General features: G+C 62.9%; 419 protein-coding genes, 4 tRNA genes and 8 pseudogenes (1 of these 431 only partly in view). 203 read left to right on the top strand and 228 right to left on the bottom strand.

All coding sequences use genetic code 11. The annotated features are described in order from the left end of the window. Positions 1 to 109: 109 nt before the first annotated feature. The 7 genes from BLT86_RS12030 to BLT86_RS12000 all read right to left on the bottom strand — a co-directional run bounded on the left by BLT86_RS12030 (position 110) and on the right by BLT86_RS12000 (position 3,906). A complete protein-coding gene (locus BLT86_RS12030; RefSeq protein ID WP_017675027.1) occupies positions 110 to 451 on the bottom strand; it encodes a HopJ type III effector protein in 342 nt (113 codons plus the stop codon). Continuing rightward, entirely contained in the window at positions 448 to 741 is a 294-nt protein-coding gene (locus BLT86_RS12025) for a DUF1244 domain-containing protein (protein ID WP_017675026.1), read from the bottom strand. The genes BLT86_RS12030 and BLT86_RS12025 overlap by 4 nt, the downstream gene beginning before the upstream one ends. Before the next feature lie 65 nt (positions 742 to 806). Then, positions 807 to 1,178 (bottom strand): dihydroneopterin triphosphate 2'-epimerase, encoded by a 372-nt coding sequence (folX, locus tag BLT86_RS12020; protein WP_003462464.1) that lies wholly within the window; start codon positions 1,176 to 1,178, stop codon positions 807 to 809. Beyond that, the gene (folE, locus tag BLT86_RS12015) at positions 1,178 to 1,738 is read right to left on the bottom strand and encodes a GTP cyclohydrolase I FolE (protein ID WP_017675024.1); all 561 of its coding nucleotides are present in this window, start codon (positions 1,736 to 1,738) and stop codon (positions 1,178 to 1,180) included. The genes folX and folE overlap by 1 nt, the downstream gene beginning before the upstream one ends. Positions 1,739 to 1,760: 22 nt before the next feature. Beyond that, a complete protein-coding gene (gene folM, locus BLT86_RS12010; protein ID WP_021490257.1) occupies positions 1,761 to 2,471 on the bottom strand; it encodes a dihydromonapterin reductase in 711 nt (236 codons plus the stop codon). Between the two features lie 317 nt (positions 2,472 to 2,788). Further along, the gene (locus BLT86_RS12005; RefSeq protein ID WP_017675022.1) at positions 2,789 to 3,355 is read right to left on the bottom strand and encodes an antibiotic biosynthesis monooxygenase; all 567 of its coding nucleotides are present in this window, start codon (positions 3,353 to 3,355) and stop codon (positions 2,789 to 2,791) included. A 113-nt stretch (positions 3,356 to 3,468) separates the two neighbouring features. After that, complete coding sequence (locus tag BLT86_RS12000) at positions 3,469 to 3,906, bottom strand: thiol-disulfide oxidoreductase DCC family protein (protein ID WP_092376934.1); 438 nt, start codon at positions 3,904 to 3,906, stop codon at positions 3,469 to 3,471. 89 nt (positions 3,907 to 3,995) lie between these two features. On the opposite strand from BLT86_RS12000, the gene BLT86_RS11995 reads away from it, so the two are divergent. Further along, positions 3,996 to 4,949, top strand: a complete 954-nt coding sequence (locus BLT86_RS11995) for a MerR family transcriptional regulator (protein ID WP_197676101.1) — start codon at positions 3,996 to 3,998, stop codon at positions 4,947 to 4,949. A 21-nt stretch (positions 4,950 to 4,970) separates the two neighbouring features. Here BLT86_RS11995 and BLT86_RS11990 read toward each other — a convergent pair whose 3' ends face one another. Both BLT86_RS11990 and BLT86_RS11985 read right to left on the bottom strand, forming a co-directional pair. Next, positions 4,971 to 5,579, bottom strand: coding sequence for a hypothetical protein (locus tag BLT86_RS11990; protein WP_092376931.1), 609 nt, complete (start codon positions 5,577 to 5,579; stop codon positions 4,971 to 4,973). Between the two features lie 65 nt (positions 5,580 to 5,644). Beyond that, on the bottom strand, positions 5,645 to 6,091 hold the full coding sequence (locus BLT86_RS11985) for a PAS sensor domain-containing protein (protein WP_003462439.1): 447 nt from the start codon (positions 6,089 to 6,091) through the stop codon (positions 5,645 to 5,647). Between the two features lie 102 nt (positions 6,092 to 6,193). Between BLT86_RS11985 and BLT86_RS11980 the strand changes: the two genes are divergently transcribed. From BLT86_RS11980 to BLT86_RS11940, 9 genes are all read left to right on the top strand, one after another. After that, on the top strand, positions 6,194 to 6,643 hold the full coding sequence (locus tag BLT86_RS11980) for a flavodoxin (RefSeq protein ID WP_003462436.1): 450 nt from the start codon (positions 6,194 to 6,196) through the stop codon (positions 6,641 to 6,643). A gap of 1 nt (position 6,644) precedes the next feature. Then, positions 6,645 to 7,112, top strand: a complete 468-nt coding sequence (locus BLT86_RS11975) for a cupin domain-containing protein (RefSeq protein WP_092376929.1) — start codon at positions 6,645 to 6,647, stop codon at positions 7,110 to 7,112. Positions 7,113 to 7,271: 159 nt separating this feature from the next. Then, the gene (locus BLT86_RS11970) at positions 7,272 to 8,048 is read left to right on the top strand and encodes a class II aldolase/adducin family protein (protein ID WP_122983571.1); all 777 of its coding nucleotides are present in this window, start codon (positions 7,272 to 7,274) and stop codon (positions 8,046 to 8,048) included. Then, positions 8,045 to 8,938 carry an alpha/beta fold hydrolase gene (locus BLT86_RS11965; protein ID WP_092376926.1) on the top strand — a complete coding sequence of 298 codons (894 nt, stop codon included), beginning with the start codon at positions 8,045 to 8,047 and terminating at the stop codon, positions 8,936 to 8,938. The genes BLT86_RS11970 and BLT86_RS11965 overlap by 4 nt, the downstream gene beginning before the upstream one ends. Beyond that, a complete protein-coding gene (locus BLT86_RS11960) occupies positions 8,931 to 9,461 on the top strand; it encodes a DUF1569 domain-containing protein (protein WP_092376923.1) in 531 nt (176 codons plus the stop codon). The genes BLT86_RS11965 and BLT86_RS11960 overlap by 8 nt, the downstream gene beginning before the upstream one ends. 106 nt (positions 9,462 to 9,567) lie before the next feature. Then, positions 9,568 to 9,846 (top strand): hypothetical protein, encoded by a 279-nt coding sequence (locus BLT86_RS11955; protein WP_003462424.1) that lies wholly within the window; start codon positions 9,568 to 9,570, stop codon positions 9,844 to 9,846. Between the two features lie 111 nt (positions 9,847 to 9,957). After that, positions 9,958 to 10,869, top strand: coding sequence for an SDR family oxidoreductase (locus tag BLT86_RS11950; protein ID WP_092376920.1), 912 nt, complete (start codon positions 9,958 to 9,960; stop codon positions 10,867 to 10,869). Positions 10,870 to 11,111: 242 nt separating this feature from the next. Then, positions 11,112 to 11,696, top strand: a complete 585-nt coding sequence (locus BLT86_RS11945) for a DJ-1/PfpI family protein (protein WP_175354144.1) — start codon at positions 11,112 to 11,114, stop codon at positions 11,694 to 11,696. Between the two features lie 155 nt (positions 11,697 to 11,851). After that, positions 11,852 to 12,154 carry a ribbon-helix-helix domain-containing protein gene (locus BLT86_RS11940; RefSeq protein WP_017675012.1) on the top strand — a complete coding sequence of 101 codons (303 nt, stop codon included), beginning with the start codon at positions 11,852 to 11,854 and terminating at the stop codon, positions 12,152 to 12,154. A gap of 236 nt (positions 12,155 to 12,390) precedes the next feature. Here the strand turns inward: BLT86_RS11940 and BLT86_RS11935 are convergent, their stop codons facing one another. From BLT86_RS11935 to BLT86_RS11905, 7 genes are read right to left on the bottom strand one after another with little or no spacing between them, the layout of a single operon-like run. Next, positions 12,391 to 13,878 (bottom strand): ATP-binding protein, encoded by a 1,488-nt coding sequence (locus BLT86_RS11935; protein WP_092376916.1) that lies wholly within the window; start codon positions 13,876 to 13,878, stop codon positions 12,391 to 12,393. Next, complete coding sequence (locus BLT86_RS11930; protein WP_055986821.1) at positions 13,875 to 14,531, bottom strand: response regulator transcription factor; 657 nt, start codon at positions 14,529 to 14,531, stop codon at positions 13,875 to 13,877. The genes BLT86_RS11935 and BLT86_RS11930 overlap by 4 nt, the downstream gene beginning before the upstream one ends. Positions 14,532 to 14,549: 18 nt before the next feature. Beyond that, positions 14,550 to 15,200, bottom strand: a complete 651-nt coding sequence (locus BLT86_RS11925; RefSeq protein ID WP_055986818.1) for a tetratricopeptide repeat protein — start codon at positions 15,198 to 15,200, stop codon at positions 14,550 to 14,552. Between the two features lie 10 nt (positions 15,201 to 15,210). Next, positions 15,211 to 16,002 carry an SDR family oxidoreductase gene (locus BLT86_RS11920; protein WP_092376914.1) on the bottom strand — a complete coding sequence of 264 codons (792 nt, stop codon included), beginning with the start codon at positions 16,000 to 16,002 and terminating at the stop codon, positions 15,211 to 15,213. A 4-nt stretch (positions 16,003 to 16,006) separates the two neighbouring features. Then, on the bottom strand, positions 16,007 to 16,666 hold the full coding sequence (locus tag BLT86_RS11915; RefSeq protein WP_055986811.1) for a TenA family transcriptional regulator: 660 nt from the start codon (positions 16,664 to 16,666) through the stop codon (positions 16,007 to 16,009). Beyond that, positions 16,663 to 18,111 carry an AMP-binding protein gene (locus tag BLT86_RS11910; protein WP_092376911.1) on the bottom strand — a complete coding sequence of 483 codons (1,449 nt, stop codon included), beginning with the start codon at positions 18,109 to 18,111 and terminating at the stop codon, positions 16,663 to 16,665. Before BLT86_RS11910 ends, BLT86_RS11915 begins: the two co-directional genes overlap by 4 nt. After that, positions 18,095 to 18,784: a thermostable hemolysin gene (locus BLT86_RS11905; protein ID WP_055986805.1), complete on the bottom strand. Its 690-nt coding sequence runs from the start codon at positions 18,782 to 18,784 to the stop codon at positions 18,095 to 18,097. Before BLT86_RS11905 ends, BLT86_RS11910 begins: the two co-directional genes overlap by 17 nt. Before the next feature lie 227 nt (positions 18,785 to 19,011). Here BLT86_RS11905 and BLT86_RS11900 point away from each other — a divergent pair, with 227 nt between their 5' ends. Beyond that, complete coding sequence (locus BLT86_RS11900; RefSeq protein ID WP_055986802.1) at positions 19,012 to 20,058, top strand: PDDEXK nuclease domain-containing protein; 1,047 nt, start codon at positions 19,012 to 19,014, stop codon at positions 20,056 to 20,058. A 66-nt stretch (positions 20,059 to 20,124) separates the two neighbouring features. Here BLT86_RS11900 and BLT86_RS11895 read toward each other — a convergent pair whose 3' ends face one another. Continuing rightward, positions 20,125 to 20,523 carry a nuclear transport factor 2 family protein gene (locus BLT86_RS11895; RefSeq protein WP_055986800.1) on the bottom strand — a complete coding sequence of 133 codons (399 nt, stop codon included), beginning with the start codon at positions 20,521 to 20,523 and terminating at the stop codon, positions 20,125 to 20,127. A gap of 111 nt (positions 20,524 to 20,634) precedes the next feature. Here BLT86_RS11895 and BLT86_RS11890 point away from each other — a divergent pair, with 111 nt between their 5' ends. The 3 genes from BLT86_RS11890 to zapE are packed head-to-tail and all read left to right on the top strand — an operon-like array spanning position 20,635 to position 23,239. Beyond that, positions 20,635 to 21,225: a GNAT family N-acetyltransferase gene (locus tag BLT86_RS11890; protein ID WP_092376908.1), complete on the top strand. Its 591-nt coding sequence runs from the start codon at positions 20,635 to 20,637 to the stop codon at positions 21,223 to 21,225. Further along, on the top strand, positions 21,222 to 22,106 hold the full coding sequence (locus tag BLT86_RS11885; protein WP_092376904.1) for a carbon-nitrogen hydrolase family protein: 885 nt from the start codon (positions 21,222 to 21,224) through the stop codon (positions 22,104 to 22,106). Before BLT86_RS11890 ends, BLT86_RS11885 begins: the two co-directional genes overlap by 4 nt. Next, entirely contained in the window at positions 22,103 to 23,239 is a 1,137-nt protein-coding gene (zapE, locus tag BLT86_RS11880; protein ID WP_092376901.1) for a cell division protein ZapE, read from the top strand. The genes BLT86_RS11885 and zapE overlap by 4 nt, the downstream gene beginning before the upstream one ends. On the opposite strand, the gene BLT86_RS11875 is transcribed toward zapE, so the two are convergent. Then, positions 23,236 to 23,910, bottom strand: a complete 675-nt coding sequence (locus BLT86_RS11875) for a DUF1028 domain-containing protein (protein WP_055986791.1) — start codon at positions 23,908 to 23,910, stop codon at positions 23,236 to 23,238. The genes zapE and BLT86_RS11875 overlap by 4 nt on opposite strands. Positions 23,911 to 24,049: 139 nt before the next feature. Here BLT86_RS11875 and dsdA point away from each other — a divergent pair, with 139 nt between their 5' ends. Next, a complete protein-coding gene (gene dsdA / locus BLT86_RS11870; RefSeq protein WP_055986788.1) occupies positions 24,050 to 25,414 on the top strand; it encodes a D-serine ammonia-lyase in 1,365 nt (454 codons plus the stop codon). Positions 25,415 to 25,574: 160 nt separating this feature from the next. Here the strand turns inward: dsdA and BLT86_RS11865 are convergent, their stop codons facing one another. Further along, positions 25,575 to 27,098 carry a fumarate hydratase gene (locus BLT86_RS11865; protein ID WP_055986785.1) on the bottom strand — a complete coding sequence of 508 codons (1,524 nt, stop codon included), beginning with the start codon at positions 27,096 to 27,098 and terminating at the stop codon, positions 25,575 to 25,577. 474 nt (positions 27,099 to 27,572) lie between these two features. Here BLT86_RS11865 and BLT86_RS11860 point away from each other — a divergent pair, with 474 nt between their 5' ends. Genes BLT86_RS11860 through BLT86_RS11850 form a run of 3 tightly spaced genes read left to right on the top strand, consistent with a single transcriptional unit; the run spans position 27,573 to position 30,465 of the window. Further along, positions 27,573 to 28,700: a GGDEF domain-containing protein gene (locus tag BLT86_RS11860; RefSeq protein WP_021490231.1), complete on the top strand. Its 1,128-nt coding sequence runs from the start codon at positions 27,573 to 27,575 to the stop codon at positions 28,698 to 28,700. Beyond that, positions 28,693 to 29,631 (top strand): iron-sulfur-binding ferredoxin reductase, encoded by a 939-nt coding sequence (locus BLT86_RS11855; protein WP_021490230.1) that lies wholly within the window; start codon positions 28,693 to 28,695, stop codon positions 29,629 to 29,631. The genes BLT86_RS11860 and BLT86_RS11855 overlap by 8 nt, the downstream gene beginning before the upstream one ends. 60 nt (positions 29,632 to 29,691) lie before the next feature. After that, the gene (locus BLT86_RS11850; protein ID WP_090336204.1) at positions 29,692 to 30,465 is read left to right on the top strand and encodes an enoyl-CoA hydratase; all 774 of its coding nucleotides are present in this window, start codon (positions 29,692 to 29,694) and stop codon (positions 30,463 to 30,465) included. A 1-nt stretch (position 30,466) separates the two neighbouring features. On the opposite strand, the gene BLT86_RS11845 is transcribed toward BLT86_RS11850, so the two are convergent. After that, on the bottom strand, positions 30,467 to 31,375 hold the full coding sequence (locus BLT86_RS11845) for a LysR family transcriptional regulator (RefSeq protein ID WP_055986772.1): 909 nt from the start codon (positions 31,373 to 31,375) through the stop codon (positions 30,467 to 30,469). A gap of 191 nt (positions 31,376 to 31,566) precedes the next feature. Here BLT86_RS11845 and ycaC point away from each other — a divergent pair, with 191 nt between their 5' ends. Continuing rightward, positions 31,567 to 32,181, top strand: coding sequence for an isochorismate family cysteine hydrolase YcaC (ycaC, locus tag BLT86_RS11840; RefSeq protein WP_021490228.1), 615 nt, complete (start codon positions 31,567 to 31,569; stop codon positions 32,179 to 32,181). A gap of 61 nt (positions 32,182 to 32,242) precedes the next feature. Here the strand turns inward: ycaC and pyk are convergent, their stop codons facing one another. Together pyk and BLT86_RS11830 are read right to left on the bottom strand one after the other, a co-directional pair. Then, the gene (pyk, locus tag BLT86_RS11835) at positions 32,243 to 33,694 is read right to left on the bottom strand and encodes a pyruvate kinase (protein ID WP_021490227.1); all 1,452 of its coding nucleotides are present in this window, start codon (positions 33,692 to 33,694) and stop codon (positions 32,243 to 32,245) included. A gap of 71 nt (positions 33,695 to 33,765) precedes the next feature. After that, entirely contained in the window at positions 33,766 to 34,674 is a 909-nt protein-coding gene (locus BLT86_RS11830; RefSeq protein ID WP_092376898.1) for a universal stress protein, read from the bottom strand. Between the two features lie 245 nt (positions 34,675 to 34,919). Here BLT86_RS11830 and BLT86_RS11825 point away from each other — a divergent pair, with 245 nt between their 5' ends. From BLT86_RS11825 to BLT86_RS11815, 3 genes are all read left to right on the top strand, one after another. Next, the gene (locus BLT86_RS11825) at positions 34,920 to 35,294 is read left to right on the top strand and encodes a tetratricopeptide repeat protein (RefSeq protein ID WP_017674986.1); all 375 of its coding nucleotides are present in this window, start codon (positions 34,920 to 34,922) and stop codon (positions 35,292 to 35,294) included. Positions 35,295 to 35,368: 74 nt separating this feature from the next. Further along, complete coding sequence (locus BLT86_RS11820; RefSeq protein WP_055986768.1) at positions 35,369 to 35,791, top strand: DUF4124 domain-containing protein; 423 nt, start codon at positions 35,369 to 35,371, stop codon at positions 35,789 to 35,791. A 59-nt stretch (positions 35,792 to 35,850) separates the two neighbouring features. After that, positions 35,851 to 36,207: a PilZ domain-containing protein gene (locus tag BLT86_RS11815; RefSeq protein WP_092376895.1), complete on the top strand. Its 357-nt coding sequence runs from the start codon at positions 35,851 to 35,853 to the stop codon at positions 36,205 to 36,207. 34 nt (positions 36,208 to 36,241) lie between these two features. Here BLT86_RS11815 and BLT86_RS11810 read toward each other — a convergent pair whose 3' ends face one another. Then, complete coding sequence (locus BLT86_RS11810) at positions 36,242 to 37,045, bottom strand: SirB1 family protein (protein ID WP_021490224.1); 804 nt, start codon at positions 37,043 to 37,045, stop codon at positions 36,242 to 36,244. A 100-nt stretch (positions 37,046 to 37,145) separates the two neighbouring features. Here BLT86_RS11810 and BLT86_RS11805 point away from each other — a divergent pair, with 100 nt between their 5' ends. After that, positions 37,146 to 38,168 carry a Leu/Phe/Val dehydrogenase gene (locus BLT86_RS11805; protein WP_021490223.1) on the top strand — a complete coding sequence of 341 codons (1,023 nt, stop codon included), beginning with the start codon at positions 37,146 to 37,148 and terminating at the stop codon, positions 38,166 to 38,168. Between the two features lie 71 nt (positions 38,169 to 38,239). On the opposite strand, the gene BLT86_RS11800 is transcribed toward BLT86_RS11805, so the two are convergent. Continuing rightward, entirely contained in the window at positions 38,240 to 38,644 is a 405-nt protein-coding gene (locus BLT86_RS11800; protein ID WP_092376892.1) for a DUF488 domain-containing protein, read from the bottom strand. Between the two features lie 82 nt (positions 38,645 to 38,726). Between BLT86_RS11800 and BLT86_RS11795 the strand changes: the two genes are divergently transcribed. Then, positions 38,727 to 38,969 carry a hypothetical protein gene (locus tag BLT86_RS11795; protein ID WP_092376889.1) on the top strand — a complete coding sequence of 81 codons (243 nt, stop codon included), beginning with the start codon at positions 38,727 to 38,729 and terminating at the stop codon, positions 38,967 to 38,969. A 58-nt stretch (positions 38,970 to 39,027) separates the two neighbouring features. On the opposite strand, the gene BLT86_RS11790 is transcribed toward BLT86_RS11795, so the two are convergent. After that, positions 39,028 to 39,291 (bottom strand): YebG family protein, encoded by a 264-nt coding sequence (locus tag BLT86_RS11790; protein WP_017674979.1) that lies wholly within the window; start codon positions 39,289 to 39,291, stop codon positions 39,028 to 39,030. A gap of 305 nt (positions 39,292 to 39,596) precedes the next feature. On the opposite strand from BLT86_RS11790, the gene BLT86_RS11785 reads away from it, so the two are divergent. Together BLT86_RS11785 and BLT86_RS11780 are read left to right on the top strand one after the other, a co-directional pair. Continuing rightward, positions 39,597 to 40,814, top strand: a complete 1,218-nt coding sequence (locus BLT86_RS11785) for a diguanylate cyclase domain-containing protein (RefSeq protein WP_092376886.1) — start codon at positions 39,597 to 39,599, stop codon at positions 40,812 to 40,814. Positions 40,815 to 40,938: 124 nt separating this feature from the next. After that, the gene (locus BLT86_RS11780) at positions 40,939 to 41,433 is read left to right on the top strand and encodes a phosphate-starvation-inducible protein PsiE (protein ID WP_017674977.1); all 495 of its coding nucleotides are present in this window, start codon (positions 40,939 to 40,941) and stop codon (positions 41,431 to 41,433) included. Positions 41,434 to 41,508: 75 nt separating this feature from the next. On the opposite strand, the gene BLT86_RS11775 is transcribed toward BLT86_RS11780, so the two are convergent. Both BLT86_RS11775 and BLT86_RS11770 read right to left on the bottom strand, forming a co-directional pair. Continuing rightward, positions 41,509 to 44,139 carry a DEAD/DEAH box helicase gene (locus BLT86_RS11775; RefSeq protein WP_092376883.1) on the bottom strand — a complete coding sequence of 877 codons (2,631 nt, stop codon included), beginning with the start codon at positions 44,137 to 44,139 and terminating at the stop codon, positions 41,509 to 41,511. Between the two features lie 145 nt (positions 44,140 to 44,284). Next, the gene (locus BLT86_RS11770) at positions 44,285 to 45,157 is read right to left on the bottom strand and encodes a helix-turn-helix domain-containing protein (protein ID WP_055986750.1); all 873 of its coding nucleotides are present in this window, start codon (positions 45,155 to 45,157) and stop codon (positions 44,285 to 44,287) included. 217 nt (positions 45,158 to 45,374) lie between these two features. Between BLT86_RS11770 and bglX the strand changes: the two genes are divergently transcribed. From bglX to BLT86_RS11750, 4 genes are all read left to right on the top strand, one after another. Then, entirely contained in the window at positions 45,375 to 47,669 is a 2,295-nt protein-coding gene (bglX, locus tag BLT86_RS11765; RefSeq protein WP_197676100.1) for a beta-glucosidase BglX, read from the top strand. Between the two features lie 260 nt (positions 47,670 to 47,929). Next, the gene (locus BLT86_RS11760) at positions 47,930 to 49,465 is read left to right on the top strand and encodes a glucan biosynthesis protein G (RefSeq protein ID WP_092376877.1); all 1,536 of its coding nucleotides are present in this window, start codon (positions 47,930 to 47,932) and stop codon (positions 49,463 to 49,465) included. Beyond that, entirely contained in the window at positions 49,458 to 51,998 is a 2,541-nt protein-coding gene (gene mdoH / locus BLT86_RS11755; RefSeq protein ID WP_092376874.1) for a glucans biosynthesis glucosyltransferase MdoH, read from the top strand. Before BLT86_RS11760 ends, mdoH begins: the two co-directional genes overlap by 8 nt. 191 nt (positions 51,999 to 52,189) lie before the next feature. Then, entirely contained in the window at positions 52,190 to 52,723 is a 534-nt protein-coding gene (locus tag BLT86_RS11750; protein WP_021490214.1) for a cytochrome b, read from the top strand. A 226-nt stretch (positions 52,724 to 52,949) separates the two neighbouring features. Here the strand turns inward: BLT86_RS11750 and BLT86_RS11745 are convergent, their stop codons facing one another. The 3 genes from BLT86_RS11745 to BLT86_RS11735 all read right to left on the bottom strand — a co-directional run bounded on the left by BLT86_RS11745 (position 52,950) and on the right by BLT86_RS11735 (position 56,721). Beyond that, entirely contained in the window at positions 52,950 to 54,134 is a 1,185-nt protein-coding gene (locus BLT86_RS11745) for an MFS transporter (protein WP_092376871.1), read from the bottom strand. A gap of 107 nt (positions 54,135 to 54,241) precedes the next feature. After that, a complete protein-coding gene (locus tag BLT86_RS11740; protein ID WP_092380402.1) occupies positions 54,242 to 54,784 on the bottom strand; it encodes a LysR family transcriptional regulator in 543 nt (180 codons plus the stop codon). Positions 54,785 to 54,804: 20 nt separating this feature from the next. Next, complete coding sequence (locus BLT86_RS11735) at positions 54,805 to 56,721, bottom strand: DEAD/DEAH box helicase (RefSeq protein ID WP_092376869.1); 1,917 nt, start codon at positions 56,719 to 56,721, stop codon at positions 54,805 to 54,807. 149 nt (positions 56,722 to 56,870) lie between these two features. Here BLT86_RS11735 and BLT86_RS11730 point away from each other — a divergent pair, with 149 nt between their 5' ends. Next, entirely contained in the window at positions 56,871 to 57,764 is an 894-nt protein-coding gene (locus BLT86_RS11730; RefSeq protein WP_092376867.1) for a DMT family transporter, read from the top strand. A gap of 396 nt (positions 57,765 to 58,160) precedes the next feature. On the opposite strand, the gene mnmC is transcribed toward BLT86_RS11730, so the two are convergent. After that, entirely contained in the window at positions 58,161 to 60,122 is a 1,962-nt protein-coding gene (gene mnmC, locus BLT86_RS11725) for a bifunctional tRNA (5-methylaminomethyl-2-thiouridine)(34)-methyltransferase MnmD/FAD-dependent 5-carboxymethylaminomethyl-2-thiouridine(34) oxidoreductase MnmC (RefSeq protein WP_092376864.1), read from the bottom strand. A 134-nt stretch (positions 60,123 to 60,256) separates the two neighbouring features. Here mnmC and pap point away from each other — a divergent pair, with 134 nt between their 5' ends. The 7 genes from pap (at position 60,257) to BLT86_RS11690 (ending at position 68,629) form a co-directional block, all read left to right on the top strand. After that, positions 60,257 to 61,744: a polyphosphate:AMP phosphotransferase gene (pap, locus tag BLT86_RS11720; RefSeq protein WP_075748994.1), complete on the top strand. Its 1,488-nt coding sequence runs from the start codon at positions 60,257 to 60,259 to the stop codon at positions 61,742 to 61,744. A gap of 206 nt (positions 61,745 to 61,950) precedes the next feature. After that, a complete protein-coding gene (locus tag BLT86_RS11715; RefSeq protein WP_092376861.1) occupies positions 61,951 to 63,138 on the top strand; it encodes a thiolase family protein in 1,188 nt (395 codons plus the stop codon). A gap of 124 nt (positions 63,139 to 63,262) precedes the next feature. Next, positions 63,263 to 63,883, top strand: coding sequence for a LysE family translocator (locus BLT86_RS11710; protein WP_092376858.1), 621 nt, complete (start codon positions 63,263 to 63,265; stop codon positions 63,881 to 63,883). Between the two features lie 63 nt (positions 63,884 to 63,946). Beyond that, on the top strand, positions 63,947 to 64,870 hold the full coding sequence (locus BLT86_RS11705; protein WP_092376854.1) for a LysR family transcriptional regulator: 924 nt from the start codon (positions 63,947 to 63,949) through the stop codon (positions 64,868 to 64,870). Next, positions 64,867 to 65,757: a LysR family transcriptional regulator gene (locus BLT86_RS11700; protein WP_092376852.1), complete on the top strand. Its 891-nt coding sequence runs from the start codon at positions 64,867 to 64,869 to the stop codon at positions 65,755 to 65,757. Before BLT86_RS11705 ends, BLT86_RS11700 begins: the two co-directional genes overlap by 4 nt. Before the next feature lie 147 nt (positions 65,758 to 65,904). Next, positions 65,905 to 66,531, top strand: a complete 627-nt coding sequence (locus BLT86_RS11695; protein WP_092376849.1) for a glutathione S-transferase family protein — start codon at positions 65,905 to 65,907, stop codon at positions 66,529 to 66,531. A gap of 52 nt (positions 66,532 to 66,583) precedes the next feature. Further along, entirely contained in the window at positions 66,584 to 68,629 is a 2,046-nt protein-coding gene (locus tag BLT86_RS11690; protein ID WP_092376847.1) for a pyridoxamine 5'-phosphate oxidase family protein, read from the top strand. A gap of 349 nt (positions 68,630 to 68,978) precedes the next feature. On the opposite strand, the gene BLT86_RS25930 is transcribed toward BLT86_RS11690, so the two are convergent. The 3 genes from BLT86_RS25930 to BLT86_RS11680 form a co-directional block, all read right to left on the bottom strand. Then, positions 68,979 to 69,152 carry a hypothetical protein gene (locus tag BLT86_RS25930; RefSeq protein ID WP_167377322.1) on the bottom strand — a complete coding sequence of 58 codons (174 nt, stop codon included), beginning with the start codon at positions 69,150 to 69,152 and terminating at the stop codon, positions 68,979 to 68,981. A 328-nt stretch (positions 69,153 to 69,480) separates the two neighbouring features. Then, a complete protein-coding gene (locus BLT86_RS11685) occupies positions 69,481 to 70,716 on the bottom strand; it encodes an NADH:flavin oxidoreductase/NADH oxidase family protein (RefSeq protein ID WP_092376844.1) in 1,236 nt (411 codons plus the stop codon). Between the two features lie 192 nt (positions 70,717 to 70,908). After that, a complete protein-coding gene (locus tag BLT86_RS11680; protein ID WP_092376842.1) occupies positions 70,909 to 71,346 on the bottom strand; it encodes a MerR family transcriptional regulator in 438 nt (145 codons plus the stop codon). Between the two features lie 158 nt (positions 71,347 to 71,504). Here BLT86_RS11680 and BLT86_RS11675 point away from each other — a divergent pair. Both BLT86_RS11675 and BLT86_RS11670 read left to right on the top strand, forming a co-directional pair. Beyond that, a pseudogene (locus BLT86_RS11675) lies at positions 71,505 to 72,254 on the top strand (substrate-binding periplasmic protein). 30 nt (positions 72,255 to 72,284) lie between these two features. Further along, positions 72,285 to 72,846: pseudogene (locus tag BLT86_RS11670) on the top strand (substrate-binding domain-containing protein); the annotation flags it as partial. 48 nt (positions 72,847 to 72,894) lie between these two features. On the opposite strand, the gene BLT86_RS11665 reads toward BLT86_RS11670, so the two are convergent. Then, positions 72,895 to 73,650 (bottom strand): SDR family oxidoreductase, encoded by a 756-nt coding sequence (locus BLT86_RS11665; protein ID WP_092376839.1) that lies wholly within the window; start codon positions 73,648 to 73,650, stop codon positions 72,895 to 72,897. A gap of 139 nt (positions 73,651 to 73,789) precedes the next feature. Here BLT86_RS11665 and BLT86_RS11660 point away from each other — a divergent pair, with 139 nt between their 5' ends. Continuing rightward, positions 73,790 to 74,662, top strand: a complete 873-nt coding sequence (locus tag BLT86_RS11660; RefSeq protein WP_021490191.1) for an AraC family transcriptional regulator — start codon at positions 73,790 to 73,792, stop codon at positions 74,660 to 74,662. 18 nt (positions 74,663 to 74,680) lie between these two features. Here BLT86_RS11660 and BLT86_RS11655 read toward each other — a convergent pair whose 3' ends face one another. Beyond that, complete coding sequence (locus tag BLT86_RS11655) at positions 74,681 to 75,361, bottom strand: phytanoyl-CoA dioxygenase family protein (protein ID WP_178094251.1); 681 nt, start codon at positions 75,359 to 75,361, stop codon at positions 74,681 to 74,683. A gap of 182 nt (positions 75,362 to 75,543) precedes the next feature. Here BLT86_RS11655 and BLT86_RS11650 point away from each other — a divergent pair, with 182 nt between their 5' ends. Further along, entirely contained in the window at positions 75,544 to 76,029 is a 486-nt protein-coding gene (locus tag BLT86_RS11650) for a hypothetical protein (RefSeq protein ID WP_092376833.1), read from the top strand. A 13-nt stretch (positions 76,030 to 76,042) separates the two neighbouring features. Here BLT86_RS11650 and BLT86_RS11645 read toward each other — a convergent pair whose 3' ends face one another. Together BLT86_RS11645 and BLT86_RS11640 are read right to left on the bottom strand one after the other, a co-directional pair. Further along, positions 76,043 to 76,522 carry a VOC family protein gene (locus BLT86_RS11645; protein WP_092376830.1) on the bottom strand — a complete coding sequence of 160 codons (480 nt, stop codon included), beginning with the start codon at positions 76,520 to 76,522 and terminating at the stop codon, positions 76,043 to 76,045. 78 nt (positions 76,523 to 76,600) lie between these two features. Beyond that, a complete protein-coding gene (locus BLT86_RS11640; protein ID WP_092376826.1) occupies positions 76,601 to 77,401 on the bottom strand; it encodes a PA3715 family protein in 801 nt (266 codons plus the stop codon). Between the two features lie 197 nt (positions 77,402 to 77,598). Between BLT86_RS11640 and BLT86_RS11635 the strand changes: the two genes are divergently transcribed. Next, positions 77,599 to 79,032: an IS1182 family transposase gene (locus BLT86_RS11635; protein WP_092376823.1), complete on the top strand. Its 1,434-nt coding sequence runs from the start codon at positions 77,599 to 77,601 to the stop codon at positions 79,030 to 79,032. 307 nt (positions 79,033 to 79,339) lie between these two features. Here BLT86_RS11635 and BLT86_RS11630 read toward each other — a convergent pair whose 3' ends face one another. The 5 genes from BLT86_RS11630 to BLT86_RS11610 form a co-directional block, all read right to left on the bottom strand. Continuing rightward, positions 79,340 to 80,041: a hypothetical protein gene (locus BLT86_RS11630; RefSeq protein ID WP_092376820.1), complete on the bottom strand. Its 702-nt coding sequence runs from the start codon at positions 80,039 to 80,041 to the stop codon at positions 79,340 to 79,342. A gap of 194 nt (positions 80,042 to 80,235) precedes the next feature. Beyond that, positions 80,236 to 80,997 carry a phosphonate ABC transporter, permease protein PhnE gene (phnE, locus tag BLT86_RS11625; RefSeq protein ID WP_092376817.1) on the bottom strand — a complete coding sequence of 254 codons (762 nt, stop codon included), beginning with the start codon at positions 80,995 to 80,997 and terminating at the stop codon, positions 80,236 to 80,238. Further along, the gene (locus BLT86_RS11620; RefSeq protein ID WP_092376814.1) at positions 80,994 to 81,821 is read right to left on the bottom strand and encodes a PhnE/PtxC family ABC transporter permease; all 828 of its coding nucleotides are present in this window, start codon (positions 81,819 to 81,821) and stop codon (positions 80,994 to 80,996) included. Before BLT86_RS11620 ends, phnE begins: the two co-directional genes overlap by 4 nt. Beyond that, the gene (locus tag BLT86_RS11615; protein WP_092376811.1) at positions 81,815 to 82,615 is read right to left on the bottom strand and encodes a phosphonate ABC transporter ATP-binding protein; all 801 of its coding nucleotides are present in this window, start codon (positions 82,613 to 82,615) and stop codon (positions 81,815 to 81,817) included. The genes BLT86_RS11620 and BLT86_RS11615 overlap by 7 nt, the downstream gene beginning before the upstream one ends. Then, the gene (locus tag BLT86_RS11610) at positions 82,612 to 83,463 is read right to left on the bottom strand and encodes a putative selenate ABC transporter substrate-binding protein (protein WP_072426341.1); all 852 of its coding nucleotides are present in this window, start codon (positions 83,461 to 83,463) and stop codon (positions 82,612 to 82,614) included. The genes BLT86_RS11615 and BLT86_RS11610 overlap by 4 nt, the downstream gene beginning before the upstream one ends. 135 nt (positions 83,464 to 83,598) lie before the next feature. Here BLT86_RS11610 and BLT86_RS11605 point away from each other — a divergent pair, with 135 nt between their 5' ends. After that, on the top strand, positions 83,599 to 84,489 hold the full coding sequence (locus tag BLT86_RS11605; RefSeq protein WP_092376808.1) for an NAD(P)-dependent oxidoreductase: 891 nt from the start codon (positions 83,599 to 83,601) through the stop codon (positions 84,487 to 84,489). Continuing rightward, the gene (locus BLT86_RS11600; RefSeq protein ID WP_055986678.1) at positions 84,486 to 85,265 is read left to right on the top strand and encodes a hydroxypyruvate isomerase family protein; all 780 of its coding nucleotides are present in this window, start codon (positions 84,486 to 84,488) and stop codon (positions 85,263 to 85,265) included. Before BLT86_RS11605 ends, BLT86_RS11600 begins: the two co-directional genes overlap by 4 nt. Before the next feature lie 103 nt (positions 85,266 to 85,368). Here BLT86_RS11600 and BLT86_RS11595 read toward each other — a convergent pair whose 3' ends face one another. The 3 genes from BLT86_RS11595 to BLT86_RS11585 form a co-directional block, all read right to left on the bottom strand. Then, a complete protein-coding gene (locus BLT86_RS11595) occupies positions 85,369 to 87,549 on the bottom strand; it encodes a putative bifunctional diguanylate cyclase/phosphodiesterase (protein ID WP_092376805.1) in 2,181 nt (726 codons plus the stop codon). Between the two features lie 66 nt (positions 87,550 to 87,615). Further along, positions 87,616 to 89,787 (bottom strand): hypothetical protein, encoded by a 2,172-nt coding sequence (locus BLT86_RS11590; protein ID WP_021490164.1) that lies wholly within the window; start codon positions 89,785 to 89,787, stop codon positions 87,616 to 87,618. Between the two features lie 284 nt (positions 89,788 to 90,071). Beyond that, positions 90,072 to 91,049 (bottom strand): zinc-dependent alcohol dehydrogenase family protein, encoded by a 978-nt coding sequence (locus tag BLT86_RS11585; protein WP_017674933.1) that lies wholly within the window; start codon positions 91,047 to 91,049, stop codon positions 90,072 to 90,074. 171 nt (positions 91,050 to 91,220) lie between these two features. Between BLT86_RS11585 and BLT86_RS11580 the strand changes: the two genes are divergently transcribed. Next, complete coding sequence (locus BLT86_RS11580; RefSeq protein WP_055986674.1) at positions 91,221 to 91,922, top strand: substrate-binding periplasmic protein; 702 nt, start codon at positions 91,221 to 91,223, stop codon at positions 91,920 to 91,922. 83 nt (positions 91,923 to 92,005) lie between these two features. Further along, positions 92,006 to 93,151: a PQQ-dependent sugar dehydrogenase gene (locus tag BLT86_RS11575; RefSeq protein ID WP_055986666.1), complete on the top strand. Its 1,146-nt coding sequence runs from the start codon at positions 92,006 to 92,008 to the stop codon at positions 93,149 to 93,151. A gap of 41 nt (positions 93,152 to 93,192) precedes the next feature. On the opposite strand, the gene BLT86_RS11570 is transcribed toward BLT86_RS11575, so the two are convergent. Then, positions 93,193 to 93,384: a hypothetical protein gene (locus BLT86_RS11570; RefSeq protein ID WP_003462311.1), complete on the bottom strand. Its 192-nt coding sequence runs from the start codon at positions 93,382 to 93,384 to the stop codon at positions 93,193 to 93,195. Between the two features lie 240 nt (positions 93,385 to 93,624). Between BLT86_RS11570 and BLT86_RS11565 the strand changes: the two genes are divergently transcribed. The 3 genes from BLT86_RS11565 (at position 93,625) to BLT86_RS11555 (ending at position 95,066) form a co-directional block, all read left to right on the top strand. Beyond that, positions 93,625 to 94,467, top strand: coding sequence for a CvfB family protein (locus tag BLT86_RS11565; protein WP_003462310.1), 843 nt, complete (start codon positions 93,625 to 93,627; stop codon positions 94,465 to 94,467). Between the two features lie 55 nt (positions 94,468 to 94,522). Continuing rightward, positions 94,523 to 94,598, top strand: a tRNA-Thr gene (locus tag BLT86_RS11560). 141 nt (positions 94,599 to 94,739) lie between these two features. Then, positions 94,740 to 95,066, top strand: a complete 327-nt coding sequence (locus tag BLT86_RS11555) for a hypothetical protein (RefSeq protein WP_064495240.1) — start codon at positions 94,740 to 94,742, stop codon at positions 95,064 to 95,066. A 4-nt stretch (positions 95,067 to 95,070) separates the two neighbouring features. Here the strand turns inward: BLT86_RS11555 and BLT86_RS11550 are convergent, their stop codons facing one another. Both BLT86_RS11550 and BLT86_RS11545 read right to left on the bottom strand, forming a co-directional pair. Continuing rightward, positions 95,071 to 96,117 (bottom strand): GGDEF domain-containing protein, encoded by a 1,047-nt coding sequence (locus tag BLT86_RS11550; protein ID WP_092376800.1) that lies wholly within the window; start codon positions 96,115 to 96,117, stop codon positions 95,071 to 95,073. Positions 96,118 to 96,225: 108 nt separating this feature from the next. Then, on the bottom strand, positions 96,226 to 96,636 hold the full coding sequence (locus BLT86_RS11545; RefSeq protein WP_017674927.1) for a GNAT family N-acetyltransferase: 411 nt from the start codon (positions 96,634 to 96,636) through the stop codon (positions 96,226 to 96,228). A gap of 142 nt (positions 96,637 to 96,778) precedes the next feature. Here BLT86_RS11545 and BLT86_RS11540 point away from each other — a divergent pair, with 142 nt between their 5' ends. The 3 genes from BLT86_RS11540 to BLT86_RS11530 are packed head-to-tail and all read left to right on the top strand — an operon-like array spanning position 96,779 to position 99,986. Beyond that, entirely contained in the window at positions 96,779 to 97,567 is a 789-nt protein-coding gene (locus tag BLT86_RS11540; RefSeq protein ID WP_026088379.1) for a PP2C family protein-serine/threonine phosphatase, read from the top strand. A 16-nt stretch (positions 97,568 to 97,583) separates the two neighbouring features. Continuing rightward, positions 97,584 to 99,068, top strand: a complete 1,485-nt coding sequence (locus tag BLT86_RS11535) for a serine/threonine-protein kinase (RefSeq protein ID WP_026088378.1) — start codon at positions 97,584 to 97,586, stop codon at positions 99,066 to 99,068. A gap of 15 nt (positions 99,069 to 99,083) precedes the next feature. Further along, positions 99,084 to 99,986 carry an FHA domain-containing protein gene (locus BLT86_RS11530; protein WP_017674925.1) on the top strand — a complete coding sequence of 301 codons (903 nt, stop codon included), beginning with the start codon at positions 99,084 to 99,086 and terminating at the stop codon, positions 99,984 to 99,986. A 143-nt stretch (positions 99,987 to 100,129) separates the two neighbouring features. Here BLT86_RS11530 and BLT86_RS11525 read toward each other — a convergent pair whose 3' ends face one another. The 3 genes from BLT86_RS11525 to BLT86_RS11515 all read right to left on the bottom strand — a co-directional run bounded on the left by BLT86_RS11525 (position 100,130) and on the right by BLT86_RS11515 (position 101,847). Next, on the bottom strand, positions 100,130 to 100,459 hold the full coding sequence (locus BLT86_RS11525; RefSeq protein WP_017674924.1) for a DUF2025 family protein: 330 nt from the start codon (positions 100,457 to 100,459) through the stop codon (positions 100,130 to 100,132). Between the two features lie 142 nt (positions 100,460 to 100,601). Further along, positions 100,602 to 101,009: an NUDIX hydrolase gene (locus tag BLT86_RS11520; protein ID WP_017674923.1), complete on the bottom strand. Its 408-nt coding sequence runs from the start codon at positions 101,007 to 101,009 to the stop codon at positions 100,602 to 100,604. A gap of 136 nt (positions 101,010 to 101,145) precedes the next feature. Then, positions 101,146 to 101,847: a YebC/PmpR family DNA-binding transcriptional regulator gene (locus BLT86_RS11515; RefSeq protein ID WP_017674922.1), complete on the bottom strand. Its 702-nt coding sequence runs from the start codon at positions 101,845 to 101,847 to the stop codon at positions 101,146 to 101,148. A gap of 509 nt (positions 101,848 to 102,356) precedes the next feature. Here BLT86_RS11515 and BLT86_RS11510 point away from each other — a divergent pair. Next, positions 102,357 to 103,070, top strand: a complete 714-nt coding sequence (locus BLT86_RS11510; RefSeq protein WP_017674920.1) for an NADPH-dependent F420 reductase — start codon at positions 102,357 to 102,359, stop codon at positions 103,068 to 103,070. Positions 103,071 to 103,076: 6 nt separating this feature from the next. On the opposite strand, the gene BLT86_RS11505 is transcribed toward BLT86_RS11510, so the two are convergent. Continuing rightward, positions 103,077 to 103,811 carry a sulfite exporter TauE/SafE family protein gene (locus BLT86_RS11505; RefSeq protein ID WP_017674919.1) on the bottom strand — a complete coding sequence of 245 codons (735 nt, stop codon included), beginning with the start codon at positions 103,809 to 103,811 and terminating at the stop codon, positions 103,077 to 103,079. Positions 103,812 to 103,950: 139 nt separating this feature from the next. On the opposite strand from BLT86_RS11505, the gene BLT86_RS11500 reads away from it, so the two are divergent. After that, positions 103,951 to 104,844, top strand: coding sequence for an O-acetylserine/cysteine exporter (locus BLT86_RS11500; protein WP_017674918.1), 894 nt, complete (start codon positions 103,951 to 103,953; stop codon positions 104,842 to 104,844). A 184-nt stretch (positions 104,845 to 105,028) separates the two neighbouring features. Here the strand turns inward: BLT86_RS11500 and BLT86_RS11495 are convergent, their stop codons facing one another. The 3 genes from BLT86_RS11495 to BLT86_RS11485 form a co-directional block, all read right to left on the bottom strand. After that, entirely contained in the window at positions 105,029 to 105,568 is a 540-nt protein-coding gene (locus BLT86_RS11495; protein ID WP_017674917.1) for a DUF1003 domain-containing protein, read from the bottom strand. Between the two features lie 60 nt (positions 105,569 to 105,628). After that, positions 105,629 to 107,158: a sensor domain-containing diguanylate cyclase gene (locus tag BLT86_RS11490; protein WP_017674916.1), complete on the bottom strand. Its 1,530-nt coding sequence runs from the start codon at positions 107,156 to 107,158 to the stop codon at positions 105,629 to 105,631. Between the two features lie 86 nt (positions 107,159 to 107,244). Beyond that, a complete protein-coding gene (locus BLT86_RS11485) occupies positions 107,245 to 107,526 on the bottom strand; it encodes a peptidylprolyl isomerase (protein ID WP_003462270.1) in 282 nt (93 codons plus the stop codon). Positions 107,527 to 107,693: 167 nt separating this feature from the next. Here BLT86_RS11485 and BLT86_RS11480 point away from each other — a divergent pair, with 167 nt between their 5' ends. Next, positions 107,694 to 108,035, top strand: a complete 342-nt coding sequence (locus tag BLT86_RS11480; protein ID WP_017674915.1) for a hypothetical protein — start codon at positions 107,694 to 107,696, stop codon at positions 108,033 to 108,035. 135 nt (positions 108,036 to 108,170) lie between these two features. Continuing rightward, positions 108,171 to 108,620: a hypothetical protein gene (locus tag BLT86_RS11475; RefSeq protein WP_017674914.1), complete on the top strand. Its 450-nt coding sequence runs from the start codon at positions 108,171 to 108,173 to the stop codon at positions 108,618 to 108,620. 11 nt (positions 108,621 to 108,631) lie between these two features. On the opposite strand, the gene BLT86_RS11470 is transcribed toward BLT86_RS11475, so the two are convergent. Continuing rightward, positions 108,632 to 109,672, bottom strand: coding sequence for a GGDEF domain-containing protein (locus tag BLT86_RS11470; RefSeq protein ID WP_017674913.1), 1,041 nt, complete (start codon positions 109,670 to 109,672; stop codon positions 108,632 to 108,634). Positions 109,673 to 109,911: 239 nt separating this feature from the next. On the opposite strand from BLT86_RS11470, the gene BLT86_RS11465 reads away from it, so the two are divergent. Continuing rightward, entirely contained in the window at positions 109,912 to 110,715 is an 804-nt protein-coding gene (locus BLT86_RS11465; RefSeq protein ID WP_075751174.1) for a CAP domain-containing protein, read from the top strand. 13 nt (positions 110,716 to 110,728) lie between these two features. Here the strand turns inward: BLT86_RS11465 and BLT86_RS11460 are convergent, their stop codons facing one another. Continuing rightward, positions 110,729 to 111,316: an NAD(P)H-dependent oxidoreductase gene (locus BLT86_RS11460; protein WP_017674911.1), complete on the bottom strand. Its 588-nt coding sequence runs from the start codon at positions 111,314 to 111,316 to the stop codon at positions 110,729 to 110,731. 153 nt (positions 111,317 to 111,469) lie between these two features. Here BLT86_RS11460 and BLT86_RS11455 point away from each other — a divergent pair, with 153 nt between their 5' ends. Beyond that, positions 111,470 to 111,778, top strand: a complete 309-nt coding sequence (locus BLT86_RS11455; protein ID WP_017674910.1) for a putative quinol monooxygenase — start codon at positions 111,470 to 111,472, stop codon at positions 111,776 to 111,778. Positions 111,779 to 111,898: 120 nt separating this feature from the next. Here the strand turns inward: BLT86_RS11455 and BLT86_RS11450 are convergent, their stop codons facing one another. Then, positions 111,899 to 113,908, bottom strand: coding sequence for a peptidase U32 family protein (locus BLT86_RS11450; protein WP_017674909.1), 2,010 nt, complete (start codon positions 113,906 to 113,908; stop codon positions 111,899 to 111,901). 146 nt (positions 113,909 to 114,054) lie between these two features. Here BLT86_RS11450 and BLT86_RS11445 point away from each other — a divergent pair, with 146 nt between their 5' ends. Beyond that, the gene (locus BLT86_RS11445) at positions 114,055 to 114,699 is read left to right on the top strand and encodes a YecA/YgfB family protein (protein WP_092376797.1); all 645 of its coding nucleotides are present in this window, start codon (positions 114,055 to 114,057) and stop codon (positions 114,697 to 114,699) included. 45 nt (positions 114,700 to 114,744) lie between these two features. Here the strand turns inward: BLT86_RS11445 and BLT86_RS11440 are convergent, their stop codons facing one another. Beyond that, positions 114,745 to 115,203, bottom strand: coding sequence for a BRO family protein (locus BLT86_RS11440; protein WP_017674907.1), 459 nt, complete (start codon positions 115,201 to 115,203; stop codon positions 114,745 to 114,747). A gap of 118 nt (positions 115,204 to 115,321) precedes the next feature. Here BLT86_RS11440 and BLT86_RS11435 point away from each other — a divergent pair, with 118 nt between their 5' ends. Beyond that, positions 115,322 to 115,735 (top strand): transcriptional regulator, encoded by a 414-nt coding sequence (locus tag BLT86_RS11435; protein WP_017674906.1) that lies wholly within the window; start codon positions 115,322 to 115,324, stop codon positions 115,733 to 115,735. A gap of 156 nt (positions 115,736 to 115,891) precedes the next feature. Here BLT86_RS11435 and BLT86_RS11430 read toward each other — a convergent pair whose 3' ends face one another. The 4 genes from BLT86_RS11430 to BLT86_RS11415 all read right to left on the bottom strand — a co-directional run bounded on the left by BLT86_RS11430 (position 115,892) and on the right by BLT86_RS11415 (position 118,532). Beyond that, a complete protein-coding gene (locus tag BLT86_RS11430) occupies positions 115,892 to 116,713 on the bottom strand; it encodes an HDOD domain-containing protein (RefSeq protein ID WP_072426307.1) in 822 nt (273 codons plus the stop codon). Positions 116,714 to 116,882: 169 nt separating this feature from the next. Continuing rightward, complete coding sequence (gene eco / locus BLT86_RS11425) at positions 116,883 to 117,359, bottom strand: serine protease inhibitor ecotin (RefSeq protein ID WP_017674904.1); 477 nt, start codon at positions 117,357 to 117,359, stop codon at positions 116,883 to 116,885. A gap of 134 nt (positions 117,360 to 117,493) precedes the next feature. Continuing rightward, positions 117,494 to 117,841: a cupin domain-containing protein gene (locus BLT86_RS11420; RefSeq protein WP_021490144.1), complete on the bottom strand. Its 348-nt coding sequence runs from the start codon at positions 117,839 to 117,841 to the stop codon at positions 117,494 to 117,496. 211 nt (positions 117,842 to 118,052) lie between these two features. Beyond that, entirely contained in the window at positions 118,053 to 118,532 is a 480-nt protein-coding gene (locus tag BLT86_RS11415; RefSeq protein ID WP_059391265.1) for a hypothetical protein, read from the bottom strand. A gap of 284 nt (positions 118,533 to 118,816) precedes the next feature. On the opposite strand from BLT86_RS11415, the gene BLT86_RS11410 reads away from it, so the two are divergent. Next, a complete protein-coding gene (locus BLT86_RS11410) occupies positions 118,817 to 119,560 on the top strand; it encodes a class I SAM-dependent DNA methyltransferase (protein ID WP_092380400.1) in 744 nt (247 codons plus the stop codon). 35 nt (positions 119,561 to 119,595) lie between these two features. On the opposite strand, the gene BLT86_RS11405 is transcribed toward BLT86_RS11410, so the two are convergent. Continuing rightward, complete coding sequence (locus BLT86_RS11405) at positions 119,596 to 120,297, bottom strand: FMN-dependent NADH-azoreductase (RefSeq protein ID WP_092376793.1); 702 nt, start codon at positions 120,295 to 120,297, stop codon at positions 119,596 to 119,598. 119 nt (positions 120,298 to 120,416) lie between these two features. On the opposite strand from BLT86_RS11405, the gene BLT86_RS11400 reads away from it, so the two are divergent. Next, positions 120,417 to 121,316: a LysR substrate-binding domain-containing protein gene (locus tag BLT86_RS11400; protein WP_026088377.1), complete on the top strand. Its 900-nt coding sequence runs from the start codon at positions 120,417 to 120,419 to the stop codon at positions 121,314 to 121,316. A 152-nt stretch (positions 121,317 to 121,468) separates the two neighbouring features. Here the strand turns inward: BLT86_RS11400 and BLT86_RS11395 are convergent, their stop codons facing one another. Both BLT86_RS11395 and BLT86_RS11390 read right to left on the bottom strand, forming a co-directional pair. Further along, positions 121,469 to 122,164, bottom strand: coding sequence for a GNAT family N-acetyltransferase (locus BLT86_RS11395; RefSeq protein ID WP_092376790.1), 696 nt, complete (start codon positions 122,162 to 122,164; stop codon positions 121,469 to 121,471). 109 nt (positions 122,165 to 122,273) lie between these two features. Next, the gene (locus BLT86_RS11390) at positions 122,274 to 123,446 is read right to left on the bottom strand and encodes a GGDEF domain-containing protein (RefSeq protein ID WP_092376787.1); all 1,173 of its coding nucleotides are present in this window, start codon (positions 123,444 to 123,446) and stop codon (positions 122,274 to 122,276) included. A 227-nt stretch (positions 123,447 to 123,673) separates the two neighbouring features. Here BLT86_RS11390 and BLT86_RS11385 point away from each other — a divergent pair, with 227 nt between their 5' ends. Next, positions 123,674 to 124,009 carry a hypothetical protein gene (locus tag BLT86_RS11385; protein ID WP_017674896.1) on the top strand — a complete coding sequence of 112 codons (336 nt, stop codon included), beginning with the start codon at positions 123,674 to 123,676 and terminating at the stop codon, positions 124,007 to 124,009. Further along, positions 123,993 to 124,184 carry a DUF1289 domain-containing protein gene (locus tag BLT86_RS11380; RefSeq protein WP_026088376.1) on the top strand — a complete coding sequence of 64 codons (192 nt, stop codon included), beginning with the start codon at positions 123,993 to 123,995 and terminating at the stop codon, positions 124,182 to 124,184. Before BLT86_RS11385 ends, BLT86_RS11380 begins: the two co-directional genes overlap by 17 nt. Before the next feature lie 43 nt (positions 124,185 to 124,227). Here the strand turns inward: BLT86_RS11380 and BLT86_RS11375 are convergent, their stop codons facing one another. From BLT86_RS11375 to BLT86_RS11350, 6 genes are all read right to left on the bottom strand, one after another. After that, positions 124,228 to 124,794, bottom strand: coding sequence for an isochorismatase family protein (locus tag BLT86_RS11375; protein ID WP_017674894.1), 567 nt, complete (start codon positions 124,792 to 124,794; stop codon positions 124,228 to 124,230). Positions 124,795 to 125,771: 977 nt separating this feature from the next. Further along, positions 125,772 to 126,146, bottom strand: coding sequence for a hypothetical protein (locus BLT86_RS25780; RefSeq protein ID WP_157719677.1), 375 nt, complete (start codon positions 126,144 to 126,146; stop codon positions 125,772 to 125,774). 123 nt (positions 126,147 to 126,269) lie between these two features. After that, a protein-coding gene (locus BLT86_RS11365; RefSeq protein ID WP_086005911.1) for an IS3 family transposase occupies positions 126,270 to 127,432 on the bottom strand; the annotation gives its coding sequence in 2 pieces (ribosomal slippage) (positions 126,270 to 127,177 and positions 127,177 to 127,432; 1,164 coding nt in all). A gap of 48 nt (positions 127,433 to 127,480) precedes the next feature. Further along, positions 127,481 to 128,029, bottom strand: a complete 549-nt coding sequence (locus BLT86_RS11360; protein ID WP_092376784.1) for a DUF4062 domain-containing protein — start codon at positions 128,027 to 128,029, stop codon at positions 127,481 to 127,483. 107 nt (positions 128,030 to 128,136) lie between these two features. Further along, positions 128,137 to 129,387 (bottom strand): ribonucleotide-diphosphate reductase subunit beta, encoded by a 1,251-nt coding sequence (locus BLT86_RS11355; RefSeq protein ID WP_017674892.1) that lies wholly within the window; start codon positions 129,385 to 129,387, stop codon positions 128,137 to 128,139. Positions 129,388 to 129,896: 509 nt separating this feature from the next. Further along, complete coding sequence (locus BLT86_RS11350; protein ID WP_017674891.1) at positions 129,897 to 132,806, bottom strand: ribonucleoside-diphosphate reductase subunit alpha; 2,910 nt, start codon at positions 132,804 to 132,806, stop codon at positions 129,897 to 129,899. A gap of 762 nt (positions 132,807 to 133,568) precedes the next feature. Between BLT86_RS11350 and BLT86_RS11345 the strand changes: the two genes are divergently transcribed. After that, positions 133,569 to 134,324, top strand: a complete 756-nt coding sequence (locus BLT86_RS11345; RefSeq protein ID WP_017674890.1) for a winged helix-turn-helix domain-containing protein — start codon at positions 133,569 to 133,571, stop codon at positions 134,322 to 134,324. Positions 134,325 to 134,334: 10 nt separating this feature from the next. Further along, positions 134,335 to 135,942: an ATP-binding protein gene (locus tag BLT86_RS11340; protein WP_021490127.1), complete on the top strand. Its 1,608-nt coding sequence runs from the start codon at positions 134,335 to 134,337 to the stop codon at positions 135,940 to 135,942. A gap of 123 nt (positions 135,943 to 136,065) precedes the next feature. On the opposite strand, the gene BLT86_RS11335 is transcribed toward BLT86_RS11340, so the two are convergent. Continuing rightward, complete coding sequence (locus BLT86_RS11335; RefSeq protein WP_092376781.1) at positions 136,066 to 136,770, bottom strand: 4'-phosphopantetheinyl transferase family protein; 705 nt, start codon at positions 136,768 to 136,770, stop codon at positions 136,066 to 136,068. A 611-nt stretch (positions 136,771 to 137,381) separates the two neighbouring features. On the opposite strand from BLT86_RS11335, the gene BLT86_RS11330 reads away from it, so the two are divergent. Continuing rightward, complete coding sequence (locus tag BLT86_RS11330) at positions 137,382 to 139,256, top strand: MFS transporter (RefSeq protein WP_092376778.1); 1,875 nt, start codon at positions 137,382 to 137,384, stop codon at positions 139,254 to 139,256. 127 nt (positions 139,257 to 139,383) lie between these two features. On the opposite strand, the gene sugE is transcribed toward BLT86_RS11330, so the two are convergent. Together sugE and BLT86_RS11320 are read right to left on the bottom strand one after the other, a co-directional pair. Then, entirely contained in the window at positions 139,384 to 139,698 is a 315-nt protein-coding gene (gene sugE / locus BLT86_RS11325) for a quaternary ammonium compound efflux SMR transporter SugE (RefSeq protein ID WP_092376775.1), read from the bottom strand. Positions 139,699 to 139,924: 226 nt separating this feature from the next. Next, positions 139,925 to 140,785 carry a MurR/RpiR family transcriptional regulator gene (locus BLT86_RS11320; RefSeq protein ID WP_178094195.1) on the bottom strand — a complete coding sequence of 287 codons (861 nt, stop codon included), beginning with the start codon at positions 140,783 to 140,785 and terminating at the stop codon, positions 139,925 to 139,927. A gap of 210 nt (positions 140,786 to 140,995) precedes the next feature. Between BLT86_RS11320 and zwf the strand changes: the two genes are divergently transcribed. The 9 genes and pseudogenes from zwf (at position 140,996) to BLT86_RS11280 (ending at position 148,603) form a co-directional block, all read left to right on the top strand. Further along, entirely contained in the window at positions 140,996 to 142,462 is a 1,467-nt protein-coding gene (zwf, locus tag BLT86_RS11315; protein ID WP_075748874.1) for a glucose-6-phosphate dehydrogenase, read from the top strand. After that, positions 142,449 to 143,162: a 6-phosphogluconolactonase gene (pgl, locus tag BLT86_RS11310; protein ID WP_092376769.1), complete on the top strand. Its 714-nt coding sequence runs from the start codon at positions 142,449 to 142,451 to the stop codon at positions 143,160 to 143,162. The genes zwf and pgl overlap by 14 nt, the downstream gene beginning before the upstream one ends. A 1-nt stretch (position 143,163) precedes the next feature. Further along, positions 143,164 to 143,835 carry a bifunctional 4-hydroxy-2-oxoglutarate aldolase/2-dehydro-3-deoxy-phosphogluconate aldolase gene (locus tag BLT86_RS11305; RefSeq protein WP_092376766.1) on the top strand — a complete coding sequence of 224 codons (672 nt, stop codon included), beginning with the start codon at positions 143,164 to 143,166 and terminating at the stop codon, positions 143,833 to 143,835. Between the two features lie 98 nt (positions 143,836 to 143,933). After that, entirely contained in the window at positions 143,934 to 144,797 is an 864-nt protein-coding gene (locus tag BLT86_RS11300) for an aldo/keto reductase (protein WP_092376763.1), read from the top strand. Positions 144,798 to 144,862: 65 nt separating this feature from the next. Continuing rightward, positions 144,863 to 145,993 (top strand): annotated as a pseudogene (locus BLT86_RS26565) (methyl-accepting chemotaxis protein); the annotation flags it as partial. A gap of 9 nt (positions 145,994 to 146,002) precedes the next feature. Beyond that, complete coding sequence (locus BLT86_RS26560; RefSeq protein ID WP_456239053.1) at positions 146,003 to 146,896, top strand: methyl-accepting chemotaxis protein; 894 nt, start codon at positions 146,003 to 146,005, stop codon at positions 146,894 to 146,896. A 121-nt stretch (positions 146,897 to 147,017) separates the two neighbouring features. Then, positions 147,018 to 147,551: an REP-associated tyrosine transposase gene (locus BLT86_RS11290; RefSeq protein ID WP_017674879.1), complete on the top strand. Its 534-nt coding sequence runs from the start codon at positions 147,018 to 147,020 to the stop codon at positions 147,549 to 147,551. Between the two features lie 195 nt (positions 147,552 to 147,746). Next, a complete protein-coding gene (locus BLT86_RS11285) occupies positions 147,747 to 148,181 on the top strand; it encodes a YciI family protein (protein ID WP_017674878.1) in 435 nt (144 codons plus the stop codon). Between the two features lie 2 nt (positions 148,182 to 148,183). After that, positions 148,184 to 148,603 (top strand): VOC family protein, encoded by a 420-nt coding sequence (locus BLT86_RS11280; RefSeq protein WP_017674877.1) that lies wholly within the window; start codon positions 148,184 to 148,186, stop codon positions 148,601 to 148,603. Between the two features lie 139 nt (positions 148,604 to 148,742). Here BLT86_RS11280 and ggpS read toward each other — a convergent pair whose 3' ends face one another. From ggpS to phhA, 6 genes are all read right to left on the bottom strand, one after another. Further along, positions 148,743 to 151,001: a glucosylglycerol-phosphate synthase gene (gene ggpS / locus BLT86_RS11275; RefSeq protein ID WP_075748840.1), complete on the bottom strand. Its 2,259-nt coding sequence runs from the start codon at positions 150,999 to 151,001 to the stop codon at positions 148,743 to 148,745. 258 nt (positions 151,002 to 151,259) lie between these two features. Beyond that, on the bottom strand, positions 151,260 to 152,510 hold the full coding sequence (locus BLT86_RS11270; protein WP_092376757.1) for an MFS transporter: 1,251 nt from the start codon (positions 152,508 to 152,510) through the stop codon (positions 151,260 to 151,262). Between the two features lie 145 nt (positions 152,511 to 152,655). Next, entirely contained in the window at positions 152,656 to 153,999 is a 1,344-nt protein-coding gene (locus BLT86_RS11265; protein ID WP_092376753.1) for a DUF2254 domain-containing protein, read from the bottom strand. Positions 154,000 to 154,084: 85 nt separating this feature from the next. Continuing rightward, a complete protein-coding gene (locus tag BLT86_RS11260) occupies positions 154,085 to 155,284 on the bottom strand; it encodes an amino acid aminotransferase (protein WP_092376748.1) in 1,200 nt (399 codons plus the stop codon). Beyond that, positions 155,281 to 155,634, bottom strand: a complete 354-nt coding sequence (locus BLT86_RS11255) for a 4a-hydroxytetrahydrobiopterin dehydratase (RefSeq protein WP_017674872.1) — start codon at positions 155,632 to 155,634, stop codon at positions 155,281 to 155,283. The genes BLT86_RS11260 and BLT86_RS11255 overlap by 4 nt, the downstream gene beginning before the upstream one ends. Before the next feature lie 343 nt (positions 155,635 to 155,977). After that, positions 155,978 to 156,763, bottom strand: a complete 786-nt coding sequence (gene phhA, locus BLT86_RS11250) for a phenylalanine 4-monooxygenase (protein WP_092376745.1) — start codon at positions 156,761 to 156,763, stop codon at positions 155,978 to 155,980. 253 nt (positions 156,764 to 157,016) lie between these two features. On the opposite strand from phhA, the gene BLT86_RS11245 reads away from it, so the two are divergent. Then, positions 157,017 to 158,570 (top strand): sigma-54-dependent phenylalanine hydroxylase transcriptional regulator PhhR, encoded by a 1,554-nt coding sequence (locus tag BLT86_RS11245; RefSeq protein ID WP_017674870.1) that lies wholly within the window; start codon positions 157,017 to 157,019, stop codon positions 158,568 to 158,570. A gap of 86 nt (positions 158,571 to 158,656) precedes the next feature. Here BLT86_RS11245 and BLT86_RS11240 read toward each other — a convergent pair whose 3' ends face one another. Both BLT86_RS11240 and BLT86_RS11235 read right to left on the bottom strand, forming a co-directional pair. After that, a complete protein-coding gene (locus tag BLT86_RS11240) occupies positions 158,657 to 159,211 on the bottom strand; it encodes a nucleoside deaminase (protein ID WP_092376742.1) in 555 nt (184 codons plus the stop codon). A 372-nt stretch (positions 159,212 to 159,583) separates the two neighbouring features. Next, complete coding sequence (locus tag BLT86_RS11235; RefSeq protein ID WP_045735477.1) at positions 159,584 to 160,471, bottom strand: LysR family transcriptional regulator; 888 nt, start codon at positions 160,469 to 160,471, stop codon at positions 159,584 to 159,586. A 200-nt stretch (positions 160,472 to 160,671) separates the two neighbouring features. Between BLT86_RS11235 and BLT86_RS11230 the strand changes: the two genes are divergently transcribed. From BLT86_RS11230 to BLT86_RS11205, 6 genes are all read left to right on the top strand, one after another. Then, positions 160,672 to 161,499 carry an FAS1-like dehydratase domain-containing protein gene (locus tag BLT86_RS11230; protein WP_092376739.1) on the top strand — a complete coding sequence of 276 codons (828 nt, stop codon included), beginning with the start codon at positions 160,672 to 160,674 and terminating at the stop codon, positions 161,497 to 161,499. A 129-nt stretch (positions 161,500 to 161,628) separates the two neighbouring features. Further along, positions 161,629 to 162,792, top strand: coding sequence for an acyl-CoA dehydrogenase family protein (locus BLT86_RS11225; RefSeq protein ID WP_092376736.1), 1,164 nt, complete (start codon positions 161,629 to 161,631; stop codon positions 162,790 to 162,792). A gap of 10 nt (positions 162,793 to 162,802) precedes the next feature. Then, complete coding sequence (locus tag BLT86_RS11220; protein ID WP_092376733.1) at positions 162,803 to 164,155, top strand: MmgE/PrpD family protein; 1,353 nt, start codon at positions 162,803 to 162,805, stop codon at positions 164,153 to 164,155. Positions 164,156 to 164,169: 14 nt separating this feature from the next. Further along, positions 164,170 to 165,372, top strand: a complete 1,203-nt coding sequence (locus BLT86_RS11215; protein WP_092376730.1) for a CaiB/BaiF CoA transferase family protein — start codon at positions 164,170 to 164,172, stop codon at positions 165,370 to 165,372. After that, the gene (locus BLT86_RS11210; protein WP_045735036.1) at positions 165,369 to 166,190 is read left to right on the top strand and encodes an HpcH/HpaI aldolase/citrate lyase family protein; all 822 of its coding nucleotides are present in this window, start codon (positions 165,369 to 165,371) and stop codon (positions 166,188 to 166,190) included. Before BLT86_RS11215 ends, BLT86_RS11210 begins: the two co-directional genes overlap by 4 nt. A gap of 130 nt (positions 166,191 to 166,320) precedes the next feature. Beyond that, complete coding sequence (locus BLT86_RS11205) at positions 166,321 to 167,316, top strand: TRAP transporter substrate-binding protein (protein ID WP_003241928.1); 996 nt, start codon at positions 166,321 to 166,323, stop codon at positions 167,314 to 167,316. A gap of 392 nt (positions 167,317 to 167,708) precedes the next feature. Here BLT86_RS11205 and BLT86_RS11200 read toward each other — a convergent pair whose 3' ends face one another. After that, the gene (locus BLT86_RS11200; protein ID WP_092376727.1) at positions 167,709 to 168,644 is read right to left on the bottom strand and encodes a hydroxymethylglutaryl-CoA lyase; all 936 of its coding nucleotides are present in this window, start codon (positions 168,642 to 168,644) and stop codon (positions 167,709 to 167,711) included. Between the two features lie 151 nt (positions 168,645 to 168,795). Then, positions 168,796 to 169,998 carry a CaiB/BaiF CoA transferase family protein gene (locus BLT86_RS11195; RefSeq protein ID WP_092376724.1) on the bottom strand — a complete coding sequence of 401 codons (1,203 nt, stop codon included), beginning with the start codon at positions 169,996 to 169,998 and terminating at the stop codon, positions 168,796 to 168,798. 168 nt (positions 169,999 to 170,166) lie between these two features. Here BLT86_RS11195 and BLT86_RS11190 point away from each other — a divergent pair, with 168 nt between their 5' ends. The 7 genes and pseudogenes from BLT86_RS11190 to BLT86_RS11160 all read left to right on the top strand — a co-directional run bounded on the left by BLT86_RS11190 (position 170,167) and on the right by BLT86_RS11160 (position 178,498). Then, the gene (locus tag BLT86_RS11190; RefSeq protein WP_092376721.1) at positions 170,167 to 171,087 is read left to right on the top strand and encodes a LysR family transcriptional regulator; all 921 of its coding nucleotides are present in this window, start codon (positions 170,167 to 170,169) and stop codon (positions 171,085 to 171,087) included. 117 nt (positions 171,088 to 171,204) lie between these two features. Then, the gene (locus BLT86_RS11185; protein WP_092376718.1) at positions 171,205 to 172,209 is read left to right on the top strand and encodes a TRAP transporter substrate-binding protein; all 1,005 of its coding nucleotides are present in this window, start codon (positions 171,205 to 171,207) and stop codon (positions 172,207 to 172,209) included. Between the two features lie 307 nt (positions 172,210 to 172,516). After that, positions 172,517 to 173,146 (top strand): TRAP transporter small permease, encoded by a 630-nt coding sequence (locus tag BLT86_RS11180; RefSeq protein ID WP_092376715.1) that lies wholly within the window; start codon positions 172,517 to 172,519, stop codon positions 173,144 to 173,146. Then, positions 173,143 to 174,423, top strand: coding sequence for a C4-dicarboxylate TRAP transporter large permease protein DctM (gene dctM / locus BLT86_RS11175; RefSeq protein ID WP_092376712.1), 1,281 nt, complete (start codon positions 173,143 to 173,145; stop codon positions 174,421 to 174,423). Before BLT86_RS11180 ends, dctM begins: the two co-directional genes overlap by 4 nt. A 241-nt stretch (positions 174,424 to 174,664) precedes the next feature. After that, positions 174,665 to 176,626, top strand: a complete 1,962-nt coding sequence (gene acs, locus BLT86_RS11170) for an acetate--CoA ligase (protein ID WP_075748810.1) — start codon at positions 174,665 to 174,667, stop codon at positions 176,624 to 176,626. 123 nt (positions 176,627 to 176,749) lie between these two features. Then, positions 176,750 to 177,568, top strand: a pseudogene (locus BLT86_RS11165) (methyl-accepting chemotaxis protein); the annotation flags it as partial. 147 nt (positions 177,569 to 177,715) lie between these two features. Further along, entirely contained in the window at positions 177,716 to 178,498 is a 783-nt protein-coding gene (locus BLT86_RS11160) for an EAL domain-containing protein (protein ID WP_092376710.1), read from the top strand. 185 nt (positions 178,499 to 178,683) lie between these two features. On the opposite strand, the gene BLT86_RS11155 is transcribed toward BLT86_RS11160, so the two are convergent. Next, entirely contained in the window at positions 178,684 to 179,361 is a 678-nt protein-coding gene (locus BLT86_RS11155) for a DUF4197 domain-containing protein (RefSeq protein ID WP_003462142.1), read from the bottom strand. Between the two features lie 117 nt (positions 179,362 to 179,478). On the opposite strand from BLT86_RS11155, the gene BLT86_RS11150 reads away from it, so the two are divergent. Continuing rightward, entirely contained in the window at positions 179,479 to 179,880 is a 402-nt protein-coding gene (locus tag BLT86_RS11150) for a hypothetical protein (protein WP_039964838.1), read from the top strand. Positions 179,881 to 180,114: 234 nt separating this feature from the next. On the opposite strand, the gene BLT86_RS11145 is transcribed toward BLT86_RS11150, so the two are convergent. The 3 genes from BLT86_RS11145 to BLT86_RS11135 are packed head-to-tail and all read right to left on the bottom strand — an operon-like array spanning position 180,115 to position 185,842. After that, positions 180,115 to 181,515: an efflux transporter outer membrane subunit gene (locus BLT86_RS11145; protein WP_003462139.1), complete on the bottom strand. Its 1,401-nt coding sequence runs from the start codon at positions 181,513 to 181,515 to the stop codon at positions 180,115 to 180,117. 4 nt (positions 181,516 to 181,519) lie between these two features. Then, complete coding sequence (tmexD, locus tag BLT86_RS11140; RefSeq protein WP_092376707.1) at positions 181,520 to 184,654, bottom strand: multidrug efflux RND transporter permease subunit TMexD; 3,135 nt, start codon at positions 184,652 to 184,654, stop codon at positions 181,520 to 181,522. A gap of 15 nt (positions 184,655 to 184,669) precedes the next feature. Further along, on the bottom strand, positions 184,670 to 185,842 hold the full coding sequence (locus BLT86_RS11135) for an efflux RND transporter periplasmic adaptor subunit (RefSeq protein WP_045735045.1): 1,173 nt from the start codon (positions 185,840 to 185,842) through the stop codon (positions 184,670 to 184,672). Positions 185,843 to 186,014: 172 nt separating this feature from the next. Between BLT86_RS11135 and BLT86_RS11130 the strand changes: the two genes are divergently transcribed. After that, positions 186,015 to 186,566 carry a TetR/AcrR family transcriptional regulator gene (locus tag BLT86_RS11130; protein WP_090336254.1) on the top strand — a complete coding sequence of 184 codons (552 nt, stop codon included), beginning with the start codon at positions 186,015 to 186,017 and terminating at the stop codon, positions 186,564 to 186,566. A gap of 27 nt (positions 186,567 to 186,593) precedes the next feature. On the opposite strand, the gene BLT86_RS11125 is transcribed toward BLT86_RS11130, so the two are convergent. From BLT86_RS11125 to BLT86_RS11105, 5 genes are all read right to left on the bottom strand, one after another. Continuing rightward, positions 186,594 to 187,292, bottom strand: coding sequence for an SDR family NAD(P)-dependent oxidoreductase (locus BLT86_RS11125; protein ID WP_045735046.1), 699 nt, complete (start codon positions 187,290 to 187,292; stop codon positions 186,594 to 186,596). After that, a complete protein-coding gene (locus tag BLT86_RS11120; RefSeq protein WP_017674842.1) occupies positions 187,289 to 187,822 on the bottom strand; it encodes a DUF3833 domain-containing protein in 534 nt (177 codons plus the stop codon). Before BLT86_RS11120 ends, BLT86_RS11125 begins: the two co-directional genes overlap by 4 nt. An 8-nt stretch (positions 187,823 to 187,830) precedes the next feature. Then, positions 187,831 to 188,376, bottom strand: a complete 546-nt coding sequence (locus tag BLT86_RS11115; protein WP_017674841.1) for a chalcone isomerase family protein — start codon at positions 188,374 to 188,376, stop codon at positions 187,831 to 187,833. 130 nt (positions 188,377 to 188,506) lie between these two features. Next, a complete protein-coding gene (locus tag BLT86_RS11110; protein ID WP_092376705.1) occupies positions 188,507 to 190,285 on the bottom strand; it encodes an acyl-CoA dehydrogenase C-terminal domain-containing protein in 1,779 nt (592 codons plus the stop codon). A 279-nt stretch (positions 190,286 to 190,564) separates the two neighbouring features. Next, positions 190,565 to 191,428 carry an MBL fold metallo-hydrolase gene (locus BLT86_RS11105; protein ID WP_092376702.1) on the bottom strand — a complete coding sequence of 288 codons (864 nt, stop codon included), beginning with the start codon at positions 191,426 to 191,428 and terminating at the stop codon, positions 190,565 to 190,567. A 103-nt stretch (positions 191,429 to 191,531) separates the two neighbouring features. Between BLT86_RS11105 and BLT86_RS11100 the strand changes: the two genes are divergently transcribed. From BLT86_RS11100 to BLT86_RS11090, 3 genes are all read left to right on the top strand, one after another. Further along, positions 191,532 to 192,431: a LysR family transcriptional regulator gene (locus tag BLT86_RS11100; protein WP_090337696.1), complete on the top strand. Its 900-nt coding sequence runs from the start codon at positions 191,532 to 191,534 to the stop codon at positions 192,429 to 192,431. Positions 192,432 to 192,701: 270 nt separating this feature from the next. After that, complete coding sequence (locus BLT86_RS11095) at positions 192,702 to 194,063, top strand: putative bifunctional diguanylate cyclase/phosphodiesterase (RefSeq protein ID WP_017674837.1); 1,362 nt, start codon at positions 192,702 to 192,704, stop codon at positions 194,061 to 194,063. A 231-nt stretch (positions 194,064 to 194,294) separates the two neighbouring features. After that, positions 194,295 to 194,951 (top strand): TIGR04211 family SH3 domain-containing protein, encoded by a 657-nt coding sequence (locus BLT86_RS11090; RefSeq protein ID WP_092376699.1) that lies wholly within the window; start codon positions 194,295 to 194,297, stop codon positions 194,949 to 194,951. A gap of 6 nt (positions 194,952 to 194,957) precedes the next feature. On the opposite strand, the gene BLT86_RS11085 is transcribed toward BLT86_RS11090, so the two are convergent. The 3 genes from BLT86_RS11085 to ubiM all read right to left on the bottom strand — a co-directional run bounded on the left by BLT86_RS11085 (position 194,958) and on the right by ubiM (position 197,945). Beyond that, entirely contained in the window at positions 194,958 to 195,191 is a 234-nt protein-coding gene (locus BLT86_RS11085) for a cbb3-type cytochrome oxidase subunit 3 (RefSeq protein ID WP_092380398.1), read from the bottom strand. Then, complete coding sequence (gene ccoN / locus BLT86_RS11080) at positions 195,181 to 196,614, bottom strand: cytochrome-c oxidase, cbb3-type subunit I (RefSeq protein WP_092376695.1); 1,434 nt, start codon at positions 196,612 to 196,614, stop codon at positions 195,181 to 195,183. Before ccoN ends, BLT86_RS11085 begins: the two co-directional genes overlap by 11 nt. 158 nt (positions 196,615 to 196,772) lie before the next feature. Beyond that, positions 196,773 to 197,945, bottom strand: a complete 1,173-nt coding sequence (gene ubiM / locus BLT86_RS11075) for a 5-demethoxyubiquinol-8 5-hydroxylase UbiM (RefSeq protein WP_092376692.1) — start codon at positions 197,943 to 197,945, stop codon at positions 196,773 to 196,775. 322 nt (positions 197,946 to 198,267) lie between these two features. Here ubiM and BLT86_RS11070 point away from each other — a divergent pair, with 322 nt between their 5' ends. From BLT86_RS11070 to BLT86_RS11035, 8 genes are all read left to right on the top strand, one after another. Then, positions 198,268 to 199,254, top strand: a complete 987-nt coding sequence (locus BLT86_RS11070; RefSeq protein WP_092376689.1) for a glucokinase — start codon at positions 198,268 to 198,270, stop codon at positions 199,252 to 199,254. Between the two features lie 55 nt (positions 199,255 to 199,309). Next, entirely contained in the window at positions 199,310 to 200,044 is a 735-nt protein-coding gene (locus BLT86_RS11065; protein ID WP_092376686.1) for a response regulator, read from the top strand. Then, the gene (locus BLT86_RS11060) at positions 200,034 to 201,476 is read left to right on the top strand and encodes a sensor histidine kinase (RefSeq protein WP_092376682.1); all 1,443 of its coding nucleotides are present in this window, start codon (positions 200,034 to 200,036) and stop codon (positions 201,474 to 201,476) included. The genes BLT86_RS11065 and BLT86_RS11060 overlap by 11 nt, the downstream gene beginning before the upstream one ends. Positions 201,477 to 201,675: 199 nt before the next feature. Further along, entirely contained in the window at positions 201,676 to 202,929 is a 1,254-nt protein-coding gene (locus tag BLT86_RS11055; protein ID WP_092376678.1) for an ABC transporter substrate-binding protein, read from the top strand. A gap of 290 nt (positions 202,930 to 203,219) precedes the next feature. Beyond that, positions 203,220 to 204,128: a carbohydrate ABC transporter permease gene (locus tag BLT86_RS11050; RefSeq protein ID WP_021489842.1), complete on the top strand. Its 909-nt coding sequence runs from the start codon at positions 203,220 to 203,222 to the stop codon at positions 204,126 to 204,128. A gap of 43 nt (positions 204,129 to 204,171) precedes the next feature. After that, on the top strand, positions 204,172 to 204,990 hold the full coding sequence (locus BLT86_RS11045) for a carbohydrate ABC transporter permease (RefSeq protein ID WP_197676112.1): 819 nt from the start codon (positions 204,172 to 204,174) through the stop codon (positions 204,988 to 204,990). 10 nt (positions 204,991 to 205,000) lie between these two features. Then, positions 205,001 to 206,146, top strand: a complete 1,146-nt coding sequence (locus tag BLT86_RS11040; RefSeq protein ID WP_092376673.1) for an ABC transporter ATP-binding protein — start codon at positions 205,001 to 205,003, stop codon at positions 206,144 to 206,146. A 140-nt stretch (positions 206,147 to 206,286) separates the two neighbouring features. Further along, complete coding sequence (locus tag BLT86_RS11035) at positions 206,287 to 207,525, top strand: maltoporin (RefSeq protein WP_017674827.1); 1,239 nt, start codon at positions 206,287 to 206,289, stop codon at positions 207,523 to 207,525. Positions 207,526 to 207,681: 156 nt separating this feature from the next. Here BLT86_RS11035 and mapR read toward each other — a convergent pair whose 3' ends face one another. Together mapR and ccoG are read right to left on the bottom strand one after the other, a co-directional pair. Continuing rightward, complete coding sequence (gene mapR / locus BLT86_RS11030; RefSeq protein WP_090337686.1) at positions 207,682 to 209,094, bottom strand: GntR family transcriptional regulator MpaR; 1,413 nt, start codon at positions 209,092 to 209,094, stop codon at positions 207,682 to 207,684. Between the two features lie 240 nt (positions 209,095 to 209,334). After that, positions 209,335 to 210,747 (bottom strand): cytochrome c oxidase accessory protein CcoG, encoded by a 1,413-nt coding sequence (gene ccoG / locus BLT86_RS11025; RefSeq protein ID WP_092376670.1) that lies wholly within the window; start codon positions 210,745 to 210,747, stop codon positions 209,335 to 209,337. 341 nt (positions 210,748 to 211,088) lie between these two features. Here ccoG and BLT86_RS11020 point away from each other — a divergent pair, with 341 nt between their 5' ends. From BLT86_RS11020 to BLT86_RS11000, 5 genes are all read left to right on the top strand, one after another. After that, the gene (locus BLT86_RS11020) at positions 211,089 to 212,756 is read left to right on the top strand and encodes a nitrite/sulfite reductase (protein ID WP_092376667.1); all 1,668 of its coding nucleotides are present in this window, start codon (positions 211,089 to 211,091) and stop codon (positions 212,754 to 212,756) included. Continuing rightward, on the top strand, positions 212,753 to 213,271 hold the full coding sequence (locus BLT86_RS11015; protein WP_092376664.1) for a DUF934 domain-containing protein: 519 nt from the start codon (positions 212,753 to 212,755) through the stop codon (positions 213,269 to 213,271). Before BLT86_RS11020 ends, BLT86_RS11015 begins: the two co-directional genes overlap by 4 nt. After that, positions 213,268 to 213,621 carry a CidA/LrgA family protein gene (locus tag BLT86_RS11010; protein WP_024308941.1) on the top strand — a complete coding sequence of 118 codons (354 nt, stop codon included), beginning with the start codon at positions 213,268 to 213,270 and terminating at the stop codon, positions 213,619 to 213,621. Before BLT86_RS11015 ends, BLT86_RS11010 begins: the two co-directional genes overlap by 4 nt. Beyond that, the gene (locus BLT86_RS11005; protein ID WP_092376661.1) at positions 213,618 to 214,301 is read left to right on the top strand and encodes an LrgB family protein; all 684 of its coding nucleotides are present in this window, start codon (positions 213,618 to 213,620) and stop codon (positions 214,299 to 214,301) included. Before BLT86_RS11010 ends, BLT86_RS11005 begins: the two co-directional genes overlap by 4 nt. Before the next feature lie 297 nt (positions 214,302 to 214,598). Further along, the gene (locus tag BLT86_RS11000) at positions 214,599 to 216,206 is read left to right on the top strand and encodes a malate:quinone oxidoreductase (RefSeq protein ID WP_092376658.1); all 1,608 of its coding nucleotides are present in this window, start codon (positions 214,599 to 214,601) and stop codon (positions 216,204 to 216,206) included. 428 nt (positions 216,207 to 216,634) lie between these two features. Here BLT86_RS11000 and BLT86_RS10995 read toward each other — a convergent pair whose 3' ends face one another. The 3 genes from BLT86_RS10995 to BLT86_RS10985 all read right to left on the bottom strand — a co-directional run bounded on the left by BLT86_RS10995 (position 216,635) and on the right by BLT86_RS10985 (position 221,372). After that, a complete protein-coding gene (locus BLT86_RS10995) occupies positions 216,635 to 217,348 on the bottom strand; it encodes a trypsin-like peptidase domain-containing protein (RefSeq protein WP_092376655.1) in 714 nt (237 codons plus the stop codon). A 196-nt stretch (positions 217,349 to 217,544) separates the two neighbouring features. Further along, positions 217,545 to 220,028 carry a glycerol-3-phosphate 1-O-acyltransferase PlsB gene (gene plsB, locus BLT86_RS10990; RefSeq protein WP_092376652.1) on the bottom strand — a complete coding sequence of 828 codons (2,484 nt, stop codon included), beginning with the start codon at positions 220,026 to 220,028 and terminating at the stop codon, positions 217,545 to 217,547. A 501-nt stretch (positions 220,029 to 220,529) separates the two neighbouring features. Further along, positions 220,530 to 221,372 (bottom strand): EamA family transporter, encoded by an 843-nt coding sequence (locus tag BLT86_RS10985; protein WP_092376649.1) that lies wholly within the window; start codon positions 221,370 to 221,372, stop codon positions 220,530 to 220,532. Between the two features lie 289 nt (positions 221,373 to 221,661). Between BLT86_RS10985 and BLT86_RS10980 the strand changes: the two genes are divergently transcribed. After that, complete coding sequence (locus BLT86_RS10980; RefSeq protein WP_092376646.1) at positions 221,662 to 223,548, top strand: sensor domain-containing diguanylate cyclase; 1,887 nt, start codon at positions 221,662 to 221,664, stop codon at positions 223,546 to 223,548. 50 nt (positions 223,549 to 223,598) lie between these two features. On the opposite strand, the gene BLT86_RS10975 is transcribed toward BLT86_RS10980, so the two are convergent. The 7 genes from BLT86_RS10975 to BLT86_RS10945 form a co-directional block, all read right to left on the bottom strand. Continuing rightward, a complete protein-coding gene (locus BLT86_RS10975) occupies positions 223,599 to 224,033 on the bottom strand; it encodes a hypothetical protein (protein WP_231976593.1) in 435 nt (144 codons plus the stop codon). Then, on the bottom strand, positions 224,026 to 224,418 hold the full coding sequence (locus tag BLT86_RS10970) for a hypothetical protein (RefSeq protein WP_092376643.1): 393 nt from the start codon (positions 224,416 to 224,418) through the stop codon (positions 224,026 to 224,028). The genes BLT86_RS10975 and BLT86_RS10970 overlap by 8 nt, the downstream gene beginning before the upstream one ends. Before the next feature lie 58 nt (positions 224,419 to 224,476). Further along, positions 224,477 to 224,707 (bottom strand): DUF6429 family protein, encoded by a 231-nt coding sequence (locus BLT86_RS10965; RefSeq protein WP_092376640.1) that lies wholly within the window; start codon positions 224,705 to 224,707, stop codon positions 224,477 to 224,479. 303 nt (positions 224,708 to 225,010) lie between these two features. After that, entirely contained in the window at positions 225,011 to 226,282 is a 1,272-nt protein-coding gene (locus BLT86_RS10960; RefSeq protein ID WP_157719675.1) for an IS4-like element ISPa1635 family transposase, read from the bottom strand. 178 nt (positions 226,283 to 226,460) lie between these two features. Beyond that, complete coding sequence (locus BLT86_RS25770) at positions 226,461 to 226,862, bottom strand: hypothetical protein (RefSeq protein ID WP_157719674.1); 402 nt, start codon at positions 226,860 to 226,862, stop codon at positions 226,461 to 226,463. 536 nt (positions 226,863 to 227,398) lie between these two features. After that, positions 227,399 to 227,803, bottom strand: a complete 405-nt coding sequence (locus tag BLT86_RS10950; RefSeq protein WP_092376631.1) for a DUF4345 domain-containing protein — start codon at positions 227,801 to 227,803, stop codon at positions 227,399 to 227,401. Beyond that, positions 227,800 to 228,765 carry a sterol desaturase family protein gene (locus BLT86_RS10945; RefSeq protein WP_092376627.1) on the bottom strand — a complete coding sequence of 322 codons (966 nt, stop codon included), beginning with the start codon at positions 228,763 to 228,765 and terminating at the stop codon, positions 227,800 to 227,802. The genes BLT86_RS10950 and BLT86_RS10945 overlap by 4 nt, the downstream gene beginning before the upstream one ends. Before the next feature lie 211 nt (positions 228,766 to 228,976). On the opposite strand from BLT86_RS10945, the gene BLT86_RS10940 reads away from it, so the two are divergent. From BLT86_RS10940 to BLT86_RS10910, 7 genes are all read left to right on the top strand, one after another. Beyond that, positions 228,977 to 229,897, top strand: coding sequence for an AraC family transcriptional regulator (locus BLT86_RS10940; RefSeq protein WP_167377321.1), 921 nt, complete (start codon positions 228,977 to 228,979; stop codon positions 229,895 to 229,897). Positions 229,898 to 230,133: 236 nt separating this feature from the next. Next, on the top strand, positions 230,134 to 231,099 hold the full coding sequence (locus BLT86_RS10935) for an integron integrase (protein ID WP_092376621.1): 966 nt from the start codon (positions 230,134 to 230,136) through the stop codon (positions 231,097 to 231,099). A gap of 166 nt (positions 231,100 to 231,265) precedes the next feature. After that, on the top strand, positions 231,266 to 232,189 hold the full coding sequence (locus BLT86_RS10930) for an ABC transporter ATP-binding protein (protein WP_092376618.1): 924 nt from the start codon (positions 231,266 to 231,268) through the stop codon (positions 232,187 to 232,189). Next, the gene (locus BLT86_RS10925) at positions 232,186 to 232,917 is read left to right on the top strand and encodes an ABC transporter permease subunit (protein WP_012019199.1); all 732 of its coding nucleotides are present in this window, start codon (positions 232,186 to 232,188) and stop codon (positions 232,915 to 232,917) included. Before BLT86_RS10930 ends, BLT86_RS10925 begins: the two co-directional genes overlap by 4 nt. A 12-nt stretch (positions 232,918 to 232,929) precedes the next feature. After that, on the top strand, positions 232,930 to 234,756 hold the full coding sequence (locus BLT86_RS10920) for a GldG family protein (RefSeq protein ID WP_092376615.1): 1,827 nt from the start codon (positions 232,930 to 232,932) through the stop codon (positions 234,754 to 234,756). A 142-nt stretch (positions 234,757 to 234,898) separates the two neighbouring features. Next, complete coding sequence (locus BLT86_RS10915; RefSeq protein WP_004423970.1) at positions 234,899 to 235,891, top strand: DUF4340 domain-containing protein; 993 nt, start codon at positions 234,899 to 234,901, stop codon at positions 235,889 to 235,891. A gap of 229 nt (positions 235,892 to 236,120) precedes the next feature. Next, the gene (locus tag BLT86_RS10910) at positions 236,121 to 236,330 is read left to right on the top strand and encodes a cold-shock protein (RefSeq protein ID WP_004423973.1); all 210 of its coding nucleotides are present in this window, start codon (positions 236,121 to 236,123) and stop codon (positions 236,328 to 236,330) included. Between the two features lie 509 nt (positions 236,331 to 236,839). Here BLT86_RS10910 and BLT86_RS10905 read toward each other — a convergent pair. From BLT86_RS10905 to dapE, 3 genes are all read right to left on the bottom strand, one after another. After that, the gene (locus BLT86_RS10905) at positions 236,840 to 237,214 is read right to left on the bottom strand and encodes a hypothetical protein (protein WP_017674804.1); all 375 of its coding nucleotides are present in this window, start codon (positions 237,212 to 237,214) and stop codon (positions 236,840 to 236,842) included. A 5-nt stretch (positions 237,215 to 237,219) separates the two neighbouring features. Continuing rightward, the gene (locus BLT86_RS10900; RefSeq protein WP_017674803.1) at positions 237,220 to 238,044 is read right to left on the bottom strand and encodes a putative RNA methyltransferase; all 825 of its coding nucleotides are present in this window, start codon (positions 238,042 to 238,044) and stop codon (positions 237,220 to 237,222) included. Between the two features lie 146 nt (positions 238,045 to 238,190). Beyond that, a complete protein-coding gene (dapE, locus tag BLT86_RS10895; protein ID WP_017674802.1) occupies positions 238,191 to 239,333 on the bottom strand; it encodes a succinyl-diaminopimelate desuccinylase in 1,143 nt (380 codons plus the stop codon). Between the two features lie 199 nt (positions 239,334 to 239,532). On the opposite strand from dapE, the gene tcdA reads away from it, so the two are divergent. The 3 genes from tcdA (at position 239,533) to BLT86_RS10880 (ending at position 241,795) form a co-directional block, all read left to right on the top strand. Beyond that, positions 239,533 to 240,342, top strand: coding sequence for a tRNA cyclic N6-threonylcarbamoyladenosine(37) synthase TcdA (gene tcdA / locus BLT86_RS10890; RefSeq protein ID WP_017674801.1), 810 nt, complete (start codon positions 239,533 to 239,535; stop codon positions 240,340 to 240,342). A 148-nt stretch (positions 240,343 to 240,490) separates the two neighbouring features. Further along, positions 240,491 to 241,285 carry a substrate-binding periplasmic protein gene (locus BLT86_RS10885; RefSeq protein ID WP_026088367.1) on the top strand — a complete coding sequence of 265 codons (795 nt, stop codon included), beginning with the start codon at positions 240,491 to 240,493 and terminating at the stop codon, positions 241,283 to 241,285. A 39-nt stretch (positions 241,286 to 241,324) separates the two neighbouring features. After that, on the top strand, positions 241,325 to 241,795 hold the full coding sequence (locus BLT86_RS10880; protein ID WP_059391330.1) for a YehS family protein: 471 nt from the start codon (positions 241,325 to 241,327) through the stop codon (positions 241,793 to 241,795). A gap of 214 nt (positions 241,796 to 242,009) precedes the next feature. On the opposite strand, the gene BLT86_RS10875 is transcribed toward BLT86_RS10880, so the two are convergent. The 7 genes from BLT86_RS10875 to map all read right to left on the bottom strand — a co-directional run bounded on the left by BLT86_RS10875 (position 242,010) and on the right by map (position 250,307). Further along, entirely contained in the window at positions 242,010 to 242,417 is a 408-nt protein-coding gene (locus BLT86_RS10875; protein ID WP_017674798.1) for a SufE family protein, read from the bottom strand. A gap of 118 nt (positions 242,418 to 242,535) precedes the next feature. Then, entirely contained in the window at positions 242,536 to 243,741 is a 1,206-nt protein-coding gene (locus BLT86_RS10870; RefSeq protein WP_092376612.1) for an aminotransferase class V-fold PLP-dependent enzyme, read from the bottom strand. 79 nt (positions 243,742 to 243,820) lie between these two features. Continuing rightward, positions 243,821 to 244,855, bottom strand: a complete 1,035-nt coding sequence (gene dapD, locus BLT86_RS10865) for a 2,3,4,5-tetrahydropyridine-2,6-dicarboxylate N-succinyltransferase (RefSeq protein WP_092376609.1) — start codon at positions 244,853 to 244,855, stop codon at positions 243,821 to 243,823. 38 nt (positions 244,856 to 244,893) lie between these two features. Next, on the bottom strand, positions 244,894 to 245,241 hold the full coding sequence (locus BLT86_RS10860) for an ArsC family reductase (RefSeq protein ID WP_021489813.1): 348 nt from the start codon (positions 245,239 to 245,241) through the stop codon (positions 244,894 to 244,896). Positions 245,242 to 245,505: 264 nt separating this feature from the next. Continuing rightward, positions 245,506 to 246,702: a succinyldiaminopimelate transaminase gene (dapC, locus tag BLT86_RS10855; protein WP_092376606.1), complete on the bottom strand. Its 1,197-nt coding sequence runs from the start codon at positions 246,700 to 246,702 to the stop codon at positions 245,506 to 245,508. 37 nt (positions 246,703 to 246,739) lie between these two features. Beyond that, a complete protein-coding gene (locus tag BLT86_RS10850; RefSeq protein WP_021489811.1) occupies positions 246,740 to 249,439 on the bottom strand; it encodes a [protein-PII] uridylyltransferase in 2,700 nt (899 codons plus the stop codon). 85 nt (positions 249,440 to 249,524) lie between these two features. After that, positions 249,525 to 250,307, bottom strand: coding sequence for a type I methionyl aminopeptidase (gene map, locus BLT86_RS10845; RefSeq protein ID WP_045735080.1), 783 nt, complete (start codon positions 250,305 to 250,307; stop codon positions 249,525 to 249,527). A 282-nt stretch (positions 250,308 to 250,589) separates the two neighbouring features. Between map and rpsB the strand changes: the two genes are divergently transcribed. The 23 genes from rpsB (at position 250,590) to ispD (ending at position 276,569) form a co-directional block, all read left to right on the top strand. Further along, positions 250,590 to 251,333 (top strand): 30S ribosomal protein S2, encoded by a 744-nt coding sequence (gene rpsB / locus BLT86_RS10840; RefSeq protein ID WP_092376603.1) that lies wholly within the window; start codon positions 250,590 to 250,592, stop codon positions 251,331 to 251,333. A gap of 129 nt (positions 251,334 to 251,462) precedes the next feature. Further along, entirely contained in the window at positions 251,463 to 252,326 is an 864-nt protein-coding gene (gene tsf, locus BLT86_RS10835) for a translation elongation factor Ts (protein WP_017674790.1), read from the top strand. 188 nt (positions 252,327 to 252,514) lie between these two features. Next, positions 252,515 to 253,258: a UMP kinase gene (gene pyrH / locus BLT86_RS10830; RefSeq protein ID WP_004424012.1), complete on the top strand. Its 744-nt coding sequence runs from the start codon at positions 252,515 to 252,517 to the stop codon at positions 253,256 to 253,258. After that, positions 253,255 to 253,812: a ribosome recycling factor gene (frr, locus tag BLT86_RS10825; RefSeq protein WP_017674789.1), complete on the top strand. Its 558-nt coding sequence runs from the start codon at positions 253,255 to 253,257 to the stop codon at positions 253,810 to 253,812. Before pyrH ends, frr begins: the two co-directional genes overlap by 4 nt. Before the next feature lie 17 nt (positions 253,813 to 253,829). After that, entirely contained in the window at positions 253,830 to 254,576 is a 747-nt protein-coding gene (gene uppS / locus BLT86_RS10820; protein ID WP_017674788.1) for a polyprenyl diphosphate synthase, read from the top strand. Beyond that, on the top strand, positions 254,576 to 255,391 hold the full coding sequence (locus BLT86_RS10815; RefSeq protein WP_092376600.1) for a phosphatidate cytidylyltransferase: 816 nt from the start codon (positions 254,576 to 254,578) through the stop codon (positions 255,389 to 255,391). The genes uppS and BLT86_RS10815 overlap by 1 nt, the downstream gene beginning before the upstream one ends. Further along, entirely contained in the window at positions 255,388 to 256,572 is a 1,185-nt protein-coding gene (ispC, locus tag BLT86_RS10810) for a 1-deoxy-D-xylulose-5-phosphate reductoisomerase (protein ID WP_026088366.1), read from the top strand. Before BLT86_RS10815 ends, ispC begins: the two co-directional genes overlap by 4 nt. A 63-nt stretch (positions 256,573 to 256,635) precedes the next feature. Further along, positions 256,636 to 257,988 (top strand): sigma E protease regulator RseP, encoded by a 1,353-nt coding sequence (gene rseP, locus BLT86_RS10805; protein ID WP_045735083.1) that lies wholly within the window; start codon positions 256,636 to 256,638, stop codon positions 257,986 to 257,988. 85 nt (positions 257,989 to 258,073) lie between these two features. Continuing rightward, positions 258,074 to 260,434, top strand: coding sequence for an outer membrane protein assembly factor BamA (gene bamA, locus BLT86_RS10800; RefSeq protein ID WP_017674784.1), 2,361 nt, complete (start codon positions 258,074 to 258,076; stop codon positions 260,432 to 260,434). 44 nt (positions 260,435 to 260,478) lie between these two features. After that, a complete protein-coding gene (locus BLT86_RS10795) occupies positions 260,479 to 260,982 on the top strand; it encodes an OmpH family outer membrane protein (RefSeq protein ID WP_021489806.1) in 504 nt (167 codons plus the stop codon). A 2-nt stretch (positions 260,983 to 260,984) separates the two neighbouring features. Beyond that, a complete protein-coding gene (lpxD, locus tag BLT86_RS10790) occupies positions 260,985 to 262,040 on the top strand; it encodes a UDP-3-O-(3-hydroxymyristoyl)glucosamine N-acyltransferase (protein WP_045735085.1) in 1,056 nt (351 codons plus the stop codon). 47 nt (positions 262,041 to 262,087) lie between these two features. Continuing rightward, positions 262,088 to 262,528, top strand: coding sequence for a 3-hydroxyacyl-ACP dehydratase FabZ (gene fabZ / locus BLT86_RS10785; protein WP_017674781.1), 441 nt, complete (start codon positions 262,088 to 262,090; stop codon positions 262,526 to 262,528). After that, the gene (lpxA, locus tag BLT86_RS10780) at positions 262,525 to 263,301 is read left to right on the top strand and encodes an acyl-ACP--UDP-N-acetylglucosamine O-acyltransferase (protein ID WP_004424022.1); all 777 of its coding nucleotides are present in this window, start codon (positions 262,525 to 262,527) and stop codon (positions 263,299 to 263,301) included. The genes fabZ and lpxA overlap by 4 nt, the downstream gene beginning before the upstream one ends. A 5-nt stretch (positions 263,302 to 263,306) precedes the next feature. Beyond that, the gene (gene lpxB, locus BLT86_RS10775) at positions 263,307 to 264,440 is read left to right on the top strand and encodes a lipid-A-disaccharide synthase (protein ID WP_045735086.1); all 1,134 of its coding nucleotides are present in this window, start codon (positions 263,307 to 263,309) and stop codon (positions 264,438 to 264,440) included. Continuing rightward, a complete protein-coding gene (gene rnhB, locus BLT86_RS10770) occupies positions 264,440 to 265,069 on the top strand; it encodes a ribonuclease HII (protein WP_092376597.1) in 630 nt (209 codons plus the stop codon). Before lpxB ends, rnhB begins: the two co-directional genes overlap by 1 nt. 167 nt (positions 265,070 to 265,236) lie before the next feature. Continuing rightward, complete coding sequence (dnaE, locus tag BLT86_RS10765) at positions 265,237 to 268,767, top strand: DNA polymerase III subunit alpha (RefSeq protein WP_092376594.1); 3,531 nt, start codon at positions 265,237 to 265,239, stop codon at positions 268,765 to 268,767. A gap of 138 nt (positions 268,768 to 268,905) precedes the next feature. After that, positions 268,906 to 269,856 (top strand): acetyl-CoA carboxylase carboxyltransferase subunit alpha, encoded by a 951-nt coding sequence (locus BLT86_RS10760; RefSeq protein WP_017674776.1) that lies wholly within the window; start codon positions 268,906 to 268,908, stop codon positions 269,854 to 269,856. A gap of 58 nt (positions 269,857 to 269,914) precedes the next feature. Beyond that, complete coding sequence (gene tilS / locus BLT86_RS10755; RefSeq protein WP_092376591.1) at positions 269,915 to 271,237, top strand: tRNA lysidine(34) synthetase TilS; 1,323 nt, start codon at positions 269,915 to 269,917, stop codon at positions 271,235 to 271,237. 151 nt (positions 271,238 to 271,388) lie between these two features. After that, positions 271,389 to 273,020, top strand: a complete 1,632-nt coding sequence (locus tag BLT86_RS10750; RefSeq protein WP_045735092.1) for a CTP synthase — start codon at positions 271,389 to 271,391, stop codon at positions 273,018 to 273,020. 3 nt (positions 273,021 to 273,023) lie between these two features. After that, entirely contained in the window at positions 273,024 to 273,869 is an 846-nt protein-coding gene (kdsA, locus tag BLT86_RS10745) for a 3-deoxy-8-phosphooctulonate synthase (RefSeq protein WP_004424035.1), read from the top strand. A gap of 147 nt (positions 273,870 to 274,016) precedes the next feature. After that, positions 274,017 to 275,306, top strand: a complete 1,290-nt coding sequence (eno, locus tag BLT86_RS10740; protein WP_055985213.1) for a phosphopyruvate hydratase — start codon at positions 274,017 to 274,019, stop codon at positions 275,304 to 275,306. Positions 275,307 to 275,595: 289 nt separating this feature from the next. Continuing rightward, positions 275,596 to 275,874, top strand: coding sequence for a septum formation initiator family protein (locus BLT86_RS10735; protein WP_017674771.1), 279 nt, complete (start codon positions 275,596 to 275,598; stop codon positions 275,872 to 275,874). Next, a complete protein-coding gene (gene ispD / locus BLT86_RS10730) occupies positions 275,871 to 276,569 on the top strand; it encodes a 2-C-methyl-D-erythritol 4-phosphate cytidylyltransferase (RefSeq protein ID WP_055985210.1) in 699 nt (232 codons plus the stop codon). The genes BLT86_RS10735 and ispD overlap by 4 nt, the downstream gene beginning before the upstream one ends. 15 nt (positions 276,570 to 276,584) lie before the next feature. Here the strand turns inward: ispD and BLT86_RS10725 are convergent, their stop codons facing one another. Then, the gene (locus BLT86_RS10725; RefSeq protein WP_017674769.1) at positions 276,585 to 276,908 is read right to left on the bottom strand and encodes an HPF/RaiA family ribosome-associated protein; all 324 of its coding nucleotides are present in this window, start codon (positions 276,906 to 276,908) and stop codon (positions 276,585 to 276,587) included. Positions 276,909 to 277,051: 143 nt separating this feature from the next. Then, positions 277,052 to 277,948 carry a LysR substrate-binding domain-containing protein gene (locus tag BLT86_RS10720; protein ID WP_017674768.1) on the bottom strand — a complete coding sequence of 299 codons (897 nt, stop codon included), beginning with the start codon at positions 277,946 to 277,948 and terminating at the stop codon, positions 277,052 to 277,054. A 186-nt stretch (positions 277,949 to 278,134) separates the two neighbouring features. Between BLT86_RS10720 and BLT86_RS10715 the strand changes: the two genes are divergently transcribed. The 9 genes from BLT86_RS10715 (at position 278,135) to rpoS (ending at position 286,247) form a co-directional block, all read left to right on the top strand. Beyond that, entirely contained in the window at positions 278,135 to 279,247 is a 1,113-nt protein-coding gene (locus BLT86_RS10715; protein WP_017674767.1) for an S-(hydroxymethyl)glutathione dehydrogenase/class III alcohol dehydrogenase, read from the top strand. Positions 279,248 to 279,359: 112 nt separating this feature from the next. Continuing rightward, on the top strand, positions 279,360 to 280,202 hold the full coding sequence (gene fghA / locus BLT86_RS10710; RefSeq protein WP_017674766.1) for an S-formylglutathione hydrolase: 843 nt from the start codon (positions 279,360 to 279,362) through the stop codon (positions 280,200 to 280,202). Between the two features lie 105 nt (positions 280,203 to 280,307). Then, a complete protein-coding gene (ispF, locus tag BLT86_RS10705) occupies positions 280,308 to 280,781 on the top strand; it encodes a 2-C-methyl-D-erythritol 2,4-cyclodiphosphate synthase (protein ID WP_017674765.1) in 474 nt (157 codons plus the stop codon). Then, entirely contained in the window at positions 280,778 to 281,836 is a 1,059-nt protein-coding gene (gene truD / locus BLT86_RS10700; protein WP_017674764.1) for a tRNA pseudouridine(13) synthase TruD, read from the top strand. The genes ispF and truD overlap by 4 nt, the downstream gene beginning before the upstream one ends. Further along, a complete protein-coding gene (gene surE, locus BLT86_RS10695) occupies positions 281,824 to 282,573 on the top strand; it encodes a 5'/3'-nucleotidase SurE (protein WP_055985207.1) in 750 nt (249 codons plus the stop codon). The genes truD and surE overlap by 13 nt, the downstream gene beginning before the upstream one ends. A 38-nt stretch (positions 282,574 to 282,611) precedes the next feature. Next, on the top strand, positions 282,612 to 283,247 hold the full coding sequence (locus tag BLT86_RS10690) for a protein-L-isoaspartate(D-aspartate) O-methyltransferase (RefSeq protein WP_162237616.1): 636 nt from the start codon (positions 282,612 to 282,614) through the stop codon (positions 283,245 to 283,247). 25 nt (positions 283,248 to 283,272) lie between these two features. Beyond that, the gene (locus BLT86_RS10685) at positions 283,273 to 284,211 is read left to right on the top strand and encodes a DUF368 domain-containing protein (RefSeq protein WP_055985203.1); all 939 of its coding nucleotides are present in this window, start codon (positions 283,273 to 283,275) and stop codon (positions 284,209 to 284,211) included. A gap of 48 nt (positions 284,212 to 284,259) precedes the next feature. Next, entirely contained in the window at positions 284,260 to 285,138 is an 879-nt protein-coding gene (locus BLT86_RS10680; protein WP_082469370.1) for a peptidoglycan DD-metalloendopeptidase family protein, read from the top strand. 101 nt (positions 285,139 to 285,239) lie between these two features. Further along, positions 285,240 to 286,247 (top strand): RNA polymerase sigma factor RpoS, encoded by a 1,008-nt coding sequence (gene rpoS / locus BLT86_RS10675; protein ID WP_004424060.1) that lies wholly within the window; start codon positions 285,240 to 285,242, stop codon positions 286,245 to 286,247. 449 nt (positions 286,248 to 286,696) lie between these two features. Here the strand turns inward: rpoS and fdxA are convergent, their stop codons facing one another. The 21 genes from fdxA to BLT86_RS10570 all read right to left on the bottom strand — a co-directional run bounded on the left by fdxA (position 286,697) and on the right by BLT86_RS10570 (position 306,234). Beyond that, complete coding sequence (gene fdxA, locus BLT86_RS10670) at positions 286,697 to 287,020, bottom strand: ferredoxin FdxA (protein WP_013716392.1); 324 nt, start codon at positions 287,018 to 287,020, stop codon at positions 286,697 to 286,699. A gap of 139 nt (positions 287,021 to 287,159) precedes the next feature. Continuing rightward, the gene (mutS, locus tag BLT86_RS10665) at positions 287,160 to 289,733 is read right to left on the bottom strand and encodes a DNA mismatch repair protein MutS (protein WP_092376588.1); all 2,574 of its coding nucleotides are present in this window, start codon (positions 289,731 to 289,733) and stop codon (positions 287,160 to 287,162) included. Between the two features lie 270 nt (positions 289,734 to 290,003). After that, on the bottom strand, positions 290,004 to 290,228 hold the full coding sequence (locus BLT86_RS10660) for a helix-turn-helix domain-containing protein (RefSeq protein WP_017678220.1): 225 nt from the start codon (positions 290,226 to 290,228) through the stop codon (positions 290,004 to 290,006). A gap of 286 nt (positions 290,229 to 290,514) precedes the next feature. After that, positions 290,515 to 291,756 (bottom strand): site-specific integrase, encoded by a 1,242-nt coding sequence (locus BLT86_RS10655; RefSeq protein WP_017678221.1) that lies wholly within the window; start codon positions 291,754 to 291,756, stop codon positions 290,515 to 290,517. 176 nt (positions 291,757 to 291,932) lie between these two features. Next, on the bottom strand, positions 291,933 to 292,136 hold the full coding sequence (locus BLT86_RS10650) for a hypothetical protein (protein WP_017678222.1): 204 nt from the start codon (positions 292,134 to 292,136) through the stop codon (positions 291,933 to 291,935). Between the two features lie 174 nt (positions 292,137 to 292,310). Beyond that, positions 292,311 to 292,670: a histone-like nucleoid-structuring protein, MvaT/MvaU family gene (locus BLT86_RS10645; RefSeq protein ID WP_017678223.1), complete on the bottom strand. Its 360-nt coding sequence runs from the start codon at positions 292,668 to 292,670 to the stop codon at positions 292,311 to 292,313. A gap of 125 nt (positions 292,671 to 292,795) precedes the next feature. Beyond that, on the bottom strand, positions 292,796 to 293,797 hold the full coding sequence (locus BLT86_RS10640; RefSeq protein ID WP_017678224.1) for a nucleotidyl transferase AbiEii/AbiGii toxin family protein: 1,002 nt from the start codon (positions 293,795 to 293,797) through the stop codon (positions 292,796 to 292,798). Continuing rightward, the gene (locus tag BLT86_RS10635) at positions 293,790 to 294,386 is read right to left on the bottom strand and encodes a DUF6088 family protein (RefSeq protein ID WP_017678225.1); all 597 of its coding nucleotides are present in this window, start codon (positions 294,384 to 294,386) and stop codon (positions 293,790 to 293,792) included. Before BLT86_RS10635 ends, BLT86_RS10640 begins: the two co-directional genes overlap by 8 nt. Positions 294,387 to 294,455: 69 nt before the next feature. After that, entirely contained in the window at positions 294,456 to 294,689 is a 234-nt protein-coding gene (locus BLT86_RS10630) for a DUF2274 domain-containing protein (protein ID WP_017678226.1), read from the bottom strand. Further along, positions 294,686 to 295,951: a TrbI/VirB10 family protein gene (locus BLT86_RS10625; protein WP_092376583.1), complete on the bottom strand. Its 1,266-nt coding sequence runs from the start codon at positions 295,949 to 295,951 to the stop codon at positions 294,686 to 294,688. Before BLT86_RS10625 ends, BLT86_RS10630 begins: the two co-directional genes overlap by 4 nt. Positions 295,952 to 295,953: 2 nt before the next feature. After that, entirely contained in the window at positions 295,954 to 296,940 is a 987-nt protein-coding gene (trbG, locus tag BLT86_RS10620) for a P-type conjugative transfer protein TrbG (protein ID WP_092376580.1), read from the bottom strand. Further along, the gene (gene trbF / locus BLT86_RS10615) at positions 296,937 to 297,644 is read right to left on the bottom strand and encodes a conjugal transfer protein TrbF (RefSeq protein ID WP_092376577.1); all 708 of its coding nucleotides are present in this window, start codon (positions 297,642 to 297,644) and stop codon (positions 296,937 to 296,939) included. The genes trbG and trbF overlap by 4 nt, the downstream gene beginning before the upstream one ends. A 12-nt stretch (positions 297,645 to 297,656) precedes the next feature. Further along, entirely contained in the window at positions 297,657 to 298,832 is a 1,176-nt protein-coding gene (gene trbL, locus BLT86_RS10610; RefSeq protein WP_092376574.1) for a P-type conjugative transfer protein TrbL, read from the bottom strand. Further along, entirely contained in the window at positions 298,829 to 299,014 is a 186-nt protein-coding gene (locus BLT86_RS10605; RefSeq protein WP_092376571.1) for a hypothetical protein, read from the bottom strand. The genes trbL and BLT86_RS10605 overlap by 4 nt, the downstream gene beginning before the upstream one ends. A gap of 12 nt (positions 299,015 to 299,026) precedes the next feature. Then, positions 299,027 to 299,761 carry a P-type conjugative transfer protein TrbJ gene (gene trbJ / locus BLT86_RS10600; protein WP_092376568.1) on the bottom strand — a complete coding sequence of 245 codons (735 nt, stop codon included), beginning with the start codon at positions 299,759 to 299,761 and terminating at the stop codon, positions 299,027 to 299,029. Continuing rightward, a complete protein-coding gene (gene trbE, locus BLT86_RS10595; protein ID WP_092376564.1) occupies positions 299,758 to 302,193 on the bottom strand; it encodes a conjugal transfer protein TrbE in 2,436 nt (811 codons plus the stop codon). Before trbE ends, trbJ begins: the two co-directional genes overlap by 4 nt. A 10-nt stretch (positions 302,194 to 302,203) precedes the next feature. After that, the gene (locus BLT86_RS10590) at positions 302,204 to 302,476 is read right to left on the bottom strand and encodes a VirB3 family type IV secretion system protein (RefSeq protein ID WP_092376561.1); all 273 of its coding nucleotides are present in this window, start codon (positions 302,474 to 302,476) and stop codon (positions 302,204 to 302,206) included. Next, a complete protein-coding gene (locus BLT86_RS10585) occupies positions 302,473 to 302,814 on the bottom strand; it encodes a TrbC/VirB2 family protein (protein WP_092376558.1) in 342 nt (113 codons plus the stop codon). The genes BLT86_RS10590 and BLT86_RS10585 overlap by 4 nt, the downstream gene beginning before the upstream one ends. After that, entirely contained in the window at positions 302,811 to 303,815 is a 1,005-nt protein-coding gene (trbB, locus tag BLT86_RS10580) for a P-type conjugative transfer ATPase TrbB (protein WP_197676099.1), read from the bottom strand. The genes BLT86_RS10585 and trbB overlap by 4 nt, the downstream gene beginning before the upstream one ends. Then, complete coding sequence (locus BLT86_RS10575) at positions 303,812 to 304,246, bottom strand: CopG family transcriptional regulator (RefSeq protein ID WP_092376551.1); 435 nt, start codon at positions 304,244 to 304,246, stop codon at positions 303,812 to 303,814. Before BLT86_RS10575 ends, trbB begins: the two co-directional genes overlap by 4 nt. Next, the gene (locus BLT86_RS10570; RefSeq protein ID WP_092376549.1) at positions 304,243 to 306,234 is read right to left on the bottom strand and encodes a conjugal transfer protein TraG; all 1,992 of its coding nucleotides are present in this window, start codon (positions 306,232 to 306,234) and stop codon (positions 304,243 to 304,245) included. The genes BLT86_RS10575 and BLT86_RS10570 overlap by 4 nt, the downstream gene beginning before the upstream one ends. A gap of 811 nt (positions 306,235 to 307,045) precedes the next feature. Between BLT86_RS10570 and BLT86_RS10565 the strand changes: the two are divergent. From BLT86_RS10565 to BLT86_RS10525, 10 genes and pseudogenes are all read left to right on the top strand, one after another. Next, positions 307,046 to 308,230: pseudogene (locus tag BLT86_RS10565) on the top strand (PAS domain-containing protein); the annotation flags it as partial. Continuing rightward, a pseudogene (locus BLT86_RS26430) lies at positions 308,228 to 308,503 on the top strand (methyl-accepting chemotaxis protein); the annotation flags it as partial. The pseudogenes BLT86_RS10565 and BLT86_RS26430, both read left to right, overlap by 3 nt. 543 nt (positions 308,504 to 309,046) lie before the next feature. Beyond that, positions 309,047 to 309,922, top strand: a complete 876-nt coding sequence (locus BLT86_RS10560; RefSeq protein ID WP_157719673.1) for a WD40/YVTN/BNR-like repeat-containing protein — start codon at positions 309,047 to 309,049, stop codon at positions 309,920 to 309,922. After that, the gene (locus BLT86_RS10555) at positions 309,919 to 312,303 is read left to right on the top strand and encodes an efflux RND transporter permease subunit (protein ID WP_092376539.1); all 2,385 of its coding nucleotides are present in this window, start codon (positions 309,919 to 309,921) and stop codon (positions 312,301 to 312,303) included. The genes BLT86_RS10560 and BLT86_RS10555 overlap by 4 nt, the downstream gene beginning before the upstream one ends. Positions 312,304 to 312,358: 55 nt before the next feature. Next, entirely contained in the window at positions 312,359 to 313,897 is a 1,539-nt protein-coding gene (locus BLT86_RS10550) for a DUF1302 family protein (protein ID WP_197676098.1), read from the top strand. 15 nt (positions 313,898 to 313,912) lie between these two features. Then, the gene (locus BLT86_RS10545) at positions 313,913 to 315,169 is read left to right on the top strand and encodes a DUF1329 domain-containing protein (RefSeq protein ID WP_092376536.1); all 1,257 of its coding nucleotides are present in this window, start codon (positions 313,913 to 313,915) and stop codon (positions 315,167 to 315,169) included. A gap of 55 nt (positions 315,170 to 315,224) precedes the next feature. Then, positions 315,225 to 316,499: an acyl-CoA dehydrogenase family protein gene (locus tag BLT86_RS10540; protein WP_092376533.1), complete on the top strand. Its 1,275-nt coding sequence runs from the start codon at positions 315,225 to 315,227 to the stop codon at positions 316,497 to 316,499. Next, complete coding sequence (locus BLT86_RS10535) at positions 316,499 to 317,782, top strand: thiolase family protein (protein ID WP_092376530.1); 1,284 nt, start codon at positions 316,499 to 316,501, stop codon at positions 317,780 to 317,782. The genes BLT86_RS10540 and BLT86_RS10535 overlap by 1 nt, the downstream gene beginning before the upstream one ends. 9 nt (positions 317,783 to 317,791) lie before the next feature. Next, positions 317,792 to 319,429, top strand: a complete 1,638-nt coding sequence (locus BLT86_RS10530) for an AMP-binding protein (RefSeq protein ID WP_092376527.1) — start codon at positions 317,792 to 317,794, stop codon at positions 319,427 to 319,429. Positions 319,430 to 319,445: 16 nt separating this feature from the next. Beyond that, positions 319,446 to 320,558 (top strand): saccharopine dehydrogenase family protein, encoded by a 1,113-nt coding sequence (locus BLT86_RS10525; RefSeq protein WP_092376524.1) that lies wholly within the window; start codon positions 319,446 to 319,448, stop codon positions 320,556 to 320,558. A gap of 184 nt (positions 320,559 to 320,742) precedes the next feature. Here the strand turns inward: BLT86_RS10525 and BLT86_RS10520 are convergent, their stop codons facing one another. The 7 genes from BLT86_RS10520 to BLT86_RS10490 all read right to left on the bottom strand — a co-directional run bounded on the left by BLT86_RS10520 (position 320,743) and on the right by BLT86_RS10490 (position 329,907). Then, on the bottom strand, positions 320,743 to 323,526 hold the full coding sequence (locus BLT86_RS10520) for a LuxR C-terminal-related transcriptional regulator (RefSeq protein WP_157719672.1): 2,784 nt from the start codon (positions 323,524 to 323,526) through the stop codon (positions 320,743 to 320,745). 90 nt (positions 323,527 to 323,616) lie between these two features. After that, positions 323,617 to 325,389, bottom strand: coding sequence for an acyl-CoA dehydrogenase C-terminal domain-containing protein (locus BLT86_RS10515; RefSeq protein ID WP_092376518.1), 1,773 nt, complete (start codon positions 325,387 to 325,389; stop codon positions 323,617 to 323,619). Then, entirely contained in the window at positions 325,386 to 325,982 is a 597-nt protein-coding gene (locus BLT86_RS10510; protein ID WP_092376514.1) for a TetR/AcrR family transcriptional regulator, read from the bottom strand. Before BLT86_RS10510 ends, BLT86_RS10515 begins: the two co-directional genes overlap by 4 nt. Before the next feature lie 137 nt (positions 325,983 to 326,119). Continuing rightward, positions 326,120 to 327,304, bottom strand: coding sequence for an acetyl-CoA C-acyltransferase family protein (locus tag BLT86_RS10505; protein ID WP_092376511.1), 1,185 nt, complete (start codon positions 327,302 to 327,304; stop codon positions 326,120 to 326,122). 69 nt (positions 327,305 to 327,373) lie between these two features. Continuing rightward, positions 327,374 to 327,745, bottom strand: coding sequence for a hypothetical protein (locus BLT86_RS10500; RefSeq protein WP_092376508.1), 372 nt, complete (start codon positions 327,743 to 327,745; stop codon positions 327,374 to 327,376). 160 nt (positions 327,746 to 327,905) lie between these two features. Continuing rightward, on the bottom strand, positions 327,906 to 328,853 hold the full coding sequence (locus BLT86_RS10495; protein WP_092376504.1) for an NmrA family NAD(P)-binding protein: 948 nt from the start codon (positions 328,851 to 328,853) through the stop codon (positions 327,906 to 327,908). Between the two features lie 130 nt (positions 328,854 to 328,983). Beyond that, the gene (locus BLT86_RS10490; RefSeq protein ID WP_092376501.1) at positions 328,984 to 329,907 is read right to left on the bottom strand and encodes an alpha/beta hydrolase; all 924 of its coding nucleotides are present in this window, start codon (positions 329,905 to 329,907) and stop codon (positions 328,984 to 328,986) included. A 102-nt stretch (positions 329,908 to 330,009) separates the two neighbouring features. On the opposite strand from BLT86_RS10490, the gene BLT86_RS10485 reads away from it, so the two are divergent. After that, the gene (locus tag BLT86_RS10485) at positions 330,010 to 330,897 is read left to right on the top strand and encodes a LysR family transcriptional regulator (RefSeq protein WP_092376498.1); all 888 of its coding nucleotides are present in this window, start codon (positions 330,010 to 330,012) and stop codon (positions 330,895 to 330,897) included. A gap of 218 nt (positions 330,898 to 331,115) precedes the next feature. Here the strand turns inward: BLT86_RS10485 and BLT86_RS10480 are convergent. The 8 genes and pseudogenes from BLT86_RS10480 to hemA form a co-directional block, all read right to left on the bottom strand. Further along, positions 331,116 to 331,547: pseudogene (locus BLT86_RS10480) on the bottom strand (antitoxin Xre-like helix-turn-helix domain-containing protein); the annotation flags it as partial. A gap of 44 nt (positions 331,548 to 331,591) precedes the next feature. Continuing rightward, positions 331,592 to 331,858, bottom strand: a complete 267-nt coding sequence (locus BLT86_RS10475) for a hypothetical protein (protein WP_092376495.1) — start codon at positions 331,856 to 331,858, stop codon at positions 331,592 to 331,594. Next, positions 331,858 to 332,784, bottom strand: a complete 927-nt coding sequence (locus BLT86_RS10470; RefSeq protein WP_092376492.1) for a LysR family transcriptional regulator — start codon at positions 332,782 to 332,784, stop codon at positions 331,858 to 331,860. Before BLT86_RS10470 ends, BLT86_RS10475 begins: the two co-directional genes overlap by 1 nt. A 22-nt stretch (positions 332,785 to 332,806) precedes the next feature. Next, on the bottom strand, positions 332,807 to 334,006 hold the full coding sequence (locus BLT86_RS10465; protein WP_092376489.1) for an MFS transporter: 1,200 nt from the start codon (positions 334,004 to 334,006) through the stop codon (positions 332,807 to 332,809). Positions 334,007 to 334,094: 88 nt separating this feature from the next. Continuing rightward, positions 334,095 to 335,948: an asparagine synthase (glutamine-hydrolyzing) gene (gene asnB, locus BLT86_RS10460; protein WP_092376486.1), complete on the bottom strand. Its 1,854-nt coding sequence runs from the start codon at positions 335,946 to 335,948 to the stop codon at positions 334,095 to 334,097. A 23-nt stretch (positions 335,949 to 335,971) separates the two neighbouring features. Further along, positions 335,972 to 337,042, bottom strand: a complete 1,071-nt coding sequence (locus BLT86_RS10455; RefSeq protein WP_014596886.1) for a Gfo/Idh/MocA family oxidoreductase — start codon at positions 337,040 to 337,042, stop codon at positions 335,972 to 335,974. Further along, positions 337,039 to 337,542: a GNAT family N-acetyltransferase gene (locus BLT86_RS10450; protein ID WP_014596885.1), complete on the bottom strand. Its 504-nt coding sequence runs from the start codon at positions 337,540 to 337,542 to the stop codon at positions 337,039 to 337,041. Before BLT86_RS10450 ends, BLT86_RS10455 begins: the two co-directional genes overlap by 4 nt. 1 nt (position 337,543) lies before the next feature. Beyond that, positions 337,544 to 338,776 carry a 5-aminolevulinate synthase gene (gene hemA / locus BLT86_RS10445; RefSeq protein WP_014596884.1) on the bottom strand — a complete coding sequence of 411 codons (1,233 nt, stop codon included), beginning with the start codon at positions 338,774 to 338,776 and terminating at the stop codon, positions 337,544 to 337,546. 156 nt (positions 338,777 to 338,932) lie between these two features. Between hemA and BLT86_RS10440 the strand changes: the two genes are divergently transcribed. Next, positions 338,933 to 339,787 carry a helix-turn-helix transcriptional regulator gene (locus tag BLT86_RS10440; protein WP_014596883.1) on the top strand — a complete coding sequence of 285 codons (855 nt, stop codon included), beginning with the start codon at positions 338,933 to 338,935 and terminating at the stop codon, positions 339,785 to 339,787. 17 nt (positions 339,788 to 339,804) lie between these two features. On the opposite strand, the gene BLT86_RS10435 is transcribed toward BLT86_RS10440, so the two are convergent. The 9 genes from BLT86_RS10435 to BLT86_RS10395 all read right to left on the bottom strand — a co-directional run bounded on the left by BLT86_RS10435 (position 339,805) and on the right by BLT86_RS10395 (position 346,981). Next, positions 339,805 to 341,754 carry a relaxase/mobilization nuclease and DUF3363 domain-containing protein gene (locus BLT86_RS10435; RefSeq protein WP_014596882.1) on the bottom strand — a complete coding sequence of 650 codons (1,950 nt, stop codon included), beginning with the start codon at positions 341,752 to 341,754 and terminating at the stop codon, positions 339,805 to 339,807. A 349-nt stretch (positions 341,755 to 342,103) separates the two neighbouring features. After that, a complete protein-coding gene (locus tag BLT86_RS10430) occupies positions 342,104 to 342,631 on the bottom strand; it encodes a S26 family signal peptidase (protein ID WP_092376483.1) in 528 nt (175 codons plus the stop codon). Then, the gene (locus tag BLT86_RS10425) at positions 342,628 to 342,870 is read right to left on the bottom strand and encodes a hypothetical protein (protein ID WP_014596880.1); all 243 of its coding nucleotides are present in this window, start codon (positions 342,868 to 342,870) and stop codon (positions 342,628 to 342,630) included. The genes BLT86_RS10430 and BLT86_RS10425 overlap by 4 nt, the downstream gene beginning before the upstream one ends. Beyond that, positions 342,867 to 343,505, bottom strand: a complete 639-nt coding sequence (gene parA / locus BLT86_RS10420) for a ParA family partition ATPase (RefSeq protein ID WP_014596879.1) — start codon at positions 343,503 to 343,505, stop codon at positions 342,867 to 342,869. The genes BLT86_RS10425 and parA overlap by 4 nt, the downstream gene beginning before the upstream one ends. Positions 343,506 to 343,749: 244 nt before the next feature. Beyond that, a complete protein-coding gene (locus tag BLT86_RS10415; protein ID WP_014596878.1) occupies positions 343,750 to 344,577 on the bottom strand; it encodes a replication initiator protein A in 828 nt (275 codons plus the stop codon). Between the two features lie 11 nt (positions 344,578 to 344,588). Further along, positions 344,589 to 344,960: a helix-turn-helix transcriptional regulator gene (locus BLT86_RS10410; RefSeq protein WP_014596877.1), complete on the bottom strand. Its 372-nt coding sequence runs from the start codon at positions 344,958 to 344,960 to the stop codon at positions 344,589 to 344,591. A gap of 506 nt (positions 344,961 to 345,466) precedes the next feature. Beyond that, the gene (locus BLT86_RS10405; protein WP_014596876.1) at positions 345,467 to 345,979 is read right to left on the bottom strand and encodes an antirestriction protein ArdA; all 513 of its coding nucleotides are present in this window, start codon (positions 345,977 to 345,979) and stop codon (positions 345,467 to 345,469) included. A 388-nt stretch (positions 345,980 to 346,367) separates the two neighbouring features. After that, entirely contained in the window at positions 346,368 to 346,715 is a 348-nt protein-coding gene (locus tag BLT86_RS10400; protein ID WP_017679283.1) for a LasR-specific antiactivator QslA, read from the bottom strand. Beyond that, entirely contained in the window at positions 346,712 to 346,981 is a 270-nt protein-coding gene (locus BLT86_RS10395) for a hypothetical protein (protein ID WP_010791781.1), read from the bottom strand. Before BLT86_RS10395 ends, BLT86_RS10400 begins: the two co-directional genes overlap by 4 nt. Before the next feature lie 518 nt (positions 346,982 to 347,499). Here BLT86_RS10395 and BLT86_RS10390 point away from each other — a divergent pair. Next, positions 347,500 to 347,817, top strand: coding sequence for a hypothetical protein (locus BLT86_RS10390; protein WP_017679284.1), 318 nt, complete (start codon positions 347,500 to 347,502; stop codon positions 347,815 to 347,817). Positions 347,818 to 347,973: 156 nt separating this feature from the next. Here BLT86_RS10390 and BLT86_RS10385 read toward each other — a convergent pair whose 3' ends face one another. From BLT86_RS10385 to nhaB, 7 genes are all read right to left on the bottom strand, one after another. After that, entirely contained in the window at positions 347,974 to 348,501 is a 528-nt protein-coding gene (locus BLT86_RS10385) for an NUDIX domain-containing protein (protein ID WP_017679285.1), read from the bottom strand. 71 nt (positions 348,502 to 348,572) lie between these two features. Further along, entirely contained in the window at positions 348,573 to 348,923 is a 351-nt protein-coding gene (locus tag BLT86_RS10380) for a TraR/DksA family transcriptional regulator (RefSeq protein WP_017679286.1), read from the bottom strand. Between the two features lie 12 nt (positions 348,924 to 348,935). Continuing rightward, positions 348,936 to 349,784 carry a universal stress protein gene (locus BLT86_RS10375; protein ID WP_017679287.1) on the bottom strand — a complete coding sequence of 283 codons (849 nt, stop codon included), beginning with the start codon at positions 349,782 to 349,784 and terminating at the stop codon, positions 348,936 to 348,938. Positions 349,785 to 349,908: 124 nt separating this feature from the next. Then, on the bottom strand, positions 349,909 to 351,069 hold the full coding sequence (gene cfa / locus BLT86_RS10370) for a cyclopropane fatty acyl phospholipid synthase (protein WP_017679288.1): 1,161 nt from the start codon (positions 351,067 to 351,069) through the stop codon (positions 349,909 to 349,911). 135 nt (positions 351,070 to 351,204) lie between these two features. Further along, the gene (locus BLT86_RS10365) at positions 351,205 to 352,053 is read right to left on the bottom strand and encodes a universal stress protein (protein WP_026088798.1); all 849 of its coding nucleotides are present in this window, start codon (positions 352,051 to 352,053) and stop codon (positions 351,205 to 351,207) included. Positions 352,054 to 352,143: 90 nt separating this feature from the next. Further along, positions 352,144 to 353,631: a SulP family inorganic anion transporter gene (locus tag BLT86_RS10360; protein ID WP_017679290.1), complete on the bottom strand. Its 1,488-nt coding sequence runs from the start codon at positions 353,629 to 353,631 to the stop codon at positions 352,144 to 352,146. A gap of 61 nt (positions 353,632 to 353,692) precedes the next feature. Beyond that, positions 353,693 to 355,198 carry a sodium/proton antiporter NhaB gene (nhaB, locus tag BLT86_RS10355; RefSeq protein ID WP_017679291.1) on the bottom strand — a complete coding sequence of 502 codons (1,506 nt, stop codon included), beginning with the start codon at positions 355,196 to 355,198 and terminating at the stop codon, positions 353,693 to 353,695. A gap of 777 nt (positions 355,199 to 355,975) precedes the next feature. Between nhaB and BLT86_RS10350 the strand changes: the two genes are divergently transcribed. The 4 genes from BLT86_RS10350 to BLT86_RS10335 all read left to right on the top strand — a co-directional run bounded on the left by BLT86_RS10350 (position 355,976) and on the right by BLT86_RS10335 (position 361,808). Continuing rightward, entirely contained in the window at positions 355,976 to 357,160 is a 1,185-nt protein-coding gene (locus tag BLT86_RS10350) for a sialidase family protein (RefSeq protein ID WP_408003031.1), read from the top strand. After that, positions 357,160 to 357,774, top strand: coding sequence for a hypothetical protein (locus tag BLT86_RS10345; protein ID WP_017679293.1), 615 nt, complete (start codon positions 357,160 to 357,162; stop codon positions 357,772 to 357,774). Before BLT86_RS10350 ends, BLT86_RS10345 begins: the two co-directional genes overlap by 1 nt. A 52-nt stretch (positions 357,775 to 357,826) precedes the next feature. Then, entirely contained in the window at positions 357,827 to 359,866 is a 2,040-nt protein-coding gene (locus BLT86_RS10340) for an LTA synthase family protein (RefSeq protein ID WP_026088799.1), read from the top strand. A 64-nt stretch (positions 359,867 to 359,930) separates the two neighbouring features. Further along, positions 359,931 to 361,808: an LTA synthase family protein gene (locus tag BLT86_RS10335; RefSeq protein ID WP_017679295.1), complete on the top strand. Its 1,878-nt coding sequence runs from the start codon at positions 359,931 to 359,933 to the stop codon at positions 361,806 to 361,808. 54 nt (positions 361,809 to 361,862) lie between these two features. Here BLT86_RS10335 and BLT86_RS10330 read toward each other — a convergent pair whose 3' ends face one another. From BLT86_RS10330 to BLT86_RS26220, 8 genes are all read right to left on the bottom strand, one after another. Next, on the bottom strand, positions 361,863 to 362,249 hold the full coding sequence (locus tag BLT86_RS10330) for a diacylglycerol kinase (protein ID WP_017679296.1): 387 nt from the start codon (positions 362,247 to 362,249) through the stop codon (positions 361,863 to 361,865). A 170-nt stretch (positions 362,250 to 362,419) separates the two neighbouring features. Further along, positions 362,420 to 364,030 carry a chaperonin GroEL gene (gene groL / locus BLT86_RS10325; protein WP_026088801.1) on the bottom strand — a complete coding sequence of 537 codons (1,611 nt, stop codon included), beginning with the start codon at positions 364,028 to 364,030 and terminating at the stop codon, positions 362,420 to 362,422. Positions 364,031 to 364,118: 88 nt separating this feature from the next. Beyond that, positions 364,119 to 364,502 (bottom strand): glycosyltransferase family protein, encoded by a 384-nt coding sequence (locus tag BLT86_RS10320; protein WP_017679298.1) that lies wholly within the window; start codon positions 364,500 to 364,502, stop codon positions 364,119 to 364,121. Between the two features lie 138 nt (positions 364,503 to 364,640). Further along, on the bottom strand, positions 364,641 to 365,492 hold the full coding sequence (locus BLT86_RS10315) for a patatin-like phospholipase family protein (protein ID WP_017679299.1): 852 nt from the start codon (positions 365,490 to 365,492) through the stop codon (positions 364,641 to 364,643). Further along, entirely contained in the window at positions 365,489 to 366,298 is an 810-nt protein-coding gene (locus tag BLT86_RS10310; RefSeq protein WP_017679300.1) for an FkbM family methyltransferase, read from the bottom strand. The genes BLT86_RS10315 and BLT86_RS10310 overlap by 4 nt, the downstream gene beginning before the upstream one ends. Positions 366,299 to 366,328: 30 nt before the next feature. Continuing rightward, entirely contained in the window at positions 366,329 to 367,723 is a 1,395-nt protein-coding gene (gene sthA, locus BLT86_RS10305) for a Si-specific NAD(P)(+) transhydrogenase (RefSeq protein ID WP_033377771.1), read from the bottom strand. 73 nt (positions 367,724 to 367,796) lie between these two features. Continuing rightward, the gene (locus BLT86_RS10300) at positions 367,797 to 369,887 is read right to left on the bottom strand and encodes a S1 RNA-binding domain-containing protein (RefSeq protein ID WP_081593852.1); all 2,091 of its coding nucleotides are present in this window, start codon (positions 369,885 to 369,887) and stop codon (positions 367,797 to 367,799) included. A 1,086-nt stretch (positions 369,888 to 370,973) separates the two neighbouring features. After that, on the bottom strand, positions 370,974 to 372,278 hold the full coding sequence (locus tag BLT86_RS26220; protein ID WP_059391346.1) for a methyl-accepting chemotaxis protein: 1,305 nt from the start codon (positions 372,276 to 372,278) through the stop codon (positions 370,974 to 370,976). A gap of 110 nt (positions 372,279 to 372,388) precedes the next feature. Between BLT86_RS26220 and BLT86_RS10290 the strand changes: the two genes are divergently transcribed. From BLT86_RS10290 to recX, 3 genes are all read left to right on the top strand, one after another. Next, positions 372,389 to 372,889 carry a CinA family protein gene (locus BLT86_RS10290; RefSeq protein WP_021489789.1) on the top strand — a complete coding sequence of 167 codons (501 nt, stop codon included), beginning with the start codon at positions 372,389 to 372,391 and terminating at the stop codon, positions 372,887 to 372,889. A gap of 87 nt (positions 372,890 to 372,976) precedes the next feature. Continuing rightward, positions 372,977 to 374,020 (top strand): recombinase RecA, encoded by a 1,044-nt coding sequence (recA, locus tag BLT86_RS10285; RefSeq protein WP_021489788.1) that lies wholly within the window; start codon positions 372,977 to 372,979, stop codon positions 374,018 to 374,020. Between the two features lie 11 nt (positions 374,021 to 374,031). Continuing rightward, positions 374,032 to 374,493: a recombination regulator RecX gene (recX, locus tag BLT86_RS10280; protein ID WP_055985195.1), complete on the top strand. Its 462-nt coding sequence runs from the start codon at positions 374,032 to 374,034 to the stop codon at positions 374,491 to 374,493. A 13-nt stretch (positions 374,494 to 374,506) separates the two neighbouring features. Here the strand turns inward: recX and BLT86_RS10275 are convergent, their stop codons facing one another. Next, a complete protein-coding gene (locus BLT86_RS10275; RefSeq protein ID WP_055985192.1) occupies positions 374,507 to 375,388 on the bottom strand; it encodes a DUF6685 family protein in 882 nt (293 codons plus the stop codon). A gap of 144 nt (positions 375,389 to 375,532) precedes the next feature. Between BLT86_RS10275 and BLT86_RS10270 the strand changes: the two genes are divergently transcribed. Next, complete coding sequence (locus BLT86_RS10270; protein ID WP_003462010.1) at positions 375,533 to 375,754, top strand: DUF2835 domain-containing protein; 222 nt, start codon at positions 375,533 to 375,535, stop codon at positions 375,752 to 375,754. Between the two features lie 86 nt (positions 375,755 to 375,840). Then, entirely contained in the window at positions 375,841 to 376,863 is a 1,023-nt protein-coding gene (locus tag BLT86_RS10265; RefSeq protein ID WP_003462008.1) for a quinone-dependent dihydroorotate dehydrogenase, read from the top strand. Positions 376,864 to 376,956: 93 nt separating this feature from the next. Here the strand turns inward: BLT86_RS10265 and rmf are convergent, their stop codons facing one another. After that, the gene (rmf, locus tag BLT86_RS10260) at positions 376,957 to 377,172 is read right to left on the bottom strand and encodes a ribosome modulation factor (protein WP_003244273.1); all 216 of its coding nucleotides are present in this window, start codon (positions 377,170 to 377,172) and stop codon (positions 376,957 to 376,959) included. 416 nt (positions 377,173 to 377,588) lie between these two features. On the opposite strand from rmf, the gene rlmKL reads away from it, so the two are divergent. Continuing rightward, positions 377,589 to 379,769: a bifunctional 23S rRNA (guanine(2069)-N(7))-methyltransferase RlmK/23S rRNA (guanine(2445)-N(2))-methyltransferase RlmL gene (rlmKL, locus tag BLT86_RS10255; RefSeq protein WP_092376480.1), complete on the top strand. Its 2,181-nt coding sequence runs from the start codon at positions 377,589 to 377,591 to the stop codon at positions 379,767 to 379,769. Positions 379,770 to 379,841: 72 nt separating this feature from the next. On the opposite strand, the gene dacB is transcribed toward rlmKL, so the two are convergent. Beyond that, entirely contained in the window at positions 379,842 to 381,278 is a 1,437-nt protein-coding gene (dacB, locus tag BLT86_RS10250; protein ID WP_021489783.1) for a D-alanyl-D-alanine carboxypeptidase/D-alanyl-D-alanine endopeptidase, read from the bottom strand. Positions 381,279 to 381,526: 248 nt separating this feature from the next. On the opposite strand from dacB, the gene BLT86_RS10245 reads away from it, so the two are divergent. Further along, a complete protein-coding gene (locus tag BLT86_RS10245) occupies positions 381,527 to 381,868 on the top strand; it encodes a YggL family protein (RefSeq protein WP_045735171.1) in 342 nt (113 codons plus the stop codon). Positions 381,869 to 381,970: 102 nt separating this feature from the next. On the opposite strand, the gene BLT86_RS10240 is transcribed toward BLT86_RS10245, so the two are convergent. The 3 genes from BLT86_RS10240 to BLT86_RS10230 form a co-directional block, all read right to left on the bottom strand. Then, positions 381,971 to 384,922 (bottom strand): HD domain-containing phosphohydrolase, encoded by a 2,952-nt coding sequence (locus BLT86_RS10240; protein ID WP_090337564.1) that lies wholly within the window; start codon positions 384,920 to 384,922, stop codon positions 381,971 to 381,973. A 70-nt stretch (positions 384,923 to 384,992) separates the two neighbouring features. Beyond that, positions 384,993 to 386,057, bottom strand: a complete 1,065-nt coding sequence (locus BLT86_RS10235) for an FUSC family protein (RefSeq protein WP_017679313.1) — start codon at positions 386,055 to 386,057, stop codon at positions 384,993 to 384,995. A 12-nt stretch (positions 386,058 to 386,069) separates the two neighbouring features. Next, positions 386,070 to 387,401, bottom strand: coding sequence for a deoxyguanosinetriphosphate triphosphohydrolase (locus tag BLT86_RS10230; RefSeq protein WP_045735173.1), 1,332 nt, complete (start codon positions 387,399 to 387,401; stop codon positions 386,070 to 386,072). Positions 387,402 to 387,961: 560 nt separating this feature from the next. Here BLT86_RS10230 and BLT86_RS10225 point away from each other — a divergent pair. After that, complete coding sequence (locus BLT86_RS10225; protein WP_122958666.1) at positions 387,962 to 389,767, top strand: multicopper oxidase family protein; 1,806 nt, start codon at positions 387,962 to 387,964, stop codon at positions 389,765 to 389,767. An 18-nt stretch (positions 389,768 to 389,785) separates the two neighbouring features. Then, entirely contained in the window at positions 389,786 to 390,448 is a 663-nt protein-coding gene (locus BLT86_RS10220; RefSeq protein WP_017679316.1) for an SCO family protein, read from the top strand. Here the strand turns inward: BLT86_RS10220 and BLT86_RS10215 are convergent. The 5 genes from BLT86_RS10215 to BLT86_RS10195 form a co-directional block, all read right to left on the bottom strand. Beyond that, positions 390,434 to 391,336 carry a c-type cytochrome domain-containing protein gene (locus BLT86_RS10215; RefSeq protein ID WP_017679317.1) on the bottom strand — a complete coding sequence of 301 codons (903 nt, stop codon included), beginning with the start codon at positions 391,334 to 391,336 and terminating at the stop codon, positions 390,434 to 390,436. The two genes, BLT86_RS10220 and BLT86_RS10215, sit on opposite strands and share 15 nt — an antisense overlap. A gap of 155 nt (positions 391,337 to 391,491) precedes the next feature. Then, positions 391,492 to 392,655, bottom strand: coding sequence for an EAL domain-containing protein (locus BLT86_RS10210; RefSeq protein WP_017679318.1), 1,164 nt, complete (start codon positions 392,653 to 392,655; stop codon positions 391,492 to 391,494). 84 nt (positions 392,656 to 392,739) lie between these two features. Next, on the bottom strand, positions 392,740 to 393,057 hold the full coding sequence (locus BLT86_RS10205) for a hypothetical protein (protein ID WP_017679319.1): 318 nt from the start codon (positions 393,055 to 393,057) through the stop codon (positions 392,740 to 392,742). Then, entirely contained in the window at positions 393,054 to 393,413 is a 360-nt protein-coding gene (locus BLT86_RS10200; protein WP_017679320.1) for a phage holin family protein, read from the bottom strand. The genes BLT86_RS10205 and BLT86_RS10200 overlap by 4 nt, the downstream gene beginning before the upstream one ends. 8 nt (positions 393,414 to 393,421) lie before the next feature. After that, on the bottom strand, positions 393,422 to 393,739 hold the full coding sequence (locus BLT86_RS10195) for a DUF883 family protein (RefSeq protein WP_003461988.1): 318 nt from the start codon (positions 393,737 to 393,739) through the stop codon (positions 393,422 to 393,424). A 372-nt stretch (positions 393,740 to 394,111) separates the two neighbouring features. Between BLT86_RS10195 and BLT86_RS10190 the strand changes: the two genes are divergently transcribed. Beyond that, complete coding sequence (locus BLT86_RS10190) at positions 394,112 to 395,320, top strand: ammonium transporter (protein WP_017679321.1); 1,209 nt, start codon at positions 394,112 to 394,114, stop codon at positions 395,318 to 395,320. Between the two features lie 810 nt (positions 395,321 to 396,130). Here the strand turns inward: BLT86_RS10190 and BLT86_RS10185 are convergent. The 4 genes from BLT86_RS10185 to purM form a co-directional block, all read right to left on the bottom strand. After that, positions 396,131 to 397,293, bottom strand: a protein-coding gene (locus BLT86_RS10185) for an IS3 family transposase (RefSeq protein WP_086005911.1) whose coding sequence is annotated in 2 segments (ribosomal slippage) — positions 396,131 to 397,038 and positions 397,038 to 397,293 — 1,164 coding nt in all. Because the reading frame shifts where the segments join, the coding sequence is not laid out codon by codon here. Between the two features lie 140 nt (positions 397,294 to 397,433). Then, positions 397,434 to 398,150: a DUF3108 domain-containing protein gene (locus tag BLT86_RS10180; protein ID WP_003461549.1), complete on the bottom strand. Its 717-nt coding sequence runs from the start codon at positions 398,148 to 398,150 to the stop codon at positions 397,434 to 397,436. Positions 398,151 to 398,158: 8 nt separating this feature from the next. Beyond that, entirely contained in the window at positions 398,159 to 398,803 is a 645-nt protein-coding gene (gene purN / locus BLT86_RS10175) for a phosphoribosylglycinamide formyltransferase (RefSeq protein ID WP_092376477.1), read from the bottom strand. Next, entirely contained in the window at positions 398,803 to 399,861 is a 1,059-nt protein-coding gene (gene purM, locus BLT86_RS10170; RefSeq protein WP_003461545.1) for a phosphoribosylformylglycinamidine cyclo-ligase, read from the bottom strand. Before purM ends, purN begins: the two co-directional genes overlap by 1 nt. 245 nt (positions 399,862 to 400,106) lie before the next feature. On the opposite strand from purM, the gene BLT86_RS10165 reads away from it, so the two are divergent. From BLT86_RS10165 to hda, 3 genes are all read left to right on the top strand, one after another. Beyond that, a complete protein-coding gene (locus BLT86_RS10165; RefSeq protein ID WP_092376474.1) occupies positions 400,107 to 401,147 on the top strand; it encodes a DUF2066 domain-containing protein in 1,041 nt (346 codons plus the stop codon). Between the two features lie 73 nt (positions 401,148 to 401,220). Further along, the gene (locus BLT86_RS10160; protein ID WP_003461542.1) at positions 401,221 to 402,303 is read left to right on the top strand and encodes an AI-2E family transporter; all 1,083 of its coding nucleotides are present in this window, start codon (positions 401,221 to 401,223) and stop codon (positions 402,301 to 402,303) included. Continuing rightward, positions 402,300 to 403,004 (top strand): DnaA regulatory inactivator Hda, encoded by a 705-nt coding sequence (hda, locus tag BLT86_RS10155; protein ID WP_084342008.1) that lies wholly within the window; start codon positions 402,300 to 402,302, stop codon positions 403,002 to 403,004. The genes BLT86_RS10160 and hda overlap by 4 nt, the downstream gene beginning before the upstream one ends. Positions 403,005 to 403,100: 96 nt before the next feature. Here the strand turns inward: hda and BLT86_RS10150 are convergent, their stop codons facing one another. From BLT86_RS10150 to arsC, 3 genes are read right to left on the bottom strand one after another with little or no spacing between them, the layout of a single operon-like run. Continuing rightward, positions 403,101 to 403,508, bottom strand: a complete 408-nt coding sequence (locus BLT86_RS10150; protein ID WP_003461538.1) for a DUF2069 domain-containing protein — start codon at positions 403,506 to 403,508, stop codon at positions 403,101 to 403,103. 2 nt (positions 403,509 to 403,510) lie between these two features. Continuing rightward, entirely contained in the window at positions 403,511 to 404,107 is a 597-nt protein-coding gene (gene wrbA / locus BLT86_RS10145; RefSeq protein ID WP_045735176.1) for an NAD(P)H:quinone oxidoreductase, read from the bottom strand. Beyond that, on the bottom strand, positions 404,104 to 404,457 hold the full coding sequence (gene arsC, locus BLT86_RS10140; RefSeq protein ID WP_092380392.1) for an arsenate reductase (glutaredoxin): 354 nt from the start codon (positions 404,455 to 404,457) through the stop codon (positions 404,104 to 404,106). The genes wrbA and arsC overlap by 4 nt, the downstream gene beginning before the upstream one ends. 142 nt (positions 404,458 to 404,599) lie before the next feature. Between arsC and BLT86_RS10135 the strand changes: the two genes are divergently transcribed. After that, positions 404,600 to 405,817, top strand: coding sequence for a YihY family inner membrane protein (locus tag BLT86_RS10135; protein ID WP_092376471.1), 1,218 nt, complete (start codon positions 404,600 to 404,602; stop codon positions 405,815 to 405,817). 225 nt (positions 405,818 to 406,042) lie between these two features. Further along, the gene (locus tag BLT86_RS26090) at positions 406,043 to 406,243 is read left to right on the top strand and encodes a hypothetical protein (protein ID WP_082065088.1); all 201 of its coding nucleotides are present in this window, start codon (positions 406,043 to 406,045) and stop codon (positions 406,241 to 406,243) included. A 48-nt stretch (positions 406,244 to 406,291) separates the two neighbouring features. Here the strand turns inward: BLT86_RS26090 and BLT86_RS10125 are convergent, their stop codons facing one another. Together BLT86_RS10125 and BLT86_RS10120 are read right to left on the bottom strand one after the other, a co-directional pair. Beyond that, positions 406,292 to 406,684 (bottom strand): hypothetical protein, encoded by a 393-nt coding sequence (locus BLT86_RS10125; protein ID WP_003461530.1) that lies wholly within the window; start codon positions 406,682 to 406,684, stop codon positions 406,292 to 406,294. 114 nt (positions 406,685 to 406,798) lie between these two features. Then, on the bottom strand, positions 406,799 to 408,205 hold the full coding sequence (locus BLT86_RS10120; protein WP_003461529.1) for a hypothetical protein: 1,407 nt from the start codon (positions 408,203 to 408,205) through the stop codon (positions 406,799 to 406,801). Positions 408,206 to 408,235: 30 nt separating this feature from the next. On the opposite strand from BLT86_RS10120, the gene BLT86_RS10115 reads away from it, so the two are divergent. After that, the gene (locus tag BLT86_RS10115; RefSeq protein ID WP_092376468.1) at positions 408,236 to 408,712 is read left to right on the top strand and encodes a TlpA disulfide reductase family protein; all 477 of its coding nucleotides are present in this window, start codon (positions 408,236 to 408,238) and stop codon (positions 408,710 to 408,712) included. 42 nt (positions 408,713 to 408,754) lie between these two features. On the opposite strand, the gene BLT86_RS10110 is transcribed toward BLT86_RS10115, so the two are convergent. Genes BLT86_RS10110 through napE form a run of 5 tightly spaced genes read right to left on the bottom strand, consistent with a single transcriptional unit; the run spans position 408,755 to position 412,817 of the window. Further along, positions 408,755 to 409,351, bottom strand: coding sequence for a cytochrome c3 family protein (locus BLT86_RS10110; RefSeq protein WP_074860673.1), 597 nt, complete (start codon positions 409,349 to 409,351; stop codon positions 408,755 to 408,757). Between the two features lie 11 nt (positions 409,352 to 409,362). Then, positions 409,363 to 409,848, bottom strand: a complete 486-nt coding sequence (locus BLT86_RS10105; protein ID WP_092376465.1) for a nitrate reductase cytochrome c-type subunit — start codon at positions 409,846 to 409,848, stop codon at positions 409,363 to 409,365. 11 nt (positions 409,849 to 409,859) lie between these two features. Continuing rightward, positions 409,860 to 412,364, bottom strand: coding sequence for a nitrate reductase catalytic subunit NapA (gene napA / locus BLT86_RS10100; RefSeq protein ID WP_092376462.1), 2,505 nt, complete (start codon positions 412,362 to 412,364; stop codon positions 409,860 to 409,862). Further along, positions 412,361 to 412,621, bottom strand: coding sequence for a chaperone NapD (locus tag BLT86_RS10095; protein WP_092376460.1), 261 nt, complete (start codon positions 412,619 to 412,621; stop codon positions 412,361 to 412,363). Before BLT86_RS10095 ends, napA begins: the two co-directional genes overlap by 4 nt. A gap of 28 nt (positions 412,622 to 412,649) precedes the next feature. Continuing rightward, positions 412,650 to 412,817, bottom strand: a complete 168-nt coding sequence (gene napE, locus BLT86_RS10090; protein WP_039964770.1) for a periplasmic nitrate reductase, NapE protein — start codon at positions 412,815 to 412,817, stop codon at positions 412,650 to 412,652. A gap of 235 nt (positions 412,818 to 413,052) precedes the next feature. Here napE and BLT86_RS10085 point away from each other — a divergent pair, with 235 nt between their 5' ends. From BLT86_RS10085 to BLT86_RS10070, 4 genes are all read left to right on the top strand, one after another. Beyond that, positions 413,053 to 414,225 (top strand): MFS transporter, encoded by a 1,173-nt coding sequence (locus BLT86_RS10085; RefSeq protein WP_092376457.1) that lies wholly within the window; start codon positions 413,053 to 413,055, stop codon positions 414,223 to 414,225. A gap of 112 nt (positions 414,226 to 414,337) precedes the next feature. Continuing rightward, a complete protein-coding gene (locus BLT86_RS10080) occupies positions 414,338 to 414,943 on the top strand; it encodes an outer membrane beta-barrel protein (RefSeq protein WP_092376454.1) in 606 nt (201 codons plus the stop codon). A 367-nt stretch (positions 414,944 to 415,310) separates the two neighbouring features. After that, positions 415,311 to 415,988, top strand: coding sequence for a response regulator transcription factor (locus BLT86_RS10075; RefSeq protein ID WP_092376451.1), 678 nt, complete (start codon positions 415,311 to 415,313; stop codon positions 415,986 to 415,988). Next, complete coding sequence (locus BLT86_RS10070; protein ID WP_092376448.1) at positions 415,985 to 417,367, top strand: ATP-binding protein; 1,383 nt, start codon at positions 415,985 to 415,987, stop codon at positions 417,365 to 417,367. Before BLT86_RS10075 ends, BLT86_RS10070 begins: the two co-directional genes overlap by 4 nt. Positions 417,368 to 417,626: 259 nt before the next feature. On the opposite strand, the gene BLT86_RS10065 is transcribed toward BLT86_RS10070, so the two are convergent. From BLT86_RS10065 to BLT86_RS10055, 3 genes are all read right to left on the bottom strand, one after another. Next, complete coding sequence (locus BLT86_RS10065) at positions 417,627 to 417,917, bottom strand: type II toxin-antitoxin system RelE/ParE family toxin (protein WP_092376445.1); 291 nt, start codon at positions 417,915 to 417,917, stop codon at positions 417,627 to 417,629. Beyond that, positions 417,914 to 418,186 (bottom strand): CopG family ribbon-helix-helix protein, encoded by a 273-nt coding sequence (locus BLT86_RS10060; protein WP_003461517.1) that lies wholly within the window; start codon positions 418,184 to 418,186, stop codon positions 417,914 to 417,916. Before BLT86_RS10060 ends, BLT86_RS10065 begins: the two co-directional genes overlap by 4 nt. A gap of 252 nt (positions 418,187 to 418,438) precedes the next feature. After that, the gene (locus BLT86_RS10055) at positions 418,439 to 419,437 is read right to left on the bottom strand and encodes an AraC family transcriptional regulator (RefSeq protein ID WP_039964767.1); all 999 of its coding nucleotides are present in this window, start codon (positions 419,435 to 419,437) and stop codon (positions 418,439 to 418,441) included. 163 nt (positions 419,438 to 419,600) lie between these two features. Here BLT86_RS10055 and BLT86_RS10050 point away from each other — a divergent pair, with 163 nt between their 5' ends. From BLT86_RS10050 to BLT86_RS10040, 5 genes and pseudogenes are all read left to right on the top strand, one after another. After that, positions 419,601 to 420,740 (top strand): acyl-CoA dehydrogenase family protein, encoded by a 1,140-nt coding sequence (locus BLT86_RS10050; RefSeq protein ID WP_003461515.1) that lies wholly within the window; start codon positions 419,601 to 419,603, stop codon positions 420,738 to 420,740. Positions 420,741 to 420,848: 108 nt separating this feature from the next. Then, positions 420,849 to 421,379 (top strand): annotated as a pseudogene (locus BLT86_RS26085) (AMP-binding protein); the annotation flags it as partial. A 205-nt stretch (positions 421,380 to 421,584) separates the two neighbouring features. Next, the gene (locus BLT86_RS26080; RefSeq protein WP_231976634.1) at positions 421,585 to 421,722 is read left to right on the top strand and encodes a hypothetical protein; all 138 of its coding nucleotides are present in this window, start codon (positions 421,585 to 421,587) and stop codon (positions 421,720 to 421,722) included. Then, positions 421,709 to 422,158 carry an acyl-CoA synthetase family protein gene (locus BLT86_RS26075; protein WP_231976592.1) on the top strand — a complete coding sequence of 150 codons (450 nt, stop codon included), beginning with the start codon at positions 421,709 to 421,711 and terminating at the stop codon, positions 422,156 to 422,158. Before BLT86_RS26080 ends, BLT86_RS26075 begins: the two co-directional genes overlap by 14 nt. An 80-nt stretch (positions 422,159 to 422,238) precedes the next feature. Continuing rightward, entirely contained in the window at positions 422,239 to 423,420 is a 1,182-nt protein-coding gene (locus BLT86_RS10040; protein ID WP_092376443.1) for a CaiB/BaiF CoA transferase family protein, read from the top strand. Positions 423,421 to 423,603: 183 nt separating this feature from the next. On the opposite strand, the gene BLT86_RS10035 is transcribed toward BLT86_RS10040, so the two are convergent. From BLT86_RS10035 to BLT86_RS10025, 3 genes are all read right to left on the bottom strand, one after another. Beyond that, positions 423,604 to 424,098, bottom strand: coding sequence for a SprT family zinc-dependent metalloprotease (locus tag BLT86_RS10035; RefSeq protein WP_092376440.1), 495 nt, complete (start codon positions 424,096 to 424,098; stop codon positions 423,604 to 423,606). 112 nt (positions 424,099 to 424,210) lie between these two features. Then, the gene (locus BLT86_RS10030) at positions 424,211 to 424,810 is read right to left on the bottom strand and encodes a Yip1 family protein (protein WP_003461508.1); all 600 of its coding nucleotides are present in this window, start codon (positions 424,808 to 424,810) and stop codon (positions 424,211 to 424,213) included. 166 nt (positions 424,811 to 424,976) lie between these two features. Continuing rightward, on the bottom strand, positions 424,977 to 425,570 hold the full coding sequence (locus BLT86_RS10025) for a DNA-J related domain-containing protein (RefSeq protein ID WP_074861326.1): 594 nt from the start codon (positions 425,568 to 425,570) through the stop codon (positions 424,977 to 424,979). A 100-nt stretch (positions 425,571 to 425,670) separates the two neighbouring features. Here BLT86_RS10025 and ttcA point away from each other — a divergent pair, with 100 nt between their 5' ends. From ttcA to BLT86_RS10010, 4 genes are all read left to right on the top strand, one after another. After that, positions 425,671 to 426,495 (top strand): tRNA 2-thiocytidine(32) synthetase TtcA, encoded by an 825-nt coding sequence (gene ttcA / locus BLT86_RS10020; RefSeq protein WP_074861325.1) that lies wholly within the window; start codon positions 425,671 to 425,673, stop codon positions 426,493 to 426,495. Between the two features lie 119 nt (positions 426,496 to 426,614). Then, a complete protein-coding gene (locus BLT86_RS26215; protein ID WP_255311643.1) occupies positions 426,615 to 426,746 on the top strand; it encodes a hypothetical protein in 132 nt (43 codons plus the stop codon). 265 nt (positions 426,747 to 427,011) lie between these two features. Next, the gene (locus BLT86_RS10015) at positions 427,012 to 428,070 is read left to right on the top strand and encodes a 3-deoxy-7-phosphoheptulonate synthase (protein WP_092376437.1); all 1,059 of its coding nucleotides are present in this window, start codon (positions 427,012 to 427,014) and stop codon (positions 428,068 to 428,070) included. 122 nt (positions 428,071 to 428,192) lie between these two features. Then, positions 428,193 to 428,945, top strand: a complete 753-nt coding sequence (locus BLT86_RS10010) for a DNA-3-methyladenine glycosylase I (protein WP_092376434.1) — start codon at positions 428,193 to 428,195, stop codon at positions 428,943 to 428,945. On the opposite strand, the gene BLT86_RS10005 is transcribed toward BLT86_RS10010, so the two are convergent. From BLT86_RS10005 to BLT86_RS09985, 5 genes are all read right to left on the bottom strand, one after another. Then, entirely contained in the window at positions 428,935 to 429,186 is a 252-nt protein-coding gene (locus tag BLT86_RS10005) for a YheU family protein (RefSeq protein WP_017679028.1), read from the bottom strand. The genes BLT86_RS10010 and BLT86_RS10005 overlap by 11 nt on opposite strands. A gap of 63 nt (positions 429,187 to 429,249) precedes the next feature. Next, positions 429,250 to 432,000: a hybrid sensor histidine kinase/response regulator gene (locus tag BLT86_RS10000; protein WP_092376430.1), complete on the bottom strand. Its 2,751-nt coding sequence runs from the start codon at positions 431,998 to 432,000 to the stop codon at positions 429,250 to 429,252. A 158-nt stretch (positions 432,001 to 432,158) separates the two neighbouring features. Further along, entirely contained in the window at positions 432,159 to 433,358 is a 1,200-nt protein-coding gene (locus tag BLT86_RS09995) for an osmoprotectant NAGGN system M42 family peptidase (protein WP_017679030.1), read from the bottom strand. A gap of 63 nt (positions 433,359 to 433,421) precedes the next feature. Then, the gene (gene ngg, locus BLT86_RS09990) at positions 433,422 to 435,161 is read right to left on the bottom strand and encodes an N-acetylglutaminylglutamine synthetase (protein ID WP_017679031.1); all 1,740 of its coding nucleotides are present in this window, start codon (positions 435,159 to 435,161) and stop codon (positions 433,422 to 433,424) included. A 135-nt stretch (positions 435,162 to 435,296) separates the two neighbouring features. Continuing rightward, positions 435,297 to 437,066, bottom strand: coding sequence for an N-acetylglutaminylglutamine amidotransferase (locus tag BLT86_RS09985; protein WP_092376427.1), 1,770 nt, complete (start codon positions 437,064 to 437,066; stop codon positions 435,297 to 435,299). Positions 437,067 to 437,174: 108 nt separating this feature from the next. Here BLT86_RS09985 and BLT86_RS09980 point away from each other — a divergent pair, with 108 nt between their 5' ends. The 4 genes from BLT86_RS09980 (at position 437,175) to BLT86_RS09965 (ending at position 438,272) form a co-directional block, all read left to right on the top strand. Next, positions 437,175 to 437,648, top strand: coding sequence for a MarR family winged helix-turn-helix transcriptional regulator (locus tag BLT86_RS09980; protein ID WP_045735195.1), 474 nt, complete (start codon positions 437,175 to 437,177; stop codon positions 437,646 to 437,648). A 252-nt stretch (positions 437,649 to 437,900) separates the two neighbouring features. After that, a tRNA-Val gene (locus BLT86_RS09975) sits at positions 437,901 to 437,976 on the top strand. 35 nt (positions 437,977 to 438,011) lie between these two features. After that, positions 438,012 to 438,088, top strand: a tRNA-Asp gene (locus tag BLT86_RS09970). Positions 438,089 to 438,195: 107 nt separating this feature from the next. Continuing rightward, positions 438,196 to 438,272: transfer RNA gene (locus BLT86_RS09965), tRNA-Asp, on the top strand. Between the two features lie 467 nt (positions 438,273 to 438,739). On the opposite strand, the gene BLT86_RS09960 is transcribed toward BLT86_RS09965, so the two are convergent. The 10 genes from BLT86_RS09960 to BLT86_RS09915 form a co-directional block, all read right to left on the bottom strand. Further along, complete coding sequence (locus tag BLT86_RS09960; RefSeq protein WP_055986573.1) at positions 438,740 to 439,627, bottom strand: metal ABC transporter solute-binding protein, Zn/Mn family; 888 nt, start codon at positions 439,625 to 439,627, stop codon at positions 438,740 to 438,742. After that, the gene (locus BLT86_RS09955; RefSeq protein ID WP_055986569.1) at positions 439,624 to 440,523 is read right to left on the bottom strand and encodes a metal ABC transporter permease; all 900 of its coding nucleotides are present in this window, start codon (positions 440,521 to 440,523) and stop codon (positions 439,624 to 439,626) included. Before BLT86_RS09955 ends, BLT86_RS09960 begins: the two co-directional genes overlap by 4 nt. Further along, a complete protein-coding gene (locus BLT86_RS09950) occupies positions 440,520 to 441,272 on the bottom strand; it encodes a metal ABC transporter ATP-binding protein (protein ID WP_055986566.1) in 753 nt (250 codons plus the stop codon). Before BLT86_RS09950 ends, BLT86_RS09955 begins: the two co-directional genes overlap by 4 nt. Beyond that, positions 441,269 to 442,195, bottom strand: a complete 927-nt coding sequence (locus BLT86_RS09945) for a metal ABC transporter substrate-binding protein (protein ID WP_055986563.1) — start codon at positions 442,193 to 442,195, stop codon at positions 441,269 to 441,271. Before BLT86_RS09945 ends, BLT86_RS09950 begins: the two co-directional genes overlap by 4 nt. Positions 442,196 to 442,212: 17 nt before the next feature. Continuing rightward, complete coding sequence (locus tag BLT86_RS09940; protein WP_055986560.1) at positions 442,213 to 442,779, bottom strand: DUF6162 family protein; 567 nt, start codon at positions 442,777 to 442,779, stop codon at positions 442,213 to 442,215. Then, a complete protein-coding gene (locus BLT86_RS09935) occupies positions 442,776 to 443,096 on the bottom strand; it encodes a hypothetical protein (protein ID WP_017679040.1) in 321 nt (106 codons plus the stop codon). The genes BLT86_RS09940 and BLT86_RS09935 overlap by 4 nt, the downstream gene beginning before the upstream one ends. Beyond that, positions 443,093 to 443,635, bottom strand: coding sequence for a hypothetical protein (locus tag BLT86_RS09930; RefSeq protein WP_017679041.1), 543 nt, complete (start codon positions 443,633 to 443,635; stop codon positions 443,093 to 443,095). The genes BLT86_RS09935 and BLT86_RS09930 overlap by 4 nt, the downstream gene beginning before the upstream one ends. Next, entirely contained in the window at positions 443,632 to 444,828 is a 1,197-nt protein-coding gene (locus tag BLT86_RS09925) for a PepSY-associated TM helix domain-containing protein (RefSeq protein ID WP_017679042.1), read from the bottom strand. The genes BLT86_RS09930 and BLT86_RS09925 overlap by 4 nt, the downstream gene beginning before the upstream one ends. Before the next feature lie 123 nt (positions 444,829 to 444,951). Next, positions 444,952 to 445,995, bottom strand: a complete 1,044-nt coding sequence (locus BLT86_RS09920) for an AraC family transcriptional regulator (RefSeq protein WP_017679043.1) — start codon at positions 445,993 to 445,995, stop codon at positions 444,952 to 444,954. Then, positions 445,986 to 447,008, bottom strand: a complete 1,023-nt coding sequence (locus BLT86_RS09915; RefSeq protein ID WP_017679044.1) for a carbon-nitrogen hydrolase family protein — start codon at positions 447,006 to 447,008, stop codon at positions 445,986 to 445,988. The genes BLT86_RS09920 and BLT86_RS09915 overlap by 10 nt, the downstream gene beginning before the upstream one ends. A 200-nt stretch (positions 447,009 to 447,208) precedes the next feature. Between BLT86_RS09915 and BLT86_RS09910 the strand changes: the two genes are divergently transcribed. After that, a protein-coding gene (locus BLT86_RS09910; RefSeq protein WP_026088778.1) for an NADPH-dependent 2,4-dienoyl-CoA reductase crosses the window boundary here: on the top strand, positions 447,209 to 448,522 show its 5' portion. It continues 720 nt past the right edge of the window; the window shows 1,314 of its 2,034 coding nt (coding positions 1-1,314); its start codon is at positions 447,209 to 447,211; the stop codon falls past the right edge of the window.

Raw genomic sequence — 448,522 nt, 5'->3', positions numbered from 1 at the left:
AACACGTTCCCTCGTGTTCCATGTTTGTTGTGGCGCGCAGCATAAAGCGACAGCGATGTGATGTCTGTCAGCTTTTGCTGACAGTTGCGCAGGTTTTTGCGCTATAGATTCAGGCTTTCGGCTTCAGCGGTTGCTGTTCGAACTTCACGCCGTCCAGGCCATGCACCATCAGCGCGCGGATGTTGCCGTGGTCGCTGCCTTGCGGCGTGGCCAGCACGCTGCGGTAGTGCTCGCCGAAGGCACGCAGCGCTTCGTCCTTGCTCAAGCCCTCCAACAGGGCCAGACCCAGAGTCTTGCAGGAGCCTTCGTTCTGTCCGGCCGCGTTCTCCACGTCACCGTTACGAAAGGCGCTGGGCTGATAGTCGTAGTGCGCGGCGACGAAGGCCAGGGTTTCACTGAAGGCGTAGTCATCCTGCTGCAGACGGCTGCGCAGGGTATTCAGAGCGGTCATTCAGGCTTTCCTTTGGCAAATGCGGCTGTCTGCTCGGCCGAGGCTTCTTTCTGATATTTGGCTTTCCAGTCGGCATAAGGCATGCCGTACACGGTCTCGCGAGCCTGGTCGGCGCTGACCTCGACACCGAGGTCGTCGGCAGCGGCCTTGTACCATTTGGACAGGCAGTTGCGGCAGAAACCGGCCAGGTTCATCAGCTCGATGTTCTGCACGTCAGGACGGCTGCGCAGGTGCTGCACCAGTGCGCGAAAGGCTGCAGCTTCCAGTTCGAGGCGTTCTTGCTCGGTCATGGTGGGCTCTCCGGGGATAGGTGGCGGCGATGATAAGAGCCTTGCCGGAGAGCGACAAGCCGCTGTCAGCGATGACCGGCGAGGGTGATGGATACCGACTCGGCGAAACGCAGGGCGTGCGGTTTGTCCACTTCCACTTCGGCATAACGCACGGCCTGATGGGTCATCACCAGGTCGAGGATTTCCTGGGTCAGGCGTTCGAGCAGGGCGAAGCGATTGCCTTCGACATGGGCGATGATCGCCTTGGTGATGGTGCGGTAGTTCAGCGCATGCTCGATGTCGTTGACCTCTACCGCATCGACGGCGGGGTAGAGGATGGTCAGGTTGATCAACACGTCCTGCTTGTTGTTGATCTCTTCTTCCTTGATGCCGATGTAGGTGCGCAGGCGCAGGTCCTTGACGCGGATGCGCGCCATTCCAGGTTCCAGTCGCGGCATTAGTTGTTCCGTCCGATCAATTGCAGGAATTCGTGGCGAGTGTTGCAGGACTCGCGGAAGGCGCCAAGCATCACCGAGCTGCTCATCACCGAATTCTGCTTCTCCACGCCACGCATCATCATGCACATGTGCTTGGCCTCGATCACCACCGCGACGCCGGCGGCGTTGGTCACGCGCTGGATCGCATCGGCGATCTGCTTGGTGAGGTTTTCCTGGATCTGCAGGCGCCGTGCGTACATGTCGACGATGCGCGCCACCTTGGACAGCCCGAGCACCTTGCCAGTGGGGATGTAGGCGACATGCGCCTTGCCGATGAAAGGTAGCAGGTGGTGTTCGCACAGCGAGTACAGCTCGATGTCCTTGACGATCACCATCTCGTCATTGTCGGACTCGAACAGCGCGCCGTTGACGATCTCGTCCAGCGACTGCTGGTAGCCATGACACAGATACTGCATGGCCTTGGCCGCGCGTTTGGGCGTATCGAGCAGACCCTCGCGCTCCGGGTTTTCACCGAGGCCTACGAGAATCTCGCGGTATTGCTGGGAAAGAGGTTGGCTCATGGCAGTGTCCTGAGCAGTCGCTTCACTTGAGGTGGCGGCCGCCGTTGAGGGTAAGGGTCGTTCCGGTTACGTAGGAGTTGTCCAGCAAATAGCGCAATGTCTGGTAGAAGGCCTGCGGGCCGGGTTCTATGCCCAGCGCCGATTTGGCCAAGGTCTTGGTGCGGTAGGCGTCGTCATCACCATCGTTGAACATCAGCAGCGCTGGCGCGATGGTGTTGACCTTGATGCGTGGAGCAAAACGCGCGGCGAACGACAGCGTCAGGCTTTCCAGGCCCGCCTTGCTGGCGCAGTAGGCGGGGCGATTGGCGCTGCCCTTGCGGACCACGTCGTCACTCACATGCACGATGTCGGCGTGTTTCGACTGCAGCAACAGCTCGCTGCAATGCAGGTTGATCAGATACGGCGCGAGCATGTGCACGCTGAACAGCTGGCGAAAGGCATCGGCTTCTTCGCCGGGTGTTTCGGCCAGCCACTGCGAGGCGTTGTGCACGATCGCGCGCAGGCCATTGCACTGCAACTTGACCTGTTCGATGAACGCCATGATGCCGCTCTCATTGCTGAAATCCGCCTGCAGAGCGATGGCGCCGCGCTCACGCAGCCGCGAAATGTCGTCGCGGTTCTGGCGGTAGCTGATGATCACCGGCTGGCCTTCGTCGAGCAGGCGTTCGGCGCAGTAGAGGCCGACCCTCTGGCCGGCGCCGGTGATCAGGATGGGGAAGCTGGCAGCGCTCATGTGCAACTCGTGAGAAAGAAATGAAGGCCTGGCTCGTACCGCCTCGGGATACCTGACCAGTGGCAGGCGCTACTCACCAGACCGTGGATAAAGCTATACCAGAGCTGCAGGTTGTACAACCCTGTGCGACATGTGGTTTTGCTATCAGGCTGAGTGGATTTGCCTATTTTGCTGAGTTTTAAGGGTTTTTACTGAGGGGGTCGAGAAGGGGGTTTTGTACTTTACCTGTACGAATTGCTGTTTTTGTACAGATATTGGCTGCTTGTATAACGAAATCGGCCAGCACGAGGCTGGCCGATTGGTAGAAATGGATGCTTTCAGGGCTTGCCGATGCTGGCGGCTCGCCTGCTCAGGCGTTGCGAATAGTTACCTTGTAGCCAGGGTTCCAGCAGGCGAGTGGAAAGCGGAATGAACCAGTAGGTCATCAGTGGCGTCAAGGCCAGCGTCGACAGCAGCACGCGGGTGACCAGCGAAAGGTCGACGAGCCAGGGGCCGAACAGCAGGTTGAAGGCCAGGGACACCGGAAAGAATGCCAGCCAGATCGCCACGCTCTGCTTCCAGCGCGGAGGCTGTCGATGGCCGCTGCCGAACCAGGCGTCAAGGCCGACTGCACGCTTCTCCTGCGGTTGGGCAAACAGGCCCGCACCCCGCTGCAGCCAGGCCTGGCGTGAGGCCGAGTGTTCCCAGGAAGCCATGGTCTGTTCGTCGCTGAAACGGAAAACGATCTGGAACTCATCATCGCCGGCAGGCGGTGCCAGTACGCCGGAGCCGAGGTAGCCAGGAAAGTCGGTGGCCAGATGTTCGCCTTCACGCAGCCAGGCGATGAAGTCGTGATAACGACCATTGGCGACGCGGCGCGCCACCATCAGGGTAACGGGGGACATTGTGTATCTCCTCGGGTGTTGCCGTCAGCCGGGGTATGGCGTTGGGCATGGCCGAGCACGGGGTGATGTGCTCGACGAACAATGCAGCAAGGATTATTCCCGTTTTGCGAAAATTAGCCAGCGTCAGCTGATGGTGGGCGTTGGGTCGAGCAGCTGTCGCCCTTTCGGCAGCGCGCCGCACCGTCAGGGTGCGGTAGCCGCGCCAGATGAGGGCGCAGGCGGCAGAACAGTCGGTAGCCCCATTCCAGCAGTGGGCGCAGCGGTCGCCAGCGCAAGGGCGCCACCCAGGCTCCCAGGCCCGCGGCTTCCCAGCTCCAGAGGCTGGCATCGAGGCCCAGCAACCAGGTGCCGTCGGCCCAGCGAGCGTGCAGGCGATTCTGCATAGCAGTCAGAGACAGCCCCAATGGCAGTGGATCGAAGTCCGCGGCAGAGATGTCCACGAGAAGCAGCCGCTGGGGCGATGCGTTCCGGCTAAGTAGACGGATTTCACGAGCGCAGAGCGGGCAGTCGCCGTCGAAATAAAGGGTCAATGGCCAGGCGGGGTTGTGCATGAGGTTGCCTTGTATAATTCTTGCACAATGTAAGCCTGACCAAGCTGGGTTACAATCCCTCTAAATTCGTTGCCATGATGCCCGAAGCCATGCCCGAACTCGCCTCCGTCACATCACTTGCGTCCAGCGCTTTGAAGCAGGAAGAGCTGTTCCCCATCCGCGAGGTTTCTCGCCTTACCGGCGTCAATCCGGTCACCCTGCGTGCCTGGGAGCGGCGTTACGGCCTGATTCAACCCACGCGTACCGACAGCGGCCATCGTCTCTACTCGCAGGCCGATATCGATGCGGTGCGCAGCATCCTCGCCTGGATCGAACGTGGCGTCGCAGTCAGCAAGGTCGGCTCGATCCTGGCCAAGAGCGCCAGCAGTCGCAGCGTCGCCACGCCGGCCTACAACGAAGTCAGCAGTGACGACTGGAGCCAGTGGCAGGGCCAGGTGCGTAGCGCGCTGCAGAACTTCGATGAGCCTCGTCTGGAACGTGTGTATGGGCAGATCTTTTCCTGCTATCCGCTGCCGGTGGTGTTCCAGGATATTTTCATGCCGGTCTGGCAGGAACTGCTGCTGCGCCAGGACGAAGTCGGCCTGCGCGGCGAGTGGCTGATGCTCGACGGCTTCCTGCGTGGGCGCTGCTGGCAGCGTCTGCAATTGGGGCGTGATGATTCGCATGAGCGCGTGCTGCTGGTGGCGCTACCTGGCCACTGCCGGGAACTGGAGTTGCTGGTTGCAGCGTTGCTGCTGGGCAATCAGGACGTCGACGTGTCGGTGATGGGGCCAGGCGTACCCATGACCGATCTGGCCCTGGTCTGTGAGCGCATGCAGCCCCAGGCCCTGGTTGTCTTCAGCAACCAGCCGCCAGGCGAGGAGTTCCCGCGGCAACTGGCGCGCCTGGCGCTGGGGCTGGAGTGTCCGCTGCTGCTGGCCGGTGACAGTGCCGATCTGGCGGAGGAAAGTCTGGCCGGTTCGCCCATTGCTTGCCTGGGTAATGAGGGACGCCTGATGCAGCGTCGTATGCAGCAGTTTCTGGCTGGCCATCTCGATACCTGAGGTGGTCCAGGCTACTGAGCTTCAGCTGACTGCTGCGGTCTGCGACTGTTGTTCGCTGTGCTGTTCGAACAGGTACTGACGCAGAGTTTGCTCATCTTCCGTATGTAGCGTTTGCAGGCTGTAAGCGTAACGCTTCTGGCTGACGCGTCTTGCGAGCCGCGCGCGCAGTTGAACGCGGCGCTCCTGGGGCAAAAGCAGTTGCAGCAACTGATCCTTGGCCGGCGTGCCTGTTTTGCTGTATTCCACCAGGATTCCATTGTTCGATAGCTCCAGCGCCTTCAGGCCACTGGGCTGGTCGCTGTCGTCCAGCAGTGCTAATGCCGTGGGCAGAACAAGACGCCATGGGCGTTCGCTTACCCCTTGTTCGAAGATCAGCGGGGCGCCCAGCTCCAGGCGTGACTGACTGTGGTCGTCCTGGATCAGGTGCAGGGGGAAGCTCAGATGCTGATTGTCGGTATGCGTATCCAGGCTTAGCTGTTCTTCGTTGCCCAGGCGAGCCAGAAGCTCACTGAGTCGTTTGCCCAGAGCCAATGGCGGCGCTGCGTCAGGGCGCCGCTTTTGCGGAGGTTTGAAGAGGATTTTCTGGATGAAATCCAGTTCGTCCTGAGTCAGCAGCGGATCGCTTTGCATGGGATAATACTGCACGGGGTCAAACCCATCTGACTGCGCTGGCGAAGGATAGTTTTATCCGTTCGTCAGCTTTTCAGGCGCGCCAGCTCTGCCTTCAGCTCGGCGACCTCTGCCTCCAGCTCACGCACCCGCTGCTTGGCTTCGACCTGTTCGGTAACATCCTTCTGGATACCGATGTAGTAGGTCAACTGGTCGCTTTCGTTCAGCACCGGAGTGATCGATAGCTCGTTCCAGAACGCGCTGCCATCCTTGCGGTAGTTACGAATGATCTGTCGGCAGGGCTTGTTCGCCTTGACCGCTTCGCGAATGGCCTGCAGGCCGAGCTGTGCACGGTCAGTGCCCTGCAGGAAACGGCAATCCTGATAGAGGATGTCATCGCAGGGGTAGCCGGTCAGGCGTTCGAATGCCGCGTTGGCGTAGATCAGAATATTGTCTTCGCCCTCCTGCTCGGCCACCACGATCCCATCGTTGGAGGCGTCGACTACCAGTTGCAGCAGTTTGGCATTGATCATGAGTCCGGTTCCGCGATGGTTATGGGCTGCATTCTAAAACATCGGGTCGGGCTGTCCACTTGCGGCATAATGCGCGGCGTTTTTCCTGTTTCCGGAGGTGTCATGAAAGTCGCCATTCTCTCGGGCTCGGTCTACGGTACGGCCGAGGAAGTCGCTCGCCACGCCGAGCGCCAGCTCAAGGCCGCCGGGCTGGACGCCTGGCACAAAGCGAATGTGAGCCTCGAGGAGCTGCTGGCCTTCGCGCCGGACGCCTTCCTTACCGTCACGTCCACCACTGGCATGGGTGAGCTGCCGGACAACCTGCTGCCGCTGTACAGCGAAATCAGAGACCGTTTGCCGGCCTGGAGCGGCAAACCGGCTGCGGTGCTGGCGCTGGGCGACTCCAGCTATGACACCTTCTGCGGCGGCGGTGAACTGATGCGTGAGCTGTATGCCGAGCTGGGCCTGCGCGAAGTGGTGGAAATGCTGCGCCTGGACTCCAGCGAAACCGTCACGCCTGAAACCGATGCCGAACCCTGGCTGCAAGCCTTCGTGGCGGCGCTGAAGGCCTGACGTGCACCCGCGCGCTCGCCAGTTGATCGACAGCCTCGGGCTTGCCGCGCATCCCGAGGGCGGTTACTACCGTCGCCTGTTCGTTTCGGCGCAGCGCAATGCTCAGGGTCGGGCGGCTTCCAGTGCAATTCTGTTCCTGCTGCCGGGTGGTGCGGTCAGTCGCTGGCATCGGGTCGACGCCGACGAGCTGTGGCACTTTCACGAGGGCGACCCTCTGCAGTTGTTGGTAGCCGATACCCCCAACGCGGTGCGTTGCGAGTTGCTCGGGCCGGTCAGTGAGGGGCAGATGCCGCAGCGCGTGGTAGCGGCTCATGCCTGGCAGGCGGCGCGCTCGACGGGCGCCTATACGCTGGTCGGTTGCACTGTGGCGCCGGAGTTCCAGTTCGAGGGCTTTCGCCTGCTGGCCGATGATGCCGAGGCTCAGGCACAGTGGCCGCTGCTGGCGCGCGATTACCCCGAGCTGGTTTGACCGGCGATAAAAGCGGCGAATACCTGCCTATCGCACCGCGGCGCGCCAGCGCCATGACCCGCAAAGCCATCAAGATGGCTGCCAGGGCAACTACCGCCAGCGACGCGCCTGGCTAGACTGCGGACACCACCGACCAACAAGAATATCGAGGTGACCGCCGTGAATGCTCCGCTGAAACTCCCTGCCGTGAAGAATCTGGTTTCCGAGGCCGAATGGCGTGCACGCGTCGACCTCGCCGCCTGCTACCGGCTGATCGCCCTCTATGGCTGGGACGATCTGATCTTCACCCATATCTCTGCCAAGGTACCGGGTACGGAAGATTTCCTGATCAACCCCTATGGCCTGATGTTCCACGAAATCACGGCGTCGAGCCTGGTCAAGGTCGACCTGGCGGGCAACAAGCTGATGGACAGCCCGTTCGACATCAATCCAGCCGGTTACACCATTCATAGCGCCGTGCACGAGGTGCGCCACGACGTCGGCTGCGTGCTGCACATTCACACCCCGGCGGGCATCGCCGTGTCGGCGCAGAAGCAGGGCTTGCTGCCCCTGTCGCAGCAATCGCTGTTCGTCCTCGCCAGCCTGGCCTACCACGGCTATGAGGGCGTGGCGCTGAATCATGATGAGAAAGCGCGGCTGCAGGCGGACCTGGGCGACAAGAACTTCATGATCCTGCCCAACCATGGGTTGCTCACTGCTTTCGGCGGCATCGCCGACGCCTTTCTCGGCATGTTCATCCTGCAGCGTGCCTGCGAGATCCAGGTCATGGCGCAGAGCGGCGGTGCCGAGCTGATCCACATTCCGCAGCAGATTCTCGACGGCGCGCGGGCGATGATCGCTGGCGTGATGAAAACGCCGCAGGGCATGGGCGGCGCGTTGCCCTGGCCAGCGCTGCTGCGCAAGCTGGACCAGCAGATGCCAGGTTACGACCAGTGAGCGAGCTGCCAGGCATCGCCCTGGATGATTGGCGCGCGCAAAGCCAGGCGTTGCACTTTCGTGGTCACACGATCCGTTACTGGACCGCTGGAGACACGCAAGCCCAGCCGCTGCTGCTGATTCACGGCTTTCCCAGTGCCAGCTGGGACTGGCATCGCCTGTGGGCGACACTGGCCGAGCGTTACCGGGTGATCGCCTGCGACATGCTTGGCTTCGGTTACTCGGCCAAGCCGCGTGGGCATGCCTATAGCTTGCTGGAACAGGCCGATCTGCAGCAGGAACTGCTGGCCCATATTGGCGAACGGCGCCCGGTGCATGTGCTGGCTCACGACTATGGTGACAGCGTTGCCCAGGAGCTGATCGCGCGGCATCAGGAGGGGCAACTGCAGCTGGCGAGTTGTGTGTTCCTCAACGGCGGTCTGTTCCCCGAAACCCATCATCCGGTGCGGGTGCAGAAGTTGCTGCTCGGGCCGCTTGGTCCGCTGATCGGGCCGTTGTTCTCACGGCGCAAGCTGGCACAGAGTTTCGCCCGCATCTTCGGCCCGCACACCCAGGCCAGCGAAGCCGAACTGGATGCCCTGTGGCAACTGGTGGCGTACAACAACGGCCCGGCGGTGATGCATCGTCTGATTCGCTACATGCCCGAGCGGCGCCAGCAACGGCAGCGCTGGGTCACGGCGATGCAGGCCACGACGCTGCCTATGCGGGTGATTGATGGCGCCTTCGATCCCATCTCCGGTGCGCATATGGTGGCGCGTTACCGTGAGTTGATCGCCGACGCCGACACCGTTCTGCTCGACGGCATTGGCCACTATCCGCAGCTGGAGGCGCCGGCTGAGGTGCTCGAGCATTACCTGCAGTTTCGCGACGCAAGGAGCTCGCATGCGTAGACGTACCCTGCTCAAAGGCGCTGCGCTCGGTGGAGCCGCCGCACTGGGCGCCGGCTTCTGGGCCTTGCCTGCCGGGCCGCGGCCGGCGGTCGTCAGCCTGGAGGGCGCGCGCCAGGTGCTGGCGGATCTGCAAGGCAAGACGCTGCAGAGCATTCGCGGCTGGAGCCCGAGCGAAGTATTCAATCACTGCGCGCAAAGCATCGATTATTCCATCGACGGTTATCCCGAACTGAAACCGGCCTGGTTTCGCCATAGCCTCGGGCCAGCCGCGTTCGCCGTGTTCAGCGCGCGCGGCGCCATGCGTCATCCGCTGGATGAGGCAATTCCCGGCGCAGCCGCTCTGATCGAGCCAGCCGATCAGGCCTTGGCCTTGCAGCGACTGCAGGTGGCTTTTGAGCGTTTTGCCGAGCACCAGGGTGCGCTGCAGCCGCACTTCGCCTATGGCGCGTTGGAGCATGGCGAATACGCCGAGGCGCACGTGTTGCATCTGTACAACCACCTCAGCCTGATTCGTATTGCCTGAGCGTACGCGAGGATGAGCGGGTCAGCGTTGCGATAATTTTTGTCGAACCTCCGGCACCGTGAGCGACTCAGTAACTGTGTCACTCACAGGAAAGTCGAGGTTACTCATGAACAACATGAACAAGAAATTATCTGCATTGCTGCTGAGCGGGATTCTGGGCGCGATGGCATTGCCGGCCTTTGCCGGTAGCGATAACGATGCGCCGGGTACTCCTGGGCCCACCACGCCGACCACACCGGGGGACAGCAATCCGATGAATCCGGCCGATGACGGTGAGGGCATCCCGCCGGTGCAGGGCCCCAACACCGATGGCAACCCCGGCGGTGACCGGGGTGGTTCGGGTGATGGCAGTGGTTCCGGCTCGGGTTCCGGCACCGGTAACTGAGCCGTATAAGGTCGCATTATCGGCCGTCATTCAGCAGTCCCGCGCGCCTTGTGAAGCGCGCGGGGCTGCCTGACACTCGGTGCATTCACAACCTGCCCGAGGAAGCTGTCGATGAGCGATGCCATCCGTTTCGAAGATCAAGTAGTCATAGTCACCGGTGCTGGCGGTGGCCTGGGCCGCGCCCATGCACTGCTGTTCGCTCGCCATGGCGCCAAGGTGGTGGTCAACGATCTCGGCGGTAGCACCCATGGTGAAGGGGCCAACGCTTCGGCGGCCGACAAGGTGGTGGAAGAGATTCGCGCCTTCGGTGGTACTGCAGTGGCCAACCATGACTCGGTCACCGATGGCTACAAGATCGTGCAGACGGCGCTGGATCATTTCGGCCGTATCGATGTGCTAGTCAACAACGCTGGCATCCTGCGCGACAAGAGCTTCCACAAGATGGAAGATGCCGACTGGGATCTGGTCTACAGGGTTCATGTCGAAGGTGCCTACAAGACCACTCACGCGGCCTGGCCTCACTTGCGCGAACAGAACTTCGGCCGGGTCATCTTCACCTCGTCGACCTCCGGCATCTACGGCAACTTCGGCCAGAGCAACTATGGCATGGCCAAGCTCGGCCTCTACGGGCTGACGCGTACACTGGCCATCGAAGGGCGCAAGAACAATATCCTGGTCAACGCCATCGCACCGACCGGTGCCACGCGCATGACCGAAGGGTTGATCCCGCCGCAGGTGTTCGAGCAACTCAAACCCGAGCTGGTCAGCCCGCTGGTGGTGTACCTCGGCAGCGCCGCCTGTCAGGACACCGGCAGCCTGTACGAAGTCGGCGGTGGCTGGGTGGGCAAGGTGCGCTGGGAGCGCAGCCTGGGCGCGGGCTTCGATCCCAAGGCCGGTTTCAGTCCCGAGGATGTCGCGGCGCAGTGGCAACGTATCTGCGATTTCGAGGGCGCTGCGCACCCGGCCGACAACGTCGAGGCGCTCAAGGAGATGATGGCGAACCTGCAGAAGTACGCGCTCTAGAACACATGCGGGCACTGAAAGGCCGGCAATGATCATATAAAACGCTCAATGCGGCGTTTGGCAGGAGCCCCGCCCCGGGGCGAAGCTTTTCGATGCTGCACCGGCCAGGTTCGCGGCGGGGCGCCGCTTCTACAAAGTCGATGTATCGACGCTTGACTGTTTGCTGAGTAGTACCCGGCTGTTACCTGTCGGAGGAAATAGGGGCGAATAATGGCATTCGTTCCACCTACCTTCAGGAGACGATCATGGCTGCCAAGAAGATTCTCATGCTGGTCGGCGACTACGCCGAGGACTACGAAACCATGGTGCCGTTCCAGGCGCTGCAGATGGTCGGCCATACCGTGCATGCGGTTTGCCCGGACAAGGTAACCGGCCAGACGGTACGCACCGCCATTCACGATTTCGAGGGCGACCAGACCTATAGCGAGAAGCCGGGGCACAACTTTGCGCTCAACTTCGATTTCGCCAAGGTCCGTGCCCAAGATTACGACGCTCTGGTCATTCCCGGTGGCCGTGCTCCTGAATACTTGCGCCTGAATGCCGACGTCATCGCCCTGGTGAAGGCCTTCACCAAGGCCGACAAGCCCATCGCTGCCGTCTGCCATGGTGCCCAGCTGCTGGCGGCGGCCGGGGTGCTGGAGGGACGTGAGTGCAGCGCCTATCCTGCTTGTGCGCCGGAAGTGACGTTGGCCGGCGGCAAGTACGTGGAAATCCCGGTGGACCAGGCGCACGTGCAGGGCAAGCTGGTCACCGCGCCGGCCTGGCCTGCGCATCCAGCTTGGCTGGCGGCGTTTCTCAAGGTGCTGGGGACTGAAATCCGCTTGTGAGCAGCCGGAGCCCGGATGCAATCCGGGCGCATCATCGCCAGCATTCACGCACTGACTGCACCGGGCTATGGCGCGGGCAAGACGTAGGGGTGGGTGCAACCCGCCAGTCCATACGTGGCGGGTTGCACCCGCCCTACCTTTCAGGAGCACGACCGATGTGCGAACTCTATGTGAAGGCCGATCCGATTCTCTACGAGTCGCGCTCACGTTCATTGCGCATCCGCGGCGTGGTTACCACGCTGCGTCTGGAAAATCAGTTCTGGGACATCCTGCGTGAAATCGCCGAAGTCGATGGCATGACCACCAACCAGCTGATCGCCAAGTTGCATGACGAGGTCATGGACTTTCGCGGCGAAGTGGTCAATTTCGCCTCGTTCCTGCGTGTCAGCTGCACCCGCTACCTGGCACAGAAGGCCGGGCGTCAGGTGCCACTGAGGGTGGTTGGGGCGAGCGGCTGAGTCACTGGTACATCCAGAAGTTCGGATGCTCCTGCACGGTCGGGGTGGTCGGCTGCTGGCTCGGTTGGGATTGCTGGAAGAAACGTTTGATCAGGCTCATGCGAAGTTACTACTGTAGCGGCTGTTGAACAGGTGTGCATGATTGGATAAACGTTTCGATTGATAAAACGGATTGTCTCTATCTTTGTGATTGCCTATGGCTATGTGTGAAAATTGAGGCTCGCCATCGCGATCACTCAAGCAAGGCTGCCGGGACGCCGGGGCAAGCGCACGCTGACACGCAGGCCGCCGAGCGGCGACTCATCAAGGGCGATACTGCCCTGATGCAATTCAACGACGCGGCGCACGATGGACAATCCCAGCCCGGCGCCCTGGCCTTCTCCAACGCGGAAGAAGCGCTCGAACAAGCGCTCGCGCAACTCCGCTGGCACACCTGGGCCACTGTCGAGTACCTGCAGCAGCAGGTCCTGAGTGGTGGCCTGCAGCTGTACCTGAATGCAGCCGCCCGCCGGGGTGTACTGCACGGCATTGCTCACCAGGTTCTGCAGCAGGATACCCAGGCTGGGGGCATCCGCCGGCAGGTGGTAATCGCCTGGTTCCTGAGCGTCGAGAATCAGCTCCTGGCCGCGATTGAGCGCCAGCGGCGTCAGCTCTGCTAGCTCGCCACGCAGGAAGGCCAGCAGGTCGAGGTTGTCCATGTTCAGGCGGATGCCGTTGGGATCGAGGCGTGCCAGCGTCAGCAGTTGTGCGACTACGCGGGTCGCGCGGTCGACACCGCTGCCCAATTGCCTCAGCGCCTCTTCACGGTCGCTGGCATCCGGTGCTTCCAGTGCGTTCTGCGCATGAATGCGCAGCACCGCCAGCGGCGTACGCAGCTCGTGGGCGGCATCGGCGATGAAGCGTTTTTCCTGTTCCAGCAGTTGGTTGACCTGCATCAGCAGGCGGTTGAGCGCAGCGGCCATCGGTTCCAGTTCGTTGGGTAACGGCGGGAAGACCAGCGGCGCCAGGTTGTCCGGTGCGCGACCGCGAATGGCATCGGCCATGCGCTTGAGCGGATACAAACCCCAACCCACGGTAAGCCACAGCAGCAGGCCGACGATGGGCAGACCGATCAGCAGCGGTTGCAAGCTGCGTCGGGCGATCTTGCCGATCAGCTCGCCGCGCACGTCATCGCGCTCGCCCGCCAGCACCCAGTGGTAGTCGCGACTGTCATGCAGCACGAACACGCGCCAGCGATGCTCGCCGATGTTCAGCGTGTGATAACCGATCAGATAGCGGGCCAGTTGCGCCAGGCGTTCACGCATGGGCTGGTCATCGTTGGGCAGAGCCAGGCCGAGCTGCTCGATCATGTTGTTGAGCAAGCCGGGCGGGGCGCTGGCGGACTGGAACAGCAGCTCACCATCGTCGTCGAGCATCTGGAAGGCCAGCTTGCCTTCGTATTCGTGGCCGAGCAGGTTGTCCGGGTTGCGCGCGTTGTGCAGCAGCAGCGCCTCGTCGAGCACGGCCTGCATCTCGTTGCGTTCACTTTCACTCAGGTCATGGCGCACCAGACCCATGAGCAGGCGCGCGGTCTGCGACAGCTGGGCGTCGAACAGCTCGCGCACTTCATGCACCGAGTCGTTGTAGATCTTGTGGCTGATCAGCCCGAAGCTGGCCGCGACCAGCAGCAGTAGCAGGGCGAGCAGGCGGGTACGGATGGAACCGAAGGTTTTCAGCAGCCTCATTTGTCCACCAGATAACCGACGCCGCGCACGGTGCGGATCAGCTCCGGGAAGAATTTCTTGCGCAGGTGATGCACGTGCACCTCCAGGGCGTTGCTTTCCACTTCCTCATCCCAGCCGTAGAGCGCTTGTTGCAGTTTGTCGCGGGTCAGCACACGACCGGGCTGAATCAGCAACTCGTGCAGCAGGAGAAACTCCTTGCGCGGCAGGTTGATGACCTGGCCCTGGTATTCGACCACCTGGCTGGCGGGGTCGAGACTGATGCCGCGGTATTCCAGCGCCGGTTGCGGGCGCTGGAAGCTGCGCCGCAGCAGAGCACGTAGGCGTGCCTTGAGCTCGGCGACATCGAAGGGCTTGACCAGGTAGTCGTCGGCGCCAGCATCGAGACCCGCAATGCGGTCGCCGGTGGCGTCACGTGCGGTGAGCACCAGCACTGGTACCGGGTTGGCCGCTGCGCGCAGGTGCTTGAGCACCTGCAGGCCGTCCATGCGCGGCAGGCCGAGGTCGAGAATGGCCAGCTCGAAACTCTCGTGGCTCAGCGCATGCAGCGCGCTGGCGCCGTCCTGCAGCCAGTCCACGGTGTAGCCTTCGGGTTTCAGCGCTGTGCGAATGCCTTCGCCCAGGGCCTGATCGTCTTCGACGAGAAGAATGCGCATGGTCACTCCTGTAGAGGGTTACTGGAGTTTACCTGTCACCTGCTGCAAAAGCGCTGCGGCTTCTGCGCGGCGTCCCTGGTCGGCCAGTTCACGGCCAGGGCGATCCTTGGCTGCCAGGGCCTTTTCCAGCACGGCGCGAGACTCCTCGTAGCGCTTCTGCCGTTGCAGGAAGTCGCCATAGAAGTAGTTCGGGTCGATGCCGTCCGGGTTGATCGCCAGGGCTTGCTTGAGCATCTTCTCGGCCTGTTCATCGTCGCCGAAGCCGATCGGCCAGCCCGGTACCTGGTAGTAGAGGCTGCCGAGGCTGGTATAGGCCGAGCCGGCCAGCGCCTGTGGGTCGATGGCCAGCGCCTGCTCCAGGTTGGTTTTGGCCTCCTTGACCAGGCCCAATGCACCAAGACCGCCTTTGGCGCCAGCCTGGGTGCTGAGGATGATGCCGCGCCAGATCAGCAGCTCAGGTGCCTTGGGCTCGCTGGTCAGCGCGGCATCGACCTGGCTGACGAGCTTGGCGAAGGCCTCTTCGCGCTGCTTCTCCGGCGTCTGGTAGTTGATCTCGGCCCAGCGCGTCTGCAACTGGTGCAACTGCGCTTCGCCCCCTTCACTGAGGGCGAAGGCGGGCAGGGTGGCGAAACCGAGCGTGGCAATGATCAGGGTACGCAGTGCGTTCACGGGGTTGTCCTCAGTGTTTATGACGGGCGAAGCGTTGGATGATCGGCAGCTGCTTGCGCAGGGCCTGGTCGACCACGCGTGGCAGCAGGCCGTTGAGGCGCACGAACAGGCGTTCCGGCCATCCCAGGTAGCGCTCTTCCTGCTCGTGGCGGATGGCTTGCAGCAATTCGGCCGCGACTTTTTCCGGATCGTCCATGGCCACGCCCAGCTCGTCGTTCATCGCTACCACGCTGGGGGCGTTCATCGGCGTACGGGTGGCGCGTGGGGCGAAATAGAGGACGCGCACATTGGTGTCGGCCAGCTCGCGGCGCAGCGCCTCGGAGAAACCGCGCAGGGCGAACTTGCTGGCGCAGTAGGCAGCAAAACCTGGGTAGCCGATGGTGCCGAAAGTGGAGCCGACGTTGATCACCAGCGCACGCCGTTGCGCCCGCAGCAGCGGTAGCAGGCGCTGGGTGAGCTGAAGTGTCGCGGTGACGTTGAGGCCGATCAGCTCAGCGATCTGCTGTTCGTCCTGCTGGTCGAGCAGGCCAAAACGATTGACCCCTGCGGCGTTGATCAGGCAATTGAGCCCGCCGAAGTTCTGCGCGGCGGCCAGCAGTGCATCACGCCCGGCGCGGCTGGCGATATCGGCCTGCACCAGTTGCACGTTCTGCGGGAAGCGTTGCAACAGCGCTTGCAGGGGCTCCAGACGACGGCCCACCAGCAGCAGATGGGCGCCTTCGCTGGCCAGACGTTGGGCCAGGGCCAGGCCGATACCGCCACTGGCGCCGGTAAGCAGGGCACGGCAATCCGTCGGTTGCATGACCTTACTCCTCGCCAGCCAGCGGCAGGCTGCGGAACATGTCGCCGTACAGGCGGTAGACCACCTTGGCGGTGTGCACCACGGCGGCCTTGTCATCGTCGTTGTCCAGTTGGTTCATCAGCTTCTTGAAGAACTCGATGTGCTCCAGATCCAGGCTGCCATGTGAGTTGAGGTAGCTGAAGGCCTTGTTCGGCAGTTGCAGCTTGTCCTGGATGATGCCAGCGGCCTGAGTGGCCAGGGCGATGCTGGTGCCTTCGAGCACGTTGACCATGCCGAAGAAACTCACCGGGTTGTGCCGGGCGATGCGGTCGTAGACGTAGGCCACCATCAGTTCGGTGGACATGTGCGGGGTGCCATGGCGCACCGCTTCCTTGTCGGCACCACAGGCGGCGATGTCGTTGAGCACCCACTCTTGGTGGCCGGTTTCTTCCTCGATGTACTCGGCGATGGCCTCGCGTAGCCATTCCAGACGCTCTGGCAAGCGTGCGCCACAGGCCATCAGCAGCGGTACGGTGTGCTTGACGTGGTGGTAGGCCTCGGTGAGGAAGGCGATGTAGCTGTGCAGGGCGACCTGGCCGGTAATGGCCTGCTGGATGATCGGTGCGCCGAGCAGGTAGTCGCGCTCGGCTTGAGTCTGGGCCAGCAGGGATTCGTAGAAGCTCATGCATGTACTCCTTCTGCCATCAACGCTTCGATGGCGGCTTGGTAATGGGAAAACAGGGCAGCGCGGCGCAGGCGACCGTTGGCTGTGGCCAGGTCGTTGCTCGCGCTGAACGGGGCCTCGGCGCGCAGCCAGTGGTGTACGCGGGCGTAGTCCGGCAGGCCGTGATTGACGGCGTCCACGGCTTCTTGCAGCTGCGCGTCAAGGGTATTGGCGAAGCGCGGCACCAGCACCGCGACGTTGCCCGGCAGCGCCTCGCCGTGCAGCCAGGCCTGGGCAATAGGCAACTGCTGCACCAGCTCGGATTCGACCCATTCCGGGTTGACGTTGCGCCCATAGGCGGTGATGAACTGATGTTTCCTGCGCCCGTGCAGCACCAGGAAGCCTTGCTCGAAATGACCGAGGTCGCCGGTGCCCAGCCATTCGCCTTGCGGCGCCGGTTCACCGAGGTAGCCGAGCATGCGGGCGCCCTTGACCAGCACTTCGCCGTCGGCCGCCAGCGTCATTTGCAGGTGGCCAAGCGGCTGGCCGGTGCTGCCGATGCGGCGCTGCTCGGGCGTGTTCAGGCACACCACCGAGGCGCACTCGGACAGCCCGTAGCCCTCGAAGATCGGTAGGTCCAGCGCATCGGCGCGCAGCAGCAACTGCACGGAGACACGCCCGCCACCAACGGCCACGAAACGCAGCGAGGTCGGCACCGGCAGCTTGCGCTCGGCCGCGCTGACCAGCGCCAGCAGCAATTGTGGCAACAGGATCAGGCTGTGCGGCTGGGCGGTGTGCAGGGCCTGGAGAAAGCGCGCCAGGTCTAAGCCGCTGGCCCCGGTCAGGCCGATCTGCGCCATTGGCATCAGCTCGACCCGCGCGCCGGCCAGCAGCGGCGCGTAGACGCCGGCGATGTTCTCCAGCAGAGTCGCCAGCGGCAGGATGCACAGGTGCCGTTGCACCTCGCGGCTGGCGCTGGCCTTGACCAGGCTGTCGGCCACTGCCAGCTGTGTGTTCAGGTCCAGGCACACGCCCTTGGGCTGGCCGGTGGTGCCGGAGGTGTAGGTGATCTTGCAGGTGCCCGGATGCAGCTCTGCAGGCTGCGCGACCGTGCGGTGATAAATATCGTTTTCCACGCTGGCGAAGCCGGGGGCACCAGCGCCGATCAGGCAGTCGATGCCGGCACTGTCGAGCACATGGCGTTGCTGCTCGGCGGAGAAGAACCCCGGTACCGGCACGCAGACCAGGCCGGCATGCAGCGCCGCCAGATCCCACAGTACCCAGTCGATACCGTTATCCAGCGCCAGTGCCACGCGCTGGGCGCCCAGCCCGCGCAGAAGGCGGCTGCGACTGGTCACGGCTGCCAACAGACCGTCATAGGTCAGCTCATGGCTATCCTCGGCCAGCGCCGTGTGCGGGCCAAAGGCGGCCAGACGCTCGAAGAAGGATTCAACTGCAGACCACATCGGGCATCTCCTCCAGGGCATACAACGGTTGATGACCGAGGCGCGGATAGGCGCCCAGCTGCAGCAGGCGCTGGTGGCCGCCATGAATGTCGCCCGCCATGACCAGCGGACGGTTGTCGTAGTAACTGCCCCAGTCGGGAAGCTCATCGCCCATGCGCGCCGGATCGGCTTCGCCGAGGGCGATGGGGGTCAGGCCCAGGCGTTGGAAGCTGTTGAGCAGGGTCGGGGTACCGGTAAAGGTGACCCAGCGAAAACCCAGGGCCACCAGCAGATCGGTCAGCGCGACGATCAGCAGGCGGGCGGCACCGGGGCTGTCGGCGGCCAGGTTGCCGACTTCCACCAGCTCGCCACGGCTGGGCTCGGTGTGGCCCAGGCGTGCGCCGATGGCGCTCTGGATCGGCTCGTCCAGGTAACGCTCGAGAAACAGCGGGCCGCTGTTGCCGCTGCGCACGCCCACCGCACCGAGCAGCTGGCCGGTCTGGTTTTCCAGGCCGAACAGGCAGGGCATGAAGTGACGGATGCGTGCGTCGTGCTGCAGTTCGAAGCGCTGGCGGATGAACTGCTCCAGGGCAACGCGACGTGCGCTGCCAGGGGAGGCCAGGTGGAGTTCGTAACTATCGCCGCGCCCGATACGGGCAACGGGACGATCATGCTGCGCCCAGGGTAGTTCCATGCTCGGAACCTCGGTGATGAACCTGGGGGCGATTGTGTGAGTGGCTGGCTTAACGCTGTATTAAGACTTTGCAAAATGTTTCAGGCTTATGGTCTCGGCGTTGGCCATCGCAGATGAATCCGCTCACAGAGGGCTCGAACACTGGCACTTGGCCGGTTGAGTGGGTAAGTTTCGGACTGAATGGGCCATCGCTGGCAGGATCAATACCGAGCATTCAGGGAGGAAAGATGACGTCACTCAATGCTGACCCCAAGTTGCAACCTCTGCTCACCGAACTGGCTGAGCTGATCCGCCAGGCCCGGCAGCAGGCCGTGCGTGCGGTGGATGCGATTCAGGTGCAAACCTGCTGGGAAATCGGCCGGCATATCGTTGAATTCGAGCAGGGTGGGCAGGCGCGTGCCGCCTACGGCAAGAAGCTGCTGCCGACGCTGGCCAGTGAGCTGACGGCTGAGTTCGGTAAGGGCTTCGATGCCTCTAACCTGCGCTACATGCGTCTCTTCTACCAAGCTTTTCCGATTCGTGACGCACTGCGTCACGAATTGAGCTGGACGCACTATCGCACCTTGCTCAGAGTGGACAGCGACAGTGCACGGCAGTGGTACATGAACGAGGCCGCTACGCAGAACTGGAGTACCCGTGCGCTGGAGCGGCAGATCGGCACGTTGTATTACGAGCGTCTGCTGGCCAGCCAGGATCGCGCGGCGGTCGAGCAGGAGGCGGCGAGCAAGCTGCAGGCCCTGGGCAAGAGCCCGCGTGAGTTTGTGCGCGATCCGGTGCTGCTGGAGTTCCTCGGCCTGCCCAATGCTGGCACCATGTTGGAGGGCGAGCTGGAGCAGGCGCTGATCGACCAGTTGCAGATCTTTCTGCTGGAACTGGGCAAGGGTTTCGCCTTCGTCGGCCGGCAGCAGCGCATCAGCACCGAGAGCAAGGATTTCTACATCGACCTGGTGTTCTACAACTACCTGCTCAAGTGCTTCGTCATTTTTGACCTCAAGCGCGGCGAGTTGACCCATCAGGATATCGGCCAGATGGACATGTACGTGCGCATGTTCGATGACCTCAGGCGTGGCCCGGAAGATGGCCCGACCGTGGGCATCATCCTCTGTGCGCAGAAGGATGCGTCCGTGGTGCGTTATTCGGTGCTGCAGGACAGCGAGCAACTGTTCGCCAGCAAATACAGGCTGGTGTTACCCAGTGAAGAAGAGCTACGAGCCGAGCTGGATCGGGAGCGAGCGCGGCTGGCCGAGCAACGTGGGCTGTACTGGGTTCACTGAGCTGGGAGGGGGTTGTGCATCAGGGCACCGAGCGGCTGGTAGGCTCGGCCCCGGGCCTGAGGATATTCAGCCGACCTGCGCAATCCAGTCATTGAGGTTGTAGTAGTTGCTGATGCGCGCGACCTTGCCATTCTTGATCTCGAAGAAGGCGCCGGCCGGCAGCACATAGGTCTGGCCATTGGCCGGCGGCAGGCCTTCGTCGTCGGCCAGGTATTCGCCGTGCACCACGAACTCGGCGGCGGCGCGGTCGCCAGCGGCGTTCTGCATGACCACGATATCGGCCAGGCGCTCGCGGTAGCAGCGGTTCATCTTGTCCATGAAGGCGGCGAAGGTGGCCTTGCCAACCTGACGCTCGCCCTGGTTGATGTCGTGCACCACGTCGTCGGCCAGCAGATCGAGAAAGGCGGGCATGTCGCCGGCATTGAAGGCGGCGTAGTAGGCCTGAACCAGTTCGGTGGCGGTCATGGCTAAGTTCCTTTCGTAGCGTGGTTAGTGGTTGGTTGGCCCGCATGATAAGTTCGCCGTTTACCGCTGGTATAGCTACTGGCGTCACCCTGTTGCTGGCGAGCGACTGCAATGGATATCCGACTGTTGCGGGGAGCGGAGATCGAACCCCATATCGACGACCTCGCGCGTCTGCGCATCCAGGTGTTCCGCGAGTTTCCCTACCTCTATGACGGCAACCTCGACTATGAGGCCGAGTACCTGGCCACCTATGTGCGCAGTGCCGATAGCCTGTGCGTGCTGGTACTCGACGCCGGTCAGGTAGTAGGTGCTTCCACCGCGCTGCCGCTGCAGGATGAAACCGAGGAATTCCAGCAGCCGTTCGTTGCCGCGGGCTGGAACCCGGCGCGGATCTTCTACTGCGCCGAGTCGGTGGTGTTGCCGTCCTGGCGCGGGCGCGGCCTTGGGGTGCGTTTTTTTGCCGAGCGCGAGGCCCATGCGCATACGCTGGATCGCTTCGACTGGTGCGCGTTCTGCGCCGTGCAACGCGCGGCCGACCACCCGCGGCGGCCCGCCGATTACCAGCCGCTGGATGCCTTCTGGGCACGCCGCGGCTACCGTCATCACCCCGAGTTGCATACCCAGTACCACTGGCGCGACCTGGACGAAGCCGAAGAATCGGCCAAGCCCATGTCGTTCTGGTTGAAGGAGCTTGCCCCATGATCAAGGTTGCCGCCTGCCAGTACCACATCGAGTTGTTCACCACCTGGGATGCCTACGCCGAGCACCTCACCACTCTGTGCGAGGAAGCGGCCGGGCAGGGCGCTGAACTGTTGCTGCTGCCGGAGTACGCCGGCCTGGTGCTGACCGGCCAGTTGCTGGAAGCCGAGCGTGGTGACCTGCACGGCTCCATCGCCGGCATCCAGCCGCTGCTGCCACGCTGGCTGGCGTTGTGCGAGAGCCTGGCGCGGCGGTTGAATCTCTACCTGCAACCCGGTTCCGTAGCGGTGCTGGATGACGACGGTATCTACCGCAACCGCGCCTGGCTGTTCAGTCCGGACGGCTGCCTGGGCGCTCAGGACAAGCTGATCATGACCCGCTTCGAGCTGGAGCAGTGGCATATCGCGGCGGGTAGTGGGCTGAAGGTGTTCGATACCGCGCTGGGCAAGCTGGGCATCCTGATCTGCTACGACAACGAATTCCCCTTGCTGGCGCACACCCTGGCCGAGGCTGGCGTTGATCTGATTCTGGCGCCCAGTTGCACCGACACCGTGGCCGGCTTTCACCGCGTACGCATCGGCGCCCAGGCCCGTGCGCTGGAGAACCAGATCGCCGTACTGCACTCGCCTACCGTCGGCCTGGCGCCCTGGTCGCCGTCGCTCGACGAAGGCTACGGCCGCGCTTCGCTTTACGTGCCGTCGGACTACGGCATGCCGGCCAGCGGCATCGTCGCCGAGAGCAAGGAGCTGTGCCCCACGCGTAGCCACTGGCTGATCTGCGACCTGGATCTGTCTGAAGTGCGCCGCGTGCGCGAGCAGGGCCAGGTGTTCACCCGCCGCGACTGGGCGCGGCAGTTCGATGACGGCCGGCTGGTGCTGCGTTGAGCGGCTTCGAGCGGGGAGCGCCGGACTCGCCGCTGGCCGCTTATCGCCGTGCACTAGCGGGCGGTTTTGTCGCCGATGCTGCGCAGCACCGTGCGGTCGAGGCGCTGCAGCACTGTCATGAGGCTGTGCATCGCGGCGAGCGCCCGCTCGGCGTGTACCTTTGTGGGCCGGTCGGGCGCGGCAAGACCTGGCTGATGGACAGCTTCTACAACGCCTTGCGGGTGCCGGCGCGGCGACAGCATTTCCATCACTTCATGCAGTGGGTGCATCGCCGCCAGTTCCAGTTGACCGGCAATGCCGACCCGCTGCGCCTGCTGGCTGAGGAGCTGGGGCGCGAGGTGCGTGTGCTGTGCTTCGACGAGCTGTTCGTCAGCGACATCGGCGATGCCATGCTGCTCGGTCGGCTGCTCAGCCTGGTGGTGGCGCAGGGGGTGGTACTGGTGGCAACCTCCAATCAGCCGCCGGATCAGCTGTATGCCGATGGCTACAACCGTGAGCGTTTCCTGCCGGCCATCGCTGCGCTCGAGGCACACATGCAGGTGGTGACCGTGGACGGCGAGCAGGATCATCGTCTGCATCCCGGTACCGAGGTGCAACGCTACTGGGTGCAGCAGCCGCAGGTGCTGGGTGAGCTTTTCGCTCGTCTGAGTGAGGGGCAAACCATTAGTCGCGAGCCGGTCGAACTCAGCCATCGCCGTATCGAAACCCTCGGTCATAGCTCAGCAGCGCTCTGGTGCCGCTTCCGGGATCTGTGTGAACAGCCATTGGCGGCTCCCGACTTCATGGAACTGTGCGAGCGCTTCTCGACCATCCTGCTCGGTGAAGTGGCGCGCCTGGGCGGTGAGCAGCGCGAGGGGCGCATCGCCCGTGGCACCGAGGACGGTGCCGAGCGGGTCGATGCCGGTGACCGGAAACTACCGGCGCTGTCGCGCAACGACGATGCGGTACGCCGCTTCATTGCCCTGGTCGACGAGTGCTACGACCGCCGTGTGCCGCTGTATATCGAAGCCGAGGTGGCGCTGGACGAGCTGTACACCCAGGGCTACCTCGACTTTGCCTTCCGCCGCACCTTGAGTCGTCTGCGTGAGATGCAACTGGAGCGTTTCGGGCCCCCTGTTGGCCGGCAGGCCTAGACCGAATCCTCCGCTGCCAGGCCCGCCGGATTGTCACGTGTCGGCATCGCGAGGATCTCTGGCAGCACCTCGCGAGCGAATACCTTATGTAGGCGGCGTAGCTCGGCCACCGGGTCGAGGTGATGGTCGACGCGGATGTCCCACAGCGGATACTCCTCCTGATCGACCACGTAGATCACTGCGGACGACTCGCCGTGACGGTCGCCGCCGCAGCGGTCGCCAGCGGCCAGGGCTTCGATCAGGCGTTCGATCAGCGGTCGCTTTTCAGCGTGGCGGAAGGCTTCGGCTACTGCATCCAGTACCTGTGGGCCGACCAGGCGATTGCCCTGTACGGAGAACTGCTCGCCTGCCAGCGAACCGGCCCAGGGAATGCACTTTTCGCCGGTCCAGCAGAGGCTGTCGCCCTGGGCGTCGATCAACGCACACTGACGCAGTTCCATGCAGGGATCGGTGGCTTTGAGGCGCTCCAGCACTTGTCGGGCCGAAAGTCCTTGACGCAGCAGCGCCAGGCCATCCAGCCCCAGATAGGGGTTGACCTGCGCCTGGGTCGCCACCGCCCCCGCACCAGCGGCAGCGTGGCTGAGCAGTTTGCCGACGGCGGGCATCGCAGTGGCCGCCGCGACGCCGAACTGTCCAGTACGTGGGCAGCGCGCAACGATGGAAAAGGTCATGGCAACTCCTTGGCAATTTCCGCGTTAGGCCTCGTCTGGGTGGGTATCGTTCCGCTTGACTGCTTGTCGCGGCCTTTGCCAGATGGCCACGGGCATCATCTAATGGGCGCCGTTAACTGCCTGTAATGAGGAACGCCGCATGATTCTTGGCCAGTCGCTCGCTCAGTGGCGCGCGCAATATCCGTTGCTCGATGAGCTGATCGCCCTGCAAGAAACCAGCTGGTTCAACCCAGCTGTGGCACCTGTTAGCGAGGCGTTGGGGGATGTGGGTTTGAGCGCCGCGGATGTGGCCGATGCCAGCGCGCGCCTCGCGCGCTTCGCGCCCTACCTGGCCCGGGTGTTCCCGCAGACGGCCGTCAGTGGCGGGATCATCGAGTCGGACATCCTGCCTCTGCCGAAGATGCAGGCGCTGCTCAGTGAGGCGGCCCAGGCAGAAGGCGAGATCGGCGCGCTGTGGCTCAAGCGCGACAGCCACCTGCCCATCTCCGGTTCGATCAAGGCCCGTGGCGGCATCTACGAGGTGCTCAAGCATGCCGAGGACCTGGCACTGGCTGCCGGGCTGCTCAGCCTCGAGGACGATTACGCCTGCCTCGACAGCGACGCGATGCGCGCCTTCTTCGGTGGCTATCAGGTAGCCGTCGGCTCTACCGGCAATCTTGGCCTGTCCATCGGCATCATCAGTGCGCGTCTGGGCTTTCAGGCCACGGTGCATATGTCCGCCGATGCGCGCCAATGGAAGAAGGACAAGCTGCGTGCCCATGGCGTGACCGTGGTCGAGTACGCCAGCGATTACAGCGTTGCCGTGGAGCAGGGGCGGCGTCAGGCCGAGGCTGATCCGCGCTGCCATTTCGTCGATGACGAGAATTCCAGGCACCTGTTCCTCGGCTATGCGGTGGCCGGCGAGCGTCTCAAGCAGCAACTGGCGGCAGCCAGCGTTGTGGTCGATGCCGAGCATCCGCTGTTCGTCTATCTGCCTTGTGGCGTGGGCGGCGGGCCGGGTGGTGTGGCGTTCGGCCTGAAGCTGGCGTTCGGCGACGCGGTGCACTGTCTGTTCGCCGAACCGACGCATTCACCGTGCATGTTGCTCGGCGTTCACACCGGTCGGCATGAGGAGCTGGCGGTGCAGGATTTCGGCATCGACAACCGCACGGCTGCCGACGGGCTTGCCGTGGGGCGGCCATCCGGTTTCGTCGGCCGCGCCATGCAGCGCCTGATCGATGGTTATTACACGGTCAGCGATGAACAGATGTTCCGCTACCTGGCGTTGCTGGAGCAGACCGAGGGCCAGCGCCTGGAACCTTCGGCTCTGGCCGGCATGCCGGGTGTGCTGCGCGTGCTTGGCGAGCAGCAGGGCTATCGCCAGCGCATGGGCTTTACGCCGCAGCGCATGGCGCAGGCGACCCATCTGGTCTGGGCGACCGGCGGCAGCATGGTGCCGCAGGCGGAGATGGACAGCTACCTGGCGCGTGGCCGGCAACTGTTGCAGGGTTCGGGCGAGGATTGACGCAAGTCTGTAGGAGCACCGTCCCGGGGCGAAGCTTCTCTGCCGTTTGCACGGGCCAATTCGCCGCGGGGCGCGGCTCCTACCCAGGAGCAATACGCGTCGCGCCTGAAAACGCAGAAGCCCGGCACTTGGCCGGGCTTCTGCTTTGCAGCGTTGACGCTTACTTCACTTCTACCGCCAGGCTTTCGGCGATCTTCTTGTTCCAGATCGCAGGGCCGGTGATGTGCACGGACTCACCTTTGGTGTCGACGGCCACGGTCACCGGCATGTCTTTGACTTCGAACTCGTAGATGGCTTCCATACCGAGCTCTTCGAAGGCCAGCACCTTGGACTTCTTGATCGCCTGGGCCACCAGGTAGGCGGCGCCGCCGACGGCCATCAGGTACACGGCCTTGTTGTCCTTGATTGCCTCGATGGCGATCGGGCCGCGCTCGGACTTGCCGATCATGCCGAGCAGGCCAGTCTGCTCGAGAATCTGACGGGTGAACTTGTCCATACGGGTGGCGGTAGTCGGGCCAGCCGGACCAACCACTTCGTCACCGACCGGATCAACCGGGCCGACGTAATAGATGAAGCGACCCTTGAGGTCCACCGGCAGTTGCTCGCCCTTGTTCAGCATGTCGACCATGCGCTTGTGCGCAGCGTCGCGGCCGGTGAGCATCTTGCCGTTGAGCAGCACGGTCTCGCCCGGCTTCCAGCTCTGCACGTCTTCCGGGGTCAGGGTATCGAGGTTGACGCGACGCGCGCTCGGGCCTGCTTCCCAGACGATTTCCGGGTAGGCGTCCAGATCCGGGGCTTCCAGCGAGGCCGGGCCGGAGCCGTCGAGCACGAAGTGGGCGTGACGGGTGGCGGCGCAGTTGGGGATCATGCACACCGGCAGGCTCGCGGCGTGGGTCGGGTAATCCATGATCTTCACGTCGAGCACGGTGGTCAGGCCGCCCAGGCCCTGGGCGCCGATGCCTAACTGGTTGACCTTCTCGAACAGCTCCAGGCGCAGCTCTTCGATACGGTTTTGCGGGCCGCGAGCCTGCAGCTCGTGGATGTCGATGTGCTCCATGAGCACTTCCTTGGCCATCACTGCCGCTTTTTCGGCAGTACCGCCGATGCCGATGCCGAGCATGCCCGGCGGGCACCAGCCGGCGCCCATGGTCGGCACGGTCTTGAGTACCCAGTCGACGATCGAGTCGGACGGGTTGAGCATGGCCATCTTCGACTTGTTCTCGGAGCCGCCGCCCTTGGCCGCGACGTCCACTTCCACCTTGTCACCGGGAACGATGGAGTAGTGGATCACCGCCGGGGTGTTGTCCTTGGTGTTCTTGCGGGCACCGGCCGGGTCGGCCAGGATCGAGGCGCGCAGGACGTTTTCCGGCAGGTTGTAGGCGCGACGCACGCCCTCGTTGATCATGTCGTCGACGCTCATGGTGGCGCCGTCCCAGCGCACGTCCATACCGACCTTGATGAACACGGTGACGATGCCGGTGTCCTGGCAGATCGGGCGGTGGCCGGTGGCGCACATGCGCGAGTTGATCAGAATCTGCGCCATGGAGTCCTTGGCGGCCGGCGACTCTTCCTTCAGGTAGGCCTCGTGCATCGCCTGGATGAAGTCGACGGGGTGGTAATAGGAGATGAACTGCAGTGCGTCGGCGACGCTCTGAATCAGGTCGTCCTGCTTGATCACGGTCATTGGGGCGCTCCTCTATCAGGGAACATCAACAAGGAAGCGCCGGACAACGACCCGGCGCAACGGCGGAAGGGCAGCTCTGGGAATCACCTTGACGATATCTTCAGAGCCGCCCAAAAAGGCGCGGCAGTATACCGCACCCGCTCGCGTCGGGCACAGCAGCCGAAGGTCGATGGCAAGTGCAGTGGGCGGTTATCGGGCGCCGGCAAAGCGACCTCGGCTTTGGCTTGTTGCGTCGCTCTACCTCCTGCATCCATGCAGTCGTGCATTGCCATCGCTAGGTTAAAACAGGCGGAACGCCAGCCTGGTCGAATGCTCATTTGCCGCTAGTAACCTCGGGCGCGACTGCGATCGTTTTCGCCTGTTCTTTCCCGCGCTGACTGGCTCGCCTGATTTTCAGCGGTTTCCTACTGCGGCCTAGGTTTTTTGTGATCACAGGGGTAGAGTACGGCCAGATGCCAGTATGGGATGGAGCCCATGAGCTCAACGACTCGCCGGGGAACCCAACGCAGCCTGCAGAGCCTCCTGCTCAAACGCTTCGCCATGGCCTTCGCTACCTACGCGATGATGGCGCTTGTCTGCTGGTTCGCCGTGTTCAATGGCCTTTTCCTCGGTTCCATCAGCACCGCCGCCTGGCTGACCCTGGGCGTGTTCGGCAGTCAATTGGTGTTCCTCTGGCTGTTCCTTTCCGGGCGTAACCTGCGTTGTGACGATCCCAGCCTGACCGAAGCCCAGGTGCTGGTGGCACTGGCCTGGCAGCCGCCGGTGCTGGCGCTGTTTGACAGCGCGCGCGGCGTGATGATGGTGTTCTATGTACTGATTCTGCTGTTCGGCGTGTTCCAGCTGCCGCCGCGGGTGTTCGTGCGCTGCGCCGCCTTCGCCTTCTTCGGCTTCACTGCCATGGTGCTGATCGAAGCCTACCGCATGCAGTTGGTGGACCCGAGCATGGCCTGGCTGCAGGTGTGGGTGCTGTTCATCCTGCTGGTCTGGCTGTGTCTGTTCTCCAGCTACGTGCAAGCCATGCGCAAGCGCATGCGCCAACGCCGCTTCGCCCTGCAGGCGCACCAGGACACCCTGCGCGGGATGATGCGCCAGCTCGAGGACCTGGTCGCCACTGATGAGCTCACCGGGTTGTTCAACCGTCGCCATTTCCTGCGTCTGGCCACCCGCGAACTGGAGCATCTGGACCACGGGCGACATCACGGCCTGGCGCTGATCGATCTGGACCATTTCAAACGAATCAACGATGCTCATGGCCATGCTGCTGGCGACCGGGTGCTACAAACCTTCGCCGCGGTTGCCCGTGCCTGTCTGCGTGACGGCGACATCATTGCCCGCTACGGCGGTGAGGAATTCGTCCTGCTATTGCCCAATACCGATGCCGACCAGTTCACCGCCTGCTGCGAGCGCCTGCGCGAAGCCTTTGCCAGGGCCGAGCCGGTGGGTGTGAAGGTGGACAATCTCAGTCTCTCCGCCGGCATGACTCTACTGGTTGCCGGTGACGATCTCGATGAAGCCCTGCAGCGTGCCGATCAGGCGCTGTACCAGGCCAAGCGCGGCGGACGCAATCGTTGCGATGCCAGCTGGGAGAACGCGGGTGCCTGAACTGCGTGTGGGTGCCCTGCAGTTGCAGGTCGCCCAACAAACCAACTTGCTCGATGCCTTGCTCGGCGGCGGTGTGGCGGTGCCCTACAGCTGTCGCGCCGGCAGTTGTCACGCCTGTCTGGTGCGCTGCGTCGCCGGCGAGCCGCTGGATAGTCAGCCCGAGGCACTGGCGGCCGACAAGCGTGCCGAGGGCTGGCGCCTGGCCTGTCAGTGCCAGGTGATTGGGGACCTGCAGGTCGAACCCTTCGACCCTCAGCGTGATGGCCTGGCAGCCAAGGTGGCCGCGCTGGACTGGCCCAGCCCGCAGGTTTTACGCCTGCGCTTGCAGCCGGCCAGGCCGTTGCGTTATCGCCCCGGCCAGCATCTGCTGCTGTGGAGCGATCAGGCTGTGGCGCGCCCCTATTCGCTGGCCAGCGTGCCGAGCGAGGACGACTGCCTGGAGTTTCATATCGATTGTCGTATGCCCGGCGCATTCTGCGATGCCGCGCGGCGCCTGCAGGTTGGCGACACGCTGCGCCTCGGCGAGCTGCGCGGTGGGGCCCTGCATTACGATGCTGATTGGCAGGCGCGACCGCTCTGGTTGCTGGCCGCCGGTACCGGTCTGGCGCCGCTCTACGGGGTGTTGCGTGAAGCATTGCGTCAGGAGCACCAAGGCGCCATTCGCCTGCTGCACGTGGCGCATGAGCCGGCCGAGCACTACCTGGCGAGCGAACTTCAGGCACTGGCGGCGCAGCACGCCAACCTGCAGGTGGAGCTGGTAACGGCGGCGCAGTTGCCGGCTGCTTTGGCCGAACTGCGCCTTGTTTCGCGGCAGACCCTCGCCTTACTCTGCGGCCATCCCGTGACCGTCGACAGCTTCGCGCGGCGCCTCTACATGGCCGGTTTGCCGCGCAGCCAGATGCTCGCCGACGTCTTTCTCACTCGCGCTTAGACTGTGCGTGGCCGGCCAGGCCCGATGCCGGTGCGTACGACGTATCCACTGGAGCCTTGCATGAGCGAACACCTGCATATCGAACGCGACGGCGGTCTGTTGACCCTGCGCATGCACCGCCTGGACAAGAAGAATGCACTGACCCGAGCGATGTACGCCGGTATGGCCGAAGTGTTGGATGAGGCCGAGCGCGACCCCAGCGTGCGCGTGGTGCTACTCACTGGTGGCGAGACGTGCTTTACCAGCGGCAATGACGTCGCCGACTTCATCCAGGCGCCGCCCAGCGGCTTGAACAGCGAAGTGTTCCAGTTCATGCGCGCGCTGTTCGAGTTCAGCAAACCGGTGGTCGCCGCAGTGGCTGGCCCGGCGGTGGGGATCGGTACCACCTTGTTGCTGCACTGCGACCTGGTCTACGTCAGCCGCGATGCGCAGTTGAAAATGCCCTTCGTCAATCTTGGTCTGTGCCCCGAATATGGCTCCAGCCTGATTCTGCCGCGTCTGCTGGGCCACGCACGCGCCGCGGAGCTGCTGTTGCTCGGTCAGTCCTTCACGGGTGAGCAGGCCGCGACCTGGGGCATCGCCAACCAGGCGCTGGAGGATGGCGCGGCGACGTTGAACAAGGCACGCGAGATGGCACAGCGTTTTCTCGAGCTGGCGCCATCAGCGGTCGCCGACAGCAAACGCCTGATGCGCGCGCCGGATCGCGAGCAGCTGCGCAAGGTGATCGAGGAGGAGGGTGCTTTGTTCGGCCAACGCCTGCGTTCGCCAGAGGCCATCGAGGCGTTGACGGCCTTCATGCAGCGCAGAGAGCCGGACTTCTCTCGTTTTTCCTGATCTATTCCCAAGGCGGTTCGAGCAGGCGCTGCTGGAGAAACTCGCAAAGCGCCACGACCTTGCGTGACGCCCGCCGGGAGCGCGGGTACATGGCATAGATGGAGTAAGGCTTGGGCCGCGCCTGAGGCAGAATCTCGACCAGCGAGCCGTCTTTCAGATGCTGGTGGACCAGGAAGCTTGGCAGCAGCGCCAGGCCCTGGCCGGCCAGCACCAGTTCGCGCATGACTTCGCCGTTGTTGCTGGAAAACCGTCCGCGTGGTGCCACGTTCGCCAGTTCGCCTTGCTCATCGTCGTTTTCGAAGGACCAGAATTGCCGTGAGGCGAAGTTGCTGTAGCCGATGCAGTCGTGTTCACGCAGCGCTTCGACATGTTCCGGCGTGCCTTGCCTTTGCAGGTATTCCGGGCTGGCGCAGAGTATCCGGGCGCTGCTGGCGAGCCTGCGGGCGATCAGCGCGCTATCGCCGATGCGTGAGATCCGTATGCAGAGGTCATAGCCTTCGCGCTCGAAATCGCTGATGCGATCTTCGAGGTATAGGCTGACCTCCAGCTGTGGATGCAGACGCATGAATTCGGCGATCAGCGGTGCCAGCCAGAGCGTGCCGAAACTCATCGGCGCCAGCATGTTCAGGCGCCCGCATAGTCCACTGTCATTGAAGGCTGCCGCCTCGGCCGCTTCGCTCAGTTCCAGCAGTGCCTGCTTGGCCTGCTGGTAGAAAGCCAGGCCGGTGTCGGTCGGTGTGACCTTGCGCGTCGAGCGGTGCAGCAGTTTGCTACCGAGACGTTGTTCCAGATCGCTCAAACGCTTGCTGATCACCGACTTGGATAGCGCCAGATCTTCTGCTGTCCGGCTTACGCCACCCAGTTCCACCACCCGCAGATAGGTTTCGATTTCCTGCAGATCAAGCTTCATGTGCGGGATTCTCCCCCCGATTCGATTGGATGAGGGTAATGCCTTCGTCGAGGATTTTTGTTCGGTTTTTTCGAAAAGCTATTTTCCCTCTGCGCGGTCGATTGCCTGCGGCCTTGGCCACTAGGCTGAGCGTCCTTCGAGATCGCAATGGTCTCGAGGTTCAGCCTCATCACCCGTACAGGAGTTTTCCCATGGCTTTCACTTACAAGCGTTTGGACAAGGACGATGCCGTCGTATTGTTGATCGATCATCAGGCGGGTCTGCTCTCGCTGGTGCGTGACTATTCGCCCGACGAGTTCAAGAACAACGTCATGGCGCTGGCGGATATCGCCAAGTTCTTCAAGCTACCGACCATCCTTACCACCAGCTTCGAGACGGGCCCCAATGGGCCGATCGTGCCGGAACTCAAGGCCATGTTTCCCGACGCGCCCTACATCGCTCGCCCGGGGCAGATCAACGCCTGGGATAACGAGGACTTCGTCAACGCGATCAAAGCCACAGGGCGCAAGCAACTGATCATCGCAGGTGTAGTCACCGACGTTTGCGTGGCATTTCCCACACTCTCGGCACTGGAGGCCGGTTATGACGTCTTCGTGGTGACGGACGCTTCCGGCACCTTCAACACTGCTGTGCGCGATGCCGCCTTGGCACGCATGGCCCATGCCGGCGCCCAACTGGTCAACTGGTTCAGCGTCGGTGGTGAGCTGCACCGTGACTGGCGTAACGATGTCGAAGGGTTCGGCGGCATTCTTGGCGGCCACCTGCCGGCTTACGCCAACCTGATTCAGAGCTACAACCAGAAATGAAGCGAGACCGCTGAAACGCAAAAGGCCGCTCGATGAGCGGCCTTTTGCATTCAAGGGTGAATCACACCATCTGATCGCCGACGTGGAGGATCTTCATGGTGTTGGTGCCGCCGGTGCCATGGTAGCTGTCGCCCTTGGTCAGGATTACCCAGTCGCCCGGCTCGACCACGCCGCGCTTGAGCAGCTCGTCCACCGCCGCCTGGCTGACCTTGTTGGCCGGCAGCGAGGCCGGGTCGAACGGCACGGTGTAGACGCCACGGAACAGCGCCACGCGGGCCTGGGCTTCGCGGTGCGGGGTAAAGGCGAAGATCGGGATCGACGAGCGGATGCGTGACATGATCAGCGGGCTATAGCCACTCTCGGTGAGGCTGATGATGGCCTTGACGCCGGGGAAGTGGTTGGCGGTGTACATGGTTGCCAGGGCCACGCTCTCGTCGCAACGCTGGAACTGGCGACCGATGCGGTGGCTGGACTGCTTGCTGGTCGGGTGTTTCTCGGCACCCAGGCACACGCGAGCCATGGCCTGCACGGCTTCGACCGGGTATTCGCCGGCGGCGCTTTCGGCCGACAGCATCACCGCGTCGGTGTAGTCCAGCGCGGCGTTGGCCACGTCGGAGACTTCGGCGCGGGTCGGCATCGGGCTGTGGATCATCGACTCCATCATCTGGGTGGCGGTGATCACCGCTTTGTTCAGGCGACGGGCGTGGGCGATGATCTTCTTCTGGATACCGACCAGCTCGGCGTCGCCGATTTCCACGGCCAGGTCGCCGCGGGCGACCATCACCGCGTCACTGGCGCGGATCAGGCCGTCCAGCGTTTCGTCATCGGCCACGGCTTCGGCGCGTTCGATCTTGGCCACCAGCCAGGCAGTACCGCCGGCTTCGGTGAGCAGGCGACGGGCGTAGTCCATGTCGGCGGCATCACGTGGGAAGGACACGGCCAGGTAGTCCAGGTCCATCTCGGCGGCGACCTTGATGTCGGCCTTGTCTTTTTCGGTCAGCGCTGGCGCAGTCAGGCCGCCGCCGCGGCGGTTGATGCCCTTGTTGTCCGACAGCGGGCCGCCGATCAGTACGCGGCAGTGCAGCTCGTCCGCGCCCTTGAGTTCGACGCGCATGACCACGCGGCCGTCGTCGAGCAGCAGTTCGTCACCGACATCGCAGTCCTGGATCAGCGCCGGGTAGTCGATACCGACCACTTCCTGAGTGCCGGCCGTACGCGAGTGGCTGGAGGAGAGGCGGAACAGATCGCCGTCCTTGAGCTCGATACGCTTGTTCTCGAATTTGGCGATACGGATTTTCGGGCCTTGCAGGTCGCCGAGCAGGGCAACATGACGGCCATGCTTGGCGGCCAGCTCGCGAACCAGGGCGGCGCGCGCCTTGTGGTCGTCCGGCGTGCCGTGGGAGAAGTTCAGACGGGCCACGTCGAGACCGGCGAGGATCAGTTGCTCCAGCACTTCCGGCGAGCTGCTGGCCGGGCCCAGGGTGGCGACGATTTTGGTGCGGCGAAAGGTCATGCACGAACTCCCTAGTGAACTATGACCGGGAGGCTACTACGGCGCCGGGCTGTAGTCATTGTTCCTGTGCACTACCCTTTGCCGTGCGGTTTTATCACCAGCAGATCGCACTCGACACGTTCCAGCACCCGTTCTGCGGTGTGGCCGATCAGCAGGCTGTCCAGATGGCCGCGGGCGATGGCGCCCATCACCAGCAGGCCGATATTGTGCTCACGCACGAAACGCGGGATGACTTCCTCGGCAAAACCGTTCAGCAGGTGGGCCTGTGCTCTATCGATGGCATGCTGGGCGATCAACTTGTCGAAGGCCTCACGGTGCTCGCGGCTGCACTGGGTCACGTAGTCTTCATATTCCTGCGCTACCTCGGCGTCGAACAGCAGCGACCGCGGCAGAGGCGCCTGCGCGTGCAGGTATTGGGCCTGTAAGCCGAGCTCGGCCTGCAGGGTCTGGCTGGCATCAATCAACTGATGATCGAGGGCGGCAGGTTTGTCCGCGCTGTGCAGTGGGTCGAGCGCGGCGCACAGGCTCTGACCATGGGGTTCGGCGTCGTGTACCAGCCACAGCGGCACCGGGCTGCGACGAATCAGCTGCCAGCTGGTATCACTGAACAACAGGCGGCGCAGCGCACTGCTGGGATGAGTCGATTTGAACAGGATGTCCGGTTGCAGCACCGCGACGCGGGAAAGGATCTCTTCGTGGCGGCGCTTGCCCCAGCGCACGTCCACTTCGATCTTGAATCCTTCATCGCTCAGGTGAGCGACGCTGGCGCGCAGGGCCTCGTGGCTTTGTCGCAGGATGGTTTCACGGGCGCGGTTGAGCAGATGGCTGTCCAGCAGGCCTCCTTCCAGGCTTGGGTGGTATTCGATCTGCAACAGGTGCAATTCGGCGCCGGTCTTGCGTGCCACGTCGGCTGCGCGTTGCAGGGCGGGTTGTTGCTGGTGTTCGGCGTCGATGACGACCAACAGTCGTTGCAGTTTCATGGCAGCGTCCTCGCCTGGAGTCTGTATTTGCATTACACACCCTGTTGCGCTGAACGGCATTGATATGGGTCAGCGCAGACGGGGATTTAGCGCCGGTTCGAGAGGACGAGCGGTCGTGGCGCTGGCGTTGATAAAGTGAGAGGCAGTGGCGTCATGCCAAGGCGCAGCCAGAAAATCCGTCGTGGCTTGCCGCTGTTCAGTTTTTACCTGGGCTGTCGATACACTGCTCATTGGAGGAATTGCCCATGCGTACCCTGATCATTCTGGCCGTGGCCCTGGTTGCTGCGGGCTGCACCCGTGTCTCGCTCGACCATCATCTGAACAACGCCTATCGCGCCTACAACGAAGGCGATTGCGCCCGTGTCGCGCTGGAGCTGTCGCAGGCCGAGCGCAAGAGCCGCTCACGCAATTACCTGCAGCCGGAGATTTCCCTGCTGCGCGGTCAATGCTTGGAGCGCGAGAGCCTGTTCGTCGATGCCGCGCAGACCTACCAGTTCATCATCACGCGCTATCCGGCCAGCGAGTACGCCTACCGCGCCCGCGCGCGTCTGCAGACGCTGGAGCAGTTGGGGCATCACAGCCCGGCGCCGGCGGCCAAGGTCAGTCCGGCCACACTCTGAGCCTTCGGTCGTCCGGCGTTCCTCGACGACGCGGTGCGGTATAAGCTGGCGTATGTCTCTCACGGAGGATGAACATGCGTCACTGGTTGTTGATCGCTGTACTACTGCCCACGCTGGCGACGGCGGAAATCTATCGCTGGACAGACGAGCAGGGGCGGGTGCATTTCGGCCAAAGGCCCGTGGCCGGAGCTGAAACCGTGCAGGTCAGGCCGCAGGTGATCGAGCGCGACGAACATACGCGTGAGCGTGAAGAGCGCCGTCAGCGTTTCTACAATGCCCGGCGTGAAGAGCAACAGCAGGCTGCAGCGACAGCAGCTGCGCAGCGCGAAGAGCGGGCCAGTGAATGTCGTGATCTGCGCCGACACCTGGCGCAGATGCCGGAGGGCTTTCGCTACTATCGCGAAGGCGCCGGCGGCGAGCGCATCTACTACAGTGATGAAGAAACCGACACCGCTCGTCGCCAGCTGCGCGAGCGGATAGCCCAACGCTGTTCTTGAGGGTGGTTAAGTGGCCGTAGTAGGGCCATACTCAAGTCCCTTTGTAGCGATTTGCCACTATGCGTAGCCAGCGCCGAATCGAACGCCATCAGTTGCCCTACTACCTGAAGGTGTTCAATCGCATCACCGACAAACCGATGGGTTCCATCGGCAATGTCTCTCTCGACGGTCTGATGCTGATCAGTCAGTTGCCGATGCTGGTGGGCGCGCGCTTCGACATGCGCCTGAAGATTCCAGGCCAGCATGGCATGCATTTCATCGACTTCTCCGCTAACTGCCAATGGTGCCGTGAAGATGTCACGCCTGGCATCTACGACTCCGGGTTCGCTCTGGTCGCGCCGCCTGCCGGCTACGTCGAGATGATCGACGCGCTGCGTTACTACTTCAGTTTCCACAGCCTGGCGGCGTCTGCCTGATATCTCGCTCGTCCAAGTCGCCTGATCTGCAGCGTCAATGCATCGCTGGCGCACGTGCCAGGCTGCGCAAGCGCTGGCTCAACTGCAGGCGCAGACCCTCGTCCTCACAGAACAGCAGCGCGTGCTCAAGGTCATAGCGCTCACCCTGAGGGCAATCCAGTTGCCGATAGACATCCGCGCGAGCCAGGTGATCGACCAGGTTCGGCGGGCCGAGTTGCAGGACACGCTCGGCATCCTTGAGGGCTGCTTCCGGGGCATCGTGCTGCATATGCAGCAGGCGCAGATTGCGCGACAGGCGTCGCAGCATGTCGGTAGCGTCGGCTGTCTGCAGGTGCACAGCGCTGAGTTCGACATCCGGGCCCAGTTGGCGATAGAGCTGGTCACGGCAGTCGCGGGTGTACAGGCGGCGCCCACCGCAAGGGTCGAGCAGGTGATCGGCGCCAGGTACACGGAGCATGAAATGACCAGGGAAATTCACGCCCTGTAGTGGAATGTCCAGGCGGCGCGCCACTTCCAGCGCAATCAATGCCAGGGTCAGCGGCTGGCCGCGTCGGCGGCGTAGTACTTCATGCGGCAGGGCATGGCGCGGTCGCGTCACGCCTTCGTCGTCTTCTTGATAATCGAGCTCGGCCAGTCGGCGCAGCAGCGGCTGGGCCAGTTCGCGAGCGGGCAGGGCGGGTAGTCCAGCGCTGACCTGTAGTAACAGGCTGTGCAGGTCGCTCATGATCTGCGCGGGCTGGAGCTGATCATCGTGTTCGGCGGCGATCCACAGCGCCGCCTCGAACAGGGCGGGTGGATCGCGTTGCAGGCACTGCAGGCAGGCTTGGCGTGGGTTCATCGCATTCTCCACTGGATTGTGCTTTTGTAGCCCCTGACAAGATCGTCGTCCAGTGTGGCTCTCCTATACTGAGGCCTGAAGTCCGATCGGGAGCTCGCCCATGTTCAGCATGATGGAAGCCGCCCGCCTCGAGGCCCTGCACCTGGCCGAGGATCCGGCCAGCGGTCTCAAGGCCGTTATCGCCATTCACAACACCCGCTTCGGGCCAGCACTCGGCGGCTGTCGTTACCTGCCCTATGCCGATGAACAGAGCGCCATTGGCGATGCCATCCGTCTGGCTCAGGGTATGAGTTACAAGGCAGCGCTGGCCGGTATCGATCACGGTGGCGGCAAGGCGGTGATCATCCGTCCGCCGCATCTGCAGAGCCGGGCCGCGCTGTTCGAGGCCTTCGGGCGTTTTATCGAAACCCTCAATGGACGTTACATCACCGCCATCGACAGCGGCACCTCCAGTGCCGATATGGACTGCATCGCCCAGTACACCAATCACGCAACCAGCACGACCAGCGAGGGTGATCCGTCACCGCACACCGCCTTGGGGGTATTCGCGGGCATTCGCGCCACCGCCCAGGCGCGTCTTGGCAGCGATGATCTGGAGGGACTGCGGGTCGCCATTCAGGGCCTGGGCAATGTCGGCTTCGCCCTGGCCGAAGCGCTGCATGCTGCTGGCGTCGAACTGCTGGTCAGCGACCTCGATGCCGGGCGTGTGCAACTGGCCGTCGAGCAACTGGGGGCGCATCCGATTGCCAGCGATGCGCTGCTCACCACGCCCTGCGACATTCTCGCGCCCTGTGGCCTGGGTGGTGTGCTGAATGCACAGACGGTCGCCCATCTGCGCTGCGCAGCGGTGGCAGGGGCTGCCAACAATCAGCTGGCCAGCCCCGAAGTGGCCGACCAGCTGGAAGCTCGCGGGATTCTCTACGCACCGGATTACGTGCTCAATGCCGGAGGGCTGATCTACGTGGCACTGCGTCATCGTGGTGAGGAGTTGCCGGCGATCACCGCACATCTGGCGCAGATCAGCCGGCGTCTGACCGAGGTCTACGCCCATGCTCAGGCTGAAAAACGTTCCCCGGCGCGAGTCGCCGACTATCTGGCGGAGAGCCTGCTCTATCGCACCTAGCTGCTATCCGACCCGTTCCGGGGGGGCGGGTCTGAGCCTGGCCAGGCAGCATCGCGGCGACGTCAGTGCGCTCAATTGCCGTCGAATTCGCTCTGGTAGCACACAGGTGAACTGGGCGAGTCGCATCGCTGTAGCTCATCCTCGAGGAACTCCGCCAGAACTCGCGCGTTGTTGTGTTCCTCATCGCGTGCGGCGTAGAGCAGCGTCAACGTGCCGCTCGCCGCCCAATGCAGCAGTCGCTGCCAATGTTCGGGGTGACCCGCCAGCTCACGGCGATAGGCCGCACTGAAATCATCGAAGGCTTCGACGCGGTGAGCGAAGGCCTTGCGTAGTTCGATAGATGGCGCGACTTCGGGTAGCCATTCATCGAACGCCAAGGCGTCCCTGGACAGGCCCCTTGGCCATAGTCGGTCGACCAGTATGCGTTGGCCGTCGCCGGCCTGGGCATCGAGATAAACCCGCTTGCAACGGATCATCGAGTGGCCTCCATAGCCTGCGGCAATGCCGCACTTGGCGCTGCGTATGGGCTCGATTAGCGTGGTGAAAGGAGGATTCACCATGGACTATTTCATTATCGTCGTCACCACCGCTGCCGGCCTGTACTTTCACTGGTGGCTGTTTCGCCGTATTCGCCAATGGAGTGATCGCGATCTGGCGCTTTCATTTGCCGAGGGCGATGAGCGCAAACGTCAATACATGCTTGAACAGCTGGGCCATGCGCAGCGCGAGGGTGTCAAACGACGAGATTTGCCAGCCTGGCTGGAGCAGGCTGCGGGGCATTGTCCAATCAACAACGCATGATGCGCCTGGCGCTCACTGGGTAGGCCCCGTGCGCGCAACACGGGGCCCATGTACTCGATCACTCGCTGGCTGCGTCGACCTCGAGTTCGTCGAGGGCATCGGGCTGGCTCTTGAACGCTTTGGCAAACACGTCGCGATTCTTGGCCATGAAGATACCCAGTTCTTCGCCCTGTTCCTCGCTCAAGGACGGCACGGCCTTGTGCAGAACCTCGCTCAGGCGCTCGGCCAGCTCCAGCATCTTGTCGTAACGATCGGCTTCGGCCTTATCCATAAACAAGCGCTCCGGATCGCGACTGCTGCGATACACCACTTCGACGGCCATTCATCACCTCGTCTGCCTTCATGCGTGTTGGTCAGTAATTAACTGGTTTTTTGTACAGTGGTGGCGAGAATAAAGGACTCGCTTCTCTTTTGCCAGCATTGGGCTTGATGGGCAGCTTAGATGACTCGATTTGCGCCTGCATTCAGCGGGTGGCGGCGTTTGGGTGTAGGTATCGCCAACGGCAGAATCAGGTACGTTTGTACAATTATTGTATATGTTGAGTCGGCATCGGATTCTTTATCAAACGTTTTCCGGGGCGGCGCTTGTGTAGCTGTTTAGTGGGCATCTATAGTCACTCCAGGTGTATGCGCTTCGCCTTTGCAGTGCCCAATCATGAGGTGTTCACCTTGAACTCAGTCGGTCGTGTAGAGCGCAAGTTGCTCGCGCTGGTGGCACTGTTTTACCTGAGCCTGATGCTACTCATCGGGGCAATCTGGGGAAGTCAGGCCAGCCTCTCCAGTGGTCGTGATGTACAAGATCTGTATCGATCCCTTTACCGGCTGTCTTCGCTGCTTTCTATCCTGCAGGACGCCGAGATCGGTCAGCGCGGCTATTTGTTGACAGGCAACGAGCAGTACCTCGCACCCTACGAACGAGCCATCGGGCAACTGGATGAGCAACTGTTGCTACTTGTCGAAACCCCGATGCTCAGGGCTTACAAGCCTGATATTGATGCGATTGCCGGACTCAGCCAGCTCAAGCGCAACGAGCTGGCACAGACCATCGTCGTGCGTAGGGAGCAGGGGCAGAACGCTGCACAGCGTATTCTGGCCGAGGACGTCGGTAAGCTTTACATGGATGAAATGCGTGTACGCATCGGCAATATCGTACGCGGCGTCACGGCGTCCCTTGAAGAACAGAAGGCGGATCTTGAATGGCGCTCGAATCTGGCGCTATGGGGTGGCGGCGGTGGTGCGTTGATGATGCTCGGGTTGCTCTCGCTGCTGTTTATCGATTTGCGTCGTGACCTCAGTGAGCGCGCCGAGTTGCTCGAGCGCCTGGCCTTCGAGTCGAAGCATGACAGTCTCACCCAAATACCCAATCGACGAGCCTTCAACGAAACGCTGGATCAGGCATTGGCGCTCGCCAGGCGGGGAGAGCGTCAGGTGGCGTTGCTCTATCTCGATCTTGATGGCTTCAAACCGATTAACGATCAGCATGGCCACGCTGTCGGAGACGCGACGCTCAAGGCAGTGGTTGCACGCTGGCAGGGTTTGATGCGTGAAGGTGAAGTGTTGGCACGGCTTGGCGGGGACGAGTTCGCTATCATCGCGGCAGGTGATGCCGACGCTGTCGAACGCCTGGCGCGGCGCCTGATCGAGGCGCTTGACGCGCCGCTGCTGGAGCAGTTTCCCGAGGTGCGGGTGGGCGTCAGCGTTGGTCTGGCGCGTTATGCCGAACATGGCGAAGATCGTCGCCGGCTTATCGCGGCGGCCGATATGGCCATGTATCGCGCCAAACAGGCGGGCAAGCACTGCTTCGCCTGGCCTGAATCACGTCAGCCGGTACTCGCTGTAGTCTGAACGGCCTGTGTCTTTCCGTCACATCCCAGCATCATCCTCAAGCTGGTGTTTTTCCTGCATGCTCGTCGGCGTGCATCCATGTCGGATGCACGGGCAGCATGTATGGTTGGGGAGAAGTGACACGATGAATTGGGCGGAACGTCTGCGTACGGGCATGCATGGCCTGGCGGAATCCTTGGGTAATCTGCTGATGGAGGCCTTCCATTACCTGGCGCTGTTCGCCATCGGGGCGATCACGGCCTGGGCGGGGGTGATGACCTTCATCGGTATGCTGGAAAAGGGACACATCACGGTCGATGACATTCTGTTGCTGTTCATCTACCTGGAATTGGCGGCAATGGTGGGCATCTACTTCAAGACCAACCACATGCCGATTCGCTTCATGATCTATGTAGCGATCACCGCGTTGACCCGTTTGCTGATTTCCGACATTTCTCACACCCACAAACCGACTTGGGGCGTGGTGATGGTGTCGGGAGCGATCCTGCTGCTGGCCCTGGCGATTCTAGTGGTGCGCTACGCCTCGTCGCGTTTTCCGGCGGTGGCTGGTCCACACCCGCGCAGCAAGGCGCGCAACCGCGAGGACGCCGAGTCCGAGCGCGACGATGCGTCTGACTGAAATGTAGGGTGGATCGGGGCGCGTAGATGACGCTCTTTTCATCCACCACTGCGGGTGTCATGGTGGAGCGGGGCGTCAGTCGAGCGGCGCGAACAGTGCCGCCAGGTCTTCTTCATCCAGTTGCCACTGGCCCTGACTGCCACCGTCCAGCACGCCCTTGGCCAGGTTGGCCTTGGCCTGCTGCAGTTGCTGGATCTTTTCCTCGACGCTGCCACGGGCGATCAGCTTGTAGACGAACACAGGCTTGTCCTGGCCGATGCGGTAGGCGCGGTCGCTGGCCTGGGCTTCGGCGGCCGGGTTCCACCAGGGGTCGAAGTGGATCACGGTGTCGGCGGCGGTCAGGTTGAGACCGCTGCCGCCGGCCTTGAGGCTGATCAGAAAAACCGGAAATTCCCCCGCCTGGAAGCGTTGTACCGGTGTGCGCCGGTCCTGGGTGCTGCCAGTCAGCTTGGCGTAGGCGATCTTGCGTGCCTGCAATTCCGCCTCGATCAGCGCCAGCATCGAGGTGAACTGGGAGAACAGCAGTACCCGGCGGCCTTCGTCGACCAGCTCTACGAGCATGTCCAGCAGGGCGCTGAGCTTGCCCGAGTCGTTGGCACCCAACTCACCATTATCCTCTCCGAGCAGACGCAGGTCGCAGCAGCTCTGGCGCAGGCGCAGCAGGGCTTCGAGGATGACGATATGGCTGCGGGCCAGACCCTGGCGGGCAATTTCGTCGCGTACCTTCTGGTCCATGGCCAGACGCAGAGTCTCGTAGCGGTCGCGCTGCAACTGGGTCATCTCGACCCATTGGGTAATCTCGGTCTTTGGCGGCAACTCGCTGGCCACCTGTTCCTTGGTGCGGCGCAGCAGGAAGGGGCGGATGCGCCCATTCAGATGGTTCAGGCGCTGGGCATCGCCACGTTTTTCGATGGGTGTGCGGTAGTCGCGGGTAAAGGCTTTGGCGTCGCCGAGCCAGCCCGGCATGAGGAAGTGGAACAGCGACCACAGCTCGCCCAGGTGGTTTTCCAGCGGTGTGCCGGTCAGGCACAGGCGCAGGTCGGCCTGCACCTGAGCCGCTGCAGTGGCCGCCTTGCTGCGCGGGTTCTTGATGTTCTGCGCTTCGTCGAGAATCAGCAGGCGATAGCGCTGCTGGTTCAGCGCCTTGAGGTCGCGCGGCAGCAGGGCGTAGGTGGTGAGGATCAGATCGTGCTCGGCGATCTCCTCGAACAGCGACTTGCGCTTGTTGCCATGCAGGGCCAGTACGCGCAACTGCGGGGTGAAGCGCGCCGCCTCGTCCTGCCAGTTGGGTATCAGGCTGGTGGGCATGACGATCAGTGCTGGATTTTTCAGGCGCCCGGCCTGTTTCTCGCAGAGGATGTGCGCCAGGGTCTGCAGGGTCTTGCCCAGGCCCATGTCGTCGGCCAGTACGCCACCGACGCGCAGTTCGGCCAGGGTCTGCATCCAGTTCAGGCCCTGTACCTGATAGGTGCGCAGTTCGGCCTGCAACCCCTCAGGTGGCGCAATTTCACGTACCGCCAGGTTCTGCAGGCGCTGGGCGAAGCCGCGCAATTCATCGCCGCCTTGCCAGCTGAGTTCGGGCCCCTGGGCCAGTTCTGCCAGGCGTGCGGCGTCGGCGCGGCCCAGGCGCAGCGGCAGATGATCGTCGCCAGGGTCGCGGAAATACAGCTCGCCGAGCGTGGCCAGCAGCGGCTTCAATCGGGCGAAGGGCAGGGCGATGCGTTTGCCGCCCTGCGGCAGGCTGACCAGCAGGCGATCTTCGTCTGCGCGCTGGGCCAGCGCTTCGGGCGCCAGCAGCCAGGGCGTGCGGCGAATGGCCTGGAGCAGGATCGGCAGCAGACTCAGGCGCTGGCCCTCCACCTCGATGCCCAGCTCCAGATCGAACCAGTTCTGCTGCGGATCTTCCTCGACTTCCGCGTACCAGTCGTCGACCTCGGCGAGGTTGTACTGGAAGTCCGGGCGCATATGGATTTGCCAGCCTTCGGCGCGCAGCTGCGGCAGTTGCTGCTGGACGAAATCCAGCCAGTCGCGCTCGCGCTCCAGTTCGAACGGCTCGCCGGCTTCGGCCGGCAGCGCCTCGCTCTGGCGCAGGGCTACCTGCAGGCCGAGACTTTCCAGACGTTTGCGCAGGCTGGCTTCGGCGCCGCCGTCGCGGATCAGGCGCAGGTTGGTTTGCTCATCCAGGCGCTTGACCAGATCCTTGGCCGGCTTGCCGAAAACCTTGTGCCCGGCGTAGTTGAAGGCCAGCGCCGCGCGGTGCTGGGTTTGCTCCTGCATGCGCCCTTTGCGTGCGTCGAAATGCACGCGCACCTGGCTGCCAAGGCTGAGGATGGCGGAGGGGGCGATGCCTTCGAGGCGTGTTTCCGCCAGTTCCTTGTTCACCACGATGATGTCCGACAGGTCGCTGCCGGCGCGCTGTTGCGCTTCCAGGATGAGCAGGGCGGCGACCACGTGCTTGCAGTTGAAGCCAACCGGGCAGTTGCAGTGGCCGGTCACGCTCCATTTGCGCCCGTAAGGATGCAGCGTGATGCGCTGCTGGTAGGTCTGCCCGCCGGAACCACGGCAATTGGCGAGCAGGCTGTGGTCCTTGAGGCTGAGCAGTTTGCTGCGTTTTTCTTCGGCGTAGGCAATACCGCGGCGCAGGTCGCCTGCGCCGAACTCGGAACGCCAGTCCTCCTGGCGTAACTGGTGAATATCCAGAGGCATCAACGAAGCCCCGTGGCGAAAAGGAATGGGCGCATGACTGGGCCGTGGCAATGCAAAGCCACAGATTTTCGCATAGCCGCGTGACGATTAGCAGGCGTGGCGCCGAGATTGCCGACGGTAGGGTGGGCGGCGGGTTGTTTTCGTCCTACAGGAATGCAGCGCGGTACTGCCCCGGTGTGGCGCCCAGCGCCTGGCGAAAACGATTGCTGAAATGGCTGGCGCTGGCGAAGCCGCAGGCCAGCGCCACCTCGCTCAGAGCAGGGGCTGGTTGACGTAGCATCTGACAGGCACGTGCCAGGCGCCGGGCCAACACATAGCGATGAGGTGGCAGGCCGAAGCTGCTCTGGAACATGCGCGCGAAGTGGTATTCCGACAGGGCACAAAGCGCGGCCAGCTGGCTCAGCGGCAGTGGCGTCTCCAGATGCTGCTCGATGAACTCGCGCACACGCCTGCGTTGCAGCGGTGCCAGGCCACCCTTGAGGCGCAGGCCCTGGCGCAGGCCAACCTGGTTGAGTAGCGCATGGTCGAGCAACTGGTGAGCCAGGCTGCTGGCCAGCAGGCGTTCGCCCGGTTCCTGCCAGTCGAGGGTGCACAGCTGGCGGAAGCGCGCGGACTGTTCGGCGTCTTCGAGAAAGGTCGCTTCTTCCAGTTGCAGGCTGCGCGGTTCGCGATCGAGCAGGGCGACCGCGCCAAGGGCGAACTGCTCCTGCTCTATATAGAGGTGGGCAAGCTGAATCTCGCCATTGATGATCCAGGCCGACTGGTGTTCGGCCGGCAGGATGCACAGTTTGTCTGGAGCGCCCTTGTTGCCGGGTTGCTCACGGCGAAAGGTGCCAGTGCCGCCACTGAGGTAGCACGACAGCGTGTGGTGGCTGGGGGCAAGGTAGTCACGCGCATCATGGGCGTTGCTCCAGCGTGCCACGGCCATGCCGTTGCCCAGTTCGGCCATGGCGTGCAGCCGCGCGTTGGGCGAGCGGCTCATGCTCTGGAATACCTGCAGATGTTCGAATTGCGCCATCACCATCTCCCGAATGCGGCCATGCTACGCCTGCCGACAGGCAAAACCAGAGGCGAAGAAAAAAATGCGCAAGTTTGTGAAAGTCTGGGGTCGTAATTGCTGGAACGCCTTTGAATGGTGCTTAAGTTTTTTTGCACCAACCCGCGGCGCGGCGCGAGGACTCGGAGTATCGTGGCGGCCATTCAAACAATGATTCGCATCCCGGATGCCGCTCTCGATGAAATACCTGCACCACTTCGCTCTTGCCTCTGCCTTGATCCTCCCCAACCTGCTGGCTGCCGCGCCTTCGGTCGATGACAAATCGGCCTTCATCGCCGATCTGGTCGGCCGCATGACCCTGGAGGAAAAGGTCGGCCAACTGCGTCTGATCAGCATTGGCGGCGACATGCCGCGTGAGCGCATCCGCGAAGAGATGGCCGCGGGGCGTATCGGCGCCACCTTCAACTCGGTGGTACGTCCAGAGAATCGCCCGATGCAGGAGGCGGCGCTGCGCAGTCGCCTGGGTATCCCGGTGTTCTTCGCCTACGACATCATCCATGGCCATCGCACTACTTTTCCGATTGGGCTGGGGCTGGCCTCGAGCTGGGACATTCCTGCCATCGAGAACAGCGCGCGGGTCGCGGCCTTCGAGGCCAGCGCCGATGGCCTGGACATGACCTTCGCGCCGACCGTCGACATTTCCCGCGATCCGCGTTGGGGCCGCACGTCCGAAGGTTTCGGCGAGGACCCCTACCTGGTTTCGCGCATTGCCGCCGCGATGGTTCACGGTTATCAGGGTAAGGATCCCAGCGACCCGCAGCGCATCATGGCCAGCGTCAAGCACTTCGCCCTGTACGGCGCGGTGGAGGGCGGGCGCGACTACAACGTGGTCGACATGAGCCCTATGCGCATGTACCAGGATTACCTGCCGCCTTATCGCGCGGCCATCGATGCCGGCGCCGGCGGGGTAATGGTGGCGCTGAACGCGATCAATGGCGTGCCAGCTTCGGCCAATACCTGGCTGCTGCGTGATCTGCTGCGTCGCGACTGGGGCTTCAAGGGCGTGGCGCTCAGCGACCATGGTGCGATCACCGAACTGCTGCGCCATGGTGTGGCCGCCGATGGCCGTGAGGCTGCAAAACTGGCCGTCACGGCAGGAGTCGGCATGAGCATGGCCGACACGCTCTACGATCAGGAACTGCCTGCTTTGGTGCGCAGCGGCGCGGTGCCGCAGAGCGTGCTGGATGAAGCCGTCACCCATGTACTGAACACCAAGTACGACCTTGGCCTGTTCCACGATCCGTTCCGCCGCATCGGCCGCGCCGAAGACGACCCGGCCGACGTCAATGCCGAAAGCCGCCTGCACCGCGCCGATGCGCGGGCCATGGCACGCAACTCCCTGGTGCTGCTGGAAAACCATGGCGACACCCTGCCGCTGAGCAAGAAGACCACTGTCGCGTTGATTGGCCCGCTCGCCGATTCGCCCGTGGACATGCTCGGCAGCTGGTCGGCGGTCGGTGTGGCCGAGCAGGCAGTGACCCTGCGCAAGGGCGTGGAGGCGGCCCTGCAAGGCCAGGGCAAGCTGCTCTACGCCGTCGGCGCCAACGTCACCGACGATGCCCATGTGATCAATTACCTCAACCAACTCAATTGGGACCGCCCTGAAGTCGTGCTGGACAAGCGCACGCCGCAGGCGATGCTGGAGGAGGCTGTGCGTGTGGCCAACCAGGCCGACGTCATCGTTGCGGCGGTGGGGGAGGCGCGCGGCATGTCCCACGAGTCGTCCAGCCGCACCCGCCTGGATCTGCCTGACAGCCAGCAGGCGCTGCTGCGTGCGCTCAAGGCCACTGGCAAGCCGCTGGTGCTGGTGCTGATGAACGGCCGCCCGCTGGCGCTTGGCTGGGAGAAGGAAAACGCCGATGCGATACTGGAGACCTGGTACAGCGGTATCGAGGGCGGCAACGCCATCGCCGACGTGCTGTTCGGTGAGCACAACCCCTCCGGCAAGCTACCGATCACCTTCCCGCGTTCGGTCGGGCAGATTCCCACCTACTACAATCATCTGCGCTTGGGCCGTCCGTACACGCCCGGCACGCCTGGCAACTACACCTCGCAGTATTTCGAGGAGCCCAACGGCCCGCTGTATCCGTTTGGCTACGGTCTGAGCTACAGCGACTTCCAGCTGTCGGCGCCGAAGCTGTCCGCCGAGCGCATGACGCCGGATGAGAAGATTCGCGTCAGCGTCACGCTGAAGAACGCCGGGCCAAGGGCTGGCTCCACTGTCGTGCAGCTGTACCTGCACGATGAGGCCGCTTCGGTGATCCGTCCGGTGAAGGAACTCAAGGATTTTCGCAGGGTCAAGCTTGAAGCAGGTGAGGCGCGCGAGCTGAGTTTCGAGATCGACGAAACCATGCTGCGTTTCTACAACGCCAGCCTGCAGCATGTCAGCGAGCCAGGTGCCTTCCGTGCCCAGTTGGGGCTGGATTCGGAGACCGTGCAGGAGGCGCGTTTCGAACTGTTGCCACGCCAATGAGGGCGTGGCCCAAGGAGGCGAAAAATATACTCGCGCGAGCACCTGTGCCGGACTTCACGATCTGGTAATAATGCGCAGAAAGAATCCGCGCATGCGGAGACGTCACCGTTCGGTTGGCTGTCTGCATCGTGCTCGCGTTGTGTTTGTACCATTCGCCCGTTTTCAACTCCCTGCAGCGGCCGCCCCTGGGCTTGCCGCTGCTTGTCAGTACGTGTTGCCCTGGAGGCTGTGTGTCGATGAGTCGTTGTTCTGGAGCCCGTATGGGCAAGGCCGGCAAGCTGGCCCTCTGTGTGCTCCCTCTGTTGTTCGCTGCCCAGAGCTGGGCCTTTGATCTGGATGATGTGGCGGTCAAGGCCAAAGCGCTTGCCGCCGAAGGCTACAGCGCGCCGCAAAGCAATCTGCCGGCTGCGCTGCGCGAATTGCCGTTCGCTGGCTATCAGAAGGTGCGCTTCCTTGAGGAAAAAGCACACTGGGCTGATGGCAAGACGCCGTTCCGGCTGTACTTCTTCCACCAGGGCATGCACTTCGATGTACCGGTGAAGATCAACGAAGTGACCGCCGAAGGCACCCAGGAAATCAAGTACGACCCGTCGATGTTCGACTTCGGCGATCTCAACCTGAACCCGGATGACCTCAAGGATCTCGGCTTCGCCGGTTTCAAGGTAATCAACGAGATCAACACCAACGGTAGGCACGATGAAGTGATGAGCGTGCTGGGCGCCAGCTACTTCCGTATCGTCGGCAAGGGCCAGGTATTCGGGCTCTCGGCGCGTGGTCTTGCCATCGACACGGCGCTGCCATCGGGTGAGGAATTTCCGCGTTTCACCGAATTCTGGATCGAAAAGCCGCAGCCCGACCGCCGCAGCCTGGTGATCTACGCATTGCTTGATTCGCCACGGGCCACCGGCGCCTACCGCATGGAATTCAAACCGGGCCGCGACAGCGTGCTCGACGTGCAATCGAAGGTCTACCTGCGCGAGAACGTCGAGAAACTCGGCATCGCGCCGCTGACCAGCATGTACCTGTTCGGTGCCAACCAACCCTGGCCACGCCCCAACTACCGTCCGCAACTGCATGATTCCGAAGGCCTGGGGATTCATGCCGGCAACGGCGAGTGGATCTGGCGTCCGCTGAACAACCCGCAGCGCCTGAATGTCAGCAGCTACCGTATCGATAACCCGCGTGGTTTCGGCCTGATGCAGCGCAGTCGTGATTTCAGCCAGTATCAGGATCTCGATGATCGCTACGAGCTGCGGCCGAGCGGCTGGGTGGAGACCGTCGGTGATTGGGGGGCCGGCCATGTCGAGCTGGTGGAAATTCCCACCCCGGATGAAACCAACGACAACATCGTCGCCCTGTGGCGCCCGGAAAAGCTGCCGGCGCCGGGTGAGGCGCTGGACGTGTCCTATCGTCTGCACTTCAGTCGTGACGAGGCCAAACTGCACGACCCGCAACTGGCCATGGTCAGTCAGACCCGTCTGTCGGAGGGTGATATCAAGCAGGCCAACCTGATTCGCCAGGCCGACGGCAGCACCGCGCTGGTGATCGATTTTGTCGGTAAGGAACTGGCCAAGCGCTCGCCTGATGCGGCACCGCAGGTACAGGTCAGTGTCGATGACAACGCCGAGTTGCTGGAAGAGAACCTGCGTTACAACCCGGTGAGCAAGGGCTGGCGTCTGTTGCTGCGGGTCAAGGTCAAGGACCCGGCGCAGCCGGTGGAGATGCGTGCCGCGCTGGTCGAGAACGGCAAGCCTGTGTCGGAAACCTGGAGCTATCAGCTGCCTTCTCATGAATAACAGCCTAGACGCTACTCAGATCCAGGATTACCTGGGCGAACTGCCGCTCGATCATGAGCGGCAGCAGGCACTGGCTCATCGCCTGGAAGAGCAGGGCGGCGATCTTGCCACCCTGCATCGTGCCCTGCACGAGGACGACCTTGCGGCCGCCGAGCCTCTGGAAGAAACCCGCGAGATGCTCGAGTCGGTGCCGGCCCGCCTGGCGCTGGGCTGGCCGGATGCGCTTGAGCGTGGCTGCCGCATCGTCCAGGATCATCAGGGCCGGCCCACCATCGATTCGACGCCGCCGATCAAGCGCACGCGCATGGTGCCGGAGCCCTGGCAGATCAACATCCTCGATCGCGGCTGGCGTCGCTTGAAAGGCGAAAAGCCGGCACCACGACCCCGCACGCGCGAGAGCGAGGACTTTACCGAGGAGCGCTGGCGGCATGTCGCTGCGGTGCGCCGCACGGCACTGTTGGTGCTGATGATCGCGCAGACCGTGGTCGCCACCTGGTACATGAAATCGGTACTGCCCTATCAGGGTTGGTCGCTGGTTGATCTGGGCCTGGTATTCGAGCAGCCGTTGCACGAGTCGGCGCGGCAGATTCTGCCTTATGTGGTGCAGACCAGCATTCTGGCGCTGTTCGCCCTGTTGTTCTGCTGGGTGTCGATGGGCTTCTGGACCGCGCTGATGGGCTTCTTCCAGTTGCTCAAGGGCCGTGATCGTTACAGCATCTCGGCCAGCAGCTGCGGTGATGAACCCATTTCACCCCGGGCGCGCACTGCGCTGGTCATGCCGATTGCCAACGAGCATGTCCCTAGGGTGTTTGCCGGTCTGCGCGCGACCTTCGAATCGCTCAAGGCCACCGGGCAACTCGAGCATTTCGATTTCTTCATCCTCAGTGACAGCAACGACCCGGACATCTGCGTCGCTGAACAACAGGCCTGGATGGAGCTGTGCCGTGAGGTGGAAGGTTTCGGCCATATCTTCTACCGCCGTCGCCGGCGTCGGGTGAAGCGCAAGAGCGGCAACATCGACGACTTCTGCCGGCGCTGGGGCAGCAACTACCGCTACATGGTGGTGCTCGATGCCGACAGTGTGATGAGCGGCGAATGCCTGACCCGCCTGGTACGCCTGATGGAGGCCAACCCGGGTGCCGGCATCATCCAGACCGCGCCCAAGGCGTCCGGGATGGACACCCTTTATGCGCGGCTGCAACAGTTCGCCACCAGCGTCTACGGACCGCTGTTCACGGCTGGCCTCAACTTCTGGCAGCTGGGTGAGTCGCACTACTGGGGTCACAACGCGATCATTCGGGTCAAACCCTTCATCGAGCACTGCGCCCTGGCGCCGCTGCCGGGCACCGGTTCCTTCGCTGGCGCGATCCTCTCCCACGATTTCGTCGAAGCCGCGCTGATGCGCCGCGCTGGTTGGGGCGTATGGATCGCCTACGACCTGCCGGGCAGCTATGAAGAGTTGCCGCCGAACCTGCTCGACGAGCTCAAGCGTGACCGCCGCTGGTGCCACGGCAACCTGATGAACTTCCGCCTGTTCCTGGTGCGTGGCATGCACGCGGTACACCGCGTGGTGTTTCTCACCGGGGTCATGTCCTACCTGTCCGCGCCGCTGTGGCTGTTGTTCCTGGTGCTCTCGACCTGCCTGCTGGCGATTCATACGCTGATGGTGCCGGAGTACTTCCTGCAGCCCAACCAGCTCTATCCGCTGTGGCCGCGCTGGCAGCCACACGAGGCCATCGCCCTGTTCTCGGCGACCATGACCCTGCTGTTCCTGCCCAAGTTGCTCAGCGTGCTGCTGATCTGGATCAAGGGCGCGGAGGCCTACGGTGGTCGTACGCGGGTGCTGTTGTCGATGCTGCTGGAGGCCTCCTGCTCGGTGCTGCTGGCGCCGGTGCGCATGCTGTTCCACAGCCTGTTCGTCACCGCTGCCTTCCTCGGTTGGTCGGTGCAGTGGAACTCGCCGCAGCGCGTGGATGACTCGACCCCCTGGAGCGAAGCCTTCCGCCGTCATGGCACCCAGGTACTGATCGGTATCAGCTGGACCGCGCTGGTGGCCTGGCTCAACCCGGACTTCCTCTGGTGGCTGGCACCTATCGTCATTTCACTGGTGCTGTCGCCGGTGGTCTCGGTGCTGACCAGCCGCACGGCACCGGGCCTGGCAGCGCGGCGCTGCAAGCTGTTCCTGATTCCGGAAGAACACAAGGTGCCGGTGGAGCTGAGCAACACCGCCGAGTACGAGCAACTGAACAGCTCACGGGCTCTGCGCAAGGGCTTCCTGCGTGCAGTGGTCGACCCGCTGTACAACGCCCTGGTCTGCGCCATGGCCCGTGCCCGCCACGCCAAGGTGGTGCCGGCTGCCGAAGCGCTGCGCGACGAGCGTATCGATGAAATCCTCAGCGCCGGGCCTGAGGGTAAGGTCGAGGCGACCCGCTGGCGTCTGCTCAACGATCCTGACGGCATGGCCCGCCTGCACGCGCGCATCTGGCAGGAGCCGCAATATCACGCCTGGCGCGAAGCCCTGCGCGACGTCTGATCATCCGTCACGCCCCCGCCTGCCGGGGGCGTGACGTGATGCCCTTCTGACATACCCGCTAACATCTATAGGCGCATCAACGCTCTGCTGCGCGGCACCATTGCGTCTGGGGCGGGTCTTTGCCTCGGATGGGGCATTCGGCCGTCTGGCCCGAACACCGTTTTCGTACATGACATTGGAGAGGAACCACGATGTCGAATCTGCATGATTCCGCGCAGCGCTATGGTGCGGTTACACGCTGGCTGCACTGGGGTATGGCCGTTTTGCTGGGGTGGCAATTCTTGACCGTACTGGCGCATGCCCTGATGGAAGACAGCGCGCTGGATAAATTCCTCTGGGGGACGCACAAGGCGACCGGGCTGTTGCTCATGGTGCTGGTGGTGATTCGCCTGCTCTGGGCGCTGTACAACAGCAGCCGCCGGCCGGCCCCAGTCAGCACACTGGCACGCTTCGGCCATCTGGCGTTGTATGGCCTGCTGTTCGTGATTCCCTTTGTCGCGCTGCTACGCCAGTACGGCTCGGGCCGCGAGTTCGTCGCCTTCGGCATGACCATCATGCCCGGCTTCAGCGACGCCAAGATCGAATGGATGATCGCGCCCGCCAGCCTGCTGCACGGCAACCTCGGCTGGCTGCTGCTGTTCATGGTCATCGGTCACGCGGCCATGGCGTTCGTCCATCGCCGCCAGGGCGGCGAGGACGTGCTGGCGCGAATGATCGGGCGCTGACTCAGGGTGGTATGGCAAAAGGCTTACACGGGCTGGCGGCAACCACCACTGTTGCCATTGCGAGCCGATCTCTAATCTACACACATCCCCTGCAGCGACGGATCGCTGAGGATCAAGGACGATGACCAAGTCAGGATTGGCTACCGACAGGATGTCGGATGGTTGGGAAGAAACCCGCTTAGGCGGGTTTTTTGTTGCCTGCGATTTTTATACTGCGCCGGCGCCTTCACTTCTCCTTGCCAATGAATGCCAGCAGTGCCAGCAGCGGCAACCCGGCGGCCAGTAGCGCCGCGCCTGACCAGCCGAAGCGCTCGTAGATCGGGCTGGCCAGTGCCGAGCCGATGGCGCCACCGACGAAGATGCTGGTCATGTACAGCGCATTGAGCCGGGCGCGGCTCTGCGGCTCCAGTGCGTAGATGCTGCGCTGGCCGAGCACCATGCTCATCTGCACGGCGAAATCCAGCACGATGGCAGTGACGACCAGGCCGATCCAGCCCAGTCCGGCGCTCAACAGGTTGGGAGCGAAGGCCAGTGGTGCCAGGATCAGCGCCACCAGGCTGGCGCGCCAGGTATGGCCGGCATCGGCCAGACGCCCGGCGATAGGCGCCGCGACTGCGCCGATGGCGCCGGCCAGGGCGAACAGGGCGATGTCCTGCTGGCTCAAACCGAGGTGACGCGCCAGTTCCAGCGGCGCGACTGTCCAGAACAGGCTGAAGCTGGCGAACATCAGGCCCTGATAGAGCGCACGGCGGCGCAGTGTCGGGTAGCGGCGCAGCAGGTGGATGAGCGAGGCCAACAGTTGCCCGTAGCTGGCGCGGTGGCTGGGAGCGTGGCGCGGGATGCTGCTGATCACCAGGGTGATCAGCAGCATCAGGGTGGCCGCCATCAGGTACACCGCACGCCAGCCAAACTCGCCTGCTACCAGGCTGGCCAGCGGCCGAGCCAGCAGGATGCCGAGCAGCAGGCCGCTCATGATGTTGCCCACCACGCGGCCACGGCTGGCCTCCGGCGCCAGGTTGGCGGCCAGTGGAATCAGCATTTGTACCGAAACCGAGCTGAGACCGATCAGCAGCGCCAGGCCAAGAAACACATCCGGCTGATTCGCGAAGGCCGCCGCCAGCAGGCAGAGCAGGGCGGCTGCGGTGGTGATCAGCATCAGTCGGCGGCTTTCCAGCAGGTCGGCCAGCGGCACCAGGAACAGCAGGCCGAGGGCATAGCCGATCTGCGTCAGCGAAACGATCAGGCTGGCGCGCTCGGCGCTGAGGCCGACATCCGGGGCGATCAGCTCGATGATCGGCTGGGCGTAGTAGAGGTTGGCGACGATGGCGCCGCAGCACAGGGCGAACAGCAGCACCAGTGCCTGCGGCAGGGCTGGCGACTCGCTCGTGAGTGAGGAGGTCTGGCTAGTCATGATGGGATCTCGGTGAGAGGGAACGACAGGCGCAAGGTTAGGCAGGCGACGTCAGGCGGAGAAGCCGTCGAATCGGCAACAGTGCGTTGCGCACTGTGCAAAGGCATTCAGCGCTGCAGCAGCGCCTGAAGGAACTCACTGAACGCGGCGATGCGCTTCGACCCCCGGTGATTGGGCAGGTACAGCAGATGAATAGTGCCTTCGTGCGGGCCAGGGGCAACTTCGTAGTCGGGCAGCAGGCGCTGCAGCTTGCCACTGTCCACATCATCGCGTACCAGCCAGTCCGACAGCAGTGCCACGCCCTGACCGGCCACGGCTGCCTGACGCAGGATATCGGCGTTGTTGCTGCGCAGGCTCCCCGTGACCGGCACCTGCAAGGTCGTTCCGTCCTGCTCGAAGCGCCAGTAGTGCGCCGGGCTGCCGTAGTCGTACTGCAGGCAGGTGTGCGCCTGGAGTGCATCCGGATGTTCGATGGGCGAGGTGCGTGCCAGATACTGCGGACTCGCCACCAGCCAGCGCGTGAAACTGCCGACGCGCTGGCTGACCACGTCGTCGCTGACGATGGCAGAGCCCAGTTGCCGCGCCGCAGCGGAAAAACCACCGCAGCGAACGGTGGCGACGAAGGTGCGCAGAGCCAGCAGTTTGTCCATGGAAACGCCCGAAATACCGATCAGCCTGAAGCTTGCGCGATTGGCCGGCTCGCTGCCAAGCATTGCGTGGCGCCCTGGGCCTTGCGTGTGTACCACAGCACCCGGCTTACGCCACGGGTGATGGCCACATAGGCCAGGCGCCGGGCTTCGTCCTGCATGGCCTGGTCGTAGCTGCCGGCGAAGAAGCCGCAGTGGGCGTAGAATGCGTTGCGCAGCGGGTGCTTCTCCACCGGCAGGCAGTCGTCGAGGATGATCGCTACTTCGGCCTGCAGGCCCTTGGCGCGGTGGATGGTCATGGCTCTGACCGATAGCGCCTTGTCCAGTTGCGCGCGCACCTGCTGCAGTGGCTCGTTGCGCCGGCTGAGCAGCAGCACAGCGGTGCGATCCGCGTTGGCACGCTGGCTGACGTGCTGGCACTGCGCGGTGATTTCCTTGAGCAGCGCCGGCAGGTCGCTGGCCAGGTCGAAACGCTGGATCAGCCTGACGCCATGGTCGCCCGGTTGCATCGCCTTGGCAGCGACGCAGGTCTTGGCCTGCTTGTTGTGCACTTCAGCGAGCACTTTTTCGCCATCGCGGATCACCGGCTCGATGCTGCGGTAGTTGGTGCCCAGCAGCAGGGTGCTGCTCTTGCTGCGACCACGGCTGGGGAAGTGCCGGTCGAAATCGATGAACAGCTCCGGCGAGCTGCCGCGCCAGCCGTAGATCGATTGCCAGTCGTCGCCGATGGCCATCAGGCTGATGCGCTCGCCCGCCGCGTGCAGGCGGCGATGCACGGCCTGCAGCCACAGCACGATCTGCGGCGAGATGTCCTGGAATTCGTCGATCAGCAGGTGGCTCAGGGCGAGTAGGGCCGGGCCGGGTTTTCCATTGTCGGCGTTTTGCAGGCGCTCGCTCAGTTGCGCGAAGGCACCGTTGAAGCTGATCAAGCCCTGGCTCTGCAGTAGGGCGCTGAAGTGCTGGTGGAAGCGTTGCATGGCCTCGATGAAGTCGCGCTCGCGCGTGGAACAGCCCAGGGCTTTCACGTCCAGGCGGTCGAGACGAATCCCCAGGCTCTCGGCGAAGTCGATCTGCCCATGCAGCAGCTCGAACAGTGGCAGGGCGGCGAATTCGCCAGGCAACTTGCAGGTATCCAGTGGCGCCTTGGCTTTGCCCTTTGGTGGCTCCTCCGGGGCTGGCAATTTGAGCAGGCGGTGAGTCAGGACGCGAAAGCGCGCGTCCTCTGCGTAGGCATTCTGATAGGCCTGCTTGAGCAGGCGTTGCTGCGCGGGGCGCAAGCGCCCGCCGGTGAGCGGGTTGTCCGGTTCGTCGCAGGGGTCGTCCAGTTGCTCGAACCAGCGCGGGTTGCCCAGGTGTTCCTTGGCCAGTGTGGCCATGGCCGCATGGAAGGTGCGTACGCACTGGCGCGCATCGTGCGGGTAGTGCCAGAAGTCGAGCAGACGTTGCAGGCGCTCGCGCAGCTCGTGGCAGGAGGCGTTGGTAAAGGAGATCACCGTCAGTCGCTTGGGGTCGACCTCCAGGTGGCAGAGCAGGAACACCACACGTAGCACCAGTGTGCTCGACTTGCCCGAGCCGGCGCCGGCGAAGATGCGTGCCAGCGGCGCGCGACAGAGAATCATCGCCCACTGTTCGTCCGACGGTGCGCCGATCAGCCTGGCGTTCACCGCCTGCGCCACGCGTTCGCGCATCGCCTGTACCTGAGCGTCTTCGACCTTCAGCCGGGTGCCGGGGTAAATCCCTGCAGGGCCGGGTTTACCGCTGTCAGTCTTGCGACCGCTGGCTTTCTTGTTGCCAGTGGACTTCTTCTTGCTTTGCTTGCGCGCAGGTTTACGTGGCTGCGCGGCTTCGCGCTCGGCACGCAGGTAGGCGGTGGTGTGAGGGAAGTAGCGGGCGAGGGCGCTGGACAGCAATTGTTTGTAGCGCGCGACTGCAGAAAGCATGCGTTGAGAATGACCTGACGGATAAAACCCGCATGATAAAGCCTGCAGCGCGATGGCAGGCAGTGATGGCACAGCGATAAATGCGCAACTTTGTGCAAGCGCCTGGCGCCTATCGCTTCCAGACTGTGCTCAGTCTTGGGAGATACTCGATGAACCTGTCGCTTTACCTGCTGACCGTACTGATCTGGGGTACGACCTGGATCGCCATCAAATTTCAGATGGGCGAGGTGGCCGTTGCCGCTTCCATCGCCTATCGCTTCGCGCTGGCATCGCTGGTGCTATTCGCCATGCTCTGGTTCAGCGGCCGCCTGCAGCCGCTGGATCGCCGTGGTCAGGGCATCTGCCTGGTGCAGGGGTTGTGCCTGTTCTGCCTCAACTTCCTGTGTTTCTACACCGCCAGCCAGTGGATACCCAGTGGCCTGATCGCGGTGATCTTCTCCACCGCCACCCTGTGGAACGCGATCAATGCAAGGCTGTTTTTCAAGCAGCGCATCGCCGCCAACGTGCTGCTCGGTGGTGCGTTGGGGCTGGTCGGTCTGGGCTTACTGTTCTGGCCGGAGCTGGCTGGGCACCAAGCCAGCCGCGAAAGCCTGCTGGGCATCGGCCTGGCGCTGCTCGGCACGCTGTTCTTCTCTGCTGGCAACATGCTCTCCAGCCTGCAGCAGAAGGCCGGGCTCAAGCCGCTGACCACCAACGCCTGGGGCATGCTCTACGGCGCGCTGATGCTGGTGGGCATCTGCCTGGTCAGCGGCACGCCGTTCGCCTTCGAGTGGAACGCGCGCTACGTCGGCTCGTTGTTGTACCTGGCGATTCCGGGCTCGGTGATCGGCTTTACCGCCTACCTGACCCTGGTCGGGCGCATGGGGCCGGAGCGCGCGGCTTATTGCACGGTGCTGTTCCCGGTGGTGGCGCTGAATATCTCGGTATTCCTCGAGGGCTACCAATGGACGCCCCCGGCGCTGCTCGGCCTGGGCTTGGTGATGCTGGGCAACGTGCTGGTGTTTCGCAAGCCGAAGCCGGTACTGACCGAGGCGAGGGTATAGGGTCGATCGAAATGCTGGTTGCTCATCGTAGAGCGGACTCATCAGGAGCGCCAGCGAACAGTCCGCCGATCCATGCCAAGCCTGAAAACGGCGTACTGCTTCGCGAGTACGCCCTACGTTAACGGATCGATGCCCGGTACCGTCCCATATCCCGCGAATCAGTGCGTAGTGCGGACCGGGACGCCGGCCGCGCGTAGCGCCAGGGAACAGCGTGTAGGGCGGACTCAGGAGCGCCAGCGAACAGTCCGCCGGTTCATGCCGAGCCTGGTACCGAAACGCTCCATTGAAACTTAAACGGCGTACTGCTACGCGACGACTGCATGGATGCAGGAGGTAGAGCGACGCAGGAAGCCAAAGCCGAGTACGCCCTACATCACTACATCACTGCCTGGGTGATCAACTCCCGCGAATCAACTTGCGCAGCATGAAGCGATTGGGGTGGCAGGCCTCGGCCACCTCACGTGGCAGCGGCAGGGGCTCGTTCTCCAGCCAGGCAGCGATCAGCTCGCCGGCAAGCGGCGCCGTGATCAGCCCGCGCGAGCCGTGGCCGCTGTTGATGTACAGGCCGTGCAGCCAGGGGCAGGGCGCGTCCGGCACCTGGCGGGCGTCCTTGGCCAGTACCGCATAGGTCTCGGTGAAGGTTTCGGTATCGGCCAGCGGCCCGACTATCGGCAGGTAGTCCGGGCTGGTGCAGCGGAACGCGGCGCGGCCTTCCAGCGTCGCTGGGTCGAGTGTCTGTGCATCCAGGCGTTCGGCCAGATCCGTGGAAATTTCCCGCAGCAGCTCCAGGTTGCCGGCATGCTCGGCCACGCTGGGTGTGAGGTCGTCGCTGTGGAAGTCGAAGCTGGCGCCCAGGGTGTGCTCACCGTCGCGTGGCGGCGCGACATAGCCTTCGGCGCAGACCACGGTGCGCAGTTGACTGCTGAGCGAGTTGGCCGGCAGGCGGCTGATCTGCCCACGGATGCGCTTGAGAGGCAGGTTCGCATCCGGCAACAGGCGGCCGATTTCGGCGGCGCAGGCCAGTACCAGCACCGGGGCTTCGACCAGCGTGCCGTTCGGCCCGTCGACGCGCCAGCGGTCATCCTGCCGGCTCAGGCTCAGCGCCTCCTGGTAGGGGCGCAGTTCGATCAATGGGTGTTGCACCAGTTGTCGGCACAGCGCCGGTGGGTGTACCCAGCCGGCGTCGGGGTAGAACAGACCGCCAGCCGGCAGACCAATACCGGCCAGCGCTTCGGCCTGCTCGTGCCCCACGGCGTGCAGCAGATCGGCCGGGAAGGCGGCGGCCAGCTTGCCCTGGCGCGCGGCTTCCTTGTCATCGAAGGCCAGCTGCAGCACGCCGCAAGCGTCCCAGTCGGCACCGCGCTGCAGGCGTTCGAGCAGCCGGCGGGTATGACTGAAGCCAGCGACGATCAACTGCGACAACGCGGTGCCATGGGCCGAGAGCTTGAGGTAGAGCACACCCTGCGGATTGCCCGAGGCCTCGCAGGCAACTGCCGCGTGGCGCTCCAGCAGGCTCACTCGCCAGCCGCGCGCTGCCAGGCTGGCGGCAGTGGCGCAGCCGGCCAGACCAGCGCCGATCACCACCGCGTGTTTTTCCTGCGTGGGGCGAGCGGGGCGGGCGAACCAGGGCTTGCCGACGGTTTGCGGCTCACCGATGAACTGCCCTTTAGCCACTTCCCATTTTTTGCCCAGGCCTGGCACGCGTTTCATCTTGAAGCCGGCTTCATTCAGTGCGCGCCGTACCCGACCGGCGCTGGAAAATGTACCGATGGTTGTGCCGGGGGCCGACAGCCGCGCCAGTTCGGCGAACAGCTCGGGCGTCCACATTTCAGGGTTCTTCGCCGGGTTGAAACCGTCGAGAAACCAGGCGTCGATGCGCGCATCCAACTGCGGCAATTGCTCCATCGCGTCGCCGATCAACAATGTCAGCACCACTCGACCACTCGCCAACAACAGGCGCTGGAACCCGGGGTGAATGGCGCGGTACTGCGCTAGCAGTTCTGTGCTGAACGGTGCCAGCTCCGGCCACAGGGCCAGGGCGCGCTGCAGGTCGTCGTGATGCAGCGGATATTTTTCGACACTGACGAAGTGCAGACGCGCGCCAGCGGGTGCCTGTTGCTCGAACAACTGCCAGGCGCAGAGGAAATTCAGCCCGGTGCCGAAACCCGTTTCGCCGATGTTCAGGCATTCACCGTCGGCGAGAGCGGCGAAGCGCGCCGCCAGATCGTTGTTGGCGAGGAAGACGTAGCGCGTCTCTTCCAGGCCGTTTTCCTGGGAGAAATAGATGTCGCCGTAGCTGCGCGACAGAGGCTGGCCGCGCTCGTCCCAGTCGAGCTGGGCGTGATGGGTGTCTGACATGGCTGGGTTCCGCTGGATCGTGCGGCGATTCTACCGTGCACAGATGTCGTGGCGCTGGAACAAGGCAGCGTGTCGGCGGGCAAAGCGTTGGATGTTCCGTTAGGCTGTGAGGATGGTTCCAGGGAGGTTGCTTTATGTTTGAGTCCGCCGAAATCGGCCGCAGTATCGACAAGGCCACGTTCGAGGCCGAAGAGCCGGCGCTGCGCGAGGCGCTGCTGGAAGCGCAGTACGAGCTCAAGCAGCAGGCGCGTTTTCCGGTGATCGTACTGATCAACGGCGTCGAGGGCGCCGGCAAGGGCGAGACGGTGAAACTGCTCAACGAGTGGATGGACCCGCGGCTAATCCAGGTCAGCACCTTCGATATACAGACCGACGAAGAGCTGGCGCGGCCGCCGGCCTGGCGCTACTGGCGCCAGCTGCCGCCCAAGGGACGCATGGGCGTGTTCTTCGGCAACTGGTACAGCCAGATGTTGCAGGGCAGGGTGCACGGCAAGTTCAAGGACGCGGTGCTTGACCAGGCCATCGACGGTGCCGAGCGCCTGGAGCGCATGCTCTGCGATGAAGGCGCGCTGATCTTCAAGTTCTGGTTTCACCTGTCCAAGCAGCACATGAAGGCGCGGCTCGAAGCGCTCAAGGACGACCCGCTGCACAGCTGGCGCATCAGCCCGCTGGACTGGCAGCAATCGAAGACCTACGACAAGTTCGTGCGCTACGGCGAGCGTGTGCTGCGCCGCACCAGCCGTGACTATGCGCCCTGGTATGTGGTCGAGGGCGTCGATCACTATTACCGCAGCCTCACCGTCGGGCGCATCCTGCTCGAAGGCTTGCAGGCGGCGTTGGCCAGTCCGCAGCGTACCCAGCTGCAACCGCATGCTGCGCCGCTTGTTTCCAGTCTGGACAATCGCGGTTTGCTGGCCAGCCTGGACATGACCCAGGCACTGAGCAAGGACGACTACAAGGAGCAGCTGGCCACCGAGCAGGCGCGCCTGTCGGGCCTGATGCGCGACAAGCGCATGCGCAAGCACGCCCTGATCGCGGCATTCGAGGGTAACGATGCAGCCGGCAAGGGCGGCGCCATCCGTCGCGTCACCGGCGCCCTCGACCCGCGCCAATACCGCATCGTGCCGGTGGCTGCGCCGACCGAGGAAGAACGTGCACAGCCCTATCTGTGGCGCTTCTGGCGGCACATCCCGGCGCGCGGCAAGTTCACCATCTTCGACCGCAGTTGGTATGGGCGTGTGCTGGTGGAGCGGGTCGAGGGCTTCTGCAGCCAGGCCGACTGGCTGCGTGCCTACGGCGAGATCAACGATTTCGAGGAGCAGTTGACCAATGCCGGGGTGATCCTGGTGAAGTTCTGGCTGGCCATCGACCAGCAGACGCAGCTGGAGCGCTTCAAGGAGCGTGAGCAGATCCCGTTCAAGCGCTTCAAGATCACCGAAGAGGATTGGCGCAACCGCGATAAGTGGGACGACTACGGCGATGCGGTGGGTGACATGGTCGACCGCACCAGCACCGAGATCGCGCCCTGGACGCTGATCGAGGCCAACGACAAGCGCTTCGCCCGGGTCAAGGTGCTGCGCACCATCAACGAGGCCATCGAGGCGGCGTTCGCCAGGGATTGATGTCTTGTCGCGGCTAAAGCCCCTCCCACAGGTTACAGGGAAGCCGTGGGAGGGGCTTTAGCCGCGATGCTTTTGTATCGTGCCGGAGTGCATCCGGGCTATGTCCCGGCATCGACCCGTATACGCCAGATCAATGATGCTCGCGCCCAGGGATGGGCTGGATTTATCTTCATGCCATTCGCCATCCAATAACAACGAGGTGCGTCATGCGTGAAGTGGTGATCGTCGACAGCGTCCGGACCGGCCTGGCCAAGTCCTTCCGCGGCAAGTTCAATATGACCCGGCCGGACGACATGGCCGCTCACTGCGTCGATGCGCTGCTGGTGCGCAGCGGCATCGACCCGAAGCTGGTCGATGATTGCATCGTCGGTGCCGGTTCCAACGAGGGTGCGCAGGGCATGAACATCGGCCGCAACGTCGCCGTGCTCTCACGCCTGGGTAATCCGGTGGCGGGCATGACCCTCAACCGCTTCTGCTCCTCGGGCCTGCAGGCCATCGCCATTGCCGCCAACCAGGTGGCGTCCGGCTGCAGCGACATCATCGTCGCCGGCGGCGTCGAGTCCATCACCATGACCCTGAAAAGCATGAACATGGACAACCTGTTCAACCCGCTGCTGCAGCAGGACAACCCCGGCATCTACTACCCCATGGGCAAGACCGCCGAGATCGTCGCCAACCGCTACGGCATCACCCGCGAAGCCCAGGATGCCTATGCCCTGCAAAGCCAGCAGCGCACCGCGCGGGCCCAGGCCGAAGGTCTGTTCGCTGACGAAATCGTGCCGATGACGGTGAAGTATCAGGTGGAAGACAAGGCCACTGGCGAGAAGAAGATCGTCGACGGCGTGGTCGAGGCCGATGACTGCAACCGCCCGGACACCACCCTGGAATCCCTGACCAAGCTGCAACCGGCATTCGACCCGGCTGGCAGCGTCACCGCCGGCAATGCTTCGCAACTGTCCGACGGCGCCTCGATGACCCTGGTGATGAGCCTGGAAAAAGCGCTGGAGCTTGGCCTCAAGCCAAAAGCCTATTTCCGCGGCTTCACCGTGGCCGGTTGCGAGCCGGACGAGATGGGCATCGGCCCGGTGTTCTCGGTGCCCAAACTGCTCAAGGCCAAGGGCCTGAGCGTGGCCGACATCGACCTGTGGGAGCTCAACGAAGCCTTCGCTTCGCAGTGCCTGTACTGCCGCGACACGCTCGAGATCGACAACGAGAAATACAACGTCAATGGCGGCTCCATTTCCATCGGCCATCCATTCGGCATGACCGGCTCGCGCCAGGCCGGCCACCTGGTGCGCGAGCTGCAGCGCCGCGAGCTGCGCTACGGCATCGTCACCATGTGCGTTGGCGGCGGCATGGGCGCTACCGGGTTGTTCGAGGCGTATCGCGGCTAAACCTAGGGTGCGCCGCGTGCACCGGGTGGTTTCCCGGTAGTTGGCGGTGCGCGCGGCGCACCCTACGGTTTGAACGGTGCGCTGTTTATACTTGCGCTCTGCCCTGTGAACGGAGCGCCTGCCAATGCCCTTTGCCGAAAACCTGATCGCCTTCACCCTGGCGGCCACGCTGCTGACCCTGACGCCGGGGATCGACACGGCGCTGGTGCTGCGTACCGCGGCTGTCGAAGGCCGGCAGCAGGCGTTTCGCGCGGCGCTGGGCATCAATGCCGGCTGCCTGCTCTGGGGCGCGGCGGTGGCCTTCGGCCTCGGCGCGCTGCTGGCGGTTTCCGAATTCGGCTACAACCTGCTCAAGTATTGCGGTGCGGCCTATCTGGCCTGGCTCGGGCTGAACATGCTGCTGCGCCCGCGTACCTCGCTGGCGCCAGCGCAGGCGAGCGGCACACCTGATGCCAACTGGTTTCTGCGCGGCCTGCTGGGCAATGTGCTCAACCCCAAGGTGGGGATCTTCTACCTGTCTTTCCTGCCGCAGTTCATCCCGCAGGGGCAGCCGCTGATCGCCTGGACATTCGGCCTGGTGGGCATTCACGTGGCACTCAGCCTGGTCTGGGCGCTGTTGCTGATCGGTGCTACCCAGCCGCTCGGTCACTGGTTGCGGCGCGAGGCGGTGATCAAGTGGATGGATCGCAGCACGGGGCTGATCTTCGTTCTGTTTGCCGCGCGTCTGGCCCTGAGCCGGCGCTGATTCCGGACGTGGCCTCGTCATGAGGTACGCTGCGTCGGTGCAACAGAACAGCAGGCGGTGACGATGGATCGGTTTCAGGAAATGAGAGTGCTGCTGGCGGTGACCGAAGCCGAGAGCTTCGCCGGTGGCGCCAAGCTGCTGGGCATTTCGCCGCCCAGCGTCACTCGCGCCATCGCCGCGCTGGAGGCACGTCTCGGCACGCTGCTGCTGGCCCGCAGCACGCGCAGCCTGCGCCTGACCGAGGCTGGCCAGCGTTATGTCGAGGACTGCCGGCGCATCCTGCTGGAACTGGAAGAGGCCGAGGAGCTGGCCGCCGGTGGCAGTGTGCGCCCGCGTGGGCGGCTCACCGTGACAGCGCCGGTAATGTTCGGCGAGCTGTTTCTGATTCCACGTATTGCCCATTACCTCGACATCCACCCGGACGTGGAGGTCAATGCGCTGCTGGTCGACCGCGTGGTGAACATGATGGAGGAGGGCATCGACGTGGCCGTGCGCATCGGCTCGCTGCCCGAGGGCGATCACCCGGCGTTGCAGGTCGGGCAGATTCGTCCGGTGGTGTGCGCCTCGCCAGATTTTCTCGACCGCGTCGGGCGCCCGCGCCACCCGGATGAGTTGCGCGATGCCCCCATCGTCATGTCCAGCGCCAGCACCCTGCTGTCGCACTGGCAGTTCGTCGGCGCGGACGGCCCGTTCGGCTTCATGCCGCAACCGCGCTTCACCGTCAGCTCCAACCAGGCAGCGATCAGCGTGGCGCGCCTGGGCTGGGGCTATACCCGCGTGCTGTCCTACCAGGTGGCGGCCGCAGTGGCGCGCGGCGAGATCGAGCTGGTGCTCGAGGCGTTCGAGCCGCCGGCCTTGCCGGTGCATATCATTCACCAGGGCGGTCGCCAGGTTTCGGCCAAGGTGCGCACCTTCGTTGACCACTGCGCTGCCAGTTTTCGTGCCGACCCAGCCCTGCGCGCGGCCGGTGCAGCGCCTGTTTCATGAACGCTCATCGCGAGATGCAGGTGTTTCTCGTCGTGGCCCAGGCGGGCAGCCTGGCTGCTGCTGCTCGGCAGTTGCAGCTGTCGCAGGCCACGGTGATGCGCATCGTGGCTGCACTGGAGAGTCGTCTGGACAGCACCCTGCTTCTGCGCGGGCCGCGCGGTGTGAGCCTGAGCGCGGCGGGTACCGCTTTCGCCGACAGTTGCCAGCGCATCCTGCAGCGGGTGGAGGAGGCCGAGCGCTCCGTGACCGGCCTGCACGCCAACCCCGTCGGACAACTGACCCTGGCCCTGCCGCTATTGATGACGCATCAGGTGCTAACCCCCATCGCGGTCGACTACCTGGCGGAATTTCCCGAGGTAAGCCTGGCCACCCTGGCGCGCGAAGAGCCGCCCAGGTTGCTGGAGGAGGGCATCGACCTGGCCGTGGTGGTCGGCCATCTGCCCAGTTCGTCCGGTTTCGCCGTGCCGTTGGGATGGGCGCGACCGCTGGTCTGTGCGGCACCTGCCTATCTGCAGCGCTGGGGCTGGCCCGCCAACCCGCAGGCGTTGCACGCGCATCGCACCATCGCTCGTTCTTCGACCGGTCATGCGGGGGAATGGCGCTTTGTGGACGGCGCGGTAAAGCTCGCGCCACGGCTGACCTGCAGCACGCCGCAGGCCGCGATCCGCGCGGCGCTCGCCGGTTTTGGCCTGACCCGCTGCCTGAGCTACGAGGCCTATCAGGAGTTGCAGAGTGGGCAGTTGCAGGCGGTGCTGGAAAACTTCGCCGCAGCGCCCGTGCCGGTGCAGCTGTACTACCGCGAAGGGCGCCGGGCTGCAGCGCGGGTGCGCAGCTTCCTCGACTTCGCCGTGCCGCGTCTGCGTGCCCATCCGGCGTTTCGGGCGTGATCCGGTTGAGTTGCAGAAAATGAAATAGTGGATTGCCTTGAGTGGTGATTCTTCTCCGAGTTGGATGAGGCGAACATGGCCCCATCGTCGCGAAGGCCAGTCGTCTCGCGGTGACCTTATCCAATCACGCTCGAAGGAGTCATCGCCATGTCCCGTCCCGCCATCAAGCTGTACAACTTCCCTCGTTCCGGCCACGCTCACCGCGCCGAGCTGATGCTCTCGCTGCTGCAATTACCCACCGAGCTGATCTTCGTCGATCTGGCCAAGGGCGAGCACAAGACGCCGGAGTTCCTGGCTATCAACCCCTTCGGCCAGGTACCGGCGATCAATGACGGCGGCACCATCATCAGCGACTCCAACGCCATCCTCGTCTACCTGGCCAAGCGTTACGGCAATGACGACTGGCTACCGCAGGAGCCCGCTGCTGCTGCCCGTGTGCAGCGCTGGTTGTCGGTGGCTGCTGGCCTGGTCGCGTTCGGCCCTGCTGCCGCGCGCCTGGTTACCGTATTCGGCTACTCGTTCAACACCGAAGAAGTGATCAACCGTGCTCATGCGCTGTTCACCGTGATGGAGGGCGAGCTGGGCGAAACCCCATTCCTCACCGGCGACAAGCCGAGCATCGCTGATGTCGCCAACTACTCCTACATTGCCCACGCGCCGGAGGGCAACGTCTCGTTGGAACCCTATCCGAACATCCGCGCCTGGCTGGCCCGCATCGAGGCACTGCCGGGTTTCGTGCCGATGCCGCGTACTGCCGTCGGTCTGCAAGCCTGAGTCACCGTTAGCTGCCGGTTTACCCGGCGGCTTCTTTCGTGGAGGGCAGAACATGCAACAGCTCCCCAGCCATCGGCACTCGCCCTGGCATGCCGGTGAAAAGCAACTGCAGGAAAAGGTCGGCGTCGGCGAACGCATGGAAGTGCTCGGACAGAAGGTGATCCGCGACTACATGCCGGATCAGCATCGCGAGTTCTGCCAGCAACTGCCGTTCATGATCGCCGCTTCGGTGGACGGCAGTGGCCAGCCCTGGGCCACTTTTATCGAAGGCGAAGAAGGTTTCGTCACCTCGCCCGATCCACGTCACCTGTCGTTCGACCTCGCCGCCATGGCGCTCGACCCGCTCGATCCGGCCACTCCCGGTCTGGGCAGCGGCGAGGCCATCGGCCTGCTTGGCATCGAGCTGCATTCGCGGCGGCGCAATCGCATCAACGGGCATATTCATCAGGCCTCGGCACAGCGTCTGGACATCACCGTGGAGCATTCCTTCGGCAACTGCCCGCAGTACATCCAGCTGCGCCATTACCGCCGCGTACCCGAGCGGGGCGTCGAACGCCTGGAGGCGACCGAGCTGGATGCGCGCACTGCCGAGATGATCCGTAGCGCCGACACCTTCTTCGTTGCCAGTTACGTCGAGCATGACGATGGCCGCCGTTCGGTGGATGTCTCGCACCGTGGTGGGCGTGCCGGCTTCGTGCGGGTAGAGGGCAATCGCCTGACCATCCCCGACTACGCCGGCAACCTGTTCTTCAACACCTTGGGCAACCTCAGCGTCAATCCGCGTGCTGGCCTGCTGTTCGTCGAGTTCGCCACGGGCGACGTTCTGCAACTGGGCGGCCGTGCCGAGATCATCCTCGACAGCCCGCTGATCAACCTCTTCGAAGGCGCCGAGCGGCTGTGGACCTTCGACGTCGAGCAGGTGGTGCTGCGCCCGGCCGCGACTTCGCTGCGCTGGGCCTTCGAAGAATATGCGCCGACCAGCCTGATGACCGGCACCTGGGCAGAAACCGATGCGCGCCTGCGCGAACGAGAGCAGCGCAACCAGTGGCAGCGCTGCCGCGTGCTCAGCCTGCAGCAGGAGAGCAGCGATATTCGCTCGTTCGTGCTCGCGCCGGAGCAGGGCGCTGCGCCGCGCTTTGCCGCCGGTCAGCACCTGCCGATTCGCATCACCACCGCCACGGGCGACACCCTGCTGCGCACCTACAGCCTGTCCAGCGCGCCGTCGGACGGCCAACTGCGTATCAGCGTCAAGGCGCAGGGTGTGGTTTCGCGGCATCTGCACGAACAGGTTCAGGTCGGCGATGTGCTGGAGGTGCGTCCTCCACTGGGCAGCTTCACCCTGAACAGTGACAGCAACCGCCCGCTGGTGTTGATCGGTGCCGGCGTCGGTATCACGCCGTTGCTGTCGATGCTGCGCGAGCAGGTGGCGCTGGGGCAGGGCAGGCGCATCCATTTCTTCCAGGGCGCGCGGACGCTGGGCGACCTGCCGTTTCAGTCGGAGCTGCGTGAGCTGGTTCAACGCGCGGGTGGTTTGCTAAAGATTCACCGTGCACTCAGTGCGCCGGAGCAGGGCGCAGTACTCGGGCGCGACTACGAGCAGCACGGGCGCATCGAGCTGGCGCAGATCAAGGCGGCGCTGTCGTTCGACGACTACGACTTCTATCTGTGCGGCCCGGCCGCCTTTACCCAGGCGATCTACGATGGCTTGCGCGATCTGAACATCGCCGATGCACGCATCCACGCCGAGGCGTTTGGCCCCTCGACACTGAAGCGTCGCACGAATGGGCAGGTGACGACCTTCGTGCAGCCGCCAGCGGCAACCGAGCCAGTGCCGGTGTACTTCACCACTTCGAGCAAGGAGGCGCGGTGGACGCCGGGCAGTGGCAGCCTGCTGGAACTGGCGGAAAACCGTGGCCTGACGCCCGAATTCAGCTGCCGTGGCGGTTCCTGCGGCACCTGCAAGACGCGCCTGATCAGCGGCCAGGTGCATTACCCGACCCCGCCAGCCGAGCTGCCGGAAGGCGATAGTGTGCTGATCTGCTGCGCGGTGCCGGCACAGGGTGAAGATGGCGTGCAGCCCCTGGTACTTGATCTGTAAGAGGGCCGAACTGATGAACATTCGATCTGAACGTCGTTACGTCTGGGCTGATGTTGAAGCAGGCGATGCACGCAGCTCGCCTGGGAGTCACGAGCACGACGAAATGGAGGTCGGCTATCTGGCATCGCAGTTGTTACTGCCGCGCGAGTTGCCGAGGTATGCACCTGAACGCTCGAGGTTCTGGCAGCAGGTGGTGCGGTGCCTGCGTTATTGGCCGTCGAGCGATTGTCGGGGCTTGCGGCCTGCTGGCGGGGTAGTTTCGGTGGCTCGGCTGAGGGCGCAGGGTGCGCTGGGCTGAGCGCTTGTCTGAAGCTGTTGCCGTTTCGATCGAAACGGCAACAGCCTCTGCTTATCCTTGCGGCTGCGCGTCTTCCAGCGCTTTGCGGTAGGCATCGGCTTCGTCCTGGGACGGGAAGATACCGACCAGCTCTCCATTCTGGATCACATCCCAGGCCACCATCCCCATGGCACGGGCTTCACGGGAAAGATGTTCGCTGTCACGTTCATGCACGATCACGTTCATGCTTGTCTCCTCGTAATACGAATGCGGCTAAATGTCGCAGTTCGTTTATACGCCTCGTTAGCAAGCTTATTAAACCGGGGATTTGGCAAAGGACTGTTCTTTTAATGCAACGAACGGTGAGATTTTCGTTTTGTCGTTTCCTTTCTGGGACGTTTTGAATCATCTTGAAATATTCAGTGATGAGAATTGGCAGGAAACCCAGTTTCAAGTCTCTGTGTATTACTGACGCCCGTACTGCTGGCGATATTGCGCAGGGGTCAACCCGGTCAGCGCCTTGAACATGCGCCGCAGGTTGGCCGGGCTGCTGAAACCCGAGGTTCCTGGGGGCTTACCGCACCGCGCGCCGCGCCATCCGACGGCGATATTGGCGAGTACGGAAGAGGTCTTTCACCTGCTGCGTCACTAGCGCCCACAAGGGTGATACGCCGGGCTGGGAGTCCCGGCCCTGGCTGAGTTGGTGCAGCTGGTACTTCACCACCGCCATGTTCGCCAGCGAGGCCAGCACCTTGTTGTTCCAGGTGATCGGCGGCAGCTGGGGAGCGCTGCCGAGGCCGAGCTGCCAGTCGCGCGGCAGGTTCGGGTCGATGGCCAGGGCCGTGCCGATGCCGACCATCTCGATGCCGCTATCCAGCACCTGTTGTGCAACCGGTGCACGGCGGATGCCGCCGGTGACCATGACTGGCATGCTCGCCACCGCACGAATCTCACGGGCGAATTCCAGGAAGTAAGCTTCGCGCGCCAGGGTGCGCCCATCGCGGGCCTGGCCCTGCATGGCCGGCGCTTCGTAGCTGCCACCGGACAACTCGACCAGATCCACGCCCTGCCCGTCGAGCAGGCGTACCACCTGCTGCGCGTCCTCGGCGCTGAAGCCGCCGCGCTGGAAGTCTGCCGAGTTGAGCTTGACCGCCACGGCGAAGCCCGGCGACACCACGGCACGCACCGCCTTGACGATCTCCAACAGCAGGCGCGCGCGGTTTTCCAGCGAGCCGCCCCATTGGTCGTTGCGCTGGTTGGTCAGTGGCGACAGGAACTGGCTGAGCAGGTAGCCGTGCGCCGCGTGGATTTCCACGCCCGTGAAGCCGGCCTGCTCGCCCAACTGCGCGGTGCGGGTGAAGCGCTCGATCACGTCCTGAATCACCGCCGGGGTCATTTCCTGCGGCGTGGCAAAACGCTTGGACAAGTTGCCCAGCTCCAGCGCTACGGCCGAAGGCGCCCAGGTTGGCTGGCCCAGGTTGGACTGCATCTGCCGGCCGGGATGGTTGATCTGCAGCCAGAATTGCGCCCCTTTGCCGCGGCCGATACGTGCCCAGCGTTCGAATCGGGCCAGGTGCGTGTCGTCTTCCAGCACCACGCCGCCGGGGCCGGTCATGGCGCGGCTGTCGACCATCACGTTACCGGAAATGAGCAGGCCGGCACCGCCCTCGGCCCAGGCCTGATAGAGGCGCATCAGATGCTCGGACGGTGCGTGGTCGGCATCCGCCATGTTCTCTTCCATCGCCGCCTTGGCAATGCGGTTGGGCAGGGTCGAACCGTTGGGCAGGACAAGGGGATCGAACAGGGTCATGGGGGCTTCCTCGGTTGAGCCAGAGGTGACCTTAACTTTAAAGTTCACTTTAATGTCAATGGGTTTCGCACGCGACGTCGAAGCGTGGCCGCGCCGCCAACGCTTTTCGTAGGAGCCGGCTTGCCGGCGATGCTTTGTGCTTTCAAGCAGATCGCCAGCAAGCTGGCTCCTACGGATATAGCGAGCACTCGCTTATTTCTTCGCGCGCTTGGGCGTCTCGCTCGGCTCGCCCAGGTTCATCTTCGACAGCACCCGCTTGGCGTTGGTGGCGCAGTCGATATCGTCCGGTTTGCTTTCGATCTCGTCGATCAGTGCCAGCAGGTGCGCCTTGCTCTGTGCCAGGCGCTGCTCCAGCGCTTCGATGTCCTTCACTTTTGCCTGCAGGGTATCGAGCAGCTTGCCGTGTTCCCACTGCGCCAGATCCTGCGGCAGCAGGGCGCGCAACTCGTCCAGGCTGAAGCCGGCCTGCTGTGCGGTGGTGATCAGGTTGAGCACCAGCACAGCCTGTTCCGGGTAACTGCGATAGCCGTTGGCTTGGCGCTGCACCAGCTTGAGCAGGCCGATACTTTCGTAGAAGCGAATGCGCGAGGCCGCAAGGCCTGTGCGTTGCGCCAGTTCGCCGATCTTCATCTGGGTGTATCACCGTGGCAGGAGTGTGGTGAGCTCAAGGTTAACTTTAACCTTCGGCTCTGGCCATGAGGCTGCAACATTGGCATAGCGTCTATGCTTGCCGAGCCACCCTGATCAGAGCCGCTCTTGAATCGCATCCCCTCCAGCAGGTACAGCCCGTGAAGCACTCGATACTCATCGCCGCGCTGCTCTGCCTGCTGATGGGGGCGCTTGCCAAGGCCGAGACGTATCAGCTCGTCACCGAGGAGTGGGCACCCTACAACTACCGGGAGAACGAGCACATCACCGGCATGGCCACGGAAGTGGTGCGGGCCATCATGGCGCTGACCGGCGACGACTTCGAGATCAGGATGAGACCCAGCATGCGTGCCTCTCGTGTCCTGCAGACTCAGCCCAGAACCATCATGTACTCGATGTTTCGCACGTCAGAGCGCGAGTCCTAATTCAAGTGGGTCGGGCCCATCGCCGAGGAGTCCATCTACCCCTACCAGTTGGCCGCTGCAGCGCAGCCGATCCACACGCTGGAGCAGTTGCTGAATGCCCCGCGCATAACCACCCGGCACGCCGGCCTGGTGCCAACGATGTTGGCGTCGATGGGGTTCGACAACCTCGACACGAGCGCAACGGAGAGCGAGCAGCTCTACCGCATGCTGTTGGCCGGTCGTACCGAGGTCATCATCGGCGACACCGATGCCGGCGTGGCCTACTACAGTCGCCTACTTGGCATTGCCCCGGGCACCCTCAGGCGGGTGCTCATCGAGCTGTATCGCTCCTCGCTGTATATCGCCTTCAGCCGCGACAGCGACGACGATCTGGTCGCCAACTGGGCCAGAGCGCTGGAGCATCTGCGTGATACGGGTGAGCTGACACGTATCCAGCGCCGCTACGAACGTCGCGACGATCAGTGACCGGCTGAAACGCCCTGATCGATGGCCAGGTCTGCGCCACTGATCGACCTGGCGAACGAATTCCCCCTGCTGGAGGTCGAGGTGCGCTCCGCCTCGCAGGCCGAAGCCGTGCGCCTGATGCACGAAGGCAGTGTCCACCTGGCGCTGGTGTTCGAGCGCCCCGGCATCGATGAGCGGGAAAACTTTCTCGAAGCCGGCAGCCAGCGACTGACAGCGGTAGCGGCACCGGATTACCTCAGGCGGATGGAGGCGCAAGGGATGGTCGAGGCGCGGCAGATCATCGTCGCGGCCGGTTCACCGTCGGCGACCGACCCACAGATGATTCTGTCTCATCACCTGTGGCTCACCGACAGCGACCTGGCCACCCTCAATCTGGTGCAGGTCGGGCTCGGCTGGGCGTATCTGCCGCATCCGCTGGTTGCCGCCCTTATCGAGTCGGGCAACTTGCGGGCGGTGGCCTTCGACAACATGGCCAACCAGCTGCGTCTGTGGGTGGATATCGTCTGGAGCAGCAACCGGCCACACGGGCTGGGCGCGCGGCGCTATTTGGAGCTGATACGCGCGCATGGCTGGGCAACCGTCGCGTGGCTAGGGCGTGCGGATATCGCTGCGACCGGGTTGTCCGGTCGCAGCGGGGCGATCAGATCGCCTGACCGCCGGATACCTCGATGCGCTGGGCGTTGACCCAGCGATTCTGCTCGCCGAGCAGGCTGGCGATCATCGGGCCGATATCGTTCGGCACGCCGACCCGACCCAGCGCCGTCATGTCCGCGAACACCTTGTTCAGGTCCGGCATGTCACGTACGGCTCCCCCCAGGAAATCCGTTTCGATGGCGCCGGGCGCCACTGTATTGACTGCGATACCCCGGCTGCCCAGCTCCTTGGCCATGTACAGGCTGAGCACTTCCACTGTGCCCTTGACCGCCGAGTAGGCGGAGAAACCGGGATAGGACACGCGGGTCAGCCCGGACGAGATATTGACGATACGACCGCCATCGGCCATCAGTGGCAGCAACGCCTGGGTGAGGAAGAACACCCCTTTGAAATGCACGTTCACCAGGGCATCGAACTGCGCTTCAGTGGTGTCGGCAATCGAGGCCATGTCGCCATGGCCGGCGTTATTGATCAGGTGGTCGAAACTATCGCGTTGCCAGGTCTCGTTAAGTGCCTGGCGCAGGCGTTGTACGAAGGCCGGAAAGGTGCTGACGTCGCCTGCGTCGAGCTGCAGAGCGACCGCCTTGCGTCCCTGGGCCTGGATGTCGGCAACCACGGCCTGTGCGGTGTCGGCCTGGCTGTGATAGGTGACGACGACATCGATGCCCTGACGCGCGATATTCAGCGCAGTGTTGCGGCCGAGGCCACGGCTGGAGCCGGTTACGATGGCGATCTTGGTCATGGTAAAAATCCTCTCATGGGTGAACGGGATTTCATTGTGTGGCTCGTGGCGCAACCCCGTCGTTACCGAAACCTCGACGCTTTTTGCCTATTTCTCCAAGAGGAAAAGACATGCTCTGGATCAGCATCAGGAGCCTACGATGAGCGCAGCGCTGCTTGAGGTTGTGCGCGGTTATCTGAATCGACATGGCGAACCCGGCGGGCTTGCCCAAACGCCCATTCCCGGCTTGACCATCATTCGCACGTCAGAGCCCAGCGGGCTGGATTACGCCATCACCCGGCCTCTGGCCTGCCTGGTGTTGCAGGGCAGCAAGCGCGTCATGATGGGCACCCGGAGCTTCAACTTCAGCGCCGGTGATTCGCTGTTGATCACCGCCGACGTACCGACGGTCAGCCAGATCATCCAGGCCAGCCACGAGGTCCCGTACATCTCGCTGGTGATCGACCTCGATCCTGCGCTGCTCACCGAATTGATGGAGGAGATGAAGGCGGTGCCGAGTGCGGAGCTGGAGCCCATCCGCATCGAACCGACCGATAGCGAAGTCGCCGAAGCGGCACTACGCCTGATGCGACTGCTCGAGCGCCCGGCTTCGGCGACGGTGCTGCATGCTTCGCTTGTGCGCGAACTGCATTACTGGTTGCTGGCTGGCCGGCATGGCCCGGCGATCAGTCGCCTGGGCTGGCCGGACGGCCATGCGCAGCGCATCGCTCGGGCGGTGAAGGTGCTGCGCACCGAATTCACCCGGCCGCTGCCGGTGGAGCATCTGGCGTCCGTGGCCGGTATGAGTCCGTCATCGTTTCATCACCACTTTCGCAACCAGACATCATTGACGCCGCTGCAATTTCAGAAACAGCTGCGACTGATCGAGGCGCGTCGCCTGATGACAGGGGAGGGCGCCACCGCCAGCAGTGCGGCGTTCGCGGTGGGTTACGAAAGTGTGTCGCAGTTCAGCCGGGAGTACCGCAGGCTGTTCGGCCTGCCGCCGGCGAGAGACGCCAGTGTCGCCTGCTGACACGAGCAACCGCCTTGCTCACACCTGCCTCAGGGGAAAATCCGCAGGTTCGAAGCGTTCGCTCGCGTCCATGCGAATTCCCCGCAGGCTGCGCGTCTCCAGATAGGACGCGTACAGTGGCTCGGCGAAGTAGCTGATCAGGATCGAGCGGCGACGTGTGCCGAGCCGGTTCAGGCTGCCGGCGTGTATCAGGTCCACATCGAACACCAGGATGTCGCCGGCCGTACCCGCAAGCTGCACTGAGCGGGACTCGTCGTTGAAGTCGAAGGGTGGCTCGCCGGCAGGCGGACGGTGGCTGCTCGGGATGATACGGGTGGCGCCGTTGCCGGGGCCGTAGTCATCGAAGTAGACCATGGCATTGGCGATATCGCCCGGGCGCTGCGCCGACAGATCGCGATGCAGTTGCTGATGACCGCCACCAGCCAGTGGCTCGCGGCCCTCCACCTGGGCGAGGAAGAAGCGTTCGCCGATCAGCTCACTGACCACTGCCAGCAGCTGTGGCAGGCGGCACACGGCCTGAATCATGGCGTCGTCATCCAGCAGCGAGTGATGCCAGTCTGCGCCGCGCGGTACCGGCCACTGATCCGAGGGGGTGATGCCCGCATCGAACCGGGTGCGCAACCCACCCAGCCACCCGACAGGAACCGCCTGGCGCAGCAACGCATAGCCGTCGTGGTGGAGTTGTTCGCGGTCCGTCATGGTCAGGCTCCCGTCATTCATGCATCCCGAAGAAAACAGGTGGAAGTCGAAGAGGCAAGCCCGTTCTTCAATGCATGACTCTCCGTCTGCAAATTCAGCCGCAGGCCATGACCAAGACTGCATACAATGGCGCCTGAACTTTCCGCGCCATGCACATGGCTGTACCGAACGAGGAACGCCCCATGGCCTCCGCAGACAAACAGAAGAAGCGCGCCCAACGGGCCAAAACCAAAGCCAGGCAGAACCGCATGGGCAAGCCCAAGGCGCAGGCCAATGTCGTCCATCCGATTCTCGCCAATCCGTTGATCAACGAGCCGTTCGATGATGTCGAGATCGACCTGAGCACCTTCGATTTCAAGGACATCGAGGAAAACGGCTTCGACCCCGCGCATTTCGATGACCTGTTCCAGGCGATGAAAGCCGGCGAAGGCATCAGCCTGCTCGCCCTGTGCCTGATATTCCTGCAGTACCCGGTGCTGGAGCTGGTGGTCGCCGAGGAGTCGGAAGAGGCCGCGACCGATTTCATGATGGGTCTGCTGATCGTCTACCGCGGCATCTTCCACGATGAAGACGAAGACGCCGCGATCACCTGGATCGGCAGCGACGCCTTCCAGAGCGCCTATAACGAAGCGTCGCTGATCCTGCAGAAGAAGAACGCCCGCGTCTGATCCATCTCGGCAATCAGCCCTTCAGCGCCGCCTCGATTCTGGCGATGTCGATCTTGCTCATGGTCATCATCGCCTCGAAGGCGCGCTTGGCTGCTGCGCGATCGGGGCTGGCGATGGCGGCGCTGAGGATGCGCGGGGTGATCTGCCAGGAGATGCCCCATTTGTCCTTGCACCAGCCGCATTCACTGGCCTGGCCGCCATTGTCGATGATTGCGTGCCACAGGCGATCCGTCTCGGCCTGATCGTCGGTCGCCACCTGAAACGAGAACGCCTCGTTGTGCTGGAATGCCGGGCCGCCGTTGAGGCCCAGGCAGGGTATGCCCATCACGCTGAACTCCACCGTCAGCACATCGCCCTGCTGGCCACTGGGGTAGTCACCGGGCGCATGGTGTACCGCCAGCACGGCGCTGTCGGGAAAGGTCTTGGCGTAGAAGGTCGCAGCCTCCAGTGCGTCGTGGTCGTACCAGAGGCAGATGGTGTTCTTGCTGGTCATCCTGAGTCTCCCACCATGGGTTGAGAATCAGGAGTCTAGACGGCAGTGGGGCGCTGGCTTGTCCTTGCCTGTTCGTCGTTACGGCTGCGGCTCTCTCGCCCAGAACATCGAGAACTGATCGAACGGGTAGTGCTTGCCGTCGTAGCGGACGGTGGTGCTGACCTTGCGTAGCACGGGCTCCTGCCGGCCAGCACGAATATGAGCGGTTACCACCAGGTCGGCGTAACCGTGGGCTTGCTTAGGCCCAAGGCTCAGCGTCAGGTCGGCCTGCTCCGACTCGAAATCACCATCCAGTGCGCAGGCCACGCCCTTTACCGTCGTCCACGAGTACAGATAGGTGGCAAACACCGGCCTCAGCCGAGGCCCTTGCGGCACCACCAGCGTCAGCAGGTCATTGAAGCCGGCATCCGGACAGCTCGCCCCGCGAGCGACACTGCGCACCACCACGCCGAACACGCGAACACCTGGTGCAAGGTGATAACGCGCGGTATCCAGCCACAGGCTACCGGCATCGATTTCCAGTGCGGCATCTTCGCCAAGGTAGTCGTCATAGCGCTCGCGCAATTGCCCGCTCTGCGCGTCCACCTTCGCCACCAGCCAGTTGAGATTGCGCTCGCCCGCTGGCGTGGCGTCCTCGGCGTCACGGTAAGCCAGGGTTACCACGGACAGCGCCGGATCATCCGGCCAGGGCTTGCAGGCGGCCGCCAGCAATGGTCCGTCGCCGCGCCCATCAGGGGGCGTCCAACCTTGCTGTCCCAGTTGGGTGGCCAGTGAGTCCAGCAATGCAGCGTTGCAGGGCTGAGGTTGGCGCGTATCGGCATGAGCGAGAGGCAACAGGCAGAGCGCGAAGGCGGAGACGATGCTGCGTAAACGGTCCATGTTGGTGAGTCCTTGTTCGACCCCATTCGTCTGAGCGGAAACCGCAGGTGCAGGGTGTGGCGACTTTACGCTGAAAGATGGGAGAGGGTGGAGTAGCTGGACTAATTGGGGATGGCTGCTATCGGCCCAGGCTGTGTAAAAAACTCTGGCATCGACCTTGCTGTGATTTGATGGGTTCGAAATCAGCGGGGGCGCCAATGAAGCGTTTTATCCAGGGAGAGCATCGAGGCCAAAGCGCGCTGCTTCCCGAGAGCCTGGATGACTACGTGGCGGACACCAACCCGGTGCGGGTGGTCGATGTTTTCGTCGATGAACTCGACCTTGGCCAGTTGGGTTTCGAGGGCGTCGTCCCGGCTGAAACAGGTCGCCCCGCTTACCATCCTGCCGACCTGCTGAAGATCTACATCTACGGCTATCTCAATCGCATCCAGTCCAGCCGCCGTCTCGAACGCGAGGCTCAACGCAACGTTGAGTTGATGTGGCTGACCGGACGTTTGATGCCGGACTTCAAGACCATCGCCAACTTCCGCAAGGATAACGGCAAGGCCATCCGCGGCGTCTGTCGGCAGTTCGTCGTGCTGTGCCAGCAGCTCGGTCTGTTCGCCGAGGCGCTGGTGGCCATCGACGGCAGCAAGTTCAAGGCGGTCAACAATCGCGACCGCAACTTCACCAGTGCCAAGCTGCAACGGCGGATGGAAGAAATCGAATCCAGCATCAGCCGCTACCTGACGGCACTCGATACCGCAGATCGTCAGGAACCTGCCGTGGCGCAGGTCAAAGCCGAACGCCTTCACGACAAGATTGCGACCTTGAAAACTAAGCTGCAGGAGCTCAAGGAAATCGAGGTTCAGCTCAACGAAACCCCGGATAAGCAGATCTCCCTGACCGATCCCGATGCCCGTTCGATGAAGACGCGGGGCAGCGGAATGGTCGGTTACAACGTGCAGGCGGCGGTCGACGCGAAGCACCACCTGATCGTGACGCACGAGGTCACGAACGACGGGGTCGATCGCGATCAACTGAGCGCCATGGCCAAGCAAGCACGAGAGGCCATGGGTGTCGAAAAGCTCTCGGCGGTCGCAGACAGAGGGTATTTCAAAGGCGAAGAAATCCTGGCGTGCCATGAGGCCGGAATCACCGTTTTCGTGCCCAAGACGCTGACCTCAGGAGCGACAGCGGCGGGCCGCTTCGGCAAAGGTGACTTCATCTATGACGCAGTAAAGAACGAGTACCGATGCCCGGCTGGGCAAAGCCTGATCTGGCGTTTCTCTAGTGTCGAGAAAGGGCTGAAGCTGCACCGTTACTGGAGTTCGCATTGCCAAGGTTGTGCGCTGAAAGAGCAGTGCACACCGAGTCCACAGCCACGCCGAGTGAGCCGCTGGGAGCATGAAGCAGTGCTCGAAGCGATGCAGAGTCGTCTGGATCAAGCGCCCGAGATGATGCGAATCCGCCGTCAGACGGTCGAGCACCCGTTCGGCACGCTGAAATCCTGGATGGGTGCCACCCATTTCCTCACCAGAACGCTTGACCGGGTGAGCACCGAGATGAGCCTGCATGTGCTCGCCTACAATCTCAAACGCGTGTTGAACCTGCTGGGCAGCGGTGCCCTGATGGCCGCGATGAAGGCCTGAGGCCTGTTTTACGGCTCTTGCCGCCCTCCAGCAGGCGCGCCGAGGTCTAAAGTGCCGCATAGCAAAGAATCACCGATTGCACCTGATCGGGCCTCCGACGGCCTTCTGGGCACCGAGAAAATCCCCCGCCAGTTGATTGCCATCGCTTGCTGTGTTTTTACACGGCCTGGGCCGATTGCAGCCTGTCACCCATCCACCGCCAGCATCAGCAGCAAGGCCATTGGAACGTCTAGGCGAACAGGCACATCGCAGGTTGCCAAAGCAGAAACCCATCTCTCGACAGGCTCCTGTCCGGCTCGATGCTGAGCTACTTGGCGGCCGTTTCCTTCGCAGAGTCGTTGCGATACAGCGCCAGGTGGTTGGTGATGCACATGTCCATCGCCTCGACCAGGAATAGATGGGGCTTGTCCTTGATCGGCGGAACCAGGCAGCGGCTGGCAACCCGTTGGCCGAGCATTTCCGCATCGATGTAGATGAGGTTGACCGGCGACTTCTCGGGGTTTTCTTCCGCGCTGAAGAAGGCGCGGGTGTATTCCTCGTCCCCTGCAGTTTTGTCGAAGATGCTGCTGTCGATCCGGGTTGTCAGGACTTCGCCGACAGGTAGTTCCTGGCGGCTGAGGATGGCCACGCCAATCGGGCCGGTCAGCCCTGCGACCAGCGAGCTTTTGCGCAATTGCGATTGCAGGTTGGCGTAGGTCACGAAGTGATGAACGTTGATGGCGGGTTGGCTGCCCAGTTCCGGGAAGGCCTCATAAGCCCGGTGAGCCAGCAGTCGTGGGCCTGTGGGCTTGGTGGCGGTGTCCGGCATGCGGTAGATGGCATAGGCGCTGCTGGTGACCAGCAGGCTGAAGATCTCCTTCTCGCTTTCACTGCTGGGGCGTTGATCGTGGATGACGATCTTGTCGGATTGTTCGATGCCGGGGAATTCCGGTGGTGGCAGCGAAGGCTGACTGGCGCAGCCTGCAATGATCAGTGGGCTGGCGACGAGAAGGTATTTGAGAGCGCGCATACGACATCCTGTTGTCGGGAAAAGGTCTGTTGGCTCATGGCCAGGCATCTGCGTGAGTTGGCGATGCATGATGGCCATGGGCTATGCATGCTGGCTCAAGCCTCGAGCGTTTTCAATGTCTGCCGTGGTAGGTCCAGACAAATGCCCGCTGCGCGCTCAAGCGGCAAGGAGAATATCGATATCGCGCTGCCGGCTCAGCTCACCCAGCGCTGCCTCGCCCAGCCACTCAGAGCATCGACTGCCAGCACCAGCAGGAGCATGGCCAGGATCACCGTGGCCGCCTGGGCTTCCTGGAACAGGCTGAGCGACACGTAGAGCATCTGCCCCAGGCCGCCGGCACCGACGAAGCCGAGCACGCTGGCCATGCGGATGTTGTTCTCCCAGCGGTACAGGGTGTACGCCACCAGTTGCGGCCAGACGCCGGGCAGGGTGCCGTAGCAGAAGGCGAGCATGCGTCCGCCGCCGCTTTCGCGGATGGCGTCGGCCGGCTCGCGTGGGGTGTTTTCCAGCGCTTCGGCGAACAGGCGGCCGAGCACGCCTGCGGTGTGCAGGGCCAGGGCGAGGGTGCCGGCGTTGGGGCCGAGACCGGCGGCCAGCACCATCAGCGCCGCCCAGACCAGTTCGGGGATGGCGCGCAGGGCGTTGAGCAGCAGGCGTGTGAGGTGCAGGGCGACGCCGCCGAAGCGCCCGGCGGCCGGCAGTGCCAGGGCCAGGCCGAGCAGGGCGGCGAGCAGGGTGCCGATGGCGGACATGGCCAGGGTTTCCAGCGCGCCACGGCCGATGGCCTGCAGGTGTGCGGCCGAGAAGTCCGGCTGCAGGAAGCCGCTGGCGTACTTGCCCATCTGCGCCAGACTGTCGCCGGCGACCAGGGCGCCGAGGTCGATGCCCAGATAGACGAACGAGGCAGCCACCGCGCCGAGAATGGCAGCGAGCAGGATCAGATTGCCGGCTCTCATGTCAGCCTCGCGCGCAGCAGGCGGCTGAACTGGTCGGCCAGCAGCACCAGCAAGAGGAAGGTGAGCAGCATGCTGGCCACTTCACCGCCGGCGAACATGCGCAGCGATAGGTCGATCTGCTGGCCCAGCCCACCAGCGCCGACGAAGCCCATCACCACCGAGGCGCGGATGGCGCACTCCCAGCGGTACACGGTGTAGGAGAGCATTTCCCCGGCGGCATTGGGTAGCACGCCGTAGGCGAAGGCGCTTAGGCGGCTGCTGCCGGCACCCAGTAGCGCGCGGGTGGGGCGGGCATCGACTGACTCGAAGATTTCCGCATACACCTTACCCAGCATGCCGGCGTAGGTGATGGCGATGGCCAGTACACCGGCAGTGGGGCCGAGGCCGACGGCACGGACGAACAGCAGCGCCCAGACGATTTCCGGCACGCTGCGCAGGAAGATCAGCAGGCCGCGCACCGGCCAGCGCGCCAGGTTTGCCCACCAGGCCGGGCGGCCACCACGGTGCACGGCCGACAGCGACAGCGCACGGCTGGCCAGCAGCGCGGCAGGGACGGCGATCAGCAGCGCTAGGCTCATGCCGGCGGTGGCGATGGCCAGGGTTTCCAGGGTGGCGCGGCCGAGCAGGGCGAGGAATTCGCCGTCATGCGCAGGCGGCCAGAAGCCGGCGAGGAAGTTGCCCATGGCGCGGGTGTTGTCGCCATCGACCAGCACGGCCAGGTCCAGCTCGCTCAGGCTCAGGCCCGGCCACAACAACAGCAGCGCCAGTACGGTGATCAGCAGGCGCGGCAGGGCGGCGGGGTCGCGTGGGGCGGTGGTCAGCATCGCGGGATATGCGTCGGTTGCGGCGGCACGGGGGAGCTGGGCGTGGTCTGCAACTGCTCGTTGGCGTACAGCGCCTGCAACTGGGCGGGCTGCACCTGCTCGGTCGGCAGGTCGAAGGTGATGCGCCCGTCGCGGATGCCGATCACCCGAGGGAAGTGCGCCAGCGCCAGGTCGACGGCGTGCAGGCTGGCGAGCAGGGTCATGCCGCGCTCGGCGGCCTCGCGGTTGAGCACGGCCAGGGTGTGGCCGGCCAGCACCGGATCCATGGCCGAGACGGGTTCGTCGGCGAGGATCAACTCTGGCGCCTGGTACAGCACGCGAGCGATGCCGACGCGCTGCAATTGGCCGCCAGAGAGCTGATCGCAGCGTTGGTAGAGCTTGTCGGCGATGTCCAGCCGCGCCAGGGCGGCCTGGGCACCGCTGGCATCCAGCGGATGCAGCAGGTTGAGCAGGCCTTTGGCCAATGACCACTGGCCAAGCTTGCCGGCCAGCACGGCGGTGACCACGCGCTGGCGCGGTGGCAAAGGCGGTGCCTGGTGGATCAGGCCGATGCGCGCACGCAGGCGTTGGCGCTGGCGGGCAGCCAGACGCCAGGGGTTGTGCTGCAGCAGGTCGAGCTCGCCGCGTGTGGGTTGCAGGCTGGTGGCCAGCAGGCGCAGCAGGGTGGTCTTGCCGGCGCCCGAGGGGCCGATGATCGCCACTCGTTCACCGGGGCTGACCTGCAGATCGATGTTTTCCAGCGCGACCTTGCCGTTGGCGTGGGCCAGGCCCACGCCACGCAGGGCGATGCTCACTTCAACAGGCCGGCAGCGCGAGCGGCTTCTTCGATGCCTTCGTAGTTCTCGGGCTTGGTCTCGATAAAGCGGCTGGCGGCCTGCAGGTCGAGAATCGCCTTTTGCTCGGGCTTGGCCGGGTCGAGGGCGAGGAAGGCGGCCTTGATCTTCGCCTGCAGGTCGGCGTCGAGGTTGCCGCGCACGGTCCAGTTGTAGTCGTAGTAGGTCGGGGTGGTGGCGAAGACCTTGACCTTGTCGGTGTCGACCTTGCCGGCGTCCACCAGTTTCTGCCACACCGAGGCGTTGAGCACACCGGCATCGGCCTTGCCGGCCTGTACCCAGGCGGCGGTGGCGTCGTGAGCACCGGAGTAGGCCACGCGGCTGAAGAAGTCTTCCGGCTTGATGCCGTCCTGCAGCATGAAGTAGCGCGGCATCAGGCTGCCGGAAGTGGAGGACACCGAGCCGAAGGCGAAGGTCTTGCCTTTCAGATCCTGCAGGGACTTCACCGCCGGGTCGGAGGTGATGAATTTGCTGGTGAACTCGGCGTCCTGCTCGCGCTGCACCAGCGGCACGGCGTTGCCGGTTTTCAGGCGTGCCTGGACGAAGGTGAAACCGCCGAGCCAGGCCATGTCGATACGGTCAGCGGCCAGCGCCTCGACCACGGCTGCGTAGTCGGCCACTGGCACGAACTCCACCTTCATGCCCAGTTCCTGTTCCAGGTAGGCGCCCAGCGGCTTGAACTTGCGCAGCAGTTCGGTGGGGGCTTCGTCAGGAATGGCCGAGACCTTGAGGACGTCGGCGGCTTGCGCGAATACAGCAGATACAGACAGGGCGATGCCGGCGGCGAGCGCCAGGGTGTTCTTGAACATGTCGGATTCTCCGGTTCAATAGCGGGGAAGGCGCGCGGAGTATAGTGGTCCGGCGTTGCCGATGCAGCCCCGGCAGCACACAACTGACTCCGGGGTTAAGATGCGCGCTGGATACGAACTGCCTGGAGTTGATCGATGACCGCAACGCTTCCCGCCCTGGCCTTCGCCGGGATTGGTCTGATGGGCCTACCGATGACCCGCCGCCTGCTCGCCGCAGGCTACCCGCTGACCCTCTGGAACCGCACGCCTGACAAATGCGCGTCGCTGCTGGAGCAGGGCGCGCATCGCGTGGAGAACCCCGCCGAGCTGTGTCGCGATGCCAATGTGGTGATGCTCTGCCTGGCCAATACCGAGGTGGTGCGTGAGGTGGTGTTCGGCCCGGGCGGGATCGTCGAGGGCGCGCGGCCGGGGCAGTTGCTGGTGGACTTTTCCAGCCTGGAGCCGGCGGCCACCCGTGAGATGGCCGCCGAGCTGGAGGCACGTACTGGCATGCGCTGGGTGGATGCGCCGGTTTCCGGTGGTACGCCGGGTGCCGAAGCCGGCACGCTGGCGATCATGGCTGGCGGCCGGGAAGAGGACGTGGAGCGCGTGCGCCCGGTGCTGGCGCATCTGGGCCAGCGCCTGACGCGCATGGGCGAGGTGGGCGCCGGGCAGGTGACCAAGGTGTGCAACCAGATGATCGTGGCCTGCAACGCGCTGGTGATCGCCGAAGTGGTGGCGCTGGCCGAGCGCTCCGGCGTCGACGCCAGCCTGATCGCCTCGGCGCTGGCCGGTGGTTTCGCCGACTCCAAGCCGCTGCAGATCCTTGCGCCACAGATGGCCGCCAGCCAGTTCGAGCCGATCAAGTGGCACGTGCGCACGCTGCTCAAGGACCTCGATACGGCGGTCAAACTATCCCGTGAGCAGGGCAGCGCCACGCCCATGAGCGGCTTGGCCGCGCAGTTGATGCGCCTGCACGGCAGCCAGGGCAACCTGGAATGCGACCCGGCCACCCTGGTGGAACTGCTACGGGAGCAATGCCCATGAAGATCGCTGCCAACCTGTCCATGCTGTTCACCGAGTTGCCGCTGCGCGAGCGCGTGCTGGCGGCGATGACGGCGGGTTTCGATGGCGTGGAAATTCAGTTCCCTTATGAGTTGCCAGCGGTAGCCCTGAAAGAAGTGCTGGAGTTGACCGCTTTGCCGCTGGTGCTGATCAACGTGCCGGCGGGCGATCTGATGACCGGCGGTCCTGGCCTGGCCAGCGTGCCGGCGCGTCAGGCCGAGTTCGACGCCGCCCTGCAGGAGGCGCTGACCTACGCCGCCATGGCGCGCCCGGCCTGCATCAATGTGCTGCCTGGGCGCCTGGCCGAAGGCGTGAGCCGCGAGCAGGCGCTGGATTGCCTGGCTGCCAACCTGCGCAAAAGCGCCGAGGCCTTCGCGACGTTGGGCATCCGCGTGTTGGTGGAGGCGATCAACCCGATCGACATGCCGGGCTTTCTGATCAATACGCCGGAGGATCTGGATGCGCTGCTGCGCGCAGTGGATCACCCGAATCTGGCCGCACAGTACGACCTCTACCATATGGCGCGTCAGGGGCTGGACGTGGCCGCAGGCATGCGCTTGCTGGCCGGGCGCATCGGTCATGTGCAGTTCGCCGACGTGCCGGGGCGCGGCGCGCCAGGTACCGGCGAGCTGGCGTTCCCCGCGCTGCTCGGTGCTTTACGTGACAGCGGTTACAGCGGCTGGCTGGGCGCCGAGTACAAGCCGGGCGAGGTGGGTACGCAGGCCAGCCTGGGCTGGTTGCAGGCGTTCAGGGCTTGAGTGCGAGGCGTGCCTTGGTCGCGGCTGAAGCCCCTCCCACAAGGGCTGCACAGCTGCTTGTAGGAGGCGCTTCAGCGGCGTGCCTTTGCTCTGGGGCGAAGGCTCAAGACCTTGCCGCTACCCGTTCCAGCGGCCGGTAATGCGGCGGGAAGCGGGCCAGGATTTCCTCCAGCGGTACCGGTTTGCTGAACAGATAGCCCTGCACCTGATCGCAGTCGCGTTCCTGAAGGAACGCCAGCTGCTCGGCGGTTTCCACGCCTTCGGCGACGACCTTCAGATGCAGGGCGTGGGCCATGGCGATGATGGCGTGGACGATCTCGCGGTCCTGACTGGAGTGGGCCACGTCCTGAATGAAGGAGCGGTCGACCTTCAGCGTATCCAGAGGTAGGCGGCGCAGGTAGGCGAGCGAGGAATAACCGGTGCCGAAGTCGTCGATGGACAGGCTGACGCCCAGCGCGCGAATGTTTTCCAGCAGGCCGATGGCGCGATTGATGTTGCTCAGTAGCGCGCTCTCGGTCACCTCCAGCTCCAGGCAGTGAGCAGGGCAGCGCGTCGCGTTCAACAACTGCTCGATGCGGCCAGGCAACTGATCGTTGGCCAGGTTCAGCGCCGAGCAGTTGACCGCGATCTTCAACCCCGGATAACCCATTTGATCCAGGCTGTTGAGGTCGAGACAGGCGCGGCGCAGCACCCAGTTGTCGAGCTGATCGATGAAACCGTTGGCTTCGGCGATGGCGATGAAGCGCTCGGGTGTCAGCAGGCCGTGCTGCGGATGATGCCAGCGTACCAGGGCTTCGAGTTTGCTCAGCGCGCCGCTGCGCAGATCGATGATCGGTTGATAGAACAGGGTCAGGCCGCTGTCCTGCTGCAGGGCCTGGCGCAGGTCTTCTTCCAGTTGCAGCTCGAACGAGGCCTTCTGCTTCAGGTGCGGATTGAAGAAATGCACCACGTTGCGCCCGCTGCCCTTGGATTGATACAGCGCCAGATCGGCATGCTTGAGCAACTCGTCGGCGTTGCCGCCATCCTGGGGGAGCAGGCTGATGCCGACGCTGGTGGTCATCACGATCTTGCGTCCGGCAAAGCTGATCGGCTCCTTCATGTGCTCCAGCATGCGTGCGGCCAGCGCGCGTGGGTCGGCGTTGCTGTCGAGGCTGGCGACCACGCAGAATTCGTCGCCACCGAAGCGCGCGATGATGTCGCGCTCACGTAACGCGCTGCGGATGCGCTGTGCCACCACACGCAGCAACTCGTCGCCAGCGTCGTGACCAAGGCTGTCATTGATGCGTTTGAAGTGATCGACATCGAGGAACATCACCGCCAGGCTGCGGCCGGTCACCGCGTGTTCCTCCAGGGTGGCGGCGAACACCCGGTTGAAGCCGCGACGGTTGAGCAGCTCGGTCAGTGGATCGAAATGCGCCACCTGCTCCAGCGATGCCTTGGCCTGATCGAGCTGCACCAGCAGGGTATTGACCCGTTGCAGGTCGCGCTCCTTGTCGTCGAGCTTGCGGCCGATCCAGGCTGCGGCCAGGCTCAGGCTGAGAATCAGCAAGGTGATGGAGGCGACGATCAGCACCAGTTGCACGCTGTTGTCGGCGCTGCGCAACTGCAGCGGCGTGCCGTCCGCTACCACCAGGTTGAGCGCGGCCATGCCGGTGTAGTGCATCGAGGCGATCGCCGCGCCCATGACCAGCGCCGCCGAATACTTCATCCAGCGTTGGCGAAGCTGCGAGCCGTGGCGCACGTAGCGGTTGAGCAGCAGCGCGGCGAAGCTGGCACTGATGGCGATGACGATGGAGAGGGTGAACAGGCCGCCGTGGTAGTAGGCCTGAGCCTCCGAGCGGATCGCCGCCATCCCGCTGTAGTGCATGGCGCTGATACCCAGGCCGATGATGCTGGCGGCCAGCAACTGGCGGCTCAGGCCGGGACGCGGCATGGCCATGTAGTACACGGCGAGGAGTGAGGCGGCCAGGGCCACCAGCAGCGACAGCACGGTGGTGGCGAGGTCATAGCGAATGGCGACAGGCGCCTGGAAGGCCAGCATGCCGATGAAGTGCATGGACCAGATGGCGCCGGCCAGGCACAGCCCGCCGAGCAGCCCCCAGACCAGACGCATGCTGCGCCTCAGGACGTTATCGAGGTGCCTGGCGATGGTCAGCGTGCTGAGGCTGCCGACGCTGGCGATGACGTAGGACAGTGCCACCAGCCAGGGGTCGTGTTCGCAATTGAGCAGGAGCTGGCCCTGCTCGGGTAGGTCGGCGAGAAAGCGGATCGACAGTCCTTCCATAGCCATCTCCCGCTTTGCGGCAGTATGAGTGCCCTAGTCAGTGAAGCACAGGCACGCCCGTACCACCTATTTTCCGTAATCGTTGAGTGAGATCACCCGGGTCTTGCCGATGCGGTGGCGATAGATTTCGCGCAGGTACTTGATCGCCTGTTTGACGCTTTCGCGTGTCAGTCGGATGTCGTTGATCGAGACGAACTTCTCGGCGTCGTGGATCAGCTCGCGGTACTTCTTCTCGTACATCGGTTTGATCGCATACCAGTTGGTGTCGAGGATCTTCGCCGGGTCTTCGTGCTCGTTGAGCATGGCGTCGAGCTGCGCTTCGTTGAAGCGCTCGGAGACGATGAAGTCGAGCATGGCGTCGTCCAGGCTGTCGTCGAAACGGTACTGGTCGCGGGCGAAGCAGCGCTTGATGTAGGCGACGATCAGGGTCAGGAAGTCGTCCGACAGGCACGGGCTCTTGACGATCAGGGTGGTCAGCGAGAGGTTGGCCGAGGCGCCGATCACCAGCGCGTAGCGCTTGAGCGTGGTGTTGGGGAAGAGGTTGTTGAGGTGGGTCTTGAGGCGGTTCAGGTCCATGTAGGACAGCTTGTAGTCCTTGGGCAGCGAGACGATGGACACCACCGAGGAGCAGTTCTTGAAGAAATGCAGGTCGCTCAGTTGCGTGGCGTCGTAGCCGCTGGACTTGTATTGCTCCAGCGCCTGGCGATAGCGCTTGGACTCGATCGGCAGCAGGCTGATGCCTTCGATGGCCTGGGTGACCTTGTTGAAGTGCGGCAGGTCGATGGAGCGGAAGAACAGGTCGTCGATGTTCAGCCGCGGCGGGCTCTGTTCCTTGTCCAGTACGCGGAATTTCTCCGACAGCTGGGCATGCTGTTCGGGCACCACGGATTCGGCATAAGCCACGGCCACTGGGCCGGCCAGGCTCATGAACAGGTCGTTGGCGTCGAGGCGGATGGTCTCGCCGATGTCGATGCCGGCGCGGCGGAAGTAGTTCTGGTCGTAGTCGCTGGTCACCGCCTGGGCAGTGAGGATGTTGAAGATCTGCTGCGAGATGTACTGGTTGGCGTGGCGCTCCATGGCGGTCACGTCGATGTTGTGGATGCTGCCGTCACCGCTTTCCTCGGCGTAACGCATGATGTCGTTGGAAATGAGCATCATCGCGTTCCACGGGCGGATGCGGCGCATCACGCTTTCGGCACTGTTCTGCTCGTTGTCGAAGTTGTAGGAGAAGTCCCATTCCTCGGCCAGGTACTTGCACAGCAGGCGTCCGGCATTGATGTGCAGGGCTTCGGACATCTCGCTGCGCTGGTCGGAAATGTTCGGCAGGATGCAGATGCCGCTGGTGAAGATCGGTTCGAAGACGAAACCACGTTCGCGCTCGGCCTCGCCATCGTCCGGCGTTTTGCTATCGAAGGTCTTGCTCATGTAGGCGAACTGCTGCGCCAGGCCGAACTCCGAGGCCATGCCCGAGCCGGTGCCGCCGCCGGCGCTGAAGATATAGAAGTACAAGCGCGATTGGTTGGCCTTGATCCCGCAGGAGTCGATCAGGTAGCTGTGGATGAACTTCCAGTCTTCGTTGGAGAAGCGCTGGGTGTCCTTGTTGAGGATGATCTTGGCCAGATACTGACCAAGGATCGGCGCGTTGCCGGCACCGCCGGCATGCACCTCGGACAGGTCCATGATCTTCATCTTGCTGTAATCGTCGAGAAACCCACTCATCTCGCCCTTGCGCGAGAAGCGGATGCGCCCGGCGATGTCCTTGTCCAGGTCGCCGAGCATCACCAGCGGCTCGATCAGGAATACCGGTTTGCTGCTCTTGCGCGGCGCGCGCAGCAGGTTGCTGCGAATCCAGCGGCTGGGGCGTGAGGCCTGCTCGATGGTGGCAGTGGCTTCGCTGTGAAACTCTTCCAGATAGAACTGGCGCGCGTTGTAGACCAGGGAGGCGACGTCCAGGGCGATGTTCGAGCCGCAGCGGCCAAGGCCGATCAGGCACACCGAAGGAAATTGCTGGATACGGCTCGACTCGCCTTCGTCCAGCGGCTCGCCCAGCGGGAACACCATGTTGCGCAGGCCATCGAGGTTATCGAGGATGCGCTCGATATCGCGTTCGGTGAAATACAGATACTGCTCGCCGCTAACGCTGTGCCCCGGCAGCGCGGGCGGTGCCAGCAGGTTGTCGGCGATATCGGCCAGGGTGGCTTCCTTTGCGGGGGCTACGGCGTCTTTTTTAGTTTTCATCAGTGACAGTCCGGCGAGTCAGTGGGGTATTGGCCATTGGCCATAAAATGACCAACCCCATAGGTTCTAGCACGGAAAAAAGTACTTTGCCTTATTCCTCACAGATATGAGCTGCTTTGGCTGAGCAGCTTCGCGCTGCGCATAAGCAGGCGAATGGCAGTGGTACTGCCCTGCACAGGGCGTACTCGCCCCAGGCAGTGCGCTGCTGGGGGCGGTAGGAGAGAGGGCGCCCCATGGGAGAAGGGGCGCCGGGTGCACTTCGGAGGCAGGGCGCGCTGTCAGCCTCAGGGCACCAGCAGAATCTTGCCGTCACGCTCGCCGCTGGCGGCTGCCGCCACGGCGTCCTTGATGTGCTCCAGGTCATAAGTCGCCGCGACGCGGGTCTTCAGCTTGCCACTGGCGATCAGTTGCACCAGTTCGCCGAACACCTTCATCTGCTGCGCCGGGCTGGCCTGCTGGAACCACTTGGCCAGCCAGAAACCGCGCAGGGTCACGTCGCGAAACACGAAGGAGGCGGGAGAGACCTGGCAGGCCTGGCCGCTCATCATGCCGTAGTTCACCAGTACACCGCCGTTGGCCAGCACTGCGGCCAGGTTGTCGGTGCTGACGCCGCCGACCGCGTCGATCCCCAGGCGTACTTCGGCGCCGCCAGTGGCTGCGCGCACACGCTTGGCCAGGTCCGGTCCGTCCACCAGCACCAGATCACCGCCCTCGGCCTCGACGCCGGCAACGGCCGAATCACGGCGTACCACGTTGATGGTCTTGAAACCGCGCAGCTTGGCCAGCTGAATCAGGTAGCTGCCGACGCCGGAGTTGGCGGCGTTCTGGATCACCCAGTCGCCCGGTTTGAGGTCGACGAATTCGCTGAGCAGCAGCGAGGCCGTGGGTGGGTTGACGGTAAGCATGGCCAGTTGCAGCGGGTCGGCATCCGGCAGCGGGATGAGTTTTTCCGCTGGCGCATTCAGAGCCGTGACCCAGGTACCGCAGCCGACCGGCAGCAGCACGGTCTGGCCGACCTTGAAGTTGCTCACGCCTTCACCGAGCGCCTCGACCTTGCCGACGCCTTCGTTGCCGCCCACGGCCGGCAGTGGCGGCAGCATGCCGTAGGCGCCGGTCAGGGTCAGCACGTCGGACGGGTTGATCGGTGCTGCCAGTACCTTGACCCGCACTTGTCCGGCAGCGGGTTCCGGCAACTGCAGTGGCACCGCGCTGATCACGTCCTGCGGCACCGGGCCGCGTTGTTGGTATTCGGCTTTGAGCATGGTCTTGATCTCCTGAAGGCAGGCGCAGAATGCGTGCAGCCAGTCTAGCCGCGATAGGGCAAAGCGGAATGAATCGGCCGGCATCCACTCTGGTTATGAAGGCGGCCAGGCGGCTATGCTCTGGCGGGACCGATAGTGGGGTAGAAGATGCTCAGATGGTGGCTGGGGGCGATGCTGGCATGCCTGAGCCTGACGGTTGCGGCCGAGCTGCTGCATGTCGGCTTTGGCACGCACAAGCCGCCTTATGTCTACGAAGGTGAGCCGCGTGGCCTGGAATATGAATTGGTGGAGCGTGCTGCGCACAACGCCGGTTTTGAAGTGACCGCCTATTACGCGCCGATAGAGCGCTTGCACCTGATGCTGCGCCGCGGCGAGATCGACGCCATTACCACCACTCACGAGCGCAGTGGCGTGCAGGCCTTCTATTCGGACGTCTACATCCATTACCAGAACGTGGCGGTGGCGCTGGCCAAGCGCGGTTATCGCATCGAGCAGATCGCCGACCTCGGCCAGTACGCGGTCAGCGCCTTTCAGCGTGCTCGACTGCTGATGGGGCCAGAGTTCGAGCGCATGGCCATGAACAATCCGCGTTATCGCGAGGAGGCGCTGCAGATCAATCGCAATCGTCTGCTCTACAGCGGTCGCACCGATGTGGTGGTGGGCGACAGGCGCATCATTCGCTACCTGGACCGCGAGGTGGATGATCAGGTCGACGTCACCCAGCCACTGGCCTGGTTCGATATTTTCCCACCGACGCCATACCGTGTCGGCTTTCGCCGGGACGAACAGCGTCGGCGTTTCGACGAGGGTCTTCGTATGCTCAGAGAGAGCGGCGAATACCAGCGTATCGAGCAGCGCTACCTGACGGACTGAAACCTGAGGAAACTTTTGTGGGGCTGCCACGGCTCAGGGGCTGTTGCACTATGGCCGCTTGTCTGACGCATGGAGACGCCACGATGCCGCGCCTGAAACCCCTCGCAGCCCTCGGTCTGCTCGCCCTGTTCGGTTATCAGTACAGCTTTGCCGAAGACCGGCAACTGAGCTCCGAACTGGGGCCGTTGAACGTTCACACCGTCGCCGAAGGTCTGGCCAACCCCTGGGCCGTCGCCTTTCTGCCGGATGGCCAGGGTTATCTGGTCAGCGAGCGGCCAGGTGCCTTGCGCCGGGTAAGCGCCGAGGGCGAGGTGTCGCAGCCGCTGCGCGGCGTGCCCAATGTCTTCGCCGTCGGCCAGGGCGGTTTGCTCGACGTGGTGCTGTCGCCTGACTTTGCCGAGGACCGCCTGGTCTATCTGTCCTACGCCGAGGAGGGCGACGGCGCGGCAGGTACGGCTGTCGGGCGCGGCAAGCTGTCGGCTGACGCCACGGCGTTGGAAGGCTTCGAGGTGGTCTTCCGCCAACAACCCAAGCTGTCCAGTGGCACGCACTTTGGCTCGCGCCTGGTGTTCGACCGCGATGGCCATCTGTTCATCGCCCTGGGCGACAACAACAATCGCCCCACCGCGCAGGACCTCGACAAGCTGCAGGGCAAGCTGGTGCGCATCTTCCCGGACGGGCGCATCCCCGAGGACAACCCCTTCGTCAGCCGCGACGGCGCGCGTGAGGAAATCTGGTCCTACGGCCATCGCAACCAGCAGGGTGCAGCGCTCAATCCCTGGAGTGGCCGCTTGTGGACCCATGAGCATGGTCCGCGTGGCGGCGACGAAATCAACGTTCCCGAGGCAGGCAAGAACTACGGCTGGCCGCTGGCGACCCATGGCGTCAACTATTCGATGCTGGCGATTCCCGAGGCCAAGGGCAAAACCGTGGCTGGTACCGAGCCGCCGCATCACGTCTGGGAAAAATCACCGGCCATCAGCGGCATGGCCTTCTACGATGCCGAGCGTTTCCCGGCCTGGCAGCACAACCTGTTCATCGGCGCACTTTCCGGTCAGGCGCTGATTCGCCTGCAGCTCGATGGCGACAAGATCGTCCATGAGGAACGTCTGCTGCAATCGCTCAACGCACGGGTGCGCGACGTACGGCAGGGGCCGGACGGCTATATCTACGTGCTGACGGATGCGCCGAAAGGGCAGTTGCTGCGCCTGGGGCTGGCGAGCGAGTAAAGCTGGAGAGAGGCTGGGTGCGCGATGCGCACCCGAGGCGATCACTTCTTGCTGATGGTGATCTGGCGCGTGCCGCCGTAAGTCTGGCCGCTGACGCCCTTGGCGATCTGCTGGATCTCGCCACCGCCCTGCAGGAAGGCAGCAATCTGCGCCTCGATGGACTCGCGGGTTTCCACGGCTGGGGCGGGTTTGCTGACTTTGCTGGAGGAGGACTTCACGCGCAGGGTGGCCATGACCTTGATCTCTTTCAGAAGGGCGGCCGGCCATTATGCCTCAAGCAGCCCCTTTCTGCTTGGTTAATCGCCCAGTTGAATAGCATAAGGCTGCGCCTGGCCAGCTTTTCGCGGCAACTTATGGCTTGTTTCCCAGTCACTTACACCACCATTCGACCGGCCGTCGATTCGCTACGACGTCGGCCCGGTCGCGGATTAACTCGGGTAGAATGGCCGGCTGTTTTGGTGAGGTGAAACGCGATGGCCTTGATTGGGCGGATGAATTCTTTGCAGGTGGTCAAGCACACCGACTTCGGTCTGTACCTGGACGGTGGTGCGGATGGCGAAATCCTCCTGCCCAAGCGCTACATCCCCAAGGACACGCCGAGCGAAGTCGATGATTGGCTCAACGTGTTTCTCTACCTCGACAGCGAAGACAAGCTGATCGCCACCACGTTGAAACCGAAGATCCAGCTCGGTGAGTTCGCCAGCCTCAAGGTGGTGGATATCAACCGCGTCGGCCTGTTCTTCGACTGGGGCCTGCCCAAGGATCTGCTGCTGCCGCATTCCGAAGAGAAGCGTCCGCTGCAGATCGGCGACTACTGCGTGATCTACCTTTACCTGGACAAGCGCACCCGCCGCCTTACCGCCACCGCACGCCTGGACCGCCACCTGGACAAGGTGCCGGCCAACTACCAGGTCGGCCAGGAAGTCGACCTGCTGGTGGTCGAACGTACCGACCTCGGTTTCAAGGCCATCATCGACGGCAAGCACTGGGGCCTGATCCACAAGAACGAGCTGTTCAAGTTCATCCGCAGCGGCATGCGCGAGAAGGGCTACATCAAGGAACTGCGTGCCGACGGCAAGATCAGCCTGAGCCTGCAGCCCATCGGTCACGAAGCCGCCAGTGGCCTGGCCGAGCAGATCATCGAACGACTGCGTGCGCAGGGCGGTGTGCTGGCGCTGGGTGACAAGAGCCCGCCGGAACTGATCTCCGAGCATTTCCGGGTCAGCAAGGGCAACTTCAAGAAGGCCATCGGCGGCCTCTACAAGCAGGGCCTGATCCGCATCCACGACGATCGCATCGAACTGCTCGACAGCTGACGTCGCAGCGACTTGAGCACGAGCGTGGCAACTCGCATAATGCCGAGGTTTTCCCGCCGGTGTAGCTCAGTCGGTAGAGCAGCGCACTCGTAACGCGAAGGTCGTAGGTTCGATTCCTATCTCCGGCACCATTTCCAGCAAAGGGTCAGCTTCGGCTGACCCTTTGTCGTATCAGCGCTGAAAATTCCCTCGCGTTGCTGTCAAAGCCGGTGTGATGATGATTTTCGGCTCAGGCGCGTGACGTCTGGCCCTGACTCGAAGGGGAGTTGCTCATGTTCATTCGCTCGCTTGTCCTGATCCTGGCGACGGCGTTCGCCAGTGCTGCGTTCGCCGATCAGCCGCAGACCATTCGCGTCATTCCCAAGAGCTACGTCAGCCCAGGGGCCAGTGGCAGCGTCTCGGGCTCGTCCAGTTATCAGCAGCACAATCTCTACGGTGGCCAGCGTCTGCCGCAGGGTAGCGTGCGTCAGGAAAGCAGTTATGGCAGCTATTCCAGCGAAAGCCGTGGGGGCATTCGCCAGAGCACCGAATATCCGGGCGGGCTGATCATCGAGCGCCAGCCCGGCAGTGGTAGTTATCAACAACAGCGCAGCCGCTGACGCCTCAGTGGCTAGCGGCAGTCTTGTTTGGGCCGCTCGGGGCATCGGCGATCACTGCGCGATTGCGCCCCTCGCTCTTGGCGCGATACAGGCATTCATCGGCGCGCTGCAGCCAGCCTTCCCAGTGCTCGCCACTGTGCAGAATGGCGCCGCCGATCGAGACGGTCACCGCGCCGCCTGGGCTTTTGAGCTCCTGCGCCACCCAACTGAGCAGATTCTGCGCCGCGGCCTGCAGGCCCGTCAGCTCGGTGTTGGGCAGCAGCAGGAGAAACTCCTCGCCACCAAAGCGGAACAAGCGATCTTCCTTGCGTGAGCAGCGCTTGATCAGCTCGACGAAGGCCACCAGCACCTGGTCGCCGACGTGATGACCGAAGCGGTCGTTGATCTGTTTGAAGTGATCCAGATCCATCACCAGCAAGCCGTAGCTGTCGCTGTGGCGGCGATGGCTGGCCATGGCGATCTTCAGTTCTTCGTTCATCGCCCGGCGGTTGCGTGCGCCGGTCAGCGGGTCATGAATGGCCAGCGATTGCAGCTGATCGCGCTGGTTGCGGGTGCGGAAGGCGAAGATGAAGCTGAGCACGCTGGCCATCATGCAGGTGACCAGGAACGACACCATCTGGTAGTGGCTTTCGAACACGCTGCCAGGTACCAGCAGAGCGTGGCTGACCAGGCTGACCAGCACCAGCGCAGTGGCCAGCAGGGCCTTGCCGGGGGTGACCATGAAGAAGTTGAAGAGGATCAGCGGATAGATCCAGAACAGGCCGTTGACCCCCAGGTTGATGGCGATCAGCGTGGCGCCGACAGAGAACACGGCCGCCAGGTAGATACCGGGCTTGACCGTGTCGCGAGTGACCCAGGCATAGAGCACGGCGAACAGTGTGGAAAAGACGATGACGGTGTCGGCGATGCCGACCAGGTAGTTGCCGTTTAGCAGCCGGTAGACGGCATAAGGCGAGATGCCGATGACCCCGAACAGCCCCATCAGGGTGATGATCGATAGCTGGAAATCGTTGCGCAGGCGCTTCAGCATACGAGCGGTCTGGGTAGCCATAGCATTTCTTTTCGTTGTTATGGAACAAGCATGCAGAGCTTTGACCGCTAATGGCAAGGGGCATTCCTGAGCAAAGTGCCAGTATTTTCGCCCAGGCCGACAGGCTGCTCAGTGGATGCGCAGCGAGACAAGCGATTTGTTGCGCTGATAGCGGGTCAGCCGCTCGGCCAACTCGGTCGGCAGGCTTTGACAGTCCTCGAAACCCAGGCGCTGATAGAAGTTGCGCAGCTCGGGATGACAGAACAGCCAGACGGGCTCGGGATGCAGCGCCAGGCTGTGGCCGAGCAGCGCTGCCGCCACGCCTTGGCGTCGCAGCGCAGGGGCGACGAACAGGCCGGTCAGCCACTGCCCGCCTGCTAGCGGGCGTAGGCTGAGGGCGGCGACGATCTCGCTGGCGCTTTGCGCCACCCACAGTTCATCCCCCGCCTGGCTGCGCATCGGCGAGCGGTGGTCGCGGTAGAACTTGTCGACCAGCGGTCGCAACTGCAGGGGAAGATGGCGAAAGCGCGGTGTGATCATGGGGTCAGGCGGGAAGCATCTGGCGGCTTATTTAACCATCGCATTTTGGTTAACGGTTGCGCATTTACGGCTTCGCGGGCGGTGACAGCCCGTTCGCGTCGCCGCATCATGGGCAATCGCATTTTGCTCAAGGATTCGCCGCGTGTCTCAGCCTTCCCCTGTATCCGTGGTGTTCGCTGCGCAGAGCGTTGCCGGCCAGGTACGTACGCACAACGAGGATGCCCTGGCCTGCCGCCCCGATCTGGGGCTGTGGGCGCTGGCTGATGGCATGGGCGGGCACGCGTGTGGCGAGGTGGCCAGTGCCCTGGCGCTGGAGGAAGTGGTGGGCGCCGTGCAACAGGGCGAGGAGCTGCCTGCAGCGGTGCATGCCGCCCATCTGGCAATCGTAGCAGCGGCCCAGCCCGTTGCGGGCGAGGCGGGCATGGGCAGTACCCTGGTTGCCGTGCGCCTGGACGGGGATGAGTTCGAGCTGGCCTGGGTCGGCGACAGCCGCGCCTATCGCATCGGCAGCGAACATATCGAGCAGCTCAGTCACGACCACAGCTGGGTCCAGGCCATGGTCGACGTTGGCCGGATGAGCGCAGAAGAGGCGCGTGAGCACCCGCGCCGCAACGTGATTCTGCAGTGCCTGGGGCAGGTCGGGCAGGCGCCTGAAGTCGGTCTGCTGCGGGGCCGACTGGCGCCGGACGAACTGCTGCTGCTGTGCAGCGACGGGCTGACCAACGAGCTGGACGACGCTGCCATCCAGCGCTGTTGCGCCGAAGCGGACACGCTGGAGGCGATGGTCGAGCAACTGGTGGGGCTGGCAAATAGCCATGGCGGCAGAGACAATATCAGCTGCATCGTCCTGGGTCTTGGCCCGACGACCGAACCCCGCGAAGCGCCGACCCCCGGCCTGCTGCGCAAGCTGTTCAAATCCCTTCAACCCTGAGCGCCAGTCGAGCCGCATGAGTCAGCCTTCCATCAGCGTACCCGGTTACAGCATTCATCACCGCCTGGGCAAAGGCGGCATGGCCGAGGTCTATCTGGCTACCGAACAGGCGCTGCAACGCCAGGTGGCGCTCAAGGTGCTGCTGCACCGCGAGGACGCAGCCTTCACCCAGCGCTTCATCAAGGAAGGCCATACCGTCGCCTCCCTGCAGCATCCCTCGATCATCACCATCTACCGTATCGACCAACTGGACGACGGCCGCCATTTTCTCGCCATGGAGTACCTGGCGGGCGGTGATCTGGCCCAGTACAAAGGCCAGCGCCTGGAGCCGGCGCGTGCGCTGCGTATCGTCCGGCAGATCGCCAGCGCCCTGGCACTGGTACACGACAAGGGCCTGGTGCACCGCGACATCAAGCCCGGCAACATCCTCTTTCGCGACGATGGCACCGCGGTGCTCAGCGACTTTGGCGTGGCCAAGGAACTGCAGCTCGACAGCGAGCTGACCCAGTCCGGCATTGCCGTCGGCAGCCCGGCCTACAGCAGCCCCGAGCAGGCGCAGTGTCAGGCGCTGGACGCACGCAGCGACATCTACAGTCTGGGCGTGATCCTGCTGGAGATGCTCAGCGGGCATAACCCCTTTCGCGGCAGTAACTACACCCAGACCCTGATGAATCAATTGCAGTTAGAGGCGCCGCCGCTTCCGGAGTCGCTGGGCGAGCTGCAGTGGTTACTCGACCGCATGCTGGCCAAGGACCCGGAAGATCGCTTCGCCGACTGCCACGTGCTGCTGGCCAGCCTCGATGAGCTGCAGGACGCCGATCAGGACCAGACCCGTCTGAGCTCGGCTGTCAGCCTGCCGCCTCGTCCCTCCCGGCGGCGCTGGCTGCCCTGGGCCGTGCTTGGCCTGCTATTGCTAGCCGTGGGTAGCGCAGGTGGCTACTACTGGCAGCTGCAGCAGCGCATCGCCGGGTTGCTCGCCCTGGCTGAAACGCGCTTGAGCGAGGGGCACCTGCTGACCCCGGCGCAAGACAACGCCGACTACTATTTTCGCCAGACGCTGGCCCTGGACGAGGGCAACCAGAAGGCCAACGACGGTCTGCAGCGCGTGCTGCAGGCACGTATCCAGCAGTATCTCGACCTGGCCGAGCAACGCCTCGGTGAGGGTTTGCTGATCCTGCCCGAGGACGACAGCGCGGTGCATTACTTCCGCCAGGTGCTTGGCTGGGAACCGGACAACCTGCTGGCCCTGGCCGGCATCAACCGGGTGGCGCAGCGTTTCATCGAACAGAGCGAGGCGGCCTATGCGCGGCGCGAATACAACCTGGCGCTTGAGCACATCAAGCAGGGGCTGGAGGCCGAACCCGACAACGAACGCCTGCTGGCGCTCTACGACGGTCACCAGCAGCGCGTGCGCAGCAGCCAGGCGGCGAGTCGGCCGCGCAGCGCGCCGCCGGCCCAGCAGAACCCGATCAAGCGCTTGCTGAACAATCTATTCGACTGACCCGAGGCGACCACGATGCTCAGACTGCAGTTCCTGGATAACCGCCAAGCGCCGGTCTGGCTGACCGACGAACGTTTGACCATCGGTCAGGACAGCCGTAACCAACTGGTGCTTGGCGATGCCGGAATCGCCAGCTTCCACGCCGAGATCCGCCAGGATCACGGCTACTACTACCTGAGCGATGCCGGTCAGGGCGCCACCTGGGTCAACGACCAGCGCGTCGGTACACGCTTTCAGCTGCGTGACGGTGATCGCCTGCGCCTGGGCGCCGTCGAGCTGCAGCTGGTCGACCCGGCGAAGAGCGCGACCCGGCCCGAGGCTGCCGCGCCACGCTGGTTTCTGCAGGTGATCCAGGGCGAGCACCAGGGGCGCAAGTTTCATATCTACGGCTCGATGACCTTCGGTCGTTCGAGCAAGTGCGAGTTGTGCTTCAGCGATCTGGAGCTGTCGCGCCGGCATTGCGAGTTCTTTCTCAAGGACGACGTGCTGGAGGTCAAGGATCTTGCCTCGGCCAACGGCGTACTGGTCAACCAGCAGAAGGTCAGGACCGCGGTACTGCAACCGGGCGATCAGTTGAAGATGGGCACGGTGACGCTGCTGGTGATCGGGCCGAAGGTGAACGTGAGTGATGCGCCCGACGAGGATGCCACCCAGTTCATGCGCGTGGCGGACCTGCCGCCTGCGCTGGCTGCCAAGGCGGCTGGCGGCGCCACGCAGATCGCCCCGGCGCCGCAGGCGGCGCGTGCCAGCGCCAAGGCAGCGCCGGCGGCGGCCAATCCGCTGCGTGCGGCTCAGGCCAAGCCTGCCCCCCTTGCCGCGCCACCTGCGGCCAGTGCGGGCAAGCTGTGGCTGGGTGGGATCGTACTGCTGCTGATCGGCGTTGGCCTCGGTGCTGTCGCGGTGCGGCTATTGGGCTGAGGCGGGGCGCGTCGCCCGATAGAACCGGCATGGCGGGTTGCACCCGCCCTACGGGGTAGCGGTCGTGTCGTAGGGCGGGGGTACCCCGCCGTTGTGGTCCCGGTGGGTTGGTGCGCACCGAATGCCTCGAAACACGCTGAATCTCAGGCCGGCATCAGGCGTCGCCGCTCCGCACGGATCTCCGGCAAATCGCTGCGGCGCAGATAGACGCGCAGCGGCTCGCTAAGATTCACTCGGTCATCGATGCGCTGTTCCTGTAGCCAGGCCAGACGCTGGCGATCCAGGCGCATCAGCTCGCCGTCGTCGGCGTGCCAGACGTATTCACAAGTGGGCGTGATGGTGTCGGCCGGTACATCGAGGCCGAAGCTGTCTTCGGAAAAACGCAGCAGGTACTGCTCGGTCTTGGCGTTGTAGCCGACGAAACCCTGCAACTGGTCGGCGGCCTGGCAGATCTGGGCGGACGTGATACTCATGGCAAACCTCGTTTCCTGTGGGGTTTGCAGGCAAGGCGAATGGTTCTGTTTATCGGCGAAGCCTAATCGCTGGCGTTGTCACCCGCGTTGTCGTGGATCAAGAAACGGCCGGGAGCGGTTTTTGATGTCGCTGGCCACGGTCCTACAGGGACGGCAGGCATTGCAGAGCCGGCAGCACCTGTTCACGCAGCAGCGGTGCCAGGTCATCGGGCAGGGGCAGGGTGGTGTCGAGCCAGCGCAGCTCTTCCAGCTCGGCGGCCGGCTGCACCGCGTGGTGCAGGGCGGCGCGATAGAGGTCTGCCTGCACCCAGGTATCGGCCTCGTTGGCCGCGGGCGCCTGGAACTGGCCGAGCGGTTGCAGGGCGTCTGCGCCCAGTTGTAATTCGAGCTCTTCGAGCAGCTCACGCTCGAGCGCCGACAGCGCGTCTTCGCCCGCTTCACGTTTGCCGCCGGGCAGCATGAAGAATCGGGTATTGCGCTTGCGCACGAGCAGCAGGCGGCCTCGTGCGTCGAACAGGCAGGCAGCAGCGATATGCAGGGTGGTTGGCATGGGGCAAGCACTGTACTGATTGCGTCTCTGGCGAACCCGGACAACGCACGTTGCAAAGCTTCGCCCCGGGGCGGGGCTCCTACAGGGGCTGAAGCCTTGCCTGATATGGGCGCCGGTTCAGGGCGCCCCGTGAGCGTCAGCCAGCGAGGCCGACATAGACATTCTGCACGTCATCATGGCCGTCGATGGCCTCGAGGAAGGCTTCGACCTCTTCCATCTGCTCCGGCGTCAGGCTGCTTACCGGGTTTTTCGGACGGTAGCCGAGCTTGGCCGAGTTGACGGTGAAACCCTGCTCCGGCAGCGCCTTGCACACGGCGTCGAGGTCGGTCGGATCGGTGATGAACAGGGTCGAGCCCTCGTCATCGGGCACGAAGTCCTGGGCGCCGGCTTCGATGGCGGCCAGTTCCGGGTCAGCGCCCTCTTCGGTGGTGGCTTCGATCAGTCCAACGTGGTCGAAGTCCCAGCTGACCGAGCCGGAGGCACCGAGCTGGCCCTTGCGGAACAGCACACGGATCTCGGCGACGGTGCGGTTGACGTTGTCGGTCAGGCACTCGACGATCACCGGCACCTGATGCGGAGCGAAGCCCTCGTACTGGGTACGTTCGTAGTTGACCACTTCACCGGACAGCCCCGCGCCTTTCTTGATGGCGCGATCCAGGGTGTCCTTGGGCATCGAGGCTTTCTTGGCCTGGTGCACGGCCAGGCGCAGCTTGGGGTTCATGTCCGGGTCGGCGCCGTTACGCGCGGCGAGCATGATTTCCTTCACCAGCTTGCCGAAGATCTTGCCTCGGGCATTGGCGGCGGCTTCTTTGGGTTTGGCTTTCCACTGGGCGCCCATCTGGGGTCTCCTGGCCGATAGGTGAGAGGGTGTCGCGGCGCGCAGGGGCGGCCGGACGATCACTTAGGCTGCGGATTCTAGTGCCTTGCGGCGCCGGCGGCACGCGCAATTTCCTGGAGGGTGTTGGCGGCGGGGGAGGGCCGACGCAGCAAGGCTGCGCCGGCAGGTTGGAGCTCAGGCGTCCGGTGAGTGGCTGCCGAGCAGGGTCTGGCCGTGCTTTTTCTCGCGCTTGGCCATGCGTTTCTCGTGCGCCGTTTTCAGCGGCTTCTTCTTGCCTTCTTTGTGTGAATCCATGCTTTTGCTCATGGTCGTGTCTCCGGGAAGTAGGTCATTGACTGGGGGGATGCGTTCGGGTCACTGCCACCTCCTCGGCTCATGTAGCCGACTGCAATGCGGTATCGCCTTTCAAGCATAGCTGGCGGGCAACACCCTGTTGCGAATCGTTGCTCGTCACTGTGTCTGGTTTTTCTATGCTTGCTCTTCGTCGTCATTTGCCCGAGGAACTCAGCATGCCCCGTTTACTTCACCGTTTCGCCGCCGCGCTTGGCCTGCTTGTGCTGCTGGGCGGCGCCCCGGCACTGGTGCAGGCGGAAGCCTTGCGTATCGGCATCATCGGCACCGGCAATATCGGCAGCCCACTGGCGCGGCTGTGGGTCGAAGCCGGGCACGAGGTGATGATTTCCTCGCGCAATCCCGAACGCCTGCAGCCGCTGGCCGAGGAGCTGGGCGAGCGTGCCCGCGTCGGCACCCCGCGTGAGGCTGCGGCCTTTGGCGAGGTGATCATGTTGGCGGTGCCCTATGCTGCGACGCCGCAGGTCGGCCGCGACTACGCCACTGAGCTGGCCGGCAAGGTGGTGCTGGACGCCGGCAACCCACGACCGGGGCGCGATGGTCCGATGGCCGAGGCAGCGGTCGAGATGGGCGCCGGGTTGGCCTCGCAGCAGTTTCTGCCGGGCGTGCGCCTGGTGCGCGCGTTCAACGCCATCTCCGCGCACAACCTGCGCAGCCAGGCCCATCGCAGCGGCGAGAAACTGGCCATCCCGCTGGCCGCGGATGACGAGGCGGCGCTGCAGGTGGCAGCGCGTCTGGTGACCGATGCCGGCTTCGATCCGGTGATCGTCGGGCCGCTGGCCAGCGCCAAGTCCTTCGACTTCAACAGCGGCGTGTCGGCGCGCATGCCCACCGCGCGTGAGTTACGCGAACTGCTGGGGTTGCAGCCCTAGCAGGCGTCAGAGGTAACGCCAGATCAACTGCACACCCGCCATGAGAATGCCCAGCCGCGCGATACGGTAGAACCACAGGTGGTTGACTCGTGACTGCAGCCACAGGCCGCTCCATACACCCAGCGGGACGATGGGTGCGAGCATCAGGCTCAGCAGCAGATTGTCCTGGGTGAACTGGCCCAGCGCCGCGTAGGGGAACAGCTTGGCGGCGTTGGTCAGCAGGAAGAACAGATTGATGGTGGCGACGAAGCGCACCTTGTCCAGCTGCTGCGGCAGCAGGTGCATCATCACCGGCGGGCCGCCAGCGTGGGCGACGAAGCTGGTGAAGCCGGCCAGACTCGACAGCAGTGTGCCGCGCCCTTTGTGCAGTGGGCGTGGCGCCTGGTTGCCAAGCACCAGACCGAGCCCGACGAAGGTGATGGCGATGGCGCCGATCAGCAGGCCGATGGCGCGTTCGTCGAACAAACCGAAGGTCATCGAGCCGATGGCGATGCCGATCACCGCGCCCGGCAGCATGACCTTGAGGTTGGCCATATCCCACTTGCCCCAGTAGGCCTTCAGGCCCACCACATCGGCCAGACAGAGAATCGGCAGCATGACCGCGACCGCCTGTTTCGGCGAAGTGGCCAGGGCCAGCAACGGCACGGCGATGCCGCCCAGGGCGCCGCCAAAGCCACCCTTGGACAGCCCGGTGAGAAACACCGCGGGCAAGGCGAACAGAAGGAAATCGTGCAGAGTCATGGGTTTGGCGTAACGCTACAAAAGCGCGCAGGTTAGCAGCCGTCAGTGTCTGTGTGGCTTTTTTCCTCGGCCTCTGTGTCTGTCTGCTGCGGGGTGAGGCTGCTCTAATGCCGGCTCACTCAACCCGAGGTTCGTGCTCATGACACCCAAGGATCTGCTGCTGGCGCTGCTGGTGATCGTCGTCTGGGGGCTGAACTTCGTGGTGATCAAGGTCGGCCTGCACGGCATGCCGCCGATGCTGATGGGCGCTCTGCGCTTCATGCTCGCAGCCTTTCCGGCGATCCTCTTCGTGCGTCGCCCGCAGGTGCCGCTGCGCTGGATGCTGGCCTATGGCATGACCATTTCAGTGGGGCAGTTCGCCTTTCTCTTCTATGCCATGTACGTCGGCATGCCGGCTGGCCTGGCGTCGCTGGTGCTGCAGTCGCAGGCGTTCTTCACCCTGTTCTTCGCCGCGCTGTTTCTCGGTGAGCGGCTGCGTGGCAGCAATCTGTTCGGCTTGCTGGTGGCAGCCAGCGGCCTGGTGTTGATCGGTCTGCAGGGCGGGCAGGCGATGACCCTGGCGGGCTTCGCCCTGACCATCGCCGCGGCCTCGATGTGGGCGCTGGGCAACGTGGTCACGCGCAAGCTGGGCAAGGTCAATCTGGTCGGCCTGGTGGTCTGGGGCAGCCTGATACCGCCGCTGCCATTTCTGGCCCTGTCGCTGTGGCTGGAAGGGCCGGAGCTGATCAGCCAGTCGCTGCGCACGCTTGGCGTGGACTCGCTGCTGGTGCTGGCCTACCTGGCATTCGGCGCCACCATTCTTGGTTACGGGCTCTGGAGCCGCCTGCTGTCGCGTTATCCGGCCAGCCAGGTGGCACCGTTCTCGCTGCTGGTGCCGGTGGTGGGCATCAGCTCCTCGGCGCTGCTGCTGGGCGAACGTCTCGGCAGCTTGCAGATGGTCGGCGCGGCGCTGGTCATGGCCGGGCTGTTGATCAACGTCTGGGGCGGGCGCTTGCTCGATAGCTGGCGGCAACGGGCTCCAGGGCCTGTTTGACACGCTTGTTGCGGGTACGACACGACAGATTCTGTCGCATGCCAGTGAGTTAAGCGGAGAAGATGAGTGTGTAGGAGCCAGCTTGCTGGCGATCCGGTGTATGGAGCCCACTTACACAAAGCATCGCCGGCAAGCCGGCTCCTACCGACTTATAGCGCTGAGGGCGGTGTTTACGGAATCAACATTAGGCTTGCGGAGGCTGCTCCGGCAGGCGCTCGAGGATCTGATCCAGGCGTTGCTGGATGCGTTGGTCGATCTTCTCGTGCAGGCGCATGATTTCCAGTTCGGCGCGCAGGTTCACCTCGAAGTCCAGGCGTGCAGCCAGACGATCCTTCGTCGCCTGGCGGTTCTGGCTCATCATGATGATCGGTGCCTGGATGGCCGCCACGGTCGACAGCATCAGGTTGAGGAAGATGTAAGGGTAGGGGTCGAAGGCCATGCCGAAGTGCGTTAGCACGTCGGTGTTGAGCAGCATCCAGCCGAGCATGGTCAGCGAAAAACAGATGATGAAGGTCCAGGAACCACCGACCGATGCGACCCGATCAGAAAGCCTCTCGCCGAAAGACGATTGTTTATCCGAGGCGTCGGCGGCATCGCGGCTGATGGGGCGGCGCTGGCGAATCTGTTCGAGCACATGGCTTTCTTCCGGCTCGAGCTCGTGGATTGCCTTGCCAAGCAGGTTCTGGGCGAGGTGTTGCAGCGGGTGCTGGGTGCTGTTGCTCATTATGGCCATTCATCCGAGGCAGAGACGTCGAAGCGATGCTGAACCGCTTCACGAGCCTTGTCACCTCTGCTGTTCAGCATGCACTCCAGCACTTTCCAGACGATTTCGACCATTGTTCTTGGCTCGATAAAGCGCTTGATCGGCCGCCTCGATAAGCGCCAGTGCCTGCCTCGTGCTGTCCCGCTGATCCGCCGTCAGGTTGGCCACGCCGGCACTCACCGTGACCCTCGCGAAGGGACTTGCCTGGTGCTCCAGGTCGCGCTGTTCCAGGCCCTGCATGAAGCTTTGGGCGACGGCTTCAGCCCCTTCAAGTGTGGTGTTCGGCAGGATCACTGCCAGTTCCTCACCGCCATAACGGGCGGCCAGATCGCCGGGCCGGCGTACGCACTGCTTGAGCACCTCTGCCACGGCACGTAGACAGTCATCACCGGCTACATGACCGTAGTGGTCGTTGTAACGCTTGAACATATCGATATCGAACAGCAGCAGTGACAGGGAGGAGCCACGACGCTGCGCGCGGCGAATTTCCATTTCCAGGGTCTGGTCGAAGCTGCGGCGGTTGGCCAGGTCGGTCAGGCCATCCTGTGAGGCGAGGACCTCCAGCCGGGCGTTGGCATCAAGGAGTTCCTCGCGGGCGTTGAGCAGCTGCGCCTCGGCGCGCGAGCGACGGCGGATATCGACGATCAGGTATTGGCCAATGATGCTCACGGCAGCCAGCAACAGCATGATCAGCGCGGTGAACAGCTCGGCGTTGCGGCGCCAGGCTGCCAAGGCGTCCTCGCGGCCGAGTGCGACGACGGTGATCAGCGGCAGGCGATCGTTGCGGCGGAAGGCATAGACACGCTCGACACCATCGATACGTGAGGTCTGTACGGTGGTGCCTTCACGGTGTTCGCGCAGCTGTTGCAGGATGGGTGAGTCGGACCAGTCCAGGCCGACATCCTGCTCACGGAATGGCTGGCGAAACAGCAGTTTGGCGTCGCCGGTAGAGAGGCTCATCGAGCCGTGTTTGCCGAGGTCCAGGCTGCCGAAAAAACTCAGAAAGTGCTCGACGCCCAGCGTCACGGCCACCACGCCGGCGAAACGACCTTCACCATCGTTCAGGCGACGGCTGACGGTGAAGACCCAGTCACCTGTAATACGGCTCTTGATGGTGGGGCCGATGAAGGTGCCGGTGGAGGGATCGTTGCGGTGATGGATGAAGAATGCGCGATCGGCAGCGTTGAGATTGTGTCCTGGCGGCAGGGTCGATGCCAGCAAGCGGTTGCCCTGTTCGTCGTAGATGACGATGGCATTGGCCAACCCAAGCACTTCACTCTGCTGCTGTAGCAATGCCTGCAGGCGTTCTTGTTCGTGGACGGCCGGGCCGTTGTGTTGCATGCGCTCGGCCAGGTCGATCAGCACCAGTTCCGACTGGCGAATGACCCCTTCCGTGTAGTTGTCCAGCGCCTGGGCCAGGTTGAGGTTGGCCACGTTCAGCTCTTGCAGCGCGCGTTCACGCGAGAACCAGACTTGCCAGGCGGTCAGCAACGCCAGCGACAGGCAGATGAATACCAGGAGGATGGACGCGAGCCGAATACCACGTTTCATGGTGAAACCCAGAGCCCTACTACAGGGTGCTGAAAAGGCTTGGGAAAACAGAAGGGCCGCACTGGCGGCCCTTGTGTAGTGAACGATCAGTCCTGACGGCTGGTGACTTCCAGCAGGTGATAACCGAACTGGGTCTTCACCGGGCCCTGCACCACGCCGACCGGCGCGCTGAAGACCACGGTGTCGAATTCCTTGACCATCTGACCGGGGCCGAACGAGCCCAGGTCGCCGCCGCTGCGGCCGGACGGGCAGGAGGAATTGTCTTTGGCCAGTTGGGCGAAGTCGGCCCCACCTTCGATGGCGGCTTTCAGTTCGTTGCACTTGTCTTCGCTGGCAACCAGGATGTGGCGGGCAGTGGCGCGGGCCATGGGAGTACCTCCTATCAATGAAGGTGCAGAGCCTAGCGCAATCGCCTCGACAAGCAAACGGTCGGCCGTTCGTCCATTCGTCAGGAGTCGCCTCGGCGTTTGGCGTGTCCCATCTTCTGTAAGTGGGCATGTGCCCTGAACTCGGGTTTCACTGAGGAGGCTTGCAGATGAACACCCTGAGCATCGACGGTTGGCGCAAGGCCGACAATGACAGCAAATCCATTCCCATCGGGACCCTGCAGTTCTATGTCAGCGAGGCCGAGCACCTGCGTCTGGAGCAGGCCGAGGAGCAACTGCAACGCAGCGGGCTCAGAGACACGATGATCGACGCCGACATGCAGACACTGGAGCTGGTCATGCCCGACGGCTTCGGCCCGCTGAGCGAATGCAAATGGCGCGTGTACCTCGGCGGCGAGGAGGGGCGTGGCCAGTTTCATCTGGTCGGTTACAGCGCCGAGGATGGCTGCCTGATCTACAGCAATGCGGTGATGGTCGATCTGCTGGGGTGACCGGCACAGGCAAAACCTTGCCCCGTGGTGGCAAGTCGCTGCCGCGAATGAGTGTGCAGCCCGCGTGGTGACTGGCCTGCAGCGGCTGGCCCGGAATCTGCTTTGCATGAGGCGAACGGATTTCGCGGAGGTCTCATGACCAGTATCAACAACAGCACGCCTGCCATGCTCAGCTACTACGGCAGTCAGCTCAACAATCGCTCGAGTGCAGCCAGTGGCGAAGCAGGCGACCAGGCCACTCAGGACCCGCTGGCCGACCTGAGACGTTTCGCCAAGCAGGTGGTGGCGCGCAGTGAGGGCGGGCTGCTGCGTGCAATGCATGGCGGCGCGGCGCAGCCCAGTAACACGGTGCAGGGCAGTGGCGACAGTCAGCCTGCGACGCCTTCGGTGATCCAATTGCCGGATGTGATGCAGCTCGATCGCGACGATGCCGCCACGCTGCTGGCGCAGGTACAGAAGATGGTGGACGCCGGCATGGATGGCAGTGTGCGCATCTCCGGCCACAACGGCGACAAGCAGACCGACTCGCTGGAGACCTACCGTCAGTGGTTGCAGGAAAAGGGCGGGGTCAGCATCTACGTCTGATCCGCACCCGTTCAGCCCAGAGCGGGCTCTACGTCCTCTCGGGTAATCACCCGGTTGCGCCCGGCGCGCTTGGCCGCGTAGGTGCGCCTGTCCGCCGCCAGCATCAGCTCGTCCAGTGATTGCCCGTCCACCCCGAAGCAGGCCACCCCGGCGCTCAGCGTCATGTGTAGCGTGGTCTCATCCACCGCCAGCGGCTGTGCAGCCAGGCGTTCGCGCAGGCTCTCGGCGATTTCTCGCGCTTGCGTCGCCTTGCTGCCTGGCAGCAGCACGGCAAATTCCTCACCGCCCAGGCGGCAGAACAGATCAGTGACCCGTAAACGCTGCGCCAGCACCGTGGCGAAGTGAACCAGGGCGCGGTCGCCGACCTCGTGGCCGAAGCGGTCGTTGATCTGCTTGAAGTGATCGATATCGACGAATACCAACGAAAGCGGCGTGCCATTGCGCTGCGCGTGGGCACGCTCGCGCTCGAATACCTCGGCCAGCTTCAGCCGGTTTGGCAAGCCGGTCAGGGAATCGGTGGTGGCCTGGTCGGTCAGACGCTGTTCGTTGAGAAGGCGGCTGCGTTCGTAGATGTGCGCAAAGATCATCACCGCCAGACTGGCCAGACCTAGATTGGCGATGATCTCGACGTTTTGCAGCAATTGATCGGAAGAAAACCGCCGGCTGAAGACGAACAGGCCGATGCCGACGAACAGCACCGAGCCGTACATACCCAGACGCAACCCCAGCAGCAGGTAGCAGATGATCGGAATCGACTGGATCCAGGCGAACACCGCGAAGCTGGTGTGGGTCTGAGCCAGCGCCAAAATCATGATGCTGAAGAACGGCAGCAGGTAAACCGCGGTCAATAGCTGCAGGTTGCGCGTTCGGTCGACAATGGTCAGCAGATACAGCGACACAGCGGCGTAGCCGATCTCCAGACCGGCCAGCAACCAGTTGTCGTGCAGCAGATTGACCACGGAGAAGAACAAACCACCGCTCAAGGTGATCCATAGCAAGGCTTTGAGGACCAGGCGACGATGTTGTTCGTTCTTGGCGAAGTAACCGGGCATCAGTGTTCTCGAGCGGGAGAGGCAAGTGTGTAAATTGTTCGATGACGGCAGAGGGCGTCATGCAGGAACCCTGCCGTTCGGCCGCGATCCCAGTGTACGCGGGCGTTCGATGGGACCAGGAAACCGGCCATGATCCTGCGCCGGAAATTGCGTCAGAATCACGACGTTAGTTGGGAGAGGGCGGTATGACAACAACAATGGACAAATGGGGATGGCAAGGCTGCCTGCTGGTGCTGCTGATGGGCATTTGCGGCGCGGCCCAGGCCGCTGAGGACCTTGCGCTGATCGAGACGATCAACAGCTATCGCAGCGAGGTACAGCGCTGTGGCGTGCAGGCCTCCGAGCCACTGCCCCCATTGACCAACGACCCACGCCTGATCCTGCCTGCCAATGGCACCGCGGATCTGCAGGATTCGCTGAGCGCGGCTGGTTACCCGTTGGTCAACGTACAGGCCATCACGCTCTCCGGCCCGCGCAATGCGCAGGCGGCCATGCAGGCATTGAGCGAGAGTTTCTGCCGCGTGCTGCTCGATCCGCAATTCATCGACATTGGCGTCAGCCAGCAGGATCGCGACTGGCGCATCGTGCTGGCACGGCCGCTGCTCAGCGGGCGCCTGCAAACCTGGCAGACCGAGGGGGAAAGTCTGCTCCTGCTGATCAACTCTGCCCGCGCCGAGGCACGCCAATGCGGTGACCAGCGCTTCGCTGCCACCGCGCCGCTGGTATGGAATGCCGAACTGGGTAGCGCCGCCGAGAGCCACAGCCGGGCCATGGCCAACGGCAACTTCTTCGCCCATCAGGGGCGTGACGGCCTGACGCCGGGTGACCGCGCGGAACTGGCGGGGTACAGCGGTACCAAGGTCGGTGAGAACATCGCCGCTGCGCTCGATACCACCGCCAAGGTGGTCGAGGGCTGGCTGGCCAGCTCCGGGCACTGCGCCAACATCATGAACCCGGAGTTCAGCGAGCTAGGCGCTGCCTATGCCAACGACCCGCAGAGCGACGCCGGCATCTACTGGACGGCGTTGTTCGGCGGGCAATGAGTGAGCGCCTGCTTCAGTTGACGCCGAACACCTGGGCCAGGTGCTGCTCGTAGCGCGCCACGTCGTGCTCGATGTTCGGCACCTTCATCACGTCGTTGCAGATGAAGGTGGGCAGACCAGTCATGCCGAGGAATTCGTTGGCCTTGTGGAAGGGGAAGTACACCGCGTCCACGCCTTTGCCTTCGAAGAAATCGGTCGGGTCTTCGAAGGCCTGTATCGGGGCGTTCCAGGTCAGCGACAGCATGTACTGCTTGCCCTGGATCAGCCCGCCGCTGCCGTACTTCTGCGACGCATCGGAGCGGGTACGGCCGTCGTTGGCATAAAGGCTGCCGTGGCCGGCGGTGAATACCTCGTCGAGGTACTTCTTCACCGTCCAGGGTGCGCCCATCCACCAGCCGGGCATCTGGTAGATCACCACATCGGCCCAGAGGAATTTCTGTACTTCTTCTTCCACGTCGTAGCCGCCGTCGATGAAGGTGGTCTTGACGTCGAAGCCGGCGCGGTCGAGGAAGGCCAACGCCGCGTCGTGCAGGGTGCTGTTGTACTGGCCGTGTGAGTGGGCGAACGCTTTGCCGCCGTTGAGCAGGAGGATCTTTTTCATGGGGGTTCTCCAAAAATGTGGCCGCAGGTTATCGGGCCCTGCGCGTGCGAAACACCCCGCAGCGGTCAAATAATTGTTGACTGAAAATCATGAAAGGATCGTCGAATGCTGCGTTAAGGTGAGGCATCTTCCCGCATCGAGGCGCTTGCACCCATGTACGGCTTCATCCTTCACGCCCACACCAGACCCGAGCAGGCCGAGGCCTTCGAGCAACTGTTCCGTGCTTACGTCGAACCCAGCCGCGCCGAGCCCGGCTGCATCGAATATCACATGCTGCGTGACGCCCAGGACCCGACCCTGTTTATCTTCTACGAGGTCTGGGCATCGCCGGAGGCATTCGCCGAGCACACGGCGCTGCCGCACATGCGCGAGTTCCATGACCAGCGCATGGACTACCTGCGTCGTGATTTCGAGATTCGCGAGATCGAGATGCTCAGCCCGGCGAGCGCCGCGCGGGCCTAGTTCGCGATCCGTAGGAGCCAGCTTGCTGGCGATTGTTGTTGTAGCCCGGATGCAATCCGGGACATACAGGCGCATGCCCCCGGATTGCATCCGGGCTACCGGGGACAGGCGAGGCTAGGCTCAGTGGCTATAGCCCGGCTTCTGGCGAATGGTCTTGAGCAGGTCGTCCGGGCTGATGTGGCCGACCACCTGGGTCGCGGCGCTGCCCGGTTGTGGCAGGTCGAGGATATGGCCCTTCATCTTGCCGATCACGTGCATCTCGCACGGCTTGCAGTCGAACTTCAGGGTCAGTACCTCATCGCCATGCACCAGCTGCATCGGCGCCACCTTGGTGCGCACACCGGTCACGCCCTTGGCCTGCTTCGGGCACAGGTTGAAGGAGAAGCGCAGGCAGTGCTTGGTGATCATCACCGGCACTTCGCCGGTTTCCTCGTGGGCCTCGTAGGCGGCGTCGATCAGCTGCACGCCATGGCGATGGTAGAAGTCGCGCGCCTTCTGGTTGTAGACGTTGTAGAGGAACGACAGGTGCGACTCCGGGTACACCGGCGCCGGGTCGGTCTCGGCCTTGCGGCTACCACGCGGATGGGCGGCCACGCGCGCTGCGGTCAGTGCTTCGATGGCATCGCGGCGCAGCGCCTTGAGCTGTGAGTTGGGCACGAAGAACGCCTGCGGTGCATCCAGCGCCACGCTCTGGGCATGGTAGATGGTGGTGCCGAGCTGGGTGAGCAGGTCGCGCAGGCCATCGAGCGCCTGTTCCGGCTTGTTGGCGACGCCGAACGGGCCGGGCAGGGCGACGTCGACGCTGATGCCTTCTTCGCTGGTGGCGGTGAGCTTGAGTGTGTCCTCGCGCAGCTCGGCCTTCCAGCTCACGCCGATACGGCGTTCGGCGCTGGTGCGTTGCAGCGCCTGCTGCCAGTTGTGGTCGAGGTTGCGCGAGAGCGGATGATTCGGGCGCAGACGGAACAGACCCTCGGGCATCTCGTTGGGCTCGACGCGGTAGCGATAGCGCTTCTCGCCGTCTTCCTCGAACTCACCTTTCAGCTCGGCGATATTGGCGCGGAAACCCACCACCTCGCGCTTGACCAGCACGTTGAGGCCGTCGCCGTTGGACAGCGGCTCGTGGGTGACGGCGATCAGGTCGCGCTTGTTCACTTTCTCGACATGGCCGACGGGCAAGCCAGTGAAGGTCGGCGAGTCAAAGGCGCCGATGTCCACCTTGCGCTCGGTGACGAAGTAATCGGTGCTGCCACGGTGGAAGGTCTTGTCCGGATCGGGCACGAAGAAGTGCGCGGTACGACCGCTGGAGGCGCGGGCGAGGTCCGGGCGATCCTCGAGAATGGCGTCGAGTTCGCGGCGGTAGTGGGCGGTGATGTTCTTCACGTAGGCCACATCCTTGTAGCGGCCCTCGATCTTGAAGGAGCGCACGCCGGCTTCGACCAGGGCGCGCAGGTTGGCGCTCTGGTTGTTGTCCTTCATCGACAGCAGGTGTTTCTCGTAGGCGATCACGCCGCCTTTTTCATCCTTGAGGGTGTAGGGCAGGCGGCAGGCCTGCGAGCAGTCGCCGCGGTTGGCGCTGCGCCCGGTCTGCGCGTGGGAGATGTTGCACTGGCCGGAGAAGGCCACGCACAGCGCGCCGTGGATGAAGAATTCGATGGCCGCGTCTGTGGCATCGGCAATCTGGCGGATTTCCTGCAAGTTCAGCTCGCGCGCCAGCACCAGCTGGGAGAAGCCGGCCTGATCGAGAAACCTGGCCCGCTCAAGGGTGCGGATATCGGTCTGGGTGCTGGCATGCAGCTCGATGGGCGGAATATCCAGCTCCATCACCCCCATGTCCTGCACGATCAGCGCATCCACGCCCGCGTCGTAGAGCTGGTGGATCAGCGCGCGCGCCGGCTCCAGCTCATCGTCATGCAGGATGGTGTTGATCGTGGTGAACACGCGCGCATGATAGTGGCGGGCGAACTCCACCAGCCTGGCGATATCGCTCACTTCGTTGCAGGCATTGTGCCGCGCGCCGAAGCTCGGGCCGCCGATATAGACGGCGTCGGCGCCATGCAGAATGGCCTCGCGGGCGATCTCGACGTCACGCGCAGGGCTGAGCAGTTCCAGGTGGTTCTTGGGCAAGGACATGGTGTTTTCTTTTATCAGGCTGGCACACGGGCAAGGCGCGCATTGTACCGGGCTGACGGCCTGTGGGCACTCGCCAGATGCCGGACGGCTGGTAATACGCACCGATGGCGGTACAGTAGCGGCCTTTTTCAGGCGGAGGCGTGGCGATGGACAACAGAGGGTTGGAGAAGCTCGATCAGTGGCTGCTCAAGTACGGCAACGATGACTCGATCCTGTCCGCCAGCGAGCTGGACGGTTATTTCGCCGCCATCGTCTCCGCCCCGCGCCAGGTCGCGCCTGCCATCTGGTATTCGGCGATCTGGGTCGACCAGCCGCCGCAATGGCCCAGCGACAAGGATGGTGAGCGTTTCATGAAGCTGGCCGTCGAGCTGATGAGCGAAGCCGCCTACATGCTCAGCGAGGAGCCAGATGACTATGAGGCGATCTTCCTGGCTGACAACAACGGCAAGGGCGAGAAGCTGATCGTCTCCGAGTGGTGTGCGGGCTATCTGCGCGGTGCGGCAGTTGCCGGTTGGCTGGAGCAAGCGCTGCCCGAGTCGGCGCAGGCGGCCCTGGCGCTGATCACTCTGCACGGCGACGAAAGTGGCAGCGAGACGCTCAAGGCCATGACCGATGCCGAATACGAAGCCAGCACAGCGATGCTGGAACCGGCCGCCGTCGAGCTTTATGAGTACTGGCAGCAGAACCTGGACCCGCTGCTGCCGGTTCGCCGCGAAGAGACCAAGGTCGGGCGCAACGACCCGTGCAGTTGCGGCAGCGGCAAGAAATACAAGCAGTGCTGCATGCGCTGACCGGTCGCTGTCAGCATGTTTGGCGAGCGAGCCCCGGCGTCGTGCTCAACTGCAGCACGGGTCCTCGCTCATGGCCAACAGCTCCGGCCGAGTGCCGAAAACCTGCATCACGTCATTCATCGACATCCACCAGTCGTCGTGCCACTTGAGTACGCGCAGGCGTTTGTTTGCCGTGTTCAGCTGTCGATAGCTGGGCAGGCTGGAGCTGCTGAACAGGTGCGGCAGCAGGACTTGGCAGAGCCAGCTGCGCAGACGTTCAGCGCGTGGGCTGGTGCTGCTCAGGCTCAGGCGTAGCAGGTTCTCCAGGTCGATCATGGCTTGAGGCGTTTCCTCATTGCCGAAAAGAATGCCCTCCGGTCGACAGTGAAGCAGCAGGGCGGCTTGTTCGTCGGCCAGTTCCAGGGCCTGGCAAACGGTCTGCGCGACGAACCAGAAACGGCCATCGGCGGCGCGCTGCACGGTGAGACGAATGTCTTCGAAGACGGGGTTGATCGGACTGGTCATGGCGCCCTCCCTAGTGCATGAAACAACGGCCTGTTGAATGCGATGAAACCATGAATTTCATTTAATATACAACTGACTGTTCAATCAAGCATGGAAGCGGAATTTAACGTCCGCGTCCATGACCGAAAAAACCGAATTCGCCCAGCGCCTGCGTAGCGCCATGATTGCGGCTGGATATCCAGATCGCCCCGCCGTGCTCGAGCGCGAGTTCAATTCGCGTTACTGGGGCCGTTCCGTGACCTTTCAGGCGGTTTCCCGCTGGTTGCGTGGCGAGGCGATACCGTCGCAGGACAAATTGCAGGTGCTTGCCGAGTGGCTGCGTATCGAACCGCAGGTACTGCGCTTTGGCGCACAGGCCGGTGCCGCCGTACGCGAGCAGCGTGGCCGTTGGGAAGATCCCAAGTTCTATCAGGAACGTGAGGTGATCGAGGCCTTTCTGGCTCTGCCTGCTGCGCAGCGCAAGGTCGTGCGAGAGGTCGTCATGGCGCTGGCCATCGCGGCCAATGCTGACTCCGGCAAGAAGCCAGGCTAAGGATCAGGCTGGAGTCAGTCGTGGTTGTGGTTGTCAATTCCCTTCCGGCAAGGCTTGCCCGGCGCTGACTCGAGGCAGATCACCTGTTGTTTCCAGGGCCGCATCCAAGAACCTGCTCAAAGCTCTGGCTCGCGAGACGTTGAACAGGCTCTTTATTCAGCCCAGCAGTTCGGCAAACGCCTTGTCTGCTTCCAGCACCGCTGGCAAGGCTTCGAACAGCTTGTTCAGGTCGACTTCCTCGAACAATGGGCCTTCCAGGCTCTGCCGTGCCTGTTCGCTGACGCCGTCCAGCTCGATGGTTTCCGCGACGATTACCGACTGTGCGACCAGGCGCGCGTAGCGGCCGTCACTGGGCGCCTGAGTCGGACGTGCCTGATAGGCAATCGCTTGCTGGATAAGCGCCGGCAACTGCCAGCGGCGCGCCAGTTCAGCGCCCACTTCCGGGTAGCCGAAGCCCAGTTGCAGGGTTTCCTCGGCGGCGTGGGCCGCGGCTTCACGTTTCGGATGACGGTTCATGCGCCGGGCGAAATCCGGCGCGCCGGTCTGGATCAGCAATTCGCCGATGTTGTGCATCATGCCGCAGGTGAAGGCGGCGTCGGTGTCCAGCTTCAGCTGCTTGGCCAGGCTGCGGGCGATACTGGCGACGCGAAAGCTGCGAATCCAGAAACCCTTGAGGTCGAAGCCGGTATCGACCTGAAACGCGCCCGTCATCGCCGAGGCCAGCACCAGCGTGCGCAGGGTGTTGAAGCCCAGGCGCATGGCGGCGTCCTCGACGCTCACTGCTTCACGGGCCCCGCGAAAACGTGGCGAGTTGGCCAGGCGCAGTACCTTGGCGGCGATGACCGGGTCGCGCTCGATATTGCGCGCCACGCTTTCCAGGCTGGAGGCAGGGTTGTCGAACTGTTGGATCAGATCCTGCGCAACCTTGGGAATGCTGGGCAGGGTGTGCAGTTGGGCGAACAGACTCTCTATGTCCATGGCAACTCCGATACGTACGAACGCTGCAGTGATGGCTGATGAAAAGTGCTCCTTGAGCATAGCTGTGCCTATCGCTGCAGCCAGTCCCATAACCGCTATCTAGAGCCTTTTTCATGGGTGTTACCCGATTGAAACACCAGCCCCGAGGGGCTGGCATGTCGGGGAGGGCTTATTGACGCGGTGCGGTGCTGGTTTCGGCCGCTGCAGACCACACGCGGTAGCGCACTTCGACATCCTTCGGCGCGTAGATCACCAGTGGTAGCTTGCTGTTGTAGCGCACCAGTTGCGGCTCACCGCCAACGCGCACGAAGGCCTGCTTGCGGCTGCCGTCCGGGCAGGCCATCAGCGTGCTCATGGCCGGGCCGACCTGGCCCAGTTCGTAGTAGCTGTAGCCCCAGCCTTCCACGGTCTTTTCCTGCCACTGACCGCCCAGGCGTTGCTGGTTGCAATCCACTTCCAGGGTCTTGCCGGCGATGATCTCTACCTTGTGCTCGGCTTCATTGCTTTGCGCTGGCAGCTCGATCACATGGCGGTTATAGCCGTCGGCAGCGGCGGGGTAGGGCTTGAGCGCCTCCGGGGTGGCGGCGCAGGCGGCCAGCGGCAGGGCGCAGGCGAGGGAGAGCAGCGGCAGTTTGAGTCGGTTCATGATGATTCCTTGCTGAAAGGCCTTGTGGGCCGTCCGTGATGAGGGAACCGCCAGGTCGGCGGCGCAGCACTGACCGTTGTGAATAGGCCAAGTTCCTGCGCTTTTCAAGCCGGTGCGCCGCTGTCAGCTCAGCGTCAGGCGAACACGAAGTACTTGCGCACCGTTTCCACCACTTCCCAGGTGCCTTTCATGCCGGGTTCGACCACGAAGATGTCGCCGGCTTTGAGGTGAATCGGCTCCATGCCGTCCGGGGTGATGATGCAGTAGCCTTCCTGGAAGTGGCAGTACTCCCACTTCACGTACTCCACGCGCCATTTGCCGGGCGTACAGATCCAGGTGCCCATGATCTTGCTGCCGTCTTCGGAGGTGTAGGCATTGAGGTTGACGGTGTGCGGGTCACCTTCGATGCGCTCCCACTTGCAGGCATCGACGACGGGTATCGGCTGGGTGTCGCGCAGAACGGTGATCGGTTTGTTGGCCATGGGGCGCTCCGGTGAGTGATCAAAGGGGCGTTCACCATAGAGCGGGGGCGGGGCGGTCGATTGCCTGGGGTCGACACGGGGCTGCTCATTCGCGCAGTGCGCGGTGCTTTCTATTCCTGAAAAAACCAAGACCAGCTTATCAGGCCGGCCTTGTGGGGCTGCGCTTGCCATCGAGTCATACGACGTTCTCGATCAGGTCATAGGGAAGGTGTCAGGCGGTGCGGTTTTCGATCAGGCGATCAGAGCCACCTTCGGCAACGCGGTTCTCGATCAGACGATCAGAGCCACCTTCGGCAACGCGGTTCTCGATCAGACGATCAGAGCCACCTTCGGCAACACGGTTTTCGATCAGGCGATCAGAGCCACCTTCGGCAACGCGGTTCTCGATCAGACGATCAGAGCCACCTTCGGCAACACGGTTTTCGATCAGGCGATCGGAGCCACCTTCTGCGACGCGGTTTTCGATCAGGCGATCAGAGCCACCTTCGGCAACACGGTTTTCGATCAGACGGTCGGAACCACCTTCTGCGACGCGGTTTTCGATCAGACGGTCAGAGCCACCTTCGGCAACGCGGTTTTCGATCAGACGATCCGAGCCACCTTCGGCGACTACAGGTTGGGCGGAAGAAGCGGCAAATACGTTGGCTGCCAGTACGGAGAAAGCAAAGCTGAGGATGAGTTGGCGTTTCATGATGTGGTGCTCCAGGGGGTTGTGGTTGGGTATGGAGCAGATGTTACGCACTGGATTTTTTCAGAGAACTTCATTGGCTTGATGGTGAACATCGATGTGGCTGATAGCTGGCGAAAGCCCCGCGATAGAAGGCTTCCAGCTGTTTCATAAGCGTCGCTGGGGCCCGTTCATGGTAAGCGTCGAGCTCGACCAGACCGCCGGCATGTCGACGGCAGCGATAGTGATTTTGCCCATTCGCGGCCTGAGCTATGATGCGCGCCCTTCGTCCTCGCGCCCCTGTCATCATGTCCGGCAATGCCCTCTATACCGACCTGTCGGGTTACTACGATCTGATGTGCGCGGACATCGACTACGCCGCCCAGAGTCATTGCGTGCAGCGCCTGCAACAGCTGTTCGGCAACGGCGGCAAGCGCCACCTCGATCTGGCCTGTGGTACCGGCCCGCATGTGCGCCATTTTCTCGATGCCGGCTATGTCAGCAGCGGCCTGGACATCAACCAGCCGATGCTCGACCGCGCCGCCCAGCGCTGCCCCGAAGCACGCTTTGCCCAGCAGGACATGTGCGGTTTTCAGGTCGACGAGCCGCTGGACCTGATCACCTGCTTTCTCTACTCCATCCACTACAGCGCCAGTGTCGAACGGCTCAAGGCCTGCATCGCCAGCGTGCACGGCGCCCTGGCGGCTGGCGGTGTGTTCTGCTTCAACGCGGTGGACAAGCAACGCATCGACAATGCCTCGTTCGTTTCCCACAGCGCGCAGCATGGCGAAGGGCAGTTCCGCTTCAGCTCCGGCTGGTACTACCGCGGTGAAGGCGAGCAGCAGGCGCTGCGCCTGCGCATCGAACGCAGCGTCGCCGAGCAGACCGAGGTCTGGCATGACGAACACCCGATGGTGGCGGTGGACTTCGCCGAGCTGCAAAGCCTGCTGGCGCCGTACTTCGAGGTGCAGGTGCTGGAGCACGACTATCAGCGCCTGGCGCCGTGGGATGGCGGCTCCGGCAACGCGCTGTTTGCCTGCACCAAACGCTGAGGCGAGGCAGCGTCATCCTCGGCCTGGCCATTGCCTCACGCCGGCTCTTCGACGCGCTCGGCTTGCAATGAACGCTGCAGCTCGGCCACCAGCGCATCGACCTTGCCCAAGGCTTGTTTGACGGATTCGGCAAGCAGTTCACCGCCGACTTCCTGGCCCTCGATGGCGATCTGGTGCACGCGGGTGATGCCGATGAAACCGAGCGCAGTGATCAGGTTCGGCTCCAGATGGTTCATATGCGCCATCTCTCCGCCCACATCGAAACCGACGCCGCCGCGCGCCGTGAGGATCACCGCATGGCGCGGCCGGTCGGCCAGCCTGGGTACATAGGGATCGAGCGGGTTGCTTTCATCCACGTCCACCGTGCGGCCGGGGCGTACCACCTGGTCGATCCACGCCTTGAGCGCGGCGGGCATGCCGAAGTTGTACAGCGGCGTGCCGATCACCAGCACGTCGGCGGCGATCAGTTCATCCACCAGGCGATCGCTCTCGGCCAGGGTGTCGTGCATCCAGGCCTCGCGTTTCGGCTCGGGCGTGAAGGATGAGGCGATCCAGTCATGGTTGATGATCGAGGGCGGATTCTGGCCGATGTCGCGGTAGGTAACGACGTCTTGCGGGCGGCGCGCCTGCCACTGGCTGATAAAGCGATGGCTGAGATTGCGGCTGTGCGAACCGTGCTGATCCTTGCCGGCGAGGCCGGGGCGGGCGCTGGCGTCGAGATGCAGAATATGGGGCATGATGAGTCTCCTGATTGAATTTGAATTCATCTGTGATTGGCAGCAGACTCAGGCTAAGGTCGCCTCAGGCGGTCGACAAACGATCAATATTTTTCGCAATGGATGAGGAAAATTCAGGCATGAGCCGGCGCCGACTCCCTCCGCTTTCCGCCTTGCGCGCCTTCGAGGCGGCCGCACGCCACGAAAGCGCCAAGCAGGCCGCGGAAGAACTTTCCGTTACCGCCACAGCGATCAGTCACCAGATTCGCGCACTGGAAGAATCCCTCGGCGTCGCGCTGTTCGTGCGCAAGCCGCGTCAGCTGGAACTGACCATGGCCGGACGTGAACTGCAGCAGGTGCTGGAAAGCGCCTTCGACAGCATCGGCGCCGCGGTCGAACGCCTCAGCGCGACGCCCAGCCGACAGGCCATTACCCTCAGCACCACGCCGGCAGTGGCCGTGCGCTGGCTGCTGTCCTGGGTATGCATGCTGCGCGACTCCCACCCCAATATCGACCTGCGTATCCACGCCTCGCACGAACCGGTGGCGCTCGATGGTGTCACGGCAGATATCGCCATTCGCTACGGCGACGGCCGCTGGCCCGGCCTGGTGGCGGAAAAACTCTTCGACAACACCTTTGTCCCGGCCTGCAGCCCGTTGCTGGGGCTGCACGATGCGACTGAGCTGCCCAGGCATACGCTGATTCATTTTCGTAACCAGGCAGCGATCTCCTCGCCGATGGACTGGGCCGTCTGGCAGAAACAGGCTCAGGTGCCGGGGCTGGATGTCAGTGCCGGGTTGGTGTTCTCCGACGAAACCCACGCCGTCTCGGCGGCCGTCGGCGCCCAGGGCGTGGCGCTGATGAGTCGGCAACTGATCGAGGATGAGCTGAGAGAGGGACGACTGGTGCAGCCCTTCGGCCCGGAACTGGAAGGCAAGCCGTTCTTTCTGGTGTACCCGGAGAGCCGCATCAATGACCCGACCATTCTCGCGGTGCGGGAGTGGATCATGTCGGTGCCGGGTGGCTTGTGTTCGGTGTGACGACTGTTCTCAGAGGCCGCAGCCACAGCACCCGCTAAGCATCCGTGACACGATTTGCCGGTATACAAGCGAGAGTTGAACCCATGGATCTGCAAAAGATCGAGGATGAAGCCCGGCAGCTTTTCAAGAAGGAGCGGGCATCGCTGATCCAGTCAATGCAGCGCGCGCGAGGGCAGGCGCTCGTCGACCAGTTGCTGAGCCTGAAGGGCGAGCGCGTCGAGGTGCGCGTCACGCTGTTTTTCCGCCTGTTGCATGGCGCGCTGGCCGTGCTGCTTGAGCAGGTAAGCGTGAATCTGCCTGACCTCCGTGGAGGCAAACACCGGCGCCAGGTCGGCGACCGCCACCATACCACTGGAGCGATAGTCGCGGCTGCTCATCACAACCAGCGCACCTTGAGCGGCCAGCACCTGCAAGCGCAGGGCCTCGAACAGCGGCACCTTGGCTGCCACGCAGGCCAGCTCCAGGTGCGGACGATGCGCTAGCACGCGCTGCAGCAGTGCGTGGCCGATGCCCTTACGGCGGTGTGCGGCATCTACCGCCAGATAGGCGAGGGTGCAGGCGGCAGCATCGTCCGGGCTCGGCAGATACAGGGCAAACCCCAGCACACGGGCCGGGTCTTCATCGTCCAGCGCCAGTAGCAACTGCACGGGGCCTTCGGCCTCGCCGTTCATGGTCTGCAGGTGCAGATGCAGCTCATAGCCGATCACGTACTGGTACAGCTGATACAGCGGATTGCTCGGCAGCAGCGGTACTGCGCTGACATCGGCGAAGTAGTCCACCACCATCTGCTGCACCTGGCTCTTCAGGGACTCGGGCGGCGGGCTGCTGAGGTGGGAAAGGGTGAACATCGGTATATGGGTTCCGCTGGAGAATGCGTGGGCCGTGGATTGTAACCCGCAGGCTGCGCGCATGATCCGTCTCCGGCTTACAGTTCGGTGCTGCTGGGTGTTGTTGCCGCTATCCGGTCGGCCGCGACTCGCCACCTGTGCGGTCATCCACCCGCGTGCTGTTGCGGCCGCCGCGCTTGGACTGATAGAGCGCGGCGTCGCCTTGTTCGATCAGTGCTGCCAGGCTGGCCGGTGGTCGGTCGAACAGCGTGGCGCCGATACTCAGGGTGACGGCCTGCGGTGTGGCGAAAGCCTGCGATGCCATGTGATTGAAGCGTTGGCGCAGCGTATCGCCCAGGGCCACGACGCGCTCAGTCGACGCATCGCCCATCAGGATGACGAACTCGTCGCCGCCCAGGCGAGCGGTGAGCGCGCGCTCCGGCAGCAGCGCGCGCAGCATCTCGCCGAGGGCGATCAGTAGGTGGTCCCCCGCAAGGTGGCCGTGGAGATCGTTGGCCTGCTTGAAGTTGTCGATATCGATCAGCAGCAGCGCGCCAGGGCGAGCCGGCGAGGTTTCCTTCAGCAGGTTGCCGGCTCTCGCTTCCAGCGCGCGGCGGTTGTACAGCGCGGTCAGTGGATCGCGAGCGGCCAGGCGCTCGATGCGTTTCTCGCGGCGCCAACGTACGGTGCCGGTCATCGACAGGGCAATCAGCATCAGGGCCATGGCACCTTCCACCAGCGACACCTGGATGATCAAACCACGAAAGGCGCTCAGGTCTATCAGCGTGCCGGGAATCACGGCGGTCATTGCCTTGGCCGCATAGAACAGGCCATGCATCAGCAATACATAGCGCAACTGAACGGCGCCCACGCTCAATGACCTGCCATGAGGGCGCAGCAGGGCGCTGGCCTTGAGGGTGACCAGGGCGACCAGCATCGAGTTGGTGAACAGCATGACTCGGGACCACAGCGGTCCCTCCGGCAGGAGCAGCATCGCCAGCCAGGCGACGAAGATCAGGTACCAGGCTCGCGAGAAGCGCGCCTCGGTGAAGCGTGCAACGCCCAGCAGGAACAACCAGTGGGCCGTGACCAGCAGGCCATTGGCGAACCAGATACCGATCAGGATCAGGCCGCTGCCGCGCAGCAGGGCAAGGGTCGAGCCGATGGCGATGGTCGCGAAGCCCGCACTCCAGAACAGCAAGGGCGACTCCCTTACGTTGCGCCACTCTACCGCCAGGTACAGCGCAGCGGCCACGGCGAGGGCGACGGTGAGGGTCAGCATGGTGGGGGCGTCGAACGCCATGTTCTGCAGGGCCTGTATGGATCGATGACGAGCGCGCGGTGGGCATCACACCGGCGGTCTTTGGGGAGCAGAGTTTAAGGGGTAGTGATGATTTTCCAAGGGCTGACGGTCGAGCAACATCGGCGTTGGGCGCTTTACCTGTGGCTTGAGCAACTCCAGTGCTGCAACCGGGCTTGGTGCGTCTCGGGTAACATGGCGCGCCCTGAACACCGACCCGGACGCGTCTTATGCCATCGCCGAAACGAAAACACTCAGGCATCGAGCGCGAGCTGATCCGCACCCTGACCCTTGCCTGTGAAACGGCGAAAAGCGAAATCGTCGGCTTCCAGTGGCTGACCCATGACGTGGACTACGAGCGGTTTCCGCAGAGCTTGCGCGTGATCTGGATGTTCGACAGCGAGGCGAGCAGGGCGCGCGCACTCGCCAGTTCGGACAAGGCGCGAATGCTGGCGCTGACGTTAGGCGCTTTCGATGAAGTGGGCATCAGCGTTTCCAACATCGCTGAACACGTAGCGTTCTCGGTCGAGCGACCGGCAAGGGGCAAGCGTGGCCAAGGACATTGAGAACCCCTGCGTGTCGCTGTGCCAGCTCAACAGCGAGCTGTGCGTCAGTTGCGGGCGCACGCGTGAGGAAATCCGCAAATGGCGGGGCATGAAACGGCCGGAGAAGATGGCCTGCGTGCAGAAGGCCGCGGCGCGGATGAAGGCGATTGCCAAGAAGAAGGGTAAAGGTCAGTAGGGTGGATGACGCTTTTTTCATCCACCGTCAGCGGTTGTCCGGGCTACTTACTAAGCCGTGCGATCACATCCTCTGATGACATGACCTCAGCATATTCGGCGCCCAGTATGGCCAACGTCAGCTCGTGCACGGTCGAGGCATCCCAGCGGGTTCCACCTGGCCCTGTTACAGGTACGGCAGTTGTGGCATCTGACGGGAGGATGATGCTGTACCCGAGCGCTTTGCCTGCGCGGACGGTGGCATCCATGCTGTTGTGAATCACAACGCCCGTCAGCACGATGCGATTTGCATTCATTCCCTTCAGCGTGGCATCCAGTTGGGTGCCTATGAACGCGCAGTTTTCATGCTTGATGATGACGGCCTCGCCCTCTATCGGCGCGACTTCCTTTTTGATGCCATTCCAGGGGCCGTGAAGGTAATAGCTGGAGGTGGGCGTCTTTTCATCGTGCTTTACGTGAAGAACTGGCCAGCCGTTTGATCGCCAGAATTGCAGGAGACGTTGGATGACGGACAGGTAACCGGGGTGACTTTTGTCATTCCAGACGGGCTGGTCGATGGCGTCCTGAACGTCGAGGATGATCAAGGGGATTGGGCTGGGCGTGTTCGGCATTTGGTGTCGTCTCCTTACGATGTGGGTGCAGTGTGCTGCAGTGTTTTTCTATCAACAACCATGGCAGCTCGATAGCTTCAGCGTTGCCGGCAGGCGTAGGGTGGATGACGCTTTTTTCATCCACCATTGCGATGGTGAGCCAGCTCTCTTCCCTTCGGCGTGAACCCGCCGCTTCTACGTTGTTGCCGATACCGGTTCCGCTCTTACAGCGGCTCACTTTTGGCAGACGCCCCAAAAGTAAGCAAAAGGTCTCTGCCCCTGCCATCCGGCCCGACTTCGTCGGGTTCCCTCGCTCCATCATTGCTCCAGGGGCACGCCGCGAAGGGCCATCCCTGGCCCATCGCGGCTCTCGCGGCATCCATGCCGCTCAACCCCTTACACAACGATTCCACTCGGCCTCCTGACGGGGCGTTTGGCGTTGCCTGCGAGATTGGCGTACCAGAATCCAAAGAAGCCCAAGCATTGCGGCAAAGCCGCAATGCTTGGGCTCTGCTTTTTTCTTTTTGTTTTTTCTGCGCGGACAGGTCAGGCGACTCGGTCTCCGAATCCCGTCAGGAGGCCGAGTGGAGGTGCTGTGGAGAGGGGCGTTTGGCATGGATGCCAAACGAGGAGTGATGGGCCAGGGATGGCCCTTCGCGACGACCCTCGGAGCAGAGCCGGAGCGAGGGGAGTTTCGCGCAGCGAAACCCGGATGCCGGGCGCGCTTTCTCTTTGGTTACTTTCTCTTTCGCGCGAGCAAAGAGAAAGTGACTCGCCGTAAGGGCGAAACCAGTAGAAGAGCGCGACACAGAAAATAAATCTGTCCCCTTTTTCTGCGAGCACTCAAGCGAAGGCCAAAACCCTATCCACTACTAACCCGAGCGCGCCCAGCGCAACGCACGGAAATCCAGAAGAAGGGACATCCAAGGAGGGCTAAGTAAGTGCCATTCAAATCTGTCCCCTTTTTCTCTAGGGTGATCAACGCACTTCGTAGCCTTTTATTTTATTGTGCCCTTGGTTTCTTCTTTCAATCGATTTAGTCGCATGTCTTTTAGGAATTCTTTGGCGAAGTTTGTTAGCTGCCAATATTCATTTTTATCTGATACCGCATGCTTGCGGCTTGATGGCTCCACTAAATTTAATGCGGCTAAGTCTGCCAGCCAATCGGTGACATTGTTTGTGGGTAATGGCCAGGTTCCTCTTATTTCCCTTTTGGGATCATCTTTGAGATGGAATGCAAGAGAGTAATTTATGTCAGTTGATGATTTTTCCTGGATTAGTTCTGGTGCGATCAATGAGAAAATGCTAAGCAGTGTTGATTTTTTCTGGGCTTCCCAGTCTTTTGAGTCGTGATAATAGATATATACTTCCACTTCGGATGTTTTGAGGATTTCTTTTATCTCCCCGTTTGATTCCGTTTTTTGAATTGTCTCTTTTAGGGTTTTCAGCTCTTCACGTAACTCGTGATTTTCTATACTTAGACGCGCTTGTAGTGGTCAACCCATCCCGGACAGTGGGTTAAGTTTTTCTTCGGCAGCGGCGGGCGGCAGCCCGTCGTTGAATTGATGTGGCCTGATCCAGTTGTAGCGGTGCATCAGGTAATGACTGATGTCCCGCTGAGCCTCCTGAGCTGTCAGGTAACCGGTCGGCGGAACCCACTCCGACTTCAGACTCCGGAACAACCGCTCCATCGGTGAATTGTCCCAGCAATTACCTCGACGGCTCATGCTCTGTTCCATCCGATATCGCCACAACCGCTGCCGAAACAGGCGGCTGGCGTACTGGCTGCCCTGATCGGAATGAAACAGCACCTGCTGCGGTTTGCCTCGTTGCTCGTAGGCCATATCCAGCGCCTTGATGACCAACTCCGTATCCGGCTTGGCGGAGAATGCCCAGCCAATTACTCGTCGTGCATGCAGATCCAGCACCACCGCTAAGTAATTCCAGCGGCCTTGCGCCCAGATGTAGGTGATATCGCCGCACCAGACCTGGTTGGGTCGTTCGGTGGCGAACGCACGGTTCAGCCGGTTCGGGATATCTGGCCGTTCAACCGTAGCCTGCTTGTACGCATGCGAGCCTGGTTGTTTGCTGACCAGGCCCAACTCGCGCATTAACCGACGCACGCGAAAGCGGCCAATGCTTACGCCATCCTCACGCAGCATGCCCAGAATGCTTCGGCTACCAGCCGATCCTCGACTCTGGTTGAACAGCTGATTGACCTGACTGCGCAGTGCAACGCGGCGCGCATCAACACGGCAGCGCCGTAGACGATGGGCGTAGTAGCAAGACCGCACCACGTCGAAGGCTGAACAGACCACTTCCACCGACTCCCGCTCACTCAACTGGTCTATCAGCGCGTACGATTGAACTCGTCCGACATCAAGAGAGCGGTAGCCTTTTTTAGGATCGCTTTCTCCCGTTCCAGTCGGTCGATCCTGGCTTCCAGCTCTTGGATTTTCTGCTGTTCGGGAGTCAATGCTTTGCTTTTCGGGGTGACGCCGAGGCGCTCTTCTTGGAGCTGTTTCACCCAGCGGCGCAATGCCGAGTCCACGACGCCCAGCGAACGGCAGGCCTCGATATGGCTGTAGCCTTGATCCAGCACCAAGACCGCAGCCTCTCGCTTGAACTCGGCAGAAAACGTACGTCGTTGCTTACTCATCGAACACCTCTTAGTGGCGAGGATTTTCGCCTAAATTGGTGTCCGGAATCAGCAGACCACTACAGCTAGCTCCTTAGAAGACTCTCTGTTTTCTGCAAGGTTGGCTCTTACCCAGCCGGTTGCGGGAAACATTTTTATAGTTTTTGCCATGCTTAGAGCGACTATGCCAGGTAGATCCTCTGCCGTTTTCCAAAAGCGCACGAGTCGACCTGTTGCAGCTTTTTCTCTAAAAGACTCTAAGAGTTTTCTAGAAATTTCGTTTTGTTCCGATTTTTCATAAGGTATTTCATTAGGTTTTTCGTGGAGAAGCGCAACAACTTTAATGCCTTTTTCTATTGCGTAATCATATTCTTTTTCTGTGTAACTAATGCCTTGTGCAGTTGTTGAGCCATACCGTCCTCCGATTGCTAATAGATAATAGTCGCAGTCATCTATTATGCGTTTTATGAACTCGAATTGTTCCTCGTCAGTTGCTGGAAAAAGCTCCATTCCCGCCGGTATACAGTCGAGTTCCATAAGTGTTTGAAATATTTTGCTTCGTTCTTCTTTTAGGTCGGAATAAGTAGAGCTAATAAAAACTTGATATTTCTTATCCATTTATTCTTCCTAATAAAAGCCCCGCACTAGGCGGGGCTTTTTATTTGGCTTCAACCCCAACATCCCTGGCAGGTGTAGGGTCAATCTACTCTGATGTCAGCGAGCCATCAATCCCAGCTCAACGCCCCACCAGTCTGATACTCGATCACTCGCGTCTCGAAGAAGTTCTTCTCCTTCTTCAGGTCCATGATCTCGCTCATCCACGGGAAGGGGTTGGTAGTACCTGGGTACTCTTCCTTCAGGCCGATCTGGGTCAGGCGGCGGTTGGCGATGAATTTGAGGTAGTCCTCCATCATCGCCGCGTTCATGCCCAGTACGCCGCGCGGCATGGTGTCACGGGCGTATTCGATCTCCAGTTGGGTGCCCTGCAGAATCATCTGAGTCGCTTCGTCCTTCATCTGGGCATCCCACAGGTGCGGGTTCTCGATCTTGATCTGGTTGATCACGTCGATGCCGAAGTTCAGGTGCATGGACTCGTCACGCAGGATGTACTGGAACTGCTCGGCGGTGCCGGTCATCTTGTTGCGTCGGCCCATGGAGAGAATCTGGGTGAAGCCGCAGTAGAAGAAGATGCCTTCCAGTACGCAGTAGTAGGCGATCAGGTTGCGCAGGAACTGACGGTCGGTTTCCGGGGTGCCGGTTTCGAACTTGGGATCGGAGATCGAGCGGGTGTACTTCAGGCCCCAGGAGGCTTTCTTCGCGACGCTCGGGATCTCGTGGTACATGTTGAAGATCTCGCCTTCATCCATGCCCAGCGATTCGATGCAGTACTGGTAGGCGTGGGTGTGGATCGCTTCCTCGAAGGCCTGGCGCAGGATGTACTGGCGGCACTCGGGGTTGGTGATCAGGCGGTAAACGGCCAGTACCAGGTTGTTGGCAACCAGGCTGTCGGCGGTGGAGAAGAAGCCGAGGTTGCGCATGACGATGCGGCGCTCGTCTTCGCTGAGACCGTCTGTGGATTTCCACAGCGCGATGTCGGCGTTCATGTTCACTTCCTGCGGCATCCAGTGGTTGGCGCAACCATCCAGATACTTCTGCCAGGCCCAGTCGTACTTGAAGGGTACGAGCTGGTTGAGGTCGGCGCGGGCGTTGATCATCTGCTTGTCGCCGACCTGCACGCGTGCGGAGGCACCTTCGAGGTCGTCCAGGCCTTCCTGGATGTCGAGGTCGTTCAGGGCTTTCTTGGCGCGAGCCACGGCCTCGGAGTCGTTGGCGTCGACGGCGCGGGCCTGCTCGACCGAGCCGGCAGCTTCGCTGTCGAGCTTGTCGAAGTTGGTGCCGGCGCTCTGTGCGTTGGCATTGCTTGCGGCGGCTGCTTCTGCGCCGTCTTCCTTGTCGAATTCATCCCAGCTCAGCATGGCTTGGCTCCTGCGTGAGGGCCGGCGAATAAACCGGCCTGTATGGATATACAGATAATTTGAATTATGTTCCGTTGCGTGATGCGCGCAAGGGTAAACGGGTACCACTGGTCAGCAGGCGGTGGATTGCTGGCTGACCCTTGCCCCTCGACCCGGGGGAGGAGGGGCGGGAATTTTGTGGGGAGGGGCAGGGCTCAGGTAGGAGCGGATTTATCCGCGAGCTTCGCGGCTGAAGCCGCTCCTACGGAAGAGCCTTGCCCTCTCCCTAACCCTCGGTTCGGGCTTCCTGCTTCACCCTACCTCCTGCATCCCTGCAGTCGTCTCCCGCAAGCGGGAGAGGGGACTGACTGTTGCTTTGCTTTAGAACTACATCAGACTTTCGAGCGTGCAACTGAGCGAGTAGTCGCAAGGCACCTGCTGGAGTGGAGCCCCTGAGCGTACGCATGTACGTGATGGGGGCCGCTCTAGCAGGTAACGCCGCGAATGCCGCTCAGATCCACGCGTCAGCCTTACTGACAAGCTTCGCAGTCGGGTTCGTCGATGGCACAGGCTTTCGGTACGGGCGCCGGGGCCGGGGCGGCCTGCTGGGCAGGAGCCTGGGCCTTGGCCGAGAAGCCTTCGTCGCCACCAGCGGACACTGCGTTGAGCTTGCCGGTGTTGATGGTGGACTTCTCGGTGCTGGTGGCGGCCAGGGCGCGGAGGTAGTAGGTGGTTTTCAGACCACGGTACCAGGCCATGCGGTAGGTCACGTCCAGCTTCTTGCCCGAGGCGCCGGCGATGTACAGGTTCAGCGACTGAGCCTGGTCGATCCACTTCTGACGGCGGCTGGCGGCGTCGACGATCCACTTGGTTTCCACTTCGAAGGCGGTGGCGTACAGGTCTTTCAGATCCTGCGGGATGCGCTCGATCTGCTGCACGGAACCGTCGTAGTACTTCAGGTCGTTGACCATGACGCTGTCCCACAGGCCGCGGTTCTTCAGGTCGCGAACCAGGTAGGGGTTGATCACGGTGAATTCGCCGGAGAGGTTCGATTTCACGTACAGGTTCTGGTAGGTCGGCTCGATGGACTGCGACACGCCAATGATGTTGGAGATGGTCGCGGTCGGCGCGATGGCCATGATGTTCGAGTTACGAATACCTTTCTTCACGCGCTCGCGGATCGGTGCCCAGTCCAGCGACTCGGACAGGTCGACGTCGATGTACTTCTGGCCACGGGCTTCGATCAGGATTTGCTGCGAATCCAGCGGCAGGATGCCTTTGCTCCACAGCGAGCCTTCGAAGGTGCTGTAGGCGCCGCGCTCTTCGGCCAGGTCACAGGAAGCCTGGATGGCGTAGTAGCTGATGGCTTCCATCGACTTGTCGGCGAATTCGACGGCAGCGTCGGAGCCGTAGGCGATGTGTTGCAGGTACAGAGCGTCCTGGAAGCCCATCAGGCCGAGGCCGACCGGACGGTGCTTGAAGTTGGAGTTACGCGCCTGGTCGACGCTGTAGTAGTTGATGTCGATGACGTTATCGAGCATGCGCACAGCGGTCTTCACGGTGCGGCCGAGTTTCTCGATGTCCAGCTTGCCGTCGACGATGTGGTTGACCAGGTTGACCGAGCCCAGGTTGCAGACCGCGATCTCGTCCTTGTTGGTGTTCAGGGTGATCTCGGTGCACAGGTTGGAGCTGTGTACCACGCCCACGTGCTGCTGCGGGCTGCGCAGGTTGCACGGGTCCTTGAAGGTCAGCCATGGGTGGCCGGTCTCGAACAGCATCGAGAGCATCTTGCGCCACAGGTCCTTGGCCTGGATGGTCTTGTACAGCTTGATCTTGCCGTACTCGATCAGGGCTTCGTAGTACTCGTAGCGCTCTTCGAAGGCCTTGCCGGTGAGGTCGTGCAGATCCGGTACTTCGCTCGGGCTGAACAGGGTCCACTTGCCGTCTTCGAAGACGCGCTTCATGAACAGGTCCGGAATCCAGTTGGCGGTGTTCATGTCGTGGGTACGACGACGGTCGTCACCGGTGTTCTTGCGCAGCTCGAGGAATTCCTCGATGTCCATGTGCCAGGTTTCCAGGTAGGCGCAGACCGCGCCCTTGCGCTTGCCGCCCTGGTTGACCGCCACGGCGGTGTCGTTGACCACTTTCAGGAAGGGCACGACGCCCTGGGATTTGCCGTTGGTGCCCTTGATGTAGGAGCCCAGCGCGCGCACCGGGGTCCAGTCGTTGCCCAGGCCGCCGGCGAATTTCGACAGCATGGCGTTGTCGTGGATGGCGCCGTAGATGCCCGACAGGTCGTCCGGCACGGTGGTCAGGTAGCAGGAGGACAGCTGCGGACGCAGGGTACCGGCGTTGAACAGGGTCGGGGTCGACGCCATGTAGTCGAACGAGGACAGCAGGTTGTAGAACTCGATGGCGCGGTCTTCACGGTTCTTCGGCTCTTCGATGGCCAGGCCCATGGCCACGCGCATGAAGAACACCTGTGGCAGTTCGAAACGGATGCCGTCCTTGTGGATGAAGTAACGGTCGTACAGGGTCTGCAGGCCCAGGTAGGTGAACTGCTGGTCGCGCTCGTGGTTCAGCGCCTTGCCCAGTTTCTCCAGGTCGTACTCTTTGAGTTTCGGGTCGAGCAGCTCGAATTGCGAGCCGGCTTCGACGTAGGCCGGCAGGGCCTTGGCGTACAGCTCGGCCATCTCGTGGTGAGTGGCGCTGGCGGTGATGTTGAGGAAGCTCAGGGCCTCGGCGCGGATGTTGTCCATCAGCAGGCGTGCGGTGACGTAGCTGTAGTTCGGCTCACGCTCGACCAGGGTACGGGCGGTCATCACCAGGGCGGTGTTGACGTCCTTCTCGGCGACGCCGTCGTACAGGTTTTTCAGGGTTTCGCGCTCGATCAGCGAACCATCGACTTCGGCCAGGCCTTCACAGGCCTCCGTGATGATGGTTTGCAGGCGGCCCATGTCCAGCGGCTGCAGTTCACCGCCAGCGGTGGTGATGCGGATGCTCGGGTGCGGCTGGGCGATGTCGCTGCCGGCATTGGCGCTCTTGCGCTTGTTGGCCTGGGCTTCGCGGTAGATCACGTAGTCGCGGGCAACTTTCTGCTCGCCGGCGCGCATCAGGGCCAGTTCGACCTGGTCCTGAATCTCTTCGATGTGGATGGTGCCGCCGGACGGCATGCGACGCTTGAAGGTGGCGGTGACCTGCTCGGTCAGGCGCGCGACGGTGTCATGGATACGCGACGAAGCGGCTGCGGTGCCGCCTTCTACTGCGAGGAAGGCCTTGGTGATGGCGACGGTGATCTTGTCATCGGTGTAGGGGACGACAGTGCCGTTGCGCTTGATCACACGCAGTTGGCCGGGCGCGGTGGCAGCCAGATCCTGGGAGGATTCAGCGGCCTGCGGCGCCACGGCCTGCGGGTTCTCGCGAGTAGTGTCGGTATGCATGGAGATCTCCGTGTTCTGTAATTTTTGGTTGGACGTCACGATTAGAAACCGTGCCCTGTCCGCCGTTCATTCCATTAACAACTGAGCCGCACGCGGCAGCGGGGCCGGGTACGGGGTGTCGCAAGAGCGGGCAGGGTGGACACGACTTCAAGTGCCGTCCTGGCGCATAAGTCACAGCGGGGCATTACCACACCCCGCCTACTACATATAGTGGTCGACTGGCGGATAAGACCGCTGTCTGACCGGCTCACACGCAACGTCTGGCGTTGCTGCGCGGCTGTAACCCAGGCCAGGCCTGGGTCAGGGCGAAACGGTTAGCCGGGACATCTGGAAAACCCTGTGAAAAGGGCTTGCGCGATTCGTTCTTTTTGTGTCCCGTTTTCTGCGGTAACCCAACATCTGGTGGGTGCCATGCAATGGGGATACAAGATAGTGCGCTGTTGGAGGCATTGCAAGGCGCTAGAAAAAGAACAGCCTGTGGATAAGCTGTGAGTGCCTTGTGGGTGTTAACAGCGTAGCCCGCGTGTTCTCTGGCTCTGGCTGCTAATGACCGTTCGTCGCTCCTGGCGGAAGGTTTTCAGCGACGTGGCGAAGCTGTTCGGCGGCGCACAGACTACCACTATATATAGTGCTTTTGGCATGTGCTGTGCTTAACCAGGCGCCAGGTCTGGGCGCTGGTTTGTCGCTCGCACCGAGACGCGCTCAGCCCCTAGAATGACGGCGGTGTTTGCGGCACTTGCCGCTATGCAAAGGGGAAAGGGTGTGGAACAAGAAGCGTGGCAGATTCTGATCGTCGAGGATGACCAGCGCCTGGCGCAGTTGACCCGCGAGTATCTGGAGGGCAACGGCCTGCGTGTGGCCATCGAAGCCGATGGCGCGCGTGCGGCGGCGCGGATTCTCGCCGAGCAACCGCATCTGGTGATCCTCGACCTGATGCTGCCGGGTGAAGATGGCCTGAGCATCTGCCGCAAGGTGCGCAGCGGCTACAAGGGGCCGATCCTGATGCTCACCGCGCGCACCGACGATATGGACCAGGTGCTGGGCCTGGAGATGGGCGCCGATGACTACGTGTGCAAGCCGGTGCGCCCGCGTGTGCTGCTGGCGCGCATTCGTGCGCTGCTGCGCCGCCGTGAGGGTAGCGAAAGCGAGCGTGATGAAGGTCAGCCGCGGCGTCTGCAGTTCGGCGCGCTGGCCATCGACAGCGCCATGCGCGAAGCCTGGCTGGGCGAGCAGGGCATCGAGCTGACCAGCGCCGAGTTCGATCTGCTCTGGCTGCTGGCGGCCAATGCCGGGCGCATTCTGTCGCGCGAGGAAATCTTCAATTCCCTGCGCGGTATCGAGTACGATGGCCAGGACCGCTCCATCGACGTGCGCATTTCGCGCATCCGCCCGAAGATCGGCGATGACCCGATGCACCCACGGATGATCAAGACGGTGCGCAGCAAGGGGTATTTGTTCGTCGCTGAGGCTGCCGAGGCGCTGCCGTTCGGTGATGCGCCGCCGATCCTGCGCGATTGATCGGGCGGCCATGAACTCGATCTTCCTGCGCATCTATGGCGGCATGCTCGCCGCGCTGGTGCTGGTGGCGCTGCTGGGCGTCGGCACCTTGCACCTGGTCAACGAGGTGCGCGGTGATCAGTACCGCGAAGGGCTGGCGCGCGGCACCTTTCGCCTGATGGCGGACAACCTGCTGCCGATGAACGAGGTGGAACGCCGGCGCGCCCTGGTGGTGTGGTCACGTCTGCTCGGCATCCCGCTGGAGCTGCAGGCCCTGAGCGAGGTGCCGCTGGAAAGCAGCGAGCGCAACCGCCTGCAGCGCGGCCACGTGCTGGTGCAGCAGACCGGCCCGCACTCGGCCAAGGTCTATGGCCTGCTCGATGGCAAGCAGCCGCTGCTGTTGACTGGCGAGATCCAGCAGATCAGCGAGCAGTTGGCGCGGGCCACCAACTACCTGCTGATCGACGAACTGGTGCGCTACCCGGTGCATGAGCAGCCGCAGCGCCTGGCTGAGCTGAAAGCGGCCAAGCAGTTCGGCTTCAACCTGCAGCTGGTGCGGCTCGAGGACGCCACCCTCGACCTCGACCAGCGCAGGCGTATCGACGAGGGCGATACGGTGATGGCGCTGGGCAAGGGTGGCGACTCCATCTATGTGTTCTCCGGCATCGTCGATACGCCTTGGGTGCTGGAGATCGGCCCGCTGTACCAGATGAATCCCTATCCGCCGCAACTGCTGGTGCTGATCGGCGCGCTGGGACTGAGCCTGATCGGCCTGATCGTCTATCTGTTGGTGCGCTCGCTGGAGCAGCGCCTGCGTGCGCTGGAAAGTGCGGCCACGCATATCGCCAGCGGCCGCCTAGATGCCCGCGTGCCGACGCGCGGCGCGGATTCGGTGGGGCGCCTGGCCAGCAGCTTCAACGCCATGGCCGAGCACCTGCAGACCTCCCTGAGCACCCAGCGCGAGCTGGTGCGTGCGGTGTCCCACGAGCTGCGCACGCCAGTGGCGCGGCTGCGCTTCGGTCTGGAGATGATCGCCGATGCGCCGAACGAAAGTGCCCGGCGCAAGTACATGGACGGCATGGACAGCGATATCCAGGACCTCGACAAGTTGGTCGACGAGATGCTGACCTACGCGCGCCTGGAGCAGGGTTCGCCGGCGCTGAATTTCCAGCAGGTGGAGCTCAAGGCGCTGATCGACCAGGTGATCGACGAGCTGGCGCCGCTGAGCAACAAGGTGCGTGTGGAGTGTGGTGCGGTGCTCAGCGTGCAGGCCGAGGGCGCCTGCTGGGTTGAGGCCGAGCCGCGCTACCTGCACCGTGCGCTGCAGAATCTGGTGAGCAATGCCATGCGCTATGCCGAAGGCAAGGTGCTGATCAGCTGTCAGGTCGGCTACAAGCGTTGCCGCATCGACGTTGAGGACGACGGGCCGGGTGTGCCGGAAGAAGCCTGGGAGCGCCTGTTCAGTCCCTTCCTGCGTCTCGATGACAGCCGTACACGGGCTTCTGGCGGGCACGGGTTGGGGCTGTCCATCGTGCGCCGGATCATCTACTGGCATGGCGGTCGGGCGCAGATCGGCCGCAGCGAGAGCCTCGGTGGCGCGCGTTTCAGCCTGGTGTGGCCGCGACAGCAGGGAGAGTAAGGCGCGATTGCGTGTTGGGCCCGGTGCGCATGGCGCACCCTACCGGCGAAGTGCGGGGTATCGTGGTTTTGTAGGGTGCGCCGCGCGCACCGAGTTATCCACGCATGGTGGGGTGCTGCATGATCATGCCGCCACGGCCACCAGGCTCAGCACCTTGTTATCGAACAGCGCGAATTGGCCATCCAGCTCGGTGCCCGTTCGCCAGTCCGGATGCAGGTCGATCAGCAGACGCAGGCGTGCGCTGTCGTGGTCGATCTCCAGCAACTCGGCGTCATGGAAATAGAAGCGCGTCAGGGTCAGTGGGTAGAGCGCCTTGAACAGGCTCTCCTTGAGCGAGAAGGTCAGGCTGATGCGCACGGCGCGGGTCTCGTCGTCCAGGTTTTGCAGGCGCTGCACTTCGGCGGGAGTGAGAATTTCGCCCTGCAGACGCTGGGCGCGCTCGGCTGGCAGCAGGCGCTCGACGTCCAGGCCTAGGGCGCGCCATTGCTCACGCTGGGCGACCAGCGCCGCCGCCCAGTTGTCGCCGTGGGTGATGGAGCCGACCACGCCGAGCGGCCACTGCGGCGCGCGGTCTGCACCGACGGCCGGCACGCCGGGTTGGCCGGTCACGCGGCGCAGGGCCTCGCGCGCGCACAGGCGTCCGGCCAGGTACTCGGCCTGACGCTTGGCCACGCCGCGCACCGGGGCGATATCGCAGCGAGCGAAATCGTCCTCGGCGAGCAGGGCCGGGTCGAAACGGGTGCTGATCAGCTGCGCGCCGGCAAGCGAGTTTGGCAGCGGGTTGTGCGTGTCGAGTGGGCTGCAGCAGGCGGGGTGGTGAGCGTTCATGGGCGCGATTGTGCCGCGTGGCGGACCGTGCAGTCATCCGCCGTTTACATTTCTTTGCAGGCAGGTAACAAAGCTAAACGGACGCTGAGGCTGGCTTTTGTCAGACTGCGCCGGCATTCCCCAGGGAGTGCAGGTGAGGTTGTAGTCAGTGCGAGGGCACTGACGTTTTCTCCGAGTTCGAGAACGGTAGCCCGATTGGGCTGCCGTTTTTTTTGCGCTGCGTTTGGCGCGCGTTTGCCGGCGCGATAGGGTTAAAGCCTCGTAGGGTGCGCCGTGCGCACCGGGTAATCGCGGGGTCTTGGTGCGCGTGGCGCACCCTACCGGGCCGAGGTTGTCGGGCGTGGGAGGCGCTTAAGCGGCGAGCTTCTTGCGGTTGCTGTCGCGGCTAAAGCCCCTCCCACAAAAAAGGTAATGTAGTTCACACAAGAAGTGGTGGAACGCGATTAGTCCTCTCGTCCCTCTGGGGAGAGGGGAGCTAAGCGCGCATCTTTAAATGAACAGTCTTACCTCCTCGTTAGCCAAGGCGTTCGCATTTGCCTTGTGGCTTTCGTGGGGGGATTTGCAGTCAAATGCCTGTGCGGGTAAATCTACCCCCGCGAGGACCATGGACGATGACCCAACAATCGCAGTTCGCCCTGCTCGGCAAGAAGCGCTTTCTGCCGTTTTTCGTGACGCAATTGCTCGGCGCCTTCAACGACAACATCTTCAAGCAGTCGCTGATTCTCGCCATCCTCTTCAAGCTCAACACGGGCGCCGACCGCGATCTGCTGGTCAATCTCTGCGCCTTGCTGTTCATCCTGCCGTTCTTTCTGTTCTCCGCCCTCGGCGGCCAGTTTGGCGAGAAGTTCGCCAAGGATGCGCTGATCCGCAAGATCAAGTTCGCCGAGATCGGCATCATGCTCGCCGGCGCTGCCGGGGTGCTGTTGGATAACCTGCCGCTGATGCTCGCCGTGCTGTTCGCCATGGGCACGCAGTCGGCGCTGTTCGGCCCAGTGAAGTATTCGATCCTGCCGCAGCACCTGAAGGAAGAGGAGCTGGTGGGTGGCAACGCCCTGGTGGAAATGGGCACCTTCCTGGCGATTCTGGCCGGCACCATCGGCGCCGGCATCATGATGGCCAGCAGCAGTTATGCGCCGATCGTCGCGGGTTCCGTGGTGGGGGTGGCGCTGCTCGGCTATCTGGCCAGCCAGGGCATTCCCAAAGCCTCGGCAGCAATGCCGGAATTGCCGTTGGACTGGAACATCTTCCGTCAGTCCTGGGTGATCATGAAACTCGGCCTGGGCCAGCGTCCGGCGGTGTCGCGCTCGCTGGTGGGCAACTCCTGGTTCTGGTTTCTCGGCGCGATCTACCTGACGCAGATTCCGGCTTACGCCAAGGAGTGGCTGTACGGTGACGAGAGCGTGGTGACGCTGATTCTCACCGTGTTCTCGCTGGGCATCGGCCTGGGCTCGATGCTTTGCGAGCGCATGAGCGGGCACAAGGTGGAGATCGGCCTGGTGCCGTTCGGCTCCATTGGCCTGACCCTGTTCGGCATGCTGCTGTGGTGGTTCTCCGGCGGTTTCCCACAGGGCGCTGCGCCGCATGACTGGCTGGCGCTGCTGGGCTATGGCCGGGCCTGGTGGATTCTCGGCTGCATTCTCGGCATCGGTCTGTTCGGTGGCTTCTATATCGTGCCGCTGTATGCGTTGATCCAGTCGCGCACCGCCGAGCATGAGCGGGCGCGGGTGATCGCGGCCAACAATATCCTCAATGCGCTGTTCATGGTGGCCTCTGCCATCGTCGCGATCCTGTTCCTGAGCGTCGCCGGGCTGTCGATTCCGCAGCTGTTTCTGGTGGTGTCGCTGATGAACATCGCGGTCAACAGCTACATCTTCAAGATCGTCCCCGAATTCAGCATGCGCTTTCTCATCTGGCTGCTGGGGCATTCGATGTACCGGGTCGAGCACAAGGGCCTCGACGCGATTCCCGACGAGGGGCCGGCGGTGTTGGTGTGCAACCATGTGTCCTTCGTCGATGCGCTGCTGATCGGTGGCGCGGTGCGGCGGCCGGTGCGCTTCGTCATGTACTACAAGATCTACGACCTGCCGGTGCTCAACTTCATCTTCCGCACCGCCGGCACCGTGCCGATTGCCGGGCGCAACGAGGATCTGCTGATCTACGACGCCGCGTTCAAGAAGATCGCCGAGTACCTGCGCAATGGCGAGCTGGTGTGCATCTTCCCCGAAGGCAAGTTGACCGCTGATGGTGAGCTTGACGAGTTCAGGTCGGGCGTCGAGCGCATTCTCGAAGAGAACCCAGTGCCGGTGATTCCCATGGCGCTGCAGGGCTTGTGGGGCAGCTTCTTCAGTCGCGATCCGCATAAGGGCATCTTCAAGCGCCTGTGGTCGCGGGTGTGCCTGGTGGCGGGAACGCCGATTGCGCCGGAGCAGGCCAAGCGCGAGGCGTTGCAGGTGCAGGTGGCGGCCTTGCGTGGGGATTGGCGTTGACTTGAGTCATGTGGGAGGGGCTTTCGGCTCGGGCATCCTGCTTCGCTCTACCTCCTGCATCCCTGCAGTCGTAGCCGCGATGCTTTCGCCGCTGAAGCGCCTCCCACGAAGCTGGATTCCGGCTTTCTCAATGGCTCAGCTTGAGCCCGATCAGCCCGCAGACGATCAGTGCGACGCTGGCCAGGCGCAGCAGCGCCATGGATTCGCCGAACAGGATGATGCCGGCGATCACCGTGCCCACAGCACCGACGCCGGTCCAGATGGCGTAGGCGGTGCCCAGCGGCAGTTCCTTCATGGCCAGGCCGAGCAGGGCCAGGCTGACCGGCATGGCGCAGACGGTCAGCAGTGTTGGCAGGGGACGGGTGAAGCCTTCGGTGTATTTCAGGCCGATGGACCAGCCGACTTCGAACAGGCCGGCGAGAAACAGAATGATCCAGGGCATGGTCACCTCCAGAGGTTGAAGGGGCCGTCCCCGGATGAGTCACCCTGGGCTCAGGGTGTGGAGGTCGTCCTCGCATGCACTGTTATTGTGCGTGTTGGTGTGTCCGGGGCAAGGCACTCCGGATTGCTCGAGGCTTTGTATTCGTCACAGGGTTCATCTGGCCCTGGCCGCCCCAGGCGGCTGGTGCCGTTCGCGACTGCAGCCGCCGTGCAGCGTGAGGATGGTCTTACAGCGACTCTTCATCCGCCGGATAGCGGCTGGCAGTCAGGCTTTCCTTGATCCTGCGCAGGTGCGGCTGGAAGTCCACGCCGCGGCGCAGGGTGACGCCGGTGGCGAGCACGTCGAGCACGGTGAGCTGGATGATGCGCGAGGTCATCGGCATGTAGATGTCGGTGTCTTCCGGCAGTGGAATGTCCAGGCTCAGGGTGCTGGCCTTGGCCAGGGGCGAGCCGGCAGCGGTGAGGCCGAGCACCGAGGCGCCGTTCTCGCGCGCCAGGCGCGCCACCTCCACCAGCTCGCGAGTGCGCCCGGTGTAGGAAATGATCACGAACAGATCACCGGTGTGCGCCACCGAGGCGATCATGCGTTGCATCAGCACGTCGGAATGCGCTGACACCGCCAGGTTGAAGCGAAAGAACTTGTGTTGCGCGTCGAGCGCCACCGAGGCCGAGGCGCCGAGGCCGAAGAAATGGATCTGCCGCGCCTGGATCAGCAGGTCGACGGCGCGGCTGATGTGCTGCGGGTCGAGGCTCTGGCAGGCGCTGTCCAGCGAGGCGATGGTGCTGCCGAAGATCTTGCGCGTGTAGGCCTCGGGGCCGTCGTCGGCCGATACCGCACGGCTGACGTAGGCGGCGCCGCTGGCCAGGCTCTGCGCCAGCTGCATCTTCAGTTCCGGGTAGCCGTTGGCACCGAAGGAGCGGCAGAAACGGTTGACCGTCGGCTCGCTGACACCCGCCGCCTGGGCCAGTGCGGCGATGCTGAAGCGCGTGGCCTGCTGCGGATCATGCAGGATCACTTCGGCGACCTTGCGTTCGGCCTTGTTCAGGTCGTCCAGGCGGCTCTGGATCTGTTCCAGCAGGTTGCGCACGCGGTCCATAGGGGCTCCTAACAGGCGGTTGAACGGGCTTGGCGACAGGCGATGGGCGGTAAAACAACCGGCCTATCCTACTGATGCCGCCTGTGGGTCACCACTGGCTTATCGTGATTCTTAAGAATGTTGTTGCTATAACAATATTTTTTCTTGATAAAAGCGCAATCACCCGGTATTTCTAGTGCATCTTGATAAAAGAACAAGCACATGCCCGCAATGAAACTTGAATCCTGCACCTTTGCCCTGTTCGGCGCCCTCGGCGATCTGGCTCTGCGCAAGCTTTTCCCTGCGCTTTACCAGCTCGATCGCGCCGGTTTGCTGCACGACGACACCCGCATCCTTGCCCTGGCCCGCGAAGCCGGCGACCCTCAACGCTACCTCGGCAGCATCGACCAGGCCCTGCGCCTATACGTGCCGGCCAAGGAACTGGAGGAGGGCGCCCTGGCGCGCTTCCAGGCGCGTCTGCATTACCTGACCATGGATTTCCTGCAGGCCGACGACTACCTGGCGCTGACCGAAGTGGCCGGCCACGATCAGCTGATCGCCTATTTCGCCACCCCGGCCTCGGTGTACGGCGGCATCTGCGCCAACCTGGCCGCGGTGGGCCTGGCCGAGCGCTGCCGGGTGGTGCTGGAAAAGCCCATCGGCCACGACCTGGCCTCTTCGCGTGCGGTGAACGACGCGGTGGCGCAGGTGTTCGCGGAGAACCGCGTCTATCGCATCGACCATTACCTGGGCAAGGAGACGGTGCAGAACCTGATCGCCCTGCGCTTCGCCAACAGCCTGTTCGAAACCCAGTGGAACCAGAACCACATCTCCCACGTGGAAATCACCGTGGCCGAGAAGGTCGGCATCGAGGGGCGTTGGGGCTATTTCGACCAGGCCGGCCAGCTGCGCGACATGATCCAGAACCACCTGCTGCAGTTGCTCTGCCTGATCGCCATGGACCCGCCCAGCGACCTGTCCGCCGACAGCATCCGCGACGAGAAGGTCAAGGTGCTCAAGGCTCTGGAGCCGATCAGCGCCGAACAGCTTGGCCAGCGCGTGGTGCGCGGCCAGTACGTCGCCGGCAGCAGCGACGGTCGGCCGGTGCCGGGCTATCTGGAGGAAGATAATTCCAACACCCAGAGCGACACCGAGACCTTCGTCGCCCTGCGTGCCGACATCCGCAACTGGCGCTGGGCCGGCGTGCCCTTCTATCTGCGCACCGGCAAGCGCATGCCGCAGAAGCTGTCGCAGATCGTCATCCACTTCAAGGCGCCGCCGCACTACATCTTCGCCCCTGAGCAGCGCCAGTTGATCGGCAACAAGCTGATCATTCGCCTGCAGCCGGACGAGGGCATCGCCCTGCAGGTGCTGACCAAGGATCAGGGCCTGGACAAGGGCATGCAGCTGCGCAGCGGCCCGCTGCAGCTGAGCTTCTCCGATACCTACCGCAGCGCGCGGATTCCCGATGCCTACGAACGTCTGCTGCTGGAAGTGATGCGCGGCAACCAGAACCTGTTCGTGCGCAAGGACGAAATCGAATACGCCTGGCAGTGGTGCGATCAGCTGATCGCCGGCTGGAAGCAGCTCGGCGAGGCGCCGAAACCCTATACCGCCGGTAGCTGGGGTCCGATGGCCTCGGTGGCGCTGATCACTCGTGACGGGAGGAGCTGGTATGGCGATCTCTGACCTTGAACTGCCCACGGGCGTCGTTGCCCGTAGCGATGCCAGTGCAGAGGCGCATGCCGACGCCCTGGCCCAGCGCGTGGCCGACGCCCTGCGCCAGGCCATCGACAGCCGTGGCAGCGCCACCCTGGTGGTGTCCGGCGGACGCAGCCCGGTGGCCTTTTTTGGCGCCCTGGCGCAGCAGGCCCTGGACTGGCGCCAGGTGCTGGTGAGCCTGGCCGACGAGCGCTGGGTGCCGGTCAATCACGCCAGCAGCAACGAGGCGCTGGTGCGCCGTCATCTGCTGCGTGGCGCGGCCTCCGAGGCGAAGTTCCTCGGCCTGTACCGGGTCGCCGGTAGCCTGGAGCAGGCGGCCGAGTTGGCCGATGCGGCCTTTGCCGAACTGCCGCCGATCGACGTGCTGGTGCTCGGCATGGGCGACGACGGCCACACCGCCTCGTTGTTCCCGCATAGCCCCAATCTGCACCAGGCGTTGCAGCCGGACTGCGCGCGCCGCGTGCTGCCGATGCTTGCCCCGAGCGAGCCGACGCAACGCCTGACCCTGACCCTGCCGATGCTGACCAGCGCACGCCTGCCGCTGCTGGCGATCCAGGGCCAGGCCAAGCTGGCCACCCTGGCCGAGGCGCTGGCGCCCGGCGAGGTGGCGCGCATGCCGATCCGCGCCTTCCTGCATTCCCCTCTCGAAATCTATTGGTGCCCCTGACATGACCAGCCTCGACCAAGGCCAGCGCGCGCGCATGGCCGACAAAATCGCCGAGATCGACCGCATCTGCGCCCAGGCACGGATCATGCCGGTGATCACCATCGCCCGTGAGGCGGACATCCTGCCGCTGGCCGATGCGCTGGCTGCCGGTGGCCTGCGCGTGCTGGAGGTGACCCTGCGTTCCGAGCACGGCCTGGAGGCGATCCGTCGTCTGCGCGCCGAGCGCCCCGAGCTGTGCGTCGGCGCTGGCACCGTGCTCGACGAGCAGATGCTGGCCGCCGCCATCGAAGCCGGCGCGCAGTTCATCGTCACCCCAGGCAGCACCCGTGAGCTGCTGCTGGCCGCTCTGGACAGCCCGGTGCCGCTGCTGCCGGGCGTGAGCAGCGCCTCCGAGCTGATGGTCGGCTACGCCCTCGGCTATCGCCGCTTCAAGCTGTTCCCGGCCGAGGTCTGCGGCGGCATCGCTGCGCTCAAGGCGCTGGCCGGCCCGTTCGGCGGCGTGCGTTTCTGTCCCACTGGCGGCATCACGCCGGACAACCTGCAGCGCTACATGGCCCAGCCCAACGTGATGTGCGTTGGCGGCACCTGGATGTTCCAGCGTGAATGGGTCGAGCAGCGCGATTGGGTGCGTATCCAGCAGTGCAGCACCGAGGCGTTGCAGTTGTTGGGCTGAAATCTCTGATCGGCCTAGTGGTGCGCACAGCGCACCCTACGCTTCGTCACCATCGCGTAGGGTGCGCTGTGCGCACCACCGGTTACCTGGAATCCTTTATGACCGCATTTCCGATCCGGCAACCCCTGCTGCTGGGCATGATGCGCCTGCTCGAATGCGCCGAACTGGCCACACCGCAGGCGCTGCTCGGCTTTATCGAGCGCAGCGTCGAGCGTGGCCTCAATGGTTTCGACCACGCCGACATTTATGGCCTGGGCGAATGCGAAGCGCGTTTCGGTGCGGCGCTGCGTCTGCGCCCGCAATTGCGGGCGCAGCTGCAACTGATCAGCAAGGCCGACATCGTGCCGGCGGCGCAGGACGTCTCGCGCTGGCGGATCAAGCACTACGACACCACGACGAGCTACCTGACTCGCGCAGTGGACGCCTCGCTGCAGCGCCTGGGCGTTGAGCGGCTGGACGGCTTTCTGCTGCATCGCCCCGACCCGCTGCTGCAGGTCGAGGAAGTGACGCGCGCCCTGCAGGCGCTGGTCGAGTCCGGCAAGGTCGGCTGGGTCGGGCTGTCCAATGCCGAGCCGCTGCACTGGCAGGTGCTTGGCCGCGAGCTGGAGCTGCGCTGCAACCAGATCGAACTGTCGCTCGCCGCCCAGCAGGCGGCCTGGGATGGCCGTCTGCAGGCGCTGCAGGCCGACGGCTTGCAGGTGCTGGCCTGGTCGCCGCTGGCCGGCGGCCGCTTCGCCCCGGCGCTGCAACTGGCGCTGGAGGAAGTGGCCGCGGCGCTGCAGGCAACACCGCTGCAGGTCGCCCTGGCCTGGCTGCGCCGCCTGCCGGGACGCCCGGTGCCGATTCTCGGCAGCCTGCGCGAGGCGCGTATCGAGGAGGCCCTGGCCGGTGCCGAGCTGCAGCTGGATGCGCCGACCTGGTTCTACCTCAGCGAGGCGGCGCGCGGCGAGCGCGCGCCCTGAAGAACCCGCCCCGGCGAGCGGGGCAGTCGCACGTGAATGATTGTTCGCGAAATTTTTCCCTGCCTATGTGCCTAGAGCGGCGCGCGGAGCGTCGGCACAGGCCTTGTGCTGGCTCTACAAAAACAATTCTCCAGCTAAACCCGAACTGCCTGTCATCGAACAGTTGGAGAATTGTCATGAATACCTGGTTTGCCAACCTCAGCGTCACCCGCAAGCTTGCCCTTGGCTTCGGTCTGGTGCTGGCTCTCACCCTGGCTCTGGCCTGGACCGCCTGGAGCGGCCTGGGCAGCGTGATCCAGCGCAGCACCTGGATGAGCGAGATCACCCAACTCAACGCAACGCTGACCAACCTGCGTATCGCCCGCCTGCAGTTCATGCTGGCAAAGGGCGACGCCGCCAGCACCGAGCGTCTGCTGACCAACCTGAACCTCTATCTCGAGCAGCAGAAGAAGCTGCTGGGGACCTTCACCAATCCGGTCAACGTCAAGCTGCTGCAGGAGCAGGACCGCTACAACCAGGATTACCAGCGCTCACTGGCGGGTATGCGTGCTGCCTACACGGCCGCCGAGCAGGCACGTGGCCAGGTGAATAGCGAAGACCAGCAGCTGAGCGAACTGCTGGGCGCGATGCGGCGCAGCGTGGAGCTGCTGCCGGAATACGACGGTCGCCGCTTCGAGCAGCTGCAGGCCCTGACGCTCACTCATGGTGAGCTGCTGCGTCTGCATTATCTGCTTGAGCGCTATGAAAGCGCAGCCGATGCCCAGACCGAGCAGGCCCTTGCCGAGCGCATCGGCACTGCCCGCGCCAGCCTCGCTGCACTGGAGCAGGTTTTCGGTAGCGCCCAGCAGGATGCTGTGCGGCGGATCTCCACGGCGCTCGGCCAGCTCGAGCAGACGGTGCAGGCGTTCAAGGCCGCCACTGCCGATATCGCCCGTACCCGTCAGGAAATGACCGATCAGCAGGGCGAAATCGTCCGTATCAGCGATACGCTGTACAAGTTCCAGATGGAGCGCATGGCCATTGAAAGTGCCCAGGCGCGTAGTCTGCAGGTCGGCGCCACGCTGCTGGCCCTGCTCTTCGGCGTTTTGGCTGCCTGGATCATCACCCGTCAGATCACCCGCCCATTGCAGGACACCCTGGGTGCGGTGCAGCGCATTGCCGATGGCGACCTGACCGCCAGCGTGCGGGTCGATCGCCGTGACGAGATGGGCCTACTGCAGCAGGGCATCCAGCACATGGCCACGACCCTGCGCGAGCTGATCGGCGGCATCCGCGACAGCGTCACCCAGATCGCCAGCGCCGCCGAAGAGCTGTCGGCGGTCACCGAGCAGACCAGCGCTGGCGCCAACAGCCAGAAGAGCGAGACCGACCAGGTGGCCACCGCCATGCATGAGATGTCCGCCACCGTGCAGGAAGTGGCGCGCAACGCCGAGCAGGCCTCGCAGGCGGCCAACGACGCGGACGGCCAGGCGCGCCTGGGCGACCAGGTGGTGGCCGAGGTGATTTCGCAGATCGAGCGTCTGGCTGCCGAAGTGGGGCGCTCTTCCGAGGCGATGACTGGTCTGCAGCAGGAAAGCGACAAGATCGGCAGCGTGATGGACGTGATCAAGTCGGTAGCCGAGCAGACCAACCTGCTGGCGCTCAACGCCGCCATCGAGGCTGCGCGTGCCGGTGAAGCGGGGCGCGGTTTTGCCGTGGTCGCCGACGAGGTGCGCGGCCTGGCGCAGCGCACGCAGAAATCCACCGAGGAGATCGAGGCGCTGATCGCCGGCTTGCAGAGCGGTACCCAGCAGGTCGCCGCGGTGATGCGCAACAGCCGTAACCTCACCGACAGCAGCGTCGAGCTGACGCGCAAGGCCGGCGACTCGCTGGGCAGCATCACCCTCGCGGTGTCCAACATCCAGTCGATGAACCAGCAGATCGCCGCCGCCGCGGAAGAGCAGAGCGCCGTGGCCGAGGAGATCAGCCGCAGCATCCTCAGCGTGCGCGATGTATCCGAGCAGACCGCCACTGCCAGCGACGAAACGGCCAAATCCTCGGCCGAGCTGGCGCGCCTGGGCGGCCAGCTGCAGTCCATGGTCAGCCGCTTCCGGGTTTGATTTGAGTTGGAGCCGGTGCGCGCGGCGCACCCTACGAGAATTACGCTGTTCAAACCGTAGGGTGCGCCGCGCGCACCGCCGACTATCCTGAATCTGCTGGCAAGAATTCAGGAGACAAGGAATGTCCAACTACCGCCGCGCTCGCGATGCGGGCGCCTGCTATTTCTTCACGCTGGTCAGCCACCAGCGTCGCCCGGTGCTGACCGAAGCGCCATTGCGCGCAGCCTTGCGCCGTGCCATCGAACGAGTCCGTTTACACCGTCCCTTCATCATCGAAGGTTGGATACTGCTGCCCGATCATCTGCATTGTGTCTGGCGTCTGCCTGAAGGGGATGCAGATTTTGGCTCACGCTGGTCGATGATCAAGCGCCTGACTTCTCAGGCCTTGCCGGGGTTCGGTTCGATCAGTTTGAGTCGCAGTTTGCGTCGTGAGTCAGGGCTGTGGCAGCGGCGCTTCTGGGAGCACCGTATTCGTGATGAAGGCGATTACCAGCGGCATATGGATTACCTGCATTTCAATCCAGTGAAGCATGGCTTGGTCGAACGCGTGGCAGATTGGCCGTGGTCGAGCTTTCATCGTTTGGTGAAGGAGGGTGTGTATCCAGCGGATTGGGGTAGCGATGCCAAAACGGGTGACGGTGAGTACGGTGAATGACGCGGTGCGCACGGCCTAGGCGGCCCCGCGACACCCTACGGCTTAAGCGGCGTCCGCGCGCACCGACTTTTTTCAATGTGCCTGTCTATTCTTCCATCGCCCATTCGACTACTGCATAGAACCCCGCCCTGGGTTCACTGTCAGCCGTAGGGAGACACCCTGCGCGCGACTTCGACTCGAACAAGGAGAAAGGCGATGCGTTTCATGGTGATTGTCAAAGCGACGGCCGATTCCGAAGCCGGTGTGATGCCCAGCGAAGAGCTGCTGACGGCCATGGGCCGTTACAACGAAGAGCTGGCGGCCGCTGGCGTGATTCAGGCTGCCGAAGGTCTGCACCCCAGCTCCAGGGGCGCGCGGGTGCGGTTTTCCGGGGCGCAGCGCTCGGTGATCGACGGCCCATTCATGGAGACCAAGGAGCTGGTGGCCGGCTTCTGGATCTTTCAGTGCGAGTCGCTGCAGGCCTGCATCGACTGGGTCAAGCGTTGCCCCAACCCCATGCCTGGCGAATCCGATATCGAGATTCGGCAGATCTTCGAGGCCGAGGACTTCGGCGCCGAGTTCACCCCCGAGCTGCGTGAGCAGGAAGACCGTATTCGCGCGCGCATGAGCAGTGAAAATCAAGGAGAGTAACGATGAAGATGCATGCCTATCTGATGTTCGATGGCCAGTGCGAGGCCGCCTTCAACCGCTACGCCGAGGTCTTCGGCGGTAAGCTGGAGATGATGCGCTACGCCGACAGCCCCGAGGATATGGAGGTTCCGGCCGAGTACCAGCAGCGTGTCATGCACGTCTGCCTGACCGTCGGCGATCAGTTGCTGATGGCATCCGACAATCTGCCGCAGTACCCCTATGAGGGGATCAAGGGGTGTTCCGTTTCCCTGCAGGTGGACAACGTGCCGGAGGCCGAGCGCCTGTACGAGGCATTGTCGGCCGGCGGTTCGGTGCAGATGGAGCTGCAGGCGACCTTCTGGGCAACCCGCTTCGCCATGCTTACCGACCGTTTCGGCGTGTCCTGGATGATCAACTGCATGGTCGATAGCCAGCAGGGTTGACGGCGAGTTTCTCGGCAAACGTAGCCCGGATGAAATCCGGGGAGACGAGACTGCGCCTTCGCGACTGAAACGGAGTGCCGCCCAGCCGCTCCTACGGCCTGATTGGTCCGTAGGAGCGGCTTCAGCCGCGAAGAGCTTTCTAGCTCACCAGCGTCAGCGGCTCGGGCTCTTCCTGTACTTGCACGCCCGCGAGGAACTCCTCGCCCCAGCGGCGAATGTCGTTGTAGCAGACGATATCGAACAGCTCGCGCAGGCGCGCCTGGGCCTCGCTCTTGGGCAGGTTCAGCGCCAGGTAGCAGGTCTGCGCCAGATCGGCCGGATCATGCGGGTTGGTCAGCAGCGCGCCCTTGAGCTCGGCCGCCGCGCCGGCGAACTCCGACAGCACCAGCACGCCACGTCCGCCGAGCAGGCCTTGCGCTGCGACGAACTCCTTGGCTACCAGGTTGAGGCCGTCACGTAGCGGGGTGATCCACATGACGTCAGCCATGGCGTACCAGGCGCTGACTTCCTCGAAGGGCAGGCTGCGGAAGAAGAACTGCAGCGGTGTCCAGCCAATGCGGGCGAAACGGCCGTTGATGCGACCGACTGCCTGTTCGATCTGCGTTTGCAGTTCGTCGTACACCCTCATCTCGCGCGCTGCCGGTACGCACACGGTGACCAGGGTGACCTTGCCGATCAGCTCGGGGTTCTCGGCCAGCAGGCGCTCGTAGGCGTTGAGCTTTTCCAGAATGCCCTTGGTGTAATCGAGGCGCTCGACCGAGAGGATCAGCTTCACGCCTTTCATTTCCTCGCGCAACTGGCCCATCAGCTCCTTGATCTTCGGCGCTTCCAGCGCATTGCGTACGCGGTCGATATCCAGCCCGACCGGGTGCGCGCCGAGCTTGACCTGGCGCGTGCCGGTATCCAGCGCGGTGGTCATGCGCTCCAGGCCCACGGCGCAGCCATAGGTGATGAAGCGCGGCGCGCAGCTCTGCCGCTCCAGGGTCTTGAGCGGGAACACGCCGCGGGCGACGTCGACGAAGTTCTCCACCTGACGTGGAATATGAAAACCGATGTAGTCGCACTGCAGCAGGCTGCCGATGATCTGCCGACGCCACGGCAGCACGTTGAAGACATCCGCGGAGGGAAAGTAGGTGTGGTGGAAGAACGCGATGCGCAGGTCCGGGCGCAGCTCGCGCAGGTAGGCCGGCACCATCCACAGGTTGTAGTCGTGTAGCCACACGATGGCGCCTTCGGCGGCCTCCAGCGCGGTGCGTTCGGCGAAGGCGCGGTTGACCTTGAGGAACACCTGCCAGTCGTCCTCGTTGAATATCGCGCGTTCCCAGAACGTATGCAGGGTTGGCCAGAAGGCTTCCTTGGAGAAGCGCTTGTAGAAGATGTCGACTTCTTCCTTGCTCAGCTTGACCCGCGCCGCAGTCAGTTTGGGATAACGCTCGGCGTCCACCGTGGTGTGGCTGTCGAACGGCTCGTCGCCGTCCTCGTGTACGGCCCAGGCCACCCAGGAGCCGGGACGGCCATCGCCGAAGAAGCTGAGCAGGGTGGGGATGATGCCGTTGGGCGAGGTCGGGCGGCGACGCTGCAGCTTGCCGGCGGCATTGCGGTATTCCTCATAAGGCAGGCGGTGATAGACCATCACCAGCTCGGCCTTGCCTGGTTGCGCGGCCTGGCGGCGTTCGGCTGCGATGCCGTGCTCGCCGAGAAAACCGAAATGGGCGAAGGCTTCGAGAATGCCGCCGCAGCCAGGGCGGCTGGCATGCAGAGTGCGCGAGTGGTTGGCGGTGGCTTCCAGCAGCGCAGTTTCCGATTGACCGACGCACACTCCGTGGAAGCTGGCGCTGAGCATGGACAGGTCATTGAGCGTGTCGCCGGCTGCCAGTACCTGATCGTGGCTCAGCTCCAGCCAGTCGGCCAGGGCCTGCAAACTGCTGCCCTTGTTCACGCCCTTGGGCAGGAAGTCCAGGTACAGCTCGGCGGAGTACAGCAGGTCGCAACCCAGCTCATCGGCGATCTCGCGCAGTGCCGGGTTGGCCGCCTGTTCAGGCGTGCAGAAGTAGGAGCAGCGCCGTGCCTGCGGCACGTCCTGACGCTCCAGGCCGAACGGCTCGATGACGCTGGCTACCTGGGTTTCGCCGGGCCAGCGGGCATCGACCACACTCTGCAGCGGCTGGATCGGCTGCAGGCTGTCGCCATGCACCAGGGTCGCGCCGACGTCGGCGATGATGTAGTCCGGCTGCGGCAGCGTCGGGTCGGCCAGCAGCGGCAGCACCGCCTCCAGGCTGCGCCCGGTGACATAGGCGAGCTTGATCTCGGGGTGGGCGGCGATGGTCTGGTAGAGGCTCAGGCGATCTTCGGGATCGCCAGCGAGAAAGGTTCCATCCAGGTCGGTGGCTAATAGCATCGTTGTTTCTCCAGAAGTGGCCGCTGCGGCTCGGCGCGAATGCGAGCGGCCGAGGGGCCGGGTTTCTGGCTGCTTGGGGTAGGCTCAAGGCCTTGCCGAAACAGCCTTTAAGAACCCGTCCAAAGACTGCTGCGCGTCGGCCATGCTGCGTTGAAGTCGAGCTCAGAATGCTCATTTACAGCACGTAAACTCCGCTTCTTCGCTCGACTTCGCCTTGCCTGGCTCTAGCTCGCGAGTCTTTGAACAGGTTCTATGACTTCAGGACTGAATCGTCTCCTCTGTCGATTCATGGGGCGGCGCATCGGGCATCAGCTCCAATACCGTGGGGCTGGTGCGCAGCATGGGCGTGAAGTGCGCAGCGTCGCCGCTGACCAGATCGCTGACATGGCGCAGCCGGTAAAAGGTGTAGGCGGCCAGAAGGCCCAGGGTGCAGGCGAAGTAGAGCGGCAGTGCGCTGGCGCCCAGTTGCTCCATCAGCAGGCCGGCCAATAGCGGGCCGCACACCGAGCCGATGCCATTGACCATCAGCAAGCTGGCGGAGCCGGAGAGGATCTCGTCGCTGTGCAACTGGTCGATCAGTTGTGCGACGGCGATGGGGTAGATGGCGAAAGCCAGGCCGCCCCAGATGAAGATGGCGCCGAGCAGCAGTGGGCCGGCCGGCAGCAGGCTCATGATCAGCGCCAGGGCGACTGCCAGTATCACCACCCAGAGCAGTACCTGGCGCCGGTCGTGGCGATCCGAGTAGATACCGATGGGCCATTGCAGCAGGGCGCCACCGAGAATGGTCGCGGTCATCAGCAGACCGACGCCGGAGGTATCGAAGCCGGCCAGACTGGCGTAGACCGGCGCCATGCCCCAGAAGCCGCCCATGGCAAGGCCGGAGAGGCCGGCTGCGACTATCGCCAGCGGCGCAATATTCCACAGTTGGCGCAGGTTGCTCGGCGGTGTCTCGGGCAGGCTCGGCTGTGCCTGGCGGGTCAGGGTAATGGGCATCAACGCGGCGCTGATGAGGATAGCGGCGATGGCGAACAGGGTGAACTGCACCGGGTCGGCCAGGTGCAGCAGTTGCTGGGCCAGCGCCAGGGCGCCGAGGTTGACCGCCATGTACAGGGCGAACACTTGGCCGCGCTTCTCGTTGGGCGCTTTGGCGTTGAGCCAGCTCTCGATGACCATGTACAGCGTCACCAGCGCCAGACCGTAGAGCACACGCAGCAGCAGCCAGACCCACGGATCGATCAGCAGCAGATGGAGCAGGGCGGCAATGGCAGCCAGGGCGGCGCAGCAGGCGAACGCGCGGATATGTCCGATGCGTCGAATCAGCGGAGTCGCCAGCCAGGTGCCGAGGAGGAACCCGACGAAGTACCCGGACATGATCAGGCCGAGCATCGTGGTGGAGTAGCCTTCGGCGACGCCACGCAGGGTCAGGAGGGTGTTGAGTAGACCATTGCCGAGCAGGAGCAGAGCCACGCCGCTCAGCAACGAGCTGATGGGGGCAATCAGGGACCACATGCAAACTACCCTAGGGAACTGTGCCCCTGATAGCAAGCATGAAGTACGCCATGTTTTTTGCGTTTCGTTTCTATCCTATTGATTTTTAAAAGTTATTTTTACTGATAAACGGTCATGCAATTTTCTGGCGGCAAACTTGGCACCATCATGGTGCCTCGTTCACGATTTGCAGGGGCGCCAGCGGTTGCTCCGAGTCCTGCAACGTGCGGTTGATGCGTACGATGAAATGGTTGATTTCCTCGCGATCACGCTGCTCGCTCAGATGGCGCTCGGCGCTATCGCGCACGCTGCGCGCGTGGCGCAGCAGATCGGTGCGCTGCTGCGCGCTGGCGGGTCGATGCAGCAGATTCTTGAAGGCCTGCAGCAGGCTGACCAGTACGCTGACATCCGCTGCACCGTAGGCGCGTATCGGCCCCAGCAGCTGTAGCAGCAATTGATCCAGCGACAGTTCCTGATAGCACAGCCGCGGTGGCTCGTCGGGCAGGCCGGCGAAATCTCGCTCGGATAGCGCCAGGCGCCGACTCAGCAGCACGCTGAGCAGATCCACCGTCTTGATCGCCGTGCCCGGATCGTTGATGCCGGGGCTCAGTGCCTTCACGGCGATCTCCGACATCTGCCGGCAACCGAAGAAGTAATGGGTGCTGGCGTACTCTTCAATGAAGAAATCGAAGCAATCGAGCAGTTGCTGGCAGACGGCTTCATCCAGCGGACGTTCCAGGCGAAACAGCGGATGGCCCTCGCTAACGAAGAAACCGCGATGGGCGAGTACCGTCATCCGTATCTGATGGCGCTGCAGCAGCGTGTTGACCTCTTTGATGTTGAGCTCCTTGAAGTAGCCGTTGCGCTGCGCGTGAACGGTGATCCACTCACTGTCATCCGGCCACTGGGGCGCGGCGTCGCGCGAAGCTGGACTGCCGCCGCAGGCATCTAGCTTTTCCAGGCTGGTGCTGTAGAGGTTACCGAGGATGTGCTCGACCTGAATCGACTGCGAAATCGAGCGGATGAAGTGCACGAACAGGCCCAGGCAGACGATGCCCAGGGCCAGGGTTATGAGCACGCCGAGGCTAGGTATCCGCTCATTGTTGCCCTGCTCGATGGTGGTGATCAGCAGCAGCGCGTAGAGGATGGTGCCGAGGTAGAACCCCAGGGTTTTCTGGTGCCCCTTGTTGCTGACCAGACCGGGAATCACCCGTGGTGACAGCGATGCGGCTGCGTTGTTGAGCACCACCATGACCATCGAGAAACTGAACACCATCAGTGACAGAATGCCCGTGACCAGCGTGCCGAGGATCAGTCTGGCATTGTCGGCATTGCTTACCAGGCCGAGATAGAAACGATCCTTGAACGCCATCATCCACGGCTGGTACTCGGCAGCCATGGTCAGCAGGCACAGCAGGAAGAAGCCGCTGGCGATCAGCGTCGGGTAGAACGCCAGGCTGTGGATGATGCGCTGGTAGGCGCGAAAGAGGATGTTGCTGGGTACGGCCATTGGCGAATCCGTCGTGAATGGCGATGACCGCACTATAGCTGTGAAGCTGGCAGGCGGCGGTCAGTAAGACCTGTCGCCTGTGGACTCAGTTCACGCAGACCCGAGCGATGGCGTCGGCCAACTGGTCCAGCCGGCTGGCATCCAGCCCGGCGACGTTGGCGCGGCCGCTGCCGACCATGTACACGCTGAATTCCTCGCGCAGACGTTGCACCTGTATAGCTGACAGACCGGTGTAGGAGAACATGCCACGCTGCACGGCGATGTGCGCGAAACGCTCGCTCAGGCCGTGTGGCACCAGTGCCTCGACCAGGCCACGGCGCAGGCTGGCGACGCGCAGGCGCATGCTTTCCAGTTCGTCCAGCCAGAGCCCTTTCAGCTCGTCGTCACCGAGTATCTGTGCCACCACCGCAGCGCCATGGGCGGGCGGCGTCGACCACAGGTTGCGGGCGATGGAGGCTAGCTGACTGCGGATGTCGACGAGCTTTTCGGCGTCGCCGGCGCAGACTATCAGGGCACCGGTGCGCTCGCGATACAGGCCGAAGTTCTTCGAGCAGGAACTGGTGATCAGCAGCTCCGGCAGTTCGGCGGCGAACAGGCGCACCGCCCAGGCGTCTTCTTCCAGGCCATCATCGAAGCCCTGGTAGGCGAAGTCGATCAGCGGCAGTAGCTCACGCGCCTTGACCACCTCCAGCACGCGTTTCCAATCGCGCGGAGTGAGGTCGAAGCCGGTGGGGTTGTGGCAGCAGGCATGCAGCAGTACCACGTCACCCTTGGGCAGGTGGGTGAGGGCGGCGATCATGGCCTCGACGTCGAGGCGGTTGTCAGCGCCGACGTAGGGGTAGTGGCCGACCTTGAGCCCGGCCTCGGCGAACAGGGTTTCATGGATCGGCCAGGTCGGATCGCTCAGCCAGATACCGCGCCCCGGCAGGCAGTGACGGATGAAGTCACCCGCCAGGCGCAGGGCGCCGGTGCCACCCGGCGTTTGCGTCGCGCCGGCGCGCTGCTCGGCGAGCAGTGCCGAGTCCGCACCCAGCACCAGCTGGCTGAGCAGCGTGCCGAACGCGGCGTCGCCATGGCCGCCGATGTAGGTCTTGGTCTGTTCGAGGTCGATCAGGCGCTGCTCGGCCAGTTTCACTGCACGCGGGATCGGTGTCAGGCCCTGAGCGTCCTTGTAGACGCCGACGCCAAGGTCCAGGCGCGCCGGGTTGCTGTCCAGCCGATAGGCTTCCATCAGGCTGAGGATAGGGTCGCCCGGCACGCGGACGATCTGGGCGAAATGGCTCACTTGCGGCCCTCGGCGCTGGCAGCCAGCACATCGGTACGCGCGGCCATGATGAAGTCGTTGCGGTGCAGGCCGCGCATTTCGTGGCTCCACCAGGTGACGGTGACCTTGCCCCATTCGGTAAGCAGGGCCGGGTGGTGGCCGACTTCCTCGGCAATGGCGCCCACGGCGTTGGTGAAGGCCAGGGCATGGCGGAAGTTCTTGAACAGGTACACGCGCTCCAGCTCCATATGGTCGCCGCGTACCTCGATGTTCCAGTCGGGGATCTCGCGGATCAGCTCGGCCAGTTCTTCATCAGTCACTTTCGGCGCATCGGCGCGGCAGGCTTCGCATTGGGCTTGGGCAAGGCTCATTGGGGTTCTCCTGGGTAAACAATGTAATGACAGTAGTTGATCATCGAGTGTAGGAGCCGCGCCCTCGCGGCGAATCGCGGGGGCAACGCCGATAAGGGAGTCAGGCCACAATCTTTTCGCGCCGGGGGCGGCGCTCCTACAGGGCGATGCATCGCACCAAGGTGTAGGAGTCGCGCCCTCGCGGCGAATCGAGCGGGCAACGCCGATGATGGAGTAAGGCCGCAATCGTTTCGCGCCGGGGCGGCGCTCCTACAGGACGGCGGATCGCACCATCGTGTAGAGGGTATGCCCACGCGGCGAATCGAGAGGGCAACGCCATTCGTGCGTAATGGGAAGTCACGGGCTACGCCGCTTTCGGCGGAAACTTCGGCGCGTGCAAGCCCAGCGCCATGGCCTGATGCACCAGCGCCATGATGTCTTCCTGAGCCAGCTCGAACAGGCGCTTGAGCTCGGGTAGGACGAAGTACACCGGCTGCAGGATATCGATGCGATACGGCGTGCGCATCGCTTCCAGTGCATCGAAGGGCTGGTGTTCGGGCACGTCGGAAAGCGCGTAGAGGGTTTCCTTCGGCGAGGAGAGGATGCCACCGCCGTAGATGCGTCGGCCGGCCGGGGTGTCGAGCAGGCCGAACTCGATGGTCAGCCAGTACAGACGCGCCAGGTAGACGCGCTGCTCTTTCGTAGCCTTGAGGCCGAGCTTGCCGTAGGTGTGGGTGAATTCGGCGAACCAGGGGTTGGTCAGCATCGGGCAGTGGCCGAATATCTCGTGGAAGATGTCCGGTTCCTTCAGGTAGTCCAGCTCCTCGGGCGTGCGGATGAAGGTGGCGACGGGAAACTGCTTGCTGGCCAGCAGCTCGAAGAAGGTCTGGAACGGGATCAGCGCCGGTACCCGCGCCACGCGCCAACCAGTGCTGGCTTCGAGTACCCGGTTGATCTCGCCGAGCTGCGGAATGCGCTCCAGCGGCAGGCCGAGCTGTTCTATACCGTCCAGGTATTCCTGGCAGGCGCGGTTCTCGATCACCTTCAACTGGCGAGTGATCAGGGTGTTCCACACCTGATGTTCGCTTTCCGGGTAATGGATAAAGCCACTCTCGTCCGGTTCCCGTGCCAGGTACTGCGTACTCTTCATCGCTGCCTCCTTCAGGGGGCTGTTGTTCTTGTCTTGACCCGAGCATGCCGCTGATTGCTCGGGTTGAAAGCAGGCGGATGAGAGGCGGTGTCTTGCGCAGCGCCCAGAAACTGTAAAATTTTGATTACGATTTTGCTGGAATGGCGAATATCCAGCTTGCTGGTTGGTTTTGCTGTCACATATTCTTGACGAAAATTATGCTGCACGCGTCGATTTGTGTGACGCGGCGGCCACAACAACAAGAGCCTGAGCCATGCGTATCAAGGTCCACTGCCAGAACCGGGTCGGCATCCTGCGTGACATCCTCAACCTGCTGGTCGACTACGGCATCAACGTCGCTCGTGGCGAAGTCGGGGGCGAGCAGGGCAACGCCATCTACCTGCACTGCCCGAATCTGATCAACCTGCAGTTCCAGTCGCTGAGGCCGAAGTTCGAGGCCATTGCCGGCGTATTTGGCGTCAAACGTGTGGGGTTGATGCCCAGCGAACGGCGTCATCTGGAGCTCAATGCGTTGCTTGGCGCGCTGGACTTTCCGGTGCTGTCCATCGACATGGGCGGCAGCATAGTCGCCGCCAACCGCAGTGCCGCGCAGTTGCTCGGTGTGCGCGTCGACGAGGTGCCGGGCATGGCGCTGTCGCGCTACGCCGAGGACTTCGACCTGCCGGAGCTGGTGCGCGCCAACAAGACGCGGATCAACGGCCTGCGGGTGAAGATCAAGGGCGATGTGTTCCTCGCCGATATCGCCCCGCTGCAGAATGAACACGACGACAGCGAGGCGCTGGCTGGCGCGGTGCTGACCCTGCACCGCGCCGACCGCGTCGGTGAACGTATCTATCACGTGCGCAAGCAGGAGCTGCGTGGCTTCGACTCGATCTTCCAGAGCTCCAAGGTGATGGCGGCGGTGGTCAAGGAAGCGCGGCGCATGGCGCCGCTGGATGCGCCGCTGCTGATCGAGGGTGAAACCGGCACCGGCAAGGAATTGCTGGCGCGCGCCTGTCACCTGGCCAGCCCGCGTGGGCAATCGCCGTTCATGGCACTCAACTGCGCCGGCCTGCCCGAGTCCATGGCCGAGACCGAGCTGTTCGGCTACGGCCCCGGCGCCTTCGAAGGCGCGCGCCCGGAAGGCAAGCTTGGCCTGCTGGAGCTGACTGCTGGCGGCACGCTGTTTCTCGATGGCGTCGGCGAGATGAGCCCGCGTCTGCAGGCCAAGCTGCTGCGCTTTCTGCAGGATGGTTGCTTCCGCCGTGTGGGCAGCGACGAGGAGGTGTACCTGGACGTGCGAGTGATCTGCGCCACCCAGGTCGATCTGTCCGAACTCTGCGCCCATGGCGAGTTTCGCCAGGATCTCTATCACCGCCTCAATGTGCTCAGCCTGCATATCCCGCCGCTGCGCGAATGCCTCGATGGCCTGGCACCTTTGGTCGAGCACTTTCTAGATTCCGCCAGCCGGCAGATCGGCTGCGCGCTGCCGAAACTGGCGCCGCAGGCCTTCGAGCGCATGGCCCATTACCATTGGCCGGGCAACGTGCGGCAGCTGGAGAACGTGCTGTTCCAGGCGGTTTCGCTGTGTGACGGCGGTACGGTAAAGGCCGAGCATATCCGCTTGCCGGACTATGGCGCGCCGCAGCCGTTGGGCGAGTTCTCGGTGGAAGGCAGCCTCGACGATATTCTCGGCCGCTTCGAGAAGGCGGTGCTGGAGCGGCTGTTCCGCGATCATCCCAGCAGCCGCCAGTTGGGCAAGCGCCTCGGTGTTTCCCATACCACCATCGCCAACAAGCTACGGCAGCACGGGTTGGGCAAGGACTAGGCGTAGGGTGCGCCGCGCGCACCAATGCTCCGCTGGCCGTGGCTGATGCCTGCAATTTTCGGTGCGCACGGCGCACCCTACGGTTTTCAACGACCGCCGCGCCAGGCCGCAACCACGCGCTCGCGCATCGCCCGGCGGTCCTGCAGGCGCTCGATCAGTTGCTCGGCCAGGTCGAGCCAGTAGGGATCGGCCTTGGCCTGAACCACCGCAAGCCCGGAAGCGAGATTGGCCCATGCCGGAGGCAGGCGGCCGTGGCGTAGGGCGAAGCCGCCGTCACGGTCGCGCGCCAGATAGCGTACGCGGGTGATGCCGGCCAGCAGGATACGGCCGTAGCACATCAGGCAGGGCTCGAGGCTGACGTAGAGGGTCAGATCTCGGCGGTCGACCTGCGCATGTTCGCTTTCGAGCTGGTCGAGCACCTGCATCTCGGCGTGGGCGGCGCTGGCGTAGGCCGGGGCGAACACCTGATTTCGACCGTTGCACAGCAGTTCACCTGCGCCATCCACCAACAAGGCGCCGACCGCATAACAGCCTTCCTCGACTGCCAGCAGGGCCTGTTCGCAACAGAGCCTGGCCCAGGTGTCATCGGCATGAGTGCTGGCTGGCGCCTGCTGCAACAGGGCGAGGTGTTCCGGGTGCATGCGTGCCTCCAAGGCCAAAAAGGCGTCTCGGGAGTATGGCCTGCCATGTGACTGGTGCCCTAGGGTCTGTACGAAAAGTCGTCGAGCGAAGGTCAGGCAAGGCAAAAACAGGCGAAGAAGCGGAGTTTACGAGCTGTAAATGAGCATTCTGAGCCTGTTTTTAACGCAGCATCACCGAGCGCAGGCACTTTTCGTACAGACCCTACGACCTTGGTGCAATAGGCAGGGCAAGGGGCTGCGGCGACACTGAGTACGTCCCGATCATCCTGCGTGATTTGGGTGCAAGCGTTTCCGCATTCCTTTCGAGGAATGCCTTGAATGGGCGGGCGACCAATTTGGTCGCCCTTTTTTTGCCCGGAATTTTACCTGGCGCTACACACCCTGGTTCAGCCGGTCGATCAGCGCGCGCACACTGCCCGGCAGCGCATCCAGCTCACGCACCAGCATGCTGCGTTCGCGCACCGCCCAGGCCTCGTCCAGCTGCAGGATGGCCAGCTGCATGGTGCGGCTGTGCCTCCGCGCGGCCGACTCGGGAATGATGCCGATGCCGACGCCACCTTCGATCATCCGGCAGATCGCCTCGAAGCTCGATACCTGGATACGCAGGGCCAGGTTGCCGCCGAGTTTCTCCACCTGTTCACGCAAAAAGCTCAGCAGCGTGCTGCCCTCGTGCAGGCCAATGTGCTGGTAGGCGAGGGTGTCGTTGAAGCTCACCGATTGCCGCCGCGCCAGGGCATGGCCCAGTGGCACCGCCAGCACCAGGCGGTCGGTGCTGAAGTGCAGCACCTGCAGGCCGGGCGTCTGCACCGGGCCGGCGATGATGCCCAGATCCGCCGCGCCGTCCAGCACACCACGCACGATGTCGCGGCTGAGGCGCTCCTGCAGGTCGACGGTGACGCCGGGGCGTTCGGCGAGAAAGCCGGCCAGCACTTCGGGGAGAAATTCGGTCACTGCCGTGGTGTTGGCGAAGATGCGGATATGCCCGGCGGCGTCGGTGCCGTATTCGGTGAATTCGCTCTTCAGATAATCCACCTGGCGCATGATCAGCCGCGCATGCTGCAGCAGGCGCTGGCCGGCCGGGGTCAGCTCGACACCACGGCTGTCGCGGTACAGCAGGCGGCTGCCGAGCTGGTTTTCCAGCGCCTTGATCCGCGCGCTGGCGGCGGCCGGCGAGAGAAACGCTTTGCGCGCGCCCTGGGTCAGGCTGGGCGACTCGGCGATGTGGATGAACAGGCGCAGGTCGGGCAGATCGAAATGCATGGTGGCCATTTCCTGAGGTCATTCGTAGGAGCCCGCTTGCGGGCGATCACTGGCGATCTGTAAAGCATCGCCCGCAAGCGGGCTCCTACAGGATTCGTGTTAAGCATATCCGAACGCTGGTTTAAATAAATGCGGATTCTCTGAACGCGTGCAGCATCGCATGCTCCAGCTCACACAAGAACCGAGCTGGAACCTGCCCCATGAGTGATTCTGCTTTTTCCGCCTGGATCGGTCGTAGTGAAGAAGTCCACGACCAACTCAGCCGCAACCTGGTCAAGCGCATCGCCGCCACCTTCGGCGAAGCCACGCCGGCCCATGGCGAGGCGCTGCCGCCGCTGTGGCACTGGGCGTTTTTTCAAGAGCCGGTCGCCGAGAACGGTCTGGGCGAGGACGGCCATCCGGCGCGTGGTGGCTTTCTGCCGCCGGCCGACAATCGCAACCGCATGTGGGCTGGCGGCCGTATCGAGTTCATCCAGCCGCTGCGGGTGGGTGGCGAAGCCAGCCGGGTATCGACCATCAAGCACATCGAGGAAAAGCACGGCCGCACCGGCGCGCTGCTGTTCGTCACCGTGCAGCACGACTATCTGCAGGACGGCCAACTGGCCATCCGCGAAGAGCAGGACATCGTCTACCGCGAGCCCAGCCCGCCCAAGGCCAGCAGCGGCGAGCCGCTGGTCGCTGGTGACTGGCGCGAGGCGGTCACGCCGTCCAGCACGCTGCTGTTTCGCTACAGCGCAGTGACCTTCAACGGCCACCGCATCCACTACGACTGGCCCTACGTCACCGAAACCGAAGGCTACAGCGGCCTGGTGGTGCACGGCCCGCTGACCGCCACCCTGAACCTGCGCGCCTTCTGCCGCGCCAACCCGCAGGTGCGCCTGCGCCGTTTCGCCTATCGCGGCCTGCGCCCGCTGATTGCGCCGCAGCCGTTCGAGGTCGGTGGGCGCATCAGCGGCGAGGGCCAGGCCGAGCTGTGGGCGGGCAACGAGGCCGGCCTGGCGCAGCGAGCCGAGGTGCAATTCGACTGATTTCTGACGGCAAACACTGATCCGTAGGAGCCCGGCGGGCGGCTAGCTCTTGCGGGCGATCAAAAACGAAGAGCATCGCCCGCAAGCGGGCTCCTACATAGCAAATAGCGCACGACCCGAGGGCGACTGATGAACCACAACAACAACGAAGAACTCAACGCCATCCGCGAAGGCGTGCGCGCCCTGTGCGCGGAGTTTCCTGCCGAATACTGGCGCAAGATCGATGAGGAGAAGGGCTTCCCGGAAGCCTTCGTCACGGCCATGACCGAGGCTGGCTGGCTGTCGGCGATGATCCCCGAAGAATACGGCGGCTCGGGCCTGGGTCTGGCCGAGGCCTCGGTGATCCTCGAGGAGGTCAACCACTGCGGCGGCAACTCCGGCACCATCCACGGGCAGATGTACAACATGTTCACCCTGCTGCGTAACGGCAGTGAGGAGCAGAAGCGCTATTACCTGCCCAAGCTGGCCAGCGGTGAGCTGCGCCTGCAGTCGATGGGCGTCACCGAGCCGACCACCGGCACCGACACCACCAAGATCAAGACCACCGCCGTGCGCCAGGGCGACAAGTACGTGATCAACGGCCAGAAGGTGTGGATCTCGCGCGTCCAGCATTCCGACCTGATGATCCTGCTGGCGCGCACCACGCCGCTGGCCGAGGTGCAACGCAAGTCCGAGGGCATGTCGATCTTCCTGGTCGATCTTCGCGAAGCCATTGGCAACGGCCTGACCGTGCAGCCGATTGCCAATATGGTCAACCACGAGACCAACGAGCTGTTCTTCGACAACCTGGAGATTCCCGCCAGCAGCCTGATCGGCGAAGAGGGCAAGGGGTTCCGCTACATCCTCGACGGCCTCAATGCCGAGCGCACGCTGATCGCGGCGGAGTGCATCGGCGATGGTCGCTGGTTTATCGAGAAGTCCGCGCAGTACGCCCGTGATCGTGTGGTGTTCGGCCGGCCCATCGGGCAGAACCAGGGCGTGCAATTCCCCATCGCCGAGGCGCACATCGAGATCGAGGCCGCCGACCTGATGCGCTGGCGCGCCTGCGAGGAATACGACGCCGGGCGCAATGCCGGGGCTGCCGCCAACATGGCCAAGTATCTGGCGGCCAAGGCCAGCTGGGAGGCGGCCAACGCCTGCCTGCAGACCCACGGTGGCTTCGGCTTCGCCAACGAGTACGACGTCGAGCGCAAGTTCCGCGAAACCCGCCTGTACCAGGTGGCGCCGATCTCCACCAACCTGATCCTCTCTTATGTAGCCGAGCACCTGCTCGAGCTGCCACGCAGTTTCTGAGGCCGCGACCATGAGCAAACATACTCAACAGCTGGCTGCGTTCCTCGCCAAACTGTCCTATGAGCAGATTCCCGAGCACGTGCTGGATCGCACCGAAGACCTGTTCCTCGACTGGCTCGGCTCGGCCCTGGCCAGCGAGGGCGCGCGGCCGATTCCGCTGTTCGAGGCCTATGCGCAGCAGATGGGCCCGGCCGATGGCCCGGCGCGCATCCTGGTCAATGGCCGGGGCACCTCGGCGTACTTCGCCGCGCTGGTCAACGGCGCCTCGTCGCACCTGGTGGAGCAGGACGACCTGCACAACAGCTCGGTGCTGCACCCGGCCACCGTGGTGTTCCCGGCGGCCCTGGCGGCGGCGCAGGACCTGGGCAAGTCCGGGCGTGAACTGCTGCTGGCCTCAGTGGCCGGCTACGAGGCGGGCATCCGCATCGGCGAGTTTCTCGGCCGTTCGCACTACCGCATCTTCCACACCACGGCGACGGTCGGCACCTTGGCCGCTGCGGTGGCCGTGGGCAAGCTGCTGGATTTCGATCAGCAGCAGTTCATCCATCTGCTTGGCAATGCCGGCACCCAGGCCGCCGGGCTGTGGGAGTTCCTGCGCGATGCCGCCGACTCCAAGCAACTGCACACCGCCAAGGCCGCGGCTGATGGCCTGCTGGCCGCCTACTTTACCGAGCAGGGCCTGACCGGCGCGCAGAACATCCTCGAAGGCGAGCAGGGCATGGCCGCCGGCATGTCCCGCGATGCCGACCCAAGCAAGCTGTCGGACCGTCTCGGCCGGCGCTGGGCGCTGGTGGAGACTTCGTTCAAGTTCCACGCCTCCTGCCGCCATACCCATCCGGCGGCTGACGCGCTGCTCGACCTGATGCAGCGCGAAGGTTTGCGCCACCAGCAGATCGAGCGAGTCGTCGCCCGCGTGCATCAGGGCGCCATCGATGTGCTCGGCCGCGTGACCGTGCCGCAGACCGTGCACCAGGCCAAGTTCTCCATGGGCACCGTGCTCGGCCTGATCGCCGTGCATGGCAGCGCGCAACTGACCGAGTTCGCCAACCTGGCGCTGCAGGACCCGGCCGTGGCCGCCTTCCGCGACAAGGTGCAGATGCGTCTGGACCCGGAGGTGGATGTGGCTTACCCGCAGCGCTGGCTGGGCCGCGTCGAGGTAATCACCACCGAGGGTCGCACCCTGCGTGGCGCCATCGACGAGCCCAAGGGCGACCCCGGCAACACCCTCAGCCGCGCCGAGCTGGAAGACAAGTTCCGTCGCCTGCTGGCTTTCGCCGGCCAGCGCAGCAGCGATGAGGCCGGCGTGCTGATCGAGCGGGTCTGGCGCCTGCGCGAAACCGACGACCTGAGCCAGTTGGCCTGACCGAGGACATGGACATGAACAACGCACAACAACCACGGCCACTGGATGGCATCACCGTGGTCAGCCTGGAGCACGCCATCGCCGCGCCGTTCTGCACCCGCCAGCTCGCCGACCTCGGCGCGCGGGTGATCAAGGTCGAGCGTCCCGGCAGTGGCGATTTCGCTCGCGGCTATGACGAGCGCGTCAGCGGTCTGGCCTCGCATTTCGTCTGGACCAACCGCTCCAAGGAAAGCTTGACCCTCGACCTCAAGCAGGACGATGCGATGCAGGTGCTCGGCAGCCTGCTGGCCAAGGCCGATGTACTGGTGCAGAACCTTGCACCGGGCGCTGCCGCGCGCATGGGGTTGTCGTTCGAGGCGCTGCACGAGCGCTTCCCGCAACTGATCGTCTGCGACATCTCCGGCTACGGCGAGGGCGGCCCGTACGAGCAGAAGAAGGCCTACGACTTGCTGATCCAGAGCGAGGGCGGCTTTCTCTCCGTCACCGGCGGCGCTGGCGAGGAGGAGATGGCCAAGGCCGGCTGCTCCATCGCCGATATCGCCGCCGGCATGTACGCCTACACCGGCGTGCTCTCGGCACTGATGCTGCGTGGCAAGACCGGTGTCGGCAGCCGCGTTGACGTATCGATGCTGGAAAGCCTGGTGGAGTGGATGGGCTACCCGCTGTACTACGCCTACGACGGCGCCACGCCGCCGCCGCGCGCTGGCGCCGCGCACTCGACCATCTACCCCTACGGCCCGTTCCCGGCCGGCGACGGCGGCACGGTGATGCTCGGCCTGCAGAACGAGCGCGAATGGCAGGCGTTCTGCGCCAAGGTGCTGGAGCAGCCGGAGCTGGCCAACGATGAACGCTTTTCTGCCAACTTCAAGCGCTCGGCCAACCGCAGCGAGCTGCGTGCGCTGATCGTCGAGGCGTTCTCACGCATGAGCTCGGCGCAGGTGATCGAGCGTCTGGAGCTGGCACAGATCGCCAATGCCCAGGTCAACGACATGGCTGGCGTCTGGGCTCACCCGCAACTCGAAGCGCGCCAGCGTTGGCGCCAGGTCGACAGCCCCAGCGGCAGCCTGCCGGCACTGCTGCCGCCGGGGCGCAACAACGCCTTCGAGCCGCGCATGGACGCCATCCCGGCGCTGGGTCAGCACACCGATGCGTTGCTCGCCGAGCTGGGCTACGGCGCCGGCGATATCCAGCGCCTGCATCAGCAGGGGGCCGTATGAGCGATTCCGTGATCCGCAGCGCCCTGTTCGTGCCGGCTAGTCGCCCGGAGCGCATCCCCAAGGCGCTCGCCGTCGGTGCCGACGCGGTCATCGTCGACCTCGAAGACGCCGTACAGGAGAGCCTCAAGGTCGAGGCCCGGGCCCATCTCGATGCCTTCCTCACGGCCAACCCTGAAGCGCGGCTGCTGGTGCGCATCAACGCCCCGGAGCATGCCGGGCACGGCGCCGATATCGAACTCTGCGGCCGTCATGCCGGTGTCATCGGCGTACTGCTGCCCAAGGTGGAAAGTGCTGCGCAGGTGGCGCGTGTGGCGGCCTGCGGCAAGCCGGTGTGGCCGATTATCGAGAGTGCAGCGGGGCTGCTGGCGCTGGCGGAGATCGCCCACGCTGAAGGTGTCGAGCGCCTGTCCTTCGGCGCCCTCGACCTGGGTCTGGACCTGGGCCTCAGCAGCGGTAGCGCCGCGGCCGAACGCATCCTCGACCAGGCCCGTTATGCCTTGCTGCTGCATTCGCGCACGGCCGGCCTGGCCGCGCCGCTCGACAGCGTATTTCCCGCCATCGAGGACCGCGACGGTCTCGCCCGCACCGCGCGCGATGCCCGCGACATGGGCTTCGACGGTTTGCTCTGCATCCACCCGACCCAGGTGGCGATCGTCCACGACGCCTTGCGCCCGACGGACCAGGAGCTGGCCTGGGCACGCCGGGTGATGGCAGCGGCCAGCAGCGGCGAAGGGGTATTCGTGGTCGACGGCCAGATGGTCGACGCCCCCGTACTCGGTCGCGCTCGTCGTCTGCTGCAACGCGCAGGAGAACCGTAGGAGCCCGCTTGCGGGCGATGCTTCTCAGCAGATCGCCGGCAAGCCGGCTCCTACAAAAAACGGCTGGCTGCCGAGGCAGTCAGCCACCTTGTAACCACGTACCAACCTACAAAAACAATGAGGTAACGTCATGTTCAAACTCACCGCCAAGGCGCTCGCCTGCGCCGCCATCTTCTCTTGTGCCGGCCTTGCCCAGGCTGCTGATGCGCCCATCCTGATCAAGTTCGCCCATGTGGTGGCGGACAACACACCCAAAGGCCAGGGCGCGCTGCTGTTCAAGCAACTGGCCGAAGAGCGTCTGCCGGGCCGGGTGAAGGTGGAGGTCTACCCCAACTCGTCGCTGTTCGGCGATGGCAAGGAGATGGAGGCGCTGCTGCTCGGCGACGTGCAGATGCTGGCGCCCTCGCTGGCCAAGTTCGAGCAGTACGCCAAACCGGTGCAGATCTTCGACCTGCCATTTCTGTTCGACAACATGGAGGCGGTCGATCGCTTCCAGGCCAGCCCCGAGGGGCGTGGATTGCTGACCTCCATGGAGGACAAGAACATCACCGGCCTGGCCTACTGGCACAACGGTCTGAAGGTGATGTCGGCCAACAAGCCGCTGCGCGATCCGGCCGATGCCCGGGGTCTGAAGTTCCGCGTGCAGGCGTCGGCGGTGCTGGAGGAGCAGTTCAAGGCGGTGCGCGCCAACCCGCGCAAGATGAGTTTTGCCGAGGTCTATCAGGGGCTGCAGACCGGCGTGGTCAACGGCACCGAGAACACCTGGTCGAACTACTTCAGCCAGAAGGTGCACGAGGTGCAGAAGTACATGACCGAGTCCGACCATGGCCTGATCGACTACATGGTGATCACCAACACCAAATTCTGGAAGGGTCTGCCGGATGACGTGCGCAGTGAGCTGGAAACCATCATGGCCGAGGTTTCCGTTGAGGTGAACAAGCAGGCTGACGAACTCAACCGCACGGCCAAAGAGGATATTGCCAAGGCTGGCACCACCGAGATCATCGAGCTGACCCCGCAGCAGCGCGCCGAGTGGCGTGAGGCGATGCGCCCGGTATGGCAGAAGTTCGAGAAGGAGATCGGCGCCGAACTTATCCAGGCGGCAGAGAAGTCCAACCAGGGTTGAGTGTTCCCCCTGGCATGAAAACGCCCGGCTTGTGCCGGGCGTTTTCGTGTCGAATGAGGGCGTCGTGGCTAAAGCCCCTCCCACATTATTGCGTCAGTCCCTGACCGCGATTGGCTGTTGCAACTCAGCGCAGACCCTAACGTCGCGACGGTGTGACCTCATTACCCGTGTAGGAGCTCCGCCTCGGGGCGAAGCGATTGCAGCCATTGAGTGACTTTAGCGTTGGCCATGGCATTCGTCGCGGGGCGCGACTCCCACGATAAGCATCAACTCCGTGCTTTTGGGCTTAGCCTTCGGGGGCAGGCGATGTGGGACGGCTAAAGTGGTATGCAGACGGACCGATGCTATCTTGTGGGAGGGGCTTTAGCCGCGACTTGGCAGCCAGCCGAGCCTCAGAGCCCGGCCTCCTGCATCCACTTAGGCTTGGGATAGCGGCGATCGGATTTGCCCGCCTTGAGGATGGCACCCGGCACCTCGTGGCCGATCAGGCCGGGCAGGGTGGCGGCTGCTTCGAGCAGGGCATCGAGGTTCACGCCGGTGTCCAGGCCCATGCGCTGGAACATGTGCACCAGATCCTCGGTGCAGATATTGCCGCTGGCGCCCGGTGCGTAGGGGCAGCCGCCTAGGCCGCCGAGGGAGGCGTCGAAGCGGTCGATGCCGGCGTTCAGCGCTGCCAGGGCATTGGCCAGGCCCATGCCGCGGGTGTTGTGAAAATGCGCGGTGAATACCGCCTCGGGCCAGCGCTGCAGCGACTCGCGGCAGATGCGCTCGACCTGTGCCGGGTCGGCCATGCCGGTGGTGTCGCACAGGGTCACGCCCTGTACGCCGATCTCCAGCAGACGCTCGGTCAGTTCATATACGCGCGTCTCGGGCACATCGCCCTCGAAGGGGCAGCCGAAGGTGGTCGACAGCGAGGCGTTGATGAATACGCCGCTGCCGCGCGTCACTTCGATGATCTCGGCGAACTGCGCGAGCGATTGCTCCGGCGTCATGCGCAGGTTGGCCAGGCCGTGGGTGTCGCTGGCGGACATCACCAGGTTGATCTCATCCACTTCGCACGACAGCGCGCGCTCACAGCCCCTGACGTTAGGCACCAGTACGGTGTATTCCACGCCTGGCACGCGGGCGATGCCGCGCATCACCTCTTCGGCATCGCGCAGGTTAGGGATAGCTTTGGGCGAGGTGAAGGAGGTGACCTCGATCTTGGCCAGGCCGGTGTGGGACAGGCGGTCGATCAGGGCGATCTTGTCTTCGGTGGGTACGAAGGACGCTTCGATCTGGAAGCCGTCGCGGGTGGCGACGTCCTGGATATAAAGGCGTTTGCTCATGGTGTGATCCCGGTTGCTCGAGGCGTAGGGTGCGCTGTGCGCACCGGCTTGTAAGGTGTGGATGTCGTGGTGCGCATGGCGCACCCTACGAAGCTGTCGTGGGTGGTGGTCCCCCGAACGGGGGCTCAGCCGCCCTTGCATCCCGCGCGGCTCAGATGATCCCGCGCTCGCGCAGGCCGGCGACCTGTTCCGCGCTGAGGCCGAGGCCGGCGAGGATGTCGTCGTTGTGCTCGCCCAGTTGCGGGCCGCCGCTGCCGATGCGACCCGGCGTGCGGCTGAGCTTGGGCAGCACGCCCGGCACCTTGAGCGGGCCGACGCTGGTCTGCACCTGCTCGATCATCTGCCGCGCCAGGTAGTGCGGGTCCCGCACGATATCGGCGGCGGTGTAGGGGTAGCCGGCGGGCACGCGGGCGCCTTTGAGCGCTTCGATCACTTCATCGCGACCACGCTGCGCGGTCCATTCGGCGATGGCGCCGTCAATCAGCTCGGCATGCTGGCTGCGTCCGTCGTTCTGCGCCAGGCGCGGGTCGTTACCCAGGTCGTCGCGGCCGATCAGGCTCATCAGGCGCTTGTAGATGCTGTCGCCATTGCCGGCGATCAGCACGTAGCTGCCATCCTTGCACGGGTAGGAGTTGGACGGTGTGATGCCGGGCAGGGCGCTGCCGGCCGGCTCACGGATGTAGCCGAAGGCGTCGTACTCGGGGATCAGGCTTTCCATCATGGCGAACACCGACTCGTACAGTGCCACGTCGATCTCCTGGCCTTCGCCGCTACGCGCCCGCTCTTGCAGGGCCAGCAGCACGCCGATCACGCCGTACAGCGAGGACAGCGAGTCGCCGATGCTGATGCCCACGCGCACCGGCGCCTGGCCAGGGTAGCCGGACAGGTGGCGCAGGCCGCCCATGGCTTCGCCGATCACGCCGAAGCCGGGCAGGTCGCGGTAGGGGCCGGTCTGCCCGTAGCCGGAGATGCGCAGCATGATCAGCCGCGGGTTGATCGTTTTCAGCGCCTCGTAGCTCAGGCCCCAGCCTTCCAGCGTGCCGGGGCGGAAGTTCTCCACCAGCACGTCGGCCTCGGCCACCAGCTGGCGCACGATGTCCTGCGCTTCGGCCTGTTTCAGGTCGAGGGTCAGCGAGCGCTTGTTGCGCGACTGCACGTGCCACCAGAGCGAGGTGCCGTCCTTGATCTTGCGCCATTTGCGCAACGGGTCGCCGACGCCCGGCGGCTCGATCTTGATCACGTCGGCGCCGAATTCGCCGAGCAGCTTGCTGGCGAAGGGGCCGGCGATGAGCTGGCCCATCTCGATCACCTTCAGCCCCTGCAGGGCCATGTTGCTGGTGTTGCTCTGAGTCATGGCTGCACCTGATTTGCCTGTGCGTTTCTCGTGGTGCGCAGAATGGCGCAGCGGCGCGGTGCCGACAATTGCTCAATGGCCAAGCTAGGCTTCGCGTATCACGAAGTGGCATGCTGTAAATCAGCTTTCTGGCAGCTTCGCTTCGCCAGGCACGAAATGGAGACCCTCATGCGCCGCATCGATTTCGTCACCCTCAAGCTGTTCGTCGCCATCGCCGACGAGCGCAGCCTGACCCGCGCTGCCGAGCGTGAGCACCTGGCCCTGGCGGCAGTGAGCAAGCGCGTCAGCGACCTGGAAAACCAGCTGGGCATCGCTTTGCTCTATCGCCAGCCCAAGGGCGTCGAACTGACCCCGGCCGGCCACGCGCTGCTGCACCACGCGCGCAACATGATGGACAACCTCGAGCAGCTCAACGCCGACCTCAGCGAGTTCAGCGAAGGGGTGAAAGGCCATGTGCGCATCCACGCCAACACCTCGGCGGTGATCGAGTTTCTGCCTGAGGATCTGGCCAGTTTCAGCCGCCTGCACCCGCAGGTGAAGATCGACTTGGAGGAGCGGGTCAGCAGCGAGACCATCCGCGCCGTGCGCGAGGGCTTGACCGATATCGGTATCTTCGCCGGGCATGTGCCGGCCGAGGATCTGCAGGTATTCACCTACCGTCACGATCAGTTGGTGCTGGTCACCCCGCGCGAGCATCCGCTGGCCGAACGCGACGGCCTGTTCCTGCGCGAAGCGGTGGGCTTCGACTTCATCGGCCTGCAGCAGGACGCGTCCTTGCACAGCCTGCTGCAACATTCGGCGCACAGCCAGGGCGTGGCCCTGCGCCTGCGCATTCAGGTGCGCAGCTTCGAGGCCATCTGCCGGATGATCCACACTGGCATGGGCGTCGGTGTGTTGCCGGACCTGGCGGTGCGTACCTATTTGCCGGCGCTCGATGTGCGAGTGATCCCGCTGCACGATCCCTGGGCCCGGCGCGAACTCAAGGTGGCGGTGCGTAACCAGGACAACCTTTCGCTGACCGCGAAGCAGATGCTCGACCATCTGCGTAACAGCTCATCAACAGAGGATCTTTCAACACTGCCTTCGTGAATGCCGAAGGCTCGGTTGTTCAAATGTGAATTTCAGCTTGTGGAAGGGCGCAGTAGAGTCCGGGCCAATCGAAGGGTTTCTCCCTCGACGCTCAGACAAAAACAACAGGAGCCTTCCATGAAGTTTTCTTTCGTCCGTCGTGGCCTGGCCGGTGTACTCGCCGGTTGCGCACTGCTTGGCGCACTCTCGGCACACGCAGCCGATCCGATTTTGATCAAGTTTTCCCACATCACCGCCGACAGCACGCCGAAGGGCCAGGGCGCGCTGCTGTTCAAGAAACTGGTGGAGGAGCGCCTGGCCGGCAAGGTCAAGGTCGACGTCTATGCCAACTCCTCGCTGTATGGCGATGGCAAGGAAATGGAAGCGCTGCTGCTCAACGAAGTGCAGATGCTGGCGCCGGCACCGTCCAAGCTGGAGCAGTACACCAAGCAACTGCAGCTGTTCGACATGATGTTCCTGTTCGACGACGTCGCCGCCGCGCAGCGCTTCCAGTCTTCGGAAAAGGGCAAGGCGCTGCTCAAGTCGATGGAGAGCAAGGGCATCACCGGCCTGGCCTACTGGCTCAACGGCATGCGCCAGCTCACCGCCAACAAGCCGCTGGTCGAGCCAAGCGATGCCCGTGGGCAGAAATTCCGCGTGCAGCCGTCCGACCTGCAGGCCGCGCAATACAGCGCCCTGCGTGCGGTGCCGCGCAAGATGGCCTTCGCCGAGATCTACCAGGGCCTGCAGACCGGCGTGGTCAACGCCCAGGACAACCCCTGGTCGAACATCTACTCGCAGAAGTACTTCGAGGTGCAGAAGTACATGACCGAGTCCAACCATGCCATCGGCAACTACCTGCTGATCACCAACACCCAGTTCTGGAACGGCCTGCCGGCGGACATCCGCAGCGAGCTGGAGCAGATCGTCGACGAGGTGACCGTCGAGGTGAACAAGCAGGCCGAGGCGCTGAATACCGAAGCCCGTCAGGCCATCGTCGCTACCGGCAAGAGCGAGATCATCACCCTGACGCCCGAGCAGCGCGCCGTCTGGCGTGACGCCGTACGTCCGGCCTGGAAGAAGTTCGAGGCCGAGATTGGTGCTGACGTGATCGAGGCTGCGCAAGCCGCCAACCAACAGTGAGCCCCATGACCGCCCTGGGCCCACGCACCTGGGGCGGTCTTTCATTCGCCGTCGCCTAAGGCGGCGTTTGCCAATGACGAATATCGCGCCGGTCCAGGCTCGGTTAGATTCGCCCAACTCCTTAGAGCCTGTTCAAAGTCTGCTGCGCGTCGGCCCTGCTGCGTTAAAAACAGGCTCGGATGCTCATTTACAGCTCGTAAAGTCGAGCGCGACTCCGACCGGTCCTCGCCTGTGTTTGCCTTGCATGGCTCTAGCTCGCGAAACTTTGAGCAGGCTCTTAATAACCACAACAATGCTCGGAGATGCCATGAACGCCTTGCGGCGCGTCTGGGAGCACTTCGAGGAAGGCTTTATCGCTTTCCTCCTGGCGACCATGACGCTGATCACTTTCGTCTATGTGATCCTCAACAATTTCTACACCCTGTTCTATTGGCTGGGTGACCATTTCGGCGGTAACGAGACCCTGCTCGGTATCGGCGACGCCATTCTCGACATGGCCCAGGCAATGACCTGGAGCAATGCCCTGACCAAGGCGCTGTTCGGCTGGCTGATCTTCTTCGGCCTGGCCTATGGCGTGCGCACCGCCGGCCACATCGGTGTCGACGCCCTGGTCAAGCTCGCCCCGCGCCACATCCAGCGCGTCATTGGCGTGATCGCCTGCTCGGCCTGCCTGGGCTATGCCGGCCTGATCGCGGTCGGCAGTTTCGACTGGGTGCACACCCTGTTCACCGCCGGTATCGGTGCCGAAGACCTCGGCCACTACGGCGTGCAGCAATGGCATATCGGCATGATCGTGCCGTTCGGCTACGCCATGGTGTTCGTCCGCTTCCTGGAAATCCTCGTCCGTATCCTGCGCAACGAGCAGACCGGCCTCGGCCTGGCTGACGAAGCCGCCGATGCGCTGAAAATCAATGAGCACGAGGAGCCCAAGCAATGACCGTTCTGTTCCTCTTCCTGCTGCTGTTCTTGCTGATGTTCATCGGCGTGCCGATCGCCGCCTCGCTCGGCCTGGCCGGTTCGATCACCATCATGCTGTTCAGCCCGGACTCGGTGCGCTCGCTGGCGATCAAGCTGTTCGAGACCTCCGAGCACTACACCCTGCTGGCGATCCCGTTCTTCCTGCTCTCCGGTGCGTTCATGACCACCGGTGGCGTGGCGCGTCGCCTGATCGACTTCGCCAACGCCTGCGTCGGTCACATCCGTGGCGGCCTGGCTATCGGTGCGGTGCTGGCGTGCATGCTGTTCGCCGCGCTGTCCGGCTCCTCGCCGGCGACCGTGGCCGCAGTGGGCTCGATTGCCATCGCCGGCATGGTGCGTTCCGGTTACCCGCAGGCCTTCGGCGCCGGCATCGTGTGCAACGCCGGTACCCTGGGCATCCTGATTCCGCCGTCGATCGTAATGGTGGTGTACGCCGCCGCCACCGAGCAGTCGGTGGGCAAGCTGTTCATGGCCGGGGTGATTCCGGGTCTGATGCTCGGCCTGGTGCTGATGATCGCGATCTACATCGTCGCGCGCATCAAGAAGCTGCCGGCCCTGCCGCGTGCGAGCTTGCGCGAGTGGCTGCGCGCTGCCCGTGAAGCGTTCTGGGGCTTGCTGCTGATGGTGATCATCCTCGGCGGTATCTACACCGGCATGTTCACCCCGACCGAGGCCGCGGCCGTGGCGGCGGTGTACGCCGGCTTCGTCGCCCTGTTCGTGTACAAGGACCTGACCATCCGCGAGTGCCCGAAGGTGCTGCTGGAGTCCGGCAAGCTGACCATCATGCTGATGTTCATCATTGCCAACGCCATGCTCTTCGCCCACGTGCTGACCACCGAGCAGATCCCCCAACAAATCACCGCCTGGGTGGTGGAGCTGGGCCTGCAGCCGTGGCAGTTCCTGCTGGTGGTGAACATCGTGCTGCTGATCGCCGGTGCCTTCATGGAACCGTCGGCGATCATCCTGATCCTGGCGCCGATCCTCTTCCCGATCGCCATGCAGCTGGGCATCGACCCGATTCACCTGGGCATCATCATGGTGGTGAACATGGAGATCGGCTTGATCACACCGCCGGTGGGGCTGAACCTATTCGTCACCTCGGCGGTGACGGGGATGCCACTGACGGCCGTGATACGTGCGGCGATGCCATGGCTGATGCTGCTGATCAGTTTCCTGGTGATCATCACCTATGTGCCTGCGGTGTCCCTGGCCCTGCCAAATCTGCTTGGCATGTAAGGGTTCGACCGAACGCTACTACTTCGGTACCTTGTGTACCCACTACGCCCGGCCTTGTGCCGGGCTTTTTTATCTGCGCGCCTCGACGTATCCATGACGCTGTCGAATTGGCTCGACATATGCCAGGCAAGGCTTCAAGACCATGGTCTTAGAGCGGTAAGACCATGGTCGAATGGCCTCACGACGGGTCGGGGGATACAAAAGGCACCATACAAAAACAACTCCCCGTCGAGGTGATTCCATGAGTGCTGCGTCTCTTTACCCTGTGCGTCCCGAAGTGGCCGCGCGGACCCTCACTGACGAGGCCACCTACAAGGCCATGTACCAACAGTCCGTGGTCAACCCCGAGGGTTTCTGGCGCGAGCAGGGCAAGCGCATCGACTGGATCAAACCCTACGACAAGGTCAAGCAGACCACCTTCGACGATCACCATGTCGACATCAAATGGTTCGCCGACGGCACCCTGAACGTCTCCTACAATTGCCTGGATCGTCACCTGGCAGAGCGCGGTGATCAGATCGCGATCATCTGGGAAGGCGACGATCCGTCCGAGCACCGGGAAATCACCTACCGCGAGCTGCACGAGCAAGTGTGCAAGTTCGCCAACGCCCTGCGTGGCCAGGACGTTCACCGCGGCGACGTGGTAACCATCTACATGCCGATGATCCCGGAAGCCGTGGTGGCCATGCTGGCCTGTGCGCGCATCGGCGCAATCCACTCCGTGGTATTCGGTGGTTTCTCGCCCGAGGCACTGGCCGGCCGCATCATCGATTGCCAGTCCAAGGTGGTGATCACCGCTGACGAAGGGCTGCGTGGCGGCAAGAAAGTACCGCTCAAGGCCAACGTCGACGACGCCCTGACCAACCCCGAGACCCGCAGCATCCAGAAGGTCATCGTGGTGCAGCGCACCGGTTCCGAAATCAAGTGGAACCAGCATCGCGACATCTGGTACGAAGACCTGATGAAGGTTGCCGGCAGCGTCTGCGCACCCAAGGAAATGGGCGCTGAAGAAGCCCTGTTCATCCTCTACACCTCCGGGTCCACCGGCAAGCCCAAGGGCGTGCTGCACACCACCGGCGGCTACCTGGTATACGCCTCGCTGACCCATGAGCGCGTGTTTGACTACCGTCCGGGCGAAGTCTTCTGGTGCACCGCCGATATCGGTTGGGTCACCGGCCACACCTACCTGGTCTACGGGCCGCTGTCCAACGGTGCCACTACCGTGATGTTCGAAGGCGTACCGAACTATCCGGACGTTTCGCGCGTGGCCAAGATCGTCGACAAGCACAAGGTCAACATCCTCTACACCGCCCCGACTGCCATTCGCGCCATGATGGCCGAGGGCAAGGCCGCGGTCGAAGGCGCCGATGGTTCCAGCCTGCGTCTGCTCGGTTCGGTCGGTGAGCCGATCAACCCGGAAGCCTGGCAGTGGTACTACGAGAACGTCGGTCAGAGCCGTTGCCCGATCGTCGACACCTGGTGGCAGACTGAAACCGGTGCCTGCCTGATGACCCCGCTGCCGGGTGCCCATGGCCTCAAGCCGGGCTCCGCTGCACGTCCGTTCTTCGGCGTACAGCCGGCGCTGGTGGACAACCTGGGCAACATCATCGAAGGCGCTGCCGAAGGCAACCTGGTGATCATCGATTCCTGGCCGGGTCAGGCACGTACCCTGTACGGCGACCATGACCGCTTCGTCGACACCTACTTCAAGACCTTCCGTGGCATGTACTTCACCGGTGACGGTGCGCGCCGCGACGAAGACGGTTACTGGTGGATCACCGGCCGCGTCGACGACGTGCTCAACGTATCCGGCCACCGCATGGGCACCGCCGAGATCGAGAGCGCCATGGTCGCCCACCCGAAAGTGGCCGAGGCTGCAGTGGTCGGTGTACCGCACGACATCAAAGGGCAGGGCATCTACGTCTACGTCACCCTGAATGCAGGTGAGGAAGCATCGGAGCAACTGCGTCAGGAACTGCGTAACTGGGTGCGCAAGGAGATCGGCCCGATTGCCACACCGGACGTTATTCAGTGGGCGCCAGGCCTGCCGAAGACCCGCTCGGGCAAGATCATGCGCCGTATCCTGCGCAAGATCGCTACCGCCGAATACGATTCTCTCGGCGACATCTCCACGCTGGCCGATCCTGGCGTGGTGCAGCACCTCATCGACACGCATCGCCAGATGCAAGCCGCCTGCGCCTGATCGGCAACGGCAACCGAAAGCCCCGCCCGGCCACAAGTCCGGCGGGGCTTTCGTTTTGGGCTATGCCCACCTTCGCCGTCGGCTTCTGCCGGAGCCGGCGGCGCCTCGCAAGGGCGCAGCGGCGCCGAACAACTGGTCGGCGCCGCGCAGAACATCTCCAGCGCCGCCAGCCAGCTGTCGGTGTCCACTCAGGAGCAGTCCCACGCAGCCGCCAGCATGGCCGCCACGGTGGAGCAACTGACCGTCAGCATCAACCATGTCGCCGACAACGCCAACGAGGCGCACGGGCTGTCCAGCGACTCGGGCAGGCAGTCGGCCGAGGGTGGGGCGGTGATCCAGGAAACCCTCGCCAGCATGCAGCGCATCGCTGACACGGTGCAGGGCGCAGCGGCCCAGATCGCCGAGCTCGGCCAGCACTCGGACCAGATCTCCTCGATCGTCAACGTGATCAAGGAGATCGCCGACCAGACCAACCTGCTGGCGCTCAATGCGGCCATCGAGGCGGCACGGGCCGGCGAGCAGGGGCGCGGTTTCGCCGTGGTGGCCGACGAGGTGCGCCTGCTGGCGCAACGCACGGCCAATTCCACCCAGGAGATCGCCGAGATGATCAAGAAGATCCAGAACGGCACGCGCAATGCGGTGGGCAACATGGAAGTCGGCGTGCAGCAGGTCAGCAGCGGAGTGGAGCAGGCCAGCAAGGCCGGCGACGCCATCGTCAGCATCCGCGAAGCGTCGGGGCGCGTGGTCGGCGTGGTCGACCAAATTTCCCTGGCGCTGCGCGAACAGACCGTGGCCAGCCAGGACGTGGCGCGCAACGTCGAGCGCATCGCGCAGATGTCGCAGCAGAACAGCGAAGCGGTGGCGGACACCTCGCGTACTGCGCTGGCCCTTCAGCAGTTGGCGCTGTCCCTGGAAAAACAGGTGGCCTCCTTCCGGCTCTGATGGCGTTGAACAGGCTATCCTCCGTCTGTCGGCCGCGGTGGTTCGCCACCCGGGCCGAGGCGTTGCGCTTTTGTCAGTTACGAAGTGCCGGGCTCCTGCGACGAGCCCGTGCCAACGGTGGTCTTCGCCCCTGACCAGGATGCTCCCATGAACAGTGACAGCCAGAGTTTCTTTCCCCAACCCTTCCGCCCGCTCGGCTGCGCCGAGTGTCGCAACCCCGAGGCACTGGGGTTCGACTTCACCATGGCCTTTCAGCTGATTCTGGATGTCGAGGAGCAGCGACCCTTCGCCTACGAGGCGCTGGTGCGTGGTGTCAACGGCGAGTCGGCGGGGGAGATTCTCGGACGGGTCAACGATGGCAACCGCTACCGTTTCGATCAGGCCTGCCGGGTCAAGGCCATCGAGCAGGCTGCGAAGCTCGGGCTGCTCGACATTCCGGATTGTCTGCTCAGCATCAACTTCCTGCCCAATGCGGTGTATCGCGCCGAGACCTGCATTCGCGCCACGCTGGAGGCGGCGCAGCGCTTTGACTTCCCGCGCGAGCGGCTGATGTTCGAGGTGACCGAGGGCGAGCAGATCCATGATGCCGAGCACCTCAAGCGGATCTTCGCCGAGTACGGCAAGCAGGGCTTCACCACCGCCATCGACGATTTTGGCGCGGGCTACTCCGGGCTCAATCTGCTGGCCGAGTTTCAGCCGCACGTGCTCAAGCTGGACATGGCCCTGACCCGTGGCATCGATCAGGACCCGGTGCGCCAGGCCATCGTCGCCGGTATCGTGCTGGTCGCGCAGCGCCTGGGCATTCGCATCATCGCCGAGGGCATCGAAAGTGTTGGTGAGCGTGATGCGCTGATCGAGCTTGGTATCCGCTACATGCAGGGATTTTTCTTCGCCAGGCCCGCGTTGGACAGGCTCTGCCTGCCCCGCTAGCGACCAGCAATCGGGGCGTCTGGTAATGCCAGTCAGGTAAGCGTCGACGCATCGAATTTGTAGGAGCGGCGCCCCGCCGCGAATAAGGGCGGCGCGCCATTGAAAAGCGTCGCCCCGGGGCGGGGCTCCTACGCAAGGCCGCTTTGGAAACTTATCTGATCGGCATCAGGCGTCCGGGGCTCTTCTCAGAGCGCGCCGAACACCTTCTTCGCCAGGCTGGTAGCGGCACCGGCCGGATTCTGGCGGATGCTGGCTTCCTGCTTGGCAATCATCTCGAACAGGCCATCGAGCGCCTGTTCGGTGACGTAGCTTTCCACCGTGCTGCTCTTGGCGTCGACCACGCCAAAGCTGGCGGCCTGGCCGGCGAAGGCGTTGTACTGCTGGGCCAGACCGACCTGGTCGGTGGCCTGCTTGACGATGGGCAGGAACTTGGCGCGGATCTGTTCGCGGCTGCTCTTGTTCAGGTACTGGGTGGCCGAGTCCTGCGGGCCGCTGAGAATCGACTTGGCGTCGGCCACGGTCATCTTCTTCACGGCGTCGACCAGCAGCGCCTGGGCCTGTGGCACGGCTGCTTCGGCGGCCTTGTTCATGCTCGCTTCGAGCTGATCGACCTGGGCGCCCATGCCCATCATCTTCATGGTCTTGGCGGCTTTGCCGAGTTTGCCGGGCAGCTCGATGCGCACGTCCGGGTTGTTGCTGAAGCCGCCAGGAGTGCCCAGTTGCTTGACGGCCACCTGGGCGCCCTGGATCAGCGCATCCTTGAGGCCACCACTGGCGTCCTGCTGACTCAGGTCGGAGAGGGACAGGGCGAAGACGTTGGCCGAAAGCAGCAGGCCAGCGGCGAATGTGGTGAGGCGCAGCATGGTGTTCATCCTTGCATCGGGGGGAAATGCTGTGAGCTTAACGGAGTCTGCAGCGTAGGCAAGCCAGGCGATGGACGTGGATGGGCAGCGCGCATGGCTATGGCTATGATCAGGGCCATGAATTCACCATTGCCCCTGCGTACTCCCTGCCCACCGGGTGCCTGCGACTGTCAGCGCGACGAGCTGCTGGACAGACCGGGTGCCGACACGCGCATCCTGCTGCTGACCCGCAGCGAGGAGCAGCGCCTGCTCGAGCGCCTGGAAAACCTGCACAGCCTGGAAGACCTCGAGCGCATGCAGCAACGCATGTTCGAGCAGTTGGGCATTCGCCTGCATATCGAGCCGGCCCATGGCGAGGTGCGCAGCATGCGCGGCATCCACATGCATTTCGATGCCCACCCGGGGCTGTGTCGCAAGACCCGGCAGAGCATTCCGGCGGCGATCCGCCGGGCGATGGAGAAAAGGCCGGAAATCGCCTGGCGTCTGCTCGACGCCAACGATCTGCTGGGGGCTGGTTAGGTCGAATACGCTTCGATCGAAAACGACAAGGCCACGCTGATGCGTGGCCTTGTCGTTTGTGGCAGATGAACAGGCTAGCAGGCTGTTGAAAAACTACCTGCGTTGGCAATACTGCGTCAAAAACGGCCTCGTGCGCGAGTCCGATCAAAATGCTCATTTACAACTCGTAAACTGCGCTTTTTCGGCCGTTTTTTCCTTGTCTTGCCTGCCTCGTCTACGTTTTTCAACGGCCTGCTAGCGTTGCCAGCCGCCACCCAGTGCCCGGAACAGATCGGCCAGCGCCAGTTGGCGCTCGGTGCTGATCTGGATCAGCGTGGTCTGGTCGTTGAAGCTGCTGCGCTGGGCATCCAGGTAGCGCAGATGGTCATCCACACCGCCTCTGTAGCGAGCTTCAGCCAGGGCTTCGGCCGCTCGGCTGGACTCGGCCAGGGCACGCCGCGCGGTTTCTTCGCGGCGCAGCGTGTCGGTAGCAGCGAGGGCGTCGGCGACTTCGCGGAAGGCGGTCTGGATGGTGCCTTCGTAGTCGGCCACGGCGGCGTCCTGGCGCACTTGGGCGAGATCCAGGTTGGCGCGGTTGCGGCCGCCGGCGAAGATCGGCAGCGACAGCGTCGGGGCAAAGCTCCAGGCCCGTGAGCCGCCCTCGAACAGCCCGGACAGCTCGGTGCTGGAACTGCCCACCGACCCGGTCAGGGTGATGCGCGGGAAGAACGCCGCACGGGCCGCACCTATGTCGGCATTGCGCGCCTTGAGGCGGTGCTCGCTGGCAAGAATGTCGGGGCGGCGCTCGATCAGCTCCGAGCTGGTGCCGGGGGCGATGTCTTGCAGCACCATCAGCTCGTCGCGTGGGGTCGACGGCAACAGTCGCCCGGCGTCTGGCGTGCCGAGCAGCAGCGCCAGAGCGTTGTCCGCCTGGCGCAGCTGGCGTTCGGTGCTTTCCCGTTCGGCCTTGGCCTGCTCGGCGAGGCCGACCGCTTCCTGATAATCCAGGGCGGTGGCGGCGCCGACTTCGCGGCGTCTGCTGACCAGCTCCAGCGAGGCCAGGCGGCTGTCCAGGGTCTGTTCCACCAGCGCCTTGCGCCGTAGCGCGCCATCGCGGCTCAGGTAGGCCTGGATCACTTCGGCAATCAGGCTGATCTGCGTGGCGCGGGTCGCTTCCTCGGTGGCCAGGTAGATTTCCAGGGCCGCCTCGGACAGGTTGCGCACGCGGCCGAACAGGTCGACCTCGTACTCGGCCAGGCCGAGGCCGACCTGGTACACGCTGGTGACCTCCGAGCGGCCGGTCTGCGACTGGTCGGCCGGCAGGCGCTGGCGGTTGCCGCTGGCAGTGGCATTGAGCGACGGCAGACGGTCGGCGCGCTGGATGCGGTACTGCGCACGCGCCGCCTCGATGTCCAGCAGCGCCTGACGCAGGCTGCGGTTGTTGTTCAGCGCGGTATCCACTGCGCGGCGCAGGTCGGCATCGACGATGAAGGTCTGCCAGTCCAGCGCCTGGGCGCGGGTACCATTGGCGTCGGCCACCTGCCAGTGGGCTGCGACCGGCGCCTCTGGCCGCTCGTAGTGAGGCGCCAGGGAGCAGCCGCCGAGGGCGACGGCCAGGGTCAGCAGAGCAGGGCGCAGCATGAGGTGAGAGGTCATCGCATTACTCCGCTTTGTGCAGGGGATGGTTGTCGGTTTGCTGAGGTTTGGTACGCAGCAGCGACAGCACCCAGACGAAGAAGATCGGCACGAAGATCACCCCGAGCATGGTCGCGCTGAGCATGCCGCCCAGTACGCCGGTACCCAGTGCGCGCTGGCTGGCGGCGCCAGCGCCGGTGGCGATGGCCAGCGGCACCACGCCGAGCATGAAGGCCATGGAGGTCATGATGATCGGGCGGAAACGCAGGCGCGCTGCTTCGATGGCGGCATCGCGCAGCGAGTAGCCGTCTTCCCACAGATCCTTGGCGAACTCGACGATGAGGATGGCGTTCTTCGCCGCCAGGCCGATCACGGTGATCAGGCCGACCTTGAAGTAGACGTCGTTGGGCAGGCCGATGGCGGTCACCGCCAGCACCGCGCCGAGGGCGCCGACCGGCACGATGAGCATCACGCTCAGCGGGATCGCCCAGCTCTCGTAGAGGGCTACCAGCAGCAGGAACACCACGGTGATGGCCAGGGCGAAGAGCATCACGGCCTGGCCGCTGGCGACCCGCTCCTGATACGACAGGCCGGTCCACTCGTAGCCGATGCCTTCCGGCAGTTCGGCGGCGATGCGCTCCAGTTCGGCCATGGCCTCGCCGGTGCTCATCCCGGGGGCGGCGTCGCCGGCGATGCGGATCGACGGATAACCGTTGTAGCGGGCGATCTGCACCGGGCCTTCTTCCCACTGGGTGGTGACGAAGGCGCTCAGCGGCACCAGACCGCCGCTGTCGTTGGGCACGTGCAGCCGGAGCACGCTTTCCGGGGTCATCCGTTCGGCCTGCTCGGCCTGCACCACCACGCGCTGCTGGCGACCGGCGTTGGCAAAGTCGTTGATCACCGAGGAGCCGAAGGCGGTCGACAGTGCACTGCTCACCGACTCGAAGCTCACTCCGAGGGTACGCGCCTTTTCGCGGTCGATGACCAGACGCAACTGCGGCGCCTCGGCCAGGCCTTCCATCATGGCGTAGAGGAACTTCGGGTTGCCGTTGACCTTGCCCAGCACCTCGTCGCGCGCGGCGAGCAGGACGTCGCGGCCGAGACCGGCACGGTCCTGCAGGCGCAGGGCGAAGCCGCCAGAGTTGCCCAGGCCTTCGATCGGCGGTGGCGGCACGGCCATCATGGCGCCGTCGTCGAGGTTGGCGAAGTGCTGGTTGACCGCTGCCGATTCGGCCTCCGGTGATTGTGTGGCGTCACGCTCCGACCAGTCCTTGAGCAGCGGGAAGGCGATGGCAGCGTTCTCGCCCATGCCGGAGAAACTGAAGCCGAGCACCAGAAAGGAGGTCTCGATGGCGTCGCGGCCCATCAGGAATTCTTCCAGTTCCTCGCCGGCTGCCGAGGTGCGCTCACGGGTGGCGCCCGGTGGCAGCTGGATGTCGACGATCATGTAGCCCTGGTCTTCGACCGGCACGAAGGATTCCGGCAGGCGCAGGTAGAAGAAACCCATCAGCACCACGATGCCCAGGTAGATGAACATGACGCGGCCGGCGCGTGGCACCAGTTTGCCGTTGAGCGCGGTATAGCGCCCGGTCAGGCGAGTGAACAGGCGATTGAAGGCGCCGAAGAAGCCGCTCTTCTCGTGATGCCCCTGTGGGATGGGCTTGAGAATCGTCGCGCACAGCGCCGGGGTGAAGGTCAGCGCCAGGAAGCCGGAGAACAGGATCGACACCGCCAGCGACAGCGAGAACTGCTGGTAGATGACGCCGACCGAGCCGGACATGAAGGCCAGCGGCAGGAACACCGCCGACAGCACCAGGGTGATGCCGATGATCGCCCCGGACACCTGGCCCATCGCCTTGATGGTCGCCGGCACCGGCGCCAGGCCTTCCTCGGCCATGATCCGCTCGACGTTCTCCACCACCACGATGGCATCGTCGACCAGGATGCCGATGGCCAGCACCATGCCGAACATGGTCATCATGTTCACCGAGAAGCCCAGCAGGTACATGAAGGTCAGGGTGCCGAGCAGGCACACCGGCACCACGATGGACGGGATCAGGGTGTAGCGCACGTTCTGCAGGAACAGGAACATCACCAGGAACACCAGCACCATGGCCTCGACCAGGGTCATGATGACCTTGTCGATGGCCACGTCGACGAAGCGCGAGGTGTCGTAGGGCACCGAGAACTCGACGTTGTCCGGGAAGTTCACCGACAACTCGGTCAGGCGCTGTTTCACCGCCTCGGCGGTCTGGATGGCGTTGGCACCGGGCGACAGCTGCACGGCGGCGGCGACGGCGGGCTTGCCGTCCTGGCGCGAACCGAAGTTGTAGTCCTGGCTGCCGACCTCGATGCGCGCCACGTCGCCCAGGGTCAGACGCGAGCCGTCCTGGTTGGCGCGCAGGACGATGGCGGCGAATTCATCCGGGTTGTCCAGGGTGCCCTTGACCGCCAGTGTCGCGGTCAGTTGCTGCTCGCTGGAGCCTGGCGTGCTGCCGAAGGCGCCGGCCGGCACCTGCACGTTCTGCGCGCGGATGGCGTTGTTCACGTCGTCGATCGACAGGCCATAGCCGACCAGCTTCTGCGGGTCTATCCACACCCGCATGGCGGCTTCGGAGGCGAAGAACTGCAGCTTGCCGACGCCAGGGACGCGACGGATTTCGTTGTTGATGTTGCGCGCGGCGTAGTCGGCCAGCGCCGTGGTGTTGTCGTTCTTGCCGCCATCCTTGTAGCTCAGCGCGTAGATCAGCAGGAAGCCCGCCGTGGCCTGCTCGGTCTGGATACCCAGGGTGAGCACGGCCTGCGGCATGCGTGCCTCGGCTTTCTTCAAGCGATTCTGCACGTCCACCTGGGCCAATTCGGGGTCAGTGCCCGGCTGGAAGGTGACGGTGATCTCGGCGATGCCGTTGGCGTTGCTGGTGGACTCGAAGTACAGCAGGTTCTTCGCGCCGTTGAGCTCTTCCTCGATGACGCTGGTCACCGAGTCGGTCAGCACCTGCGCCGAGGCGCCGGGATAGGTGGCGGTCACGGTGATCTGCGGCGGCGCCACGTTGGGGTACTGCGCCACCGGCAGGAACGGGATGGCCAGCAGGCCGGCCAGCGAGATGAACAGGGCGACCACCCAGGCGAAATTGGGGCGCCGTATGAAAAACAGGGACATGAGCTTCTCTCCGGCTTACTGCGCCTGGGATTGTGGAGCGTGCGCGTCGGCTGCCGCGGCAACTTCCTCGCGCGGCACGACCTTGGCGCCGGGCTTGATGGCAGCCAGCGAGCTGGTGATCACCTTGTCGCCGGCCTCGAGGCCTTCGGCGATCAGCCAGCGTGAGCCGTGCATGGCGCCGGTGGTGACCTGGCGAACCTCGACGGTGTCGTCTTCGCCGAGCAGCATCACGCTGGCCTGGCCGTCGGCAGCACGCTGCACGGCACGCTGCGGCACCAGGATGGCGTTCTGGTTCAGCCCCTGCGGCGTCAGCACGCGCACGTACATGCCGGGCAGCAGCACGCCTTGCGGGTTGTCGAAGCGGCCGCGCAGGGCGATCTGGCCGGTGCTGCGATCCACCGAGATATCGGTGAACAGCAGGGTGCCTTTGCTCTCGATATCGGTGCCATCGACGCGCAGCGACAAGGGCTGATCGGCTGCACCGGCAACCTTGCCATCGGCGATGGCGGCGCGCAGACGCAGGGCATCGGCGGCCGGCTGGGTGAAGTCGGCGTAGACCGGGTCGAGCTGCTGAATGCGGGCGAGCAGGGTGGCTTCACCCTGGCCGACCAGTGCGCCTTCGGTCACCTGGGCGCGGCCAATGCGCCCGGCAATGGGCGCGCGCACTTCGGCGTAACCCAGGTCCAGGCGTGCGGTTTCCACGCTGGCTTGGGCCGAGCGCTTGTCGGCCTGGGCGCTTTGCAGGGCAGCCTTGGCCACATCGAAGTCCTGCTTGCTGACCGCATCGATCTTCACCAGTGGCTCGTAGCGCTTGACCGTGGCCTGCGCCTGGAACAGCTGCGCCTCGGCCCGGGCCAGTTCGCCCTGGGCACGGGACAGGGCGGCCTTGAACGGCGCCGGGTCGATCTGGAACAGCAGGTCGCCGGCCTTGACGTCGGCGCCTTCCTCGAAGGTGCGTTTGAGCACGATGCCGGCGACCCGGGCACGTACTTCGGCCACCCGCACCGGCTCGATACGGCCTGGCAGTTCGGCGATCACGGTGAACGGCTCGGTCTTGACGGTCAGCACGTCGACCTCGCGCGGTGGCGCCTCACCCCATCCTTGCTCGCCTTTATCGCAGCCGGCCAGGCCGATTGCCGCCAGTAGAGCGACCACTGAAAAAACGTAACGTCCGCGAATTGTGCTCATGCCTGTCACCTGGAGTGAGATCCATTTTCCTTGAAAGGCGCGAATGATCATGCTTTGGCTAAAATGAGTCAATATTGACTCATATGGATCTTCTGTGAGCAAAATTGTAAGTCCCCGTTGAGTCTGGGGACTTTTTCTGCACAATGCGCGCTGCTCAAGCGGAGGGCCTTCGATGTCCAATGATGAAAAACTGCTCAAGGCCCTGGCTGTTGCCATCGTCGATCGCCCGCGGGCGACGCTGAAAGATCTGGCCGAAGCCGCGGGTGTCAGCAAGGCCACCTTGCATCGTTTCTGTGGCACGCGTGACAGCCTGGTCGAGCGCCTGATGAATCACAGTCAGGCAGCGCTCAATCAGGTGATCGAGGACGCCGACCTGCAGGTCGCCGATGTGGCGCAGGCATTGCGCAACCTGATCGAGAATCACCTCAGGCACCGCGAGTTGCTGGTGTTCATGATCTTCCAGTACCGCCCGGACAGCCTCGACCCGAACAAGGACGGGGCGCGCTGGATCGCCTACACCGATGCATTGGACAGCTTCTTCCTGCGTGGCCAGCAGGAGGGCTACTTTCGCATCGACATTACCGCCGAGCTGCTGACCGAACTGTTCGTGTCGCTGATCTATGGCATGGTCGATGCCGAGCGCCGTGGCCGCGCCGCCAGTGCGCGTTCGCTGGCGGTGCTGGAGCAGTTCTTTCTCAAGGGCGCCGGCCAGCCGCGCGCCTGATGGCCAAGCCGCGTTGCCTGGCTGCTGTCACCAGGGCAAGGCCTGGCCGTCGTAGGCGTGGAAGCTGCCGCTGTGCTCGGGCCCCAGCGTATCGATCACCCGCAGCATTTCAGCGGCGGCTAAATCGGCCGGACGCGCAGCGCTGGCACCGCGAAAGGGTTGCGACAGGGGAGAGATGACCGTGCCGGGATGCAGGCTGAGCAGCCGTGCCTTGGGCTTGCTGCGTGCCAGCTCGATGGCGGCGGTCTTGATCAGCATGTTCAGCGCCGCCTTGGACGCCCGGTAGGCGTACCAACCACCGAGGCGGTTGTCGCCGATGCTGCCGACCTTGGCCGACAGCATGGCCATGGCGCCCTGTTTGTCGAGCAGAGGCAGGAAGTGGCGCAGCACCAGAGCCGGCCCCAGCGCATTGACCTGAAATACGGCCTGCAAGGCATCGGCCTCGATGGCGGCCAGGCTTTTTTCTGGCGTGATGCCCGGGCGATGTAGCAGCCCGGCCGTGTGCAGGATCAACTGATACGGCCCTTCGTCCGCCAAGGCTGCTGCGGCTTCGGCGATGCTGGCGGGAGCTTCGAGATCGAGCGCCGGTGAGCTGCTACGGCTCAGCTCACGTACGCTGGCGCAGTTGGGGTCTGTGCGCAGCAACTGGCAGAAGGCCTGGCCGATGGTGCCGCTGGCGCCAATCACCAGCGCCTTGTAGCCATTGCCCAGGCTGTGCAGGGTCATGGCTGAGCGGCGCCACGGCGGAAGAACAGCGTGACCTGGCCGAGTTCGATACCGAACTTGCTCATGACCGAGCGGTTGATCAGGGTGTCGTCGTCCATCAGGTACATCCAGTCGTCGAAGTAGACGACATAGGTGCTGTCACCCACCGGCAGGTTGAGGTGGTAACGCCAGCGCAGGGCGTTACCGGCCACGTCGCCTATGGCTTCGCCGACCACGTCGTCAGCGGTGCCGATCCAGCGTCCCGTACCGTCGGGCGTCAGGGTCCAGACCCGGCGCTGGCGGGTGCCGTCGCTGTACAGGAAGCGCTCGTCGAGGATCAGCTTGTCGCCCTCGCGGCGGCTCTGGATATCGACATGAAAGCGCTTGATCACTTCGCCGGAGCGATCCTGGAACATGCCCCATGCCTGCACCGGCCCGGAGAAGTAGGTGGGCAGGTCCAGCACGGGTTTCTCGTTGGCGTAACGTTCGACCGGGACCTGGCCGCAGCTGATCAGCAGCAGGCTGCTCAGCACAATCAATAGGGCTTTCATGCGATACCTCAGGGGTTGAGACCGAGCAATGCCGCGCGCAGCTTCGGACTGCGGGTCTGCGGATCGAGCCAGATGGAGAAGAAGGCGCGGGCGAACTCTTGATCGTCGATGACGTGCTGCAGTTTGCCGTCGACATAGAAGCGACAGCCCTCGCCGGGCAGGAATACGCCGGTGATGCGCGTGCCATCCTTCACGTCGACGAACGCCTGGCTCATCTGCTGCGTCCACTCGGCCTGCTGTTCGCGGTCGAGGGGTTGGCCGTTGATCCGGCGTATTTCGTCGAGGCTGGTATCGACCAGGGTTTCCCGGCTGATGGTGCGTCGGTAGGTCAGCTCCAGAGCGAAGGGCTGGGAGAAATCCACCTGCTGCACCGGGCTCCATAGCTTGGCGTTGTAGACCGAGAAACCGAACCAGCTGAAATCACCGCTGCCGACCAGGTTGGCCTGAGGCAATTGCTCACGCCAACCAGCCTGGCTATTGGCGTGTGCCACGCTGCAGGCGAGCATCAGCGTCAGCAGCAGGGTCGAACAGAGACGCGACGTCCGGGTGGCCATGATCCCTCCTTGCACAGTGGGTATTCACTGCGGCCAGACACTGGCCGCGAGTACTTAATAAAAAAATCCGACAACCAAAAAGGGGAGAGGTGGGTTGTCGGATTGCGCAGCTTGTCAGTGCCGTCTGCAATCAGGCGGCGAACTCCTCGTCGGTGAAGGCCATCAGTGTCGCCTTGCCTGCCTTGATCTCACTGAGCAGAGCGTCGGCTTCTGGCAGGATGCGGGCCATGAAGAAATCGGCGGACTTGATCTTGGCTGCATAGAAATGGGTTTCCGAACTGCCGGCATCGAGTTGGCGCTGCGCCAGCTGGGCTTGTTGCGACCACAACCAGGCCAGGCTGGTCAGGCCGAACAGGCGCAGATAGGGCGTCGCCGCTGCCGCCGCCTGCTCCGGGTCCTTGCTGCCCTCGCTGGCCAGCCACAGGGTGGCCTGCTGCAGTTGCTTCAGTGCCTGGGTCACCGCAGTGGCATGCGGGGCATCGGCATTGTTCTTGAGCCAGCCTTCGACCAGAGCGAAATAGGCGCGTACGGCGCGACCGCCTCCGAGTGCGAGCTTGCGGCCCACCAGATCCAGCGCCTGGATGCCGTTGGTGCCTTCGTAGATGCGGGTGATGCGGCTGTCGCGCACCAGTTGTTCGATACCCCAGTCTTCGGTGAAGCCCGAGCCGCCAAGCACCTGCAGGCCCTCATTGGCGCAGGTGAAGCCTTCATCGGTGAGGAAGGCCTTTACCACCGGTGTGAGCAATTGCACCAGATCGCCGGCACGACTGCGCGTTTCGGCATCTTCGGCGCCGTGGGCGATGTCCTGCTGCAGTCCGGCGAAATAGGCGAGGGCGCGGCAACCTTCGATCATCACCTTCTGCCGCAGCAGCATGCGCCGTACGTCCGGGTGCACCATGATCGGGTCGGCCGGTTTGTCGGCGGCCTTCGGCCCGGAGATGGAGCGGCTCTGCAGGCGTTCGCGAGCGAAGCCCAGGGCGATCTGGTAGGCGCTTTCGGCCACACCCAGGCCCTGCATGCCGACCATCAGACGCGCCGAGTTCATCATGGTGAACATGCAGCTCAGGCCCTTGTTCGGCTCGCCGATCAGCCAGCCCTTGGCGCCTTCGAAATTCATCACGCAGGTGGCCGAGCCCTTGATGCCCATCTTGTGCTCGAGGCCGCCACAGAAGGCCGAGTTGCGGCTGCCGTCCTCCAGTACCTTGGGCACCAGGAACAGGGAGATACCTTTGACGCTGTCCGGTGCGTCCGGCAGCTTGGCCAGCACCAGGTGGACGATGTTGTCGACCAGATCGTGCTCACCGCCGGTGATCCAGATCTTGGTGCCGGTGATGGCGTAGCTGCCGTCGGCCTGCGGCACGGCGCGGGTGCGGATCAGGCCGAGATCGGTACCGCATTGCGGTTCGGTCAGGCACATGGTGCCGGTCCACTCGCCGCTGATCAGGCGCGGCAGGTAGGTCTCCTGCTGTTCGGGCGTGCCGTGACTGGTCAGGGCGTTGATGGCGCCGTGGGTCAGGCCGGGGTACATGCCGAGCGACAGGTTGGCCGAGCAGGTCATCTCCTCCACCAGCATGTTCAGTACATGGGGCAGGCCCTGGCCGCCGAACCGAGGCGTGCAGGCCAGCGCTGTCCAGCCGCCTTCGGCGAACTGCTGATAGGCAGCCTTGAAACCGTCGGGGGTGCGCACGCTGCAGGTCTGCGGGTCGTACTGGCAACCCTGTTTGTCACCGGGCCCATTGAGGGGGGCGAGTACGTTCTCGGCCAGCTTGGCCGCTTCTTCGAGAATTGCGCCGCCGAGGTCGGCAGTTAACTCACGCTGTTCGGGCAGCGTTTGCAGCAGGGTATAGGCGTCGAGCAATTCTTCGAACACAAAGCGCATGTCACGCAGCGGAGCACGGTAGGACGGCATGTCGATTTACCCAAAGCTGTACAATATTTATTTATGTACAGTTTTTGTATAGCCGTTTGCCCTTCTTTGCAAGCCCTTTCGTGCACGTTCGTGCAGTGGCTGCCGAGTCACGCCGGCGCTTGTGCAGGCTGTACAGGTTTTGCCGGCCCTGAAACGGCAACGCCCGACAGGTCAGAGACGCTGTCGGGCATATGCATCACGGGTGCGAACATCAGGGCAGGGGGTGGCCCTGATGTTCGACAAGGGCGCTAACGTGGCTGCGTGAGGCAGCGCAAAGCTTCAAGGCCACTGCATCTCGCCCTTGAGTACCTTGGCGCTCAGCTCCAGGCTGCTGTCATCCTGCAGCCCAGGAAAGCGTGCCTTCATCGCCGTGATCAGCGCCTGGGCATCCTTGGCTTTCGGCAGTTCCTGCTCCAGAGCCAGCAGGTAGTCGCGGGTGAAGCGCAGGTCGGCCAGATCCATCGCCGGCTCGCCCAGGTAGTGGCCTGGCACCAGGATGGCCGGTTGCAGGGCTTCGAGTTCATCCAGCGACTTGAGCCAGCGTTGCCGGGCCTCGACGCTCTGCGCGTCAGCCACCCAGAGGTGGATGTTGGCGCTGGTCAGCACGCCGCCGACCACGGCCTTGATGCCGGGAATCCACAAGCTGGTGTGCTGCGGGTCATGCCCGACCACCTCGATGCGCTGGCCTTCCAGCTGCAGCTGATTGCCCTGCAGGGCTTCGGGTACAACGGTGCGGGAAGGCGCGCTGTCCTTGAGAATCGGCCCCCAGTAAGCCAGCTTGGGCGCGCGGGTCTTCTCGATATAGGCGACGGTGGCCGGCGTGGCCAGCACCTTGGCTTCGGGGTAGGCGCGGGTCAGAACGTCGAGGCCGAAGTAGAAGTCCGGGTCGCCATGGCTGATGAAGATGGTGGTCAGGCGCTTGCCGCTGGCGCGGATACGTTCGACCAGTTCCTGCGCCTCATCGTTGGAGAACTGCGCATCCACCAGGATGGCGTCCTTCTCGCCGCTGATCAGGGTCGAGCTGACCGGAAAGACTGCGGCTTCACGCGGGTTGTAGGTGTCCAGTGTCAGCGGCTGGGCGAGGGCGCTGCTGGCAGCGGCGAGCAGGCCGAGCCCGACGAGAAAACGGGTGACGTGGGACATGAAGGATCTCCAGGCAGAGTAGGGTGTGGCGCATCTTATGCGCTACCTGCCGAGCGAAAAGCCCCGTAAGCTGGCCATATTTGTTGCATGGATCGAGCAAATCATGGATCGACTGATGGCGGCGCGGGTGTTCGTCGAGGTGCTGGAGCGGGGCAGTCAGACGGCCGCTGCCGAGGCGCTGGACATGTCGCGGGCGATGGTTTCGCGTTATCTCGCCGGGCTGGAAGCCTGGGCCGGTGTGCGTTTGCTGCACCGCAGCACACGGCGCTTGAGCCTGACGGCGGCAGGCGAGCAGATGCTGCCGCAATGCCGCGAGATGTTGGCCCTGGCCGAGCGCATGCAGGCACTGGGGCAAGGTTTGGATGATGCGCCGCGCGGCACCCTGCGTATCACCTGCAGCCAGTCCTTCGCCCAGGCCTGGCTGGTGCATGCGCTGCAGGCCTTCACCGAGCGCTACCCGCGGGTCAGCATCGATCTGCTGGTCGGCAGTGAAGCGGTCAATCTGGTGGAGGCGCGCATCGACCTGGCGCTGCGCATCACCAATCAACTCGACCCGAATCTGATCGCGCGGCGCCTGGCCGTGTGTCGCTCGGTGGTCTGTGCCAGCCCAGATTACCTGGCGCGACACGGCACACCGCAGCGCCCGGAGGATCTGGCCCGGCATAACTGCCTGGCCTACGCCTACTTCGGCCGCAGCCTGTGGGAGTTCGAGCATCGAGGGGAGGCGAGTGCGGTTTCGGTGTCCGGCAGCCTCAGCGCCAACGAGTCGATGGTGCTGCTGGAAGCGGCACTGGCTGGTGCCGGTATCAGCCTGCAACCGCTGTATTCGGTGGAGGCTTTGCTGCGCGAAGGGCGTCTGGTGCAGCTTCTGGCGGATTACCGGCCGCCGGAGCTGGGCATCCATGCCCTGTACGGCACCCGTCGACAGATGCTGCCGGCGATGCGCCTGCTGCTGGACTTCATTGCCGAACGGTTGGCCAGCGAGGCGCACTGGCAGCATTAACAGGCTGTTGAAAAACTACCTGCGTTGCCATTGCTGCGTTAAAAAAAGGCTCGTGCGCGAGTCCGATCAAAATGCTCATTTACAACTCGTAAACCCGAGTGCGGGCCCAGTGCTTTTTTCGCCTGTTTTTGTGGGGCCGCCATCGGTATTGCACTGGCTGCCTCGCCTACGTTTTTCAACTGCCTGTTAACCGCCTGTTAAAAGCTGTGCCGGAAACTTGCATTCGGCCAGGCAGCTTCAAGAATGAAGTGATCAGATCAGGATTTCACCATGCCATCACTCTCGAGCTTCGGCAGGCGCGTTCGTAAACTCTGGCATGGTGCAGACCTGGCTCTGGTCGGTCAGCGCCGCGAGCGGCGCATGCGCATGCTGTCGAGTCTGGTGATGATCGTGATGGGCCTGCTCTGGGGGCTGTTCTTTTCCTCTCGCGGCTACTGGGCCATCGTCATCATGGATGTGACCATCATCCTCAGCGGTGTGGCGGTCTTCGCCCTGACCCTGCGCAACCAGGCCCGCAGCGCCAACCTGATTCTGTTCGGCGCGCTGATCCTTATCGTCGTCGCTTCGACCCTGCTGCTCGACCCGCCGACCCTCATGGCGCCGCGTGCGACACATCTCTATCTGCTACCGGTGGCTGTCGGCGCGTTGATGGCCTTCCGCGATGAGCCCCTTTGGCTGCGTTACGGCATGTCCCTGTTCTGCCTGCTGCTGTTCGTCGCCCTGGCCGCGTCCAACTGGCGGCCCACCGATCTCTATGCGCTGCCGGACGACGTGCGCATCGTCGGCTCCTGGGTGCAGGGCGTCGCTGCCATGGCGCTGTTCTTCCTGCTCCTGCATATCCTGCAGAGCGACACCGCCGAGCGCTCGGAGCTGGATCGCGACCTGCGCGCGGCCATTCGCGAGCAACAGTTCGTGCTGTATTACCAGCCGCAGCTCAATGGTGCCGGGCGGGTCATCGGCGCCGAGTTGCTGATTCGCTGGCAGCACCCGCAACGCGGTCTGCTGGCGCCTGGCGAGTTCATCGATCACGCTGAGAATACCGGGCTGATCATCCCCATTGGTCAGTGGGTGCTGGAGCAAACGGCCGCGCAGTTGCGCCGGTGGAAGGATGACCCGCTCTTCGGCGACCTGGGCCTGGCGGTGAACATCAGCCAGAAGCAGTTCTCGCAAAGCAGTTTCGTCGCCGAAATTCTCGGCCTGATCGAGCGCCACGGTATCGATGCCCGGCGTCTGGAACTGGAGTTGACCGAGACGCTGATCGTGCATGACATGGAGGACCTCACGCGCAAGATGACGGCGCTGGTCGAACATGGCGTGCGCTTCTCGCTGGATGACTTCGGTACCGGCTTTTCTTCCCTCAGCCACCTCAAGCGCCTGCCGCTGAGCAAACTGAAAATCGACCGTTCGTTCATCTGCGACGTGCTCACCGATGCCAACAGCGAAACCATCGTGCGCACGGTGATCGCTCTGGGGCAGAGCATGGGCATGACGGTGATCGCCGAGGGCGTGGAAACCGAGGCGCAGCGTAGGTTTCTGGCGGACAACGGTTGCACTCAGTTCCAGGGATATCTGCTTGGCCGGCCGATGCCGTTGGCGGATTTCTCTACCTTCGTCCAGCGCCACAACGGCTGACGCCACCTTCCGTCCATCTACCATCTCCTGCCTGGAGTGAACTCGAAGCAAGCGGTCAATGTCTGTCTGCTGTCGGCCCGTACCGGCAGGAATAGATGGCTATTGGCCGCTAGTGTGGCGTCTACGTCGCGGATTCTGCCTGGATCATGCTCGAGCGTGTTGTTCAGCGCGTGGCCGGCATCGTTCATCCCGTTCGCCGGGTTCGTCTGACTGCCATGTGAAGATCGCCCCATGTTTTTATCTCGTCATGCTCCACTCCAACCCCGCATTCTCGGTGCCTGCCTGCTGCTCGGTGGCCTGCTCGGCGGCGTGCAGCCGTCACTGGCGGAAGAGGCCGCCAGTAACCAGCGCTGGGTCAGCGACAGCCTGAATACCTACGTACGCAGCGGCCCCACCGATGGCTACCGTATCGTCGGCACGCTGGTTTCCGGGGAGAAAGTGGAGCTGCTGCGCACTCAGGGCGACTACAGCCAGGTACGCAGCGCCAGTGGCAGCACGGTGTGGATTCCCAGCCGCGACCTGCAATCGGTGCCAGGCCAGACCGAACGTCTGCCGCAACTGGAACAGAAAGTCGCCGACCTCAGCGCTGAGCTCAAAGGCATCGACGATGCCTGGAAGGCTCGTGTGCAAGGCATGCAGGAAACCCTCGACACGCGCAAGAACCTGATCGACGAACTGCAGGCCGCCCGCGGCGCGCTGGACGCCGAGCTGACCACCACCCGTTCGCAGCTGCGTGATGCCCAGGCGCAACTGGGTGAGGAGCAGCAGCAGGTACTGATGCGCTACATGGCCTATGGCGGCAGCATCGCCGGCGCCGGGCTGCTGCTCGGGCTGATCCTGCCGACCATGCTGCGGGTCAAGCGCAAGCGTAATGATCAGTGGGTCTGAGCGCCCTCAGAACTCCTGCTGTCCCTGATGCTCGCAGCTCCCGCTGCACGTACCGGGGCAGGCGCAGCCGCGGGTGCTGCGCCCGGTATCGCGCTCGACCCGTCGGGCCACTTCGGGATCGTCGGCAAACGGCAGCATGGTGGCTTCGTTGAGGTCACGCTGGCTGCCGCGCCCGAGGCTCAGTTGCACGCCGAGGAAGAACACCGCCAGGGCGATCATCCACCAGGCTTCAGCTAGCATGAGCGGCCTCTGCGGCATCGTGCGACTCGGTGGCCGGGCGACGCAGCGTCAGCCAGGTGTTGAGCGCCATCAGCAGCATGCCGGCGAGGAAGCACAGACCGCCGACCAGGCGTACCACGAAGCCGGGGTGACTGGCCTCCAGCGCCTCGACGAAGGAGTAGGTGAGGGTGCCGTCCTCGTTCACCGCGCGCCACATCAGGCCCTGGGTGATGCCGTTTACCCACATCGAGGCGATGTACAGAACGGTGCCGATGGTCGCCAGCCAGAAGTGCGCGTTGATCATGCCGGTGCTGTACATGCTGTCGCGAGCGAAGACTTTCGGGATCAGGTGATAGAGCGAGCCGAAGGTGATCATCGCCACCCAGCCGAGGGCGCCGGCATGCACGTGGCCGATGGTCCAGTCGGTGTAGTGGGACAGGGCGTTGACCGTCTTGATCGCCATCATCGGGCCTTCGAAGGTGCTCATGCCGTAGAACGCCAGGGACACCACTAGAAAGCGCAGGATCGGGTCGGTGCGCAGCAGGTGCCAGGCACCGGACAGCGTCATCATACCGTTGACCATGCCGCCCCAGCTTGGCGCCAGGAGGATGATCGACATCACCATACCCAGGCTCTGCGCCCAGTCCGGCAAGGCGGTGTAGTGCAGGTGGTGCGGGCCAGCCCAGATGTACAGGGTGATCAGCGCCCAGAAGTGGACGATCGACAGGCGGTAGGAATACACCGGCCGGTTCACCTGCTTGGGCACGAAGTAATACATCATCCCCAGGAAACCGGTGGTGAGGAAGAAGCCCACCGCGTTGTGCCCATACCACCACTGCACCATGGCATCGGTGGCACCGGAGTAGATCGAGTAGGACTTGAACCAGCTCACCGGCACCGACAGGTGGTTGACGATGTGCAGCATGGCGATGACCACGATGAAGGCGCCGAAGAACCAGTTGCCGACGTAGATATGGCGGGTCTTGCGCTGCGTCAGGGTGGTGAAGAAGACGATGCCGTAGGCGACCCAGACGATGGCCATCCACACCGCGCCGGTGAATTCGATCTCGGCGTATTCCTTGGTGGTGGTCAGGCCCATGGGCAGGGTCACCAGCATGATCAGGATGGTCGCCTGCCAGCCCCAGAAGGTGAAGGCGGCCAGTTTGTCGGAAAACAGTCGTGTCTGGCAGGTGCGCTGCACGGCGTAGTAGCTGGCGGCGAACTGCGCGCTGCCGGCGAAGCCGAAGATCACCAGGCTGGTATGCAGTGGGCGCAGGCGGCCGAAGCTCAGCCAGGGCGTGTCGAAATTGAGCTCCGGCCAGACCAGTTGGGCGGCGATGAACACGCCGTTGCACATGCCCACCACGCCCCAGAAGAGGGTCATGATGGTGAATTGGCGAACGACCTTGTAGTTGTAGGCCGGGTGGGGAGCAGCAGATTGCATCGCGGTAACCTTCCATACAGTAATGCGGGCGAAGCCGCGCGAATGGCGAAACTGTATGGAGGCTGGGGAAAACAAAACAGACTCAGAAACTGCTGTCTGATGCGTATCAGATGGAGCGGCAGGTGACGCGCGCCACGTTCGGCGCGCGCTTGCAGGGCTCAGGCCTGGGCGGTCAGGTGGCGAGCAATGCCCTTCTTCAACGGCAGCAGACCCTGCGCCACACGCAGGCCGGCGCCGCGCAGCAGCCGGGCGGGCAGGTGGTCGTTGGTGTACAGCTCCACCAGCAGGTTGGTGGCCTGGTACAGCGGCCAGGTGGCCAGGCGCAGCTGGCGCTCGTAGCGGGCCAGCGCTGATGTTGAACCGATGTCCTGGTGTTTGCCATGGGCGGCCAGTAGCGCCTCGCTGAGCAGCTGCACGCCAATCAGACCGAAGTTGAAGCCATGCGCGGTGACCGGGTGCATGCCCACGGCGGCATCGCCGAGCAGGGCGCAGCGATTGCCGACCATGCGCCGCGCATAGGCGCCCACCAGCGGGTAAACGTGGCGGCTGCTGAGCAGTTGCATGGCGCCCAGGCGGCGGTCGAAGCGTTGCTCCATCTCGCGGGCAAAGGTGGCTTCGTCCAGCTTCTGCAGACGTTCGATCTCGCGCGGCGGCAAGGTCAGCACCACGGACGATTGCCGGCCATTGAGCGGCAGCAGGGCCAGGGTCTGGCCATAGCCGAACCATTCCCAGGCCACTTGCTGGTGATCCTGTTCATGCTGCATGCGGCACACCAGCATGCTCTTGCCGAAGTCCTTGAGCTGCGCACCGATGCCTAGCTGACGGCGGGTTTCCGAGAAACGGCTGTCGGCGGCGACCAGCAAGCGTGGTTGCAGCACCTGGCCGTCCTGCAGTACCAGCTTCACTTCATGCTCGCCTTGTTGGATGGCGCGCACGCTGGTTTCGCACAGCAATTGCACATCGGCGCATTCGCTCACGGCTTGATAGGCAGCGCGGCGAATGGCCTGGTTGGCTACCAGATGGCCGAGGCGTTCGGCGCCGGCCTGCTCGGCGCGGATCTTCAATGCGAACAGTGAGGGGCCGTTGAATACCTGGGCGTCGCGCAGTACGGCAACGTCTTCGCTGGGCAGGCGTGCCCACAGGCCGAGGCGTTCGAGCAGCGCCTGTGAGCCATGAGTGAGGGCGATCTCGCGGCCGTCGAAGGCCGGTTCGGCCAGGGCCTGCTCGGCCTGGCGTTCCAGTACCACGATGGACAGGCCATGCCCGGACAGGGCGCGTGCCAGGCACAGGCCCGTCGGGCCGGCGCCGACGATGACGATATCGGGTGACATGCTGCAGCTCTCCGTGCGGATGACCAATGGGGCGGTTGATACCCGCCATGCGCCGGTGCGAGTCTAGGTCGCCGCAACGCCGCCGATATTGTCCGGGATCATGCCGAGGGCTGAATCCGTTGAGCGGGTCGATGGCTATGGGTTGGCATTTAATATTGTTGTTATTACTACTTTGGCCGGCTTGATAGGCGTAATTTTCGGGTTTACTGTGGTGTGCGTTGTTTGAACTACAAAAATAATTCGAGTTTGGAGTCGATGCCATGCATCCTCACTTTTCTGCAGTTGCCGATCATCGAACGGCCTTCGCTCCGGAGGCGTTCAAGTGAAACTGGCTCTGGTCGGCGATATCGGTGGTACCAACGCACGCTTCGCACTCTGGCGTGACGAGCAACTGGAGGCGGTGCAGGTTCTGCCGACCGCCGATTTCGCAGGGCCGGAGCATGCTATTGCCGCCTATCTGCAGGCTCAGGGCCTGCAGCCGGGGGCCATCGGCTCGGTGTGTCTGGCCTGCGCCGGGCCGGTCAGCGGCAACCTGTTTCGCTTCACCAACAATCACTGGCGTATCGACCGCACGGCGTTCTGCGAGGCGTTGCAGATCGACCGCTTGCTGATGATCAACGACTTCTCTGCCATGGCCCTGGGCATGACCCGCATCGCCGAGCACGAGCGTGTGCAGGTGTGCCCGGGCGAGCCGCAGGCCGACCGTCCAGCCCTGGTGATCGGCGCCGGCACCGGTCTCGGTGTCGGCACGCTGCTGGAGCAGGCGCAGGGGCGCTGGCTGGTGCTGCCAGGTGAGGGTGGCCATGTCGACCTGCCCATCGGTAGCCCGCGCGAAGCCGAGCTCTGGCAGGCTCTCTATCGACAGCTGGGCCACGTGCGCGCCGAAGATGTGCTCAGTGGCAACGGCCTGCTGGTGCTGTATCGGGCCATCTGCGAGCTCGACGGTCAGCCGCTGCAGCACGCGACGCCGGCGGCCATCACCGCTGCCGGCCTGGCGGGCGAGCCTGTTGCTGGCGAAGTGCTGGAGCAGTTCAGTTGCTGGCTCGGGCGCGTGGCCGGTAACAACGTACTGACGTTGGGCGCGCGCGGCGGGGTGTACATCGTCGGCGGTGTGGTGCCGCGTTTTGCCGAACGTTTTCTCGCCAGCGGTTTTGCCAAGAGCTTCAGCGACAAGGGCTGCATGAGCGATTACCTTCACGGCATTCCAGTGTGGCTGGTGACGGCCGAGTATACCGGCCTGACCGGCGCTGGCGTGGCCTTGCAACAGGCATCGGAACGTAGCCCGGATACCATCCGGGAGAAGCATTGATAGCCCCCCGGATTTGATCCGGGCTATACAGTCATAACAAGAAAGGTGGCGGACCATGAGCCAGCCCGGCAAATCGATTCTGCTGGTCGATGACGACCAGGAAATTCGCGAACTGCTCGATACCTACCTGAGCCGCGTTGGCTTTCAGGTGCGCGCCGTGGCCGATGGCGCCGCCTTCCGCCAGAGCCTGTGTGCGGAGTCGGCCGACCTGGTGATTCTCGATGTGATGCTGCCCGACGAGGACGGCTTCAGCCTGTGCCGCTGGGTGCGCGAGCACCAACGCTTCGCCCAGGTGCCGATCATCATGCTCACCGCCAGCTCCGACGAAGCCGACCGCGTGATCGGCCTGGAGCTGGGCGCCGACGACTACCTCGGCAAGCCATTCAGCCCGCGCGAATTGCTGGCGCGGATCAAGGCCTTGCTGCGCCGCGCGCAATTCACCCAGGAGCGCAGCGGCGAGGTGCTGGCCTTCGAGGACTGGCGCCTGGACATGGTCAGCCATCGGTTGTTTCACCGTGACGGCGAGGAGGTGATTCTGTCCGGCGCCGACTTCGCCTTGCTCAAGCTATTTCTCGACCACCCGCAGCAGATTCTCGACCGCGACACCATCGGTAACGCCACCCGTGGCCGCGAGGTGATGCCGCTGGAGCGCATCGTCGACATGGCCGTCAGCCGCCTGCGCCAGCGCCTGCGCGATACCGACAAGCCGCCGCGGCTGATTCGCACCGTGCGTGGCAGCGGCTATCAACTGGCGGCCACGGTCAGCCTGCAGGCCGGCGATGGGCGTTAACCCGCGGCGCTGGCTGCCGCGCTCGCTGCTCGGGCGCATGCTGCTGCTCACCTTGCTGGCGATATTGGCGGCGCAGACGCTGTCCAGCGTGATCTGGCTGTCGCAACTGCGCGCCACCCAGCTCGAAGGCCTGGTCACCACTGCGCGCAGCCTGGCGCATTCGATGTCCGCCAGCGTGCGTTACTTCCGCTCGCTGCCGGTGGCGTATCGGCCGCTGGTGCTCGATCAGTTGCGTAGCATGGGTGGCACGCGCTTCGTGGTAAGCCTCAATGATCGTCCGCTGCAGATGGAGTTGCTGCCGGCCACGCCGCGCAAGCAGGCGGTGACCGAGGCGGTGGCCGAGGTGCTGCACCAGTCGCTGGGCACTGCCGCGGACATCTCGGTGACCTTCGTCAGTCCGGATGACCTGCGCATCTTCAACGGCGGCCTGAAACTCGACGAGCTGCCACGTTCCTGGGCGCATTACGCGCTGACTCTGGAGCCGGTCAATCCGCCCGTGTTGGTGACGCAGATCCAGCTGGCGCCGGGGGAGTGGCTGTACATCGCCTCGTTGCTGCCCGAACCCTACACCAGCCTGGAAGAACCCATACTGCCGACCCAGCAGCTGTGGTTCATCCTGCTGACCACGGCTTTCCTGCTGCTGTTCATCGGTTTGCTGGTGCACCTGCAGAGCCGTCCGCTCAAGCGCCTGGCGCGCACCGCGCGGCATATGTCGCTGGGCGCCGAGGTGGAGCCGGTGGCCGAGGGCGGCGGCCGTGAAGTGGTCGAGGTGGCCCGCGCCTTCAACGCCATGCGCGAGCGTATCAGCCGCTACCTGACCGAGCGCAGCCAGTTGTTCAGCGCCATTTCCCATGACCTGCGCACGCCCATCACGCGCCTGCGCCTGCGCGTCGAACTGCTCGACGATGAAAGTCTGCAGACCAAGTTCGGTCGTGATCTGGATGACCTCGAGCTACTGGTCAAAGGCGCGCTGCAATGCGTGAAGGACACCGACATCCACGAGAACATCGAGCCGGTGGACCTCAACCACCTGCTGCACGGGTTGACCGAACCCTACCTCGGCTCGGGCCGCGTCACCCTCGACGGCGCCGCGCGTGATCTGTATCCCGGCAAGCCGCTGGCCCTGCGCCGCTGTATCGGCAACCTGCTGGACAACGCCCTGAAGTACGGCGAGCGCGCGCACCTGCACATCGAGGACGATGCCGAGGCGTTCGTCCTGCATGTCGATGACGAGGGGCCGGGCGTGCCCGAACAGAAGCTCGAGCAGGTGTTCGAGCCGCATTTCCGTCTGGCCAGCCAGCAACAGGGCTACGGCATGGGACTCGGCATCGCACGCAACCTGGCGCACAGCCATGGCGGCGAGCTGAGCCTGCGTAACCTGCGCGATGGAGGGCTGCGCGTCACCCTCTGGTTGCCGCGCCAGAGCCGTTGAGCGCCGCCGTGAGCCGCGCCGCACAACTGCAGCGCGCGCGCCGCTGCGCTGCATGTCACCGGCTCGCGGCGCTTTGTAACGACCTGGTGACTATCCAATACCCTTTGTTACCCCCAGGGCTCCGGGGGCTGGGTAGACTCGTTCGCAATGCAAGCACCACGACTTGCTCGCGAATAACAACAACAAGGTGTCTTATCCCATGAAAGCGATCTCTCGCCTGTCCTGTGCCATCTCCCTCGCTGTTCTGCTGCCCCTGTCCGCCACTGCCGGTGAAGTCGAAGTGCTGCACTGGTGGACCTCCGGTGGTGAAAAGCGCGCTGCCGATACCCTGCAGAAACTGGTCGAAGCCCAGGGCCACAAATGGAAGGATTTCGCCGTGGCCGGCGGCGGCGGTGAAGCGGCCATGACCGTGCTGAAGACCCGCGCCGTGTCCGGCAACCCGCCCGCCGCGGCGCAGATCAAGGGCCCGGATATCCAGGAGTGGGGCGAACTGGGCCTGCTCGCCGATCTCAACGACGTCGCTGCCGAGCAGAAGTGGGATGACCTGCTGCCACCGCAGGTCATCGAGGTGATGAAGTACCAGGACGACTACGTGGCGGTGCCGGTCAACGTGCACCGGGTCAATTGGCTGTGGATCAACCCGCAAGTGTTCGAAAAGGCTGGCGCCACGCCGCCGACCACCCTAGACGAATTCTTCGCTGCCGCCGACAAGCTCAAGGCGGCCGGCTTCATCGCCATCGCCCATGGCGGCCAGCCCTGGCAGGACGGCACCGTGTTCGAAGACCTGGCCTTCAGCATTCTTGGCCCTGAGGGCTTTCGCAAGGCTTTCGTCGAGCTAGACCGCGATACCCTGACCGGCGACAAGATGGTCGAGGTGTTTGCTGCTCTGCAGAAGCTGCGTGGCTATATCGATGCCGACGCCGCCGGGCGCGACTGGAACAGCGCCACCGGCCTGGTGATCGACGGCAAGGCCGGCATGCAGATCATGGGCGACTGGGCCAAGAGCGAGTGGACCGCAGCCGGCAAGGTCGCCGGCAAGGACTACGAATGCCTGGCCTTCCCTGGCACCCAGGGCAGCTTCGCCTTCAATATCGACTCGCTGGCGATGTTCAAGCTGAACAACGCCGACAACCGCAAGGCCCAGGAAGACCTGGCGCGTACGGTGATGGGCAACGAGTTCCAGGAATTCTTCAACCAGAACAAGGGCTCGATCCCGGTGCGCATGGACCAGGACATGAGCAGCTTCGACGCCTGCGCGCAGAAATCCATGGCCGACTTCAAGGAGGCCGCTGCCGATGGTGGTCTGCAGCCGAGCCTGGCCCACGGCATGGCCGCTTCCAGCTACGTGCAGGGCGCGGTGTTCGACGTGGTGACCAACTTCTTCAACGACCCCAAGGCCGACCCCAAGCGCGCCGCCCAGCAACTGGCGGCGGCGATCCAGGCGGTGCAGTGAGTGACGGGGCCTCGTAGCCGGGCCTTGCCGTAGGGCGGGTGCAACCCGCCTGTTTCAAGCCTTCTATCCCTGGCGCATGCCCACAGGCACGCGTCACGGGATCGGCCGCGCCGAGATTCAGGTGTCGGGGCAGGGCAACTGGCAGTCGGTAGGGCGGACTCAGGAGCGCAGCGAACAGTCCGCCGGCTATGCGCGCTGGCTGTAATCGCCGACGTACTGCTTCGCGAGTACGCCCTACGGGTCCGCTACGGATGTTTTACGCATCAACGCAGCACGCAACGGAGTCAACCATGAGTTCAAACGCAGTCATCACCAAAGCCTCACCGCTGGACGTCCTGCAGCGCTGGCTGCCCAAGCTGGTGCTGGCGCCGAGCATGGTCATCGTGCTGGTGGGGTTCTACGGCTACATCGGCTGGACCTTCCTGCTGTCGTTCACCAACTCGCGTTTCATGCCCAGCTACAACTTCGTCGGGCTGCAACAGTACGCGCGGCTGTGGGACAACGATCGCTGGTGGGTGGCGAGCCAGAACCTGCTGGTTTTCGGTGGCCTGTTCATCGTCATCAGCCTGGTCATCGGCGTGTTTCTGGCGGTGCTGCTGGATCAGCGCATCCGCCGCGAAGGCTTTATCCGCACCATCTTTCTCTACCCCATGGCACTGTCGATGATCGTCACCGGCACCGCCTGGAAGTGGCTGCTCAACCCCGGTCTGGGTCTGGACAAGCTGCTGCGTGACTGGGGCTGGGAGGGCTTTCGCTTCGACTGGCTGGTGGACCCGGATCGCGTCGTCTACTGCCTGGTAATGGCCGCCGTGTGGCAGTCCTCGGGCTTCGTCATGGCGCTGTTTCTCGCCGGTTTGCGCAGCGTCGATCAGTCGATCATCCGCGCCGCCCAGGTCGATGGTGCCAGCCTGCCGAGCATCTACCTGCGCATCGTGCTGCCGAGCCTGGGCCCGGTGTTCTTCAGCGCGCTGATGATCCTCGCCCATATCGCCATCAAGAGCTTCGACCTGGTCGCTTCGATGACCGCTGGCGGCCCCGGCTACGCCTCCGACCTGCCGGCGATGTTCATGTACGCCCACACCTTCACCCGCGGCCAGATGGGCCTCGGCGCCGCCAGCGCGATGCTGATGCTCGGCGCGGTGCTAGCGATCCTGGTGCCCTACCTGTATTCCGAACTGCGAGGCAAACGCCATGACTAGTCATGCCATTAACGCGCAAGTCGCGCCGCGCCGGGTAAGGGTGATGAGCCTCAGCCGCCTGGCCATTCACGCCACCCTGATTCTGGCCTGCGCGGTGTACCTGGTGCCGCTGCTGGTGATGCTGCTGACCAGCTTCAAGACCCCCGACGACATCCGCAGTGGCAACCTGCTGTCGATCCCGGATGTGTTCACTCTCATCGGCTGGGTCAAGGCCTGGGACGGCGTCGGCGGCTACTTCTGGAACTCGGTGAAGATCACCATTCCGGCGGTGCTGATCTCCACGCTGCTTGGCGCGCTGAACGGCTACGTGCTGGCCATGTGGCGCTTTCGCGGCTCGCAGCTGTTCTTCGGTCTGCTGTTGTTCGGCTGCTTCCTGCCGTTCCAGGTGATCCTGCTGCCGGCGTCCTTCACCCTCGGCCAGCTCGGCCTGGCCAACACCACCGAAGGCCTGGTGCTGGTGCATGTGGTCTACGGCCTGGCCTTCACCACGCTGTTCTTCCGCAACTTCTACGTGAGCATTCCCGAGGCGCTGGTGCGTGCCGCGCGCCTCGATGGCGCGGGGTTCTTCACCATCTTCGGACGCATCCTGCTGCCGATGTCGGTGCCGATCATCATGGTCTGCCTGATCTGGCAGTTCACCCAGATCTGGAACGACTTCCTCTTCGGCGTGGTGTTCGCCAGCGGCGACACCCAGCCGATCACCGTGGCGCTGAACAACCTGGTCAACACCAGCACCGGGGCCAAGGAATACAACGTCGACATGGCCGCGGCGATGATCGCCGGGCTGCCCACCCTGCTGGTCTACATCCTGGCCGGTAAGTACTTCCTGCGCGGTCTGACGGCCGGCGCCGTCAAAGGTTGAGGTAATAACCATGGCTACCCTCGAACTGCGCAACGTCAACAAATCCTACGGCAGCGGCCTGGCGGACACCCTGAAGAACATCGAACTGGCCATCGACTCCGGCGAGTTCCTGATCCTGGTCGGCCCCTCCGGCTGCGGCAAATCCACCCTGATGAACTGCATCGCCGGTCTGGAGGACATCAGCGGCGGGGCGATCCTGGTGGACGGCGCCGACATCAGCGGCATGAGCCCCAAGGATCGCGACATCGCCATGGTGTTCCAGTCCTACGCGCTGTACCCGACCATGACGGTGAAGGACAACATCGCCTTCGGCCTGAAGATGCGCAAGTTGCCGCCTGTGGAGATCGAGGCCGAGGTGGCGCGCGTGGCCAAGCTGCTGCAGATCGAGCATCTGCTGATGCGCAAGCCCGGCCAGCTCTCCGGCGGTCAGCAGCAGCGCGTGGCCATGGGCCGGGCGCTGGCGCGGCGGCCGAAGATCTACCTGTTCGACGAACCGCTGTCGAACCTCGACGCCAAGCTGCGCGTGGAGATGCGTACCGAAATCAAGCTGATGCACCAGCGTCTGAAGACCACCACGGTGTACGTCACCCACGACCAGATCGAGGCTATGACCCTGGGTGACAAGGTGGCGGTGATGAAGGACGGCATCATCCAGCAGTTCGGCACCCCACAAGAGATCTACAACGACCCGGCCAACCAGTTCGTCGCCAGCTTCATCGGTTCGCCGCCGATGAATTTCATTCCACTGCGTCTGCAGGTACGCGACGGCCAGTGCTTTGGGCTGCTCGATTCCGGGCAGGCGCGCTGCGAGCTGCCGCTTGGCGCCGCGGCCGAGATGGAAGGGCGCGAGCTGATTCTCGGCGTGCGTCCCGAGCAGATCCAGCTGGCCGGCGCCGGCTCGACGCAGCCGAGCCTGCGCGCCGAGGTCGAGGTGGTCGAGCCGACCGGGCCGGACACCCTAGTGTTCGTCAGCCTCAACCAGACCAAGGTGTGCTGCCGCCTGGCGCCGGACGCCGCGCCGCAAGCCGGTGCCAGCCTCGATCTGCAGTTCGATCCGGCGCGCGTGCTGTTGTTCGACGCCGCCAGCGGCGAGCGCCTGCGTCCGGGAAAGCGTGAGGCCACTGACAACAAGGTGGCCCAGTTCAAGCTCGGTTAGCCGTGTAGCCCGGATGAAATCCGGGGGCTGCCCAATAACCCCCCGGATTGCATCCGCGCTACAGCTCCTCGAGGCAACGAAGAACCGTCGCTGCGGCGGTAATCCGCAGCATCGCTCAATAAAAACAATCAGGAGCAACGATGAAGACCACACAGCAAACCCTCACCTGTTCACTCGGCGCCCCTTGCTTGCTGGCACTGGCTTTGGCCACGCCGCAGGCGCAGGCCCTCGAGTTCACCGGCTACGTACGCAGCGGCATCGGCGGGGCGGATACCGGCGGCACACAGCAGTGCTTCCAACTGCCGGGCGCGCAGTCCAAGTACCGCCTGGGCAACGAGTGCGAGCAGTACATCGAACTGGACCTGCGCCAGGACCTGTTTCGCCTGGATGACGGCTCGGTGATCAGCGTTGAGGGCATGGCCCAGCTCTACAATCAGTATGGTCATACGCCGAAATTCACCGGCGATTACGGTTTCGCGCGGATGAACCAGATGTACGCCGAGTGGAGCAACATGCCGGCACTCAATGGCGGTTCGCTGTGGGCCGGTCGCCGCTTCTACAAGCGTAACGACATCCACATCACCGACTTCTACTACTGGAACCAGAGCGCCACTGGTTTTGGTATCGACGAGATGAAGATCGGCGACCTCAAGTACAGCTACGTGTTCTCGCGCAAGGACAACTACGACCAGGAGCCCTACATCAACCGCCACGATTTCAACGTCGGCGGCTTCCAGGTCAACCCCGGCGGCGAGCTGGAAGTAGGCGTCAGCTACATCGACAAGCCGGACAGCACCGACGCCAACAGCGGCTGGGCGGTGAGCGCACAACACAAGCAGCAGGACTTCCTCGGCGGGGTCAACACCATCGCCCTGCAATACGGGCGCGGGCCGGGTACCGGTCTGGGTTATACCGGCGACCCGACGCTCGACAGCAGTAACCGCAGCTGGCGCCTGGTGGAATTCTTCGACTTCCAGATGACCCCGCGCCTCGGCGGTCAGGTGCAACTGGTCTACCAGAAGGACAAGCGCCCGGACGGTGCGGATCAGAACTGGCTGTCCATCGGTGGCCGCACCAGCTACGCCTTCACCGAGCAGTTCAAGCTGGTCGGCGAGATTGGCCGCGATCAGGTCGAGGCGCCCGGCGGTACACGCAAACTGACCAAGTTCACCATTGCGCCGACCTGGTCACCATCGGGCCCCGGTTTCTGGGAACGTCCGGAAATTCGCCTGTACTACACCTACGCCAGCTGGAACCGCGCCGCGCAGCAGGCCGCCAACCTGTTGGCCGACGGTTCGGCCTTATCCGAGAACGGCGCCTTCGGCAGCGCACGCAACGGCTCCAACTTCGGCGTGCAGGTGGAGTATTGGTGGAAGTAGAGCGCTCGTAGACTGTGCCCGCTGCAAATCAGTCGGTGCGCATGGCGCACCCTACGCGACCTGCGGGGTGTTCGTAGGGTGCGCCGTGCGCACCAGGACCGTAGCCCGGATGCAATCCGGGGCGATTCCTGCTCCGGCTCCCGGATTTCATCCGGGCTACAACAACCCCGCCACCAGGCGCCCGAGCACTTCCATGGCCTGTTCGCTGCTCGGGTTCCACGGATGGCCGTAGTTCAGCCGCGCGCAATGGCGAAAGCCCTGGCTGGCGGAGAAGATCGGCCCCGGCGCCAGGCTTATGCCCTGGGCCAGCGCCAGGCGCAGCAGTTGCAGTGAGTCCAGACGCTCGGGAAATTCGAACCAGAGGAAGTAGCCACCCGAAGGTCGCGTGACCCGCGTGTTGGCGGGGAAGTGCCGGGCGGCAGAGGCGAGCATCGCGCTTTGCTGCATTTCCAGGGCATGGCGCAGCTTGCGCAGGTGACGGTCGTAGCCGCCGTGCTGCAGGTAGTCGGCCAGCGCTGCCTGGGCCGGCACCGACGGCGAGATGGTGGTCATCAGCTTCAGTCGGGCGATCTGCTCGGCATAGCGCCCGCCGGCCACCCAGCCGATGCGATAGCCCGGCGCCAGGCTCTTGGAGAAGGAGCTGCAATGCATCACCAGCCCTTCGCGGTCGAAGCTCTTCACCGGCTTGGGCGGGTGGCTGCCGAAGTACAGCTCGGCGTACACGTCGTCTTCGATCAGCGGCACCTGGTGTTCGACCAGCAACTCATACAGCGCCTGCTTCTTCTCCTCGCTCATGCTCGCGCCCAGCGGGTTCTGCAGGCTGCTCATGAACCAGCAGGCCTTGATCGGCAGTTGCTTCAGACTCTCCGACAGGGCGCCCAGGTCGATGCCTTCGCGCGGGTGCACGGGGATTTCCACGGCCTTGAGCTGCAGCCGCTCCAGCACCTGCAGGCAGGCGTAGAAGGTCGGCGACTCGACGGCCACCAGGTCGCCTGGCTGAGTCACGCACTGCAGGCAGAGGTTGAGCGCCTCCATGGCGCCGTTGCTGATCACCAGTTCTTCCATCGGCAGCATCACGCCGCTGACCATGTAACGCAGGGCGATCTGCCGGCGCAGGTCGGCGTTGCCGGCGGTCATGTCGGCGATGATCTCGTGCGGCGAGAGCCTGCGCAGCGCGTGCGCCATGCTCTTGGCCAGACGCGGCAGGGGGAACAGGTCGGGGCTGGGGAATGCCGAGCCGAAGGGCACGGTGTGCGGGTCCTTCAGCGAGGCGAGCACGGAGAACACCAGCTCGCTGACGTCGACCTCGGTGGTTTGCGCGGCGTGGGCGGTCAGCTCCGGTTCGTGCAAGGGGCGCTTGGCGTGTTCACGCACGAAGTAGCCGGAACGGGCGCGCGCCTGGATCAGGCCGCGATCTTCCAGCAGGTAGTAGGCCTGGAACACGGTGGACGGGCTGACCCCGTAGGTGCGGCTGGCATGGCGTACCGAGGGCACCTTCTCACCGGGGCCGAGCACACCGGTGCGGATCAGCTCGGCGATCTCGTCGGCGAATTTTTCGTAGCGTTTCATCCTGTCCTGGTTCACCGACGCAAAGGGTAAGGACGAACACTTTACGGGGTGAGCGGCAGACATGGCAGTGCCTCGTGAGGGGGACGTATCTCGGTTGTGGCAACCGTAGCCCGGATGCAATCCGGGGAAGGACCTCGAACCGCCCCGGATTGCATCCGGGCTACGGCTCTGGTGGCCCATTCGCCGCGGGGCGCGGCTCCTACACGGATATCTGTAGGAGCCCCGCCTCGGGGCGAAGCGCTAGCGCAGCGGCGCGAGGAAGGTGCTCTTGGTGCTCACATGGCTCTGCGAATCGGCCTGGTCGCGGACTTCGAAACGCAGGGTCTGCGGCCCGGCAGCGTTGTGCGAGGCCGTCAGCGCGACGCTTACCGGCAGGTCGCGAATCTCCCCCGGCGCCAGGTTCAGCGTGCGCGGGCCGTGCAGTTCGAAGTCACCGGGCTCGACCAAGTCGATGGCGTAGCTGCGCGCTTGCTGGGTCTTGTTGATGATCTTCAGGCTGTAGATGTTCTCGATCTGGCCCAGGGCGTTCTCGCGGAACAGGCCACGGTCGCGGGTTACGTCCAGGGAGATCAGCGGGCGCTCGGCCAGCGCCCAGGCGAAGGCGCCGATCATCAAGGCCAGCATCGCCGCGTAGCCGATCAGGCGTGGGCGCAACCAGTGGGTCTTGCCGCCGGCCAGCTCGTTCTCGGAGCTGTAGCGCACCAGGCCACGGGCATAGCCGAGCTTGTCCATCACGCTGTCGCAGGCATCGACGCACGCGCCGCAGCCGATGCATTCGAGTTGCAGGCCGTCGCGGATGTCGATGCCGGTGGGGCAGACCTGTACGCACATCGTGCAGTCGATGCAGTCGCCCAGGCCTTCGGCCTTGTAGTCGGCGTCCTTGCGGCGCGGGCCGCGGGTTTCGCCACGGGCGGCGTCGTAGGAGATGACCAGCGTATCGCTGTCGAACATCACGCTCTGAAAGCGTGAGTAGGGGCACATGTCGCGGCACACCTTTTCACGCAACCAGCCGGCGTTGATGTAGGTGGCGGCGGTAAACGACAGCACCCAGAACGCGGTGGTCGCGCCCATCTCCAGGGTCAGCAGGTCAGTGGTCAACTGACGTACCGGCGTGAAGTAGCCGACGAAGGCCATCGCCGTGATCAGGCTCACCACCAGCCAAAGTCCATGTTTGGCGCTACGGCGCAGAAACTTCTGCAGCGACCAGGGTGCGGCATCGAGCTTGATGCGCTGGCCGCGGTCGCCCTCGGTGATCTGCTCGACGCGCATGAAGACCCAGGTCCACACGCTCTGCGGGCAGGCGTAGCCGCACCAGACGCGGCCGGCCAGCACGGTGATGAAGAACAGGCCGAAGGCGGCGATGATCAGGATGGCCGAGAGCAGGATGAAATCCTGTGGCCAGAAGGTCGCGCCGAAGATGTGGAACTGGCGGTTATCCAGATCCCAGAGTACGGCCTGGCGGCCGTTCCAGTCGATCCAGGCGGTGCCGAAGAACAGCAGGAACAGGAGGCCGGCGCCGAGCAGGCGCAGGTTGCGAAAGCGTCCGGTGAAGCTGCGGGTGTGAATCGGGCCGCCGGCCTGGGCCGGTGTCAGGCGAATGGGTTTGGCAGGATCGATGGTCTCGACGGCCCGCACGGGGATCAGATCGGTCATATGGTTGCCCTCATCAGGCGTTTATCAGGCTGGCGCCATGATCCGAGGGCAACTGATCGCGAAACAGACTCAGGTTTTCGATAAAAAAGCGGATCAGATGCGCCCCTAGGACTGTAGAAAGAGCATCTGATACCTCTGCGGGTCACGCAGCGTCTGACCTCATGAGCTTTCAAGCCGAGCCGTGCAGGCGTCGCCCTGCGACATCGCGCCGCGCCAGTCAGTGCCCTGCGTCGGCCACTGCCGCCTTTATCTGATCCGGTTTTTTAAGGCTTTTCTGGCGCTGTTTTCAGTGCACGCCTGGCAGGCATAGTCGACGCCCCGTGATCAGGAGGCCTGCCGGCATGTACCAATACGACGATTATGACCGTGCGCTGGTGCGCGAGCGCGTCGCCCAGTTCCGCGACCAGGTACAACGGCGCCTGGCCGATGAACTGAGCGAGGAGGAGTTCCTGCCGCTGCGCCTGCAGAACGGCCTGTACCTGCAGAAGCATGCCTACATGCTGCGCGTGGCCATCCCCTACGGAACCCTGTCGGCCAAGCAGATGCGCGCCCTGGCGCACATCGCCCGCGAGTACGACCGCGGTTATGGCCACTTCACTACGCGGCAGAACATCCAGTTCAACTGGGTCGAACTGGAGCGCGTGCCGGACATCCTCGACTGGCTGGCCGACCACGACATGCACGCCATCCAGACCTCCGGCAACTGCGTGCGCAACATCACCACCGAGGCCTTCGCCGGGGTCGCCGCCGACGAATACCTCGACCCGCGCCCGCTGGCCGAGATCCTCCGCCAGTGGTCGACGGTCAACCCGGAATTTCTGTTCCTGCCGCGCAAGTTCAAGATCGCCCTGTGCGCCGCCGAACAGGACCGTGCAGCCATTCAGGTGCACGATATTGGCCTGCAGCTGTATCGCGACGCGGCCAACGAGCTGCGCCTGCGCGTGCTGGTCGGCGGTGGCCTGGGGCGCACACCGATCATCGCGCAGGCCCTGCGCGAGGGGCTGCACTGGGAGGACTGCCTGTCCTACGTCGAGGCCATCCTGCGCGTGTACAACCGCCACGGCCGGCGCGACAACAAGTACAAGGCGCGCATCAAGATCCTGGTCAAGGCGCTGGGCATCGACGCCTTCGCCGCCGAAGTGGAGCGCGAGTGGCAGCCGATCAAGGACGGCCCGGCGCGCCTCACCGAGGATGAATACCGGCGCGTCGCCGCCTCCTTCCATAAGCCGGCCTATGTGCCGCAGGACGCCCTCGACCTCGACTTCGGCAGCCACCTGGCACGCGACGAGGCCTTCGCCCGCTGGGTCTCGCGTAATGTCATGGCGCATCAGGTGCCCGGCTACCTCAGCGTGGTGCTGTCGACCAAGCCGGGTATCAGTGCACCGCCCGGCGACGTCAGCGCCGAGCAGATGGAGGCGCTGGCCGACTGGAGCGAGCGCTACGGCTTCGGCGAGATTCGCGTTGCCCACGAGCAGAACCTGGTGCTATCCGATGTACGCAAGGCCGACCTCTACGCGCTATGGCGAGAGGCCCAGGCGTCCGGGCTGGGCACGGCCAATGCCGGCCTGCTCACCGACATCATCGCCTGCCCCGGTGGTGACTTCTGCTCGCTGGCCAACGCCAAGTCGATCCCTATCGCCCAGGCCATCCAGCAACGTTTCGACGATCTCGACTACCTGCACGATCTGGGCGAGCTGAGCCTGAACATCTCCGGCTGCATGAACGCCTGCGGCCACCATCATATCGGCAACATCGGCATCCTTGGCGTCGACAAGAACGGTAGCGAGTGGTACCAGCTGACCCTCGGCGGCAGCCAGGGGCGGCAGGCGGCGCTGGGCAAGGTGATCGGCCCGTCGTTCGCCGCCGAGCAGGTACCCGAGGTGATCGAGCGTATCGTGCGCACCTATGTCGATTATCGAGAGGTCAACGAAGGCTTTCTCGACACCTTCCAGCGCATCGGTCTGGAACCCTTCAAGGAGCGCGTGTACAGCCGCGAGGAGGTGGTATGAACAACCTGATTCGTCTGGTCGAGGGCCAGGCCTGCATCGTCGACGACGATCCCTGGCAACTCGACGCTGAGGCTGACGCGCCGCTGATTCTGCCGCTGGCGGCCTGGCGCGAACGGCAGCCTGCCGAGGTGCTGCAGGGCAGGGCGATGAGTGCCGATGGCCTGCTGCTGCAGGTGGACGACGAGCCGGAAGCGCTGCAGCCATTTCTTGCCAGCCTGCCGCTGATCGCCATCGACTTCCCCAGCTTTCGCGATGGTCGTGGCTACAGTCAGGCCTACCTGCTGCGCACCCGCATGGGCTGGCGCGGCGAACTGCGCGCGGTGGGCGACGTGCTGCGTGATCAACTGGCGCACATGCGCCAGTGCGGCTTCGATGCCTTCGCGGTACGCGCCGACAAATCGCTGGAGGATGCACTCAAGGGCCTGCAAGGGCTCAGTGTGTTGTATGGTCGCTCGGTTATCGAGCCGCGTCCGCTGTTTCGGCGGGGACGCCATAAGGAGGAATCGAGCTCATGATGGTGCGTGGCCTGTTCTGGCTGGTAGTGCTGCAGTTGTTCGGCGTGGCCCTCAATCACTGGCTGTTGCCGATGCTGCCGGCATCCATCATCGGCCTGCTGCTGCTCTCGGTCTGGCTGATGTGGCGTGGCGCGGTGCCCGAGCCGCTGCAACAGGCCGCCGGTGGTTTGCTGCCTTACCTGCCGTTGTTGCTGGCCGTGCCGGCGTCGGGGATCATGACCAGCAGTGACCTGCTGCTCGGCGAGCTGCCGGTGATCGCCACGGCGCTGGTGCTGTCGCTGCTGGTCACCGTGCCGTTCTGCGGCTGGCTGTTGCAGACGTTGATCCGCCGTCAGGAGCGCAAGGGATGACGCAGCTGACTCACCACCCACTGTTCGCCATCGCTCTGACCCTGGCCGCTTTTCTGATCGCCGCCTGGCTCTATCGCCGCAGCGGCTGGCTGGTGCTGCAGCCGGTGCTGGTTTCGGTGACGCTGATCGTCGCCGCCTTGCTGCTGTGTGGGGTCGACTACGCCACCTACCGCGCCGGCGCCGAGCCCGTTGCCTGGCTGCTGGGGCCGGCCACCGTGGCCCTGGCGGTGCCGCTGCAGCACAACATCAAGCGCATCCGCCAACTGTTCTGGCCGGTGATGATCACCCTCACGGCCGGCGGCGTCCTGTCGGTGGCGCTGACCCTGGCCATCGGCTGGGCGCTGGGCGCCGACTGGAGCGTGGTGATGAGCCTGGCGCCGAAATTCGTGACCATGCCGATTGCCATGCCGGTGGCCGAGCAGATCGGCGGCGTCGCTTCGCTGGCCGCGGTGATGGTCATGCTCACCGGGGTGATCGGCACGGCCATGGGGCCGCTGTTGCTGCGTTGGGCGGGCGTGGATCACCCGGCTGCCCGTGGCCTGAGCTACGGCATCAATGCCCATGCCATCGGTACAGCTCACGCCCTGCAGGAAGGCGAGGAGTGCGGCGCCTTCGCCGCCCTGGCGATGAGCCTGCTGGGCATCGGCACCGCCTTGCTATTACCGCTGCTGCTGGCCTGATTCGGGCGGGATTCCGCCATTTCCAAGGGGCTCCTCCCGTGGATCTGGCGAGTTCCCGCCAGCCTCGAGCCTGATGTGTGGCAGAAAGCCGCATTTGGGCTGCTGAATCCTTTCAGCGGCACGCATATTGCTCCTCCCGGCGACGCGACTGGAATACGCCCGCCAAGAGGCCTGGAAATACCCTTCCTCCCGCCGCGCCGCAGATCTGCGGCTATCGCCCATGTGCGGCCCAAACGGCCGCTGCCCGAAACCTTGCCTGCACGGCTGTTGTCGTCGTGCGACGAACTGGACTGTCCCATGAAGAAAATCCTGCTGACGCTGCTTTGTTTCAGCGTGATCGGTTGCTCCAAGCCCCGCGAGCCCGAGAAAACCGTCGACGTGCTGCTGATCGGCGCTGGCGTGATGAGCGCCACCCTCGGCACCTACCTCCACGAGCTGCAGCCGGACTGGAGCATCGAAATCTACGAGCGCCTCGACAAGGTAGCCGCCGAAAGCTCCAACGGCTGGAACAATGCCGGCACCGGCCACTCGGCGTTCTGCGAGCTGAACTACACCCCGGAAACCGCCGACGGTGGCATCGACATCAGCAAGGCCATCGCCATCAACGAGTCGTTCGAGATATCCAAGCAGTTCTGGGCCACCCAGGTCGAGCGTGAGGTGCTGAGCAAGCCCAAGAGCTTCATCAACATCACCCCGCACATGAGCTTCGTCTGGGGCGACGACAACGTCGAGTACCTGCGCAAGCGCCACGCCGCCCTGCAACACAGCAACCTGTTCCGCGGCATGGAGTTCACCGAGGACCACGGGCAGATCGCCCAGTGGGTGCCGCTGGTCATGCAAGGTCGCGATTCGCAGCAGAAGGTCGCCGCCACGCGCATGGCCATCGGTACCGACGTCAACTTCGGCGAGATCACCCGTCAGTTGATCGACTCGTTGATCGGCAAGCAGCAGGCCAGCCTGCATCTTGAGCACGAAGTTCGTGATCTGCAGCGCAACGATGATGGCACCTGGCGCGTGATCGTCGCCGACCTGGCCAAGGGCGGCGCCGAGCAGAGCATCAACGCCCGCTTCGTCTTCATCGGCGCCGGTGGTGGCGCGCTCAAGCTGCTGCAGAAATCCGGTATCGAAGAAGCCAAGGGCTACGCCGGCTTCCCGGTCGGCGGCCAGTTCCTCATGACGCGTAATCAGGACGTGGTCGCCCAGCACCTGGCCAAGGTCTATGGCAAGGCTTCGGTCGGCTCGCCGCCCATGTCCGTACCGCACCTGGATACCCGCGTGATCGATGGCGAGAACGTGCTGCTGTTCGGCCCGTTCGCCACCTTCTCCACCAAGTTCCTCAAGCAGGGCTCGCTGCTCGACATGTTCAGCAGCATGACCACCGACAACTTCATGCCGATGGTCAACGCCGGCATGGACAACTGGTCGCTGAGCACCTACCTGATGGGCCAGCTGATGCTCAGCCAGGAAGACCGCATGGCCTCGCTGCGCGAGTATTTCCCGGAGGCGCAGGACGCAGACTGGGAGCTGATCAATGCTGGCCAGCGCGTGCAGATCATCAAGAAGGATGCCGAGAAGGGCGGCGTGCTGCAGTTCGGCACCGAAGTGGTGACCTCGGCCGACGGCAGCATCAGCGCACTGCTGGGCGCCTCGCCGGGTGCTTCCACCGCCGCGCCGATCATGCTGCACCTGATCGAGAAGGCCTTCGCCGACAAGGTCGCCACCCCTGAGTGGCAAGAGCGCCTGAAGGACATCATCCCGTCCTACGGGCAGAAGCTGAACGATGACCTGGCGCTGACCAACCGCATTCGCCAGTGGAGCAGCGAGCGTCTCGAACTGCCGCACATCGAAGTGGCGCCGGACGTGGAAATGGCCGCCGAGCCCGAGCCGGCTGCCGTGACTCTGTAAGGCTTTAACTGCTGTAAAGAAACCCGCCCTGCGTGATGCGCAGGGCGGGTTTTTTATTGGGCTACTGAAAAGTGTGAGCTGGATCTTTCGCGGCTGAAGCCGCTCTTACTCGACGGATAAATACCCGTAGGAGCGGCTTCAGCCGCGATGTTCTGGTCCGCCCCTGCATCCACGTTTCGTAGCCCGGATGAAATCCGGTGCCGTTCGAGCGCCAGAAAAAGCTGTCGCGGCTAAAGCCCCTCCCACCGGCACGATGGGTTCTGTGGGAGGGGCTTTAGCCGCGACTGGACATTGAGTGGTTCCCCGGATTTCATCCGGCTACTCATTGATTATCGCCCGCAAGCGGGCTCCTACGGGGCGTGGTTTGTTCTGTAGGAGCCGGCTTGCCGGCGAGCCTGGCAGTCATCTCTGGCGATGACGCCGGGCGATTATTCGGTCAGCGTCATCAGAATATCGGCATACCAGGTGCAGTTCAGACCCAGGGCCTCGTCCTGATCCTCATCGCGATTGCCCAACAGGCGCGTGGAATGGATGCCGAGCAGATGCCAGGGTAGCTCGCCATCGACGCTGGCGCGTTTGACCACTGGCGCGCCGCTCAGGCCGCGATGGGTGCGCCCGTCGGTGAGGAAGTAGCCCAGCCCGTGGAAACGCAAACCAAAGGACGAAGCCAGCCCGGCATGGCGTGCCACTGGCATGCGGTGCAGGGTGTCCTGAAAACCCAGCGGGAAGCCCACCACCAGCAGCGTCGAGCCGATTTCCACATGCTCGTCTGCTTGCAGCAGGTGCTGTGGGGTGAAGGCCTGGTAAGCGCCGTTGTCGGGAAGGGCGGACTGATCCAGTTCGGTCACCGCCACGTCGATCTCGCCCGCGCCATCCATGCCCTGACGCCACAGGTGCTGGTCGCCGTCGTACAGCGGGATGGAAAAGCTGACGGTGCTGGCCAGGTTGTCTGCGTCGGTATGCAGCTCGATCTGCAGGCTATCCGGCTGATGGCCGCTCGGCTGGTCGAGCATCACGTGACGGCTGGTGACGAGGAACAGCCGTTGATCCCGGCGGAAGAAGAAACCGCTGGCGTTGGTCAGTACCTGCCCAGTCGCCAGCGTGGTGATGCGTGCAGCGCTCAACATCAGGGAATCGATCATGGCCAGGGCCTCCTGCCGGTATGTGGTCTATCACTGACTGCCAAACCCATGACAGGTTCGTCTGTTTGTTCTGAGCCTCCGCCATAGTGGATGTAACACGTGACATCCATCCGAGGCAGTAGCGGGGCGGTAGGGTGCGCTGTGCGCACCGGTGGCTACGGTGATTCGAAGGTGCGCACAGCGCACCCTACACACATCACGGTGCGGCCGGCTCGTCCTCATTGCGATCCAGCGCCACCTGACGAATCGACAGGCGAATCTCCGCCGGCAACACGCGCTTGGCGGCGCCTTCCGCCAGTTCGCTGAGCAGCGGATGATGGCTGAGCTTGCCGGCTTCGTCCTGGCGCAGCACGCCCTGGTCCAGCAGGCTCTGGATGAAGTGACGGAACAGGCTCTTGTCGAAGAACTCCGGCGCATTCAGACCATGCAGGATCGACAGGCGCTGGGCCATGACCGTGCACAGGTCTTCCAGCTCCTCGGCGCTGATCGCGTTCTGCCCGGCGTTGAGCAGCAGGGCGATGGCCATGTAGAAGCGCTGCAGGGTCTGCGCCACCGAACGCGACAGCAAGGTCAGCAGCACGAACTGGCGTGAGCTGGGCGCCGGGCGCACGTACACGTCGCCCTCGACCTTGAGCAGGCCCTGCTCGACGAAGGCCGCCAGCCACTGGTCCACCACCTCGTCCAGCTGTTCGATCTCCCAGCGGATGAACAGCTCGGCCTGCAGGTAGGGATACAGCGCCTTGGTGAAGCGCAGGATCTGTTCGCGGCTGATCCGCGCGCTGCTCTGGAAGAAGCTCGCCAGCAGCGCCGGCAGGGCGAAGATGTGCAGCACGTTGTTGCGGTAGTAGGTCATCAGGACGGCGTTCTGCTCGTCCAGATAGAGAATCTTGCCCAGCGCGTCCTTCTGCTCGGCCAGCAGGTCCATGCCCTTGACGTGCTCGATCAGCGCCGCGCCGTCGCCGTCCGGCAGGGTGGTGTGTGGCGAGTAGGGCACCGCGCGCAGCAGCGCCAGATACAGGTCGAGCACGCGCGCCAGAGCGCGGTCGTCCAGGGCCAGCTTGCTGGTGGACAGCAGCGCCAATGCCACCAAGTTGACCGGGTTGATCGAGGCTGCCTCGTTGAGGTGGCGCGCCACGCGCTCGCCCAGGCGGTTGGTGGTGTCGTTGAGCCAGGCCGGGCGGTACTGCGGGCCCAGCTCCTGCTGGCGCCAGCCGGGTTGCTGCTGGTCGAGGAATTCGGCCAGCTTGATCGGCTCGCCGAAGTTCACCGAGACCTGACCGAAGCGCTGCTTGAGCGCGCCGAGCACCTTGAACAGGTCGAAGATCGACTCCTTTTTCTTGCTCGCGCCGCGCAGTTCGCCCAGGTAGGTGCGGCCTTCCAGCACGCGCTCGTAACCGATGTACACCGGCACGAAGACGATGGGCAGGCGGTGGCTGCGCAGGAAGCTGCGCAGGGTGATGGCCAGCATGCCAGTCTTCGGCTGCAGCATGCGCCCGGTGCGCGAGCGGCCGCCCTCGACGAAGTACTCCACCGGGAAACCCTTGCTGAACAGGGTGTGCAGGTATTCGTTGAATACCGCGGTGTACAGCGGGTTGCCCTTGAAGGTGCGGCGCATGAAGAAGGCGCCGCCACGGCGCAGCAGGCCGCCGATCACCGGCATGTTGAGGTTGATGCCGGCAGCGATGTGCGGCGGCGTCAGGCCGTTGCGGAACAGCAGGTAGGACAGCAGCAGGTAGTCGATGTGGCTGCGGTGGCAGGGCACGTAGATCACCTCGTGGCCCTGGGCGATGTCGCGCACGCCTTCGACGTTGTGCACCTTGATGCCGTCGTAGATCTTGTTCCAGAACCAGGAAAGCACCAGCTCGAGGAAGCGGATCACCGTGTAGGTGTAGTCCGAGGCGATCTCGTTGCCGTAGCGCAGCGCCTGGGCTTCGGCTTTCTCCAGGCTGATCTTCTCGCGCTCGGCTTCCTCGGCAATCGCCTGACGCACCAGCGGGTCGTGCACCAGGCCTTTGACTAGGTTGCGCCGGTGCGACACGTCCGGGCCGATCACCGCCGCCTTCTGGTTGCGGAAGTGCACGCGCAGGATGCGATGCACCATGCGCAGGGTGCGCTCCTGGCCCTTGTCCTGCTCGACCAGCTCGCGCAGGTGAATCGGTGTGGAGAACTGCACGCGGGTCTTGCGCCCGAGAATCAGGATGCTCACCAGCCGGCGCAGGCGCCCGGTCACGGCCCAGCTGTCGGCGAACAGGAGCTTCCAGGCGCTGGTCTCGCGGTCCGGCGACTGGCCCCAGAACACGCTGACCGGCACGATCTGCGCATCGTCCACCGCGTGGCGGGAGAGGGCGGCGATCACCCGATCCAGGGTCGGCGAAATGCCGCGCTTGTCCTGGCGGCCGAACCAGTCCGGCTCCGGCGTCAGGTAGAAGAAGGCCGCCGGCTCGACATGTTCCCCCACCGCCACCGGCAGCACCGGGCGCGGCAGGCCGGCCTTGGTGCACTCGCGGTCGACCACCGCCAGGTCGCTCACCGACGGCTGCTGCAGCACGTAGAACACCGGCTTGCTGCGGTCGAGCTTGAGGGTGAAGGCGGACTGGTTGATGGTTTCCGAGCGTACCCAGAGGTACAGCAGGCGGCGCAACGATCCGAAGACGAGGCGGCGGAAGGGGGAACGGGTCATACGGACTCTGCTTGTGTGGCAAAACGAGCGGTGGCTCGGGAAGGGCGCTAGTGTGCCGCAAGCCCGCCTGGCCGGCAAAAAACTTCCGGGAGAAGTTTTTGACGTCGCTCCGCGACGGCCCTTGAGGTGGCCGCCATGGATGGCAGGACACAAAAAACTCTCGCGTCCAGGCCGTCAGCCCGGCCAGCATGCAGGCAGCGTATGACGAAAAAACGGTCGACTACTCAGCACCCGTTGATCAACAGAACCGTAAAGCGGGTCTCGGGTTCCCGGTCAGAATGCCGAGTCAGACCGACCCGATGGTGCGGATCGCCTCCTGATCTGCTGGTTGCGTTGGTGTACCGGGTAGGAGCGAGCTCTGCTCGCGAAGCTTTTGCGCTCGGGGATTCGCGAGCAGAGCTCGCTCCTACAAATGTCCTTATAGGGGGGCGCAGCGTCGTAGGGTGGGCTTCAGCCCACCAAGTTGTGATTTCGCAATCCACTTGCTGCAACGCGAACCCCTCACGCCAATTTCATCACTACCACACCAGCCGCAATCACCGCGCACGCCAGCAGGCGAATCGGCCGCAATCTCTCCTTGAGCAACACCACCCCCAGCAGCACGGCGAACACCACGCTGGTCTCGCGCAGGGCCGAAACCAATGCCACCGGCGCCTGGGTCATGGCCCAGATAACGATGGTGTAGGCCGCCATCGACATCGCCCCGCCGGCCAGCCCGCCACGCCAATGCGGGCCCAGCTGCAGGAAGGCGCGCGGCCCACGGCTGATGGCCAATACCGCCGCCATCACCACGCCGTTAACGGTGAACAGCCACAGCGAATAACTCAGCGCATCGCCATTGCTGCGCGCGCCCATGGCATCGCTGAGGGTGTAGCCGGCGATGAACAGTGCCGTCATCAACGCACAGCCCAGCATTGCCCCCTGTGGCGCCTTGTGCTGCCCACCGCGCAGCGCCATCAGCCAGATGCCCAGCACCAGAACCAGCAAACCCAGCAACTGCAGGGCACCGAGCCCGTCATGCAACAGCAGCAGCGACAGCAAGGCGACCATCAGCGGCGAGCTGCCCCGCGCAATCGGGTAGACCTGGCCCAGGTCGCCGTACTGGTAGGCGCGGGCGAGGAAGAAGTTGTAGCCGATATGCAGCAGCGCCGACAGCGCGATCCACGGCCAGGCCGAGGCTTGTGGCAGCGCCACCAGCGGCAGGGCGCAAAGTGCTACCAGGCCGGCACCGATCTGGATCAGCGTGGCGGTGAGGAAGCGATCCAGACCAATCTTGAGCAGAGCGTTCCAGCCGGCATGCAGGGCAGCGGCGGCGATGACGGCGAGAAAGACCGTGGTTTCCAAGGCGGGCCTCGAAGGCAGGCGGTTATCGAAGAAATTGAGCAGGAGCCGTGCGGATGCCGCTCGGCTCGACGTGATGTGGCTGAGGCGCCGTGTCGGTCGTCAGTCTGCCGCAAGCTCGATTTTCGGGCAAAACCCGTTACCGCATGATGGCAGCACAGTGGCGCAACAGTGCCTATGATTCAACGCAAGGCGATGGATCACGCCCCGCGACGCTGAACCAAAGGGCATCAGACCCTTGCCCTCGACAACTAGAAACAGCCCGCCCGTGAATGGCTTGGAGAACAAGGCGATGACCCCGCCCAGCACGCCGATCGACGCGCATGACGCCGTCGCTCGACGCCCTCGAATCGCAACACCCTTGAACCTGCTGATCGTTCTGGCGAGCGTATTCGTTGCCGTTGTCTGGCTGATCACCCTGCAACGCATCGCCTTCGAACGTGAGCAGGCGTTGGCTGCGGAAATGGAAGCCAACTCCAGTCTGGCCATCGCTTTCGAGCAGCAGGTGTTCCGCGCGCTGAAGGCGGCCGAGCAGGTGGCGGCTTTCGTGCGCGAGCAGTATCGCCGGCAGGGCAAGGCCATCGACCTGCGCCGCTGGGTCGAGGAGGGCGTGATCCGCGAGGAGATGTTCACCATCGTCAGCGTGGTGGACGAGCAGGGCGATATCGTCAGCAGTAGCCAGAACACCGGCCCGGTCAACTACGCCGACCGTGAGTTCTTCACGGCGCAGCGCGATGCCCGTATCGATCACCTGTTCATCAATCAGCCGGTACTCGGGCGGGTTTCCGGGCGTTGGCTGATCCCCATGTCGCTGCGTATCGAGCGCGATGACGGCAGCTTCGCCGGCGTCGTGGTGATGGCCGTGCGTCCAGAGGACGTCACGCGTTTCTTCCAGCAGGTCGATCTGGGCCCGCAGGGGCTGTTGGAGCTCGCCGGCCTCGACGGCGTGATACGTGCGCGCAAGATCGGCGCACGCAGCGAATTTGGCCTGGGTGCCGAGTCGCTGGCCTGGTTCCAGCGGCAAAAGCTGCATGACGTTGATGATTTCCACGACAGTGGCGAGGGGCTCGATGGCGTCGCCCGTATCGTCAGTTACCGCACCATGAGCGGTTATCCCCTGATGATTACCGTGGCCACCGGCTACGACGAGGAGATGGCGACGACCTTGCAGCGGCGCTCCACCTACCTGATGGCCGCAGTCGGCGTCACCCTGGTGGTCATGCTGTTCGTTGGCCTGCTGGCGCTGATGCTGGTTCGCCAACGTGCGGCCACCGATGCCCTGCAAGGCAGCGAAGCGCTGTTTCGCGCCACCTTTCACCAGGCGGCCATGGGTATCGCCCATATCAGCCCCGAGGGTCGGATACTGCGGGTCAACGAGAAGTTCGCACGCATGCTGGGGCGCCCGGCCGAGGCGCTGCAAGGCGCCAACATTTTCGACCTGAGCGACACTGAAGTAGCTGCCGCAGCCCGCAGCTTTCTGAGCGAGCAACTGGTCAGCGAGGCACGTGCGCTTTCCCCGGAAATCGAGAAAACCTATCGGCGTGAGAATGGCTCGCTGATCTGGGTCTGCGAGGCCTCGAGCGTCGTGCGCAATCGCCAGGGTCACCCGGAGTTCCTGGTGCTGGTCACGCAGGACATCACCGAGCGCAAGCACCTGGAAGCGCGCCTTTGTCATGACGCCGAGCATGACGCCCTCACCGGGTTGGCCAACCGCGTCAGGTTCCACCAGCGACTCGACCAGGCGCTGGAGTCCGTGCGCGACCAGCAGCAGCTGTGCGCCGTGCTCTATATCGACCTGGATGGATTCAAGGAAATCAACGACCGCCACGGTCATACGGCTGGCGATAGCCTGCTGCAGATGGCCGCCAGGCGGCTGGAAGGTTGTGTGCGCAGCACCGACACGGTCGCACGTTTCGGCGGTGATGAGTTCGGCATCGTCCTCGGCAATCTGCACGGCAGTCAGGAGTGCGAGACGGTAGCGCTCAAGGTGCTGGATGTACTGGCCAAGCCATTCGATCTGGACGGCAGCATGGTGCGGATATCGGCGAGCGTGGGCGCCGCTCTGTTTCCGCTGCACGCCGAAGACGGCCAGGACCTGCTGAAACGTGCGGACCAGGCCATGTACGCGGCCAAGCACGCGGGCAAGAACCGTTTTCACAGCGCTGACGGACAGGGCTGATGATGGCCTGAGCGGCCATCGCCGGATCTTCGCCTGAATACCTGTGACGGCTACCGGGCCGCGACAGGCTGAGTCGAAACGCCCTGTTCGCCAGCCACCAGCAGCTGCCTGCGCCATTTCCACTCCAGCATGCCCAGGCCTCCCACGAACGCAGCCTCGCCGAGCACATGGCAAAGCCCCGGTAGCGTCATGAGCGGGGCAAAGGTCGCAGCGATGCCAAGGCATGCCAGCGCCCAGAGTCCGTTGGCCACTGCCAGCAGCTTGATCAGCGCTTCGGCGCGCCGCACACGAATCGCCAGCGAAAAGGAAAAGCAGGCATAGGCGATATTGACCGCGCCGATGAAGCTCAGCAGCTCGCCGGGCAGGGCATACCAGCCGCTCAACCAGGGGGCCAGCAACAGGACCACAACGCCCGCGCTCGCAGCGGCCATGCAGTCCAGCCAGAGGACATGCCTGATCATTCCCATGAGGTTCGCCTCAAGCACTGCGCCGCTTTTGCACGGCCAGCAGAAACAGCAGGGTAAAGATGATCACCAGCAGATCCAGGGCGATGGCGGGCGCGGCCTTGCTCAGATAATCCTGGCCATGGGTTAGCAGCAGCGACACGAAGATGGCCTTGCTCAGCGCGGCAATGATGGCGCAGAGAACCCGATGCTTCGGGCTCAGCGCACCATAGATCAGCAGTACGCCCATCAACCCGACCAGCGCCGACCAACTGCGAACGACCAAGGATTGCAACTGCCCATCGAAGGATGCGCCGAACATCGACTGTAGCGCCTCCTGCGGGGCGAACAGGCCGTAGAACATGGTTGCCGTGAGAACGCCGGATAGCAGCATCAGCCATCTGAAATTGCGTGCAATGAAGTCCATCGATGTTTACGTCCTTGTTGGGATGAGCGGGGGCGAGTCCATATACACTTGCTAGAGGTTAATCCTGTACGGAGAAGTGCTTTTTAGCCAGTTCTTTAGCTAGCTGCAAACCTTCCTCTGTTAAGTAAACTGACTCTGATTTGCCTTTGGGGTCGCTGATATAGCCTTTTTTAAATAGCTCATCCATAACGCTGAATTCTATCCGTTTCCAAGCCCTGCCGTTCTCAAACTCAAACACTCCAAACAGTGCTAGAACAACTTCCGAAATTTTTTGATTATCGTATTTCATGGTTGTTGGCCTCGATATGTATGAGTGGCTTCTAAGGTTTGGTTAAGGGGCGGGGTTTAGCACAATGTCATCAACCTAAGCTGCAGCCCTGCCCAAGGCAAGCCCCCCGAAGCAGCCAGCCGCCATGGCCGTCGGGCGATGACCAGGCCTCTGCCGCTCAATCAGGCGGTCTAACTGGGCTGGCGGTGATGTGATCATCGTCTGTTCCGGCTGTCTAGGCGAGATTTCTCGTTCTCCGGACGAGCCTATGCCGACCGCTTGTGGCCAGCTTTTTTTGCACGGAGGTTGGGCGGTGGTGTTTCTTCAGCGCGTCGGTTTGTAGCCCTCACAACCTCGGCTGGCTGCGCGTTTGCGTTGGCGCGCAAAGCTACGGCCTGAGCGTACGGCACTGAGGCTTTTAGCCATCAAGGCCAGCACATTGCTCAGCCCCTGAGCACAGTGCCGCACCAGCAGCTCGACCAGGGTATTTTTGAGCCGTGACACGCCTTGGGTGAAGTTGACTTTCCATCGCAGCTTGCGACCTTTGTGGCGCTGTTCGATGACCGGCTGTAGCAGGTGCTGCATCAACAGCGCCAGGTTCTTCAACAGTTGAGCGGCATGAAAGTCCTGCTTTACAGCGGTCACGCTGCGGCCGCTGAAGTTGTCCAGCGTCAGGGTTTGTTTGAGGCGACGGAAGTCGGTTTCGATGCCCCAGCGGCGGTGGTAAAGCTCGGCAAACACCTCAGCGGGAAAGGCTTCTCGATCCAGCAGCGAGGTCAGCAATACCTCGCTTTCGCCGTTGGCCAACTCGACCCGGATCAGTCTCAGCTCGATCTGGCTGGCAGGATCAACGCCAGCCTCGGAGCAGAACAGACGTGCTTCAGGATGGTTGGCCACGAAAAGCTGTGTGTCTTCAACTTGGCCAGAGTGTAGAAACGCTTTGACCTGGGCGTTATAGCCACAGGGCAGGCGCATCAGAAAGTGCCGCTGTTGCTGCGCGAACAGCGCGAATAACCAGTGCCCAGGGTAACCACGGTCAAACAGCGTCAGGCTGTCAGCCGGCAGGTGCTCAAGGTGCAGATGGGCACAGTCGCGCTCGCCGACGGTCAGGGGCACGATCAGGCTATGCAAGGTTTGACCGTCAGCGACTTCGTAGAGTGTGGACAAGCGAGCCATGGGAAAGCCAGAGTGACTGCCAAAGAAGGTCGCCATGGTCGACTCCAGGGGTAAATGCACGGTCGAGCCATCCACCGCGAGCACTCTCAGCCCAAGCCACTTCTGGCGCAGCCCGAAGCAGTCAATTTGTTGCTGCAGGAGGCGATTGAGACTTTCAAATACCTCGGGGTTGAGCTTTTTGCGCGCTTTGCAGAAGGCCTGCGCAGTGACCATTTGCGTCTCAGTCGACGCCTGATTGAGTACGCGATAGAACTGATCGAGTTCGGTTTGCAGGGCCGTGCGCGGCTGATTGAGCAGGAACAGGACGAGGTTCTTGAAGGTGAGCTGGCGTCGGCGGGTAAAGTCTTGAGGATTCTGGCGGTGGGCGGCGATGAAGGCGGGACAATCGAGCGGGCTGGTTATTTTTTGTACAACTTTCAAACCAGGGTTTGGCTGGCGGTGTCAAGCGATGCGGTATAGGTAGTCAAAAGGGCTTCTCCCATGCACTGATTTGAGCGCTAATTATATGATATTTATGGATAATTCCCAAAGTTGATGACATTGGGCTTTAGCCCGTCCCAGTGAGCGAAGCGAGCGGTTTGAACCATTTGTTAGGCGCTTATTGCAGGGAAGCACAGACACGCTTGCAAACCTCAATAATTCTCTCATGAGTAGAACGGTTAATTTCAACCTGGCCTGCTGAATACTGTGAGTCAGAGATCGGCCCTGTTATGGCTGGCTTTTCCGAGAAAGAAAAATTGGATAGATGACTACTTAGTTCACTGGCGCGAACTAGCCAATATGATTTTGGAAACGAAATTACTGGCGGCGGCCCCAAACGAAACGCAAAAATATCTAGCATTTCACTATCAGCCCCTTGTAGTTGAAATAGCAATGTTTCAGTGTTTGATTTGCCCAGTGGGCGAAGGTCACTGGATTCGAGGACTTCAAAAATTTCTCGGTATCTCTGCCCGCCCAAGCCGCGGACAAATTTGTCTACCATTTTCTTAGTTTCAGTCACGATTCCTCCTTGCGCCTAACGTTTGGTTAAGGGGCGGGCTTTAGCCCGTCCCAGCGAGCGAAGCGAGCGATTTGAACCATTTGTTAGAACTGGCCCGCCGGACACTGTAGTCGTGGCAACGCGGTTCTGAAAAGCAGAAACCAGCGGTATTGGATGTTGCCCGCATGGATTTTGGATCTGACCGCTGCACTTGGGTGCGGCGCCGACTTTCACGGGCATCATCGGTAATGGATTTGTGCCGCATGGATTCTGGAGCGGGGCGCTGAGCATTAAGGCTGCGCTGCTTTTCATTGGCCGCGATGGCGTTGGTATGCCGGGCAGAATAGTTGCTGACCAAAGACCCTGAGAATGGCTGCTGCTCAACGTTACTTCCATGTGTACTCCGATTATTCGCCCCGGCGCATCTAACGCCTGAGTTGAGGGGCTTTTGCGAAGCAGGCGCAGCCTGTGTAGCAAAAGTCCCTCTCCAACGATTTGTTGGGCAGCAACGCGCCCCAGCACACTGCGTTTCACTATGCCAGGCGCCGACCTTTGTCTCACGCATTACCGCCAGCAAGGCGCAAGCGGACGCCGTGCTGCAGGAAGGCCGCCGCGATGAGGGCCAGGCTTTCAAACACCAGTAGCTGGTTGGCCAGCGTGTTGGGTTGCCCATCCAGCAGCAGGCTGGAGACTCGCCCGGCCACCAGGCCGCCGAGAAAGGCGGCACAAAACCACAGTGCATGGCGCGTCAGGCCGGAGATCAGCGCACCCGCCAGCATCATGCAGCCGAAGCTGAAATGCATGCCGCCGTAGATGGAGCGGATCTCGTTGGATGCCGTCACGGTCCGGGGCGAAAGATCCAGGGCGGCCATGGCCGCCCCCGGATCCAGCGTCGTGTTGATGCCGATGAACATGAACGCGACGGCGTTGAGGATCAGAAAAACCTTGGCCGCGGTTTTCATCGAACCATCACTTCATCATGCCGTTCGACGGTCCAGGTATGGATGGGCTGGTGGCCCTCGCGTTGCCAGGCCGGCGGCTTCCAGAAGTGCTTCAGCCGCTCACCGATCGGCCCGGGCGCCATCGCGTCGCGAAACATGTCAACGAACTCGTGCGTGTTCAACACCCACCAGTTGTGGCTCTTGATCTGCCGCGGGGTGCCGTATTCCACTTTTTCCTGCTCGGGCTCGTAGCTGCCGAACAAGTGGTCATACAGCATGATCACGCCGCCGTAGTTCTTGTCGATGTACTGCGCGTTGCGCCCGTGGTGCACGCGGTGGTTGGAGGGCGTGTTGATCCACCATTCGACCCAGGGGTGCAACCTGGGCACCGATTCGGTGTGCACGAACCACTGGAAGGCGAGGTTGGCGCCGAGCAGGCCGAGCATCAGCTCCGGGGTGAAGCCCGCCAGGACGGCCGGCACATAGAACATCCAGGTGCCGACGATGCCGTTCAGGATGCTCTGCCGCGCGGCGGTCGACATGTTCATGATCTCGCCGGTGTGGTGCGAGACGTGCTGGGTCCAGAACCAGCGCACGCGATGGGCGGTGCGGTGATACCAGTAGTAGCACAGCTCCTGGACGAAGAAGGCCAGGATGATGGTGCCGACGTTGATCGGGATGGTATAGAAACGGTGGTCCCAGACCACCGTGAACAGGGCGGCAACGAACAGCAGGTTCATCAGGCCGCCGGATACGTAGTAGCCCACGCCGAGCGAGAAATTCGCCAGCACCTCGCGCGTCCAGAATGGCTGCCCCTGCCCGGTGTTCCAGCTGCCAGTTTTGCGGCGGAAATACAGCCATTCGAACAGGAATGCACTGCCGAAGACGGGGATCATCGGGATCAGAATCATCTCGTTCATGGTGGGCGGGCGACCGAACAGGGCCGTCATGGCTGCTACGACCGGCTGAAATACTGTTTCCATAAGGGTTTCCTCGTACCTGTTACCACTTGCTTCAGAGGTGGGATGGCGAGGATTTTGTGCTTTTGACTGGTTATGGTCTTGACAGTCGCCTACTATTTTTTGACATGGCGTGCCAAGAGTTTCGGCAATGAGTCACAGCGTTCTGGTTTTCGCGAGGATCGCCCACATCCTGACCCGCTTCATGGAGGCGGAGGGTGTTGCCTGCGCGCCGTTGCAGTACAAGCTGAATGCGGCGACCCGGGCCGAGCGCATCCCCATCGAGCAGTGGTGGGAACTGCTGGAGCAACTGGCCGAGACCAGCGGCGATCCCCTGGTCGGCCTGCGCGTCGGTCGTCACGCCAGGTTGCAGGACGCTGGCGTGCTCGGCTATCTGGCGGCCTCCTGCGCGACGCTGGGTGAGGCCTTGCAGCGCATGCAGCATTATCAGGCCCTGCTGCAGAATCTGTCCTTTGTCTGGCTGCGCGCGGACGGCCCCCATCTGCATCTGGGCTGGGCCGGCGATAAAGGCCCCTCGACCGATGCGTCGAATGATGTGCTGGTGTCCGGCATGCTGACCGTGCTGGATACCCTGGTATCACCACACCGGGTTCGGCCGGTGCAGATCGAATTCCCCAGGCCGGCGACCGCAAACCGGACAATCCACGAGCGAGCACTGGGCTGCCGGGTGCATTTTGGCGGTGACACCCTGGCCATTACCATCCGGCTTGCGGATCTGGGCTTGCCGATCAACAGCCAGGACGCGCATTTGCGTCAGCTGCTGGATCAGCAGGCAGCCGCGATGCTGGAAAGCCTGGCCCACCCCGATGCGTTCCTGATCGAATTCCAGCGCGCCATGATGCGGGGGCTGGAGGAGGGCGCGCTGAGCATGCAGTGGCTGTCGCGGCAGCAGCAAACACCGGTTCGTTCGCTGTACCGCGCCCTGCGGCAACGTGACAGAACCTACAAGGGCATGCTGGATGAGCTGCGCCAGCAACTGGCCAAACAGTACCTGGCCGACCCGGCCTTGTCGCTGAGCGAGATTGCGCTGATGCTTGGCTATTCGGAACAAAGCGCGTTCAGCCGCGCCTTCCGGGGCTGGTACGGGGAGACGCCGCTGCGCTACCGAAAGAAGCCGACGGGCGGAAAGTGCTGAAAGCGCCCACCTGTTTGAGTTACCGCATCAGCTGGTCAGTCGCGATTGCCGTTGCGCCGCAGCCAATTTGGTGACGTGAACTTTCACCATCGTGACGCCCAACTATTAATTAGACGACATTCATGTCGCGTTTCCACGAGACAGCTGTCGCATAATCTTCCTTGTCGTCTTGCAAGTCCTTGTCTAGCTTGAAGGTTGTCGCGGCAAGCGCGACAGCACCCAGGGAGAAACGCGACATGGATGACGGCAAGCCCAAGCTGCTGGATCAACTGCGCCAGCAAATTCGAGTCAGAAACTATTCCATCCGTACCGAAGCTGTCTATGCCGAATGGGTAAAGCGCTACATCCGCTTTCACCACTATCGGCATCCGGCAGAGATGGGCGCGGCGGAGATCGAGGCTTTTCTGACCCATCTTGCGGTTAAGCGCGACGTGTCTGCCTCGACACAGAACCAGGCTTTGGCCGCTCTGCTATTCCTCTACAAGGAAGTGCTCAAGCTGGATTTGCCTTGGTTGCAGGGGGTCGTACGGGCGAAGAAACCCAAGCATTTGCCGGTGGTGCTTACCCGTAGTGAGGTCGATGCCCTGTTGGCCCAACTGCAGGGCGATAGCTGGATCGTTGCGAATCTGCTCTATGGTGCTGGATTGCGATTGCTTGAGGCGCTTCGGCTACGAGTCAAGGATGTCGACTTTACCCGGCGAGAAATCATCGTGCGTGATGGTAAGGGCCAGAAAGATCGGGTAACCATGCTGCCAATGCGTGTCGTCGAGCCGTTACGGCAACATTTGAACAAGGTGCAGCGCCTGCATCAGGGCGATCTGGCCGAAGGCTTTGGCGAAGCTAATTTGCCGTTCGCGCTGGCGCGCAAGTATCCGAATGCGGCGAAGGAGTGGGGATGGCAGTTCGTTTTCCCGTCTGGCAATCGCTCTCAGGATCCACGCGGGTACGGCATTTATCGCCATCACCTGCATGAGAAAACCATCCAGAGGGCGGTGCGTGAGGCGGCGCGGCGTGCTGGCTTGATCAAGCATGCGACGCCACATTCGTTGCGTCATTCCTTTGCCACGCATCTTCTGGAAGCAGGCCAGGATATTCGCACCGTGCAAGAGTTGCTCGGTCATGCGGACATCAGAACCACGCAGATCTACACCCATGTGCTCAACCGAGGTGGCCTGGCGGTGTTGAGCCCTCTGGATCGCTGAGCACATATTCCATTTACCACTTGTTGCGGCCTGCTGACTGAACTTTTCAGTTTTGCTACGGTCTTGCCCACGTCCGGGCCGGTGGTTTTTCGTGCCCGGCGTTCTTGCGGCCTGCGCTCTCGCGATGGTTTCGCTGAGCGCAGGCCATTCGCGACGGTGAGAGGCCATGATCGATATAAGAAACCTGACCAAGCGTTTTGCGCAGCACACGGCAGTCGATGACTTGTCGTTCCAGGTCCAGCCAGGGGAAGTGCTGGGCTTTCTCGGCCCCAACGGGGCCGGCAAATCCACCACCATGAAGATGCTCACCGGCTTTCTCGCGCCGACCTCCGGCACGGCGAGCATCCTCGGTTGCGATATCCAGACCCAGACCCTCGAAGCCCAGCGGCAGATCGGTTATCTGCCGGAAGGCGCGCCTTGCTATGGCGATATGACGGTGCGCGGTTTTCTCGACTTTATTGCCGAGGTGCGCGGTTTTCGCGGTGCCGAGAAGACGCTGCGCGTGCAGCGCGCGGTGGAGCAGGTGGAGCTGGAAAAGGTGCTGGAGCAGAGCATCGAGACGCTGTCCAAGGGCTTCAAGCGCCGCGTCGGCCTGGCCCAGGCGATCCTGCATGACCCGCGCGTGCTGATCCTCGACGAGCCCACCGATGGCCTCGACCCGAACCAGAAGCACCAGGTGCGCCAGCTCATTCAGGGCCTGGCGCGCGACAAGATCGTGATCATTTCCACCCACATCCTCGAAGAGGTCACGGCGCTGTGCACCCGCGCGGTGGTGATCGCCCAGGGCCGCTTGCTGGCCGATGGCACGCCGCTGGAGCTGGAAAGCCGCTCGCGCTATCACCAGGCGGTGACGCTGGTGGCCGATGAGGCACTGGATCAGGCAGCTCTTGCGGCGCTGCCGGGTGTCGCCGGTGTCGAGGAAAACGCCCGCGAACACAGCCTGAGCGTGCTGGCGCAGCCGGGCGAGGTGATCTTCCCGCAGGTCAATGCGCTGATTGCCGAACGCGGCTGGAAGGTCAAGGAACTCAACGTGGAACGCGGCCGCCTGGATGAAGTGTTCCGCACGCTGACCCGGGGAGAGCAGCCATGACCCAGTTGCCCGTGATCTTCAAGCGCGAGCTGGCGAGCTATTTCGCCACGCCGCTGGCCTATGTGTTCATCGTCATCTTCCTGGTGCTGTCCGGGGTGTTCACCTTCTACCTGGGCGGCTTCTTCGAGGGCGGCCAGGCCAATCTTTCCGCCTTCTTCAACTTCCACCCCTGGCTCTATCTGTTCCTAGTGCCGGCCATTGCCATGCGCCTGTGGGCGGAGGAGCGCAAGTCCGGCTCCATCGAGCTCTTGATGACCCTGCCGATCACCCGCTTCGAGGCGGTCACCGGCAAGTTCCTGGCGGCCTGGGTGTTCGCCGGCATCGCGCTGCTGCTGACCTTCCCGATGGTCATCACGGTCAACTACCTGGGCGAGCCGGACAACGGCGCCATCGTCACCGGCTATATCGGTAGCTGGCTGCTGGCCGGCGCGTATCTGGCCATCGGCTCGTGCATGTCGGCGCTGAGCAAGAATCAGGTGATCGCCTTCATCCTGGCGGTCAGCGCCTGCTTCCTGTTCATCGTCAGCGGCTTTCCCATGGTGCTCGACGCCTTCGCCTGGGCGCCGCAGTGGCTGGTGGACGCCATCGCCTCGCTGAGCTTCCTGGTGCGCTTCGATGCCATCAGCAAGGGCGTGATCGATCTGCGCGACCTGCTGTATTTCCTCTCGCTGATCGCCGCCTGGCTGACCGCCACCGCCGTGGTCATCGATCTGAAGAAAGCTGACTGAAGGAACGCGCCCATGAAAAAGCTGATCTATTCCGGCGCCGGGCTGCTGCTGATCGCGGTGGCCTTTCTCGCCTTCAACCTGCTGGCCGGCCTGGGCCTGGGCGGTGCCCGCCTGGACCTGACCGAGCAGAAGCTCTACACCATCTCCGATGGCACCAAGCAGATCCTTGGCGAGCTGGACGAGCCGATCAACCTGTACTTCTTCTACTCGGACAAGGTGGCCAAGGACCTGCCGGCGCTGCGCACCTACGCGCAGCGTGTGGAGGAGATGCTCAAGGCCTATCAGCGTCAGGCCGGCGGCAAGATCCGCCTGCACGTCATCGACCCCGAGCCGTTCTCCGAGGACGAGGACAAGGCTGCCGAATTCGGCCTGCAGGGCATCCCGCTGCAGCAGGGCGGCGACTCGATCTACTTCGGCCTGGCCGGCACCAACGGCCTGGATGACACCCAGGTGATCCCGTTCTTCGCTCTGGATCAGGAGGAGCATCTGGAATACGAGCTGAGCCGCCTGGTGCAGACCCTGGCCAAGCCGGAACTGCCGGTGGTTGGCGTGCTCTCCGGGCTGCCGATGACCGGCGGCTTCGACATGATGGCGCGGCAGCCGACGCCGCCGTGGATGGTGCTGGAGCAGGTGCGCCAGTTGTTTCAGATCGAGCAGCTCAAGGCCGATGTCGATCAGATTCCCGAGAACGTCTCGATGCTCTGGCTGGTGCATCCGAAGAACCTGCCCGAGCAGACCCTGTACGCCATCGACCAGTTCGTGCTGCGCGGCGGCAAGCTGATGGTATTCGTCGACCCTTACGCCGAGGCTGATACCGGCGATATGCCGGGTGAGATGGCGGTGGACAAGGCGTCCGATATCGAGCCTCTGTTCAAGGCCTGGGGCTTGCGCATGGTGCCGGACAAGGTGCTTGGCGATGGCTCCTACGCCATGTCGGTCAACCGTGGTCAGGGCCAGCGTCCGGTGCGTCACGCTGCCTGGCTGAGCCTGCCGCGCAAGGCGCTGGATCAGACCGATATCGCCACGGCTGGGCTGGAGAGCGTCACCGTTGCCACGGCTGGCATTCTCGAACCGGTGGAGGGGGCGAAGACGCGCTTTACCCCGCTGATGCAGAGTTCCGAATACGCCATGCCCTTCGACGCCCAGCGTTTCGCCATGCTCAGCAACCCCGAGGAGCTGATCCGCGAACTGGAGCCGACCGGCGAGCGCTACACCATCGCCGCGCGCATCGATGGCCCGGCGCAGAGCGCCTTCCCCGATGGCATCGAAGGACGCAAGGACGGCCTCAAGCAGGCGGACACCATCAACGTCATCGCCGTGGCCGATACCGACATTCTCAGCGACCGCATGTGGGTGCAGGTGCAGGACTTCTTCGGCCAGCGCATGCCGCAGCCCTGGGCGGACAACGGCAGCTTCACCATCAACGCGCTGGACAACCTGACCGGCTCCGAGGCGCTGATCAGCGTGCGTTCGCGTGGCCGTTTCAGTCGGCCGTTCGTGGTGGTCGAGGAGCTGCAGCGCGCCGCCGAACAGCGTTTCCGTGACAAGGAGCAGGCACTGCAGGCACGCCTGGCCGAAACCGAGCAGCAACTGGCGGCGCTACAGCAAAGCGACGATCCAAACCCGGAGCTCACGCCTGAGCAGCAGGGCGCGTTGCAGCGCTTCATCCAGCAGAAGCTGGAGATTCGCAAGGAGCTGCGCGAGGTGCGCTACCAGCTCAATGCCGATATCGAGGCGCTGGGCCGCACGCTGAAGATCATTAATATCGCCCTGGTGCCGGCGCTGCTGACCCTGGGCGTGTTGGCGTTGTGGCTGTGGCGGCGCCGTCGTCGCGCGTGAGGGTTATCGCTTGTAGGAGGGGCTTTAGCCGCGACCGTCGCCGCGAACCAAGCGCAGGGTGGATCACGCTTTACCGATCCACCGCTGCGGTGGATGTAAAACGCGATATCCACGCGCATAGTCATTCACTTGTGAGGAGATCATGGGACGTAAAGGTCTGATCGCATTGATCATCATCGTGCTGCTGTGCGTGCTGGGTTACCTGGCCGTGCAGCGCGGCCAGCAGCAGAGCACGGCGCAAGTCGAGTCGGCGCCCTGGCTGGCAGCCGAACAGGGCTATCTGAATACGCTGCAGGCGCTGGAGATCGAGGCGCCGGGGCAGCCCTCGGTACGCATCGAGCGGCGTGAAGATGGTTGGGTGGTGCCGGCGAAGGCCGACTATCCGGCGGCGCCGCAAGCGCTGGCCGAACTGCTGCGGGCATTGCGTGAGGCGCGCACGCAGGAGGCCAAGACTGCCAACCCGCAGTGGCATGCTCGTTTGGGACTGGCCGAGGAGGGGGCGGCTGATGAGCAGGCGCTGCGTCTGAAGCTGCACTTCGACGGCCATCCCGACCTGGGGCTGCGCTTGGGTAATCCGTCTCAGCAAGGCAGTGGGCAACTGGTGCGTCGTGCCGGCGAGAATCAGGTCTGGCTGATCGATCAGCAGTTGCAGGTGCCGACGCGTGAGCTGGACTGGCTGGATCGACGTGTCACCGACATTCCCTTCACGCGCATCGCGCGCCTTGAGCTGCGCTACGCCGATGGCGAGAAACTTACCCTGACGCGTGCCGATGCCCAGCAGTACAACTTCGCTGTCGCAGAGCTGCGCAAGGAGCAGAAACTCAGCTTCGAGGGTGCGGCCAATGGTGTCGCACTGGTCTTCTCCAACCTGCAGTTCGCTGATGCTGCGCCGCTTTCGCAGATAGGTTTCAAGCAGGCGCCGGTGCTGCAGTTCAGCCTCAGTGGTTTTGCCGAGGAAAAGCTCGAAGGAGCGTTGTACAAGCAGGGTGAGCAGTATTGGTTGGTGCTTGGCGAGCGTGAAGGTTTCAACGCCGCAGAGGTGAGTGCGCGCAGTGACTGGGCATATCGACTGGAGCCTGATCAGGTGCAGCGGCTGGCGAAGAAGTTGCGCGATCTGTTAGTCAAAAGCCCATAAAACGAGCTGTAACCCGCATATCTTCTGGGTTCGTGGCGGTTTTGAGAAAGTGCTTTTCAGTCACAATCCATGCTTTATACTCGGCCTTCGACTGCAGCAAGAACGCGAATCGCTTGACCTGCTCCATGCTCGATTGCCGGGGGTGGCGAACGCTGAGAAGAGCGTTTTTACCGAGCCGTCAAAGCGCCTTCGGGACAATAAAAACATAGCGAGTTTGGAGAGGTTGGTAATGGCAGATCGTGAGACGGGAACCGTCAAATGGTTCAATGATTCCAAGGGTTACGGGTTTATTCAGCGCGAAAGCGGCCCGGACGTATTCGTTCACTACCGCGCCATTCGTGGCGACGGCCACCGCACCCTGGTCGAAGGCCAGAAGGTCGAGTTCGGTGTGACCCAGGGCCAGAAAGGCCTGCAGGCGGAAGACGTCTCCGCGGTCTGAGCTCCAGCTCGAAATACAACAAGGCCCGTCGATGACGGGCCTTGTTGTTTGTGGCGTTTTATTTCGTAGGGCGGGTGAAACCCGCCGAAAGACGTGGCGGGTTGCTCGGAACGCCCCTCTCCCATAAATGGGAGAGGGACTGGGGGAGAGGGCCGAGAACATCGCGAAACTGCCTGCTGGCTCCAACCTCTGCGAGCGCTGCCCGCCCTAACCCTCTCCTCAGAGGGGCGAGGGGACTGAACGCGTCCGACCGTCGCTTAAGTGAACAGCGTTCCCGTCGATGACCGGGCTTGTTCTTTGTGGTCTGTTCGGGCCGCGAAGGTGAAGAACACTGTAGCCCGGATGAAATCCGGGAAATGCGCTGATCCCCGGATTTCATCCGGGCTACGGGCGAAGATAATGACCCCACGCAGCTTTGCGTAGGAGCCCCGCCCCGGGGCGAAGCTTTGTCGTCCTGATTCGCGGCGGGGCGCCGCTCCTACAGATTTGGCGCTTGCGCCAAGCGGCCGCTATTGATCTGTACGCCAAACGATCTCGGTTTCGCCATCGGCATCGACCTTGATCCAGCGATCGGCTTCTTCATCGCTCTCGTCTTCCACCCAGGTGCCGGGCGCGCAGCGCACCTGCACGCCGAGTGCGGCATGGGCGGCGCGGGCACAGGCCAGGTCGTCGTCCCAGGGGGTGGCATCGCTTTCCAGGTACAGGCTGTGCCATTTGCCCACGGCTTTCGGCAGCCAGGTCACCGGCACGTCACCGGCCTTGCATTTGAAGGTCTGGCCCTTTTGCTGCCAGTCGCTGCATGGGCCGAGAGCTTCGCCCAGCCATTGCGCCACGGCATCGCGTTCGGCGTCTTTCAGGTAGATCTCGATATCGGGTTGGCGCATGGCTTTCAGTCCTGAGAGCGTGGGCTCTGGGTTTTGACGATCCAATCGTAGCGGATTGAAACGGTGACATCGAAGGGCTCGGCAATTACCGCTTCGCGGCGCTCGGCACTGGCGCGCCAGCCGTGCGGGGTCATGGCCAGCAGGTCGGCGCGAGCCTGAGCATCGGCCAGGTGCAGCGGGAATTCGAGGGTTTCGCTGTGGGCCAGGTGCATGCCGGGCGGAATCAGCGCCAGGTGCTTCTCGTCGTCGTAGTCGCGTACTTCGTCGTACAGCTTCTGCCGCAGTTCCATCAGGTGCACGCGGGTCGGGCCCATGCGCAGCAAGCCGCCGCCGGGTGCGAGCAGACGCTTGGCCTCGGCCCAGTCCAGCGGGCTGAAGACGCTGGCCAGTAGGTCGCAACTGGCATCGGCCAATGGCACACGGGCCATGCTCGCCACCAGCCAGCTCAGCTGCGCAGCACGTTTGCACGCGCGCTTCACCGCCTCGCGGGAGATGTCCAGGGCATAACCGTCGGCGGCGGGCAGGCCACGGGCGATCTGTTCGGTGTAGTAACCCTCGCCACAACCGATATCCAGCCAGCGCGCCGGCTTGTACTCGGCAGCCAGTGCGGCCAGGCGTGCGGCCAGCGATGCGTAGTGGCCGCCTTCGAGAAAACGCCGGCGCGCCTCGACCATGGCGGCGTTGTCGCCGGGGTCGCGGCTGTTCTTGTGTTGCACCGGCAGCAGGTTGAAGTACCCCTGGCGCGCGCGGTCGAAGCTGTGCCGGTTTTCGCAGGCCAGGCCGTTGCCGCTGGGCATCAGCGGCGCTTGGCAGATGGGACAGATCAGCATGCGTAAAATCCGTGAATAGGCCGTCGCGAGCGCGCCGAGAGCAAGGCGGACGGAACACAGCGACGAGACATATCGAATAGATAGGCGAGGAGCGAGTACCGCCCAACGCAGCTATCGGTGTGCGCAGCAGGCATATTCATGGATTTTCATGCGAGCAGTTTCACCAGGGTTCGGTAATAGACTTCGGTAAGCAGGTCCAGATCGCTGGCCAGTACGCGCTCGTTGATCTGGTGGATGGTGGCGTTGACCGGGCCGAGCTCGACCACCTGAGTGCCCAGGGTGGCGATAAAGCGACCGTCGGAGGTGCCGCCGCTGGTGGACGGCGTGGTGTCACGACCGGTGACGTTCTTGATGCTGGCGGCCACTGCGTCGAGCAGGTCGCCCGGCTGGGTAAGGAATGGCAGACCGGACAGCGCCCACTCCAGGTGGTAGTCCAGGCCGTGCTTGTCGAGAATGGTGGTGACGCGCTGCTGCAGCTCCTCGACGGTGGATTCGGTGGAGAAGCGGAAGTTGAACACCGCTTTCAGCTCGCCGGGGATGACGTTGGTGGCGCCAGTGCCGGAGTTGAGATTGGACACCTGGAAGCTGGTCGGCGGGAAGTAGTCGTTGCCGTGATCCCAGTGCTCGGCGGCCAGTTCGGCCAGCGCCGGGGCGGCCAGGTGAATCGGGTTCTTCGCCAGGTGCGGGTAGGCCACGTGGCCTTGCTTGCCGTACACGGTGAGTGTGCAACCGAGGGAGCCACGACGGCCGTTCTTCACCACGTCACCGAGCAGGGTGGTGCTCGACGGCTCGCCGACGATGCACCAGTCCAGGCGCTCGTTACGCTCGCGCAGGCGCTCGACCACCGCCTTGGTGCCATGCTGAGCCGGGCCTTCCTCGTCGCTGGTGATCAGGAAGGTGATGGCGCCCTTGTGGTTCGGGTAGTCGGCGACGAAGCGCTCCACCGCGATGATCATGCTCGCCAGGCTGCCTTTCATATCCGCTGCGCCACGGCCGCAGAGCATGCCGTCTTCATCGACGCGCACGTCGAACGGCTGGTACTGCCAGGCGTCCAGCGGGCCAGTGGGCACCACATCGGTGTGGCCGGCGAAACACAGCACCGGGCCGTCGCCACCGCGCTTGGCCCAGAAATTCTCCACCTCTTCGATGCGCATGCGCTCCACCTCGAAGCCGCAGGCGGCCAGGCGGCGCATCATCAGCTCCTGGCAACCTTCGTCGACCGGGGTCACGGACGGGCGGCGGATCAGGTCGAAGGCGAGTTCCAGGGTCGGGGTGAGGGTGGCGGTCATTGCGGCTCCGGTACGGCGGCTAGCGTGAAGGCTGGCCATCTTAAAGCAAAAGTCGTTGGCGATCAGGTCATAAGGCGCGTCGCACGGCGCATTCGCGGTAAATGCAGCTCGATACGACGGGCCGACGGCTGACCTGTTCGACAGGCTTGGGTGGGCAGGGTGCTATCTCTATAATGCGCGCCTTCCTGCAGGGGGTGTGATGGGTACTGACGATCAGCGATTCGGCGGCATAGCCCGGCTTTACGGCCAGGAGGGCTATCAACGACTGGCAGCGGCGCACGTGGCGGTAGTCGGCATCGGCGGCGTCGGTTCCTGGGCGGCCGAGGCGCTGGCGCGCTCGGGTGTCGGCGAGATTTCCCTGTTCGACCTGGACGACGTCTGCATCACCAACACCAATCGCCAGGTGCACGCCATCGAAGGCGCGGTGGGCAAGGCCAAGGTCGACGAGATGGCCGCGCGCATCCGTGCCATCAACCCGGCATGCGTGGTGCACGCCGTGGCGGATTTCGTCACCCGCGAAACCATGGCCGAGTACATCACCGAGCAGCTCGATGGGGTGATCGACTGCATCGACAGCGTGCCGGCCAAGGCGGCGCTGATCGCCTGGTGCAAGCGGCGCAAGATCCAGATCGTCACCACCGGCGGCGCGGGCGGGCAGGTCGATCCTACGCAGATTCAGGTCACCGACCTGAACAAGACCTTCAACGACCCGCTGGCGGCCAAGGTGCGTAGCCTGTTGCGCCGCGATTATGGCTTCTCGCGTACGCCGGGTCGCACCTACAGCGTCCCTTGCGTGTTCTCCACCGAGCAGCTGCGTTATCCCAAGCCGGATGGCACGGTCTGTCAGGCCAAGGGCTTCGTCGGTGAAGGGGTGAAGCTCGACTGCGCGGGCGGTTTCGGCGCGGTGATGATGGTCACCGCCAGCTTCGGCATGGCCGCTGCGGCCAAGCTGGTAGACAAACTGGTGGCTGGCGCCCGTCGTCCGGCAGAGCGCCAATCGAAAACCTGAGAAACGCCCGTGCGCGGTGCGTTTGACTATGCTGGGCGAAGGGAGAGGTTGCAGTAGCCGACAGGGAGACGTCGAACATGATCCGTATCAGAGGTGATTTGTGTCGTACCTGTTTTTTTGCGTCTCGCTGAGAAGACGCTGGGCACGGATGCTCGCCTCCCTGACGCTACCTGTTTTGCTGGTAGCCCTTGGGCCCGTTCAGGCCGAGCCACAGAAGCTGCGTATCGGCACCGGCGACTGGGCGCCCTATGTCGACCAGGAGCGCAGTGATGGTGGCGCTCTGGCGCGACTGATCAGCGCAGTGTTCGCTGAAGCGGGTTACCAGGTCGAATTCATCTTCCATCCCTGGGACCGCAACGTACTGATGCTGCAGCAGGGGCAGTTGCACGCGATCATGCCCTATAGCTGCAGTCCCAGTCGGCTCAATTACGGCATTTGTAGCGACCCGCTGGTGCGCGGGGAGATCGTTCTGTTCCATCGTCGCGATCAGGCGTTCGACTGGACCACGGTCGAGGACTTGTTGAAGTATCACATCGGCACGACGCTGGGTTACTCCTACGGCCCTGCGTTCGACGAGGCGTTGCAGGCCGGCCGCCTGAGCGTCGAGCAAAATGGCAAGGAGGACACCAGTTTTCGTCTTCTGGAGTTGGGTCGTATCGACCTTCATCCACAGGACCGCGCTGTCGGCTATGCCATGTTGAATCGTTTGTTTCCGGAAGATGGCGGTAAAATCGTGCATCATCCGCGGCAGTTGAATACCGAGCCGCTGCGCTTGCTGTTTCGCAAGGGTGATCCTGAGAGCGTCAAGCTGTTGCGCGTGTTCAATGCCAGGCTGCGTGACTTTGCCCAGCGTGGTGACCTGCAGCGTCTACAGCAGGCGCTTAATTCCGGTAACGCCGATGACTGGAAACCCAGCACCTCGGCCCAGGCCGTGCGGGACTGAACCGCATCTGTCTACCTCCTTCCTCCAAGAGTTTTCTGCATGCTCAATAACGATGTACTGCGCAGCTTGCGCTATTTGCTGGATGTCAGCGATGGCAAGCTGGAAGAACTATGCCGGTTGGCGGATTATCCCGTCGAACCGGGCCTGATCTCGGCCTGTCTGCTGCGTGAGGACGAGCCCGGTTATCGTTCCTGCAGCGATGTGCTGCTGGCGCACGTGCTCGAAGGTCTGGTGTTTTACAAGCGTGGCAAGGACGATAGCCGGCCGCGCCTGCCGGTGGAAAAACGCCTGAGTAACAACCTGATCCTGAAGAAGCTGCGCGTGGCCTTCGAGCTGCGCGACGACGATATCCAGGCGCTTCTGCAAGCGGTCGACCTGCCGATGACCAAGGCCGAGCTTGGCGCCCTGTTCCGCGCGCCGGGTCACAAGCACTTTCGCGAGTGCGGCGATCAGATCCTGCGCAATTTTCTGCGGGGGCTGACGTTGCGCGAGCGGGGCAAGAGCGACTAGTGACGTGACCCTGTCGCAATGGTGAAGAGCGTTCGTGGTCTTCGTAGGGGGGGTAGCGGCGCCAAACGTCACACTATCAGACACCGCCATCGTTGTGCGCTGCGTAACCCACCAGGCGCCGTTCCTGCGTTGTACCAATTGGTAGGTTACGGCGCAGCATGTCTTGCGGGCTTCACCACCACCGCCAGCAGGCGCCTAACCCACACTACGGTGTTCAGGTCCCAGCCAGCTCGCGCATACGCTGCAGCACGGCATTGAGGCCGTTGCTGCGTGATGGCGACAGTTGTCTCTGCAACCCCAACTGGATGAACCAGTCGACCAGATCGACACTGGCCAGCTCGGCGCGAGGCAGACCTTCGACACGCGCCAGCAGCACGGCCAGCAAGCCACGCAGTAGGCGGGCGTCGCTGCTGGCGCGAAAGTGCAGGTGCTCGCCGCGTTGTTCGGCTATCAGCCAGACCAGGCTCTCGCAGCCATGCACGCGGTGCTCGTCGACGCGCTCGGTTTCGCTCAATGGCTCCAGACGTTCGCCCCATTGCATCAGCAGGCGCGCGCGCTGTTCCCAGCCTGGGCAGGCGGCAAAGGCTTCCAGTGCTTCCTGAGCGGCGACTGACAGGCTCATGGCGAGAGACTCCCGTAGCATGTAGGAGCGGCTGGGCGGCATTCCGTTTCAGCCGCGATGGTCCGGGTGCCAATATTCGCGGCTGAAGCCGCTCCTACGACGAACCATTGGCCGATCTTCATTGCAGCAGCTCCAGAGCATTATCCAGTGCGCTGAAGAATCGCCGCAGGTCCTCGCCGTCGTTGTACAGAGCGAGCGAGACGCGAATCGCACCACTCAGACCCAGGCTTTTCATCAGCGGCATGGCGCAGTGATGCCCGGCGCGCACGGCGATGCCCTGTTCGCTGAGCAGGTGAGCCAGGTCGGCGTTATGTACGCCGTCGACGCAGAAACTGGCCAGCGCCAACTGCGGCTCGCCGAGCAGACGCACGCCGTTGCGGCTTTGCAGGCCGGCCAGCAGTTCGGCATGCAGGGCCGCTTCATGATGTGCCACGGCGGTGTGATCCAGCCCGTTTAGCCAGTCCAGTGCTGCGCCCAGGGCTATGACCGCTGAAACCGCTGGTGTGCCGGCCTCGAAACCCAATGGAGCAGGGCGAAAGCGCGCGCTCTGGTAGTCGGCATCGAGCACCATCTCACCGCCGAATTGCCAGTGCTGCAATTTGCCCAACGCTTCGCGGCGGCCATACAGCAGGCCGACGCCATCCGCGCCGTAGAGCTTATGTGACGAGCACACGTAGAAATCACAGCCCAGCGCCTGCAGATTGTGGCGACCATGCACCGCACCCTGGGCACCGTCGACCACGCTGAATGCGCCTTGCGCGCGTGCCAGGGCCAGCAGCTCGGCAAGCGGTTGCCAGCGGCCAAGCACGTTGGACAGCTGCGAGACTGCCAGCAGGCGGGTGCGCGGGCCGATCAGCCGAGCCGCTTGCTGCAGATCGATGCTGCCGGTGTGATCCAGCTGCAATACCACCAGCTCGAGATTGCGGCGCTTGGCCAGTTGCTGCCAAGGCAGCAGATTGGCGTGGTGCTCCAGCGCGCTGATGACGATTTGCTCACCAGGCTGAAGCAGATGCTCCAGGCCGTAGGCCAGCAGGTTGAGTGATTCGGTACTGCCGCGGGTAAAGATGATCTCCTCGCTGCTGACTGCATTCAGCCACTGCGCGGCCTTGCTACGTGTCGCCTCGAAGGCGCGGGTGGCACGTTCACCTGGCAGGTGCTGGGCACGATGCACATTGGCCACGCCGCTGGCCAGGTAGCCGAGCAGGGCGTCCAGCACCGCCTGCGGTTTCTGTGCGGTGGCGGCGCTGTCCAGATAGGTCTGGCCTTCGGCTTCGAGGGCGAGAATGCCGGGGAAAGCGGCGCGCCAGGGGGAGATCAGTGACATGAGGAGCCTATCCCGTAGGGTGCGCCATGCGCACCAGGTCGCATGGCTGAGCGGTGCGCACGGCGCACCCTACGTGGGATCAGTTGTGGGCGTGCAGGGCTTCGTTCAGCTCGATGGCCGACTTGTGGGTCTTGCACTCCACGGCGCCGGTCAGCGAGTTGCGACGGAACAGCAGGTCCGGCTGGCCAGCCAGGTCGCGCGCCTTGACCACCTTGACCAGGGCGTTGCCTTCGTCGAGCAGGTTCACCTTGGTGCCGGCGGTGATGTACAGGCCGGCTTCGACGGTGTTGCGGTCGCCCAGCGGGATGCCGATGCCTGCGTTGGCGCCGATCAGGCAGCCTTCACCAACGCTGATGATGATGTTGCCGCCGCCGGACAGGGTGCCCATGGTCGAGCAGCCGCCGCCGAGATCCGAGCCCTTGCCGACGAAGACGCCAGCGGAAACGCGGCCTTCGATCATGCCTGGGCCTTCGGTGCCGCCGTTGAAGTTGACGAAGCCTTCGTGCATCACGGTGGTGCCTTCGCCGATATAGGCGCCCAGGCGCACACGGGCGCTGTCGGCGATACGCACGCCGGCCGGCACCACGTAGTCGGTCATTTTCGGGAACTTGTCCACCGAGAACACTTCCAGCAGCTTGCCCTTCAGGCGTGCTTCCAGCTGGCGTTCGGCCAGCTCAGCGAGGTCGACGGCGCCCTGACTGGTCCAGGCCACGTTGGGCAGCAGCGGGAAAATGCCGGCCAGGCTCAGGCCGTGCGGCTTGACCAGACGATGCGACAGCAGGTGCAGCTTGAGGTAGGCCTCCGGGGTGCTGGTCAGCGCGGCGTCTTCAGCCAGGAAGGTGGCGACCAGCGGGTTGTGGCTTTCGGCCAGACGGGTCAGCAGCGCCGCTTGAGCGGCGTCCACGCCTTTCAGGGCTTCGGCCAGGTCAGCGGCCTGTGTGGTGGTGAAGGCGATGGCCTGGTTGCCGCCCTGGTAGCCGAGCTTCTCGGCGGCCTTGGCTACCAGCTCGCTGGCCGGATTGAGCAGCGGCAGGGCGTAGAAGACTTCCAGCCAGTTGCCCTGGCGGTTCTGGGTGCCAACACCAAAGGCGATGCTGTAAAGGGAGGTGCTCATTAGATGGGGTTCCTTGCAACGAAATCGGGTGAGGTTGATCAGGCCAGCGCGGCTTGGTAGTTATCCGGCTTGAAGCCGACCAGGGTCTTGTCGCCCAGGTCGAGTACCGGGCGCTTGATCATCGACGGCTGGGCCAGCATCAGTTCGATGGCCTTGGCCTGGTCGAGATCGGCTTTCTGCGCGTCTTCCAGCTTGCGGAAGGTGGTGCCGGCACGGTTCAGGACGGTCTGCCAGCCATGCTCGTTGCACCACTTTTCCAGGTTTGCACGGTCGATCCCGACGCTCTTGTAGTCGTGAAAGGCATAGTCGACCTGGTGTTCATCGAGCCAGGTTCTGGCCTTTTTCATCGTGTCGCAGGCCTTGATGCCATACAGGACGTAACTCATTGATCTTCCTCTGATGAGTGGCGTGCCGGAAGGTCCGGGAAATACGGCGGGCCATTATGCCACGTCGCGTCCAGACGTGGCGGCGGCTGTCGCTGCGATGTGTTACAGCGCCGGCGTGCAGCGTGTAGCCCGGATGCAATCCGGGAAGCATTGGCGGGCTATCCCCGGATTGCATCCGGGCTACGGAGCCAGCGGCTCGCGTAAAGCCCCTCCTGCAAGTCAAGTAGCTGTGGGAGGGGCTTTAGCCGCGACGGTTGAAGCAGTTCAGGCACTGCGGATAAAGCGGGCGATACGCTCGGCGGCCTCGATGCACTCGGCCAGCGGTGCCACCAGCGCCATGCGCACGCGGCCGGCACCCGGGTTGACGCCGTTCACTTCACGCGACAGGTACGAGCCGGGCACCACGGTGACATGCTCGGTGGCGAACAGGTCGCGGGTGAACAGGGTGTCGTCACCCGGGGTACGTGCCCACAGGTAGAAGCCGCCATCGGGGCGCTGCACGTCCATCACCGGGGCGAGGATATCCAGCACGGCAGCGAACTTTTCCCGGTACATGTCACGGTTGGCACGTACATGCGCTTCGTCATTCCAGGCGGCAACGCTGGCCAGTTGGGTTTGTACCGGCATGGCGCAGCCGTGGTAGGTGCGATAGAGCAGGAAGTGCTTGAGGATATCGGCGTCGCCGGCGACGAAGCCCGAGCGCAGACCCGGCAGGTTGGAGCGCTTGGACAGGCTGTGGAACACCACGCAGCGTTTGAAGTCGCTGCGGCCCAGTTCGGCGCAGGCGCTGAGCAGGCCGGGCGGTGGTGCGTCCTCATCGAAATACAGCTCGCTGTAGCACTCGTCGGCAGCGATGACGAAGTCGTGTTCGTCGGCCAGGGCGATCAGTTTCTTCAGCGTCTCGACCGGGATCAGGGCGCCGGTGGGGTTGCCTGGCGAGCAGAGGAAGAGAATCTGGCAGCGCTTCCAGATTTCGGCCGGCACAGCATCGAAGTCCGGGTTGAAGCCGTGAGCTTCCAGGCACGGCAGGTAATGTGGCTCGGCGCCGGCGAGGAAGGCCGCACCTTCGTAGATCTGATAGAAGGGGTTGGGGCTGACCACCAGGCCCTTGGCGTTGCGGTCGACCACCGCCTGGGTGAAGGCGAACAGCGCTTCGCGGGTGCCATTGACCGGCAACACGTGGCGCGCGGCATCCAGCCAGCCAGTTGGCACGCCAAAGCGGCGTTCGCACCAGCTGGCAATGCTCTGGCGCAGTTCCGGCAAGCCGAGTGTGGTCGGGTAGACGGCGAGCTTGTCGAGATTGGCGGTCAGTGCCTGGCCGACGAAGTCAGGCGAGCGATGCTTGGGTTCGCCGATGGACAGGGCGATCGGGCGCTTGTTGGCGGCCGGTTGCACGCTGCCGAGCAGTTCGCGCAGTTTCTCGAAAGGGTAGGGCTGGAGCTGGTCGAGGGCTGGATTCATCGTTATCTCGCGTACTTCGGAAAGCGGGGCGGCGCAATCATATGTTGATCTGCAGGGTCTGCGGTTGAGCGCTGGGCTCGGACAGGCGGCGGACGATGGTTTCCTGCAGGCGTGCACAGAGTTCGGGGTCGGACAGCGGCTGGTTGTTGGCGTCGGTGACGAAGAATACGTCCTCGACCCGTTCGCCGAGGGTGGCGATCTTGGCGTTCTGCAGCGACAGGTCGTATTCGAGGAAGATTCGCCCGATCCGCGCCAGCAGGCCAGGGCGGTCCGGTGCGGTCAGTTCGAGAATGGTCACCGGGCGCTGCGCGTCGTTGTGGATGGTCACCTGCGGTGCGAAGGCAAAGTGCTTGAGCTGACGCGGCACGCGGCGCTGGATGATGGTCGGATAGTCGTCCGGGTTCTTCAGCGCTTCGATCAGGCCTTCACGAATCTGCTGGATGCGTGCCGGGTTGTTGCCGATCGAGCCGCCGTCGGCATCCAGCACCACGTAGGTATCGAGGGTGAACTGGCTGGTGGAGGTGATGATCCGTGCGTCGTGAATGTTCAGGTTGAGCTGGCTCATCGCAGCCACGGTCACGGCGAAGAAGTCGTGCTGGTCCGGCGCGTAGATGAAGATCTGCGTGCCGCCTTCGAACTCGCGCTGGGTGGTTTCCTTCATCAGCACCAGCGGTCCGCCATCGTTGGGGTGCTGAAGAATGGCATCGGTGTGCCAGGCCACGTCGGTGGCGGTGTGGCGCAGGAAGTAGTCGTCGCCCAGCTGGCTCCACAGCTGTTCGGCATCGTCCGGGTCGGTGCCGCCGCGTACCAGGGTGTCCAGGGCTGCGCTCTGGGTCTGGCGAATCTGCTCTTCACGGTCCAGCGGGTTTTCCAGGCCGCGGCGCAGGGCGCGCTTGGTCTCGGTGTAGAGCTGGCGCAGCAGGCTGGCGCGCCAGGAGTTCCACAGGCTGGGGTTGGTGGCGTTGATATCGGCCACGGTCAGCACGTAGAGGTAGTCCAGGTGGGTCTGGTCGCCGACGAACTGGGCGAAGTCATGGATCACCTGCGGGTCGGACAGATCCTTACGCTGCGCGGTGGTGGACATCACCAGGTGGTGCTGCACCAGCCAGACGATCAGGGCGCTGTCCCAGGCCGGCAGATGATGGCGGCGGGCGAAGGCTTCGGCGTCTACCGCGCCCAGCTCCGAATGATCACCGCCACGGCCCTTGCCGATGTCGTGATACAGGCCGGCGAGGTAGATCAGCTCGGATTTTGGCAGCTTGTCGATCAGCTTGCTGGCCAGCGGGAATTTCTCCGCCAGCTCCGGCCAGCGGAACTTGCGCAGGTGCTTGATCAGGTTGAGGGTGTGCGCGTCGACCGTATAGATGTGGAACAGGTCGTGCTGCATCTGTCCGACGATATGGCCGAACTCCGGCAGGTAACGGCCGAGAATGCCGTAGCGGTTCATCCGCCGCAGGTTGCGGTGAATGCCTTCCTTGCACTTGAACAGTTCGATGAACAGGCTGGTGTTGCGGATGTCCTTGCGGAACTCGTCGTCGATCAGGTGGCGGCTGTCACGCAGCAGGCGGATGCTGTCGGCACGTACCCCTTTGATTTCCGGGTGCTGCGCCATGAGCACGAAGATTTCGATGATGGCGAAGGGGGTACGCTTGAACACGTTCGGGTGGGTGACTTCGATATAACCGTCGCGCACCTGGAAGCGGCTGTTCAGTGGCGTGGCCGGGCCGCTTTCGCCGGCGCGCAGGATCACTTCCTCGAAGTGCTGGTTGATCAGGTCCGACAGCTCGGAAATCCCCATCACCACGCGGTAGTACTTCTGCATGAAGTGTTCGATGCTGCGCTTGCCGTCGCCGTCCTGATAGCCGAACAGGGCGGCGATCTTGGCCTGGTGATCGAACAGCAGACGGTCTTCGGCACGCCCGGCGAGCATGTGCAGGGCGTAGCGCACCTTCCACAAAAATTCCTGGCTGGAGGACAGCAGGGCGTATTCGCTCTCCAGAAGGAAACCGTGGCCGACCAAGGCCTGCAGGTTCAGCGTGCCGAACTGGCGGCGCGCCACCCAGAGCACGGTCTGGATATCGCGCAGGCCGCCGGGCGAGCCCTTGACGTTGGGTTCGAGGTTGTACTCGGTGTCGTTGTACTTGGCATGACGCGCTCTGCGCTCGTCGCGCTTGGCCAGGTAGAAGTGCTTGCTCGGCCACATCTGATCGGTGCTGGTCACCTGCTGCATGCGCTGGCGCAGGTGTTCGGGGCCGGCGATGGTGCGGCTTTCCATCAGGTTGGTGATCACCGTCAGGTCGGCGCGTGCCTCTTCGGCGCATTCGTCGACCGAGCGCACGCTCTGGCCAACTTCCAGGCCGATGTCCCAGAGCAGGGTGAGAAAGCCTTCGATGGGCTCGCGGAAGATTTCGTGATCGCTGCTGTCGAGCAGGATCAGCAGGTCGATGTCCGAGTAAGGGTGCAGCTCGCCACGGCCGTAGCCGCCAACGGCGAGCAGGGCGATGTCGGCATCCTCGCTCCAGGTGAAGCGTTTCCAGGCTTCCTGCAGGATCTGATCGACGAACCAGGCGCGGTCTTCGACCAGGCGGCGAATGTCACGGCCGGCACGAAAGCGCGCATCGAGCACCTCATGCGCGCCGCGGATGGCCTTCTTGAATGCAGCGATGGGGCTGGATTTCAGGGCCAGCTCGGCCTGGAACTGACCGCGGTCAAACAGTTCGGGGTCCATCTGCGGCATGCAGTTGCCTTCCTTATATAAGGTGGGGTGCGCTATGTGCACCACAAGCTTCAATGGTGCGCACGGCGCACTCTACGAATCGCGGTCAGGCCGAGGTGCGCGGCAGGGTGTCGTCGCTGCGCAGGGTCAGGATCTCATAGCCATCTGCGGTGACCAGCACAGTGTGCTCCCATTGCGCCGACAGCTTGCGGTCCTTGGTGATGGCGGTCCAGCCGTCGCCGAGCAGGCGGGTTTCCGGGCGGCCCTGGTTGATCATCGGCTCGATGGTGAAGGTCATGCCTTCCTTGAGCTCCATGCCGGTACCGGCCTTGCCGTAGTGCAGCACCTGCGGCTCTTCATGGAAGACCGCGCCGATGCCATGGCCGCAGTATTCGCGGACCACGGAGAAACCGTTCTTTTCCGCGTGCTTCTGGATCACTTCGCCGATATCGCCCAGGCGCGTGCCGGGTTTGACCAGCTCGATGCCTTTGTACATGCATTCCTGGGTGACCTTGGCCAGACGCTCGGCCCACTCGGCGACCTTGCCGACCATGAACATCTTGCTGGTATCGCCGTGGTAGCCGTCCTTGATCACGGTGACGTCGATGTTCAGCACGTCGCCGTCTTTCAGCGGCTTGTCATTGGGAATGCCGTGGCACACCACGTGGTTGATCGAGGTGCAGATCGACTTGGGGAAGCCCTTGTAGTTGAGCGGGGCGGGAATGGCCTGCTGCACGTTGACGATATAGTCGTGGCAGATGCGGTCGATTTCCTCAGTGGTGACGCCAGGCTTGACGTGTTCACCGATCATCTCCAGCACTTCGGCGGCCAGGCGGCCGGCCACGCGCATTTTCTCGATTTCTTCGGCGGATTTGATGGTGACGGTCATATGAAGCTCTCGGGCACGAACGGAAAGGGCGATATATTAGCAGCTTCGCCGTGCCAGCCCCAAAGGGCACTGCAACCGCTGCAGGGCGTTACTGCGTTGTTTGCCAGCTTTTGTAGCCTGCGCCGGCTTTGTGTGGTATAAAACGCGCCGCTTTACGGGCACTGCGCCCGAAAGCTCAAACCCACACACGTATCGACACGGTTTCCTGGGTGCCTTTCGACAAGTTCGAGGGTTGGAAGCTGGGATACGTGGAGGCCTAACCCGACTTATCAAGGAACTATCATGTCCCAAGTCAACATGCGCGATATGCTGAAGGCCGGTGTGCACTTCGGCCACCAGACCCGTTACTGGAACCCGAAAATGGGCAAGTACATTTTCGGCGCGCGCAACAAGATTCACATCATCAACCTCGAAAAAACCCTGCCGATGTTCAACGACGCCCTGTCGTTCGTTGAAAAGCTGGCTGCTGGCAAGAACAAGATCCTGTTCGTCGGCACCAAGCGTTCCGCTGGCAAGATCGTTCGCGAAGAGGCTGCTCGTTGCGGCTCGCCGTTCGTCGATCACCGCTGGTTGGGCGGCATGCTGACCAACTACAAGACCATCCGTGCTTCGATCAAGCGCCTGCGCGAGCTGGAAACCCAGTCCCAGGACGGCACCTTCGCCAAGCTGACCAAGAAAGAAGCCCTGATGCGTACCCGTGATCTGGAAAAACTGGATCGCAGCCTGGGTGGTATCAAGGACATGGGCGGTCTGCCGGACGCTCTGTTCGTGATCGACGTTGACCACGAGCGCATTGCTATCACCGAAGCCAACAAGCTGGGCATCCCGGTCATCGGCGTCGTCGATACCAACAGCAGCCCGGAAGGCGTTGACTACATCATCCCGGGTAACGATGACGCCATCCGCGCCATCCAGCTGTACATGGGTGCCATGGCTGACGCCGTGATCCGTGGTCGCAGCAACGCTGGCGGCGCGACTGAAGAGTTCGTCGAAGAAGCCGCGGCTGCCGAGAGCGCCGAAGGCTAAGCGGTAACGCAAAGCATCTAGCGTTACGCGCTGTGCAAGAAGGGGGCTAAGCCCCCTTTTTGCCACTCACAGATTTGATCGCCCGCCACGCGGGTGAATGGTTGAAGACCTACCGAGAGGATTTTCAAGATGGCAGAAATTACTGCAGCCCTGGTTAAAGAACTGCGCGAGCGTACTGGCCAAGGCATGATGGAGTGCAAGAAGGCCCTGGTTGCCGCTGCTGGCGACATCGAGAAAGCTATTGATGACATGCGTGCTTCCGGCGCCATCAAGGCTGCCAAGAAGGCTGGCAACATTGCCGCTGAAGGCTCCATCGCTGTTCGTGTCGAAGGCGGTCGTGGCCTGATCATCGAAGTCAACTCGCAGACCGACTTCCTGGCTCTGCAGGACGACTTCAAAGCCTTCGTCAAAGAAAGCATCGACGAAGCCTTCGAGAAGAACCTGACTGAAGCCGCTCCGCTGATCGCCTCGCGCGAATCCGCTCGTGAAGCCCTGGTTGCCAAGTGCGGCGAGAACGTCAACATCCGTCGCCTGACCGCTGTTTCTGGCGAAACCGTTGGTGCCTACCTGCACGGCCACCGCATTGGTGTTCTGGTTGTCCTGAAAGGCGGCAACGACGAGCTGGCCAAGCACGTTGCCATGCACGTTGCTGCCTCCAACCCGGCCGTTGTTTCGCCGGACCAGGTCTCCGAAGAGCTGGTTGCCAAGGAAAAGGAAATCTTCCTGCAGCTGAACGCCGAGAAGATTGCTGGCAAGCCGGAAAACATCGTCGAGAACATGATCAAAGGCCGTATCACCAAGTTCCTGGCCGAAGCCAGCCTGGTCGAGCAAGCCTTCATCATGGATCCGGAAGTCAAGGTCGGTGACCTGGTGAAGAAAGCCGGTGCCGAAATCGTTTCCTTCGTTCGTTACGAAGTGGGCGAGGGTATCGAGAAGGCCGAGACCGACTTCGCTGCCGAAGTTGCCGCTCAGGTTGCTGCCAGCAAGCAGTAATCGGCGGTTCGGCCAGTTGTCCCAGAGAGGCTGCCCGCTTGCGCGTGCAGCCTCTTTGCCGAATAAGGGGCAACAAATGTACTAACGGCCTTGCAACCTGAGGTCGCCGGCACGTTCGAAGTGCCGGATAATTGCAGCGCCCGAGCGCGTTGCTCAAGAATTTCATATCGCCGCAGGAGAGACTTGCAATGGCTCAGCAGACAACTGGTCGCCAACCTCGCTACAAACGCATTCTGCTCAAACTTAGCGGCGAGGCCCTGATGGGCTCGGAAGATTTCGGCATCGATCCCAAGGTGCTCGATCGCATGGCGCTGGAAGTCGGCCAACTGGTCGGTATCGGTGTGCAGGTCGGCCTGGTGATCGGTGGTGGCAACCTGTTCCGTGGCGCGGCGCTGTCCGCTGCTGGCATGGATCGCGTCACTGGCGACCACATGGGCATGCTGGCCACTGTGATGAACGCCCTGGCCATGCGTGATGCGCTGGAGCGCTCGAATATCCCGGCCATCGTCATGTCGGCGATTTCCATGGTCGGCGTGACCGATCACTATGACCGCCGCAAGGCCATGCGCCACCTGAAGACCGGTGAGGTGGTGATTTTCGCTGCTGGCACCGGCAACCCCTTCTTTACCACCGATTCGGCTGCCTGCCTGCGCGCCATCGAAATCGATGCGGACGTGGTACTGAAGGCGACCAAGGTCGATGGCGTGTACACTGCCGACCCGTTCAAAGACCCGCATGCCGAGAAGTTCGAGCGCCTGACCTATGACGAGGTGCTCGATCGCAAGCTGGGCGTGATGGATCTGACCGCCATCTGCCTGTGCCGTGATCACAACATGCCGCTGCGGGTTTTCAACATGAACAAGCCCGGCGCACTGCTGAACGTTGTAGTGGGTGGCGCCGAAGGAACTCTGATCGAGGAGGATGCACAATGATCAACGACATCAAGAAAGACGCTCAGGAGCGCATGAGCAAGTCCCTGGAATCGCTGGGTCGTAACCTGGCCTCCATTCGAACCGGTCGTGCCCATCCGAGCATTCTCGACAGCGTCAAGGTGCCGGCCTGGGGTAGCGACATGCCGCTGAACCAGGTTGCTGCGATCTCCGTCGAGGACGCGCGCACCCTGAAGATCGTCGCGCATGACAAGACCCTCAGTGCTGCCATCGAGAAGGCCATCATGACCTCCGACCTGGGCCTGAACCCGAGCAGCGCTGGTACCACCATCCGTGTGCCGATGCCGGCGCTGACCGAGGAAACCCGCAAGGGCTATACCAAGCAGGCGCGTGGCGTTGCCGAAGATGCCAAGGTCGCCGTGCGCAACGTGCGTCGTGATGCCCTGGCCGAGCTGAAGAAGCTGTCCAAGGCCAAGGAAATCAGCGAGGACGAAGAGCGTCGCGCCGCTGACGAGCTGCAGAAGATCACTGACAAGTTCATCGGTGATGTCGACAAGGCGCTCGAGGTCAAAGAAGCGGACCTGATGGCCGTCTGACGGCTGGGCGCCCATAAATGGACAAAAACAAGCAGGGGGCGGTGCCGCGGCATGTCGCCATCATCATGGATGGCAACAACCGTTGGGCGAAGAAGCGCCTGTTGCCGGGTGTGGCTGGGCACAAGGCCGGGGTCGATGCGGTTCGCGCGGTGATCGAGGTCTGTGCCGAGTCGGGCGTCGAGGTGCTCACCCTGTTCGCCTTTTCCAGCGAGAACTGGCAGCGTCCGGCCGAAGAGGTCGGTGCGCTGATGGAGTTGTTCCTGGGGGCGCTGCGTCGTGAGGCCAAGCGTCTGCTGGATAACGACATCAGCCTGCGCATCATCGGTGATCGCTCGCGTTTTCATCCCGAGTTGCAGGCAGCCATGCGCGAAGCCGAGCAACTGACTGCCGGCAACCGGCGTTTCACCTTGCAGATCGCGGCCAACTACGGTGGTCAGTGGGATATCGCCCAGGCCGCTCAGCGTCTGGCGCGTGAGGTGCAAGCAGGTCATTTGCAGCCCGAAGACATTACCCCGCAATTGCTTCAGGGTTGTCTGGCTACCGGTGACCTGCCTTTACCCGACCTGTGCATCCGTACGGGTGGCGAGCGCCGCATCAGTAACTTCCTCCTGTGGCAGTTGGCTTACAGCGAACTGTACTTCTCCGACCTCTATTGGCCGGACTTCAAGCACGAGGCCATGCGCAAGGCGCTGGCCGATTTCGCTACCCGCCAGCGTCGCTTCGGCAAGACCAGCGAGCAGGTGGAAGCTGAGGCGCGCTCCTAATGCTCAAACAACGAATCATCACGGCGCTGGTGCTGTTGCCCATCGCCCTGGGCGGTTTTTTTCTGCTCGATGGCGGTGCCTTTGCCCTGTTCATCGGTGTGGTGGTCACGCTGGGGGCCTGGGAATGGGCCCGTCTGGCAGGGTTCGAGGCGCAGCCGCTGCGTGTGGCCTATGCGGCTGCAGTGGCCGTGTTGCTCGGCTTGCTGTACATGCTGCCGGTCGTTGCCCCGCTGCTGCTGGTGGTGGCTGTGCTGTGGTGGTTGGTCGCGACCTTTCTGGTAATGACCTATCCCGATAGCAGTCGTCTCTGGGGCGGTGTGCCGGGGCGTTTGTTGATTGGTTTGCTGATTCTGCTGCCGGCCTGGCAAGGGCTGATCCTGCTCAAGCAGTGGCCGCAGGCCAATGCGCTGATCATCGCGGTGATGGTGCTGGTCTGGGGGGCGGATATCGGCGCCTATTTTTCCGGCAAGACCTTTGGCAAGCGCAAGCTGGCGCCCAAGGTCAGCCCGGGCAAGAGTTGGGAAGGGCTCTACGGCGGTCTTGCGGCCAGCCTGCTGATCACCCTGCTGGTCGGGCTGCAGCAAGGCTGGTCCGCTGGTGGGCTGCTGCTGGCGCTGGCGGGTGCCGCTGTGGTGGTACTGATTTCCGTGGTTGGTGACCTGACCGAAAGCATGTTCAAGCGTCAGTCCGGGATCAAGGACAGCAGCAATCTGCTGCCGGGGCATGGCGGAGTGCTGGATCGTATCGACAGTCTGACCGCAGCCATCCCGCTGTTCGCTGCACTGCTCTGGCTCGCTGGTTGGGGCGCGCTGTGAGCACAGTGCAGCAGGTCACCGTGCTGGGGGCGACCGGTTCCATCGGGCTCAGTACGCTGGATGTGATCGCGCGTCACCCTGAGCGCTACAGCGTCTTCGCGCTGACGGGCTTTTCGCGCCTGGCAGAGTTGCAGGTGCTGTGCGTGCAGCATCGGCCGCGCTACGCCGTGGTGCCTGATGACGCTTCAGCGCTCGAGCTGCAGAACAATCTGCGCGCCGCCGGGCTGGCGACCGAGGTGCTGGTCGGCGAAGCAGGTCTGTGCGCCGTCTCTGCTGACGCCGCCGTCGATTGCGTAATGGCGGCCATTGTTGGCGCAGCGGGCCTCAAGCCGACCCTGGCGGCCGTGCAGGCTGGCAAGAAGGTGTTGCTGGCGAACAAGGAGGCGCTGGTAATGTCCGGTGCCTTGTTCATGCAGGCGGTCAAGCAGAGCGGGGCGGTGCTGTTGCCTATCGACAGCGAGCACAACGCCATTTTCCAGTGTCTGCCCGGTGACTATTCGCGGGGGCTGCAGACCGTCGGTGTGCGTCGCGTACTGCTGACGGCTTCTGGCGGGCCTTTTCGCGAAACACCGTTGGCTGACCTGGAATGCGTCACCCCGGAGCAGGCCTGTGCTCATCCGAACTGGTCGATGGGGCGCAAGATTTCCGTGGACTCGGCCAGCATGATGAACAAGGGGCTCGAGTCGATCGAGGCCTGCTGGTTGTTCGATGCCCGCCCGGAGCAGATCGAAGTGGTCATTCATCGGCAGAGCGTGATTCATTCGCTGGTCGATTACATCGACGGTTCGGTGCTGGCGCAGCTGGGTAATCCGGATATGCGCACGCCCATTGCTCATGCGTTGGCCTGGCCGGAGCGTATCGACTCGGGCGTATCGCCTCTGGATCTGTTTGCCGTCGGTCGCCTGGATTTCGAACGCCCCGACGAGCAGCGTTTTCCCTGTCTGCGTCTGGCGCGGGAGGCGGCGCAGGCTGGTGGCAGTGCACCGGCGATGCTCAACGCCGCCAATGAAGTCGCGGTCGAGGCTTTCCTGCAGCGGCGCATCCGTTTCGTTGATATCGCGCGTATGATTGAGTCCGTGTTGAACGCTCAGCCGGTGCAGGCTGTCGAAGCGCTCGACGCGGTATTCGCGGCCGATGCCCGTGCGCGTGAGCTGGCTGGGCAGTGGCTCGCTGGCCGTTGATGATGCCCGTATTGGTCTGGTGTGTGCTGGAACTTGAGCGGCTCGTAGAGCTGGAGAAGTGAAATGAGTGGGTTGTACATGCTGGTTGGCACCCTGATCGCACTAGGTGTCCTGGTGACCTTTCACGAGTACGGGCACTTCTGGGTGGCCCGGCGCTGCGGCGTCAAGGTGCTGCGCTTCTCCGTTGGCTTCGGCACACCGCTGCTGCGATGGCATGACCGCCAGGGCACCGAATTCGTGGTTGCAGCCATTCCTCTGGGTGGCTACGTCAAGATGCTCGATGAGCGCGAGGGCGATGTGCCCCCCGAGCTCGTCGAGCAGTCCTTCAATCGCAAGAGCGTGCGCCAGCGCATCGCCATCGTGGCTGCGGGCCCGCTGGCCAATTTCTTGCTGGCGCTGCTGTTCTTCTGGTTCGTCGCCATGCTCGGCAGTCAGCAGGTGCGCCCGGTTATCGGCGCGGTGCAGCCGGACAGTCTGGCGCAAGTGGCCGGGTTGCGTGCGGGGCAGGAGATCGTTGCGGTCAACGGCGAGGCTACCAGTGGTTGGGCGGCGGTCAATCTGCAGCTGGTAAGGCGTCTGGGCGAGAGCGGTACGCTCGATCTGCGCGTGCTGGAGCCTGGCTCCACCGTCGAAACGCCAAAACAGGTGCAGTTGGACAACTGGCTGCGTGGCGTCGACGAGCCGGACCCGATTGGTTCGCTGGGCATTCGTCCATGGCGTCCGGTGCTGGAGCCGGTTCTGGCTGAGGTCGATTCCAAGGGGCCTGCCCACGCCGCAGGGCTGCAGGCAGGGGACAGGTTGCTGGCGCTCGATGGCGAGCCCCTGGTCGACTGGCAGGATCTGGTTGATCGCGTAAGGGCATTGCCGGGCGAGGCGGTCACGCTGCGCTTCGAACGCGCCGGGCAAGCGCAGGATGTGCAGCTGACCCTGGCATCGCGCGGTGAAGGAGAGGCCCGCAGTGGCTACCTGGGCGCCGGTGTGCAGGGCGTCGAATGGCCGCCGGAGATGCTCCGCGAGGTGCGCTACGGTCCGCTCGATGGCGTTGTCGAGGGCATGCGTCAAACCTGGTCCATGAGCCTGCTGACCCTCGATTCACTGAAGAAAATGCTGTTCGGTGAGCTCTCGGTAAAAAACTTGAGTGGGCCGATAACCATTGCTAAAGTGGCGGGCGCTTCAGCTGAGTCAGGGCTGGGGGATTTCCTGAAATTCCTTGCATATCTGAGTATTAGCTTGGGGGTTCTCAATCTGCTGCCCATTCCCGTACTGGATGGTGGGCATCTGCTGTTTTACCTGGTCGAGTGGGTGCGTGGTCGCCCCTTGTCTGAGCGGGTTCAGGGTTGGGGGATGCAGATCGGCATCAGTCTGGTCATCGGGGTCATGTTGCTTGCCCTGGTCAACGACCTCAGCCGCCTGTGAGCATTGCTGAATACGTTCTTGAGATTTAAAAGAAGTGTCGCTTAAGCGGCAGTTTTTATCGTCAGTTGGAATAAGAAAGGACTTCATGAAACGTCTGCTGCTACCTGCGGTACTGTCCGCATTGATGATCGCCGAAGTTCACGCCGAGTCCTTCACCATCTCCGATATACGCGTCAATGGCCTGCAGCGGGTTTCCGCAGGCAGCGTATTCGGCGCGCTGCCGCTCAACGTGGGCGAGCAGGTAGATGATCGCCAACTGGTCGATGCCACCCGCTCCCTGTTCCGTACCGGCTTCTTCCAGGATATCCAGCTCGGTCGCGATGGTGACGTGCTGGTGGTTACCGTGGTCGAGCGTCCCTCCATCTCCGGCATCGAGATCGAAGGCAACAAGGCCATCACTACAGAAGACCTGCTCAAGGGCCTGAACCAGTCCGGTCTGGCCGAGGGCGAAATCTTCCAGCGCGCCACCCTCGAAGGCGTGCGTAACGAGCTGCAGCGCCAGTATGTCGCTCAGGGTCGCTATTCGGCCGAGATCGAAGCCGAAGTCATTCCGCAGCCGCGTAACCGCGTGGCGCTGAAAATCACCATCAACGAAGGCACCGTTGCCGCCATCTCCCACATCAACGTGGTCGGCAACACCGTGTTCTCCGATGAAGATCTGGTCGATCTGTTCGAGCTGAAGACCACTAACTGGCTGTCCTTCTTCAAGAACGACGACAAGTATGCCCGCGAGAAACTGTCCGGTGACCTCGAGCGCCTGCGCTCCTACTACCTGGACCGCGGCTACATCAACATGGATATCAGCTCCACCCAGGTATCCATCACCCCGGACAAGAAGCACGTCTACATCACCGTCAACGTCGAAGAGGGCGAGAAGTACAGCGTCCGTGACGTGAAGCTTTCCGGTGACCTCAAGGTGCCGGAAGAAGACGTTCGCGCGCTGCTGCTGGTCAAGGAAGGGCAGGTCTTCTCGCGCAAGATCATGACCACCACCAGTGAGCTGATCACCCGCCGCCTGGGTAACGAAGGCTATACCTTCGCCAACGTCAACGGCGTGCCGGAAGCTCACGACGAGGACAACACCGTTTCGATCACCTTCTTCGTCGATCCGGGCAAGCGCGCTTACGTCAATCGCATCAACTTCCGCGGCAACACCAAGTCCGAAGACCAGGTGCTGCGTCGTGAAATGCGTCAGATGGAAGGTGGCTGGGCCTCGACCTACCTGATCGACCAGTCCAAGGTGCGTCTGGAGCGTCTGGGCTTCTTCAAGGAGGTCAACGTCGAAACCCCGCAGGTACCGGGTACCGACGACCAGATCGACGTCAACTACAGCGTCGAAGAGCAGCCGTCCGGCTCCATCACTGCCAGCGTCGGTTTCGCCCAGAACGCCGGTCTGATCCTCGGTGGTTCGATCAGCCAGAACAACTTCCTGGGTACCGGTAACCGCGTCAGCATCGGCCTGACCCGCAGCGAATACCAGACCCGATACAGCTTTGGCTTCGTTGACCCCTACTGGACCGTCGACGGTGTCAGCCTGGGTTACAACGCCTTCTACCGCACCACCGACTACGATGAGCTCGATGTCGACGTATCCAGCTACTCGGTCGACAGCCTGGGTGCAGGTGTCAACATTGGCTACCCGATCAGCGAAACCGCGCGTCTGACCTACGGTCTGACCGTGCAGCAGGACACCATCGATACCGGTCGTTATACCGTCGACGAGATCTTTGATTTCATCGACTCTGAGGGCGATAACTACCTGAACTTCAAGGGTTCCATCGGCTGGTCCGAGTCGACCCTGAACCGTGGTGTACTGGCCAACCGTGGTCATTCGCAGAGCCTGGTGCTGGAAACCACGCTGCCAGGTAGCGATCTGTCGTTCTACAAGCTCGACTACCGTGGTCAGGTCTTCACCCCGATCAGCGACACCTACACCCTGCGCTTCCATACCCAGCTAGGTTATGGCGACAGCTACGGTTCCACGGCTGAGCTGCCGTTCTACGAGCACTACTACGCGGGTGGTTTCAACTCAGTACGTGGTTTCGAAGACAGCAGCCTTGGGCCACGCAGTACGCCGAGTAGCGGTGCCAAACCGGGCACCTTGCGCGACCCGGATCAGGACCCGCTGCCGTTCGGTGGTAACGTGCTGGTGCAGGGTGGTGTCGAGATGCTCTTCCCGCTGCCGTTTGTCAAGGATCAGCGCTCGCTGCGTACCGCGTTGTTCTGGGATGTGGGTAACGTCTTCGATACCAACTGCAGCTCCAGCCAGAAGAGGCTGAGCGACAGCTGCAATATCGACTTCAGCAGCATGGCCAGCTCCGTGGGTGTCGGCCTGACCTGGATCACCGCACTGGGCCCGCTGAGTTTCAGTCTGGCCATGCCGATCAAGAAGCCGGATGATGCCGATACCCAGGTATTCCAGTTCTCCCTGGGTCAAACCTTCTAAGTTCGTTTCACAGAAAGCCAACAGTTTTGTTGCAGGAGTGCATTGTGCGTAAGTTGACTCAACTGGTTCTGTTCACCGCCGCCCTGATCGCCACTCCGGCGTTCGCCGAGATGAAGGTGGCCGTGCTGAACTATCAGATGGCGCTGCTCGAGTCGGATGCAGCCAAGCGCTACGCCGTCGATGCCGAGAAGAAGTTCGGCCCGCAGCTGAACAAGCTCAAGACCCTGGAAAGCGACGCCAAGCGCATTCAGGATCGTATGGTCAAGGACGGCGAGAAGATGCAGCAGGCCGAACGCGAGCGCCTCGAGCTTGAATTCAAGCAGAAGGCTCGTGACTTCCAGTTCCAGTCCAAGGAGCTGAACGAAGCCAAGGCCATCGCTGACCGCGAGATGCTGGGCAAGCTGAAGCCGAACCTGGACAAGGCCGTCGAAGAAGTGATCAAGAACGGTAACTTCGACCTGGTGCTCGAGCGCGGTGCGGTGATCGATGTCAAACCTCAGTACGACATCACTCGCCAGGTCATCGAGCGCATGAATCAGATGCGTTAAGCATGACTGCGACATTTACCCTCGGCCAGCTGGCCGAGCGCCTGGGCGCCACCTTGCGTGGCGCCGAAGCTAAGGTCATCACGGGCCTGGCCACCTTACAGGAGGCCGGGCCCGAACAATTGAGCTTCCTGGCCAATACCCAGTACCGCAAGTTTCTGGCGCAGACCCAGGCCGGTGCCGTGTTGCTCACCGCAGCCGATGCTGAAGGCTATGCTGGCGATGCCTTGGTCGTTGCCAATCCTTATCTGGCCTATGCCCAGCTTTCGCATGTGTTCGACCGCAAGCCCAAGGCGGCTCCCGGCATTCATGCCACTGCGCAGGTTGCAGGCGATGCTCAGGTCGATCCGAGCGCCAGTATCGGCGCCTTTGCGGTCATCGAAAGCGGTGCTCGCATCGGTGCTGATGTGAGCATCGGTGCGCACTGCGTGGTGGGCGCGCGTAGCGTGATCGGTGAGGGTGGTTGGCTGGCTCCGCGCGTGACGCTGTACCACGATGTGCAGATCGGCAAGCGTGTAGTGATCCAGTCCGGCGCGGTGATCGGTGGCGAAGGCTTCGGTTTCGCCAACGAAAAGGGCGTCTGGCAGAAGATCGCACAGATCGGTGGGGTGACCATCGGTGATGACGTCGAGATCGGCGCCAACACCACGGTGGATCGCGGTGCGCTGTCCGATACCCTGATCGGTAATGGCGTGAAGCTGGATAACCAGATCATGATCGCGCACAACGTGCAGATCGGTGACAACACGGCCATGGCGGGCTGCTGCGGTATTTCCGGCAGCACCAAGATCGGCAAGAACTGCATGATCGCCGGCGGTGTGGGCATGGTTGGCCATATCGAGGTGTGCGACAACGTGTTCGTCACCGGTATGACCATGGTGACTCGTTCGATCACCGAGCCGGGCGCCTATTCTTCAGGGACTGCCATGCAACCGGCGGGTGAGTGGAAGAAGAGTGCAGCCCGTATTCGTCAGTTGGACGATATGGCCAAGCGACTGCGTGAGCTGGAAAAACAGCTGGCCGCCGTGACCCAGACGGCAAACGTCTCATCTGATGCCTGAGCACGGCGTGGCCGTGCTCTTTTCTTTTCTTACAGGCTTAACCGGACATGATGGACATCAACGAAATTCGTGAATATTTGCCGCACCGCTATCCGTTCCTGCTGGTGGACCGCGTGGTGGACCTGGACGTCGAAGGCAAGCAGATTCGCGCCTATAAGAATGTCAGCATCAATGAGCCGTTCTTCAATGGTCACTTCCCCGAGCACCCGATCATGCCGGGCGTTCTGATCATCGAGGCCATGGCCCAGGCTGCCGGTATCCTCGGCTTCAAGATGATGGGCGTGAAGCCGGCCGATGGCACCCTGTATTACTTCGTCGGCTCCGACAAACTGCGCTTCCGCTCGCCGGTGCTGCCGGGCGATCAACTGACGCTGGAAGCCAAATACCTGAGCGACCGTCGCAGCATCTGGAAATTCGAGTGCCGCGCCACCGTCGATGGCAAGGAAGTCTGCGCTGCTGAAATCATCTGTGCGGAACGCAAGCTATGAGTTTGATTGACCCCCGCGCGATCATCGACCCCAGTGCCAGATTGGCCGACGACGTCGTCGTTGGCCCTTGGAGCATTGTCGGGGCCGATGTGGAAATCGGCGAGGGTACAGTCATCGGCCCGCACGTCGTGCTCAAGGGGCCGACCGTGATCGGCAAGCACAACCGCATCTACCAGTTTTCTTCGGTCGGTGAAGACACGCCAGACCTGAAATACAAGGGCGAAGCGACGCGCCTGGTGATCGGTGATCACAACACGATTCGTGAGGGGGTCACCATTCACCGTGGCACCGTGCAGGATCGCAGCGAAACCACCATTGGCAACCATAACCTGATCATGGCCTATGCCCATATCGGCCATGACAGTGTGATCGGCAATCATTGCATTCTGGTCAACAACACGGCACTGGCTGGGCATGTCTGGGTCGATGACTGGGCGATTCTGTCCGGTTATACCCTGGTGCATCAGTTCTGCCGCATTGGCGCACACAGCTTCTCGGGCATGGGCACCGCGATTGGCAAGGATGTTCCGGCTTTCGTTACCGTGTTCGGTAACCCGGCCGAGGCGCGCAGCATGAACTTCGAGGGCATGCGCCGGCGTGGTTTCTCCGCTGAGGCCATCGCTGCCCTGCGCAAGGGCTACAAGCTGGTCTATCGCCAGGGGCTGACCGTCGAGCAGGCGCTGGCCGAGTTGGCCGAGTCCGCTGCTCAGTTCCCGGAAGTGGCGATTTTCCGTGATTCGATTCAGGCCTCCACGCGCGGCATCACGCGCTGATACCTATGAGCAGACCTATTCGCGTCGCACTGGTCGCCGGTGAGGCGTCCGGTGATATCCTCGGTTCCGGCCTGATGCAGGCCATCAAGCAGCGCCATCCGGGTGCCGAGTTCATCGGTGTTGGCGGCGCGCGCATGGAGGCCGAGGGCCTTAAATCCTATTTCCCGATGGAGCGCCTGGCCGTGATGGGCCTGGTCGAGGTACTGGGCCGTCTGTTCGAGTTACTGGGGCGTCGTCGGCAACTGGCTCGCGATCTGATCGCCGCGCAACCTGATGTTTTCATCGGTATCGATGCGCCCGATTTCAACCTGGGCCTGGAGCTCAAGCTGCGCCGTGCCGGCATCAAGACAGTGCACTACGTCAGCCCCTCGGTCTGGGCCTGGCGGCAGAAGCGGGTGCTGAAGATCCGCGAAGCCTGCGACCTGATGCTGACCCTGTTCCCGTTCGAGGCGCAGTTCTACGATGAGCATCAGGTGCCGGTGCGCTTCGTTGGTCATCCGCTGGCCGATGCGATTCCGCAGCAAGCTGATCGTGCTGCTGCGCGCGAGGCGCTGGATCTGCCGCAGGACGAGCCGGTAGTGGCCCTGATGCCCGGCAGTCGTGGTGGTGAAGTCGCGCGTCTCGGTGAACTGTTTCTCGATGCTGCGATTCGTCTGCGCGCACTGCGCCCAGGTATTCATTTCCTGCTGCCTTGCGCCACACCCGAGCGTCGCGAGCAGCTGGAGCAGATGCTGGCTGGGCGTGATTTGCCGCTGACGCTGCTCAATGGCCGCTCCCATGAGGCGTTGGCTGCCTGCGATGCGGTGTTGATCGCTTCGGGTACCGCGACCCTGGAAGCGCTGCTGTACAAGCGGCCGATGGTGGTGGCGTACCGCGTAGCGCCACTGACCTATCGCATCCTCAAACGCCTGGTGAAGAGCCCCTATATCTCGCTGCCAAATCTGCTGGCCGAGCGTCTGCTGGTGCCCGAGCTGATTCAGGATGCAGCGACTCCCGAGGCTTTGGCCCAGGCCGTTGCGCCCTTGATCGACGGTGGGCAAGTGCAGACCGAAGGTTTCGACGTGATTCACCGTGCGCTGCGCCGCGATGCCTCGGTGTCGGCGGCCGATGCGGTGCTCAAGCTGGCAGGGCGTGGCTGATGCAGCTGGGCCTCGATTTTACCCTGGTCGAAGAACTGGTCGCCGGTGTCGACGAAGTCGGCCGTGGCCCGCTCTGCGGTGCCGTGGTCACGGCTGCGGTGATCCTCGATCCGGCGCGGCCGATTCTCGGCCTGAACGACTCGAAGAAACTCTCCGAGGCGCGCCGCGAAGTGCTGTTCGACGAGATTCGCGAAAAAGCCCTGGCCTGGTGCATCGCCCGCGCCGAGGTTGAGGAGATCGACCGCCTGAATATCCTGCATGCCACCATGCTGGCCATGCAGCGCGCCGTCGAAGGGCTGAGCGTGACACCCAGACTGGCATTGATCGACGGCAATCGCTGTCCAAAGCTGGCGGTGCCGAGTGCGCCGGTGGTCAAGGGCGATAGCCGGGTGCCGGCAATTGCCGCGGCTTCGATCCTGGCCAAGGTCAGTCGCGACCGCGAGATGCTCGAGATGGATCGTCTCTATCCCGGTTACGGCATCGCTGGCCACAAGGGCTACCCCACGCCCGTTCACCTAGAAGCCCTGCAGCGCCTGGGGCCGACGCCTATTCATCGGCGTTCCTTCGCACCGGTGCGCGCGTTGCTCGAGCCTGTAGCTGTCGATTGTAGCGCCGCTACAGCTGTGTAGGGCGTACTCGCGAAGCAGTACGCCGCTGGTGTTTCGATGGTGCGTGCTGTGGCGGATGGATTCGGCATGGCCCGGCGGACTGTTCGCTGCGCTACGAGCGGGCGGCGATCCGGGCCGCCCTACCTGCTACAATCCGCGCTTTGTCGTTTTCACCTGCAAGGCCGCCCATGACCCAAGCTTTCGTCCACCTGCGTCTGCACACCGAATACTCCCTGGTCGATGGCCTGGTGCGGGTCAAACCGCTGATCAAGGCCGTGGCCGGTGCCGGCATGCCGGCGGTTGCGGTCACCGACATGAGCAACATGTGCTCGCTGGTGAAGTTCTACAAGGCGGCCATGGGCGCCGGGATCAAGCCGATCTGTGGTGCCGATATCTGGATGGCCAGCGCCGAGGAAGACGGCCCGCTGACGCGCCTGACCCTGCTGGCGATGAACGCCAAGGGCTACCGCAACCTCACCGAACTGATCTCTCGTGGCTGGGCCGAAGGGCAGAGCAACGACCTGGTGATCATTCAGCGTGACTGGGTCAAGGGCGCCGCCGAGGGCCTCATCGCGCTATCCGGCGCGCGTGAAGGCGAAGTCGGCCAGGCGCTGCTGGCCGGTGACGAAGCGCTGGCCGAAGTGCGCCTGCGTGAATGGATGGCAGTGTTCCCGGATCGCTTCTACCTGGAAGTGCAACGCACCAGCCGCGTCGGTGACGAGGAATACCTGCACGCCGCCGTGGCCCTGGCCGACCGCGTCGAGGCGCCGCTGGTGGCGACCAACGACGTGCGCTTCATCAAGCAAGGTGATTTCGAGGCGCACGAAACCCGCGTCTGCATCGGCGAAGGCCGCACCCTGGATGACCCGCGCCGGCCCAGGCATTACTCCGATCAGCAGTACCTGAAAAGCGCCGAGGAAATGTGGGAGCTGTTCTCCGACCTGCCCGAGGCACTGGAGAACACTGTCGAGATCGCCAAGCGCTGCAATATCGACGTGCAACTCGGCAAATACTTTCTGCCGGATTTCCCCACGCCCAATGGCATGGGCATCGACGACTACCTGCGCCACGCCTCCTTCGAGGGGCTGGAAGAGCGTCTCCAGGTATTGCTGCCCAAGGATACGCCGGGTTACGAGGCCAAGAGGCAGGTCTATATCGACCGCCTCAACTTCGAGCTCGACATCATCATTCAGATGGGTTTCCCCGGTTACTTCCTGATCGTGATGGACTTCATCCAGTGGGCCAAGAGCAACGGCGTGCCGGTCGGCCCGGGCCGTGGTTCGGGTGCCGGTTCGCTGGTGGCCTACGTGCTGAAGATCACTGACCTCGATCCGCTGGCCTATGACCTGCTGTTCGAACGATTCCTCAACCCCGAGCGGGTTTCCATGCCCGACTTCGACGTCGACTTCTGCATGGACGGCCGCGACCGGGTGATCGACTACGTAGCCGAGAAATACGGACGCAACGCGGTGAGCCAGATCATCACCTTCGGCTCGATGGCGGCCAAGGCGGTGGTGCGCGACGTCGCCCGGGCGCAGGGCAAGTCCTACGGCCTGGCCGACCGTCTGTCGAAGATGATCCCCTTCGAAGTGGGCATGACCCTGGAGAAGGCCTACGAGATGGAGGAGCCGCTGCGCGAGTTCCTCAAGAACGACGAGGAAGCCCAGGAAATCTGGGACATGTCGCTCAAGCTCGAAGGCGTGGTGCGCGGCACCGGCAAGCACGCCGGGGGCGTGGTGATCGCGCCGACCAAACTCACCGACTTCTCGCCGATCGCCTGTGACGAGGAGGGCGGTGGCCTGGTGACCCAGTTCGACAAGGACGACGTCGAGCAGGCCGGGCTGGTCAAGTTCGACTTCCTCGGTCTGCGTACCCTGACCATCATCAAGTGGGCGATGGAGACCATCCACCGCATCCAGAAGCGCGATGGCGCCTCGGATGAGGAGCTGGTCAACATCGACTTCATCCCGCTGGATGACAAGAAAACCTACGACATGCTGCAGAAGGCGGAGACCACCGCAGTCTTCCAGCTTGAATCGCGCGGCATGAAGGAGCTGATCAAGAAGCTCAAGCCCGACTGCCTGGAGGATATGATCGCACTGGTGGCGCTGTTCCGCCCGGGCCCGCTGCAGTCCGGCATGGTGGACGACTTCATCAACCGTAAGCACGGCCGCGCCGAGCTGTCCTATCCGCACCCGGATTACCAGTACGCCGGCCTCGAGCCGGTGCTCAAGCCGACCTACGGCATCATCCTGTATCAGGAGCAGGTGATGCAGATCGCCCAGGTCATGGGTGGCTACACCCTTGGGCAGGCGGACATGCTGCGTCGTGCCATGGGCAAGAAGAAGCCCGAGGAAATGGCCAAGCAGCGCGGCGGCTTCATCGAAGGTTGTGCCAGCAACGGCATCGACGCCAACCTGGCGGGCAACATCTTCGATCTGGTGGAAAAGTTCGCCGGTTACGGCTTCAACAAATCGCACTCGGCCGCTTACGGTCTGGTCTCCTACCAGACCGCCTGGCTCAAGGCGCATTACCCGGCGCCGTTCATGGCGGCTGTGCTCTCGGCGGATATGCACAACACCGACAAGGTGGTGATTCTGGTGGAAGAGTGCCGCAACATGAAGTTGCGCATCGATCCGCCGGATGTGAACGTCTCCGAGTTCAAGTTCACTGTCAACGACGACGGCCGAATCGTCTACGGCCTCGGCGCGGTCAAGGGCGTAGGTGAGGGGCCGGTCGAGGCCATCGTCGAATGTCGCGCCGAAGGTGGTCCGTTCAAGGATCTGTTCGACTTCTGCAACCGTGTCGACCTCAAGCGCATCAACAAGCGCACCCTTGAGGCATTGATCCGCAGCGGCGCGCTGGATCGTCTTGGTCCGTACTATCAGGACGAGCTCAAAGCCTACCAGGCCAGCGTGGACAAGAACCGCGCCGTGCTGCTGGCGTCCATGGAAGAGGCCGTGCAGTCCGCCGAGCAGACTGCGCGTAGCGCCGAGAGCGGCCACATGGACCTGTTCGGCGGCCTGTTCGCCGAGCCTGAGGCGGACGTCTACGCCAACCACCGCAAAGCCCGCGAGCTGCCGATCAAAGAGCGTCTGAAAGGTGAGAAGGACACCCTGGGTATCTACCTGTCCGGCCATCCCATCGACGAATACGAAGGTGAGATTCGCCGTTTCGCCCGTCAGCGCATCGTCGAACTGAAGCCGGCGCGCGACACCCAGACCATCGCTGGGATGATCGTCAACCTGCGGGTGATGAAGAACAAGAAGGGCGACAAGATGGGCTTCATCACCCTCGATGACCGCTCCGGGCGCATCGAGGCCTCGCTGTTCGCCGATGCCTTCGCTAGCAACCAGGCTTTGCTGCAGAACGATGCGCTGGTGGTGGTCGAGGGCGAAGTCAGCAACGACGACTTCTCCGGTGGCCTGCGCCTGCGTGCCAAGCGCGTGATGAGTCTGGAAGAGGCGCGCACGGGGCTGGCCGACAGCCTGCGGGTGAAGGTCGCCAGTGAGGCATTGAAGGGTGATCGCCTGCGCTGGCTGGCCGAATTGTGCAGCAAGCACAAGGGCGCCTGCCCGGTAACCGTCGACTACAGTGGCGAGGAGGCACGCGCCTTGCTTCAATTCGGCGACGCCTGGCGAATCGACCCGGCCGACACTTTGATTCAGGCATTGCGTGACCAGTTCGGGCGCGACAACGTCTTTTTGCACTACCGCTGATGCAAGAGGGGAAAAATACCCCTTTGTGTTGGCATCGACACCTGCGGGTGTCGACCCGCTGCGTCCTATCCCTTAAGGTAGGGCGCCTAATGGATACAGCTCCCCGGCCACTTGGCCGTCGACGCAAGACGGATGACTATGAACCCGAATTTCCTCGATTTCGAACAGCCGATCGCCGACCTGCAAGCCAAGATCGAAGAGCTACGCCTGGTTGGTAACGACAACTCGCTGAATATCGGCGATGAGATTGCCCGCCTGCAGGACAAGAGCAGCACCCTGACCGAAAGCATTTTCGGCAACCTGACCAGCTGGCAGATCGCTCAGTTGGCTCGCCATCCACGCCGCCCGTACACCCTGGATTACATCCAGCACATCTTCACCGAGTTCGACGAGCTGCATGGTGATCGTCACTTCTCCGACGACGCCGCTATCGTCGGTGGCATTGCCCGTCTGGGCGATCAGCCGGTGATGATCATCGGCCACCAGAAGGGCCGTGAGGTGCGTGAGAAGGTGCGCCGCAACTTTGGTATGCCGCGCCCGGAAGGCTACCGCAAGGCCTGCCGCCTGATGGAAATGGCCGAGCGCTTCAAGATGCCGATCCTCACCTTCATCGACACCCCCGGCGCTTACCCAGGTATCGATGCCGAGGAGCGTGGCCAGAGCGAGGCCATCGCCTGGAACCTGCGCGTGATGGCGCGCCTGAAAACCCCGATCATCGCCACCGTTATCGGTGAAGGTGGTTCCGGTGGTGCGTTGGCCATCGGTGTCTGCGACCAGCTCAACATGCTGCAATACTCCACCTATTCGGTGATCTCGCCGGAAGGCTGCGCCTCGATTCTCTGGCGCACTGCCGAGAAGGCGCCGGACGCCGCTGAAGCCATGGGCATCACCGCCGAGCGCCTGAAGGATCTGGGTATCGTCGATCAGGTCATCGCCGAGCCACTGGGCGGCGCGCACCGCGACCCGGCGGCGGCTTCCGAGTCGATCCGCCAGGAGCTGACCAAGCAACTGGCCAGCCTGCAGAAGCATGACACCGAGACGCTGCTCAAGCGTCGTTATGACCGCCTGATGAGCTACGGCATCGCCTGAGTCTTTTCTACGCATATATCAACGGGCCTTCGGGCCCGTTGTTGTTTAAGCTTGAATGATGACTGCTCTCGAACTTCACCTGCGCCAGGCTCTGCAGCCCTGGCTTACGGCCCCTGCGTGGCGTATTGCCTTCTCCGGTGGCCTGGATTCCAGCGTGCTGCTGCATCTGCTCGCCGACTGGGCGCGGCACGAGGATCTGCCGCCGCTGTCCGCCATTCATGTCCATCATGGGCTGCAGCCGGCCGGCGACGCCTGGCCTGTGCATTGCGCACGTGTCTGCGAGCAGTTGGGCATGGCTCTCGAAGTCGTCAGGGTTCAGGTCGCGCCAGGTGCCAGCCTTGAACAGGCTGCACGAAGCGCGCGTTACCAGGCTTTCTGCGAGCGGCTGAAACCGGGCGAAGTGTTGCTAAGTGCCCAGCATCGCGACGATCAAGCCGAAACGCTGCTGTTTCGTCTGTTGCGCGGTGCCGGCGTGCGCGGGCTGGCGGCGATGCCGGCCAGTCGGCCGTTGGGGCGGGGCGGTCTGTTTCGGCCGTTGCTCGACAGCTCTCGAGCTGAGTTGCGTGAATATGCGCAGAGTCATGGCCTTGCCTGGATCGAGGACCCGAGCAATGCCGACGAACGTTTCAGTCGCAATTTCCTGCGCAGGCGGGTGTTGCCGCTGCTGGCCGAGCGCTGGCCGCAGGTCACGGCAAATATCGCGCGTAGCGCCAGGTATCTGGGCGAAGCTCAGCAATTGCTGGGTGAGCTGGCCGAGATGGACCTGGCGACTGTTCATGGCGTTTCGGCATGCCCCTGGCTGACTCTACCGTCTCTGGAATTGTCGGCAGTGAGCGCGCTGAGCGATGCACGTCAGCGTAATCTGCTGCGCTACTGGCTGGCGCCGCTGACGCGCCTGCCCGATAGCGATCACTGGGCCGGCTGGTGTGACCTGCGTGATGCCGCCACGGATGCGGCGCCGATCTGGAAACTGACCGATGGCGAGTTGCACCGTGCCGATGGGCGGCTTTGGTGGCTCAGTGGCGAGTGGCTGCGGCCGCTGGATCCACTCGATCTAGCCTGCGACTCGTTTTCCGAATCGGTCGAACTTCCCGGCAATGGTCATGTGCATCTACAGGGCGAGTTGCCGCAAGGTCGCTGGCATTTGCGTTACCGCCAGGGTGGTGAGTCGCTGCAGCTGCCGGGGCGCGGCAGGCGTGATCTCAAGCGTCTGCTCAACGAGCTGCGCGTGCCGGCATTCGTGCGCCCACGCTTGCCGTTGCTGTTCGAGGGCGATGAGCTGATGGCGGTGGCGAACCTGTCGCAGTCGTCAGAAATACAGGCCAGCGGGGCGCGTCTGCATTGGTCGCCGCCTATCGGCGCGCAAGGTTTGAGCTGGTAAGGCCTTTCGGGTAGACTACGCTCCCGTCTTACTACAGCTTTTGCCGACTCCCTCAGGGAGCTTGGCGAGCTTGCCATTGTTCGTACTGATGGCGCTCCTTCGCTTTCCCCGGCGGCACTGACCGCTTAAACGCAGACTTCTAGGGTTTTTCATGACGCGCTACATCTTCGTCACGGGTGGTGTTGTTTCTTCATTGGGGAAAGGCATCGCCTCGGCTTCACTGGCGGCCATCCTGGAGGCGCGGGGCCTGAAGGTCACCATGCTCAAGCTGGACCCTTACATCAACGTCGATCCGGGCACCATGAGCCCGTTCCAGCACGGTGAGGTGTTCGTCACCCACGACGGCGCCGAGACCGACCTCGACCTGGGCCACTACGAGCGCTTCATCCGTACCACGATGACCAAGAGCAACAACTTCACCACCGGTCGGGTGTACGAAGATGTGCTGCGCAAGGAGCGCCGTGGTGATTACCTGGGCGCGACCATCCAGGTGATTCCGCACATCACCGACGAGATCAAGCGTCGCATCATCAAGGGCGCCGGCGATGCCGACGTGGCCCTGGTGGAAATTGGTGGCACCGTCGGCGATATCGAGTCGCAGCCGTTCCTCGAAGCCATTCGCCAACTGCGTGTGGAAGTGGGTGCCAAGCGCGCCATGCTGATGCACCTGACTCTGGTGCCGTATATCGCCACCGCTGGCGAGACCAAGACCAAGCCGACCCAGCATTCGGTCAAGGAGCTGCGCTCCATCGGCCTGCAGCCGGACGTGCTGGTGTGCCGTTCCGACCATCCGATCGATGTGTCCTCGCGGCGCAAGATCGCCCTGTTCACCAACGTCGAAGAGCGTGCGGTGATCAGCCTGGAAGACGTCGACACCATCTACAAAATTCCGGGTGTGCTGCATGCCCAGGGTCTGGACGACTTCGTCGTCGAGCGTTTCGGCCTGGAGTGTGGCGGCGCCGATCTTTCCGAGTGGGATCGCGTGGTCGATGCCAAGCTCAACCCGGAAAAAGAAGTCACCATCGCCATGGTCGGCAAGTACATGGAGCTGCTCGATGCGTACAAGTCGCTGATCGAAGCGATGAGCCATGCCGGCATCCAGAACCGTACCAAGGTCAACCTGCGTTATATCGACTCCGAAGACATCGAGAACCAGGGCACCGCGCTGCTCGAAGGTGTCGATGCCATCCTGGTGCCGGGCGGCTTCGGTCTGCGTGGCGTGGAAGGCAAGATCAAGACCGTGCAGTACGCCCGCGAGAACAAGATCCCTTACCTGGGTATCTGTCTCGGCATGCAGGTGGCAGTGATCGAGTACGCCCGCAATGTGGTGGGCTGGACCGACGCCAACTCTTCCGAATTCGACATGGCCAGCGCTCACCCGGTAGTGGGTCTGATTACCGAGTGGCAGGATGCCGCAGGCAGCGTCGAGCAGCGTAGCGAGAGCTCCGATCTGGGCGGCACCATGCGCCTGGGGGCGCAGGATTGCCAGCTGCAGGCCGGTTCGCTGGTGCATGACTGCTACGGCAAGGACGTGATCGTCGAGCGTCACCGTCACCGTTACGAGGTGAACAACAACCTGCTGCCGAAACTGACCGAGGCAGGCCTGAAGGTCACCGGTCGTTCCGGCGACGGCGCGCTGGTGGAAGTGGTCGAGGCGCCGGATCATCCGTGGTTCGTCGCTTGCCAGTTCCACCCGGAATTCACTTCAACGCCGCGTGACGGTCACCCGCTGTTCAGCGGTTTCGTCAACGCTGCGCTGGCGCAGAAAGCGAAGAAGGCTTAACGCATGGCACAGAAGATCATCAAGGTTCGCGGCATCGAGATCGCCAACGACAAGCCGTTCGTGCTGTTCGGTGGCATCAACGTGCTCGAGTCGCGCGACCTGGCCATGCAGGCTTGCGAGGAATACGTGCGGGTGACCGAGAAGCTCGGCATCCCCTACGTGTTCAAGGCCAGCTTCGACAAGGCCAATCGCTCTTCCATCACCTCCTTCCGCGGCCCGGGCCTGGAAGAGGGCATGAAGATCTTCGAGGAAGTGAAGAAGACCTTCGGCGTGCCGGTGATCACCGACGTTCACGAACCGCACCAGGCGGCTGCAGTGGCCGAGGTGTGCGACATCATCCAGTTGCCGGCCTTCCTCTCGCGGCAGACCGATCTGGTGGTGGCCATGGCCAAAACCGGCGCGGTGATCAACATCAAGAAGGCGCAGTTCCTCGCTCCGCAGGAAATGAAGCACATCCTCACCAAGTGTGAAGAGGCTGGTAATGATCAGTTGATCCTTTGCGAGCGCGGCAGCTCCTTCGGTTACAACAACCTGGTGGTGGACATGCTCGGCTTCGGCATCATGAAGCAGTTCGAGTACCCGGTGTTTTTCGACGTGACCCACGCCCTGCAGATGCCGGGTGGCCGCGCCGACTCTGCTGGCGGTCGCCGCGCCCAGGTTACCGATCTGGCCAAGGCCGGCATGAGCCAGGGCCTGGCAGGCCTGTTCCTCGAAGCCCATCCGGATCCGGAAAACGCCAAGTGCGACGGTCCATGCGCCCTGCGCCTGAACAAGCTGGAGCCGTTCCTCACTCAGCTCAAGCAGCTGGATGACCTGATCAAGAGTTTTCCGCCGATCGAGACTGCCTGAGCCGGTCGTAATCCGGTAAAGTGCCGCCCGAGAAAAATCCCCCTGACCCGTGAGTCAGAGTGAGCCGTCGATCTGCCCTCCGGCAGCGACGGCCCAGTGCAGCCTGCTGCTGCCGTCTTATCGTCAACCTTTGGAGCGTTATCAAGAATGGCAAAGATCGTCGACATCAAGGGTCGTGAGGTTCTCGACTCCCGCGGCAACCCCACCGTGGAAGCGGATGTAATTCTGGAAGGCGGTATCGTCGGCAGCGCGTGCGCTCCGTCCGGCGCTTCCACCGGCTCGCGCGAAGCGCTGGAGCTGCGTGACGGCGACAAGAGCCGTTACCTGGGCAAGGGCGTGCTGAAAGCCGTCGCCAACATCAACGGCCCTATCCGTGACCTGCTGCTGGGCAAGGACGCGACCGATCAACAGGCCCTGGACCGCGCGATGATCGAACTCGACGGTACCGAGAACAAGGCCAAGCTGGGCGCCAACGCCATCCTCGCCGTGTCCCTGGCTGCCGCCAAGGCCGCTGCTCAGGCCAAGGGCGTGCCGCTGTACGCGCACATCGCTGATCTGAACGGCACCCCGGGCGTCTACTCCATGCCGGTGCCGATGATGAACATCATCAATGGCGGCGAGCATGCCGACAACAACGTCGACATCCAGGAATTCATGGTGCAGCCGGTTGGCGCATCGAGCTTCGCCGAGGCGCTGCGCATGGGCGCCGAGATCTTCCATCACCTCAAGGCCGTGCTCAAGGCCCGTGGCCTGAACACCGCTGTGGGTGACGAAGGCGGCTTCGCGCCGAACCTGGCCTCCAACGAAGACGCTCTGGCCGCCATCGCCGAAGCCGTTGCCAATGCCGGCTACAAGCTGGGCGACGACGTGACCCTGGCGCTGGACTGCGCATCGAGCGAGTTCTACAAGGACGGTCAATACGACCTGGCCGGCGAAGGCAAGGTATTCAGCGGTGAAGGTTTCGCCGACTACCTGGCGGGCCTGACCGAGCGTTATCCGATCATCTCCATCGAAGACGGCATGGACGAGTCCGACTGGGCCAGCTGGAAAGTCCTGACCGACAAGATCGGTGCCAAGGTACAGCTGGTTGGCGACGACCTGTTCGTCACCAACACCAAGATCCTCAAGCGCGGCATCGACGAGAAGATCGGCAACTCGATCCTGATCAAGTTCAACCAGATCGGCTCGCTGACCGAGACCCTGGAAGCCATCCAGATGGCCAAGGCTGCTGGCTTCACCGCCGTGATCTCGCACCGCAGTGGCGAAACCGAGGACAGCACCATCGCCGACCTGGCCGTGGGTACTGCCGCCGGTCAGATCAAGACCGGTTCGCTGTGCCGTTCCGACCGCGTTTCCAAGTACAACCAGCTGCTGCGTATCGAAGAGCAGCTGGGCGCCAAAGCCCCATACAAGGGCCGTGCCGAGTTCCGCGGTTAACCGTCGTGTAGACTGAAAAGGGCGACGCAAGTCGCCCTTTTTCGTGGTTATCCCAGCGTTGGTGCTGCATGCTGTAGGAGCGGATTTATCCGCGAATTTTCGCGGCTGAAGCCGCTCCTACAAAGGCTGCGTCATTGCGGGCATGGCCTTTTTCGTGGACGCTTCGTCGATCCCAGGGAACCAATGCACGGATGCAGGTACCGAAACCCCATGTCACTCATCAGACGGCTTCTTTTCAAGCATGAACGCAGCCCCTACCATGCCGATGACTCAATCTGCGAGCCGCTCCATGCGTAGTCCGTATTGGCTGTTTATCGTGCTGATCCTGTTGCTGGTCGGTCTGCAGTATCGACTGTGGATTGGCGACGGCAGCCTGGCTGCTGCCAGCCGTCTGCAACAGCAGATCGCCGAACAGGAGGGCGAGAACGAGCGGTTGCTGGAGCGCAATCGTATTCTCGAGGCCGAGGTGATGGAGCTCAAGCGCGGTATGGAAACCGTGGAAGAGCGCGCGCGTCACGAGTTGGGCATGCTCAAAGAGGGTGAAACCCTCTATCTGCTGACCGAATGACCACGAAATTCTGGCTGGTGATCCCGGCCGCTGGCGTCGGCGCGCGGATGGCCGCCGACCGCCCCAAGCAGTACCTGCAGATCGCCGGCCGCTGCATTCTCGAACATACCCTGCATTGTTTTCTCGATCATCCCGGCCTGTTGGGCGCGGTGGTATGCGTTGCCGTGGATGACCCGTTCTGGCCGCAGTTGCCACTGGCGCGTGATCTGCGCATCCGCCGTGCGCCTGGCGGGCGTGAGCGCGCCGACTCGGTGCTGGCCGGGCTGGACTCGTTACTGGCCGGTGGTGCCGATAGCGATGATTGGGTGCTGGTGCACGACGCCGCGCGTCCCAATCTCACCCCTGCGGACCTGGATCGCCTACTAGACAGTCTGACCGATGATCCGGTCGGCGGCCTGCTGGCGGTGCCGGTGCGCGATACGCTCAAGCGTGTCGGCAGCGATGGTCGAGTGTTGGAGACCGTGGATCGTAGCGTGATCTGGCAGGCCTACACACCGCAGATGTTCCGCCTGGGGGCGTTACGCGAGTCACTGGCGCAAGCGCTGGAAGAAGGTGTGGCAGTGACCGATGAAGCCTCGGCCATGGAGTGGGCAGGGCAGTCGCCCCGGCTCATCGAAGGCCGGGCGGACAACCTCAAGGTTACCCGCCCGGAAGATTTGCATTATCTACAGTCCGTATGGTCGCAAGGCCGTTGAACTAGAACTGTCGCATCAGTGTGTCCAGCGCTTGGCATCTTTGCCCAGGTTGCGATCCAGCGCGTTGGTCAGCTTGTTCATGGCGCCGTCGATCGCCTGCTGCAGTTCGCTGGCATCGTGGGAGACCGTCAGTGGATCGCGTCCTTTCATTCGTGCCTCGACCTTGCAGCGCTTGTCCTGTGGGCCACTCTTGAGCGCGTTCTCGTCGGAGAGATGAATTTCGATCCGGGTGAGGTGGTCCTCGTAGCGCTGGAGCTTGTCCCGGATGCGACTGCGAATGTCGTCCTTGAAGTCCATCGAGGAGGTGACGTGCTTACCACTGTTGACCAGAACCTGCATAACCATGTCCTCATGTAGCTGAGTTCGTGAGGCCCCGTTTGGGCGGGGTGCATGGGTTGTGACGCGGTCGTCTCGCTCAAGTTTCGCCCCGGCTTGTGACATTCCATGACCGTTCAGCTGGGTGACAAGGTTGTTGCAGAACCTCAGGAGTGATCGAGGTATTCGGCGCGTTGGCCAAGTCCCTGGCGCAGCGAGTCGATCAACTGACGTACCTTGGGCGAGAGATGTCGCTGCTGCGGATAGAGTGCCCAGACGGCTGTGTTGGGTGGGCGGTGCTGCTCCAGCAGGGAGATCAGCCGGCCGCTGCGCAGGTGTTCCAATACGTAATAGTCCGGCAACTGACACAGCCCAAAACCGCGCAGCGCTGCGTCGAGCACGGCCTGGCCGCTATTGCAACGCCAGTTACCCTGTATGCGCACCTGGGTTTCACGGCCGTTCTGGGCAAAGCTCCAGTGGTCGCTGCTACCTACCAGGCAGTTGTGTCGGGCTAGCTCGGATAACGAGTGCGGACGCCCGTAGCGCTGCAGATAGTCGGGGGCTGCGCACAGGTACATTTCGCGAGGTGCCAGGCGTGCGGCCATCAGACGCGAGTCCTGCAGGCGCCCCAGGCGGATGGCCAGGTCCAGGCCTTCGTGCAGCATGTCGAGCTGACGGTTGGACAGTTCGATCTCCACGCGCAATTGCGGATGCCGCGCCATGAAGTCGTTGACCAGCGGTACGATGAAGCGCTCGCCGTAAGCCACCGCACAGGTCATGCGCAACAGCCCCTTGGGTTCAGCGCCGAGATCACCGACTGCTCGCAGCGCTTCTTCGCGGGCATCCTGCAGGCGCTGGCAGTGTTGTAGAAACAACTGGCCGGCCTCGGTCAGCGCGACCCGTCTGGTGCTGCGGTAGAACAGGCGGCTCTGCAGGCGCTCTTCCAGGCGTGCGACCTGGCGGCTGACCTGCGAGGTGGACAATCCCAGGCGCTCGGCGGCGGCACTGAATTGCCCGCATTCGGCGACGGCAACGAATTCGTCGAGTCCTTCCCAGCGATTCATCGATGCTTCTTCTCCTGTGCTGCCGATTGCATCCGGCTGCCCCTGTAGGAGCCCGCTTGCGGGCAATGTAAGGAGACCCAATATTATCCCTGTACAGCAATAATGTTTTGCTCTTCTGCTGATTATCTCGTATTGGACATGAACTAGACTGCCGACCACTGTCCACGCTCCCCTGAGAGAACTGTCATGATCAAGTCTCGTGCCGCCGTCGCCTTCGCCCCGAATGAACCCCTGAAAATCGTCGAAGTCGATGTGGCGCCGCCCAAGGCGGGCGAGGTGCTGGTGCGTATCGTCGCGACCGGCGTCTGCCACACCGACGCCTACACCCTGTCCGGCCAGGACAGCGAGGGCGTGTTCCCCTGCATTCTCGGTCACGAAGGTGGTGGCATCGTCGAGGCGGTGGGCGAGGGGGTCACCTCGCTGACGGTCGGCGACCACGTGATCCCGCTGTACACCGCCGAGTGCGGCGAGTGCAAATTCTGCAAATCCAACAAGACCAACCTGTGCAGCTCGGTGCGCGCCACCCAGGGCAAGGGTCTGATGCCTGACGGTACCAGCCGCTTCTCCTACAACGGCGAGCCGATCTATCACTACATGGGCTGCTCGACCTTCTCCGAGTACACCGTGCTGCCGGAAGTCTCCCTGGCCAAGATCCCCAAGGAGGCGCCGCTGGAGAAGGTCTGCCTGCTCGGTTGTGGCGTGACCACCGGTATTGGTGCCGTGCTCAACACCGCCAAGGTCACCGAGGGCTCCACTGTGGCCATCTTCGGCCTGGGCGGTATCGGACTGGCGGCGATCATCGGCGCCAAGATGGCCAAGGCTTCGCGCATCATCGGCATCGATATCAATCCGGCCAAGGAAGCCGTGGCACGTGAGCTGGGCATCACCGACTTCGTCAATCCGAAGGATCACAGCAAGCCGATCCAGGAAGTCATCGTCGAGATGACCGACGGTGGCGTCGACTACAGCTTCGAGTGCATCGGCAACGTGCAACTGATGCGCGCCGCGCTGGAGTGCTGCCACAAGGGCTGGGGCGAGTCGACCATCATTGGCGTTGCGCCGGCCGGTGCCGAGATCAGCACCCGCCCATTCCAACTGGTGACCGGCCGCGTCTGGCGCGGCAGTGCCTTCGGTGGCGTCAAGGGTCGTACCGAGCTGCCGAGCTATGTCGAGAAGGCGCAGAGCGGCGAGATTCCGCTGGACACCTTCATCACCCACAACATGGGGCTGGACGAGATCAACGAAGCGTTCGAGCTGATGCACGAGGGCAAGAGCATCCGTACCGTCATCCATTTTTGATGGCGCGCCGCACGGCTGATGGTCGTGCGGATTCTTTCGTAGGGTGCGCGGGCCGCCTGGGCTGCGCGCACCGCTAACTCTTGGTGCGCATGGCGCACCCTAAGGAGTGGTCATGACCCTCGAAATCGTTTCCAGCAACAAGAGTTTCGGCGGCTGGCACAAGCGCTACCGCCATCGCTCCAGCAGCCTCAACTGCGACATGGTGTTCGCCGTCTATCTGCCGCCTCAGGCCGAGCAGGGTGCCAAGCTGCCGGTGCTGTACTGGCTGAGCGGGTTGACCTGCACCGACGAGAACTTCATGCAGAAGGCTGGCGCTCAGCGCATGGCAGCCGAACTGGGGTTGATCATCATCGCGCCGGACACCAGCCCGCGTGGCGAGGGCGTGGCCGATGACGCCAACGGCGCCTATGACTTCGGTCTGGGTGCAGGCTTCTATGTCAATGCCACCCAGGAGCCCTTCGCGCGGCACTACCGCATGTACGACTACGTGGTGCAGGAGTTGCCAGCGCTGATCGAGGCCAACTTCCCCGTCTCGGACAAGCGCGGCATCGCCGGCCATTCCATGGGCGGTCACGGTGCGTTGATCTGTGCGCTGAAGAATCCGGGGCGTTATCAGTCGGTATCGGCGTTCTCACCGATCAGCAATCCGATGAACTGCCCGTGGGGCGAGAAGGCCTTTTCCCTGTACCTGGGCGAGGAGCGTTCGCGTTGGCGTGAGTGGGATGCCAGCGTGCTGATCGCCGAAGCCAGCGAGAAACTGCCGATCCTGGTCGATCAGGGCGATCGTGACGATTTTCTCGAAGGCCAGCTCAAGCCGCAGGCGTTGCAGGCTGCTGCCAAGACGGCCGCTCATCCGCTGACGCTGCGCATGCAGCCGGGCTATGACCACAGCTACTACTTCATCGCCAGCTTCATCGACGATCACCTGCGTCATCACGCTGCCGCTTTGCGGTAGTCGTAGCCCGGATGAAATCCGAGAAATTCGCTCCCCGGATTTCATCCGGGCTACGGGGCAATGCGGTTAGAATCACGCCCTGACTTTTTCAGGGCGTTGTTCTTTATGCGTATCGGTCATGGCTATGACGTACACCGCTTCGGCGAAGGCGATTTCATCACCCTCGGCGGCGTACGGATTCCCCATAAATTCGGTCTTGTCGCTCACTCCGACGGTGACGTGCTGCTGCACGCCCTGAGTGATGCGCTGCTTGGCGCCGTGGCGCTGGGCGATATCGGCAAGCACTTCCCCGATACCGATCCGACCCTCAAGGGCGCTGACAGCCGCGCCCTGCTGCGCCATGTGATGGGCCTGGTGCGGGGCAAGGGCTACGCGGTGGGTAACGTCGACGCCACTATCATCGCCCAGGCGCCGAAGATGGCTCCGCACATTCAGAGCATGCGCGAGCGCATTGCCGAGGATCTGGGCATCGAGCTGGATCAGGTCAACGTCAAGGCCACCACCACCGAGAAGCTGGGTTTCACCGGGCGTGAGGAAGGTATCGCGGTGCACGCCGTGGCCCTGCTGGTCAAGGCATGAACGAGCTGCAACTGCTCGGGCCGCGCGCCCACGGCGAGGCCTGTGGGCGCGCGGTGCTCAAGGCCACGGCCGAGGACTTCCAGGTCGACGAGGTGCTCGACATCCCGCTCACTGGCCAGGGTGAGCACCTCTGGCTATGGGTGGAAAAACGCGGCCTGAATACCGAGGAGGCCGCTCGGCGTATCGCCCGCGCTGCCGGCCTGCCGCTCAAGGCGGTCAGTTACGCGGGACTCAAGGATCGTCAGGCGCTGACCCGCCAGTGGTTCAGCCTGCACCTGCCGGGCAAGGCCGATCCCGATCTGGCGGCTGCGCAGGGCGATGATCTGGTCATCCAGCGCAGCCAGCGGCACAACCGCAAATTGCAGCGTGGCGCCCATGCCGCCAATGGTTTCACCTTGCGCCTGACTGCCCTCGAAGCGGATCGCGATGCGCTGGAGCAGCGTCTACAACGTATCGCCGCGCAAGGCGTGCCCAATTACTTCGGCTTGCAGCGTTTTGGCTTCGATGGCGGCAATGTCGAGCAGGCCCGCGATTTTGCCGCGCGCCTGGAGTTGCCGGTGCAGCGCAACCTGCGCTCGCGACTGCTCTCTTCGGCACGCAGCTATCTGTTCAATCAAGTGTTGGCCAAGCGCGTGGCCGCTGGTACCTGGAACCAGGCGCAGATCGGTGACTTGCTGGCCTTCACTGCCAGCCGCAGCTTCTTCATGGCCGGTGAGACCGAGTGCATTGACCCGCGCCTGGCCATTCTTGACCTGCATCCCACCGGGCCGCTGTGGGGCGACGGGCCTTTGCCGACCGCTGGTGAGACCCGACAGCTGGAGCAGGAAGTAGCCGATGAGGCTGCGCAACTGGTGCAATGGCTGATCAAGGCGGACATGGCGCACGAACGGCGAATTCTGCGCCTCCCCATCGGCGGCCTGTCATGGCATTATCCCGAACCCGATATTCTGCAACTTGCATTCGTCCTGCCGGCCGGGTGTTTCGCCACCGTGGTGGTGCGCGAATTGCTCGATTTGGTGCCAGCAGGGCAGACGGATACTCCATGCGAATTCTGATTTCCAACGACGACGGGGTGAACGCGCCCGGTATCGCTGCGTTGCACCAAGCGCTGGCCGACTATGCCGAGTGCGTGGTGATCGCCCCTGCCGAAGACAGGAGCGGTGCCAGCAGTGCGCTGACGCTCGATCGTCCGCTGCATCCCATGGCTTTGGCCAATGGCTACATCAGCCTCAATGGCACACCGACCGATTGCGTGCACCTGGGGCTCAACGGTCTGCTCGAGCAGACGCCGGATATGGTCGTCTCCGGCATCAACCTGGGCGCTAATCTGGGCGATGACGTACTCTATTCCGGTACCGTCGCCGCCGCGCTCGAGGGACGTTTCCTGAGCAAGCCGGCGTTCGCCTTTTCGCTGCTTTCGCGCCTGTCCGACAATCTGCCGACTGCGGCCTACTTCGCCCGCAAACTGGTGGAGGCGCACGAGCGACTCGAACTGCCACCGCGTACCGTACTCAACGTCAACGTGCCGAACCTGCCGCTGGAACATATCCGTGGTGTGCAGCTGACCCGACTCGGTCATCGCGCGCGTGCGGCGGCGCCGGTCAAGGTGGTCAACCCGCGTGGCAAGGAAGGTTACTGGATTTCCGCCGCCGGTGATGTCGAGGATGGCAGTCAGGGCACCGATTTTCATGCCGTGATGCAAGGTTATGTATCGATCACGCCGCTACGGCTCGATCGCACGTTCAATGAGGCCCTCGAAACTATGGATGGCTGGCTGGAGGGCATCTTCTGATGCGCGGACAGGACGAGATGCAGCGCAGCGGGATCGGCATGACCTCGCAGCGCACCCGCGAACGATTGATCCAGCGTCTCTATGAGGAAGGGCTGTCCAACGCGCGGGTACTGGAAGTGATCCGCCGTACGCCGCGTCATCTGTTCGTCGACGAAGCCCTGGCGCACCGCGCCTATGAAGACACCGCGCTGCCCATCGGCCATAACCAGACCATTTCCCAGCCATACATGGTTGGGCGCATGACCGAGCTGCTGTTGGCGGCGGGCCCGCTGGACAAGGTGCTGGAAATCGGTACCGGTTCTGGTTACCAGACCGCCGTGCTGGCGCAATTGGTCGAGCGAGTGTTTTCGGTCGAGCGTATTCAGGTGCTGCAGGACCGTGCCAAGGAGCGTCTGGCCGAACTCAAGCTGCGCAACGTGGTCTTTCGCTGGGGTGATGGCTGGGAAGGTTGGAACGCGCTCGGTCCGTACAACGGCATCATTGTCACCGCCGCCGCCGCGCAAGTGCCGCAGGCCTTGCTCGATCAACTGGCTCCAGGCGGACGTCTGGTCATTCCGGTCGGCAGTGGCGATGTGCAGCAACTGCTGCTGATCGTGCGTGAAGAGGGTGGTTTTTCCCGTCACGTGCTCGATGCGGTGCGCTTCGTGCCGCTACTCAACGGGCCGCTGGCTTGATCGCTTTTTCGCAGCGGAAGGATCCATGAAGAAATATTTTCTGCTCTATGCCAAGGGCTTGGCGATGGGCGCTGCAGATGTCGTGCCCGGCGTTTCCGGCGGCACCATCGCTTTTATCAGTGGTATCTATGACGAGCTGCTGCGCTCCATCGCCAGCATTCCCGAAGCGTTCCTGCTGCTGCTGCGGGGCCGCATCAAGGATGCCTGGCAGATGGCCAACGCGACGTTCCTGCTGGTGCTGCTGTGCGGCATCCTGACCAGCATTCTCACACTCGCGCGGCTGATCACCTATCTGCTTGAGTACCATCCGATTCCGGTATGGTCGTTCTTCTTCGGCCTGATTCTGGTGTCTACCTATATGGTCGGGCGAGAGATCATTCGCTGGAACTGGAGCCGGGCGGTGAGTTTTCTGCTTGGCCTGGCTTTCGCCTACTGGATCACCGTTGCCGCTCCGATGCAGTGGGGTAGTGATCTGCCAACCCTGTTCCTGGCCGGTGCCATCGCCATCTGCGCGATGATTCTGCCGGGTATCTCGGGCAGCTTCATCCTGCTTCTGCTCGGCCTCTATTCGGTGGTGCTGGGTGCGGTCAAGGACCTCGATCTGCTGGTCATGGCGGTGTTCGCCAGCGGCTGCCTGGTTGGCATTCTCAGTTTCGCGCGTCTGCTCAGTTGGCTGCTGTCACGTTGGCGTGACCTCAGTCTGGCGTTTCTGGTCGGCCTGATGCTGGGTTCGCTGAACAAGGTCTGGCCCTGGAAGGAGACCCTGAGCTGGCGTATCGACAGTAAAGGTGAGCAGGTGCCGCTGCTGCAGAGCAATCTGCTACCGGGGCATTTTGCAGAAATCAGTGGCCAGGACCCACAGCTCTTGCTTGCCGTGGTATTGGCAATCGGCGGTATCGCCTTGGTGCTTGGCCTGGAGTGGCTGGCTGGTCGTCAGGCGCTCGATACTGGTCGCACCGAATAAATACGGCACAATGGGCGCCGTACTCGGAATCATTCAGGGAGCAGTTGGGTGAGTTTCACCGTCCTTCACGTGCTAGTCCGCGCAGTTGCAGCGTTTCGCCTGCCGCTCGCCATGCTTGCCGCCTCCGCGTTGGCCGGTTGCGTCAGCTCGCCACCGGGTGGCGTACAGGTGGTCGACCGTGGCCAGAATCAGGGGCGTGCCCCGGTGGTTCAGCGTCAGCCCGTACGTGATGGCCACTATGTGGTGCAGCGTGGCGATACCCTCTATTCGATCGCCTTTCGTTTCGGCTGGGATTGGAAGGCACTCGCTGCTCATAACGGTTTGCGCGATCCCTATCTGATCCGCGTGGGTCAGACGATCCGTTTCGACAACCGCCCGGTGGGCAGCAGTCAGCCGGTCGTTTCGGCACCGCCTGCGGCCACCTCGCCCGTTGTCACTCAGCCAGTGCCCAGTCGTCCGCCGGTTGCCGTGACTGCGCCGCCTGCAACTCAGCCCGCCCGCCCGCCGGTAGCCAACACGCCAGCGACTACGCCAGTAACACCAGTGAGTCGCTCGGCCAGTGGTTGGTCCTGGCCAACCGAGGGCACAGTGATCAGTCGTTTTTCCTCAAACGGTAGTTTGAATAAAGGCATTGATATCGCAGGGCAATTAGGCCAGCCTGTTTTAGCTGCGTCTGATGGATCAGTGGTGTACGCCGGGAGTGGTTTGCGGGGCTACGGCGAGTTGATCATCATCAAACACAGCGATACCTACGTAAGTGCTTACGGTCATAACCGCAGGTTGTTGGTACGGGAGGGGCAGCAGGTCAAAGCCGGGCAAAGTATTGCCGAAATGGGGTCCACAGGGGCCGACCGGGTGAAGCTGCACTTCGAGATTCGCCGCCAAGGTAAACCTGTCGATCCGCTGCAATATCTGCCACGTCGTTGATCCGTCGCTGACCCGTTCCATCACGTAGGAGGGACGGGCTCAGGTGTGGCCAGGACGGTTCCGCCAGAGTCTGTTGTCGAACTCAGCTAGGGACAACAACAATGGCTCTCATCAAAAAAGAAGCGCCGGAGTTTGACGTCGACGATGAACTGCTCCTCATGGAGCCAGGCATCGTTTTCGGCGAGGTTCAGGGCGATGAGGTGGAAGCACCGGTCGCACGTACCAAGGCCAAGAACGCCACCCCCTCCAAGCAGCACAAATACATCGACTACACCCGGGCGCTAGACGCCACTCAGCTTTACCTCAACGAAATCGGTTTCTCTCCCTTGCTCACTCCCGAAGAGGAAGTGCACTTCGCGCGTCTGGCGCAGAAGGGCGATCCTGCCGGGCGCAAACGCATGATCGAGAGCAACCTGCGCCTGGTCGTGAAGATCGCTCGGCGTTACGTCAACCGTGGTCTCTCTCTGCTCGATCTGATCGAGGAGGGCAACCTCGGCTTGATTCGCGCCGTGGAAAAATTCGATCCGGAGCGGGGGTTCCGTTTCTCGACCTATGCAACCTGGTGGATCCGCCAGACCATCGAACGCGCCATCATGAACCAGACGCGAACCATCCGTTTGCCGATTCATGTGGTCAAGGAGCTCAACGTATACCTGCGTGCAGCTCGTGAACTGACCCAGAAGCTTGACCATGAGCCTTCTGCGGAAGAAATTGCCAACCTGCTGGAAAAACCGGTGGGCGAGGTCAAGCGCATGCTCGGCCTCAACGAACGAGTGTCCTCGGTGGACGTCTCGCTTGGTCCGGATTCGGACAAGACGCTGCTCGACACCCTGACCGATGATCGCCCGACCGATCCCTGCGAACTGTTGCAGGACGATGATCTGTCGCAGAGCATTGATCAGTGGCTCTCCGACCTGACCGACAAACAACGGGAAGTTGTTGTGCGTCGCTTCGGTCTGCGCGGCCATGAAAGTTGTACCCTTGAAGAAGTGGGGCAGGAGATCGGCCTGACCCGCGAGCGGGTGCGGCAGATTCAGGTTGAGGCGCTCAAGCGTCTGCGGGAAATCCTGGAGAAGAACGGCTTGTCCAGCGACGCCTTGTTCCAGTGAGGTTTCGCTTCGATCATGAACCCGGCTCCGGCCGGGTTTTTTATGCGAACCCATGTAAGTCATCGCTTACAGGTGTTGTCAGTGTTTGTGTTGAAAACCCAGCTCTTTTACTGAATTTGTTTTTAAATTATTGTTTTATAAGGTTTTTATAAGATAAGTGAACAGGCGGTATAAATTTTGGCCGGGTTGTGCCGCTGCCCGTAACAGCTAATATCACACCCGTGCTCAGGGACAAGCACAGATCATCAGGATGATGATCAGGAACATCGCAAGAAGCGATTCATCAGGATGATGAGTTGGGAAATAAAGGGATTAGGGAATAAAAGTGGGCGGCGCAAGCCGCCCCTTTTTTGCGCGTGCTGTTTGTGGCGCCAGCCTGGCGGGCAGTCGGCCCGGAGCCTGAAAGTAAAAGACCCGCACTTGGCGGGTCTTTGTGTTTCAGGGCGAACTCAGCGCTCCAGGTGTTGCAGCTTGTCCTTCACGCCATCCCACTCTTCGGCGTCCGGCAGTGCATCTTTCTTCTCGGTGATGTTCGGCCACACTTCGGCCAGATCGGCGTTCAGTTCGATGAACTCCTGCTGATCCTCTGGTACCTCGTCTTCCGAGAAGATCGCCTGCGCAGGGCACTCCGGCTCGCACAGGGCGCAATCAATGCACTCATCCGGGTGAATGACCAGGAAGTTCGGGCCTTCGTAAAAGCAGTCGACCGGGCAGACTTCCACACAGTCGGTGTATTTGCACTTGATGCAGTTGTCGGTGACGACGAAGGTCATGTCTGATTCTCTCCTCGGGCGGCGGCTTGGGCCCTTTCTATGAAGGGCTGCCAGGCGCTCTGTATGTGGCCGCGGCTCAGGCTGTAAACCGGGCGGTCGTAAAATTGCGCGCGATTCTAGCAGTTTGTTGTATTGAACGTTAGATCTGCGTCTTCCATGTATATAACAGCTCCAGCGCCTTGCGCGGAGTCAGATCATCCGGGTTGATCTTGTGCAATTGCTCCAGCAGTGGGTGCGGCACGCTGGCGAACAGGTCACTCTGCATCGGCGCTTGCGGCTGGCCGGGCGCCTGGCGTGGCAGATCGTGCGGCAGGCTGGTGGCCTCCAGGCGCGCCAGGTGCTCGCGTGCGCGGCTGATCACCGTGCCGGGTACACCAGCCAGTTGCGCTACGGCCAGGCCGTAGCTCTGGCTCGCGGGGCCTGGCTGAACGTGGTGGAGGAAGACGATACGCTCGTTGTGCTCGGTGGCCGAGAGGTGCACGTTGGCTACCACCGGCTCGCTTTCCGGCAGCACGGTCAGCTCGAAATAGTGGGTGGCGAACAGGGTGAAGGCGCGCAGGCGCGCCAGGTGCTCGGCCGCCGACCAGGCCAGCGACAGGCCGTCGAAGGTGCTGGTGCCACGTCCGACCTCGTCCATCAGTACCAGGCTACGCTCGCTGGCGTTGTGCAGAATATTGGCTGTTTCGCTCATCTCCACCATGAAGGTGGAGCGGCCGCCGGCCAGGTCATCGCTGGAGCCGATACGGGTGAAGATGCGGTCGACCAGCGACAGTTCGCAGGCCGCCGCCGGCACGAAGCTGCCGATATGGGCCAGCAGCACGATCAGTGCGGTCTGGCGCATGTAGGTGGATTTACCACCCATGTTCGGCCCGGTGATGACCAGCATGCGCCGGTTGTCGTCGAGATCCAGGTCGTTGGCCACGAAGGGCGTGGTTAGCACCTGCTCGACCACCGGGTGACGGCCCTGGTCGATGCGCATGCACGGTTCGTCGACGAAGCGTGGGCGGTTCAGGTCGAGATTCAGCGCGCGCTCTGCCAGGTTGCTCAGCACGTCCAGTTCGGCGAGGGCTGCGGCACTGTCCTGCAGCGGCGCCAGATGGCCGATCAGGCGCTCGAGCAACTCGTCGTAGAGCATCTTTTCGCGGGCCAGGGCGCGGCTCTTGGCCGACAGCGCTTTGTCCTCGAACTCTTTCAGTTCGGGGGTGATGAAGCGCTCGGCACCTTTGAGTGTCTGCCGGCGGATGTAGTCAGCCGGCGCCGACTCGGCCTGCTTGGTCGGCAGTTCGATGAAGTAGCCGTGCACGCGGTTGTAGCCGACCTTGAGGTTGGCTAGGCCGGTGCGCTCCTTCTCCCGTGCTTCCAGATCCATGAGGAACTGTCCGGCGTTCTCGCTCATGGCCTGCAGTTCGTCCAGCTCGGCGTCATAGCCGGTCTTCAGCACGCCGCCGTCACGGATCACCGCCGGCGGGTTGTCGATGATGGCGCGGGCCAGCAGGTCGGCCAGCTCCGGGTAGGTGGAGATGCTGCTGGCCAGCTGTTGCAGGTGCGGGGTATCCAGCGAGGTCATCGCCAGCTGCAGCTCGGGCAGTGCCGCCAGGGCGTCGCGCAGGCGGGCAAGGTCGCGTGGGCGGGCGTTGCGCAGGCCGATACGGGCGAGGATGCGCTCCAGGTCGCCGATTTCCTTGAGCTGCGGCTGCAGCGTTTCGAAGCGATAGCCATCGAGCAGGCGGGCGATGGCGTCCTGGCGTGCCTCCAGCACCGCGCGGTCACGCAACGGACGGTTCAGCCAACGGCCCAGCAGGCGGCTGGCCATGGCGGTCTGGCAGCGATCCATCACCGATTGCAGGGTGTTGTCGCGGCCGCCGGCGAGGTTGATGTCCAGCTCCAGGTTGCGGCGGCTGGCACCATCGAGGATCACCGTGTCGTCCAGGCGCTCGTGACGCAGGCTGCGCAGGTGGGGCAGGGCGGTGCGCTGGGTTTCCTTGGCATAGCTGAGCAGGCAGCCGGCGGCGCCGATGGCCAGGGTCAGGTTCTCGCAGCCGAAGCCTTTCAGATCCTGGGTGCTGAATTGCTGGCACAGGCTCTTGAAGGCGCTGTCGCGGTCGAAATCCCAGGGGGCGCGGCGGCGCGAGCCCTTGCGCTTCTCGGCGGGCAGGCCCTGCGGCCAGTCGTCCGGGATCAGCAGTTCGGCGGGGCTGAGGCGCTCCAGTTCGGCCAGCAGATTTTCCCAGCCCTTGATCTCCTGCACGCTGAAGCGGCCGCTGGTGATGTCCAGCACGGCCAGACCAAACAGGCGCTCATCACCGAGGACTGCAGCAAGCAGGTTGTCGCGGTGCTCATCGAGCAGGGCTTCGTCGCTGATGGTGCCGGGGGTGATGATACGCACCACCTGACGCTCCACCGGCCCCTTGCTGGTGGCCGGGTCGCCGATCTGTTCGCAGATCACCACCGATTCGCCGAGCTTGACCAGCTTGGCCAGGTAGCCCTCGAGCGAATGGAAAGGAATGCCGCACATGGGGATCGATTGGCCGGCCGACTGGCCGCGTGCGGTCAGGGTGATGTCGAGCAGCTTGGCTGCTTTCTTCGCGTCTTCGTAGAAAATCTCGTAGAAGTCACCCATGCGATAGAACATCAACTGATCCGGGTGCTGGTTCTTCAGCTTCCAGTACTGCTGCATCATCGGTGTGTGTGATGAAAGGTCAATTTTAGTCATTAAAATCAATCGCTTATAATTCGTTTGTCTGACTGCTGGGGCAGATTTGGGGTAATCTCGCCGCGACGTGCTTGCCCCACCCGATGTGCTCCAGCTCCCTCAGGGACGCTGAAGCTCTCCACTGGGCATTGACCTTTTCGCGCTTCGAATAGCGCTCTCCGCTCAACGGATCGGGGCTGATGCTCCTGTTGAGCACTCCAGGCGCTTGGCGTGGTTTCGAAACTGGGGTTAGTTCGCCTAGTCGTATTGGCACGAGACTATCCTTGAGGGTCACTGTGTCACGTCATGGTCATCGAGCGACCATTGTCCGGTCTTCAGCATGAACAGCTCGAAAAGACCGGGTGGCATCGTGCGGTCGCCCGCCTCCCATTGCTGCCAGGCGCGCAGCGAGGCCTGAACCGCCTGAGCCGCTTTCGTCTGGGTTAGCCCAGCTGTGACGCGAGCTTTCCGGATGGCGGCCGGCGTGGGGCTTTGTGACTTCAGTGGGGAGTTCATAGAGTGCCGGTTATCCAAGCGCTGCAACAGCGCAGGCCATAAGAATGCGGCCGAATTATATGCTCAACGCGCGTACTGGCTAGGCTAATCGTCAGTGAAACCATGTGGGGTTTACGCTGCAAGAGGGCCCCGTGGATCCATGACGGAATCACAGCACTTTCTCTTCAGCGTCTCAAAAGTAGTTGATGCGGTCGCCGATGCAATGCTTCTCGGCGACCTGAGTGGTGGCATCGGATCGCTAACTATCTTCGCTGGAAGGAAGCGCGAGGACGCAGCTCGCAGAAGTTCAAGCTGCCAGCTTCTCAGGAGTATTCCTAGCCATGCTCAGCATGCCTTCCCATATACGCTCCAACTCCCTGGGGGACTCCGAGTCAATCCAGCGAGCGTACACCTTCACAAGCATGGAGTAGTCGCTGTGGCCCATCTGGTTGGCGATGAACGCCAAGTTTCCACGTGCAGTCAGGTTCCAGCAGGCATAGGTGTGCCGGGTTTGGTAGGGCGGGCGTGGCCGGATGCCTGATCGCCGGATCAGGTTGGCCCACTTGCTGTTCCAGGCGCTTGGTACGAAATAATCGTTCACGTCCTTTTTGCGTGCCTGGGTTTTCGGTGATAGCAGAACCCGCACTCGGTCGGTGCGGGATTCGTGACGGTTGAGCCAGACCCGCAGCTCTGCCGCATTGCGTTGTTCGGCATCGGCGACGAGGATCTTCAGGGCCTCGCGCGCCGGTGGATACAACAGCACGGTGCGATCCTTCTTGGTCTTGGGCACCTTGAATGTGGCCGATTGCGTAATCGAACGCCGCACTTTGATCTTGCTGAAATCTGGAGCCACATCTTCAACGGCCAATGCAAGCAACTCGCCAGGCCGTAGGCCGGTGTAGACGGCGAGCGTGACGGCCGCCTTGTCGATCGGGTGCAGACAACCTTTCTCGATGAGGGCATTGAACTCTTCGAGAGTGAGCGGATCGGGCTCCTTGTTGCTCTTGGTAAAGCGGGTGCAATGTTTGCCGAGTTCGCCGCAGTAGCCGTTGTTCTCGCACCAGTAGAGGAAACCGGCAAAAGTGGCGAGGTAGTGGTTGACCGTCGAAACCGCGCGCGTGGCGATCAGGTCCACTCTTAGCTTTTGTATGTCCTCGGGCAGTAGGGTGTTGACTTGGCGGTTGCGGCCGATGAGCTCTAGGCAAGTATTCAGCGCAATCTCGTACCGCGACTCTGTCTCCGGCGTGAGATCCACTGCCTTGAGCGGTTTGTAGCGATCACAGAGATCGTCCAAGCGCTTGCCGGCAACGGCAAGCGTCTCTGCCGGACGGGAATGCGGGAAGAAATCGGCTTCGTTGTAGTTACCAGATCTCAGTGCGAACAGGGCTGCGCTGCGCAAGCCTGCCGCGTGCTTGAGGTTGGCCTTCGTTGGTTCGATGCCCAGGGTGTGCCGATGTCGGACGCCCTTGTACATGAAATAGACGCGGATCGAGTTTCCGTGGATTTCGATGCCCGTATAACCCGTCTTCCTGCTTTCTTTGCCCGCCATAGTCAGTCCTCCGTATTCCTCCTGATTTGGCCCGCGTAGCATGTCGCGGCCTGATCGAGTGACAGGGTGCGAAGGGAGTCGGTGCCTGCGGGATAATGTGGACTATAATGCGCTCAATGAGCGTATTTCAAGGGCGGGCGAGTACCAGCGGAAGGGCAGATTTGCTTCAGCGGGCATCAGTGTGAAGTTGGATAGCGCTCGCTTTCTACCCAGCGTTCGAATTCAACAAGGTTTACGAACACGCGGCCATCCGGGGCCTTGCGCCAGATGCGCCCCTGTACCCAAATCCCATTCTTGACCTTGTGGCGGACGGCATTCTCGGAATAGCCGGTGACTTCGGCAAATCGCTTGACTAGGACCCATCGGCAAGAGCTGTTCATGACTTTCTCCATGTACGACCTTGTTGGACGTTCGACATGTAGAAATTCTCTTTGTGGCTTCGCGGCCGGAGAACTCGCCTGGGCGTGGATAGGCGTAGGTGGGTATGAAGATGAGGGCGCTTTCTGAAGGGAATCGGCGCCGTAAGGATACGGCGCCTTTAGTTCGGTAGGCTGTTACTGCAGCCAGCTTTCGACGACGTCGGCGCCGAACTCTTCTTTCCAAGCTTTCAAGACTTTGTGATTGCCACCTTTGGTTTCAACAACCTCGCCGGTCTTGGGGTTCTTGTAGCATTTTACTTGGCGAGGACGGCGCGCCCCGGAATCCTGTTTGCTGAGCTTGCCGACTTTGGTTTGCGGATCAAGGATGGCGATGATGTCGCGCAGGCCTTTGTCGTATTTGGACATCAGGGCGCGGAGCTTTTCCTCAAACTCCATTTCCTTTTTCAGGCCATCGTCTTTCTTGAGAGCTTCCAACTCTGCCAGTTGAGCGGCCAATTGCTGTTCAAGGGCGCGAAATTCGGCAAGCTTCGACATTGTGTGTGTTTCCTTTTATGTGGCTGGTCTAAGTATTAGTTATAACCCGATTCCGCGTTTGTTGCAGGGGATGTAAAGAGCGTTCGACTCATAACTGTTTCTGGTGAGCTTTTTCCGTATCTGGTCTACGCATTAAGCCGAATTTGGATCTCTGTGCACTCTTGCATTAGGTCATCAAATGTTCGTGCGTTTCCAATCATCACGCCGTCGTCGAGCATCATCGCATAATCTTGCTCCAGCGCTTCTCGAGCTGCGCCATCAGGGACGATTTGGATGTGCCCTCTTGCAGCAGCATGGTAATCAACTACGGTGCCGTCTATAGACTTTTCTTGGAAGAACCAACTTTTGTGATTCGCAACCATATCGGCGACCTGTCGATCAGCAGCGATCATGTCGAAGTATTCGGTGCGTGCTATTGCGGCAAGATCGTGCCAGTGCCTGGCGAATCGTTCGCTTCTGATCTGCTGTTGTGCGCAGTAGACATGAGTGGCGGTGGCTTTCTCCCAGAATGTTCGGGCGATATCCATGACAATGGGATCTGCTTCGGGGAAAGTCACCCCCTCAACTGCGCCGGCCATGTCGCACAGCACATGCTGAGGTGCGTGGGGTTCGCCAGTGGAGCGGGCTCCGAACTCTAAAGTGACTACGGGAGGGATATAACCGGTTCCGCTGGCCATTGCAGGGTAGCGGAGGAAAAGCTTCTCGCCCGTGACCTCCAACTCAGCATCCAGTTGCTCCTGTTCGAGCGTGGATTGCAGGACGGGGTGGATTGTCTGTTGGATCCAACCCGGTAAGCGCTCACGAACCTTGCTGCTCCAGCGCCGTGCTTCGCTCCTAGAGGAGGGAAGATCCGAGTGCCCTGTGAACTCGGGGATCAGCTCACGGATGTCGTACGTCAGGTCGATGTCTTCCGAAAACCTGTCAATGACTTTGTACGCCTTCGACAACGAGGTGCCACCCTTGAAGGTCAAGCTCTGTCCGATATTTGCTGAGAACAATGCCCGCAGCGTCCAGACTACCCACAAGTCCTTTTCCAGCAGGTGAGCAGGACGCCCAGTTTGGGCCGCGGCGAACTGAAGTGCTTCAAGCTGATCCTGTTTCGAAAGATCGAAGAACTGTTCAGGCATGCGCGTTCTCTCGACCGATGGCCTGCGCCATCCAGGTAGGCAGGATGGTGCGGCTCGCGAGCAGCGAGTTCCATTCTGACTCCGGGAGCGTGCCATGAAGCTTGCCTACCGCCTCGCTGACGTGTGTCTGGCCGATCCAGGCAAGGGCGCGGACTGCTTCACCAGCCAGAGTTGACCCGAGCGCGAGCATCCAGCGAGGAGCGTGTTGCACGAGCACTTCAGTCTTGCCGAACTTCATCGTGCGGGATCGTCCTGTGGTCAGGAACGCTTCCTTGATGGGGACCTGCTGGGTGAGTCCGAGGGCGTTGGCGGCTCGCGCCCCATGCGGCACCAGAGTTTCACCACGTTGTTCTGCGATTGCCCGGATCACTTTATCCGGAGCAGGCGGGCGCGTGCCGAAACGACTGGTGACAGGAGCGGCATAGGTGCCGCGAGCCACACGTACCAGCTTCCCGGCCTTGGCCAGGCGAGATAAGGCTTGGTCTACTGCCGCACGGCTGCCCAGGTGAACGAAATTCTTGGGCGCAAGCACACCGCCTTCAGGGAGCTGCCGGCTTTGTTCAAGAATTGTCTCGGGTAGGGTCTTCACGACGGTTGCCTCAACAGGTGTCTCAACTAATATGTCAGAAGTATATATTTATTTCTGACATTGCGACAATTAATCACCTCCCTTCGCTCCGGCGTCAGCCCTCTTGAACACCCGATCCCTCGCCATGAATGCCTCCAGCATGTGCGGAATGAGGGTCAGGGCGTCGACTTTTTCGCCATAGGTTTGCGAGTGCAGCGCCGCGTAGCGCTCAAGATCGGCCTTCAGGCTGGCCGGACAGGTGAAGGTCAGCTTCAGGTTCTCGGTTTTCGGCAGTGGGCCGAGACGCAGTTTGGTCGTGCTCATTGCGGGCTCCTCTGTTGAGTGGAGAAAGGTTGATAGGGGCGCAGTACCAGGTCGCGGTTGACGATCACGCGCAGGGGCAGCCCAGGGCGCTGGGTCAGCGTGGGCTGGATATCGAGGTTGCGGCGGGTGATCTCCTGGCCGACCTGATTCACCGTGTCCTGCAGGCTGTCGCGTCCGGCGATGATGACGCGGTCGCCGTCGGTGCGACTGGTCGGTGCCGCCAGCTCGGCACCGATGCCCAGCAGGCTGGTCATGGCCGCGCCGGCGACGATCCGATCCCAATGCCAGTCGACGCCATCCTCGAGGCCGGCATAGCCGGCGGCGTCGGTACCGACCAGGTTGTCGAGCTGGAAAGACGAGGTGTCCGGCATGATCACCCGCTGCCACACCACCTGCACGCGGCTCTGCCCGTAGTTCACCTGGCTGTTGTAGCGACCCAGCAGGCGGGCGCCTTGGGGGATAAGCACGTGCTCACCGGTGGCGCTGTCGTAGACCGGCTCGGTCACCGTGGCGATCACGTCGCCGGGTAGATCCGACTTGATGCCGGTGACCAGAGCCGCCGCGATGACGGTGCCGGCCATTACTTGGTAAGGCGACTCAGGCATCTGCAGCAATCCGGAATTACGGATTTGTGCATTTACGGATTTACTGAGAAACGCTTCGTTCCGTTCCTGCTGCGTTGGTGCTCCTGCAGTTGCGGCTACCGCGCCTGACGAGGCCATACCCAGGATCATGGGATCGGGCTGGGCACTCCCAGTGGATGCAACGTTCGATTTCCTCGCGCTGCTGGTCTGGAAAAACACCGAGGACTGCGCTGCTTCCTCGGCTTCCTTGAGCAGGGCCAGGCGCTCCACTTCGGCGGCATCTGGCCCATGTCCATAACCCTGCGCCTGCTGCTCCGCCCTGAGGATTGGCCCGCCCAGATCGCCGGGCAGCGGTGGGCCCAGTTGCGGTATCTCGGGAGCAGGTGGTGGCGGCAGTTGCGAGTAGTCTGCCGGCAACTGTTCCAGCCCCTCGGAGCGTGCCACGCGGTCGACGTTGTATAGCTCGTTCGGGTCGGCGTCCTGGCGGCGCTGCTGAGGCTGCAGCGACCACAGCATGGCTCCGAGTACCGCAGCCGATAGGCCGCCGACCACTACCGCCAGCATGCGCGGATTGAGTCGGGTGACCGGACGCGGCTTGGCTCGCAGCTCCAGCGACTCCGGCGCTTCCTTGGGCGGTAGCGAGATTGCGGCGGTTTGTTTGTCGTCCTTGGCCGTCATGCTCAGGGCCTCCGTGCCACGCCATCGGTGCGCTCGATCCGCACCACGTCACCCTTGTCGGCGCCCAGGCGCAGCTCGGCTGCGCCGAACAGACGGTCGACGATGTAGTAGGGCGAGCGAAAACGATAGTTGACCAGCTGTCCGTCACCTTCGGGGCCAATTACGAACAGCGGTGGCAGCTCGCCTTGGGCGATACCGGCGGGGAACTGGATATACACCTTTCGGCCGTCGTCGAAGGCACGCAGCGGCTTCCAGGGCGGATTGCTGCCGCTGATCGCATAGCGAAAGCGCAGCTGCTCCAGCGCCAGGCCGGTATCCACCGGCGCCGCGGCCTGGGCGGCGCCGGCGCGACGTTGCAGGGCGAGCATGCGGTCCTGGGGGTAGTCCCAGGACACCGACGCCATCCAGGCCTGCTCGGTGGAAGTCAGCTCGATCAGGTAGGTGCGGCGCGTGGTGGTGATCACCAGGTTGGTCTTGAGGTCGACCCGCGTCGGCTTGATCAGCACACTGGTGCGCAACTCGTCGCTGCTGCCGCTGGTGGTGTCGCCGACGATCCAGCGCACGGTGTCGCCGGCGGCCACAGTGATCAACTCTTCGCCGGGCTGCAGGTTGATCGCGGTCACCCGTCCTGGGCTGGCGTATACCTGATACAGCGCGCCATCGGAGTAGGGCCACACCTGGATGGCGTTGATGTAGCCTTCCCGACTCGGCGCGACTCGAGCGTCGCGATTGGCGCGCGAGACCCGGACGCGCTCGTCGGCCGGTTCCTTGGCCGGCTTACTGCGCTGAGTTTCCGGCAATGGCTTGAGCTGGGCGGGTAGGGCCAGTGGCTTGGGTACTTCCACTACCTCGATGGGCTTGGGCGGCTCCGGCAGACGCTGCGCCTCGACCGGTTCATCCAGCGCGATCACTGGCGGCTGCTGGCTGGCACAGCCGGCCAGCACGCTCAGCAGCAGAGGGCAGATGTAAATGCTCTGGGTAGTTCTCATGGCTTCTTGGCTCCTTCCGTAGTGTCCAGCTCACGGCTCCAGGACAGGCCGTTGACGTAAATACCTAGCGGGTTGCGGCGCAGCTTTTCCTCGGTGCGTGGAGGCTGCAGTACCAGTGAGATAACAGCGGTCCAGCGCTCCAGGCCGGCGGCCGAACCATTCACGAAGCGGCGTTCGATCCAGCGCACCTGGAACGAGCTGTCGCTGGCCCGCACCACGCTGGTGACCTCGACCGATACCGACTCCTTGCCGACCCGGGTGAAGGGATCATTGGCGCGGGCATAGTCATTGAGCGTGACGGCGCCGCGGTCGGTGGTGAAGTGATAGGCCTCCAGCCAGTTCTGCCGCACCACCACCGGGTCGATGGACAGCGAGCGCACCCGCTCGATAAAACGCGCCAGATGGTGGGCGATCTGCGCATCCTGCGGTTGATAGGGGCTGGCGGCCTCGCCCACGGCACGCACCTGGCCGGTGTTGTCGACCTCCACCACGTAGGGCGTGACCACCGACTGGGCTGAGCGCCAGAGCAGGCCACCGGCCATCAGCAGGGCCAGGCCCAGGCAACCGAAGGCCATCAGTCGCCAGTTGCGTGCCTGCGCCAGGCTGCTGCCCATGCGTCGGTCCCAGGCCTGCGCCGCGGCTTGGTAGGGCGTTACTGGTTGCGGGGTGTCGCTGTAGCGCGCCCGCGGACGTTTGAAACGCATCTTCGTCCTCCTTTACGAATTCGATGGGTCGCGGATCTGCGGCCCGGGGGATGAGCCACCACCATCGCCAGCACGCAGGGTGTGCGCGACCGTGGTAGCAGCCTGGGTGAGTTGCTGCTTGCGTTGCAGGCGCCTGGCCCAGTCGGGCTGTTTGGCGTGGGGCATGGATGGGCTGTCAGTACTTGGCGCGCCACCAGTCATTGCACCGCAAGCCGCCGACCCAGAAAGCATGCCAGGCAAGGAACGGGCTCCACCCATGGCGAGGCGCGCCGCACCGGGTGCCATACGGGCGCCGGCCAGCACGGCACCGCCGACGCCCGTCGCCACCGCGGCTGCGCCTGCGGCCATGCCCGTAACACCGAGAGCCGTACCGGCGGCTGCACCAGCCCCCAGCTGCGGGGCGCCGGAGACCAGCCCGGTGGCGATGCCCGGACCGAAGATGCCCAGGCCCAGCAAGGCCAGCGCGGCGAGCATGACCACCAGGGCATGGTCGATGGAGGGTTTGTCCGGAACGGCCTGAAACTCTGCGAACAACCCGCTGCCGATGCCGACGATCACCGCCAGTACCAGGACCTTTATGCCAGACGCCACCACGTTGCCCAGCACCTTCTCGGCGAGAAAGGCGGTCTTGTTCCACAGCGCGAAGGGCACCAGCACGAAGCCGGCGAGGGTGGTCAGCTTGAACTCGACCAAGGTGACGAACAGCTGGATGGCCAGAAAGAAGAAGCTGACGATCACCACCAGCCAGGCCAGAAACAGCACCAGGATGGTATGCAGGTTGCCGAAGACTTCGGGAAATCCGCTGAGGTTGCTGATCTGCTCAAGCAGCGGACCTCCGGCATCAACCCCAATGGCGGCCAGCCGCCCCGGCTGCAGAAACTCCGCATGACTCAATGCAGAGCCCGAAGCCAGCAGGCCCAATCCGGCGAAGGAGTTGAAGACGATCTTGGCCAGCACGTTGAAGTTGCCGATGATGAAGGCGAAGGCGCCGACATAGAGGATCTTGCGGATCAGCTTGGCGCTGACGTCCTCACCGCCCATGGCCCAGAACAGCCCGGCCAGGGTCATGTCGATCACCACCAGGGTCATGGTGAGAAAGGCCACCTCACCGCCGAGCAGGCCGAAGCCGGTGTCGATATACAGCCCGAACACCTCAAGGAATCGGTCGATCACGCTGACGTCGTTCATTGCATGTCCTCGTCGAAGCTTGGCGGTATCGCAGGTAGATCAGCAGACCGGAGAAACTCGCCGGGCTGAGCACAGCCTGAGTAGAAACGCTCAGTCGCATCTTCTTGCCGAGCCATGACCCCGTTGTCGTCCTGCCCGCAGGCGACCAGCACCAGCAGCGGCAGCAGTGTCAGGAATCTCATGAGGACGCCTCCCTACCGATAGAACTGCACGGGGTAGGGGGTATAGGGCGTGCCGCTGCCCATAAAGCGCCGCCGCCGTTCGCGCGCCTCTTCGGCCGCAGCAGCCTGGCGGGCCAGCTCCAGGGCGATGGCGCGGTTATGGGTGATCTGCAGTTGCTGCGCCTGGATCGACTGCTTGGCCTGCAGGGCCAGCAACTGGTTGGTGGCCTGGGTGGCCTGCAGTGCACCTCCGGCCGACTGACTCTGCTGCACCAGATCGGCCAGCGCGCTCTCGTCCTGAACCAGGTTCTGCGTCACCTGCGCCTGCACGCGCATGGCGGTGTGCAGGCCGTCGAGACCCTGCTTCCAGCGCTCGCGCGCCTCCTGGGCCAGGCGTTGGCTGCTGACGTCGCTCGTGTACTCGGCCGGATAGAGGCGGGTGAACTCCTGATCCAGACGCTGCACCTCGTAGGCCAGCCCCCGCGCCTCGGCCAGCAGGCGCTCGGTGTTGGCCAGGCTCGCGCGCAACTGGCTGACCACGTTGTAGTCCAGTCGCTGCAGATGACGGGCCTGGTTCAGCAGCATCTGGGTCTCGTTCTGTAACTGGCGAACCTGGTTGTTTGCCATCTCCAGGGTGCGCACTGCAGTCAGGGTGTTCTGCACCAAGTTGGTCGGATCGATTACGGTGAAAGCGCTGGCCGGTTTCACGGCCAGCAGACCCAGTACTAGCAGCGTTGCGCAGGGGAAATGGTGGACAAGGGATCTCATGGCAGGCACTCCTTGCGTGACGAGGGATAAGCGGTGAGCAGGTCGGCGGCCCAGTCCAGGCCGCGGTGATGCAACCAGGCAGGGGCGAAACTGGCGGTGCCGTACGCCAGCAGGATGCGGTCAATCTCGCGCTGCTCGGCCGGGCTGGCCGAGGCGGCGAAGGCCAGCGCCACCGGCCCGAGATCGAGATCGAGATCGAACAGACGATTGCCCAGGCGCGACTGGTAGTAGTAATCACGCTTGGGCGTGGCCTGGGCGATAATCTCGATCTGCCGGTCGTTGAGGCCGAAGCCTTGGTAGATACCTCGGATCTGCGGCTCGCCCGCCTGCGGGTTGGGTAGGAAGATGCGGCTGGTGCAGCTCTCGATAATTGCCGCAGCGATGCTGGAGTCCTTGATGTCGGCCAGCGACTGGGTGGCGAAGATGACACTGACGTTCTTCTTGCGCAGAGTCTTGAGCCACTGACGGATGCGCGCGGCGAACAGCGGGTCGTCGAGAAACAGCCAGGCCTCGTCGAGCATCAGCAGGGTCGGCGCGCCGTCGAAACGTTCCTCGAAGCGGGCGAACAGGTAGCTCAGCACTGCAGCTACCGCCGCCTTGCTGTGCATCAGTTCCTCCATCTCGAAGCACTGCACGTCGGCACTGCCTAGCCGATCCTGATCGGCATCCAGCAACGGGCCATGGGCGCCGCCCAGCACGTAGGGCTGAAGTGCCTGGCGCAGGGCGTTGTCCTGCAGCAGCACGGACAAACCGGTCAGTGTGCGCTGCGCCTCCGGCGCGCCGGCCAGGCTGTCCAGCGCCGTCCACAGCGCGGCCTTCTGCTCGGGGCCGACGGCCACGCCTTCCTGCAGCAGGCGAGCCTCCAGCCACTCGGCGGCCCAGGTTCGGTAGCCATGCTGATCGATGCGCGCCAGGGGCTGGAAGGCCAGGTCGCCGTCGCCGCCCAGGTCGTAGTGCTCGCCCCCCAGGCCCAGCACCGTTGCTCGCAGCGAGCGACCCATATCGAAGAGAAACAGGCGCGCGCCCGGATAGCGGCGAAACTGCAGGGCCAGGGTCGCCAGTAGGACCGACTTGCCCATGCCGGTGGGGCCGGCCACGAGGGTATGACCGACATCGCCGACGTGGGTAACCAGGCGAAACGGTGTGGCGCCATCGGTGCGGGTGATCACCAATGGCGGGCCATCCAGATGTTCGTTGCGTGCCGGCCCAGCCCAGACTGCGGAGACCGGCATCAGGTGCGCCAGGTTGAGCGTGGAGATCAGCGGCTGGCGGACATTGGCGTAGGCGTTGCCGGGGATCGACGACAGCCAGGCCTCCACCGCGTTGAGAGTCTCGGTGATAGTGACGAAGCCGCGTCCCTGGATTACCCGCTCGACCCGGCGCAGCTTTTCGTCCGCGACCTGGGCGTCGGCATCGCTCACCGTCACGGTGGCGGTCACATAGCCGAAGGCGACCTGATCGGCACCAAGTTCCTGCAGAGCCGCGTCGGCGTCGCTGGCCTTGTTCGCGGCGTCGCTGTCGAGCAGTGGGCTTTCATGCTGGAAGATCGCTTCGCGCAGTAGTGCCAGGACGCCCTTGCGCTTGGCGAACCATTGCCGGCGTAGGCGCCTCAGTTCCTTCTCGGCCTCGTCCTTCTCCAGACAGATAAAACGGGTCGACCAGCGATAGTCGAAGCCAAGACGGTTGAGGTCGTCCAGCACGCCTGGCCATGTCGGGGTGGGGAAGCCACGTACCGACAGCGTGCGCAGATGCTGCTCACCGAGACGCGGCGCTAGGCCCGTGGTCAGGGGGCTGTCGGCCAGCAGGGCATCTAGGTGGAAGGGCACCTCGGGTACAGCCACCCGCTGGCGATGGGTCGAAATTGTGGCATGCAGGTAAGTCAGCGTCTGGCTGTCATCGAGCCAGGCGAGCTCTGGCATCACTCCGTCCAGCAGGTCGAAGAAACGATCTGTCTCAGCAACAAAGGCAGTCAGTCGTTCGCACCAGTCGACGCCGCGCTGCGATTGGTGCTCGTAGAGCAGGCCGGCGGCGCGCGAGCGCGATTCCTCCGGCGGCAGGTAGAGCAGCGTCAGGTGATAACTGCTCTCGAAGTGGCTACCCTGGGCCTCGAAGGCGGCACGGCGCTCCTCGTCCACCAGCCAGGACAGCGGCTCGGGAAAGTCACTGTCGGGGTAGTCCGCCGCCGCCAGACGCTCGGCTTCGACAAACAACGCCCAGCCCGAGCCAAGGCGACGCAGGGCATTGTTCAGGCGCGCCGAGGTGGCCACCAACTCGCCTTTGGTGGCGCTGTCCAGGTCTGGCCCGCGAAAGCGCAGGCTGCGCTGGAAAGAACCGTCCTTGTTCAATACGACGCCGGGTGCGACGAGACCGGCCCAGGGTAGCCAGTCGGCCAACTGTGCGGGGCGGCGCTGGTATTCGGTGAGGTTCAGCATGGCGGCCTCCTCACACATCCAGCAGCGACGGCTGCTGGATGTGCCGGGCAAACACCTGCAGGAACTGCGGGTCCAGACGGGCACCCCACACCGCCAGCGAGTGGCCGACCAGCCAGAGCGCCAAGCCCGGCAGCCACAGCTGCAGGCCCAGGCCGACCACTGCCGCCAGAGTGCCGTTGAGGATCGCCACGTTGCGCGGGGCTCCACCGAGCAGAATCGGCTCGGCCAGCGAACGGTGCAGTGGCACCTCGAAACCGGGGATGAGTTCGCGCTCGCCGTTCATGCGATCACCGCCCCGCCGGCAAAGCTGAAAAAGCTGAGGAAGAACGACGACGCGGCGAAGGCAATCGACAGGCCGAAGACGATCTGAATCAGCTTGCGAAAGCCGCCACTGGTGTCGCCGAAGGCCAGCGTCAGGCCTGTGGTAATGATGATGATTACCGCGATGATGCGCGCCACCGGACCCTGTACCGAGTCAAGGATCGATTGCAGCGGCCCTTCCCAGGGCATGCCGGAGCCTGCGGCGAATACCGGAACGCACACGCCCAGGCAAAGTGCGCCCAGTAGGAGTGCGCTGGCGGCACGACGACGAAAAGCAACGAACGTATGGAGGAGAGTCATGGCTGATTCCCTGTCGTGGATGAAGGAGAAAGGAGGGCGTCGATCGAAGTCAGCTGATAGCCGCGCTCGTCATAGCCGGTGACGCGGGCGATCTGCTGGATATAGCGCGTGCGGCCACGCCCGGCGAGAAACACCACCAGGTTGACCGCTTCGGCGATCAACGCCCGCGGAGCGGTCAGGGCGACTTCCAGGATCAATTGCTCCAGGCGCAGCAGTGCGCCCTGTGCAGAGCCGGCATGAAGGGTGGCGATACCGCCGGGATGGCCGGTGCCCCAGGCCTTGACAAGATCCAGCGCCTCGCCGCCGCGAACTTCGCCGACCACCACACGATCGGGGCGCAGACGCAGCGTGCTACGGACCAGATCAGCCATGGACACCACGCCTGGCTTGGTGCGCAGAGCGACGTGATCGCGGGCCGGACACTGCAGCTCGACCGTGTCCTCCAGCACCAGCACGCGATCACCGCTGCCGGTCACTTCGGCTAGCAGCGCATTGGCCAGGGTGGTCTTGCCGCTGCTGGTGCCGCCGGCCACCAGGATGTTCTGCCGCTCACGCACGGCCACGCGCAGGTGTTCTGCCTGCGCGGCGCTGAGAATGCCGTCAGCCACGTACTGCTGAAGCGGGATGACGCCGGCGGCGCGTTTGCGCAGAGCGAAGGTCGGCCCGGCCACTACGGGCGGCAGCACACCTTCGAAGCGCTCACCAGTCTCTGGCAGTTCGGCGCTGAGCAGGGGCTTGCCCCGGTGCACTTCGACGCCGATATGCGCGGCAACCAGGCGGATGATCCGCTCGCCGTCGGCGGCGGGCAGCGTGCCCAGTCTGGAGCGGCCGGTGGACAGGCGATCCAGCCAGAGCACACCGTCGGGGTTGAGCATGATCTCGACCACATCCGGATCATCCAGGGCGGCGGCGATCAGTGGGCCCATCGCCGTGCGCAGCATGCGGGTTCGGCGATCCAGGGAGGCCGCTGCTGCGCTCCGCATCGGGGAGGCGGTGGTCATGGACGGTCCCCCGCAGCCTGGGCTTCTGACGGAGCGGCCTCATGCAGGTCACTGACCAGACTGCGCCCGCGCTGTAGGTGGCGCCCCAGTTGCTCGACGAACTGGGTGAAGCGCAGCTTGCCCTGCGCGCGCGCCGCGTCCTGATGAGCCTCGGGCACTGGTGTGCTGACGGTGAGGTAGTAGCGCACATAGAGCGCCACGGTCTCGATCAGGATGTGCTGGTCGCGCTCCAAGCGCTCGAATTGGCGCGATAGCCGATCCAGCCGCTTGGCCATGGCCACCTCGCGCTGTTCCCCGGAGTCTGGTGACAGCCAGGAAGCGAGGGCTGCGGCAATGATCGAGGACTTCGACACCCCCTTGGTGATCGCCAGCTCGTTCAGGCGTTTGGCGTGTTCGGGTTGGATAAACAGGTTCAGGCGGGCTCGGCTCATAGGGCTATTCCATCGTCAGGGTCGAGGGCGGCCAGCCGCGCCACGCGTTGCAGGCGTGGGTCCGGCTGGGTGGGGAAGGGCGTGGAAATGTCGTCCTCATCGAGCAGCAGCAGGTCGCTGGCCAGCTCGTCGTGATCCGGCAACTGGGCGAGTTCTGCCAGCTCCGGCTGACGGCGCGAGCCGCCGTCCTCGACGGTCTCGACTTCGGCCAAGCCAGCCGGCGCAGCGCCGGCGGCCGAAGGCACGGCCAGGTCGCTCCAGTCGTCTGCGCGTGGCGACGGTGCGTCGGCATAGCGGCCCGGCTGCAAGCGCGGCGCTGGCAGCACGCGGCTCTGGAAATTGGCGTCGGTGAAGTAGCGCAGCTTCTTCGCACGGATCGGCGCGAGACCTGAGAGCATAACCACGGCTTCGTCGCTGGGCAGTTGCATCACCTCGCCCGGGGTCAGCAGCGGGCGTGCGGTTTCCTGGCGCGACACCATCAGGTGGCCCAGCCACGGCGCCAGGCGGTGGCCGGCGTAGTTGCGCTGCGCGCGCAACTCGGTGGCAGTGCCGAGGGTTTCGGAGATGCGCTTGGCGGTGCGCTCGTCGTTGGTGGCGAAGGTCACCCGTACATGGCAGTTGTCGAGGATCGAGTGGTTCTGGCCGTAGGCCTTGTCGATCTGGTTCAGCGACTGTGAGATCAGGAAGGCGCGCAGCCCATAGCCGGCCATGAAGGCCAGGGCCGTCTCGAAGAAATCCAGCCGTCCCAGCGCCGGAAACTCATCGAGCATCAGCAGCAGCTTGTGCCTCCGCTCGATGCCGTCGGAGCCGTCGAGGGACTCGGTCAGGCGCCGGCCGACCTGGTTGAGAATCAGGCGGATAAGCGGCTTGGTGCGGCTGATATCCGAGGGCGGCACCACCAGGTACAGCGACACCGGATGCTCGGCCGAGATCAGGTCGGCGATGCGCCAGTCGCAGCGCGAGGTGACTTCGGCCACCGTCGGATCGCGATACAGGCCGAGGAAGGACATGGCCGTGGACAGCACGCCCGAGCGCTCGTTGTCGCTCTTGTTCAGCACCTCCCGGGCGGCTGAGGCCACCACCGGATGGGGGGCATCGCCCAGGTGCGGCGTGGTCATCATCCGGTGCAGCGTCAGCTCGAAGGTACAGGCTGGATCGGAGAGGAAGTTGGCAACGCCGCGCAGGGTCTTGTCCTGGCCTGCGTAGAGCACGTGCAGGATGGCACCGACCAGCAGCGCATGGCTGGTCTTCTCCCAGTGGTTGCGCCGCTCCAGCGCGCCCTCCGGGTCGACCAGGATGTCGGCGATGTTCTGCACGTCTCGCACTTCGTGGGTGCCGCGACGTACCTCCAGCAGCGGGTTGTAGGCCGCCGAAACCGGGTCGGTGGGGTTGAACAGCAGGCAATGGGAGAAGCGCGAACGCCAGCCAGCGGTCAGGTTCCAGTTCTCACCCTTGATGTCATGGATGACCGCCGAGGCCGGCCAGGAGAGGAGGGTGGGAACTACCAGGCCGACACCCTTGCCAGAGCGCGTCGGTGCGAAGGCCAGCACATGCTCCGGGCCTTCATGGCGCAGGTACTGCTCCTCGAACAGGCCAAGGAATACCCCCGCCGGTTGGGTCAGCCCGGCGCGGCGCACCTCATCCGCCTCGGCCCAGCGTGCCGACCCGTAGGTCGTGACCTGCCGAGCCTGGCGCGCCCTCCAGAGGGCCGTGCCGATAGCCACCACCAAGGCCAGCAGGCTGCTGCAGGCGGCGATGCTGCCGCCGACGTTGAAGACATCCGGCGCATAGGCATCGAAGAAAAACCACCACTCGAACAGACGCCAAGGGTGATAGACGGGCATGCCCAGCCATTCGAACCAGGGCGCTCCCAGGCGAGACTGGTAGCCAAGCGCGGCAGCCGTCCACTGTGTGGCACCCCATACCCCGGACAGGGTAATGGTCAACACCACCAGCACCTGGCCGTACAGCACCGTCGTCGCTTGCATCCCTGAACCCAACCTCTCCGATCAAGCGCTCGGCACGCCGATGTGCCGCGGGCGAGAGGTTCGGCAATGGTGGGGGAGGGGTCAAAGACCGATTCGTGGGTGATTAAGAGCGGGTTGGCAACAGTTCTGACTGCGGCGTCTGGTGGAGGGAATCATAGGAGCAAGGTGTACACGATCGGCAGATGTGGATCAGCAGCCCCAGTTGCATCAGGCAGAAAACGGCCGATTCTATTGAAAAAGCCGGTGTTGGCCAGCGCCACCTGTCCATGGCCCCAAAAGCGGCTGATTTGCGCGTTGCTACCTGAATTCCAGGGCGACTCTGTCCCGGAAGTGACTCAGGTTTCAGCGTAAGCCATGCACTTTTGTGAGCAGAAATCTCGAAGGGATTTTTTCAACAGAATCGGCCATTAGCGAACATCCACTATTCATAGAACTTACGAGCTGATCCCAATGTTGCCTACGGCGATTTCACCGATGGCTCTCGCTCGCAATGGGGCAGTCGCGGAACGTCGCAAAGGATCTGCTGCTCGAACGTGACCCCTCGTGCGGCGGGTACTTACTCCAAGAGTTTCTCGTCTTCCGGGTAAATTGCTTCAAGCTCCAGTCATCTCTTTTCCACTGCGTGAGCTCACGCAGCTTCTTCCCCCCTTGTACTACCTGAATTGGGGGAAAGAGGTGCTCGCTTTCCCTTGGCACGATTAGGCGCACCTGGGGACGCCACGAAAAGCCAAGCCTCGTTGTGTGTTGCGCATTCCCTCTTTTTTGCAGTTGTAGTGAGAGAGGCCAGAGGCGCGGCGTTGGCGATGAGCACATGAAGTGTGAGAGGGGCTACCTGCCATTTCACGATGCTAGTCGACCATTGGGTAATCGCAGTTGCCAGGTGGAACAGAACGATTTGAGCGTTGGGTGGCGCCGCTCCTGGCGCCACTCTTTTTTCTGCCTTGCGCCATATGCTGCTTTCCCCACGAGCCTGTCGCGCTGGGTGATGGCCGCATCTCCCGAGGAGTTTTCCATGTTCCTTTTTTCTACTGCGCGCATTGCAAGGAGAACGCTGCTGCAACTGTCTGGGCTGCTCGGCGAGGAGGTGCAAGATGCCGCGATGAGCGGCCGGCAGCTTGCCCTGCACGCGGAGGTTGCGCTGGCGAAGGTCCGGGACCGGCTGGCCGAGCTGGAGAGATTGCACACTGAGGCCGTGGCCGAACTGTGCAGGTTAAAAGAGCAGAAATCCGAGCTGAGGTCACGACATACCCTGGCTGACGATCGCTTTCAACTGCTGGAGTCCTGCATCGAGGAGTGCCATTGGGAGGCTTCAGTAGGAGAGGGCAGGGCGCTGGACTCGCAGAGTGAACTGGTTCTTTCGCCCAGGCTGAGGGGCTTGCTCGGCCAGGATACTCCCGTTTGCCTGGGCCAATGGCTGGAGCGAGTGCATCCGGATGACCGGCATTCCTTGCAGCAGTCATTGATCGCGAGGGATGGGGCGCCCTGGCCGTTGGAGCTCCGTATAAGGGCGGCTTCCGGTGACTACCGCTGGTTCCTGGCTCGCAGTAGCGTCAGGCGCGGCGAATGCGGGAGTCCGGTTCGCATTCTGTTCACCTTGCGCGATATAGAGATTCCGAGGCAGCAGTCTGCGGAGTTGGATATGAGCAGGCTCCGTTTCCAATTGACGCTCGAAACCATCCACGATGCTCTGTGGGATATGGAGGTCGTCGCGGGAGATCCAGTCAATCCGCGTAACGAGGTGTGGTGGTCGCCCCAGTTCTTGAGGGTCTTGGGATTCGATGGGATTGAGGACTTTCCGAGGGAGCTGAACAGCTGGGCTTCACGGATCCACCCGGAGGATAGGCAGAGCAGCATCAGCGCCTTTGCCGCCTACATGCAGGATCGCCAGGCGGATGCTCCTCTCGAACTCACCTACAGACTGCAGCTCAAGAATGGCAGCTACCACTGGTTCCGCGCGCGAGGGCTCGCGCAGCGGAGCGGGGATGGCACCCCTTTGCGGGTCATGGGCTCTCTGATCGACATCCAGAATGAGCATGAGGAAGCTGAATTGCGGAAAGCGCAGGCGGATCAGCACCAGGTCCTGGAAGAAAGCCTGAGAAGGCTGGGTGGGATCGTCAGTTCCATCCAGGGGATAGCCACCCAGACCAATCTGCTGGCATTGAATGCCGCCATCGAGGCTGCGCGAGCCGGGGAGAGTGGGCGGGGCTTTGCCGTTGTCGCGGACGAAGTCCGTACCTTGGCCATTCGCACCACCGAAGCCACCCGTCAAGCGAAGTCGATGATGGGGCTCGGCGGATAAGAAGCGCTCTCCTTACACCTACCCCCGGTACTCCCGACGGCTAGAGCAAGGCCCCTCCGAGGGCCTGCCGCCTTTCCTGTCTCCCTCCTGCATCGCCCAGCCAGCCTCCTGGCCTGGGCGGCTCCAGCCTGTCTCCGCTGAACATTCTTGAACCTGGACGCGCGCCGCGCGTGATCCCCCCGCCAACCACCTGCCCTGGGGGGAAGCCCCGGCGTGGATGAGTCGTGATGATGAGCTCCACGCACAAGAACAACTACAGGTGCCCCCATGCAAAGTCCGCAAACCGTTCCCGATGCTGGTTCATCGGGCTCCGCCTGCCCGCCGTCGCGCTCCGGCGTCTCCCGTCCTGATCCTCGCTTCAGAACTTCTTCCAGGCCCGCAGCGCATGCCTTTCGCAAGGCGCAGGCGCAAGGCGTGATCCTGCCGTGGATCGGGCGTCTCTCGCCCTGGGTACTGATCGCCGGCCTCGCCTATGCAGCCGTCTTCGTCAAACCCAGCGCCAATGGCGCTCCCTTGTCTCAGCCCGTGCTCGAGCGCCGTGACATGTTCTTCGGCGCGGCAGGCGATCTCGACTCGTTGTGGGTCGTGGGGCAGGACGGCGCGATACTGCATGGCGTGGACGGGGCCACCCAGTGGAGCCGGGAGGTCCTGCCGACCCGCACCAACCTGCAGGCCGTTGCGGTTTCGCCAGCGGGTGTCGTGGTCGCCGTCGGCAACCTCGGTGACCTATGGCTGAAGGCGCCAGGCCAGGCTTGGAGCCATGCCCCGCTGCCAGTGGGGGAGGTGGGCGGCAAGCTGCTCGACGTGGCCTTCATCGATGGACACTTCTGGGTCTCCGGCGAGATGGGCGTGCTTTTCCGTGCCGGTCCGGACGCTGGTAACTGGGAGCGTCTGGGGGATGAGCAGGATGTGGGCTTCAATGCCATTCGCCCCGGGACCGGTGGCGACCTCTGGATCGCCGCGGAGTTTGGTCGGCTGCTGCGCAGCCGTGATGGTGGCCAGAGTTGGAGCACGCTTGAGCTCGGCAGCGAGAGCCTGCGCGCAGTGGCATTCGAGGGCCAGGTGGGCGTTGCCGTCGGCAATGCGGGTCATGCCTATGTCAGCCGGGATGGTGGTGACAGCTGGAATGCCGTCGCGCCTTTCACGACTGACCACTTGCATGATGTCGTGGTCAAGGAGGGGCTCTGGAGTGTGGTGGGCGACCATGGCGTCTACTTCCAGAGCCGCACTCCCAGCGAGGCTTGGCAGGACGTCGCTCCGGCCGGGTTGAGCAAGGGCTACTTCACCCGGGTGCTGCCGGTTGCCGGCGGTAACCTGCTGGTGGGCCAGCAACTGGCGATGATCGAGGCCGGGCGCCTGACCGTCATTACGGCGGGAGGTCGGCCATGAGGCAGCTGCAGAGCTTCGCCGCCCGCCTGGCCGGGTGGTCCATTGCCCATCGCGTTCCGGTCACCCTGGTGGTTGGGCTGATCACCCTGTTCTTCGCACTCTGCCTGGCGCGGCTGGACATCCAAACCCGCTTCTCGGACATGGTTCCCCATGACCATCCGTACGTGAAGGTGCATCAGGCGTACAAGGACAGCTTCGCCGCCAGCAACCGGGTATCGATCCTGGTCAAGGCGCGCGAGGGCGACATCCTCCGGGGCGACATCCTCGAAGAGGTGCAGCGCATCACCCGCGCCTTGCGCAAGGTGGAGGGGGTGAACCCGCAGCAGATCGTCTCCCTCGCCTCGCGCAAGCTGAAACGGGTGAATGCCTCGACTGAAGGTATCGAGACCGAGCCGTTGATGGGCGATCGCGTACCGCGCACGGAAGCTGAACTGCAGGTCCTGCGCCAGGCGATCCTCAATAACTCGATGGTCTACGGCCTGTTCGTCGACCGCGATTTCAACTCGACCCTGATCCAGGTGGATTTCTATGACCATCTGGTGAACTACAAGGCGATCTTCCCGCAGATCCAGGCGATCCTCGATGCGTCGCCGATCCAGGGGCAGGTCAGCCTGCACCTAGTGGGCGAACCGATCCTCTACGGCTGGGTCGCTCATTACCTGCCGGAAACCCTGGGACTTTCGCTGCTGTCGCTCGCCGCAATGCTGGTGTTGCTGTTCGTCTTCAGTCGGACCTGGCGCGGCACATTGCTGCCGCTGCTGGCGGGGAGCATTTCCGGCATCTGGGCGCTGGGGATCAGCGCGCTCCTGGGCTACAACTGGGACCCGCTGGTAGTGGTCGTGGCCTTCATCATCACGGCGCGCGCCTTCTCCCACTCGGTACAACTGATCACCCGCTATGACGACCTGGCTCTGGACGGACAGGTGGTGTCCCGCCGCGCCGCCGAGCAGGCCATGACCGAGCTGTTCCGTCCCAGCATGCTCGGTTTGTATGCCGATGCCGGGGCCATCCTCTGCGTGATGCTCACGCCGATCCCGCTGCTGCACAAGGTGGCGATCATCGGTGCGGTGTGGGTGATGAGCATTGCCGTATCCGCCGTGGTGATGACACCGATCATGTTGTCCTGGGTGCGCCGTCCGCAGGGGTTTGTGCATCCGCTGAATCTCGACTTCATCCTCGCTGCGGTACTGCGCGTCGCTTCGCTGCTGGTGTCCACCCGGGCCCGTTATCTGGTGGCACCCGCCTGCGTGGTGCTGCTCGCGGGGCTGCTGTTCGAGGCCTCACGAATCCAGGTCGGGGATGCCAGCGACGGTTCGCCGATCCTCTGGAAGGAGGCTTCGTTCAACCGTGACAGCGCCCTGATCAACCGCCTGTACCCGGGATCCGAACAGATGTTCGTGGTCATCGAGGGACGTGGGCCGGATTCGCTCAAGGCGCCGGAGGTGCTGGACTGGGCGCAACGTTTCTCGCGCTACATGGAGCGCCAACCGGAAATCGGCGGCAGCGTATCGCTGGCCGACCTGGTGGTGGACATCCGGCGCAACCTCTATGAAGGCAATCCACGCTACCGCGAGCTGGGGGCGTCGCAGACCGAGAACGGCGAGCTGATCAACTTCTACCTGCAGGGCGCGGCGCCGGAGGACATGGCGCAGTACGCCGACCGGCAGTTCCAGAACGGCGCCATCACCCTGTTCTTCCGCGACCACAAGGGCGACACCCTGCGCAACGCGGTGCACTACGCCCAGCGCTTCATCGCCGAGAACCCGCTGGAGCAGGCCGACGTCAAGCTCGCCGGCGGTGGCCTGGGGGTGATCGCCGCGGTCAACGAAGTGCTGCTCAGTGACCAGATCGAGGCCATCGCCCTGGCGTTCCTGGTGGTAGTGGTCTGCTGCCTGGTGGTCTACCGCTCTTCGGTCAGCGGCATCTTCTTCATCATCCCGGTGCTGGTCTCCAACGTCGTCACTTTCGCCTTCATGTCCTGGCAGGGAATCGGCATGAGCATCAGCACATTGCCGGTGGTCGCGCTGGGGATCGGCCTGGGCGTGGACTACGCCTTCTACATCGTCGATTCGATCAAGGAGTACCTGGAGAAATACCCCGAGGCGAGCCCTCTTGAGGCCGTGCTGCAGTCCATCGGTTCGGCAGGGCGCGGGGTGCTGTTGACCGCATTTACCCTGGCGGCCGGGGTATTGCTCTGGGGCTTTTCCTCCCTGCGCTTCCAGGCCGAGATGGGCCTGCTGATCGGCCTCTGGCTGATGGTGTCCGCCTTCACGTCGCTGTTCGTCATGCCGGCCCTAGCGCTGGTTTTCAAACCCCAATTCATCTTCGCCGCACCGCACCGGGAGGAGCGGCGCGACTTCGACTCCAAGCCCGCCGTTTGAGCCGTCGGCGCGGATGAATCCCTGCCATCAATAAGAACAATGAGAGGTGTTTAGGATGCAATCGATAATTCAGGCCCCCCGGCCTTCACTGGCCCTGGCCTTGCTGCCACTGTGCACCCTGTCCGCGGGTGTCCAGGCAATGGACTACGGTAACGACGAGTTCGGCTTCAGCCTGGGCGGCTACGTCCGGGGCTGGTCCTCCTTCAACCTGAAGGACGCTCCGGAAACCCGTGGTGACGACAAGGGCAAGCTGTCGATGCTGCGTGGCTCCCTGCTGCTGGATGCCGATGCCGTCACCGGCCCCCTGAGCTGGAAGGCCATCACCCGCTTGGACAAGGAGCTGATGACCGACTACCAGGACGACCTGCAGGACATCAATCGCTCCATGGCCAATACCGGCGCTCGCGGGCGCGGCAGCGACCTGATGGGCGAGTACGACCGGGCTGAGTTGCGCGAGTTCTATTTCGACTACGAGTACGACCGGGTCAAGTTCCGCGTTGGCAAGCAGCAGGTGGTGTGGGGCGAGACTGACTTCTTCCGTGCCATGGATGTGGTGCATGGCTTCGACTATCGCTGGCGCTCGTTCCTCGAACCGGAGAACGAGGAGCTGCGCAAGCCCCTGATCATGCTCAACACCACCATTCAGGTCCCGGAGCTCGAAGGCTCGCTACAGGTGCTGGTACGCCCTGGGCTGGATGCGCACAACGCCATCGGCAACAGCGTCGACTTCTACGGTGGCCGCTGGGCGCCCCAGCCATATCGTGGGACCGACTTCTTCTCGCTGGTGGATACCGACTACGAGCACCCCGAAGGCGACAACGAGAAGGTCACCGGTGGCCTGCGCTGGTCGGGGATCATCGGTGACGTGAACTACTCGCTGGCCTGGCTCAAGTCCTACCAGGGCGACCCGGTGATCAATTCACGCTTCAATCCCTACAAGAAAGCGCCCAAGGGGGCGCTGGGCGATGCCATCCACCCCGAGATCACAGTGTGGGGGGCGACAGCCAGCACCTACGTGCCCGCGGCGGATGCGGTGTTTTCGACCGAGCTGGTCTACACCCAGGACGCAGCTTTCAACCAAGGCAGCGAGCCCCTGTTCGGTGGCGCGGTGCCGCCAGGGTTTGCCGGCATCAAGCGCAAGGACACCTTCACGTCCATGGTGCGTATGGACAAGACGGTGGACCTGACCAGCGTCCTCGGCACCAGCCGGCCGTCCTTCCTCTCGATGCAGCTGTTCAACACGCGCGTCGTCGGCTTCTCGAAGGATGACGACCTTGTCGAACTGGCGGCGTTCAGCGCCAAGAAGAAGCGCGACAACACGGTGTTCACCACCGTCCTGCAGATGAACTACCGCAACGACACCATCAACCCGTCCCTGGCCGGTGGCGTAGACGTGGGCAATGGTGGCGGCTTCCTGATCCCGGCGGTGGAGTTCGTCATCGGTGACAACTGGCGCCTGCGGGCCGAGGCCGACCTGTTCTTCCCGGCCGGTAACAGCAACGACTCCGCCCAGGGCGACAGCAGTTCCACCCGCCTGTTCGGCTACCTCGACAACCACGACCAGCTGGTGCTGCGTCTGACCCGTCAATTCTGAGTCTGGTGAATCACGATGAACGTACTTTCCCGGTATGCAGCTTTCACTTGCACCCTGCTGGCCCTCGCCACGTCCGCCGTCGCGGCCGATCTGCCGGCGGGAACGCTGGTCGATAAGAGCAATCTCGACCAGGTCCTCAATGACACATTCGAGGGCAAGCCCCTCGGTCAGTTGCTGACCGAGAAGGTGCAGTGGCAGATCAAGAACTACAACTTGGGGCTGACCCTAGCGGCTTCCAAGCCGGTGGCGCTCGATCCAGCTTATCTCAACGCCAGCTCGGGTAATGCCGGCAAGGTGACCTTCGACAAGGCTACCCGCACGGTGCAGGGCTGGGAGAAGGGTGTGCCCTTCCCGCAGATCGACCCGAAGGATCCGGACGCCGGCGACAAGATCGTCTGGAACTTCATCTACGGCCGCCCCATGGGCGACTCCCAGGAACTGAAGAACTTCCACTACATCCTCATCGACGCCAAGAAGGGTGTGGAGCGGGTGCAGCGCTATCGCCTGGACCGCTTCTACACCCGTGGCCGGCTCAACGGCCCGGCCAGCATCGGCGGCGACTTCATGTTGCAGAACACCCTGCTATTCGCCGAGGCGCCACAGGACATCAAGGGTATCGGCACTTACACCAAGCGTTACGCCGATGGTTTCAAGACTGACGACGTCTGGGCCTACGTGAAGTCTGTGCGCCGCGTGCGCCGGATCTCGGGCAACGCCTGGATGGACCCGGTGGGCGGCCTGGACATCCTCGGGGACGATATCGACGTCTGGGACTCGCCGCCCAACTGGTACAAGAGCGTCAAGCTGATCGACAAGCGCTGGATCCTCGCCGCAACCGATACCCCGCAGACCGTCGGGGTTGGCGAGAAGGACCCGGTGGCCCAGTTCCCCTTGCAGGACGTGACCACGCCGCCGCACTGGAATCCCAATCCCAAGCTCGGCTGGCAGCCCCGCGAAGTCTGGGTGCTCGAGGGTACGCCGCCGGATGCCCATCCCTACGGCAAGAAGATCCTCTACGTGGATGTCCAGGCCAATCGTCCGTTGATGTCCGAGATCTACGACAAGAACGGCGAGTTCTGGCGCTTCCACCATATGCAGCAACAGTCGGTCACCGGTGAGGACGGCTACAAGGCGATCCTGCCGGTGCAGGGGCAGCAGATCGACTTCAAACGCCAGCATTCGACCAACTTCGTCTCGACCTACGTGGTCAACCGCAAGGGCGCCAAGGAGTCCGACTTCTCCCTGGGCAAGCTCGAGGCGGCCGGCAAGTGATTTCATCGTCGCCGGCCGGATGGCCGGCGACTCCAGCTCAACAGGAGTCAGCAATATGAACCCTTCCAATCTGCCGACGCAGGAGTGGCCGGCCGAGCCCAAGGTGCAGTTCGGTCCCTGGGCCTGTGAACCACCTCTGGACGATGAGTCCGAGGCTTTTCGCCAGAGTCTGCGCCAGTTCGCCACCAAGGTGATGCGGCCTATCGGCCAGGAACTGGATCGGCTGAGTGCCGAGCAGGTGGCAGCCAAAGGCTCGCGCCTCTACGAGTTCTTCAGTCAGTACGACAAGCTGGGTATCAGCCTGGAACTGCTGTTCAGCCTCAGCGATGAACAACGTGCAGTGATGTTCCCGATCCTCTTCGAAGAGCTTGGTTGGGGAGATGCGGGGCTGGCTATTGCGGCCGCAGCGCGCATGCTGCCCTTCTACATGGCGGCGAAGATGGGTAACCAGTTCGTGCTCAAGGAGTACTCCGAGCAGTTGATCGGCTGCTGGGGAATTACCGAGCCGGACCACGGCACGGACTCGCTGGACGTCAGCCAGCAACTGTTCCATTCCCAGGGTCGTTACGGCCGCCCCAATTGCACGGCGCGGGTCAGCGACGGCCATATCGTCATCAATGGTCAAAAGGCCGCCTGGGTCTCCAATGGCAGCATCGCCGACCTCTGCGTGCTCTATTGCGCTGCCGAGACCGCGAATGGCCCTGATCCGCAGCACGGCTTCTGCGTGGTGGTACCGACCCACCTGCCCGGGGTTTCCCGTGGCAAGCCGCTGGAAAAGATCGGCCAGCGCGCACTGCCGCAGGGCGAGCTGTATTTCGACAACGTCAAGGTCAGCATCGACCACCTGCTGGCCGGGCCGGAGGATTTCAAGCGCGCGGTCTACGCCATCCATACCGATGCCAACCTGCTGATGGGCGCAACTTTCAGTGGCGTGGCGCGCTCTGCCTATGACCATGCCCTGGCCTATGCCCACGAGCGTAAGCAGGGCGGCCTGCCGATCATTCGCCACCAGGACGTGGCACGACGTCTGTTCCACATGCTGCGCAAGGTCGAGTCTGCCCAGGCATTGACCCGCCGTGTCGCCCGTTTCAATGCCTTCGAGCCGGTGCCTGCCTTGCAGGCCGCCATGCTGGCCAAGGTCACCGCTACCGAGCACGCCTTCGAGGTCGCCAGCGATGCGATCCAGATGTTCGGTGGCAATGGCCTGACCTGCGAGTACCCGGTTGAGAAGATCTTCCGCGATGCCCGGGCCTCGATGATCGAGGACGGCTGCAACCAGGTGCTGGCGATCAAGGGCGGCTACAACCTGATCAACCCGGAGTGGCTGTGATGAGCTGGAGCGTGAACGTGGAACTGGACCGGCAACTGGTCCGCAATGCCCGGCAGAACGCCTACGTGATCGGCGTTGGCATGACCCGCTTCGGCAAGCACCTGGGCCGTAGCCTGAACAGCCTGGCGCGCGAGGCAATCAAGCAGGCACTGGACGATGCCGGCATCGAAGCCGGCCAGCTCAACGCCGCCTGGATGGGCACCGGCGCCGCGCCGGTCATCACCGGGCAGGTGTGCATCGCCGGCGAGGCGGTGCTGCGCGGGCTGGGGGTAGGGCGCATTCCGGTGGTCAATGTGGAAAACGCCTGCGCGACGGCCTCCACGGCCTTCCAGCAGGCCTGCACCATGGTGACCCACGGGCTTTACGACATCGTGCTCGCGGCCGGCTTCGAGAAGCTCTATCACGACGACAAGGTGCGCACTTTCTCCGTGTTCGATGGCTGCGTGGACGTGGATGAGCAGGACGCCGTGCTCGGCTTCCTGCGGGAGGGCATCCGTCGCTCCGGGGCTCAGGTCGACCTCGCCCAGGCTGGCAAGGACCGATCGCTGTTCATGGATATCTATGCCACCTGGGCACGCGACTACCTGGCCATGGCCGGTGGCGAACCACGCCATCTGGCGATGGTCACGGCGAAGAACTCCCGGCATGGCGCGCTCAATCCACGCGCCCAGTTCCAGGATGTGCTGACGGTCGAGCAGATTCTCGCCGCGCGCAAGATCGCTGATCCGCTGACCCTGCCGATGTGTTCGCCCATCGGCGATGGCGCGGCGGCGGCAGTGATCGTCTCCGAGGCGGCGTTGAAGCGCCTCGTGGCACGGCAACCCATCCGGGTCGCCGCATCGATGATCGTCAGCGGCTACGACTACGTCGATGAGGACATGCCGGAAGTGGCCCGTTGGGCCGCCGACCTGGCGTACCAGGCGGCCGGAGTAGGCCCGCGTGATCTCAGCCTGGTGGAGCTGCACGATGCTTCCTCCGCGTCCGAGCTCATGTACTACGAGAGCCTGGGCCTCTGCGGACGTGGCCAAGGCGTGGCCCTGCTGGAATCCGGCGCGACCGAGTTGGGTGGACGCATCCCGGTTAGCGTGTCGGGCGGCCTCAACCGCAAGGGGCACCCCATCGGCGCGACTGGTCTGGGCCAGGTCTTCGAGCTGGTCGAGCAGTTGCGTGGCAATTGCGGTGCGCGCCAGGTCGAGGGGGCCCGCGTCGGGTTGGCTGAAAACGGCGGTGGATTCATCGGCGCGGATGCCGCGGTGATGAGCATGACCGTACTGACCCGCTAGGAGGACCCCATGCAGAACAACGCTTCACTGATCCTGGCGAACGTGATCCGTCGCAAGGTCGAAGAAACCCCCGATCTGGATGTGCTGACCTTCGTCCATGTCGATGCTGATCAACAGTTGCGTGACTGCACCCGCAGTTATCGCCAGCTCTGGGAGAACGGCCAGCGCATCGCCGCCGGCCTGGACGACGAGGGCATGGCCCAGGGCGAGGCATTCGCCCTGATCATGTTCAACCACCCCGAGTTCGTCGAGGCCATGGTGGGTTCGTCCATCGCCAACACGGTCTTCGTTCCCATCGATGCCCGTGCGAGTGGCGACAAGCTGCAGTACCTGCTGTCCTTCTCCGGCTGTCGCGGTGCCATAGTCGCCGACCATGCGCTGTCGGCTGTCCTCGAGCTGGTGGATGCCCTGCCGCAGTTGCAGTGGCTCTGGGTGCTGGACACTGGTGGAGACGCTCACGAGTTGCGTGCGCATCCGAAGGTGCGCGTACGCGCCCTGCAGGATGTGCTGGAAGATCGTGTCCCGGATCTTGCCGTTCGGGCAACGGATCTGCGGCAACCGATGCAGTTGCTGTTCACCTCCGGCACTACCGGGAATCCCAAGGCCATCGTGGCCCCCTATGCGCGCTTCGCGGCCATCGCCGGGCTAGGCGAACAGGTGGGATTGCGCCCTGGCGACCGACCCTACACAGGGCTGAGCCTGACTCACGCCAATGCCCAGTGCATCACCTTGGGCAATGCGCTGTACCTGGGGTTGCGCGCGGTAATCAGCCGGCAGTTCACCAAGTCTCGTCTGTGGGAGATCCTGCGTCGTCACCAATGCACGGTCTTCAACTTGCTGGGTGGCATGACTACCGCCGTCTATTCCGAGCCGCCGCGCCCGGACGACGCCGACAACCCGGTTCGCTACGTGTTCAGCGCGGGCATGCCGGCCAGTATCTGGAAGGATTTCGCGGCGCGCTTCAACGTCGAGATTTTCGAGTTCTACGGAACGGCGGAAGGGGGCCTGACTCTCAATCCCCCAGGCGCTGGTCCCATGGGCTCGATCGGCAAGCCGCCGTCCCATCTCAGCTGCGCAATCCTGGATGAGGAGGGGCAGGAGCTGCCAGCGGGCCTGCGCGGGGAAATCTGCTTCCGTGCAGCATCGGGCGACGACCATCCCCCCGTGGCCTACCTGAACAACCCGGAGGCTTCCGCAGCGAAAACCTGTGGTGGCTGGTTCCACTCTGGCGACATCGGACACAAGGACGAGCAGGGCTGGGTGTACTTCGACTACCGCGACGGCAGTGGCATCCGCCGTAACGGCGAATTCATCGACCCGGCGCAGATCGAGAAGGTGATCGCCGAAGCCGATGAGGTCGCCGACGTGTTCGTCTACGGCCGCGGCACGCCGGCGTGTGCGCCAGGCGAAAAGGAAATCGTCGCCGCCGTGGTCCAGGCGCCAGGTCGCGCCCTGGACATTCGCCAGCTGCTGGCGCATTGCGCCCGCCACCTGCCGCGCAACCTGATCCCCAGCCACGTGCAGCGGGTCGATGAAATTCCCAAGACCGCTTCGGAGAAGCCCCTCGAGCGCGTGCTGCGCGAGCAGCTCGAATGCGAACTGGCGGCGCAGGCGGTCTTTTCCAGCAGATCACAACAACAAGCGTGAAACCGGAGAACAAGAAATGTCCGATATCAAAGTCGTGGTGTATGGCGCCAGTGGTTACACCGGGAAGCTGATTTCCCGCCATCTGGCCGGGCGCAACATCCCCTTCATTGCGGCTGGGCGCAGCGCGGCGAAGATCCGTGAGCAGCTCGCTACGCTGCCGGAGCTCAAAGACGCTCGCTACGAGGTAGCCGAGGTAGCGAACGAGAAGGAGGCGCTGAGCGCCTTCCTGGAAGGCAAGAGTGTGATCTACAACACCGTCGGCCCGTTCATGCAGTTGGCCGAGCCGGTAGTCCAGGCGGCCCTGGAGGCCGGCTGCCATTACCTGGACAGCACCGGCGAGCAGGACTGGATGCTGTTCCTGCGCGAGCGTTATGCCTCGGCGTACGCCGAGCGCGGACTGTTGCTGATACCGGCCCTGGCCTTCATGTGGGCTTCCGGCCACCTGGCGGCGGAAGTCTGTCTGGAAACCCCGGGAATCGATACCCTGGACCTTGTCTATGTGACGCGCGGTTCTCTGCCTTCGGTGAGCTCGACCCTGTCCTTCCTGCGCATGTGCTGCCAGCCGCAGTACCACCTGGCGCAGAAGCAGCTGGTGCCCTGGGAGCCGGCGACTGCGTACCAGGCGGTGGCACCGACCTTCCACCAGGTGCTCGATTGCCTGCCGTGGAGCGGCGGCGGTGAGCCGGTGTGGTACGTCGACGATCCGCGCGTGCGCAACTGCAGCATGCTGGTGAACTTCGGCAATCCGCAGGTGATGAGCAATGTGTTGAAGCTGGCGCGCGAGTTCAACGATGTACACAAGCACAAGTCGCCGGAGGAGCAGGAAGCCGTCACCAACGGCTGGGGCCATGAGTGGACACCCAGTGAGCCCCCTCGCGAGAACCCGGACCTCTGCCGTGCAGTGATTTCCTGCCACGGTAGCGGGCCGATAAGCCAGTCGACGGTCATCCTCCAGGGCAACTGCGGCTACGAGCAGGCGGGGTCGGTGGCCGTTGCCGGGATCGAGCGCATTCTGTCCGGGGACTTGACCGCGGCCGGCTTCGTCAGCCCGGCGAAGGCCTTTGGTGCGCGCTATCTGCTGGCAGCCATGGAGCGTGACGGTTTGGCCAAGGTGATCGTGCGCCACTGATCGCTTTGGACTTTTGCGGCGTGAGTGAACCCGCTCACGCCGTTTTTTTTGCTGGTCATTCGCGCAGGACGATTCTTTTGAATGGTGGTAGCGAACGCGTCATTGGGCTGGCGCGCAAAGCATGCTCCTGCGGGCGGTGATTCCACCCTGCAGGAGATTTCCAGGAAATTTTGCGGCTGATGGCTCAGCCCGAGCCCTTGTCGCAGACGAGCTTTTCGCGGCGGGCCTTGTCAATGGCATGCACCCGGTCGCTCACATTCAGCTTGGCGAAGAGCTTCTTGAGGTACCACTTCACGGTTTCCGCCGAGATATTCAGGGCCTGGGCGATGCGCTTGTTCGGCATGCCCTGCACCAGTAGCTCGAGGATGTCCTGTTCGCGGCCACTGAGGTTGTACTCGGTGTGCTGCCGGGAGGGTTGTGCCTGACGAGCCTGCTGGAATCCCCCGAGGATGTTGGCCAGATGCTCTTCCAGGGCTGGGGTGGACAGCTTGCCCGCCATCGCTTGCAGCATCTGCTGCGATTGCAACCCCTCGTCGCAGACGCTGCGGATCATCTGGCAGCGCGCGCTGACCTCCAGGAGTTGCCTCAGCGCGTCGGGCCAATCGGGATCGTCCAACTGGTATAGCGCCAGGCAACGCAGCAGGCGCACCTTGATGAAGTAGTCCAGGCGCAGCTCCGCTGTCAGGCCTGAGAGTCGATCCAGCTGGTCCAGGGCTTCCGGGGCATCCCCTTCGTTCAGCGCACAGCGGGCGCGCGCGAGGAGGGCGAGGACGGGAATGTCGAAGGTGCTCCCCATCGCTGCCGGCGTCAGCGGTGCGTCATACGAGGCCGCCAACTGCTCCAGCTGGGTCTGCAATCGCCTCGCTCCCTGCGGATCGCCGGCCAGCAACAGCAGGCGGATGCGTTCGGCCAAGGCGGCGGCGACAGGCCGGTGCAGGTCCGTGCTCTGGCCAAAGAGGCGCAGGCGCTCCAGCAGTTCGTGGGCGGCATCGTCGTTGCCTTGCAGGTGTTGCAGGCGCGCCCCGGCCAGGAGGGAGCGGATATAGCTCTCGAAGAATACCCGTTCGTTCATGACCTCCAGTCGGCCACTGAGCAGGGCCTTCAGGGCGCCCAGGTCGTTGCTTTCGTAAAGCGATTCGGCCAGGTAACCCGACACCACGCAGGAGGGGGCGGAGCGCCTGCCAAAACTCTCGTCCAACCGCTGCAGTGCTTCGCTGAGGCTACTGCTCGCCTTGGCGAGGTTGCCCTTAAGGAACTGGACCCAGCCGATGATGGATTGCCGGTAGGCGTAGGTGAAGCCGCGCGTGGCGCTGGGCGGTGGTTCGGGGTGGTGGACCAGGATGTTGGGCACGTCGTCGAAGCGCGAGGCGGTGGCCAGGGCGTAGATCAGCGCGTTGCAGGCGACGCCGTTGTGGTAGATGTCGCCACTGGGCGGCCAGTGGTTGAGTAGTTCGAGGGTGGACAGGCTGTCGCCGCTGAGTGCGTCGAAGGTGCGCAGGCAGACCTGGTACTCGAAGGCACTGATACCACCCACGATGCCAACGGCCTGATTCAGCTCGTGCAATTCCTGGCGTGCATTCTGGAGGTGGAGCCCGCCCAGTACCATGGCCCAGAAGCGCGCAACGCGCAGATGCCAACGGCGGGCGAGCTCTGCTGCAGGCACTTTGTCGGTCCAGGCCAGGATGGTGTTGAGGTCGCCGGTTGCCAGCACGTTCATGACGCAGCGGTCGATTAGGTCATAGGCACGCTCTTCACCCTCGGAGGCCAGGGCATGTTGTACGGCCTCGACGAGATGGCCTTTGCGTTCGAACCACAGGCTGGCGCGGTAGTGGAAGGAAGGCAGGTCGATGGCGTTGAGCTCGCTCTTGCACTCGCGCAGGAAGGACGAAAGGCTGGGGCGGGTCTGGGCGCTTTCCGTGTCCAGCCAACGCTGCGCCCGCTGGTGCAGGTCGCCAAGGCTTGCCACCACGCGCTTGGCGAGACGTTGCCGGAGGTGCTCGCTGAACAGGGCGTGGAAGCGATACCACTGTTCGTCGTGGTCCAGCGGCACCAGCAACAGGCCATCTGCAGCCAGGCTTTCGAGCATGTGCTGGGCATTCCTGACGCCCAGCACCTCCTCGCAGAGTTCCACGTTGAACCGATCCAGCACGGAAAGCCGCAGCAGCAGGTCCTGGGTGTCCCGGGGCAGGTTGCTCAGGGTGCTCTCCAGGATGGTTTCCGCCAGGGGATAGAGGCCTTTGTTCCAGTCCGCCAGGTCCGGATCCTTCAGCTCGTTGGACATCGCCAACATCTGGATACCGGCGATCCAGCCTTCGGTGGCCTCGAACAGGGCCCGGCAGGATTCGGCGCTCACCGGGATCGCCATGCGCTCGGCGAGGAAGGCCTGGGTTTCGCTTTCGGAGAAACGCAGGCTGCGGACATTGAGCTCGTTGCCACGGCTCTTCTGGCGCGGCTCCTCCAGGCACGCGGGCAGTTCGGTGCGGGAGGTGATGACCAGGTGGAAGTTGGCGGGCGCGTATTTCACCATGCGGCCAAGCAGTTCATGAATGCGCGGATTGTCTATGCAATGGTAGTCGTCGAGGATCAGGTAGAGCTCGTGCTCGAACTCCGCGAGCACGTTGACCAGCACGGTCAGGAAGTTGTCCAGGGACTCCGGACGCCCGCGCTCATAGGTGTCCATCAGTTGCTGCGGGACCGGGCAGTCGGCCTGCTTCAGGGCCGCGACCCAATAGCCGAGGAACTGGCTTTCTTCACTGTCGCTTTCGTCCAGGTTGATCCAGCCGACCTTGTGCCCCTGCTCGATCAGGACCTTTCGCCATTGCGTCAGCAGGGTGGTCTTGCCGAAGCCTCCGGGTGCTCGAAGATGGATCAGGCGTTGGTAGGCCACGTTGTTCAGACGATCGAGCAGACGCTCGCGCAGCAGTGGGGCTTGGTGGTAACGCGGGGGCAGGAGCTTGGTGATCAACACGGATTGGGGGCCTGCTTATTCTTGTTGTGGTTGGTGCAGCAAAGTGCGCCAACCACTTTAACGCAAGCTCTGGAGCGAGCACAGGTAGCGCTAGAACTGTTCGGTAGCGAGTTCGTAAAGGCAGGCCGCACCACCGCGCAGACAGGCGCTCAGCCCTTCGATGCGCGGCAGCAGGCGCTCGAAGTAGAAGTTGGCGGTGGCCAGCTTGGCCGAGTAGAAGTCAGGGTCAGCGGCAAGATTGGCCTGGGCGGCGCTGGCCATCTTCGACCAGAGGTAGGCGTAGGTCACGTAACCGAACAGGTGCAAGTATTCCACCGACGCCGCGCCGACCTGGCGCGGGTCAGCCGCGGCCCGGTCAGCTATCCAGCGGCTGACATCCTCCAGTTCATTTACAGCCGCCAGCAGCGCATCGCGATGCTCCACGTGGGGCTCAGCTGCGTGCCGGCGGATCTCGCTCAGGAAACCATCCACCGCCTTGCCACCATCGCCGAGGACCTTGCGGCCTAGGAGGTCAAGGGCCTGGATGCCATTGGTGCCTTCGTAGATCTGCGCAATGCGCACGTCACGCACCCGTTGCTCCTGGCCCCATTCGCGAATGTAGCCGTGGCCGCCGAATATTTGTTGGCCATGCACGCAGCTCTCCAGGCCGGTGTCGGTAAGAAATGCCTTGGTCACTGGTGTGAGCAGTGCCACGCGGGTGTCTGCTTCTGCGCGCTGCTCTCTAGTGACGCCATGCTTGGCGATGTCCAGTTGGGCTCCAACGTAGGTAGCCAGAGCCCGGCCGCCCTCAGTCAGGGCTTTCATGGTCAGCAGCATGCGGCGCACATCGGGGTGATGGATGATCGGGTCGGCGACTTTGTCCACGGCAATCGCGCCACTGGGGGAGCGGCTCTGGAGGCGCTCCTTCGCATAGGCCACGGCAGTCTGATAGGACGCATGGGCGCAGCCGACTCCCTGGATACCGACGGTCAGGCGTTCGTAGTTCATCATGGTGAACATGGCCGCCAGGCCTTTGTTCGCCTCGCCAACCAGCCAGCCGGTGGCACCGTCGAAGTTCATCACGCAGGTGGCCGAGGCCTTGATGCCCATCTTGTGCTCGATGGAACCGCAGGACAGGGCGTTCCGCTCGCCCAGGGAGCCGTCGGCCGCGACCATCACCTTGGGCACCAGAAACAGGGAGATGCCTTTCGGGCCCGCAGGAGCGTCCGGCAGCTTGGCCAGTACCAGGTGGATGATGTTTTCGGTCAGGTCGTGCTCACCGCCGGTGATGAAGATCTTGGTGCCGCTTATCCTGTAGCTGCCATCGGCCTGGGATTCGGCCCGGGTGCGGATAAGGCCGAGGTCTGTGCCGGCGTGGGGTTCGGTCAGGCACATGGAGGCGGCCCAGACGCCTGCATAGATGTTCGGCAGGTACTTTGTCTTCAGTTCTTCACAGGCATGGGCGTCGATGGCCAGGGAGGCACCACTGCTCAGCACCGAGTACAGGGCGAAGCTGGAGTTGGACCCATGGAGCATTTCCTCGACATGCACCGCGAGCATCTTGGGCATGCCCAGGCCGCCGAAGGCTGGATTACCGGTGAAACCGATCCAGCCACCGTCGGCATAGGTGGCGAACGCCTCGCGAAAGCCGGAAGGGGTTGTCACCACGCCGTCGCGCCACTGCGCGCCTTCCTCGTCACCACTGCGGTTGAGAGGGGCGAGCACTTCGCCGGCCAGCTTGCCGGCCTCTTCCAGCACCGCGCCGGCGATGGCCTCGTCCAGCGAACCTTCCAGTTTCGGGAAACTTGCCCAGAGGGCGCCCGCGTTGAAGACATCGGTGAGGAGGAAGTTGATGTCGCGTAAAGGAGCTTTGTAGCTGTTCATCGCCTTGTCTCAAAGGTGGGTTGGGTGGCAGTCAGATGGCGCATGAGTGCCGCGCAGCGTTGCCGTTCATCCAGCGGATAACTCGCCAACCAGAGCGGCAGATGCTCGAAAAGCTCCAGCGCCGGAGCATCGACTTGCCCGGGGGCTGCGAGTCCCGCGGCGCACAGCAGGGAATTGAGCTGTTGCCGAAGTTGCTGGCGGAGTCGATCGATGGCGAGTCGCTGGTTTGGTTTCAGGCATCCGGTTTCGCGGGTCGCCAATTGGAAGTGCAGGGGATGCGACTGGTGAAGCGAGACCAACCCCTGGACTACCACCTGCAGGGTGGCAGCGGGGGATTCCCGGCGATAGCGGCGGTCGAACAACGACAGCATTGCCATGTAATGCTCTTCGATGAACTCCAGCAGCAGCTCTTCCTTGCTCGAACAGTGGTTGTAGAGCGAGCCGGCGGTGAGTTCGAGGTGGCTGGCCAGTTCGCGCAGGCTGACCTGGGCGAAGCCGCGTTCGGCGAACAGCTGGAGGGCTTTTGGCCGGTTGCGTGCGAAGCGCGAGCCGGTGGGTGTCGAGGTGGGTTCCATGCACTTGGCTGTGCTCATGTTTCAGGCACCTTTGATGCGGGCCTGGTCCAGGCCGGGTGACGCTGATGCGCAGGCGAGACGCGCCGAAGGAGCCGTCAGGGAGCTCGAGATTCGTGTCGTGGGCTGAATCTCGGCGAACTCCCTGACCGGCTCCATCAGACGCGTTCGAAGATGACGGCGATCCCTTGTCCGCCGCCGATGCACATGGTGGCCAAGGCAAATCGGCCCTTGATCCGCTGAAGTTCATGGACTGCCTTGGTGGCGATGATGGCGCCGGACGCGCCTACCGGATGACCCAGGGAAATGCCTGAGCCATTGGGATTCACCTTGTCCGGATCGAACCCCAGTTCCCTGGCAACTGCGCAGGCCTGGGCGGCAAAGGCTTCGTTGGATTCGATGACATCGATATCATCCACCCTCAGGCCAGCGCGCTGGAGCGCCAGACGCGTTGCCGGAATGGGGCCGAGTCCCATCAGTGTCGGTTCGACACCCGCGTGGGCGTACGTCACGAGCCTGGCCAAGGGACGCAGATTCAGATCCTTCACCGCATCGCCGGTGGCCAGGAGCAGGGCGCTGGCACCGTCATTGAGTCCCGAGGCATTGCCGGCGGTGACCGTGCCACCCTCGGAGAAAGCCGGTTTCATCTTCGCGAGCTGTTCCAGGGTCACCTCCGCGCGTACATGCTCGTCCACGTCGAATTGGGTTACGCCTCTGCGGGTCTGGAGTTCCACAGGAACTATCTGGCTGTCGAAGCGCCCTTCGGCAATGGCCCGAGCGGCTCGCCGCTGGCTTTGCAGGGCAAGTTCGTCCTGATCTTCCCGAGTGATGCCGTACAGTCTGGCCACATTCTCCGCCGTGATTCCCATGTGGATGCGGTGCAGCGGGTCATGAAGTACGCCGAGCATGAAGTCCAACATCGGCGTGTCCCCCATGCGCGCGCCCCAACGTGCGCCCGGTACCAGGTAGGGCGCCTGACTCATGGACTCGGCGCCACCGGCGATGGCGATCCGCCCATCACCCAGCAACAGACCCTGGGCGGCGCTGACGATGGCCTGCAGGCCGGAGCCGCACAGGCGGTTGACCATGAAGGCCGGCGTTTCTTTGGGAATGCCGGCCTGCAGGGCCGCTACACGGCTTATGTAGGCATCCGCGGGGCAGGTGGGGATGACGTTGCCGAACACCACGTGCTCCACCCACTGCGGGTCGCAGCCCGCGCGCGACAGGGCCGCCTGGGCGACCAGCGTGGCGAGGCGAGCGGGTGGCGTGTCCTTCAGGGTTCCGCCGAAGGTGCCGATGGCGGTGCGAACTGCGCTGGCAACGAATATCTCGGGACTGTTCATCGTCGATGTTCCTGGCTGGGGGTGGGGGCAGGATTCCGGGAGAGGCCTTTGGCCACCTGCCCTGGATACTCAGTAGCGGCGCAGAAAGTGGATGAATAGCAGGCTGTAGAGCACGTCGCCAAGCAGTAGCACTGGCAGTTGCCAGCCGATGTTCCCGGCCAGCCAGTGGATGAAGATCGTCAGCGAGGCGAAGGCTTTGCCAACTGCGCCGAGGACGATGTACGGCCGGCCGCGTACGGGATTGATTGCGGCGAAGAAGTATGCGATCCCGAAGGTCGCGACGAGTGCAAGCGCGAGGTCGCGCATCGCCAGGTTGCTGCCGCTGGAGCTATCAAGATGGAGCAGCACGCCGAGTTGGGTGTTCAGGAACAGAAAACCAAGTACGACGGACCAGTTGAAGAGGGCGGCAGTGCCCATGAGCCAGCGAGCATGGGTGATCATTCTGGGAATTCCCGACGGTAAGAAGAAGGCACGGTCCGGGCGATACGGCGGGCGTGCTCTTGTTGTCAATGTTGCCGATTGGCCCGGAAGGCATCAGCGGTGTCCGGGGCTGACTGGACACGACCATAGGGCAGCCCCGACCTCCGACTTTCCGGCCAGATCAGTTCGCCGACGACTGCAGGGCGGCGGTGAAGGGCTCGATGTAGTCCACGAAAAGCTCCTCCAGGGGCGTGCCCTTGAACTCCGGCAGGTACAGTCCGTTCCAGTTGGCCCAGAGCGGCATGCCCTCAGGCTGCTCGGTCGCGGCGACGCCAATGCCGAGGATGGTTTTCATGGGGCCGTCAGGAGCGGCGTTGTAGGCTGCCTTCCATTCAGCGCCATTCATGTACTTGCGCTCGACTGCGCGGCCCAGTACGCGCTCGCGAACATCGAGCAGCTCGTTCCAGGAGCAATAGGCGGTAGCGGCCACGGGGCAGATAGCATTACGTGAAGCGGGATGGGCCAGTACATGGGGAATGATCCGGCCGACATCCTTGCCCGTGGACCAGGAGAATTTCTGGTCGCCGTCACCCATGATCCCCACGGGTTCCTGCATGTAGTACTCGGGCCAGAGCCCGGCGGGAATGATGGTGTAATCCAGGCCTGCCATCTCGATCATCCTCTGGATGAAAACCTTCTGGCGAGCGATCCGGCTATGCACGGTGAGCGTGGGTTGGCGGGACTCCCACTCATAGATGAAACCGAATTCGGAGGGTACGAAACGCTCCACGCCAGCTGCTCGTGCAGCGTAGATCAGCGGGTACTGGGATTCGGTTGCATAAAGCGGCACGCAGGAAACGAGGTAGTCGGTTCCTTCCAGCGCCGGAACCAGTTCTTCGACGTTGTTGATATCCGCTGAGCGCAACTCGACTCCACGCTCCTGCCAATCCGCCCACTTCTTCTGCTTCTCCTCGGTGGTCAGCATGAGACCGGACGAGGACTTTTCGCGGAGATTGCCTTCGCGAAGCAGTACGCGAACGTTGAACAGATCCTGTGCCAGAAGCTCCTCGACGCAGGCGCTACCCGCCACGCCTGTAGCCGAAAAGACCGTTACTGTTTTTCTTGTCATGGAGAAGATCCTTGGGGTGGCATCAAACGAAGCAAACCTGATTGCGCGCACTCCAAGGGTAGGGAAACCGGCGCCAATCACATCCCCCTCAGCCGGGGGGAATGTGGGGGGAGGTGCTGTAAACCGGGACTCAGAGGTTGTCCCGGTAGAAGCTCTGCAACTGCTCGATGGCCTGGGCGACCGCGTCCGGCTGATCGTAGAGGTCGTAGTGGCTGGCTCCCTCGACCACCCGAATATGCTTGTGCGCCGAGCGCGCGCGATTGAACAGCTCGAAACCATCGCGATAGGAGCCGAAGCCACCGGGCACGCTGCCGACAATCACCTGCAGCGGCTGGGTCAGCAGTTGCTCGGCCAGGTGGAAGGCATCGAAGCCAACGGCCGGGGCGCAGCCGGACAGAAGCAGGCGATTGGGGGAGTGACCATGCTGTCCCCGTGGTGTGCGGTAGTACTCGACGGCCTGAACGATGTCGATGTCGGTGATGCCGGCCTGGAGACGCGCCTCCACCGAGTCGGGGATGTAAGTGGTGATAAAAGGCTCTGCGCCACGAGCTTCGGCGGTACGCAGCTGGGCGATGGCGTCCAGCGTTCTCAGCGCCGCGTCCGAACTGTGATCGCCCTCGCGCATGAGGCGGCCATAGTTGGCCGGCACCACGGTTCCCAGTGCCTTGATACGGCGTTCCGTCATGGTTGCACTGGCCGCGTAACCGCCTCCGCCACAGATACCCAGGGCGCCGATACGGTTTTCGTCCACATAGGGCAGGGTAACCAGGTGGTCCACCGCACAGCGGAAATCCTCGATGCGGGTGGCAGGGTCTTCCAGGTAGCTCGGTTCGCCGTCACTGGCGCCCTGGAAAGACGCATCGAATGCCAGGGCCACATAACCCAGCTCGGCAAGTTTGCTGGCGTAAAGGCCGGATGTCTGCTCTTTGCAACTGCTGATGGGGTGCGCGCAGATGATGGCCGCGTAGCGTTTCTGCGGATCGAAGTCCGCGGGCAGGTAGAGATCGGCGGCGACTTCCAGTTGGCGGTTCTTGAAGGTGATGGCCTGTTTCATGGGCGTTTCCCTGGTGGGTTGGACATGACGCACAGGCTATAGATGGAGCGTTCTGTTGATTAGTCGCTAAAATCCGAACGAACACATTAGACGTGCTAATGAATGACTTCCGAAAACCTGAATGACCTGAATGCCTTCATGGCAGTCGCTCGTGCTCGCAGTTTCACTCGGGCGGCGGGCGAACTGGGCGTATCGCAATCCGCCCTGAGCCAAACCATTCGCGCGCTGGAGGCACGTCTCGGCATCCGCCTGCTGACCCGCACCACCCGCAACGTTGCACCGACCGAGGCGGGTGAGCGTTTGCTGGCCGTCATCGGCCCGGCCCTGGAAGACATCGAAGCCGGGCTGGAGACCCTCAGTGAGTTGCGTGACAAGCCGGCCGGCACTGTCCGTATCACTGCCGACGAGTTCGCTGTCGGAACGGTACTTTGGCCTGCCATCAAGCCATTTCTCGCCGAGTACCCCGACATCCGCGTGGAACTGAATACCGACTACGGCCTCAACGAGATTGTTGGTGAGCGTTTCGATGCCGGTGTACGCCGTGGTGGGCTGATTGCCAAAGACATGATTGCCATGCCGATCAGCCCGGATATCCGCATGTTTGTTGTTGGCTCGGTCGAGTACTTCACCGTTCATTCCAGGCCACGCAAACCCCAAGACCTTACCAGCCACAACTGCATCAATTTGCGCTTACCGGGAGGCATTTTCCCCTGGCGATTCACGAAGGGGGGGCGTGAAATCAGCGTACGAGTAGAGGGGCAGGTGGTGTTCAGCAGTATCTTGCCTATTCTCGACGCGGCGCTGGCAGGCTGTGGCCTGGCGTATCTGCCTGAGTCTATGGTCCAGCCGCATCTCGACGATGGGTGTCTGCAGGCTGTGCTGGTCGAGTGGGCACCAAACTTTGGCGGTTATCACCTCTACTACCCGAACCGCCGACAGGCCTCTCCCGCCTTTGCCTTGTTGGTAGAAGCCCTGCGTTATCGGAGGTAAAGCTGTTGGCAGTCTTCAAACAGGTGCTCACTTCCAGCCTGCTTCGCCAGCCTGATTGTAAGTAGACAATTGAGTGTCCGTATATGGCCGGTTTTTGCCTGTTGTGGATAGCAGTTCGTGGTCTTCGTCGGTGGGAACGCGTGGAATTGGCCAAGCAGTAGGCCTGCGGGCTTCCACCTTCCAAGATGGGGAGATCGCTCAGCATCACCCTGGGTACTCCATTGCGCATCAATCTGCCGGAACGGCTCGTACAGCGTGACCATGTCGCCCTGCACCATGATTTCGAGCGGCGTACGCCCATTGAAGAACTCGTTGCGGTTCTCCATCGAGGGGAAGCCGTAGTCGTTGTCGGGGTCGTCGAACACCAAACGCAGGACCGCGTGAATATTCAGCACAAGGCTGATGCGCTGCATCTGATCGGCGTCCAGGCTCACTGCCGGGGCTGAATGCTTCTGGCTGGCACGGTTATAGGTGCTGCGGGAAATCCGCAGTACCTGGCAAGCCTGCTCGCAGGAGACCTTCCACTTGTCCAGGATATTCAGTGCTGCAGGCAGGTCGGCTGTGCATTGGCTTTTCGAAAGGTCCTGAGCTTGGATTGCTGCTGCCGTCAGGGAGAGCCCCTCGATTCTATGTCGAGGCAGATTTGACATATTTGAATCTGTAGATACGGGCGGCGGTCACGAGGATGTCTGGGCTAGCGTCCATCTTCGGCGCCAGAGTGGAAGAGCTTGACGGGGTATGGAGTGTAAGGCGTGCCTTTGCCCATAAAGCGTATGCGTTGGGCGTGGCCAACCGCATTGCATTGGGCCTCACCCAGCTTCGCTTGATCATCTCGACACTGCAGTCGCAACTCATCGAGGCGCTTGGGATTCTCGGCAAGCGTTTCAGCCGATTCAACCGGCATCGGTTTTTCGCATGCGCCCAACACCATGGCGGTCAGCAGCAACGACATCTTCTTCATCAAGCAATCTCCTTCTGTGATGCGTGATCAGGCAGCAACGCCTGGTTTGCTTCCGGACTCACCCTCCCGATAAACCGCGCCAACTGCTCGGCCGGTTCACCGTGTCGCCGTATCAGGTAGGTGGTCAGCATCGCGGGACAGCCGGCCAGCGGCCGGGCCACGACGTCCGGATTGTTGAGTTCGGTGATGCGCGCCAGGCTGGAGAATCCCAGCCCGTAACCTGCCGCCACCAGCGCCATCATCAGGTCCAGGGTGGGGACACGGTCGGCGATGGTCAGGCGCGTATCCACGGCGCCCAGCACACGCTGCAATTGCTGCCAGAACCCTTCGCAGACCTTCGGATCGCAGAGCACCAGCGGGTAGCGCACGACCTCCTCGAGTGGCACGCGTCGATAGCTCAGCAGGGGATGACGGGTCGGCACTGCCACCACCAGCGGATCGAACCAGACCGGCTCGGCCATCAGCCCATCACCGACCTCATCCGACTGAGCCAGGCCAATATCGAACAGGTCGTCATTCAAACCTCGGACCTGTTCGCTGAAGGTGACGTCCGACAGGCAGATCTCGATCTCCGGCTCTTCCTCGCGACATTGGGCGAGCAGGGCGGCCAGGCGTGCCTGGGGGATGCCGTCCGACAGGGCCACGCGGATGCGTCCGCGATACCCAGCCGCCGCGCTCTTCACGCTGGCCTTGGCCTGGTCGACGACCGCCAGCACGCGGCGGGCTTCCTCCAGCAACACCTTGCCCGCCCAGGTCAGGCGCGTGCGGCGCGTCGTGCGCTCGAACAACTGGACGCCCAGGCGGTACTCCAGTTCCTTGATGATCCGTGAGAGGGGCGACTGTTCGATGTGCAGGCGCGCGGCCGCGCGCGCAAAGTGCAGTTCTTCTGCAACGGCGATGAAACAGCGAAGGTGGCGCAGTTCCACAGCCCTTCCTCCTTCTTATGGCTCAGTTGTAGGGTTCGGCTTGAACCCTGCCGGTCCAGCGCGGTTGGCGACGCAGGTTGACGATCTGCAGCAGGGCGCCCAGCACAGCGACACCGCCAGCGAAGGCGGCCAGGGTCCAGGTGGGCATTTGCAACAGCAGCACGAAACCACCTGCTGCAGCACCGATGGCACTGCCCAGGTAGAGCGCCGACTCATTCAGGGCGATGGCGAGGTTGCCGTCGCCCTGGGCCTGGCGCGCCAGGATCAGCTCGTTGTTCTGTGGCACTTGCAGGGCCCAGCCAACAGCGCCCCAGACCGCGATGGGCAGCATCACCAGCCAGGTGCTGAGTGCGGCCGTCAGCGGCAGCGCAAACAGCGAAACGGCGAGGATCAGCATGATGGCGAAGGTCAGCACCGGGCCCTTGATGCGATCCACTAGCGGGCCAATCAGGAAGCTACCCAGCACACCACCGATGCCCCAGACCCAGAGATAGGGCGTCACCGAACGCACCGCGCCATAGGCCGGGTCAGCCAGCAGCGGGGCGATGAAGGTGTACATGCCGAGACTGGCGATGGCGGCGAGCAGGGACACCAGCAGGATCACCAGCACATGACCGTCGCCGAGGATCGCCAGCTTCTGGCCCAGGGTGGTGGCGGTGGCCGCCGGCAATGCCGGGAGCTTGAGCAGCAGGCCGAAGAAGGCCACCAGACCGAGCACCGTGACCAGCCACAGGGCGGCTTGCCAGCCCATCTGCTCGGCGATCAGCAGGCTGAGCGGCACGCCCAGCACCACGCCGCTGGCCATGCCACCCATGATGATGGCGATGGCCTTGCCGCGGCGCTCCGGCGCCGATACGGCGGCCGAGGCACCAATGCCCATGGCCAGGTAGACGCCGGCGCCAATGCCGGCGATCGCGCGCCAAACCATCAGCGTGGTAAAGCTCTCGGCCAGCGCACTGGCCGCGTTGGCGATGACGAACAGGCCCAGGGCCAGCAGCAGGCCGGCGCGCTGGCGATGGGCCGGGGTGAGGGCGACGAAGATCGGTGACCCCAGCCCATAGGCCAGGGTGAAGGCGGTGACCAACTGGGCGGCCACCGCGACGGACACCACGAAGGAGGCCTCGATCATCGGGATCAGGCCGGCGGTGACATAGGAGGCCATGCCGAGGGCGAAGGCCCCCAGCGCTATCAAGTAGATGGGGGATTGGTTGGGTGTGTGCATGCTCAGGCTCGCTTGCGCTCCATTGGAGTTGCGTGGGTGGATGAACCGAGGGATGCAGCCCCGAACCGGGGCCGCATCCGGTTGGGGACTAGAGTTCGAGGCTGACGTCGTATTCGCCCAGCCAGGTGTTGAGGCCGACCACCAGCTCCATGCCCATGCGCTCGTACATGGGCGAGACGCTGCCAAGCGGCCTGGCCAGGGTTTGCTGGATTCGGTCGTTGTCGAGCAGCGGCGTCACCGGCGCGTTCCGATCAGCCTGGATGGCGGCCAGCGCCTCACGCAGCGCCTGCTCGTAAGCCGGGTCCTGAGTCGAGGGGTAGGGGCTCTTGACCCGCTCGCTGATCGACTCCGGCAGTAGGTCGCGGGTCGCCGCGCGCAGGATGCTTTTCTCCCGCCCGTCGAAGGCCTTCAGCGCCCAGGGGATGTTGAAGGCGTACTCGACCAGGCGGTGATCGCAGAAAGGCACGCGCACCTCGAGGCCCACGGCCATGCTCATGCGGTCCTTGCGATCCAGCAGGGTCTGTACGAAACGGGTCAGGTTGACGTAGCTCATTTGCCGCATGCGCCGGTCCACCGCACTTTCGCCCGGCAGTACCGGCGCCTCGGCGATGGCCTGGGCGTAGCTGTCGTGCAGGAATCCCTGCATATCCAGTTGAGCCAGCAGGCCCGGGTCGAACAGGGGCTTGCCGTCGAAGTACTTGCCGGTGACCGAGGTCAGCCAGGGGAAGGTGTCGGCCTGGATCGCCTCAGGGTCGTGGAACCAGCGGTAGCCACCGAACACCTCGTCCGCGCTCTCGCCGGACAGGGCTACGGTCGAGTGTTTGCGTACCTCCTGGAACAGGCGATAGAGCGATGGCCACATGTCGCCCCAGAAGGCGGGCGGCAGGTCAAGGGCGCGGACGATCTGCGCGCGCAACACCGGATCAGCCAGCTCGCGGCTGTCGAGAACGATCTCCTGGTGGCTGGAACGGATCTTCTCCACCAGGTCGCGCACGAAGGGCGCATCCGGCGTGCCGCGTACCGCATCGCCGGTGAAGCCACTGCCGTGGTCGACGAAGTCGACGGAGAAGGAGCGGATATTCTCCTTGCCGGCGGCGAGCAGCTTCTTCGAGGCCAGTGCGGTGATGATCGAGGAGTCGAGGCCACCGGAGAGCAGGCTGCATAGCGGCACGTCGGCGACGATCTGGCGGTCGACGATGTCCTCCAGCAGGTCGCGGGTATGGCGGATGGTCTCGTCCAGGGAATGGGTGTGCTCGCGCGCCTCCAGCTTCCAGTAGTGGCGGCGGAAGAGACCTTGCCGATTGATCCGCACGATCTCGCCCGGCATCACCTCGCGCATGCCGGCGAATACGGCATGTCCTGGCGTCTTCACCATCTCCAGGATCTCGCGCAAGCCATCGGCGCGCACCTTGCGTGGCACCAGCGGATTGGCCAGCAGCGCCTTGGGCTCGGAGCCGAACACCACGCCGTCCGCGGTGGGGTAGTAGTACAGCGGCTTGACGCCCATGCGGTCGCGGATCAGCAGCAACTCTTGCGTGCGCAGGTCCCAGAGGGCAAAGGCATACATGCCGTTGAGCCGCTCGACGAAGCCCTCGCCCCATTCCACATAGGCACGCAGCACCACCTCGGTGTCGCTGCGGGTTTCGAAGTGGTGCCCGCGCCGTTGCAGTTCGGTACGCAGTTCGCGGAAGTTGTAGACCTCGCCGCTGTAGGTGATGGCGGCGACCTCACGCAGGCCGCCATGCATTGCCGTCATTGGCTGACGACCGCCTTCGAGGTCGATGATCGACAGCCGGCGATGGCCCAGCCCGACCGGCCCGTCGATCCACAGCCCGCCGGCATCGGGACCGCGCAGGGCCATGGTGTCGGTCATGCGCTGCAGGGTGTCACGTTGCGCGTCCATGTTCTGGCTGTAGGACAGCCATCCAGCGATTCCACACATAGTCTTCTCCTTGTGAACGTGTTTTATCCGAGGCTTTCCAGGTCGCTGTCCTCGGCCAGCAGCACGCGCGTCTCACCAAGGACGTAGCGCGCCGGTGCTGGGGTTTGGGCATGGGTTTCAAGCTCGTTGAGCAGGCGCTGCAATGTCACTGCGGTGTCGAGGCCGGCGAAGGGCTGACGGGGTGGCTCCTTGAGCGCCACGGCGCGCACCACCTGCCGGCACAGCCGCGAGAGCTTGTGCAGGGTGTCCAGGCCTGGCTCGTCGGGGGCGGTGGCGAACTCGTGCAACAGCTCCTCGGCGCCGTCGGCGCCGCGCGTCCAGATCCGCAACTGGTCTTGATCCCAGCGCGGCGTGTCGAACACCAGGCGCGCATGGATCAGCCGGGCATCGTGGTCGACGAAGCTGTAGTCCAGGGTGCGCTGGCGCACGATGTTGACGAAGCTGGCGTAACCGGTGACCCGTGCTTCGCCCATGCTGGCGGTGAGTTGCACGGTGTCGAGTACCTCTGCGCCGGAGATGGAGAAGTCCGAACGCACGCCGAGTACGCCACCGAGCTGGAGCTGGCCGGCGCGCGGGCAGATCCAGCCGACCAGATCCAGGGCATGGATCACCTCGCTGGTCACACCGCAGGTCGGGCGGTAGTCGTTGATGCGGTCCTTGCCCCAGTGGAAGCTGGCCCGCACCAGTTGCCAGTCGTGACGCCCGACCCAGTCGCGCAACTGCTGGGTTGCGTCCGAGTAGCGCTCCACCAGATCCAGGGCAAAGCCGCCGACCTGATCCAATGCACCGAGCAGCTCGTCCAGGTCGTCGCCCGGCGTGACCAGCGGCTTCTCGCAGAGCACGAAGCCACGGTAGCCGGCCAGTTGCTTGAGCACGGGCGCATGGCTGTGGTCGTTGACGCTGACCACCACGATGTCCGGCGCAAAGACTTCCAGCGCGCGGGGGACGCTGTCGAAGTAGGGCAGCTCAGTCGCCTTCCGCCGGCGCCCGACATAGGCTAGCGACAGCGGCAGGCCGGTGCTCGTGGCGATATGTTCGAAGGCCCGGCGGTAACGGTTGCCGGCGTAGCCCAGGCCGATGATCAGGATCTTCATGCCGAGGCCTCCTGACGGATCAGCAGGCGCTCGTCGCTGGCGGTGAAGCCCAGGGCCTGGTACAGCGTGCCGGCGGCCTCGGTGCTCTGCAGCACCACGCAGCCGACGCCGCGGTTGGCGAACCAGCGCAGCAGGTGCTGCATCAGTTGCTTGGCGATGCCGCGGCCGCGCCACTGCGGCTCCACCACCACCGATTGCACCCAGCCGGATAGGCCGTTGAGGCAGCCCGGCGCCGGCGCGCGCTGGTCGATGATGGCCGTCGCGCAGCCCAGCACCTGGCCGGACTCCCTGTGCTCGGCGGCGAGGATTTGCACGCAGTCACTGTCGTTCAGGCGGCTGTTCAGCCAGGTGCGGTAGGCCGCCCGCCAGCGCGCCGCGTCCTCCGGTGTCTTGCTCGAATAGCTGGCGTTGGTGCCGTCCAGCAGATACGCACGCAGTTCCACCAAACTGGCCAGGTCGGCCTGGGTCGCCGGGCGCACGGTGAGGAAGGACTGGTCCATCTCAGGCCACCTCCGCAGCAAACACCTCGGACGCCAGCGGGATGCTGAAGTGGTCGAAGGTCTCCCTCAGCGACACCGCCAGGTGCTCGATCTGCGCGTCGCTGTGGTTCGGCGTGGCGTTGACGCGGAAGCGCTCCGTCCCTACCGGCACGGATGGATAGTTGATCGGCTGCAGGTACACACCATAGTTATGCAGCAGGCGTTCGGCCGCTGCCTTGCAGCGCTTGGCTTCACCTACCCGCACCGGTAGCACGTGGGTCTGCGAGCAGGGCATCACCGGCACGTCATGGTGCTTGAGCCGCTCGCGCAGCTTGGCGGTCTGGGCATGCAGGCGATCGCGCTCGGTACTGCTGGCCTTGAGGTGCTCGACGCTGGCCAGGCAGCCTGCGGTGATTGCCGGCGGCAGTGAGGTGGTGAAGATGAAACCTGTGGCGAAGGAGCGCACCGCATCGACGATCACCTGGGTCGAGGCGATATAGCCGCCGATTACACCGATGGCCTTGGCCATGGTGCCCTGGATGATGTCCACCTGATCAGCTACACCCAGCTCGGCGGCGATACCGGCGCCACGTGGGCCGTACATGCCCACCGCATGCACCTCGTCGAGGTAGGTGAGGGCGTTGTAGCGCTTGGCGATCGCAACGATTTCAGCGATTGGGGCAATATCCCCGTCCATCGAGTAGATCGACTCGAACACCACGATCTTCGGCTGACCCAGCGGGTAGCTGGCGAGGATCTGCTCGAGGTGCGCAACATCGTTGTGGCGGAAGATCTTGCGCTCGTTGGGCGTGGAGCGAATGCCGTTGACGATGGAGGCGTGGTTCAGCTCATCGCTGATCACCACGCAGTCGGGGATGCGCCGCAGCAGGCACTGGAGGGTGGCATCATTGGAGCCAAAGCCGGTGGGGAAAACCAGCGCCGCCTCCTTGCCGTGCCAGTCGGCCAGGCTAGCTTCCAGACTGGAATACACCTCGTGCGAGCCGCCGATATTGCGCGATCCGCCGGAGCCCGCTCCGTAGGTCTCCAACGCATCGTGCATCTGTTCGCGCACTGCAGGATGTTGCGACATCCCGAGGTAGTCATTGCTGCACCAGACCACCACCGGTTCTTGCTCACGGCCATCCAGTTTGGCCAGCGGGTACTGGCCGCAGATGCGGCTGAGGGTGGTGAAGGTGCGGTACTGGTTGGAGGACTTCAATGTCTCCAGTTGTTCCCGAAGAAGTGCTTGGTACATCCGTTTATCTCCTTAGCGAGTTGATGACACGTCTCTGTGTGGTTCCTCATCAAGCGAGAGCCCTGGCACGGGTAATTGCGGCCAGGTCGGGCTATTCTTCTCGGGATTTATAGGGGTTACAATTTGACTGTTTATCCTAGTACTGGAGGTAACCGGATGAGCGCGCCTCGCACAGCCGAACGCACTCGGGTAGAGCTGGCCGAATTCCTGCGTAGTCGCCGCGAACGAATTTCGCCGGAGGAGGTGGGTCTGCCCGCCGGCAGTCGACGGCGCACGCCGGGGCTGCGTCGCGAGGAGGTCGCGGCCCTGGCCGGGGTGGGTTTGTCCTGGTACACCTGGCTTGAGCAGGGCCGGGATATCAGCGTTTCCGCGACCTTCCTCGACAACCTTTCGCGCACGCTCAAGCTGGATGCCACCGAGCGTCGTCACCTGTTCCTGCTCGCTCACCAGCGCCTCCCGCCAGAGCCAGGGAAGACCTGGTGCACGGTGCCGGCGCTGATTCATCGCCTCATGGGGGATCTGACGTCACGTCCGGCCTACGTGCTTAACCTGCGTTGGGATGTGCTGGCCTGGAACGCCGCTGCAGATCGGGTGTTCGGTTTCTCCGCGCTGCCGGCGGACCGCCGCAACCTGTTGTGGATGCTGTTCACCAGCCCGGCCATGCGCGAGCTCTTCAACCCTTGGGATGAGCAGGCGCTGCAGATCCTCTCCAGTTTCCGCCGTGACTTCGTGCGGGCGACCCAGGATCCGGATATCGCCGCGCTGGTGAAGGATCTGGAGAAGGCCTCGCCGGACTTCAGAGAATGGTGGCGACAGCAGGACATCCACGGCCCGTGCCAGGGGATCCGTCACCTGTACATCGAAGCAGTTGGCCAGGTGGTGTTCGAACACACCACGCTGACCATCGACGAGGACCGCCACCTGCGCCTGGTCTACTATGCGGCCAAGGAGGGTAAGCCGCACAGCCAATCCTTCGAGCAGTGGCTGCAGCAGGAGCCGTCGCTGGTGTAGGCCCCGCTGCCTGTTGCTCAACCAATCGACGGCCCGCGCTGGCGACCCAGTTGCCAGGAGACGCTGTTGCCCTGGATTAGCGCCGACACGCTCTGCCCGAGCCTCTGCTCGATCACCGGCTTCCACGGCACCAGGCTGAAGCCGATGCCATCGTCGAGCAGGGCAAAACGGCCGCTGGTCAACTGCACGCTACGTCGGTAGATCCCATTGACGCGCTGGCCATCGACTGCCGGGCGGTACTGCAGGCCCGTCTGCGCCGAGATCTCGCGCGCTACCGCGGTCAGCTCCCTTCCGCGCAAGGTGGCCAGCAGGTTGCGTGCGAGCACCACGCGTTGGCCCTGGCGTTGGGCCAGTCCCTGTACCACCAGGAAGTCGGCGCGCTGCCGCAACGCTTCGCGCACCTCCTTGCCGAAGCCCGTGTCGACCAGCTCTCGGCTGCCGCCGATCAGCTGTTGGTCCAGCCAGGTCGCACCGACGGCGCGCACCTGCTGCTCGAGGGGCAGCGGCGTGCGCAGCTGGACGGCGACATCGCCCAGGCGGCGAGCATCATGCTGCCGGCCTTGCTCGGGCAGGTCGGCCGGCACCCGCCAGACACCCTCGGCCAACCGCTCGACGATACCGGCCCGGCGCAGGGCTTCCAGACGCCGTACATGGCGCTCGACCAATGCCTCGGTGTCATGCCCGTCGCTCGACTGCGAGCGTGCCAGGGCCAGGTGGTGATCGGTGCGATAAAGGCCGCCCGCAGCCAGCGAAGCAATCGACCGATCCACCGCACGTGGTTCGCTCGGACTGCGTGTTTCCACCAGGCCGCCAATGGGGTAGTCGGCCAGCTCAGCGCGGGCATGCAGTCTCAGGTAGTGGGCCTTGCCGTCGAGTCCATCGACCACCAGATAGCCACGGTCGTTTAGCTCGTCGGCCAGGCCCTTGGCCATGATCCGACCGACCACAACAGAACCATCCTTGCCCGGCTCGAAGACCGCCAGCTCGCGCTGCAGGCTACCCATGGCCCGCTGCATCGTACGCACGATATCGCCGCGCTCGCCCATGGTACGCAGAGTGGCCTCGGCGTCGTCACGCAGGATCCATTGTCCTGGCCGAACTTCATGTGCGAGTTCAAGCTTCTGCAATTGCTGCAGGCGGCCGATCAGCAACTGCCGGCGCGGATGGTTGGCGAGCGATTTCAGGCTGAGCACGCCGGTCTGGTGTTCGCGCAGCAGGGTGCGATCCAGGCTGGTGAAACGCTCCTGCTGCACCTCTCGCTGCAGGCTCTGTTGGATCTCCAGTTCGGTACGCGGACCGAGCCATTCGGTGGCCAGCTCCGAGGCGCGGTTGCGCATGCCCTCGGCGATGTAGTCGCGGGCGATCACCAGGTCCTTGCCGGTGTCGTCCTTGCCACGCAGGACGATATGGGTGTGCGGGTTGTCGGTATTCCAATGGTCGACCGCCACCCAGTCGAGGCGGGTGCCGAGGTCGGCCTCCACCCGGCTCATCAGGTGGCGGGTGTAGGTGCGTAGGTCATCGAGCAGCTCGGCATCCTCGGGCGAGACGATTAAGCGAAACTGGTGGCGGTCGTCCCGGCCGCGCTCCTCGAACGCATTAATGTCGGCCTGGTCGGTCAGCGGCCCGTAGGCCTGGCCCGGATCGCCCTCACGACTGACGCCGTCGCGCTCGATGTAGCGCAGGTGGCTGAGCGTCGAGCGCTTGCCGGCCTGGCACAGGTTCACCAGGCGCGTCTTGATGGTGACGCGACGGGCGTTGGACGGCAGTTGCTGCGCGCTGAAACGGGCGGCGACATGCCCGCGGCCGAGGCGGGCACCGGGCTGGTGGCCTGCCTTGCGCGGCTTGCCGGTACCGGCCTTGTTGGCCTGGCGCAGCACCTGGTTGACGAAGGGTTGGCCGCGTTGCTGCGGCTTGCCTGGCTGCGGGCGAAAGCGTAATTCGTCGTCCGGACGGCTTCCCTTGGTCATGTTTAGACTCCTCCAAGCTGATCGCAGTACGGCGTGTCAGGCACGCTTCTAAGCCAGTGTCGCTGTGGGGCGAACACGATTTCGGCACCTAGCGACGTAGGCTCTGTGTTGCCACCAACCCCCGTGCAGACTGCTCTTCGGGCCAACGAAGTGCCGCCCCCTTTTATCTTGCCCTCCGCTTTTTCCGTGCCTTGGCGCTGCTGAGTTGGGTAATCAGGAGAGGCGGGACGGTGACTTCCAAAGCTCCTGGTCGGCAGGTGAGGGCAGAGGTATCTGCAGCCAGGCGGCCCTCTATCGCACACACCGGGCGCATGCAGTCGGCAGGCGGATCGACACGCAGAAGACCTGCTCATCGACGCGACTCCAGCCACAAGGGCTGCGCCCGACCGATCACCGCGTCGGTGGATATCGGACCGAAGTAGCGGCTGTCGAACGACGCTGGGTTGCTGCTGCTGAGCAGGAACAGCTCATCGCCAACCAGGCGCCGACAGGCCTGCCAGATTGGCAGCGCGCGACCCTGTCGATCCCACCTCAAACGCCTGGCCATAAGCACGCCATCGATACGCACCTGACTGCCTTGCATGCACACCCGCTGCGGCGCCACTGCCGCCAAGGTCTTCAGCAACGGCACGTTCGCCGGCAGGTAGCCGCGTTGCGCTGCCAGCGACCTAACCTCCGGCGGCAGATGAACCAGCACCATATCGCCCGGTGCCAACGAGTTGGCTGGCGAAATGCGATACCAACCGACGGGCACGCTGTCGGACGCGTTGTAGACCAGCCGCGGTGGCGACGTTGTGAGCGCCGCCCAACCCAGGGCAGCCAGGCTGCCTGCGAGCAGCGCCAGTGGCCACCGCACGCCGCAAGCACCAAACGTCATGACGTAGCCTCCGGGAACTGCCGCTCCAGCACTTCGCGCAGCATCTCTGCCATGGTTACGCCACGGTCGAAGGCCGCCAGCTTGATGCGCGTACGCAGTGCTGGCGTGACATCCAATGTCAGGCGGGCGCTATAGCGCTCGACCTTGCCGTTGTCGACGGTGGCGCCCTGACGTATCCAGGCTTCGGCCTGCGGATCGGCCAACGGGCGTGCACCGATACCGATGCGCTTGCCGCTCATGTCGACCACCTCAGCAACTCGTCGACCAGGCTGCTGACCTCGCGCGCGGCGGCGCTGTCCGGCGCCAGTTCACGTGCCAGGCGACCGGCTGCCACGCTTTCGGCAAAGACGATGCGCTGGCGTACCTCGGCCTGCATCGCCGGTAGCGGTTGCTCGGCCAAGGCGCCGCGCGCTTCGCGGCCGATCACCGTGGTGCTGACGCGGCGGTTGATGGCGAACGCCGCGCGCAGCGTCGGCCTGAACACCTGCGCCTCGCGGATCAGGTTGACCATCTCCGCGCTGGCCCACAGGTCGTAGGGGCTAGGCTGCACCGGGATCAACACGCGATCCGCTGCCAGCAGCGCCGAGCGGGCGAGGGCGGCGATGCGCGGTGGTCCGTCGATGATCACGTGATCGGCGCGACGAGCCAGCTCCGGTGCTTCCTGGTGCAGCGTTTCGCGCGCCAGGCCGACGGCGCTGAACAATCTCGGCAAACCTTGCTGGCTGCGCCGTTGTGTCCAGTCCAGTGCCGAGCCCTGTGGGTCGGCATCGAACAGGATGACGTTCTTTCCACGCAGGGCCAGTTCGCCGGCGATATGGGTGGCGAGGGTGGTCTTGCCCACCCCGCCTTTCTGGTTGAGAAGGGCGACGATCATGGCCGGATCTCCCCGGCCAGACTGCCCTGATCAGCACCTGTCCACACATAGGCGCTGCCCCAATAACAAGTTAGAGCTTTTAAGTTAGTTAAGTTAAGGGGAGCTGAAAGCCGCGCCAGTCGTGGCCTGTAGCGGAGTCCGTGCGCCTGATAGCACGATGGGGATGCGCCTGATAGCACGAGCCCGGTTGCGCCTGATAGCACGACTGCATTCACAGCTTTTCCGCAAGTTATCCCCGTGCCGTTTACGGCACGCGCCGGAAGGCGAGCAGCTCGGTCGATGGGGGCAGGTGAACGACCTCCAGGCGATACCCTGGAAGTGGCTGCCGGGCGACCAGAGCACGCACATCCAAAGCAAAGTCCGAATAGCGCGCAGAGCTGCCGGATTTGCGGTACAGGTGGCGAAAGTCGAACTGCCAGCCGTCCTCCTGCTTGCCGCCGTGCTTTCGCACCAGGCGGTACAGCCAGCGCTCGATGCCGCCGGTGAGGCGGAAGTAGGCCGGGTCGATGGTCAGCACCAACGCCTGATCCAGTACACCGCTGTAGAACCAGTCCGGCAGGATCAACTCGATACCCAGTGGCCGGCCATCCGCTGCGGCCAGCTCCTTCCACTCGTTGATCCAGGAGAAACGGTGCAAGCGTCGGCCAGTGGTCTTTCGGATCGAGGTGGCCACGCTGGTCGACTGCAGCCGATCCAGTGCCGCCTTCAGGCGCTGGTAGTCGCGCAGCGAGGTGCCGCGGCCGATGAAGCGCAGGATCTGGAAAGGCGTTGCACGCATCAGTCGCGAAGTGGGGATGCCCGCATCGCGCGCCTCGACAAGCTGGCTGGCCGCCCAGATCAGGATGTCGGCATCCCAGATCGTGGCGATGCCATGCTCCCGCGTGCCCTCCACGCGCACCGTCACCTCGCCCGAGCGAAAGTCGATGGGTACGGTGCGCCGCGACTTGGCCAGCGAGAAGAACGGATGCGCCATCAGATCCTGGGCATCTCGTGGCGCCATATCTCCCGGCAGGGCGCGGAAAAGATCCAGTTGCTTGATCTGCGGAGCCGAATCGAGGTGCTGACGACTCATGAGCGAAGGTTTCACTGATCATCACGCTGCGCTCCCGGGTGGCGGTCGATGTATTCGGGATCGAAGGTGGTCTCGAAGCTGCGCTCACCGGCCCAGGTCTCGAGATCGGCGAGCGCGTACATCACTCGCCGACCGAACTTGTGGAAGCGCGGCCCGCCGCCGATCACCCGCTGCTTCTCCAGCGTGCGCGGCGACAGCCGCAGGAAGGCCGCGGCTTCGTTGTTGGTGAGGTAGCGAGGGGCAGGGCAGGTCTGTGGTGCTTGGGCCTCGTCAGCGCCCTCCACAGGCCGCATGGCATGCGCCGTTGGCCCGGCCTTGCGATGCAGCGGGGCATCGAGATCGATGCGACGCGAGTGATGGGAAAGATTGGTTGACTGCGACATGGTGTGTCCTCCGTTGACGTGGGAGGTGCACCGTGCGGCAGCCATCGCGCTCGATCATGCCGGGTTGGGTCTGGGCGAATGCGCAGGCAGGAGGGGCGAGGATTGATACCGGGAAGGTCTGGACGCTGACCGAGTACGCCCATCTACGCGCGTCACCGGCCATGGTGCCCAAGCACGCCAAGCTCCGCCCACGTAGCCCCGCGGGTATACGGATCTGCGGCTTTCCACAAAACCGGAAAACCGCAACGGCGGATTTCTGTAAATCCGTAAAAACGTAAATCCGCTTCCCCACAAATCCGTAAATCCGTGGTTACGGATCGACGGATTTGGGCAAAACCGTAAGACCGTAACGGTCTCAATCAACTGGCAGCATAATGTGGTTGCTCCAGGCTGATCGACGGGGGCGCGTCCCCGTGCATCAGTCTTCCGGGTGGGGCGCGCGGGTGGCCGGCAGGACAGGGGCGCAAAAAACAAGGCACCGGGTCGCCCCGGTGCCTTCCGCTGGGTTAGCGATTCCAGAACACATGCACCTGCTCGAAGCCGGCCTCCAAAGTGAACACGTCGCCGCTGTATTCCATGTCGCGGGCCATGGCGCGGTAGTCGATATACATAGCCAGGTGTTGTGGAATGCTGGTGGTTTCCTCGGTCAGTTCCTGCGCGTAGTCAGACAGCGAGCTGTAGCAGCCACAGTAATCTTCCTCGGCTGCCTTGCGCGCCTGCTCCAGGTCGTTGATGTGAGCGAGCAGGGCGCCGCCAAACTCGGGGTAATCTTCGATGAAGCAGGCGACCTCGTGGGCGCTTTCGAGGCCCTCATACTCGCCGAGGCGGTAGCCGTCGAAGCCCTCGAAGTCGAGGATGGCGTATTCCTCCGCACTCTCGACCGGTGAGGCTGCCAGCATGGCACTGACCTGCGCCTGAATGTCGTCCAGCCCCAGGGTGGCATCGATCCAGACGCCATGCAGGTGACCGGCGTTGTAGGCGGCCAGGTCGGCAACGTAGATCCTGATGTATTCGCTCATGGATTTCGCTCCTTCGTCTTCAGGGTTCTGCGCTTGCGCTGCGCATGAACCCCTGCCGACTAGGGCGACTAAGGCGGTCGTGAAAAAATCAGGAAAAATCGCGGAGGCTCCACCCAGCGCAGCGGCCGGGTGGAAACCGTCTATTTTTCTTGATTTTGAGGGGGCAAGAACCCCTGCTCTGGTAGAGGGGCAGGAAACAAGTTCTCGCTATGTGATCAATGGTCACCCAGCAGGGTTGGCAAGTGGCCGCTACCGAAATATTCTCCGTTCTCTGGGCTAACGAAGTGCGAACAGGCAGGATGCTGACCCCATGCACTCCGTTAGCTCAGAACCTTCCTTCTTCGCCTGTTTTAACAGGCTACTTCATTGGCATTTGCCATGGCTCAGGTCAGCCCTGACACCTCGCTTCGGCGAGCGTCAGGGTCTTTCTGTGCCCGAAGTAGTCACCAGTAGTACAGGTCTTGGCGCGCTCACCGCAGCCTTGGTACGAGCACATGCGCTGGTGGATACGGCTCATAAAACCCACCTCAAAAGCTCGCCTCTCAATAGCGCAGTGCAGCAGATCGCGCTCGGCGATCATCACTGCCCAGAGCCATCCGCTGCGGGCGTTATCGAGCCAGGTCTGGGCCAGCCTCACGCCCTGGTTGAATGCTTCTCTGCAGTCGGCCGCCCAGGCTATTTCCAGGCCTGGATGGCCGTCGTGAGGTGGAAGGTAGGTCATCACACCCTTGTTCATCTGGCACCTCCTCGCACTTCGGAGAGGGCGCGGCGATAGAGCACGACCATTTCATCGAGCAGAGCCAGCGCAGAGTAAGCAGCGATGCGCACGCGCAGATCCGCAGGCTGCAAGCCTTCAGGTTCAGCCAGTTGATCGAGCAGATTGCCGAGCATGACGCCACGCAGTTCAGCTGCAGCTTCAGAGGGTAGGGGAGAGCGTTCGGATTCATGCAACGGGCTTCGCTGCAGCGGGAAAGGTACAACGCAGGATTCGAACTCAGCCATGGCGCACCTCCGGATCAGAGGTGAACAGCAAGACCTGAAGCCCAAGGCGGAGCTCTCGGGTAAAAAAGGGGTAGCGCATTTTCCTTATGCTCCTTGGTTCGATTAAGGAGCCGCCACCAATCGTTGCTACACAATATGGAGGCGGACCGCACGGGGGTAGCAAACCGGGAACCAAGGGAACCGGCCAGGCAAAAGCCTGCCCCGTACGGCCCGCCATAGAGACGCGATAACGCAGTGCCGGGGCACTGGCTATGCGCTATGACGCTGCCGCATCTTGGTTTCCTAGGTTGCTACACCCGGCCGTGGGATTTACCACGACGGGCGCACTCTAGCCCGAGGGTTTCAGGATGGCAACCTACTGTGGCGTAGTTGGTTGAGAGGTGGGCCAGTCAATCTCGTGGCTTACGGGGTAGGAGGGCAGAGGTCTCACTCCAGATATGGCTATTGGCTTACAGCCTTGCCTCCGTAATCAGCGAACTCATCAGCTACGCTGTAATCAGCCTCTGGAGGAGTACGCCATGTCTGCCAAGGAAGAGCAGTTGATCCAGTTGCTGGGCCTCATGGCTCGCGGCATGACCCACATGACCGCATCCATAACCGCAATGGCCTTCGAACAGCTGCGAAGCCAGGATGCAGCACTGCAGAGTTCAGCCAAGCGCATGATCGAGCGCATGCAGGCTATCAATGAAGAGCTGGATCTGCAGTGGGAGCTGGTCGGCCAGCTAACCGGACAGCGGGATCAGGAAGTGCTGGTAGAGAAGCTGGACATTTCATCGGTTCGAGTGCACCGAGAAGCGGAGACTGCCGAGCTTGAAAGGTTGGCAGGTGGCCGCTAACGAAATGTTCTCCGAACGCTGGGTTAATGAAGTGCGAACCGGCAGGATGCCGACCCGATGTACTTCATTAGCCAGAGCTCTCCTTGCTGGCCAGTTTTAACTGGCTACTTCATTGGCATCTGCCATGGTTCAGGTCAGCCCCGCTCTTCATAGTGCTCAGCAGGTCGTCAGGAGTTGGGTAGCCACTCTTCGTAGCATGAAGGTCTCTCGCTGGATTGATTGACCCATTGAGGATTCCTGGCGACGCATCACTGCCTCGTTATGCGCAATGGCTTCATGCAGATCGACCCAGATGGGACGCATACCGTTGGCGATCTCGTGACTTTCCATTCTGACCGGCTGCAGCTGTTGCGCTATATCGCACACGTAGAAGTGCGAGGTCATGTGCATCAGATCGTACTGCGGCTTCCAGTAAGGTCGGTACTCTTCGATGTAGCCGAAGTTCTGGAGTACTTGTATGTCGCGAGCGCCAGTCTCTTCCTCGAGCTCGCGTACAAGCCCCTCGATGATGTCCTCGTCAGTATCGAGGCCGCCGCCGGGGAAGCTGAAGTCGTTGTATCGTTCTGTGAAGAGCAACAGAATTTGCTCTTCTCGCAGAACAATACCGCGGGCGGCGTGGCGACGAAATACTCTGCCTTGCCTGGATTTGAGTTGGGGGTGAATCAATTCAGTAATCAGTTGCATAGAGGTTTAAATCAAATGGGTTAGGCGTCGCGGGGTTCATCGCTAGGCATTTCTGGGTGGTAATGAGATGACTAATTATCGTCGGCTTTGTTCGCGCACGCGATGCATAGCGGCGTTGCCGGGTCGAAGTTCAGCCTGCCAAGGGCTATAGGTTCATCGCACTGGGCGCAGTAGCCATAATCGCCTTCGGCAATGCGTCGAAACGCTGCCTCAATGCGCAGGCGCTCCCGTCTGCCACGGAACCGGTTGGCATCCAGCATGGCTTGTTGCTGGAGGGCATCCATGCGCGAGAGTCGACCTACCTTGCTCTGATCCAACTCGATGGAGTCCCGCGATTGCGCTGCGGATTCAAGGCTGTCCAGTTCCGCCAAGCGGGCCTGTAGCAAGTCGCGGAAGTGCTCCAGGTCGATCTCATCGCTCATGGCCGCTTCCCTTCAATGCAACAGCAGAAGAGGGGTGCGGGAGGTGCTGAGCATCTTGGTAGTAGTACTGCCGACCAGGAACTCACGGATACGGGAGCGGCTGTACGCACCCATCACGATCATATCGATGGCATGCTCGTTCTGGTAAGCGTGCAGGGTAGGTTCCACTTCGCCAGCACGGATGGCTATCTGGGCATCGAAGCCCGCAGCCTTGAGTTTCTCTTTCGCGGACTTGAGTTGCTCCCAGGCGTCGTTGGTATCCGCGCCGACCAGCACGAGATGGATGGGCAAGCCTTTGAACAATGGGCTGCCCGCAATCAGTTGGACGGCCTTATCCATGGTCGGCCGGCCGTCATAGGCGAGCATCACGCTTTCAGGCTGTTTGAAGGCGGTGGGGGTCACCAGCACCGGACGGCTGAGTGTACGCAATACACTTTCCAGGTGACTGCCGACCTGTGCGCCGGCACTGGTGTGATCGCCTTGCTTACCGATGATTGCGAGGCGGATTTCTTCTTGCAGCTCCACCAAGGTTTCAGCCAAGTCGCCATGACGCTGCTTGACCAGCGGACTGCTGATACCGTCTTGCTGCGCCCGTTGTTTCGCAGCCTCCAGCATGATCCTGCCTTCTTCGAGAGCGAGTTTGCTGCGCCGGGCATCGAGTTCGGCCAGTTCTTCCAACAGATGCTCGCGGCTGCCCAGGCCGATGTTGCCGCTGAGGTTACTGTTGGTTGGGTAGCGGTTCTCATCGAGAACATGCAGGAATGCCAGGGGACAATCGAGTCGCAGGCTAGCCCAGGCCGCGTAGTCGCATACTGCGGTGGCAGAAGGAGAGCCGTCGATGCAAGCCATCACATAGGTCATAACGTTTTCCTTGTATTGGTGCATTGCGTCATGGGGAAGTGCGGATAGGAAACGCACGGAATTGGCAGCCCCATGCAGCAAACCTACCAGAGGTGCCGGGTAATCGCACCCCGCAATCGCGGTGCTACATCACAACCCGTGAGTAGCCTCCTGGGACACCCTCTTTGCTCATCACCCACTGCCAAAGCTGGATATCGCGCGCGCGAAAGGCTCCAGCGCACGACAGCAGGTAATAACGCCACATGCGATAGAAACGCTCGCCGAGTTCGTCAGAGAACCTGGGCCAGGATAGTTCGAAATTTTCGTACCAGGCCATGAGCGTGCGGTCATAGTCGGCACCGAAGTTATGCAGATCCTCGACTACGAAAAGATTGTCCGCGGCATCACCGATCTGGCCAGCTGACGGCAGATCCCCGTTGGGGAAGATGTACCTGTCGATCCAGGGGTCCGGTGTGCTGTGGCGCATGTTCTTGCCGATAGTGTGCAGCAGAAACAAGCCATCGTCGGCAAGGCAGCGATGTGCAACCTCCATGAAGGTGCGGTGATTCTTGCGCCCCACGTGTTCGAACATGCCCACGCTGGCAATCCGATCAAACTGGCCTTCGACTTCACGGTAATCTTGCAGGCGAAACTCCAGCGGCAGACCCGCATAGCGCTGTTTGGCCCAGGCGGCCTGCTCCTTGGAGATGGTCACGCCTATGCACTCGACCCCGTAATGCTCGGCGGCAAACCCCATCAGGCTGCCCCAGCCACAGCCGATATCGAGCAGGCGCATACCGGGCTCCAGTTTGAGCTTGCGACAGATCATATCCAGCTTGGCCTCTTGCGCCTCGGCCAGGGTCGCCGCTTTATTCCAGTAACCGCAGGTGTAGGTCATGCGCGGGTCGAGCATGGCTGCATAGAAGTCGTTGCCCAGATCGTAGTGAGCTTCGCCCACCTGCCAGGCGCGTCTGAAGCTTTGCAGGTTGACTAGGCGCGTGCGCAGTCCATGGAAGATCAGCCGCAAAGGCTGTACGTGTTGGTCGAGGTGGGCTGCGAGCAGTCGATGGAAGAACTCATCGAGCTGCGGAGCGTCCCAAAGGCCCTCCATGTAGGCCTCGCCAAGTCCCAGATTGCCTTGGGCGAATACGCGTTCGGGCAGGCCAGGGCCATTGAGCTGCAGATCCCAGGGGCGATCTCCACCTATGCGGATATCGGCTTTTTCCAGCAGTTCCAACATCAGGCGATGCAGGCTGGAGTCGTTGCGGAGATAGTTGATGCTTGGCGATATAGGTGCCTCGGGCATGCATGAATTCCTCTTTCGAGCCTCGCAGGTCGAGGCTGCTGGAACGAAAAGCGCCGCATCGGTAGTGCGTAGTACCGCAGAGACGCCCGTTGTGGCGGGCCCCTCGTTGTTGTGACCCGCCGGTTTGGGTGGGGGTCAGTGCAACATCAGCAGGGGCAGCTTGGCCCGGCGCAGCATGTTGGTGGTGGTGCTGCCGACCAGGAACTGACGAATCCGCGAGTGACCGTAAGCCCCCATGACCAGAAGGCTGATGAATTGGTCCTGGCAATAGCTTTCCAGCGCATCCTCGACATCACCCTGGCAGGTTTTCGAGTAGGTGGTATAGCCGGCCTGCTGCAATTGGCCAGTTGCCCAGTCGAGTTGCGCCTGATGTTCGGTTGATGGCTCGCCGACCATCAGCACGTGGCAGTCGAGGCCCTTGAGCAGTGGACTCTGAACCAGACGCTCAACCACGCGACGGCCGTTGGCACTGCCATCGAAAGCGACCAGAAAGCACTGCGGCATCACGAAGTCGGTCGGAACCACGAGGACTGGGCGGTGCAGCGTGCGTATGACGTTCTCGACGTGACCACCTATGTGCTCGAAAAGATTTTCGCTGTGCTCGCCCTGGCGGCCGATGACCAGCAGGCGGATGTCGTCTTCCATCTTCTTCAGGCTGTCGACCAGGTTGCCATGCCGCTGTACCGCTTTGGGATGCATGATGCCAAGTTGGTCGAGGCGATGCTTGGCAGCTTCCAGCAGGTGCTGACCGTGTTCGCGCGCCAAGCGACCACGTTTCTCGTCAAGCTCCGCGAGCTCTTGCAGCAAATGCTCGCGGCTACCCAGGCCAATGCTGCCGGTAAAGTCGGTAGGGGCTTTCGGTGTTTCTTCCAGGATATGAACCAGGGTCAGGGGGGCGGCGAGGCGCACGCTGGCCCATGCGGAGTAGTCGCATACGGCGGCTGAAGACGGCGATCCGTCAATACAGGAAATGACAGCTGTCATGGGAATTCCTCGTTGCCTCCATTGGGAATGGAGAACGTGAGTGGTAGGTGCCGCTCCTTGTGGGAGCGGCTATCCGGACTTAATGAAGACTTAGTGGGACATCAGTTTGTCTACGGCGTCTGGTTTGTCATGTACGCCAAAGCGGTCGACGATGGTGGCGCTGGCCTCGTTCAGGCCGAGCACTTCGACCTCAGTACCTTCGCGGCGGAACTTGACGACTACCTTGTCCAGCGCTGCCACTGCAGTGATGTCCCAGAAATGTGCATGAGTAAGGTCGATGGTGACCTTTTCCAGGGCTTCCTTGAAATCAAATGCGGCTACGAACTTGTCCGCCGAGCTGAAAAACACCTGGCCAGTGACGTTGTAAGTGCGGCTTATGCCATCGTTGTCAACCGAGGAACCGATGTGCATGTAATGGCCGACCTTATTGGCGAAGAACATGGCCGCCAGCAGCACGCCAGCCAGCACACCGTATGCCAGGTTGTGCGTGGCCACGACGACGATGACGGTTACCACCATGACGATATTGGTCGACAGCGGGTGTTTCTTCAGGTTGCGCAGCGAATCCCAGCTAAAGGTACCGATGGCGACCATGATCATTACCGCGACCAGAGCAGCCATCGGGATTTTAGTCAGCCATTCGGCCAGGAAAACCACCATCAGCAGCAGGAAAACACCTGCCGACAGCGTTGAAAGGCGAGTGCGGCCGCCGGATTTGATGTTGATGATCGACTGCCCGATCATGGCGCACCCGGCCATGCCGCCGAGCAGGCCGGAGGCGATATTGGCCACACCCTGGCCCTTGCACTCGCGGTTCTTGTCGCTGTTGGTGTCGGTCAGGTCATCGACGATCGTTGCGGTCATCATCGATTCCAGCAGGCCGACCACTGCCAGGGCGGCGGCATAGGGGAAGATGATCGCCAGGGTCTCGAAGGTCAGCGGTACGTCCGGCCAGAGGAAGATGGGCAGGGTGTCCGGCAACTGGCCCATATCGCCGACATTGCGGATATCCATGCCGAAATACATGGCGATGGCCGTCAGCACCACGATGCAAACCAGCGGCGAGGGAATGGCCTTGCCTACCAGTGGTACATAGGGAAACAGATAAATAATGCCCAGACCGGCGGCGGTCATGGCGTACACATGCCAGGTGACATTGGTCAGTTCAGGCAACTGGGCCATGAAAATCAGAATGGCTAGCGCATTGACGAAGCCGGTAACCACTGACCGCGAAACGAATCGCATGAGTGAGCCTAGTCTGAGGTAGCCCGCGACGATCTGCAGTACACCTGTGAGCAACGTGGCCGCGAGCAAGTATTCCAGGCCATGGTTCTTCACCAGTGTGATCATCAACAACGCCATGGCGCCCGTTGCTGCTGTAATCATTCCGGGGCGACCACCAACAAAGGCGATTACTACAGAAATGCAGAACGAGGCGTACAGACCCACTTTGGGGTCGACGCCGGCGATGATGGAGAAGGCGATGGCCTCGGGGATGAGGGCCAGAGCAACGACGATGCCGGCGAGCAAATCGCCGCGTATGTTTGAGAACCAGTCTTGCTTGAGTTTCTGAAGCATGTATAAGTCCGTAGGTTGAAGGTTATGACCGGGTGCCTAGCAATAGGGCTGCCAAGTCGGGTTAAACGAGAAAAATCACTGCCAACAGGCCGACGCCGCCCATTACCAAGGTATAGGGCAATGCCATTACCACCATGCGTCCGTAGGACAGACGCACCAGCGGTGCGATGGCAGACGTTAGCAGGAAGAGGAAGGCAGCCTGGCCATTGGGCGTAGCCACGCTGGGCAGGTTGGTGCCGGTGTTGATGGCGATGGCCAAGCGCTCGAAGTGCGTCCGGTCTATGGTGCCGGCATCCAGCGCTTGCTTGATTTCGCTGATGTAGACGGTTGCAACGAACACGTTGTCGCTGATCATCGACAGTACGCCGTTGGCGAGGAAGAACATCCCCGGTTGCTGTTCAATCGGTAGAGCCAGCACTGCGGTGATGATCGGGCTGAACAAGTGTTGCTCGTGAATCACTGCGACGATGGCAAAAAACACCACCAGCAGCGAGGTGAATGGCAGGGCCTCCTGAAAGGCCTTGCCGATCTGGTGTTCGTCGGTCACGCCGTTGAACGATGCGATCAGGATGATTACCAGTAGGCCGATCAGGCCTACCTCGGCAATGTGAAGGGCGAGGCCCAGCACAAGCACCAGTGCGGCGATGGCTTGGATTATCAGCGCGGCTCGCTGGCTGGGGCCGCGCCTGGATTTCTCACTGGCGGCAAATTCCTCCAACACATGGCGTACGGGCTTGGGCAACTTGGCGCCATAGCCAAACCACTGCAGTTTTTCCAAGGCAACACAAGTTAACAGGCCGGCGGCCAGTACTGGCATGGACACTGGTGCCATCAGGGTGAAGAAATCCTTGAAGTCCCAGCCTGCGGTCTTCGCGATCAGTAGGTTCTGTGGTTCGCCCACCAGAGTGCATACGCCGCCAAGAGCTGTACCAACTGCAGCATGCATTAGAAGGCTGCGCAGAAAGGCACGGAACCCTTCGAGGTCCTCTCGATGCAGCTCGATGACCTCTTTGTCGGAGTTATGGTTGTGTTCGCCGTGATGGTAGCCCTTGCCTGAGGCGACCTTGTGGTAGACGGAAAAGAACCCCACCGCCACGCTGATAATGACGGCCGTGACCGTCAGTGCATCGAGAAATGCCGATAGCAGTGCCGCAGTCATGCTGAACAGCAGAGCCAGCAAGTATTTGGAGCGCACCCCGACCAGGATCTGCGTGAAGGTCACCAGCAACAGGTTCTTCATGAAGTAGATGCCGGCGACCATGAACATCAGCAGCAGAATGACCGGAAGATTGGTGGTCACCTCGGCATACAACGCTTCAGGAGTCGTCATTCCAAGCAACAAGGCCTCCACTGCCAACAACCCGCCAGGTAGCAGCGGGTAGCACTTGAGAGCCATGGCCAGGGTGAAAATGAACTCGGCAATCAACAGCCAGCCGGTGACCTGCGGGCCGAGTAGCCACAAGCAGAACGGATTGAGCAGCAGGAAGGCGACAATCACCTGCTTGTACCAAGTTGGCGCATGGCCAAGGAAGTTGTGCGCAAAGGCAGCGGTTGTCGTTGGGGGCATGGAAGCCTCTTCTAGTCGTTGCGAATGAAATCGGCGCAACACCACAGCCCTGGAAATACAGGCGAACGAATACGGTCTGGCCGAAATTCAGCAGGGCTGGCGGTAAGGAGTAAGAAGAACCGTCGTGCGTGGTCGACGGCGCACACCAATTGCCTGCAGTGAAACGGCAGCAGGCAGTAGCGCTAAAAAGCGGGCGGGTAACTTATGGCGGCGTAACAGCCGGGAGGGAGCAGAAATTCATCATCGCTACGAGATATTTTTAGGTATCGGGTCGTTGGACGGGGCATCATGATAGCAGCAACTGCCTTGTTGTGGGCTTTTTTTGACCAAATGTTGCGTTGTTGTCCATTTATGAATCCGTGGGTATCGCCTGGAGCCCAGGTTTTATAAGGGGTTCAGTTGAGTGAGGTCGGGGCGAGCATAGTCTTCCGCTGGGCGAGCATTAGCGTTCGAGGTTGCATCCGCGAACTCACTACTCCAAGATCCTCGGCTGCCGTTGCATGCCAATTGGCCAGTCCCCGTCTATTTACGCAGTCGAGTCAGACCCTTGTAAGAATCAGCCAAACACTCCCTCTACCATGCCTTTGTCCCTGAGGCTGGTCTCTGGTCGCTTCCCGCCATCCGCAGGAAGTTTTGCGTGTTTGTGCAACTATGGTTTTTTCAATGCGTCCTCAGAAGTTCGGTTTTCTGCCCTCGTGCTTGGCTGTTGTCTCCCTCTTTGCTGTATTTGCTTGCGCCTGGTGGCTCCACCCTGATCGCCACGTGCCCGGTTTTGCCATGGCGGAACGGCCCGTTGAGCTAATTGGCGTCACCCAGACTCCTTTCTACAGCAGCCGTTTCGCCTCTTCGGATCTTGACGAGTTCGTTCATGCATCCTCAGTCGCATCTCTGCCTGATGGCGGACTTATGGCGGTCTGGTTTGCCGGCTCCAGAGAGGGCGCCGCAGATGTTCAGGTTCGCGGCTCGCGTTACGACGCCCAAGAAGCCGAGTGGGGAGAGGAGGTGGTTCTTGCTACGCGGGAATCTACCGAGAGAGCGACCCAGAAACACATACGCAAGCTGGGCAACCCTGTTATCGCGCTGGCTCCCGACAACCGGCTGTGGCTTTTCTACGTCTCTGTGTCCATTGGTGGCTGGGCTGGCAGCGCCATCAATGCCATGTACTCGGATGACCTTGGCGAAAACTGGTCGGCACCCAAGCAATTGATCACTACCCCTTTCTTGAACATCAGCACGCTCGTACGCAACGCGCCAGTGTTCCATCGTGACGGCACCATCGGACTGCCGGTCTATCACGAATTTCTGGGCAAGTTTGCCGAGTACCTGTACATCAGTCCGGCCGGCGTCGTTGTCGATAAAACCCGTATCAGCAGGGGCAAGCACTCCCTGCAACCCACGATAGTACCGATGGACGAGCACAATGCCGTGGCGATGTTGCGCTATGCGGGTGACACTCATCACAAGGTCCTTGCCAGTCGAACCGAGGACGCGGGGCAAACCTGGAGTGAGCCTTATCCTGTCGATCCCGCCAACCCAAATTCCTCGCTTGCAGCAGTGGCTACGCCTGATCACGGATTGCTGGTTGCTCTGAATGATCTTGAAGATGGACGTTTTCGACTGCGGCTGATGGGAACCGATTCCGGTCTCGATTTGTGGAAGCCAGTGATTGATCTGGACGAGTCTCCCGATCCGGATGGCAATCCATTCAGTCTTGAGGTTTATCGAGAAATTATCGGCGACAAGTTCCTCCGTTCCAGCGGACCGCGCAGAGAGAGCCTTGTCGATGAGTTTCTGGCAAATCTAGACCAGCGGGTGTGCAAGGATCACGGCTGCGACTTCGAATATGAATACCCGTACTTCATCAAGAGCGGCGATGGGCTCTATCACCTTGTCTATTCCTGGAACAACACCTTCATCAAACACGTCAGTTTCAATGACGCCTGGCTTGAGGAGCAGCTCTGATGCTTGAACTTTGGCAAGCACATTTGACTTTTGCGCTACTGGCATTCGCCATTATTCCGAGGCTTGGCTTCAGCCCGGCCCTGCAGTTTGTCCGTCTGGTCGTGCTGCTGGGGATCAGTTTCATTCCCGTGGACGGACTTTCGCTGGCGGCTTATATGCGCAGTTTCACGGATGACGTGGCCATCACCACGTTGGTGGCACTGACGTTCGTTGCAGCGGTAAAAATGGGACTGGTGGAGCAACTGGATCGCACTATCCGCTTGCAGGTGTTGGTCCTGATAGCGGCTTTGGCGCTATTTCTCTATCCCGCCACGATGGGGCTGTCCTACTTTGACCCCTATCGGCTGGGCTACAACCCGCGGCCATTGATCCTGATCATAGGCCTGCTGACCTTAGGGCTGTTGATGCTGAGGAACTGGTTGGGGGCCTGCATGCTGGGATTTGCGACTTTGGCATTCAGCCTGGGCCTTAAGCCCTCTCCGAATTATTGGGACTATCTGCTCGATCCGTTTATTGCTCTGTACTGCTGGGGAGCCTTGCTTGGCTACGCGATTAAGTTGCTCGTGAGCCGGTCGAACGCACCTAAAGAGCTGAGGCTGCCGATACGCCCTTGATGGCGGGGCGCCGCACTATTTTGACGATTCTATAAATTTGAGGTTTGGCATGATGGGTTGGCTTCACTCGCGGCGCCTGCACTACTGGTTTGGCGCGGTAACGATCCTGTTCTTGGTGCTCGCGGCATTGCGGGGACTGTTCTTCGTGGGGTTCTCGGGGTTTGAGGCCAGCGCGCTCGGTGAAGTCGAGGCGGTATCGCAAACCCTGGGGATAGGGCTGCGATTCGACCTTCGCTTGGCCATCTTGCTGATGTTGCCAGTCGCTTTGCTGGCCTGGCTGCCGGTGTGGAATCTCATCACTTCGCGAGTGCTGCGCTGGCTAGCGCGGCTGTATCTGGCGTTGGCGCTCGGCGCGGTGCTGCTGGTTTATATCATCGACTTTGGCCACTACGCCTACCTGGGTGTGCGTATCAATGCCACCGTGCTGCGCTTCCTCGAAGACGCGCAAATCTCCACCGACATGGTCTGGCAAACCTATCCGGTTGTGTGGATCAGCCTTGGCTGGGCTGCCGCAACCGCCCTGGTTTGGTGGCTGCTGCTGCGCCTGGAGCGGGTAACCCTCGAACGTCCGGAAAAGCCGATCAGCCGCCTTTCGCTGACTTGGGGCAGCGCGCTGATGGTTGTGGCGGTCTTTCTCGGCATTCTCGGCCGCGTCGACAACATCAACCTGGAAAACCCGGTGCCGTTGCGCTGGAGTGACGCATTCTTTTCGGGGGACAACCAGATCTCGGCGCTCGGCCTGAACCCGGTGATCTTCCTCTACGACACCCTGAAGGTCCCCAGTCAGCCCTATGATCGGGAGCAGGTTGCTGAGCATTACGATGTTGTCAGTCGCTATCTGGGGGTGGACCAGCCGGATGCGCAGAGCCTGAATTTCAGCCGTGAACAAGCATCGCAATCCTATGCCATTGCCGGTAGTCAGCCGCCTAATGTTGTGTTCGTCATGCTCGAATCCCTCGGTACCAGCGCCGTGGGTGCCTATGGCAATCCACTGAACCCAACCCCAAATATCGACCGACTGGCCAAACAGAGTTGGTTCTTCGAAAACTTCTATGTGCCGGTCACCGGTACCGCAAAAACCGTTTGGGCCAGCATTTCCGGTGTGCCCGACGTTTCACGTCAAGAAACGGCCACACGTAACCCGCTGATCACCCGCCAGCACAGCCTGATCAATGCGCTGCAGGGTTACGACAAGTACTACATGATTGGCGGCAACTCCGGCTGGGCCAATATGAACGCGCTGATTCGTCAAAGCATCGACGATGTCCAACTGTTCGAAGAGCGCCATTGGACTTCGCCCATGGTCGATGTCTGGGGCATTTCGGATCTCGATCTGTTCAAGGAGAGCGATCGAATCCTGCGCCAGCAGGCTGAAGGCAAACCCTTTTTTGCCTATATCCAGACCGCGGGCAATCACCGACCGTTCACCATTCCCAAGGAGAACGATGGCTTCGAGGTGCTCGATCTGCCGCTGGAAACCGTGCAAAACGCTGGCTCGCGTAGCTTGGCCCAGTACAACGCGGTGCGCCTGCTGGACTTCAATATCGGGCGCCTGATGGAGATTGCTCAAGAGGGTGGTTGGTATGACAACACCATCTTCGTCATGTTTGGTGACCACAACACTCGCATCAGCCAGATTCCTCATATGCCGCCTGCATTCGAAAAGCTGGGCCTGGAAAGCAATCACGTCCCGCTGCTGATCCATGCGCCCAAACTGCTGGAGCCGAGAGTTATCGAGGAAGCTGTGGGCTTGGTCGACCTGCTGCCCAGCGTGCTGGGCATGGCCGGCATGGAATTTCGCAACGGTGCGATGGGGCGCGATATCCAGCAGCCAGCTCCGGAGGGGGAGCGCGTGGTTCCGCTGGTGCTGCGAGAAGGCACTTTCCCGTTGATCGGGGGTGTGACCAAAGATTTCCTGCTACAGATGCAACACGACGGCAGCCAGCCAACCTTGCATGATCTGGCCTCGCTGACACCGCTGGATAACGTCGCTGAGCAGCACCCCGAAGAGTTTCGCCGCTTGGCAGAGCTCACCCGGGGGCTGCATGAGACCTCGCGCCTAATGCTCTATCAGAACGTCAGAAAGGACTGAGTAAATACCGGGAGAAACTCCCGGTCTACCTCGGATAGATCATCCAATACAGCTTAAAATTATTATGTTGCCCACTTTAATAGAGCGGCTCAGGCCGTTTCTGCTTGTTTACTTTTTTTCATTTTTCATCCTGGTCTTGCTCAGGGTAGTGCTTCTAGTCATCTATCCAGAGTCTTTCGCTGAACTCAGTTGGCGGCAGACACTGGGGGCGTTAATTCATGGCCTGCGATTCGATAGTGGGCTTGTGACGCTGGCTTTCTCGCCTATTCTATTGGCCTTGCTGCTGCCGTTTGGCTCTCACTGGCAGCGCTCGTGGTTGTATCTCGGGGTGATGCCGGTGCTCGCTATCATCTTGATTGGTCTGGCGAGTATTGGCTATTTCGGAGAGGTGGGTCGCCATATTGGCGGCGAGATTGCCTTTCTGGCAGATGACGCTTACTTGCTGTTGGATCTGGCTCTGGATTCTCGTCTGGGGCTTGTTTTATTTGGCTTGGTATTCGCTGCTGCAGTTTTGTTCTGCTGGTGTCGGGTTGTCTCAGCTTACGGAGGGGATGGTCGTTCAGGCTCGCTCCTAGCCAAGTTGTTGTTGTCTGTCTTGCTTATTCCAGTTCTAGTTTTGGCTGGCAGGGGCTGGGTGGTAGATGGGAAACCGTTGAATATCGTGGATGCCTATGCATTGGGCGGTCAGGCTCAGGCCAACTTGGCGCTGAGCGGGGCTTTTACTGCATTGCATAGTTGGCGAAATCTCCGCGGACGAGGCACATTTGCTGGTGATCAATCGGGTGAAGAGTTGAACTCCAGTGGGCTTGGCGCCAATCCGCATCTGCAACAATGTGGGAAACACCCGCTCCAAGGAAAAAATATCGTATTTGTATTGCTGGAAAGCTGGAGCCATCAGTACATAGACGCACTCGCTGGAAATGCCTATGGTGCGACACCGAATATGGATCGACTTATTCAAGATTCGCTTGTTTTTGATCACCATTATGCAGCAGCACAGAGAAGTATTCAGGGAATCCAGGCCATTCTTACGGGGGTTCCCGTTCTACCCGGACAACCAAGGCTTTCCGAGGGGCTGGAACTTGTCGACATGCCGAGAATCGGCAATCTGGCTGCTGAAGAGGGCTATAACAGCGTAATGGTGCAATCTTCCACACGTCGTTCGTTCCGGATGGATGCAGTCGCCGCGAGCCTTGGGATAGGCCAGTATTTTGGCCAGGAAGATCTCCCGCTTTTGCGCGAGTACCCTCAGCCCACGCCGAGGTTTGGCTGGGATTATGAAGCTTTGATGTTTTTTCATAAGCAACTCGAAATTCAGGCGGTTGATAAAAAACCCTTTTTTGGCTTTGTGTTCACCGGCACTACTCATGAGCCCTTTGCCGATCCAGGGGAGTGGTTTCATATTCGCCCCCATGATCCTGGTGGTGAAGACGGTTTCTTGAATACTTTAAAGTATGCCGATTGGGCGCTAGGGGAATTCATGGCCTCGGCAAGGCAGTCCGATTGGTTTGATGAGACCATATTTATTTTTACTTCTGACCATGTGCTGCGTGCTGAAGGGCAAGACCTAAGAAGCAACTATCACGTCCCGCTGGTTATATATGCTCCTGGTCTCGTGGCGCCAGGTCGCAACGAGGGCATTACATCCCAGTACGACCTGCTGCCGACCTTGTTACATCTAATGGGAGTCAAAAGTCCATTTGTTGCGCTTGGTCGCTCGGTGTTTTCCAGCGAACATCCAGGCCAAGCTTGGATTACCCAAGGTGAAATGGTTGGTCTGATTGATGCCGAGGGCTGGTTGCTGCATAGCCTGAAAAACAGAGTCGATAGCTGGCATATTAGAAACAGTGCTAAAGACATTCAGAAAATGGAGAGCCGGTTGCTACGCGTCGTTAAGGAGAGTCAGGAGCGCCTGTCGTTGAATCGTTGGATGCAACAGTAGGGGAGGCGTGCGGCCCGCTGGGTAATTTTGTCAGTGGGCTGCTACATGTGCGAACTAAATCAGAATGGTTGCCCAGGTTACAATCACGACAGCCAGGGCCAACATCTGTGCGGCGCTGCCCATATCCTTGGCCTGTTTCGAGAGAGGGTGTAGGTCTGTCGAGATGCGGTCAATTGCGGCTTCAATTGCAGAGTTCAGAAGCTCCACGATCAGCGTCATCATAGGCACGATTATCAGCAAGACGCGCTCGATACGGCTGACGTCCATCGTGAATGCCAGTGGTATCAGCGCCGCGTTGAGCAGTAACAACTGGCGAAAGGCGGCCTCGCCGATGAAGGCGGCACGAAGACCTGCGATTGAGTAACCGGCTGCTCGCGAGATCCGTGTCAGCCCCCTTTGCCCCTTGAGTGATTTTGCGTCGAGCTCGTTACTGCTGCTCATTGCCTGTTCCTGTGGATACATTGAGTTGACCCCTCTCAGATTTTTCAGGGGTAGATGAGAATGCAGACTGGCTTGCGTGAGTAAATTGCGGACGCGCGTCTGACATGTTCTCAGATAGAGAACTCCTGGCTCAGCGATGCTCACCAGGGTGTTCTCTAGAGTCAGAGGGGTTACAGCATACCCGTCTTGCTCAAACCTGACTCTTCGGTGCTCTCTGCTATCAACGCTTCGGTGGATATCATCAGGCTGCTGGCAGAGGCGGCATTTTGCAGGGCGATGCGGACGACCTTGGTCGGATCCAGAATACCCATAGCGGCCATGCTACCGAACTCGCCGGTGGCAGCGTTGCAACCAAAGTCGCCGCGCCCCTCGCGCACCTTGTTCAGCACTACCGATGACTCCAGACCTGCGTTGGTCACGATCTGGCGCAGCGGCTCTTCCATAGCATGTTGCACAATCCGGATACCAAGGTTCTGGTCATGGTTTCCACTCTTCAGATCCCGGGTGGCTTCCAAGGCGCGGATCAGGGCCACTCCGCCTCCCGGTACAATGCCTTCTTCTACTGCGGCGCGGGTGGCATGCAGAGCGTCTTCGACTCGCGCTTTCTTTTCATTCATCTCAACCTCGGTGGCAGCGCCCACTTTGATCACCGCTACCCCGCCAGCGAGTCTAGCCAAGCGCTCCAGCAGCTTTTCCTTATCGTCGCGGGAGCAAGAGGGATTGATCTGTGCACGGAGTTCGGTAATCCTCGCTGTAACGCCGCTTGCCTTTCCTGCGCAGTCAACGAGAGTGGTTTTATCCTTGGTAACTCTAACCCTGCGGGCCGAGCCCAGATGCGCCTGGACAACCTTCTCCAGCGACAGGCCTAGCTCCTCGGTAATGATCACTCCTCCGGTCAGCACCGCGAGATCCGCGAGCCAAGTCTTGCGGCTATCGCCGAAGCCCGGGGTCTTGACTGCACATACCTTGACGATTCCGCGCAAGTTATTGGCCGCCAGAGTGGCAAGCACCTCGCTTTCGATATCCTCGGCAACGATCAGCAGCGGTTTGCCGGATTCAGCCGCAGCTTCTAGCACCGGTAACAGCTCACGGATGCTGGCAATTTTCTTGTCATGCAGGAGTATCAAGGGCTCGTCCAGCTCCACGATCATGGACTGTTGGTTGGTAACGAAATAGGGTGACAGGTAACCGCGGTCGAACTGCATCCCCTCGACCACCTTTAGCGAGTCTTCCAGACCGGAGCCCTCTTCGACAGTGATCACGCCCTCCTTACCGACCCGCTCCATTGCTTCAGCGATGATCTGGCCAATGGCCGCGTCGCCGTTGGCAGAGATGGCACCCACCTGGGATATGGTTTGGCTGTCTGTGCAGGGGCGAGACAGCTTCATTAGAGCGCTCACCGCGACGGCTACGGCCTGATCGATGCCGCGCTTGAGGTCAGTGGGACTGGCGCCGATGGTCACCATCTTCAGGCCCTCGCGTAACATCGCATGAGCCATCACCGTGGCGGTGGTGGTGCCGTCCCCGGCGGCGTCCGCCGTGGCGATTGCGATGTTTTTCAACACCTGTGCGCCCGTATTCTCGAAAGGATTCTCGAGTTCGATCTCCTTAGCCACCGAAACGCCGTCTTTGGTGACGATGGGGAGGCTGGAAAAACGCGCCAGTACAACGTTACGTCCTTGCGGACCTAGAGTGACCTTCACTGCGTCGGCCAGCTTGGTTACACCGTCTAGCAGGTGTTTGCGCGCCCGCTCACTGAATTCGATTTCTTTTATTGTCACGTCTTGCATCTCCAATTATGTCTGTCGCTTAGCTGGCGATTGTCAACGCGGCTGGCCGGGCCAAGTTGAAGAGGTACTGTGACCGGTATTACCGCCCGGCGAAGAGGCGTTTAGCTCGCTCACGTTCTTCGGCCAGCTCATCAAGACACTCTTGGCACAGTGCTGCGGCCGGATCACGAATGAGCCGGGCCTCCTCCATTGGCAAATTGCAACGGCAGCACAATCCATAGTTGCTGGTATGTACGCGCGATAGCGCTGCCTGCAGGCGATTTAGCTCGATGCCTAGTTGCGACCGACTGGTTTGCAGTAGTCGTTCATAATCTTCTCGATCATGAGTCCCGTTGGGATGTTGCTCGCCATCTTGAGGTGGGATCAACGGCTTGCCTGCTTCAAGGGTCTTGATCATTGCGGCGATCAGCTCATAGCGTGCTTTGAGGTAATCGATCAGTGGCGTGAATTGATCATCTGTCATGGCTCGGACCTCTTACTGGTAAAGGAGAAGGTCGGAGGCAGCCAGCACCGCGGGAGGCCTCTCGTTTGCAGTTCGCTAGCTCTAGTACACACTTGCTTTGAAGGCGTCGCTCCTCCTGTCGCTATCTGCAGCTCAGGGTTATGCGGCAGTAGTACTTTTCAAGCAACGCAGCATCTTGCTGGCGGCGCGGTGGCCCTGCTCATAGCCCTTCTGCAGCCGCCCCAGATCCCGGGTTAAGCGGCCGACAGGAAATTCCAAGTCGGGGGCTAGCACCCTAACCCGGCAGTCTTCTGGAGGTCGCTCTATGAATGTCAGCGCTTCGTTGTAACGCTGGGCGCGAGCCAGCATGGCTGTGGCAAGTTGCGGATGGCGTCGCATCAGGCTGGCAGTCAGCCAGGGCATGCGGCTGGCCTTCTTTCGATAGCCCAGGGGGCGAGAGAGGATTATCGTCATGTCCCGGGCGCCTCTTCTGTACGCCTCCAGCACTGGGATCGAGTCGGCGATGCCACCATCGGTCATCGCAATTCCGTTGTAGGTCGGAAATGCCCGATAGACCAGAGGCAGAGCGCAGGATGCGGGGAATACCTGATCCATGTTCTCCGGCGTAGCTTGCAGGTAATGCGCCTGCCCGGTGGCAACCTCGGTGGTGACAACGAGCAACGGCGTACCGCAGGTTGCAAAACGTTGCACGTCCAGTGGCACGGTGTTCTTGGTCGCCTCCCAGAGCCAGCCGACGTCGACAAGGTGTCCTGCCCGCAGAAAACGAGTCGGGTCGATAAACTCTCTGCGCGTCGCGTATTCGGTCAGAATCCGACGGCTGCGACCATGGTTGCCGGCCAGGTAGCCAACGAGATTGGTCGAGCCCGCTGAAACGCCTATGGCCATATCGAACGGTCGATAGTCCTCTTCGAGAAAGGCGTCCAGTACGCCGCTGGCAAATATGCCACGCATGGCGCCGCCTTCGACTATCAACGCAGAAGGTTTCGTCATCTCACTTGCTCCTTGCGTTGTGATCTCTTGAATACAAAGCTCTGTGCGGCAAAGTCGACAAGATCGAACTCGCGACGAATCAGCTCGGTGAGGAGGGCGCTGCTGTTCGGGGCGCCCAAACTAGGGGCGTGAATTTCGATGATCAGCGTGTCGACTCGTGCCAGGTCGCATCCCTCGAATAGGTGTTGCTCATAGCCTTCGATGTCGACCAGTAGGACATTCGCCTCAGTGAGCTCCAGCAGGCGTGACAGCCGAATGGACTGAACTTGCAGGCTGGTTGCGCCATGTACCGAAAGCAGCGATGACCACCAGTAGCCAGGAGCCACGTTCAGTGTCGTGCGCCCATCGCCTTCGGACTCCTTGACCGCAGCAGCCTGTATGAGGCGTAGCTGTTGTCCGTTCGCGCTGAATGTTCGTCTTATCAAGGGCTCAAGAGTCGGGTTGGGCTCGCAGACAGTCACGCGTTGACCGGTAACTTGCCCAAGTAGCGAGCCCGTTACACCTATGCCGCCGCCGAGTTCAAGCGCTCTATCCCCGGTTTGCACATGCTTGCGGATCAGTTCCAGGTCGCCCTGTTCGTAGTCGCCTATAAGGAAGTAATAGAGCATTCGTGGCGAAAAATGCCGATCTACGGCGATCTTTAAGCCACAGCTCGGACTAGTGAATTCCCGAGTTCCTTCCAGGCACTTGAGCATTACGGAGAGTTCAGCAACCGCCTGCAGATCCTCAGTGCTATCGCTTGGGAAAGACAGCAGGCCTCGCGTTTTGATCTCTGCCTGCTTGAGCCTGTATCGCTCGCTAAGCATCGGTTTCTCCTCGCGCTAGGGCGGTAGTCGTCAGAACAGTCGGTTGAGTCCATCGAACGCCGCCACCCGATAGGCCTCGGCCATGGTCGGGTAGTTGAAGGTGGTGTTGATGAAGTACTTGATGCTGTTCGCCTCGCTCTTCTGGTTCATGATCGCCTGGCCGATGTGGACGATCTCCGCAGCCTGGTAGCCGAAGCAGTGCACGCCCAGCACTTCCAGACTCTCGCGGTGGAACAGAATCTTCAGCATACCCACCGGCTCGACCGCGATCTGCGCCCGCGCCATGCCCTTGAAGAAGGCCTTGCCCACTTCGTAGGGCACCTTGGCCTGGGTCAGCTCGCGCTCGTTCTTGCCGATCGAGCTGATTTCCGGAATGGTGTAGATGCCAGTCGGCACGTCATCAACGAAACGCCAGCTGCCGTTGTCGATAATGCTGCCGGCCGCTGAGCGTCCTTGGTCGAACGCGGCGCTGGCCAGGCTCGGCCAGCCGATCACGTCGCCAGCTGCGTAGATGTTGCTGATCTCGGTGCGGTAGTGCTGGTCGACCTGGATCTGCCCACGTTCATTGGCCTGGATACCGATGTTCTCCAGACCCAGCTGGTCGGTGTTGCCGGCACGGCCGTTGCACCAGAGCAGCGCGTCGGCCTTGATCTTCTTGCCCGACTTCAGGTGCAGGATCACCCCGTTCTCCAGACCTTCGATGCGCTCGTAATCCTCGTTGTGGCGGATCAGTACGTTCTGATTGCGTAGGTGATAGCTCAGCGCATCGGAGATTTCGTCGTCGAGGAAGCTGAGCAACTGATCGCGGTTGTCGATCAGGTCGACCAGCACGCCCAGGCCGCTAAAGATCGAGGCGTATTCGCAGCCGATTACCCCGGCGCCGTAGATGATCAGCCGACGCGGGGTGTGGCCGAGGCTGAGGATGGTGTCGCTGTCGTAGATGCGCGGGTGACGGAAGTCGACGTCGGCCGGACGATAGGGGCGTGAGCCGGTGGCGACGACCACCTGCTTGGCCACCAGCTTTTCCACTACACCGTTGAGGCAGACCACTTCCACGGTCTGCTCGTCGGCGAAGCTGGCGGTGCCGAAGTAGGTGTCGATGCGGTTGCGCGCGTAGTAACCGGTGCGCGAGGTGACCTGCTTGGCGATCACCTTCTCGGCGCTTTTCAGCACGTCAGGAAAGGAGAACCAGCGCGGCTCGCCAATCTGGCGGAACATCGGGTTGGTGTTGAACTGCATGATCTGCCGCACCGAGTGGCGCAGCGCCTTGGACGGGATGGTGCCAAGGTGGGTGCAGTTGCCGCCGACCAGCGGGCGGTTGTCCACCACGGCCACCTTGCGCCCGGCCTTGGCCGCATTCATCGCCGCGCCTTCACCAGCTGGGCCAGAGCCAATTACCACAAGATCGTAGTTATAGGTTGTCAATGTTTTCCCTCTTGGCTTGGCGCCAGCTGTCTGGCGTCGTGGCTTCTTCGACGTTTGCTTTCTAGGCGGTTTTTTAGGCAAGCCTGAGGGGGCTGGGGTCGGGTTGGTCATCGATTTCCTCTTGTTCATAAAGCGCCTTGATCGAGAGCCAGGCGCGGCCACGTTTATCAAGGTCCGTGCACAGGGCGCGCACGGACTCGCCCACCTTGAACTGCTTTTCGGGACTAGCTTGTGGGCTGAGGGTGGCCGACGCGGGCAGCAATCCTGTACGGCCTGGAGCCAGGGTGATCAATGCGCCGCTCTCGGTAAATCCGCTGACGGTTCCCTGATATACCTGGCCTACGCGTATGGGTTTAAGCGTTATCTCTATGGCAGCAACAGCGCGTTGCAAACAAAGGTCATTGCCTGCACTGACCAGCACGCGGCCATCTGGGAATACTTCGATCTGGCTGCGAGTGTCCTCGCATAGGGCGCGAACCGTTGTGCCTCCGCGCCCAACCAGAAGACCGGTTTGATTAGGCGATATCTTGAGGATCTGTACTCTTGGCACCTGAGGGTTGAGCGTTCGTGGTGTTGCCAAGGCATCGCCCATTCGGAGCAACAGCTCCAAGCGATTTTGTCGAGCTTGCTGAAGTACGACGGCCAAGATATCGGAAGTAAGCTTGACGCCTTGGCTGCGTATATGGATGCCCGTCAAGCCGGCCTGAGTACCCGCGAGAGTGGCCGTTAGGTCGCACGCTGGTCGTTCGACATCATCGAGCTCACTGAGCGCCCTGAAGTGTGAGGGTGAACGAAGAAGGCCAACCTCGACAGCCGCTACAGGCGCTTTCAAAGGAACGCCAGCATCCATCAAGGCAAGGGTTGCGGCGCAAAGTGAAACTTGCTTCGAAGCAGAGGCGTCTCCCCAGTACTCGCAGTCCAGCCGGATGGCATACGGAAAGTTTTCAACGGCAGGCATCGCCGGCCGTAGCGCATTGGTCAACCAACGGCTGGTGGCTTCGGCACTCACCGCTGAGGGCGAGCCTTTAGAGTTCAGGTAAACATGCGCGATGAATGCTTCTGCTGCTGCGCCCTGCACTTTATCCAGTGCCGAACGATTCAGCCCCAAGCTGGCGGTGGCGTGAGTTCTTGAACCGTTGGTCGCCACGCTGGCCGAGCCATGTGCTCTGCTGTGATGGCCTACCTCTATTTTGCTGCGGGGACGCAGCTGCTCGGCCGTACGCTGGTCGGGACGCAGATGGCCGCCGAGTATCCGAGACCGAACAACGTCCGTGGTTACCTGCCTGAAGCACGACGTGATTTTCTGCAGGTGGTCGGGATAGTTGTCATTCAGGCAGAGCGAGAGCTGGACGGCTTTGTGTAGGTCATCCCACCTCCTGTCTCGTTTCTCCGCATCTTTGATGGAGAAAATCTCGAACAGAGGCTGTGTCGCAAGGGCTCGAACCTTGTGGAGCAAAGCGGGACAGGATGATGCATCCACAGAGGGGGTATCCAAGTCAGGCTTTCCCAAGCTGGAAAGTTCCCCCAGGACTTGACTGGTTTTCTTGATGCACTCGTGTGCAGTTTCCAGCGCTTTGGTCAGCAGTGCCTCGTCGAGTTCGCGAGCGCTGCCATCGACATGCAGCAGATGGTCGGTGTCACCGAAAACCCAGAGGCTAGCCTGTGCTGATGGAATCATATCCAGGCTCGGATTGAGTCGGCAGCTACCGTTGGCAATCGCGAGCTGAACCAGCGCTTTGGGGCTCCCCTGAACGTGGCCGGTCAAGCTCAGGCAAAGGCTCGCAGCCAAAGCAGTCGCCAGCCTGGCATCTATCTTCGGATCCTCCTCAAGCACTTGGACATCGAGTTTCACGCAGGTTGATGGGGATACTCGAACTACTGGATCGAAAAGCGACTGCAGAAAATCTGCATGGGCCAGGTCGATTGCAGAAGGCTGATCTTCACGACGCGCAAGATTTGCCATAGCTCCTTGGGCGTAGGATCGTTTAAGGAAGGTTGTCTGTAATCTCTGATGCTCGACACCCTGAGCAACTTCACAACGGGCCAGTGCACTACCTTGGCCCAGCCGTAGTAGAACGGAATAGGGTGCAACGTCACCTAGCCAACCAATTTCGGCACAAGCTTCGAGTTGACCGAAGCTGAAGGTTTTACTGCTGATTGACATGGCATAGAGCCCTCTCGCAAGCCAAAGGATGGAATTCCTGGTGCGAGTTGGATCTATGGGGGACTGAGCTCTCGGGTGAAGCCCAATGAGGAGTTGGTCATATATGCGCTGCCATTCTTTTGCAGAGTTTGATCAATTTGTGAGCGCACTAACGATACCTTGATACGAGGAGCAAGGCAAATTGGTGGCGCTGGATCTGGCTGCGGTTCACAAAACTCTCGAGCGCGATCTGTCGCCCTGGGCTATGTGCCAGTGAGCGAGCTTGATGGAGCGATCAGTAGTTATGGCAGCACACGCTGAGCGGATGAGATATGTATCGATCAATCCGGGTGTTTTCCGTAGTTTGCTATGACAGTTGCTACGTCATCGAAAACAGAGAGCATTGTAGGGGGGGCTGAGAGTGCGTCACTTGATGCTAGAAAATGCTAAAAACAAGGATAATTTTATTTAAGTGTTTGATATTTAAAATAAAATAATAAAATCATGTCCAGCCGTCATGATCGAGACCTACGACTTGGTGTATCTGATTCAGGAGAACGGTGACCTTGGCTATCAAGAAGCATGCCGAGGGGGTTGCTCACGTGTGCTCCCCAGAGCAGCAAAAAGGGAGCGATAGCCGATCTTTTCGCCAGCGTGCGCAGCCCTTTAATGGCGAGAACGGCATGATAGGGGGAGAGGAGACAGCAAGACCGTTATTGCTCCGATCTCACCGGTGCCACCTGCAAGTGGGGCGCGCAGGCTCCTGCTGGTGTCAGCGGTAAACGACTTCAATACATTACACTCCACGCTTTGCCCCTGATTGCGAAGCGTTTTCGTGGGGTAAATTTGGGGTAAATCACCCGCCAAAACACGCCTTTTCAGGCCCGCTTCGCGTTATGTCGTAGGTCGGCGTGGCTTGCTTAACTCATTGATTTTTAAGCTATTTATTGTGTTTTATCGGTTTCATGGCAGCAATCTAATTACACAATCGGGGTGTGAGCGGAGAGATCGGTCATGCCGGGCCTTACGTGCGGTGGGTGTGACGAAGCCGGGAATTTTCCCATACTTCGTCCCTCGCGTGGGCTGCGAATCTGACGCAATTACTCTTCAGTCGGTGAAGGTCACCGAGAACTGAGCCACCGCCTCGACCACGCGCTGCGATTCGCTGCGTATCTCGCGGATCACTTCACCAGCCTGGTTGGCCAGGTCTACGCCGGTACGTGCACGCTCTCGCGTGGTTGCCATGCTGGCCACTGCGTTGCGCGTAAGATTCTGGTTCTGCTGAACGACGCCATTGATCTCCTGGGTGGCCTGGCTGGTTCGCGAGGCCAGTTGACGCACTTCATCGGCCACTACGGCGAAGCCGCGACCCTGTTCACCGGCACGCGCCGCTTCGATGGCTGCGTTGAGTGCCAGCAGATTGGTCTGGTCGGCAATACTGCGAATTACCTGAACGATGCTGGTGATCTGCTCGGATTGTTTGTTAAGGCCTTCTATCTGTTCGGCCACATGAGCCAGTTCACTGGCAATATCGGCGACCACCGCAACGGTCTGGGCCACTGTGCGCGTGCCGTGATCGGCGGAAACATCGGTCTCCTTGGCGATGTCATGAGCCAGCTGGGCAGCGGCAGCCTCCGAGTCGCGGCGCTCGACCTGGGCGGTGATGTCGCTGGCGAATTTCACTACGCCATAGACGCGGCCGTTGGCGTCGTAAAGGGGGTTGTAGGTGGCACGCAGCCAGACCTGCTGGCCTTGTTTGGTCACGCGGCGAAAACGATCGGACATGAACTCGCCTTTGTTCAAGCGAGCCCAGAACTGACGGTAGTCATCGCTGCGGCTGTCCTCGGCCAGGCAGAAGAGCCGGTGATGCTGGCCGATCACATCGTCGCGGCGATAGCCCATCAGATCGAGGAAGTTCTGGTTGGCACTCACTACCTCACCCTCGAGGTTGAACTCGATCACCGCCATGGAGCGGTCGATGGCCTTGATGTAGCTCTCGTGCATATGTTCGGCCGCTACCTGGCGGGTGATGTCGGTGGCGATCTTCATTACCTTGGTCACCGAGCCATGATCATCCCGGATTGGCATGTAGGTCGCTTCCAGCCAGACCTCCTTGCCGTCTTGCGTCAGCCTTGGAAAGCGATCGCTGAAGTGCTCGCCTTGGCGCAGGCGCTGCCAGAACTGTTGATAGGCGAGGCTCTCGCTCAGGTTGCGGGAGCAGAACAGACGATGGTGCTTGCCGACGATCTCTTCCAGGCGGTAATTCACCACGCCGAGGAAGGCTGGGTTGGCGTCGAGGATGATGCCGTCCGGGGTGAACTCGATCATCGCCATCGATTGGCGAATGGCCTGTAGCTCTGCCGCTCCCTGATCCTGCGCGTCCTTGTGTTCCTTGTTCCGTGAAAGCCACATCGCAGTGCCTCCTATTGCACCCTAGCCCGTGATAACAGTAGACGAACTTTGCCGTTTCCACTGGCAGGCAAGCTGTGTAGGGTTTGCCGTTCGATGAGTGAGGAGTGGATATGGACAGAATCAGCCAACTGGCCGAACAACTGGGTGCAGCATTGCAGGCGCAAGCTGCCCAGGTCACCACTGCAGAGTCTTGTACAGGCGGCGGTATCGCCGAGGCGATCACTCGTATCCCCGGCAGCTCGGCCTGGTTCGAGGCTGGCTATGTGACGTACTCCAACGTCCAGAAAACCAAGCAGTTGGCTGTATGTGCCGACTTTTTCACCAGTGTGGGCGCCGTTAGCCGAGAGGTGGTCGAGGCGATGGTGCGTGGCGCTCAGGCCAATAGCGGGGCGCGCTATGCAGTGGCTGTCAGTGGGGTGGCAGGGCCGGACGGTGGCTCCGTGGAGAAACCGGTCGGTACCGTCTGGTTGGCCTGGGGCGATGGCGAGCGTCTTTTCAGTATGCGCAAGCAGTTCGCTGGTAACCGCGATGAGGTGCGCCGACAAACGGTCGAGGCCGCTCTGGCGGGGCTTCTGCGCCTGTTGGCGGAGGAAAATCCGCTTGTGGGGTAGGCGGGCGACTTGCCCTGTGGAATAATACTGGCTACTTATACAGTTGTTGGCGGCCCTCGAGGCCCTTGTTAATACGTGAGGATGGTAATGGACGAGAACAAGAAGCGCGCTTTGGCGGCTGCCCTGGGTCAGATCGAGAAGCAGTTCGGCAAGGGTGCGGTCATGCGCATGGGCGACCATGAGCGTCAGGCCATTCCGGCCATCTCCACCGGTTCGCTGGGGCTGGATATTGCGCTGGGCATCGGCGGTTTGCCAAAAGGCCGTATCGTCGAGATCTACGGCCCGGAATCCTCCGGTAAGACCACGCTGACCCTATCGGTGATCGCCGAAGCGCAGAAGCTTGGCGCCACCTGTGCCTTCGTCGATGCCGAGCACGCACTGGATCCGGATTATGCCGGCAAGCTCGGCGTCAACGTCGATGACCTGCTGGTATCGCAACCGGACACCGGTGAGCAAGCGCTGGAAATCACCGACATGCTGGTGCGCTCCAATGCCATTGACGTGATCATCGTCGACTCCGTGGCGGCTCTGGTGCCCAAGGCGGAAATCGAAGGCGAAATGGGTGACATGCACGTCGGTCTGCAGGCGCGCCTGATGAGCCAGGCGCTGCGCAAGATCACCGGTAACATCAAGAACGCCAACTGCCTGGTGATCTTCATCAACCAGATTCGTATGAAGATCGGTGTGATGTTCGGTAGCCCGGAAACCACCACCGGTGGTAACGCGCTGAAGTTCTATGCCTCGGTTCGCCTGGACATCCGTCGTACCGGCGCGGTGAAGGAAGGCGAAGAGGTCGTGGGTAGCGAAACCCGAGTGAAGATCGTCAAGAACAAGGTCGCGCCACCGTTCCGCCAGGCCGAGTTCCAGATTCTGTATGGCAAGGGCATCTACCGTAATGGCGAGATCATCGATCTCGGCGTGCAGCAGGGCCTGGTCGAGAAGTCGGGTGCCTGGTACAGCTACAAGGGCAACAAGATCGGTCAAGGCAAGGCCAATGCAGCCAAGTACCTGGAAGACAACCAGGAAGTGGCGCGCGAAATCGAAGGTCTGATTCGCGAGAAGTTGCTGGTCAGCAGCGCTCCGGCAAAGGCTCCGGCTGCCGATCTGGCTGATGCTGAAGTAGACTTCTAAGCTATTAGAGCATGACCGTCGTACTGGATAACCCGCTCGCCGTCAGGCGGGCGGCCATGGATCTGCTGGCGCGACGTGAGCATGGGCGTGTCGAGCTTACGCGCAAGTTGCGCAAGCGTGGCGCCCCCGAAGACATGATCGACGTGGCCTTGCAGCGGCTGTCAGAGGAGGGCTTGCTATCCGAGGCCCGCTATCTGGAAAGCTTCGTCGCTTATCGTGCGCGTGCTGGTTACGGTCCGCTGCGTATTCGCGAGGAACTCGGCCAGCGTGGGCTCGCGCGTGGTGATATTGATCAGGCTCTGCGTGAAAGCGGTATCGACTGGTTCGAGCAGTTGCGTGAAACCTGGCAGCGCAAGTTTGCCGGTCGGCTTCCGGGTGATGCTCGTGAGCGTGCTCAACAAGGCCGGTTCCTGGCCTACCGTGGCTATTCGCTGGATATGATTGGGCGTCTGTTGCGCGGTTGCGACGAATAGCTCGTCAGTCTGCTCAGACTGGCTGGACGGCCAGCTGACGTAGATGGCTCGGCACGTCTGGTGCGCCGGCCAGGCGCAGTCCCTCGCCAAGCGCAGTGGCTTCCTGATGCTCTTTGGGCAGGAGGAGGAACTCTGGGGTGCCGGCTTTCTTCAGTAGTGACAGGCGTGCATAGGGTATGCCGTTGTCCAGTAGCAGCCCCATGAAGCTGGGGTCGCTCCAAGCCGCTTCTGGCATGGCCAGTACGTGATAGCGCTTTTGCAGGTTGTCCAGGCCCGCTTCATTCAAGCGATAGCGAGCCAGATTGGCTGGCAGTAGCACTTCCAGTTCGCGTCTGCGCGCATAGGCGATTGCTCCAGCGAAGGCTTCGCCTTGCACATCCCCTGACCAGAAGGTGCGCGAGCCGCGCCAGTTGGCCTGACGCAGCTCGATCGGTTCGCCAGCGAGAAAACGCGGCAACGCCAGGCCGATGGTTTTGACGAAATCCTTGTAGCTGATGATGCGCACCTGCTTGCAATGTTCGCTTGCTGCGTAGTCTTCGAAGCTCACGTAGCCTGGCGCAGGGCAAGGGTAGGCGAAGCCGTCGATCAGGCGCAGATCGAAAGACTGCAGTTGCTGCATTTGCGCTTCCACTACTTGAGTCAGTGCGCAATGGGCCTGTGCTTTGTCTTCCTGTACCGGGCCGGAGAGCGCACCGCGAGGCAGGTTGAGCAGAAGCTGCAATTGCGGGCCGTCATGCCAACCAATACTTTCGACCGCTGTAGGCAACGGTTTGAATGGCAGGCGCAGGGCGCTGGCTCTGGCGAATATCTGTCGTGAGCTACGGCCGAGCAGACCCATGCGCTGGGCCAGGGCTGCCAGGCGGCTGCTGAGAGTTGAGGATTCGGACAGGCTCATGGCCGGCAGATCGCTCCTGAAGCGTCTGCTGCAGTGTGGCAGACGCGGATGGCTATTGCCCATATAGCGTAGCGCGGCGCGGGAGTGCCTGTCGCGTTGCGGGTCTGTGGCAAAATAGCCGCATTCATTTGCGAGGGTGCCTCCATGCCCAGCTTGGTGCTGGATATTGCGTTATCGGCCGAACGATTGCAGGCCATCTATCGTGGCCAGGCCAACCGGATTATGGCGCAAAGCCGGGATGGGCGCCGCGTCAGTTTGCCGGCCCACCATCTGCGGCCGTATCTGACTCACGCCGGTATCTTTGGTTCCTTCGTACTGGAATTCAGTAACTCCGGCGAGCTGCTGAGTTTACGCCCTTTGGACTGATCTGGCGCGCTTGCCTCGCGCCGACGACGCCTGCGCGGCTATAATCGCCGGCTGCCAACCCTCTACCTGTCGAGCTGAGCCTGATCATGTACTCCCTGGCCCGCGAGCTGCTGTTCAAACTGTCCCCGGAAACCTCTCATGAGCTGTCCATCGATCTGATCGGTGCAGGTGGCCGGCTGGGGCTCAATGGCTTGCTGACCAAGGCGCCGACCAGCCTGCCAGTAAACGTGATGGGTTTGCAGTTCGCCAATCCGGTCGGTCTGGCGGCAGGGCTGGACAAGAACGGCGATGCCATCGATGGCTTCGCCCAGCTCGGCTTCGGTTTCGTCGAGATCGGCACCGTTACCCCGCGTCCGCAGCCGGGCAACCCCAAACCGCGCCTGTTTCGTCTGCCGGAGGCCGAGGCGGTGATCAACCGCATGGGTTTCAACAACCATGGTGTCGATCACCTGCTCGAGCGGGTCAAGGCAGCGAAGTTCAAGGGTGTGCTGGGTATCAATATCGGCAAGAACTTCGATACGCCAGTCGAGCGGGCGGTAGACGATTACTTGGCCTGCCTGGACAAGGTATACGCCCACGCCAGCTACGTCACGGTCAACGTCAGCTCACCCAATACACCGGGGCTGCGCAGTCTGCAGTTCGGCGATTCGCTGAAGGAGTTGCTCGAGGCGCTGCGTCGTCGTCAGGAGGATCTGGCTCAGGAGCACGGTAAGCGCGTGCCATTGGCGATCAAGATCGCCCCGGACATGAGTGACGAAGAAACCGCGCTGGTGGCATCAGCGCTGCTGGGCGCCGATATGGATGCGGTGATCGCCACCAATACCACGCTCAGCCGTGAAGGTGTCGAAGGTCTGGCCCATGGGGATGAGGCCGGCGGCTTGTCGGGCGCTCCGGTACGCGACAAGAGTACGCATATCGTCAAGGTGCTGGCGGGTGAACTGTCGGGTCGTCTGCCGATCATTGCGGTGGGCGGTATTACCGAGGGCAAGCATGCGGCCGAGAAGATCGCCGCGGGTGCGAGCCTGGTCCAGATCTATTCGGGTTTCATCTACAAGGGGCCGGCGCTGATTCGCGAGGCGGTGGATGCGATTGCCGCGCTGCGTAAATAAGCCGCATAAATAAATAGGGCTCCCGAAGGAGCCCCTGGGCTTGCGCCCGCCGCCCGGAGGGGGTCGGCATGGTGAAGTCGGGTGTGATCCTGATCAGCCGACAGCGTGAAGTTCGTTGAGTCGATGAATACCGGCCGTGCCGGTCAGCCCATCCCAGTTATCGCCACGGCCCTCACGCCAGCCATTGAGCCAGGCCTGACGAACCGAAGGTAGGGTAAAGGGGCAAAGTTCGCGGGATTTACCATTGATGCCGTACTGATAGCCGCGCAAAAAAGCTCTTTCTAACGGATCACGCTTAAGTCTTCTCATAGGGTGTTGCCCTCACTGTTGACTGTTATGTCCCGTTGGCCTTGTGGCAAGGCCGGGCAGAAATCTTCTGCCTACGAAAGTCCGCTGCCGGCGTGGCGAACTTTCTGTGCCTGCGCCGTTGCGGCGAAAGCCTTAAGTAGTGTTCTAACGAATGCACTGGGGCCTGTGAATGATCGATTTGTCATAAGGGCGTAACCTAAATGCAGGTGAGGCCATAAGGACGCTGGAGATACGTCCAGCACCTTTCAGCCAGACGCCGTCGTATCTGGCTATGCGAGCCGATACCGTCATTTTGCTAGTGCAAATGAGAGTGCTTGCTTATTCCGACGAAGGGTCGCGTTGTGACCTTTTGTCACTTATTTTGAGTCGAGGTGCGCCGCTGCACCTCCCTGATTGCCATAGGCAGTGGAACATCCATGTCTGATCGTTACGAAATCGTGCTGACCTGCCCCAAGGGGCTCGAGGGCCTGTTGCTGGAAGAGGCCCGGGGGCTTGGGCTGGAAGATGCGCGCGAGCAAACGGCCGCGGTTCGCGGTCATGCCGAAATCGAGGTGGCCTATCGACTGTGCCTGTGGTCGCGCCTGGCCAACCGCGTGCTGCTGGTGCTGTCGCGCTTTGCCATGAACAACGCCGACGAGCTTTATGACGGCGTGCAGGCAGTGGACTGGCGCGACCATCTGGAGCCGTCCGGCAGCCTGGCAGTGGAATTCAGCGGCAACGGTTCGGGCATCGACAACACCCACTTCGGTGCACTCAAGGTCAAGGATGCGATTGTCGACCGGTTGCGTACGGCCGGCGGCGAGCGTCCCAGCATCGACAAGCTCAACCCGGACCTGCGCGTGCATCTGCGTCTGGATCGCGGTGAGGCGGTGCTTTCTTTGGACCTCTCCGGCCACAGCCTGCACCAGCGTGGTTACCGCCTGCAGCAGGGAGCGGCGCCGCTGAAAGAGAACCTGGCGGCGGCAGTGCTGATCCGTGCCGGTTGGCCGCGCATTGCTGCCGAGGGCGGTGCATTGGCCGACCCGATGTGCGGTGTGGGTACTTTCCTGGTGGAGGCAGCGCTGATGGCTGCCGATATCGCCCCCAACCTCAAGCGTGAGCGTTGGGGCTTCTCCAATTGGCTGGGCCATGTGCCGGCAATCTGGAAGAAGCTGCATGCCGAGGCCGAGCAGCGTGCCGCGGTGGGGTTGGCCAAGCCGCCGCTGTGGATTCGTGGTTATGAAGCCGACCCGCGCCTGATCCAGCCTGGGCGCAATAACGTCGAGCGCGCCGGCCTGTCCGACTGGGTGAAGATCTATCAGGGCGAGCTGGGCAGTTTCGAGCCGCGCCCGGACCAGAATCAGAAGGGCCTGGTGATCAGCAACCCGCCATACGGCGAACGCCTGGGCGACGAAGCCAGCCTGTTGTACCTCTACCAGAACCTCGGTGAGCGTCTGCGTCAGACCTGCCTGGGCTGGGAGGCAGCGGTATTCACCGGCGCGCCGGAACTGGGCAAGCGCATGGGCCTGCGCAGCCACAAGCAATACGCCTTCTGGAACGGCGCACTGCCCTGCAAACTGCTGTTGATCAGGGTGCAGACCGAGCAGTTCGTTACCGGTGAGCGGCGTGCGCGCGAGGACGATCAAGAGCCAGCGCAGGATGCGCCGCAACAGGCACGTTTGTCCGAAGGCGGGCAGATGTTCGCCAACCGCCTGCAGAAGAACCTCAAGCAGTTGGGCAAGTGGGCACGCCGCGAAGGCGTCGAGTGCTATCGGCTGTACGATGCCGACATGCCCGAGTATGCCGTGGCAGTCGATCTGTACCGCGACTACGTACATGTTCAGGAATATGCCGCGCCGCGCTCAATCGATCCGGACAAGGCTCAGGCGCGCCTGCTCGATGCCTTGGCCGCGATCCCGCAGGCGCTGGGCGTGGCGCAGAGCCGCGTGGTGATCAAGCGTCGTGAGCGTCAGGCGGGTACCAAGCAGTATCAGCGTCAGGCCGCACAGGGCGAGTTCATGGAGGTGAATGAAGGCGGGGTCAAACTGCTGGTCAACCTCACCGACTATCTGGACACCGGGCTGTTCCTCGATCACCGTCCGTTGCGCCTGCGTCTGCAGCGCGAGGCCGCTGGCAAGCGCTTCCTCAACCTGTTCTGTTACACCGCGACGGCTACCGTGCATGCGGCCAAGGGTGGCGCGCGCAGCACCACCAGCGTGGATCTGTCGAAAACTTACCTGGACTGGGCGCGGCGTAATCTCGCGCTCAACGGTTTTTCCGACAAGCACCGTCTGGAGCAGGGCGATGTGATGACCTGGTTGGCAGAGAATCGCGGTGAGTACGAGCTGATCTTCATCGACCCGCCGACCTTCTCCAATTCCAAGCGCATGGAAGGCGTGTTCGATGTGCAGCGTGACCACGTCGAACTGCTCGATCTGGCCATGGCGCGTCTGGCCCGTGGCGGTGTGTTGTATTTCTCCAACAACTTCCGCAAGTTCCAGCTCGATGAAAGCCTGGTGGCGCGCTATCAGGTCGAAGAGATCAGCGCGCAGACGCTGGACCCGGACTTCGTCCGCAACCCGAAGATCCACCGCGCCTGGCGTTTCACTGCACGCTGATAGCGTAGCCCGGATGTAATCCGGGGGCTCTTTTGAACCTAAGCCCCGGATTGCATCCGGGCTACAGCGTGGTCAGCGTTTGGGCTGCTTGTAGGTTTCCAGCAGCACCTGATCGAGGATCGAGGTGGCGCCCCAGGGTTTCGGGTCGTTGAGGATGGCCACCACGGCCCAGTCCTGGCCGTTGCTGTCGCGGCTGTAGCCGGCAATGGCGCGCACATTGTTCAGGGTGCCGGTCTTGATGTGTGCCTCACCCACCAGCGGCGTGCGCTGCAGGCGCCGGCGCATGGTGCCGTCCATTGCCACCAGTGGCATCGAGCTGCGGAACTCGGCAGCGTAAGGGCTGCGCCAGGCCGCCTGGAGGATCAGCGCCATTTCCCGTGCGCTGATGCGTTCGGCGCGCGACAGGCCGGAGCCATTCTCCATCACCAGATGCGGCGCCGTGATGCCCTTGCGCGCCAGCCAGCTGCGAATGACACGCTGCGCGGCCATGGCGTCATCCTTGTCGGCTTCCGTACGGAACTGTGCGCCGATGCTGAGAAACAGCTGCCGAGCCATGGTGTTGTTGCTGTACTTGTTGATGTCGCGGACGATCTCCACCACATCCGGGGAGAAGGCGCGCACCAGCATGCGGGCTTTTTCCGGAACAGGGCCCAGACGGTCCTTGCCAAGAATCTTGCCGCCCAGCTCCTGCCAGATACCGCGTACCGCGCCGGCGGCGTAGCTGGGATGGTCGAGCAGCGACAGGTAGGTCTGCGCACTGCAGCCTTCAGCCAGTTGGCCGCTGACGATCAGGGTCGTGCCGTCGTACTGCTCCACCGCGTTGTAGCGGATATCGGGCCAGGCCGGACAGGTTGCAGCCTTGAGCACGCGAACCTGATTGTCGATACGGACAGTGGCGATTGGTGGGTCCATGGCGATATGCGCCTTGCCGCCTTCGGCGCGGGTGATGAAACGCTGCGCCTTGAGGTTGACCAGCAGGGAGTCGGGTTTGACCAGGAAGGGTTTGTTGGCATCGCCACCGTCATCATTGAACGCCGGTAACTGCGGGGCAACGAAGAAGCTGCGATCGAGCACCAGATCGCCTTGAACCTGGCGCACGCCGTTGATGCGCAGATCGCGCAGCAGCAGCCAGAGTTTCTCCATGTTCAGTTTCGGGTCGCCGCCACCCTTGAGGTAGAGGTTGCCATGCAGCACACCATCCTTCAGCGGGCCATCGGCATAGAACTCGGTCTTCCATTGATGGTTGGGCCCCAGCAATTCCAGGGCGGCGTAGGTGGTCACCAGCTTCATGGTGGAGGCCGGGTTGACCGAGATATCGGCATTGAACTGCAGGCCGCCAGCCTGCCCGCCCAGAGGCACGGTCATTACCGACAGCGAGTTGTTGGAAATCTTGTTGGCCTTCAGCGCCTGCTCGACCTTGGCAGGGAGTGCGGCGCTGGCAGCGTGGCAGGACAGGGCGAGGGGGAGAAGCAGGGCGCTCAGCGCCAGTTGGCGAAACCGCTGAATCATCGACAGGAACCTTCCGCAGTCAGGCGGGAGTGACGTGGGAGACAGACAAACGACAGTCCGACTCGGGGAAAAGTTGCCGGCATTATGCCGCAAGATTCTGCTCGCAGTCGGCCCCGCCGGGTTAAAAACAGTCACTGCAAACAGCTGGCGTTCAACATGTTCGAAGGGCCGGCAGGACGATACAAAACGGGCGCTCTGGCGGCGAAACTGCTAGAGTGCCGCGCGTTATTACCTTTGAGGATTGTTTCATGGCGACCAACCGTTCCCGCCGTCTGCGCAAGAAGCTCTGTGTCGATGAATTCCAGGAGCTGGGCTTCGAGCTGACCCTGAACTTCAAGGCCGACTTGAGCGACCAGACCCTCGACGATTTCGTCGATCAGTTCCTCGATCAGGCCATCGCCGGCAATGGTCTGGATTACGTAGGTGGCGAAGACTTCGGTCTGGTCTGCCTGGCCAAGCGTGGCTCGGTCAACGAGGAGCAGCGTGCTGCCGTCGAGGCCTGGCTGAAAGGCCGCGACGAACTGGAGAAGTTCGAACTCAGCCCGTTGCAGGACGTCTGGTACCCGGAAAACCCGATCAACCAGGCTTGATCGCTACTCGGCGCCGGGTTCTCTGGCGCCAGTCATCAGGTAGGGTGCGCCGCGCGCACCCAGCGTTTGACCTGATATCGAAGCTCGGTGCGCGGAGCGCCCCTACAGAGCTCCAGCTTTTTCCAGCAGCGCTTGTTCGTCTACCTTATCGATCTGTTCGGCCTGCATGAAACGCTCGGCGTAGCGCCGGTAGATGCCTGCGCGAATGAACAGAGCGAACAGCTGCGGGTCGATGTGCGCACCCTTGCACATGCCGACCATGATGTTCAGTGCCTCCGACAGCGTCTTGCCCTTCTTGTAGGGGCGATCCACTGCCGTCAGGGCTTCGAAGATATCGGCGATCGCCATCATGCGTGCCGGCAGGCTCATCTGTTCGCGCGTCAGGCGTTTGGGATAGCCCGTGCCGTCCATCTTCTCGTGGTGCCCACCGGCGATCTCGGTGACATTCTGCAGATGCTTGGGGAAGGGCAGGCGGTCGAGCATCAGGATGGTCTGCACGATGTGGTGGTTGATGATGTAGCGCTCTTCGGCCGTCAGCGTGCCGCGGGCGATGCTCAGGTTGTGCAGTTCGCCACGGTTGAATTTGTACTGCGGCACTTCCAGCTTGAAGCCCCAGCGATTGTCTGGCGCGATCACCTCCTGGTCGGCGCGCTCGATCAGATGGTCGAGGCGGTCAGCGAGCAGCGGCTCCTCCACCGGCAGGCTGCTGGGGGCCGAGTGTTCCAGGCGCTTGGCTTCCTCCCAGGAAACGCCCAGGCGATTGTCCAGTGTGCGTAGCCAGCGTCGTTCGGCGATCTGCTTGAGGCGAGCCTGGTCGTCATCGGCCATGGCCTCGCCACCCAGATTGATGCGCGCGATGAAGGCGAATTCGTCGTCCAGATCGCTCAGCAGCTGGTCGCGCAGAGCCGCCAGTGCGCTTTCCTCACCACCTTCGGCACGACCACGCCAATAGGCGACCCAGGCATCGCGCTTGAGTACCTCGAAGCGCATGCGTATTTCGTGGATGCGGTCGTACAGGGTTTCCAGCTTGGTCGCCTTGTCCACCACGTACTCGGGTGTGGTGACCTTGCCGCAATCGTGCAGCCAGGCGGCGATATGCAGCGCCTCCCACTCCTCGTCGCTGGGGTTGTAGTCACGAAACTCGGGGGCGTCGCTCTCGGCTGCAGCACGGGCCAGCATCAGGGTGATTTCCGGTACGCGCTGACAGTGGCCGCCGGTATAGGGACTCTTGGCGTCGATGGCGCCGGCGATCAGCTGGATGAAGGCATCGAGCAACTGCTTCTGCCTGGCCAGCAGGCGTTGGCTCTCGATGCACAGGGCTGCACTGCCTGAGACGGCGTCGACGAAGGCGACGCGATCCGGGCTGAGCATGCTTTCGTTATCCTCGCCGGTATCGCGTTGCAACAGTACTAGCACGCCAACGGTGTCGCCCTGACGGTTATGCAGGCCGGCAGCGATCAAGTGCAGGCGCGGACTGTCCATGGCCGACAGCAGCCCTTGAAATTTACCCGCCTGATCGAAGCCGATGGAGGTGGCGACACTGTCGCCGCCGCTGGCCGGACGCTGCAGCCAGCTGGGTAAGGTTGGGTCATCATGGGCCAGTCCGTGGATGCCCAGATCGGCGAGGCTGCGGCTCTGGCCGTCGATCACCAACCCCTGTGGCTCCAGGCGGCCGCTGTCATTGTCCAGCAGATAAAGCAGGCCGCCCTGGGCCGCGCTGATGGAGACGGTGGCGTCCATCACGCGCTTGATCAGCGCGTCGAATTGGGTTTCCGCCGAGAGGCTGGCAGCGATGTCGAGAAAGCTCGACAGGGTGTCCTTCATGCTGCTCATCGACACCGCTAGCTGGTCGACCTCGAGAATCGGCGAGCGACCGCTGGCCGGATGGGCGAAGTCGAAACGGCGGATGGCCTGCGCCTCCTGCACCAGGCTGCGCAGCGGTTTGACCACCAGACGTGAAGTCAGCCAGCCCAGCGGCAGGCACAGCAGCAGGGTGGTGAGAGTGATCAGCGCGCCCTGCCAGCGGATGCGATAAGCCTCTGCCAGCAGCTCTTGCTCGGGCACCAGCAGGGCCAGATGCAACCCCTGTGGGCCGCCCTCCTGAATGTGCCGGTGAGCCATGGCCCAACGCTGCTTGGCCAGTTCGACGATGCCCTCGTCTCGTTCGTTCAGTTGGCCGGACAGCAGTTCACCCAGAGCCGGATTGAGTTCACTGACCTTGACCAGCGATACCTTGCCATCGACCTCCTTGAGCAGGCGGCTGCTCTCGGGGTAGGCCACGGCATTGCCATCGTTGTCGGCGAGTACCACCTGGCTGTTGGGGGTGACGCGGTGGCTGGCCAAGGTGGCCGAGAGATCGTCGAGCGTCAGGTCGGCGCCAATCACGGTGGTCAGGCCGCTGCGCCTGGCCAATGTGGTGCCGATTTCCTGGGTGGAGAAGAACAGATAGGGCGCGGTGGTGATCTGTCCGCCATCGCCGCGCGCGCGCTTGAACCAGTCGCGCTGCCTGGGATCGTAAGGTTCGCTGAGTTTCTGCCGGCGGCTGAGCTGGTTCAGTGAGCCGTCATAGAACAGGTAATCGCTGTCGGTCCCGGCGCTGCTGCGGTCGATGGCCCAGACCTGATAAGCCGCTTTGTTCGGCGCGTCGAAACGCTGCTTGAGCATGTCGCTGCGCAGCGGTCTGACCATGAAGAAGTCGCCATCCTCATAGCCAAGATAGATCGAGGCCAGTTTGGGGTTGTCGCGCAGGGCCTGAACGAACAGCGGCAGCATTTCCAGGCGTTCATCGAGCGTGTCGGCCTCTGTGGCCGGGTGCAGCGCCAGCAGGCTGAGCAGGTGGCGTATGGGGCGGTAGGTATTGTCCAGATCTCTCTGTACGTCGTGCTGGATGCGCTCGAAGAGTGTCGAACTGCTGGAGAAGATCAGCCGGCTGGTCTGCTGGTAATTGAACAACCCCAGCACGACACCGGTGAACAGCAGCAGAAGCGTGAACAGGACACTGATATGAACGTGCAGGGGGAAACGGCGTTCTCCGGGAACGGCGGTATTGAGCATCGCACTTCACTCCTTGCGGGCGCTGCAGGCTTCCACAGCATAGTGAAGAGTGGGCGAATCTGCCGAAACGTTATAAAGGCTGCCGAGAATTGTCCGCGGCTTTGCTCGGTTTGTTCAGTTGCAGGCGCAGGCCATGGACCAGAAGCGCCACGGTCAGGCTCAAGGCCACGCCGATCAGCGCGTTGAGCAGGCGCACCTCCGCCAGGTGCCAGTCCTGAGCAAGGCTCTCGGCCAGGAGCACAAAGCACAGGCTGGTCTGCAGCACGAACAAGCCGTAGTGATTGGCCTGCAGCGCGCGGCTGAGAATCACCAGCACCAGCAAGGTCATGACCATCGTCGGGGGGCTTTGCAGGCTGTGACCGAAGACGATTAGCAGGCCGGCGGCAGCGAGGCTGGCCAGGCTCGCCTGCAGCGCTCGCACCAGGCTGCCCTGGAATTCCAGCTGTAGCGTGGTGATGACGGTCAGCGTCAGCCAGTAACCGCGCGACAGGCCGGCCAGATTGACGATCAGCCCTGACGCGGCAAACGCCAGCATGCAGGCCAGCGCATGCAGACGCCATTGCTGGCGAGGCAGGCGCTGCGCGTGGCGCTTGAGTACCTTGAGAATGGCCAGGAAGCGCGGCATGTACGGCCACATGCGCAGGCCGTGCAGGCCGCGCAGGCCGAAGGCCAGCAGCATCACCCAGAGCCCGCCGAGTATGAACAGCATGGCCACCGCATAAGGGTTGTGCAGGTTGCCGATGCCGAATTGTCCCTGGCCGAGGCACAGGCAGATGCACAGACCGATACCCAGCTTGCCGGCTTCGCTGCCGAAGCGTTGCAGCCAGGCCAGCAGCAGGCCGAAAGCAGCGAAAATGCCCAGGCTGATCAGCGGGTGGCTGGCGGCCCAGAAACCCAGGCCGGCGCTGCAGGCACCGAGGCCGGTGAGCAGCAGCATGCGCAGCATGCCGAAGCGGTGCAGCGGGTTCGCCTGTGCGGCCTGAAAGGCACCGGCCGATGCCCAGAGAAAACCACTGTGAGCGGTGAACAGGCCGAGCACCAGCGGCAAAGCGCAGCCCAGCCCAGCGACCACGGCCGGCCCCCAGGCCGGCGGGCCGGCATGCCAGGTGAAACTGTTGCGAATCAGGTTCTTCATGCGCTCTTTTCGTCAGAGCGGGCTCGAACGGCCCGTCATTTCCCTCGCCATTTCCGTAGCGTAGCTGTCCGTCATGCCAGCGATGAAGTCGATCACCCGCATGAACGAGCGATACAGGGGCCAACCCGGTTCAGGCGCGTAGTAGCTGAGCAGATCGAGAATACGCCGGTGCTTGAACGACAGCGCACGCCCACTGTGCAGCTCCAGTGCCGCACCGCAGAAGGCGTTGAGGAGGATTTCCAGCGTGGTATAGGCGCCGATCTCATGCAACGTCTTGCGCTTGTCGTGGAAGATCTTCTCGCGCGCCAGTGACTTTGCGCTCTGCACACAGTGCTTGGCGGCGCCATGCATGTGTTCGACCAGATCGCCCTGCAGGCCGCCGTCCAGCAGGGCCTGCTGCTGTTCGACGAAGGCACTGGCAGCCGCGTTGGTCAGGTGTTCGATGGCCTTGCCGCGCAGGATCGCCAGTTTGCGCCGGCGCGAGTCCTTGGGGCCGAGCTGGCGATAGGTCTCCGGCAGGTCATCGCCTACCAGATCGAGCAGCAGCGCCTCGACTTCGGTGTAGTCGAGCAGCTCCATTTCCACGCCGTCTTCCAGGTCGATCAGGCCGTAGCAGATGTCGTCCGCCGCTTCCATCAGATAGACCAGCGGGTGACGCGCCCAGCGCTGCGTTTCCAGTTGCGGCAGTTCGAGCTTGGCGGCGATCTGTTCGAGCAGTGGCAGCTCGCTCTGGTAGCAGCCGAACTTGTGTTTCTTGTAGCCCTGTGCGTCCGCGTGGCGGGCCGTCCAGGGGTACTTGAGGTAGGTGCCGAGGGTGGCGTAGGTCAGCCGTGTGCCGCCGTCGAACTGGTGGTACTCCAGCTGGGTGAGCACGCGAAAACCCTGGGCGTTACCTTCGAAATTGAGAAAATCGCCGCGTTCGGCATCGCTCATCGCATCCAGCCAGCCGCGTCCGGCGGCTTGCTGAAACCAGTGGCGAATGGCGTCTTCGCCGGAGTGGCCGAACGGCGGGTTGCCTATGTCATGGGCCAGGCAGGCGGACTGCACCACCATGCCCAGGTCGCTCGGCGTGCACCAGTGGGGCAGGTCGTCACGCAACATCTCGCCAACGCGCATGGCCAGCGAACGGCCGACGCAGCTGACTTCCAGGGAGTGGGTCAGGCGGGTGTGAATATGGTCGTTGCTCGACACCGGGTGCACCTGGGTCTTGCGTCCCAGGCGGCGGAAGGCACCGGAGAAGATGATGCGGTCATGATCCTTGTGGAAGGGACTGCGTCCCAGCTCTGCAGAGCTGGGCGCAGGTTTACCGAGACGTTCGCGGGTGAGCAGGGTGTGCCAATCCAAGGCCGATCCTCGCCAAGTTGATCCAAGTCTCCTAGCTTCGGCGTTCGCGCAGCGCTGCGCAACCCGAGGCAAGGATGATGAATAATGGGTTGGTCAATAAATTGGCTTTTATGCATATACTTATCGAGCATATTGGAGTCATTTATATAAAGTGACGTGTATTTGACTTTTTGTGATTGGCGAGCTTAAGTGACATCTGTGGTTGCTTGTTATTTGACGGTGTGTGGTGAAGGAGAGGGCTCCGCATACCGGTAGTAGAGGTTGCTAGGGAGAACGTCATGGACAGCTTGCCGTTGTGCCGGACCATGCACCCCGTATCAGCGAGGCGCAGTTGCCACGCCTTCATTGTTCATCTGCCTATTTCCCGTGCACCGACCTTGCTGGAGCCGAGTCGACTCGCTCTGGCGTGCTGCCCCTATGGGCTGTCTGGTCGTTGGTAGTTGTCTCGGCCTGGAGGCCTCAGTCGAGTCGACCGTTTTTCAGACGACGTGCGTATATCGCCCGTGTGCGGCTTAACGCGTACACGCAGGATCGACAGTCGGGCGTCGGGGAGATGCAGTATGAAACCTTTATCACCCAGTTCGGGCCCGAACGAGGCACAGGGCACTGTGTGCCCCGCTGATGGAGAGCTTGCGCCGCCTGGGCAGCTATCACGACGCAGTTTTCTTCAAGGTAGTGCTGCGCTGGCCGCGGCGCCGCTGATCCTGGCGCCCAGTCGCAGCGAGGCAGTTGTACCGCCTAGCCCGCCAACCATTGCCTGGCAGGAATTTCTGCCCAATGAGCCGGCGCTGCTTTACGGCAGCACGCTCAATCCGCCGCCTACCGAGCTGGCCAACACCGCCGCCGGCGAGGCCGGGCGGCCGGCGCATCAGCGCTGGGCCGAGTTCGGCCCGCAGGCCGAGCACTACGAGTTGCATGCGGCGCAGCGCGAGGGTTGGGTGTTCAACCCAGCCTATCCACCACAACCGGTATGGACCTTCCAGGCCGCCGTTGCGGATCTGTCCGTGCTCAGTCCGGTGGTGCACTCGCACTACGGCCATCCGATGATCTGCCGCATCTACAATGACCTGCCGGCCAACCACACCGGTTTTGGTACGCCAGAGATCAGTACCCACCTGCACAACGCTCACGTCGGGTCGGAGAGTGATGGCTTTCCCGGCGACTACTACAGCCCCACCAAGGCCGGGCCCAGCCTGACCGCGCCAGGCGGTTTCAAGGACCACCTTTACTCCAATATCTACGCTGGCTACGACGAGCTGCAGAACGGCATCGGCGACTACCGCGAAGCTCTTGGCACCCTGTTCTACCATGACCACACCCTGGACTTCACCGCGCCCAACATCGTCCGCGGGCTGATGGGTTTCTTCCTGCTGTTCGATCATCTCGACTCAGGCAATGAGAAGGACCCCAACCCGGCTGCCCTGCGTCTGCCCAGTCACCCCTATGATTACCCGCTGAGCTTCTGCGACCGGCGTTTCGACCCCAACGGCATCCTTTACTACGACCAGGTCAGCCCCGAGGGCATCCTCGGCGACAAGACCATAGTCAACGGCAAAATCCAGCCGGTGCTTCGGGTGGCTCGGCGCAAGTACCGCCTGCGTCTGCTTAACGGTGGGCCGAGCCGCTTCTACCAGTTCTACCTGGTGCGGCCGAACAACGTGATCCAGCCCTTCACCTACATCGCCAACGACGGCAACCTGCTGGACAAACCGCTGCTCAATCAGACCAACGTGCGCCTGGGTGTGGCCGAGCGGGCCGATATCGTGGTGGATTTTTCGCGCTACCCGGTGGGCACCGAGCTGTATCTGGCCAACCGCCTGACCCATCGCCCTGAGGACACCCGTCGCCCCTATCAGGTGGTGGCACCCGGCGAATGGGTGCTGAAGATAGTGGTCGACCGCGAGCCGCCGGAGCAGGACCTGAGCCAGGTGCCGGCCAATCTGCGGCCGCTGCCGCCGCTGCCGACGACCGCCCAGCTGGCGGCGCTGCCGGTGCGCAAGTTCCTCTTCGAGCGCCGACAGAACATGTGGGCAATCAACGGTCAGTTCATCAATCTCAATACTCCGCGCGCCCTGGTGCCCATGGGGGCCATGGAGATCTGGGAGCTGTACAGCGTCGATGACGGCTGGGATCACCCCGTTCATATCCATTTCGAGGAGGGCCGTCTGCTGAGCAAGACCACCGATGGCAGGAATGTGGCGATTGCTGCGCATGAGAAGGGACGCAAGGACGTATTCAATATCACTGATCGTACTGTCCTTCGCGTGCTGATGCGTTTTCGCGACTACAAGGGCAAGTACGTGATGCACTGCCACAACCTGATCCACGAAGACCACGCCATGATGCTGCGTTTTGACATCGTCTGAGCCAGCCGGAGGTTTGCCATGAATACGCGAAGAAAGGTACTGGCAGGGCTGGGCGTCGCTGCGTTCGGCTGGGCCGCCTGGCGCTCGGGCAGCAGCCTGCAGCAACCGGCTGCGCCGCTGGCCGGGGTGGGCGGTGCACGTTTTCCCAATGTCCCGCTGCTGACCCACGAGGGTCGTGAAGTGCGCTTCTATGACGACCTGGTGCGTGGCAAGGTGGTGGCGATCAACATGATGTATGCCCAGTGCAGCAACAGTTGTCCGGCTACCACTGCCAACCTGCGTCTGGTGCAGGAGATGCTCGGCGAGCGCGCCGGGCGCGATGTGCACCTGTATTCGCTGACGCTGCAGCCGGAGCTGGACAGCCCCGAGCGTTTGCGCGAGTACGTCGAGCGCCACCATATCGGTCCCGGCTGGCAGTTTCTCACCGGCGCGCGCGCCGATATCGAACAACTGCGCCGCGCCCTGGGTTTCTACGACGTCGACCCGGTGGTGGACCTCAACGATCTGAGCCATACCGGCATGCTGCGCATCGGCAACGCTGCACTGGATCGCTGGACGATGGCGCCGTCGCTGACCGATGCCGCGCAGATCCTGTCTACCATCAATCATGTCGATAGCAAGGTGGTGCACACCGCCTATCGCCCGAGTGAGGCGCCTGCCGAGCAGTTAGCGCAGGCGTAGACGTTCTACCTGCACGCGGCCGCTGGCATCGAGGCGGCCGCGTACCTGCACGTAGGCGCCGGGATGCGGCGCATCATCCAGGCGTGTGCGTGCGTCGATCAGTAGCGCCAGACCGTCCAGCCTGCCGGCATCATCTAGGCGGCCATGCAGACGTACTCGGGCGCCCACCGGCACGGGGGCTGGTTGTCCGGCAGCATCGCGTGCGCCTTGTTCGATCCAGGCCACGATCAGGTCGATTTCCGCATCCGTGAGATAGGGCGGACCGTCGTACGGCATGCGGGGGCGCGCCTGGCCACGAATGCGCCGCACCAGCTCGCTGGCTGCAGGGTTGCCGGGCACCACGCGGGCGCGTTCGCCGCTGGCCAGGGTCGCGGCGTAACTCGACAGCAGATAACCCTCGGGAGCCGGACCCATCAGGCCGCTGGCGGAATGGCAGGTAGCGCAGCGGCGCAGCAAGATGGCTTCGACGTGGCGGTAGTCGACCACCCCGTTGAGGCTTGAGACGGCGGCGGTAGGCTGGGTTGCGCTTTCGCGGCCTGCTGGTAGGCCGGCATTTATCCAGCGTTCTACCATGGCGATCTCGGCGGCTTCGAGAAAGGGTGGGCCGCTCAGCGGCATACGCAGTTGGCTGCTGCCCGTCAGGCGACGCAGCAACTCGCTGCCGGCAGCATCGCCAGCGTGGACCACCGGCCCGCGCTGGCTGCCGCGCAACAGATTCTCCAGGCTGTCCAGGCGCAGGCCCAGCGGGGCCTGCGCGCCGCTGTGGCAAACCAGGCAGCGGTTGGCCAGTAGCGGAGCGATGTCGTCGTGGTAGGTCGGGGATGCGGCGGCCAGCACACTGGCGCTGAGCAGCAGCGGGATGAACAGGCGCAGGGCTAGCCAGAGCATAAGCGCAGCCTCGAAGACTGGGGCAGATCATTCAGCCGTTCGGCGCGAGGCTTCTGTGGGCACGGATGTATCCGAGAAGCGCCTGGCTCGAGGCGCGCCTTGTTCGACTGTACCGAGAGAAGTCCAATAGCCTGTTGCTAAGCCTAGCTGCGTACTCAGAAACCGGCGGCGTCGATGTCCACCAGCAGCAGGCGACGACCATTGTCGATGAACTGCCCGGCGGTCAGGCAGTACTGGTTGGTGGTGGCGTCGCGGTAGGTGGTGGAGAGCGTCAGGCGCCGCTCTTCCCAGCCTTCGGCCAGCAGTTGATAGAAGTAGGGGCGCCATGACCAGTTATGCCCAAGGTAGCGGTCATCGGCCTGCCAGATGTTCTGGCGCCACTGCAGGTTGGGTGTGAGCTGGGTGCCGTGGCGGTCGCACTGATAGATGCGCAACAGCCAGGGATAGTTGTCCGGCGCGTTAAGGCTCGTTGCCGGGGCGCCGCTTTCGGCCCAGAAGCGGAGTTCGGACATCAATTCGGCCAGTTGCTGGCGCAGGCTGACCAGGCGCGCGCGCTCGGCGAGTTTCTGCTGTACGTAGCTGTCACGCAGACGTGCGAAACGGCCGACGAAGGCGTCGCTGGCGAACAGTTCCTCCTCCGGCCTGGCGAACAGGAATCCCTGGACGTAACGGGCGCCGCACTCCAGGGCGAAGTTCAACTCGGCTTCGGTTTCCACACCTTCGGCGATGATCCAGCAACCGGTCTTTTCGGCCATCTGGGCCAGCGCCTTGACCACTTCGCCGCTAGGGCCGCCGCGAGCGGCTTCCTGGAACAGGCGCATGTCCAGCTTGAGGATGTCCGGTTGCAGCGCCAGCACGCGGTCGAGCTGCGAATAGCCAGCGCCGAAATCGTCGATAGCGATGCGCGCGCCGGCGTCGCGGTAGCGCGCCACCACGTCGGGTAAGCGCTGGCTGGCACCGCCCAGCTCGGTGATCTCGAAGACGATGCGCGCAGGGTCGATACCGCTGCGCTGCAGTTGAATCAGGCTGGGCAGTGGCTGTGCCGGGCGCAGGCGGCTGATCCAGCGTGGTGAAATGTTCAGGCTCAGGAACCAGTCCGCCGGAGCCTGGTGGAAGCGCTGCAGGGCATCCTCGCGTACCTGTCGGTCGAGGCGGCGCAGGGCTGCAGGCGGTGTTTTCGGGTCGGCGAACAGCGGCCCGGCCGAGCGCACCTGGCCCTCGGCATCGCGTAGTCGCGCCAAGGCCTCGACGCCCGCGATCCGGCCAGTGGCGGTGTCGATAAAGGGTTGGAAGACGGCAAAAGGCAGTCCGTCGATCACCTGGGATTTCCTTAGCGCTCAGCGGTTGAGCCACCAGATGGTGGCAGAGTGGCTCAACCTAGCAAGATCGCGGCCAGCCCAGGTCTAGACCAAAGGTGAACGCCCGCGCGTACCATGTTGCGCGCGCCGCAGCAGCGGCATGACGATCAACGCCAGGCGCAGCCAGCGGCGCCAGCCGCGTTTGCGGCCAAGCAGCCCGGCCAGAGCCAGCACCCCGCCAGTGAGCAAAAATGGTGCGTTGCCTTTGCGCAGCCGCTGCCCGTACTCGCGTACCTGTTGCAGTGGATGAGTGATCTGCAGGATTTCATGACGCAGTTCCTGGCGATGCATTTCCAGGCGCATGCGCAGCACGGCTTTACGAAGTTCACGGCGCGAGGCGCCTGGAGGCAGGGTCGGCGTCATGGCAGCAGTTGCTCGCGGTCACGTTGCAGTTCTTCAAGGCTGGCGCTGAACGGCGGCTCGGCGTTGCGCAGACTGGTCAGCAGCCAGGCGCCGCAACCGAGCAGGCCAAAAGCGTAGAACAGGCACAGGCCGGTGGCGACTGCCAGGCGGTGCGTATCCCAGTAAACGATCAGCAGCAGAGCGGACAGACCTATCAGCAGGAGCAGGGCGAAGGCCAGGCACAGACCACCAAGGAGCAGCGCACGCAGTGCCTGGTCGCGTTGGTCTTCGAGTTCATGCGCCAGCAGCGCCACGTGGCCCTGGAGCAGGCCCAGCAGGGCTGCTCCCAGGCGCCGTGGCGAGGGGCCGTTGGACATGGGCGCTGTCAACGGCGGCTGATCAGCAGGCCGAGCACCAGGCCGATAGCGGCCGACAGGCCGAGCGCCTGCCACGGGTGTTTGTGCACGTAATCCTCGGTGGCGTCGACGGCGATCTTGCCCTGTTCGCGCAGGCCGGACTCGGCTTTGTGCAAGGTGTCACGGGCACGGTCAAGACTGCTGCGAATGTCATCGCGCAGCGCTTCGGCCTGTTCACCAGCCAGGCTGGCGGAATGTTGCAGGAGCTTCTCGGTGTCGCTGACCAGAGCCTGGAATTCATCCAGCAGGGCGTCCTTGGTGCTTGGAGTAGCGGCTTTGCGTGGCATGGTGAGCAGTCCTCTGCGTTGGGTATGTACTGTTTACGAGTGCTCTGCAGCGTGAGGGTTCCGCAAGAATAGTCGTGAAGTGACCGGTTTGGTGTTTGGTATAGCGATTGCATTTTGCTGGTGCGCGAAGGTCGCGAAATGCCCTGTGATGGGGCCTTCTCGATGCGGCTCAGGATGGTCAATTTCGCGAATAACCATTTGATTAACAAGAAATAAGCATCGATCAGTCGATCTTTGGTGGCGCCATTTTGGGGCCGCCAAACGGCACTTTTCGAGGGCGCGCTGCATGTGCTGGCTGCATTGTGGTGCGTATTTTCGGTTTTGTGCCTTTGTTTGGTGCTTTTTCTTCTGCCTCCGGAGTTTTCTTTCTCGATGGAAAACATCAACAGTGCCGTGGCCACGCTGATCCATGGCTCCAATACCCTGTTCATCCTGCTGGGTGCAATCATGGTCCTGGCCATGCATGCCGGGTTTGCCTTCCTCGAAGTGGGAACGGTGCGGCAGAAAAACCAGGTCAATGCGCTATCGAAGATTCTTTCGGATTTCGCCATTTCCGCCCTGGCGTATTTCTTCATCGGCTACTGGATCGCCTATGGCATCAACTTCTTCGAGCCGGCGGCGGTGCTGACGGAGAACCACGGGTACGGTCTGGTGAAGTTCTTCTTCCTGCTGACCTTCGCCGCGGCGATTCCGGCAATCATCTCCGGTGGTATCGCTGAGCGCGCCAAGTTCGGCCCGCAGCTATGCGCCACTGCATTGATCGTGGCGTTCGTCTATCCCTTCTTCGAAGGCATGATCTGGAACGGCAACTACGGCTTCCAGGCCTGGCTCGAGACTCGTTTCGGCGCGGGCTTTCATGACTTCGCCGGTTCGGTGGTGGTGCATGCGATGGGCGGCTGGTTGGCATTCGGCGCGGTGCTGCTGCTGGGGCGCCGCAATGGTCGCTATCGCGACGGCAAGCTGGTGGCCATGGCGCCGTCGAACATTCCATTCCTGGCACTGGGCTCGTGGATCCTGATCATCGGCTGGTTCGGCTTCAACGTAATGAGTGCGCAGACGCTCGAGGGCGTCAGTGGCCTGGTGGCGGTCAACTCGCTGATGGCCATGGTCGGTGGCACCGTCGCCGCGCTGCTGGTGGGGCGCAATGACCCAGGCTTTCTGCATAACGGCCCGCTCGCTGGCCTAGTAGCGATATGCGCCGGCTCGGACCTGATGCATCCGATTGGTGCCCTGGTCACTGGCGCGATTGCCGGTGCGCTATTCGTCTGGGCATTCACCGCGACCCAGGTGAAGTGGAAGATCGATGACGTGCTCGGCGTCTGGCCGCTGCATGGCCTGTGCGGCATATGGGGTGGCATCGCCTGCGGCATCTTCGGCCTCGAAGCATTCGGTGGCCTGGGTGGCGTCAGCCTGGCCAGCCAGGTGATCGGCACTGCGCTGGGCGTGGTGGTCGCGCTGGTCGGTGGCTTCGTGGTGTACGGCCTGCTCAAGGCGTCGCTGGGCATTCGCCTGAGTCAGGAAGAGGAATACAACGGCGCCGACCTGTCGATCCACAAGATCGGCGCGGTGAGTCAGGATTGAGCTATTACCGGGTGCTGCCAGCCAGCGCCCGGAACAGGCAATAAAAAGTTCTTCGCATAGTTTGTGGAAAGTGCGGGTTGGCACCGGACTGGCAATTAAGTGTTAGCTGTCGATGACCTGGCACTCTCCATTAGCACGCCGCCTGGCCTGATGGGTTTCGCCCCTTACGGGCGAGTCACTTTCTCTTGCTTGCCCAAGAGAAAGTAACCAAAGAGAAGGGCACCCCACCATCCGAGCTAGGCGCCCCCGCCCTGCTGCGCCGGGGTTCCCTCGCTCCATCACCACTCCAGGGGCCCGACCGGATGCGGCCCACCGACGAAGGGCCATCCCTGGCCCATCGTGGCTCTCACGACATCCATGTCGCTCAACCCCTTCCACGGCGACTCCACTCGGCCTCCTGAAGGGGACTTAGACGTCGTCTGTGAGATCGCGCTTCAAGAGCAAAATCCAAACGCTGCCGACTTTGATCTTCCGGAGATTTCGCAAGCTCGCGGCCCGGTCCCCTTCAGGAGGCCGAGCGGAGGTGTTGCGTAGGGGAGCGAGCCGCATGGATGCGGCGAAAGGCTTAAAGGGCCATGGATGGCCCTTGTAAGCCGGCCCCCGGAGCAGCGCCGGAGCGAGGGACGTTTCGCGTAGCGAAACCCGGATGTCGGGGTGCCCTTCTTTGGCACACCTTTCTTGGGCAAGCAAGAAAGGTGTGGCGCCCGTAAGGGGCGCAACCCAAACGCTCAGCGCACGCGGTAACGGATAGTGCTAAGTCAGCAAGCAATACGCACACAAACTTGCCAGTCCGGTGTCAAGCTGTAGTGGTCAACCCATCCCGGACAGTGGGTTAAGTTTTTCTTCGGCAGCGGCGGGCGGCAGCCCGTCGTTGAATTGATGTGGCCTGATCCAGTTGTAGCGGTGCATCAGGTAATGACTGATGTCCCGCTGAGCCTCCTGAGCTGTCAGGTAACCGGTCGGCGGAACCCACTCCGACTTCAGACTCCGGAACAACCGCTCCATCGGTGAATTGTCCCAGCAATTACCTCGACGGCTCATGCTCTGTTCCATCCGATATCGCCACAACCGCTGCCGAAACAGGCGGCTGGCGTACTGGCTGCCCTGATCGGAATGAAACAGCACCTGCTGCGGTTTGCCTCGTTGCTCGTAGGCCATATCCAGCGCCTTGATGACCAACTCCGTATCCGGCTTGGCGGAGAATGCCCAGCCAATTACTCGTCGTGCATGCAGATCCAGCACCACCGCTAAGTAATTCCAGCGGCCTTGCGCCCAGATGTAGGTGATATCGCCGCACCAGACCTGGTTGGGTCGTTCGGTGGCGAACGCACGGTTCAGCCGGTTCGGGATATCTGGCCGTTCAACCGTAGCCTGCTTGTACGCATGCGAGCCTGGTTGTTTGCTGACCAGGCCCAACTCGCGCATTAACCGACGCACGCGAAAGCGGCCAATGCTTACGCCATCCTCACGCAGCATGCCCAGAATGCTTCGGCTACCAGCCGATCCTCGACTCTGGTTGAACAGCTGATTGACCTGACTGCGCAGTGCAACGCGGCGCGCATCAACACGGCAGCGCCGTAGACGATGGGCGTAGTAGCAAGACCGCACCACGTCGAAGGCTGAACAGACCACTTCCACCGACTCCCGCTCACTCAACTGGTCTATCAGCGCGTACGATTGAACTCGTCCGACATCAAGAGAGCGGTAGCCTTTTTTAGGATCGCTTTCTCCCGTTCCAGTCGGTCGATCCTGGCTTCCAGCTCTTGGATTTTCTGCTGTTCGGGAGTCAATGCTTTGCTTTTCGGGGTGACGCCGAGGCGCTCTTCTTGGAGCTGTTTCACCCAGCGGCGCAATGCCGAGTCCACGACGCCCAGCGAACGGCAGGCCTCGATATGGCTGTAGCCTTGATCCAGCACCAAGACCGCAGCCTCTCGCTTGAACTCGGCAGAAAACGTACGTCGTTGCTTACTCATCGAACACCTCTTAGTGGCGAGGATTTTCGCCTAAATTGGTGTCCGGAATCAGCAGACCACTACAAGCGTATCCTCCCCGCGAGAATGCGAAGAACCATAAAAAAACCGGGCATTAGCCCGGTTTTTTGTGCGCTTGCCAATCAGTCGCGACGACCTTCGACCGGCTTGCCGGCGACGGTGCCGTCCTTGAGCATGATCTGGTATTCCTTGCCGTCGGTCTCCACCTGATGCAGGCGCACCAGCAGGTGACCCCAGTCCTTGGCGAACCACAGCACTGTCTTGCGGGTGCTTTGCGTGGGGTCACGCACGCGCTCGACCTTGATCGCGTCGATCAGGCCAGCCTTGGTGCGTACCACTTCTTCGCCCAGTACACGGAAGTCATAGGTTTCGATTTCGTCACCGTCGACCACCTGGTAACTCACGCTCTTTTTGCCCGCCGCGACGTCCTGCTGCAGGGCGACCTGGTAGGTCGACTTGTCCAGCAGGCCGCGATTGAGCGGGAGGCGTACGGCATCGCCACGGTCATTGCCGATGACTTGTTTCTGCTCCCAGTCGAAGTCCTGCTCGACCTTCTTGCCTTTACCCAGGCCGCTGCGGTTGAGGCGGTAGGTCAAGGGCAGCAGGGCGCCGTTGTCGACGCGGAAGGTGCTTTCTTCGGTAAGGCTGGCAACCAGCATCGAGGCTTCGAAGTTGAGGGTCCAGCGGCCGTCGTCCTCACGCTTGAGGCTGCGTTCGGCGCTGCCGCTGACCGGCAGTTGCTTCCAGTCCGCCGTGTAGCTGGCGGAGAAAGGCTGCAGATCCTCGGCAAGGGCTGGCAGGGCGAACAGGGTCAGGGCGAACAGCAGGGCGCGACGCATAGGGTCTCCTAGGTTCGAATCAGGTGGCCGCTGGCAGGCAGCGGCTGGTCATCCAGCATTGCGCCTTGGGCGCCAAGACGCAAGCGGCCTTCGGCAAACCAGCGCACCGCCAGTGGATAAATCAGGTGCTCCTGCTGGTGTACGCGGCTGGCCAGGCTTTCGGCCGTGTCATCGGCCATTACGGGCAGCACTGCTTGTACGACCAGGGGGCCACCATCGAGTTCCTCTGTCACGAAGTGCACGCTGCAGCCGTGTTCGCTGTCGCCGGCTTCGATAGCTCGTTGATGAGTGTGCAGGCCTTTGTGCTTGGGCAGCAGTGACGGGTGGATATTGAGCAGGCGGCCTGCATAGTGCTGAACGAAGCCAGGCGTGAGGATGCGCATGAAACCGGCCAGTACCACCAGGTCAGGCTGGTGGGCATCGATGGCCTGGATCAGGGCGGCATCGAAGGCTTCGCGGCCGTCGAACTGCTTGTGATCAAGCAGTTCGGTGGCGATCCCGGCCTGTTTCGCCCGCTCCAGGCCGTGGGCACCGGCGCGGTTGCAGATAACCGCGGCGATGCGGGCCGGATTGCCGTCGTGGGCGACGCTGTCGATCAGCGCTTGCAGATTGCTGCCTGACCCGGAGATCAGGACGACGACATTGCAGGGCATCAGTGGGCTTTCAGGTTGTTCAGCTGCACCTGGGCTGCGCCTTCGGCTGCTTCGGTGATCTGGCCGATGACCCAGGGTTGCTCGCCGCTGGAGCGCAGGCTGGCCAGGGCGGTTTCGACCTGATCCTGAGCGACGCAGATGACCATGCCGACGCCGCAGTTCAGCACGCGGTGCATTTCATGTTCGTCGACGTTGCCTTGTTCCTGCAGCCAGTCGAACACCGCCGGACGATTCCAGCTGGCCACGTCGATCACCGCCTGGGCGCCTTGCGGCAGCACACGCGGGATGTTGTCCAGCAGGCCGCCGCCGGTGATGTGGGCCATGGCCTTGACCGCACCGGTGTCCTTGATCAGCTTGAGCAGCGGCTTGACGTAGATACGGGTCGGCGCCATCAGCAGGTCGGCCAGGGCCTTGCCATCCAGTTGCACCTGCTTGATGTCGGCGCCGGAGACTTCGATGATCTTGCGGATCAGCGAGTAGCCGTTGGAGTGCGGGCCGGAGGAGGGCAGTGCGATCAGCGCGTCGCCAGTGATGACCTTGGAGCCGTCGATGATTTCGCTCTTTTCCACCACGCCAACGCAGAAGCCGGCCAGGTCGTAGTCTTCGCCTTCGTACATGCCCGGCATTTCCGCGGTTTCACCACCGACCAGGGAGCAGCCAGCCAACTCGCAACCGGCGCCAATGCCGGTGACCACGGTGGCGGCGACGTCGACGTTGAGCTTGCCGGTAGCGTAGTAGTCGAGGAAGAACAGCGGCTCGGCGCCGCACACCACCAGGTCGTTGACGCACATGGCGACCAGGTCCTGGCCGATGCTGTCGTGCTTGTTCAGGTTCAGTGCCAGGCGCAGTTTGGTGCCGACGCCGTCGGTGCCGGACACCAGTACGGGTTGCTTGTAGCCGGCCGGGATCTCGCACAGGGCGCCGAAGCCGCCCAGGCCACCCATGACTTCCGGACGCGCAGTGCGCTTGGCGACGCCTTTGATGCGTTCGACCAGGGCTTCACCGGCATCGATGTCGACGCCTGCGTCCTTGTAGCTGATGGAGGGTTGCTTGCTCATAGATCCGGGCCTTTGGATGGGGAGTTCGTGTAGGCGCCGACGTGGCGCAGGCTCATTCAGGGAACCTGGCGCGCGTACCGGCTGGCGAAGGCGCGCGATTTTATCAGGCTTGCCCGGTAGCGGCCACTCGCGTGCATGCGCTTCGTCGCAGGCGCTGGCTCTGGTTGCCGGGGCTTGAGCGGCTGTTTAAGGTATAGGCCTTTGTGCCCGCCCGCCGTACGGCCATCCCTTGCGAGAGTCCCCCGATGCGTTTGCCCATCCGCCTGCTGTTCGTCTGTCTGTCGCTTCTGAGCCTGCCGGCATTGGCCGCGCCGGTTGCCGGTCTGTACCAGGTGCGTGAGCCTGTGGCGGATCAACAGCCGGAAAGCCGCGACGCGGCCATGCAGAAGGCCCTGCAGACCCTGGTGCTGCGCTTGACCGGTGATGCCAAGGCGCTGCAGAGCGCTGGCTTGGAAGGCCTGCGCAAGGATCCGCAACAGATCGTCAGCCAGTACGGTTATGAAGGCGACGCGCTGTTGGTCGAGTTCGATCCGGCCAGCACCGATCAGCAATTGCGTCAGGCTGGCCTGGCCCTGTGGGGCGCCAATCGACCGGTGATCCTGACCTGGTGGCTCAACGAAGCGCCAGAAGGCAGCCAGCTGGTCGGCGAGAGTCAGAGTGCGTCGGCGCTGCTGCGCGAGGCGGCTCAGCACCGCGGCCTGCTGCTGCGTTTGCCTCTGGCTGATTTGAGCGAGCAGGCACTGGGCAATGCCGATGTGCTGCTGGCCAACGATCCACAGGCGCTACGTGAGGCCTCCGAGCGTTATGGCGCCGATGCCTTGCTGGCCGTGCAGGCGACCGAAAGCGGCGGCAGTTGGCAGGCGACCTGGCGCCTGTGGCTGGGCGACGAGCGTGAACAGGGCAAGGCTGAGGGCGCCGATCAGGCTGCGCTGGCCGATGCAGTGCTGCTGGCCGTGGCCGAGCGCCTGGCGCCGCGGTTCGTCGTCAAGCCTGGCGCGGCGCACAGCCTGACGCTGGTTATCGAAGGTGCTGACCTGGGGCGTTTCGCGGCGCTGGAGCGCTTGCTCGAACCCTTCGCCGCGCGTTTGCAGGAGATCGACGGTCAGCGTCTGGTCTATCAGGTCAGCGCCAGCCCGGAGCAGCTGCGCGCGCAGCTGGCACTGGGGCAGTTGCAGGAAGTCAGCGAGCCGCTCGACGCCGCAGCGCCGGTAGAGGCTCCTGAAACGGGCGCAACCGAGGCTCCGCAGGTGAAACCGCGCACCGATCAGTTGCGCTTTCGCTGGTAGAATTGGCGCCGGCTGGATCACAGCCCAGTTACGCGGCGCCTTCCTGGCGCCGTTTCGCATCGAGGACGCGAGCATGACCGATTCCACCCGCTGGCTATGGATGGCTGGGCTGTTTCTGCTCGGCTGGCTGCTGTACCTGTTGCACCCGATTCTTTCCCCGTTCCTGATCGGTATCCTGTTGGCCTACATGGGCGACCCGCTGGTCGACCGTCTCGAGCGGCATCGCTTGTCGCGTACCGGTGGTGTGGTGGTGGTGTTCACCCTGTTTGCGCTGGTGCTGCTGGTTCTCGTGCTGGTGCTGGTGCCGATGCTGGGGCGGCAACTGGTGCGTTTGTATCAACTGGCGCCGGAGGTGATCGACTGGCTGCAGGGCACGGCATTGCCTTGGTCGCAGTCGCATCTGGGGCTGCAGGATGACCTGCTGCAGGTCGATCAACTCAAGCAGGTCTTTACCGACAACATTGGCAAGACCACCGACGTGCTCAAGGCGGTACTGGCCCAGGCGACATCCTCGGGGTTGGCACTGCTGGCCTGGCTCGGCAACCTGATGCTGATTCCGGTGGTGAGCTTTTACCTGATGCGCGACTGGGATGTGCTGGTCGAGCAGGTGCGGCGCCTGCTGCCGCGTCAACGCGAGGGGTTGGTGGTCAAGCTGGCAGGCGAATGCCATGAGGTGCTCGGCGCCTTCCTGCGTGGCCAGCTACTGGTGATGCTGGCGCTGAGCATCATTTATGCCTCGGGCCTGATGCTGGTGGGGCTGGAGCTGGGATTGCTGATTGGCGTGCTGGCGGGGTTGGCGAGCATCGTGCCCTATATGGGCTTTATCGTCGGCATCGGTGCGGCGTTGACCGCCGCGCTGTTCCAGTTCGGCCTCGAACCCTATCCCCTGATCGGCATCGCTGTGGTGTTCATGATCGGCCAGATGCTCGAGGGCATGGTGCTGACGCCCATGTTGGTGGGCGATCGCATCGGCCTGCACCCGGTCGCGGTGATCTTCGCCATCCTCGCTGGCGGCCAGCTGTTTGGCTTCACCGGCGTGCTGTTGGCCTTGCCGGTAGCAGCGGTGATCATGGTTCTGCTGCGCCATGCCCATGATTTGTATAAACTTTCCGGCCTTTACGGAGAGAGCAGCGGTTCCCACGAGCCCCCCACATGAAACCCATCCAGCTTCCCTTGGGGGTGCGTCTGCGTGATGACGCCACCTTCGCCAACTACTACCCCGGCGCCAATGCCGCTGCGCTCGGCTATGTCGAGCGTCTGTGCGAAGCCGATGCCGGCTGGACGGAAAGCCTGATCTACCTGTGGGGCGCCGACGGTGTCGGGCGCAGCCATTTGCTGCAGGCGGCCTGCCTGCGTTTTGAGCAGCGTGGCGAGGCGGTGGTCTATCTGCCGCTCAGCGAAGTGGTGCAGCACGGCCCGGAGCTGCTCGACAACCTTGAGCTGTGCGAGCTGGTCTGCCTCGATGATCTCGATGCAGTAGCTGGCCGCAGCGACTGGGAAGAGGGTTTGTTCCACCTGTTCAACCGTCTGCGTGACAGCGGCCGGCGTCTTTTGCTCGCTGGCACCATGTCGCCGCGTGAGCTGCCCATTCAACTGCCCGATCTGAAGTCGCGATTGACCCTTTCGCTGGTCTTCCAGTTGCACGAGCTGTCCGATGAAGACAAGCTGCGCGCCCTGCAGCTGCGCGCCTCGCGTCGTGGCCTGCAGATGAGCGATGAGGTCGGCCGCTTCATCCTCACCCGTGGCGAACGCAGTATGAGCGCGTTGTTCGAGCTGCTGGAACGCCTGGATCAGGCCTCGCTACAAGCCCAGCGCAAGCTGACCATTCCCTTTCTCAAGGAAACCTTGGGCTGGTAGCTGCTTCGGGAGTTCATGTGTTGGAGCGAGCTCTGCTCGCGAATTTTTAGCTGCACAAGCGCTTCGCGAGCAGAGCTCGCTCCCACATCAGGACATTTATTCACCTGCGAGTTTACGGTCGTACTGAAAACGCCAGCGGGTGTAGAGCAGGGCGCAGCAGAACAGGCCGAAGCTGATTACCGCCTCCAACGCGCCGAACAGTGCGCGCGCCGGGTCGATGGCGGCCAGTACGCCCTGGATGAAGTAGATGTTGACGACGAAGCAGGTCCAGGCGTGGGCACGGGCGTTGCCCATCAACATCCCGGGGGCGAGCAGCGCCAGTGGCAACAGTTGAATGGCCAGCACCACGCCGACCCGCGCGCCATGCAGATCGGCGAAGGCCAGGTTCCACACCAGCAGCAGGGTCAGCAGGGCGATGAAACTGAACAGGCTCAGTGCTCGACTGAGTTTGACCCGTGGCTCCAGCCATTCAAGGCTGGGCAGGGGCTTCTTCGCTCGGGCCACGTTCAGCGCTCCAGTTTGCTGGCGGTTTGCGCCAGGCGTTGACCCAGTGCACGGCACAGGGCGATTTCATGTTCGTCCAGCGCGCGTTTGCCGTCGCCGCCCGCATGGTGGCTGGGGCCGTAGGGCGTACCACCGCCGCGGGTTTCGAGCAGGGCCGATTCGCTATAGGGCAGGCCGCAGACCAGCATGCCGTGGTGCAACAGAGGCAGCATCATCGACAGTAGGGTGGTCTCCTGGCCGCCATGCAGGCTGGCGGTGGAGGTGAACACGCCTGCCGGCTTGCCGACCAGTTCGCCGGTCAGCCACAGGTTGCTGGTGCCATCGATGAAGTACTTGAGTGGTGCGGCCATGTTGCCGAAACGGGTCGGGCTGCCCAGGGCCAGGCCCGAGCAGTTCTTCAGGTCGTCCAGGGTGGCGTACATGGCGCCGTCCTCCGGCACGCTCGGCGCAACGGCCTCGCATTCGCTGGATACCGCCGGCACCGTGCGCAGGCGTGCTTCCAAACCAGCCAGCTCGACGCCACGGGCAATCTGTTTGGCCATCTGCGCAGTGGCGCCATGACGGCTGTAGTAGAGGACTAGGATGTAGGGCGCGCTCATGCCAGCAGCTCCAGCACTTTTTCCGGTGGGCGACCGATCACCGCCTTGTCGCCAGCGATCAGGATCGGGCGCTCGATCAGCTTGGGATGCTTGACCATCGCCTCGATCAACTGAGCTTCGCTCAAGCTGGCGTCAGCCAGGCCCAGTGCCTTGTATTCGTCTTCACCTGTACGCAACAGGTCGCGGGCGGAGATACCCAGCTTGCCGAGCAGGCTCTTGAGCTCCCTGGCGCTGGGTGGCGTTTCCAGATAGCGCACGACGTGCGGTTGCAGGCCGCGGGCTTGCAGCAGCTCCAGAGCGGCGCGGGATTTTGAGCAGCGCGGGTTGTGGTAGAGGGTCAGGTCGGTCATGGTGGCTCGCATCCGGCTTGAAGTGGCGGCTATTCTAACCGCCTGATGCGCGGATGCACGCAAACCGCTGGGGCGGCTTTGCTGCGACCTTTTTACGCGGCGCATTGTCTGTCTGTTTAGGTTTGAGGGCTAAGGAGAGGTCATGCTGCGTCGTTTGAAGGACTGGATGGGGTTCTGGCTCAGCCTGTATCAGCGTTTCGTGGATAACCGCGGCGCAGGCAACGCAGCGGCGTTGACCTACACCACCTTGTTCGCCGTGGTGCCGATGATGACCGTGACCTTCGCCATGCTGTCGGCGATTCCGGCGTTCAAGGGCGTGGGCGAGGAAATCCAGGGGTTCATCTTCAACAACTTCGTACCTTCCACGGGCGAGACGGTGCAGGAATACCTGCGTGAGTTCACCACCCAGGCGCGGCAGCTGACCTGGTTCGGCGTGGGCCTGCTGGCCGTTACCGCCTTCCTGATGCTGGTGACCATCGAGAAGACCTTCAACGTGATCTGGCGGGTACGCCAGCCACGCCGCGGGATGTCCAGCTTCCTGCTGTACTGGGCGATTCTCAGCCTTGGGCCGCTGCTGCTGGGGGCCGGTTTTGCGGTCAGTACCTATATCGCCTCGCTGTCACTGATCTCCGGGCCGGATGCAGTAATCGGCGCCAAGACGCTGCTTGCTTTCACGCCGTTGTTATCGAGCATCGCGGCCTTTACCTTGCTGTATGCCGCGGTCCCCAACACTCGTGTGCCGTTGTCTCATGCTCTGTTGGGCGGCCTGTTCAGCGCCGTGCTGTTCGAAGTGGCCAAGGCGCTGTTCGGCCTCTATGTGCGGCTTTTTCCCGGTTATCACCTGATCTACGGCGCCTTCGCCACGGTGCCGCTGTTTCTGGTGTGGATCTATCTGTCCTGGTTGATCGTGCTGCTGGGCGCCGAGCTGGTATATGGCCTGTCGCAACCGCGGCACTGGCGCCGCGAGCCTATCCCCAAGGGGCTGATTGTGCTGGTGGTGTTGCGGCTTTTGCTCAAACGTCAGCAGAAGGGCGAGGCTCTGCATTATGGCGACATGCAACGTGCGGGCTGGCGGTTGCCGGAAGACGAGTGGAACCAGGTGATGGACTTTCTCGAGCGTGAGCACCTGGCTTGCAAGGCCAGTGGCGGCGGCTGGGTGCTGTGCCGTGATCTGCACAATTTTTCCCTGCATCAGTTGCTCGAGTGCAGTCCCTGGCCATTACCGAGTTTGTCGCAACTGCCCGCTCAGCTCGACGAACCCTGGTATCCGGCATTGCGCGAGGGACTGGAGCGCCTGCAGGCGGAGCGCGAGGAGCAGTTCGGAGTCAGTCTGGCGGATTGGTTACCGGGCAAGGGCTGAGCAAACTTGCGCGACATTGTGGGCGACGGTGAATGAGAGAAGGCGCCGAAAATGGGTGACAAAAAGCGTCAGTTTCAGGCGTTGTCTAGTCCTGCCGTGGCCTGGACGCAAGGGGTAGGCGCCAAGGAATGCGTTGTACAAGGGCTGGCACGCTTCTAGCTACTGCAGGAGCAGTTGCTATCGAACTGCCAGCAGGGGCAGGGATCGCTGAGGACGCAGGCAGTAATGACGGTAAAAAACAGGGTAATCCACCTTCATCGACGCGATTCGCAGGAAGCGCTGGCGCGGCTCAACCGAATCACTGGGCTGGAGTTCGCGCGTTGGCCGGAGTCGCTGCTCGAACACGTGGTTGCCGAAAACCTGCAGCCAGACGCTGACGGTTCAATCCCGCGGGCTGCGCCCAGCCCCGGAGTTTCCTCTGGCTGAAAGCAAAACCCCGCGTCACTGCGCGGGGTTCGATGTTGCCGTTCTGGTTCAGGCCATGGCCTGGCGGGTCTCGCTGTTGGCCAATTCGACGGCTTGAACGAAGAATTCCTCGACCACCAGACTCTGCGCCGGCACAGCTGAGCGCAGGCGTACCTGCATGTCTTCGATCTTCATCCGCACTGGCATGCGAGCGATCCCGGAGAGCAGGATCTTGCCATGGGCATTGACCTTGCCATGGTCGACATTCACCTCGCGGCGCTTGTCCCCGTCGCGATAACTCACCAGCAGCGATACCGGCAGGTTGGCCAGCCCCGGCAATTGCAGCCAGGTGGCGACGTTGTATTCGGCCACGCGCCCCTCGTAGGGAGTGACCAGCAGGTGAGCGACGTCGACGATGCGCGAGGGCACGGAGCCAATCAGCTTGTCTTGCGCTTGGGACATGGTGAAATTCCAGGCAGGGTGAGACTTGAGTGCCTGGAATTATAAGCAGCCACCTGTTGGCGAAACTGTGTACTCGGCGGACAGGCCGCGTGACTGGAGTCGCAGTTTTGTATATCAGGCCAGGCGTAGCGGGTGGCGGGTAACCGATGAGGTCTGCAGGTTACTGTCGGGCAGCGGCAAAATCGCTTGGTTATGCACGCTGGCCAATTGCAGCCAAAGATGCTCGCCGGAGCTGAACTGGCCGTTGGGCAACCACAGGCCGTGGTGCCAACCGTTGCCCGGTGCCGGGGTGCTTTGCAGTACGCCAGGGTGAGTCTGCGCATTGGGTGCACGCCGCAGCCAGACCGGCCGCGGCAGGCCTTTCAGATAGCGCAGCCCGAGGTGCAGGCCTTCGCTATTGAGATGACGCCAACGCACCAGTGCCAGGGTCGGTGTGGCATTGGTCAGCAGCAGAACCAGTTGCCCGACCTGCAGTTGTCCACCCTCGTTGGCGTTGCACAGCAGGCGCGCGCCGCCCGGGCTGGCGTCGAGAATCTGCGCCTCGGTACGCTGCGGCAGTTTATCCAGCAGCTGCGCATGGATGGCCGGCAGGCCCACTACCAGACTGCACTGGCCGTCCAGTTCGGCGCGCTCGTGGCGACGTTGCTGGCGGCCCAGCCAGTGCTGGCGTACCCGTTCGAGTAATTGGCGTTCCTGCATGCTTTGCAGTGGTGCCGGCTCATGCAGGGCGATCAGCAGCGCGCCCAGTTCGAAGCGGCGCAGGTTGGCGGCTTCGCCTTCGATACGCTGTTCGAAACTGAGGCAAGCCTGTGATTCGCTGAGGTCGACTACCGGGCCTTCGGCATCGTCTTCCTCGTCCCGGGCTTGCAGCCTGGCCAGCGCCGCCAGAGGTGCCAGCGCGCTGAACAGAGTCAGGCATTCGCCTTCATCGAGATGGAAGGGGTTGCTCAGGGCCAAGAGCAGCATCTGCTGGTAGAGGCCGCGCAGGGTGCTGGCCGGTTTCGGCTCGAAGGCCGCCGCGACTGGTTCGTCCAGGCACTGCTGATGCTCGCCGATCCAGTACAGCAGGTGGCTGTCGCGCCAGAGCGTTGCAGGTGGCTCCTGGTACAGCTGGTAGTGGCGCAGCAACTGCTGAGCAAGAAAGTGCTGGGCCATGTACAGGCACCACGCAAGGTGCGGCATCGACGGCTGGCGACCCTGCAAAATTTGCAGTAGCAGGCGTTTGAAACCGATCGCCAATTCGCCGCACAACCGCACGAATAGAGGGCTTGGCGGATGCTGGCGATTGGCAAGGCTGGTGTAATGGCGGTACTCGTCACTGAAGTTTTGCAGCGCACGCTGCCTTTCCAGTAAGGTCAGAGCGCTGCGATTGAGCGAAAACAAAAGGCCCAGCACTTGTTGCAGGCCATGTTCCTGCTCCAGATGGCGAGCAGCCGCGAGTCGCTGGGCGATTTCCGCCGGCGATAAACTGTTGTCCTCGCGGATGTCCGGTACTTCCAGGCGCAGGGCATCCAGCGTCATATCAACCCCGGGTGGACGAGGATCGAGTACATGGGCTTAGGGCTCCGCAAGGTCGGCAAGGCTGTCTTGGTTATCTGCACCGGTTTGCTGCTAACGGCTTGCGCCGAAGATTTCGGCCTTGACCAGCATGGACGAAAGGTAACGGCTGACAGCCTCGATGGCCAGTGGCTGATCATCAATTATTGGGCCGAATGGTGCGCGCCGTGTCGCACCGAGATTCCCGAGCTCAACGCACTGGAAGAAACGCTGAAAAACCAGTCGGCGCGGGTGATTGGCGTCAACTTCGACGCCTTGCAGGGCGATGACCTCAAGCGTGCGGCGGACAGCTTCGATATCCGCTTCACCGTGCTGGCGCAGGATCCGGCGGCGCGCTTCGAACTGCCACCCACCGATGTCTTGCCGGTCACCTACATTGTCGATGCCGAGGGCAAACTGCGTGAGCGTCTGGTCGGTGAGCAGACATCCGCCGGGCTGCTCGCACACCTCGAACGCCTGCGCGGCGAATAGACCAGCGCAAGAGCGGAGCACCGCGAACAAGCGGTGCCTGTCTTACCAGCCCGGCACCCCACTCATGTCCGGTAGCTGGTGGGCGATGCCCTTGTGGCAATCGATGCAGGTGGCTGCGCCGCTGGCCAGGGCGCTGGAGTGCATCTGGCGGGCGCGCGGGCTCTGTTTGGTGAAGTCCATGTAGTCGAAGTTGTGGCAGTTGCGGCATTCCAGCGAATCGTTGGCCTTGAGCCGTGCCCATTCGTGTTCGGCCAGTTCGCGGCGCTTTTCCAGAAACTTCTCGCGGGTGCTGATGGTGCCGAAGATCTTGCCCCAGACTTCCTTGGACGCCTGCATCTTGCGCGCGATCTTGTCCGTCCACTGGTGCGGTACGTGGCAGTCCGGGCAGGTGGCGCGCACCCCGGAGCGGTTGCTGTAGTGAATGGTGTCCTGCAGCTCGACGTACACGTTGTCACGCATCTCATGGCAGGAGATGCAGAACTGCTCGGTATTGGTGGCCTCCAGCGCGGTGTTGAAACCGCCCCAGAAAATGATCCCGGCGATGAAGCCGCCAAGCGTGAGAAAACCCAGGCTGTAATGCACGCTTGGGCGGCGCAGGATGCTCCAGTACTCCTTGAGCAGGGCCATTAACGACTTCATGAAAGGCCTCCTCAGGGTTTTGCCGTGCCGGCTGCTTCGTCGCCGAGCAACTGGTCGATATTGCGGAAGGCGTTGCCGACCAGAGGTTTGACTTCCTGCTGGGTGACGTGGCACTGGGTACAGAAATAGCGCCGAGGTGAAACCGCCGCCAGGGCCTGACCGTCACGATCCATGTAATGAGTGATGCTGATCATCGGCGCCTGGCTGCGGGCGCTGCCGGCGCGGCTGTGGCAGGTCAGGCACTTGTTGCCGTTGGCGTCGACCTGATAGCCGCGAATGCTGTGCGGGATGGTCGGCGGCTGCTCGGGGTAATTGCGCTCGCGCTTGATATCCTTGTTCTCTTCATTGCCGAGCACGGGCGCCGGTAGGCTCTGGCTCAGGGTGCCGCCAGGGCGGCGACCGTCCGGTGCCGGTGCGTCGAGTGGGTAATTGAGCTCGCCGGCGATGGCCAGACCAAAGGCGGCGAGCAGTAACAGAGGCAGAAAACGCAGAGTCATGACGGTTCTCCTCAGGCCAGGCTGACCAGTTCGATCTTCACCGCACACTTCTTGTAGTCGGTCTGCTTGGAGATCGGGTCGGTGGCGTCCAGGGTGACCTTGTTGATCAGTTTGTTGGCGTCGAAGAAGGGCACGAACACCAGGCCACGCGGCGGCTTGTTGCGACCACGGGTTTCGATGCGCGCGCGGATTTCCCCACGACGGCTGATCACCTTGACCTCGCTGCCGCGTCGCGCCTTTAGTGCCTTGGCATCGTCCGGGTGCATGTACACCAGGGCATCGGGCACGGCGCCGTGCAGCTCCTCGACGCGCTGGGTCATGCTGCCGGTGTGCCAGTGTTCGAGCACGCGGCCGGTGCTGAGCCAGAACGGGAAGTCGTCATCCGGTGCCTCCGCTGGTGGCTCATAGGGCAGGGCGAAGATCAGCGCACGTTTGTCCGGGTAGCCGTAGAACTGCACGCCGCTGCCTTTTTCCACGTAGGGGTCGAGGCCTTCGCGATAGCGCCAGCGCGTTTCCTTGCCGTCAACCACCGGCCAGCGCAGGCCACGCTCGGCGTGATAGCTGTCGAAGGGCGCCAGGTCATGGGCATGGCCGCGACCGAACTGGGCGTATTCCTCGAACAAGCCCTTCTGCAAATAGAAGCCGAATGCTTCGGCCTCGTCGTTGGCATAGCCGGCCTCGATCTGTTCGCGGGGGAACTGGTCGACCTGGCCGTTGGCGAACAGCACCTGGTACAGCGTCTTGCCCTTGTATTCCGGGGCCTTGGCCAGCAGTTCGGCAGGCCAGACTTCGTCGGTGGTAAAGCGCTTGGAAAATTCCACCAGTTGCCACAGGTCAGACTTGGCCTCGCCCGGTGCCTTGACCAGTTGATGCCAGAACTGCGTGCGGCGCTCGGCATTGCCGTAGGCGCCTTCCTTCTCCACCCACATGGCGCTGGGCAGGATCAGGTCGGCAGCCTGGGCCGAGACGGTGGGGTAGACATCGGAGACGATGACGAAGGCCTGCGGGTTGCGCCAACCGGGGAGGATCTCCTGCATCACGTTGGGGCCGGCCTGCATGTTGTTGCTGACCTGGGTCCAGTAGACCTTGAGTACGCCGTCCTTGAGTTTGCGGCTCTGCTCCACGGCATGAAAACCGGGTTTTTCCTGGATGGTGCCGGCCGGCAGCTTCCAGATCTTCTCGGCAGTTGCACGGTGTTTGGGGTTGGCCACCAGCATGTCGGCGGGCAGACGATGAGAGAAAGTGCCCACCTCGCGCGCGGTGCCGCAGGCCGATGGTTGGCCGGTGAGGGAGAAGGGGCTGTTGCCCGGCTCGCTGATCTTGCCGGTGAGCAGGTGCAGGTTGTAGATCAGGTTGTTGGCCCAGACGCCACGGGTGTGCTGGTTGAAGCCCATGGTCCAGAACGACATGACCTTGCGCTTGGGGTCGGCATACAACTCGGCCAAGGCCTTGAGGCGCTCGGCCGCCACGCCGCTTTCCCGGGCGGTGCGCTCCAGGGTGTAGGGTTTGACGAAGGCGGCGAACTGCTCGAAGGACATGTCCTCCCAGGTATTGGCCTTGGCCGCGTTCTTTGCCTGCATCTCCAGCGGGTTGTCGGCGCGCAGGCCGTAGCCGATGTCGTCGGCGCCGCGGGCGAACTTGGTGTGTTTGCCGACGAAGTCCTTGTTCACCGCGCCGCTTTCGATGATGTGGTTGGCGATGTAGTTGAGGATCAGCAGGTCGGTCTGCGGTTTGAACACCAGCGGGATATCGGCCAGGTCGAAGCTGCGGTGCTCGAAGGTGGACAGCACGGCGACCTTGGTGTTCGGATGGCTGAGGCGACGATCAGTGACCCGGCTCCAGAGGATGGGGTGCATTTCGGCCATGTTCGAGCCCCACAGCACGAAGGCGTCGGCGGCCTCGATGTCGTCGTAGCAGCCCATCGGCTCGTCCATGCCGAAGGTACGCATGAAGCCCATCACCGCCGAAGCCATGCAGTGGCGCGCGTTGGGGTCGATGTTGTTGGAGCGGAAACCGGCCTTCATCAGCTTGTTGGCGGCGTAGCCTTCCCACACCGTCCATTGCCCTGAACCGAACATGCCGACGGCCTCGGGGCCATGCTCGCGCAGCGCCTCCTTGGTCTTCTGTTCCATGATGTCGAAGGCCTGCTCCCAGCTCACCGGCTGGAATTCACCCTGCTTGTCGTACACGCCATTCTTCATGCGCAGCAGCGGTTGGTTGAGGCGGTCGACGCCGTACATGATTTTCGACAGGAAGTAGCCCTTGACGCAGTTCAGGCCGCGATTGACCTCGGCCTTGACGTCGCCGTGGGTGGCCACCACGCGGTTGTCGCGGGTGGCGACCATCACGCTGCAGCCGGTACCGCAGAAGCGGCAGGGCGCCTTGTTCCAGTCCAGGCGGGTCATGTCCGCTTCGGTGATCAGGTTGCTGGCGGTCGTCACCAACGGCAGACCGGCGGCAGCGGCGGCAATGGCAGCAGCGTTGGCCTTGGCAAATTCACGGCGGGAAAGCTTCATTCTGAGTCTCCTTCTGTGTCGAGGAGTTCGTGGTAAACCAGAGCGGCATTGAGCACGCCTGGCAACGCGTTGATCTGTTCGAGGCGGGCGAGGATGTGGCGCTCGTGTTCGGTTTCCAGCACCACCACCAGCTTGCCTTGCGGGCTTTCCTGATGCAGTTCGAGGCCTTGCAGCTGGCGCAGGTTGGCTTTCACCGCAGCCAGCCATTCGGGCCGTACGTGCACCAGCAGACTGGAAATATGCATAGAGGCGGCCATGTTCCGTGGCTCCGTAGGTGAGGAAGGATCAGGTGGGTGGGCCAGGTGGGCCGAGTAGCATCTGCATGAACCAGATGATGAATCCGTAGCCGCCGACCAGCGCGACCGAAAGGATGGGGAACAGGCAGACCACGAGAAAGACGAACAGGCGAGTTTCCTTGCCTTTCATGGCGCTGCGCTCGGGCGGGGTAGCCATTCGCTCTTCTCCGTTGCGTTCGCAATTAAGGCTAGACCCTAACATTAGTAAGAGCAAAGTCTGTTGAGCTGGATCAAGGAAAAGGAATTGTACGAGCGGTAATGGCACGTGCTCGCGATTATCGATAGCGTGCTAATATTTCGTCTGGTTTCATTCACCTGCAGGCGTCACCCGGTTCGGTCTTGCGGCATGTTCCGGCTATCGCTTGCATCCAGCTTCGTGAGCCAGTCCATCCATGTCCGTGACTCATCTGAGCCGTGGCAGCGCCGGTTATCGGCGTGCCACCCTGGCGCTGTTCTGCGCCGGTTTCGCCACCTTCGCCATGCTTTACTGCGTGCAACCCCTGCTGCCGTTGTTGGCCGCGCACTTTCGCGTGTCTGCGGCCAGCAGCAGCCTGGCGCTTTCGCTGACCACGCTGAGCCTGGCCCTGTGCCTGCTGGTATCCGGTGCACTGGCCGAGAGCTGGGGGCGCAAGCCGGTGATGGTCGCGGCGCTGGGTCTGGCCGCGCTACTGGGGATCGCCTGCGCGCTGGTGGAACAGTGGAGCAGCCTGCTGATTTTGCGTGCGCTGCTGGGGCTGGCGTTGAGCGGTTTGCCGGCGCTGGCCATGGCCTACGTTGGTGAGGAGTTCGACCCTGAAGCGCTACCGGCGGCGATGGGGCTGTATATCGGCGGTACGGCGCTGGGCGGTCTGCTCGGGCGCCTGCTGGCCGGCCTGCTCAGTGACCTGGGCGGTTGGCCCTGGGCCCTTGGCGGCATTGCCGGGCTCGGCCTGTTGGCGTTGGCGCTATTTCTCTGGTTGCTGCCGCCGTCGCGGCATTTCACCGCCCAGCCGTTGTCTTTGCGCGGCCTGTTGCGCAACTTCGCCCTGCACCTGAGCAACCCGCATCTGCGCGTGCTGTTCGCTCTGGCCTTCCTGCTCATGGGCGGCTTCGTTGCGCTGTTCAACTATGTCGGTTTCCGTCTGGCCGGAGAACCATTCAACCTGTCGGCGACGGTCATCGGCCTGTTGTTCACCGTATACCTGCTGGGCATCTTCAGTGCCGGTTGGGCCGGGCGCCTGGTGCCACGCTTTGGCGCGCGTCAGGTGCTCAATGGCGGCATCGGCCTGATGCTGCTGGGGGTAGCCCTGTGCGCTGCGCCGTGGTTGAGCGCTGCGGTGGTGGGGCTGGCGCTGTTCACCCTGGGTTTCTTCGCTGCTCATGCGGTAGCCAGCGGGCAGGTCGGTATTCATGCACAGGGGGCCAAGGCGCAGGCCTCGGCGCTGTACCTGTGTGCCTATTACCTCGGTTCCAGCCTGGTGGGCTATGTTGGTGGTTATGTCTGGGAGCACGCCGGCTGGCTGGCGTTACTCGGCGTTCTGGCTTCGTTATTTATCCTCGCCAGCGCTCTGGTACGGCGTATCTAGGCTGTTTGCCGCTTGTTCAGCGCAGGTTCAAGGAGGGTTCAGCGGGGATTCAGTCGTCTTCCGGCAGACTCGTTGCCAGGTTGATCAAAACCACAACGAGAGGAATGACGCCATGAAAATCACCCTGAACCGTATCGCCTTCGCTACCTGCTTGGCCCTGGGTGCAAGCGCTGCCCAGGCCAACGACAATTTCGTCGGCCTGACCTGGGGTCAGACTGACAACAACATCCAGAAATCCAGCGCGCTGAATGCCAACCTCGGCAACCCCAAGTTGGACAAAGTGATCAATGGCGAGGGCACCTGGGGTGTCCGCGCCGGCCAGAAGACCGCCGATGGTCGCTACTACGCGACTTACGAGAATGTCTCCGGCAGTCACAATGGCTACAAACTGCGTCAGCAGAATCTGCTCGGCAGCTACGACATGTTCGTCCCGCTGGGTAGCAACAACACCAAGCTGTTCGGTGGTGTAACCGCCGGTCTGGTCAAGCTCGAGCAGGAGAGCCGTGGCTTCTCCCGTGACAGTGACATCGGTTTTGCCGCAGGCCTGCAGGCCGGTATTCTGCAGGAACTGAACAGCAACACCTCGATCGAAGCCGGCTATCGTTACCTGCGTACCAATGCCAGCACGGAAATGGCGCCGCATGGTGCAGGCAAGGTCGGGTCGCTGGATCTGCACAGCAGTTCGCAGCTCTACCTGGGTGCCAACTTCGCCTTCTAAAGGTGGCTTAGCGTTACCAGGCCGGGCATCAGTCCGAGTGAAAACGTAGCGAGCGAAGGTCAGGCAAGGCAAAAGCCGGCGAAGAAGCGCAGTTTACGACTTGTAAATGAGCATTCTGAGCCGGGTTTTAACGCAGCATGGCCGAGCGCAGTAGTTTTCACGCTGACTGATTTGCCCGGCCTTCGTACAACTTAAAAGGCTATGTCTGCGCTAAGTGTTGGGAGTGGGTGCAAAGGCCCGTAGGGTGGGCTTTAGCCCACCAACGGTGGTTGGCGTGGGCTAAAGCCCACCCTACAAGGCTCCCGGCCTTCCTTGGAACCCTAGCAACAGTTAACAGGGACATAGCCACTTAAAAAGGGGAAGTCTGATGAAATTGCTGGTGGTGGAGGATGAGTCGCTGCTACGTCACCATCTGTTCACTCGCCTCAGTGAAAACGGGCATGTGGTGGATGCCGTGCGCACCGCCGAAGAAGCCCTGTACCGCGCTGAGTCCTTCAATCATGACCTGGCCCTGGTCGACCTCGGCCTGCCCGGCATGAGCGGTATCGACCTGATCCGCGAGCTGCGCAGCCAGGACAAGAACTTTCCGATCCTGATCCTCACCGCGCGCGGCAACTGGCAGGACAAGGTCGAAGGGCTGTCCTGCGGCGCCGACGACTACGTGGTCAAACCCTTCCAGTTCGAAGAGCTGGAGGCGCGCCTCAACGCGCTGCTGCGCCGCTCATCCGGCTTCACCAAATCGACCATCGAGGCCGGTTCCCTGGTGCTGAACCTCAACCGCAAGCAGGCCACGGTGGATGAGCAATCGCTGCAACTGACCGCCTACGAGTACCGCATCCTTGAATACCTGATGCTGCATCACCAGCAGGTGGTGGCCAAGGAGCGCCTGATGGAACAGCTCTATCCGGGCGACGACGAGCGTGATCCCAACGTCATAGAAGTGCTGGTAGGTCGTCTGCGGCGCAAGCTGGAGTCCGTGCTGGGCGGCAAACCGATAGAAACCGTGCGTGGCCAGGGCTACATGTTCAACGAGCGCTGCAAGTGAGTCGAGCGCGCGCCGTTCTACGCAAGCTGCGTATGCGTTTCGCCTCCCTGCGGCTGCGTTTGATGCTGGCCAGCGCGGCGCTGGCGATGCTGTTCATGCTGCTGTTGATGCCAGTGCTGCAGGGCGTGTTTCTTATGGCCCTGGAGCAGACCATCGAAAAGCGTCTGGCCTCCGACGCGGCTGCGCTGATATTCGCCGCGCGCATCGATGGCGGCCGCTTGAGCATGCCGGAGAAGATGCCGGACGAAGAATTCGACAACCTCGATTCCCACCTGCTGGGCTTCATCTTCGACCGGGACGGCCAGATGCTCTGGCGCTCACGCTCCTCCACCGACGAACAGGTGCGTTACCTGCCGCGCTACGACGGGCGCGGTCACGAATTCATGCGCATCCATGACGAAAATGGTGAGGAATATTTTGTCTATGACGTTGAAGTGGACCTGCTGCGTGGCGACAGCACCGCCCTGAGCATCGTTACCATGCAACCGACCCGCGAATACCAGGGGCTGTTCAATGGTTTCGCCTGGCAGTTGCGCCTGTGGCTGGGCATCGCCCTGCTGGTGCTGCTGGGGCTGCTCTGGTTCGGCCTGACCTGGGGCTTTCGCAGCCTGCGTGGCCTCAGCGACGAGCTCGACGGCGTAGAGGCCGGCACCCGCCAGCGCCTGAGTGACGAACACCCGCGCGAACTGCTGCGCCTGACCAACTCCCTCAACCGCCTGCTCGACAGCGAACGGCGTCAGCGCGAGCGCTACCGCGACTCGCTGGAAGACCTCGCCCACAGCCTGAAAACCCCGCTCAGCGTGCTGCAGGGCATTGGCGAAAGCCTGGCTGTGCAGCCCGACAATCGCGAGCAGGCGCAACTGATGCAGGCGCAGATCGAACGCATGAGCCAGCAGATCGGCTATCAACTGCAACGCGCCAGCCTGCGCCGCAGCGGCCTGGTGCGTCATCGCGAACAGGTCTGGCCGCTGCTCGATAGCCTGTGCCGCTCGCTGGACAAGGTCTATCGCGACAAGCGCGTCGAAGCGACCCTGGACGTGCCCGCGCACAGCCAGATCACCATGGAACGTGGCGCGCTGATGGAACTGCTTGGCAACCTGCTGGAAAACGCCTACCGCCTGTGCCTGCAACAGGTGCGCGTGAGGCTGCAACCCCTGACCGACGGCTGCCTGCTGACCATCGAAGACGACGGCCCCGGCGTGCCCCCGCACCAGCGTGAGCGGGTACTGCAGCGCGGCGAACGACTGGATGCACAGAACCCGGGACAGGGCATCGGCCTGGCGGTGGTGGAAGATATCGTCGACAGCTACGACGGCGAGCTGAGCCTGGTAGATTCGGAACTGGGCGGCGCCTGTTTCAGGGTGCGGTTGTACGACTGAGCCTTGCTGTCAGGCATGTTCTTCCGATTCTTGTACGGAACAGAACCGCTGCCGGACCAGGCGAGTCCTGCAGCGGAACAAGGTCGATACCAAGTGTGATGCCCTGATCGATTGAACGCTTCGCCCTCGCTGCGCGAACTACGGAATGGCCAGGGCGCAAAGGCTCAGAACAGGCCGGATATACGCATGTCATCGCGCTGGCGATAGGTGCCAAAGCAAGGCTTTGCTCACTGCTTGTGGGCAGAGTCCATGTCAGTTGTTAGGTGCTTGGTGTACGGTCTTCGTTATGGTGCCATATACGAAGAATGACGATAGTTTCTGTGTGGGCTGAATAGCGGACTCTATATTTTCCGAAAACTGCGTCTCGAATGGCTTTTGGGCTTGGAGCAAGCTCAACAGCGCGGCCCATTTCTGGATATAGACCAAGATTCTCGATGCGAGAAAGGAGCTCTGCTGCAACGCGTGCAGCAGCAAGAGGATCGTTCTCTGCTATGAATTCGCGCAGGCGAACGAGGTCTGCCACCGCGTTTTCTGAGTAGGCCAGTCTCACTGACCAGCCTTCGGTGGGGATAGCTCATTGTCGGTGCCCCAGCTTTGCAGCCAGGCAGCTACAGCTTCGCCGGATACAACTCGGCCCTGCGCCACTGACTCCATCGCTTGCAGTGTTTCTTGCCAGCGGTTCTGCTCTAGCTCCTGGCGCTCAAAGAACTCTCTAAGTGCTTGATTAATAAGCCAACTTTTACTTCTCTGAAGCTTCTCGGCCATAGCGCCAAGATTTTCTTCGAGTTCCGGTTGAAGCCGGACGGTTGTGACGCTCATGGATATGCCTCCATACTTTTGAATGCAATGTATTACACAGTATTCATGCGGGCAAGCAGGCTCGGCGCGCGAGTGCGCGTGTTGCACTCAGCTCCTGCAACCGCCCGCGACAGCACCCAGGATGAAAAGCGACATGAAGAACGGCAAGCCTATCGCCTCTGGCGCATTGCCAGCAGGCTTGGGTCAGAACCTAGTGCATATCCGCCTGACCTGTCCATCCACGAAGCCCGATGCACAGGCAGCCATGCTGCCTTACCCCTCCTGTGCCCGATACGCCCCCGGTGTCAGCCCCGTCCATTTCTTGAACGCGCGATGAAAGGCCGAGGGTTCGGAGAAGCCGAGTTGTTCGGCGATGTCCTGAATCGCCAGTTCGTCGCGGCCCAGGTGGTAGATGGCGAGGTCGCGGCGCAGGTGGTCCTTGAGTTCCTGGAAGCTGGTGCCTTCTTCGCGCAGGTGGCGGCGCAGGGTTTGTGGGCTGGTGTGCAGGTGCTGGGCGACCTGTTCCAGGTCCGGCCAGGTGCGGCAGTCGCGGCCGAGCAGGCGACGAATCTGGCTGATCAGGCTGTCGCCGCCGTCGGGACGGGCCAGCAGATCGGCGGGGGAGTGTTGGAGGAATTGCTTGAGCGTGCGTTCGTCCTGCAGCAGCGGCATGGCCAGGTAGCGGGCGTGGAACAGCAGGCTGGTTTGTCCGGCGGCAAAGCGCCGGCTGCAGGGGAACAGCAGTTCGTACTCGGCGGCATGCGCGGGTTCGGGGTAGGCGAAGGTGGCTTCTTCCAGGCGGATGCGCTGGCCGATCAGCCAGCTACCCAGGCGATGCCAGATCACCAGCAGACTTTCGACCAGAAAATGGTCCGGATCCCACAGCGTGCTGTCGTCGACGCTCAGCCGCGCCCAGTCGCCTTCGCGTTGCAGGCTGATGCCTGGCGCGTCGGGAAACAGGCCGTAGAACATCGCGCCACGACTCAGGGCTTTTTCCAGGCTGCGGCAGTGGATGATGGCGTGGCTCATCATGGCGAAGGTGCCGCGTTTGCTCGGCTGGCGGCCGAAACCCAGGTATTCGTCGTCCAGCGCTTCCCACAGCAGTTGCATCAGCCGGGAGAATTGCTCCGGGGCGATGCGTGCGCGCGGCTCGACCAGCACGGCGCTCTGGATGCCAGCCTGGCGCAGTATCGGGTCGCAGGCCAGGCCGTGGCGGTCCGCACCGCGCAGGGCGGCGCGGACGAAGTGGCTGGCAATGGTGCGTTCGCGCATGCTGGGTTTCCGAAATCGAGGGTGGTCGATGGTAGGCAGTTGCTCCCAGCCAGGGCAAGCCAACCGAGCGATTGGGTCAACCGAGGCTGAGCGCATGGGTCATTGAGGGGCGGCGGGGCGGCCCTTAACCTCAAGGACATAACAACAGCGGAGGACCCGCCCCATGCAACGCAACCATTTCGACACCGAGCACAACCTGTTCCGCGACGCCTTCGCTGCGTTTCTCGATAAAGAGGTGGTGCCGCATCAGGAAGCCTGGGAAGAGGCTGGTGTGGTGGATCGCAGCGTGTGGCGCAAAGCCGGCGAGATGGGTTTTCTGTTGCCCTGGGCGGACGAGGAGTACGGCGGAGCGGGGCTCAAGGACTTTCGTTACGAGCAGATCATGTGCGAGGAGCTGGCGCGCATCAACGAACCGGGTTTCATGATCCCGCTACACTCGGCGCTGTGCGGCCCCTATATCGCCGAGTACGGCAATGCCGAGCAGAAGGCGCGCCTGCTGCCGGGCATCATCAGCGGTGAAACCATCCTGGCGGTGGCGATGACCGAGCCGTCTGCCGGCTCCGATCTGGCCGGCATGCGCACCACGGCCGTGGACAAGGGCGATCACTGGTTGCTCAACGGTTCCAAGGTGTTCATCTCCAACGGCTACCTGGCTGATGTAGTGATCGTCGCAGCCAAGACCGACCCGGCCAACAAGCACGCCATGGGGCTGTTTCTGGTGGAGCGGGGCATGCCCGGCTTCGAGCGCGGCAAGAAGCTGAAGAAGCTCGGCATGCACAGCCAGGACACTGCCGAGCTGTTCTTCAACGACGTTAAGGTGCCCAAGGAGAACCTCTTGGGCGATGCCAAGGGCGGCTTCTTCTACCTGATGAATATGCTCGCCCAGGAGCGCCTGACCAATGCCTGTGGCGCTGTGGCCGGCGCCGAGGCGGCGCTGCAGACCACCATCGAGTACGTCAAGGAACGCCAGGCCTTTGGCCGCCCGGTGGCGCATTTCCAAAACACCCGTTTCAAGCTGGCCGAGATGCGCACCCAGATCGACGTGGCCCAGGTGTTCACCGACCGCTGCGTGATGGACCACAACCAGAAGAAGCTCACTCCCGAAGTGGCCGCCGAGGCCAAGCTGTTCACCACCGAACTGCTCGGCAAGGTGGTGGACGAGGGCGTGCAACTGCACGGCGGCTGGGGCTACATGTGGGAGTATCCGATCTGCAAGATGTACGCGAATGCGCGCATCCAGCGCATCTTCGCCGGTACGTCGGAGATCATGAAGGAGATCATCAGTCGCGGGATGAAGCTGTAGGATTGTGCAGGCTTCATCCGTAGGGCGGGTGCAACCCGCCATCGGCGCTCTGGCGGGTTGCACCCGCCCTACGGGCAGCTACCTATAACAAAAACCAAGGTCAGCGCGATGAGTCAATCTCTGCAACTGCCTCTCGAACGCTTCAACCATTGGCTGCATCGGCAGCCCGATGCCATCTGGCTGCGCCAGCCTGTAGAGGGCGTCTGGCATGATTACAGCTGGCGCCAGGTCGACGACCAGGCGCGTCGCCTGGCCAGCGCGCTGCTGGCGCTGGGCTGCGTGCCGGGCGAGCGCGTTGCGCTGCTGGCGAAGAACTGCGCCGAATGGTTTATCAGCGACCTGGCGATCCAGCTCGCCGGACTGGTCAGCGTGCCGCTGCATCCGCTGCAGGCGCCGGAACAGATCGCCTATGTGCTGGAGCAGGCGGGCTGCAAGGTAATCCTGGTTGGCAAGCTGGATGAGCCGGACAAGCTGGCCACCGGTATCGCGGCGCATATCACCCGCATCGCCATGCCTTATCCGACCATGCCTGCCGAGCACCAGTGGCAGGCCTTGCTGGCGGCGCATGAGTCGCTGCTCGGCGCGCATCTGCAACGCGGCGAGGATCTGCTGTCGATCCTCTATACCTCCTGCACCACCGGGCAGCTCAAGGGCGTGATGCTCTCGGCCCACGCCATGGCGTTCTCTGCGGCTCACGCCACGGCGGAGCTGAACATGACGCCGCAGATCAGTTCTTTTCCTACCTGCCGCTGTCGCATGCCGCCGAGCGCTTTCTGGTCGAATTCAACAGCCTCTACTGCGGCGCACCGGTGGCCTTTGTCGAGTCGCTGGAGACCTTCGCCAGGTGCGTCCCACTGTGTTCTTCTCGGTGCCACGGTTGTGGACGCGCTTTCAGCAGGGCGTGCTGGAGAAATTGCCGGCGCACAAGCTCGAGAGCCTGCTGCGTATCCCGCTGCTGGGGCGGCTGGTTGCACACCGGTGACCGCAGCCAGCTGGACGAGGCGGGCTACCTGCGCATCACCGGGCGGGTCAAGGACATCTTCAAGACCAGCAAGGGCAAATACGTCGCGCCAGCGCCCATCGAGGGCAAGATCGCCAAGACTCATTGGGTCGAACAGGTGTGCCTGATGGGCAGCAACCTGGATCAACCGTTGGCGCTGGTCGAGCTGTCACCCGCCGCTCGCCAGCAACCGCGTGAGTTGCTCGGCCAGTCACTTGCCGAGCATCTGCATGCAGTCAATCAACGACTGGAGGCGCACGAGCGTGTCAGCCATTTCTACCTGGTCAGCGAGGCCTGGACAGTGGATAACGGCAGCATGACGCCGACCATGAAGATTCGCCGCAACGTGCTGGAGGTGCGTTATGCCGAGGCCATTGCCGGCCTGCCAGGCGAGCAGGTCATTGTCTGGGAAGATTAACTCATCGTCCGGGTGCAAGCCGGCAAGCGTCATGCCCACTTGCACCCTGGCCAACTCGAACACGCCATCTGGGAGTCACCATGTCTGGCCCGTTGTCATCACTGAAGATTCTCGATTTCTCCACCCTGCTGCCGGGGCCGTTCGCCTCGCTGCTGCTGGCCGATATGGGCGCCGAGGTGCTGCGGGTGGAGTCGCCCACGCGTATGGATCTGATCCGCGTGCTGCCGCCGCACGACGGCGGCGCCTCCACCAGCCACGCCTACCTTAACCGCAACAAGCGCAGCATCGCCCTCGATCTCAAACGGCCCGAAGCTGTGGAGGTGGTTAAGCAGTTGGTCAGCGAGTACGACATCGTGCTCGAACAGTTTCGTCCCGGCGTGATGGATAAGCTGGGCGTCGGTTACGAGGCGCTCAAGGCGATCAACCCACGGCTGATCTACGTGTCGATCACCGGTTACGGCCAGAGTGGGCCTTATCGTGATCGCGCCGGGCACGACATCAACTACCTGGCGCTGGCCGGCATTGCCAGCTACACCGGGCGCCGCGACTGCGGCCCGTTACCGCTCGGCGTACAGTTGGCCGACCTGGCCGGCGGCTCGCTGCATGGCGTGATCGGCCTGCTCGCGGCCGTGGTGCAGCGCCAGGCCACCGGTGTGGGGCAGCAGGTCGACGTGAGCATCACCGACTGCGCGTTCAGCCTGCACGGCATGGCGGGGGCTGGTTACCTCGGCGCCGGCGTCGAGCCGGGCATGGAAAACCAGGCGCTCAACGGCGGCAGCTTTTATGATTACTACCGCACCCGTGATGGGCGCTGGTTCTCCGTGGGTAGTCTGGAGCCGCAGTTCATGCAGCAGTTCTGCGCCGCCATTGGCCGGCCTGAACTGGCGGCGCGCGGCCTGTCGCTCAAGCCTGAAGATCAGCAAGCGCTCAAGCGCGAGATCGAAATCGAGTTCGAGAAGCGTGATTTCGCCCAGTGGTGCGAAGTGTTCGCCGGCATCGACGCTTGCGTCGAGCCCATGCTGCCACTGTCCGAGGCGGTCGAGCATCCGCAGGTCAAGGCGCGTGGGCTGGTTGTCGAGGTGCCGCGCGAAGGCTTGCCGGCGCAGCCGCAGCTGGCCTGCCCACTGAAATTCTCCGAAGGTTTGCCACCGCCCAGGCATGTGGGGACGGCAGTCGGCGCACACACCGAGCAGGTGCTGCTGGAGTTGGGTTATGACGCCGAACAGATCGCGGCGTTGAGGGCGTCCAGGGCGCTGGGTTGAGCCGCAAGCTGCAGCGCGTGGTGATTGCCGGTGCGCGCGGCGCACCCTACGGGATTTTGAGGCTAGCGTAGCCGGTGTGGGCGATTTCGATGCTGGTGTAGGGTGCGCTGTGCGCACCAATGCCTTATGGAGGGCCTGCGGTCATTCCTGGCGGTGTTCACCAGCGTTATGGAGCTTCCCTCATCACTCCTGACGCTGCTCACCACTGAAGGTCAGCGTTACCTTGCAACGCCGGCAATAGTAACGGCGGCCCTTGGCGACCAGGGCATGACGCTGGGCCGAGAAGGGGAACTCGCCATCCACGCAACTGCAGCGGTAGATGAAGCGGTTGACTTTGCGGCGTTCGACTTCATAGCTGTGGCAACGATGCGGCGGCAGTTCGTAGACGCCGCGCATGATCAGTTGCCATTCCTCGCCATGCGGCTGAATGCGTGGGCCGAATAGCTGATGGGCGACCATGTGGGCGACTTCGTGCGGCACTGTCTGGCGCAGGAAGTCTTCCTGGTTGGCCCGGTACAGCTGCAGATTGAAGCGCAGCTTGTTTTCCGTCAGGTGCGCGACCCCCGCCTTCTGCCCACGCAGCTTGAAGCTGATCTCGGGGCGGGCAAAGCGTTGCTTGAAGAAGGCTTCGGCCTGCTGGTAGCAGGCTTCGACGCGGGCGTGAATCTGTTCGGGCATAGGCGGGGGAGAGCAGGGGCTGGCTGAGCGCTGATTATGCCGTAAGCCGGCAGCCCGTGCCGCTGCCAATGAAAAGGCCGCCCGAGGGCGGCCATGTCGATACCTCAACTATTCAACTGGTGTAGACCGGGCCGATGCCCATGCCCCAGAGAATGACCGAGCTGGCAATCATGGCCACCAGCACCACCAGGCCTACCGCCAGCACTGAACTGGAGAACATGAAGCCTTCGTCCTCGGGAATGTTCATGAAGGTCGGTATGCCGACGTAGAGCAGGTAAACCGTGTAGCAGATGGCGACCGTGCCGACGATCATGCCCAGCCACAGGTGGGGGTACAGCGCTGCAAGACCTCCGATGAACAGCGGGGTGGCGGTGTAGGCGGCGAACACGACGCACTGGGTCAGACTCGGGTTGGCATCGTAGGTGCGCGCCATCCAGTGGATGAAAGCGCCCATCACGGCTACCCCTGCGAGCATCGCCAGGTAGGACATGATGGCCATCACCATCGCACTGCCTTCGGTCAGCATCACCGGCGCTCGGTCGCCGATGGCCCAGCCGACCTGGGTGGTGCCGATGTAAGCCGAGACGGCAGGAATCGCCGCGAGAATCAGTACGTGGGTCAGGTACATGTGGCTGATGGTTTCTTCCTCGCCACGAATTTCTTGCCATTCTTGGTCGGGATGGGTGAAGAGCCCCCAAACGTGGTGGATCATGCCAGACACCTCCTTTTCTTATGACAGTCGCCCCCCGGCGGAGGCCCGGTGCGCATGGACAGCGTTACCGGGTATCAGGCCAAATCGTTGCGACCTTATGTCGCAGTATAGGCAGAGCCTGAAGCCGGCGTGATGCCTGGCTTTAGAGCAAATTGCTCTGTGCCGGTCAGCGGTAATAGCGCTCTAGAATTTCCATGGCCAGGTTGATCGACTGCAGCCGCTCTGTGCTGCCGCCTCTGTCCGGGTGATGCAGGCTGACCATTTGTCGGTAGCGCTGCTTGATGCGTGACAAGTCGAGGGTTTGTTCGTGGTTCAGCTCGAACAGCTCCAGCGCGGCCTGTTTTTCGTCACCGCCCTGCATGCGTGTCCAGAAACTGGTGAGCAGGCGCTCGACGTCGCGTTCGTCGGTATCGCGCAGCTGGCTCATGTCCAGGTAGTAGTCGCGCAGCTCGTCGCGCTCGCTCAGTGCAGCCGTGCCGGGCTGATAGGGCAGCAGGCGAATGCACAGCGGGCTGATTTCGAGCAGATGCGTCTGCGCCTGCCGGAGCTGATCGCGCAGGCGGTAAAGGGCGTTGAACAGCAGAAAGTGGGTGCGAAACAGCACCAGCTTGTCGGTCAGCGGCAGGTTGGGCAGGTGGCCGCTATGGCGGGCCTTGAGCTGCTGGATCAGGGCGTATTCGGCCAGCCCGTCCGGAGCGGCCTGCAGCAGTTGCAGTACCTGGTCGGCGAGATCCTGGCTGGGGTCGAGGTCGTCATTCATCGGCGGAGCCTAGCATTTAACCGCCGATGGGGTAGGGGCGCGGCGCCTTTGTGCGTAAAATGTCGCGCTTTCGTTCTCACCCCTCGGATTTCGACGCACCATGGGCACCCTTTCGGTCAACCAGAACAAACTGCAGAAGCGCATTCGCCGCCTGGCCGGCGAAGCCATCACCGACTTCAACATGATCGAGGATGGCGACAAGGTGATGGTCTGCCTGTCCGGCGGCAAGGACAGCTACACCATGCTCGACGTGCTGCTGTACCTGCAGAAGGTGGCGCCGATCCAGTTCGAGATCGTCGCGGTGAACATGGATCAGAAGCAGCCCGGTTTCCCCGAGCATGTGCTGCCGGCCTATCTGGAATCCATTGGTGTGCAGTACCACATCATCGAGAAGGACACCTACTCGGTGGTGAAAGAGAAGATCCCCGAGGGCAAGACCACCTGCTCGCTGTGCTCGCGCCTGCGTCGTGGCACCCTGTACACCTACGCCGACGAGATCGGTGCGACCAAGATGGCGCTGGGGCACCACCGCGACGACATTCTGGAAACCTTCTTCCTCAACATGTTCTACGGCGGCACGCTCAAGGCCATGCCGCCCAAGCTGCTCTCCGACGATGGCCGCAACGTGGTGATCCGCCCGCTGGCCTATTGTGCCGAGGCCGATATCGAGGCCTACAGCCAGCTCAAGGAATTTCCCATCATCCCCTGCAACCTGTGCGGTTCGCAGGAGAACCTGCAGCGCCAGGTGGTCAAGGAGATGCTGCAGGAGTGGGAGCGCAAGAGCCCGGGTCGCGTCGAGATCATGTTCCGCGCCCTGCAGAACGTGCACCCCTCGCAACTGGCCGACCGCAACCTGTTCGACTTCAAGAGCCTGAAGATCGACGACAGCGCCACGCCGCGCTTCCTCGATGTGATGAGCCTGTAAGCCATCGCGGCTAAAGCCCCTCCCACGGCTCGCGTCGCATGTGGGAGCGGCTTTAGTCGCGACGCTTGCCAGGCCGCAAAGGCCTGGAGTATGGTTCGGCCATCGCTTTGGAGAATCTCATGTCCGCCAGCCTCAACCTTCTGTCCATGCTGCAAGCCGGTGCCTCACGCGCCGCGTTGGCGCGTGCGCAGTTGGTCGTGGCGGCGGCGTATTACTTCTTTGGGTATTGGTTTAGCCACAGGCGCGCCTGATACCCCACAGGCGGCCTGAGACACCAGGGTCGCCACCAGATACGTTTTCCAGAAAACCCCCGGTCGGCAACCCGACCGGGGGTTTTGTTTTTTCCGGCCGAAAAACGGCCAACCACTTAGAGGATGTGCAGATGAACCGTTACCAGAACTATTACCGCAACGACTGGCGATTTAGCAGCGTCACCACCGCCCTGACACCTTTGCCACGAACACTCAGTTAGCGCCGCCGCGGTATAGACCGCGCCGGCCAAGGAACCGCCAGATCATGAACAGCTCCGCTCAACTCGCTTCTACCGTTACCACCATCGCCCGCCGCAGCGCCCAGCCGCTGCCCAGCCCCGCCGTATTGCGCCAGCGCCTGCCGTTGCCCAACGCCCTTGCCGAACGTATCGCCGCCGACCGCGACGCCATCCGTGCCGTGCTCGATGGCCGTGATTCGCGCCTGCTGGTGGTGGTCGGCCCCTGCTCCCTGCATGACCGCACCAGCGCCCTCGAATACGCCGAACGCCTGGCCGAGCTGGCGGCACAGGTCGATGACCAACTGCTGCTGGTGATGCGCGCCTACGTGGAAAAACCACGTACCACCGTGGGCTGGAAGGGGCTGTTGTACGACCCCCATCTCGATGGCAGTGGCGACATGGCCGAAGGCTTGCGGCAGTCGCGGCAACTGATGCTGGATATTCTCGCTCGTGGCCTGCCGCTGGCCACTGAGCTGTTGCAACCGATGGCCGCGGGTTACTTCGACGACCTGCTCGGTTGGGCGGCGATCGGCGCACGTACCAGCGAGTCGCAGGTGCATCGCGAGATGGTCAGTGGTCTGGATTTGCCGGTGGGCTTCAAGAATGGCACCGACGGCAGTGTCGGCATCGCCTGCGACGCTATGCGCTCGGCGGCACATCCGCATCAGCATTTCGGCATCGATGACCTTGGTCACCCGGCGCTGTTGCACACCGCCGGCAACCCGGACACCCACCTGGTGCTGCGCGGAGGCCACGACGGGCCGAATCACGATGCCGTCAGCGTCGCCGCCGCACGTGAGGCGTTGCAGCGTCAGGGTATCGCACCGCGGATCATGGTCGACTGCAGCCATGCCAACAGCGGCAAGGACCCGCTGCGCCAGCCTGCGGTGCTGGACAGCGTGATCAAGCAGCGCCTGGCCGGCGATGCCAGCCTGCGCGGGGTAATGCTGGAGAGCCACCTGTTCGACGGCTGCCAGGCGCTGTCCGGCGAGCTGCGTTACGGTGTGTCGATCACCGACGGCTGCCTGGGCTGGGAAGGCACCGAAGCGGCGCTGCGCCAGGCCGCCGAGCGTTTGCGCGGGTAGGGCGGGTGTAACCCGCCGGTTCGAGATTGGCGGGTTTCACCCGCCCTACGGTTTTACAGGGCTTGCGGTGTTCGGCGTGCTGCGTGCAGGCTTCGTCATCCGTTTCATGAAGGGTTCGATTCATGCGTGATTACAAGTGGCTGCACGAGTTCTGCCTCAACCGTTTCGGCTCGGCCAAGGCGCTGGAGGCCATGCTGCCGCAGCCGCGCAGCGATGCCGAGCTGCGGGCGCTGAGCGATGACCGTTATCTGTCGCTGATCAGCCTGCGCATCTTTCGCGCTGGCCTCAAGCACAGCCTGGTGGACGCCAAGTGGCCGGCGTTCGAGGAGGTGTTCTTCGGCTTTGACCCGGAGAAGGTGGTGCTGATGGGCGCCGAGCGCCTGGAGAGCCTGATGCAGGATGCGCGGCTGATTCGCCACCTGGGCAAGCTCAAAAGCGTGCCGCGCAACGCTCAGTTCATCCTCGATGTGCGGGCTGGACGCTTACAAGGCAGTCCCTCATCCGGCGCTGCGCGCCACCTTCTCCCAGAGGGAGAAGGGCATCAGGCTCGGCCTGCGGCCGATTTTTCTTTTGGCACCCTGATCGCCGATTGGCCGGTAAGCGATATCGTCGGCTTGTGGAAATACCTGGCCAAGCACGGCAGCCAGCTGGGTGGATTGTCTGCACCGCGCTTTCTGCGCATGGTGGGCAAGGACACCTTCGTCCCTACCGATGACATGGTCGCCGCGCTCAAGGCGCAGGGCGTGATCGACAAGGCGCCGACCAGTCTGAAAGACCTGGCTGCCGTGCAGGCCGCCTTCAACCAGTGGCAGGCCGAGAGCGGGCGGCCGCTGTGTCAGCTATCGGTGATGCTGGCGCACACGGTCAATCACTGAGCGATTGTTGTAAGGCCTCCAGCCATTCCTTGGGTACGTCACGCTTCATCGCCAGTTGGCATTGCTGGCTGTCAGGGTCGAAGACGATAACCGCCTCGCCCTTGTCCAGGGCGCGGCGTACGCGCTGCACGCGGGTTTCCAGCGGGGTTTCATCGCCGTTATCGGTACCGTCGCGGGTGACGAAGTCTTCGATCAGGGCGGTGAGGGTGTCGGCTTGCAGCAGCTCAGCGGGGATCAGCACAACGAGTGACTCCAGTTATTGGCGCCCATGATAGAGCCAGAGGGCGCCCTGCTGCGAGCTCCCTCAGTGCACCATGCCGGGCCGCTTGAGGTGACGCTCCAGCGTGCTGTAGAGCAGGCCACTGTCCAGCGGTTTGCCAAGGAAATCGTCCATGCCGGCGTCCAGGCCGTGTTGGCGGTGCTCTTCGAGGATATGCGCGGTCAGCGCGATGATGGGCACGGCGGCGAGTTGCCGGCTGCGCTCCAGGCGGCGAATCTGCCGGGTGGCTTCGAAGCCGTCCATCACCGGCATCTCGCAGTCCATCAGGATCAAGTGCACGGCAGCCGGATCGCGACCGTATTCATCCACCGCCGCCTGGCCGTCGGTGACCAGGCGCACGCTGTAGCCACGTTTTTTCAAAAAGCCCTGAACCACCAATTGGTTCACCGGGTTGTCCTCTGCCACCAGAATGCAGGGGGCTTCGCTGTTGTCGCTGCGTATTTCTCTGACCAACTGATGTACCTGTGCTCTGGGTTCTTCATACAGCCCGTTCAAGGCCTGGCGCAGTGCGTTGATCGCCACTGGCTGGGCCAGGTGTTGCAGGCGTAGTTCGTAGCTCGCTGGTAGTTGCTGGCAGGCCTCGGGCGGGCAGACCAGCAGCACGCGCTGTTGCGCCTGCAGCTTGGGCCTGAGTGAGTCGAGCCAGTGGTTGACGCCACCTGGCCAGGGCGCCATCAGTACCAGCAGCGGCGGCGCGGCGAAATCCTCCAGGTAGTCCTGCAGGCGCTCCGGCGTCTGGCAGCGCTCGGTACGCATGCCCCAGCGTCCGAGCAAGCGGCTCATGGCATCCAGACCAAGGCCGTCCAGCGAGGCGAGCAGGGCGGTGCGTCCGGCCAGCAGACGACTGAGCTCGTCGGGGGTTTCCTGTTCGGCCAGCAGCGGCATGTCGAAGGCGAAGCGGGTACCCTGGCCCAGGGTGCTCTGTACTTCGATTCTACCGCCCATCATCTCCACCAGTTCCTTGCTGATGGCCAGCCCCAGACCGCTGCCGCCATAACGGCGGGTGGTGCTGGAATCACCCTGGGCGAAGGATTCGAACAATTGCGCCAGTGCCTGCTCGCTGATGCCGATGCCACTATCGCTGACGGCGATCACCAGATGCGGCCTGCCATGGCTGTCACTGCGGCGGCTGACGCTGACCGCGACATGGCCTTCGGCGGTGAACTTCAGGGCGTTGCTGAGCAGGTTCATCAGCACCTGCTTGAGCCGCGTCGGGTCCCCCTGAATGCGCCGTGGCACGCCGTTTTCCAGGCTGACGTAGAGGCGCAGGCGTTTGTCCAGCGCCTGGCCGGTGAACAGGCTGAGCGTTTCGGAAATCATCTCTTCAAGATCGAACTCGATCTGCTCCAGGCTGAGCTTGCCGGATTCGATGCGGGCGTAGTCGAGGATGTCGTTGATCACCGCCATCAACGAGCTACCGGAGCTGGAAATGGTGTCGACGTAGAAGCGCTGGCTGCGATCCAGAGGCGTTTCGCGCAGCAGCTGCAGCATGCCCAATACGCCGTTGAGCGGTGTGCGAATTTCGTGGCTCATCTTGGCCAGGAAGCGACTCTTGGCCTGGTTCTCGAAGGCGGCTTGCTCGGCCGCACGACGCGACTGGAAGCCTTCTTCCTTGAGCAGGTTGATGCGGTCGGCAAGACCGATGGACAGGGTGATCAGCTCAATGGTCACGCCGATCTTCACCACCGTGGCGCCGAATACGCCGAACACTTCCAGGCCCAGCGAACCGGTGGTGGCCTGGATGAAGGCGAACAGCAGGATGGCCCAGGCCAGGGTGTAGTAGGAGCCATAACGCACGCCGCGACGCCACACGTAGATGCCGGTCAGCAGCAGGATCAGCGAAACCAGGGACACGGTAACGCTGGCCAGGATGTTCCAGGCGGCGAAGCCGATCAGCGGCACCGACAGCAGACAGCCGACGCAGATCAGCATCAGCAGGCGCAGGCCGGTGTTCAGACGCGGGAAATACTGGCGTGCATGCAGGAAATGGCGGCTGAACTGGATCGCCGTGAGGCAGTGCACGTACATCAGGATGTAGATGCTGACCGACTGAAAGGCCACGTGCTCGGGTAGCAACTTGAACAGCATGCCGTCGAAGCAGGCCGCGAGCAGACCGACGTTGAGGTTGTAGGCCAGGTACCAGAGATAGGCCGATTCGCGCAGCGACAGGTAGAGGAACAGGTTGTAGCAGAACATGGCGAACAGCACGCCGTAGAACGCGCCGTTGAAGCCCATCAGGTTCTCCTGCGCCGCCGCGCTGGCACCGTAGGTGGCGAAGAACAGCGGCACGAACACCGTGCTGCTGGTTTCCACGCGGATCAGCAGGGTGTTGACGCCAGGCTCCAACTGCATGGGAAACCAGAAGTTGCGTACCTGTACCGGTCGCTGGGAGAAAGCGAAGCTGTCGCCGCTTTCCTGTTGCAGGTGCTTGCCGTCGGGGCCGATCAGGTGAACCTGGAGGCGATCGAGCAGCGGATAGTTGACTTCGAGATAGCCGCCCAGCTCATACTCCAGCGTATTGGCCAGGCGAGCCTTGAACCACCATACGGATGCATTCTTGCCAAGGTTGGCGTGCTCGCCGCCGGGTTTGCGGAAAGCATCGTCATCCAGGGCTCGCACCTGCTCGACGCTGAGGGTGCCGTCCACGTCTTCGTAATAACCGGTGTACGGGCCCAGGGATAGGCGCAGGTCGTCGCTATCCAGCGGCGCAGGTGTAAGGGCCCAACTTGGGCAGGCGAGCCAGAACAGCAATAAGGCCAGACAAAGGCGAGGCATCCGTGAACCTCAGAGGGCCATGGGAAATGGCCGGGAGTCATGTTCAACGTCGCTTGGCGACGGCCCGAAGGTTGGCCACTGACTGCAGGCCAGAAAAAGGGGAGCTGATGCTCCCCTGTCGTCCTTTTGCGTCACTTTGCCTTTATGCGCCGAAGCCTTCAAGCGTCCCGATCATGTTGCCCGACCAGGCTGTCCACCGGTGGGACGCGGGTATCGCTTTCCATCTGCGCATCGTGCTCCAGCTGATGGCTGAAGCGCTCCAGCGAACCCTGTGCCGGCTGGGCGTCACTGGCGAATACCGGCGGGCTCATCATGTAGGCGGTGAGCAGGCGGCTGAGGGCCTTTAGGCTGTCGATATGGGTGCGTTCATAGCCATGCGTCGCGTCGCAGCCGAAGGCCAGCAGCGCTGTGCGAATGTCATGGCCGGCGGTGACCGCCGATTGCGCGTCGCTGTGGTAGTAGCGAAACAGGTCGCGGCGTACCGGTACTTCCTGTTCGGCTGCCAGGCGCAACAACTGGCGTGATAGGTGATAGTCGTAGGGGCCGCCGGAGTCCTGCATGGCCACGCTGACGGCGTGCTCGCTGGACTGCTGGCCTGGCGCGACCGGAGCGATGTCGATGCCGACGAACTCACTGACATCCCAGGGCAGGGCGGCAGCAGCGCCGGAGCCGACCTCTTCGGTGATGGTGAACAGCGGGTGGCAGTCGATCATCGGTTGCAGGCCGTGATCACGAATCGCCTTGAGTGACGCCAGCAGCGCGGCGACGCCAGCCTTGTCGTCGAGGTGACGGGCGCTGATATGGCCGCTTTCGGAAAACTCCGGCAGCGGATCGAAGGCGACGAAATCACCGACGCAAACGCCCAACGAATCGCAATCGGCACGGGTGGCGCAGTAGGCGTCCAGGCGCAGTTCGACGTGATCCCAGCTTACCGGCATGGTGTCGACGGCGGTGTTGAAGGCGTGCCCCGAGGCCATCAGCGGCAGCACGCTGCCGCGAATCACGCCGTTGTCGGTGAACAGGCTGACGCGGCTGCCTTCGGCGAAGCGGCTCGACCAGCAGCCCACCGGCGCCAGGCCGAGACGACCGTTGTCCTTGATCTCGCGGACGATGGCGCCAATGGTGTCGAGGTGCACGGAAACGGCACGGTCGAAACGTTCGTACTCGCTCTGACGCCCGCGCAGGGTGGCGCGGATGGTGCCACGGCGGGTCAGCTCGAAGGGGATTTCCAGTTCTTCGAGACGCTCGGCGACGTAGCGCACGATCGTGTCGGTGAAACCGGTGGGGCTAGGGATGGCAAGCATCTCTAGCAGCACCTTCTGCATGTAGTCGAGATCGGATTCGGGTAGTTGTTGCATGCAAGCTCCTCGGCGTTGGGTTTTCCCCTCTCCCGTACGTGGGAGAGGGCCGGGGGAGAAGGGTCAGCTCGGCATCTGGCTGAGCGGGAACAGCAGATCGACGAAGCGCTCGGCGGTTGGCTGCGGTTCGTGGTTGGCCAGGCCGGCGCGCTCGTTGGCTTCGATGAACACGTACTGCGGCTGGTCGGCGGCGGGCACCAGCAGGTCGAGGCCGACCACGGGTATTTCCAGCGCGCGCGCAGCCTTGATGGCGGCGTCACGCAGGGCCGGATGGAGGATTGCGGTGACATCCTCCAGGGTACCGCCGGTGTGCAGGTTGGCGGTCTTGCGCACGGCCAGACGCTCACCGGCGGGCAACACACTGTCATAGTCGAGGCCGGCACCGTGCAGGGTGCGCAGGGTTTCTGCGTCCTTGGGGATGCGACTTTCGCCGCCGGTGGCGGCCTGGCGCCGACGGCTCTGCGCATCGATCAGCTTGCCGATACTGTGGCGGCCATCGCCAATGATTTCGGCCGGGCGGCGGATGGCCGCAGCCACCACCTCGTAGCCGATCACCAGCACGCGCAGGTCGTGGCCTTCGTGATAACTCTCCAGCAGTACGCGCTGGTCGAACACGCGGGCACGCTCGATGGCTTCCTGCACCTCGCCCGGCGTGCGCAGATCAACTGCCACGCCCTGGCCTTGTTCGCCGTCGACCGGCTTGACCACCACCGAGCCATGCTCGGCGAGAAAAGTGGCATTGTCTTCGGCGCTACCGGCCAGGCGCTGCGCCGGCACGCTGAGGTCGGCGCGCGACAGGGCGCGATGAGTCAGGCGCTTGTCCTGGCACAGGGTCATGCTTACGGCGCTGGTCAGGTCGCACAGCGATTCGCGGCAACGGATGCGTCGACCGCCGTGGCTGAGGGTGAACAGCCCGGCTTCGGCGTCGTCCACCTGCACTTCGATGCCGCGGCGCAGCGCCTCGTCGACGATGATGCGGGCATAGGGGTTGAGCTCGGCCTGCGGGCCAGGGCCGAGGAACAGCGGCTGGTTGATGCCGTTCTTGCGCTTGAGGCTGAAGGTCTGCAGCTCGCGAAAGCCGAGCTTGGCGTAGAGCTTCTTGGCCTGCTTGTTGTCGTGCAGCACCGACAGGTCGAGGTAGCTCAGGCCACGGCTCATGCCATGTTCGATCAGATGACGGACCAGCACCTCGCCGACGCCCGGGCGGCTGCATTGCGGGTCGACCGCCAGACACCAGAGGCTGCTGCCGTTCTCCGGGTCACGGAAAGCGCGCTGGTGGTTGAGGCCCATGACACTACCGATCACCGCGCCGCTGTCTTCGTCCTCGGCCAGCCAGTAGGTCGGGCCGCCCTCGTTGTAGGGCGTGAGCTTGGTCGGGTCGATCGGCAGCATGCCGCGGGTCTGGTACAGGCAGTTGATGGCCTGCCAGTCGGCATCGTTCTGCGCCCGGCGAATACGAAAGCCACGGAAGCTGCGGCGCGCCGGGCGGTAGTCGGTGAACCACAGGCGCAGGGTGTCGGACGGGTCGAGGAACAGTTGCTGCGGCGCATGCGCCAGCACCTGATGCGGTGCGGCCACGTAAAGCGCGATATCGCGTTCGCCGGGCTGCTCGCCCAGCAGGGATTCGGCCAGCGCCGTGGCGTCCGGGTAGGTGTGGCCGATCAGCAGGCGACCCCAGCCGCAGTGGATGGCCTGCGGTTGGCTGGGCTCGCTGGTGTGATCTTCGGCCAGACGCGCCTGAAGACGCTCGTAGGAGGGTGTCTGGCCGCGGATCAGGCGTTGTTTGAAGGCAGGGGAGCGCATGAGTTGTCCTTCGCCGGTCTGAGCCGGATCGAGTGTTGAGTCGTGCCGATCCCGGATTGCATCCGGGCTACGACCGTTCCTTGGCAGCTCACAGGGGCGGCTGAGCGGCATCGCGCTGCAGCCGCTCCTGCGTCGTTACAGGCCCTGCTCGCTCAGCCACAGGTTGAGCGCCGCCAACTGCCACAGCTTGGAGCCGCGCAGCGGCGTCAGTTGGCTCTGCGGGTTGGTCAGCAACTGATCGAGCATGGTCGGGTTGAACAGGCCGCGATCCTGGCTGGGGTCGAGCAGCAGGTCGCGCACCCAACCCAGGGTGGCGCCTTCCAGATGCTTGAGACCCGGCACCGGGAAGTAGCCCTTGGGCCGGTCGATCACCTCGCTGGGGATGACCTTGCGCGCCGCTTCCTTGAGTACATATTTGCCGCCGTCAGGCAGCTTGAACTGCGCGGGAATGCGCGCCGACAGTTCGGCCACGCGATAGTCGAGGAACGGCGTGCGCGCCTCCAGGCCCCAGGCCATGGTCATGTTGTCCACGCGTTTGACCGGGTCTTCGACCAGCATCACCGTGCTGTCCAGGCGCAGCGCCTTGTCTACCGCTGCACTGGCGCCGGGCATGGCGAAGTGTTCGCGCACGAAGTCGCCGGCCATGTCGCCAGTCAGCCAGGCGGGCTGTACGCAGGCGGCGTATTCGTCGTGCTCGCGGTCGAAGAAGGCGGCGCGGTAGGCGGCGAAGGCATCGTCGGCGCCGTCGACCTGCGGGTACCAGTGATAGCCGGCGAACAGTTCGTCCGCGCCCTGGCCGCTCTGCACCACCTTGCAGTGCTTGGCCACTTCCCGTGAGAGCAGGTAGAAGGCGATGCAGTCGTGGCTGACCATCGGCTCGCTCATGGCGCGGAAGGCCTGCGGCAGCTGGTCGAGAATCTCGTGCTCGCCGATGCGCAACTGGTGGTGGCGGGTGTCAAAGCGCTGGGCGATCAGGTCCGAATACTGGAACTCGTCGCCGCGCTCGCCGCCGGCATCCTGGAAACCGATGGAGAAGGTCAGCAGGTTTTCCACGCCGGCTTCGCGCAGCAGGCCGACCAGCATGCTCGAATCGACGCCACCGGAGAGCAGCACACCGACATCCACGGCCGCGCGCTGACGGATCGCTACGGCTTCGCGCATGGTATGCAGCACTTGGTCGCGCCACTCTTCCAGGCCGTAGCCGGCTTCATCGCCTTGCGGGCCGAATTGCAGCGTCCACCAGGTTTTCTGTTCGACCTTGCCGTCGGCATCGATGCGCATCCAGGTGGCTGGCGGCAGTTTCTCCACGCCCGCCAGAATGGTGCGCGGTGCTGGGACCACGGCGTGAAAATTCAGGTAATGGTTGAGGGCGACGGCATCCAGCGTCTTGGCGATATCGCCGCCTTGCAGCAGGGCCGGCAGCGACGAGGCGAAGCGCAGGCGCTCGCCGGTACGCGACATATAAAGCGGTTTGACGCCAAGACGGTCGCGGGCGATGAACAGGCTTTGCTTGTCACGCTCCCAGACGGCGAAGGCGAACATGCCGTTGAGCTTGGGCAGCAGTTTCTCGCCCCAGGCGTGATAGCCCTTGAGCAATACCTCGGTGTCACCGCCGGAGAAGAAGCGATAACCCAGCGCCTCCAGTTCGGCACGCAGCTCGGGGTAGTTGTAGATGGCGCCGTTGAACACCATGGACAGGCCGAGATCGCTGTCGATCATCGGCTGGCCCGAGGCTTCGGCCAGATCCATGATCTTCAGCCGGCGATGGCCCAGAGCGATGGGGCCCTGGCTGTGGAAGCCGTGGGCGTCGGGGCCGCGAGGGGCCAGGTGGTGGGTGATGCGCTCGACTGCCGCCAGGTCCGCGGGGCGTCGATCAAAACGTAGTTCTCCAGCTATTCCGCACATAGTTCCTTACCGGTGTTGCCGTTGGGGAGTGGCTCGTGGTCGAGCCTTTTACACCAAAACAAAATAATGCTTTCATGTCAAAGTTTTGGTTGTTATGAATTGGTGCTTATGACTGATAAAAAAGTTCCTGCTGAAATAGATTTGTCATCTGTCATGGCCTTTGAAATGCCCCTGTTCCAGGCCCTGCGACGCCTGCAGCAGGCGGGGGAGGTGCATGCCAAGCGTCTGGCGCGTTTTGGTGGGCTGACGCCCATGCAGTTGATGGTGCTGCAGGTGCTGGCCAGCGAGACGCGCATGACTGCCAGCGTGCTCAGCAGCCGCGTCAGCCTCACGGCGGCGACGCTTTCCGGTCTGCTCGATCGTCTCGAAGAGCACGGCCTGTTGCAGCGTCAGCGCGATGATCAGGACCGTCGTCGTCAATGGCTGCTGATCAGCGCTGCCGGGCGCGAGTTGATTCAGCAGGCGCCGTCGTTGATGCCGCCGGAATTCAACCAGCGTTTCGCCGCACTGGCCGATTGGGAGCGCCACAGTCTCACTGCCGCGCTGCTGCGCGCGGCCGAGTTGTGCGGGGAGATGGAATGAGGTGGGCGGTGACCCTAATGTCGATCAGATAAGGCTGCCAAAGCGGCCTTTCGTAGGAGCCCCGCCCCGGGGCGAAGCTTTTCAAGTGCGCATCGCCCCGGTTCGCGGCGGGGCGCCGCTCCTACGCATTCGCAGCGGCGACGTTTAACTGACTGGCATTAGGCGGTGCCCCGCCTTTTTCAGAAAAAATTCAAGCAGGGTATTGACTTAGCATCGCCGCCTGCATAAAGTGCGCGCCTCGCTAAGGCACATGGGTGATTAGCTCAGCCGGGAGAGCATCTGCCTTACAAGCAGAGGGTCGGCGGTTCGATCCCGTCATCACCCACCATAGCCTTAGAGAGAAGGACGAAAGTCCACCGACGCGCAGCGGTAGTTCAGTCGGTTAGAATACCGGCCTGTCACGCCGGGGGTCGCGGGTTCGAGTCCCGTCCGCTGCGCCATATTTCCCAGATCGATGTTTCATCGGTTTGAGATGGCAGAGTCCGCAAGGGCGCCATCAGATGCAATAAAGCTTCAAGAGTTTTCTGGACGAAAGTCCAACCGACACGCAGCGGTAGTTCAGTCGGTTAGAATACCGGCCTGTCACGCCGGGGGTCGCGGGTTCGAGTCCCGTCCGCTGCGCCATATACGAAACCCGCTGATCGCGAGATCAGCGGGTTTTTTATTGGCCATCGTTTGTGCATCTGCTTCGCTGTGACAGGTGCTCAAGTGGCGAGCTTTGCGTGCTTGTCATCGCGGCTAAATCCTCTCCTGCGCAGGCAGCGCCCGGTCCTCGTTAGTGTCGATGGCCATTTCACCTGCCCGCGACTTTTCGTCATATTGCCTTCATCCCGCCGTTCTAGCCTGATGGGCATGCATCTTGTTTCGTCGTTGAACGGTTCATGCGGGAGAGTCGAGTAATGGATGATTATCAGGAAGAACTGCTGGAACTGAGCGCCCTTGAGCAGGGCGCAGTGGATGGGGGCGAGGACGCCACCGAGCTGTAACGGGCCATGGGACAGCGGTCAGACGGTTGTGGCTCGCTTTTGTAGCCGGATGCAATCCGGGAGCGGCATCGCCGGCATTTCTGAATTACATCCGAGCGACTTCGCTCAGGGCGACAGGGCGTCCAGCACCTGGCCGATGGCCGTTTCCAGCCCGGCTATGGGGGTGTCCTGGTTGTCTTCGATCAGCACCAGGCGGCTACCGCCATCGCTGATCGCCTTGGCCAGATCGGCTGGCGGCTGGCGCTGGACAAGCACGGCAGCGACGTCGTTGTCCCGCAGGTCGGCGCTCAGTTGCGCCAGGGTTTCTGCCGTCCATTCGGCGTCCTTCGCCACGCTCAGCTCGACAAGGTCGAGGTTGAGGCCGTCGATCAGGTAGTCGAAGTGATCCGACAGGCTGGCCACGCTGAGGTTGTCCAGTTCGGCCAGGCGGCTTTCGCTGGCGGCGCTGAGCTTGAGCAGGCGCTGCTTGAGCGTCGCCAGGTTGGCCTCGATCTGCGGCTTGGCCTCCGGCGCCAGGCGGCCCAGGTCGGCGGCGATCACATCGGCCATGCGCCCCAGGTTGTTGATGTTGAGCCAGGGTTGGCTGGCCAGGGCGTCACCGCCGTCGCTGCGTAGGGCGATGCCGGGCAGGGCGCCGTCCACCGGGCGCGCGCCGTCGACTTCGACGATGCGAATATTGCTGCGCCGTGCCAGCGGGTAGAGCGGGTCGTCCGGCCACAGCGAACGCAGGGCGATCACCGCGTCGGCGTCACGCGAAGCCTTCTCCAGTGCACCCGCGCCGCGGCCGGCGAAATACGAGAGCTGGCGGCTGGCCGGCAGGTTGGCCGGGGCGGCGCGTTGCAGCTGCACGGCGCTGCCGTCAAGCATGTTGGCGCCCAGACCATAGGTGATCGGCAGGCTGGCGAGAATGCGCACGGGCTGTGTTTCGGCGTGCAGCGGGCCGGCGAGCAGGGCGCAGGTGGCGAGGGCGAGGCTCAGGCGTTGCAGGTTCATCCCAGGTTCCCTTTCAGGCTAGGCAGTGTGCCGCGGGCGATGGCGGCGAGGGCGAAGGCGATGCCGGCGACCATGATGATCGCGGCGCCGGAGGGGACCGGCAGCTCCAGGGCGATCGGCAGGAAGATGCCGGCCAGGGTGCTGCACGTGGCGATCAGGACCGACAGCCAGAAGAAGCCTTTCAGCGATTGGCTGAGCAGCCGTGCGGCGGCCGCCGGGATCACCAGCAGGGCGCCGACCAGGATGGCGCCGATGACCTTGACCGCAGCCACGGTAACCAGCGACACCAGCATCACGAACAGGTAGTCCAGCGGCTTCACCGCGACGCCGCGCACGCTGGCCAGTTGCGGGTTGAAGCTGGCCAGCATGATGCGGTTGTACAGCGGCAGCGCCAGGCCCAGCACCAGCAGCGAGACCAGCGCCAGCACGGCGAGGTCCTGGGCGTTGACCGTCAGCACCGAGCCGAACAGCACGTTCTCCAGGATATGGATGTTGATCTTGCCGGCGAGCACCAGCAGCAGGCTGGCGCCGACCGCCAGCGACACCGAGAGGAACACGCCGATCAGGGTGTCCGGCGCCAGGCCGGTGCGGTTGCGCAGGTAGTTGAGCAGGATGCCGAACAGCAGGCAGTAGCCGAACAGGCTGCCGTAGGGGCCGGTGTAGGGTTCGCCGAGCAGGATGCCGATGGCCACGCCGGTCAGCGCGGCGTGGCCGACCGCCTCGGAGAAGAAGGCGAAGCGCTTGACCACCACCTGCGTGCCGAGACCGCCGAGCACCGGGCCGATCAACAGGCCGGCGAGCAGGGCATTGACCACGAAACCGTAGGCCAGAGCCTCGGGTAAATAGCCGGCGCTGGCCCAGGCCTGGATCGCCAGGCGGATGTCTTCGAAACTCATGACGAGGCCTCTTGCTGGCGCGGATGACTGGAGAACAGGTCGAGCAGACGGTCAGGGGTCAGCACCTGCTGTGGCGTATCGTCGAACAGCACGCGGCGGTTGAGCCCGGTGACGCGGTCGGCGAGGCGACCGACGGCCTGCAGGTCGTGCTCGATCCACAGCACCGTGGTGCCGGCCTGGCGCCAGTCGCGCAGCAGTTGCTCGAACACCTGCACGCCGGGCTCGTCCAGCGCCGACATTGGCTCGTCGAGCACCAGCAGCTGCGCCTCGGGCACCAGGCCCTGGGCCAGCAGCACGCGCTGGCGCTCGCCGCCGGACAGCGCGCCCATGCGCCGCTTGCGCTTGTCCAGCATGCCGACCCGTGCCAGCGCCTGTTCGATGGCCGGCGCGTGGCGTCGCGACAGGCCGAGGAAGGCCGGGCGACGCTGGCACATGGCGGCCATGAAATCATCCACCGTCATCGGTAGACCGCGATCGAATTCCAGCGCCTGCGGCACGTAACCGATGGTGCCGGGGCTGGCCGGCCAGTGCAGGCGTAGCTCGCCCTGGTGTGGCATCTGCCCGAGCAGGGTCTTGATCAGCGAGCTCTTGCCACCGCCGTTGGGGCCGACCAGGGCGTGCACGCTGCCGGCGCGCACCTGGAAGCTGACCTTGTCGAGAATCCGCGTGCGGCCGAGGTTGAGATCGATGCCGGTGAATTCGATGCCGGGGCCCTGCAGGCGCGACGGCGCGGTTTCGAGGGCGGTCATACGCCTTCGTCCTGAATGGCGCGTACCACGGTGTCGAGATTGCGGGCCATTTCCTCTTCGTATTTTCCGGCGGTGTACTCGCCATAGGAAATATGCGTCAGCGGGTAGATCTTCACGCCGGACTCACGATGGATGGTGTCGACGTAGCTGGAGGGGAAATCCATCTCGGAAAAGATCACCTGCACGTCCAGTTCCTTGAGCTGGTCGATGGTCTTCTTCAATTGGCTGGGGCTCGGCTCGATGCCGTGGGCCGGTTCGACCACTGCGGTGACTTCCAGGCCGAACTCGCGCAGCAGGTAGTCGTAGGCGGCATGGATGGTGGCCACGCGCAGCTCGCTGCCCTTGGCGTCGGTCAGCTTGCCCAGCGCCTCGGCGCGCAGGCCGCGCAGGCGCTTGCCGTAGGCACGGGCGTTCTGGCTGTAGAACTTGGCGTTGTCCGGGTCGAGCTTGCCGAGTTCGCGGGCGATGTTGTTGATCTGCGCGATGGAGGCGGTGATGGAGAGGAAGGTGTGCGGGTTGACCACCTTGCCGGCGCCGCGTGCGGCCTGGCCGGTGGCGGCGAGCAGGGGCACGCGGGCGTTGGCCTCGATCACGGGGACGTCGGGCTTCTCGCTGACGGCGATCATGCGGTCGGCGAAGTCGTCATGGCCGACGCCGTTGAGCACCACCACGTCGAGGTCGCCGATGCGCTTGATGTCCTCGGCGCGCGGCTCGTAGGCGTGCGGGTTGAAGCCAGCCGGGATCAGCGGCACCACGTCGGCGCGTTCGCCGACGATATTGCTGACGTAGCTGTAGTAGGGGTGCAGGGTAATGCCGATACGCAGGCGGTGGTTGTCGGCACTGGCGAGCACGGGGGCGAGGGCGGCGCCCAGGCTCAGCAGCAGGCTGGCCAGCAGGCGGCGGGAGACGAAGCGAGAGGGCATGGTGGGGTTCCCGATATTCAGTGGCGATGCTGGCGGGTGACGCCGGCGTCGTATTGGCTGGCGACCTGGCGCCAGCCGGCGGCGATCAGGGCATCGGCATGCAGGTTCTGTGGGGCAACGACATCGCTGGAGCGGTTGAGCCAGATGTCGGCATCCGCTGCGCTTGCCAGCAACAGGAAGGAGCCGGCGACGGCGCTGTCGCCGCTCAGACCCTGGTAGGCGTAGTCATCGCCGACATGCAGCAGCTGCCAGACGTGGTGGCCACGGGTGGCGGTGCTGGCGTCGTGGGTAAAAGGCGGAATGCCTTCTTCGGCCAGTTGCTGCGGCTCGGGCAAGGTCTGCTGTTCGTCCCGCAGCATCAGGATCTCGTCGAGGGCCACGACCAATTCGGTATGGATGCCTTGCTCGGCGGCGTTCAGGTCGCGGCGGGCATCGATCTGATGGGCGGCGACGCTTTCTTCCTCGTGGTTCTCGCTGCGCAGGCTGATGACTGTTGCGGCCAGTAGGATGATCGACAGGCTGAGGACGGCTACCCACAGGCTTTCATGCCCAGCGCCGGCCGGGCGTACCACTTGGGTGGTCATTGGCTGGCGATTTCCGTGTGGTCGATTTCCACGACGTGGCCGGGGCCGGCGTCGAACAGTACGTAGAACTCGCCATCCGGACGCTTGAAGCTGAGCCTGGAGTCCTCGCCGAGTTTGCCGGGCACCAGCACCTCTTCTTCGTAGCTGATCACGTCGAGGGTCACGCCGGGGGCGCCACTGCCGTCGGAGAAGCCGCCGGTGCAGATGATTTCGCCGGTGCCGTGCTCCTCGCATTCGCAGATCGGGTTGTGCGCGAGAGCCAGAGGGGACAGGCCGGTACAGAGCATCAGCAGACCGATGCGGGCGCTATGGATCATGGTTTGTCTCCTTGTTGTTTCAGCCAGGCGAGGGTGGCGGGCGAAGCCTCGGCCAGCGGGATGGATGCCTGATGTACTGTGCCGTCCCAGCCCTCGGCGGTGATCCACAACTCGGCGTCTGGCTTGGTGCGTGGCGGTATGGGAATGCTCGTACCCATGCGATAGGGGCTGCCGAAGAACAGTCCGCCGGCAGCGCGCAGGCTGCGCGGCTTGCCGATGCGCAGGTAGACCACCTTGACCTGGCTGATGCACGCCTGGCACAGCGCGGCGTTGAAACTCTTCATATAGCCGGCCGGACCTTCCAGTTGCGGCGGCTGATTGCGGAACTCGGCCAGGCGCAGGCTCCAGGGGCCGACCTGGACTTCGCCGAACTCACGCTCGCCGAGGCCGCTGGCGCCACGAAACAGCGCGACATCCTGGAAATACTTGGGCATGAAGCCCAGGGGGATCAGCACCAGCAGCACATTGAGGTGGAAGCGCCACCTGTACCAGAAACGGCCCAGAGCGGACGGGGCGGGGGCGATTGCGGCCTTGCTCATGGGCGGCTCTCCGAGATTTCACGGGTGGCGACGATCGGGGCCGGCTTGGTGGCGCGTGCCGGCCGCTTGACCGCAGCGACCGTGGCCTGGGCGGTGCGCTTGGTCCAGATCAGCAGGCCGCTGAGCACCATCATGCTCAGCAGCAGGCCGAAGACGAACCACAGCAGCTTGACCCACAGGCCACCGAAGTCGCCGGTGTGCAGCGGCCGCATGGACTCGGTGACGAACTCCAGGCCCGAGCGGTCGCTGAGCAGGCGGGTAGCGTCGATGTCGCCGTTGTAGGGGTTGATCGAGGCGGACTGGAACATCAGCGGATACCAACCGCGGCCCCAGACCGAATAATGGCCGTAGGCATAGCCCGGCAGGCTGACGAAACTTGGCTCCAGGCCCGGGATGACGTCGGTGGCCTTGAGCACGGCGGCGTCCAGGCTGATGCGCGGCACTTCGGCAGCGCTCGGCGCCAGCGGCACTTCCTCGCGCGCCACCACTGGCGGTACGCCTTCGGTGGAGATCGACACGTGGCTATCGCCGAGAATCGCCTGGATCAGGAACCAGATGCCGGTGATGGAAATGACCGCGATGAACCAGATCGACCAGATGCCGGAGAGGCGGTGGAAGTCGCCCCAGAAGATGCGTGCGCCCTGGCCTATGCGCAGGCGTGGGCTGAAGAAGCCCTTCCAGAACTTCTTGTAGACCACCAGGCCGGTGATCAGCGACAGCAGCATCGGCAGGCCCATCAGCGACACCAGGTACCAGCCCCAGCTGTAGCCGTTGGTGAACGGCACCAGCCACCAGCCATGCAGGGCGCGGGTGAACTGGCGGAAGTCGAACTCCGGGCTGACCCCCTGGATCGCCCCGCTATAGGGGTTGACGTACAGCAGCGGCGAGCTGCCGTCGGGATAGCTGACGCGCGCGGTGAGGGCGAAGTGATCTTCGTCCGGGCGGCCGATGGACTGCACGATCAGCTCGGGCTCGGCGCGATTGATCGCTTCCAGTACCTGGCCGAAGCTCAGGCGCTGCGCATCATCGGACGGCTTGCTGGCGCGTACGTCCGGGTTGGCCAGCCAGACGATCTCCTGGCTGACAGTGGCCAGGGTGCCGGTGACACAGATGATCAGCAGGAAGAACCAGACCGGTAGGGCCAGCCAGCTGTGGACGAGAAACCAGAGTCTGGAGCGGGATTTCTTGGACATGTTCGCGGGGTCGTTGGCGCGCGCGGTGGGCCGGCACGGAATGAAAGGAGTAAGAAGCGACCGCAAACGCGGATGAAAAGGATTCTAAGTTGCGAGAGCTTGACGATCAAGGTTGCCGTGCGATCAGCCCGCTCTGCGTTGCGCGCGGCGGTAGTCGCCGGGTGTTTGCCCGAGCCAGCGCTTGAAGGCGCGCTGGAAGGCTTCGGCCGAGGCGAAGCCGAGCAGGTAGGCGATCTCGCCGAAGGCCAGTTCGGTATCGCGGATATAGGCCGTGGCCAGGTCGCGGCGAGTGTCGTTGAGGATGGTGCGAAACTGCGTGCCTTCCTCGGCCAGCTTGCGCCGCAGCGTCCAGCTCGGCAGGTGCAGGCTGCGCGCCACTTCCTGCAGATCCGGCTCGTGGCCGTGCAACAGTGGGCCGAGCAGTTGGATGACCCGTTCGCGCAGGCTGCGTGTGCAGGTCAGCTGTTCCAGTTCGCGTTCGCACAGCTCCAGCAGGTGCCACCAGGTGCCTGGGCAATGTTGAGGGTTGCGCAGGGCCAGGGTTTCGCTGTTCAGGCGCAGGCGATTGGCGCCAGCACTGAACTCGACGGGGCAGCCGAACAGCGCTTCGTAGCGTTCGCCGTAGTCCGGTGCAGGAAATTCGATCTCGACCTTTTCCGCGGTGATGGATCGGTCGACCACCTGCCTCAGGTTGGTCTGCCAGCCGGCCAGCACCGAGTCCACCACGAAACGGTTGTAGGCGTTGTAGGGGCTGATGGAATAGAAATGCAGCCAGGCGCCGCGCGCATCCTCGCTGAAGCCCGAACGGCCGCGATAGTTGGCGGCGTACAACGGCTCGAAGCGGGTCAGGGTGCGTGCCGCTTCGCGCAGATCAGGCGCCTGCGCGGCGCAGATGCCGGCCAGGCCAACCTGGCTGAGGCGGCTGTGACGGCCCATTTCCAGGCCCAGAGCGGGGTTGTCGCACAGGGCGATGGCGCTATGGCCAAGGCGCATGAAGCGCGGGATCGACAGGCGTGCGCGCGGCTCGCTGAGCCGTGCGGCATCTAGGCCAAATTGCTCGAGCAGGGGTTCGGGGCGCTGACCCTGTTCGCGCAATGCGTCGGCCAGCGCCTGGGTGAAGCCGACGGAGAGATCGCCGAGGCGAACGCGTGATGCTTTTATAGCCATAGATTGATCAGTTGCGCGCCGCGCTCGCTGGCGCCTCGTTCGCTGCGTCCGGCATCGAAGGCGAGCGCCTGGGACTGACCGCTACGCTCCCACAATCGGCCGCGCAGATGGACTTTCACTCCCGCACGAATGCCGTGAGCCTGCAGCTGTTCGGTGAAATCGGCGTCGTCCGTCAGGCCATCCAGGTCGCTGGGCATGGCCAGCAGCTCTACTGCCTCGCCATCGATTGCCTTCGCCTGGAACTGTTCGATAGTGCCGCCTAGCAGTACGCCAAGCCGGCCTGCCGGGGTCTCCAGCACCTGCAGGGCTTCCGGCGCTCTGGTGGCGAGTGCGCCGGCACTGAAGGCGTGGCGTTGCGGCTGGCCCTGCGGGTTACCGGCCTGATCGAATACCAGGCTGACGTTGTACAGCGGCCCACGACCGACTTCGAGGCGGCCCCGTTCCACGCGGGGCTCGGGCAGAACGATGGACCCTGCAACCAGGGTGATCTGGTAATCACGGGCCAGATCGCCAAACAGCTGCTGATAGTCGCGCGCCATGGCCTTGGCCTTGGTACGCAACATGGCGTCGTCCAGGCGCGCGTCGCTTCCAGCACTGAACAGTGCGCCGAGAAAATCCAGTGGATTGCTCGCCGCCATCCAGTGCATGGCCTGACGGCGCTCGGTGGCGCGATAGAGCTCTTCCTTCTCGCCGACGGCGAGCAGCCAGGTGCCGATATGTTCGGGCAGCACGACGACGGTGCGTTCGTTGAGCATGCCTTGGTCACGGGCGTGATCCAGGTAGGCGGCCAGCTTCAGGCGCAGTCGCGCGAGGCTCTGGTAGTCGGCGGCGAACAGTTCCGGCTGGATGCCCAGCAGGTTGCCGCGTGTGCCGGGCTCACCAATATCGAGCGCGACCTGGCTGCGCAGGTCGGACAGGTAATGGCTGCTGGGGCGCTGCGCGATCCAGTGGGCGTAGCTGCCAAGACCGGTCAGCAGTGCGAGCGCGAGCAGAAGGGTGATCAGTAGGCGCATTGGTTTTTTCAGTTTGGTTGCGGTGCAGGTTAGGTCGGTCGAGCCGTGCTGCCAACCTCTATTGCTAGTTTTGATCATTATCTTGTTAGTTTTGATCATTGAGCATGGCTGGCAGCCTATTTATCGTCTGGCTCCATAACCGACCGCGTGACCATGAGACCGCGGCAATCCGTGAACTGCACCGCGATGTGGAGAATTCCATGACTGCTCGTTACCCGCACCTGCTGGCCCCGCTCGACCTCGGCTTCACCACGCTGAGCAACCGTACGCTGATGGGCTCCATGCACACTGGCCTGGAAGAGAAGCCGGGCGGCTTCGAGCGCATGGCGGCCTATTTCGCCGAGCGCGCCCGTGGCGGCGTCGGCCTGATGGTCACCGGCGGCATCGGCCCGAACGAGGAGGGCGGCGTGTATTCCGGCGCTGCCAAGCTGAGCACGGTGGAAGAGGCCGAGAAGCACAAGATCGTCACCCAGGCCGTGCACGAGGCGGGCGGCAAGATCTGCATGCAGATCCTGCACGCCGGGCGTTATGCCTATAGCCCCAAGTCCGTGGCGCCGAGCGCCATCCAGGCACCGATCAACCCGTTCAAGCCGCGCGAGCTGGACGAAGAGGGCATCGAGAAGCAGATCGCCGACTTCGTCAATTGCGCGGCGCTGGCCCAGCAGGCCGGTTATGACGGTGTCGAGGTGATGGGCTCGGAAGGTTATTTCATCAACCAGTTCCTGGTCGCCCACACCAACCATCGTACCGACCGCTGGGGCGGCAGCTACGAGAACCGCATGCGCCTGCCGGTGGAGATCGTCCGCCGCGTGCGCGAGGCGGTCGGCCCGAACTTCATCATCATCTATCGCCTGTCGATGCTCGATCTGGTCGAGGGTGGCAGCACCTGGGACGAGATCGTGCTGCTGGCCAAGGCCATCGAGCAGGCCGGCGCCACCCTGATCAACACCGGTATCGGCTGGCACGAGGCGCGTATCCCGACCATCGCCACCAAGGTGCCGCGTGCGGCCTTCACCAAGGTCACCGCCAAGCTCAAGGGTGAGGTGTCGATTCCGCTGATCACCACCAACCGCATCAACACCCCGGAAGTCGCCGAGCAGGTGCTGGCCGAGGGCGATGCCGACATGGTGTCGATGGCGCGCCCGTTCCTTGCCGACCCAGACTTCGTCAACAAGGCCGCCGAAGGCCGTAGCGATGAGATCAACACCTGCATCGGTTGTAACCAGGCCTGCCTGGATCACACTTTCGGCGGCAAGCTGACCAGTTGCCTGGTCAACCCGCGCGCCTGCCATGAGACCGAGCTGAACTACATCCCCACCGCCGCGGTGAAGAAGATCGCCGTGGTCGGTGCCGGCCCGGCTGGGCTGGCGGCTTCTACCGTCGCCGCCGAGCGCGGCCATGCTGTGACCCTGTTCGACGCGGCTGGCGAGATCGGTGGCCAGTTCAACGTGGCCAAGCGCGTGCCGGGCAAGGAAGAGTTCTTCGAGACCCTGCGCTACTTCAAGCGCAAGCTG

The organism is Pseudomonas sihuiensis, from assembly GCF_900106015.1.
In the GTDB taxonomy this organism is placed as follows: Bacteria; Pseudomonadota; Gammaproteobacteria; order Pseudomonadales; family Pseudomonadaceae; genus Aquipseudomonas; species Aquipseudomonas sihuiensis.
This window is presented reverse-complemented; position numbering and strand designations above follow the sequence as displayed.

Excerpts from the sequence above, each read along its gene's own strand:
- BLT86_RS12030 (WP_017675027.1), bottom strand. The coding sequence starts at position 451 with ATGACCGCTCTGAATACCCTGCGCAGCCGTCTGCAGCAGGATGACTAC.
- BLT86_RS12025 (WP_017675026.1), bottom strand. The coding sequence starts at position 741 with ATGACCGAGCAAGAACGCCTCGAACTGGAAGCTGCAGCCTTTCGCGCA.
- folX (WP_003462464.1), bottom strand. The coding sequence starts at position 1,178 with ATGCCGCGACTGGAACCTGGAATGGCGCGCATCCGCGTCAAGGACCTG.
- folE (WP_017675024.1), bottom strand. The coding sequence starts at position 1,738 with ATGAGCCAACCTCTTTCCCAGCAATACCGCGAGATTCTCGTAGGCCTC.
- folM (WP_021490257.1), bottom strand. The coding sequence starts at position 2,471 with ATGAGCGCTGCCAGCTTCCCCATCCTGATCACCGGCGCCGGCCAGAGG.
- BLT86_RS12005 (WP_017675022.1), bottom strand. The coding sequence starts at position 3,355 with ATGTCCCCCGTTACCCTGATGGTGGCGCGCCGCGTCGCCAATGGTCGT.
- BLT86_RS12000 (WP_092376934.1), bottom strand. The coding sequence starts at position 3,906 with ATGCACAACCCCGCCTGGCCATTGACCCTTTATTTCGACGGCGACTGC.
- BLT86_RS11995 (WP_197676101.1), top strand. The coding sequence starts at position 3,996 with ATGCCCGAACTCGCCTCCGTCACATCACTTGCGTCCAGCGCTTTGAAG.
- BLT86_RS11990 (WP_092376931.1), bottom strand. The coding sequence starts at position 5,579 with ATGCAAAGCGATCCGCTGCTGACTCAGGACGAACTGGATTTCATCCAG.
- BLT86_RS11985 (WP_003462439.1), bottom strand. The coding sequence starts at position 6,091 with ATGATCAATGCCAAACTGCTGCAACTGGTAGTCGACGCCTCCAACGAT.
- BLT86_RS11980 (WP_003462436.1), top strand. The coding sequence starts at position 6,194 with ATGAAAGTCGCCATTCTCTCGGGCTCGGTCTACGGTACGGCCGAGGAA.
- BLT86_RS11960 (WP_092376923.1), top strand. The coding sequence starts at position 8,931 with ATGCGTAGACGTACCCTGCTCAAAGGCGCTGCGCTCGGTGGAGCCGCC.
- BLT86_RS11955 (WP_003462424.1), top strand. The coding sequence starts at position 9,568 with ATGAACAACATGAACAAGAAATTATCTGCATTGCTGCTGAGCGGGATT.
- BLT86_RS11950 (WP_092376920.1), top strand. The coding sequence starts at position 9,958 with ATGAGCGATGCCATCCGTTTCGAAGATCAAGTAGTCATAGTCACCGGT.
- BLT86_RS11940 (WP_017675012.1), top strand. The coding sequence starts at position 11,852 with ATGTGCGAACTCTATGTGAAGGCCGATCCGATTCTCTACGAGTCGCGC.
- BLT86_RS11935 (WP_092376916.1), bottom strand. The coding sequence starts at position 13,878 with ATGAGGCTGCTGAAAACCTTCGGTTCCATCCGTACCCGCCTGCTCGCC.
- BLT86_RS11930 (WP_055986821.1), bottom strand. The coding sequence starts at position 14,531 with ATGCGCATTCTTCTCGTCGAAGACGATCAGGCCCTGGGCGAAGGCATT.
- BLT86_RS11920 (WP_092376914.1), bottom strand. The coding sequence starts at position 16,002 with ATGCAACCGACGGATTGCCGTGCCCTGCTTACCGGCGCCAGTGGCGGT.
- BLT86_RS11915 (WP_055986811.1), bottom strand. The coding sequence starts at position 16,666 with ATGAGCTTCTACGAATCCCTGCTGGCCCAGACTCAAGCCGAGCGCGAC.
- BLT86_RS11910 (WP_092376911.1), bottom strand. The coding sequence starts at position 18,111 with ATGTGGTCTGCAGTTGAATCCTTCTTCGAGCGTCTGGCCGCCTTTGGC.
- BLT86_RS11905 (WP_055986805.1), bottom strand. The coding sequence starts at position 18,784 with ATGGAACTACCCTGGGCGCAGCATGATCGTCCCGTTGCCCGTATCGGG.
- BLT86_RS11900 (WP_055986802.1), top strand. The coding sequence starts at position 19,012 with ATGACGTCACTCAATGCTGACCCCAAGTTGCAACCTCTGCTCACCGAA.
- BLT86_RS11895 (WP_055986800.1), bottom strand. The coding sequence starts at position 20,523 with ATGACCGCCACCGAACTGGTTCAGGCCTACTACGCCGCCTTCAATGCC.
- BLT86_RS11890 (WP_092376908.1), top strand. The coding sequence starts at position 20,635 with ATGGATATCCGACTGTTGCGGGGAGCGGAGATCGAACCCCATATCGAC.
- BLT86_RS11885 (WP_092376904.1), top strand. The coding sequence starts at position 21,222 with ATGATCAAGGTTGCCGCCTGCCAGTACCACATCGAGTTGTTCACCACC.
- BLT86_RS11875 (WP_055986791.1), bottom strand. The coding sequence starts at position 23,910 with ATGACCTTTTCCATCGTTGCGCGCTGCCCACGTACTGGACAGTTCGGC.
- dsdA (WP_055986788.1), top strand. The coding sequence starts at position 24,050 with ATGATTCTTGGCCAGTCGCTCGCTCAGTGGCGCGCGCAATATCCGTTG.
- BLT86_RS11865 (WP_055986785.1), bottom strand. The coding sequence starts at position 27,098 with ATGACCGTGATCAAGCAGGACGACCTGATTCAGAGCGTCGCCGACGCA.
- BLT86_RS11860 (WP_021490231.1), top strand. The coding sequence starts at position 27,573 with ATGAGCTCAACGACTCGCCGGGGAACCCAACGCAGCCTGCAGAGCCTC.
- BLT86_RS11850 (WP_090336204.1), top strand. The coding sequence starts at position 29,692 with ATGAGCGAACACCTGCATATCGAACGCGACGGCGGTCTGTTGACCCTG.
- BLT86_RS11845 (WP_055986772.1), bottom strand. The coding sequence starts at position 31,375 with ATGAAGCTTGATCTGCAGGAAATCGAAACCTATCTGCGGGTGGTGGAA.
- ycaC (WP_021490228.1), top strand. The coding sequence starts at position 31,567 with ATGGCTTTCACTTACAAGCGTTTGGACAAGGACGATGCCGTCGTATTG.
- pyk (WP_021490227.1), bottom strand. The coding sequence starts at position 33,694 with ATGACCTTTCGCCGCACCAAAATCGTCGCCACCCTGGGCCCGGCCAGC.
- BLT86_RS11830 (WP_092376898.1), bottom strand. The coding sequence starts at position 34,674 with ATGAAACTGCAACGACTGTTGGTCGTCATCGACGCCGAACACCAGCAA.
- BLT86_RS11825 (WP_017674986.1), top strand. The coding sequence starts at position 34,920 with ATGCGTACCCTGATCATTCTGGCCGTGGCCCTGGTTGCTGCGGGCTGC.
- BLT86_RS11820 (WP_055986768.1), top strand. The coding sequence starts at position 35,369 with ATGCGTCACTGGTTGTTGATCGCTGTACTACTGCCCACGCTGGCGACG.
- BLT86_RS11815 (WP_092376895.1), top strand. The coding sequence starts at position 35,851 with ATGCGTAGCCAGCGCCGAATCGAACGCCATCAGTTGCCCTACTACCTG.
- BLT86_RS11810 (WP_021490224.1), bottom strand. The coding sequence starts at position 37,045 with ATGAACCCACGCCAAGCCTGCCTGCAGTGCCTGCAACGCGATCCACCC.
- BLT86_RS11805 (WP_021490223.1), top strand. The coding sequence starts at position 37,146 with ATGTTCAGCATGATGGAAGCCGCCCGCCTCGAGGCCCTGCACCTGGCC.
- BLT86_RS11800 (WP_092376892.1), bottom strand. The coding sequence starts at position 38,644 with ATGATCCGTTGCAAGCGGGTTTATCTCGATGCCCAGGCCGGCGACGGC.
- BLT86_RS11795 (WP_092376889.1), top strand. The coding sequence starts at position 38,727 with ATGGACTATTTCATTATCGTCGTCACCACCGCTGCCGGCCTGTACTTT.
- BLT86_RS11790 (WP_017674979.1), bottom strand. The coding sequence starts at position 39,291 with ATGGCCGTCGAAGTGGTGTATCGCAGCAGTCGCGATCCGGAGCGCTTG.
- BLT86_RS11785 (WP_092376886.1), top strand. The coding sequence starts at position 39,597 with ATGCGCTTCGCCTTTGCAGTGCCCAATCATGAGGTGTTCACCTTGAAC.
- BLT86_RS11780 (WP_017674977.1), top strand. The coding sequence starts at position 40,939 with ATGAATTGGGCGGAACGTCTGCGTACGGGCATGCATGGCCTGGCGGAA.
- BLT86_RS11775 (WP_092376883.1), bottom strand. The coding sequence starts at position 44,139 with ATGCCTCTGGATATTCACCAGTTACGCCAGGAGGACTGGCGTTCCGAG.
- BLT86_RS11770 (WP_055986750.1), bottom strand. The coding sequence starts at position 45,157 with ATGGCGCAATTCGAACATCTGCAGGTATTCCAGAGCATGAGCCGCTCG.
- bglX (WP_197676100.1), top strand. The coding sequence starts at position 45,375 with ATGAAATACCTGCACCACTTCGCTCTTGCCTCTGCCTTGATCCTCCCC.
- BLT86_RS11760 (WP_092376877.1), top strand. The coding sequence starts at position 47,930 with ATGGGCAAGGCCGGCAAGCTGGCCCTCTGTGTGCTCCCTCTGTTGTTC.
- mdoH (WP_092376874.1), top strand. The coding sequence starts at position 49,458 with ATGAATAACAGCCTAGACGCTACTCAGATCCAGGATTACCTGGGCGAA.
- BLT86_RS11750 (WP_021490214.1), top strand. The coding sequence starts at position 52,190 with ATGTCGAATCTGCATGATTCCGCGCAGCGCTATGGTGCGGTTACACGC.
- BLT86_RS11745 (WP_092376871.1), bottom strand. The coding sequence starts at position 54,134 with ATGACTAGCCAGACCTCCTCACTCACGAGCGAGTCGCCAGCCCTGCCG.
- BLT86_RS11740 (WP_092380402.1), bottom strand. The coding sequence starts at position 54,784 with ATGGACAAACTGCTGGCTCTGCGCACCTTCGTCGCCACCGTTCGCTGC.
- BLT86_RS11735 (WP_092376869.1), bottom strand. The coding sequence starts at position 56,721 with ATGCTTTCTGCAGTCGCGCGCTACAAACAATTGCTGTCCAGCGCCCTC.
- BLT86_RS11730 (WP_092376867.1), top strand. The coding sequence starts at position 56,871 with ATGAACCTGTCGCTTTACCTGCTGACCGTACTGATCTGGGGTACGACC.
- mnmC (WP_092376864.1), bottom strand. The coding sequence starts at position 60,122 with ATGTCAGACACCCATCACGCCCAGCTCGACTGGGACGAGCGCGGCCAG.
- pap (WP_075748994.1), top strand. The coding sequence starts at position 60,257 with ATGTTTGAGTCCGCCGAAATCGGCCGCAGTATCGACAAGGCCACGTTC.
- BLT86_RS11715 (WP_092376861.1), top strand. The coding sequence starts at position 61,951 with ATGCGTGAAGTGGTGATCGTCGACAGCGTCCGGACCGGCCTGGCCAAG.
- BLT86_RS11710 (WP_092376858.1), top strand. The coding sequence starts at position 63,263 with ATGCCCTTTGCCGAAAACCTGATCGCCTTCACCCTGGCGGCCACGCTG.
- BLT86_RS11705 (WP_092376854.1), top strand. The coding sequence starts at position 63,947 with ATGGATCGGTTTCAGGAAATGAGAGTGCTGCTGGCGGTGACCGAAGCC.
- BLT86_RS11700 (WP_092376852.1), top strand. The coding sequence starts at position 64,867 with ATGAACGCTCATCGCGAGATGCAGGTGTTTCTCGTCGTGGCCCAGGCG.
- BLT86_RS11695 (WP_092376849.1), top strand. The coding sequence starts at position 65,905 with ATGTCCCGTCCCGCCATCAAGCTGTACAACTTCCCTCGTTCCGGCCAC.
- BLT86_RS11690 (WP_092376847.1), top strand. The coding sequence starts at position 66,584 with ATGCAACAGCTCCCCAGCCATCGGCACTCGCCCTGGCATGCCGGTGAA.
- BLT86_RS25930 (WP_167377322.1), bottom strand. The coding sequence starts at position 69,152 with ATGAACGTGATCGTGCATGAACGTGACAGCGAACATCTTTCCCGTGAA.
- BLT86_RS11685 (WP_092376844.1), bottom strand. The coding sequence starts at position 70,716 with ATGACCCTGTTCGATCCCCTTGTCCTGCCCAACGGTTCGACCCTGCCC.
- BLT86_RS11680 (WP_092376842.1), bottom strand. The coding sequence starts at position 71,346 with ATGAAGATCGGCGAACTGGCGCAACGCACAGGCCTTGCGGCCTCGCGC.
- BLT86_RS11665 (WP_092376839.1), bottom strand. The coding sequence starts at position 73,650 with ATGACCAAGATCGCCATCGTAACCGGCTCCAGCCGTGGCCTCGGCCGC.
- BLT86_RS11660 (WP_021490191.1), top strand. The coding sequence starts at position 73,790 with ATGAGCGCAGCGCTGCTTGAGGTTGTGCGCGGTTATCTGAATCGACAT.
- BLT86_RS11655 (WP_178094251.1), bottom strand. The coding sequence starts at position 75,361 with ATGACGGACCGCGAACAACTCCACCACGACGGCTATGCGTTGCTGCGC.
- BLT86_RS11650 (WP_092376833.1), top strand. The coding sequence starts at position 75,544 with ATGGCCTCCGCAGACAAACAGAAGAAGCGCGCCCAACGGGCCAAAACC.
- BLT86_RS11645 (WP_092376830.1), bottom strand. The coding sequence starts at position 76,522 with ATGACCAGCAAGAACACCATCTGCCTCTGGTACGACCACGACGCACTG.
- BLT86_RS11640 (WP_092376826.1), bottom strand. The coding sequence starts at position 77,401 with ATGGACCGTTTACGCAGCATCGTCTCCGCCTTCGCGCTCTGCCTGTTG.
- BLT86_RS11635 (WP_092376823.1), top strand. The coding sequence starts at position 77,599 with ATGAAGCGTTTTATCCAGGGAGAGCATCGAGGCCAAAGCGCGCTGCTT.
- BLT86_RS11630 (WP_092376820.1), bottom strand. The coding sequence starts at position 80,041 with ATGCGCGCTCTCAAATACCTTCTCGTCGCCAGCCCACTGATCATTGCA.
- phnE (WP_092376817.1), bottom strand. The coding sequence starts at position 80,997 with ATGAGAGCCGGCAATCTGATCCTGCTCGCTGCCATTCTCGGCGCGGTG.
- BLT86_RS11620 (WP_092376814.1), bottom strand. The coding sequence starts at position 81,821 with ATGCTGACCACCGCCCCACGCGACCCCGCCGCCCTGCCGCGCCTGCTG.
- BLT86_RS11610 (WP_072426341.1), bottom strand. The coding sequence starts at position 83,463 with ATGTTCAAGAACACCCTGGCGCTCGCCGCCGGCATCGCCCTGTCTGTA.
- BLT86_RS11605 (WP_092376808.1), top strand. The coding sequence starts at position 83,599 with ATGACCGCAACGCTTCCCGCCCTGGCCTTCGCCGGGATTGGTCTGATG.
- BLT86_RS11600 (WP_055986678.1), top strand. The coding sequence starts at position 84,486 with ATGAAGATCGCTGCCAACCTGTCCATGCTGTTCACCGAGTTGCCGCTG.
- BLT86_RS11595 (WP_092376805.1), bottom strand. The coding sequence starts at position 87,549 with ATGGAAGGACTGTCGATCCGCTTTCTCGCCGACCTACCCGAGCAGGGC.
- BLT86_RS11590 (WP_021490164.1), bottom strand. The coding sequence starts at position 89,787 with ATGAAAACTAAAAAAGACGCCGTAGCCCCCGCAAAGGAAGCCACCCTG.
- BLT86_RS11585 (WP_017674933.1), bottom strand. The coding sequence starts at position 91,049 with ATGCTCAAAGCCGAATACCAACAACGCGGCCCGGTGCCGCAGGACGTG.
- BLT86_RS11580 (WP_055986674.1), top strand. The coding sequence starts at position 91,221 with ATGCTGGCATGCCTGAGCCTGACGGTTGCGGCCGAGCTGCTGCATGTC.
- BLT86_RS11575 (WP_055986666.1), top strand. The coding sequence starts at position 92,006 with ATGCCGCGCCTGAAACCCCTCGCAGCCCTCGGTCTGCTCGCCCTGTTC.
- BLT86_RS11570 (WP_003462311.1), bottom strand. The coding sequence starts at position 93,384 with ATGGCCACCCTGCGCGTGAAGTCCTCCTCCAGCAAAGTCAGCAAACCC.
- BLT86_RS11565 (WP_003462310.1), top strand. The coding sequence starts at position 93,625 with ATGGCCTTGATTGGGCGGATGAATTCTTTGCAGGTGGTCAAGCACACC.
- BLT86_RS11555 (WP_064495240.1), top strand. The coding sequence starts at position 94,740 with ATGTTCATTCGCTCGCTTGTCCTGATCCTGGCGACGGCGTTCGCCAGT.
- BLT86_RS11550 (WP_092376800.1), bottom strand. The coding sequence starts at position 96,117 with ATGGCTACCCAGACCGCTCGTATGCTGAAGCGCCTGCGCAACGATTTC.
- BLT86_RS11545 (WP_017674927.1), bottom strand. The coding sequence starts at position 96,636 with ATGATCACACCGCGCTTTCGCCATCTTCCCCTGCAGTTGCGACCGCTG.
- BLT86_RS11535 (WP_026088378.1), top strand. The coding sequence starts at position 97,584 with ATGAGTCAGCCTTCCATCAGCGTACCCGGTTACAGCATTCATCACCGC.
- BLT86_RS11530 (WP_017674925.1), top strand. The coding sequence starts at position 99,084 with ATGCTCAGACTGCAGTTCCTGGATAACCGCCAAGCGCCGGTCTGGCTG.
- BLT86_RS11525 (WP_017674924.1), bottom strand. The coding sequence starts at position 100,459 with ATGAGTATCACGTCCGCCCAGATCTGCCAGGCCGCCGACCAGTTGCAG.
- BLT86_RS11520 (WP_017674923.1), bottom strand. The coding sequence starts at position 101,009 with ATGCCAACCACCCTGCATATCGCTGCTGCCTGCCTGTTCGACGCACGA.
- BLT86_RS11515 (WP_017674922.1), bottom strand. The coding sequence starts at position 101,847 with ATGGGCGCCCAGTGGAAAGCCAAACCCAAAGAAGCCGCCGCCAATGCC.
- BLT86_RS11510 (WP_017674920.1), top strand. The coding sequence starts at position 102,357 with ATGCCCCGTTTACTTCACCGTTTCGCCGCCGCGCTTGGCCTGCTTGTG.
- BLT86_RS11505 (WP_017674919.1), bottom strand. The coding sequence starts at position 103,811 with ATGACTCTGCACGATTTCCTTCTGTTCGCCTTGCCCGCGGTGTTTCTC.
- BLT86_RS11500 (WP_017674918.1), top strand. The coding sequence starts at position 103,951 with ATGACACCCAAGGATCTGCTGCTGGCGCTGCTGGTGATCGTCGTCTGG.
- BLT86_RS11495 (WP_017674917.1), bottom strand. The coding sequence starts at position 105,568 with ATGAGCAACAGCACCCAGCACCCGCTGCAACACCTCGCCCAGAACCTG.
- BLT86_RS11490 (WP_017674916.1), bottom strand. The coding sequence starts at position 107,158 with ATGAAACGTGGTATTCGGCTCGCGTCCATCCTCCTGGTATTCATCTGC.
- BLT86_RS11485 (WP_003462270.1), bottom strand. The coding sequence starts at position 107,526 with ATGGCCCGCGCCACTGCCCGCCACATCCTGGTTGCCAGCGAAGACAAG.
- BLT86_RS11480 (WP_017674915.1), top strand. The coding sequence starts at position 107,694 with ATGAACACCCTGAGCATCGACGGTTGGCGCAAGGCCGACAATGACAGC.
- BLT86_RS11475 (WP_017674914.1), top strand. The coding sequence starts at position 108,171 with ATGACCAGTATCAACAACAGCACGCCTGCCATGCTCAGCTACTACGGC.
- BLT86_RS11470 (WP_017674913.1), bottom strand. The coding sequence starts at position 109,672 with ATGCCCGGTTACTTCGCCAAGAACGAACAACATCGTCGCCTGGTCCTC.
- BLT86_RS11465 (WP_075751174.1), top strand. The coding sequence starts at position 109,912 with ATGGGCATTTGCGGCGCGGCCCAGGCCGCTGAGGACCTTGCGCTGATC.
- BLT86_RS11460 (WP_017674911.1), bottom strand. The coding sequence starts at position 111,316 with ATGAAAAAGATCCTCCTGCTCAACGGCGGCAAAGCGTTCGCCCACTCA.
- BLT86_RS11455 (WP_017674910.1), top strand. The coding sequence starts at position 111,470 with ATGTACGGCTTCATCCTTCACGCCCACACCAGACCCGAGCAGGCCGAG.
- BLT86_RS11450 (WP_017674909.1), bottom strand. The coding sequence starts at position 113,908 with ATGTCCTTGCCCAAGAACCACCTGGAACTGCTCAGCCCTGCGCGTGAC.
- BLT86_RS11445 (WP_092376797.1), top strand. The coding sequence starts at position 114,055 with ATGGACAACAGAGGGTTGGAGAAGCTCGATCAGTGGCTGCTCAAGTAC.
- BLT86_RS11440 (WP_017674907.1), bottom strand. The coding sequence starts at position 115,203 with ATGACCAGTCCGATCAACCCCGTCTTCGAAGACATTCGTCTCACCGTG.
- BLT86_RS11435 (WP_017674906.1), top strand. The coding sequence starts at position 115,322 with ATGACCGAAAAAACCGAATTCGCCCAGCGCCTGCGTAGCGCCATGATT.
- BLT86_RS11430 (WP_072426307.1), bottom strand. The coding sequence starts at position 116,713 with ATGGACATAGAGAGTCTGTTCGCCCAACTGCACACCCTGCCCAGCATT.
- eco (WP_017674904.1), bottom strand. The coding sequence starts at position 117,359 with ATGAACCGACTCAAACTGCCGCTGCTCTCCCTCGCCTGCGCCCTGCCG.
- BLT86_RS11420 (WP_021490144.1), bottom strand. The coding sequence starts at position 117,841 with ATGGCCAACAAACCGATCACCGTTCTGCGCGACACCCAGCCGATACCC.
- BLT86_RS11415 (WP_059391265.1), bottom strand. The coding sequence starts at position 118,532 with ATGAAACGCCAACTCATCCTCAGCTTTGCTTTCTCCGTACTGGCAGCC.
- BLT86_RS11410 (WP_092380400.1), top strand. The coding sequence starts at position 118,817 with ATGTCCGGCAATGCCCTCTATACCGACCTGTCGGGTTACTACGATCTG.
- BLT86_RS11405 (WP_092376793.1), bottom strand. The coding sequence starts at position 120,297 with ATGCCCCATATTCTGCATCTCGACGCCAGCGCCCGCCCCGGCCTCGCC.
- BLT86_RS11400 (WP_026088377.1), top strand. The coding sequence starts at position 120,417 with ATGAGCCGGCGCCGACTCCCTCCGCTTTCCGCCTTGCGCGCCTTCGAG.
- BLT86_RS11395 (WP_092376790.1), bottom strand. The coding sequence starts at position 122,164 with ATGTTCACCCTTTCCCACCTCAGCAGCCCGCCGCCCGAGTCCCTGAAG.
- BLT86_RS11390 (WP_092376787.1), bottom strand. The coding sequence starts at position 123,446 with ATGGCGTTCGACGCCCCCACCATGCTGACCCTCACCGTCGCCCTCGCC.
- BLT86_RS11385 (WP_017674896.1), top strand. The coding sequence starts at position 123,674 with ATGCCATCGCCGAAACGAAAACACTCAGGCATCGAGCGCGAGCTGATC.
- BLT86_RS11375 (WP_017674894.1), bottom strand. The coding sequence starts at position 124,794 with ATGCCGAACACGCCCAGCCCAATCCCCTTGATCATCCTCGACGTTCAG.
- BLT86_RS11360 (WP_092376784.1), bottom strand. The coding sequence starts at position 128,029 with ATGGATAAGAAATATCAAGTTTTTATTAGCTCTACTTATTCCGACCTA.
- BLT86_RS11355 (WP_017674892.1), bottom strand. The coding sequence starts at position 129,387 with ATGCTGAGCTGGGATGAATTCGACAAGGAAGACGGCGCAGAAGCAGCC.
- BLT86_RS11350 (WP_017674891.1), bottom strand. The coding sequence starts at position 132,806 with ATGCATACCGACACTACTCGCGAGAACCCGCAGGCCGTGGCGCCGCAG.
- BLT86_RS11340 (WP_021490127.1), top strand. The coding sequence starts at position 134,335 with ATGAACTCGATCTTCCTGCGCATCTATGGCGGCATGCTCGCCGCGCTG.
- BLT86_RS11335 (WP_092376781.1), bottom strand. The coding sequence starts at position 136,770 with ATGAACGCTCACCACCCCGCCTGCTGCAGCCCACTCGACACGCACAAC.
- BLT86_RS11330 (WP_092376778.1), top strand. The coding sequence starts at position 137,382 with ATGACCCAACAATCGCAGTTCGCCCTGCTCGGCAAGAAGCGCTTTCTG.
- sugE (WP_092376775.1), bottom strand. The coding sequence starts at position 139,698 with ATGCCCTGGATCATTCTGTTTCTCGCCGGCCTGTTCGAAGTCGGCTGG.
- zwf (WP_075748874.1), top strand. The coding sequence starts at position 140,996 with ATGCCCGCAATGAAACTTGAATCCTGCACCTTTGCCCTGTTCGGCGCC.
- pgl (WP_092376769.1), top strand. The coding sequence starts at position 142,449 with ATGGCGATCTCTGACCTTGAACTGCCCACGGGCGTCGTTGCCCGTAGC.
- BLT86_RS11305 (WP_092376766.1), top strand. The coding sequence starts at position 143,164 with ATGACCAGCCTCGACCAAGGCCAGCGCGCGCGCATGGCCGACAAAATC.
- BLT86_RS11300 (WP_092376763.1), top strand. The coding sequence starts at position 143,934 with ATGACCGCATTTCCGATCCGGCAACCCCTGCTGCTGGGCATGATGCGC.
- BLT86_RS26560 (WP_456239053.1), top strand. The coding sequence starts at position 146,003 with ATGGGCCTACTGCAGCAGGGCATCCAGCACATGGCCACGACCCTGCGC.
- BLT86_RS11290 (WP_017674879.1), top strand. The coding sequence starts at position 147,018 with ATGTCCAACTACCGCCGCGCTCGCGATGCGGGCGCCTGCTATTTCTTC.
- BLT86_RS11285 (WP_017674878.1), top strand. The coding sequence starts at position 147,747 with ATGCGTTTCATGGTGATTGTCAAAGCGACGGCCGATTCCGAAGCCGGT.
- BLT86_RS11280 (WP_017674877.1), top strand. The coding sequence starts at position 148,184 with ATGAAGATGCATGCCTATCTGATGTTCGATGGCCAGTGCGAGGCCGCC.
- ggpS (WP_075748840.1), bottom strand. The coding sequence starts at position 151,001 with ATGCTATTAGCCACCGACCTGGATGGAACCTTTCTCGCTGGCGATCCC.
- BLT86_RS11270 (WP_092376757.1), bottom strand. The coding sequence starts at position 152,510 with ATGTGGTCCCTGATTGCCCCCATCAGCTCGTTGCTGAGCGGCGTGGCT.
- BLT86_RS11265 (WP_092376753.1), bottom strand. The coding sequence starts at position 153,999 with ATGGCCGTACCCAGCAACATCCTCTTTCGCGCCTACCAGCGCATCATC.
- BLT86_RS11255 (WP_017674872.1), bottom strand. The coding sequence starts at position 155,634 with ATGAGCCTTGCCCAAGCCCAATGCGAAGCCTGCCGCGCCGATGCGCCG.
- phhA (WP_092376745.1), bottom strand. The coding sequence starts at position 156,763 with ATGAAGAGTACGCAGTACCTGGCACGGGAACCGGACGAGAGTGGCTTT.
- BLT86_RS11245 (WP_017674870.1), top strand. The coding sequence starts at position 157,017 with ATGCGTATCAAGGTCCACTGCCAGAACCGGGTCGGCATCCTGCGTGAC.
- BLT86_RS11240 (WP_092376742.1), bottom strand. The coding sequence starts at position 159,211 with ATGCACCCGGAACACCTCGCCCTGTTGCAGCAGGCGCCAGCCAGCACT.
- BLT86_RS11235 (WP_045735477.1), bottom strand. The coding sequence starts at position 160,471 with ATGCATTTCGATCTGCCCGACCTGCGCCTGTTCATCCACATCGCCGAG.
- BLT86_RS11230 (WP_092376739.1), top strand. The coding sequence starts at position 160,672 with ATGAGTGATTCTGCTTTTTCCGCCTGGATCGGTCGTAGTGAAGAAGTC.
- BLT86_RS11225 (WP_092376736.1), top strand. The coding sequence starts at position 161,629 with ATGAACCACAACAACAACGAAGAACTCAACGCCATCCGCGAAGGCGTG.
- BLT86_RS11220 (WP_092376733.1), top strand. The coding sequence starts at position 162,803 with ATGAGCAAACATACTCAACAGCTGGCTGCGTTCCTCGCCAAACTGTCC.
- BLT86_RS11215 (WP_092376730.1), top strand. The coding sequence starts at position 164,170 with ATGAACAACGCACAACAACCACGGCCACTGGATGGCATCACCGTGGTC.
- BLT86_RS11210 (WP_045735036.1), top strand. The coding sequence starts at position 165,369 with ATGAGCGATTCCGTGATCCGCAGCGCCCTGTTCGTGCCGGCTAGTCGC.
- BLT86_RS11205 (WP_003241928.1), top strand. The coding sequence starts at position 166,321 with ATGTTCAAACTCACCGCCAAGGCGCTCGCCTGCGCCGCCATCTTCTCT.
- BLT86_RS11200 (WP_092376727.1), bottom strand. The coding sequence starts at position 168,644 with ATGAGCAAACGCCTTTATATCCAGGACGTCGCCACCCGCGACGGCTTC.
- BLT86_RS11195 (WP_092376724.1), bottom strand. The coding sequence starts at position 169,998 with ATGACTCAGAGCAACACCAGCAACATGGCCCTGCAGGGGCTGAAGGTG.
- BLT86_RS11190 (WP_092376721.1), top strand. The coding sequence starts at position 170,167 with ATGCGCCGCATCGATTTCGTCACCCTCAAGCTGTTCGTCGCCATCGCC.
- BLT86_RS11185 (WP_092376718.1), top strand. The coding sequence starts at position 171,205 with ATGAAGTTTTCTTTCGTCCGTCGTGGCCTGGCCGGTGTACTCGCCGGT.
- BLT86_RS11180 (WP_092376715.1), top strand. The coding sequence starts at position 172,517 with ATGAACGCCTTGCGGCGCGTCTGGGAGCACTTCGAGGAAGGCTTTATC.
- dctM (WP_092376712.1), top strand. The coding sequence starts at position 173,143 with ATGACCGTTCTGTTCCTCTTCCTGCTGCTGTTCTTGCTGATGTTCATC.
- acs (WP_075748810.1), top strand. The coding sequence starts at position 174,665 with ATGAGTGCTGCGTCTCTTTACCCTGTGCGTCCCGAAGTGGCCGCGCGG.
- BLT86_RS11160 (WP_092376710.1), top strand. The coding sequence starts at position 177,716 with ATGAACAGTGACAGCCAGAGTTTCTTTCCCCAACCCTTCCGCCCGCTC.
- BLT86_RS11155 (WP_003462142.1), bottom strand. The coding sequence starts at position 179,361 with ATGCTGCGCCTCACCACATTCGCCGCTGGCCTGCTGCTTTCGGCCAAC.
- BLT86_RS11150 (WP_039964838.1), top strand. The coding sequence starts at position 179,479 with ATGAATTCACCATTGCCCCTGCGTACTCCCTGCCCACCGGGTGCCTGC.
- BLT86_RS11145 (WP_003462139.1), bottom strand. The coding sequence starts at position 181,515 with ATGACCTCTCACCTCATGCTGCGCCCTGCTCTGCTGACCCTGGCCGTC.
- tmexD (WP_092376707.1), bottom strand. The coding sequence starts at position 184,654 with ATGTCCCTGTTTTTCATACGGCGCCCCAATTTCGCCTGGGTGGTCGCC.
- BLT86_RS11135 (WP_045735045.1), bottom strand. The coding sequence starts at position 185,842 with ATGAGCACAATTCGCGGACGTTACGTTTTTTCAGTGGTCGCTCTACTG.
- BLT86_RS11130 (WP_090336254.1), top strand. The coding sequence starts at position 186,015 with ATGTCCAATGATGAAAAACTGCTCAAGGCCCTGGCTGTTGCCATCGTC.
- BLT86_RS11125 (WP_045735046.1), bottom strand. The coding sequence starts at position 187,292 with ATGACCCTGCACAGCCTGGGCAATGGCTACAAGGCGCTGGTGATTGGC.
- BLT86_RS11120 (WP_017674842.1), bottom strand. The coding sequence starts at position 187,822 with ATGAAAGCCCTATTGATTGTGCTGAGCAGCCTGCTGCTGATCAGCTGC.
- BLT86_RS11115 (WP_017674841.1), bottom strand. The coding sequence starts at position 188,376 with ATGGCCACCCGGACGTCGCGTCTCTGTTCGACCCTGCTGCTGACGCTG.
- BLT86_RS11110 (WP_092376705.1), bottom strand. The coding sequence starts at position 190,285 with ATGCCGTCCTACCGTGCTCCGCTGCGTGACATGCGCTTTGTGTTCGAA.
- BLT86_RS11105 (WP_092376702.1), bottom strand. The coding sequence starts at position 191,428 with ATGTCCCACGTCACCCGTTTTCTCGTCGGGCTCGGCCTGCTCGCCGCT.
- BLT86_RS11100 (WP_090337696.1), top strand. The coding sequence starts at position 191,532 with ATGGATCGACTGATGGCGGCGCGGGTGTTCGTCGAGGTGCTGGAGCGG.
- BLT86_RS11095 (WP_017674837.1), top strand. The coding sequence starts at position 192,702 with ATGCCATCACTCTCGAGCTTCGGCAGGCGCGTTCGTAAACTCTGGCAT.
- BLT86_RS11090 (WP_092376699.1), top strand. The coding sequence starts at position 194,295 with ATGTTTTTATCTCGTCATGCTCCACTCCAACCCCGCATTCTCGGTGCC.
- BLT86_RS11085 (WP_092380398.1), bottom strand. The coding sequence starts at position 195,191 with ATGCTAGCTGAAGCCTGGTGGATGATCGCCCTGGCGGTGTTCTTCCTC.
- ccoN (WP_092376695.1), bottom strand. The coding sequence starts at position 196,614 with ATGCAATCTGCTGCTCCCCACCCGGCCTACAACTACAAGGTCGTTCGC.
- ubiM (WP_092376692.1), bottom strand. The coding sequence starts at position 197,945 with ATGTCACCCGATATCGTCATCGTCGGCGCCGGCCCGACGGGCCTGTGC.
- BLT86_RS11065 (WP_092376686.1), top strand. The coding sequence starts at position 199,310 with ATGAGCCAGCCCGGCAAATCGATTCTGCTGGTCGATGACGACCAGGAA.
- BLT86_RS11060 (WP_092376682.1), top strand. The coding sequence starts at position 200,034 with ATGGGCGTTAACCCGCGGCGCTGGCTGCCGCGCTCGCTGCTCGGGCGC.
- BLT86_RS11055 (WP_092376678.1), top strand. The coding sequence starts at position 201,676 with ATGAAAGCGATCTCTCGCCTGTCCTGTGCCATCTCCCTCGCTGTTCTG.
- BLT86_RS11050 (WP_021489842.1), top strand. The coding sequence starts at position 203,220 with ATGAGTTCAAACGCAGTCATCACCAAAGCCTCACCGCTGGACGTCCTG.
- BLT86_RS11045 (WP_197676112.1), top strand. The coding sequence starts at position 204,172 with ATGAGCCTCAGCCGCCTGGCCATTCACGCCACCCTGATTCTGGCCTGC.
- BLT86_RS11040 (WP_092376673.1), top strand. The coding sequence starts at position 205,001 with ATGGCTACCCTCGAACTGCGCAACGTCAACAAATCCTACGGCAGCGGC.
- BLT86_RS11035 (WP_017674827.1), top strand. The coding sequence starts at position 206,287 with ATGAAGACCACACAGCAAACCCTCACCTGTTCACTCGGCGCCCCTTGC.
- mapR (WP_090337686.1), bottom strand. The coding sequence starts at position 209,094 with ATGAAACGCTACGAAAAATTCGCCGACGAGATCGCCGAGCTGATCCGC.
- ccoG (WP_092376670.1), bottom strand. The coding sequence starts at position 210,747 with ATGACCGATCTGATCCCCGTGCGGGCCGTCGAGACCATCGATCCTGCC.
- BLT86_RS11020 (WP_092376667.1), top strand. The coding sequence starts at position 211,089 with ATGTACCAATACGACGATTATGACCGTGCGCTGGTGCGCGAGCGCGTC.
- BLT86_RS11015 (WP_092376664.1), top strand. The coding sequence starts at position 212,753 with ATGAACAACCTGATTCGTCTGGTCGAGGGCCAGGCCTGCATCGTCGAC.
- BLT86_RS11010 (WP_024308941.1), top strand. The coding sequence starts at position 213,268 with ATGATGGTGCGTGGCCTGTTCTGGCTGGTAGTGCTGCAGTTGTTCGGC.
- BLT86_RS11005 (WP_092376661.1), top strand. The coding sequence starts at position 213,618 with ATGACGCAGCTGACTCACCACCCACTGTTCGCCATCGCTCTGACCCTG.
- BLT86_RS11000 (WP_092376658.1), top strand. The coding sequence starts at position 214,599 with ATGAAGAAAATCCTGCTGACGCTGCTTTGTTTCAGCGTGATCGGTTGC.
- BLT86_RS10995 (WP_092376655.1), bottom strand. The coding sequence starts at position 217,348 with ATGATCGATTCCCTGATGTTGAGCGCTGCACGCATCACCACGCTGGCG.
- plsB (WP_092376652.1), bottom strand. The coding sequence starts at position 220,028 with ATGACCCGTTCCCCCTTCCGCCGCCTCGTCTTCGGATCGTTGCGCCGC.
- BLT86_RS10980 (WP_092376646.1), top strand. The coding sequence starts at position 221,662 with ATGACCCCGCCCAGCACGCCGATCGACGCGCATGACGCCGTCGCTCGA.
- BLT86_RS10970 (WP_092376643.1), bottom strand. The coding sequence starts at position 224,418 with ATGGACTTCATTGCACGCAATTTCAGATGGCTGATGCTGCTATCCGGC.
- BLT86_RS10965 (WP_092376640.1), bottom strand. The coding sequence starts at position 224,707 with ATGAAATACGATAATCAAAAAATTTCGGAAGTTGTTCTAGCACTGTTT.
- BLT86_RS10950 (WP_092376631.1), bottom strand. The coding sequence starts at position 227,803 with ATGAAAACCGCGGCCAAGGTTTTTCTGATCCTCAACGCCGTCGCGTTC.
- BLT86_RS10945 (WP_092376627.1), bottom strand. The coding sequence starts at position 228,765 with ATGGAAACAGTATTTCAGCCGGTCGTAGCAGCCATGACGGCCCTGTTC.
- BLT86_RS10935 (WP_092376621.1), top strand. The coding sequence starts at position 230,134 with ATGGATGACGGCAAGCCCAAGCTGCTGGATCAACTGCGCCAGCAAATT.
- BLT86_RS10930 (WP_092376618.1), top strand. The coding sequence starts at position 231,266 with ATGATCGATATAAGAAACCTGACCAAGCGTTTTGCGCAGCACACGGCA.
- BLT86_RS10925 (WP_012019199.1), top strand. The coding sequence starts at position 232,186 with ATGACCCAGTTGCCCGTGATCTTCAAGCGCGAGCTGGCGAGCTATTTC.
- BLT86_RS10920 (WP_092376615.1), top strand. The coding sequence starts at position 232,930 with ATGAAAAAGCTGATCTATTCCGGCGCCGGGCTGCTGCTGATCGCGGTG.
- BLT86_RS10915 (WP_004423970.1), top strand. The coding sequence starts at position 234,899 with ATGGGACGTAAAGGTCTGATCGCATTGATCATCATCGTGCTGCTGTGC.
- BLT86_RS10910 (WP_004423973.1), top strand. The coding sequence starts at position 236,121 with ATGGCAGATCGTGAGACGGGAACCGTCAAATGGTTCAATGATTCCAAG.
- BLT86_RS10905 (WP_017674804.1), bottom strand. The coding sequence starts at position 237,214 with ATGCGCCAACCCGATATCGAGATCTACCTGAAAGACGCCGAACGCGAT.
- BLT86_RS10900 (WP_017674803.1), bottom strand. The coding sequence starts at position 238,044 with ATGCTGATCTGTCCCATCTGCCAAGCGCCGCTGATGCCCAGCGGCAAC.
- dapE (WP_017674802.1), bottom strand. The coding sequence starts at position 239,333 with ATGACCGCCACCCTCACCCCGACCCTGGAACTCGCCTTCGACCTGATC.
- tcdA (WP_017674801.1), top strand. The coding sequence starts at position 239,533 with ATGGGTACTGACGATCAGCGATTCGGCGGCATAGCCCGGCTTTACGGC.
- BLT86_RS10885 (WP_026088367.1), top strand. The coding sequence starts at position 240,491 with ATGCTCGCCTCCCTGACGCTACCTGTTTTGCTGGTAGCCCTTGGGCCC.
- BLT86_RS10880 (WP_059391330.1), top strand. The coding sequence starts at position 241,325 with ATGCTCAATAACGATGTACTGCGCAGCTTGCGCTATTTGCTGGATGTC.
- BLT86_RS10875 (WP_017674798.1), bottom strand. The coding sequence starts at position 242,417 with ATGAGCCTGTCAGTCGCCGCTCAGGAAGCACTGGAAGCCTTTGCCGCC.
- BLT86_RS10870 (WP_092376612.1), bottom strand. The coding sequence starts at position 243,741 with ATGTCACTGATCTCCCCCTGGCGCGCCGCTTTCCCCGGCATTCTCGCC.
- dapD (WP_092376609.1), bottom strand. The coding sequence starts at position 244,855 with ATGAGCACCTCCCTTTACAGCATCGCCTTTGGTGTTGGCACCCAGAAC.
- BLT86_RS10860 (WP_021489813.1), bottom strand. The coding sequence starts at position 245,241 with ATGAGTTACGTCCTGTATGGCATCAAGGCCTGCGACACGATGAAAAAG.
- dapC (WP_092376606.1), bottom strand. The coding sequence starts at position 246,702 with ATGAATCCAGCCCTCGACCAGCTCCAGCCCTACCCTTTCGAGAAACTG.
- BLT86_RS10850 (WP_021489811.1), bottom strand. The coding sequence starts at position 249,439 with ATGCCGCAGATGGACCCCGAACTGTTTGACCGCGGTCAGTTCCAGGCC.
- map (WP_045735080.1), bottom strand. The coding sequence starts at position 250,307 with ATGACCGTCACCATCAAATCCGCCGAAGAAATCGAGAAAATGCGCGTG.
- rpsB (WP_092376603.1), top strand. The coding sequence starts at position 250,590 with ATGTCCCAAGTCAACATGCGCGATATGCTGAAGGCCGGTGTGCACTTC.
- tsf (WP_017674790.1), top strand. The coding sequence starts at position 251,463 with ATGGCAGAAATTACTGCAGCCCTGGTTAAAGAACTGCGCGAGCGTACT.
- pyrH (WP_004424012.1), top strand. The coding sequence starts at position 252,515 with ATGGCTCAGCAGACAACTGGTCGCCAACCTCGCTACAAACGCATTCTG.
- frr (WP_017674789.1), top strand. The coding sequence starts at position 253,255 with ATGATCAACGACATCAAGAAAGACGCTCAGGAGCGCATGAGCAAGTCC.
- uppS (WP_017674788.1), top strand. The coding sequence starts at position 253,830 with ATGGACAAAAACAAGCAGGGGGCGGTGCCGCGGCATGTCGCCATCATC.
- BLT86_RS10815 (WP_092376600.1), top strand. The coding sequence starts at position 254,576 with ATGCTCAAACAACGAATCATCACGGCGCTGGTGCTGTTGCCCATCGCC.
- rseP (WP_045735083.1), top strand. The coding sequence starts at position 256,636 with ATGAGTGGGTTGTACATGCTGGTTGGCACCCTGATCGCACTAGGTGTC.
- bamA (WP_017674784.1), top strand. The coding sequence starts at position 258,074 with ATGAAACGTCTGCTGCTACCTGCGGTACTGTCCGCATTGATGATCGCC.
- lpxD (WP_045735085.1), top strand. The coding sequence starts at position 260,985 with ATGACTGCGACATTTACCCTCGGCCAGCTGGCCGAGCGCCTGGGCGCC.
- fabZ (WP_017674781.1), top strand. The coding sequence starts at position 262,088 with ATGATGGACATCAACGAAATTCGTGAATATTTGCCGCACCGCTATCCG.
- lpxA (WP_004424022.1), top strand. The coding sequence starts at position 262,525 with ATGAGTTTGATTGACCCCCGCGCGATCATCGACCCCAGTGCCAGATTG.
- lpxB (WP_045735086.1), top strand. The coding sequence starts at position 263,307 with ATGAGCAGACCTATTCGCGTCGCACTGGTCGCCGGTGAGGCGTCCGGT.
- rnhB (WP_092376597.1), top strand. The coding sequence starts at position 264,440 with ATGCAGCTGGGCCTCGATTTTACCCTGGTCGAAGAACTGGTCGCCGGT.
- dnaE (WP_092376594.1), top strand. The coding sequence starts at position 265,237 with ATGACCCAAGCTTTCGTCCACCTGCGTCTGCACACCGAATACTCCCTG.
- BLT86_RS10760 (WP_017674776.1), top strand. The coding sequence starts at position 268,906 with ATGAACCCGAATTTCCTCGATTTCGAACAGCCGATCGCCGACCTGCAA.
- tilS (WP_092376591.1), top strand. The coding sequence starts at position 269,915 with ATGACTGCTCTCGAACTTCACCTGCGCCAGGCTCTGCAGCCCTGGCTT.
- BLT86_RS10750 (WP_045735092.1), top strand. The coding sequence starts at position 271,389 with ATGACGCGCTACATCTTCGTCACGGGTGGTGTTGTTTCTTCATTGGGG.
- kdsA (WP_004424035.1), top strand. The coding sequence starts at position 273,024 with ATGGCACAGAAGATCATCAAGGTTCGCGGCATCGAGATCGCCAACGAC.
- eno (WP_055985213.1), top strand. The coding sequence starts at position 274,017 with ATGGCAAAGATCGTCGACATCAAGGGTCGTGAGGTTCTCGACTCCCGC.
- BLT86_RS10735 (WP_017674771.1), top strand. The coding sequence starts at position 275,596 with ATGCGTAGTCCGTATTGGCTGTTTATCGTGCTGATCCTGTTGCTGGTC.
- ispD (WP_055985210.1), top strand. The coding sequence starts at position 275,871 with ATGACCACGAAATTCTGGCTGGTGATCCCGGCCGCTGGCGTCGGCGCG.
- BLT86_RS10725 (WP_017674769.1), bottom strand. The coding sequence starts at position 276,908 with ATGCAGGTTCTGGTCAACAGTGGTAAGCACGTCACCTCCTCGATGGAC.
- BLT86_RS10720 (WP_017674768.1), bottom strand. The coding sequence starts at position 277,948 with ATGAATCGCTGGGAAGGACTCGACGAATTCGTTGCCGTCGCCGAATGC.
- BLT86_RS10715 (WP_017674767.1), top strand. The coding sequence starts at position 278,135 with ATGATCAAGTCTCGTGCCGCCGTCGCCTTCGCCCCGAATGAACCCCTG.
- fghA (WP_017674766.1), top strand. The coding sequence starts at position 279,360 with ATGACCCTCGAAATCGTTTCCAGCAACAAGAGTTTCGGCGGCTGGCAC.
- ispF (WP_017674765.1), top strand. The coding sequence starts at position 280,308 with ATGCGTATCGGTCATGGCTATGACGTACACCGCTTCGGCGAAGGCGAT.
- truD (WP_017674764.1), top strand. The coding sequence starts at position 280,778 with ATGAACGAGCTGCAACTGCTCGGGCCGCGCGCCCACGGCGAGGCCTGT.
- surE (WP_055985207.1), top strand. The coding sequence starts at position 281,824 with ATGCGAATTCTGATTTCCAACGACGACGGGGTGAACGCGCCCGGTATC.
- BLT86_RS10690 (WP_162237616.1), top strand. The coding sequence starts at position 282,612 with ATGACCTCGCAGCGCACCCGCGAACGATTGATCCAGCGTCTCTATGAG.
- BLT86_RS10685 (WP_055985203.1), top strand. The coding sequence starts at position 283,273 with ATGAAGAAATATTTTCTGCTCTATGCCAAGGGCTTGGCGATGGGCGCT.
- rpoS (WP_004424060.1), top strand. The coding sequence starts at position 285,240 with ATGGCTCTCATCAAAAAAGAAGCGCCGGAGTTTGACGTCGACGATGAA.
- fdxA (WP_013716392.1), bottom strand. The coding sequence starts at position 287,020 with ATGACCTTCGTCGTCACCGACAACTGCATCAAGTGCAAATACACCGAC.
- mutS (WP_092376588.1), bottom strand. The coding sequence starts at position 289,733 with ATGACTAAAATTGACCTTTCATCACACACACCGATGATGCAGCAGTAC.
- BLT86_RS10660 (WP_017678220.1), bottom strand. The coding sequence starts at position 290,228 with ATGAACTCCCCACTGAAGTCACAAAGCCCCACGCCGGCCGCCATCCGG.
- BLT86_RS10655 (WP_017678221.1), bottom strand. The coding sequence starts at position 291,756 with ATGGCGGGCAAAGAAAGCAGGAAGACGGGTTATACGGGCATCGAAATC.
- BLT86_RS10650 (WP_017678222.1), bottom strand. The coding sequence starts at position 292,136 with ATGAACAGCTCTTGCCGATGGGTCCTAGTCAAGCGATTTGCCGAAGTC.
- BLT86_RS10645 (WP_017678223.1), bottom strand. The coding sequence starts at position 292,670 with ATGTCGAAGCTTGCCGAATTTCGCGCCCTTGAACAGCAATTGGCCGCT.
- BLT86_RS10640 (WP_017678224.1), bottom strand. The coding sequence starts at position 293,797 with ATGCCTGAACAGTTCTTCGATCTTTCGAAACAGGATCAGCTTGAAGCA.
- BLT86_RS10630 (WP_017678226.1), bottom strand. The coding sequence starts at position 294,689 with ATGAGCACGACCAAACTGCGTCTCGGCCCACTGCCGAAAACCGAGAAC.
- BLT86_RS10625 (WP_092376583.1), bottom strand. The coding sequence starts at position 295,951 with ATGACGGCCAAGGACGACAAACAAACCGCCGCAATCTCGCTACCGCCC.
- trbG (WP_092376580.1), bottom strand. The coding sequence starts at position 296,940 with ATGAGAACTACCCAGAGCATTTACATCTGCCCTCTGCTGCTGAGCGTG.
- trbF (WP_092376577.1), bottom strand. The coding sequence starts at position 297,644 with ATGCGTTTCAAACGTCCGCGGGCGCGCTACAGCGACACCCCGCAACCA.
- trbL (WP_092376574.1), bottom strand. The coding sequence starts at position 298,832 with ATGAACGACGTCAGCGTGATCGACCGATTCCTTGAGGTGTTCGGGCTG.
- BLT86_RS10605 (WP_092376571.1), bottom strand. The coding sequence starts at position 299,014 with ATGAGATTCCTGACACTGCTGCCGCTGCTGGTGCTGGTCGCCTGCGGG.
- trbJ (WP_092376568.1), bottom strand. The coding sequence starts at position 299,761 with ATGAGATCCCTTGTCCACCATTTCCCCTGCGCAACGCTGCTAGTACTG.
- trbE (WP_092376564.1), bottom strand. The coding sequence starts at position 302,193 with ATGCTGAACCTCACCGAATACCAGCGCCGCCCCGCACAGTTGGCCGAC.
- BLT86_RS10590 (WP_092376561.1), bottom strand. The coding sequence starts at position 302,476 with ATGAACGGCGAGCGCGAACTCATCCCCGGTTTCGAGGTGCCACTGCAC.
- BLT86_RS10585 (WP_092376558.1), bottom strand. The coding sequence starts at position 302,814 with ATGACTCTCCTCCATACGTTCGTTGCTTTTCGTCGTCGTGCCGCCAGC.
- trbB (WP_197676099.1), bottom strand. The coding sequence starts at position 303,815 with ATGACCACCGCCTCCCCGATGCGGAGCGCAGCAGCGGCCTCCCTGGAT.
- BLT86_RS10575 (WP_092376551.1), bottom strand. The coding sequence starts at position 304,246 with ATGAGCCGAGCCCGCCTGAACCTGTTTATCCAACCCGAACACGCCAAA.
- BLT86_RS10570 (WP_092376549.1), bottom strand. The coding sequence starts at position 306,234 with ATGCAAGCGACGACGGTGCTGTACGGCCAGGTGCTGGTGGTGTTGACC.
- BLT86_RS10555 (WP_092376539.1), top strand. The coding sequence starts at position 309,919 with ATGAGGCAGCTGCAGAGCTTCGCCGCCCGCCTGGCCGGGTGGTCCATT.
- BLT86_RS10550 (WP_197676098.1), top strand. The coding sequence starts at position 312,359 with ATGCAATCGATAATTCAGGCCCCCCGGCCTTCACTGGCCCTGGCCTTG.
- BLT86_RS10545 (WP_092376536.1), top strand. The coding sequence starts at position 313,913 with ATGAACGTACTTTCCCGGTATGCAGCTTTCACTTGCACCCTGCTGGCC.
- BLT86_RS10540 (WP_092376533.1), top strand. The coding sequence starts at position 315,225 with ATGAACCCTTCCAATCTGCCGACGCAGGAGTGGCCGGCCGAGCCCAAG.
- BLT86_RS10535 (WP_092376530.1), top strand. The coding sequence starts at position 316,499 with ATGAGCTGGAGCGTGAACGTGGAACTGGACCGGCAACTGGTCCGCAAT.
- BLT86_RS10530 (WP_092376527.1), top strand. The coding sequence starts at position 317,792 with ATGCAGAACAACGCTTCACTGATCCTGGCGAACGTGATCCGTCGCAAG.
- BLT86_RS10525 (WP_092376524.1), top strand. The coding sequence starts at position 319,446 with ATGTCCGATATCAAAGTCGTGGTGTATGGCGCCAGTGGTTACACCGGG.
- BLT86_RS10515 (WP_092376518.1), bottom strand. The coding sequence starts at position 325,389 with ATGAACAGCTACAAAGCTCCTTTACGCGACATCAACTTCCTCCTCACC.
- BLT86_RS10510 (WP_092376514.1), bottom strand. The coding sequence starts at position 325,982 with ATGAGCACAGCCAAGTGCATGGAACCCACCTCGACACCCACCGGCTCG.
- BLT86_RS10505 (WP_092376511.1), bottom strand. The coding sequence starts at position 327,304 with ATGAACAGTCCCGAGATATTCGTTGCCAGCGCAGTTCGCACCGCCATC.
- BLT86_RS10500 (WP_092376508.1), bottom strand. The coding sequence starts at position 327,745 with ATGATCACCCATGCTCGCTGGCTCATGGGCACTGCCGCCCTCTTCAAC.
- BLT86_RS10495 (WP_092376504.1), bottom strand. The coding sequence starts at position 328,853 with ATGACAAGAAAAACAGTAACGGTCTTTTCGGCTACAGGCGTGGCGGGT.
- BLT86_RS10490 (WP_092376501.1), bottom strand. The coding sequence starts at position 329,907 with ATGAAACAGGCCATCACCTTCAAGAACCGCCAACTGGAAGTCGCCGCC.
- BLT86_RS10485 (WP_092376498.1), top strand. The coding sequence starts at position 330,010 with ATGACTTCCGAAAACCTGAATGACCTGAATGCCTTCATGGCAGTCGCT.
- BLT86_RS10475 (WP_092376495.1), bottom strand. The coding sequence starts at position 331,858 with ATGAAGAAGATGTCGTTGCTGCTGACCGCCATGGTGTTGGGCGCATGC.
- BLT86_RS10465 (WP_092376489.1), bottom strand. The coding sequence starts at position 334,006 with ATGCACACACCCAACCAATCCCCCATCTACTTGATAGCGCTGGGGGCC.
- asnB (WP_092376486.1), bottom strand. The coding sequence starts at position 335,948 with ATGTGTGGAATCGCTGGATGGCTGTCCTACAGCCAGAACATGGACGCG.
- BLT86_RS10455 (WP_014596886.1), bottom strand. The coding sequence starts at position 337,042 with ATGAAGATCCTGATCATCGGCCTGGGCTACGCCGGCAACCGTTACCGC.
- BLT86_RS10450 (WP_014596885.1), bottom strand. The coding sequence starts at position 337,542 with ATGGACCAGTCCTTCCTCACCGTGCGCCCGGCGACCCAGGCCGACCTG.
- hemA (WP_014596884.1), bottom strand. The coding sequence starts at position 338,776 with ATGTACCAAGCACTTCTTCGGGAACAACTGGAGACATTGAAGTCCTCC.
- BLT86_RS10440 (WP_014596883.1), top strand. The coding sequence starts at position 338,933 with ATGAGCGCGCCTCGCACAGCCGAACGCACTCGGGTAGAGCTGGCCGAA.
- BLT86_RS10435 (WP_014596882.1), bottom strand. The coding sequence starts at position 341,754 with ATGACCAAGGGAAGCCGTCCGGACGACGAATTACGCTTTCGCCCGCAG.
- BLT86_RS10430 (WP_092376483.1), bottom strand. The coding sequence starts at position 342,631 with ATGACGTTTGGTGCTTGCGGCGTGCGGTGGCCACTGGCGCTGCTCGCA.
- BLT86_RS10425 (WP_014596880.1), bottom strand. The coding sequence starts at position 342,870 with ATGAGCGGCAAGCGCATCGGTATCGGTGCACGCCCGTTGGCCGATCCG.
- parA (WP_014596879.1), bottom strand. The coding sequence starts at position 343,505 with ATGATCGTCGCCCTTCTCAACCAGAAAGGCGGGGTGGGCAAGACCACC.
- BLT86_RS10415 (WP_014596878.1), bottom strand. The coding sequence starts at position 344,577 with ATGAGTCGTCAGCACCTCGATTCGGCTCCGCAGATCAAGCAACTGGAT.
- BLT86_RS10410 (WP_014596877.1), bottom strand. The coding sequence starts at position 344,960 with ATGTCGCAGTCAACCAATCTTTCCCATCACTCGCGTCGCATCGATCTC.
- BLT86_RS10405 (WP_014596876.1), bottom strand. The coding sequence starts at position 345,979 with ATGAGCGAATACATCAGGATCTACGTTGCCGACCTGGCCGCCTACAAC.
- BLT86_RS10400 (WP_017679283.1), bottom strand. The coding sequence starts at position 346,715 with ATGAACAAGGGTGTGATGACCTACCTTCCACCTCACGACGGCCATCCA.
- BLT86_RS10395 (WP_010791781.1), bottom strand. The coding sequence starts at position 346,981 with ATGGCTGAGTTCGAATCCTGCGTTGTACCTTTCCCGCTGCAGCGAAGC.
- BLT86_RS10390 (WP_017679284.1), top strand. The coding sequence starts at position 347,500 with ATGTCTGCCAAGGAAGAGCAGTTGATCCAGTTGCTGGGCCTCATGGCT.
- BLT86_RS10385 (WP_017679285.1), bottom strand. The coding sequence starts at position 348,501 with ATGCAACTGATTACTGAATTGATTCACCCCCAACTCAAATCCAGGCAA.
- BLT86_RS10380 (WP_017679286.1), bottom strand. The coding sequence starts at position 348,923 with ATGAGCGATGAGATCGACCTGGAGCACTTCCGCGACTTGCTACAGGCC.
- BLT86_RS10375 (WP_017679287.1), bottom strand. The coding sequence starts at position 349,784 with ATGACCTATGTGATGGCTTGCATCGACGGCTCTCCTTCTGCCACCGCA.
- cfa (WP_017679288.1), bottom strand. The coding sequence starts at position 351,069 with ATGCCCGAGGCACCTATATCGCCAAGCATCAACTATCTCCGCAACGAC.
- BLT86_RS10365 (WP_026088798.1), bottom strand. The coding sequence starts at position 352,053 with ATGACAGCTGTCATTTCCTGTATTGACGGATCGCCGTCTTCAGCCGCC.
- BLT86_RS10360 (WP_017679290.1), bottom strand. The coding sequence starts at position 353,631 with ATGCTTCAGAAACTCAAGCAAGACTGGTTCTCAAACATACGCGGCGAT.
- nhaB (WP_017679291.1), bottom strand. The coding sequence starts at position 355,198 with ATGCCCCCAACGACAACCGCTGCCTTTGCGCACAACTTCCTTGGCCAT.
- BLT86_RS10350 (WP_408003031.1), top strand. The coding sequence starts at position 355,976 with ATGGCGGAACGGCCCGTTGAGCTAATTGGCGTCACCCAGACTCCTTTC.
- BLT86_RS10345 (WP_017679293.1), top strand. The coding sequence starts at position 357,160 with ATGCTTGAACTTTGGCAAGCACATTTGACTTTTGCGCTACTGGCATTC.
- BLT86_RS10340 (WP_026088799.1), top strand. The coding sequence starts at position 357,827 with ATGGGTTGGCTTCACTCGCGGCGCCTGCACTACTGGTTTGGCGCGGTA.
- BLT86_RS10335 (WP_017679295.1), top strand. The coding sequence starts at position 359,931 with ATGTTGCCCACTTTAATAGAGCGGCTCAGGCCGTTTCTGCTTGTTTAC.
- BLT86_RS10330 (WP_017679296.1), bottom strand. The coding sequence starts at position 362,249 with ATGAGCAGCAGTAACGAGCTCGACGCAAAATCACTCAAGGGGCAAAGG.
- BLT86_RS10320 (WP_017679298.1), bottom strand. The coding sequence starts at position 364,502 with ATGACAGATGATCAATTCACGCCACTGATCGATTACCTCAAAGCACGC.
- BLT86_RS10315 (WP_017679299.1), bottom strand. The coding sequence starts at position 365,492 with ATGACGAAACCTTCTGCGTTGATAGTCGAAGGCGGCGCCATGCGTGGC.
- BLT86_RS10310 (WP_017679300.1), bottom strand. The coding sequence starts at position 366,298 with ATGCTTAGCGAGCGATACAGGCTCAAGCAGGCAGAGATCAAAACGCGA.
- BLT86_RS10300 (WP_081593852.1), bottom strand. The coding sequence starts at position 369,887 with ATGTCAATCAGCAGTAAAACCTTCAGCTTCGGTCAACTCGAAGCTTGT.
- BLT86_RS26220 (WP_059391346.1), bottom strand. The coding sequence starts at position 372,278 with ATGTGGCTTTCACGGAACAAGGAACACAAGGACGCGCAGGATCAGGGA.
- BLT86_RS10290 (WP_021489789.1), top strand. The coding sequence starts at position 372,389 with ATGGACAGAATCAGCCAACTGGCCGAACAACTGGGTGCAGCATTGCAG.
- recA (WP_021489788.1), top strand. The coding sequence starts at position 372,977 with ATGGACGAGAACAAGAAGCGCGCTTTGGCGGCTGCCCTGGGTCAGATC.
- recX (WP_055985195.1), top strand. The coding sequence starts at position 374,032 with ATGACCGTCGTACTGGATAACCCGCTCGCCGTCAGGCGGGCGGCCATG.
- BLT86_RS10275 (WP_055985192.1), bottom strand. The coding sequence starts at position 375,388 with ATGAGCCTGTCCGAATCCTCAACTCTCAGCAGCCGCCTGGCAGCCCTG.
- BLT86_RS10270 (WP_003462010.1), top strand. The coding sequence starts at position 375,533 with ATGCCCAGCTTGGTGCTGGATATTGCGTTATCGGCCGAACGATTGCAG.
- BLT86_RS10265 (WP_003462008.1), top strand. The coding sequence starts at position 375,841 with ATGTACTCCCTGGCCCGCGAGCTGCTGTTCAAACTGTCCCCGGAAACC.
- rmf (WP_003244273.1), bottom strand. The coding sequence starts at position 377,172 with ATGAGAAGACTTAAGCGTGATCCGTTAGAAAGAGCTTTTTTGCGCGGC.
- rlmKL (WP_092376480.1), top strand. The coding sequence starts at position 377,589 with ATGTCTGATCGTTACGAAATCGTGCTGACCTGCCCCAAGGGGCTCGAG.
- dacB (WP_021489783.1), bottom strand. The coding sequence starts at position 381,278 with ATGATTCAGCGGTTTCGCCAACTGGCGCTGAGCGCCCTGCTTCTCCCC.
- BLT86_RS10245 (WP_045735171.1), top strand. The coding sequence starts at position 381,527 with ATGGCGACCAACCGTTCCCGCCGTCTGCGCAAGAAGCTCTGTGTCGAT.
- BLT86_RS10240 (WP_090337564.1), bottom strand. The coding sequence starts at position 384,922 with ATGCTCAATACCGCCGTTCCCGGAGAACGCCGTTTCCCCCTGCACGTT.
- BLT86_RS10235 (WP_017679313.1), bottom strand. The coding sequence starts at position 386,057 with ATGAAGAACCTGATTCGCAACAGTTTCACCTGGCATGCCGGCCCGCCG.
- BLT86_RS10225 (WP_122958666.1), top strand. The coding sequence starts at position 387,962 with ATGAAACCTTTATCACCCAGTTCGGGCCCGAACGAGGCACAGGGCACT.
- BLT86_RS10220 (WP_017679316.1), top strand. The coding sequence starts at position 389,786 with ATGAATACGCGAAGAAAGGTACTGGCAGGGCTGGGCGTCGCTGCGTTC.
- BLT86_RS10215 (WP_017679317.1), bottom strand. The coding sequence starts at position 391,336 with ATGCTCTGGCTAGCCCTGCGCCTGTTCATCCCGCTGCTGCTCAGCGCC.
- BLT86_RS10205 (WP_017679319.1), bottom strand. The coding sequence starts at position 393,057 with ATGACGCCGACCCTGCCTCCAGGCGCCTCGCGCCGTGAACTTCGTAAA.
- BLT86_RS10200 (WP_017679320.1), bottom strand. The coding sequence starts at position 393,413 with ATGTCCAACGGCCCCTCGCCACGGCGCCTGGGAGCAGCCCTGCTGGGC.
- BLT86_RS10195 (WP_003461988.1), bottom strand. The coding sequence starts at position 393,739 with ATGCCACGCAAAGCCGCTACTCCAAGCACCAAGGACGCCCTGCTGGAT.
- BLT86_RS10190 (WP_017679321.1), top strand. The coding sequence starts at position 394,112 with ATGGAAAACATCAACAGTGCCGTGGCCACGCTGATCCATGGCTCCAAT.
- BLT86_RS10180 (WP_003461549.1), bottom strand. The coding sequence starts at position 398,150 with ATGCGTCGCGCCCTGCTGTTCGCCCTGACCCTGTTCGCCCTGCCAGCC.
- purN (WP_092376477.1), bottom strand. The coding sequence starts at position 398,803 with ATGCCCTGCAATGTCGTCGTCCTGATCTCCGGGTCAGGCAGCAATCTG.
- purM (WP_003461545.1), bottom strand. The coding sequence starts at position 399,861 with ATGAGCAAGCAACCCTCCATCAGCTACAAGGACGCAGGCGTCGACATC.
- BLT86_RS10165 (WP_092376474.1), top strand. The coding sequence starts at position 400,107 with ATGCGTTTGCCCATCCGCCTGCTGTTCGTCTGTCTGTCGCTTCTGAGC.
- BLT86_RS10160 (WP_003461542.1), top strand. The coding sequence starts at position 401,221 with ATGACCGATTCCACCCGCTGGCTATGGATGGCTGGGCTGTTTCTGCTC.
- hda (WP_084342008.1), top strand. The coding sequence starts at position 402,300 with ATGAAACCCATCCAGCTTCCCTTGGGGGTGCGTCTGCGTGATGACGCC.
- wrbA (WP_045735176.1), bottom strand. The coding sequence starts at position 404,107 with ATGAGCGCGCCCTACATCCTAGTCCTCTACTACAGCCGTCATGGCGCC.
- arsC (WP_092380392.1), bottom strand. The coding sequence starts at position 404,457 with ATGACCGACCTGACCCTCTACCACAACCCGCGCTGCTCAAAATCCCGC.
- BLT86_RS10135 (WP_092376471.1), top strand. The coding sequence starts at position 404,600 with ATGCTGCGTCGTTTGAAGGACTGGATGGGGTTCTGGCTCAGCCTGTAT.
- BLT86_RS26090 (WP_082065088.1), top strand. The coding sequence starts at position 406,043 with ATGACGGTAAAAAACAGGGTAATCCACCTTCATCGACGCGATTCGCAG.
- BLT86_RS10125 (WP_003461530.1), bottom strand. The coding sequence starts at position 406,684 with ATGTCCCAAGCGCAAGACAAGCTGATTGGCTCCGTGCCCTCGCGCATC.
- BLT86_RS10120 (WP_003461529.1), bottom strand. The coding sequence starts at position 408,205 with ATGACGCTGGATGCCCTGCGCCTGGAAGTACCGGACATCCGCGAGGAC.
- BLT86_RS10115 (WP_092376468.1), top strand. The coding sequence starts at position 408,236 with ATGGGCTTAGGGCTCCGCAAGGTCGGCAAGGCTGTCTTGGTTATCTGC.
- BLT86_RS10110 (WP_074860673.1), bottom strand. The coding sequence starts at position 409,351 with ATGAAGTCGTTAATGGCCCTGCTCAAGGAGTACTGGAGCATCCTGCGC.
- BLT86_RS10105 (WP_092376465.1), bottom strand. The coding sequence starts at position 409,848 with ATGACTCTGCGTTTTCTGCCTCTGTTACTGCTCGCCGCCTTTGGTCTG.
- napA (WP_092376462.1), bottom strand. The coding sequence starts at position 412,364 with ATGAAGCTTTCCCGCCGTGAATTTGCCAAGGCCAACGCTGCTGCCATT.
- BLT86_RS10095 (WP_092376460.1), bottom strand. The coding sequence starts at position 412,621 with ATGGCCGCCTCTATGCATATTTCCAGTCTGCTGGTGCACGTACGGCCC.
- napE (WP_039964770.1), bottom strand. The coding sequence starts at position 412,817 with ATGGCTACCCCGCCCGAGCGCAGCGCCATGAAAGGCAAGGAAACTCGC.
- BLT86_RS10085 (WP_092376457.1), top strand. The coding sequence starts at position 413,053 with ATGTCCGTGACTCATCTGAGCCGTGGCAGCGCCGGTTATCGGCGTGCC.
- BLT86_RS10080 (WP_092376454.1), top strand. The coding sequence starts at position 414,338 with ATGAAAATCACCCTGAACCGTATCGCCTTCGCTACCTGCTTGGCCCTG.
- BLT86_RS10075 (WP_092376451.1), top strand. The coding sequence starts at position 415,311 with ATGAAATTGCTGGTGGTGGAGGATGAGTCGCTGCTACGTCACCATCTG.
- BLT86_RS10060 (WP_003461517.1), bottom strand. The coding sequence starts at position 418,186 with ATGAGCGTCACAACCGTCCGGCTTCAACCGGAACTCGAAGAAAATCTT.
- BLT86_RS10055 (WP_039964767.1), bottom strand. The coding sequence starts at position 419,437 with ATGCGCGAACGCACCATTGCCAGCCACTTCGTCCGCGCCGCCCTGCGC.
- BLT86_RS10050 (WP_003461515.1), top strand. The coding sequence starts at position 419,601 with ATGCAACGCAACCATTTCGACACCGAGCACAACCTGTTCCGCGACGCC.
- BLT86_RS10040 (WP_092376443.1), top strand. The coding sequence starts at position 422,239 with ATGTCTGGCCCGTTGTCATCACTGAAGATTCTCGATTTCTCCACCCTG.
- BLT86_RS10035 (WP_092376440.1), bottom strand. The coding sequence starts at position 424,098 with ATGCCCGAACAGATTCACGCCCGCGTCGAAGCCTGCTACCAGCAGGCC.
- BLT86_RS10030 (WP_003461508.1), bottom strand. The coding sequence starts at position 424,810 with ATGATCCACCACGTTTGGGGGCTCTTCACCCATCCCGACCAAGAATGG.
- BLT86_RS10025 (WP_074861326.1), bottom strand. The coding sequence starts at position 425,570 with ATGAATGACGACCTCGACCCCAGCCAGGATCTCGCCGACCAGGTACTG.
- ttcA (WP_074861325.1), top strand. The coding sequence starts at position 425,671 with ATGGGCACCCTTTCGGTCAACCAGAACAAACTGCAGAAGCGCATTCGC.
- BLT86_RS26215 (WP_255311643.1), top strand. The coding sequence starts at position 426,615 with ATGTCCGCCAGCCTCAACCTTCTGTCCATGCTGCAAGCCGGTGCCTCA.
- BLT86_RS10015 (WP_092376437.1), top strand. The coding sequence starts at position 427,012 with ATGAACAGCTCCGCTCAACTCGCTTCTACCGTTACCACCATCGCCCGC.
- BLT86_RS10010 (WP_092376434.1), top strand. The coding sequence starts at position 428,193 with ATGCGTGATTACAAGTGGCTGCACGAGTTCTGCCTCAACCGTTTCGGC.
- BLT86_RS10000 (WP_092376430.1), bottom strand. The coding sequence starts at position 432,000 with ATGCCTCGCCTTTGTCTGGCCTTATTGCTGTTCTGGCTCGCCTGCCCA.
- BLT86_RS09995 (WP_017679030.1), bottom strand. The coding sequence starts at position 433,358 with ATGCAACAACTACCCGAATCCGATCTCGACTACATGCAGAAGGTGCTG.
- ngg (WP_017679031.1), bottom strand. The coding sequence starts at position 435,161 with ATGCGCTCCCCTGCCTTCAAACAACGCCTGATCCGCGGCCAGACACCC.
- BLT86_RS09985 (WP_092376427.1), bottom strand. The coding sequence starts at position 437,066 with ATGTGCGGAATAGCTGGAGAACTACGTTTTGATCGACGCCCCGCGGAC.
- BLT86_RS09980 (WP_045735195.1), top strand. The coding sequence starts at position 437,175 with ATGACTGATAAAAAAGTTCCTGCTGAAATAGATTTGTCATCTGTCATG.
- BLT86_RS09960 (WP_055986573.1), bottom strand. The coding sequence starts at position 439,627 with ATGAACCTGCAACGCCTGAGCCTCGCCCTCGCCACCTGCGCCCTGCTC.
- BLT86_RS09955 (WP_055986569.1), bottom strand. The coding sequence starts at position 440,523 with ATGAGTTTCGAAGACATCCGCCTGGCGATCCAGGCCTGGGCCAGCGCC.
- BLT86_RS09950 (WP_055986566.1), bottom strand. The coding sequence starts at position 441,272 with ATGACCGCCCTCGAAACCGCGCCGTCGCGCCTGCAGGGCCCCGGCATC.
- BLT86_RS09945 (WP_055986563.1), bottom strand. The coding sequence starts at position 442,195 with ATGCCCTCTCGCTTCGTCTCCCGCCGCCTGCTGGCCAGCCTGCTGCTG.
- BLT86_RS09940 (WP_055986560.1), bottom strand. The coding sequence starts at position 442,779 with ATGACCACCCAAGTGGTACGCCCGGCCGGCGCTGGGCATGAAAGCCTG.
- BLT86_RS09935 (WP_017679040.1), bottom strand. The coding sequence starts at position 443,096 with ATGATCCATAGCGCCCGCATCGGTCTGCTGATGCTCTGTACCGGCCTG.
- BLT86_RS09930 (WP_017679041.1), bottom strand. The coding sequence starts at position 443,635 with ATGAGCAAGGCCGCAATCGCCCCCGCCCCGTCCGCTCTGGGCCGTTTC.
- BLT86_RS09925 (WP_017679042.1), bottom strand. The coding sequence starts at position 444,828 with ATGTCCAAGAAATCCCGCTCCAGACTCTGGTTTCTCGTCCACAGCTGG.
- BLT86_RS09920 (WP_017679043.1), bottom strand. The coding sequence starts at position 445,995 with ATGGCTATAAAAGCATCACGCGTTCGCCTCGGCGATCTCTCCGTCGGC.
- BLT86_RS09915 (WP_017679044.1), bottom strand. The coding sequence starts at position 447,008 with ATGCGCCTACTGATCACCCTTCTGCTCGCGCTCGCACTGCTGACCGGT.